Origin of the sequence: Streptomyces sp. NBC_00247, from assembly GCF_036188265.1 — a bacterium.
Classification (GTDB): Bacteria; Actinomycetota; Actinomycetes; order Streptomycetales; family Streptomycetaceae; genus Streptomyces.
In genome coordinates this window covers 5,161,115-5,620,075 of record NZ_CP108093.1, presented here as the reverse complement: position 1 = coordinate 5,620,075, position 458,961 = coordinate 5,161,115, and the positions used below count along the sequence as shown (strand labels likewise).

Here is a 458,961-nt window from a genome sequence, read left to right as displayed (position 1 = left end):
GGTCGAGGCGGCGCCAGCCGTCGTCGCTGCCGGGGGTGTCCGAAGGGGTCACGGTGTTCACGTGGCGTCGCCGGAGGTGTCCCGGGTGATCCGGGTCAGCCGTTCGGCGAGCGCGGCGGCGGGTTCGTGCCCGAGCCCCGCGATCCGAACCGCTCCCTTGGCCGAGGCGGTGGTGACGGTGAGGGTGGCGAGTCCGAAGAGCTGTTCCAGCGGTCCCCGGACCGTGTCGACGGTCTGGATGCGCGACATAGGCGCGATCCGCCACTCCTGGAGGAAGAGTCCGGTGCGGACGTAGACGGCGTCCTCGGTGACCTCCCAGCGGTGGGTACGGAACCACCAGCGGGGCAGTACGGCGGCGCAGCAGGCACCGAGCCCGGCCGTGACCGCCGCGGAGAGCAGCAGCCACGGCCGGGCCGGGGCGATGAGAGTGGCGAGGACGCCGAGCGCGGCCAGCGGCGCCGCCGTCAGCAGCAGCCACTGGGCGCGCCACCAGCCGACGGCACGCCGGTCGAGCGAGTGCGCCGGAGGTCTCAGGCGCGGCGTCCGCTCCCCCTCGGTCACCGGCTCAGCGACCGCGCAGCGACCGGTAGGTGGCCACGAGAGCGGCCGTGGAGCTGTCCAGCTGCTCGCCGCCGGTGCCCTCGGTGAGGACCGGTTCGATCTTCTTGGCGAGGACCTTTCCGAGCTCGACGCCCCACTGGTCGAAGGAGTCGATGTTCCAGATCGCGCCCTGGACGAACACCTTGTGCTCGTACAGCGCGACGAGCTGTCCGAGGACCGAGGGGGTGAGCTTCTCGGCGAGGATCGTCGTGGTGGGGTGGTTGCCCTGGAACGTCTTGTGCGGGACCAGTTCCTCGGGCACGCCCTCGGCGCGGACCTCTTCGGGCGTCTTGCCGAAGGCGAGGGCCTGGGTCTGCGCGAAGAAGTTGGCCATCAGCAGGTCGTGCTGCGCGATGAGTCCGGGCAGCAGGTCGCCGACCGGGGCGGCGAAGCCGATGAAGTCGGCGGGGATGACCTTGGTGCCCTGGTGGATCAACTGGTAGTACGCGTGCTGGCCGTTGGTGCCCGGGGTGCCCCAGACGACCGGACCGGTCTGCCACTCCACGGGATTGCCGTCCCGGTCCACGGACTTGCCGTTGGACTCCATGTCCAGCTGCTGCAAGTAGGCCGTGAACTTGGAGAGGTAGTGGCTGTAGGGCAGCACCGCGTGCGCCTGCGCGTCGAAGAACTGGCCGTACCAGACGCCCAGCAGGCCGAGCAGCAGAGGGACGTTCTCCTCGGCGGGGGCGGTGCGGAAGTGCTCGTCGACGAGGTGGAAGCCGTCGAGCATCTCGCGGAACCGGTCCGGGCCGATGGCGATCATCAGCGAGAGGCCGATGGCGGAGTCGTAGGAGTAGCGACCGCCGACCCAGTCCCAGAACTCGAACATGTTGGCCGTGTCGATGCCGAAGTCCGACACCTTCTCGGCGTTGGTCGACAGCGCCACGAAGTGCTTGGCGACGGCGTCCTGACCGGACTTCAGCTCGGTGAGGAGCCAGTCGCGGGCGGAGGTCGCGTTGGTGATCGTCTCGATGGTGGTGAACGTCTTCGAGGCGATGATGAAGAGCGTCTCGGCGGCGTCCAGGTCGCGGACCGCCTCGTGGAGGTCGGCGCCGTCGACGTTGGAGACGAAACGGAGGGTGAGGGAGCGGTCCGTGAAGGAGCGCAGCACCTCGTACGCCATGGCGGGGCCGAGGTCGGAGCCGCCGATGCCGATGTTGACGATGTTCTTGATGGGGCGGCCGGTGTGGCCGGTCCACTCGCCCGAGCGGACCCGGTCGGCGAAGCCGGCCATCTTGTCCAGTACCGCGTGCACGGCGGGTACGACGTTCTCGCCGTCGACCTCGACCACGGCGCCGCGCGGGGCGCGGAGCGCGGTGTGCAGGACCGCACGGTCCTCGGTGGTGTTGATCCGCTCGCCGCGGAACATGGCGTCCCGCAACTCGGCGACCCCGGTGGCGGCGGCGAGGTCACGCAGCAGACGCAGCGTCTCGTCGGTCACCAGCTGCTTGGAGTAGTCGATGTGCAGGTCGCCCACCCGGAGGGTGTAGGCGGCGCCGCGGTCCGCGTTCTCGGCGAACAGCTCCCGCAGGTGGGTCCCGCCCAGTTCCTCGCGGTGCTTGCCGAGGGCCGCCCACTCGGGCGTCCGGTTGAGCTTGGTTCGGCTTTGTGCGTTCATCCCGGGTATCAGCCCATTCTTCTCGTACCTGCTCCCCGCTGCACCCCCAACCTAATTGATCCTGGTCGCGGGTGCCGCGCGGGCATGGCCCCCTACGGACATCGGGGCTTCGCGGGCAGCGAAAAGCGGTCCGGCCGGCACCCAGGGGGTGTCCGGCCGGTGAACGGGGCGGTGCGGAATAGCGGCGGCTCTCGCGGGAGCCGGGCGGGTGTTCTCAGATCTCGCCGCGGAGCTTGGCGAGCGCCTCGGCGAGAATGGCCTCGCCGTCCGCGTCACTGCGCCGCTCGCGCACGTACGCGAGATGCGTCTTGTACGGTTCCGTGCGCGGCGGGTCGGGCGGGCTGTCCTTGTCCTGACCTGCCGGGAAGCCGCATCGGGGGCAGTCCCAGGTCTCCGGTACCTGCGCGTCATGGGCGAAGCTCGGCTGCGTCTCGTGCCCGTTCGAGCACCAGAAGGAGATGCGGAGGCGCGGCGCGGACTCGCCCCGCTCGGCCTCCCCCATCGGCCCCGCTCCGACCCGGCTTCCCCGGATCGCGTTGCCACTTGCCACGGTCGTAACTCCCTGCGTGATGGTGCTCGAAGATGCCCCAGTCTACGTAAGGCCCAACGCGCGTCCAGTGATTGGAGTTACACGGTCACCGGCAATCGCGGACGATGCGTCAGCTGTCCAGCTTGATGAGCAGGCCGAGCGCCACGATGCTCGCGAACCAGCACAGGCCGACGACCACGGTGATGCGGTCGAGGTTGCGCTCGGCCACCGAGGAACCGCCGACCGAGGACTGCATACCGCCACCGAACATGTCGGAGAGGCCGCCGCCCTTGCCCTTGTGCATCAGCACCAGCAGCATCAGCAGCAGGCTGAAGACGATCAGGGCGATCTCGAACGCCAAAATCACGGCTGGTCCCTACTTTCCGGAAATTCCTGGACTGCTTCTACGAAATCTGCTTCTACGAAAATTCGTTCACGCACAACGGGGGCCGAGGGTGGAACCCACCCCGGCCCCCGCAAGGGTACGACGGATCGGCGCTAGCGCATACTCACTGGTCGCGGAAGCGGACGATCTTGACGAACTCGTCGGCGTCCAGCGCCGCACCGCCGACGAGGGCGCCGTCGACGTCGGGCTGCGCCATGATCGCGGCGACGTTCCCGGACTTCACGGAACCGCCGTACTGGATGCGGACCGCGTCGGCCAGCTCCTGCGAGTACAGCTCGGCCAGCCGGCGGCGGATGGCTCCGCAGACCTCCTGGGCGTCCTCGGGGGTGGCGACCTCGCCGGTCCCGATGGCCCAGACCGGCTCGTACGCGATCACGATCGACTCGGCCTGCTCGGCCGGGATGTCCGCGAGGGCGCCGTCGAGCTGCGCGAGGGTGTAGGAGACCTGGTCACCGGCCTTGCGGATGTCCAGGCCCTCGCCGACGCAGAGGATCGGGGTCAGCCCGTGCCGGTAGGCGGCCTTCACCTTGGCGTTGCAGATCTCGTCGTTCTCACCGTGGTACTGGCGGCGCTCGCTGTGGCCGACGGCCACGTACGCGCACTTCAGCTTGGCGAGCATGGAACCGGAGATCTCGCCGGTGTACGCACCGGAGTCCTGCGCCGAGATGTCCTGGGCGCCGTACTTGATCTTCAGCTTGTCGCCGTCCACCAGGGTCTGCACGGAGCGCAGATCGGTGAAGGGCGGCAGGACGGCGACCTCGACCGCGTCGTAGTCCTTGTCGGTCAGCGCGAAGGCGAGCTTCTGGGTGTGGGCGATGGCCTCAAGGTGGTTGAGGTTCATCTTCCAGTTGCCCGCCATCAGCGGGGTGCGGGTGCTCATCTGGCTCAGTTCTCCAATGCGGCGAGGCCGGGGAGGGTCTTGCCCTCAAGGTATTCGAGGCTGGCGCCGCCACCGGTTGAGATGTGGCCGAAGGCGTTCTCGTCGAAGCCAAGGATGCGCACGGCGGCGGCGGAGTCGCCGCCCCCGACGACGCTGAAGGCCGAGGAGTCGACCAGCGCCTGGGCGACCGCGCGGGTGCCCTCGGCGTAGTCGGGGTGCTCGAAGACGCCCATCGGGCCGTTCCAGAAGACGGTGGCCGCGTCGGCGAGCTTCGCCGCGTACAGCTTGCGCGTCTCGGGGCCGATGTCCAGGCCCTCCTGGTCGGCCGGGATGGCGTCGTGGGCGACGACGGTGGGGTTGGCCGGGGCCTTGGTCTTCAGGTCCGGGAATTCGGTCGAGACGAGGACGTCGACGGGGAGCACGAACTCCACACCACGCTCGTCGGCGCGCTTGAGGTACTCCTGCACCGCGGGGACCTGGTCCTCCTGGAGCAGCGAGATGCCGACCTCGTGGCCCTGGGCCTTGAGGAAGGTGTACGCCATGCCGCCGCCGATCAGGATGCGGTCGGCCTTCTCCAGCAGGTGGTCGATGACGCCGAGCTTGTCGGAGACCTTGGCCCCGCCGAGGACGACGGCGTAGGGGCGCTTGACGTCGCTGGTGAGCTTCTTGAGGACGCCGACCTCGGTGGCGATGAGGAAACCGGCGAAGTGCGGCAGCCGGGCCGGGAGGTCGAAGACCGAGGCGTGCTTGCGGTGCACCGCACCGAAGCCGTCGCCCACGTACACGTCGGCGAGGGCGGCGAGCTGGTCGGCGAAGGCACCGCGCTCGGCGTCGTCCTTGGACGTCTCACCGGCGTTGAAGCGGAGGTTCTCGACGACGGCGACCTGGCCGTCGGTGAGGGCGGCGACCGTGGCCGTGGCGGACTCGCCGACGGTGTCGGTGGCGAACGCGACCTCGGTGCCGAGCAGTTCACCGAGCCGGGCGGCGGCGGGAGCCAGCGAGAACGCCGGGTCCGGGGCGCCCTTCGGGCGACCGAGGTGCGAGGCGACGATGACCCGCGCACCGGCCTCGGCGAGCTTGGCGACGGTCGGCTGGACGGCGCGGATGCGGCCGTCGTCGGTGATGGTGGTGCCGTCGAGCGGCACGTTGAGGTCGGCGCGGACGAATACCCGCTTGCCGGCGACCCCTTCGGCGAGAAGTTCGTCGATCGTCTTCATCTGTTCCAGGACTCCTTGGAAAGGACGGATGAGCACGCGAGAAGGCCCGGACGGCGCTTCATCGCGCCGTCCGAGCCCCTCACTACATCGAGATGCCTGCCGATCCGAGGATCAGAGCTGGCCGCCGACGAAGACGGTCAGGTCGACGAGGCGGTTGGAGTAGCCCCACTCGTTGTCGTACCAGCCGAGGATCTTCACCGTCTTGCCTTCCTGAACCATCGTCAGGGAGGAGTCGAAGGTGCAGGAGGACGGGTCGCTGACGATGTCCGAGGAGACGATCGGGTCCTCGGTGTAGGTCAGGTAGCCCTTCAGGTCGCCGTCGTCGGCGGCCTTCTTGAACGCGGCGTTGACCTCGTCCTTGGTGACCTCGCGCTGCAGCTCGACGACCAGGTCGGTGGCGGAGCCGGTCGGGACCGGGACGCGCATCGCGATGCCGTCGAGCTTGCCCTTGAGCTGGGGCAGGACCAGGGCGGTGGCCTTGGCGGCACCGGTCGTGGTCGGGATGATGTTCTCGGCGGCGGCGCGGGCGCGGCGCAGGTCCGAGTGCGGGAAGTCCAGGATCCGCTGGTCGTTCGTGTACGCGTGGACCGTCGTCATCAGGCCCTTGACGATGCCGAAGTTCTCGTCGAGAACCTTGGCCATCGGCGCCACACAGTTGGTGGTGCAGGAGGCGTTGGAGATGACGTGGTGGTTGGCCGCGTCGTACTTGTCGTGGTTGACGCCCATCACGATCGTGATGTCCTCGTCCTTGGCCGGAGCCGAGATGAGGACCTTCTTGGCGCCACCGGCGATGTGCTTCGCGGCGTCGGCCTTCTTGGTGAAGATGCCGGTCGACTCGATGACGATGTCGACACCCAGCTCACCCCAGGGGATGTCGGCCGGGTTGCGCTCGGAGAGCACCTTGATGGTGTGGCCGTCGACGGTGATGGTGTCGGCGGTGTGGCTGACCTCGGCCTTGAGACGACCCAGAATGGTGTCGTACTTCAGCAGGTGAGCCGTGGTCGCAGTGTCACCCAGGTCGTTGACAGCCACGATCTCGATGTCCGCACCCTGCTCCAGCAGCGCGCGGAAGTAGTTACGACCGATGCGGCCAAAGCCGTTGATGCCTACGCGGATCGTCACGAACCGATCTCCTCGTTAGGTACGCCGGGTTTCGACGCCGGCGAGTTGTATGGGATGTCCCCGACCGCTCCCGACCCTACCTCTCATGTGGCCCGCGGGTGACATCGAGAGGCCTCGTACGCGCACCGATACGACCTACTGACCAGTAGGAACACATGGCTCCGGCCCGCCGGGGGCCCACCGGTCACCCTTCGGGCCGGAAAACGGGCTCTGTCCTGCGACGATCGGACATGTGCCCAACGCCCGTACACACACGGACGATCGGGGTCTGACAGGCGACGCCGCGTGGTGACGGGCGGGGCCGCGGACCGGCGTCCGGCCTCCCGGCCGACGCCCCCGCGCTCCGCCGCGGGCGTCTTCTCCGTACGGCGGAAAAGCCGTCGCCGGCGTCCCCGCGAAGGGAACGCCGGCGACGGTCGTATACGACGGTGCGGCCCGGAGTGGACCGGAGGGCGGGCCGGAGTGGAGCGGGGGTGGACCGGCCTCAGCCGACCAGGCCTTCCGCCATCTCCTCGCTGAGGGTGGACTCCGTACCCGGGATGCCGAGATCCTGTGCGCGCTTGTCGGCCATCGCCAGCAGCCGGCGGATACGCCCGGCGACGGCGTCCTTGGTCAGCGGCGGATCGGCGAGCGCGCCCAGTTCCTCCAGCGACGCCTGCTTGTGCTCCATGCGCAGCCGTCCGGCGGCGGCGAGGTGCTCGGGGACCTCCTCGCCCAGGATCTCCAGGGCGCGGCCCACGCGGGCACCGGCGGCCACGGCGGCACGGGCGGATCGGCGCAGGTTGGCGTCGTCGAAGTTGGCGAGCCGGTTGGCGGTGGCCCGCACCTCGCGCCGCATCCGGCGCTCCTCCCAGGCCAGCACGGACTCGTGGGCGCCGAGGCGGGTCAGCAGGGCGCCGATCGCGTCGCCGTCGCGGACCACCACGCGGTCGACGCCCCGGACCTCGCGGGCCTTGGCGGCGATGGAGAGCCTGCGCGCCGCCCCGACCAGCGCGAGCGCCGCCTCGGGACCGGGGCAGGTGACCTCCAGCGAGGAGGACCTGCCCGGCTCGGTGAGCGAGCCGTGTGCCAGGAAGGCCCCGCGCCAGGCCGCCTCGGCGTCGCAGGTGGCCCCCGAGACCACCTGCGGGGGCAGCCCGCGGATGGGACGGCCGCGGCCGTCCACGAGACCGGTCTGGCGGGCCAGCTGGTCGCCGCCCGCCACGACGCGTACGACGTACCGGGAACCGCGGCGCAGCCCGCCGGGGGCCATCACGATCAGCTCCGAGGCATGCCCGAAGATCTCCAGGATGTCGCGCTTGAGCCGGCGGGCCGCCATCGCCGTGTCCAGCTCCGCCTCGATCACGATCCGGCCGCTCACCAGGTGCAGCCCGCCCGCGAACCGGAGGATCGCGGAGACCTCCGCCTTCCGGCAGCAGGTCCGGGTGACGGGAAGCCGAGAGATTTCGTCCTTCACCGCTGGCGTCATCGCCATGGGCCGATCCTTCCATGCATCCGAAAAATACGGTCGTACGCGGCGGCCAGCAGCTCCGGATCATGAATCGGAACGCCGTCTGGCGAGGCCACCGGCGCCAGCTCCACCGCGGCACCGAGCCGCTTCGCGGCATCGGCGAGGGACTCGCGGTCAGGCACGGCGGCCTCATCGGCCAACACCACGTCCAAGGCGAGTTTAGGTGCGTGTCGCCCCAAAACCTCCAAATGACGCTGCGGGGAGAAGCCATCTGTTTCACCGGGTTGCGGCGCGAGGTTCAGCGAAAGCACCTTCCGGGCCTTCGTCGCGACCAGCGCGTCGAGCAGATCCGGTACCAGCAGGTGGGGGATGACCGAGGAGAACCAGGAGCCCGGCCCGAGCACCACCCAGTCCGCGTCCAGAACGGCCTCGACCGCTTCCGGGACGGCGGGCGGGGCGTGCGGGACCACCTGCACGGACTGCACCTCGCCCGGGGTGAGGGCCACGGTCGCCTGGCCGCGTACGGTCACGATCGCCTCGGGTCGCTCCGGCTCGTGCCCCCTGACCTGCGCTTGGAGCTCCAGCGGTACGGCGGACATGGGCAGCACCCGGCCGTGCGCGCCGAGCAGCGTGCCGACCAGGTCGAGCGCCTGCACGTGGTCGCCGAGCTGCTCCCAGAGCGCCACGATCAGCAGGTTGCCCACCGCGTGCCCGTGCAGGTCGCCCCGGGACTCGAAGCGGTGCTGGGTGACTCTGGCCCAGGTCTGCCCCCAGTCGTCGTCCCCGCAGAGGGCCGCCAGCGCCTTGCGGAGGTCGCCGGGCGGGAGCACCCCGAACTCGTCGCGGAGCCGTCCGCTGGAACCGCCGTCGTCGGCGACGGTGACGACGGCGGTCAGGTCACCGGTGATGCGGCGCAGGGCCGCGAGCGAGGCGGACAGCCCGTGGCCGCCGCCGAGGGCGACGACCTTCGGCGGGCCGCCGCGCCTGCGCCCCGAGCGGAGCGAGGCCGCCCTGCTCAGTCTCCGCAGCCGCAGGTTGACGGTGGTCACTCTCGCCCCATGTCCCGGTGGACGAGGACGGTCTCGATGCCTTCGGCGGCGAGGCGGGCGGAGAGCTTCTCCGACATCGCGACGGAGCGGTGCTTGCCGCCCGTGCAGCCGACCGCGATGGTCACGTAGCGCTTGCCCTCGCGGCGGTATCCGGCGGCGACGAGCTGGAGCAGCTCGGTGTACTGGTTGAGGAACTCCTTGGCGCCCGGCTGGTCGAAGACGTACGCGGACACCTCCTCGTTCAGGCCGGTGAAGGGGCGCAGCTCGGGCACCCAGTGCGGGTTCGGCAGGAAGCGGCAGTCCACCACGAGGTCGGCGTCGACCGGCAGACCGTACTTGTAGCCGAACGACATCACCGTGGCGCGGAGCTCCGGCTCCTGGTCGCCGGCGAACTGGGCGTCCATCTTGGCGCGCAGCTCGTGGACGTTGAGGCTGGAGGTGTCGATGACGAGGTCGGCGTCGCCGCGCAGTTCGCGCAGCAGGTCGCGCTCGGCCGCGATGCCGTCGACGATCCGGCCGTCGCCCTGGAGGGGGTGGGGGCGGCGGACCGACTCGAATCGCCGCACCAGGGCGTCGTCCGAGGACTCCAGGAAGACGATCCGGCGGGTGACGTGCTTGGTGTCCAGGTCCGCCAGGGACTCGCGGAGGTTGTCGAAGAAGCGGCGTCCGCGTACGTCCACGACCACGGCGATCCGGGCCACGTTGCCCTGGGAGCGCGCGCCGAGCTCGACCATGGTCGGGATCAGGGCGGGCGGGAGGTTGTCGACGACGAACCAGCCGAGGTCCTCCAGACACTTCGCGGCGGTGGACCGGCCGGCGCCGGACATCCCGGAGATGATCACCAGTTCGGGGATGGCCGTCGGGACGGCGTCGCCCGTCTCGTTGGTGGTGCCCGTGCTCACGTCTGCTCCGTCTGTTCGGTCCGGGTCCGGTTGCGTGGGTTCTGCGTGGCGGTGCTCATGGTCGGTCATGGCGTGCCCCCGTCGTTCTCGTCGATGATCTCTCCTGTGGCCGTGTTCACGGCGGGCGCGGCCGGCGCGGCCGTGGCGAGGGCCGCGGCCACCGACTCCGCGGTCCTGCGGCCTATCCCCTGGACCTCGCAGATCTCGTCGATTGTCGCCTGCCGCAGCTTCTTGACGGAGCCGAAATGCTTGAGGAGCGCGAGTTTCCGGCTCTCGCCGAGGCCGGGGACGCCGTCGAGGGGGCTGCTGCGGACCCGCTTGGCGCGCTTGGCGCGCTGGTAGGTGATGGCGAAACGGTGGGCCTCGTCACGGACGCGCTGGAGGAGGTAGAGGCCCTCGCTGGAGCGGGGCAGCACCACGGGATCGTCGTCGTCGGGGAGCCAGACCTCTTCGAGGCGCTTGGCGAGGCCGCAGACGGCGATGTCGTCGATGCCCAGCTCGTCCAGGGCGCGCTTCGCGGCGGCCACCTGCGGCTGTCCGCCGTCCACCACGACGAGTTGCGGCGGGTAGGCGAACCGCTTGGGGCGGCCGTCGTCCTCGCGGGGCTCGGTGTCGTCGGGGGTGTCGTCCTCGCGCGGCCCGTCGGTCGGGGAGGCGGCGAGCCCGGGGGCGCCCGCCCCGGGAGCGTCGGCCCGGGGAGCGTCGGTGGCGGGAAGGCCGGTGCCGGGGGCGTCGGTGGCGGGAGCCTCGGTGGCGGGGGCGCCGGTGCCCGGGGCGGCCACTCCGGGGGCGTCGGCCCGGGCAGGTTCCTCCCACTCCCCCAGGCGCTCCTTCTCCTGGAGGTAGCGGCGGAACCGGCGGCCGATCACCTCGTGCATCGACCGGACGTCGTCCTGGCCCTCGAACCCCTTGATCTGGAAGCGGCGGTACTCGCTCTTGCGGGCGAGCCCGTCCTCGAAGACGACCATCGACGCGACGACGTCGTCGCCCTGGAGGTGGGAGATGTCGTAGCACTCGATGCGCAGCGGGGCGGTGTCGAGGCCGAGCGCCTCGGCGATCTCCTCCAGGGCCCGGGAGCGGGTGGTCAGATCGGAGGCACGCTTGGTCTTGTGCAGTCCGAGCGCCTGCTGGGCGTTGCGCTGGACCGTGGCCATCAGGTCCTTCTTGTCGCCGCGCTGCGGGATGCGCAGGCTGACCTGGGAGCCCCGGCGGTGGGCGAGCCACTCGGAGACCGCGTCGGGGTCCTCGGGCAGCGCGGGGACGAGGACCTCCTTGGGTACGGAGTCGCCGGTCTCCTCCCCGTAGAGCTGCTGGAGGGCGTGCTCGACCAGGCCGGAGGTGTCGACCGCCTCGACCTTGTCGGTGACCCAGCCGCGCTGGCCGCGCACCCGGCCGCCGCGTACGTGGAAGATCTGGACGGCCGCCTCCAGCTCGTCCTCGGCGACGGCGATGAGGTCCGCGTCGGTGGCGTCGGCGAGCACGACCGCGCTCTTCTCCATCGCCCGCCGGAGTGCCCCGATGTCGTCCCGGAGCCGGGCGGCGCGCTCGTACTCCATGTCCTCCGCGGCGAGCGTCATCTCCTTCTCCAGGCGGCGCATGTAGGCCCCGGTGCGGCCTGCCATGAAGTCGCAGAACTCCTCGGCGAGTTCACGGTGTTCCTCGGGGCTGACGCGGCCGACGCAGGGGGCGGAACACTTGCCGATGTAGCCGAGCAGGCAGGGGCGGCCGGTGCGGGCGGCGTTCTTGAGGACACCGGCGGAGCAGGTACGCACGGGGAAGACGCGGAGCATCAGGTCGACGGTCTCGCGGATCGCCCAGGCGTGGCCGTACGGGCCGAAGTAGCGCACGCCCTTCTTCTTGGCGCCCCGCATGACCTGGACCCGGGGGAACTCCTCGTTGAGGGTGACCGCGAGGTAGGGGTAGCTCTTGTCGTCGCGGTACTTGACGTTGAACCGGGGGTCGTACTCCTTGATCCAGGAGTACTCCAGCTGCAACGCCTCGACCTCGGTGGAGACGACCGTCCACTCCACGGAGGCGGCCGTGGTCACCATGGTGCGGGTGCGCGGGTGGAGGCCGGCCAGGTCCTGGAAGTAGTTGGCGAGGCGCTGGCGGAGGTTCTTCGCCTTGCCGACGTAAATCACCCGGCGGTGCTCGTCGCGGAACTTGTAGACCCCCGGGGAGTCGGGGATCTGTCCCGGCTTGGGGCGGTAGCTGGAGGGGTCTGCCATGTCTCACACCCTACTTCCGGCCGGTGACAGCCAGGTTGCCGTCCGGCCCGCGCCGCCCTGACGGGAGGGAGGCGGGCGGGCCGCGCCCGGCAGGGGTCAGGCGCCGGGACCCGCGGTGAGCCGGCCGTCGGCCGCGCTGACCGGGACGGCGGGCAGCGGCACGGTGGCCGGGCCGTGGATGACCTCGCCGGTCGTGGTGTCGAAGACGCTGCCGTGGCAGGGGCAGTGGCCCTCGTTGTCCTCGACCTTGTACAGCAGGCAGCCCGCGTGGGTGCACTGGGCGCTGAACGCCTTGTACCGGCCCTTCGACGGGCAGGCCACCACCAGGCGCTGCTCGCTGTAGAGCTTCGATCCGCCGACCGGGACGGCGTCGGCCGCGCCGAGGTCGACCTGCGCGGTCGGAGTCGGGGTCTCGGCGTGCCCGAGCTTGGAGTCGGTCGAGCAGGCGGCCGCTCCCAGCCCGGCGGTGCCGACGAGCGCGGCGCCCTTCAGCACGGTGCGGCGGGTGGCGGGCGAGCCGGACATCGCGGTCTCCACGGAGGTCGGTGGTACGAGGGGTGTGCGGTGGTACGGGGCGTCACGGGCCGGGGAAGGCGACGGACGCACGGCCGGGGCGCTACGACAGAACCGACGATACCGGCGGAGATCGGCGCCTCGGCGCCCGGGTCCGGTCCACGGACCGGTGGGCCCGGACGGGCCGCCGTACGAGCAGCGTCGCGGCACGGGTGGAACGCGGCACGAGCGGCCGGACGGGAGCCGGACAGGCGGCGGCCGGACGCCACGGGGCCCGGCCCGCCGGTGTGCCTCCCCCGGATTCCCGGGAGGCGGGGCGCACCGGCGGGCCGGGCCGGGGCGCGTCACGCCTTGCGGGCGCGGGTCGCCTTCTTGGCCGGCTGCTTCGCCGTGGCGGCGGTGGCCGTCCGCCGGGCGGGAGCGGTCTTGGCGGCGACCGTCTTCCTGGCGGCGGTCTTGCGCACCGGCTTGCGCGCGGCGGGCACGGCCGCCTCGTTGATCCGGTCGGTGTCCAGGACGTCCTGGAGGAACTTCCCGGTGTGGCTGGCGGGCACGGCCGCCACCTCCTCCGGGGTGCCTTCGGCGACCACCAGGCCACCGCCGTTGCCGCCCTCGGGGCCCATGTCGATGACCCAGTCCGCCGTCTTGATCACATCGAGGTTGTGCTCGATGACGACGACGGAGTTGCCCTTGTCGACCAGTCCGGAGAGGACCTTGATCAACTTGCTGATGTCCTCGAAGTGCAGACCGGTGGTCGGCTCGTCCAGGACGTAGACCGTGCGGCCCGTGGAGCGCTTCTGGAGCTCGCTCGCCAGCTTCACGCGCTGCGCCTCACCGCCGGAGAGCGTCGGCGCGGACTGCCCGAGCCGGACATATCCGAGGCCGACCTCGTTGAGGGTGCGCAGGTGCCGCGCGATGGTCGGGACGGCCTCGAAGAATTCCAGGCCTTCCTCGATCGGCATGTCCAGCACCTCGGCGATGGACTTGCCCTTGTAGTGGACCTCCAGGGTCTCCCGGTTGTACCGGGCTCCGTGGCAGACCTCGCACGGCACGTACACGTCGGGCAGGAAGTTCATCTCGATCTTGATGGTGCCGTCGCCCGAGCAGTTCTCGCAGCGCCCGCCCTTCACGTTGAAGGAGAAGCGGCCCGGCAGATAGCCGCGCACCTTCGCCTCCATCGTCTCCGCGAAGAGCCTGCGGACGTGGTCGAAGACTCCGGTGTAGGTCGCCGGGTTGGACCGGGGGGTCCGGCCGATGGGCGACTGGTCGACGTGGACCACCTTGTCGACGAGGTCGTCCCCGTCCACCCGGGTGTGCCGGCCGGGGACCGACTTGGCGCCGTTGAGCTCCCGGGCCAGGTGGGTGTAGAGGATGTCGTTGACCAGGGTGGACTTGCCGGAGCCGGAGACCCCGGTGACGGCCGTGAGGACGCCGAGGGGGAAGGAGACGTCGATGTCCTGGAGGTTGTTCTCCCGGGCGCCGTGCACGGTGAGCCGGCGGCTCGGGTCCACGGGGCGGCGGACGTCGGGGACGGTGATCTCCCGCTTGCCCGAGAGGTACTGGCCGGTGATCGACTGCTTGTTGGCCAGCAGCTCCTTCAGCGATCCGGAGTGGACCACCTTGCCGCCGTGCTCCCCCGCTCCGGGGCCGATGTCCACGACCCAGTCCGCGACCTTGATCGTGTCCTCGTCGTGTTCCACGACGATGAGCGTGTTGCCCATGTCGCGGAGCCTGACGAGGGTCTCGATCAGCCGGTGGTTGTCGCGCTGGTGCAGGCCGATGGACGGCTCGTCCAGCACGTACAGCACGCCGACCAGGCCGGAGCCGATCTGGGTGGCGAGGCGGATGCGCTGGGCCTCACCACCGGACAGGGTGCCGGCCGCGCGGTTCAGCGAGAGGTAGTCGAGGCCCACGTCGACGAGGAACTTCAGCCGCTCGTTGACCTCCTTGAGGACCCGCTCGGCGATCTTCTTGTCCCGGGCGTTGAGCTTGAGGCGGCCGAGGAACTCCGCGCAGTCGCTGATCGACATCGCGGCGACCTCGGCGATGGACTTCTCCATCACCGTGACCGCGAGGACGATCGGCTTGAGGCGGGTGCCCTCACAGGTCGGGCAGGGCACCTCGCGCATGTACCCCTCGAAGCGCTCCCGGCTGGAGTCGCTCTCGGCCTCGGAGTGCCGCCGCTTCACGAACTGGACCGCACCCTCGAAGGAGGGCGTGGTGTAGGCGCGCTCGCGGCCGTAGCGGTTGCGGTAGCGCACCTCGGTCTTGATCTTGTGGCCGTAGAGCAGGGCCTTCTTGGCGCGCTGCGGAAGCCCGGCCCACGGGATGTCCGTGCGGAAGCCGAGGGCCTCGGCGAGTGCGCCGATGAGGCGGCCGAAGTACTCCTTGGTGTGGCCGTGCGACCAGGGGTGGATGGCTCCCTCGTCGAGCGACTTCTCCTCGTCCGGGACGACCAGCTCGGCGTCGACCTCCATGCGGGTGCCGATGCCGGTGCAGTCGGGGCAGGCGCCGAAGGGCGAGTTGAAGGAGAAGGAGCGGGGCTCCAGCTCCTCGAAGGAGAGGTCGTCGTACGGACAGTAGAGGTGCTCGGAGAACATCCGCTCACGCTCGGGGTCGTCCTCGGGGAGGTCCACGAAGTCGAGCACGACCATGCCGCCGGAGAGTCCGAGGGCCGTCTCCACCGAGTCGGTCAGCCGGCGCTTGGCGCTGTCCTTCACCGTGAGGCGGTCGATGACCACCTCGATGGTGTGCTTCTCCTGCTTCTTCAGCGTGGGGGGCTCGGAGAGCTGGATGGTGGCGCCGTCGACCCGGGCACGGCTGTACCCCTTGGTCTGGAGGTCGGCGAAGAGGTCGACGAACTCGCCCTTGCGCTCGCGGACCAGCGGGGAGAGCACCTGGAAGCGGCTTCCCTCGGGCAGGCCGAGGACCTTGTCCACGATGGCCTGCGGCGACTGGCGGGAGATCGGCCGCCGGCACTCGGGGCAGTGCGGCTTGCCGATGCGGGCGAAGAGCAGGCGGAGGTAGTCGTAGACCTCCGTGATGGTGCCGACCGTCGAGCGCGGGTTGCGCGAGGTCGACTTCTGGTCGATGGAGACGGCGGGCGAGAGGCCCTCGATGAAGTCGACGTCCGGCTTGTCCATCTGGCCGAGGAACTGCCGGGCGTACGAGGAGAGCGACTCGACGTAGCGCCGCTGCCCCTCGGCGAAGATCGTGTCGAACGCGAGGGAGGACTTACCCGACCCGGAGAGCCCGGTGAAGACGATGAGGGAGTCACGGGGCAGGTCGAGCGAGACGTTCTTCAGGTTGTGCTCGCGCGCGCCACGGACGATGAGACGGTCGGCCACGCCGGTCCGCACCTTTCTTGAGAGAAACGGGGAACTGAGCCCCCGGTCCAGGTTATGGGGGGCGCCACAGCGGTGTGGAAAGCTTTCGACTTCGAGCGTATAGCACGCACATTCGATTTCCGGCCGGTCGTCGCCTCCTTCACCCGAACGGGTGGCGGGGCTACGCTCGGTCCCATGAGCGATCCTGTGCGCGACCTGGAATCCGTACGCGAAGCTACGGAGCGTCTGCTTTCCGCAGTCGCCCTATGGGACAAATCCACTGTCTCCGAACCGTCCCGTCTGCCCGGTTGGAGCCGGGGCCATGTTCTGGCCCACCTGTCACGTAACGCCGACGCGCTCCGAAATGTTCTCCGAGGGCTCCCGATGTACGCGAACGGCGAAATCCGCGACCGAGACATCGAGGCCGGAGCGCCCCGCTCGCTCGCCGAGCACCTGGAGGACCTGCGCACGAGCGGCGAGCTGTTCCTCGCCGAGGCCGCCGTCACCGCCGACTGGTCACGCACCGTGGAACTACGGGCCGGCGTGACGGACTCCGCCCTCCACCTCCCCTTCCGGCGCTGGGCCGAGGTCGAGCTGCACCACGTGGACCTCGGTACGGGGTACGAGCTGGAGGACCTGCCGGAGGCATTCGTGATCCGGGAGATCGACTTCCTGGCGGGGCGCTTCGGAGACCACCCGCAGGTGGTCTCCACCGGCATCCGGGCCGACGACGGCCGCGTATGGACCACGGGTGGCGGCAAGGAGGGCCCCGTGACCGGTGTCGGCGGCCCGGCTCCGGAACTCCTGGGCTGGCTCTCGGGCCGCCGCGACGGCTCGGCCCTGACCGTGGAGGGCGGCCCTCTCCCCGTACTGCCGCCGCTATAGGCTGCCGCCCATGACCTACAGCGGAGCGGTGCGGGTCGGCGGACCCGCGGACGTGCACGAGCTGACCGGCCTGATGATCTCCAAGGTCGCGGTCGGCCCGATGAACAACAACGCCTACCTGCTGCGCTGCCGGGCCACCGGCGAGCAGCTCCTCATCGACGCCGCCAACGAGGCGGACACCCTGCTGCGGCTCATCGGTGAGGACGGCATCGCCTCGGTGGTCACCACGCACCAGCACGGTGACCACTGGCAGGCGCTGGCCGAGGTGGTCGCCGCCACCGGCGCCGTCACGTACGCCGGACGGTACGACGCCGAGGGCATCCCCGTCGCGACCGACGTCCTGGTGGAGGACGAGGGCACCATCCGGGTCGGCGAGGTCACCCTGACCGCCCGCCGCCTGGTCGGCCACACCCCGGGTTCCATCGCGCTGGTCTACGACGACCCGCACGGGGCTCCGCACCTCTTCACCGGCGACTGCCTCTTCCCCGGAGGCGTCGGAAACACCCGCAAGGACCCCGAGGCCTTCGCGAGCCTGCTCCACGACGTGGAGACCAAGCTCTTCGACCAGCTCCCCGACGAGACCTGGGTCTACCCGGGTCACGGCCACGACACCACGCTCGGCGACGAGCGCGGACAGCTCCCCCAGTGGCGCGCCCGGGGCTGGTGACCGCGCGGCGTACGCCCCGCACCCACGACGAGGGGTGTCCCGGCCACCGGAAGACAAGTGGCCGGGACACCCCTCGTCGTCGTGGGTGCCCGAGGGAGCGGAGGTGAAGGCGCTCCAGGCCGCCACCGAGGACGAGGTGAAGAAGGTCCTCGCGGAATTCGACCAGTACACCTCCTGCACGGGCGAGCAGATGGACCCCGAGGCCAGGGTGGTCCTCGCGCGCGCCGCGGAAGAGGACACGACGTTCTTCTCCTTCTGGAAGGGCGGCGTGCGGGCCGAGGCGTACTGAGGGCACACGCCCGCCCCTCCGTGGAAGGGCTCCCCGCCCGCGCGCCCCGGCAGGGACACGCGGGCGGGGAGGACTCCGCGGGAGGGCCGGGCCCGCCGAGCCCGCCGGGCTCAGCCGCCGACGCTGCTGCTGCCCTTGCGGGCTTCGGCGTCGGCGTCGCCCGTGGCGTCGGCCGGGGAGCCGGACTCCCGCTCGGACGCGGCCCCGGCCGCCGCCTGCTTCCGGCCCGCGATCAGGCTGGTGATGGTGGTGATCACCAGGACGCCGCAGATGACGGAGAGCGAGAGCGGGATCGAGATCTCCGGGACGTGCACACCCGACTCGTGCAGCGCGTGCAGCACCAGCTTGACGCCGATGAAGCCGAGGATCACCGAGAGTCCGTAGCTGAGGTGGACCAGCTTCTTCAGCAGCCCGCCGATGAGGAAGTACAACTGGCGCAGCCCCATCAGCGCGAAGGCGTTGGCCGTGAAGACGATGTACGGGTCCTGGGTCAGGCCGAAGATCGCCGGGATGGAGTCGAGGGCGAAGAGCACGTCGGTGGTGCCGATCGCGAGCATGACGACCATCAGCGGGGTCATGACGCGCTTGCCGTTGTTCCGGATGAAGAGCTTGGTGCCGTGGTACCGGTCGGCGACGCCGAAACGGTGCTCGATGGACTTGAGCAGCCGGTTCTCCTCGAACTCCTCCTCGTCCTCGTCGGCCCGCGCCTCCTGGATCAGCTTCCATGCCGTGTAGATCAGGAACGCGCCGAAGATGTAGAAGACCCAGGAGAAGTTGGCGATGACGGCCGCGCCGGCCGCGATGAAGATCGCCCGGAGCACCAGGGCGATCAGCACGCCGACCAGCAGCACCCGCTGCTGGAGCTGGGAGGGCACCGAGAACTTCGCCATGATCAGGACGAAGACGAAGAGGTTGTCGACGCTCAGTGATTTCTCGGTGATGAAGCCGGCGAAGAACTCGCCCGAGGCCTGGCTGTTGCCGAAGACCAGCAAGCCCAGGCCGAAGAGTGCCGCCAGAGTGATCCAGACGACCGTCCAGATTCCGGCTTCCTTGGTCGACACGTCATGGGGCTTGCGCCCGATGAAGAAGTCGACGGCGATGAGGGCTGCCAGACCGAGAATGGTCAGCACCCAGAGGGTCCATGAAACGTCCACTGCGCCTCCGGCAGTTCGCTACGGCTACTGATCAGCGTCGTCGCTGCCGGAGGTCTCTTCCACCCGGGCGTACGGGATGTACGCCGGGCCGACGCCCCGGGACCGGTCACAGTCCGTACTGACGGGAACGCCACGTGTGGGAATACTCCCCTCCGTCCAAGAAACGGTACAGGTATAACCAAGAAAAGGTAAAGAGGATGGCAAAGGAGAATCAAAAGACCCTGGTCGCGGCGGCCCTACTGCGTTAGCGGCGCACCTTCCCGGACGCCGACCCGTCTCGCCGAACCATCTCGCCGGCCGCGCGCGACCCGAGCCGCAGCCGCGGCGATCCGTCGCCCGCGGGCCCCGCAGGGCGTCAGAGCCCGCGGGCCCGTCGTGCCTCGGCCACGGTGGCGAGCACCTGTTCCAGGACCCGGCTGCCCTGCGGGACGCTCGGAGGCTCGTACGTCCACACGTGACGGACCCAGGGGTCGGCGAGGTGGTCGCCCGCGAGCGGGGTGAGCCGGAGGAGCCCCCGCCAGAACGGTGCGAGGACCGGCCCGTACGCGGACGCGTCCTCCTGGTCCGCGACCAGCAGCAGATGCACTCCGACCGAGGGGCCCTCGTAGGCGAGGTAGCGCAGCCGGGTGACCGCGCGGTCGTCGAAGCCGTGCGGGAAGTCGTTGACGACGAGCAGTTGTCCGGCCGGGTCGAGATCCGGCGGCAGCGCGTCGGCGGCACCGGCCCGGACCGCCATCTGGACCAGGTCGACGCGTCGGGTGAGCCGGTCGAGGACGGCCTCCACCCCGGCGGCCCCCGATGCCGGCGGCCCGGCGAGCACTCCGGCACGGATCAGCGGCGCGAGGGCGGCGGCGCCGGCCCCCGCCGGGTCGACGACCTGGACCGACATCTCTCCCGCCGGGTACGCGGCGAGCAGCCGTACGGCATGCGCGACGGCGCTCTCCAGTGCGAGGCGCTTCAGCTCCGCACCGTCCCGCACCATGTCCGCCCCCGATTCGCTCCGCCCCGAGTCGATCCACAGGCCGCGCTCCAGCGGGAGCCGCACGAGCAGCGGAATGCGCAGCTCCGGACGTTCGGGCAGATGTACCTCGCCGAGCCGCAGGGCCCAGGGCTCCCCGGACACGGCCCGGTGAGCGTGCCAGACGGGCTTGTCCCAGCCGGCGCAGGGGGCGGGGAGCGCGGGCTCCACCACCTCGGACTCGGCCACCAGCTGCGCGAGGTCCCGGTCGAGCGCCTCCCGGGCACGGGCGACCAACTCGTCGTGTTTCGCCCGTGCCGCCTCACGCGCGGTGTCTCCCGCCCCGCCGATGCGGTTGCGCGGGTCGGACAGGAGGCGGTCGAGTTCCTCCTCCAGCCGCGACTGGGCGAAACCGACGGCGCCCCGGTAGGCGGCGGCGCTCCGGGCCAGGTCCTCGAACATGCCCCAGACCTGGTTGTAGAGCCGCTCGTCCATGGAGTGCCCGGCGGCGTCCCCGGCCACCGGCGCGGCGGGGCCGGTCGGGGCCGCGGGAGGGGTGACAGGAGAGCCGGCCGTGCCTGGCGGGAAGGCCGGCGCGGTCGACGGGGCCGGGGCGGACGGGGCGGTCGACGTGGGCGGGGCGGTCGACGGGGCCGGGGCGGCGGGGACGGTCCGGCGGCGCGGGTGCGCGTAGTCGATCCGGCCGCCGGGCGGGACCGCCGCCGCGTCCGCCACATCGTCGGCGCCGGCCACCACAGCTCCGGCCAGGGTCGCGGGGGGTCCCTGCGGGGCCGGAACGAGAGGTCCGGCCGCCGCCAGGAGGATCGCGGCCGCCAGCTCCGCCGCCTCGCTCAGCCCATGGTCAAAGAGCATGCCCGCGAGCCCGGAGGAGTAGCCCTGACCGACGGCCCGCACCTTCCAGGCGCCGGCGCGGCGGTAGAACTCCAGGGCGCCGACGGCGGACTCGGTGTCCAGCCCGGTGAGGGTGAAGCCGGCGATCCCGGTGCCCTCGGGTCCGGTGACGGACACGAAAGGCGCGGCCACCGCGCCGAAGCCGGTGGGGGCGCCGGGTGTCCGGGGAAGGGCCAGCAGCACGGTGACGCGGTGCACCTCCCCGGGCAGTGCGTCGAGATCGAGGTCGAGCCGGTGCTCGGAGGCGGCCCGTCGGGGCACTTCGATGCCGGGCAGCCTGGGTGCTCCGGGGTGGGCGACCCATGCGGCGCCCCGTACGGTGCCCTGCTCGTCGGCGAGGGTGGCTCCGGCCACGACCGGCGAGCCCGCCGACACCCGGACTTCCAGACGGGTCGAGGGCAGCGGATGGTTCTGCCCCCGGACGAGTTCGGCCGTCATCTGCCCTTGTCCCCTTGCTGCCCGACCCTGTCGGTGCGTGAGCGTGCGATGAGTGCGTTCCTCCGGGGCCGCGTCCCGGGGTACGCGCGACTCCCGGAGGCGGGAGCCTCCGGGAGTCGCGTGGGCCGTCGGGCCCGAGGTTCTGTCCGGTCCCGCCGGCACTCGTCCCGCGCCGGGCGGGACGGGTCCGGGCGGGTGGCCGTCAGAGGTGCGGCAGGATCGCCGGCATCAGGTCCTGGAAGGTGCGGCCGTTGGCGGGGTTGCCGAGAGCGGTCATCTGCCAGCCGGCACCGGCACGGTGCACCTTCGCCATGATCTGGGCGGTGTACTGGCCGCCGCCGTCGAGGGTGTAACGGGCCAATTCCTGGCCGTTGGTCTCGTCGACGATGCGGCAGAAGGCGTTCTGTACCTCCTGGAACGTCTGGCCGGTGAAGCTGTTCACCGTGAAGACGATCTGGTCGATGTGGACCGGCACCCTCGCCAGGTCCACCAGGATCGCCTCGTCGTCGCCACCCGATCCGGCGCCGCCGACGAGGTTGTCGCCGGTGTGCTTGACCGAGCCGTCATCGCTGACGAGGTGCCGGAAGAACACCACGTCCACCGGCTGCTTGTCGGCGAACAGGACCGCCGAGGCGTCCAGGTCGATCTCGCGGGTGCGCGATCCGAAGAAGCCGCGGCGCGGTGCCGCCTGCCAGCCGAGCCCCATCCGCACCGCGGTCAGGGTTCCCCCGTCCTGCTTCTGCAGGCTGATCGCCTGACCCTTGGTCATGTTGACCGTCACGCGCTGTCCCCTCTCCGCGTCGCTCCGCGTCGTGCTCCGCAACCGTCCGTGTTTGCGGGTTCCCCCGACCCTACGCATGACACCCGCGGCCGATACCGATCCGGGGCGTTCTGTGTCGTTCTTGCAACACAGGACGCCGACCGGGGCCGTCATGGTGCACACACCCCGTGTGTCAGGCGATCCCCGCCTCCTTCATCTGCCGCAGCTCCTTCTTCAACTCGCCCACCTCGTCACGCAGGCGTGCGGCGACCTCGAACTGGAGGTCGGCGGCGGCGGCTCGCATCCGCTCGGTCATCTCCTCGATGATCCCCGAGAGCTCCTCGGCGGGCCGGTCGCTGGTCACGGCACCCCTGGCGCGGGCCTTCCCGGCGTCCGCCTTCGCCTCCCCCGCCTTGCTCGCCTTGCCGCCGAGCGTCGGCACCGGGGCCTTGGCCCCCTTGGTCTGCCGGTAGCCGGTCCCGAGGAGCTGCTCGGTGTCGACTTCCTCGCGGGCGATGGAGGCGACGATGTCGTTGATCTTCTTGCGCAGCGGCTGCGGGTCGATGCCGCGCTCGGTGTTGTAGGCGATCTGCTTCTCGCGGCGCCGGTTGGTCTCGTCGATGGCCCGTGCCATCGCGGGCGTGACCTTGTCGGCGTACATGTGGACCTGGCCGGAGACGTTGCGCGCCGCGCGTCCGATGGTCTGGATGAGCGACGTGGCGGAGCGCAGGAACCCCTGCTTGTCGGCATCGAGGATCGCGACCAGCGAGACCTCGGGCAGGTCGAGGCCCTCCCGCAGGAGGTTGATGCCGACCAGCACGTCGTACTCGCCGGACCGCAGTTCGCGCAGCAGCTCGATGCGGCGCAGGGTGTCGACGTCGCTGTGGAGGTACCTGACCTGGATGCCGAGTTCGAGGAAGTAGTCGGTGAGGTCCTCGGACATCTTCTTGGTGAGGGTGGTGACGAGAACCCGCTCGTCGCGTTCGGTGCGGATGCGGATCTCGTGGACGAGGTCGTCGATCTGGCCCTCGGTGGGCTTGACCACGATCTCCGGGTCGACCAGCCCGGTCGGGCGGATGATCTGCTCGACGAAGCCGTCGCCGCGCGAGAGCTCGTAGTTGCCCGGGGTGGCGGAGAGGTAGACGGTCTGGCCGATCCGCTCCTGGAACTCCTCCCACTTCAGGGGCCGGTTGTCCAGGGCGGACGGCAGCCGGAACCCGTGGTCGACGAGGGTCCGCTTGCGGGAGGCGTCGCCCTCGTACATCGCGCCGATCTGCGGCACCGTGACGTGGGACTCGTCGAGCACCAGCAGGAAGTCCTCGGGGAAGTAGTCGAGGAGCGTGTTCGGGGCGGTGCCGGGCGAGCGGCCGTCGAAGTGCATGGAGTAGTTCTCCACGCCGGAGCAGGTGCCGATCTGGCGGAGCATCTCGATGTCGTAGGTGGTGCGCATGCGCAGGCGCTGGGCCTCCAGCATCTTGCCCTGCTTCTCCATGGAGGCCAGCCGCTCCTCCAGCTCCTGCTCGATGCCGGTGATCGCCTTCTCCATGCGCTCGGGGCCGGCGACGTAGTGGGTGGCGGGGAAGACGTGCAGCGAGGTGTCCTCGCTGATCACCTCGCCGGTGAGCGGATGGAGGGTGGAGAGCGCCTCGATCTCGTCGCCGAACATCTCGATGCGGACGGCGAGCTCCTCGTAGACCGGGAAGATCTCGATGGTGTCGCCGCGCACCCGGAAGGTGCCGCGGGTGAAGGCGAGGTCGTTGCGGGTGTACTGGATCTCGACGAACCGGCGCAGCAGCTGGTCGCGGTCGACCTCGTCGCCGACCTTGAGCTGGATCATGCGGTCGACGTACTCCTGCGGGGTGCCGAGGCCGTAGATGCAGGAGACGGACGCGACCACGACGACGTCCCGCCGGGTGAGCAGGGAGTTCGTCGCGGAGTGGCGCAGTCGTTCGACCTCCTCGTTGATCGAGGAGTCCTTCTCGATGTAGGTGTCCGACTGCGGGACGTACGCCTCGGGCTGGTAGTAGTCGTAGTACGAGACGAAGTACTCGACGGCGTTGTTGGGCAGCAGTTCGCGGAACTCGTTGGCCAGCTGGGCCGCCAGCGTCTTGTTGGGTGCCATGACGAGGGTGGGCCGCTGGAGCTTCTCGATCATCCAGGCGGTGGTCGCCGATTTGCCTGTGCCGGTCGCGCCGAGCAGGACGACATCCTTCTCACCTGCTCGGATGCGCTTGTCGAGCTCGGCGATGGCCGTCGGCTGGTCGCCGCTGGGCTGGTAGGGACTGACGACCTCGAAAGGCGCCACCGAACGTTCGATCTTCGAAACGGGCCGCATGCATCCACCGTACGACCCGGCACCGACAACGGCGGCCGGTCAGCGGCAGGGAGGCCTGCGGACGCTGTCGAACGCCGGTGCCCCGGCGGAGTCGGCCCGCTGGCCCGGGATGCCGCGGGCGGCCGTGCCGGTCCGGCCGGACGTGCCGTCCCGGCCCGGGTCGCCCGCCACGGCCAGCGGGTCGAACAACACGATCACCCCCGCGAGGAGCAGGAAGGCGAGCGGCCCGACGAGGAGGGGGACCAGGATCGAGCCGACCGTCTCGCCCCCGGTCACGTCCGTGGCACCGGTGTGGAGGTGGACCCGGAGCGCGGCCATGCCGGTGTAGTGCATCCCGCTCACGGCCGCTCCCATGACGACGGCGGCGCCCAGGCTCGACAGGAAGCCGCGGAGGGAGACGGCCGCCCAGAGCGCCACGGTGGCGGCGACCACGGCGATGACGACGGAGAGGGCCACGGTGGCCGTCGAGTACGCGAACTGTCCCCGGAACGCCATGGCCGCCATGCCGAGGTAGTGCATGGAGGCGATCCCGAGGCCGGTGATGGGGCCGCCGGTGACCAGCGCCAGCCGGGTCGCGCCCCGGTAACCCACGATGAAGATGCCGATACCGACCATGACGATCGCCACGGCGAGGCTCGCGAACATCAGCGGCAGGTCGTACGTGATCGCCGCGTCGTCGATGCGGAACCCCGTCATCGCGATGAAGTGCATGGTCCAGACGCCGGAGCCGATGGAGGTCGCGCCGAGGGCGAGCCAGCCGGCCCGACGCGGGCGGCGGGCCGGATCCGGCCCCGTGGAACGGACGGACCGGACGGTGCAGCGCAGCCCCAGCGCGGCACCGAGGCAGGCCATGAGGAAAGCCACGACCGGAGTCACGAGGCCGTAGGAAAAGCCGTCGACTGTGCCCTGCATGCTGGATACGCCCTTCAGGAAAACGCGGTGCTGGTGGTGCTCTGCCGAACGGCGGACGGGCCGGGGCCCACGAAGTCCGCCGTTCGGTGGGAAACCGCTGGTCGCGGACGTGTCCCGCTCGGTCGAAGGAGCGGGACGCACGGGTCCCGGCGGGGCTCCGGAGTGCCCGGAGTTCCGCCGGAAACCGGAAGCCCCGGCAAGCGAACACAAGGGCGGCATTTTATCGCCCGAAAACTGGAGTGGTGGAGAAAATGCCGCGCATGATCCAGTCCTCACCACTTCTCCCCCGGGTGAGGGTGACCGTCACACTCCTGCGACGTCACGCGCACCGCCGCCCGCGCTTCACACGGGCGCCACCGGTTCCGGGCGACGGGTGCCGGACGCGGGGTGCCGGTGGCGGGCGCCGCTGTCGGTGGCGGGCTCTACCGTGGCGGTATGACGAACGGCGCAGGCTCCGTGGAGTGGTCCGTCGCGGCGAGCCCTGTCGGGCCCCTGATGCTCGCCGCGACCGGCACCGGCCTGGTCTCCGTGAGCTTCCACGCGGGGCCCGCGGTGCGGGAGCGGACGCTGGCGATGCTGCGGGAGAGGCTCGGTGCGGAGCCGGTGGAGGACGGCGGTTCCGACGTGCTCGACGCGGCGGCCCGTCTGCTCGACGCCTATTTCGAGGGCGCGCTACGCACCTTCGATCTTCCCCTGGACTGGTCGTTGACCGCGGGTTTCCACCGCCGCGTCCTCCAGGAACTCGCCACCGGTGTTCCGTACGGCTCGGTCGTCGGGTACGGCGAGCTCGCCGCCCGGGTGGGGCGGCCGGACGGGGCGCAGGCGGTCGGGGCGGCCATGGGGGCCAATCCGCTGCCGGTCGTCGTGCCGTGCCACCGGGTGGTGGAGAGCGGCGGCGGGCTCGGAGGGTTCGGCGGCGGGCTGGAGACGAAGCGGCGGCTCCTGGAGCTGGAGGGCGTGCTGCCCCAGCCACTGTTCTGACCCGGCGGCTGCTCCGACCAGGCCGCTGTTCTGACGGCAGCCGCAGTTCCGACCCCGGCCGGTGCTCCGCCCCGGCCGGGCGCCGTGCCCACGGCGTGTACGGCCCCGGGGGTCACTCCTCCCCGCGAAGACCGGTCCACGCCGGGTGGCGGGGGTCGTCCGCGCGGACGACGGCGTCGGCGTGGTCGGCGGGGGCGGTCTCCTCCTCGTACCGCGCGAAGGCGGGCAGGGTCCAGCGGTCCTCCTCGTCCGTGCGCCGCAGCAACGCGCCCGGCGAGAGCCGCAGATGGACCGCGAGGTCGAACGGGTACCACCGCCCCAGCAGCAGCGGCCCGTGCAGCACCAGCGCTCCGCCCTCGGGCAGCCGGTGGTACGGGCTGCGGGTGGCCCGGTCGGTGGCCGGGTCCCACAGGTCCGGCAGGACGCGTCCGGTACCGCCCGGCTCCAGCGGCCCGAACACCTCGCGCCACAGCGCCCCGGTGTCGAACCAGCCCTGGGCGTACGAGTCGGGGTCCCGCCTGCCGTACTCGTACCGCAGGCTCGCCGGGCGCAGGAATCCCTCGGTGGGGACGACGAGTACGGGACGGCCGCGCAGGCGCAGGGCCCGGGCGAGGCGGTCGGCCAAGGGGCCGGTGCCGGCGGCGGGGGCGCCGTCGACGCCGATCCTGAGCCAGGGGCCGCCGCCTTGTGGGGTCAGCCCGTCCGCGTGCGCGGCGAGGGCCTCGGCCAGCCGGTCCCAGGTGATCGCTTCGAGTCGCACCCGCTCATCATCCACCGCGCCCCGTGGCCGGGGACCGGCGGCCGGTCACTCCCCGCGCAGTTCCGTGGCGAGCGGACTCTCGCCGCGTACCTCGATCCGGCCGTCCTTCACCGCCTGCGCGAAGGTGGCCTCGTCCCGGCCCATGGCCAGGCAGAGTTCGGCGTCCAGGACGATACGGGCGTCGGCGCGGGGGGCGGCGCCGTAGCCGTAGACCTCCTCGCCGGGCGGTACGGAGCCCGTACGGACGTGGAACTCGCCCTCGTCCAGGTGTACTTCGACCACGCCGGAGTGGGCGGTCGCGGCCAGGGAGCGGCGCAGCGGGAGGGCGAACCAGTGGGCGCGGACGGCGTCGGTGGGACGGCGCTCCTCCAGGGCGGGCGCGCCCCACTGGGCGAGAGCGGTGAGGACGGGCAGCAGTTCCCGGCCCCGGGCGGTGAGTTCGTAGACCGAGGCGGCGGCCGGTGGCGGCAGTTTGCGGCGCAGCGCGAGACCGCTCTGCTCCATGTCCTTGAGGCGGGAGGCGAGGACGTCCGTGCTGACGCCCGGCAGGTCCGCGTGCAGGTCGGTGTAGCGGCGCGGTCCTGCCAGGAGTTCACGGACGATCAGCAGGGTCCACCGGTCTCCGACGGAGTCCAGGGCTCGGGCGGTGGCGCAGAACTGGTCGTAACTGCGTCGGCGTACGGGGCGCGCTGCTGGCTGCTGCTGACGTGGCATACGACGCAGTCTAGACATGTTGTTGGACTTTCCAAGGTCGGACTTGGTAAAACCAAGTATCACAATCGGCAGGGGAGGAACCGCATGGAGTTCCGGCAGTCCAGCAAGCTCGACGAGGTCTGTTACGAGATCCGCGGCCCGGTCATCGAGCAGGCGAACGCCCTGGAGGAGGCGGGCCACAGCGTGCTCCGCCTCAACACCGGCAACCCCGCGCTGTTCGGCTTCGAGGCGCCCGAGGAGATCGTCCAGGACATGATCCGGATGCTCCCCCAGGCGCACGGCTACACCGATTCGCGCGGCATCCTGTCCGCCCGCCGCGCGGTCGCCCAGCGCTACCAGGCGATGGGGCTGCCGGACGTCGACGTGGACGACATCTTCCTCGGCAACGGCGTGTCCGAGCTGATCTCCATGGCCGTCCAGGCGTTCCTGGAGGACGGCGACGAGGTGCTCGTACCGAGCCCGGACTACCCGCTCTGGACGGCGGTGATCACCCTCGCCGGCGGCAAGGCCGTCCACTACACCTGCGACGAGCAGTCGGACTGGAACCCGGACCTCGCCGACATGGCCTCGAAGATCACCGACCGCACCAGGGCCGTGGTGATCATCAACCCCAACAACCCCACCGGCGCGGTCTATTCGAAGGAGACCCTGGAGGGCATCCTCGACCTGGCCCGCCGGAACGGGCTGCTCGTCTACGCCGACGAGATCTACGACCAGATCCTCTACGACGACGCCGTGCACCACCCGGTCGCGTCCCTCGCCCCGGACCTGCTCACCCTCACCTTCAGCGGGCTGTCGAAGACATACCGGGTCGCCGGGTTCCGCTCGGGATGGCTGGTGGTCTCCGGTCCGCAGGAGCACGCGCGCGGCTACCTCGAAGGCCTCACCACGCTCGCCTCGATGCGGCTGTGCGCCAACGCCCCCGCGCAGTACGCCATCCAGGCCGCGCTCGGCGGCCGGCAGACCATCAGGGAACTCGTCGCCCCGGGCGGCAGGCTGCACGAACAGCGCGACCGCGCCTGGCAGAAGCTGAACGAGATCCCCGGGGTGTCCTGCGTGAAGCCGAAGGGGGCGCTCTACGCGTTCCCCCGGATCGACCCGAAGGTGCACCGGATCGTCGACGACGAGCGGTTCGTGCTCGATCTGCTGCTGCGGGAGAAGATCCAGGTGGTGCAGGGCACCGGCTTCAACTGGCCCCGGCCCGACCACTTCCGCATCCTGACGCTGCCGCACGCCGATGACCTCGACGCGGCCATCAGCCGTATCGGGCGCTTCCTGGAGGGGTACCGGCAGTGAGCCGGGGGCCCGCCTCCGGCCCTTCGTGTCCCCGCCCCCGCGTCCCCGGCCCGGCGTGTCTCAGGCGGGGCGGAACCCGCGCACCAGCCCTCTGAGCGGGATGTCGGCGAGCCAGAACCACATGGCCGCGAAGGGGTGCCAGGCGAAGGCGAGGGGGACGGACACGGCGAAGACCAGCGCCCTCGCCGCCAGGTCGACGGAGACCGACCGGGCGGAGGCAACCGCCGCACCGTCCTCCTCCCGGCCCGCGCCCGGTGCCCACCGGCCGCGCCGTCCCGTCCTGAGCACCGCCAGCCCCAGCAGGTTGGTGACGGCGACGGTACCCGCGTAGACCGCGACGGCGAGGGGTTCGGAGGCGTACTCGGAGAGCAGCGAGGTCGGGAAGGGGAGGAAGGCGACGGCCTCGAGCCAGACGAGCGCGAACCGGAGCGGGGGCCCCTCGAACCGGGGCGCGAGAGCCAGGATGCGCCGGTGGTCGCGCCAGAAGCCCGCGAGGATGACGAAGCTCAGCGCGTAGGCGCCGATGTCGGGCAGCGCGTCCTGGACGGCGTCCCGGAAGCGGGCGTCGTCCAGGCCCCGAGGCACCCGGATGTCGAGCACCAGGAGGGTCATGGCGATCGCGAAGATCCCGTCCGACAGGGCGGTCAGCCGGTCCGCGGTCCTCGCGCCGTCCGCCCGCGCCCGCTCGTCGCTCACCGGGTCAGCTTCCCCGGGCCGCGGCGGCACCGCGCGGATTACTCCAGCGGCGGGCGGGCCGTGGCGCTCCGGCGGCCGCGCTCCAGGAGAGCGCGAGCGGGCCCGCCTCCGGGCCCTGTGGGTGCCGCCTTCGTCGCACGCCGGCACGTTTAAGGACCAGGGTCAGTCGTGATGTCGTCGCGTCCTGCCTTTGGACCACCGCAGATCGAGCTCTGCGGGCCAGATTCGAACTGGCATTTCGACGTCGCTGGGCCCTGGCCCGGTCGATCCGGGGACCTCGGCCGCGTCGGCCTCCTCACGGGCGCACTTCACGGCCTGCTGGAGCTTCTCCACCCGCTCCGTCAGCTCCCGCACCCGGCGGGCGGGGAGGGCGCCGGAGAGCTTGACCGTCGTCCAGTAACCGATCGGCACGTCCTCGTAGTACACCTCGACCTGCGCCGGGTGCTTCTCGGTGGCCTCCGCCCCCACGTGGTTGCGGGGCACCTTCTTCGTACGGAGGGTGCGTACCGGCTCGGTCTTCCACGCGTCGGTCGACGGGTCCTGCGCCCACGCCGCGGCGGTGTCCCGCAGCACGGCCTCGGCCTTGACCTGCACCAGCGTCGACTCGGGCGGCAGCCGCTCGCCCTCCTCGTCCTTCGGCTGGTACGTACGGGAGAGACCGGCCGGCAACCCGGGCTTCTGGAGCCCGTGATGAGCCGCCGTCAGGCCTGGTGGGCCTTGGACTTGACGCCCTTCTCGACTGCGATGATCTGATTGAGTTTCGCCACGCCCCGGAAGTGAGCACCGGCGACAGGCGTGCCTCCAAGGGTTTTCCGTCCGCTGTCCGCCACGTGCCGTCCCGTGGGGGCCCGGTCAGCGGCCGAGCAGTGCCAGCAGGACGCCCACCGGGTCCGTGCCCGGCATGCCGCGGGGCCACCAGTCCTCACTGCCGGAGTCGGCCTCGTAGCCGTACCAGAGGTTGTCCCGGCCGAAGCGGAGCTGGAGCGTGCCGCCGGGGTGGGTGAGGTGGTTGCGCCAGGGCTGGAAGCGGGGGAAGTCGGCGGCCGCCAGGCCCGGGCGGGCCCGGTCGAACGGTCCCGCCGGAGGGTCCCAGGGGATTTCCAGCACGGCGAGCCCCTCCGCACCGCCCTGCCGCCAAGCGGCCACGGCGCGGGCGAGGTCGGTGGTGTTGCGGCCGGTGGCGTACGCCAGTTCGCGGTAGAGGGCCCGGCTGGTGGCGGTGAGCCCGGCGGTGGGGCCGGCGGCGGCCAGCCGCACGGCGTCCTGCCAGGCACTCAGTCCGGCGAGCGGGTCGCGGCCGGTGGTGAGGATCGCGTGGGCGCGGGCCGCCGCGTCGGAGGCCAGCTGGTCCAGGGCCAACGGATCGCGGGCACCGGGAAGTTCGGGGTAGGCGGGCGGCCTGCCGGGGAGAGCGGGCACGGGCAGCGGGGGCGGCAGCGGCGGCAGGTAGCGCTCGGCGAGCGCCTCCCGGGCCGGCACGGAGGGGGCTTCGGGAGCCTCGGGGCGCTCACGGGCGGCGTGCTCGGCGTTGCGCCGGGCGAGCTCGTCCAGGAGTTCGCGTTCACCGCGTCCGCGCAGGAGCAGCAGGACGAAGGGATCGGTGTCCAGCAGCCGGGCAGTCTGGTAGCAGAGCGCCGCGACGTGTTTGCAGGGCAGCGCGCGGTCGGGGCACGAGCAGGTCGGGTCGAGGTCGTCGACGGCCGGCAGCAGCCTGACCCCGGCGCCTTCGGCGGTGTCGACCAGGGCGTGCGGCATGGTCCTGGCCAGCAGCGCGGAGAAGTGTCCGGGGCGGGCGGCCACCGCGTCCAGCAGGGTGTCCCAGCCGCTCTCGGTGAAGACGCGGAGGCGGATCTCGGCGCGGTAAGGGCGGGGCCTGCTGCCGTGCACGTACGCGACGACCCGCCCCGGGGTGACGGTGATCGCGGCGACGTGGCCCGTGTCGGCGTACGCGCGGCCGCGGGCGAGGCGCCCCTCGTCCAGCGCGAGCCCTTCCAGCGCGGCCACCCAGGCGCGGCCCCACCAGCTGTCCGCGAAGGGCTCGCCTTCGGCGGACCTACGGGCGGGGACCGCCTCGAAGGTGCGGCGCAGGCCGTCCGGGCCCGGCCGGGCTGCGGGCGCCCGGCTCCCGGCCCGGGCCACGGGCGTACGGGTGCCGAGGCCGCCGCGGCCCTCGGCCGTGCGGGCGCCGGGGTTACGGGCGCCGGGGCCGGGGCTCACGCGGGCCTCCGGAGCGCGACGAGGTCGGCGAGGTCGCGGTCGCTGAGTTCGGTCAGCGCGCTCTCGCCGCTGTCGCCCAGCACCGCGTCGGCCAGAGCGCGCTTGGACTCCAGCAGTTCACCGATGCGGTCCTCGACGGTGCCCTCGGCGATCAGGCGGTGCACCTGCACGGGCTGCGTCTGCCCGATGCGGTACGCGCGGTCGGTGGCCTGTTCCTCGACCGCCGGGTTCCACCAGCGGTCGTAGTGCACGACATGGGCGGCGCGGGTGAGGTTGAGCCCGGTGCCGGCGGCCTTGAGGGAGAGCAGGAAGACGGGGACCTCGCCCTGCTGGAAACGGTCCACCATGCGTTCGCGCTCGGCCACCGGGGTGCCGCCGTGCAGCAGTTGCGAGGGAACGGCGCGGGCGGCGAGGTGGTCGGAGAGCAGCCGGGCCATCGAGACGTACTGGGTGAAGATCAGCACGGACCCGTCCTCGGACAGGATGGTGTCGAGCAGTTCGTCGAGGAGGGCGAGCTTGCCGGAGCGGCCGTCCAAGCGCGGGGCGGCTTCCTTCAGGTACTGGGCCGGGTGGTTGCAGATCTGCTTGAGCGAGCCGAGCAGCTTCATGATCAGGCCGCGCCGGGCGATCCCCTCCGAGGCCTCGATCCGCGCCATCGTCTCGCGGACCGCCGCCTCATAGAGCGTGGCCTGCTCCCGGGTGAGGGAGACGGGGTGGTCGGTCTCCGTCTTGGGCGGGAGTTCGGGGGCGATGCCGGGGTCGGACTTCTTGCGGCGCAGCAAGAAGGGGCGGACCAGCCGGGCGAGGCGTTCGACGGCCTCGTCGTTGCCCAGACCGGCTGCCGTACCGGTGTTCTCGGCGGCCCGCGCGTGCCGGGAACGGAATGCCTTGAGGGGGCCGAGCAGCCCCGGGGTGGTCCAGTCGAGGAGCGCCCACAGCTCGGAGAGGTTGTTCTCCACCGGGGTGCCGGTCAACGCGACACGGGCGGGGGCGGGGATCGTCCGCAGCGCCTTGGCCGTCGAGGAGTGCGGGTTCTTGACGTGCTGCGCCTCGTCGGCGACGACCAGGCCCCAGCCGTGTCCGGCGAGCTGCTCGGCGCCGGAGCGCATCGTGCCGTAGGTGGTCAGGACGAATCCGGCCTCCTCGCCGGGCAGGGTGCGGTCCGTGCCGTGGAAGCGACGGACGGGCACCCCGGGGGCGAAGCGGTTGATCTCCCGGTGCCAGTTGCCGAGCAGGGAGGCGGGGCAGACCACCAGGGTCGGTGCCGGGTGGGCGCGGTGGAGGTGGAGTGCGATCAGGGTGATCGTCTTGCCGAGGCCCATGTCGTCGGCGAGGCAGCCGCCGAGCCCGAGTGAGGTCATCCGGTCGAGCCAGGTCAGTCCGCGCAGCTGGTAGTCGCGGAGCGTGGCCCGCAGACCGGGTGGCGGGGCGAGGACGGTGTCCTCGTCGAGGATGCGGGCGCGCAGGGCCGCGAGGGCACCGGTCGGTACGGCCGCCACCTGCTCGCCGTCGAGCTCGGCGCTGCCGGTGAGGGCGACGGCGAGGGCTTCGACGGGTTCGAGGAGGCCCAGCTCCCGTTTGCGCGCCTTGCGGACGAGGCCGGGGTCGACGACCACCCACTGATCGCGCAGCCGCACCACCGGCCGGTGCGATTCCGCGAGGCGGTCCATCTCGGCCTCGGTCAGCGGCTCGTCGCCGAGGGAGAGCTGCCAGTCGAAGGCGAAGAGGCGCTCCGCGTCGAAGAAGGAGGTGCCGTCGGTGGCCGAGCCCGGGGCGGGGCGGACGACGGCGGACGCGGTGAGCGAGCGGGCGAGTTCGCGCGGCCAGTGGAGGCTGACGCCGAGATCCGCGAGGCGGGCCCCGGCCGCGCCGAGCAGCTCGTACAGCTCGTCCTCGGTGAGGGCGAGCACGTCGGGAACGGGCTGGTCGAGCAGGCGTTCCAGCGGCGCCCAGGCCCGGGCCGCCCGGCGAAGCGCGAGCACGGTGTCGACCCGGGCGCGCGGCCCGAACGGCTCGCCCGCGAGGCCGTCCCAGAGGGCTGCCGCGTCGGTGACCCGGGTGGGGTCCGCGAGGCTGTGCACCTGGACGACGGCCGCCGCGGCGTGCCGGACGGCGGAGTCGTCGGGGCCGCCGGAGATGTCTTCGCAGGCGCGGCTGTCCGCGCTGTCGAAGAGCTCAAAGGCGGACAGGTCGAGCCGGAGCGAGACCTGCACGCCGGCGTCCAGTCCCGCGGCGACCTCCACGGCCCAGGCGGCGACGCCGGGAAGATGCTGTGCCTCCCGGGCCGCGAACGGCGCCCCGGAGGCGAACGCCGCTGCGGGGGTCCTGGGCAGGGTGTCGGCGACCGCGTCGAGGAACGCGCCGACGAGGAACTCCGGGTCGGCGAGGCGCAGCGGGGCCGTGTCGGGCAGCGGTACGGCGTACCCCTCGGGCGGCAGGGCCGCGGCTACGGCCCGCAGATGGGCCACGTCCGTGGCGTCGCGGGGGCCTGCGCGCCAGGCGTCGTGGTCCTCGGGGGTGAGTCCGGGCAGCATCCGCCCGCGCGCCACGAGGTTCAGCGCGTGCAGGGCCGCCGCTCCCCAGCAGCGGGTGGACGGGTGCGCGGAGGGCAGGTGCCTGGCCCCGGCGAGCAGCGGCACGGCGTTCACGACCGGCACCAGCAGGGCGGGCACCTGGCGGCGCCGGACCCCTTGTGCGCCATGGCCGCGGACGACGGTGATCTCTCCTACGGCCGGACCGTCACCGCCGGAAGGCTCGCCGCTCTCCGCTCCCTCCGTGCCGCTCAGGTGGTCCGCCGGGTCCCAGCCGGTGTTCTCGGGGTCCCAGAAAGCGATCCGCCCGTCCCTCGGAAGGGCGGCGGGCAGGAAGACGGCCGCACGCCGCAGCAGACGGTCCGTCTCCGTGCCGGACAGGTCCCGCACCGCCATACCGCCCACCCCCTCCCGCTCTCGTCCCGGGCGCGCCCGCGCCTCGTCCCGATGTCCCCGCCGGGGTCCGTCCCGGCTCCGACGAGTCTAGGCGGGCGGTCTGACAGAGCCGGACGCCGCCGCATCGGACCAGGTCATCGCTGGTTCCGGGCCTCATGGAGGGGCCGTACCTCAGAATGGGGCCGCCCGGACCTGGAGTTCCGGGCGGCCTCGGCCGCAAGGGGTTCCGACGGCGGAATCGGGCTCCGTCCGGACTCGGCGTACCGGGCTCCGGACTGCCCCGGCTCCGGACGGTTTCGCTCCTGCCGGCTCCGGGAGCCGCGCCGGCTCCAGGTGACGGCCTCAGTGCCGGGTGAGCCGGTCCGACCGGGGCTGGGCGCCGGCGTCGGCCGGCGGCGCCGGGCGCGGGCGGGCGGCGGACCTGGCGGGCGGCGCCGGACGCGGCCGGGCGGCCGGATCCTGCGGGGTGCCCGCGCCAAAACCGCGTGCCGTCGCGGGCTGCCGTCCGTTCGGCGCGTCGGCCGGCGCGGACCCGCCGGTCACCGCAGTCGGTGCACCGGAGGTGACCGGACGCTGCTGCCCGTCGCCCGCCTGCGGTTGCTGAGCCCGTTCGAGGAACCTGAGCAGCTCCACGGGGAAGGGGAGCACGAGTGTGGAGTTCTTCTCCGCCGCGACCGCGACCACCGTCTGCAACAGCCTCAGCTGGAGGGCGGCGGGCTGTTTGGACATCTCCCCCGCGGCCTCCGCCAGCTTCTTGGACGCCTGGAGTTCGGCGTCGGCGTTGATGACACGGGCGCGGCGCTCACGGTCGGCCTCCGCCTGCCGGGCCATGGAGCGCTTCATCGTCTCCGGCAGGGAGACGTCCTTGATCTCCACCCGGTCGATCTGGACGCCCCAGCCCACGGCCGGACTGTCGATCATCAGCTCAAGACCCTCGTTGAGCTTCTCCCGGTTGGACAGCAGATCGTCCAGATCGCTCTTGCCGATGATCGAACGGAGCGAGGTCTGCGCCATCTGCGACACCGCGAAGCGGTAGTCCTCGACCTGGATGACCGCGCTCGCCGCGTCGATCACCTTGAAGTAGATGACCGCGTCGACCCGGACGGTCACGTTGTCCCGGGTGATCCCGTCCTGGGCCGGCACCGGCATCGTGACGATCTGCATGTTGACCTTACGGAGCCGGTCCACACCGGGGACGATCATCGTGAGCCCGGGCCCTCTGATCTCGTCGCGCAGCCGGCCGAGCCGGAGCACCACCCCTCGCTCGTACTGCCTGACGACGCGGACCCCCGAGACTGCGAACAGACCGCAGACGGCGAGCACCGCGACGATCGCGATCACTAGCACTTGGACCATGACGGCCCCCTGCCACTGGCACGGCACACAACGGCACCGGGACGGAGCCGTTGCCTATTAACACGTTATGCCCTTTTCGCACCCCAAGGGAACCTCGGGTTCTCCCGGATGTCGCCCGGTCGGCCCTCCCCGGGTGCCGGGCCGAGCCGGAGCGGGCAGCGTGGCATGCGCCCGTACGAAACCTCCGTACCGGCCCCCCGGGCCCGGCACCGCCACACGGGCCCCGCAGCACCGCAGCACCGCAGCACCGCAGCACCGCAGCACCGCAGCACCGCAGCACCGCAGCACCGCAGCACCGCAGCAGCATCCTGACGATCCGGACGAGCAGACGAGGACCCGCCCATGTCCGTGACAGCGACGTTCCACCGCCGCCTCCGCCGTCCCCGCGTCGCCGCGGGGGCCGTCCTGCTGGCTCTCACCGCGCTGGGCGCCTCGGGCTGCTCGGGTCTCGGCCGCACCGCGGTCGGGCCGGTCATCTACACCACCGAGCGCGACGTCGAGGTCATGGAGAACAGTCCGCTGGTGCGGGGCTGCCACCCGCTGCCCGGGGGCGCGAAGGCGGTCGACAACAACACCCTCATCGACATGGTCCTCTACCGATCCCGCGACTGCACCGGCGAAGGCAGTACCTATCTGTCCACCCGACTCGCCGACGAGGACGCGGCGAGCACACCCGTCTGGCGCAGCTACACCCTCGTGCACTGACCGGCGCACGAATTCCGCCGCCTCGCCCCGGGCCGGGTCCCCTGCCGGGCGAACGGCGGATCCCCGGCACGGGAGCGGCCGGCCGACGGCTCAGTTCGCGGGGTAGCGGTCCGCCGGCCAGTCGACCGGCCCCGGGAACTGGCGGGAGAGGTCGTCGGCGATCCGGCCGATCAAGGTCAGGCCCTCGGTGCGCACCACCCAGTCGACGGGCAGCGCGGCGTCCCCGTGCAGCGCGCCGAGCAGGTTGCCGCAGACGGCCCCGGTGGAATCGCTGTCCCCCGAGTGGTTGACCGAAAGCAGCAGCGCCGCCGCGACGTCTTCGGGACCCGGCAGTGCCAGCGCGCAGTACACGGCGATGGCGAGCGCCTCCTCGGCGACCCATCCCGCACCGAGCGACTCGACGCCCTCGGCGGCCGGGGCTCCTTCGGCCGCTCGGTCGACGGCTGCCCGCAAGGCCGCCGTGGTCTCCTCGTGGCCCGGGTGGCGCGCGGTCAGCTCCATCGCCCGCAGCACCGCGCCCGGCATCGACTCGCCGGCCAGGAGGTACGCGACGATCGCGGCGAACGCCCCCGCCGCGAGCGCTCCGGTCGGATGGCCGTGGGTGATCTTCGCGCAGTGGGCGGCCAGCGCGAAGGCGTCGGCCGGGGACTCCCCGGTCAGCCCGAAGGGGGCGGACCTCATCACGGTGCCGCAGCCCTTGGAGCCGGGGTTCACCGGCCCGGGTGCCCCGGGGGCGTCCCTCTCGCTCGGGACGTGCCCGGCGGCGAGACCGGTCAGGCAGGCGTTTCCGGGGGCCCGGCGCGCGTAGAGCAGCTGCTGTCGGCGCAGCCATCCGGTGCGCACCGTGTCGTCACCGCCGCGGGCGGGCGGCGTCGGGTGGTTCTGGGTGTCGAGCCAGCGCCGGTAGGCCGCGCGCACCGCGCCCACACGCCCGGCACGGCCTGCCCCGGCCTCCGCGCGGATCAGCCCCTCCACCGTGAAGAGGGTCATCTGGGTGTCGTCCGTGATGCGCCCGAGGACTCCCTCGGAGTCCGGCACGAGGCCGCGGACACCGAGCGGTCCGTGGGCCCGTTCGATACCGGCCAGCGAGAGGAACTCCACCGGGTTTCCCAGCGCGTCGCCGATCGCGCCGCCCAGCAGACAGCCCCGCACCCGCGCCCTGCGGACCGCACTGCCGATATCCGTCACGAACATCCCCCTCCGGTGCTCCGCACTGCCGACGGCACGGGTCCATGCTGGACATGAGGTGATGAGACATGCGTACCGGCAGTGAACCCGTGACCGCGCGCAGTCCGCTGCGCATGCGGCTCTGGCTGAGTCTATGGGGCGTCGCCTGGACCCTGCTCGGGGTGGTCGCGTTCTCCCTCGCCGATCGTCCCGGCTGGGCGGTGGCCTGCGGTGTGCTGCTGGCGGTGACCGCGGCGGACTTGGCGGTGATCGTCCACCGGATGCGTCAGGGCTCCCGCTTCCAGCCGGGCAGGGACGTCCCTCCGCACGAACCCGACCACGGCGACGGGCGGACGCACCGGCCGTGGACGTGAACGCCGCGACCAACGCGGGCCCGGCGGGAACTCCGCGAGCCGCCGGGGCCCGGCGCGGACTCCCCGATACTGGATGTATCGGGGCGATCTGGACAACGCGGCGAGCGTGCGTGCCAGGCGTCGCCGGACAGACAAGACGTTCGCAACACGCTTCAGTCGCGGCTGTCGAAGCGCGCGGCGGTCAGGTATTCCGGGTTCGGGTCGAGGGCTGCGGCGAGCCGGAAGTGGCGGGTGGCCTGCTCGGGTCGCCCGGCTCGCTGGAAGGTGCGGGCCAGCGCGAAGTGGGCGAAGGCGTTGTCCGGCTCACGCTCCAGGACCAGCTCGAACTCCAGCTCCGCCGGGCGGAGTTGGGCTGCCGCGAAGAAGGCCCTGGCGCGCAGCAGCCGCGCGGCGGTGTTCTCCGGGTGGGCGGCGATCACCGAGTCGAGGAGCTTCACCGCACCCTGGGGGTCACGCGCGGCCAGCAGTTGCTCGGCGGCGCGGAAGTCGATCACATGGGTTTCCGGGTTCCGTTCGGGCACGGTCGGGATCCTTCCCTTCGTTCGGCCGTTTGCAACGCGCGACGGGGCCGCGCTATTCCGCCGACCCCGCCGGGGCGGCGCCCGCCCGCCGCGTGAGCTCGTCCCACACCTTGCGCACCTGCGGTTCCAGGTCCGCGAGGGGGCCGTCGTTGTCGATGACGAGACCGGCGATCGCGAGCCGCTCCTCACGGGTGGCCTGGGCGGCCATCCGTGCGCGGGCGTCGGCCTCCGTCATGCCGCGCAGCCGGACGAGCCGGCCGAGCTGGGTGGCGGGGGTGGCGTCGACGACGACCACGACGTCGTAGAGCGGAGCGAGGCCGTTCTCGGTGAGCAGCGGGACGTCGTTGACGACGACCGACCCGGGTCCTGCGGCGCGTTCCAGTTCGGCGGTCCGGTCCCGGACCAACGGGTGCACGATGGCGTTGAGGGCGGCGAGCCGGTCGCTGTCGCCGAAGACGATCGCGCCGAGGGCGGGCCGGTCCAGGCTGCCGTCCTCGTGGAGCACGCCGGTGCCGAACTCCCGCACGACGGCGGCGAGTCCCGGTGTTCCGGGGGCGACGGCCTCGCGGGCCAGGCGGTCGGCGTCGATCAGCACCGCTCCGTACTGGACGAGCAGCCGGGACACTTCGCTCTTGCCGGCACCGATGCCGCCGGTCAGGCCCACTTTCAGCATGGGCGGCAGCCTACGGGGCGGGGCGGGAGCGCGTCCCACCCGGTGGCGGCTGTCCGGCGCACCGGGGCGGTGTGCCGGACAGCCGCCGTCAGGCGTCGCCCTCGCGTTCGGCGAGGAAGCGCTCGAATTCGAGGCCGATCTCGTCGGCCGACGGCAGGTCCACCGGTTCGGCGACGAGGTTGCCGCGGGTCTCGGAGCCGGCGATCGCGTCGTACTGGTGCTCCAGTCCCTCGACGAGGGCGACGAGCTCTTCGTCCCCCTCACCGATCTGCCGGTCGATCTCGGTCTGGGTGCGGTGCGCGGCGGTGCGCAGGGAGTGCGCGACGGTGGGCAGCACCAGGCCGGTGGCGGCGGTGATGGCTTCGAGGCTGGTGAGCGCCGCGTCCGGGTAGGCGGACCGGGCGACGTAGTGCGGGACGTGCGCGGCGACGCCGAGCACGTCGTGGCCGGCCTCGGCCAGACGGTACTCGACGAGCGCGGCCGCCGAGCCGGGAACCTGCGCCTCGTCGAACGGGGTGCTGTGGCCCGGCATCAGGTCGACGCGGTTGCCGTGGGGCGTGAGGCCGACCGGGCGGGTGTGCGGCACTCCCATGGGAATGCCGTGGACGGTCACCGAGAGCCGGACGCCGAGGCGTTCGACGATCTGCTCGACGGCGGCAGCGAACCGCTCCCACTCCACGTCCGGTTCGGGACCGGAGAGCAGGAGGAAGGGTGCGCCGGTGGCGTCCTGGACGACACGGACGTCCAGCGTCGGGGTCTCGTACGCCGTCCACTGGTCGCGCCGGAAGGTGAGCAGCGGGCGCCGGGCGCGGTAGTCCACGAGGCGGTCGTGGTCGAAGCGGGCCACCACCTGGTGGGGCAGCGACTCCAGCAGTCCGTCGACAACCTGCTCGCCGGTCTCACCGGCGTCGATGTACCCGTCGAAGTGGTAGAGCATGACCAGGCCGGCCGACTCCTGGGCGAGCGCCATGTCGACGACGGCCAGCCCCTTCGGCTCCCATTCGTACAGACTCTGCGGATCAGGCACAGTTACCGCTCCTCCTCGTATTCCTGAAGGAGAACGCCCAGGGGGGCACGGACATTCCCCGTCCGTGCCCCGTCATCGGGTGTTTACGCGGGCGCGGGCGCGGATGTCACGCGAGCACCCGGCTGTGCAGGGCGGTCACGGCCTTGCGGGCCGAGGTGAACGCCCCGTGCTGCCAGGCGTCGGTGTTGCTCAGGTAGTCGCCCGCGAAGTAGACACGGCCGGCGGCCTTGTTGAGCGGGGCGAAGGCGGCGGACTCGGGGCCTCCGGAGAGCGAGTGCCAGGCGGCCTCCAGGTGGGGGGTCTGGCGCCAGTGGTGCGAGAAGGACGAGGCGAGTTCGGTGCGGTACTTCTCGCCGTGGATCTTGACGCCCTGGGCGAGAGCGCGGGCCTCACGGTCCTTCGGCGCGAGCGCGGCGTAGGAGTCGGCGTTGGTGCCGGTGTTGTAGTAGCCGATGATCAGACCGCGGTCGCCGTTGTGGCCGTAGGACGGGTACCAGATGTGGGAGAGGTCCATGTCGGTCTCGGTGATGCCGCCGTAGATCCGGTGGTCGGTCTCCCACCAGCGGTTCTTGTACTCCAGGCCGATCTTTCCGGCCGAGGAGGGCTTGCATCCCTCCAGCGCGGTCTGCACGGCGGAGCCGAGGTTGTGCGAGGTCTTGGCCAGGATGTTCGGGGGAAGCGCGGCGATGCAGTAGTCGGCGTCGACGGTGTGGGTGCGGCCGTCTTGGGTGTAGGTGACGGTGACGCCGTGCGGGGTGTCGTGGATGTCGGTGACGGCGGCGCCGGTACGGATGCGGCGGCTGCCTATCGCCTTGGTCAGGGCCGCCGGTATGCGGTCCATGCCGCCGACGGGCTGGAACATCAGCATGGCCTGGTCGTACTCGAACTCGAAGGAGAAGTACCGGCCCACGTTGGTCGAGAAGACCTCGGAGGCGGTCGGTACGTCCCCGAGCAGCTCACCGGGGGTGCCGACGGCGGCGGGGTCGACGCGGTAGCCGCGGCGCGGGCTGCCGGTGTACTCGAGGGTGTCGCCGATGTCGCCGAAGTCCTTCAGGAACTCCAGGAGCTTCTCCTGGTCGTCGGCGGTGATCTGACGGTCCAGGGCGCCCATGTCGGTGGCCTTGGCGAGGAGTTCGGAGACGTAGCCGTACATGTCGGCCTTGGCGGTGCGGTAGCGCATCGGGGCCTTCATCCCGTTGCGCTCGTTGAAGATGTAGGCGTTGGCGTTCACATTGGTGAACACCTCGACGGGGACGCCGAGTTCGCGGCAGTAGTCGAGCGTGACCATCCACTGGGGAATCCGGCCGGGACCGGCGTTCATGTACTGGCCGTCGTGGAACTTCGCGGTCTGCTTGTTCCCGTACAGGTCGGTGGTGGTGTCACCGCCGCGGATCGTCGTGTTGCGACCGCCGGTGAAGCCCCGGGCCTCCAGGACCGTCACGTCGTAACCCGCTTTGCCGAGCTCGTAGGCGGAGGCGAGGCCGGCGATGCCGCCGCCGACGATGACGACCTTCGCGGCTCCCCGGCCCTTCAGGTTGAAGTCGCCCTTGCTGGGGGCACGGAAGACGGGCTCGCGGCTCGCGGCCTGGGCGGTGGGAGCCAGACCGAGGGCTCCCATGGTGGCGAACATGGCTCCGGCGCCACTGGTGAGGCCGACCTGGCGCAGGAAGTTGCGGCGGCTCGAACCGGATGCGGCACCGTTGGGCGCGCTGGATGTAGAGGTCATGTCCCGACTCCTCCGTGGATCTTGGTGATGCCGGGATACTGGCAAGCGCGTGTTACGGGCCGTCAGTTACTCGTGTATCCCACATGTTTCTCTCGCGGGAGAACGCGGATCGATATCCGGGCAATGGTCCAGACCTTGACGCTCTCCGTCGGCCCACCTAACGTCTCGGGGCAGCACGTTCAGCTCCTTGCGCCCGATTCACGTACGAGAAGTCTGGACTCTCCGGGAAGGCACCTCCATGCGCACCCGCATCCCCCTCGCACCGCTGCTCGCCGCCGCCCTCGTCACCTGCGGCCTCACCCTCGTCCAGGCCGGTCCGGCCGGGGCCGCCACCACTGTCGACGTCAGCACCGCGAAACAGCTCAAGGCGGCGCTCGCGGCAGCCGTCCCCGGCGACACGATCCACCTCGCGGACGGCACGTACACCGGCAACTTCAAGGTCACCGTCCCGGGCACCGCCGACGCCCGTATCACTCTGACCGGCTCCGCCGGAGCGGTCCTCACCGCGAGCGGCGGCTACGGGCTGCACCTCAACGGTGCCTCCTACTGGACCGTCGAGGGCGTCACCGTCACCGGCGGCCAGAAGGGCATCGTGACCGACTCCGCGAACGGCGTGGTCATCGACGCGGTGACCGTCCACGACCTCGACATGGAGGGCGTGCACTTCCGTACGTCCAGCAAGGACGGGGTCATCCGGAACTCGCGGATCTACGACACCGGCCACGACGGGCGCGGCATGGGTGAAGGCGTCTACGTCGGCACCGCGGGCGACCTCACCGACAACAGCGACCGGGTCCTGATCACCGACAACGTCATCGGCCCCGGTGTCGGGGGCGAGAACGTCGACATCAAGGAAGGCACCACCGGCGCCCGGATCATCGGCAACACCTTCGACGGCAGCGGGCTCACCGGGGCGAACTACGACGACTCCTGGGTCGACGTGAAGGGCAACGGCGTCCTCGTCCAGGGCAACACCGGCTCCCGCACGACCAACACCGGCTACGAGACACACACCCAGCAGCCGGGCTGGGGCTGCGGCACGGTGTTCCGGGACAACCACTCGGATCTCACCGGCGCCGCCGGTGCCCTGCGGCTGGCGATCAACGTCACCGCGAACACGTCGGGCTGCACCACGACCGTGTACGCCGACAACACCGTGACCGGCGGTCTGGGCCTGACGAACATCGCCGTCACTCCCTGAGTCGTACGGCCGGGTCCCCCCGGGACACGCGTGAGGCCCGCCCCCCGAAGGGGACGGGCCTCATGCCGTACCTACGTCTACTGCTACCGCCGTCCGTCAGCGGCTGCCAGGGTCAGAGCTTCAGCTCTGGCCACCGGCCAGCTTCTCGCGCAGTGCGGCGAGCGCCTCGTCCGACGCCAGGGCGCCGGAGTTGTCGGCCGACTCCGAGGAGTACGAGCCGCCGCCACCGCTGCCGCCGGAGGCAGCCGGGGCGCCGGCCGGGGCGGCAGCGCCCTCGGCAGCGGCGGCCTCGTCGGCCTCGCGGGACTTGATGACCTGGGCCTGGTGCTGCTCGAAGCGCTGCTGCGCCTCGGCGTACTGGGTCTCCCAGACCTCGCGCTGCGCCTCGAAGCCCTCGAGCCAGTCGTTGGTCTCGGGGTCGAAGCCCTCGGGGTAGATGTAGTTGCCCTGGTCGTCGTAGGACGCGGCCATGCCGTACAGGGTCGGGTCGAACTCGACCGAGGCCGGGTCGCTGCCGAAGGACTCGTTGGCCTGCTTCAGCGAGAGGCTGATCCGACGACGCTCCAGGTCGATGTCGATGACCTTGACGAAGATCTCGTCGTTGACCTGGACGACCTGCTCCGGGATCTCCACGTGGCGCTCGGCCAGCTCGGAGATGTGGACCAGGCCCTCGATGCCCTCGTCGACGCGCACGAACGCACCGAACGGAACGAGCTTGGTGACCTTACCGGGGACGACCTGACCGATCTGGTGCGTCCGGGCGAACTGCTGCCACGGGTCTTCCTGCGTCGCCTTCAGCGACAGGGAGACGCGCTCACGGTCCATGTCGACGTCGAGGACCTCGACGGTGACTTCCTGGCCGACCTCGACAACCTCGGACGGGTGGTCGATGTGCTTCCAGGACAGCTCGGAGACGTGAACGAGACCGTCGACGCCACCCAGGTCCACGAAGGCACCGAAGTTGACGATCGAGGAGACGACGCCGGAGCGGACCTGACCCTTCTGCAGGGTGGTGAGGAACGTCTGGCGAACCTCGGACTGGGTCTGCTCCAGCCAGGCGCGGCGGGACAGGACCACGTTGTTGCGGTTCTTGTCCAGCTCGATGATCTTCGCCTCGAGCTCCTTGCCCACGTAGGGCTGGAGGTCGCGGACGCGACGCATCTCGACGAGCGACGCCGGCAGGAAGCCACGGAGGCCGATGTCGAGGATGAGACCACCCTTGACGACCTCGATGACGGTACCGGTGACGATGCCGTCCTCTTCCTTGATCTTCTCGATGGTGCCCCAAGCACGCTCGTACTGCGCGCGCTTCTTCGAGAGGATCAGGCGGCCTTCCTTGTCCTCCTTCTGGAGAACCAGGGCCTCGATCTCGTCGCCGACCTTGACGACCTCGTTCGGGTCGACGTCGTGCTTGATCGAGAGCTCGCGGCTCGGGATGACACCTTCGGTCTTGTAACCGATGTCGAGGAGAACCTCGTCGCGGTCGACCTTGACGATGACACCTTCAACGATGTCGCCGTCGTTGAAGTACTTGATCGTCTCGTCGATCGCCGCGAGGAACGCGTCCGCGTCGCCGATGTCGTTGACCGCAACCTGCGGAGTGGTGGCGGTGGTCTCGGTGCTGCTCGTCATGTGGGAAAGGGCTCCGGTACGGACAGTGAGTCGTAGGTACTGCTACGCCGTGAGCCCTTATCGCCTCTGCAGAAGCCGGACAGCCTGGAAAGTGCCCGACCCGTCTCCGGGAGGCACCTCGACAACCGAGGGGACATGCAACAGACGCGAGCGCGGCCTGCTAGGTCTGAGGCGCGCAGGCTCGCAGCGCAACTTGTAGCATACGGGGGCAGCCGGACAGGGTCAATGCGCGAAGGCGCACACGCAGGGCGCAACGGGCCAAATCCGGCACAACTCGACCGTGTGGAGGCCGTATCCGGGCCGGTACGGGTCCGAGAACTCCTCGCCCACGCGTCGCCGGAAGCCGGCGCCGCGAGCGGACACCGCGCGGACACTCCCCGCACCCCGCCGCGCGCGGCGGGTAAAGGCAAACTACAACGACGGACACGATGAGCCAAGAGACCTACGGAACCGAACCCGAAGCGACCCGCCGCGAAGCGGGCGACCCGGAGAGCAGCCGGGCCAGTCGCGGCTGGTGGGACCGGAACGCGGACGAGTACCAGAGCGACCACGGGGCGTTTCTCGGCGACGACCGGTTCGTCTGGGGGCCGGAAGGGCTCGACGAGGCGGAAGCCGGTCTGCTCGGTCCCGTCGCCGCCCTCGCGGGCCGCGACGTCCTGGAGATCGGCGCGGGAGCGGCGCAGTGCTCCCGCTGGCTGGCCGCCCAGGGAGCCCGCCCGGTGGCGCTGGACCTCTCCCACCGGCAACTCCAGCACGCCCTGCGGATCGGCGACGAGGTGCCGCTGGTGGAGGCGGACGCCGGGGTGCTGCCCTTCCGGGACGGCTCCTTCGACCTCGCCTGCTCCGCCTACGGCGCCGTCCCCTTCGTCGCCGACCCGGTACGCGTCTTCCGCGAGGTCCGCCGGGTGCTGCGGCCCGGCGGGCGCTGGGTCTTCTCGGTGACCCACCCGATCCGCTGGGCCTTCCCCGACGAACCGGGACCGGAGGGCCTGTCCGTCGCCGCGTCCTACTTCGACCGTGTCCCCTACGTGGAACAGGACGAATCGGGCGAGGCCGTCTACGTGGAGCACCACCGGACGCTGGGCGACCGGGTCCGCGACGTGGTCGCGTCAGGCTTCCGCTTGGTCGACCTGGTGGAACCGGAGTGGCCGGAGTGGAACCACCAGGAGTGGGGCGGCTGGTCGCCGCTGCGTGGGAACCTCATCCCGGGCACGGCGATCTTCGTCTGCGAACGGGACTGAACCGGCCGGCTGCCCCGGCGCGGCACACCTGCCGGAACCGACCGACTGCCCCGACCCGGCTGCCCCGAACGCCCTGGCAGCGGGGTACGCCGGCGGGATCCCCGGGCCGGCCGGCCGGACCTGCCGCACCGGCCACCTCCGCCGGACCCCGGCCCTGGAGCCGCTTCCCCTTCCCCCGCGCGAGGGAGGCGGCTCCCCCGTGCGGGGGTGGGGTGCGCCCGGGGAGCCGTACGACACTGGGTGCGTGATCCGAACCGATGCCCTGGCCGACCTGCCCGTCCGCACCGCCGTGCCCGCCCTGCGCCGGGCGCTCGACGAGCGGGGCACCGCCGTGCTCTGCGCGCCGCCGGGGACCGGCAAGACCACCCTCGTGCCGCTCGCCCTGGCGGGGCTGACCGGCCAGGGCCAGCCGCGCAAGGTCGTGGTCGCCGAACCCCGCAGGATCGCCGCCCGCGCCGCGGCCCGTCGCATGGCCTGGCTCCTCGGCGAGCGGCCCGGGGGCCGCGTCGGTTTCACCGTGCGCGGGGAGCGGGCGGTCGGCCCGGACACCGTGGTCGAGGTCGTCACCACCGGGGTGCTGCTCCAGCGCCTCCAGCGCGACCAGGAGCTCTCCGGCACCGACGTGGTGATCCTCGACGAGTGCCACGAACGTCATCTGGACGCCGACACCGCCGCCGCCTTCCTGCTGGACGTGCGCGAGACGCTCCGCCCCGACCTGCGGCTGGTCGCCGCCTCCGCCACGACCGACGCGGAGGGCTGGGCACGCCTGCTCGGCGACGCCCCGGTCGTCGAGGCGACCGGGATCTCCCACCCGGTGGAAGTCGTCTGGGCACCGCCCACCGCTCCGGTCCGGCCGCCGCACGGGATGCGGGTCGATCCCGCGCTGCTGACGCACGTCGCCTCGGTGGTGCGCCGGGCACTCGCGGAGCGGGACGGCGACGTGCTCTGCTTCCTGCCCGGTGTGGGCGAGATCGCCCAGGTCGCCGGCCGGCTGACCGGGACCGGCGCCGAGGTGCTGCAGGTGCACGGGCGGGCGCCCGCCGCCGTACAGGACGCGGTCCTGGCGGGAGGCTCGGGCGCGGGACGGCGGGTGGTGCTGGCGACCTCGGTCGCGGAGTCGTCGCTGACCGTGCCCGGGGTGCGGGTCGTGGTCGACAGCGGCCTCGCCCGGGAGCCCAGGACCGACCACGCCCGAGGGCTGAGTGCCCTGACGACGGTGCGGGCCTCGCAGGCGACCGGACGCCAGCGGGCGGGCCGTGCCGGACGAGAGGCTCCCGGGGCGGTGTACCGGTGCTGGACGGAGGCGGAGGACGGGCGGCTCGCCCGGTTCCCGGCCCCGGAGATCCGGGTCGCGGACCTGGCGGCGTTCGCCCTGCGCGCCGCGTGCTGGGGCGACCCCGGGGCGGTGCACCTCGCGTTGCTCGACCCGCCTCCCGCGGGAGCGATGAGTGCGGCCCGCGAGGTGCTGCGGGCGGTCGGGGCGGTCGACGCGGACGGGCGGGCGACCGGGCGGGGCACGCGGATGTCCCGCCTCGGTGTCCATCCCCGCCTGGCGCGGGCCCTGGTCGACGGAGCCCGGGAGGTCGGGGTGCGCCGGGCCGCCGAGGTGGTGGCCCTGCTGAGCGAGGAGCCGCCCCGCGAGTACGGGGACGACCTGGCGGCGGCCCTGCGTACCGCGCGCCGGGGCGGCGACGGGTACGCCGCGCGCTGGCGCCAGGAGGTGCGGCGGCTGTCGTCCTCACTGGGCGGCGGGGAGGGCGGGGACGGGCCTGCCGGTGGCGCGGCGGGCGCCAGGGCGGTGGACGGGGCCGCTCCGGTCACGGACGACGCCGCCGCCGGACTCGTCGCCGCGCTGGCGTTCCCGGAGCGGGTGGCGCGGGGCCGGGGCGGGGAGGCCTTCCTGATGGCGTCGGGGACCGGGGCGGAGCTGCGGGACGGTTCGGGGCTGCGCGGCTCGCCGTGGCTCGCGGTCGCCGTCGCGGACCGGCCGAACCACGCCGCGTCGGCCCGGGTGAGGCTGGCGGCGGTGATCGACGAGGACACCGCGGTGCTGGCCGCGGGCCACCTGCGGTTCCGGGGCGAGGAGGTCCGCTGGAGCGACGGCGACGTGGTGGCGCGCGTGGTGGACCGGCTGGGGGCGGTGGAGCTGGCGGTGCGCCCGCTGAAGCAGCCGGCCCCGGAGCTGGTGCGCACCGCGCTCCTGGAGGGGCTGCGCCGGGAGGGGACCGGGCTGTTGCGGTGGACCCGGGACAGCGAACAGTTGCGGGCCCGGCTGGCCTTCCTGCACCGGGTCCTGGGTGCGCCGTGGCCCGAGGTGTCGGACGAGGCGCTGCTGGTGCGCGCCGGTGAGTGGCTGGAGCCGGAGCTGTCGCGCGCGCGGCGCCGTGCGGACCTGGGCCGGATCGACGCGGGACAGGCGCTGCGCCGGTTGCTGCCCTGGGCGACCGGCGAGGCCTCCCGGCTGGACGAGCTGGCCCCCGAACGGATCGAGGTGCCGAGCGGGTCCCGGATCCGGGTGGAGTACGACGGCGAGCAGCCGGTCCTCGCGGTGAAGGTCCAGGAGTTGTTCGGTCTGGCCGAGACGCCCTCGGTGGCCGGGGTGCCCGTGCTGGTGCACCTCTTGTCCCCGGCGGGGCGGCCGGCGGCGGTGACCGCGGATCTGGCCTCGTTCTGGCGGGAGGGGTACCGCGCCGTCCGCACGGAACTGCGCGGACGCTACCCCCGGCACCCGTGGCCGGAGGACCCGACGACGGTCGCCGCCACCCGCTTCACCTCGGCGCGGCTGAAGCGGGAGCAACGGCCGTGAACGGGTAGGGCGTGGCGGTAGGCGGGGCAATGCCGGTGGGCGGGGGCCCGGCGCCGGTAGACCGAAGCCGTTCCGGTGGGGGAAGCCGTACAGCCGGCGGAAGCCGTACAGGCAGGCGCGAGGGACGGGCGTCGGTGGGCGAGGGTCGGCGTCGGGGCCCTGGCCTGCCGGCACGGCGCCCCCAGCCGGCACCGGTCCGTACGCGAGCGAGGGCCGGCGGGTCCGCACCGCTCACGACGCCCGCACCTCCCGGTACGCCGCGTGCCCGTACCGGGAGGTGCTCGGTACGGGCACGGGGACGCTGAGCGGCGTCAGGCGGCGGGCGGCGCCTCGACGGTGAGCTCGATGTCGAGGACGGCGCCGCCCTCGGTGGTGATCCGCAGCTTGTACGTGCCCGCCGTGCCGCCCGCGTGGATCTGCGGGAGGGAGAGCAGACCGTCCGCGTCGGTCGTCAGGCCGGTGAGCGTGCTGACGGCGGAGCCGCCGGCTCCCGTGAAGTGGGGGCCCTGACCGTCCGGAACGGCTTCCCCGGCACTGGTGAGGACCGTGGCGGTGACGGCGACGCCGGAGGCGACGGCCCCGTCGAGGGTCGCCTTGACCTGGACGCTGTCGGCGAAGTCGCCGCCCTGGGCGGCGGTCAGCGCGGTGCTGGTCGTCCGGGTGACCGTGTCGGCCCGGCGGGCGGTGACGGTCGCGGTGAAGTCGAGGCTGAACTGCGCGGTGGTGCCGACGACCGCGTGGACACGGAAGTCGCCGGTGGTCTCGCCCGCCACGAGCGCCGGGGCGCTCGCGGTTCCGTCCGCCGCGGTGACGGAGTCGGCGCTCGTGGCCCCGCCGGCGAAGTGGGCGTCGGTGTCACCACTGATGGTGAAAGTGACGGGAGCCTGGGCGAAGGCTTCGCCCTGGCCGTCGACGGCCCGCACGGTGACGGCCCCGGCGAATTCCCGGCCCGCCATGGCGGTCAGCGTGCCGGTTCCCGCGTTCTCGATGCCGGAGAGCTTGAGGTCCTGGGAGGGCGACGGAGGCGTGGTGGTCGTGGGCGGCTTGCTGGGCAGGGTGTTCCCGGGCTTACCGCTCGGCGGTGTGCTGGGGCTCGGGGACGGCGGGGTGGTCCCCGGCGTCCCGTCCGGGGACGGCGTGGGCGAGGGAGGGGTGGACGGCGAAGGCGAAGGCGAAGCCGGGCCGGCGGTGACGCTGGTCGCCGGGCCGGGCGTGGTCGGCAGGACACCGGTTCCGTCGGGCACCGAGTGCGCGCCGTTGTTGTAGTACTCGAACCAGGAACGCACGGTCGACAGGTAGGCGGTGGAGTGGTTGTAGCTCAGCACCGCGCGGTCGACGTCGGTGTCGATGGACAAGTCCCGGGACCCGGCACAGAGATAGAGCCCGGCCGCGAGCGCCGCGTCGTAGACGTTGTTGGGGTCTTTGCGTCCGTCACCGTTGGCGTCCTGGCCCCACGTGGCCCAGGTGGACGGGATGAACTGCATCGGCCCGACCGCCCGGTCGTGGGTCGTGTCGTTGTCGTACGCGCCGTTGTCCGTGTCCTGGATGAGCGCGAAGCCGTTGCCGTCGAGGGCGGGGCCGAGGATCGGGGTGAGCGTGGTACCGCTCGCGTCGACCTTGCCGCCGCGCGCCTGCCCCGACTCCACCTTGCCGATGGCGGCGAGGAGTTGCCAGGGAAGGCGGCAGGCCGGGTCGGTGCCGGCGATGGTCGACTGGGCCTGCTTGTACGCGCCGAGGACCGAGGCCGGGATGCCCGACTCGGCACTGGTGGCGGGCAGACCGGCCGAGACGGTCGGGGTGTTGGGAGTGGTCAGCGGCGGCAGGTCCGTGTGGTAGCCGTCCTCGCCGGTGGCGGAGCCCTGTTCGGGTTCGGCCGCCGTCGACTTGTCGGTCCCGCCGGGGGACGCGGCCTGGCCCAGCGGGGCACCTGGCGCCTGGGAGGCGGAGAGCGCCGCGACGACGGCGGCGGCCACCGCGGTACTGGTGGCCCCTCTGCGCAGGCGACGGCCGAATTGCGCTGCCATATGGTCTGGTCCCTCCCCGACGACGGCTGTTCGCGCTCCCCAGCGCGAGGACTCCCGTGACCCTACGGCAACTTCTGATACTTCAACACAGTCGATTGACCGGTTCTTACGGGTTTTTCACGATGTTCAACACAAGTTGTCCTGCCTCTCGCTTCCGGTGCGGGACAAGCTCTCCGCAGCCCCGCTTCCCGTGGACGGGGCTTGCCGCGACCCGGCTCGCCAGGGGCAGGGGGCGTGGTCCGTGCCCCCTGGCGCTCTGTTCTGCTTCGTCCCCGACGTCTGTTCCGGGCCCGGATCTGGGCCCGGCTGCCGCCGGCTCGCTGGTGGTGCGCGGAACGTGGGTTCGGCTGCGGGGAGACGGGACACCCCGGGACCCGGAGCACGACGGGAAACCGCACCGGCCGCACGGACCGCACCGGCCGCGCGGACCGCACCGGCCGTGAAGGACACCGGGGCCGGGCCCCCGACGCCAGCTCCCCTGGAGCACGCCCGGAACCAGCAACCCGGAGTCCCGGATCCCACACCCCTGAGCCAGCCCTCCTTCGCCCCGCCCGCCCCGGACACGCCAGAAGGCCGGACACGGCCGCCCCGGACACGCCGTGCCCCGGACACGCCGGAGGCCGGACACGCCGTGTCCGGCCTCGTCAGCGACATACATGGCGTCAGCGGCGCATCGGTGCGCCACGGACTCCCCCTCGGCCGCGTCAGTGCGCCGCGGACTCCCAGTCGGCGCCCACGCCGACCGACACGTCCAGCGGGGCCCGCAGCGACACGGCCGACGCCATCTCGCGGCGCAGGATCCCCTCCACCTCGGCGCTTTCGCCCTGGGCGATCTCCAGCACGATTTCGTCGTGCACCTGGAGCAACATCCGGGACTTCAGCTTCGCCTTGGTGAGCGCCTGGTCGACGTGGAGCATCGCGACCTTCACGATGTCCGCGGCGGTGCCCTGGATCGGGGCGTTGAGCGCCATGCGCTCCGCCGTCTCGCGCCGCTGGCGGTTGTCGCTGTTGAGGTCGGGGAGGTACCGGCGGCGGCCGAAGACCGTCTCGGTGTATCCGGTGGACCTGGCTTCCTCCACGACCCGGTGGAGGTAGTCGCGTACTCCGCCGAAGCGCTCGAAGTACGTGTCCATCAGGCCACGCGCCTCGCCCGCTTCGATGTTGAGCTGCTGGGAGAGCCCGAACGCGGAGAGACCGTAGGCGAGTCCGTAGGACATGGCCTTGATCTTGCGGCGCATCTCCGGGTCGACGGCCGACTTGTCCACGCCGAACACCTGGGAGGCGACGGTGGTGTGGAGGTCCTCGCCCGAGGTGAACGCCTCGATCAGGCCGGCGTCCTCGGAGAGGTGGGCCATCACCCGGAGTTCGATCTGGCTGTAATCCGCCGTCATCAGCGTTTCGAAGCCCTCGCCGACGACGAAGCCCCGGCGGATCGCGCGCCCCTCGTCCGTACGGACCGGGATGTTCTGGAGGTTGGGGTCGGTGGAGGAGAGGCGTCCGGTCGCCGCCACCGTCTGGTTGAAGGTGGTGTGGATGCGTCCGTCCGCCGCGATCGTCTTGATCAGGCCCTCGACGGTGACCCGCAGCTTCGCCTGTTCGCGGTGGCGCAGCATGATCACCGGCAGTTCGTGCTCGGTCTGCGCGGCGAGCCAGGCGAGGGCGTCGGCGTCGGTGGTGTAACCGGTCTTCGTCTTCTTGGTCTTGGGCAGTCCCAGCTCGCCGAAGAGGACTTCCTGGAGCTGCTTGGGCGAGCCGAGGTTGAACTCCCGGCCCACCGCCGCGTGCGCTTCCTTTATGGCCTGCTGCACGGCGCCCGCGAACTGCTGCTCCATCGCCTCCAGATGGGCGCGGTCGGCGGCGATGCCGTGCCGCTCCAGCCGGGCCAGCAGGATCGAGGTGGGCAGCTCCATGTCGTGCAGCAGGTCGAGCGCGCCGACCTCCCTGAGCCGCGTGGAGAACGCGGCGCCGAGGTCGAGGACCGCGCGGGCCTGCGTCATCAGGGCGTCCGCCTCGGCGCGGTCGTCCGCGCCGAACGCCAGCTGCCCGTCCGCGGCGGCGGCCGGGGCCAGCTCGCGGCCGAGGTACTCCACCGCCAGCGCGTCCAGCGCGAAGGACCGGCGTCCCGGCTTCACCAGGTACGCGGCGAGCGCGGTGTCCATGGTGACGCCCTCGATGTGCCAGCCCAGCTCGGGGAAGACCCGCATGGCGGCCTTGGCGTTGTGCAGGACCTTCGGCCGCTCCGGGTCGGCGAGCCAGGCGGTGAGCGCCTGCTCGTCCGAGGCGTCGAGCTCCGTCGGGTCCAGCCAGGCCGCCGCCCCGCCGACCGCCGCGAGGGCGATCTCGGTGACGGTGCCGGTGCCGAGCGCCCAGGTGTCCACGGTGGCCACGCCCAGCGGCTGGGCGCCGTGCTCGGCCAGCCAGCCGGCGACCTGTCCGGTGCCCAGCACCGTGCCGTCGAGCTCGACCCCGGCGGCCGGGGCGGGTGCCTCTTCCTCGGCCGCGCCCGGGTCGACGGCGAGCAGCCGCTCCCGCAGGCTCGGGTTGCGGATCTCCAGGACGTCCAGCACCCCGGTGACGGCGGTGCGGTCGTACGGGGCGCGCTCCAGCTCGGCGGGGCCCTTGGGGAGCTCCACGTCGCGCACCATCTCGGTCAGTCGGCGGTTCATCCGCACCGAGTCCAGGTGGTCGCGGAAGTTCTGTCCCGCGACGCCCTTCACCTCGTCGGCGCGCGCCACCAGCTCGTCGAAGGAGCCGAACTGGTTGATCCACTTCGCGGCGGTCTTCTCGCCCACCTTGGGGATGCCGGGAAGGTTGTCCGACGGGTCGCCGCGCAGCGCTGCGAAGTCCGGGTACTGGGCGGGGGTGAGGCCGTACTTCTCCTCGACCTTCTCCGGGGTGAAGCGGGTCAGCTCGGAGACGCCCTTGGTCGGGTAGAGGACCGTGACGTTCTCGGTGATGAGCTGGAAGGAGTCGCGGTCACCCGTGACGATCAGCACCTCGAACCCGGCGGCCTCCGCCTGAGTGGCGAGCGTGGCGATCACGTCGTCGGCCTCGAAGCCGTCGACGGCGAACCGGTCCGCGTGCATCGCGTCCAGCAGTTCGCCGATCAGCTCGACCTGCCCCTTGAACTCGTCGGGGGTCTTGGAGCGGTTCGCCTTGTACTCGGGGAACTCCTGGGAGCGCCAGGTCTTGCGGGACACGTCGAACGCCACCGCGAAGTGGGTGGGCGCCTCGTCGCGCAGCGTGTTCGCCAGCATCGAGGCGAAGCCGTACACGGCGTTCGTCGGCTGCCCCGTCCCGGTCGTGAAATTCTCCGCGGGCAGGGCGAAGAACGCCCGGTACGCCAGGGAGTGCCCGTCCATGAGGAGCAGGCGCGGTCGGTTGTCTGCCGTCTTCTTCGATGCTGTCTCAGCCACATACACGATCCTGCCACGGCCCGCCGACATCACGGACCGCTCACGGGTCCCGTCGCCCCTTCCTTCCGGGTGTGCTCCCCGACCGCCATGACAGGATCGAGCGGGAGAGACCCACGCGCTCGAAGGGGAGCAACCATGGCCACGAAGCCCCCGACCGGAGACCCGGTCCAGGACGCCCCGCAGGTCCAGGAGGCCCAGCACGCCGCAGCCGGGCTGCCCGCGGTCGCCCATTCGCTGCTCATGGCCCAGCAGCAGATGGGAGTGGGCCGCACCGCGCGGACCCTCCTCAAGGTCAACCAGAAGAACGGCTTCGACTGCCCCGGCTGCGCCTGGCCGGAAGGCGACGAACGCCACACCGCGGAGTTCTGCGAGAACGGCGCCAAGGCCGTGGCCGAAGAGGCGACGCTGCGCCGGGTCACCCCGGAGTTCTTCGCCGCGCACCCGGTCCCGGACCTCGCCGGCCGCAGCGGGTACTGGCTCGGCCAGCAGGGCCGCATCACGCAGCCGATGTACCTCCCCGAGGGCGCGGACACCTACGAGCCGGTTCCCTGGGACGCCGCCTTCGCAATCATTGCCGACGAACTCCGTGCGCTCGCCTCCCCCGACGAGGCCCTCTTCTACACCTCGGGCCGCACCAGCAACGAGGCCGCGTTCCTCCTCCAGCTCTTCGCCCGCGAGTACGGCACCAACAACCTCCCCGACTGTTCGAACATGTGCCACGAGTCGTCCGGCTCCGCGCTCGTGGAGACCATCGGCATCGGCAAGGGCAGCGTCTCCCTTGAGGACCTCCACCAGGCCGATCTGATCATCGTCGCCGGACAGAATCCGGGCACCAACCACCCGCGCATGCTCTCCGCCCTGGAGAAGGCCAAGCACGCCGGGGCGAAGATCATCTCGGTGAACCCGCTGCCCGAGGCGGGCCTGGAGCGCTTCAAGAACCCCCAGACCCCGTGGGGCATGATCAAGGGCACCGCCCTGACCGACCTCTTCCTCCAGATCCGCATCGGCGGCGACCAGGCGCTCTTCCGCCTCCTCAACAAGCTGATCCTCCAGACCGAGGGCGCCGTCGACACCACTTTCGTCGACGAACACACCCACGGGTACGAGGAGTTCGCGCAAGCCGCCCAGGACGCCGACTGGGACGAGACCCTCGCCGCCACCGGGCTGGAGCGCGCCGACATCGAGAAGGCCCTCGAACTGATCCTCGCCTCGGAACGCACCATCGTCTGCTGGGCGATGGGCCTCACCCAGCACAAACACTCCGTGCCCACCATCCGCGAAGTGGTCAACTTCCTTCTGCTGCGCGGCAACATAGGACGTCCGGGTGCCGGAGTCTGCCCGGTGCGCGGCCACTCCAACGTCCAGGGCGACCGCACCATGGGCATATACGAGCGCCCCGCGCCCGCCTTCCTCGACGCCCTGGACCGCGAGTTCGGCATCACCTCGCCGCGCCACCACGGCTACGACGTGGTCCGTGCCATCCGCGCCCTGCGCGACGGCGACGCCAAGGTCTTCTTCGCGATGGGCGGCAACTTCGTCGCCGCCACCCCCGACACCGACGTCACCGAAGCCGCGATGCGCCGGGCCCGCCTCACCGTGCACGTGTCGACCAAGCTCAACCGCTCGCACGCCGTGACCGGCAGCCGCGCCCTGATCCTGCCGACGCTGGGCCGCACCGACAAGGACGTCCAGGCCGGCGGCAAGCAGTTCGTCACGGTCGAGGACTCCATGAGCATGGTGCACGCCTCCCGGGGCAATCTCGCCCCCGCGAGCCCGCACCTGCTCTCCGAGCCCGCCATCGTCGCCCGCATGGCGCGCGCCGTCCTCGGTTCCGGTTCGAGGACCCCGTGGGAGGACTTCGAGAAGGACTACGGCACGATCCGCGACCGCATCTCCCGCGTGGTGCCCGGCTTCGAGGACTTCAACGCCCGTGTCGCCCGCCCCGGCGGGTTCACCCTCCCGCACGGTCCGCGCGACGCCCGCCGCTTCCCGACCGCCACCGGCAAGGCCAACTTCACCGCCGCGCCCGTCGAGTACCCCGAACTCCCGGAAGGCAGGCTGCTGTTGCAGACCCTGCGCTCCCACGACCAGTACAACACCACGATCTACGGCCTCGACGACCGCTACCGCGGCATCAAGGACGGCCGCCGCGTCGTCCTCGTCAACCCCGAGGACGCCCACGGACTCGGCCTCGCCGACGGCGCCTACACCGACCTCGTCAGCGAGTGGAAGGACGGCACCGAACGCCGCGCCCCCGGCTTCCGGATCGTCCACTACCCCACCGCACGGGGCTGCGCCGCGGCCTACTACCCGGAGACGAACGTCCTGGTGCCGCTCGACTCGACCGCCGACACCAGCAACACCCCCGCCAGCAAGTCGGTCGTGGTGCGCTTCGACAACGCCGTCTGACCCGGCCGTACGGGCGGCCCGCCGGCCCCGGTCCGGGGCAGCTCCCGCGTACGGCCCGGTGCGGCAGCGGTCCGGGACCGGCGGGCCGTACGGCGGCGGCGGCTCAGACCGGGGTCGCGCCCGTCGGAACCCCGTCGCGCACCGTGTCCGCGCGGCGGGGCCCGGGCACGCCGATCCCGCCGCCCTCGCCCCCGGTCCGCTGCGCCGCGGCTTCCCGGCGCAGCACCAGCAGGCCCACCACCGCGACCGCCCCCATCACGGCGAAACCGGTCGCGGGCGTCGAGCCGGAGGGGTGCGTCTCGTAGACCAGCGCCACCGAGAGGACTGCCAGTCTCCGGCCGGCGGGCCCCCGGCGCGCCCGTACGGCGACGAACGGCACCCCCCACAGGAGGTACCACGGCTGCACCATCGGCGAGAGCACCACCAGTGCCGTCAGCGCCAGACCGAGCGCCAGTACGGGGTCGGTGCGGCCGAGGGCCGCACGCCATCCCAGACGGGCGACGAGGGCAGCCGCCGCGGCGAGTCCGAGGAACCGTACGGCCGACTTCACCGCGTCGGGGTCGGCCCCGGCCACCAGGTGGGCGAGCGCGCCGAGGCCGGCCCCCAGGTCGCTGGAGACGGAGAGCGAGGTGTGGATGCCCGCCGCCACGCTCTGCGTGTGCAGCCAGCCGAAACCGGTGCCACTCACCGCGGAGACCGCCAGCACCGTGGCGGCGGCGACCAGCCCCGGCCCGAACAGTCCGGTCGAGATCCGTCGTGCGGGCGAACCGGCGGACGCCCTCCCCACCACCACACCGACGAACAACAGAGCGAGTCCGGCAGGGGACTTGACCATCATCGCCAGCCCGATCACGACCGCGCCGAGCACCCAGCGTCCGCGCAGCGCGCACACCGCGCCGGTCAGCGCGAGCCCGGTCATCAGGCCGTCGTTGTGCGCTCCGCCCACCACGTGGATCAGGAGCAGGGGGTTGAGCGCCGCGAGCCACAACGCCCCGCTCTCGTCGGCCCCGTACTCCCGCGCGAGACGCCGTACCGCCCACACGATCAGTGCCAGCGCCGCCACCGCGACCAGTCGCAGCACGATGACCGCGGGGACCAGGGTGCCGCCGGTGAGCGCCACCGCGCCCCGCGCCAGCAGCAGGAAGAAGGGGCCGTACGGAGCGGGGGTGTCGGTCCAGTTCCGGCCCACGCTCGCCGCCGCGTCCCCGGCGAGTCCCGCCGGGTCCAGGACCGAGGGGCCCTGGCTGTACACGTCGTGCCCTTCGAGGACCATCGCCCCCTGGGCGACGTAGCTGTACACGTCCGCGCTGTACAGGGGCGGCGCCAGCAGCAGCGGTGCCACCCACCAGGCGAGCGTCACCAGCGCGTGCCGTGCGGAAGCGCCGTTGCGGCCGTACGCCCACCAGGCGACGACGAGCACGGTGAGTCCGGTGTAGGCGAGGGCGGATCCGGCCGTGGTCACCGCCGGACCCCGGCCCGTCCACCAGCCCCACGGGTCGTGCGCCGGAAGCCTTCCGGCGATCCAGCCCCCCGCGCCGACCCCCAGCGAACCGGCCAGTCCCAGCCGACGACATCCCGCGACACCCAGTCCCCGCATCGGGCCAACCTATCGAACCGGGGTGAACGCCCGCCTCCCCCCTGCGTGGCCGTACGGGACCGCCCGGCGGACCGGCCCCGGACCGGAACCGGCTGGAACCGGGCTCGACCGGACACGGTGGGGCAGGAGCTAAGCACCCGCTCAGCGGTCTCTGATAAGAACGGAGCGCACAGCGAAGACACCACCGGACGAACGGAGCCGAACCCATGGGCGACCAGAGCGCACCCGTGTTCCCGCAGGACGTCATCGACGAGTACGCCGCTCTCGGCATCGACCTGCCCGCCCTCTTCTCCGCCGGGCACCTCGGCGAACGGATGGGCGTGCGGATCACCGAGGCGTCCGCGGACCGCGTCGTCGGCACCATGCCGGTCGAGGGCAACACCCAGCCCTACGGACTCCTGCACGGCGGGGCGTCCGCCGTGCTCGCCGAGACCCTCGGCTCGGTCGGCTCGATGCTGCACGGCGGCGCGGGGAAGATCGCGGTCGGCGTCGACCTCAACTGCACCCATCACCGCGGAGCCCGCAGCGGGCTGGTGACCGGCGTCGCCACCCCCGTCCACCGCGGACGCTCCACCGCCACCTACGAGATCGTCATCACCGACGACCACGACAAGCGCGTGTGCACCGCCCGTCTCACCTGCCTGCTGCGCGAGGCGCCCGCCGCGGGCTGACCCTCCGCACACCCCGCCCCACTCCCCCACCTGCCCGGCCGGGCCCGCGTACCACCCGGCCGGGCATCTTCATGTGCACTACACGTAACAACGGTTGACCATGAGAACCAGCCAACTCCCCGGGTATTGCACGGGGTTAGACGCACCACTTCACGCCACCCCGCAAGTGCGACGAAGGAGCGAACCACCCGACGTAACACTGCGTAACAGTCGCGCAATGCGCGCGACACCCCCTCCGCACCCCGCTCCGCACCCCCCGGCCCCCTCACCGCCGGCCACCGAGCAACCCCGCCCGTCAGGACCAAGATCGCCTCAAGCCCCTTAGCAGAGCTGCGCGTTCTCACCATGCGAGAGGAATCGGCCGGACCCGGACCGGCACGCGCCCCCTCGCCACCTCAAGCCTTCCTCAAGTCATAACAAGACAGTCACATCCTTGCCCACACCCGTCCACGATCCCACCACCTGCGCCTAGAGTCACCGCCAGTCACCGCGCCGCCGGGCGCGGCAGCAGCACGCCCCTGTACCCAGTACGTACGGCTTGGCGAACGACAGGCACCTCAACGGAGGAGGCCGCGCCAGGGAAAGGACTTTTCGTGCGACACCGTTCTTTGCTCATACTCACCGCAGTGCTCACCACCGGAGCACTCACCCTCACCGCCTGCGGGTCGCGCGACGACGACAAGGGCAGCGACGGCGCGAGCGGCGGCGGCAAGAACCAGACCGTCGTCATCGGCCTCGACGCCCCCCTGAGCGGCGACCTCTCCGCCCTCGGCCTCGGCATCAAGAACTCCGCCGACCTCGCCGTCAAGACGGCGAACAAGGAGAAGACGGTCCCGGGCATCACGTTCGAGCTCCAGCCGCTCGACGACCAGGCCCAGCCCTCCGTCGGCGGCCAGAACGCCCAGAAGTTCATCGGCAACAAGGACCTCGTCGGCGTCGTCGGCCCGCTGAACTCCAGCGTGGCCCAGTCGATGCAGAAGCCCTTCGAGGACGCCAGCCTCACCCAGGTCTCGCCCGCCAACACCGGCACCGAGCTGACCCAGGGCGACAACTGGAAGGACGGCGACGCGGCCAAGAAGCGCCCGTTCAAGACGTACTTCCGCACCGCCACCACCGACGCCATCCAGGGCGCCTTCGCCGCGAACTACCTGTTCAAGAACGCCGGCATCAAGGACGCCTACCTCATCGACGACCAGAAGACCTACGGCGCCGGCCTCGCCGCCTCCTTCAAGACGACCTTCACCGCCCTCGGTGGAAAGATCGTCGGCAGCGACCACGTCAACCCCGACGACCGCGACTTCAACTCCGTCGTCACCAAGGTGAAGAGCTCCGGCGCCAAGGCCGTCTACTACGGCGGTGAGTACCCCGCCGGCGCGCCCCTGAGCCAGCAGCTCAAGGACAGCGTCAACATCCCGCTCATGGGCGGTGACGGCATGTACAGCGCCGACTTCATCAGCCTCAACAAGAAGGCCCAGGGCGACATCGCCACCTCGGTCGGCAAGCCCGTCGAAGAGCTCGACTCCGCCAAGAAGTTCATCGCGGACTACCAGACGGCCGGCTACAAGGACGCCTACGAGGCGTACGGCGGCGGCACCTACGACGCCACCTGGTCCATCATCGAGGCCGTCAAGATCGTGGCCGCCGAGAACGACGGCAAGCTCCCCGACGACAGCCGCGAGAAGGTCCTCGCCGCCATGGCCAAGGTCCAGTTCGAGGGCGTCACCGGCCCGGTCGCCTTCGACGAGTTCGGCGACACCACCAACACCATGATGACCGCCTACCAGGTCGACGGCGGCAAGTGGGTCTCCAAGCTCAGCGAGGCCGTCACCAAGTAGGCACGGCCACGCCCCACTCCGGTCGCCACCAGGCAACCCGACCGCGCGGGAGCGCCACCAGCGCTCCCGCGCGGTGCCATATCCGAACCACTCCAACGGAGGCCCTGCGGTGCACGAACTGCCGCAACAGCTGGCCAACGGACTCATCCTCGGCGCGATGTACGGACTCATCGCGATCGGCTACACGATGGTCTACGGAATCATCCAGCTCATCAACTTCGCACACGGCGAAATCTTCATGATCGGAGGCTTCGGAGCGCTCACCGTGTACCTCTGGATGCCCTCCGGTTGGAACCTCCTCGCCATCGTCCCCCTCATGATCATCGGCGGCGTGATCTGCTCCGTCGCCGTCAGCGTCGCCGCCGAACGCTTCGCCTACCGGCCCCTGCGCAACGCACCCCGCCTCGCCCCCCTCATCACCGCGATCGGCCTCTCCCTCGCCCTCCAGCAGGCCGTCTGGAAGTGGTACCCCGACGCGACCGCCGACCGCTCCTTCCCCCAGTTCAAGGGCGGCGCCTTCGACCTGCTCGGCGCCCACATCCAGCGCGGCGACCTCTTCGTCCTCATATCCGCACCCGTCTGCATGCTCGCCCTCGGCCTCTTCGTCTCCAAGACCCGCGCCGGCCGCGGCATGCAGGCCACCTCGCAGGACCCCGACACCGCCAAGCTCATGGGCATCAACACCGACCGGATCATCGTCATGGCCTTCGCCATCGGTGCCGCGTTCGCCGCCGTCGCCGCCGTCGCCTACGGGCTCAAGAACGGCCAGATCGGCTTCCGCATGGGCTTCCTCATGGGCCTCAAAGCCTTCACCGCCGCCGTACTCGGCGGCATCGGCAACATCTACGGCGCCATGCTCGGCGGCGTCGTCCTCGGCCTCGCCGAAGCCCTCGCCACCGGCTACATGAGCGACGTCCCCGGCATGGACCTCTTCGGCGGCGGCGCCTGGAAGGACGTGTGGGCCTTCGCGCTCCTCATCGTCGTCCTGCTGCTGCGGCCACAAGGGCTGCTCGGCGAACGCGTCGCGGATCGGGCGTGATACGGATGACCACGCACACCTCCCGCGCCCCCCTCGACCTGCTGCCCCCCGCGACGGCCCGAGCCCTCACCACCGCAGGCGCGGCCGTCGCCCTCGCCGGCACCTTCCTCGCCTGGACCTGGACCGACGAATTCCCCGGCGACCTCACCGTCACCGGCTATCCCGGCGGCCTCCAGGTCCTCACCCTCGTCGGGTCCCTCATCACCCTGCTCCTCACCCTCTCCGGATACGGCGTCCGAGGACTCCGCTGGCTCACCCCCGGCGGTACCAACGCCTCCGTGCGCTTCGCCGCACTCGGCGTTCTCGCCACCACGGGATACGCCGCCGGCGCCATCACCGTCGACCTCGGCGGCGTCGTCAACCTCGAACCAGGCGCCTGGGTCAGCCTCACCGGCGCCCTGATCGCCGCGATCGCCGCGTTCGGCCTGCCCGCCGACCAGGCCCTCACCGACCACGACCCCGGCAGCCTCGCCGTCCTCGGCAACAGCCTCACCGCCCCCACCCCGGGCCGCGCGCGCGAACTCCCCTCCTGGGCCGAAATCCTCATCATCGCCGCCTCGTTCGGCGCCGGCCTCTACGTCTTCTCGTACGGCATCGACACGGAGTACACCGAACTCTTCATCGGTTTCCTCCTCACCGCCGCCCTCGGCTTCACCGCCCTGCACCGGGCAGGCCTCATCGCCCGCCTCAGCGCGCTGACGTCCAAGCACCGCAACGTCACCCTCACCGCCGCCCTCGTCGCCGCCTTCTGCTTCCCCTTCACGCAGACCACCGGCGAGTACGCGCTCATCGGCACCAACATCCTCGTCTTCGCGACCGTCGCCCTCGGGCTCAACGTCGTCGTCGGCCTCGCGGGCCTTCTCGACCTCGGCTACGTCGCCTTCCTCGGCGTCGGCGCCTACACCGCCGCCCTCGTCTCCGGCGCCTCCGCCTCCGCGATCGGCGTCCACTTCCCGTTCTGGGCGGCCATCCTCACCGGCGGCGCCGTCTCCATGATCTTCGGCGTCCTCATCGGCGCCCCGACCCTGCGGCTGCGCGGCGACTACCTCGCCATCGTCACCCTCGGCTTCGGAGAGATCTTCCGCGTCACCGTCAACAACCTCAACGGCAACAGCGGACCCGACCTCACCAACGGCTCCCAGGGCATCCCCTCCATCCCCGACCTCGACCTCTTCGGATTCGAGTTCGGAGCCAGCCACGACGTCGGCCCCTTCAGCCTCAGCAGGCCCGCCAACTACTACCTGCTGATGCTCCTCGTCACCGCCGTCGTCATCCTCGTCTTCCGCCGCTCCGGCGACTCCCGCATCGGCCGCGCCTGGGTCGCCATCCGCGAGGACGAAACCGCCGCCACCGCCATGGGCATCAACGCCTTCCGGCTCAAGCTGCTCGCCTTCGCCCTCGGCGCCACCCTCGCCGGCCTCGCCGGAGCCGTACAGGCACACGTCAACTACACCGTGACGCCCGAGCAGTACCAGTTCGCCGGCTCCGTACCCCCGAACTCCGCCTTCCTCCTCGCCGCCGTCATCCTCGGCGGCATGGGAACCCTCAGCGGACCCTTCGTCGGCGCCGCACTCCTCTACCTCATCCCGGCCAAACTCCAGTTCATGCAGGACTACCAGCTGTTCCTCTTCGGCATCGCGCTCATCCTGCTGATGCGCTTCCGCCCCGAAGGCCTCATCGCCGACCGCCGCAAACGACTCGAATTCCACGAGTCCGCCAAGAACGACGCGGACGGCACGGCCGGCCGGCCCGACGTACCCGAAACACGGCAGCCCGAAGACACCGGCGCCGGCATCGCCAAGGCGGGGGCGTGAGCACCGTGACCACCACCACGAACACCACCGAGAACCCCGGAGCCCCCGCCACCGGCGGCACCGTCCTCGACGCCACCGGCGTCACCATGCGCTTCGGCGGCCTCACCGCCGTACGCGACGTCTCCCTCACCGTCGACAGCGGCGAGATCGTCGGCCTCATCGGCCCCAACGGCGCGGGAAAGACCACCTTCTTCAACTGCCTCACCGGCCTCTACGTCCCCACCGAGGGCAAGGTCAGCTACAAGGGCACCGTCCTGCCGCCCAAGCCCCACCTCGTCACCCAGGCAGGCATCGCCCGCACCTTCCAGAACATCCGGCTCTTCGCCAACATGACCGTCCTGGAGAACGTCCTCGTCGGCCGCCACACCCGCACCGACGACGGACTCTGGTCCGCCCTGCTGCGCCTGCCCAGCCACACCCGCGCCGAGAAGGCCAGCCGCGAACGCTCCATGGAACTCCTGGAGTTCATCGGCCTCGCCCACAAGGCCGACCACCTCGCGCGCAACCTCCCCTACGGAGAGCAGCGCAAGCTGGAAATCGCCCGCGCTCTCGCCAGCGGCCCCGGACTCCTCCTCCTCGACGAGCCCACCGCCGGCATGAACCCGCAGGAAACCCGCGTCACCGAAGAGCTCATCTTCGCCATCCGCGACCAGGGCATCGCCGTACTCGTCATCGAGCACGACATGCGCTTCATCTTCAACCTCTGCGACCGCGTCGCCTGCCTCGTCCAGGGCGAGAAACTCGTCGAAGGCACCCCCAGCACCGTCCAGAGCGACGAACGTGTCATCGCCGCCTACCTCGGCACCCCCTTCGAGGGAGCCCCGGGCGCCGACGAGGTCGCCGAGGTCGAAGCCGCCGAGACACAGGCCGGCCACCACACCGTGGAAGGCACCACGGCCGGCGAGAGCACCACCAGCACCACCGCCGAGGAGGAAACCTCATGACCGCGCTCCTGGAAGTCGAGGACCTCCGCGTCGCCTACGGCAAGATCGAGGCCGTCAAGGGCATCTCGTTCAGCGTCGAAGCGGGCCAGGTCGTCACCCTCATCGGCACCAACGGCGCCGGTAAGACGACGACCCTGCGCACCCTCTCCGGGCTCCTCAAGCCCGCCGGCGGGCGCATCGTCTTCGACGGCAAGCCCCTCACCGACGTCCCCGCCCACCAGATCGTCGCCCTGGGCCTCGCCCACTCCCCCGAGGGACGCCACATCTTCCCCCGGCTGACGATCTCCGAGAACCTCCTCCTCGGCGCCTACCTGCGCAGCGACAAGGCGGGCATCGAGCAGGACGTCCAGCGCGCCTACGACCTCTTCCCCATCCTCGGGGAACGCCGCAAGCAGTCCGCCGGAACCCTCTCGGGCGGCGAACAGCAGATGCTCGCCATGGGACGGGCCATGATGTCGCGGCCCAAGCTGCTCATGCTCGACGAGCCCTCCATGGGCCTCTCACCGATCATGATGCAGAAGATCATGCAGACCATCGTCGAGCTCCGGACCTCCGGTACGACGATCCTCCTGGTCGAGCAGAACGCCCAAGCTGCGCTCTCCCTCGCGGATCAGGGCCACGTCATGGAGATCGGCAAGATCGTCCTCTCCGGTACCGGGGCCGACCTCCTGCACGACGAGTCCGTCCGCAAGGCCTACCTCGGCGAGGACTGACCGGCCTCGCGCACGTACGCCGCAGGCCCGCACCCCGAGCGATCGGGTGCGGGCCTGCGGCGTACGGACGGGGGAAGACGAGCCTTTACTCGGCCGCCTTCTTCTTCTCCTCGGCGTCCGCGATCAGCGCTTCGGCCAGCTGCTGCATGGACAGCCGCCGGTCCATCGAGGTCTTCTGGATCCAGCGGAACGCGGCCGGCTCGGAGAGGCCGTAGTCGGTCTGCAGGATGCTCTTCGCACGGTCCACCAGCTTGCGGGTCTCCAGCCGCTGCGCCAGGTCCGCGACCTCGTTCTCCAGCGCGCGCAGCTCGGCGAAGCGGGAGACCGCCATCTCGATCGCGGGCACCACGTCGCTCTTGCTGAACGGCTTCACCAGGTACGCCATCGCGCCGGCGTCGCGGGCCCGCTCCACGAGGTCGCGCTGCGAGAACGCGGTGAGCATGAGGACCGGGGCGATGGACTCCTCGGAGATCTTCTCCGCGGCGGAGATGCCGTCGAGCACCGGCATCTTGACGTCCAGGATGACCAGGTCGGGCCGGTGTTCCCGGGCCAGCTCGATGGCCTGCTGGCCGTCTCCGGCCTCACCGACGACCGCGTACCCCTCTTCCTCCAGCATCTCCTTGAGATCCAGACGGATGAGCGCTTCGTCCTCCGCGATGACGACGCGGGTCGTCAGCGGCGGAACGTGCGACTTGTCGTCGTCGACGGCGTCTGCGGGCTCGGGCGACTCGGGCGTGGTCACGGGGGCTCCTCGGTAAGGACAGGGGTACTGCTCCCAAGAGCCTACCTAGCTACGGTATGGTGGATCATCAGCGGGTCGACGTTAACCTTCGATTCTGCGAGCCCCGGTAGTCCAATTGGTTAGAGACAATGGATTCAAAACCCATACAGTGTCGGTTCGAGTCCGACTCGGGGTACTTTTCCTTCATTTCGAAGGCGCGCGCACATTCGTGGAACTTCACTTGATCTGAGTACCGATCAACGACTCTCGCGCCCTTCCCGCGTCTTCCGGCAAAGCTCGGTCCCATGTACGACCTGGGAACCCGAAAGCACGCCCTGGCACTGGTGGCTCAGGGCCGCAGCCTCAACTCCGTGAGCAGACTCACCGGCGTCTCGCGCTCCACCATCCGCTCCTGGCGGACCCGCCTCGAACCGCTCGAACCGGCCCGCGCGGAACCCTGCCCCCGGTGCGCCCCCGCACCCACCGCGGTCGAGCCTCCCGCCGCGTACGCCTATCTGCTGGGCCTCTACCTCGGAGACGGTTGCCTCAGCGCGGCGCGGCGCGGGGTGTACGCCCTGCGCATCGCGTGCGCCGACGCCTGGCCGGGGCTCGTCGACGCCTGCGCCGAGGCCGTGCGGCAGGTCCGCCCCTCGAACAAGATCATGCGGGTACGAGCTGCGGGATGCCAGTACGTCACTTCGTACAGCAAGCACTGGCCCTGCCTCTTCCCCCAGCACGGCCCCGGCAAGAAGCACGAGCGCCGCATCGTCCTCGCACCCTGGCAGCGGGAGATCGTCGCCGCGCATCCCTGGGATCTCGTGCGCGGGCTGGTCCACTCGGACGGTTGCCGCGCCACGAACTGGACGGTCCGGACCGTCGCCGGGGTACGGAAGCGGTACGAGTACCCGAGGTACTGGTTCACCAACGTCTCGGACGACATCCGGCGGCTCTACACGGACACGCTGGACACGCTCGGCGTGGAGTGGACGCACTGCGACCGCGCCGGGCGGCGGTACAACGTCTCCGTCGCCCGACGGGCGTCCGTCGCGCTCATGGACGCGCACGTCGGGCCGAAATACTGAGAGCGGACCACTGAGGGCGGACCGCTGGGAGCCGCCTACTTCGGACTGTCGTCCTCACCGACGTGGTGCACCCGGACCAGGTTGGTGAAACCCGCGACGCCCGGCGGGGAGCCGGCCGTGATGACGATGACGTCGCCCTTCTCGCAGCGGCCGATCCGCAGGAGCTCCTCGTCGACCTGGGCGACCATCGCGTCGGTGGACTCGACGTGCGGGCCGAGGAAGGTCTCCACGCCCCAGGTGAGGGTGAGCTGGGCCCTCGTGGAGGCGTCGGGGGTGAAGGCCAGGAGCGGGATGGGCGAGCGGTAGCGGGAGAGCCGCTTGGCGGTGTCGCCGCTCTGGGTGAACGCCACGAGGAACTTCGCGCCGAGGAAGTCACCCATCTCGGCCGCCGCGCGGGCGACGGCACCGCCCTGGGTGCGGGGCTTGCTGCGGTCGGTGAGCGGCGGGAGGCCGACCGCGAGGAGGTCCTCCTCCGCGGCTTCGACGATGCGGGACATGGTGCGCACGGTCTCGATGGGGTGCTTTCCGACGCTGGTCTCGCCGGAGAGCATCACCGCGTCGGTGCCGTCGATGATCGCGTTGGCGACGTCGGAGGCTTCGGCCCTGGTGGGGCGGGAGTTGTCGATCATCGAGTCGAGCATCTGGGTGGCGACGATGACGGGCTTGGCGTTGCGCTTGGCCAGTTTGACGGCGCGCTTCTGGACGATCGGCACCTGTTCCAGGGGCATTTCGACGCCGAGGTCGCCGCGGGCGACCATGATGCCGTCGAAGGCGGCGACGATGTCCTCGATGTTGTCGACGGCCTGGGGCTTCTCGACCTTGGCGATGACGGGGAGGCGGCGGCCCTCCTCGGTCATGACGCGGTGGACGTCGACGATGTCCTTTCCGCTGCGCACGAAGGAGAGGGCGATGACGTCGGCGCCGATGCGCAGGGCCCAGCGGAGGTCGTCGATGTCCTTCTCGGAGAGCGCGGGGACGGAGACGGCGACGCCGGGGAGGTTGAGGCCCTTGTGGTCGGAGACCACTCCCCCTTCGAGGACGGTGGTCCGGACGCGGGGGCCGTCGACCGAGACCACCTGGAGCGCGACGCGGCCGTCGTCGACAAGGATGCGCTCGCCCGGGGCGACGTCGGCGGCGAGGCCGTCGTAGGTGGTGCCGCAGATGTTCTTGTCGCCGTCGGCGAGGGGCTCGACGGTGATGGTGAAGGTGTCTCCGCGTTCAAGGAGTACGGGGCCTTCGCGGAAACGCCCGAGGCGGATCTTCGGGCCTTGGAGGTCGGCGAGGATACCGACGCTGCGGCCGGTCTCCTCGGCGGCTTTGCGGACGTGGTGGTACCGCTCTTCGTGCTCGGCGTGACTTCCGTGGCTGAGATTGAAGCGGGCGACGTCCATTCCCGCTTCGACCAGGGCTTTGATCTGGTCGTACGAGTCGGTCGCGGGGCCCAGGGTGCAGACGATTTTCGCTCGGCGCATGTTTCGAGCCTAGACCTTACCTACGGGTAGGCAATTGGCTCCGCATGACCGTCCAACATCCTTTCGGTTAAGGGATGTTGACAGGTGTTGAATTGCGCGGGCGTCCGCTCCGATGAGCGTTTCCGGGGTGGTCGACAGGGCCTCGCGGGAACTCGCGGCGCCTTTCGGGACTGGACGATCGACCGGATGCTCCGTCAGGGACAGCCGTTCGTGCGCAGACGGTCACCAGATCGAAATGTGAACAGGGTGTTCTGTATACGCCGACTGCGTCAGAATCTACGCGCGTCATGAACGTGGAACGCGCCGGCCCGGCGCCGGTCGCACACGTCGTCCGACTGAACGAGGAGTAACGAAAGATGCCGTTGAACCGCAGGACGTTTCTGGGCCGTTCGGCAGCCGCGGGCGCGGGTGCCGCACTGGCGGGCGCAGTGGTCGCCCCACAGGCCCAGGCCGCCGCGCCGTCGGGCCACGGGCTCGGACACGGACACGGGGAGAGCCACGAGAAGCGGTACTCGTTCACCGTCATGGGGACGACGGACATGCACGGCAACGTCTTCAACTGGGACTACTTCACGGACAAGGAGTACGACGACGCCGCGCACAACGACGTCGGCCTGGCGAAGATCTCGACGCTGGTGGACCAGATCCGCAAGGAGCGGGGGCGGGGCAACACGCTGCTGATCGACGCCGGTGACACGATCCAGGGCACCCAGCTTTCGTACTACTACGCGAAGATCGACCCGATCACGGCGAAGCGTGGCCCGGTGCACCCGATGGCCCAGGCGATGAACGCGATCGGTTACGACGCCGCCGCGCTCGGGAACCACGAGTTCAACTACGGCATTCCCGTGCTGCGCAAGTTCGAGGAGCAGCTGGACTTCCCGCTGCTCGGCGCGAACGCGCTGGACGCGAAGACGCTGAAGCCGGCCTTCGCCCCGTACGTGATCAAGCGCGTGCGCACGCCGCACGGCAAGGACGTGCGCGTGGCGGTGCTGGGTCTGACGAACCCGGGGATCGCGATCTGGGACAAGGCGAACGTGAGCGGGAAGATGGTGTTCCCGGGTCTTGAGGAGCAGGCGGCCCGCTGGGTTCCGAAGCTGCGTTCGATGGGCGCGGACGTCGTGATCGTGTCGGCGCACTCGGGCACGTCGGGTACGTCCTCGTACGGTGACCAGATCCCGTACGTGGAGAACGCGGCCGGTCTGGTGGCGGAGCAGGTGCCGGGGATCGACGCGATCCTGGTGGGTCACGCGCACTCGGAGATTCCCGAGTACTTCGTGACGAACAAGGAGACGGGCAAGCAGGTCGTTCTCTCGGAGCCGGCGAAGTGGGGTCAGCGTCTGACGCTGTTCGACTTCGACCTGGTGTGGGAGAAGGGCCGCTGGACGGTGGAGAAGGTCGGCGCCCAGGTGCTGAACTCCAACACGGTGGCCGAGGACAAGAAGATCACCCGGCTCCTGAAGGACGAGCACACGAAGGTGGTGGCCTATGTGAACCAGGTCATCGGCACCTCGGTCTCGGCGATGACCACGGCGAGCGCGCCGTGGAAGGACGAGCCGATCATCGACCTGATCAACCACGTCCAGGCGGAGACGGTGAAGGCGGCGCTGGCGGGCGGGGAGTTCGCGTCGCTGCCGGTGCTGTCGCAGGCGTCGTGCTTCTCGCGTACGGCCTCGATCCCGGCGGGCAACGTCACGATCAAGGACGCGGCGGGCCTGTACCCGTTCGAGAACACGCTGGAGGCGCGGGTCGTCACGGGTGCCCAGGTGAAGGACTACCTGGAGTTCTCGGCCCGGTACTACGTGCAGACGGCGGCGGATGCCGCGGTGGACACCTCGAAGCTGACGAACGCGAACAGCACGCCGGACTACAACTACGACGCGCTGTCGGGCGTGACGTACGACATCGACATCGCGAAGCCCGCGGGTTCGCGGATCGTCGGGCTGTCGTTCGAGGGTGCGGCGATCGACCCGGCGGCGAAGTTCGTGCTGGCGGTGAACAACTACCGGGCGAGCGGCGGCGGCAACTTCCCGCATGTTCCGGGTGCGCAGCAGGTGTGGGCGAACTCGGACGAGATCCGGAACACGATCATCGCGTGGGTGACGGCGAAGGGTGAGGTCGACCCGGCGGAGTTCGCGACGGTCGGCTGGCGTCTGACGCGGGACGGCGTGCCGGTGTTCTAGGAGTTGTTCGTACGGGGGTGTGTGGGGCGGTCGCTCCGGCTTTCGGGCCGGGGTGGCCGCCCTTTCGCGTGGTGCGCGGGCGGGTGGGTGGGTCAGGTGTTCTGGCGCAGGGGGTGGTGCGCGGGTTCTGCGGGGGGACGGCGGGGTGGGGGGTGAGGCCGAAGGTGGTGAAGGCGGTGCGGTCGGGGAGGGGGTAGGGGGTGGTGCCGGTGAGGTGGTTGAGGATGGTGGCGCTGCGGTGGGCGGCGAGTCCGAGGTCGGGGGCGCCTACGCCGTGGGTGTGGCGTTCGGCGTTCTGGACGTAGATGTTGCCGGTGATGGCGGGGTCGAGTTCCAGGCGGTGGTGGAGGTCGACGCGGGGGCGGCCGGTGGTGTCGCGGCGGATGTGCGGGGCGAGGGCGGTGAGGAGGGTGTCGAGGGGGCGTTCGCGGTAGCCGGTGGCGAGGACGACGGCGTCGGTGGTGTGGCGGGTGCGGGTGCCCTGCTCGATGTGTTCGAGGTGGAGTTCGACGCGGTTTCCGGCGAGGCGCCCGGCGGTGCGTACCCGGACTGCGGGGGTGAGGGTGGCGTCGGGCCAGCCGCCGTGGAGGGTGCGCCGGTAGAGCTCGTCGTGGATGGCGGCGATGGTGTCGGTGTCGATGCCCTTGTGGAGTTGCCATTGCCGGGTGACGAGGTGGTCGCGGGTCTCTTCGGGGAGGCCGTGGAAGTAGCGGGTGTAGTCGGGGGTGAAGTGTTCGAGGCCGAGTTTGGAGTATTCCATCGGCGCGAACGCGGGGGTGCGGGCGAGCCAGTGGATCTTTTCGTGGCCGTGGGGGCGGGCGCGCAGCAGGTCGAGGAAGATCTCGGCGCCGGATTGTCCTGAGCCGATGACGGTGATGTGTCCTGCGGTGAGGAGTTCGTCGCGGTGGTCGAGGTAGTCGCCGGAGTGGATGACGGGGAGGTCCTCGGATGCGGCGAGGGGTTGCAGGGGGGCGGGGACGTGGGGTTCGGTGCCGATGCCGAGGGCGATGTGGCGGGTGTGGGCGCGGCCGAGGGCTTCGGCTTCGCCGTCGGGGTCGAGTTGGGTGAAGTCGACTTCGAAGAGGGCGCGTTCGGTGTTCCAGCGGACGGCGTCGACCTGGTGGCCGAAGTGGAGTCCGGGGAGTTGGTGGGTGACCCAGCGGCAGTAGGCGTCGTATTCGGCGCGTTGGATGTGGAAGCGCTCGGCGAAGTAGAAGGGGTAGAGGCGGTCGCGGGTGCGGAGGTAGTTGAGGAAGGTCCAGGGGCTGGTGGGGTCGGCGAGGGTGACGAGGTCGGCGATGAAGGGGACTTGGAGGGTGGCGCCGTCGATGAGGAGGCCGGGGTGCCAGTGGAACGCGGGGCGTTGTTCGTAGAAGGCGGTGGTCAGCGGGGCGTGTGGGCCTTGGGGTTCTTGGGGCCTGGGGAGGTTGTGGGCGAGGGCGGCGAGGGAGAGGTTGAAGGGGCCGATGCCGATGCCGATGAGGTCGTGGGGCTGGTCGGCGGTGGGGGTGGGGCGGTCGGTCATCGGTGGGTGGGGCCTTCCGTGAGTGCGGTGTCGGGGCGGGTGGTGGGGGCGAGGCGGGTGACGTGGGCGAGGAGGCCGGTGAGGTCGGCGGAGGTGGTGCGGGGGTTGAGGAGGGTGACTTTGAGCCAGAGCCGGTCGTCGGCGTGGGCGCGGCCGAGGACGGCCAGGCCCCGGTCGAGGAGGGTGCGGCGGAGGGTGGCGACGGTGTGGTCGTCGGCGCCGGTGGGGCGGAAGAGGACGGTGCTGATGGTGGGGGGTGCGTGGAGTTCGAGGCCGGGGGTGCGGGTGATGAGGTCGGCGAGGTGGTGGGCGGCGGCGATGGTGCGGTCGACGAGGTCGGCGAGTCCGTCGCGGCCGAGGGCTTGGAGGGTGACGGCGATTTTGAGGGCGTCGGGCCTGCGGGTGGTGCGCAGGGAGCGGCCGAGGGTGTCGGGGATGCCGGCTTCGGTGTCGTCGTCGGCGTTGAGGTAGGGGGCGAGGTGGTGGAGGGGTTGGAGGTGGTGGTGGCCGGGGACGGCGAGGATGCCGGCGGGGGCCGGCTGCCAGCCGAGTTTGTGGAGGTCGAGGGTGACGCTGTGGGCGCGGTGGATGCCGTGGATCTTGGTGCGGTGGGTGGGGCTGAGGAGGAGGGTTCCGCCGTAGGCGGCGTCGATGTGGAGTTCGGCGCCGTAGGTGTCGCAGAGGTCGGCGATGTCGGTGAGGGGGTCGATGGCTCCGGTGTCGGTGGTGCCCGCGGTGGCGGTGACGAGGTGGGGGCCGGGGGTGGTGGTGAGGGCGTGGTGGAGGGCGGTGAGGTCCATGGTGCCGGTGGGGGCGGGGACGACGTGGGGTGTGGGGAGGCCGAGGAGCCAGGCGGCGCGGGCGATGCTGTGGTGGGCGTTGGAGCCGTGGAGGGTCTGTACGGGGCCGTGGCGCTCGCGGGCGAGGAGGAGGGCGAGTTGGTTGGCTTCGGTGCCGCCGGTGGTGATGACGGCGTCGGGGCGGGGGTGGTGCGGGTAGATCTCGCGCGCGAGTGTGGCGGTGAGTTCGGCTTCGAGGGTGGTGGCGGCGGGTGCCTGGTCCCAGGAGTCCATGGAGGGGTTGAGGGCCGAGGCGGCGAGGTCGGCGGCTGCGGCGAGGGCGAGGGGCGGGGTGTGGAGGTGGGCGGCGCAGTGGGGGTGTGCGGGGTCGGCTGCGCCTTCTGCGAGGGCGGTGACGAGGGTGGTCAGGGCGTGGTGGGCGCCGGTGCCTTCGTCGGGGAGCAGGGGGCCGATGGCGTGGCGGGTGCGGGTGGTGGTGGCGGTGGGGCCGCCGGCGGGGAGGGGGCCGGCGCGGCGGGTGGCGCCTTCGTGGAGTGCGGCGAGGACGGTGTCGAGCAGGGGGCGGAGGTGGGCGGGGCCCGCGGTGCCGCCGGCGAGGGGTGGAGTGGTGGACATGGATGGGGGCTGCCCCTTCGGTGGTGTGGTGGCGGTGGACATGCGGGCGGCCCCTTCGTTCTGTACGTCCCTTGGGCCGCTCGGTCCAACGATGCCGACCCTAAAGGGGTATGGGAGTGTGTCGCGGCGCACGCGTACGTATTCCCCATCGCTGTACGGGAGTTCGAAGCCGGCTGATGCGCGCGGACGGGGCGGCGGGGGCATGCATCGCATGCGCATCTCCGCTCGACCACCCTTCTGCGCAAGGAGGTTGAGCTGCCGGACACGACCGCGCCCGGCTCCCCCCGATGGAGGGGAGCCGGGCGCGGTGCGTGTGTGCCGGCCGTCGGTGGGCCGGCCGGGGGCGGGGGTGGGTCAGTGGGCGTCGCGTACGGCCAGTGCGCGGCGCAGGTCGTCGAGTTCGTCGACGAGCTTGCGCCGGAGGGCGGGGGTGAGGGTGTCGTCCTCCAGGGCGTGGTCGCCGAGTGCGAGCGATACGGCGTCGACGTCGTACGCGGGGAAGGCGGACCGCCCCGCGGCGGTGGCGATGGCGGGGCCCCGGCGGGCGGCGAGGGCCGCGGCGTCGGGGTAGTAGCGGGCTACGTACTCGCGGGTGAGTCCGGTCTGCTCGGGCTGCCAGAAGCCCTGGGCGGTGGCGGTGAAGAGGTAGTTGGAGAGGGTGTCGTCGTGGAACAGGGACTGCCAGGCGGCGGCCTTGGCCTCCGGGTCGGGCAGGGCGGCACGGCAGCGGGCGGCGCCTTCCTGGCCGGTGGCGCTGGGGTCCTGGGCGAGTGCGGCGGCGATGGCGGCCTCGTCGGTGGCGCCGAGGACGGCGAGGCGGGTGAGGGCGCGCCAGCGCAGTTCGGGGTCGAGTTCGGGGCCGCCGGGCACGGTGCCGTCGGCGAGCCACTCCTGGAGGGTGTCGGGCTGGGTGGCGGCGTCGATGAAGTGGCGTACGGCGACGAGCCGCAGGCCGGGGTTGCTGCCGTCCTCGGTGCGCCGGAGGAGGTCGCGGCAGAGGTCGGCGAGGGTGGCGAGCGCGGCGGGGCGCTCCTGGTGGGTGACGTAGCGGTCGGCGAGGAGGGCGGCGAAGCCGAGGACGCCCTGGACGAGGGCGAGGTCTGACTCGTGCGGGAGGTGGGTGCGTGCGAGGGCGAGGTGGGCGGTGGGGGGGAGGTCGCCGTCGCGGACCATGTCCCGGGCGGCGTTCCAGATGACGGCGCGGGTGAGCGGGTCCGGGATGCTGGAGAGGCCGTCTTCGACGGCGGTCCAGGACGCGGCGTCGAGCCGGACCTTCGCGTAGGTGAGGTCCTGGTCGTTGGGGACGACGAGGACGGGGCGCCGGCCGGGCAGGGTGAGGGGTTCGCCGGTGCCGGGGACGTCGGTCTCGACCCGGTCGCGCAGGACGAGCCGGTCGGGGCCGGTGCCGAGTTCGTGGTCGTAGAGGCCGACCGCGATGCGGTGGGGGCGGCTGCCGCGGTGGTCGACGGCGAGGGTCCACTCGTTGCCGAGGTCCTCGACGCGGGTGGTGAGGGTGTCGGGGCCGGTGGTGCGCAGCCAGGTGTCGGCCCAGCCGTGGACGTCGCGGTCGGTGGCGGAGGCGAGGTTGTCGATGAAGTCGGCGAGGCTGGCGTTCGCGAACTTGTGGCGGGCGAAGTGGGCGTTGATGCCGGCCAGGAAGTCCTTCTCGCCGATCCAGGCGACGAGTTGGCGGAGCGCGGAGGCGCCCTTGGCGTAGGAGATGCCGTCGAAGTTGACGAGCGCGGAGGCGGTGTCGGGGACGGCTGCGGGGTCGGGGGCGACCGGGTGGGTGGAGGGGCGCTGGTCGGCGTCGTATCCCCAGCCCTTGCGGGCGACTCCGAAGTCGACCCAGGTGTCGGTGAAGCGGGTGGCTTCGGCGATGGTCTGGTAGCCCATGTACTCGGCGAAGGACTCGTTGAGCCAGATGTCGTCCCACCAGCTGAGGGTGACGAGGTCGCCGAACCACATGTGGGCCATCTCGTGGGAGATGACCATGGCGCGGGTCTGGCGCTCGGTGTCGGTGACGGCGGAGCGGTAGACGAACTCGTCGCGGAAAGTGACGAGTCCGGGGTTCTCCATGGCGCCGGCGTTGAACTCGGGGACGAAGGCCTGGTCGTACGAGTCGAACGGGTAGGGCTCGTCGAACTTCTCGTGGTAGCGGTCGAAGCAGGCGCGGGTGATGTCGAGGATCTCGTCGGCGTCGGCGTCGAGGTGGGGGGCGAGCGAGCGGCGGCAGTGGATGCCGAAGGGGATGCCGGCGTGCTCGGTGGTCACGGAGTGCCAGGGGCCTGCGGCGACGGCGACGAGGTAGGTGGAGATGAGGGGGGTGGGGGCGATGGTCCAGCGGCCTTCACCGGTGTGGGTGGCGATGCCGTTGCCGAGGACGCTCCAGCCGTCGGGGGCGGTGACGGTGAGCTCGAAGACGGACTTCAGGTCGGGCTGGTCGAAGGCGGGGAAGACGCGCTGCACGTCGTCGAGGAACAGCTGCGTGTAGACGTAGTTCTCGCCGTCGGTGGGGTCGGTGAACCGGTGCATGCCCTCGCCGGTGCGCGAGTAGCGCATGGTGGCGTCGACGCGGAGTTCGTGGGGGCCCGCCGCCAGCCCGGTGAGCGGGTAGCGGTCGTCGGCGAGGAGCGCGGGGTCGAGCGGCTGTCCGTCGAGGCTGAGCGAGCGCAGTACCGCGGGCTTGACCTCGATGAAGGTGTCGGTGGCGGTACGTGCGGTGAACCGGACGACGGTGCTGGACCCGAAGGTCTCGTCGCCGGTGGTGAGGTCGAGGTCGATCGTGTATCGCTGGATTTCGAGGGCGGTGGCACGGGTCTGCGCTTCGTCGCGCGTCAGTACGGACATCGTTCCATGCTGCCGTACGGCTCCGGCGGCGCGCGTGCGGGGCGGGTCAGGACCGCCGGTGACGGGTTTGTCGGCTGTCGCGTTCCCCTCGGCGGATGGCAGAGTGCGGGCATGTCGCTGACCAGCATCGTCCTCTCCTCCGGCCGTTCGATCGACCTGAGCGACCTGCGGCTCTCGTCGACCTACGGCGGCATGCTGGAGGGCTGTCCGTGTGACATCGCCTGGGAGGAACTCGCCGGGGACCACGAGCTCTGAGCCCGTGAGCCGGGCGGGCGGGACGTTCGGAACACGCCCTGGCTGCCCCGCACCCGCTCGGGGCCGTCAGGCGCCGGTCGGTGCGTCGCCCTGGGCGGTCCGGTCGCCGGCGGTGGCCTCCTCGGCGATCCGCTCGTGGTGACGAATCACTTCGGCGACGATGAAGTTGAGGAGCTTCTCCGCGAAGGCCGGGTCGAGCTTGGCGCTGCCGGCGAGCTGGCGAAGCCGCTCGATCTGCCGGGCCTCGCGCGCCGGGTCGGCGGGCGGGAGCTGGTGGGCGGCCTTCAGGTGGCCCACCTGCTGGGTGGCCTTGAACCGTTCGGCGAGCATGTGGACGACGGCGGCGTCGATGTTGTCGATGCTCTCGCGCAGCCGGTTCAGTTCCGCGCGTACGGACGGATCGATGTCGTTCATGAGGGACGAGCTTAGACGTTGCGCACGGGTCGTCGGCCGTCGGTGGGTGGTCACGGACCGCGGGCCCTCGGTGCGCGGCCCGGAGAAGACCCGGGCGGTACCTCGTACGGCGCCTCGCACGACACCTCACGCAGGCCGATCATCACACGAACCGATCGCGCCCCGTACCGTGGTGGACGAGCGGCGCGAGCCGTCTGCCGGGGGGTGGGGACGTGGCGGAGAGCAGTCCCGTGGCGCGCGGTTTCCCGCATCTGGGTACCGTGCGGGCCGCGATCACCGCGCTGTACCGGCGGCTCGGTGGTGCGGGGGTGCGCGCGTACGCGCCGAGTCTGCCGGCGTCGGAGGTCGTGTTCACGGACGCCGAGGAGCTGTACGCGGGCGCGCAGCGGATCGCCCGGGCGGCGGTGCTGCACCTGCGGCTGCCGGATGCCCGTGTCGTCGTCGGTTTCCGCCGGTCGGAGCACGCGGCCACCGTCGAACTCACCTCCGGGCCCGAGTACTTCGTCGAACTGAACGACCGCTTCCGGTCCCACCGGCGCGACGTGGGCGCAGCGTTGGCGCACGAGGTCACCCATGTGCTGCTGCACCGGCTGGGGCTGGGGTTCGCCGGCGAGCGGGAGAACGAGATCCTCACCGACACGGTGGCCGTCTACCTCGGCGCGGGCTGGCTGTTGCTGGACGCGTTCCGTGAGGACGCGCTGACCCGCCAGAAGCTGGGCTATCTGACTCCGGAGGAGTTCGGGTACGTCCTGGCGAAGAGGTCGCTGGCGTTCGGCGAGGACCCCTCGCCCTGGTTCACCAGCCCGCGGGCGTACCAGGCGTACACCGAGGGCCGGTCCAGGGCGCTGCGGGACCTGCGGGTCCCGCCGCTTCGTGCGGCGGGCGCGATGGCCCGGATGCGGTACGCCCGGGACCGGCACCGGGGGGCGGCGGCGCCCGGGGCCCCGTACACCTTCGAGGGCGGGGGACCGGGTACGCGGGTGCTGTTCGACTGCCCGGTGTGCCATCAGCGGCTGCGGGTGCCGGTACGCGGTCCGGTCCGGGCGCGCTGCGGGGTGTGCGGGACGGCGTGGGAGTGCGACACCTGAACCACCGGGCCCACGTCTCCCCCGGCCGGACGACCGGAGCCGTGGCCGGGTGGCCGGGGCCGGTCAGACGATCGGGGCGGGCGGGGTCCAGCGCCGGTTGCGGGGGACGGCGGTGGAGAGTCCGTAGTCCTTCTTCAGGTGTTCGGGGATCGCGTAGTGCATCACCCTGCCCCGGGTGAGCGAGGAGAGCTCGAACAGGGTGGTGAAGTGGCCGAGGCGGTCCAGGGCCCACGCGCCGAGCGGCGAGCGGTCCTCGATCGTCTCCAGTACGTTCATCAGCGCGGGAGCGGCCTTGACGAGGGTGTCCCACGGGGTGCGGGCCACGCCGAGCCAGTCGGCGCAGGTGTCACCGATCAGGTGGCGGATCAGCGCGGAGACGACCGGGTCCAGCAGGGTACCGGGGACGACCTCCTCGTACAGGTCGGTCAACTGCCGGGTGAGGGCGACCCCTTCGTCGCTGGGGCCCATGTGCCGGGTCATGTAGAGGTCGGAGAAGGCGCGGGCCTGGTCCAGGTCCTTCGGGGCGTGGTCCTGGTCGACGCCGAGCATCGCGCCGACGACGCGCCAGGCGTAGTGGTAGGCCTCCGCGCCTTCGGCGCTCATGTGGATGCCGAGCCGGTGCAGGGCGTCCAGGACCTGGATCGAGAACATCATCTGTCCGCCGATCATGTCCTCCTGGCAGATCGGGGTACCGAGGGCCGCCGTGTCCCAGCGCCCCTCGCGCCGCAGGTGGTAGCGGATGGAGGCGTGCAGGAGGCGGACCTTCTGGGCGGCGGGGAGGAAGCGTCCACCGGCCTCGAACGCGTCGGGCCGCATGAGGTAGACGGTGAACTGTCCCGTCTCCGCCATCCGCTTGGAGGGGTAGTTGAGCGAGTGCGTCGCCGACAGGAGCTTCGCGATGTGCGGGACGACGTAACAGGCGGGCATGGCGGCGAACGACAGGGCGGTGGAGATGTGCACGTTGTTGTCGATGAAGAACAGCCGCGCCCGCTCCATCTCCTCCCAGTCGACCCAGGAGGGCGGACTGCCGGTCTCGTGCAGGTACTCGCGGGCGACGTCCGGCAGCCCGTCCGGGAGCGGCTGCCCGGCCACCGAGACGTACCGCATCAGGGTGTTGAACTTCCCTGTCTCGCCACGCTCGAAGAGGGTCGCCACCGTGGCGTCGGCGAGTTCGTCGCCGCTCTGGCGCAGCGCGTTCATGGACTGCTCGGTCGGGTACACGGGGGCGGCTCCTCTGGACCCTCCGCGCGGGTGCGGAGTACGGGGCTGAGTACGGCAGCGGGCGTCAGGCGGGGCGGGTGGTGACCGCGGTGGCCAGGTGGCTGAGGGCGGCGTGCGCGGGTGCGGGGAGTCCGGCTCCGGCGAGCGCCCGGGTGGCGAGGGAGACCCGGTCGCCGATCATGCGCTCGACGCGGGCGCGCGCCCCGGTGGACTCCACGACGGCGCGCACCAGGTCCAGTTGGCCGGCGGTGAGCTTGCTCCGCCCGAGGAGGCGGGTGAGTGCGCGGCGCTCGGCGGGGGTGGCCCGGGCGAGGGCGTGGGCGATCAGCGCGGTGGGCCGGGCTCCGGTGATGTCGTCGGTGTTGGCCTTGCCGGTGTGCTCCGGTTCGCCGAACAGGCCGAGGAGGTCGTCGCGGAGCTGGAACGCCTCGCCGAGCGGCAGCCCGTAGCCGGTGAAGACGTCGCGCAGGGCGGTGTCGCCGCCGGCGAGCGCGACGCCGATGTGCAGGGGGTGTTCCACGGTGTACTTGGCGGTCTTGTACCGGATCACCTTCAGCGACCGCGCCACGTCGGGCGGCCCGGCGGTGCGCAGGATCTCCAGGGCCTCGCCGGCGACGAGTTCGCGCGCCAGTACTCCCCAGAGGGGGCGGCCCCGGGCCAGGTAGGCGCCGGGCAGGCCGCAGCCGGTGAAGAGCTGGCCGGCCCAGGACATCAGCAGGTCGCCCGCGAGCATCGCGAGCGAGGCGGCACGGGGGTTGACCCGGGTGCCCCCGGCGACGGAGGCGCGCAGGGCGACGTGGGCGGTCGGCAGGCCGTGCCGGAGGTGGCTGTCGTCGATGATGTCGTCGTGGACGACGGCCGCCGCGTGGACGAGTTCCATGCTGGCCGCCGCGCGGACCATGGCCTCGCTGTCCGGCTGCCGCGCCGCCCGCCAGCCCCAGTAGCAGAAGGCCGACCGCAGCCGCTTGCCGTGCGCGGTGGCGTTCGCCAGCACGGCCGCGAGCGGGGCGAGGTCCTCGTCGACGGCGAGCAGCGCCTCGGTCTCCGCGTCGGTGAACCGCCGCAGTTCGTGGTCGACCCGGGCCCGCAGCGCGGCGAGCTCCGAGGGCTCGGGGGCCGGGTGCGCGCGAGGGCCCGGCGCGGGGCGGGTGGCACGGCCGGGTGCGGGGCGGGAGGGCTGCGCGGGCACTCCGTGCACCGGTACCCCCGGCGCGAGGCGTACGGTCTCAGGCACCGGGCCCGCCCGCGCCCCGGCCACGGGCGTGGCGCGCCAGGATCTCCAGGTGAGCGGGGCCGGTGCCCACCCGGTCGAGCGCCAGTCGGCCGCGTGCCCGCAGGTCCTGCTCCCCCTGCTGGGCGAGGTCTCCCAGGTCCGAGCGGCCGAGCAGCCCGCGCGCGGCCGTCCAGGCGGCTGTGCAGGTGGTCAGGGCCAGGTCGGCCAGACCGGCGGCGAGCAGGAGTGGCCCGTCCCCGCCGTCTCCCCGGGTCTCCGATGTCATGTGCGCCCGCCCTCCGCGTACGGCGCGCCGCCGCTCCGGCGCCGCTTCGGGGGGCAGGCTGCCCCGGCGGAAGGGCGGGGAAGCGCGGGCCACCCCATGTGGTGATCACTCGTTCGCCCGTACTACTCCCCCGCTCGGCCCCGGCCCGGCGCGACGGCACGGGACAGCACGACGCCCGGTCCGGAGAACCGGACCGGGCGTCGCCCTTCGTTCGGACCCGCGTCCGCCGTGGTGCTTCGACAGCACCGGGGACGCGGCAGCCTACGCGGCGCGGCGGGGCCGGGGCGCGCCCCCGCCGTTGCCGCCGTTGCCGCGGCCCGCGCCCGCGGGACGGCCGGAGCCGGTGCCCGTACGGCCGGAGCCGGTGCGGCCGGCGCTCGCGCCCGTACGCCCGGAGCCCGCGCCGCGGGCCTCGCCGCGCTGCGCCCCGGCGGAGGCTCCGCCGCGACCGCCGGTGGTGCCGGTGCCGCGTGCGCCGCCGCCGTTTCCGGTGCCGCGTGCGCCGCCGGTGGTGCCGGTGGTGCCGGTGGTGCCGGCGGCACCCGTACCGCCCGCGCCGCCTCGGCGGCCCCGGCCCCGGCTGCCGGAGCGGGTGGTGGTGCCGGTGCCGGCCGGGGCGCCGGAGCGGGTGCGCTGCTTCGGCGGGGTCGGCTGGGGCACCTCGATGACGACCGCGATGCCGGAGGGCTCGCGGGCGCCGGTGATCCGGCTGAGCTCCGGGTCGCTGGAGGTGATGCGGGTGGTGTGCGGGGCGATGCCCGCGTCCTGCATGAGGCGGGTCATGTCCCGCTTCTCCTCGGGCAGCACCAGCGTGACGACGCTGCCGGACTCGCCGGCGCGCGCGGTACGGCCGCCCCGGTGGAGGTAGTCCTTGTGGTCGGTGGGCGGGTCCACGTTGACGACGAGGTCGAGGTCGTCGACGTGGATGCCGCGCGCCGCCACGTTGGTCGCGACGAGCGCGGTGACCTGGCCGTCCTTGAACTGGTCCAGGGTGCGGTTGCGCTGCGGCTGGGACCGGCCGCCGTGCAGGGCGGCGGCGCGGACACCGGCGGCGAGCAGGCGCTTGGCGAAGCGGTCGGCGGCACGCTTGGTGTCGACGAACATGATCACGCGGCCCTCGCGGGCGGCGATCTTCGTGGCGACGGCCTTCTTGTCGGTGTCGTCCAGCACGTGCAGCACGTGGTGCTCCATCGTGGTGACGGCGCCGGCCGACGGGTCGACGGAGTGCACGACCGGGTCGGTCAGGAACATCTTGACCAGCCGGTCGATGTTCTTGTCCAGGGTCGCGGAGAACAGCATCCGCTGGCCGTCCGCCTCGACCTGCTTGAGCAGGGCGGTGACCTGCGGCATGAAGCCCATGTCGGCCATCTGGTCGGCCTCGTCGAGGACCGTGATGGAGACCTCGTCCAGGCGGCAGTCGCCGCGCTCGATGAGGTCCTTGAGCCGGCCCGGAGTGGCGACGAGCACCTCGGCGCCGCGCCGGAGCGTGGCCGCCTGCTTGGTGAGGGACATCCCGCCGACCACGGTCGCCAGGCGCAGGTTCACGGAGGTGGCGTACGGCGTGAGCGCGTCGGTCACCTGCTGGGCGAGCTCGCGGGTCGGGACCAGGACGAGGGCCAGCGGGGCGCGGGGCTCGCTGCGGCGTCCGGCGGTACGGGCCAGCAGCGCGAGGCCGAAGGCCAGCGTCTTGCCGGAGCCGGTACGGCCGCGGCCGAGGATGTCCCGGCCGGCGAGCGAGTTCGGCAGGGTGGCGCCCTGGATCGGGAAGGGGTCGGTGACACCCTGCGCGGCCAGCGTCTTCAGCAGGGCCGCGGGCATGTCCAGCTCGGCGAACGCCTCCACGGCGGGCAGAGCGGGGGTGAGGGTCTCCGGCAGGGCGAACTCGCCGCCCTGCGGAGCGGCGGGGCGGCGGCGCGCGGGAGCCTTGCCGGCTCCCCGGCGGGCGGGGGCGGCTTGGGACTGGGCGCGGCCCCGTCCACTCGGCTGGCGGTTGCCGGCCGGGCGGTCCTGGCGTTCGAAGCGGGTCATACGGAATTTCCCTCCTGGGGGATTCCTGGGTCGCTGCGACATGCTCTACGGACCGCTTTCATGTGCGCCCCAGGATGCGGCACATGGCGGGTGCTCCGGCGACAGGACGTCCCGGAGACAGCACAAACCGGGGCCCGCACCGTGAAGGTGCGAGCCCCGGCTGCGAGGTACGCGTCCGGCCGAATTAGGCGGGGACGATGTTCTCCGCCTGCGGGCCCTTCTGGCCCTGCGTGACGTCGAAGGAGACCTTCTGGCCCTCCTGGAGCTCACGGAAGCCCGAGGTGGCGATGTTGGAGTAGTGGGCGAAGACGTCGGCGCCGCCGCCGTCCTGCTCGATGAAGCCGAAGCCCTTTTCCGAGTTGAACCACTTCACGGTTCCAGTAGCCATGTCATTCTCCTAAAAGAGGTGCAGTGCCGAGAATCCGCACTTTACGAATTCCAAGTCGCCGCATTGAGCCCCATCCGGAGAAAGCCGGAAAACAATAATGCGCCTGAGGAAGCATTCCCGTCAGGCGCACATAAAGTTCATGGGTACCAAAACTGCAACTGGAACACCGTAGCACGTCCTCCCGGCGAGTGGTGGATCTTGGGGCGCCGAATCGCGGAAACTTGTCCGCCGGCCGCCCTCACGCCTGCGGCCTGGGGTGTTGTGACCCCAGGGCGTGTGCCGGAAGCGGGAAGAGCCGTGTGACGACGGCCACGGGGAGCGTGCCCTCGGGCCGCGCGGCGGGGTCGCGGTCGCGCTCCCGGTATCCGGCCAGCAGACGGGTGACGAAGGCGGCGACCTCGGCGGCCTCCGCGGGGGTGAGGTGGACGACGGCACTGAAGGAGGGGTCGCTCCGCCAGGAGTCGGGCGCCTCGTCCCGGTGCCCGAGCCAGTGCCGGTAGCTCTCGTCCTCCAGCCCCCGGGAGAGCACGTCGAAGGGCTCCGGCACGGGTGCCCCGGAAGGTCCGGGCCTCGGCGGCGCCTCCTCCTCGGGCGCCGGTCCGTCCGCGGCGGGCCGGGCGGGCTCACCGCTCTCCCACCGCAGCCGCCACGGTCTGGCCCGGCCACGGCTGTCCGGCACCTCCTCGATCAGGCCGTGGCGGGCCAGCTGCCGCAAATGGAAGGAGCAGAGGCCGGAGCTGTGGCCGAGACGGCTCGCAGCCTCGGTCGAGGTGACCGTCCCGGCCTCGGCGAGGAGGTCCAGCAGGGCGAGGCGCAGGGGGTGGTCCGGAAGCGGCTGCCGGGCAGCGGCTTCGCGCGGGACCTCCGCACCAGAGACGTCCCCGCCGGGGACGCCCTCGGCCGGGACACCGGCGGCCGGGCGTCCGTCGCGACGGGTGCCCTCGTGCGGGAGGTGGATTTCGGGGATTTCCTCTTCGGTCACTTTGCAAAGCCTGCTACTTTGCAAAGCCTCTGGTCAAGTGAGTCCGGTCCACGGCTGGTGGCGCCCGGCGGGTACGGGGCGGCGCGCAGGGATCGGCGGGCACGAAGGGCGTTGATCTTCATGACGGACGGGTACGTGAGTCCCACCGGGCGGGGCGGGGTGTACGTGCGGGGGGTGCCCGTCGCCTCGTACCCCCGGCGGGTCCCGGAAGCCGTACGGGGCGAGGCGCGCCGGATCACCGTCGTCGGTGAGGACGTACTGCACCGCCCGTGCCGGGAGGTCACCGCCTTCGGCACGCCCGGGCTCTCCCGTCTGATCGACGACATGTTCGCCACCAACGAGGTGGCCGAGGGCGCGGGGCTGGCCGCCAATCAGGTGGGCGAGGACCTGCGGCTTTTCGTGTGGGACATCACGGACGACTGGGGCGTACGGCACGTGGGCCACATCGCCAACCCCGTGCTGGAGGAACTCCCCTCCGGGCAGCGCCGCTTGTCCGACGAGGCGGAAGGGTGCCTCTCCGTGCCGGGCCCTTACCGGGTGGTGCCCCGCCCCGACCTCGCCGTCGTACGCGGGAGGGACAAGGACGGGGCGCCGCTGGTGATCGAGGGCAGGGGGTACTTCGCCCGCTGCCTGCAGCACGAGACGGACCACCTGCACGGCCGCCTCTACCTCGACCGGCTCACCCGGAGGGAGCGGCGGTCCGCCCTGCGGGAGATGGCCGAGGCGGCGGACGGGGTGCACGCGCGCCGTGCCGCGCGCGCGGCCGGACTCGGCGCGCGAGGACCGGCCGCGACGTGAGAGCCCGGCCTCAGCCCTTCTCGGCCGGCCCCTCGTTCCCCCGGCGGACCGTGCGCAGGGCGCGGCCCGGGCGCCAGGAGCGGACGACGAGTTCCTCACCGTCCATGCCGGTGTGGACCACCTCGGTGATGTCGACCCGGAAGAGGTGGAACGGCTCCGGAGGCGTGGCCTCCTCGATGAAGCGGGCCAGCAGGGCAGGGTCGGTGACCTCGATCGCGCGGCCGGCGACTCGTACGTCGCCGTCGGCCATGTCGGAGTCCGGGCCGGGGTTCGCCTGGATCGCGAAGCGGGGGTCGCGGAACAGGTCGAGGGCCTTGCGGGAGCGGGGCATCATGCCGAGCAGCATCTCGCCGAAGCGGAAGTCTGCCTCCAGCCCGGTGACCCGGGGCGATCCGTCCCTGCGGAGGGTGGCAAGCACCTGGTGGCGGTAGAGGCGGAAGCGCTTCTCGACGGTGGCGGCGAAGGCGGGCTCCGCCGCGTGGAAGTCGGCCCAGGTGGCGGGGGTCGTGGCGGCGGGGGTGTGCGGTGTCATGCCTGCCATCGAACCGCCTCATCCCGACATCTCCTGTCAGGATTTCCGGCGGGTCGCCGCAACGGGTGCTCCCTCCGGTCACCGCGACGGGTGAGGGGGCCCGGCGTCCGGCCGCGCGCCCCCGCGACGCGTCCCCGGGGACGCCTCCCCCGGGCTCACCCCACGATGCCGCGCTCACCTCACGATGCCGCGCTCACCTCACGATGCCGCGCTCCCGGGCCGCCGCGAGCCACAGCGGGAACTCCGCCACGAGCCGGTCGTACAGCAGGTCGTCGGGCACGGTGCGCGGGTCGGGTCCGGCGTGGAAGTAGCCGGCGTTGTCGACCACGCGCTTGGCGGGGACGGCGAGTTCGTCCAGCTTGCGCAGGAAGTCGAACTGGGTGTCGCGCGTGTTCCCGAAGCCGACGAACTGCCAGAACAGCGGCAGCCGGGCCGCCTTGCACAGGTACCGTTCGGCGGCCGGTTTGCTGATCGGGCCACCGTCCGTCTGGAAGACGACGAGGGCGGGGGCGGTGGAGCCGCTGTCGAGGTAGTGGTCGATGACGGCGTCCATCGCGAGGTGGTAGCTGGTCCTGCCCATGTGACCGAGGCCCGCCACGATCTCGTCGACGCGGCCCTCGTGGTTGTCGAGCGCGATGTCGGTGACGGCGTCGACGTCGGTGGAGAAGAAGACGACGGGAACGCGTCCGTCGTCGTCGAGATGGGCCGACAGGCCGAGGACCTGGTCGGCGAGGGCCTGGACGCTGCCGTCCTTGTAGTAGTCCCTCATCGAGCCCGAGTGGTCGAGCACCAGGTAGACCGCCGCCCTGCTGCCGTCCAGCCCGTGTTTACGCAGGGAGACCCCGGCCGACTTGTAGAGGCTGACGAGGCCGGGGGCGCGCGCCGCCACCTTGTCGAGCGAGAAGGCGGGGCCCGCGACCGGCGAGGTCGAGGGTGTCGGTGATGCCGGGGGTGATCCGATCATGACTGTCTCCGTTCCGATCCGGTCCGATCTCGTTCGATCCGATCCGGTGATGCAGGCGCCTCGCAGGGCACCGCGTTCCTCCACGCCGCTCCCGCGCTCCGGGCATGTCCGGTACGCGGGTTGGCCCTCCGGTGCCGGTCCCAGGCTGCCATCCGGCACCCGGGCATATGGTCCGAATTCCGGGTTCGCTATCTTGATCGCCGCCGTCACCTCGGCACCGCGCACCACCTCGCCCAGTGAAGGAGCCGGTCATGGAGGCCGACACCCCCGCCGACACCCCCACCTGTTACCGCCATCCGTCGTTCGAGACGCATGTCCGCTGCACCCGCTGCGACCGCCGGATATGCCCGGACTGCATGCGTGAAGCCGCGGTGGGCCACCAGTGCCCGGAGTGCGTGCGGGAGGGCAACCGCTCGGTCCGCCAGGCCCGGAGCCTCTTCGGCGGCGGGGTCCCGTCCGGCACGAAGCCGCTGGTCACCTACGCGCTCATCGCGCTGAACGTCCTCGCCTACGTCGCCGAGGTCGTGAAGCCCGAGATCCTGGACCGGTTCGGGATGCTCGGGGCGGCGCTCACCGGCCCCGCCGGCTCCCAAGGCTCCCTGTACGTGTACGACGGCTGGACGCCGCCCGGTTTCGAGACGACCGGCGTGGTCGGCGGTGAGTGGTACCGGCTGCTGACCGGAGCGTTCCTGCACCTGCCGCCGGACTCGTCGATCGGCGTGATGCACCTGGTCTTCAACATGCTGGCGCTCTGGAACCTCGGCCGGGACGTGGAGACCCAGCTCGGCAAGGTCCGCTACGTCGCGCTGTACCTGCTCTCCGCGGTGGGCAGTTCGGTGCTGGTGTACGTACTGGCACCCGACACCAACGCCGTGGGCGCCTCCGGAGCGATCTTCGGCCTGGCGGCGGCGCTCTACGTCATCGGCCGGCGGCTGGGCCGCGACGTGGGCTCCCTGAACCGCTTCATGGCCGGGTTCCTGGTGTGGATGGTGCTCTCCGCCTTCTTCACCTCCTGGCAGGGCCACCTCGGCGGCCTGCTCACGGGTGGCCTGGTGATGTACGGCCTGGCGTACGCCCCGGCCAAGCTGCGCAACGGCCTCGCCCAGAGCATCGCCGCCGTGGTGCTGGTGGTGCTGCTGGTGCTCGTGGTGGTCTGGAAGACGAACGCGCTGACCGGCGGCTGAGAGCCGCGGAACACGGGAATGCCCGGCACGGAGTCGATTCCGTGCCGGGCATTCCCGTGTTCCGGCGGGCCGGCCCCGGACGCGCCACGGCGCCCACCCAAGTCCGGTCGGGGACGAGGCAGGCGCCGCGTTCAGTTCCGTACGCCGTTGTACGGGACGTCTGCTCCGGGGCCCGGCCGTGAAAGCACGGCCGGCTCCGGCGATCGGGGGTCAGACCAACAGGGAACGGTCCGTCGGGCGGATCGGGGCCGGCAGGGCGCTGGTCCCGGTCAGAAAGCGGTCCACCCCGCGTGCCGCGGAGCGGCCCTCGGCGATGGCCCACACGATGAGCGACTGGCCGCGGCCCGCGTCACCGGCGACGAAGACGCCTTCGACGTTGGTCGCGTACTCGGCGTCGCGGGCGATGTTACCGCGCTCGTCGAGGCCGAGGCCGAACTGCTCGACGAGACCGTTGGCCTGGTCGGTGCCGGTGAAGCCCATGGCGAGGGTGACGAGCTGGGCCGGGATGACGCGCTCGGTGCCGGCCTTCTGCTCCAGCTTGCCGTCCTTGAACTCCACCTCGATGAGGTGCAGCGCCTGGACGTTGCCGTCCTCGTCGCCCTCGAAGTGGGTGGTGGAGACGGAGTAGAGCCGCTCGCCGCCCTCCTCGTGCGCGGAGGTGACCTTGTAGAGCATGGGGAAGGTCGGCCAGGGCTGGTTGGCGTTCCGGTCCTCGCCGGGCCGCGGCATGATCTCCAGCTGGGTGACGGAGAGCGCGCCCTGGCGGTGGGCGGTGCCCACGCAGTCGGCTCCGGTGTCGCCGCCGCCGATGACCACGACGTGCTTGCCCTCGGCGGTGATCGGGGAGACCGTCAGGTCGCCCTCCTGCACCTTGTTGGCGAGCGGCAGGTACTCCATCGCGAAGTGGACGCCGTTCAGTTCGCGGCCCGGGACGGGCAGGTCGCGGGAGACCGTGGCACCGGCCGCGACGACGACCGCGTCGTAGCGGCGGCGGAGCGCGTCGGCCGGCATGTCGGCGCCGATCTCCACCTCGGTGCGGAACTTGGTGCCCTCCGCGCGCATCTGCTCGATGCGGCGGTTGATGTGCGACTTCTCCATCTTGAACTCGGGGATGCCATAGCGCAGCAGGCCGCCGATGCGGTCGGCGCGCTCGTAGACGACGACCGTGTGGCCGGCCCGGGTCAGCTGCTGGGCGGCGGCCAGTCCGGCGGGGCCGGAGCCGATGACGGCGACGGTCTTGCCGGAGAGGCGCTCGGGCGGCTGCGGGGTGACGTCGCCGCTGTCCCACGCCTTGTCGATGATGGAGACTTCGACGTTCTTGATGGTGACGGCCGGCTGGTTGATGCCGAGCACGCACGCCGACTCGCAGGGAGCCGGGCACAGCCGCCCGGTGAACTCCGGGAAGTTGTTCGTGGCGTGCAGGCGCTCGGACGCGGCGGTCCAGTCCTCGCGGTAGGCGTAGTCGTTCCACTCGGGGATGAGGTTTCCGAGCGGACAGCCCTGGTGGCAGAACGGGATGCCGCAGTCCATGCAGCGGCCGGCCTGCTTGCTGATGATGGGGAGCAGGGAGCCCGGAACGTAGACCTCGTTCCAGTCCTTGACGCGCTCTCCCACGGGGCGGGTCTTCGCGACCTCGCGCCCGGTGGTCAGGAAGCCCTTGGGGTCAGCCATTGGTCGCCGCCTCCATCATCTTCTCGGTGGTCTCCTGCTCGGAGAGACCGGCGAGCTCAGCGGCGTCCTTGGCGGCGAGCACTGCCTTGTAGGTGGACGGGATGATCTTGCTGAAGCGGGTCACCGACGTGGCCCACTCGGCGAGGAGCTTCTCGGCGACGGTCGAGCCGGTCTCCTCCTGGTGGCGGCGCACGACGTCGTGCAGCCACTGACCGTCGGCCTCGGAGAGTTCCTCGACCGCGCTGCGGCTTCCGGGGTTGACGTTGTCGCGGTCCAGGTCGACGACGTACGCGACACCGCCGGACATGCCGGCCGCGAAGTTGCGGCCGGTCTCGCCGAGGACGACCGCGTGGCCGCCGGTCATGTACTCGCAGCCGTGGTCGCCCACGCCTTCGGAGACGACGGTGGCCCCGGAGTTGCGGACGCAGAAGCGTTCACCGGTACGGCCCCGCAGGAACAGCTCGCCGCCGGTGGCGCCGTAGCCGATGGTGTTGCCCGCGATGGTGGAGTACTCGGCGAGGTGGTCGGCGCCGCGGTCCGGACGGACCACGACGCGGCCGCCGGAGAGGCCCTTGCCGACGTAGTCGTTGGCGTCGCCCTCCAGGCGCAGCGTGACACCGGCCGGGAGGAAGGCGCCGAAGGACTGGCCGGCCGAGCCGGTGAAGGTGATGTCGATGGTGTTCTCGGGCAGGCCCGCACCGCCGAACTTCTTCGTGACCTCGTGGCCGAGCATCGTACCGACGGTGCGGTTGATGTTGCGGATGGCGACCTGGGCGCGGACCGGCTGGGCGCCCTCCGCGCTGTCGGCGCCGAGCGCGTCGGCGGCGAGCTTGATCAGCTCGTTGTCGAGCGCCTTGGCGAGGCCGTGGTCCTGCTCGTTGATCCGGTGGCGGACCGCGCCCTCGGGGAGCTCGGGCACGTGGAACAGCGGCGCCAGGTCGAGGCCCTGGGCCTTCCAGTGGGTGATCGCCCGGTCGGTGTCGAGGAGTTCGGCGTGGCCGACGGCCTCTTCGATCGTGCGGAAGCCCAGCTCGGCGAGGATCTCGCGGACTTCCTCGGCGATGAACTGGAAGAAGTTCACGACGTACTCGGCCTTGCCGGAGAAGCGGTCGCGCAGCACGGGGTTCTGCGTGGCGATGCCGACCGGGCAGGTGTCGAGGTGGCAGACGCGCATCATGACGCAGCCGGAGACGACGAGCGGGGCGGTCGCGAAACCGAACTCCTCGGCTCCCAGCAGTGCGGCGATGACGACGTCGCGGCCGGTCTTGAGCTGGCCGTCGGTCTGCACGACGATGCGGTCGCGCAGGCCGTTGAGGAGCAGCGTCTGCTGGGTCTCGGCGAGGCCGAGCTCCCAGGGGCCGCCCGCGTGCTTGAGCGAGGTGAGCGGGGAGGCGCCCGTTCCGCCGTCGTGGCCGGAGATGAGGACGACGTCCGCGTGGGCCTTGGACACACCGGCCGCGACCGTTCCGACGCCGACTTCGGAGACCAGCTTCACGTGGATGCGGGCCGCCGGGTTGGCGTTCTTGAGGTCGTGGATCAGCTGAGCCAGGTCCTCGATGGAGTAGATGTCGTGGTGCGGGGGCGGCGAGATGAGGCCGACGCCCGGGGTGGAGTGCCGGGTCTTGGCGACCCAGGGGTAGACCTTGTGGCCGGGCAGCTGGCCGCCCTCGCCGGGCTTGGCGCCCTGCGCCATCTTGATCTGGATGTCGTCGGCGTGGACGAGGTACTCGCTGGTGACGCCGAAGCGGCCGGAGGCGACCTGCTTGATGGCCGAGCGGCGTGCCGGGTCGTGCAGACGGTCGGAGTCCTCGCCGCCCTCGCCGGTGTTGGACTTGGCGCCGAGCTGGTTCATCGCGATGGCGAGCGTCTCGTGCGCCTCGCGGGAGATCGAGCCGTACGACATGGCGCCGGTGGAGAAGCGCTGGACGATGTCGGCGACGGATTCGACCTCGTCGACGGAGATCGGGGCGCGGTCGGACTTGAAGCCGAACAGGCCGCGGAGCGTCATCAGCCGCTCGGACTGCTCGTTCACCCGGTCCGTGTACTTCTTGAAGATGTCGTACCGGCGGTTGCGGGTGGCGTGCTGGAGGCGGAAGACCGTCTCCGGGTCGAACAGGTGCGGCTCGCCTTCGCGGCGCCACTGGTACTCGCCGCCGATCTCCAGCGCGCGGTGCGAGGCCGCGATGCCGGAGGCGGGGTACGCCTTGGTGTGCCGGGCGGCGACCTCCTTGGCGACGACGTCGAGGCCGGCGCCGCCGATCTTGGTGGCGGTGCCGTTGAAGTACGTCGCGACGAAGGCCTCGTCGAGGCCGACGGCCTCGAAGACCTGGGCGCCGCGGTAGGAGGCGACGGTGGAGATGCCCATCTTCGACATGACCTTGAGGACGCCCTTGCCGAGGGCGTAGATCAGGTTGCGGATGGCCTGCTCGGCCTCGATGCCCTCGATGAACGTACCGGCGCGGACGAGGTCCTCGACGGACTCCATGGCGAGGTACGGGTTGACGGCGGCGGCGCCGTAACCGATCAGCAGGGCGACGTGGTGGACCTCGCGCACGTCACCGGCCTCGACCAGCAGGCCCACCTGGGTGCGCTGCTTGGTGCGGATGAGGTGGTGGTGGACGGCGGAGGTGAGCAGCAGCGACGGGATCGGCGCGTGCTCGGCGTCGGAGTGCCGGTCGGAGAGGACGATGAGGCGGGCGCCGTCCTCGATGGCGGTGTCGACCTCGGTACAGATCGCCTCGATGCGGGCGGCGAGGGCGTCGCCGCCGCCGCCGACGCGGTAGAGGCCGGCCAGGGTGGCGGCCTTCATGCCCGGCATGTCGCCGTCGGCGTTGATGTGTATCAGCTTGGCGAGCTCGTCGTTGTCGATCACCGGGAAGGGCAGCGTGACGCTGCGGCACGTCGCGGCGGTCGGCTCCAGGATGTTGCCCTGGGGGCCGAGCGAGGAGCGCAGCGAGGTGACGAGCTCCTCGCGGATGGCGTCCAGCGGCGGGTTGGTGACCTGGGCGAAGAGCTGGGTGAAGTAGTCGAAGAGCAGCCGGGGCCGGGCGGAGAGCGCGGCGATGGGCGAGTCGGTACCCATGGAGCCGAGCGGTTCGCCGGCGGTGCGGGCCATCGGGGCGAGGATGACGCGGAGCTCTTCCTCGGTGTAGCCGAAGGTCTGCTGGCGGCGGGTGACCGAGGCGTGGGTGTGCACGATGTGCTCGCGCTCGGGGAGGTCGCCGAGTTCGATCTCGCCGGTCTCCAGCCACTCCTCGTAGGGCTGCTCGCCCGCGAGGCCGGACTTGATCTCGTCGTCCTCGATGATGCGGTGCTCGGCGGTGTCGACGAGGAACATCTTGCCGGGCTGGAGGCGGCCCTTGCGGACGACCTTGGCGGGGTCGATGTCGAGGACGCCGACCTCGGAGGAGAGGACGACAAGGCCCTCGTCGGTGACCCAGTAGCGGCCGGGGCGCAGTCCGTTGCGGTCGAGGACCGCGCCGACCTGGGTGCCGTCGGTGAAGGTGACGCAGGCCGGTCCGTCCCAGGGCTCCATCATCGTGGAGTGGTACTGGTAGAACGCGCGGCGGGCCGGGTCCATGGAGTCGTGGTTCTCCCACGCCTCGGGGACCATCATCAGCACCGAGTGGGGCAGCGAGCGTCCGCCGAGGTGGAGCAGCTCCAGGACCTCGTCGAAGGAGGCGGAGTCGGAGGCGTCCGGGGTGCAGACGGGGAAGATGCGGTCGAGCGCGGCCTCTCCGAAGAGTCCGGAGGCGAGCTGCGACTCGCGGGCCTTCATCCAGTTGCGGTTGCCCTTGACCGTGTTGATCTCGCCGTTGTGGGCGACGAAGCGGTACGGGTGTGCCAGCGGCCAGCTGGGGAAGGTGTTGGTGGAGAAGCGGGAGTGGACGAGTGCGACGGCCGTGGCGAACCGGCGGTCGGACAGGTCGGGGAAGAACGGCTCCAGCTGCCCGGTGGTGAGCATGCCCTTGTAGACGAGGGTGCGGGCGGAGAGCGACGGGAAGTAGACACCGGCCTCCCGCTCGGCACGCTTGCGCAGGACGAAGGCCTTGCGGTCCAGGGCGATGCCGGTGCTGGTGCCGTCGGCCACGAAGAGCTGGCGGAACTCGGGCATGGTGGCGCGGGCGCCCTTGCCGAGGAGGCCGGGGGCGACCGGGACCTCTCGCCAGCCGAGGACGTCGAGGCCCTCTTCGCCGGCGATCTTCTCGATCTCCTCGACGGCGTCCGTGGAGCCGTCGGCGGGGAGGAAGGCGATGCCGACGGCGTACGCGCCGGCTGCGGGGAGGTCGAAGCCGGTCTCTTCGCGGAGGAAGGCGTCGGGGACCTGGAGGAGGATGCCGGCGCCGTCGCCGGAGTCGGGCTCGGAGCCGGTGGCGCCGCGGTGTTCGAGGTTGCGCAGTACGGTCAGCGCCTGCTCGACCAGCGCGTGGCTGGCCACACCGGTCAGGGTGGCGACGAACCCGACGCCGCAGGCGTCGTGCTCGTTACGGGGGTCGTACATCCCCTGCTGGGCGGGGCGACCGTCCATGGGCGACCAGGCGTGGATGCGCATCGGCTCTCCCGTCGTCGTCGTGGCATATGCATTGCCGAGGGACGACGTTGGCCCTCTGCGAAATTTCGTGCAGGTTACATGATGGGCCGCTTCTCGCTGAGCGGAAGGCCCGTTCCAACATGCGGACGTCGCATCGCGAGGGATGGGTCGCCGTCGGAGAGATCAACGCCCGGGGAGCCGCAGAGCGCAGGCGTCGTTGCCTGCGGTGTCTGAGGCTCATGCCCGGTGGCCATGCGATCGAAACCAGGAAGTAACGATTACTTATGTGGTGTCGTGCATAGGCTCTCATTTTACGTTGCGCGGGCCGCTTCCGCCCAGTAGCGGAAACCAGGACGTACGTCACACGCGTTTCCGGGGTGTTGCGGGTTGCTTTCCGGGTCGTCGTATGAATCGGGCCGTGCGAGTGAACCGGACGCGCACCGGTGGGGCGGCGGCCCGTTGGGCGATTCCGGGCGCCCGGAGAACCGCCGGCGACCGGCCGTCTGGCGGGCCACCTCCGGGCCCGCCGTCGGTCACGGACCCCGGATTCCGACGGAATCGCGGGTCAGCCGCCTACCGCCACCCCGAAGACGCCCCCGAGGCCGTAGGTGAGCGCGGCGGCGCCGCCGCCCAGCGCCAGCTGTCGCAGCCCGCTGAACCACCAGCTGCGGGCCGTCACCCGGGCCACCACCGCACCGCAGCCGAAGAGGCCGAGGAGGGCGAGCAGGACGGCGGGCCAGAGCGCGGTCGCGCCGAGCAGGAACGGCAGCAGCGGCAGCAGGGCACCGAGCGCGAAGGCCGCGAACGAGGAACCGGCGGCGACGAGCGGCGACGGAAGGTCACCGGGATCGATGCCGAGCTCTTCGCGGGCGTGGATCTCCAGGGCCTGCTCCGGGTCCTCGGACAGCTGCCGCGCGACCTCGGCGGCCAGCTGCGGCTCGACGCCCCGCGAGACGTAGAGGTCCGCCAGCTCGCGCATCTCGTCATACGGATGCTTGCGCAACTCGCGTCGTTCCACGTCGAGTTCGGCTTCGACCAGCTCCCGCTGGGAGGCGACCGAGGTGTATTCGCCGGCCGCCATGGAGAAGGCTCCGGCCGCGAGGCCGGCCAGGCCCGTGATGACGATGGTCCGGTGCGAGACGTCGCCTCCCGCGACACCCGTCATCAGCGCGAGGTTCGAGACCAGGCCGTCCATGGCACCGAAGACGGCGGGGCGCAGCCAGCCACCGTTGACGTCCCGGTGGGTGTGGTTGTCGCGGTGCGCCTCGTGCAGTGCGGCGTCGGTCTCGATGATGGACACAGTGCTCCCCAGATCCGCCGACGGTTCCGCAGCCCCTCCGCCACCGCCCGGCACCGTCGAAAATACGCACGAAATTCGGCGGCCGCCAGCAAGGCAGGCCGTACTTACCACCGCTCTGACCAGGCAGGACAGGCTTGGCTCACCTTCCTTTCGGGGTTCCCGCGCACCTTCCGGAGCCCTCGCGCGCACCGTGCGGATTCTTCGCGCGCACCGTTCGGGAGGGTCCGTCCCCGTTCACCCGTCCGGCTGCCGCACCGATGGCGCCCATCATCCTTTCGGGTGGGACTGAGAAAGACGGAGCCTTGCCCCGCCGGGATTTCCCGTTCCTCCGTCCAGCTCCTCACTCCGTTTCGTCTAGGTTCATCCGCATGGCCCTTTTATTCCGGTTGTCAGCCTTCCCGCCCGCCGGGCGTGGGACAGATCGGAGAGGGGGAAATCGTGTACGGACGAAGGGTCGTTCGATGGAACCGATCACGGGCAAGGACCGGGCCCGGGGCGCACTGCTCGGGCTGGCCGTCGGGGACGCGCTGGGTGCCCCGGCGGAGAACCTGAGACCGTCACAGATCCGCGCCCGCTGGGGCCGGATCGAGGGCTTCGTCAGCGAGGACCCGGCGGGTACGGACGACACCGAGTACGCGATCTTCTCCGGGCTGCTGCTGGCCCGCCACGGTTCGGCGCTCACCGTCGCCGACGTGGACCGGGCCTGGCACCACTGGATCGCCGATCTGGACGAAGGGCCCTTCCGGGGTGCCGGGTTCAGCGAGCGCGGCACCCTGGAGAACCTCCGCCGGGGGCTGGCCGCGCCGATCTCCGCGCAGCACCGGCACGCCTGGAGCGACGGGCTGGCGATGCGGGCGGCCCCGTTCGGGGTGTTCGCGGCCGGGCGGCCCGCCGAGGCGGCCCGGCTGGTGGCGATCGACGGGCAGGTCAGTCACGACGGCGAGGGCATCTACGGCGGCCAGGCGGTCGCGGCCGGGGTGGCGGCGGCGATGGTCGGGGCGGGCCCCGCCTCCGTGATCGCGGCGGCGCTCTCGGTGGTGCCGATGGACTCGTGGACCGCGCGCTCCCTGCGCCGGGCGGTGACCGCGGCGGGGCGCGCCTACCCGGACCGGCTGACGGCCGAGCGGGCGGTGCGGTCGGCGGTGGTGATCGGCGGCTACCCGTGGACGGACCTGGCGCCGGAGGCGGTGGGCCTGGCGTTCGGCGCCTTCACGTCCGCGCGCGGCGACTTCCGCACGGCCGTCCTGATGGCGGTCAACATGGGGCGGGACGCCGACACCACGGCGGCGGTGGCCGGCGCGCTGGCCGGGGCCTGGCAGGGTGCGGCGGCGATCCCCCCGGAGTGGGCCACCGCGATCGGCCCGGTGCGCGGCAGCTGCCTGCCGTCGATGCGGGGCTACCACGTGCTGGACGTCGCGGAGTTGCTGACCGCGGGCGACCCGGCGGGCGTACCGGACGCACCGGTGGCGGTGGGGGATGTGGGGGCGGCACCGCCGCCGGGCCTGGAGGCGGGGGAGGCCGCACACGCGCCGGTGGACGTGCCGGTGGACGAGTCGCTGCCGGTGGCTCTGCTGCACGCGGAAGGGGCACTCCGATGACCGCGGCGGCCACGGACGGGGCGCTCCCCGAAAGCGCCGAAAGCGCCGACAGCGCCGACAGCGCCCGCCGCGTCGGCACGGAGGAGCCGGAGACGACCCGGCGTGCGCGGATCGAGGGCCTGCTGCTGGGGCTCGCCGCCGGGGACGCGGCCGGCTGGCCCGCCGCCCGGCACCGGGCGGCCCGGATGCCCGAGTGGACCCGCCGGCTCACCCGGGAGCTGGACACCTTCGCCGAGCAGAACGCGACGACCACGCTGCCGGTGCCGATCGCGCTGAACCAGCCGCCGGAGCCGTTGCGGCTGGGCCCCTCGGACGACGCCGAGTGGGCCGCGTTCGCCGCGGGTACGGTGCTCGCGGCGGCGGCCGACGAGGCCCACGGGCTCGCCCCCTCCCGCCGGATGCGGGACGCGGTCGACCGCGCGTGGAACGCGCTGGCCGCCAAGGTCGCGGCGGCCAGCGAGCGGGCGCCCGAGGTGGAAGCGGCGGTGCTGCCGCTGCGCGCCCGGATCTCGGTGCGCGCGGGGCTCGGCAACCTCGCGGCCGGGCTGCGGCCCCCGGCGACCGGGCACGACAACCCGCACTACTTCGACGACGCCGCCTGCGTGCGGGCCGCGGTGCTCGCGGTGGTGCACCCGGGCGATCCGGCCGCCGCCGCGGCGCTCGCCGAGTTCGACGCCCGGTACACGCAGGACGGCGACGGGGTGCACGGCGCGCGGGCCGTCGCCGCCGCCGTGGCCGAGGCGCTCGCCGGGGCGGACGTGAGAACGGTGGTGGACGCGGCGCTCGCGCAGCTGCCCGAGGGCACCGAGATCGCGCGCAACGCGGTGCACGCGGTGCGCCTCGCACGGGAGTTCGCGGACGAGCCCGCAGGGGCGTTCTCGCTCGTCCCGGTGCTGGAGCACCAGATCGTGGACCACGTCTACAGCTACGGGATCGCGGCCGCCGAGACGGTACCGGTGGCGCTCGCGCTGACCACCGCGGCGCGGGGCCAGATCGCCCAGGCGGTCCCGGCCGCGGCCTGTCTGTCCCGGGTCGCGGACTCGGCGCCCGCGCTCGCCGGGGCGCTGACCGGGGCGCTCGGCGGCATCCGGACCGTACCGTCCGGGTGGCGGGAAGCGTGCCGGACGCTCGCCGGGTGCGCACTGCCCCGGCTCGCGGGCACCGATCTGATCGAACTCGCCGGGCTGCTCGCAGCCACGGAACAGGCCGCCACGGGTGGACAATTCAGCCATGATCCCCACAGTGAGTACTCAACACCCCGTATCGGACACGCTTTCCCTCGATGAACGTGTGAGCGGAGCCCTCGTCGGTGCCGCCGTCGGCGACGCGCTCGGGGGGCCGGTCGAGGGCTGGACCTCCGAGCAGATCGCGGAGCGGCACGGCGGGCGGGTGCACGGAATCGTCGGCCCCTGGTACGGCGACGACTGGCGCACCGCCCGCCCGATCGCCCCGTACCACAAGGGCGATGGGCACGTCACCGACGACACCTTGATGACCCACGCGCTGGTGCGGGTGTACGACGCGGTCCGCGACCACCTGGACGCGTACTCCGTCGCCACGCACCTGGTCCCGGACCTGATCTCCACCCCGCGTTGGATTCCGGAGCTGGAGGCGGAGGCGCTGCCGCTCCAGCGGATCTTCCTCGCGGAGAAGTGGCTCGTGGCGCGGGTGCACTACGGGCACGTCGATCCGCGCGAGGCGGGCAGCGGAAACATCGTCAACTGCGGGGCCGCGATGTACATGGCGCCGGTCGGGCTGGTCAACGCGGCGCATCCGGAGGCGGCGTACGCGGAGGCGCTGGAGGTCGCCGCGCCGCACCAGTCCAGTTACGGCCGGGAGGCGGCCGGGGTGTTCGCGGCGGCCGTCGCGGCGGCCTGCGTGCCGGGCGCCACGCCGGTCTCGGTGGTGGAGGCGTGTCTGGCGCTCGCCAAGGACGGTACCCGCGCGGCGATCGAGGCGGTGTGCGAGGAGGCGGCCCGGCACGGCGACCCCGAGTCGGCGCTGGTACCGCTGCGGGAGGCGGTGGCCCCCTTCGACACGGTCGGCCCCGACTACCGCTCCCCCTCGCTCGGCGCCCGCCGTCCGTCGCGGCTGCACTCCATCGAGGAACTGCCCGTCGCCCTCGGCATGCTGCTCGCCGGTGGCGGTGACTACCGCCGTACGGTGCTGGGTTCGGTCAACTACGGCCGGGACTGCGATTCGATCGCCACCATGAGCGGGGCGATCGTGGGCGCGCTCCACGGGGAGGCGGCGGTGCCCGAGGAGTGGGCGAAGACGGTCGCCGAGGCGAGCCGGCTCGACCTGCACGCCCCGGCGCGCACGCTGACGGCGGTGGCACGCGAGGTGTTCGCCGCCGACACCGCCCGTCGCCGCGCCCACGAGGCGGCCTTCGCGGTACTGGCGGGTGAGCGGTGAACGTACGGCTGACCTGGGTCCAGCCCGAGGACCTGATCGGGCACGAACTGCGCCAGGCCGAGCAGGACGGCCGGGACGCCTCGGAGATCGCGGCGCGGTGGTACACGGCCGGGGGCCCGCCCGCGCCGGAGCGGGCCGGGGCCTCGGCGGTGCCCGCACCACCCCGGCTGCGCACCCTCGCCGAGCGGTTGCTCGACGAACTCGCTCTGCTGGAGAGCCCGTTGGCGGCGGAGGAACCCACCGACCTGGCAGCCGTACGGGCGCTCTGCCCGCGGTGGCCCGCCCCGCCGGCCGCCCGTCCCGCACCGGACCTGGCCCGGCTGCACGCCGGATGGCTGGGCCGGGCGGCGGGCTGTCTGCTCGGCAAGCCGGTGGAGAAGCTCCCGCTGGAAGGCATCCGCGCACTCGGCCGGGCGAGTGGCAACTGGCCGCTCACCGACTGGTTCACCGCCCGGGGCGTGCCGGACGGGCTGCTCCGCGCGTACCCCTGGAACCGCCGCTCCGCCCCCACCTCGCTGGCGGAGAACATCGACGGGATGCCGGAGGACGACGACCTCAACTTTCCCCTGCTGACCCTCCTGCTGCTCCGGCGTCACGGCCGCGGCTTCGCCACCGCCGACCTCGCGCGGCTCTGGCTGGACGAGCTGCCTGCCGGCCGGGTCTTCACCGCCGAGCGGATCGCCTACCGCAATCTCCTGGACGGGGTGGAGCCGCCGCGCACGGCCCGGTACCGCAACCCGTTCCGGGAGTGGATCGGCGCCCAGATCCGCGCGGACGTGCACGGCTGGACCTGCCCGGGCGATCCGGGCGCGGCGGCGGAGCAGGCGCACCGGGACGCCGTCCTCACCCACATGGCGAACGGCGTGTACGGGGCGATGTTCACCGCGGCGGCGCTGGCCGAGGCGGCCGGCGGGGCGAGCGACGTGCACGGGTGTCTGGCCGCAGGTCTGCGCGTGGTGCCGCCCGGGTCCCGGTACGCCCGCGCGGTACGCCTCGGCATCGACACGGCCGAGGCGGCACGGGCGGGGCGGACGGCGGGCGGCTTCGACGCGGTCGTGGACCGGCTGCACGAGGTCTACGCCGCCACCCACCACTGGGTGCACGTACTGCCCAACGCGGCGCTGCTCGCCGCGGCCCTCACCCACGCCGACGGCGACTTCACCCGCTCGGTCGGCAACGCCGTGATGGGCGGCTGGGACACCGACTCGAACGGGGCGACCGCCGGGTCGCTCGCCGGGCTGCTGGCGGGCGGCCCGGACGCGCTGCCCGGCCACTGGACCGCCCCGCTGAAGAACCGGCTCGCCACCACGGTGGCGGGATTCGACGGCACCGGCTTCGACACCCTCGCCGGACAGACCTATCAGGAGGCACTGACCCCATGACCCGCATCACGGTGCTCGGCAGCATCAACATGGATCTGGTCGCCTATGTCGCTCGGGCGCCGGCACTCGGCGAGACCGTCGCGGGGAAGGAGTTCCGTACCGTGCCCGGCGGCAAGGGCGCCAATCAGGCGGTCGCCGCCGCGCGGGCGGGCGGGGAGGTCACGATGGTCGGCGCGGTCGGCGCCGACGCGTACGGCTCGCAGCTGCGGGGCGGCCTGGAGAGCGCGGGGATCGACACCGCGCTCGTGCGCACCGCCGAGGGCGCCAGCGGCACGGCGCACATCGTGGTCGACGACACCGGGGCCAACGCGATCGTGGTGGTGCCCGGGGCGAACGGCACCCTCACCGCGCTCGGGCCCGCCGAGCGGGAGGCGGTGGCCTCGGCCGATCTGCTGCTGCTCCAGCTGGAGCTGCCGTTGTCCGCAGTGGCCGAGGGGGCGCGGGCAGCGCACGCCCGGGGCGTACGCACCATCCTCACCCCCGCGCCCGTCCAGCCACTGCCGGACGAGCTCCTGGACCACGTCGACCTGCTGGTCCCCAACGAGCACGAGGCGGCGCAGCTCACCGGTTACGAGGACCCGTACGCCGCCGCGCGCGTCCTGCTCGGCAAGGTGCCGGAGGTCGTCATCACCCTGGGGTCCCGGGGCTGCCTGTACGCGGCCCGGGGCGGCGAGCCCGTGCCGTTCCCCGCTCCCGAGGTGAACCCGGTCGACACGACCGGCGCGGGCGACACCTTCGTCGGGACGCTGGCCGTGGCCCTGGGCGAGGGACGGCCGGTCGCCGAGGCGGTCGCGTGGGCTTCCTCGGCCGCCGCCCTCTGCGTCCAGAAGCCGGGCGCGTCCACCTCCATGCCCTACCGAAGCGAGATCGATGCCTCATGACCGTTTCCGGCACCACCCCCACCCCCACTCCTCTGTCGGGCCTGCGGGTCCTCGATCTCGCGACCCTCTTCGCCGGTCCGCTCGCGGCGACCATGCTCGGTGACTTCGGCGCCGAGGTGATCAAGGTCGAACATCCGCGCAAACCCGACCCTTCGCGCGGCCACGGCCCCGCGAAGGACGGGGTCGGTCTCTGGTGGAAGCTGCTGGGCCGCAACAAGCGCAACCTCACCCTGGACCTGTCCAGCCCCGGCGGGCGCGAGGTGCTGCTGCGGCTGGCCGCCGAGAGCGATGTGATCGTCGAGAACTTCCGGCCCGGCACCCTGGAGCGCTGGGGACTCGGCTGGGAGGAACTGGAGGCGGTCAACCCCCGGCTGGTACTGGCCCGGGTGACGGCCTTCGGGCAGTTCGGCCCCTACTCGCACCGGCCCGGGTTCGGGACGCTCGCCGAGGCGATGAGCGGTTTCGCGTCGATCACCGGGGAGCCGGAGGGCCCGCCGACGCTGCCGCCGTTCGGCCTCGCCGACTCGATCGCGGCGCTCGCCACCGCGTACGCCGTGATGGCCGCGCTCGCCGGGCGCGACCGCACCGGCCGGGGGCAGGTGGTCGACATGGCGATCATCGAGCCCATCCTGACGGTGCTGGGGCCGCAGCCGCTCTGGTTCGACCAACTCGGCCACGTCCAGCAGCGCACCGGCAACCGCTCGCGCAACAACGCCCCGCGCAACACCTACCGCACCTCGGACGGCCAGTGGGTCGCCGTCTCGACCTCGGCGCAGTCGATCGCCGAGCGGGTCATGCGGCTGGTCGGGCGCCCCGAGCTGATCGACGAGCCGTGGTTCGCGACGGGCGCGACCCGGGCGGAGCACGCGGACGAACTGGACGGCGCGGTCGGGTCGTGGATCGCCCGGCACACCCGGGACGACGCGCTCGCCGAGTTCGAGAAGGCGGAAGCGGCCATCGCCCCGATCTACGACGTGCGGGACGTGATGGAGGACCCGCAGTACCGGGCGCTGGACAGCGTCACCGAGGTGGACGACCCGGAGCTGGGGCCGCTGCGGATGCAGAACGTCCTCTTCCGGCTCTCGGAGACACCGGGCTCCATCCGATGGGCGGGCCGCCCGCACGGGGCCGACACCGAGGAGATCCTCCACGAGCTGGGCCTGTCCGGCGAGCGGATCGAGGCGCTGCGCTCCGAGGGGGCGCTGTGACGGCGGCCGAGGCGCGCCCGCGCCCCGCCGCGTCCCTCGCACCGGGCGGCACCTCCTCGTACGGCGCGTACGACACGACTCCGGTGCCCCTGACCTGGCTGTACGTTCCCGGGGACCGGCCGGAGGTGGTGCTCAAGGCGCTGGGCGCGGGGGCGGACGTGGTGATCGTGGACCTGGAGGACGCGGTCGCCCCGGGTCGCAAGGAGTACGCCCGTTCCGCGACCGCCGAGCTGCTCACCGATCCGGTGACCTGCGCCGAGGACGCCGTACCGGTCCATGTGCGGGTGCACGGGGAGGACGACGTGCGGGCGCTCGCGGGGCTGCCGGGGCTCTCGGGCATACGGCTCCCCAAGGTCACGCACGCGGCGTCGGTGCACCACGTGGCGGCGCTCGCGCCGGGCGTTCCGCTCTATCCGCTGCTCGAATCGGCGCTCGCGATCGAGCACGCCTACTCGATCGCCTCGGCCCACCACGACGTGCGGGGCATCGCGCTCGGGGAGTCGGACCTCCGGGCCGATCTGGGTGTGCGGGACGACGTGGGGCTCGACTGGTCGCGCAGCCGGATCGTGGTGGCGGCGCGGGCGGCCGGGCTGGAGCCGCCGACACAGTCGGTCTTCCCCGACGTGCGCGACCTGGACGGGCTCTGGGCCTCGTGCGGCCGGGGGCGGGCGCTGGGGATGCTGGGGCGGGCGGCGATCCACCCGCGCCAGCTGCCGGTGATCGAGCGGGCCTTCCGGCCGACCGACCAGGAGCTGGAGGCCGCCGAGGAGATCGCGGCGGCGGCCCGTACGGACGCGGGCGCGCTGGCGCTGCCGGACGGCCGGTTCGTGGACGCGGCGGTCGCCGCCGCCGCGCACCGCACTCTGGCCCTCGGGCGGCGGACGGCCGGGGCGGCGGGGGCCGGGGCGGGGGCGCCGGTCGGCTGACGGGCCCGGACACGAGGAAGGCCGCCGCACCCGGTGGGGGTGCGGCGGCCTCGTGGTGTCCGGGGGGCTCAGCTCGTACCGGCGGTACGGGCGGCGCCGTCGGTCTCCGGCTCGTCCGCGGCGTCGGTCACGACAGGCTCGTCCGCCCTGTCCGCCTCCGTCGCGTCGGCCTTCACCAGGTCGGCCTTGGTCGCGTCGGTCGTACCGTCGGCCTTCGCGTCCGGCTCCGCGTCGGTGCCGGCTCCGGTTCCCGCGTCCGCGTCGCCGTCCTCGTCCGCCGCCCGGGGTTCCACGATCTCCTCGCGGCCGGGACGCACCTTGGCCGAGACCACCAGGTAGGTGACGGCCAGGGCGAAGACGATGATCGCGGTCCACACGTTCAGCCGCAGGCCGAGCACGTGGTGGGCCTCGTCGACCCGCATGTACTCGATCCAGGCCCGGCCGGTGCAGTACGCGGCGACGTACAGGGCGAAGGCCCGGCCGTGTCCGAGACGGAAGCGGCGGTCCGCCCAGATGACCAGCATGGCGACGCCGACGCACCAGAGCGACTCGTAGAGGAACGTCGGGTGGTAGATGCCGGCGACCCGGTTCGGGGCCTCACTGATCTTCAGGCCCCACGGCAGGTCGGTCTTGCGGCCGTAGAGCTCCTGGTTGAACCAGTTGCCCCAGCGCCCGATGGCCTGGGCGAAGGCGATACCGGGGGCGAGGGCGTCGGCCCAGGCGGGCAGCGGGATGCCCCGGCGGCGGCAGCCGATCCAGGCGCCGACCGCGCCGAGGGAGATGGCGCCCCAGATACCGAGGCCGCCCTCCCACACCTTGAAGGCGTCCACCCAGTTCTGGCCGTCACCGAAGTACAGCTCGTAGTCGGTGATGACGTGGTAGAGACGGCCGCCCACGAGGCCGAAGGGCACCGCCCAGACGGCGATGTCGGCCACGGTGCCGGCGCTGCCGCCCCGGGCGATCCAGCGCCTGTTGCCGAACCAGACGGCGACGAAGACACCGATGATGATGCAGAACGCGTAGCCGCGGAGCGGGATCGGTCCGAGATCGATCACGCCGGTCGACGGGCTGGGAATGAAGGCAAGGTTCATGACGGAACCGACGCTACCCTGCCGGGCCGTGCGGACGGCACGTCACCCGGCAACGTCTGGGTAACAGGGATGGAATCCACCGTCCGCCGCGCCACCGTGATCAGGAGGCCGCGGGCGTCGGAGTGAGAGTGCCGGCCTGCTTGCCCTTGTTGGCCTCTTCCACCCACTTCTTGAGGTTGGCGACCGAGATCTGCTCGTCGCCCTTCTTCGGGAAGATGGGTTCGCCGTTCAGCAGTGCGGTCGGGGTGCCCTGGAAGCCGCCCTCGCTGAACGCCGTGTTGGACTTCGCGACCCAGGCGTTGTGCTTGCCGTCCTCCACACAGCTGCGGAAGGTCGGGGTGTCGAGGCCGGGGACCTTCTTGGACAGGTCGATCAGGGTGCTGTCCTTGCCGAAGGCGTCATCGGTCTCGGCGGGCTGGTTGGTGTAGAGGACATCGTGGTACGCCTCGAACTTGCCGGCGTCCTGGGCGCAGGCCGCGGCGTTCGCGGCGCGCACCGAGCCGGTGCCCCCCATGTTGCCGTCGATGATCGTGGCCAGGTGGTACTCCACCCGCAGCTGTCCGCTCTTGGTGAGCTCCGCGATGGTCGAGCGGAACGCGTTCTCGAACTGGGCGCAGACCGGGCAGCGGAAGTCCTCCCAGATCGTGAGCGTGGACGGGGCGTCGCTCGCTCCCACCGGGATGGCGAGGTCGTCCTTCCCGGTGGCGCCGGACGGGGCGACGACGGGGGCTGCGGTGCTGTCGTCGTCGTCCCCGGCGTTGGCCGCGATCAGGCCGATCACGGCGGCCAGCGCCAGCACCCCGATCACGGCACCGGCGACGATCAGGGTGCGGCGGCGGCGCTCGCGCGCCTTCTCCCGCTCACGCTGCTGGACGAGCCGGTCACGCGCGGCCCTTCTTCCTTCATGGTTCTCGCTCACACCCGCAGCAACGAACCGGGGAGGCACTCGCGTGCCTCCCCGGTCCCACTCCACCCGTACGGGTGACACCACACGTCAGCGCTTTCGAACACCTTCGGCGAGTTCGCCCGCGAGCGCCTTCACCGCGGCCGTGCCCGCGGCGGGGTCGGGCGCGTCCAGGATGGCCTTGACGAAGGCCGATCCGACGATGACGCCGTCCGCGAACCCGGCGACCTCGGCGGCTTGCGCCGCGTTGGAGACGCCGAGGCCGACGCAGACCGGGAGAGACGTGGTGGCGCGGGTGCGGGCCACCAGGTTCTGGGCCTGGTCGCCGACGGACGCGCGGGTGCCGGTGACGCCCATGAGGGAGGCGGCGTAGACGAACCCGGAGCCGGCCGCCGTGATGGTGGCGAGGCGCTCGTCGCGGCTGCTGGGGGCGACGACGAAGACGGTGGCGAGGCCGTGCTTCTCGGCGTTCTCGCGCCACACCCCCGACTCCTGGACCGGCAGGTCGGGCAGGATGCAGCCGGCGCCGCCCGCCGCGGCCAGTTCGGCGGTGAACCGCTCGATGCCGTAGCGGTCGATGGGGTTCCAGTAGGTCATCACGAGGATCGGGGCGCCGGTCGCCTCGTACGCCTCGCGGACCGTGCGCATCACGTCGGCGATCCGGACGCCGCCGCGCAGCGCGATGTCGTCGGCGGTCTGGATGACCGGTCCGTCGAGCACCGGGTCGCTGTGCGGCAGGCCCACCTCGACTACGTCGGCGCCGCCGGCCACGACCGCCTTGATCGCCTCGATGCCGCCGTCCACGGTCGGGAAGCCCGCCGGAAGGTAGGCGACGAGGGCCGCGCGGTCCTCGGCCTTCGCGGCGGCGAGGGTGGTGTCCAGCAGTGCGATATTGCCGGTGTGTCCGGTGTTGCCGGTGTTGCCGCTCACTTGACGTCCCCCTCGATCTCCGCGCCGTGGCCGGCCGTGTCCGCCTCGACGGCCGCGTCGGCCTCGTACAGCCCGAAGTAGCGGGCCGCGGTGTCCATGTCCTTGTCGCCGCGCCCGGAGAGGTTGATGACGATCAGGCCGTCCTCGCCCAGCTCCTTGCCGATCTCCAGGGCGCCGGCCAGCGCGTGCGCGCTCTCGATGGCCGGGATGATGCCCTCGGTCCGCGAGAGCAGGCGCAGGGCCGACATCGCGGCGGCGTCCGTCACCGCGACGTATTCGGCGCGGCCGACGTCCTTGAGGTACGAGTGCTCCGGGCCGATGCCCGGGTAGTCCAGGCCGGCCGAGATGGAGTACGGCTCGGTGATCTGGCCTTCGTCGTCCTGGAGGACGTAGCTGCGCGAGCCGTGCAGGATGCCGGGCTCGCCCGCGGTGAGGGTCGCCGCGTGCTCGCCGGTCTCGACGCCGTGCCCGGCGGGCTCGCAGCCGATGAGGCGGACGGAGGCGTCCGGGATGAAGGCGTGGAAGAGGCCGATGGCGTTGGAGCCGCCGCCGACACAGGCGATGGCGGCGTCCGGCAGCCGGCCGGCGCGTTCCAGGATCTGGCGGCGGGCCTCCACCCCGATGACCCGGTGGAAGTCCCGGACCATGGCGGGGAAGGGGTGCGGTCCCGCGACCGTACCGAAGAGGTAGTGGGTGCGGTCCACGTTGGCGACCCAGTCGCGGAACGCCTCGTTGATGGCGTCCTTGAGGGTGCGGGAGCCGGACTTCACCGCGACGACCTCGGCACCGAGCATCCGCATGCGGGCGACGTTGAGCGCCTGGCGCTCGGTGTCGATCTCACCCATGTAGATGGTGCACTCCAGGCCGAAGAGCGCGCAGGCGGTCGCGGTGGCGACGCCGTGCTGACCGGCTCCGGTCTCGGCGATGACCCGGGTCTTGCCCATGCGCTTGGTGAGGAGCGCCTGACCCAGCACGTTGTTGATCTTGTGCGAGCCGGTGTGGTTGAGGTCCTCGCGCTTGAGGAAGACGCGCGCGCCGCCCGCGTGCTCGGCGAAGCGGGAGACCTCGGTCAGGGCGCTGGGGCGGCCCGTGTAGTTGACCATGAGCTCGTTGAGCTCGGCGGCGAAGGCCGGGTCGGCCTTCGCCTTGTCGTACTCGACGGCGACCTCGTCCACGGCGGCGACGAGCGCCTCCGGGATGAACTTGCCGCCGTAGGCGCCGAAATAGCCTTCGGCGCTGGGGATCAGACCCTCGGGGTCCGGAATGAAGAAGTCAGAGGACATCCGACGTGGCTCCTGGAGATGGCAACGGGTGGGTTCACCGTATGCGCCGGGGCGGAGCGGAGGACCGCCGCGACCGGACCGGGTCGGGCGGATGCCGGGTCGGCGCACCGACCCTCGGGTGCGCGGGACGCGGAAGCCTTCGTTCAGTGCGGCGCTCGGGCCGCGCGCCATCGCATGCCGTTGACCTGTCCCGGCTCGTCGCCGATGACGTAGCGGACCCGGCGGCCGTGCACCCGGCGGGCGGGCGCGCGGCAGCCCCGGTGCCAGAACGGCGGGGCGCAGCGCCGGGGCGTCGGGTGGTCGAGCGGGAGGAGCGGGGGCCGGCCGCCACCGTGCGCCAGGGGTGCGCGCGGCTCACGCACCGGCCGCCCGGCGGGGCGGGTGCCCTGCGGGGTGGACGGTGCGGAGCGCGAAGGCCCCTGGCGCACGGAGACGGTCATGGCGGTGGGTCAGCCCCGTCCGTGCCGGAGCGCGGGGTGGGTGCCGGCGGCGACCAGGTCGGCCACGGCGGCGCGCGGGTCGCGGCCGGTGACGAGCGACTCGCCGACGAGCACGGCGTCCGCACCGGCGTTGGCGTAGGCGATCAGGTCGTGCGGGCCCCGGACGCCGGATTCGGCGACCTTGACGATGTGGTCGGGGATCTCCGGCGCGACCCGGTCGAAGGTGGTGCGGTCGACCTTGAGGTCCTTGAGGTTGCGGGCGTTGACGCCGATGATGCGGGCGCCGGCGGCGACCGCGCGCTCGGCCTCCTCCTCGTCGTGGGCCTCGACGAGCGGGGTGAGGCCGATGGACTCGGCCCGCTCGATCAGGGAGACGAGGGCCTCCTGGTCGAGGGCCGCGACGATCAGCAGGGCGAGGTCGGCGCCGTAGGCGCGGGCTTCCCACAGCTGGTACGAGGTGACGATGAAGTCCTTGCGCAGGACCGGGATGTCGACCTTGGCGCGGACCGCCTCCAGGTCCGCGAGCGAGCCGCCGAAACGGCGCTGCTCGGTGAGGACGGAGATGACCGACGCGCCGCCGGCCTCGTAGTCCGCGGCGAGCGCGGCCGGGTCGGCGATGGCGGCCAGGGCGCCCTTGGAAGGGCTGGAGCGCTTGACCTCGCAGATGACGTTGACGCCCTCGCCGCGCAGTGCGGCGACTCCGTCCTTGGCCCGGGGAGCGCGCGCGGCGCGTTCCTTGAGCTCGTCGAGGCTGACGCGCGCCTGCCGCTCCGCAAGGTCCGCACGGACGCCGTCAATGATCTCGTCGAGCACACTCACGCGAGCGGCCCCCTTCCGGAACGAACGAATGATGGAACAGGATCAGCCGTCTCGATGGTATCCGCAGCGGAGCGATGGGTCCGCATCCGGCCGCTCCATGTCCCAGCAGGTGGTCGCTCAGGGTGCCAGCGCGGCGCCGACGGGCAGGTTCCGCACGACGCTGAAGGCCACCAGCGCCGCGCCGATCCCCCACCACCAGCGGGGCGGGACGCTCAGCCGAAGGGTTCTGCGGCGGGCGGTCCGTACGAGCCAGAGCGACCAGAGCGCGGCGAAGAGGACGTAGCCGGTGACGGCGAGGGCGTTGTCGCCGAGGGCTGTGACGAAGTCGCCGTGGGCGAAGGCGTGGGCGCTGCGCAGTCCGCCGCAGCCGGGGCAGAGCAGGCCGGTCAGGCGGAAGAGCGGGCAGACCGGGTAGTGGCCGGGTTCGCCCGGGTCGACCGCGGCGACGTACCCGAACGCACCGACGACGGCAGCCAGGGCCCCGGCCGGGGCCGCGAACCGCCGCACGCCGGGCGCCGGGCGCGGCGGTTCGTGCGGGGCGGCGTGAGCCGCAGGGCCCGCGTACGTGTCCGGCGGGTACGGGCCGGCCTGCGCGGGACCGGCGGGGGCCCCGGCGTCCGGGGGCGGGGTCGCGGCGGGGAGGGGCGAGGCGTCCACCCGCCGATTGTGCCCCCGGTACGCGGAAAGGCGCAGCCCCTCGGGGGCTGCGCCTCGCGTGTCGCGTGGTCGCGTCCGACGGGGCGGGGGCCGGTGCCCGTGCGGACGGGCCCCTGTTCCCCGCGTACGTCAGTGGCCGAGCTGGGCCTCGCCGGCACGCGCGCGGGCGGCGGCGTACTCCGGGCTCTCCTTCGGCATGCCGAGTCCGGCCATCTTCATCGCCAGCCCCACGAGGGCGCCCACGAGGGTCACGGCGATACCGGCCCAGAATCCGGCCGGGTTGGCCGCGACCATGAAGACGCCTGCGACGCAGAAGCCGATGAACGAGATGATGACACCGGTCCAGGCGGCCGGGGTGTGTCCGTGGCTGCTGCCCGCCATGAGTTGCTCCTCGTTGGTGTTGCGCGGTGTGCGGTGTGTGCGGTGTGTCCGGGGTTCACGGTGGAAAAGCCCGCCCCCATTGTCCCGTACGCGGAGGCGGGACGTGATCCGGGGGGTCGTTGGTCCCGGTCGTGTCCGGGGCCTTCCCGGGTGGCCGGCGATCCTTTCCGGAACCCGCTTCAGCCCGTGGGGTCCTCGCCCCGGTCCAGGGCCTTCCACAGTTCCTCGGGCCGGTCGGGGTCCCGGGGGCGCGCGGGGGCCTTGCGGGGGCGGGGGGTCCCGTCGCGCTCGTAGCGGCCGGACATGGTGGGCCAGCGGCTTCCGAAGCGGAGCGCGAGCACGCCGGCGATCAGGATGAACAGCCCGCCGACGGCGGTGACGAAGGGCCACGCGGTGTGGCTGAGGGCGTCGATGGTGGAGGCGCCGTCAGCGGTGGCGGCGGCGGCCTTCTCGTCCAGGGCGGCGCTGTCCGAGGCGCCGGACCAGGCGCTCAGGCCGGCTCCGAGGCCGCTGACGGCCAGCAGCGCGGAGACGACGTAGCGCCCGGTGCCCCGGACGGCGAAGACGGCGACCAGGGCGGCGAGGCCGACGATCGCCAGCGCGGCGGGGACGCCGGTGACGTCCTGTCCGTCGGCGGTCAGCGGGAGGCTGCCGCCGGCGACGAGGGCGTCGCCCCGGGCCCAGGTCTGCCCGGAGGCGAGCAGCACGACGGCGGCCCCGACCGCGCCGAGGAGCAGCCCGAGGGCCAGGCTCCGGCGGCTGCCGGGGGCGTCGGACGCGGTGGTACGGGCACGGGGCTGGGGTACGGGGACGGCGCTCACGCCTTCCACTATCCCCTACCGTCCCCGCGACCGTCGGGTGGCCCCTGATCGGCCGGAGCCGGCCGGGCGGGTCACCCGGTGGGCGCTCCGTGGTCGCGGAGCCGGTTGGCCGTGTGGACGGCGCGGAGCACCGCGGCGGCCTTGTTCCGGCACTCGTTGTCCTCGGCCACCGGGTCGGAGTCGGCGACGACGCCCGCTCCGGCCTGGACGTAGGCGGTGCCGTCGCGCAGCAGCGCGGTGCGGATGGCGATGGCGGTGTCGGAGTCGCCCGCGAAGTCGAGGTAGCCGACGCAGCCTCCGTACAGTCCTCTGCGGTTGGGTTCGAGCTCCTCGATGATCTGCATGGCGCGCGGCTTGGGCGCCCCGGAGAGGGTGCCGGCCGGGAAGCAGGCGGTGAGGACGTCGAAGGCGGTGCGGTCCTCGGCGACGCGGCCGGTGACGGTCGAGACGATGTGCATCACGTGGGAGTACTTCTCGACGGACATGAAGTCGACCACTTCCACGCTGCCGGGTTCGCAGACGCGGCCGAGGTCGTTGCGGCCGAGGTCGACGAGCATGAGGTGCTCGGCGCGCTCCTTGGGGTCGGCGAGGAGTTCCTCGGCGAGGGCCTGGTCCTCCTGCGGGGTGGCGCCCCGGTGCCGGGTGCCGGCGATGGGGTGGACCATGGCGCGGCCGTCCTCGACCTTGACCAGGGCCTCGGGGCTGGAGCCGACGACGTCGAAGCCGTCGAAGCGGAAGAGGTACATGTACGGGGACGGGTTGGTGGCCCGCAGCACCCGGTAGACGTCGAGCGCGCTCGCGGTGCAGGGCGTCTCGAAGCGCTGGGAGGGCACGACCTGGAAGGCCTCGCCGGCCCGGATGCGCTCCTTGATGTCCTCGACGGCCTCCTGGTAGGCCGCGCCGCCCCAGAGGGCGGTGTACGGCGGCAGCTCGGAGGGGGGCAGGACGGCGGGGGCGTTCTCGACGGGGCGGCGCAGGTCGCGTTCCATGGCGTCGAGCCGGCTGACGGCGTCGGTGTACGCCTCCTCGACGCCGCTCTCCAGGTCGTTGTGGTTGATCGCGTTGGCGATCAGCAGGACGGTGCCGTCCCAGTGGTCGAGCACGGCGAGGTCGGAGGTGAGCATCATGGTCAGCTCGGGGAGGCCGAGGTCGTCGCCGCCGTGGTCGCCGATGCGTTCCAGGCGGCGCACGATGTCGTAGCCGAGGTAGCCGACCATGCCGCCGGTGAAGGGCGGCAGTCCCTCGGTGCCCGCGAGGTCGCGGGGGGTGTGCAGCGCCTCGGTGGTGGCGCGGAGCGCCTGGAGCGGGTCGCCGTCCAGCGGGACGCCGACGGGCGGGGTGCCGATCCAGTGGGCCTGGCCGTCGCGGGCGGTGAGGGTGGCGTGGCTGCGGACCCCGATGAAGGAGTACCGCGACCAGGTGCGGCCGTTCTCCGCGGATTCCAGCAGGAAGGTGCCGGGGCGTTCGGCGGCGAGTTTCCGGTAGAGCCCGACCGGGGTGTCGCCGTCCGCGAGGAGCCGCCGGACGACGGGGATGACGCGCCGGTCGACGGCCAGCTTGCGGAAGGTGTCGAGATCCATGTCGGCCGGCCTCACTGGGTGTCGGGGGTGAGCAGGACGTCTCGGTCGAAGCAGGTGCGCGCGCCGGTGTGGCAGGCGGCGCCCGTCTGGTCGACCTTGACGAGGACGGTGTCGGCGTCGCAGTCGAGGGCGACGGAGACGACACGCTGGGTGTGGCCCGATGTGTCGCCCTTGACCCAGTACTCCTGACGGCTGCGGGACCAGTAGGTGCAGCGGCCGGTGGTCAGGGTGCGGTGCAGGGCCTCGTCGTCCATCCAGCCGAGCATGAGCACCTCACCGGTGTCGTACTGCTGGGCGATGGCGGGGACGAGTCCGTCCGCACCGCGCTTGAGGCGCGCGGCAACGGCGGGATCGAGGGTGCCTGCGGGCGGGTTACCGGGCGTGCCGGACGGGGGCGTGCTGCTCATGGGCCCCATTGTGCCGCGCGCACCGGCGCCGGAAGGTGCCCGGTCCACTGGGCGGACCGTGTGCCGCGGTCGTAGGCTGGCTGGCATGTCGACCCACGCGAAGCGCGAACGTCTTCTGCTAGCCGACCTGTTGGAGGCGGCGGGCCCCGGGGCGCCGACCCTGTGCGAGGGCTGGCTGACCCGGGATCTGGCCGCTCACGTGGTGGTGCGCGAGCGGCGGGCGGACGCGGCTGCGGGGATCGTGCTGGGCCCGCTGAAGGGCCGTATGGAGCGGGTGCGGCAGGAGTACGCGGAGAAGCCTTACGAGGAGCTGATCCAGCTCATCCGCACGGGTCCGCCGCGCTTCTCCCCGTTCGGCCTGAAGCAGGTGGACGAGGCGGCCAACACGGTGGAGTTCTACGTGCACGCCGAGGACGTCCGCCGGGCGCAGCCCGACTGGTCCCGGCGGGAGCTGGACCCGGTGTTCGCCGACGTCCTGTGGGCGCGCATGGAGCGGACCGCCCGGATGCTGGGGCACCGCTCCCCGGTGGGGCTGGTGCTGCGCCGCCCGGACGGGCGTACGGCGGTGGCGCGCAAGGGCACGCCGGTGGTGACGGTGACCGGGGAGCCGGGCGAGCTGCTGCTCTTCGCGTTCGGGCGGCAGTCGGCGACGACGGTGGGCCTGGAGGGCGAGGAGGACGCGGTGGAGCGGCTCCAGCTGTCGCAGCTGGGGATGTGAGGAGCGGCCCCGCGCAGGCCGCGCTCCCCCGCGTAAGGGCCGTCCTCCCCGCGTACGCCGTCCTCTCAGGCCCGGGGTGCGCCATGGCCGTGCGTGGCGGTGGCCCGCACCCTGTGGCGGGCCGGTCCGGTGGCGCCGTCCCGGCGGGTCCGGGCGGGGCGGCGGGAGCCGAGGAAGGCCAGCAGGAAACCGGCCGGAACGGTGACGAGCCCCGGGGTCTGCAGGGGGAACCAGTGGAAGTCGTGGTCCGGGAAGAGGGCGATCGGGGTCCCCGAGACCGCCGGTGAGAACGCCATCAGCAGCAGGATCAGCGGCAGGGTGCCGTAGACGGTCCAGCGCACCCCCCGCGCGGTGAAGCCGGGCCGGAAGAGGGCGTTCAGCAGGACCGGCGGCAGGACGGACGCGGCGGCCGCGAAGGAGAGCGAGAGCAGGACCTGCGGGTTGCGCTCGTGGGTGTACGCGGAGACGAGGACGGCGAGCGCGCCGATCGCGAGGACGGCCCAGCGGGCCCGGCGGATCTCCCGGGCGGACGCCCGGCCCTCGCCCTGGGCGCCCGAGTGCACCCGGAAGTCCCGGGCGACGCTGGAGGCGGCGGCGAGGGTGATGCCGGCCACCGCGGCGAGGGTGGTGGCGAAGGCGGCGCAGGCGACGAGGGCGAACAGCAGGCTCTGGCGGGGACCGGCCGCGCCGGGGTCGAGCGCGCCGGTCACCATCAGCAGGGCGGTGTTGCCGCCGGGGTCCCCGGCGCGCAGTACGTCCGCGCCGAGCAGGGCCGAGGCGCCGAGTCCCACGACGACGATCCCGGCGCAGAGGACGGCGACCGGGGCGACGGCCCAGGCCCGCACCCGGCGCGCGGTGCGGGCGTCGCGCAGCGGGTGCAGGCGCATGGTGAGGTGCGGCATGCAGGCGGCGCCCAGGAGAAGGGTGACCAGGAACCCGGTCAGGTCCAGCGCCCCGGTGCCGGTGCGGCCGAACTGGGCGCCGGGCGAGGCGTAGTGGGAGCCGGCCCCGCTGCCCTCGCGCGCGGCGTCGAAGAGGGCGAGGGGTGACCAGCCGTACCGGGCGAGGACGAGTCCGGCGAGCAGCGTGACGACGGCCACCACCACGCCCACCTTGAGGATCTGGACGTATCCGGTGCCGCGCATCCCGCCGAAGGCGGAGTAGCCGACCATCAGGGCCCCGCTGGCGACGGTGCATCCGGTGACCGCCCCGTCCGGCAGCCCGAACATGGCCGCCATCACCTTGCCCGCGGTGGTGAGCTGGACGAGCAGCAGGGGTGCCAGCACGGCCAGGGTGGCGATGCCCAGGGCCTTGCGGACCGAGGGGTCTTCGAGCCGTTTCGCGAGGAAGTCGCCGAGGGTGAACACCCCCGCGGCGCGCAGCCGTTCGGAGAGGACGCGCATGACGAGCACCAGCGAGGCGACCGTCGCGAGCGCGAAGGCCACCCCGTCGAACCCGGCGAGCGCCACGGAGCCGGTGGTGGAGAGCAGGGTGGCGGCGGAGATGTAGTCCCCGGCGATGGCGAGTCCCCCGCCGACGGGCCCGAGGGCGGCGCCGCCGCCCGCGTAGAAGTGTTCCGGGTCGTCCTGATCGGCCGCGGCGAGGCCGCAGAGCAGCAGGGAGAGGGCGACGAACCCGAGGAAGATCACCACTGCGAGGGAACGCGCGTCGGTAAGGGAGGACATGACGGGTACGCCACCAGAGGGGGCAATCGCCGTACAGGGAGCGGGCGTTCATGGATGCACCGGTACAGGCGGCGGGCCCGCTCCTTGTGTGCCGGCACATCCGGACCACTCGAACTCGCTCTGCCGGCACGTTGGTCGGCATCAGCCGAGCAGTCTGCGGGCCGCCAGCGCCAGGCAGACCTCCACCGCGTCCGCCGGACGGGTCAGACAGCGCCCGGTGAGTTGCTCGAACCGTCGCAGCCGGTTCAGCACGGTGTTGCGGTGGCAGTAGAGCCGCGCTCCGGCCCGCTGGGCCGAGCCGTCGGCTTCGAGCCAGGCGGTGAGCGTCTCGATGAGGACGTCCCGGTCGGCGGGGTCGATGCCGTCGAGGGGGCCCAGTACCCGGTGGGCGAGCGCGGTCCCGAGGGCGGGCGAGGAGACCACCAGCGCGGTCGGCAGGTGCGCGTCGAGCAGGACGACGCCGCCGGAGGCCGGGCAGGCCCGCAGCGCGGTCTCGGCGAGTCGACGGGCCTCACCGAGCGCGGCGAGCCCTTCGACGGCGGAGCCGACCCCGACGGCCGTACCGGCCGGGGCGGTCAGGCCGGCGGCGAGGCGGGCCAGTACGCCGTCCGTACCCGTTTCGGCACACCCCTCCGGCGCGTCCGCGTCCGCGACGGCGGATTCCAGTGCCACGACGGCCAGTTCGACATCGGGGCCGGTGTGCCAGAGCGCGGCGACCCCGTCCGGGAGGACCACGGGCGGGGAGGTCGCCGCGTGCGGCGCGCGCTGGGCCGTACGTACGGCGAGGACCGCGTACCGGCCGTCCTCCCGCAGCCCCAGCACCGTCGCGGCACCGGGAAGGTCGGCGATGCGGGCGGTGCCGTCCAACAGGGCGGCGGTCATGAGCCGCTGGCGGTTCTCGCGGCGCCAGTCGATGCGCTGTGCCGCCTGCCGGTAGGCGTCGGTGAGGACTCCGCAGTGTTCGTCGACGAAGTTCCACACGTCGGCGGCGACATGGACGAGGAGGCGGACGTCCTCGGGGTCGCGGCGGGCGGTCTCGTCCACGAGGCCCTGCCACACCATCGCGCCGCCGAGGCGGAACGCGTGCAGGACGGCGTCGAGCGGCACGCCCTGCTCGGCCCTGATCTCCCCGATCCAGCGGGTGGTGCGGTGCGCCGCCTCGCGGAACTCGCGGGGCTGGATCAGCGAGCCGACGTTGTGACGCAGGGAGTGGTGGACCTCCTGCCAGATGTCGGCACGGGTGGACTCGATCGCCGTCCGGTAGCCGGGCTCCTGCTCGTACAACACCTCGACCAGCCGTTCCGTCAGCTCGGGCAGCTCTTCGAGCAGCACCCGGGCCGAGCGGTGCAGCACCTCGATCGCCTCCCGGTCGGCCAGCGAGCGGAACCGCTGGGGCAGCGGTGTTACCGGGGGCGTCGCGTGCAGCGCCCTGATCCGAGGACGTACGACCTGTGGCATGGGGGCCTCCACCGGGAATCGGCCGGGCCCGTGGGCGCCGGCCCGGGCGCCCGGCCCGGCAGGGCGCGAGCGCAACCGAACGATCCTGACGCCCGCAGAATGGCATACCGGCCAGTCGGTACCTAGGGGTGTGCGTGGTTCTTATCATCACGGTCCGGCAACCTGCCGGACACATTCGGCCACGGAGGCGGGTGAAGCACGAACGGCCGGGCGGGGCGGAGGGGCGCGCCCGCGTCGGCGAAACACGGAGGCGCGGCGGAGCCAGCGGTGTCTCGAAATGCCCTGGGTTTACCATTGGTCAGGCTCAAGGAAGGCGGCAGCTATGGCGGCCAGGCAGATTCCCAGCACTTCGACGTTGCTCGCCTTCGAGGCTGCGGCACGTCATGGCAGGTTTTCGCTTGCCGCACAGGAGCTGGTCGTCACGGAAGGGGCGATCAGTCGGCAGGTGGCACGGCTGGAAGCATTCCTCGGTATTGCCTTGTTCCTTCGGGGCGGCAATCGTGTCGAGCTGACGGCGCACGGGGCGCGCTATGCCGAAGAGGTGGGGCGTTTGCTCGTGTCGTTGGAGCGGTCAACGTTTCAGGTGATGGCGTCGCCGCCGCAGCAGCAGGTACTGGAGCTCGCGGTGATCGGGACGTTCGCATCCAGATGGCTGGTACCACGGCTTCCGTCGTTCTCGCGCGAGCATCCGGACGTGATGGTGAATCTGAGCACTCGAAACGATCCTTTTGTGCTGAACGGCAGCGCCTTTGATGCTGCGGTCACCTTCGCTCATCCCGCGTGGTCAGAGGCTGAATCGAGGCACTTGTTCCGCACTTCCTTGATCCCCGTGTGCAGGGCCGATCTCGTGCCACGGGGGCACAGTACGACTTCTGGGGCATTGCCCCGCTTGCCGCTGTTGCATAAAACGGCGACGCCTGAAAGTTGGCGCAGTTACTCTCGTGAGTTCGGGCTCAGCCTTCAGGAAGCGACGGCCGGTGGCCGCTTCGAGCAGTTCTCCATGTTGATCGAAGCGGCTCTCGTCGGCTTGGGTGTGGCGCTCGTCCCTTATCTCTACATTGTGGACGAATTGCGAACGGGAAAACTTGTTGCAGTCGGTCCGCCCGGACAGCAGACAGCCAAGGAATTCATCCTCGTCAACAACTCGCGGAGCTCTCGTTCGAAACTTCTGGACGAGTTCTCTGATTGGCTGGTGGCCGTAGCAGAACCGGACTCTTCTCCTGCCGCGCCAGAAGTCGCGGTTGCTCATCCCTCATCCGTGATCGAATAGCCGCCGTTCACCCGCTCGATCCGGGCGAATCCTCGGTCGTCGAGATGGGGGCCAGCGACGATCAGCTGCTCAGCACTGACCATTTCGAGCACCCGGACGCGCGTTTCGGCGGCGCGGGTCGGATCGTTGTCCAGCGTGACCGATGCGTCGGGCCGCGCCACTTGGACAGTCGGGAAATGAACGGTGTCGCCCCAGAAGAACATGCCCTGGCCTTCGGAGCTGATGAGATAGCCCGTGTGCCCCTCCGTGTGGCCGGGAAGTGGTGTTGCCGAAATTCCGGGCAAGACCTCACCTTGGGCGAACCCGCGGAGTCTGCCGCCATAGGCATCGAGGGCGTTGCGAGCTGTCTGGAAGTTTCCCCGAGCGCGTTCGTTCGCATGCGCGAGGTTGCTGTCGTTCTGCCAGAAGGCGACCTCGCGGTGGTGAATCAGGAGTTCGGCGTTGGGGAAAGCGGCACGCCCGGAACCGTCGAGCAGGCCCCCGACATGGTCCGGGTGCGCGTGCGTAAGAAGGACAGCGTCGATGTCCGAGGGTTGCACCCCTGCCAGTGGCAGACTGGCCGTCAAGTGACCGCCCCATTGCTTGACGCCGCCGGCCCCGGCGTCCACAAGGACGGTGTGGCCGGCACCACGTACCAGGTAGCTGTTGATGTGCATGGGCGACTGATCATTCAGCCCGCCTCGCCGCTGCAACGCTGATGCCTCCTGACGGTCGACGTTCGTGAGCAGGTCCAGGCTCGCTGTGAGATAACCGTCACTGATGGCGGTAACCGTGTACAGGCCGATCTTTCGGGTGGGGAAGAGCGGAGGTGTCATTATTTTGCTCCTGTCTCGCCAACGGTTGTCCCGCAATTCGTGGTGGATCGGTGCGCGGCGTCGGATGCGGCGCATCGCAAGGCGGAGGGGCGTCCGCGTACTGGATGTAGCGGGACGTTCCGACAACGCGGCGAGGTGCCGTAGATGTCGTCGCGCATCCGCCAGGAATTGCAGGACAGCCCTTAGTTGAGGGCGTGAATGTGTTGCTTCGAGAAACTGAAGCAACGGATACGTGCGGTGAGGCCGAGGGTATCAGTGACCGCATCACTGACCTGTTGCATAAAGTGGCCCATGACCGCCGGCGGGCGGAACGGCTCCTCGCGGAAAAGGATTTCCGCAAAAACCGGGTGCCCTCTGCCCTTTCGCACGGAAACGTAGACGATGTGCACGTTCTCGAGCGCAGCCTGCAGCGTGCTGGTGCACAGCTCAACGCACTGGTCGGTAAGTGCTTCCAGTGACTCGTCCGTCGGCATGGCCCCGGATTCCACGTACAGCGTTACGTTCGGCATGCCGGCCCCTTATTCGAAGGCTGCCAAAGATGCTGTGGCCCTGAGCTGAGGAGTTATCGCCACATAGACGTGGACACCATCCGGCAGCTTCGTGGGGAGCGTGAAACCGGAGTTCGCGGTCGCGGCCATCCAGCGCTGTTCCGGGTTCTTTTCCATCGCGACGGCGCGCATGGGCTGCGAAATGAGACCTAGCCTCGTCAGAGCATCGGGGCCGGTCGAGCCCAGAACCAGGTATTCGTCCGCAGAGATATCAGGCACCCGGCTCGGTCCGCTGTACAGGTTGCGGTGCCAGTCGATGATGTCGGGCTGCCATCGGGCGAAATTACCGCCGCCCTTCTCTGCGTACTCATCCCCACTGAGCACCTCCAGCCCTTCGACGGTGTGGGCTGCGAGGTAGGTGGGACATCCGGAGCTGATCGCCTTGAACCGCTGTGAGGTGTGAAAGCCCGTGACGGAGATGAGCGCAGGCAGCTTCCGTTCGGAGTAGAACTCGTTCCACTCCTCTTCTCGTGTCGGCTCGGCAAAGCTGCACTCAACGGTGTAGATCATCGGATATTCCTTCGCTGTGACTGATGCTCAAATAATAGATCCCCTACTGGCCCGATTAGCGCCCTTCAGTGCGATATTTCAGCAACCCAGCATGACCATAGGTCACGGTGCGCGCGCTGAGACGATCCGCAGACCGGTTGACCTCGATCTTTCGTGACGGCCCGTCGGTTCTTCGAGGGACCGCTGGTCAACCGGGGTTCGGGAGGGTTTCGAGTCGTTCGACGGCGTCGGTGATCACGTCGGTCCAGGGCCAGTGGCGGGTGAACCGTAGGTGCCGCGGCGGGCGGTCGTGATGAGCCGGGCGGCGGCCGAGAGCAGTCGGAGCCTTGGCTTCCGTAACTCCCGTCTGCGGGTTTTGCCGGTCAGGCGGGCAGCGCGGCGGTCGTCCTCGTCGGCGACGCGAACCCGGTTGTCACCGGGCGCGAAGCCGTGCGTCTCCTCGGAGGTCAGGAACATCGCGCCCGCCACGTCCGTGATCTCCTGACGCCATCGCGCGAGCCAAGCAGCCGAGTAGGGCGGTCGGTCCATGGCCGGATCGTCCCGCTCCCGCCGCCCTCAGGACCAACGGTCCATCACCCGGGCCAGTTCGGTGCGGGAGCGGACCCCGAGGAGGGCGAAGATGTTGCGCAGGTGGTGGTCGACCGTGCGCGGGCTGACCGAGAGCCGCCGGGCTATCTCCCGGTTGGTGGCCCCTTCCGCCACGCAGCGGGCGATCCGCTGCTGCTGGGGGGTGAGCGCCACCGACGGCCCGGCGTCGGTGGCCGGGGGGTCCACCGCCTCGCCCGCGGCGCGCAGTTCACCGGTGGCCCGGTCCACCCAGGCGCGGGCGGAGCATCGTTCGAAGCCGACCAGGGCGTCGCGGAGCGGGCCGCGCGCCTCCCGGGTGCGCCGGCGTCTGCGCAGCCACTGGCCGTAGAGGAGTTGGGTGCGGGCGCGCTCGAAGTCGCCGCCGGCCCGGTCGTGATGGGCGAGTGCCTGGGCGTACCGCGCCTCGGCCTCGTCGGCGGGGGCCAGCAGCGCGCGGCAGCGGGCGAGCTGGGCGGGCGCGTGCGGGTCGGTGGTGCGGCTGGTCCAGATGGAGAACTCTCTTACGGCGTCGGCGAGTTCGTCGGCCCACTCGGTACCGTGGCCGGCCAGGACGGCGGCTTCGACGTAGCACGGCAGGGCGAGCATCCGGATGCCGAAGTGGCCGTGGCGGGGGCCGGGGCGCACCAGAGGGGCGAGCCGGGCCGCCGCCTCGCCCGTGCGGCCCGCCGCCAGGTCGGCGCGGGCCACCGCCCAGGTGGCCAGCGTGGCGGCCTGGGCGAGCCCGTGCGGTCCGGCCCCCGCCAGCGCGGTGTCCGCGTGGGCCGCGCACGCCTCGGCGGGCCCCTCCACCGAGGCGGTGAGCGCGAGCACCGCGTGCAGATGGGTGGTGGCGTTGGACTGCCCGTTACGGCGGGCCGCGTGCAGGCCCTCCAGTGCGTGCGCCCGCGCCCTGGCGTGCCGGCCTGCCCGCAGTTCGGCGTAGGCGAGCTGTTCGAGGGCGTGCGCGAGGAGGACCTCGGGGCCCTTGCTCCGTACGGCGGCGAGCGCGCGGGCCCCGGCCCGGCAGGCGCTCTCGGCCTCGCCGACGACCAGCGCGCAGGCGCCGGCCCGGAGCAGCGCCCAGGGGTCCTCGCCGGCTTCGGCGGCGCGCAGGCACTGCCCGAGCAGCTCGTGGCCCTCGGCCATCCGTCCCGCGAACACGGCTCGTACGCCCGCGAGATAGGGCGCGACGGCCGGGTCGTGCGGACGCCCGGGGATGCGGTTCAGTGCGTCGAGGTAGGCGATGGCGTCCCCGCCCGCCCAGGCGGCCTCGGCCGCGGCGAGCAGCGCGGAGAGGGCGCGCGCCGGGTCGTGCGGCGCGAGGTGTGCCGCGGCGGCGAGCAGCGCCTCGCGGGCGTCGGTGGCCGGTCCGTCCCGCAGGGCGAGCATCCCGCGCGTGAACCGGGTGAGCCCGCCCGCCGGTACGGCCCCGGGCAGGGGAGTGCCCGGGGCGGCGGCGACCCGGGTGAGGAGGGCGCGGGCGCGGCCGGTGTCGCCCGCGAGGCGGGCGTGCTCGGCGGCTTCGGCGAACCGGGCGGCCCGGTCCGCCTCGTCGGTGGAGAGCAGGGCGGCGCGGGTGAGGGCGGCCGAGCGTTCGGCGTACGGCCGGGGCGCGGTGGCCGCCCGCTCCAGCGCGCTCGCGAGGACGGCGTCCGGCGCCGGGGCCGCGCAGGCCCGCTGCACCAGGGCGGGCAGCTGATGCGCGGAGGCCTGGCCGAGGAGCGCGGCAAGGAGTTCGTGGGCGGCCCGCCGGTGCGCGGGCGGGGCGTGCCGCAGCACCGCGCGGCCGAGCAGGGGGTGGCTGAAGTGGACGCGGCTGCCGGTGCGTTCGAGGACTCCGGGGATGCCGCCGGGGCCGAAGAGCACGCGGTCGAGCAGGGTGGCGCCGAGCCCGGCCCGGTTGCCGGCCCGCAGCAGGAGTCCGGCGTCGGCTCCGGTGCCCTCCGGCTCGTGCTCCTGGGCGGCGGCGGCCAGCAGCAGGAGGGCGCGGGTCTCGGCGGGGAGGCCGTCGAGCTGGGCGGCGTGGGCGTCGATCACGCTCTCGCCGCCGGGCAGCGGGAAGGGCAGCACCGTGCGGCCGGCCAGTTGGTCCGGGGTGAGGTGCCCGACGAGCCCGGCGAGCAGTCGCGGGTTGCCCGCCGCCTCCCGCAGCAACTCGCCGCGGACCCCCGGGTCGATGTCGGGGGACCTGCCGGTGAGGCGCTCCAGCAGGCAGGACGCCGCCTCGTCGTCGAGCGGGCCGAGGCGCAGTGCGGGCAGTCCGGCGAAGCTCGTCTCGTCGGCCGACGCGATCAGCACGGCTGCCCGGCTGCCCGCCCCGAGCCGGCGGGCCGCGAAGCCGAGGGCCTCCCGGGACGGGGAGTCCCAGGCGTGCGCGTCGTCCACGCAGACCAGCACCGGGCGGTCGGCGCCGGTCTCCCGCAGCAGGGTGAGCAGCGCGTCGGGGGTGATGCCGGAGCGCAGCACGTGCTCGGGGGGTACGGAGAGCGGGCCGGGGGCCGAGCCGAGCAGGGCGTGCAGCCCACTGTGCGGGAGGCGGCGCTCGGCGGGGACGGCCGTCACGTGCAGCACGGGGCCGTGATGGCGGGCGCGGTGCGTTTCGGCCGCCGCGTCCAGCAGGGCGCTGCGGCCGAGGCCGGGCGGCGCGGTCACCACGAGCGCACCGCCGTCGCCCTGCGCGAGGCGGCCCAAGAGGGTTTCCACTATGGCGAGTTCACCGCTGCGGCCGTACAGCCGGAGCGGACTGTGCACGGTCGTCGAGGGAGTCACACCGGCACGTTACGTCCGCGTGAACAGGGCCGGAAGACGCGCGTCCGCTCCTTCGGCCCGAACGCCCCGGTGCGGTGCGCCGTCCCAGGAGAACGGCCTTTGGGCTGTGCGCGCGCACAGGCTCCGGCGCGCCCGCCGGTCCCCGACCGTACTTTCGTGCCATGACGATCCCGCTCCGCACCGAACAACACACCGGACTCCGCACCGAGGACGGACTGACCCTGCGGTACTGGTCCTGGTCCCGCGATCCCGATCCGGCCCTGCCTCCGGTGGTGCTGCTGCACGGTTTCGCCGCGCACGCCCGGCTGAACTGGGACGGCCCCGGAGTGGTGGAGGCCCTCCTCACGGCCGGCCGCCGGGTGTACGCGCTGGACGCCCGGGGTCACGGCACCTCCGACCGGCCGCACGAAGAGGGTTTCGGAGAGGAGTTGATGGCGGGCGACGTCCGGCTCCTGGCCGACCGGCTGGAGGCGGACGAGTACCACCTCGCCGGGTACTCGATGGGCGCGGTCGTCGCCCTGCTCACGGCGGCGTCCGACCCCCGGGTCGGGCGGCTGGTGGCCGGCGGCGTCGGCGCGGGCGTGGTGGAGGTCGGCGGCCTGGACACCCGGGCGATGCCGCCCGAACTGGTGTCGGCCGCGCTGACCGCCGACGACCTCGCGACCGTCCCCGAGCAGGCGCGCGGCTTCCGGGCGTTGGCGGACGCCACCGGCTCCGACCGGCACGCGCTGGCCGCCCAGATACGCGCGGCGTTCCGGGGCCCGGTGCCGCTGGACCGGATCGCGGTGCCCACGCTCGTACTCGCCGGGGACGCCGACCCGCTGGCGGTACGCCCCGAGGTGCTGGCCGGCGCGATCCGGGGCGCCCGGGTCACGGTGCTTCCCGGCGACCACCTGACGGTGGTGCGCGAGCCCGGATTCGCCGCCGCGATCACGGAGTTCCTCGCGGCGGGGTGAGGGGCGAGGTGAGGGCGGGATGAGGGGCGGGGCTCCCCCGCGGAGGCCCGCGATCACGTGTGGCAGAGTGGTCCGGCTGCCGCAGGGGACATCACGCCCGCGCCTGCCCGGACCGGGCGGGGCGGAACGGAGGACGACCGGCGGCGCACCGGCCACCCTCTGCCCCGCCTTCCGCACCGCCCTCTCCAGGAGTACGTCATGAACGCCAAGCGCCACCGCCTGCTGCTCGCCGCCGTCACCCCCATGCTCGCCCCCGGGGAGCAGGTCGAGGCGGCGTCCATCGTGAACCTGAGAACCGTCTCCGTACGCAGGACGGCCGCCTTCGCCGTGGCCTCGGCGGTCCTCAGCGCGGGCGCGATGAGCGTGATCCCCGTGCCGGTGCCGATGTATCTGGTCATGACCGACCGCCACTTCTTCGTCTTCCGGGCCAACCCGAACATCGCCCGGACCGGGGAGCACCTGATGACGTTCGCGCGGGCGGGCCTGGTCCGCACCGAGATCAAGGAGCGCCTGCTCAACTCGTCCTTCGTCGTCTCCTCGCCCGAGGACGTACAGGGGCTGCGGATCGTCTTCCCGCTGGTCGGCCGCAAGGACCGGAACGCGATAGCCGCCGCTCTGCCGGTGGCGGGCTGAGCCACGGGCGGCCGCACACGAGAAGCCGGACCGCCGTGTCGGGCGGTCCGGCTCCGGTTCGTACGACGGGTTACGAGGTGTGCGGGCAGGTGCCCCGGTACTCGGCGATGGTCAGGCTCGCCGAGGGGATCGGGCAGAGGAACTGCTCGTAGCGGGTGTCGTTGTCGATGAAGCGCTTCAGCCACGAGACGCTGTACTTCGCGATCGTCGTGTTCGAGGTGTTCGGCGTGAAGTGGGTGGCCGCCCGCAGCTCCAGGTACGCCTTGTCCAGTGTGCTGGGCAGCGAGTTGTAGAACGGCTTGGAGTGGGTGAGCACCGGGGCGATGGTGTCGCCGTCCGCGCCGATCACCAGGGTGGGCGTGCGGACCTCGGGCCAGGTGGTGTCGGTGTTCCAGCCGGTCAGCGGGATCGCCGCCTTGAGCGAGGTGCGGCTCTTCGCCGCTTCCAGGGTGCCGCCGCCGCCCATGGAGTGGCCCATCACGCCGAGGCGCGAGGAGTCGATCCGGGTGCGGACGGAGCTGCTCTGCGTGAGGTAGTCCAGCGCGGCGAGGAGCTGTCGGCCCCGGCTGTCGGGCTGGTCGAGCGTGGTGTTGGTGTCGATGGTGAAGACCACGAAGCCCTGGGAGGCGAGGCGCGGGCCGAGCCACGCGATGCTCGACTGGTAGGCGGTGAACCCGGGCGCGATGACCACCGCGCCGAAGGTTCCGTCCGCCGTGGACGTCGGGTAGTAGATCGTGCCGCCGCCGAAGCCGGAGACGCCGAGCGAGGAGACGGAGGTCTGCGAGGTGGCGTAGGAGCCGCGCAGCGCCTCGATGCTCGTGGTGGTCGGGGCGGGACCGCGCTCGTAGGGGTTGGTGGCGGCCTGCGCCCCGGTGGGGCTGAACGCGGTGAGCAGGCCGGCGGTGACCGCCGCCGCGGCGAACAGGCCCTTGACGGCCCGGAGTCGGCTCGTGCGGGTCCGGTGGTGCGGAGCGGTGTCGCCGGAGGTGAGGAGCTGCTGCACGGGGGATCCTCTCGGTGGGGGGTACCCCGCCGGGCGTCTCCCGGTGGCCGTCGTCCGAGGCTCCGGGGTGCTCCGCGTGGTACCGCCGCGTCGTTCGCTGGCGTTGGCCACTCTGGCGATGCTCCCCGGCGTCACGCATCGGCGATATCGCCGGTCTCGCCGCGCACTTCCCCCTCGGGCCGGGCGGCCCGCGCACGCGTGAGGGGCGGGTGCGGGACGTCGTCCCCCACCCGCCCCCTGGCGGTGTCTCAGCGGACCGGGTGTCCGGCTTCCCGCAGGGCGCTCTTGACCTCGGAGATCCGCAGATCACCGAAGTGGAAGACGGAGGCGGCGAGGACCGCGTCGGCCCCGGCGTCCACGGCGGGTGCGAAGTCGGCGAGCCGGCCGGCGCCCCCGGAGGCGATGACGGGGACGGTGACGTGGGCACGTACCGCCTTGATCATCTCGGTGTCGTAGCCGTCCTTGGTGCCGTCGGCGTCCATCGAGTTGAGCAGGATCTCGCCCGCGCCCAACTCGGCGGCACGGTGCGCCCACTCGACGGCGTCGATGCCGGTGCCCTTGCGGCCGCCGTGCGTGGTGACCTCGAAGGTGCCCTCCGGGGTGCGGCGGGCGTCGACGGAGAGCACGAGGACCTGGCTGCCGAAGCGTTCGGCGATCTCGCGGATCAGTTCCGGGCGGGCGATGGCGGCGGTGTTGACGCCAACCTTGTCCGCACCGGCGCGCAGCAGCTTGTCGACGTCCTCGGGGGCGCGGACGCCGCCGCCGACGGTGAGCGGGATGAAGACCTGCTCGGCGGTGCGGCGGACCACGTCGTAGGTGGTCTCCCGGTCACCGCTGGAGGCGGTGATGTCCAGGAAGGTCAGCTCGTCGGCGCCCTCGGCGTCGTACAGCTTGGCCATCTCGACGGGGTCGCCGGCGTCGCGCAGGTTCTGGAAGTTGACGCCCTTGACGACCCGGCCCTTGTCGACGTCCAGGCAGGGGATCACGCGTACGGCGAGGCTCATCGGTCGCCTCCGCGGAAGGCCTCGACCTCGACTTCGACGACCAGGCTGGGGTCGACGAAACCGGAGACGATGAGCATCGTGGCGACCGGCCGCACGTCGTCGAAGAGCTCTTTGTGGGCGCGGCCCACGTCGTCGACGTCCCGGGCGTGCGTGAGGTACATGCGGGTCCGCACGACGTCCTCGCGGCCGAGGCCGGCCTGCGCCAGGGCGGCGAAGGCGACCTCGAAGGAGGCGACGGCCTGCTCGTACGGGGAGCCGGCCGAGATCTCGCCCTTGACGACGGAGGTGCAGCCGGCCACCAGGACGAGGCCGCCGGGGAGTTCGACGGCGCGGGCGTAGCCGAACCTCTCCTCCCAGGGCGCCCCGGACTGGATCCGGCGCACGCCGGACGCCGGTGCGGAGGGGGCGGGTACGGAGTCCGTCATGCGGCGACCGCCTTGAGCGCCTCTTCCAGGGTGAACGCCTCGGCGTAGAGCGCCTTGCCGACGATCGCGCCCTCGACGCCTTCCGGCACCAGCAGCGAGATCGCGCGCAGGTCGTCCAGCGAGGAGACGCCGCCGGAGGCGACGACCGGGCGGTCGGTGACGGCGCAGACGTCGCGGAGCAGGCCGAGGTTGGGGCCCTGGAGGGTGCCGTCCTTGGCGATGTCGGTGACGACGTAGCGGGAGCAGCCCTCGGAGTCGAGACGGGCGAGGGTCTCGTAGAGGTCGCCGCCGTCGCGGGTCCAGCCGCGGCCGCGCAGTGTGGTGCCGCGGACGTCGAGGCCGACCGCGATCTTGTCGCCGTACTGGGCGATGACCTTGGCGACCCACTCGGGGGTCTCCAGTGCGGCGGTGCCGAGGTTGACGCGGCGGCAGCCGGTGGCGAGGGCGGCCTCCAGCGAGGCGTCGTCGCGGATGCCGCCGGAGAGCTCGACCTTGATGTCCATGGCTCCGGCGACCTCGGCGATCAGCGCGCGGTTGTCACCGGTACCGAAGGCGGCGTCGAGGTCGACCAGGTGCAGCCACTCGGCGCCGGCGGACTGCCAGGCGAGGGCCGCCTCCAGCGGGGAGCCGTAGGAGGTCTCGGAGCCGGACTCGCCGTGCACGAGGCGGACGGCCTGTCCGTCGCGGACGTCGACGGCGGGAAGGAGTTCAAGCTTCGGCATTACAGCGTCTCGATCCAGTTGGTCAGCAGCTCGGCACCGGCGTCGCCGGACTTCTCGGGGTGGAACTGGGTGGCCCACAGCGCGCCGTTCTCCACGGCCGCCACGAACCGCTCTCCGTGCGTGGCCCACGTGACGCGGGGGGCCCGGATGTTGGCGTTGGTGACTTCGAGGGTCCAGTCGTGCGCCGCGTAGGAGTGCACGAAGTAGTACCGGGCCTCGGGGTCGAGCCCGGCGAAGAGCTTGCTGTCCTCGGGCGCCTCGACGGTGTTCCAGCCCATGTGCGGGACCACGTCCGCCTTGAGCGGGCCGACGGTGCCGGGCCACTCGTCCAGGCCCTCGGTCTCCACCCCGTGCTCGATGCCCCGCTCGAAGAGGACCTGCATCCCGACGCAGATGCCCATCACGGGGCGGCCGCCGGAGAGGCGGCGGCCGATGATCCAGTCGCCGCGGGCGGCCTTGAGACCGCCCATGCAGGCGGAGAAGGCGCCGACGCCGGGGACGAGGAGTCCCTCCGCGTTCATCGCCTTGTCGTAGTCACGCGTTATCTCGACGTCCGCGCCGACCCGGGCGAGCGCCCGCTCGGCGGAACGGACGTTGCCGAAGCCGTAGTCGAAGACGACGACCTTCTTCTTCTCGCTCACGATGTCCTCAGTCCCACAGTCCCTGGATCCGCAGCACGCCCGCGACCAGGCACAGCGCGGACGCGATGCAGAGCAGCACGACGACGCCCTTGGGCATGCCCTGCTTGGCGAAGGAGTAGACGCCGCCGGCCAGGAAGAGGCCGACGACGATCAGGATGGTGTTGAGGCCGGTCACAGGGCGCCCTTCGTGGAAGGCAGGATTCCGGCCGCGCGCGGGTCGCGCTCGCTGGCGTAGCGCAGGGCCCGGGCGAGGGCCTTGAACTGGCATTCCACGATGTGGTGGGCGTTGCGGCCGTACGGGACGTGGACGTGCAGGGCGATCTGGGCCTGCGCGACGAAGGACTCCAGGATGTGCCGGGTCATCGTGGTGTCGTACTCGCCGATCATCGGCGCCATCTTCTCCGGCTCGGTGTGCACCAGGTACGGACGGCCGGAGAGGTCGACGGTGACCTGGGCGAGCGACTCGTCCAGCGGGACGGTGCAGTTGCCGAAGCGGTAGATGCCGACCTTGTCGCCGAGCGCCTGCTTGAACGCGGCGCCGAGGGCGAGGGCGGTGTCCTCGATGGTGTGGTGCGAGTCGATGTGCAGGTCGCCCTCGGTCTTGACCGTGAGGTCGAAGAGGCCGTGGCGGCCGAGCTGGTCGAGCATGTGGTCGTAGAAGCCGACGCCGGTGGCGACGTCGACCTTCCCGCTGCCGTCGAGGTTGATCTCGACCAGCACGGAGGTTTCCTTGGTGGTGCGCTCCACGCGGCCCACGCGGCTCTCGCCCGTCATGCGGCTCTCGCCCGTCATGCGTCGTGCTCCTTCTTGATTTCGCGAACCGCATCGAGGAACGCGTCGTTCTCTGCCGGGGTCCCCGCGGTCACCCGCAGCCATCCCGGTACGCCGTTGTCCCGGACCAGGACGCCCCGGTCGAGGATCGCCCGCCAGACGGCGTGGCTGTCCTCGAAGCGTCCGAACTGGACGAAGTTGGCGTCCGATTCGGTGACCTCGTAGTCCAGGGACCGGAGTTCCGCGACGATCCGGTCCCGCTCGCTCTTGAGCCGCTCGACGTACCCGAGGAGCGTATCCGTGTGCTCCAGGGCGGCCAGCGCGGTGGCCTGGGTGACGGAGGACAGGTGGTACGGCAGGCGTACCAGCTGGACGGCGTCGACCACGGCGGCGTCGGCGGCGAGGTAGCCGAGGCGCAGCCCGGCGGCGCCGAACGCCTTCGACATGGTGCGGGAGAGCACCATGTGCGGACGGCCCTCGATCAGCGGGAGCAGCGAGGCGCGGTGGCTGAACTCGCCGTACGCCTCGTCGACGACGACGAGGGAGGGCCGGGCGGCCTGTGCCGCCTCGTACAGCGCGAGGACGGTGTCGGCCTCGACGGCGGTGCCGGTGGGGTTGTTCGGGGAGGTGATGAAGACGACGTTCGGGCGGTGTTCGGCGATGGCCTTCTTCGCCGCCTCCACGTCGATGGTGAAGTCCTCGTTGCGCGGGCCGGAGATCCAGCCGGTGCCGGTGCCGCGCGCGATGAGGGCGTGCATCGAGTACGAGGGCTCGAAGCCGATGGCGGTGCGGCCGGGGCCGCCGAACGCCTGCATCAGCTGCTGGATGACCTCGTTGGAGCCGTTGGCCGCCCAGACCTGGGCGGTGGTGACCTCGTGGCCGGCGGTCCGGCTGAGGTAGCCGGCGAGTCCGGTGCGGAGCTCGACGGCGTCCCGGTCCGGGTAGCGGTTGAGGTCGCGGGCGGCCTCGCGGACGCGTTCGGCGATTCGCTCGACGAGGGCCTCGGGCAGCGGGTAGGGGTTCTCGTTGGTGTTCAGCCGGACGGGTACGTCGAGCTGGGGGGCACCGTACGGGGACTGGCCGCGCAGCTCCTCCCGGATGGGGAGGTCGTCGATGCCGACGGGGCGGGTGGTGCTGGTGGTGGTGTGGGTGGTGCTGTCGTCTCTCACGCCTGCGGGACCTTCCAGCCGAACCGTGCCTTGAGTGCCGCGCCGTGGGCGGGGAGGTCCTCCGCCTCGGCGAGGGTCACCACGTGGTGGGTGACCTCGGCCAGTGCGTCGCGGGTGTAGTCGACGACGTGGATGCCGCGCAGGAAGGACTGCACGGAGAGACCCGAGGAGTGACAGGCGCAACCGCCGGTGGGCAGTACGTGGTTGGAGCCGGCGCAGTAGTCGCCGAGGGAGACCGGCGACCAGGGGCCGACGAAGATCGCGCCGGCGTTGCGTACGCGGTCGGCGACGGCGGCGGCGTCGGCGGTCTGGATCTCCAGGTGCTCGGCGCCGTAGGCGTCGACGACCTTCAGCCCGTCCGCGAGGTCGCGGACGAGGACGATCGCGGACTGCCGGCCGGCGAGCGCGGGCGCGATGCGGTCGGTGACGTGCTTGGAGGCGGCGACCTGGGGTGCGAGTTCGGCCTCGGTGGCGGCGGCGAGTTCCTCGGAGTCGGTGACGAGGACGGCGGCGGCCATCGGGTCGTGCTCGGCCTGGCTGATCAGGTCGGCGGCGACGTGCACCGGGTCGGCGGTCGAGTCCGCGAGGATCGCGATCTCGGTGGGCCCGGCTTCGGCGTCGATGCCGATGCGTCCCTTGAGGAGGCGCTTGGCGGCGGCGACGTAGATGTTGCCGGGGCCTGTGACGAGGTTCACCGGGCGGCAGCCGTCCTCGCCCTCGGTGCCGTAGGCGAAGAGGGCGATGGCCTGGGCGCCGCCGGCGGCGTACACCTCGTCCACACCGAGCAGTGCGCAGGCGGCCAGGATGGTGGGGTGCGGCAGGCCGCCGAACTCCTTCTGCGGCGGGGAGGACACGGCGATGCCCTCGACGCCGGCCTCCTGGGCCGGGACGACGTTCATGACGACGGAGGAGGGGTAGACCGAGCGTCCGCCGGGGACGTAGAGGCCGACGCGCTCGACGGGCACCCACTTCTCGGTGACCGTGCCGCCGGGGACGACCTGGGTGGTGCGGGTGGTGCGGCGCTGCTCGCGGTGGACGATTCGGGCGCGGCGGATCGACTCCTCCAGCGCGGCGCGCACGGCGGGGTCGAGGTCGCGCAGCGCGTCCGCGAGCGCGGTGGCCGGCACCCGCAGCGAAGGGGGCCGTACGCCGTCGAATTTCTCTCCCCACTCGATCACCGCTGCCGAGCCACGATGGCGTACGTCCTCGCAGATGGGCCGCACCGTCTCCAGGGCGGCTTCCACGTCGAACTCGGCACGGGGCAGCAGGTCGCGCAAGGGGGCGCCCTCGGGGAGGACGTCGCCGCGCAGATCGATTCGAGAGATCACACCCCCAATTCTCTCAGACCGCCCGAGCCGTCCGGTCGGCCGTATCAGTGGCTGATACATATCTCCGTCACCCTGTGTTCCGTTTTCCGTTCATACGGTCACACAGGGGGAAGAACGGCAGTAGGTCGTGTCCGGCCACGCGCGTCGGATCGACGGGCGGTCTCCGGTGCGGTGCATGGCGAGGCGGTGGACACCCCGGGTACGGGATGTACTCGGGCGGTCCGACGAACCGCGAGGTGCCGCACCGGCCACCGGTCGCCCGGCGGGAACGGCCGGACACGACCCAGGGCGTGTGCACAGGGAGGTCGGGAGTGACGGAGCCGCACGAGAGCGACATCCCGGAAGGACTCAGCGCCGCGGAGCTGGGCATGTGGCAGTCCTTCCGGAACGGGACAACCTTCGATCTGCGCACCCACGACCCCGAACGCGACGATCCGTTCGGCCCGCACATGTGGGGGCCGGGGCGGAGCGTCGGCGCCCGGGTCGTGGCGAGACTGCTGCTGAGCGGTCCGCCGGCGAGGCCGGGGCGGGTGGCGGCGCTGAAGCTCAGGGGCGTACGCGTCACGGGCAAGCTGGATCTGGCCGGCGGCCGGGTCTCGCCGTACGTCGAGCTCACCGGCTGCCGGTTCGAGCAGGAGGTGGTCTTCCCCGAGTGCCACTTCACGACGCTGCGGATGGTCGGCTGCGCGATGCCCCGCCTTGAGGCGGCCCGGCTGCGCACCGAGGGCGATCTCCACATGCCGCGCTGCCGGGTCGACCGGGGCGTGCGGCTGACGGACGCCCAGATCGGTACGGACCTGCTGATCAACCAGATCAGCGTCGGCTGCGACCGGCGGGGCCGGGCCATCGCCGCCGACGGGCTGACCGTGGCGCAGGACCTCCAGGCGGAGATGGTCGAGACGTACGGCGAAGTCAGCCTGCGCGGGGCGACGGTGGGCGGCTCGCTGAGCCTGCGCGGCAGCCGGCTGCGGGCGGCGGACGGTCGCAAGGCCCTGAACGCACCGCAGTTGAGGGTGGAGCGGACGCTCTACCTGACCGAGGCGTGGGTGAGCACCGAGACGGGGAACCAGGGCACCACTCCCCCGTACGGCATCGTGCACGGCCCGACCTCGGACCTGACGCCGGCCCGCGGTTCGCGCTCACAGATCTTCGAGTGCCGAGGTGGGGTCCGGCTCGACGACGGGCGGTTCGGGGACGTGCTGGACCTGCACCTGGCGCGGTTCGTGCTGGAGCCGCAGGAGGAGCTGTCGCTGCGCCGGATCGTGGTCCCCGAGCTGCGGTTCAGCCTGGAGCGCCCCGAGGAGGGCCGGGTCGTGCTGAACGGCGCGCGGGTGGTCACCCTGATCGACCTGTCGAGCAGCTGGCCGGGGCCGGGCGGTCTGGCGATGGGCGGGTTCGTCTACGAGAACCTCGTCCCGTACGGCCACTTCCCGCTCTCCCGCCGGCTGGAGTGGGTGCTCGCCGCCACCCCGGAGTACGTCCCCGAACCGTACGAGCGGCTGGCGACGGTGCTGCGCAACTGCGGCGAGGACGCGGACGCCCGGGAGGTGCTGCTCGCCAAGCAGCGCAGGCGCCGGGAGACGCTGCCGATCGCCGGGAAGCTGTGGGGGTTCCTCCAGGACTGGACGGTGGCGTACGGCTACCGGCCGGGGCGGGCGGCGGTGTGGATGGCCGTGCTCTGGGCGGCGAGCACCCTGGCCTTCTCCCAGCATCAGCCGGAGTCGATCAAGGGGGACGAGCACCCGGAGTGGAATCCGGCGCTCTACGCCCTCGACCTGCTGATCCCGGTGATCGGGCTCGGCCAGGACGGTTACTGGCGGATGACGGGCGGCTGGCAGTGGGGGGCCGCCGGACTGGTGCTGGTGGGGTGGGTTCTGGCCACCACGGTGGCCGCCGGGGCCTCCCGGCTGCTGAGCCGGGGGTGACGGCGGGAGGGCGCGGGCGGGGGTGAGGGCGGCACTCGGCCCTGCCTCCGGCCCGGGAGCCGGGGGCGAGGAGGAGGCGGGACCGAGTAAGCGGGTGGCCCGTTCAGGCCTCCACGGAAGGTCGAATTCAAGCCACCCGCGTGCGCGTCCTTTGCCCGTTCTTGACCTTTCCGGGGGCAACCCCTCCGGATCCCCCCGCGTGGGCACGAAAGCTTCACAGCAGACCCCTGGCGCCGCTTTCACCAGCGTTTTTCAATGGTCCGCACCATGCCCTCGCTTCGCGCTCCGCTCAGTACCGCGCGCAGGGTCCGGCACAGCCCCCGGCTGTCCGCCGGACTTCCCCCGGCCGACGCGGTCATGCTCGACGCCCCCGACAGCCGGCTCTCCCCCGCGCTGGTGGCCGCCGCCGAAGGCGCGTACGGGCCGGCCGCCAAGCTCCTCGCCACCACCCGCGACGCCGCCGACTGGGAGCAGCGCGACCGCTACCTCGGCAGGCTGGTCGCCTTCGCCCGGAGCCGGGACGCCTGGCTGGACGACTGGCTGTCCGCCGCCCCCGGCGACCCGGACGCGCTGCTCGTACGGGCCGGGCTCGCGGCGCGCCGGGCGTGGGAGTCGCCCGCGCCGGCGGAGCGGCTGCGCGCGGTCGCCCCGCTGATCACCGAGGCCGCCGAGGCCGACCCGCGCGACCCGGTCCCCTGGCACCTCGCTCTGGACCAGGCCCGGGGCACCCGTGCCCCGCACTCCGTGTTCGAGTCGGTCTGGGAGGAGGCGGTCCGGCGCTCCCCGCACCACTACGGCTGCCACGTGGCGGCGCTGTACTACCTCTTTGCCACCCGGCGCGGTTCGCACCGCGCATGCTTCGACTTCGCCGAGCGGGCCGCCGAGGACGCCGCCCCGGACTCCCTGGTGCAGGGGTTGCCGGTGCGCGCCGCCGCCGCGCTGCTCCTCGACCCGCAGGCCGTCGGCTGGGCCGCCCCTGTGCCGGAGCGGCGGATCGACGACGCCGCCGACCTGGCGATCGGCCTCTCCGACGCGTATGCCGCCGGGGACCCGTGGCCCGCCGAGATCCGCAACCTGCTCGCGTACGTCCTCATCGTGCGGGGCCGCTGGAGCGAAGCGCTGGAGCAGTTCCGGCTGATCGGGCCGCACGCCCAGTCGTTCCCGTGGTCCCGGTCGCTCCCCTGGTCCTCGTCGTTCCCGGCGTCCCGGCCCGTCCCGGCGTCCCGGCCCTGGTACCGGTCCGTCCCGTGGTCGCCGGGTACCGAGGACGCGCTGGCCCGCTTCCTGGACGCCAGGGACGTGGCTCGGCTCCAGGTGGCCTCGGCGACCCCGCTGTGGAACCGGGCCGCCCACGGCAGGCCCCTCGGCCATTACGCTTGAGCGTTGTGACCACAGCGCACCTGCCCCTCTTCCCGCTCAACGCGGTTCTGTTCCCCGGCCTCGTGCTGCCGTTGAACGTCTTCGAGGAGCGATATCGCGCCATGATGCGCGAGCTGCTGAAGACCGACGAGGACGAACCCCGCCGCTTCGTGGTGGTGGCCGTCCGGGACGGCCGGGAGACCGCGACGACCGGCACCGGGATGCCGGAGAGTGCGGCGGTCCCGGCCGATCTCGCGCCCGCCGACGGCTTCGGAACCGACCCGATCCAGTCCTTCCACCGCGTCGGCTGCGTGGCGGACGCCGCCAAGATCCGTGAGCGCGCCGACGGCACCTTCGAGGTGCTGGCCACCGGCACCACCCGGGTCCGGCTGCTTTCGGTGGACGCGAGCGGCCCGTATCTGACCGCCGAGGTGGAGCATCTCGCCGAGGACGAGGAGGCCGGCGAGGCCCGGACCCTCGCCGAGGGCGTGATGCGGGCCTTCCGCACGTACCAGAAGCGGCTGGCCGGGGCGAGCGAACGGTCGCTGACCACGGGCGGCGACCTGCCGGACGAACCGTCCGTCGTCTCCTACCTGGTGGCCGCCGCGACCGTGCTGGACGTGGGCACGAAGCAGCGGCTGCTGCAGGCCCCGGACACCGCGACCCGGCTGCGGGAGGAACTCTCCCTGCTCCGCAAGGAGACGGCGGTCATCCGCCATCTCCCGTCGCTGCCCGCCGTGGACCTCACCCGTGCCCCCACGCACCTGAACTGAACCGACACCGATCCCGCCCCCACCCGAACAAGCCGGAGACCTTCCGCCCGTGGCGAAGAAGACGAAGAAGCAGCAGGGCGGTACCCCGGCCACGGTCGCGCTGACCGCGGCCGGGGCCGCGTTCACGGTCCACTCGTACGAGCACGATCCGGCGGCCCCCAGTTACGGCGAGGAGGCGGCCGAGGCCCTGGGTGTCTCCCCCGACCGGGTCTTCAAGACCCTGGTGGCCGACGTGGACGGCGAACTGACGGTGGCGGTGGTCCCGGTCGCGGGTTCGCTGGACCTGAAGGCGCTCGCCTCGGCGGTGGGCGGCAAGCGTGCCGCCATGGCCGATCCGGCGGCGGCCGAGCGCACCACGGGGTACGTACGCGGCGGAATCTCCCCGCTGGGCCAGCGCAAGCGGCTGCGTACGGTCCTCGACGACACGGCCGGATCGCACCCGACCATCTGCGTCTCGGCCGGCCGCCGGGGCCTGGAGGTCGAGCTCGCGGCGGCGGACCTGGCGCGGCTCACCGGCGCGGTGTTCGCGCCGATCGGGCGCGCGTAGCGAAGGCCCGGGCACGGCGTACGTGGGCCGGGGCCCCGGAGCCCTCTCGGACGGGCGGTCAGGGTCCTGCGGGGCCCTCCGGGTCGCTCTGCGCCCGGGCCCGCGCGGCGGGCGCGTCGGGGGCTCCGGCACCGGGCGCGCCAGGCGTACCGGGGGTGCCGGGGGCCCCGGGGGTGCCGGGGGTGCCATGGACCGGCTGTCCGGTCGTGCCGTACGCCTCGGCGCCGCGCGGCGCCCAGTCGGTGTGCGTCCACGGGGTGTCGGGGTCGGGGTCCGGGGGCGTGAAGACCGCCGTGAGGATCAGGTGCACGACCATCGCGGCCACCGGCCAGGCGAGCAGCGCTCCCTTCGCGTGGAGCTCCAACGGCGCGTCGAAGGCCACACCCTGGCCGGCGGCCTTGGCGTGGGCGACGACGTCGGAGGTCGGGCCGAGGGCGGCACCCAGCCACCAGGCGAGCAGCCCGCCCAGCACCCCGCCGAGCGCCAGTGCCACCACGGTCGGGATTCCGCCGGACCGCCGGAGCAGGTAGACCACGACGGCCGAGACGACGCCGAAGCCGGCGCCGAGCAGGGCGAACGTGCCGTCCGCCCCGATCGCCTCCTCGCCCTCGCCGTCCTTGAGGTAGACGGCCGTCTCGTCCGAGATCAGCGGGATGCGCGGGGAGAGCCAGAGCCAGAGAAGGCCGAGGGCCACACCCGCGACGGCCAGCACCACGGTGACGGCCGCTGCCCGGACGACCTCGCCCCGCGCCTCGGCGCGGTCGGGCGGCGACTGGGCGGGGGCCAGGTGCGAACCCGCCGGAGGAACCGGCCAGGGCTCGTAGGGCGTCGGCGGATCGGGCGGCGTCAAGGGTGCGGTCACCGTGCCATCGTGCCAGGCGGCCCGGCTCGGCGCCGCACCGGACCTGATCACCGGGCACCCGGCCGCCGCACCGCCGTACCCCGGCGGGCCGGCAGCCGGTCAGCGCACGGCGGCCCGGCGGTACGCCCAGGTCGCCACGGCCAGCGAGAGGACCCCCACGGCCGCGCAGACCCCGAGGTCCAGCGCGACGACCGTCCAGTCCGGGTGGGCGTCGAAGGAGCGGGCCAGCGCCTCCACCCCGTACGTGGACGGCAGCAGGTCGCGCGCCCAGCGCACCACCTCCGGCAGCCGCTCGGCGGGCAGTACGCCCAGCAGCAGCGCCGCCGACATGCCGAGCTGCCCCAGCAGGGTGGCCAGCTCCTGGCGTGGCGCCAGAAGGCCCAGCGCGGCCCCCAGCCCGGCCAGCGCCGCCCCGGCCAGCGGGACCACGGCGACCAGCACCCACAGGTGCGACATCGGCAGCTGGAAGAGCGCGCTCCCCGCGACCGCGGTGAAGACGGTGCCCGGCACCGTGAAGGAGGCGTACGCGCCCGCCGCGCCCAGCACCACGGCCGCGGGCGGCACCGGCAGCGTGGCGTAGTGGTCGAGCCCGCCGTCGGCCCTCAGCCGGCCGAAGTACTGGGCGAGCAGGTTGAGCGCGACGAAGGCGACCACCAGCACGCTGGAGCCCGCGACCACGGCCCGCGCCTCGGTGCCGCCGTCGACCACTCCGCGCATCATGATCATGATGCCGACGGACTGGAAGGTCGCCACGAACAGCAGCGGGATACGGGCCACCCGGGCCCGGGAGAGCTGGGCCCGGTACACGGCGGCCAGCGCGGGCAGCAGCCGGGCGCGCGGCGCCAGCGGGGCCGGTTCCCCGGCCCAGGACCCGCGGGCCGGCCCGGTGGACGTACCCGGGCGGCCGGACGCCTGCCCGCCGGCCGGGGACACCGCCTCGGCCCGAACGATGCTCGTCACCTGGCGCTGCTCCCGTTCGCTACCGCTGTTCGTCCACACACGTCTCGTCCGTCCACGCGGCCCCCGCCCGCCGGGGGCACCGCCCTCACGCCTTCACCAGTCCCCGGCGCGCCGCGGCCGCGTCCCCGCCGAGCGCCAGGTAGACGTCCTCCAGGCTGGGCGTGGCCAGGGTGAAGTCGTCCAGCGCCGCGAAGGCCGCACCACCGGTCACCGCGGCGACGGCGGCCCGCGCCTCGTCCGGCTTCAGGCGCAGCACCCAGCGGCGCCCGGACTCCTCGGCCGAGGGGCGCAGGGCGGCGACCTCCGGGACGTCGAGCGGGGCGCGCTCGCGCCACATCAGCTCGACCCTGACCTCGCCGGCCACCTGCTCCTTGAGGCCCTGCGGGGTGTCGCAGGCGATGATCTTGCCGCGTTCGACGACGGCGACCCGGTCGAGGACCGTCTCCGCCTCGATGACGTTGTGGGTGACCAGCAGGACGGTCGCGCCGTGCTCGGCCCGGCGCCGGTCCACGGCGGCCCAGACGGAGCGGCGGGCGACGGGGTCCATGCCGGTGGTCGGCTCGTCCAGGATCAGCACCGGGCGCCGGCCGACGAGGGCGGCGGCGAAGCAGGCGAGCCTGCGCTGACCGCCGGAGAGCTTCTTCAGGGGGCGTCCGGCCAGTTCGGTGAGGCCGAGTTCCTCCAGTACGGCGTCGCGCTCGGCGCGGGCGTCGCGTACGGAGAGGCCGCGCAGCCGCCCCGTGGTCTCGGCGGCGAGGGACACCGTGAGCTCGTCCAGGGCGGTGGACTCCTGGCCGAGGTAGCCGATGAGCCGGGAGGCGCGTTCGGGATGGCGTACGAGGTCGTGGCCGAGCACCTCGACGCTGCCGGAGTCGGGGCGCATCAGGCCGGTGAGCTGGCGGACCAGGGTGGACTTGCCGGCGCCGTTGGGGCCGAGCAGCCCGAAGATCTCGCCGCCGCGCACCTCCATCGTGACGCCGTCGGTGGCCCGCACCTCGGGCACGGCGGGCGTACCGCGGCGGCCCCGGACGGCCGGGTAGGTCTTCACCAGATCACGCACCGCGCACACGGTCCCGGTGGCCCTCAGTGCCTGTGCTGTGCCCGTACTCACGAGGTACGAGAGTACGGGGTCGGATGGTCCGGATTGCGACGGGGGCCGGTCGGGGGCCGTACCCGGCCGTGCCGGGCGGGGGCCCGCCGGGTCATTCCGGGGCGGGAGCGCGGTCCACGGCGGCCGTGATGTCGATCTCGCGCCAGAAACCGGCCCGGATGGCGTAGCGGTCGTGCTCGTCGATCTGGTCGTCCTTGTGGGCGAGGAGTCCGAAGCGCGCCGCGTACCGCAGGAGCTCGCCGTCGATCCGGTGCGGGATGCGCGGGTACATGGTGGAGAGCTTCTGGAGGTGGACGGTCTCCGGGAGCCGTTCCATCCACCGGCGGGCGAAGACCTGGCCGACCTCGAAGGGGTCGCCGCCCACGGTGGTGATGTCCTCCTCGCGGTCGGCCCAGCGCTGTTCGGCGGTGGTGACCTGGGCGAGGGTGGGCAGCGACGCGGTCTCAGGGGGTTCGCCCAGCGGGCCCCGGTCGGCCCATCCGCGGTCCGAGGACCAGCGCAGTGTGGCGTTCGGCACCGGGGCGGTCGGGGCCGTCGCCGGGGCCGCGGGGGTGCCGGCGGTGGCGCGGAGGGCGGCGAGGTCCTTCGGAGTGGGGACGCCCTTGTGGTGGTGTGCGGGCGCGGGCTCGTCCCCGGGCGGACCGGTCTCCGGGCGGGGCGCGGGCGGGGCGCCGACGCGGGCCGCCGCCTGGGCCTCCGCCTGAGCCTCCGAGGCGCGCTCGGCGGAGGCCGCGAGGGCCGCCTCGGGCAGGGGTGCGGAGAGGATCGCGGCGATCTCGGGGCGCGGCTGGGGCTGCGGGGCGCAGATCCCGCCGGCCTCCTTGGCGCGGACGGCCTTGGTGATCCAGGCACGGTCGAGCACGCGGCGCTCGTCGGCCTCGGCCACCAGGTCCTCGGACTGGTTGTAGTCGCCGTCCGCGGCCTGGACGGCCCAGAGGTGGACGGCGACCCCGTGTTCCTTCGCGGACATCAGTCCGGGCAGCAGATCGCCGTCGCCGGTCACCAGGACCACGTCGGAACAGGCGCGGTTGCGGGCCAGTTCGGTCAGTTCGGCGTGCATGGCCGCGTCGACGCCCTTCTGCGCCCAGCGCCCGTCGCTCCGGGTCAGCGCGCCGAGGCGGACGGTGACCCTCGGCATGACCCGCAGCCGACGGTGCTCGGGCTGCGGTACGCGGTCGGGGGCGCCGTCGAACCAGTAGATGCGCAGCAGGGGTTGCTCGGTGTCGGCCTCGGCCCGCTCGCGCAGACCCTGGATCAGGGCGGCGTGGTCCACGGTGATGCGCGAACGGGCGGGTTCGCCCGCCAGCAGGCTCGCGGCGGCGCCCAGCAGGTATCCGGCGTCCACCAGGACGACGCAACGGTCCACGCGTTCCACCCTCTTCCGGAATTCGGCGAACGGCCGTGCAGGGTTTTTGTCGAGTCTGCCCGACCGCGTGGAAGGAGACGGCCGGAACTCGATCTTCGGCGTGGCGGATGCGGTGGAGGTTTCCCGTCGGAGGCCCGCAGTGGTGTCCACTACGGAAGGTAATGATCCAACATGCGTGCTCTGTGGGGCTATGTGAGTCTGGCATCGGTCCTGGCAACCAGGACTCCCCACAGGAGGCATTCACCATGGCCAAGAACAAGAACCGTAAGCAGGGCAGCCAGCAGGATCGCGCGTCCGCCGCGGAGCGCGGAGCGGAGCAGGCGAAGTCGACGTCCTTCGAGGACCGGAGCACGTCTCAGTCGCAGGCCCAGGGCAGCCCCTCGGACGTGGCCCGCAAGCACCAGCGTCGTTTCGGCCACAACTGACGGCCGTGACAACGCAGTAAGGGGCGCTCCCGCCGTCGTCGGCGGGAGCGCCCCTTCGTGTGTCGTACGCGGGGCACCGGGTCACGTGTCGTGTCCGGGTGCCGCCGCGGTCAGCCGGCCAGGCAGGACGGGCCGAGCAGCACCTTGAGGTCGCCGAAGAGCGCCGGGTCGGGCTTGACGCGGTGCCGGTCGAGCCTGAGGACGGTGGTCTTGCGAGGGCCCTGGAGCTTGATGCGGACCTCGGTGTCGCCCCGGTGGCTGGAGAGCACTTCGCCGAGGCGGCTGACCATCGGGGGCGTGATCCGCACGGTGGGGATGGTGAGGACCACCGGCGCGTTGGTGCCCGCGTTCGAGATGTCGGGGACCTGCATCTCCATGGCGACGAGCCGGGGTACGTCCTCGCGCTTGTCGAGCCGTCCCTTGACGAAGACGACGGTGTCCTCCACCAGCTGGGTGGAGACCAGTTGGTAGGTGGCCGGGAAGAACATGCACTCGATGGCGCCCGCGAGGTCCTCGACGGTGGCGATGGCCCAGGCGTTGCCCTGCTTGGTCATCTTCCGCTGGAGGCCGGAGATGATGCCGCCGACGGTGACGACCGCGCCGTCGCTGTGCTCTCCGCCGGTCAGTTGGGAGATCGCGGCGTCCGCCTTGTCGGAGAGGACGTGCTCCAGGCCGAAGAGCGGGTGGTCGGAGACGTACAGGCCGAGCATCTCGCGCTCCTGGGCGAGCAGGTAGGACTTCTCCCACTCGATGTCGGAGAACTCGACGTCCAGACCGAAGCCCGGTTCGGAGGAGCCGTCGTCCGAGTCGCCCATGCCGCCGAAGAGGTCGAACTGCCCTTCGGCCTCCTTGCGCTTGACCTGGACCACGTTGTCGATCATGGGTTCGTGGTGGGCGACGAGTCCCTTGCGGGTGTGACCCATCTCGTCGAAGGCACCGGCCTTGATGAGCGATTCCACGGTGCGCTTGTTGCAGACGACCGCTTCGACCTTGTCGAGGAAGTCGGGGAAGGTGGCGTACTTCCCCTTCGCCTTGCGGCACCGGATGATCGAGTCCACCACGTTGGTGCCGACGTTGCGCACGGCGGTGAGCCCGAAGAGGATCACGTCGTCACCCTGGGCGGCGAAGTTGGCCTCGGACTCGTTGACGTTCGGCGGGAGCACCTTGATGCCCATGCGCCGGCACTCGTTGAGGTAGATCGCCGACTTGTCCTTGTCGTCCTTGACCGAGGTCAGCAGGGCGGCCATGTACTCGGCGGGGTAGTTCGCCTTGAGGTAGGCGGTCCAGTAGGTGACGAGCCCGTACGCGGAGGAGTGCGCCTTGTTGAACGCGTATCCGGCGAACGGCACCAGGACGTCCCAGAGCGCCTTGATCGCCGCGTCGGAGAAGCCGTTCTTCTTGGCGCCGGCCTCGAAGAGGACGAAGTTCTTCGCCAGTTCGTCGGCCTTCTTCTTGCCCATCACGCGGCGCAGGATGTCGGCCTCGCCCAGCGAGTAGCCGGCGACGATCTGGGCCGCCTTCTGCACCTGCTCCTGGTAGACGATCAGGCCGTAGGTGAGGCCGAGGACCTCCTTGAGGGGCTCCTCCAGCTCCGGGTGGATCGGGGTGATCTCCTGGCGGGCGTTCTTGCGCTCGGCGTAGTTCGTGTGCGAGTTCATGCCCATCGGGCCCGGCCGGTAGAGGGCCGAGACGGCGGAGATGTCCTCGAAGTTGTCGGGCTGCATCTGGCGCAGCAGCGAGCGCATCGGCCCGCCGTCGAACTGGAACACGCCGAGCGTGTCGCCCCGGCAGAGGAGTTCGTACGTCTTGGGGTCGTTCAGCGGCAGGGCGAGCATCTCCAGCTCGACGCCCTTGTTCGCCTTCACCATCTTGACCGCGTCGTCCATGATGGTGAGGTTGCGCAGGCCCAGGAAGTCCATCTTGAGCAGGCCGAGCGACTCGCACTGGGGGTAGTCCCACTGCGTGATGGTGACGCCGTCGGTGTGCCGGACCCAGACCGGGGCGTGGTCCACGATCGGCTCGCTGGACATGATCACGCCGGCGGCGTGCACGCCCATCTGCCGGACCAGTCCTTCGACGCCCTTGGCGGTGTCGATGACCTTCTTGACGTCCGGCTCGTTCTCGTACATCCCCCGGATCTCGCCGGCCTCGCTGTAGCGCGGGTGCTTCGGGTCGGTGATGCCGTTGAGGTCGATGCCCTTGCCGAGGACGTCGGCGGGCATGGCCTTGGTGAGGCGGTCGCCCATCGCGTACGGGTAGCCGAGGACGCGGGCGGAGTCCTTGATCGCGTTCTTCGCCTTGATCTTGCCGTACGTGCCGATCATGGCGACCTTGTCGGCGCCGTACTTCTCGGTGACGTAGCGGATCACCTCGACGCGCCGGCGTTCGTCGAAGTCGATGTCGACGTCGGGCATGGAGACGCGCTCGGGGTTGAGGAACCGCTCGAAGATCAGTCCGTGCTCGATGGGGTCGAGGTCGGTGATGCCCATCGCGTACGAGACGATCGAGCCGGCCGCGGAGCCTCGGCCGGGGCCGACCGCGATGCCGTTGTTCTTGGCCCACATGATGAAGTCGGCGACGACGAGGAAGTACCCCGGGAACCCCATCTGGATGATGATGTCCATCTCGTACTCGACCTGCTTCTGCCGGTCGTCGGGGACGCCGCCCGGGAAGCGGCGGTCCATGCCGACCCGGACCTCCTCGCGGAACCAGGTGACCTCCGTGTAGCCGTCCGGGATGTCGAACTTCGGCATGAGGTTCTTCGCCTCGAACATGCCGGCGGTGTCGATCTGCTGCGCGACGAGGAAGGTGTTGTCGCACCCCTGCTGCCAGGCGTCGGAGGAGTCGACGGCGTACATCTCCTCGGCCGTCTTCAGGTAGTAGCCGGTGCCGTCGAAGCGGAAGCGGTCCGGGTCGGAGAGGTTCTTGCCGGTCTGGATGCAGAGCAGGGCGTCGTGGGCGGTCGCCTCGTGCGCGTAGGTGTAGTGCGAGTCGTTCGTCACCAGCGGCGGGATGTCCAGCTTCTTGCCGATTTCGAGGAGTCCGTCACGGACCCGGCGCTCGATCTCGATGCCGTGGTCCATCAGCTCCAGGAAGTACTTGCCCTCGCCGAAGATGTCCTTGTAGTCGGAGGCGGCCTGCACGGCCTCGTCGAACTGGCCGAGCCGCAGCCGGGTCTGCACCTCGCCGGAGGGGCACCCGGTGGAGGCGATCAGGCCCTCGGACCACTGGGAGATGGTCTCCTTGTCCATGCGGGGCCACTTCTGCAGCCAGCCCTCGGCGTAGGCGTCCGAGGAGAGCCTGAAGAGGTTGTGCAGCCCGGTGGCGTTGGAGGCCCAGATCGTCTTGTGGGTGTAACCGCCGGAACCCGAGACGTCGTCGCGCTTCTGGTGCGGTTGTCCCCACTGGATCTTCCGCTTGTGCTTGCGCGACTCCGGGGCGACGTACGCCTCGATGCCGATGATCGGCGTCACACCGGCCTTCTTCGCCGAGTGGAAGAAGTCGTACGCCCCGTGGAGGTTGCCGTGGTCCGTCATGGCGATGTGCGACATCCCCATGGTGTTGCACGCCTCGAACATGTCCTTGAGCCGCGCGGCACCGTCGAGCAGGGAGTACTGGGTGTGGACGTGCAGGTGCGTGAAGGGCGGCTTGGTCACGGCGCTGAGCCTCCGGGGATGACGGATGTCGCACGCAGCACTCGGCCCGCGGTGACGGACGGGCGACGGGTGGCTGACGGCTGGGGGATGTCGGGGGGACAGCCTGGAAGTCTACGTCTTGGCGCTGACGAACGACGGGCACTTGCGAGTACGGTCACGCGTTGGAGAGGCGGGGACGCCCGTCCCTTTTGTCATGAACGCCATGTTCGACGGTGCTCGACGCAGTTCGACGCCCTGTACCAGGAGGCACCCAGCGATGTCGGAACAGCAGAGCGGCGCGGAAGACCGCGGGGAGCGCATTCTCGCCGTCTTCGAGACCGCCTTCGGTGAGCTGCTGGCGGCCGACCCGGCCGCCTTCCAGGTCAAGTTCCGGAAGATGGCGGGCTCGGCCTTCGCCTTCTACCGGGGCACCGCCTGCCTGTTCTACGACGACCTCGCCCGGGAGCGGCACGGCGGCCCGTTCCTGGACGAGCGCACCGGCCGCGTCTGGATCCACGGGGACCTCCACGCGGAGAACTTCGGCACCTACATGGACGCCAACGGCCGCCTGGTCTTCAACGTCAACGACTTCGACGAGGCGTACGTCGGCCCGTTCACCTGGGACCTCAAGCGCTTCGCCGCCTCCGTCGCCCTGATCGGGTACGCCAAGGCGCTGAGCGACGACCAGATCACCGAGCTGGTCCGGGTCTACGCCGCCGCGTACCGCGAGCGCGTCCACGCGCTCGCGACCGGCGCGAAGAACGACGAGGTGCCGCCCTTCACCCTGGACACCGCCGACGGCCCGCTGCTCGGCGCGCTCCGGACGGCCCGGTCGCTCACCCGCTTCTCGCTGCTGGACTCGATGACGGAGATCCGCGACTTCGAGCGCCGGTTCGCCCCGGACGGCGGCGCCATCGACCTCGACGCGGCGACCCGCTACAAGGTCCTCGCCGCGTTCGACGGCTACCTGGAGACCCTGCCCGAGTCGAGCCTGACCCGCCCGGACTCCTACCGGGTGAAGGACGTGGTGGGCCGCCGGGGCATCGGCATCGGCTCGGCCGGGCTGCCCTCGTACAACATCCTGCTGGAGGGCAACAGCGACGCCCTGGAGAACGACGTCGTGATCTACGTCAAGCAGGCCCAGACCCCGGCCGTCTCCCGGCACATCACGGACGCCTCGGTGCGCGGCTACTTCCAGCACGAGGGCCACCGCACGGTGATCTCGCAGCGGGCGCTCCAGGACCACGCCGACCCGTGGCTGGGCTGGACCGAGCTGGACGGCGCCGGACAGCTGGTGGCGGAGGTCTCGCCCTACGCCGTGGACCTGGACTGGTCCGACATCGACGAGCCCGACGAGATCGCGGCGGTCGTCGCCGACCTGGGCCGGGCGACGGCCACCATGCACGCGGCGGCCGACGACGAGAGCGGTCACTCGCTGGTGCCGTTCTCCACCGAGCGGGCCATCGACGCCGCCATCGCGGCCGACGAGGACGGCTTCGGCGATCTCCTCGTCGACTTCGCCCACAGCTACGGCGCGCGGGCACGCCGGGACCACCGGATCTTCGTGGACCTTTTCCGCAACGGCCGCATTCCGGGCCTCTGACCAATCCATGACAGGAGCCGACCGGAGGTCCGGGACAGCCGTCGTCCCGGACCTTTAGGAGTCGCTTACGGGGGCGCGTGCGAGACTCTCCGGCGATGGACATATCAGGGACGCGACCCAGGACCGCGCGCGCGGCGCTCTTCACCGCGCTCGTCGTCACGCTGTCCTCGGCGTCCCACGTCCTGCTCTCCCGTGAAGCCCTGCCGGTGACCGCGCTGGCGCTGGTGGGGGGCCTGGTGTTCGCCGTCGCGTACGCGCTGGCGGGCCGGGAGCGCGGCTTCGGGGCGATAGCGGGGCTGCTGGTCCCGCTGGAGCTCGCCGCCGACACGGTCTTCACCACCGGGCAGCAGCTCTGTTACGGCGCGGCGGGCGGCCCGGTGGCCGGTCCGCTGCGCTCCCTGGGGTTCGACGTGCTCTGCGGCGGCCACGGAGTGGGCGCTCCGCTGGCGCGGGTGGCCGGAGTCGGCCACCCCGCCTCCGGCGCCGCGCTGCCGCTGCCCCCCGGGCCGGGCGTCCCGTGGCTGCTGCTCGCCGCGCACGTGAGCGTCGGGCTGCTCGCGGCGGCCTGGCTGCGGCGCGGCGAGGCCGCGCTGGCGGCCCTGCTGCGGGCGGCTGCCGCCTTCGCGTTCAGCCCGCTGCTGGTCGCGCTGGCGGTGGCCCGTGGGTCCCGTTCTCCGGTGCGGGGCGCCGTACGCCTTCCGGGCGCGCGCCCGTTCGTCGCCGCCCGTCCGCTCTTCACGCACTCCGTGGGCCGGAGAGGGCCTCCGCTGCCGGTCTGAGCCCGGTACGCCCCCTCCCCTTTTTCTGACCCTTCACGTACATCCCACGGAGAACGCATCATGAGCAACCGCAACAACCAGGCGAACAAGGCAGCGGCCCGCGAGCGGCTGCGCGCGGAGCGCGAGCGCCAGGCGAAGAAGGACAAGGCCCGCAAGCAGATCGTCGTCGGCGTCTCGATCGTCGCGGTGCTGGCGATCGCCGGCGGTGTCGCCTACGGCGTCAACGAGCTGAACAAGCCGGACGCCTGGGAGGCCGCGGGCGACGCGAAGGTGGTCGCCCCGAAGAACACCACCGGCACCAACGGTACGACCGTCGTCGTCGGTGAGTCCTCCGCGAAGAAGACGCTGGAGATGTACGAGGACTCCCGCTGCCCGATATGCGCCCAGTTCGAGCAGACCGTCGGTTCGACGGTCGCCAAGGACGTCGCGGACGGCAAGTACAAGATCAAGTACGTCGGTGCCACCTTCATCGACAACAGCGACAACGGCGAGGGCTCCAAGAACGCCCTCAGCGCCCTGGGCGCGGCGCTGAACGTCAGCCCGGAGGCGTTCCTCCAGTACAAGACCGCGCTGTACTCGGCGAAGTACCACCCCGAGGAGACCGACGACAAGTTCGCCAAGGACAGCTACCTCATCGAGGTCGCCGACACGGTGGACGCGCTCAAGGACAACAAGGCGTTCCAGAAGAACGTCAACGACGGCACCTACGACGCCTGGGCCGTCAAGATGTCCAAGACCTTCGACTCCAGCGGGGTGACCGGCACGCCGACCCTGAAGATGGACGGCAAGACCGTGACCGCCGAGGGCAGCGACAGCGCGCCCATGACGGTGGCCGACTACACCACGGCGATCGACGCGGCGCTCAAGGGCTGACGCCCCGGCTCACGGCTCCCCCGGACGGGCGGGCGGACACCTCCGGGTGCCCGCCCGCCCGTCCCGCTTCCCCCACCGCCGTACGCCGCCCGGACCGGATCCCTCCCCCTGAGCGGGTTCCGGCCACGGCGGGCGCGGCGGTCGTGTGTCCCGGAGGTCACGGCCGGGGCGCCGCTTTGCGGACACACCGCCCGCGGCGTCGACGGCCCGGTTACGAGGACGCTTCGCGGACGGACGCGAGCACGGCGCCGACCGCCCGGGAAACCCACCCGTCCCTCGGCGAACAGGCCGGAAGAACACTCCCCCAGGAATGACATGCACACGTAATCTCCCGGCGGAGCGGGCGAGGAAATCCCTCACCCGCGCGTCCGATCGAGGAGTCCCTGTGCGCGCTCTCTTCCCGACCTCCCCCCACGTGCGTCGCCGCCTGCTCGCCACCGCCGCCCTGGCGGGAACCCTGGCCCTGACACCGGTGTCCGCCTCGCCGGTCAACGCCGCCGCCGCTCCCGGGGCTGCCGGCTGCGCCGACGACACGACGTCCGCCCTCGCCCGGCAGGCCCGCCCCGGGGCGGGCGCCACGGCGCACGAGCCCAACGCCGTCAGCACCGCCGCGGCGAAGACGATGGACGCGGACCTGCGCACCAGACTCGCCCAACGCCGCTCGGCGGGGGTCACCGCCGTGGCGGCCGGCGCCTCCATACCCGTGTACTTCCACGTCATCCACTCGGGCACCACCGGAAAACTGTCGGCGAGCGCCGTCAGCGCCCAGATGAGCGTGCTCAACAGCGCGTACTCCGGAGCCGGTACGGGCAACACGGCCACCGGCTTCAGCTTCACCCTGGCGGGAACGGACTACACCGACAACGCCACCTGGTACAACGTGAGCTCCGGCTCCAGCGCCGAGAGATCGATGAAGAGCACCCTGCGCAAGGGCGGGGCCAACGCCCTCAACGTCTACACCGCCAACCTCGGCGGCGGTCTCCTCGGCTGGGCGACCTTCCCGAGCTCCTACACGTCCAGCCCGAGCATGGACGGCGTGGTGATCCTCGACACCTCGCTGCCGGGCGGCGCCGCCACCCACTACGACGAGGGCGACACCGCCACCCACGAGGTCGGCCACTGGATGGGGCTCTACCACACCTTCCAGGGCGGCTGCAACGGAAACGGGGACTACGTCGCCGACACCCCGGCCGAGAAGACCGAGGCCTACGAGTGCCCCACCGGCCGGGACACCTGCACCAACAAGACCGGGGCCGACCCGATCCACAACTTCATGGACTACACGTACGACTCCTGCATGTACCAGTTCACCCCGGGCCAGGTGCAGCGCATGAGCGACAGCTGGACCGCCTACCGCGGATGAGCCACCGCCCCCGGGTCCCGGTCCGTGTCCGGGCCCCGGGGGCGCGGCACGTCAGAGGGTCGCCAGGAAGCCCAGCGCGACCTTCCACGCCAGCTCGGCCGACTTCTCGTCGTAGTCGGGCAGAGCGTCGTCGGTGAAGAGGTGTCCGGCACCGGGGTAGCGGTAGATCTCCACGTCCGCCCCGGCCCGCCGCATCTCCAGGTACCAGCTGTTCAGCCAGTCGTGCGGTTCCGAGGCGTCGGGGTCGGCGACGTGCAGCTGGACCGGGAGCTCGTCCGTGCTCGCGTTCTCGGCGAGGTCCGAGGTGCCGTGGAAGAGCAGCAGCCCGCGTGCCTTCTCGTCGCCGAGGGCGAGGGTCTGCGCCACGGCCGCGCCGAGCGAGAAGCCCACGTACACGAGCCCTTGCTCCGAGTAGGGCGCAGCGGCCAGTACCGCCCGCTTGAGCAGCTCGTCCTTGCCCAGCTCCTCCCGGTACGCCTGCGCCTCCGCCTGCGTTTCAAAGGTGTGCCCCTCGAACAGATCGGGCACGCGCACCTCATGGCCGGCTGCTCGGAGCCGGTCGGCAGCGGCGTGCACCGCGGGCCGGAGCCCGTAGGTCGAGTGGAAAAGCATGATGTTCATGCCGCCCATGGTGCCAGCTGCCACCCGGACCCCGGAGGACACGAGGATGGAGAACGTGCTGCGCCCGCTGCTGATCGTCGGCGGCTCGGTGGCGATCACCCTGCTGGCCGGCTGGCTGGTGGACCTGGCTCTGCGAAAGGCGGACGTCCGGCACCCCGACACGCCCCTGTGGGGCTTGCTGCGACGCTGCCGCCCACCCCTCCAGGTGGTGATCTGCGCGGCCCTGCTGCGCGGCACCTTCGCCCATCTGCGCCTGGAGCTGGTGCGCGACCACCGGGAGGCGATCGGCCAGGTGCTGAGCCTGGTCCTGATCGGCGCCTCGGCCTGGCTGGTGGTCCGGGTGGCGGCGACCGTCGTGGAGTCCTCGTACGCGCGGTACGCCACCTCCACCCGCGATCCGGCCCGGGTACGCCGCGTGCGCACCCAGGTGACGCTGATCCAGCGGGTGGTCATCGCGGTGGTGACCACGGTGGCCGTCGCCGCGATGCTGCTGACCTTCCCGGCGATGCAGACCGTCGGCACCTCGATGCTGGCCTCGGCCGGTGTGCTCGGCATCGTCGCCGGTGTCGCCGCCCAGTCCACCCTCGGCAACGTCTTCGCCGGGTTCCAGATCGCCTTCGGCGACATGGTGCGCCTCGGCGACACCGTGGTGGTGGACGGCGAATGGGGCACGGTGGAGGAGATCACGCTGACCTTCCTCGCCGTACGCACCTGGGACGAGCGCCGGATCACCATGCCGGTGTCGTACTTCACCAGCCGTCCGTTCGAGAACTGGTCGCGCGGCGGGGTCCAGATGACCGGCACGGTCTACTTCCATCTCGACCACGCGGCACCGATGGCCGCGATGCGGGACAAGATGCGCGACATCCTCGGCGAGTGCGGCGCCTGGGACGGTCGGACCTGGTCCCTCGCGGTGACCGACACCACCCCGACCACCATCCAGGTGCGGGCCGTGGTCACCGCGAAGGACGCGGACGACGTCTGGACGGTCCGGTGCGCGGTGCGCGAGCAGCTGATCGCCTGGCTCCGGGACCACCACCCGTACGCCCTGCCCCGGGTCGCGACGGCCCCCGCCACGCTCGTCGCGGCCGACCAGTGGCCGGAGCTGACCTCCCGTACGGCCGCGTCCGTCCGCCGCAACGGCAAGGAGCCGACCCCGCACACCGGCCGCGGCTGACCGCGCCCCGGCTCAGCGCAGGCTGCGCACGTCCAGGAACCGCAGCACCCGGTCGACCACCTCCGGGTCCGAACCGGCCTCACTGCGGGCCGAGAGCACCTCGTGGCGGGCGGCCGACAGCAGCTCCCGCTGGATGCGGCTGACCTCCTTGAAGCGCTTCGCGCGCTGGGCGTAGGCGTCGCGCCGCTCCTCGTCCACCATGTCGGGGCTGATGCGCGCCCCGATGTCGTAGGCGGCGCGCTGGAGCCGCTCCAGCACGTCCTCGGGGAACTCCTCCACCTGCTGGATCTCCTTCAGCCGCGCCTTGGCCGCCTTCGCCGCACGGATCGCGAGGCGCCTCTCCAGCTCACGTTCGGCGTCGGTGTCGGCCCGGACACCGAGCCGGCGCACCAGCCAGGGCAGGGTGAGCCCCTGGAAGACCAGGGTCGCCATGATGACCGCGAAGGCGATGAAGACGATCTCGTCGCGGCCGGGGAAGGGTTCGCCGTCGTCGGTCTTCAGCGGTACGGCGAGGGCCAGCGCCACGGAGGCCACCCCGCGCATCCCCGCCCACCACATGACGACGGTCTCCCGCCAGCTGGTCGGGATCTCCTCGCTCACGTCGCGCAGGGTGTGCAGCTTCTTGGCCAGCCAGGTCGCGGGCAGCAGCCAGAGCAGCCGTACGCCGATGACCACGGCGACGATCGCGAGCCCCCAGCCCGCCAGCCGCCACTCCCGCCCGTCGGCGGTGCCGAAGACGCTGCTGAGTTCCAGCCCGATGAGCCCGAAGGCGATCCCGGTGACCAGGGTGTCCACGATGTTCCAGAAGGTGCGCCCGGTGAGCCGGCCGAGCACGTCGTCGGCGTCCGCGGTGTGCTCGGCGAGGAAGAGCGCGATGGTCAGGACGGCGAGGACGCCGGAGCCCATCAGCTCCTCGGACAGGACGTAGGCGATGAACGGGACGAGCAGGGTGAGGCCGACCTGGAGCGTGGCGTCCCCGAGGAGCCCCATCAGCTTGAGGGTGAGCCAGCCCAGCGCGAGTCCGACCACCACCGCGACCACGGCCGACAGGACCAGCAGCCCGAGGGCCTCCGGAAGCGAGAAGGTGCCGGACACCGCCGCCGCGATGGCCACGTGGTACAGCACGATCGCGGTCACGTCGTTGAAGAGGCCCTCGCCCTCCAGGATGGAGATCAGCCGACGCGGCAGACCGAGCGAGCCGGCGACGGCCGTTGCGGCCACCGGGTCGGGGGGCGCGACGAGCGCGCCGAGCGCCACCGCGGCGGCGAGGGGCAGTCCGGGCACGACGGAGTCGGCGACGGCCGCCACGGCCGCTGTCGTCACGAAGACCAGGGCGACCGCGAGCAGGAAGATCGGCCGTTTGTTGGCCGCGAACTGCCGCCAGGAGGTGCGCTGCACGGAGGCGTAGAGCAGCGGCGGCAGCAGGGCGGGGAGGATGATCTCCGGCGGGATGTCGACGTTGGGCACGAAGGGGAGGAAGGCCATCCCCACGCCGATGAGTGTCATCAGCACCGGGGCCGGCAGTCCCAGCCGCTCTCCCACCGGCACCGTGATCACCGCTCCCAGCAGGAGCAGCAGGAGCAGTGCCATCTGGTCCACGTGGGGCGCCTTCCGCAGGATGCAGGAATCCCGCCCGGCGCGCGGCCGGGCGGGAGTTCCACCCTGTCACGCCGGGCCCGCGGGATGCGGTGACACCCCCCGCGCGACGCCGGACGGGAGCTACCGCTCCGCGAGCGTGCGGCGCATGGCGCGGTGCGCTATCCCGGCGTCCTGGAACTCGGGCCCGTACACCTGGTAGCCGAGGCGCTCGTAGAAGCCGAGGGCGTGGGTCTGGGCGTGCAGGTCGACCGCGGTCAGTCCGAGCGCCCGTGCCTCGTCCTCGACGGCGCGGACCAGTGCGGCCCCGACTCCGAGGCCGCGGGCCGACCCGGACACGGCCAGCCGGCCCAGCGAACCGACGGTGAGGTCGCCGCCGGTCTTCCCGGCCGCAGCCTCGCCGTGCAGCAGTCGGCCGGTGCCGAGCGCGGTGCCGTCCTCGGTGACCGCGATGACGTGCACCGTGGTGGCCTCGGGCCGGTCGTACGCGTCGTACTCCAGGTCCTCGGGCACTCCCTGTTCGCCGACGAAGACGTCCTTGCGGACCTGGAAGCAGGCCGCGCGGTCCGCCTCGTCCCGGGTCCGCCGGGCGGTGTACGGGGTGGTGCCGGCGGTCATTCGCTCTCCGCGGCGATCGTGTCGAGGGCGTGCCGGAGGTCGGCCGGGTAGTCGCTGGCGAACTCCACCCAGCTGCCGTCCGAGGGGTGTTCGAAGCCGAGCCGGACGGCGTGCAGCCACTGCCGGGTCAGACCGAGACGCTTGGCCATGGTCGGGTCCGCGCCGTAGGTGAGGTCGCCGACGCACGGGTGGCGGTGGGCGGACATGTGCACCCGGATCTGGTGCGTACGGCCCGTCTCCAGCTTGATGTCGAGCAGGCTGGCCGCGCGGTACGCCTCGATGAGGTCGTAGTGCGTCACGGAGGGCTTGCCCTCCTGGATCACGGCCCACTTGTAGTCGTGGTTCGGGTGGCGGCCGATGGGGGCGTCGATGGTGCCGCTCATCGGGTCCGGGTGGCCCTGCACCAGCGCGTGGTACTTCTTCTCCACGACGCGGTCGCGGAACTGCGCCTTGAGCAGGGTGTACGCGCGCTCCGACTTGGCCACGACCATCAGACCGGAGGTGCCCACGTCGAGCCGGTGCACGATGCCCTGGCGCTCGGCGGCACCCGAGGTGGAGATGCGGTACCCGGCGGCGGCGAGGCCGCCGATGACGGTGGTGCCGGTCCAGCCGGGGCTGGGGTGGGCGGCGACGCCGACCGGCTTCACGATGACGACGATGTCGTCGTCGTCGTGCACGATCTCCATGCCCTCGACGGGCTCGGCGACGATCTGGACCGGAGGAGCCGCCCGCGGCATCTCGACCTCCATCCAGGCACCGCCCTGCACCCGGTCGGACTTCCCGGCCACCGAACCGTCCACCAGCACCTTTCCGGCGGCGGCCAGCTCGGCGGCCTTGGTGCGGGAGAACCCGAACATCCGGGAGATGGCGGCGTCGACGCGCTCGCCCTCCAGGCCGTCGGGCACGGGCAGGGTTCGGATCTCGGGGTACGTACTCACCTGGTCGAGTATGCCTTGCGGCCACCGGTGCTGTGACCGGTGAGCTTCTCCGGCCTCTCCCGGGCGGGACTCAGTCCTTGTGGACGGTGCCGTCCGGGTCCAGTCCCCGGAAGGAGAGGATCACGATCAGGATGCCTCCGCAGACGATGGCGGAGTCGGCCAGGTTGAAGACCGCGAAGTGGGCCGGTGAGATGAAGTCCACCACCGCGCCCTTGAAGACGCCCGGAGCGCGGAAGAGGCGGTCGGTGAGGTTGCCGAGCGCCCCGCCGAGCAGCAGGCCGAGGGCGATGGCCCAGGGCAGGCTGCGGAGCTTGCGGGCGAGCCGGACGATGACGACGATCACCGCCGCGGCGATGACCGTGAAGACGACGGTGAAGGCCTCGCCCATGCTGAACGCGGCGCCGGGGTTGCGCACCGCTTCCAGCTTCAGCCAGTCGCCGATGATCTCGACGGGGTCGTGGTGCTCCAGTCTCGCGACGACGAGCGTCTTGCTGACCAGGTCGAGGAGGTAGGCCACGACGGCCACGGTGAAGAGCGCGACGAGCCGCCGCCTGCCCTTGCCCGTGACGGCGGTGGCGCCGTCCGCCGCACCGGCCGCGGTGTCGCCGTCGGCCGCGCCGTCCCCGGCACCGCCCGGGGCGGTGCCGTCGGCGGGCTTCAGGGGCCCGGTCTCCCCGGCACCCGGGGCGTCGGGAGTCTCCGGCGTTTCGATGGTGCGCTCCGCCTCTGCCACGTGAATCCTCAACCTGGGTCGTGTCCGGTACCGCACCCCCGGCCGCCCGGTGGGGCGACCGGACACGGCCTGGTGCCGATTGAGGACGAGGGTACGACACGGAGCGCCCCGGACGGTCAGCCGCGTCTCTCCTGCTTCTGCTTGTCCTCCACGCAGAGGGTGGCCCGGGGGAACGCCTGCATGCGTGCCTTGCCGATGGGTTTGCCGCACACCTCGCAGAGGCCGTAGGTCCCGGCGTCCATGCGGGCCAGGGCACGTTCGGTCTGCTCCAGGGTCTCCTGGGCGTGGGCGGCGAGCGAGAGTTCGTGCTCGCGGGTGATGTTCTTGGTGCCGGTGTCGGCCTCGTCGTCACCGGCACCGTCGCCGGAGTCGCGCATCAGCCCCGCGAGGGCCGCCCCGGAGGCTTCCAGCTCGGTGCGGAGCCGGGTGGCCTCGCCGGTGAGTTCCGCCCGCGCCTCGGCGACCTCCTCCGGCGTCCAGGGGTCCTCCCCCGGCCGGACGGCCAGCTCTCCGGGTACGGTCGCCACGCGTGCCTGGGGCACCGCGCTCGCGCTCGGTCCGCCGGACGCGGCCCTGGCCGCGGTCTTCTTGGCTGCCACCGTCTGCTCTCCTGTCTGCTGGGCGGCGTCGGCCGCCTCCGTGGCCGCTGGTTCGGCCTGCTTCGCCGTGGTCGTGCGGGCCGCGCTTTTCTTCGCCGGGGTCTTCGCGGCGGCCGTCTTCCTGGCGGCGGCCTTCTTGGCGGCCGTCTTCTTGGCGGCCGTCTTCTTCGCTGGTCTCGTCGCGGCCGCCTCCGACCCCGTCGCGCCGCCCCCGGCTTCCGCGCCGCTCGCGGTGTCCTCCCCGCTCCCGGCGGACGTCCCGTCGTCCGCCGCGTCCGGGGATGCCGCTGACGACGTCCGTCGGACGGTCTTCTTCGCCACCATGGGCGCGACCCCTTCACCTAGGGTGATCCTGCTCGCGGATCGTGCTGGGACGATAAATCGACCCATGACCCGCGGCAACGGGGCACGCCGCCCTGCCACCCCTCCCCGCACCCGGACACGGCCCGCCTGCATCCGTTGTGCCCAGCTCCCCGCCGGGTATTCCGCCGCCTGACGGAACCGCCGGTTCCGCGGGCCCCCGACGCGCCATTCGGGTCAGTCCAGGGGCCCCGCGCGCCCCGCGCGAAAACCGGTCGGACGTGCCGCCCCAGGCCCCGTACACTGGGCGCAGCGAGAGGCATGGATGGGACGAGTAGCGTCGTACGCAGCCCAGAGCGACCCGGGGTCGGTGGAAGCCCGGGGGCGAGCGCGTCGTGAAGATCACCCCGGAGCCGTCGGAAGAACGCCGCAGGCAGGCAAGTAGACCCGGCATCGCACCCCAATGAGGGGGCCGGGGCATGCGCCCGGGCCAAGGAGGGTGGTACCGCGGGAGCCCAGCGCTCTCGTCCCTCCGACGGAAGTGGGAAGACGTCCGCCGGAGGAAACCCGAACATGACATCGCCGCAGTACCGCCCGGTCCCCGCTCAGGTCGACCTGCCCGCGCTGGAGCACGACGTGCTCGACTTCTGGCGCGACGGCAAGGTCTTCGCCAAGAGCCTCGAACAGTCCGAAGGCCGCCCCGAGTGGGTCTTCTACGAGGGTCCGCCGACCGCCAACGGCATGCCCGGCGCCCACCACATCGAAGCCCGTGTCTTCAAGGACGTCTTTCCGCGCTTCCGCACGATGCAGGGCTACCACGTCGGCCGGAAGGCCGGCTGGGACTGCCACGGCCTGCCCGTCGAGCTCGCGGTCGAGAAGGAGCTGGGCTTCAACGGCAAGAAGGACATCGAGGCGTACGGCATCGCCGAGTTCAACGCCAAGTGCCGTGAGTCCGTGACCCGCCACACCGACGCCTTCTCCGACCTGACGACCCGCATGGGGTACTGGGTCGACATGGACGACGCGTACCGGACGATGGACCCGGAGTACGTCGACTCCGTCTGGTGGTCGCTGAAGAAGATCTTCGACAAGGACCTGCTGGTCCAGTCGCACCGCGTCGCCCCCTGGTGCCCGCGCTGCGGCACCGGCCTCTCGGACCACGAGCTCGCGCAGGGGTACGAGACGGTCGTCGACCCGTCGGTCTTCGTCCGCTTCCCCCTCACCTCCGGCCCGCTGGCCGGCCGGGCGGCGCTGCTGGTGTGGACGACCACCCCGTGGACGCTGGTCTCCAACACCGCCGTCGCCGTCCACCCCGACGTCGAGTACGTCGTGGCGTCGGACGGCGAGGAGCGTCTCGTCGTGGCGCGCCCGCTGGTGGAGAAGGCGCTCGGCGAGGGCTGGGAGCTCACCGGCGAGTCCTTCACCGGCCGGGAGATGGAGCGCTGGACCTACGAGCGCCCCTTCGACCTGGTCGCGTTCCCGGCCGAGGCGCACTACGTCGTCAACGCCGAGTACGTCACCACCGAGGACGGTACGGGCCTGGTCCACCAGTCCCCCGCGTTCGGCGCCGACGACCTCCTGGTCTGCAAGGCGTACGGTCTGCCGGTGGTCAACCCGGTGCGCCCGGACGGTACGTTCGAGGAGGACCTGCCGCTGGTCGGCGGGCTCTTCTTCAAGAAGGCCGACGAGACCCTCACCGAGGACCTGGCCGCCCGGGGCAAGCTCTTCCGCCACGTTCCGTACGAGCACAGCTACCCGCACTGCTGGCGCTGCCACACCGCGCTGCTCTACTACGCGCAGCCGTCCTGGTACATCCGCACGACCGCCGTCAAGGACCGTCTCCTCGCGGAGAACGAGAAGACGAACTGGTTCCCCGACTCGGTGAAGAACGGCCGCTTCGGCGACTGGCTGAACAACAACGTCGACTGGGCCCTCTCGCGCAACCGCTACTGGGGCACCCCGCTGCCGATCTGGCGCTGCGAGGACGGCCACCTCACCTGTGTCGGCTCGCGCGCCGAACTGTCCGAGCTGACCGGCAGCGACCAGTCGGACCTCGACCCGCACCGCCCGTTCGTCGACGCGATCACGTTCACCTGCACCGAGGACGACTGCCGGCTGGAGGCGTACCGCGTCCCCGAGGTCATCGACGCCTGGTACGACTCGGGTTCGATGCCGTTCGCGCAGTGGGGCTACCCGTACAAGAACAAGGACGTCTTCGAGAGCCGCTACCCGGCGCAGTTCATCTCCGAGGCCATCGACCAGACACGTGGCTGGTTCTACACGCTGATGGCGGTCGGCACCCTCGTCTTCGACCAGTCCTCCTACGAGAACGTCGTCTGCCTCGGCCACATCCTCGCCGAGGACGGCCGGAAGATGTCCAAGCACCTGGGCAACACCCTCGACCCGATCCCGCTGATGGACCAGCACGGCGCCGACGCGGTGCGCTGGTTCATGGCGGCGGGCGGCTCCCCGTGGGCGGCCCGGCGGGTCGGCCACGGCACCATCCAGGAGGTCGTCCGCAAGACGCTCCTGACGTACTGGAACACGGTCGCCTTCCAGGCGCTGTACGCCCGTACGTCCCAGTGGGCGCCCTCGGCGGCCGACCCGGCGCCGGCGGACCGCACGGTCCTGGATCGCTGGCTGCTGAGCGAACTCAACGCCCTGGTGGGCGAGGTGACCACCGCGCTGGACGGCTTCGACACCCAGCGGGCGGGCAAGCTGCTCTCCTCGTTCGTCGACGACCTGTCCAACTGGTACGTCCGCCGCTCGCGCCGCCGCTTCTGGCAGGGCGACAAGGCGGCGCTGCGCACGCTGCACGAGGTCGTCGAGACGGTGACCCGGCTGATGGCCCCGCTGACCCCGTTCATCACCGAGCGGGTCTGGCAGGACCTGGTGGTCCCGGTGACGCCGGACGCCCCCGAGTCGGTGCACCTCTCCTCGTGGCCGGTGGCCGACGCCTCGGCGGTCGACCCCGCGCTCTCCACGCAGATGGCGCTGGTGCGCCGGCTGGTGGAGCTCGGCCGGGCCACCCGCGCCGAGTCCGGCGTGAAGACCCGCCAGCCGTTGTCCCGCGCGCTGGTCGCGGCGGCCGGCTTCGAGACGCTCTCCGCCGATCTGCACGCGCAGATCACCGAGGAGCTGAACGTCTCCTCGCTGGCCTCGCTCTCCGAGGTGGGGGGCTCGCTGGTCGACACGACGGCGAAGGCCAACTTCCGCGCGCTGGGCAAGCGTTTCGGCAAGGGCGTGCAGGCGGTCGCCAAGGCGGTCGCGAACGCCAACGCCGCCGCGCTGTCGCAGGCGCTGCGCGAGGGCACCGCGTCGGTCGAGGTGGACGGCGAAACGGTCTCGCTGACGCCGGACGAGGTCATCATCACGGAGACCCCGCGCGAGGGCTGGTCGGTGGCGTCCGACTCGGGCGCCACGGTCGCCCTGGACCTGGAGATCACCCCGGAGCTGCGCCGCGCGGGCCTCGCCCGTGACGCGATCCGACTGATCCAGGAGGCCCGCAAGAACAGCGGCCTGGACGTGGCGGACCGGATCGCGGTGCGCTGGACGTCCGGCTCGGCCGCCACGGTGGAGGCGCTCACCGAGCACGCCCCGCTGATCGCGGACGAGGTACTCGCCCTGGACTACGCGCAGGGCGACGCGGACGACTCGTACGGCACCCCGTTCGAGGACGAGGGTCTGGGCTTGAGCTTCCGTCTCCGCAAGCACTGACCGGCACGCTCCTTCCGAAGGCCCGGCGGATCTCCCGCCGGGCCTTCGGCGTTCCCCGGACGGCTGGGAACACCGGCAATCCCTGTCCCACTACAGGGTGATTCGCTCGTATTCGAGTTGATTTACGCAACTCCGGGCGGCCTCCCGCCGGTTCGAGAACCCCGGCCGGGAGCCGCCCGGCACCCGGTCCACGGAAAAGGGCCGGGCCCCGGGGAGATTCCCCGGGGCCCGGCCCTCAGCCTGCCGACGGCTACGCGCTCAGCGAGCGCGAGCCGGTCAGTTGTCGTCCTCGTCGATGAGGAACCCGCGCATCGGCGACGGAGCCTGCTGCATCGGCTGCGGCGCCTGCGGCCGCACCGGTGCCATCGGCTGCGTCATCGCGGGCGACATCTGCTGCTGCCCACCGAAGGACGGTCCGGGACCCATGGACGGGTTGCCACCCATCGACGGGCCGCCGTGGTTGCCGGCGCCCATGCCGTGGCCCATCGCACCGGCACCGGCCGGAGCCAGCGAGGGCGACGGCGGCAGCGACGCGGCCGCCGGGCTCCGCGGCGGAGCCAGCGAGTCGTCGGCCTGGGTCTCCAGCTGACGCAGCTGGCTCTCCAGGTACGACTTCAGGCGGGTGCGGTACTCGCGCTCGAAGCCACGCAGGTCCTCGACCTTGCGCTCGAGCGTCGCGCGGGCCGACTCCAGCGAGCCCATCGCCACGCGGTGCTTCTCCTGCGCGTCCCGCTCCAGCGCGTCGGCCTTCGCCCGCGCGTCGCGCTCCAGCCCCTCGGCGCGGCTGCGCGCCTCACCGACGATCTTGTTGGCCTCGGAACGGGCCTCCGCGATCGCCTGGTCGGCGGTCTGCTGCGCCAGCGAGAGGACACGGGCGGCACTGTCGCCACCGGGGCCCTGGCCGGGCTGCTGCATCTGCTGCATGGGCTGCTGCATCTGCTGCATGGGCTGCATCTGCTGCTGCATCTGCTGCGGGGCATGGCCCATGGGTCCACCCATGGGGCCACCCATCCCGCCGCCCATGGGGCCGCCCTGCATCGGACCGGGACCGTGCTGGCCCTGCGGACCGGGGCCGTGCTGACCCTGCTGGGGGCCGTGGCCACTGGGACCGGCGGGCAGCTGCGGCGGACCCATCTGCGGGGGCTGCTGCTGGACCGGCGGACCCGATATGGCGGCGGGCACGGGAGCCCCGGGCCTCTCCTGCTGCTGCTCCGGGGGCTTGCGCATGGCCTGCTGCTGCTGGTTCTGCGCGGCGGCTCGCGTCGCGGCGGCCAGCTTGGCGCGCAGATCCTCGTTCTCGCGCAGCAGTCGCGTCAGCTCGGACTCGACCTCGTCGAGGAAGGCATCGACCTCGTCCTCGTCATAGCCTTCTCGGAGGCGGACGGTCGTGAACTGCTTGTTCCGCACGTCCTCGGGGGTCAGCGGCATCTCTTCTTCACCTCTACGTAGTCGTCGGCAGTCGGCAAGACCGTATCGTTCACACGCTGCTCGCAAGCCACTTGAACAGCTCGATCAGGATGTAGACGATGATCATCAGAACGAAGAAGGACAGGTCGAGTGCCACGCCCCCGAGACGCAGCGGCGGGATCAACCGCCGCAGGAGCTTGAGTGGTGGATCGGTGACCGTGTAAGTGGCCTCGAGAACCACCACCATCGGCTTGCCCGGCTCCCATGAGCGCGCGAACTGGAAGACGTAGTCCATGACCAGCCGGAAGATCAGCACGATGAGGAAACACATCAGCGCGACGCTGACCACATCGAGTGCGACGCCCATGACCGCGCTCCCCTCCCCTGGCTCTCGTAGCTCCGGCCTCTCGGCCGGGTCGTTCCCGTGTCGCGTTCTCAGCTCTGGTTGAAGAACCCGCCCTCCGCAATACGGGCCTTGTCCTCCGCCGTGACATCGACGTTAGCAGGCGACAACAGGAACACCTTCTGCGTCACGCGCTCAATGCTGCCATGAAGCCCGAAGACGAGTCCCGCGGCAAAGTCGACAAGTCGCTTTGCATCCGTGTCGTCCATCTCCGTGAGATTCATGATCACCGGGGTGCCCTCACGGAAGTGTTCCCCGATGGTACGGGCCTCGTTGTAGGTCCGGGGGTGCAACGTGGTGATGCGGTACGGCTCCCGCTCGGAGACGACCTTGGGCATGATCACGGGTGCGTTCTTCTCCAGGTTGGGGCGTTCAGGTGTGATGGATGCCACGGGTGCGATCCGGGCGGGTCGCACACTGTCGACGGGGAGCTGAACTGGCTCGCGCGGTGCGGGGGGTTGCACCACTCGTACCGGTTCGTCCCTTTCGCGCTCCCGCTCCACCTGGTGCGCGGGCTGATGCCTGCGCCGGTCCCGCTCGGGCTCCGGCTCGGGTTCGAATTCATCGTCGGGGTCGAACCCCGGACCGTCGTACCCATCGTCCTCCACGAGGCCGAGGTAGACCGCCATCTTGCGCATCGCGCCGGCCATGCTCCGAGTCCTCCGCTCTGTGGTGGATCGGCAATCGTCGCCAAGTGCCAGCGATCCACGGTGGCCTGCCCCGTATTGAGCGGGAATGACCATATTTTCTGCTGTGGTCCGACCTGCTTCGCGACGTTACCCGAGCCGGGGTCGGACTCCGAGTACCGCAGTACCGACGCGTACATGTGTCGCTCCGGCCGCGACGGCGTCCTCAAGATCCGAACTCATCCCCGCGGAGACCATGTTCGCAGCCGGATGGTCCCTGCGCAGCCGGGATGAGATTTCCATCAGCCGCCCGAAGGCGGCCCGTTGCCGTCCCGCGTACGGACCGGCGAGCGGCGCGACCGTCATCAGGCCGTCGAGCCGGAGTCCGGGCGCCGCCGCCACCGCGGCGGCCAGCGCTTCCACACCCTCGGGAGCCACTCCGCCCCGCTCGCCGCGCTCACCGTCGCCGGCGTCGAGGGCGACCTGGATCAGACAGCCGAGTTCACTCTCCCGCTCTCCGGCGGCAGCCGTGGAGAGTGCGGAAACGAGCTTGATCCGGTCGATCGACTGCACCACATCGGCATAACGCGTCACTGAACGAACCTTGTTGGTCTGAAGCTGACCGACAAAGTGCCAAGTAAGCGACAGATCCGAACAGTCCGCGGCCTTGGGCGCAGCGTCCTGGTCCCGGTTCTCGGCCACCTGACGCACACCGAGTCCGTGCAGGATCCGCACGTCGCTCGCGGGATAGGTCTTGGTGACCACGATGAGCGTGACCTCGTCCCGCGACCGGCCGGCCGCGGCACAGGCGGAGGCGATACGTTCCTCCACCCGCGCCAGGTTGTCGGCGAGTTCCTTGCTGCGGTCCGTCATGCCGTTCCCTCGTCGTCCTGGTGGTCCTCGCCGTCCCGGTGGCCCTCTTCGAGCGGCCCGTCCAGCCAGACGTATCCGGCGAGTCGTCCGGTGGTGCGGTCGCGCCGGTACGAGAAGTGGTCGTCCGACTCCCGCGTGCAGAACGGCGAACGCCGCACGTCCCGCACGCCGAGAGCGTCGAGCTGGGAGTGGACCCCGGCGACGACGTCCACCGCCGGCGTGCCCCACCGGGTCTCCGCCCGGGCCGCGGGGACGGTCTCGGCGACCTCGTCCCGCATCGCGGCCGGGACCTCGTAGCAACCGCCGCAGACCGCAGGTCCGGTGCGGGCGACGATCCGGGAAGCGTCGGCGCCGAGGGCGAGCATCGCCTCCACGGCCGCGGGGACGACTCCGGCGACGAGACCGGGGCGACCCGCGTGCGCCGCCGCGACGACCCCGGCGACGGGGTCGGCCAGCAGGACCGGGACGCAGTCCGCGGTGAGCACGGCGAGCGGCAGCGCCCGACGGCGGGTCACCAGCGCGTCCACCGCCGGGATCTCGCGGCCCGGGCCCCAGGGCCCGTCGACCACGGCGACCGCACGGCCGTGCACCTGGTTCATCCAGACGACCCGCTCCGGGTCGAGCCCGAGAGCGCCGGCCGCACGGGCCCTGTTCGCGACCACGGCGGCGGGGTCGTCTCCGACCGCGCCGCCGAGGTTCAGCGACCCGTACGGACCGGTGCTCACCCCGCCCCACCGGTCGGTGAAGGCGAAGTGGGCACCGGCGCCGCCGGACGGGTCCGCTGCGGGTACCGCTGTGAGAGCGGGACCCGCGGTGGCCGCGGGTCCCGAGTGGTGCCGGTCTATCACTTCAGGAAGTCCGGTACGTCCAGCTCTTCGGCCTGGGTGTCCTGGTAGGGACGAGCCGTCGGCACGTGCGGCGGGGAGACCGGCGGCAGCGAGCCGTCGTTCGTGACCGGCGCGGCCTCGACCGGGGCAGGGGCTTCCTCGCGGACCGGCACGGAACCGAGTCCGGCCGAGTGGCGGACGGGCTCGGGCCGGGCCGGCGGGGCGGGCTCCTCGCGCTTGGCGGCACCGGCGCCGATCACGTTCTCGCGGCGGGCCGGCGGCTGGCCGCCGTCGAAGCCCGCGGCGATCACGGTGACCCGCACCTCGTCGCCGAGCGCGTCGTCGATGACCGCGCCGAAGATGATGTTCGCCTCCGGGTGCGCCGCCTCGCTCACCAGTTGGGCGGCCTCGTTGATCTCGAAGAGACCGAGGTCGCTGCCACCGGAGATGGAGAGCAGCACGCCGCGGGCGCCGTCGATGGACGCCTCCAGGAGGGGCGAGGAGATCGCCATCTCGGCCGCCGCCACCGCGCGGTCGTCGCCGCGGGCCGAACCGATGCCCATGAGCGCCGAACCCGCCTCGGACATGACCGACTTGACGTCGGCGAAGTCGAGGTTGATGAGGCCGGGGGTGGTGATGAGGTCGGTGATGCCCTGGACACCCGAGAGCAGCACCTGGTCGGCCGACTTGAACGCGTCGAGCACGCTCACCTGGCGGTCCGAGATGGACAGCAGCCGGTCGTTGGGAATGACGATGAGGGTGTCGACCTCTTCGCGGAGCTCGGCGATGCCGTCCTCCGCCTGGTTCGCGCGCCGACGGCCCTCGAAGGTGAACGGGCGGGTGACCACACCGATCGTCAGGGCGCCCAGCGAGCGAGCGATGTTGGCGACGACGGGTGCGCCGCCGGTGCCGGTGCCGCCGCCCTCTCCTGCGGTGACGAAGACCATGTCGGCCCCCTTGAGGACCTCCTCGATCTCTTCACGGTGGTCCTCTGCCGCCTTGCGACCGACTGCCGGGTTGGCCCCGGCGCCGAGTCCCCGCGTGAGTTCACGGCCGACGTCGAGCTTGACGTCGGCGTCGCTCATCAACAGGGCTTGCGCGTCCGTGTTGATCGCGATGAACTCGACGCCTTTGAGACCGACCTCGATCATTCGGTTGATGGCATTGACACCACCGCCGCCGACACCGATGACCTTGATGACTGCGAGGTAGTTCTGCGGTGCTGCCACGTCGAAGGCCTCTCGCCTCGATTTACGTGTCGTCGCTCTGCGGTGGCCCGCCGCGACGACGGATGTCGATGGGGACGGTCCGAACGCCGACCCAAACCCTAACGCTGAAGTTTAGGGTTACCAGTGTGTCTGCTTCTTGGACTCTTCCGAACAGGACACTAAGTCGACAAGTGGCGCACGTTCAACGAACACGCCGAACCTCCCGTTTTTCTTTTCACCCTATGTGATCACCCGTAGCGATGACCAACCAGGGTGCTGGTCAGCCCAAATGCCCGTCAACTCTTCGAAGAGGCAGGAGCGGTGGGCGCACTGACGTCGAAGTGTCCCGCTTTGGGTGCGGCTTTCATCAGGGCGGTGAGCACTTTCGCCTTCACCGCGCCCTGTTCACCACTGCCCCAGATCACTTCGCGTCCCCCCGTCAGCTTCAGCGAGATCGAATCGTACGAGGTCACCCGCACCGCCTCGGTGACACGGGCGACGGCGGCGGGAAGGTCGCCGGCGACCGAGACCGCCTCCCGCAACAGACGGTCACCGCCGAAACGGCGCAGACTTGCGGAACGATCGGGCGACAATTCCAGCAGTGGAACCCTTTCGGGCGCTTTGTCCACGGTCGCGAACCGCACGCCCTCGGCGTCTACTTCGGTGAACTTTGCGCCTTTTTTCAGTAGAAGGACCGGCTTTCGCTCGGTCACCTCGATGTCGATTCCGTGCGGCCAGGAACGCGTGACGTCCACGGTGTCGATTCGGGGGAGTTTCCGCCGCAGCCGCTGCTCCAGGGAGTCGGTGTCCACGGCGATCAGCGGCGAGCCGACCGGAGCCGCCGCCGCCGCTTCCACCTCGGCCGGGGAGAGGACGCCGGTCCCGCTGACGCCGACCTGCTCCAGCCGGAGCCAGGAGGACCCCCACAGCGCCCAGGCCACGCCCCCCGCGAGCAGGGCGGCCCCGGCCGCACCGAGGACCAGCATCCTGCGGCGGGCGACCCCGCCCCTTCCGGGGCCGGCGTGCGGCGCGCGCGCCGGGGTGTCCGCCTGCTGCCCTGAACCGCGCTGGGCGGTCGTCGGTCCGGCCACGCTCGCTCCTTCGCCGGGCCCGGGGCGCACACCCCGGGCCCGCCCCGCCTCACGCCTGGCGGCGTGCGGCAATCGCCTCGTACACCATGCCGACGAGCAGGTCGTCGGCGTCGCGCCGACCGAACTCCGCGGCGGCGCGTGACATTTCATACAATCGGTGCGGATCGGACAGCACCGGAAGGACGTTGGCCTGTACCCACTCCGGGGTGAGGGCCGCGTCGTCGACCAGCAGGCCGCCGCCGGCGTTGACCACCGGCTGGGCGTTGAGCCGCTGCTCGCCGTTGCCGATCGGCAGCGGGACGTAAGCGGCGGGCAGCCCGACGGCCGAGAGCTCGGCCACGGTCATCGCGCCCGCGCGGCAGAGCATCATGTCGGCCGCCGCGTACGCGAGGTCCATCCGGTCCACGTACGGTACCGGGATGTAGGGCGGCATACCGGGCATGTTGTCGATACGCGGCAATTCGTTCTTCGGGCCGACCACGTGCAGGATCTGGATGCCCGAACGCTGGAGCAGCGGTGCGACCCGCTGGACCACCTCGTTGAGGTGGCGGGCGCCCTGCGAACCGCCGGAGACCAGCAGGGTGGGCAGGTTGGGGTCGAGCCGGAAGGCGGCGCGCGCCTCCGGGCGCACCCGGGCCCGGTCCAGGGTGGCGATGGTGCGGCGCAGCGGGATGCCGATGTAGCGGGCGCCGCGCAGCTTGCTGTCCGGGGTGGAGACCGCGACGCCGTGGGCGTACCGGGAGCCGATCTTGTTGGCCAGGCCGGGGCGCGCGTTGGCCTCGTGGACGACGATCGGCACTCCGGCGCGCTTGGCGGCGAGGTAGCCGGGCAGTGCGACGTAACCGCCGAAGCCGACCACGCAGTCGGCCTTGGTGCGTTCCAGGATCTGCTCGGCGGCCTTGATGGTGCCGCGCAGCCGGCCCGGGACGGTGATCAGTTCCGGTGTGGGCTTACGGGGCAGCGGTACGGCCGGGATGAGCGCCAGGTCGTACCCCCGCTCGGGTACGAGCCTGGTCTCCAGGCCGCGTTCCGTGCCGAGGGCGGTGATGCCCACGGTCGGGTCCTGCCTCCGCAGGGCGTCTGCGAGGGCAAGCGCGGGCTCGATGTGGCCGGCGGTCCCCCCGCCGGCGAGTACGACATGCACCGAAATTCACCGCTCTCCGGACGGACGCTTCTTGACGCGCCGTCTCATCGTCTTCCATCTCACCCCGGGCCTCCGCATGGCCAGGGCCGCTTTCGCGCCGGTCTCGTCCCGCGCGAAGGCGATCATCAAGCCGACCGCGAACATGGTCGGCAGCAGGGCCGACCCTCCGTAGGAGAACAGCGGGAGCGGGACTCCGGCGATCGGCAGCAGGCCGAGCACCGCACCGATGTTGATCACGGCTTGCGCGGTGATCCACGTCGTCACGCCTCCCGCGGCGTACCTCACGAAGGGGTCCTCCGTGCGTCCGGCCACGCGGATACCCGCATAGCCTAGAGCCGCGAAGAGGGCGAGCACCGACAGAGTGCCCGCCAGCCCCAGTTCCTCACCTGTGATGGCGAAGATGAAGTCGGTGTGGGGTTCGGGGAGTTGTCCCCATTTCTCCACGCTCGCACCGAGTCCCGATCCGAACCAGCCGCCGGACGCGAGCGCGTAGATTCCGTGCGCGGCCTGCCAGCAGCCGCCCGCGGCGTCGGGCTCGCTGACCCCCACGCAGGCGAGCCGGGACATGCGGTTCGGGTTGGTCTTGATCAGCAGGACGGCGATGGCCCCGGCGAAGCCGAGTACGCCGACGAAGAGCCGGGTGGGCGCCCCGGCGAGCCAGAGCAGGCCGAAGAGGATCGCGGTGAGGATGATCGCGGTGCCCATGTCGCCGCCGAGCATGATCAGACCGAGCAGCATGAAGGCGACGGGGATCAGCGGCACCAGCATGTGCTTCCACTGGGTGAGCAGCCGTTTGTCCTGTTTGCGGGCGAGCAGGTCGGCGCCCCACAGTACGAGGGCCAGCTTGCCGAACTCGCTGGGCTGGAGCTGGAACGGTCCTCCGACGTACAGCCAGTTCTGGTTGCCGTTGACCGACATCCCTATGCCGGGGACCTGGACCAGGGCCATCAGGAAGACCGTGCCGAGCAGCATGGGGTAAGCGAGCGCGCGGTGCAGCTTGACCGGCATGCGCGCGGCCAGCAGCATCAGCCCGGCTCCGATGACGGCGGCCAGGAACTGCTTGCGGAAGAAGTACGTGCTCGGCTTGGCGAGTTCCAGGGCCTTGATCATCGAGGCGCTGTAGACCATCACGAGGCCCAGCACGGTGATCAGCAGGCTGGACCCGAGGATGACGTAGTACGCGGTCAGAGGACGGTCCCAGGCCCGCCGCGCCTGTTCGTAGCTCCGGCGCACCCCGCCGCCGCGCGGTTCGCGGGGCGTGGAGGCCGGACGGCCCGGTGCTCGTGGCGGCCGGGGACCGCGTCCGGAGCCGGTGGCGAGCCGTCCCCGCAGGGCGGTTCCGGGGTGCGTCGGCACCCCGGAGTCCGGTGAACCGTACGGGCCCGCCAGGGCGGCCCGGGGAGCCGGCCGGGTACGGAAGGGGCCGGTCCGCGCCGCGTGTGCCTGCGCGCGGACCCGTCCCAGGGCGTCGGGACCCTCATCGGCCGGCATAGTCGCTGTCCCCTCCGCTGATCGTGCCCGGGGCGGCGACAGCCCGGCGGCCCGGCGCTCGGACCGTACCGTCCCCCGGGCACATTCTCTCCGGGGACGGTACGGCCCGGGGGCCGGTCCTGTCAGGCGCTGTCGTCGGCGAGTGCGCGGACCGCGTCCGCGAACGCCTCGCCCCGCTCGTTGTAGTTGGCGAACATGTCCATCGAGGCGCAGGCCGGGGCCAGCAGCACGGTGTCGCCCGGGTGGGCGAGACGCGCGGCCTCGGCGACCGCTTCGGACATGGCCCCAGTGTCGGTGCGGTCCACGTCGACCACGGGTACCTCGGGGGCGTGTCGCGTCAGGGCTTCGCGGATGAGGGCGCGGTCGCGGCCGATGAGGACCACGCCGCGCAGGCGCTTCGCGGCGCCGCTCACCAGCTCGTCGAAGGTCGCTCCCTTGGCGAGGCCGCCGGCGATCCAGACGATCGGCTCGTAGGCGGCGAGGGAGGCTTCGGTGGCGTGGGTGTTGGTGGCCTTGGAGTCGTCCACGTAACGGACGCCGTCCAGGTCCGCGACGTGCTCGATGCGGTGCGGGTCGGGGCGGAAGGCGCGCAGTCCGTCGCGGACGGCGGCGGGCTGCACGCCGAAGGCGCGGGCCAGCGCGGCGGCGGCGAGGGCGTTGGCGATGTTGTGCGGGGCGGGCGGGTCGACGTCGGCGACCTCGGCGAGCTCCTGGGCCTGCTTCTGCCGGTTGGTGACGAAGGCCCGGTCCACCAGGATGCCGTCGACGACACCGAGCTGGGAGGGGCCGGGGGTGGAGAGGGTGAAGCCGATCGCCCGGCAGCCCTCCTCCACGTCGGCCTCGCGCACCAGTTCCTCGGTGGCGGGGTCGGCCGCGTTGTAGACGCAGGCCACGGTGTTGCCCTCGTAGATCCGGCCCTTGTCGGCGGCGTACGCCTCCATGGAGCCGTGCCAGTCGAGGTGGTCCGGGGCCAGGTTGAGCACGGTCGCGGAGTGGGCGCGCACCGACGGCGCCCAGTGCAGCTGGTAGCTGGAGAGTTCTACGGCGAGCACGTCGTACGTCTCCTCGCCGAGGACCGCGTCCAGCAGGGAGACGCCGATGTTGCCCACCGCCGCGGTGCGCAGCCCGGCGGCCTCCAGGATCGAGGCCAGCATGCGTACGGTCGTGGTCTTGCCGTTGGTGCCGGTGACCGCGAGCCAGGGGGCGGGTTCGCCGCCCTTGACCCCCCGCAGCCGCCAGGCGAGTTCGACGTCGCCCCAGACGGGGACCCCGGCCTCGGCCGCGGCGAGGAAGAGCGGCTTGTCGGGCTTCCAGCCCGGGGCGGTGACGATCAGTCCGGTGGCCTCGGGCAGGGTGTCGCCGTCGCCGAGGCGCACGGTGATCCCCTCCGCCTCCAGACCGGCCGCCTGGGCGCGGGAGCGCTCGTCGTCGCCGTCGTTGACGACGGTCACCAGTGCCCCGAGTCCGTGCAGGGCCCGGGCGGCGGGAATTCCGCTGACCCCGAGTCCGGCGACGGTGACCCGCTTCCCCCGCCAGTCCGACCAGGACGCCGAGTCGGTGGTGCTCACTTCTTGGCTGCCCATCCCGCGTAGAAGAGTCCGAGACCGACGATCACGCACATGCCCTGGATGATCCAGAACCGGACCACCACCAGGACTTCCGACCACCCCTTGAGTTCGAAGTGGTGCTGGAGCGGGGCCATCCGGAAGACCCGCTTGCCGGTCATCTTGAAGGAGCCGACCTGGATGACCACGGACATGGTGATCATCACGAAGAGACCGCCGAGGACGGCCATCAGGAACTCGGTGCGCGAGCAGATGGCGAGACCCGCGAGGGCGCCGCCGAGCGCGAGCGAACCGGTGTCACCCATGAAGATCTTGGCCGGCGAGGTGTTCCACCAGAGGAAGCCGAAGCAGGAACCCATCAGCGCGGAGGCGACGACCGCCAGGTCGAGTGGGTCGCGCACTTCGAAACAGGCGCTGGGGTTGGTGAGTTCCATCGCGTTGGCGCACGACTCCTGGAACTGCCAGAGTCCGATGAAGGTGTACGCGCCGAAGACCATCACCGACGCGCCGGTGGCCAGGCCGTCCAGACCGTCCGTCAGGTTCACGCCGTTGGACATGGCGAGAATCATGAACAGGGCCCAGACGACGAACAGCACCGGTCCGATCGACCAGCCGAAGTCCTCGACGAACGAAAGCCTTGTGGAGGCCGGGGTGTTGCCGTGGATGTCGGCGAACTGGAGCGAGAGCACCGCGAAGGCGATGCCGACGATCAGCTGGCCGGCCATCTTCGCCTTGGCCCGCAGGCCGAGCGACCGCTGCTTGACGATCTTGATGTAGTCGTCCAGGAAGCCGACGAGCCCCATCCCGGCCATCAGGAAGAGCACCAGGACACCGGAGAACCGGATGGGCTCGCCGGTGATCACCTTCGCCAGGACGTACGCGATGATCGTCGCCAGGATGAAGGCGATGCCGCCCATGGTGGGCGTGCCCTTCTTGCTGCCGTGCGTGCGCGGGCCGTCGTCCCGGATGAACTGCCCGTACCCCTTGCGGGCCAGCAGTTTGATGAGCAACGGCGTTCCGACCAGGGTCAGGAAGAGCCCTATGGCCCCCGCGAAGAGGATCTGCCTCATCGGCCGGTGACCTCGCCTTCGGTCGAGTTCTCCAGCAGCGCCTGGGCAACCATCTCCAGGCCGACCGACCGGGACGCCTTCACCAGCACGACGTCTCCCGGGCGCAGTTCACTGCGCAACAGGTCGACGGCCGCCTGTGCGTCGGACACGTGCACCGACTCCTCACCCCACGAACCCTCGTTGTAAGCGCCCAGTTGCAGCCAGGAGGCTTCTCTTCCCCCGACCGCGACGAGCTTGCTGACGTTGAGCCGGACGGCGAGCCGTCCGACCGCGTCGTGCTCGGAGAGCGACTCGTCACCGAGCTCGGCCATCTGACCGAGCACCGCCCAGGTCCGCCGGCCCCTGCCCATGGCGGCCAGCGCACGGAGTGCGGCTCTCATGGATTCGGGGTTCGCGTTGTAGGCGTCGTTGACGACCGTCACACCGTCCGGACGCTCGGTGACCTCCATGCGCCAGCGGGAGAGGGTGCCCGCCTCGGAGAGCGCCTCGGCGATCTCGTGTACGGGCATGCCCAACTCATGGGCGACGGCGGCTGCGGCGAGCGCGTTCGACACGTGGTGCTCACCGTACAGGCGCATGGTCACCTCGCTGCACCCGGTGGGTGTGTGGAGGCTGAATGCGGGGTGTCCGTCCGCTGTGAGACGTACGTTCTCTCCCCGTACGTCCGCTTCGGGCGCCTCTCCGAAGAGGAGGACCCGCGCTTTGGTACGGGAGGACATGGCGCGCACGAGCGGATCGTCGGCGTTGAGGACGGCCACACCGTCCTCGGGGAGCGACTCGACCATCTCGCCCTTGGCCTGGGCGATCTGTTCCCGGCCGCCGAACTCGCCGATGTGGGCGGTGCCGACGTTGAGGACGAGCCCGATCCGGGGCGGGACGAGTCCGGTGAGGTAGCGGATGTCGCCGATGTAGCGGGCACCCATCTCCAGCACGAGGTGCTGGGTCTCCTCGGTGGCGCGGAGCGCCGTGACCGGCAGGCCGATCTCGTTGTTGAGGTTGCCCACCGGGTAGACGGTCGGCCCCATGCGCTCCATGAGCTGGGCGATGAGGTCCTTGGTGGAGGTCTTGCCCGCCGAGCCGGTGAGGGCGACGACGGGCAGCCCGAGGCGGTCGACGACGACGTGGCGGGCGAGGGAGCCGAGCGCGGCCACGACGTCGGCGACGACGATCGCGGGCACCCCGACGGGACGGGTGGCCAGCACCGCGGCGGCGCCGGCCGCCACGGCTCCGGTGGCGTAGTCGTGGCCGTCGACCTGTTCACCGACGAACGCGGCGAACAGGCTGCCTCGCTCCACCTTCCGGGAGTCGATGACGACCGGGCCGTCGACGACGACCGAGGTGTCCGGTATGTCGTGCGGCTGCCCGCCGACGATTTCGGCGATCTCGGCGAGGGAAAGGGCGATCACTTGGTCATCCCTGACTGTTGTTCTCGTGGTGGGCTTCGTGGGCTTGCGAGTCGGTGGCGCCGGAGCGCCCCAGGGACCGTTCGATGGCCGCGCGCAGGACCTGGCGGTCGTCGAAGGGGCGTACCACCCCGTGGACGTCCTGCCCCTGCTCGTGGCCCTTGCCGGCGACGAGGACGGTGTCGCCGGGAAGCGCGCGGGCGACGGCCGCCGCGACGGCGGCGGCGCGGTCCGCGTCGACGAGGACGTCACCGCGTTCGTGCGCGGGCACCTCGGCGGCGCCCGCGAGCATCGCGGAGAGAATCCCCAGCGGGTCCTCGGAGCGGGGGTTGTCGGAGGTCAGTACGGCGGTGTCGGCGAGGCGGGCGGCTGCCGCGCCCATCGGCCCCCGCTTGGTGGTGTCGCGGTCTCCGCCGCAGCCGAGCACGACGTGCACCCGGCCCTGGGTGACCTTGCGCAGCGAGCGGAGCACCGATTCCACGGCGTCCGTCTTGTGCGCGTAGTCGACGACGGCGAGGTACGGCTGCCCCGCGTCGACCCGCTCCAGCCGGCCGGGAACGCCGGGTACGGCCGCGACGCCGTCGGCGGCGGTCTGCGGGTCGACCCCGGCGACGGCCAGCGTGACGATCGCGGCGAGGCTGTTGGCCACGTTGAACGGGCCGGGCAGCGGCGCCCGGGCGGTGATGCGCTCGCCTGCGGGGCCGACTACGGTGAACGTGCTGTCCTGCGGGCCCACTTCGACGTCCTCGGCGCGCCAGTCGGCGTCGGGGTGGCCCTCGGCGGAGAAGGTGGTGACCGGAACGCCGGCCTCGGTGACGAGCCTGCGGCCGTAGGCGTCGTCGTAGTTGACGACCCCTCGCCTGCTGCGCTCCGGGGTGAACAGCTGGGCCTTGGCCTGGAAGTAGTCCTCCATGCCGGAGTGGAACTCCATGTGTTCCGGGCTGAGGTTGTTGAAGACGGCGACGTCGAAGACGCAGCCGTCGACCCGGCCCAGTACCAGTGCGTGGCTGGAGACCTCCATGGCGACGGCGTCGACGCCGCGTTCGCGCATGACCGCGAAGAGGGCCTGCAGGTCGGTGGCCTCGGGGGTGGTGCGCTCGGACTTGATCCGCTCGTCGCCGATGCGCGTCTCGACGGTGCCGATGAGCCCGGTGGAGCGGCCGGCGCGGCGCAGCCCGCCCTCGACGAGGTACGCGGTGGTGGTCTTGCCGGAGGTCCCGGTGATGCCGATCTGGAGCAGGCCGGCACCGGGGCGGTCGTAGATCTCGGCGGCGAGGTGTCCCATGACGGCGCGCGGGTCCTCGGCGACCAGCACCGGCAGCCCGGTGGAGGCGGCCCGGCCGGCGCCCGCGGGGTCGGTGAGGACCGCGACGGCGCCCAGTCCGGCCGCTTGGGCGGCGAAGTCGGCGCCGTGCAGCCTGGCACCCGGCAGAGCCGCGTACACGTCACCGGGACGGACCGCCCGGGAGTCGTGGGTGATGCCGGTGACCTCGACCTCCGTGGGCAGTTCGAGGCCCAGGCGGGCCGCCGGCTCGCCGAGGGGTGTCGGCCGGAGCCGTTCCGGTCGGGGCGCTCCCGGGTAGTTCACGGGCGCGTCCTTCTGGGTGATTCGGTACTGATCAGCGTGGGGCACGGCGGTGAGCGTACCGGGCTGACCCGGCCTCTCGCGAAGCGAGGGGCCGGGGTTGCGGAACTTCTCGTTCCGGTTCCCCGGATCGGGGGTGATGGTTGTCACTGGTGCTCCCCTGGGAACGTACGGGGCCACGGCCTGGTCCGGCGCGGTGCGGCTCGTCCTCGGCGCGCGGCGGCCGGAACGTCTCCGTCCGCCCGACGCGCGCGCCTCGGTCGTCCCGCGACCGCCTGTCGGCTCAGCCGCCCGCCTGGAAGTAGACCGGCAGGCCGGGCGACTTGGTGCCGCTCGGCTCGGTCTGGAGGGTCTTCAGCGCGAACTCCATGACCTTCTTGTAGATCGGCCCGCAGATCTGGCCGCCGAAGTAGTCGCCCTTGGTGGGGTTCTGGATCGCGCAGTAGACGGTGATCTGCGGGTCGTCGGCCGGCGCGAAGCCGGCGAAGGAGGCGGTGTAGCCGTCGTACACGCCACTGACCGGGTCCACCCGGTTGGCGGTACCGGTCTTGCCCGCCACCCGGTAGCCGGGGATGCGCGCCTTGGTTCCGGTGCCCTCCTCGTCGCCGACGACGGACTCCAGCATGGTGGAGAGTTCCTTGGCGGTCTTCTCGCTGACCACCCGGGTCTCCTCGGGCTTCGCCGCCTGCGTGTACCGGCCGTCGGCGCCCTTGGTGCCGCGTACGAGCGTGGGGGCGATCCGTACCCCGCCGTTGGCGATCGTCGAGTAGACCGAAGCCGCCTGGACGGCGTTGAGCGAGAGTCCTTGGCCGAACGGGATCGTGTACTGCTGGGAGGTCGACCAGTCCTGGGGCTCGGCGAGGATGCCCGCCGACTCGCCGGGGTAGCCGAGGCCGGTGGGGCGGCCGATGCCGAACTTGCGCAGGTAGGAGTAGAGGACCTTGTTCGCCTCGGGCTGGGTCTTGCCCAGCTGACCGGTCGCCAGGATGGTGCCGATGTTGCTGGACTTGGCGAGGACGCCGTTGAGCGTGAGTTCCCAGGTCTTGTGGTCGATGTCGTCCTTGAAGAGCCGGTCCCCGCGGTGCAGCCGGTTGGGCACGGTGACGTGCGTGAGAGGAGTGGCGGCCCCCTCCTCCAGCACGGCGGCCATGGACATGACCTTGGCGGTGGAGCCGGGCTCGTAGACGTCCTGGAGCGCCGCGTTGCCCAGCGAGCCGGCACCGACGGTGGAGAGGTCGTTCGGGTCGAAGCCGGGGGCGTTGGCCATGGCCAGCAGCTCGCCGGTCCTGGTGTTCTGCACGACGACGTAACCGCCGTCCGCCTTGGACGCCTCGACCTGCTCGGAGATGGCCCGCTGGGCGGCCCACTGGATGTCCCGGTCGATGGTCAGCTCGACGTCCGTGCCTTCGACGGCCGGGATCTCCTTGGCACCGGCGGTCGGCACCCGGCGGCCGCCGGACTGGGCGTACCGGATCTTCCCGTCCTGGCCGGCGAGCTCCTCGTTCAGCTGGGACTCCAGACCGCCGCCGCCCTTGCCGTCGGCGTTGACGAATCCCAGTATCCCGGCGGCGAGGTCGCCGTTCGGATAGACCCGCTTGGTCGTCGGCTCCTGGAAGACACCCGCGAGCGCGCTGGTGCCCTTCCCGCCGTTCTCGGCCGCCTTGTCCGCGAGGACCGACTTCAGGTCCTTGATCTGCTTCCAGACCTGCGGGGTCTGCCGCCGGGCGAGCACGGTGTAGCGGCTCCCGGGCTTGGACAGCTGGGCGGTGAGCGTGGCCGCGTCCTTGCCGAGGATCGGCGCGAGCAGGGCGGCCGCCTGCTCGGGGGCGTCGGAGATCTTGCTCTCGGCCGGGGTGAACATCTTCGGGTCGGCGGTGATGTCGTACGCGTCGACGCTGGTGGCCAGCGCGATCCCGTTGCGGTCGGTGATCTCCCCGCGCTCGGCGGCGACGGTGTACTCCAGGTAGCGGTTCTCCTTGGCCTTGGCCGAGTACGCGTGCGCGTCGACGGCCTGGACCTGGAGGAGCCGCGCCACGAACACCAGCATGACGAGGGTCAGTCCGAGGCTGACCAGGCGCAGCCGGGGGCGCGGGTTGCCGAGGCGCAGGGAGCGCGGTGCCGGGCGGCCGGGCCGGCCGGACGAGGGGCGCGGGCGGCGGGCCTCGGGGCGGGCGGCGGGCCGGGGGCGTCCCGTCCCGCCCGCGGCCCCTCGGGGGCGGGCGGGGCCGGGCACACGGCGGCGCGGCGGTTCCTTGGACGGCACTGCGTCACCTGCCGGGGCTCGTCGGGGTCGTGGTCGTCGCGGCGTCGGTCGTGGCGGAGTCCTCGGAGGTGGAGTCCGCGAGGGTGGCGGCCGTGGTGAGGGGCGAGGCTCCGGCGGACGGGCTCGCGGTCGCCCCGGCTCCGGCGGCCTGAGGTTCCCCGGTGGCCGCCGGCTCTTCGGCGCCGGCGGGCTCTCCGGCGGCCGCGGGGGTGTCCGCCGGGGACGGGGTGGGCGTGGGTGCCGGGTCGGCGGTGACCTCGGCGGGCACGCCCCGCACCGTGCCGTCCGGGTTCAGGAAGGCGGGGCTGCCGCCGGGGACCATGCCCAGCTCCCTGGCCCGCCGCTCCAGCGCGTCGGGCTGCGAGTAACCGTCCACGTCCCGCTGGAGCGCCTGCTCCTCGTCGGTGAGGTCGGTCGTCTGCTTCCGCAGCTCGCTGAGGCGGAACGAGCCCTCGTTGAGCGCGGAGTTCAGCAGCAGGAGACAGATCAGCCCGCCGCCGAGGAGGACCACGACCAGCAGCATGAAGGGGGTACGGGCCGCGTTGCTCGGCGCCGACGGCATCAGCCGGGCGAGCCGGGCGGCGCGTCCCTTCAGCGGTGCGGCCGGTCCGTTCACCGCGCCGCCCCCAGTGCCCCGGCGCCGTCGGCGGGCGTGTGCCCCGGGTCCGCGGTCACCGCTCCTCCTCGCGGATGCGTTCGGCGCCGCGCAGCCGGGCCGGGGCGGCCCGCCGGTTCTCGGCGACCTCCTCTTCGGTGGGCAGCTCCGCACCCCGGGTGAGGAGCTTCAGGCGGGGCTGGTACTTCTCGGGTACCACGGGCAGTCCCGGCGGCGCGGTGTTCGCGGCGCCCGCCGCGAACACCTGCTTGACCAGCCGGTCCTCCAGCGAGTGGTACGACAGCACGGCGATCCGGCCGCCGACCGCGAGGGACGCGACCGCGGCGGGGACGGCGTTCTCCAGGACCGTGAGTTCGCCGTTCACCTCGATGCGCAGCGCCTGGAAGGTGCGCTTGGCCGGGTTGCCGCCGGTGCGCTTGGCGGCCTGCGGCAGGGAGTCACGGATCAGTTCGACCAGCCGCGCGCTGTTGGTGAACGGTTCCTTCTCGCGCTCGCGCACGACGGCCGAGACGATCCGCTTGGCCTGCTTCTCCTCGCCGTACGCGCGCAGGATGCGGACCAGTTCGCCCGGCGGGTAGGTGTTGAGGACCTCCGCCGCGCCGATCCCGGTGGTCTGGTCCATGCGCATGTCGAGCGGCGCGTCCTGGGCGTACGCGAATCCCCGGTCGGCCTCGTCCAGCTGCATGGAGGAGACGCCGAGGTCGAAGAGGACGCCCTGGACCTTGGGGATGCCGAGCCGGTCCAGCACCTCGGGCAGTTCGTCGTAGACCGCGTGCACCAGGGTGGCGCGGTCGCCGTACGGGGCGAGGCGCTCGCCGGAGAGCCGGAGTGCCTCCTTGTCCCGGTCGAGCGCGACCAGCCGTACTTCGGGGAAGGCGGTGAGCAGGGCCTCGCTGTGTCCGCCGAGTCCGAGGGTGCAGTCGACGACCACCGGTGGGGTGCCGCCCTCCCTCCGCAGCGCCGGGGCCAACAGGTCCAGGCATCGCTGGAGCATCACCGGGACGTGTCGGGTCTGGCTCAATGCGCCCTCTCAGGCTCAGGTCCGTGAGGCGGCACGTGCGGTCTGGTCCCCGCCCGCTCAGAAGGGGAGGCCTGCCGGCGCCGGGGAAGGGGCGCCGGCCGGCCATGAGCGGGAGAGGGCCGGGCCGCACGTTCGCCGCACATCACGGGGACATCGGAAATGCGGAGAAAAGCGGATCAGCACCCGGGGATGCCGAGGATTACGGGAACAACGACTACTGCGACTGCGTACGGGGACCACTGCGACGCGTCGCGGAGCACCACTGGAACCGCCGCGGTCGCGGAAAGGACCGGAACACGCGGTGGGAACGCTCGGAGCCCGCTCGACGCGACCGGCCTTCCGGCCGCTCGGTAACTTCGCGTCACTTTAGTCCACCCTGCCATTCGATCGATTCCGGATCAACGAACCGCACAGCGCGTCGCCCCGCTCGGGTGGCCCACGGTCCTCACCCGGACGGGGGAGCCGTGGTGAGTCCTGTGGGTTAGCTCACAACAAGCCTCGTTGACGTTCTTTGTCCTTTTCCCCGGGCCGCTCCGAGCAGGTGGGACGGCTAACGTCGTAGCCATGTCGACTTCCGCACAGTCCCCCTCCGCCGCCGACCCCGCCTCCCCGGACGCGCCCCGTACGGGCAGCACCGTCACGGACCGCCTGGTGGCGGCGAACGGCCAGTACGCGGGTGCCTTCACCGACCCGGGCATGGACGCCCGTCCGGTCCAGAAGGTCGCCGTGGTCGCCTGCATGGACGCACGTATCGACCTGCACGCCGCGCTGGGCCTGGAACTCGGCGACTGCCACACCATCCGCAACGCGGGCGGTGTGGTCACCGACGACGTGATCCGGTCGCTCACCATCAGCCAGCGGGCGCTGGGCACCCGCAGCGTCATACTGATCCACCACACCACCTGCGGTCTCGAATCGCTGACGGAGGACTTCCGCCACGAGCTGGAGCTGGAGGTCGGCCAGCGGCCGGTGTGGGCCGTGGAGTCCTTCTCCGACGTCGACCAGGACGTGCGCCAGTCGATCCAGCGGGTCCGCACCTCACCGTTCCTTCCGCACACCGACGACGTCCGGGGCTTCGTCTTCGACGTCACGACCGGTCTGCTGCGCGAGATCTCCCCGGCCTCCTGACCCTCCCGCTCGGCGGGCCCGCGAGCCGGACCGTCCCGGCGGTCCGCGGGCCCGCCGCCGCGAGCCGCCGCCGGCCCCTCCCGCGGGCCTCCGCCGTCGGCCACCCCCTTCCCCACCAGCTCTTCGCCGGTCCCGTCCGACCGCCGCCGGCCACCCGGTCCCGCCCCCGCCGGAGCTCGTACCGGCATCCGAATATCGACAACACCCGACATATCGGCCCCGGTTGTCCACGCGCGAGTGACACGAAGCGGTAACGGCAACAAGAATGCGGTGGGTGACGCACTCCGGGGCTTCCGGAGGGGCGTCCGCAATCGGGGTGGGCCAGGCCGTTCGACGGCGCGGGCCCGTGCGTGAAGGGCCGAGGAGGACCGGGTGACCACCTATGACGAGCGAGCGAACCTCACAGATCTGACCGCCACGACGGAGCGGGTGCGCGGGTCGGTGGAGCGCGTGATCGAGGGCAAGCCCGAGGTCGTGCGGATCGCGCTGACCGTCCTGCTCGCCGAGGGTCACCTGCTGATCGAGGACGTGCCCGGGGTCGGCAAGACCATGCTGGCCAAGGCACTGGCCCGGTCCATCGACTGTTCGGTGCGCCGTATCCAGTTCACTCCCGACCTGCTGCCTTCGGACATCACCGGCGTGTCCGTCTTCGACCAGCAGCGCAAGGACTTCGAGTTCAAGCCGGGCGCCATCTTCGCCCAGATCGTGATCGGCGACGAGATCAACCGCGCGTCGCCCAAGACGCAGTCCGCGCTCCTGGAGTCGATGGAGGAGCGGCAGGTCACGACCGACGGGCAGACCTACGCCCTGCCCGACCCCTTCATGGTCGTCGCGACCCAGAACCCGGTCGAGATGGAGGGCACCTACCCGCTGCCGGAGGCGCAGCGCGACCGGTTCATGGCCCGGGTGTCCATGGGGTACCCCAGCCTGGATGCCGAGCTGCGGATGCTCGACGTGCACGGCGGGGTCCCGCCGCTGGACGACCTCCAGCCGGTGGCCCACGCGCACGACATCGTGAAGCTGATCGACGCCGTCCGCTCGGTGCACGTGGCCGAGTCGGTACGGCGGTACACCGTCGAACTGGTCCAGGCCACCCGCAGCCACCCCGACCTGCGCCTCGGCGCCTCCCCCCGGGCCAGTCTGCACCTGCTGCGCGCGGCGAAGGCGGCGGCGGCCCTCGACGGCCGGGACTACGCGCTGCCCGACGACGTCCAGGCGCTCGCGGTGCCGGTGCTGGCCCACCGTCTGCTGCCCACCGCGCAGGCGCAGCTGAACCGCCGCACGGCGGAGCAGGTGGTGCAGGAGATCCTGCGGCGCACGCCCGTACCCACCTCGCCGGACTCGGTGGCCACTGCCCCGCGGGTGCCTCCGTACCCGCAGGGCGGTCCCGCGTACGCGCCCGGCGCACGGCGGCCGTGATGGCTGACGCGCAACGGGGTCCCGGTCCCCGGGGCGGCGCCGCCGGCGACACCCCGGACGACGGCAGAGGCACCCTGCGGGCGGCGATGGGCGGGCTGACCACCCGGGGCCGCTCCTTCCTGGCCGCCGGAATCGCCGCCGCGGTCTGCGCCTGGGTACTGGGCCAGGCCGACCTGCTCCGGGTCGGCATGCTGCTCGCCGTGCTGCCGCTCGTCTGCGCGGCCGCGCTCCACCGCACCCGCTACCGGGTGGTCGGCACCCGGCGGCTGTCGCCCTCGCGGGTGCCCGCGGGCTCGGAGGCGCGGGTCCACCTGAGAGTGGACAACGCCTCGCGGCTGCCCTCCGGGCTGCTGATGCTGCAGGACCGTGTTCCGTACGTGCTCGGCCCGCGGCCCCGCTTCGTGCTGGACCGGGTGGAGCCCGGCGGGCGGCGGGAGGTGTCCTACCGGGTCCGCTCGGACCTGCGCGGCCGGTATCCGCTGGGGCCGTTGCAGCTGCGGCTGGCCGACCCGTTCGGGATGTGCGAGCTGACCCGCTCCTTCAGCGCCCACGACACCCTGGTGGTGATCCCCCGTACCCAGGCGCTGCCGCCGCTCCGGCTGACCGGGGCGGCCTCCGGGTACGGCGACGGGCGTCAGCGCTCGCTCGCCCAGGCGGGCGAGGACGACGTGCTCCCGCGCGGTTACCGGCACGGCGACGACCTGCGCCGGGTCCACTGGCGCTCCACCGCGCGGTACGGCGAGCTGATGGTGCGCCGGGAGGAGCAGCCCCAGCGGGCCCGGGCCTCGGTGCTGCTGGACACCCGGCGGGCGGCCTTCCGCGGCGCCGGACCCGAATCCGCGTTCGAGTGGGCGGTGTCGGCGGCGGCCTCCGCGCTGGCCCACCTGGTGGAGCGGGGCTTCGCGGTACGGCTGCTGACCGACGAGGGCGGGGCCGTTGCCGGTGACGGCGGTCCCGACGGGTTCTCCGGTCCTTCCGGCTTCGACCACGAGTCCGCCGAGGCGGCCGGGCTGATGCTGGACACCCTCGCGGTCGTCGAGCACTCCGACGCGAGGGGCCTGGCCGGCGCGCACGACGTGCTGCGCGGTGGGCACGAAGGGCTGCTGCTCGCCTTCCTCGGCGACCTCGACGAGGAGCAGGTGGCGGTCGCGGCCGCCATGCGGCGACGCAGCGGTGCGGCCGTCGCGTTCGTACTGGACGGCGAGGAGTGGGCACCGGGCGCGGAGCAGGCGCCCGCGATCCCTTTCGCGGAGCGGCTGCGGCTGCTGCGCGAGGCGGGCTGGACCGCGGTGCCGGTGCCGCCCGGGGCGGATCTCGCCCGGGTGTGGCAGCAGGCCGGACAGCCCGGTGACACCCAGCCCGCCGGTGGCGGCGCTGCGACAGGTTTCTCCGGAGGATGGTCATGAGCGGTCCGGTGCGGCTGGCCCTGTGCGCCTACGCGGCGACACTGCTGGCGGCGGGGGCGCTGCTGCCCCTGGTCGACCCCTGGACGTGGATCTTCGAGGCCGCGCTGCTGCTCGCGGTGCAGAGCGCGGCGGGGGCGCTGGCCCGCCGGTTCGTCCCGGCGCGCACGGGGGCCGTCGCCGTGCAGGCGCTGGTCGCCCTGGTGCTGCTGACGGCCGCGTTCGCCCGTGACCGGGCGTTGCTCGGGGTGCTGCCCGGACCGCGGGCCGTCCAGTGGCTGGGCGACCTGCTGACGGCGGGCACGGACGACGTCGGACGGTACGCGATCCCCGCACCGATGACGGACGGTATCCGGCTGCTGCTGGTCGGCGGGGTCCTCCTGATCGGGCTGCTGGTCGACGTGCTGGCGGTGACGTTGCGCGCCTCCGCCCTGGCCGGACTTCCGCTGCTCGCGCTGTACTCGGTGGCGGCCGGACTCTCCGACGGCGGGGCGAACCGGCTCCTGTTCTTCCTGGCCGCCGCGGGTTACCTGCTGCTCCTGCTCGCGGAGGGCCGGAACCGTACCGCCCAGTGGGGCCGGCTCTTCGGCGGCCCCGCGCGCGGCGGGCCGGCCCCGGGGAACCGGGTGAAGCGCCCGGTACGGACGGGGCACCGGATCGGCGCGCTGGCGCTGGGCGTCGCACTGCTCGTACCGGGTTCCATGTCCGCGCTCGGCGGCGGTCTGCTGGGCGATCTCGGCACGGGCAACGGGCGGGGCGGCGGGGGCACGATCTCCGCCGTGAACCCGCTGGTCTCCCTCCAGGACGACCTGAACCAGTCGGAGGACCGGGAGGTGCTGACGTACCGCGCCACCGACGGCGCCCAGCAGGGCACCTACCTGCGCATCCTCTCCCTCGACCGGTTCACCGGGAGCGAGTGGCTGCCGTCGAAGCGCGCGCTGAGCGACGTACCGGACCGGCTCCCGCAACCGGCGGGCCTCGCGAAGGACGTCATGGCCGTGGAGACGACCGCGGAGATCACCGCGTCCGACGACTACCAGCAGGACTATCTGCCGATGCCGTACCCGGCGACCGGGGTCCGGGTCGACGGCCGGTGGCGGTACGAGCCCGAGGGGCGCACGCTCATCGGCGACGGCGGCCAGACGACGGGCGGGGAGCGCTACCGGGTCAGCAGTCTGACGGTGGAGCCGACGGCGGCGCAGCTCGCCGCGGCCGGGTTGCCTCCGAAAGGGCTGACCCTGGAGTACACCGAGGTGCCGACCTCCCTGCCGGACGTGGTGGCTCAGACGGCCGCGCAGGTCACCCGGGGTTCGGGCAACCACTACGAGCAGGCGGTGGCGCTGCAGGACTGGTTCGCGCAGAACGGCGGGTTCAGCTACGACACGACGGTGAGCTCGGGCACCGGAACCGCGGCGATCGCACGGTTCCTCAAGGACCGCCGGGGCTTCTGCGTGCACTTCTCGTTCGCGATGGCGGCGATGGCCCGGACGCTGGGCATCCCGGCACGGGTCGCGGTGGGCTTCGCCCCGGGCACGACGCAGGAGGACGGGTCCGTCTCGGTGGGGCTGCGGGACGCCCACGCCTGGCCCGAGCTGTACTTCGAGGGCGTGGGATGGACCCGCTTCGAGCCGACCCCGACGCGTGGCACGGTGCCCGCGTACACGGTGCCGGAGGCTCCCACCGGGTCCGCGGACACCTCGGCCGCTCCGACCGCGTCGGCCTCGGCGCAGCCCTCGGCCGCCCCGTCCGCCTCGGAGAGCTGCCCGGCGCAGATGCGCCGGGAAGGTGTGTGCGGGGCCTCGGCCGCCCCGGTCGCCACCGACACGGCAGGGCCGGGGTTCCCGCTCGGCACGGTGGTCCTGGTGGGGCTCGGCGCCGCGCTGGTCGTGCTGGTCCCGCTGTCGCCGCTGCTGTGGCGGACCCGGCTGCGGGCCCGGCGGCTGTACGGCTCGGGCGGGCGGACGCCCTCGGACGCGGCGGCGAGAACGCTGGCGGTCTGGCGGGAGATCACGGACACGGCCTGGGACCACGGCATCGTGCCGGACGACGCGCTGACCCCGCGCAGGGCGGCCGACCGCATCGTCCGGCTGGGCGAGCTGGACGGTGAGCCGGCGGCGGCACTGCACCGGGTGGCGGGAGCGGTGGAGCAGGCGCTCTACGCGCCCCGGCCGCAGTCGCCGGTCCGTGCCGCCGAGGACGCGGTGACCGTCAGGGCGGGGCTGGCCGAGCGGGCGAGCCGGTTCACCCGGCTCCGGGCCGCACTCGCTCCCCGCTCGGCCGTCCGGGTGGTGTGGGCGGTCTCGGAGCGCCGGACGGCGTCGGCGAAACGGTTCACGGAGCGGATGGGGGCGGCCGGCCGGTCCCTCCGCCCGACCAGGCCCCGGGGCTGAGCCCTGGGGCCGGTGCCTCAGCGCCGAGGGGCGGGGGCGCGGGGGCCCGGGGCGGAGGGCCTCAGTGTCGGGGTCGGAGTGCCGAGGTGGCCGGGGCGACGGGGCGTGTGCCCTGTGCCCTGTGCCCTGCGCCCTGTGCCGCAGGGTGCACGGCGCGGGGGGCCCTGGTGCCGACGGCCGGGGAGGCGCAGGGCCGACCCGTCCAGGCGCGCACGCCGTGGCTGAGGGGCGAGCCGCGTCGTGCGCGTCCCGCCCCTCAGCCGTACGTCGTGCGCTGTCGCGTCGAACCGGCCCCTCCCGGCCCGCCGGGAGGGGGAAGTCTCACTGGCCCTGTTCGTCGCGGCGGCGCTGCCACCGTTGCTCGATGCGGTTCATCACCGATCGGCGCTGTCTGGGCCTCTGCCCGGCTGCCGGAGTGCCGCGCTGCGGCTGTTCTCCGGGCTTGGGCGCCCTGCGCCAGCCGGTGACCGCGAGTACGGCACAGCCGAGCATGACGAGGAACCCGACCACACTGATCCAGATCTGCTGGGCGACCATTCCGGCCATGAGGAGCGCGATACCCACCAGAAAACCAGCGACCGCCTGGTATACCCGTCGCCGGGTGTACGTACGCAGCCCGCTTCCCTCAAGCGCTGTCGCGAACTTGGGATCTTCGGCGTACAGCGCTCGCTCCATCTGCTCGAGCATGCGCTGCTCGTGCTCCGAGAGCGGCACGGAGTCCTCCTCGTCGTCGGCCGCGGGGGCGACCGGTAAGCGGCCCTTCCAGGATAGGCAGGGATTCGCCCCCGGGAAACCCGCCCACCAGCCAGCAGCCAGTCCGTACCGCCATGTCGGTTCGGCCCTTGAGGCGTTGATTCCCCGACGGCCGATCCGTCATGCCGGATCCTGTCACCCGATCATACGGGGCCCGGGGCCGGATCGGGGGTCCGGAGCGAGAGGGGATGCACCGGGCCCGTCCCCCTTGCGGCGCTGATCAGCCGCTCCCCCGTCACCCCGTGTTCCCGGGCGGACCACCGTCAGGCCCGGCGCTCTCCCAGGACGTGCAGCTGGGTGGCGACGGCATGGAAGGCGGGCAGCTCGGCGGCGGCGGCCTCCAGCTTCAGCAGGGCCTCCATCGCGCCCGGTTCGGTGTCCACCAGCACACCGGGGACGAGGTCGGCGAAGACCCGCACCCCGTGCACCGAGGCCACGTCGAGCCCCGCGTCGCGGACCAGGCCGGAGAGCTGGTCGGCGGTGAACCTGCGGGGCACCGGATCGCCGTCCCCCCAGCGGCCGGCCGGGTCGGTGAGGGCCCGGCGGGCCTCCACGAAGTGACCGGCGAGGGCGCGGGCCAGCACGGCGCCGCCCGAGCCCGCGGTGAGCAGGCTGAGCGCGCCGGACGGGCGGAGCGCCTCGACCGCGTTCCGCACGCCTTCGGCCGGCTCGTCCACGTACTCCAGGACGCCGTGGCAGAGCACCGCGTCGAAGGCGCCGCGCTCCACCACGTCGAAGAGTCCGAGGATGTCGCCCTGGACACCGCGGACCCGGTCGGCGACACCCGCCTCGTCGGCCCGGCGCTCCAGCGCGAAGAGGGCGTCGGGGCTGGGGTCGACGACGGTGACGCGGTGGCCCAGCCGGGCGGCGGGCACGGCGAAGTTGCCCGTGCCGCCCCCGGTGTCCAGAACCTCCAGGCTGTCGTTGCCGGTCGCCTTCGCCTGACGGTCGAGGGCGCCCTTGAGGACCTCCCAGACCACGGCGGTACGGAGGGAGGCGCGGGGGCGCGGCTGGTCCGACACGGCAGATGACTCCTCGGCACGGTGCCGCTGCGGGGCGGCGGAGCGTGAACAGTGCAGGTGGTGCGGGTGCGCTCCTACCCTATTGCCTCCCGTTCCCCACCTCCGTCGCCCACGCCCCGTCCGCCGGGGACGCCGTCACCCCGCGCCGGGGCGCCCCCTCCTCGGCTGCGGGAGGACGGGGTGGAGCCTGAGCAGCCGCTCCACCAGCCGTAGGAACATCGCCACGTCGCGCAGCAGGTCGTCGGCGTCGCGCCGGCTCGCCGCACCGGGAAGGCCCGCCTCGGCCCGGGCCCGCCGCTCGGCCCCGGAAGCGAAGAGGGCACTCCATTCGCTGAGCTCCGGCGCCGTCTCGGGGAGCACCTCCCACGCGCTGCGGATGCGTTCGCGCCGGTGCTTGGTGGTCTCGGGGCGGCCACGGGCTGCGAGCACGGCGGCAGCCGCGCGCAGGGCCGCGAGGTGAGCGGTGGCGTAGCGCTCGTTGGGGGCGTCGAGAACGGCGGCCTCGGTCAGGCCGGCGTGGGCCTTGGCGAGGAGATCGAGGGCGGCAGGCGGGGCTCCGGCCCGGCGCGGGACGGGGTGCACGTCGTCGGGCGGTCCGGTCGGTGAGGGGGCAGGGCTGCCTGTGCGGCGCCGCGGAGCGGCAGCTGCGGACGAGCTGGCCATGACGATCCTCCTGTCGTCAGTGACGGCTCGATGGCCGTATGTGTCCATGGTGGCGGGTACCACTGACAATCCGGTTCAAGCCCCCTTCGACCTGGAGTTTTCCCTCGCCCCACGCGGGCGGCGTCCGGCGGGACCGCCCGGTGGGACCGGAGGTACGCGGCGACGGGGCCGCCCGCGGGGGTTCCGGCCGGATCACGTGCCCACTCGCCCCATCACACCCGCCGCGGCGCCTGAGCCTTTTGCTTCGGGCGCACGTTCGAGCTAGTTTTTGCACTGACCAGTCAGTGCAAAAAATGGATCGAAGCGGATCCCGGTACGGAGCAGGGGAAGCGATGACGGACGAAGAACCCGCGGGCGCACCGCGCGGGGCGGCCGTGGAGGTACGCGGCCTGGGGCTGCGGGGGCCACGCGGGTGGGCGTTCCGGGGCGTGGAGTTCGACGCCCCGGCCGGCACACTCACCGCCTTGGCGGGTCCGTCGGGTTCCGGCCGTACCGCGCTGTTGCTGGCCCTCACCGGCCGGATGCGGACGACCGAGGGCCGGGCGAGCACGGGCGGTCACCCGCTCCCGGGACGGCTCGCCGCGGTCCGCCGCATCACCGCGCTCGGGCCGGTACCCGGCGTCAGCGAACTCGACCCGGCACTGACCGTCGCCGAACACCTGCGGGAGCGCGCTCTGCTCCGGAGCCGGTACACCGGCCCCGTCCGGGCACTGCTCCGGCCGCGCCGGGAGCGCGCGGCCGCGGACGAGCGGATCGCCGAAGTGGTGGGGGCCGCCGGGCTCGACCTCACCGCGCTGCCGAAAGCCGGGCGGACCCAGGTCCGGGACCTGGAGCGTCTGGACGCGCTGCGGCTCTCCGTCGCACTCGCCCTGCTGGACGAACCCCGGCTGCTCGCGGTCGACGACACCGGCCTCGGGCTCGACACCCCGGGCCGGGCGGCGGCCTGGGAGCTGCTGCGCGAAGTCGCCGCCCGGGGCACGACCGTGCTCGCGGTGTGCGCGGAGGCCCCGGAGGACGTGCGGACGGTGCGTACCGGTCCGGGCGCGGGCACCGGCGGAACACCAGCCGCAACCGGCACGGCCACCGCGACCGACACCGACACCGACGGAAAGGGGACCCGCGATGCGTGCGACAGGTCTGGCCGGGCTTGAGCTGAAACGCTTCGGCAGGGGGAAGCTGCCGCGCGCCGCGCTGGCCGCTCTCCTGCTGCTGCCCCTGCTGTACGGGGCTCTCTACCTCTGGTCCTTCTGGGACCCCTACGGGCACCTGGACCGGATTCCCGTCGCCCTCGTCAACGAGGACAAGGGCGCCGAGACATCCGGGGGCGGAGCGGACCGGGCGGGCGGGAAGGCCGGCGAACGGCTCGCCGCCGGTGAGGAACTCACCCGGAAACTGCTGGACTCCAAGACCTTCGAGTGGCACCTGGTGAGCGCCGCCGAAGCCCGGCGGGGTGTCGAGGACGGTACGTACTACCTCTCGCTCACCCTGCCCGCGGACCTCAGTCGGCGGATCGCGTCGAGCGGTGGCGACTCCCCCAGGACCGGTGCCCTCCAGGTGCGCACCAACGATGCCAACAACTACATCGTCGGCCAGATCTCCCGGACGGTGTTCTCGGAGATCCGCGCCGCCGCGTCGACCGCCGCCTCGCGCGGCTTCCTCGACCGGATCTTCGTGGACTTCTCCGATCTCCACGACGCGACGGCGAAGGCCGCCTCCGGCGCCGACGACCTGCACAGCGGTATCGCGACGGCCGAGCGGGGTTCGAAGGACCTCGCGGAGGGCCTCCAGGAGAGCAAGGCGGGCAGCGAGCGGCTCTCCGACGGGATCACCGCGCTCGACCGGGGGTCCGCCGATCTGCGGACCGGATCGCGGCAGGTGGCGGACGGCACCCAGCTCCTCGCCGACGAGGTCAACGGGATCGCGGCGGACGTCCGCCCGTTCCTGGAGGACGGTGGCGAGTCCATCGGGGACACCGCCCGGCTGGTCGCCGACGCCTCGCGGACCGTACGGGAGAACCTCGACGAACTGGTGGAGGCCGCGCCCGTCGCGGCCACCGCCGCGCACAGCGCCGCGGACGACCTCGCCGCCGTGCACGAGCAGCGCTGCCAGGACGCGCCGGTGCCGGACCCCGCCGTCTGCGGCCCGCTGGAGAAGGCGGTGACGGCGGCGGCCGACGTGGCCCGGGTCGCCGACGACGTCGGGGCGCTGGTGAAGGACGAGGACGGCGATCTCGCCTCGCTGCGGACCCGGCTGACGGTATTGCAGCAGCGGGCGGAGGACCTCGCGGACCACGCCCCGGCGCTCGGCGACGACCTGGAGTCGGCGGTGGCGAAGGTCAACTCCCTCAACGCGGGCGCCCAGCGGGTCGCCGAGGGCGCCGGGACCCTGCACACCGGGCTGTCCACGGCGAAGTCCGGGGCCACCGCGCTGGACACCGGCGTCGGCGAACTGAAGACCGGCGCCACCGGCCTGGACAGCGGGCTGCACCGCCTGAGCGACGGTTCCACCGCCCTCGCCGAGGGTCTGAACGACGGGGCCGACCGGATTCCGGACTACGACGATGCCGACCGCGACGCGCGTACCGGCGTGATGGCCGACCCGGTCCGTCTCGCCTCCTCGTCCCTGCACGCCGCTCCGAACTACGGCACCGGCTTCGCCCCCTACTTCATCCCGCTCTCCCTCTGGGTCGGCGCGATGGTGGCGTACATGCTGGTGCAGCCGCTGAACCGACGCGCCCTCGCGGCCGGTGCCTCCGCCCGCCGGACCGCGTTCGCGGGCTGGCTGCCGGTGGCCGCGACCGGCCTGGTCCAGGTCGCCGCGCTGATGTCGGTACTCCACTGGGGGCTGGGCCTGGAGATGGCGCGTCCGGTGGCCACGGTCGCCTTCCTCGCCCTGGTGACCTGCTGCTTCGCCGCGATCGTGCAGTGGCTGAACGCCCGGTTCGGAGCCGCGGGACGGATTCTGGTGCTGGCGCTGCTGATGCTCCAGCTGACCTCGGCCGGCGGCACCTATCCCGTCCGGACCAGCCCCGGCTTCTTCGAGGCGATCCACCCCTGGATGCCGATGAGCTACGTCGTCGACGCGCTGCGCCGGCTCATCACCGGCGGTGGGTCCGGGCCCGTCCTGCAGGGCTGCGCGGTCCTGGCCGCGTTCACGGCGGGGTCCCTCGCGCTGACCGCCGTCGCCGCCCGCGGCAAGCAGGTGTGGACACTGGAACGGCTGCACCCGGAGCTGAGTCTGTGAACGGGCTCGGCGCGAACGGGCTCGGAGCACCGGCGGACCTGTGAGAATCGACCGCATGGAAAGCAGTGGCACCACGCGCCGCCAGGCGACCCGGCAGAAGCTCTACGAGGCGGCCGTGACCCTCATCGCCGAGAAGGGTTTCTCGGCGACCACGGTGGACGAGATCGCCGAGCGGGCCAAAGTGGCCAAGGGCACGGTGTACTACAACTTCAAGAGCAAGACCGAGCTCTTCGAAGAGCTGCTGCGGCACGGCGTCGGTCTGCTGACCGCCGCGCTGCGGGCGGCTGCCGACGAGACCGCCGCCCGCGGCGGGACCCGGGTGGCCGCGCTGGACGCGATGATCCGGGCGGGTCTGGCCTTCATCGACCGCTACCCGGCCTTCACCCAGCTGTACGTGGCCGAGCTCTGGCGCACCAACCGGGCCTGGCAGGCGACTCTCCTGGTGGTGCGCCAGGAGGCGGTCGCCGTGGTGGAGGACGAGCTGCGGGCCGGGGTGGAGAACGGCGAGCTGAGTTCGGAGATCGACATCCCGCTGACCGCCGCCGCCCTGGTCGGGATGGTGCTGGTGGCGGCCCTCGACTGGCAGGCCTTCCAGCCCGAACGGTCGCTCGACGAGGTCCACTCGGCGCTGTCGCTGCTTCTGCACGGCCGGGTCAGCGGGCGCTGAGCGCGGCGGCCCGCGGCAGGACGTACCGCGGCAGCGGAAAAGACGCCGGTCCGGCGGAGTTCGATCCCCCTCGAACCCCGCCGGACCGGCGTCCCGCGTACTGCCGGAGGAGCTTCCCCCGTGACCCGGGTCCCCCGTGGCCCCTGGCTCCTCCGTCGTGCGCCCCCGTTGCGTCGGAGGCACGGACCGTCCGCCGCCCCGTGCCGGCGGTCCGGGCACCGTGCCCCTTCCGTGCCTCCACTCTTCCGTCCGAGCGGGTGGCGGCCCATCCGCGTACCTACTCATCCGAAGCACTGGGTACACGTACTCAGACCTGTGTGCGCGAGCTCATCCGCAGCCGCCGCGAGGTGGCTACGATCGCCTCCGTGTCCGTACTCCCCTTGGTCTTCACGAGCGGCTGGGCGAGCGGGATCAACGCGTACGCGGTGGTCCTGCTCCTCGGCGTCTTCGGCGCGACCGGCCTCACCGACGAGGTCCCCGCGTCCCTGCAGCGCACCGACGTCCTCGTCGTGGCGGCGCTGCTCTTCCTGCTGGAGGCGGTGGCGGACAAGATCCCGTACCTGGACACCGCCTGGGACACGGTGCACACCGTGGTCAGGCCGGTCTCCGGGGCGGTCGTCGCCGCGCTGCTGGCGGGCGGCTCCGGTTCGCTGCCGGAGCTGGCGGCGGGGGCGGTCGGCGGTTCGACGGCGTTGCTGAGTCACCTGGTCAAGGCCGGTACGCGCATGGCGGTCAACACCTCCCCCGAGCCGGTCTCCAACGTGGTGGTCAGCTCGGCGGAGGACCTCGGCGTGGCGGGGATCATCACCTTCGCGATATTCCATCCGGTGGCGGCGGCATCCGTCGCGGCGGTGCTGCTGGTGCTCGGCCTGCTGGCGCTCTGCCTGCTCGCCTCCCGCATCCGCCGCTACCTCCGCCGCCGGGCGCAGCGGCGGCAGGAGCGGGAGACGGCCGGAGCCGGCCGACGCTGGCCGTACGGCTGACGGACGGACGGCTGACGGACGGACGGCTGACGGACGGACGGCTGACCGCCCGGCCGGTCCCGGCGGGCGGCGCGACCTGGCGCCCGGGCGTCCGCCGGTGGTCGATAAAGTCACCGGCATGGCACGAATTGCGGTGATCGGCGCCGGGACGGGCGCCATGGCGGCGGCTGCCCGGCTCGCGGTGGCAGGCCACCGGGTGACGGTGTACGAGCGGTCGGACACGTACGGCGGCTCCCTCGGGCGGCACGAGCGGGACGGCTTCGTCTTCGACACCGGTCCGGCCCTGCTGCACCTGCCGGCCGTGCAGCGCGACCTCTTCGTCAAGACCGGCAAGGAGTCCCTGGAGCAGCGGGTGACGCTGACCCAGGTCGATCCGGCGAGCCATCACGTCTTCGCGGACGGCACCCGGGTCTCGCTGCCCAACGCCTCCCGGGCCGGGGTGGTCGCCGCCCTGGACGGGGCGCTCGGCGGGGGCGCGGGAGCCCGGTGGGGCGAGTTCCTCGACCGGGCCCGGGACGCCTGGGACCGCTCGCGCCGGCCGCTGCTGGAGGAGCCGCTGCGGCCGGACTGGCAGGTGCTCGGCCGTGATCCGTACCCGGCCGTCCGGACGCGCCGGCTGCTGCGCGGGGCCCGGCAGGCCACCACCCTGGCCGAGGTCGGCGCGTGGGAGCTGGCCGATGCCCGGCTGGCCGCCCTGCTCGACGGCTGCGCCCTGTCGTACGGCCTCGACCCGCGTGAGGCTCCGGCGAGCGCCGCACTGCTGCCGTACATGGAGGAGACCTTCGGCACCTGGTACGTCGCGGGCGGGATGCGGGCGCTGGCCGAGGCGCTGTACGAGCGGTGCCTGGCGCGGCGGGTGGAGTTCGTGTTCGGCGCGGAGGTGGTCCGGGTCGTGGAGAAGGACGGCCGGGCGGCCGGGGTGGAGCTGGCGGACGGTGCGCGGTCCGAGGCCGGACACGTGGTCATGGGCGTACGCCCCCGCCCGGACCTGGTGCCGGGGACGGCCGTGTGGGCGGCCGGGGATGTTCCGGTGCAGCCGCGCCCCGGGGCCGGACCGCTGCCGGGCCGCCTCGTCGTGATGCTCTCCCTGCGCGGCGGCCGGGACGCCGGGGCCCCGCACCGGACGGTGGTGCACGCGCCGGACGGAGCCGCGGAGCAGGAGGCACTCTTCGCCGGGCGGCTCGCCGGGGTGCCCACGGTCACCGTGCTGCGCCCGGACGACCCGGCGACCCGGCCGGACGAGGACCACGAGGCGGTGACGCTGGTGGCCACGGTCGCCCCGCACGGCCCGGTGGACTGGAAGGACCCCGCGCTGCGCGAGCGGTACGCCGCGACGGTGATCGCCGCCGCCGGGAAGGCGGTCCCCGGGCTGCGCGAGCGGGTCCTGGACACCGAGGTGCGCACCCCCGCCGAGACGGAGGCGCAGACGGGGGCCGCCGGCGGTTCGGTGCCGCCGCCCGCGCTGGCGGGAGCCGCGGGGGCCCGGCTGCACGCGGCCAACCGCACCCGGCTGCCGGGCCTGTACCTCGCGGGCGGCTGGTCGCACCCCGGTGGCGGTCCGGCGCACGCCGGGATGTCGGGCGCCTTGGTCGCCGGGCTGATCGTGGAAGGCGACGGCTTCAAGGGATCGCGGTGAAACGGGCACGGTGACCCGGGCGCCCGACATCCCCGCACGCGACGCGGCGGGGAGGACACCTGTGTGCGCCCCCTCACCGGAGGGGCCGCACACAGGGGCGGTGGTGGTGCCGCGTCAGTACCGGTGCTGCTCGTTCTGGCCGGTGTCGTTGCCGTAGCCGCCGTTGCCGTATCCCTCGTCGCCGGCCGGATAGCCGCTGCCGTACGGGGCGGGCGTGCCCTGCGCGTACTGCTCGCCCTCCCGCTGCTGCGGCACCCAGACACCGCCCGGCGGGGTGTCCGAGCCGTACTGGGGGGCAGCGTACGGCTCGGTGTACTGCTGCTGGTTCGCGTAGCCGCCGCCCGACCCCGCGTCATAACCGTTGCCGTAGGCGTCGTAGGACGCGTACGTCGGAGCGGCCGTGCCGCCGGTACCGATGTACGGGTCGGAGTACGCCGCATAGCTGTGCTGGTCGGTGCCGTAGGCGTAGCCGCCGTTGTACGAGGGGTTCTGCGCGGGCTCGCCGTAGCCGCCGTACGTGTCGTGGGCGGCGTACTGGGGCTGCGCGTCGGCCGGTTGCTGCTGCTCCTGGTACCCCTGGCCGCCGTCCGGCTGCGCGTACGGGCTCGGGCTGTACACGCCGTACTGGCCGGTCTCCTCCGGCATCGGCTGCGGCTCGTACACGGCGGCCGGGTCGTCCCCGACAGGCGCGGCCGGTTCCTCGTACTCCAGGCCGGAGACTTCGAGGACGGGCTCCTCCTTGGCGGAGGGCTGCCGGCCGCGGCGACGGCGGCTGGCCCCGGGGCTGCCCCCTATGGCCCAGCCGGTGGAGAAGCCCCGCCGGAAGGAGAGCGTCACGTAGGTCTGACCGACCGCGAAGGCGATCGCGCCGAGCGCGATGACCAGAACCGACGGAATCAGGACGCCGAGCACCACGCAGAGGAATCCGGAGAAGGCGAGAAGCCTCCAGCGCAGCCGCGCCTTGTACTGCAGAAGCACCTCGCCCAGCAGCCACAACGCCACCACGCCGAAAGCGATGTAGAGGACCGTCCAGCCCACGCCCGCCCCCTTCTACGGCCGCCGCCGCCGGATCGGAGACGGGTACGGCCGGTCAGGACTGCTTGTGCAGTCCGAGATTCTCGTAGATTTCGAGCGTTGCCGTCGAGTTGTTGAGCGTGATGAAGTGCAGTCCGGGCACACCTTCGGACAGCAGCTCCGCGCAGAACTCCGTTGCGAACTCGATGCCAATGGAGCGTACAGCCGCGGGATCGTCCTTGACCGCGTGGATGCGCTCTTCCAGGGCCTTGGGCACGGCCGCGTTGCTCAGCTGGGGAAATCTTTCGAGCTGCTTCACGCTGGTGACCGGCATGATCTCGGGGATGATGGGCGTATCGCAACCCGCGGCGACCACACGCTCACGCATCCGGAGGTAGTCGCCGGGTTCGAAGAACATCTGGGTGATCGCGTAGTCGGCGCCCGCCCGGCACTTGTCGACGAAATGGCGGACGTCGGTCTCCCAGTCGGACGACCTCGGGTGCATTTCGGGAAACGCGGCGACACCCACGCAGAAATCGCCGGATTCCTTGATGAGCCGCACCAGATCGGCGGCATACCGCACACCCTCCGGGTGCTCGACCCACTCGCCCATCGGGTCGCCCGGCGGGTCACCGCGCACGGCGAGGATGTTCCTGATCCCCGCGTCGGCGTACTGCCCGATCATGTTGCGCAGCTCCGCGACGGAGTGGTTGACCGCGGTGAGGTGCGCGACGGGGGTGAGTGTGCTGTCGGCGGCGATCTGCTGCGTCGCCCGGACCGTGCCGGACCGGGTGGAGCCACCGGCTCCGTACGTCACGGAGACGAAGCTGGGACCCACGGCCTCGACCCGGCGCAGCGCGTTCCAGAGGTTCCGCTCGCCCTTCTCGGTCTTGGGCGCCCAGAACTCGAAGGAGTACGACGTGCCGGACGCGAGCAGGTCGCGCACGGTGCGCGCGCGGTCCGTCCGGGTGGAAGAGGTACCAAAGGCCATACCGCGAGATTAACCAGGGTGCGGCCGTCCCCCAACCAGAGAGGGACATTTGTCCGTATTGCAGTGAATGCTGTCCACGCCTCGGACAGCGCGCACCGCCCCCGTCGCGGGTCCACGGCGGAGTCGGTCGGGAGGCGGGATCAGCGTTCGAGGATCCGCTTCGCCAGGCCGGCCGCGGCCTCTGCGGGGTCGTCGGCCTCGGTGATCGCCCGGACCACCACGACGCGCCGGGCGCCGGCGTCCAGCACCTCGTCGAGGTTGCCCGCGTCGATGCCGCCGATGGCGAACCACGGGCGGGGCTGGTCCAGCGAGGCGGCGTACCGCACGAGACCGAGCCCGGGAGCGTGCCGGCCGGGCTTGGTCGGGGTGGGCCAGCAGGGGCCGGTGCAGAAGTAGTCGACGCCGGGCTGCGCGACGGCGGCGTCCACCTCGGCCTCGGCGTGCGTGGAGCGGCCGATCAGCGGGGTCCCGCCGATGATCGCGCGGGCGGCGGGGACCGGCAGGTCGCCCTGCCCGAGGTGGAGCACGTCGGCGCCGACGGCGTGGGCGATGTCGGCGCGGTCGTTGACGGCGAGGAGCTTGCCGTGGCGTGCGCAGGCGTCCGCGAACACCTGGAGGTGCTCCAGCTCCTCGGCGGCCTCCATGCCCTTGTCGCGCAGCTGGACGATGTCCACTCCGGAGGTGAGGACGGCGTCGAGGAATTCGGGAAGGTCGCCCTGGCGCCTGCGGGCGTCGGTGCACAGGTAGAGGCGGGCGTCGGCGAGCGGCTGGCGCGGCGTGGTCATGAAGGTTTTCCCCCCGTGGGTCACCGTGGTCGCGGGCCGTGGAGAGCACGGCCCGCGACCACGTGTGCGGTCGTCTCGGTCAGACGGCGAGCGCCTGGGCGCGGCGCTTCACCTCCGTCCCGCGATTCTCGCTCAGCGCCTGCGCGGGGGTGCCGGGCAGGCTCGGGTCGGGGGTGAAGAGCCAGTCCAGCATCTCTTCGTCGGAATAGCCGTCGTCCCTCAGGAGCGTCAAGGTCCCCGCGAGGCCCTTGACCACCTTGTCGCCGTCGATGAAGGCGGCGGGCACCTGGAGTGTCCGGTTCTCACCGCGACGCACGGCGATCAGCTGGCCTTCCTTGACCAACTGCCGCACACGCGTCACCTCGACGTCGAGGAGTTCCGCGATGTCGGGGAGGTGGAGCCAGGCAGGGACGAGAGCATCGATCTTTGCGTCAATCTGGGTCACGAGGACAAGCGTGCCATCTGGGACCGACAGCCGGTAGCCGGGCCGACCGTACGGACCGTGTCAGGATGGCGTCCGCGCAGGTCGCACCGGGGTCCGGCACGGGCCGGCCGGGTGCGTGGGGGCCGGTCCCGGGTCCCCGCCGGGGGCTCAGAGGACGGCGGACTTCAGGGGTACGGCGGGGTCTGCGGCCCGCTCGGGGTCGACGGTCCCGCCGGAGGCGAGGAGCCTGCGTCCCTGGGTGAGATCGCGCGGACGGCCGACCGCCAGCAGGGCGACGAGCGCGCCGTCGCGCAGCCAGAGCACGGTCCACTCCCCGTCTGCGGGGTCGCCGCGCCACAGCAGGGTGTCGGCGTCCGCGTGGTGCCCGGCGTACTGGACGAAGCGGCCGAACTGCTCGGACCAGAAGTACGGCACCGGGTCGTACGGTTCCGGGGCCCCGCCCCCCGCGGCCGGCCCCGCGATGCCCGCGGCGACGGTACGCGGGCCCTGGAGCGCGTTGTCCCAGTGGTGGACCAGCAGCCGTGCGCCGTAGCGCGCGGAGGGGTACGAGGCGCAGTCGCCGACGGCGTACACCCCGGGCGCCGAGGTGCGCAGCGCGGCGTCGGCGGTGACCGATCCGTCCGCGCCGAGCGCGATGCCGGAGCCGGCGAGCCAGTCGGTGGCGGGGCGGGCGCCGATGCCGACGACCACGGCGCCGGCCGGGAGCCTGCGCCCGTCGGCGAGGACCACGGCGCCGGTCTCGACGCGGTCGACCCGGACGCCGGTGAGGAGCGTGGCGCCGCCTCGGGCGTACCAGTCGGCCATGGGGGCGGCGACCTCGGCGGGCAGTACCCCGGCGAGCGGGCGGGCCGCGGCCTCCACGACGGTGACCGCGCAGCCTGCGGCACGGGCGGCGGTGGCGAACTCGGCGCCGATCCAGCCCGCGCCGACCACGACGACGTCGTGCTTCTCGGCGAGGACGGGCCGCAGCCGCGCGGCGTCGTCGACGGTGCGCAGCAGGTGGACGCCGGGAATCCCTTCGGAGCCGGGCAGCGTCAGGGGTTCGGCTCCGGTGGCGAGGACCAGCACGTCGTACGGCACCGGGCCTGCCTCGGTGTCCACCTCCCGGTCGGCGGGACGCACGCCGTCGACGGAGAGCCCGAGGCGCAGGCGGACGCCGAGGGCCTCGAAGTCGATGCCGAAGGCGGAGTGTTCGGCGGTGCCGAGCAGTACGGCCTTGGAGAGCGGCGGCCGGTCGTAGGGCTGGTGGGGCTCCGCGCCGATCAGGGTGACGGGCCCGGTGTAGCCCTCGTCCCGCAGCGCCACGGCGGTCTGCACTCCCGCCATGCCCGCTCCGACGATGACGACGCCGTGCTCCGGCGCCCGCTGGTCGCTCTGTTCGCTCACGTACCCACCTTAAGCACCTGACTCCCCGCCAGTTCAAGGGGTCGGCCCGGCTCAACGGCGGCTCCTTCGTGCGGCTCGGACGCCGGGGTCTAGGGTGGCCGGGCAAAGACACTCGCGGGAGCCCGGACGAACCGGGCTGAGAGGGAGGCTGGCGGCCTCCGACCGTACGAACCTGATCCGGGTCATGCCGGCGAAGGGAGGGGCTGGACATCCATGCGTACTTCACGGGAACCGGCTTCCGCCGAAAGCGGGGCCACGACTGCCGCCGGCCGCCGGGGGCCCTCGTACGACGTGCTCGTCGTCGGGGGCGGCATCATCGGCCTGGTGACCGCCTGGCGGGCCACACGGGCGGGGCTGCGGACCGCGGTCGCCGATCCGGAACCGGGTGGCGGCGCCGCGCGGGTGGCGGCCGGGATGCTGGCCGCCGTCACCGAACTCCACTACGGCGAGCAGGTGCTGCTCGGGCTCAACCTCGCCTCCGCCGCGCGCTACCCGGACTTCGTGGCGGAGTTGGAGGCGGCGAGTGGCCGGGAGACGGGCTTCCGCGCCTGCGGCACCCTCGCGGTGGCGCTGGACTCCGACGACCGGGCGCACCTGCGCGAACTGCACGCCCTCCAGGAGCGGTCCGGGCTCGACTCGCAGTGGCTCTCGGGGCGCGAATGCCGGCGGCTGGAGCCGATGCTGGCGCCGGGCGTACGGGGCGGGCTGCGGGTGGACGGCGACCACCAGGTCGACCCCCGCCGACTGGCGGCGGCGCTGCTGGCGGCCTGCGAACGGGCCGGGGTGGTCTTCCACCGCAGCCCCTGCGAGCGGCTGGAGGTGGCGCGCGGCCGGGCGTCCGGGGCGCTGCTCGCGGACGGCACCGCGGTCTCGGCCGGGCAGGTCGTGCTGGCCGCCGGGAGCCTCAGTGGCAGGCTCCCCGGGCTGCCGGAGGGTGTCGCCCCGCCGGTGCGCCCGGTGAAGGGCCAGGTGCTGCGGCTGACCGTGCCGCGTGCGTACGCCCCCTTCCTCAGCCGGACCGTGCGCGCGGTGGTGCGGGGCCAGGACCTGTACCTCGTACCGCGCGAGAACGGCGAGCTGGTCGTCGGCGCGACGAGCGAGGAAATGGGCTGGGACACCACGGTGACGGCGGGCGGGGTGTACGAGCTGCTGCGCGACGCCCACGAGCTGGTACCGGGCATCACCGAGCTCCCGCTCACCGAGACCCTGGCCGGGCTGCGTCCCGCCACCCCGGACAACGCGCCGGTGCTCGGCCCGACCGCGCTGCCGGGCCTGCTGGTCGCCACCGGCCACCACCGCAACGGGGTGCTGCTGACCCCGGTCACCGGCGACGTCATGGCGCACGCGCTGACCACCGGCGAGCTGCCGGAGGTGGCCCGCCCGTTCGCGCCGGACCGTTTCACCACCCCCACCGTCCCCGCGCGCGAGGAGCAGTACGCATGACCGACCACCTGTCCGGACCGACCGCCGTGACCCGCGGGGTGTCCGTCTCCGTCAACGGTGACCCGCGCGAGGTCGCCGCCGGCACCACCCTGGGCTCCCTGGTGGCGTCCCTGACCCGGGCTCCCTCGGGGGTCGCCGCCGCCGTCAACGAGAGCGTGGTGCCGCGCTCGGCGTGGGACACCACCCCGCTCGCCGGGGGCGACCGCGTCGAGGTCCTCACCGCGGTGCAGGGAGGCTGACCATGTCCGACGATCTCTTCCACCTGGGCGGACACGAGTTCTCGTCCCGGCTGATCATGGGTACCGGCGGCGCCCCCAGCCTGGACGTGCTGGAGCGGGCGCTCGTCGCGTCCGGCACCGAGCTGACCACCGTCGCGATGCGGAGGCTGGACCCGACCGTGCAGGGCTCGGTCCTCTCCGTGCTGGAGCGCCTCTCGATCCGGGTGCTGCCCAACACGGCGGGCTGCTTCACCGCGGGCGAGGCGGTGCTGACCGCCCGGCTGGCCCGGGAGGCCCTCGGCACGGACTGGGTCAAGCTGGAGGTGGTGGCCGACGAGCGGACCCTGCTGCCGGACCCCGTCGAGCTGCTGGACGCGGCGGAGATCCTGGTCGACGACGGGTTCACGGTGCTGCCCTACACCAACGACGATCCGGTCCTCGCACGGAAGCTGGAGGACGTGGGCTGCGCGGCGGTCATGCCGCTCGGCTCCCCCATCGGCTCCGGGCTCGGCATCCGCAACCCGCACAACTTCGAGCTGATCGTGGAGCGGGCCGGGGTCCCGGTGATCCTGGACGCCGGGGCGGGCACCGCCTCGGACGCGGCGCTGGCCATGGAGCTGGGGTGCGCGGCCGTGATGCTCGCCTCGGCGGTGACCCGGGCCCAGGAGCCGGAGCTGATGGCGTCGGCGATGCGGCACGCGGTGGACGGCGGCCGTCTCGCCCGCCGGGCGGGCCGCATCCCCCGCCGGCACTTCGCCGATGCGTCCTCCCCGGTGGAGGGCCGCGCGGTCCTGGACCCGGAGCGCCCGGCGTTCTGAGGGGTCCTGCGTGTCACGGCTCGGCTGCGATACGGCCCCGGGCCCGCTCCGGGGCGCCCGGGGTGTCCGCGGCGGCTCGTAGACTCGTCGGGTGGACACGACCCTCCAGGACCCGCTGCTCGGACGGCTGCTCGACGGCCGCTACCGCGTCGAGGCGCGCATCGCCGTGGGCGGGATGGCCACGGTCTACCGGGCCGTGGACATCCGGCTCGACCGGGTGCTCGCCCTCAAGGTGATGCACCCCGCGCTCGCGGCCGACGCCTCCTTCGTCGAACGCTTCATCCGTGAGGCGAAGTCGGTGGCACGCCTCGCGCACCCCAACGTGGTCTCCGTCTTCGACCAGGGTGCCGAGGGCGCTTACGTCTACCTCGCCATGGAGTACGTCGCGGGCTGCACGCTCCGTGAGGTGCTGCGGGAGCGCGGGGCCCTCCAGCCGCGCGCCGCGCTCGACATCCTGGAGCCGGTGCTGGCCGCGCTGGGCGCCGCGCACCGGGCCGGGTTCGTGCACCGCGACATGAAGCCGGAGAACGTCCTGATCGGGGACGACGGCTGGGTGAAGGTCGCCGACTTCGGGCTGGTGCGCGCGGTCGGCACCGCCACCGACACCACCGGATCCCTGCTGGGCACGGTGTCCTACCTCGCCCCGGAGCAGATCGAGCACGGCACGGCGGACACCCGCTCGGACGTCTACGCCTGCGGTGTGGTGCTGTACGAGATGCTGACCGGCACCAAGCCGCACACCGGCGAGAACGCCGCCCAGATCATCTACCAGCACCTCAACCAGGACGTCCCCCCGCCGTCCGCCGCCGTGCCCGGGCTCTCCCCGGCGCTGGACGCGCTGGTCGCGGGGGCCACCGCGCGCGACGCCCGGGCCCGCGCGCAGGACGCGGTGGTGCTGCTCTCCGAGACCCTCGAAGCCCGGGCCCTGCTCAGCGACGCCGAGCTGGACGCCGTACCGCCGCAGGCGCTCGCCCCGGCCGCCTCCGGCGCCGAGGACCGTACGAGCGTGCTGCCCCGTGCCGTGGCCGAGGGCCGGGGCGCCACCGACCGGACGAGCCGGCTGGAGATGCCCGCCACCGTCACCCCCTCGGACGCGCCCCTGCGGCCCCGGCGGAACGGTCGGACCGGGCGGGCGGAACGTCCCGGGGGCGGCCCGCGCCGCAGGGTCTGGGCCTCGGTCGCCACCCTGGTGGTGGTGCTGCTGGTCGGCAGCGGTGTCTGGTACATCAACTCGGGTCAGTTCACCCAGGTCCCCTCGCTCCTCGGCCAGCCCCAGGAGGCCGCCGAGAAGCGGCTCGACGAGGCCGGGCTCGACGTGAAGTCCGTCGACAAGGCCTACAGCGACACGGTCGACCGGGGTTCGGTGATCAGCAGCGACCCCGCGCCCGGCGACCGGGTCAGGGGCAACGAATCGGTGAAACTGGTCGTCTCGCGCGGCCCGGAGATCGTGGAGGTCCCGGACGTGGCGGGCACCTCCCTGGCCGACGCGCGCCGGACCCTGAAGGAGGCCGGCCTGGCTCCGGGCATGGTGACCCGGGAGTTCAGCGAGGACGTCGGGCGCGGCGAGGTGGTCCGTACGGACCCCGGGGCCGGCACCGGGCGCCACCCGGACTCCGCCGTGGCGCTGGTCGTGAGCAAGGGCTCCCCCGTCGACGTTCCGGACGTCTCCGGGCTCTCCGTCGAGGACGCCACCGCCGCCCTGGAGGAGGAAGGGCTCAAGGCCGAGGTGAAGCCCGGCCGGATCAACTCCCCCGAGGTGGCCGGAGACGTCGCCGAGCAGACCCCCGACCCCGGCGCCGAGGCGGCCGAGGGGGACACCGTCCAGCTCACCGTGTCCAAGGGCCCACGGATGATCGAGGTACCGGACGTCACCGGCAAGGACGTGGACGAGGCGCGGGAGATCCTTCAGGACGCCGGGTTCGAGGTCAAGGTCGACCGGCCGTTCCTCTCCTTCAGCGACACGGTCGCCGGCCAGTCCGTCGAGGGCGGCGGCCGGGCGGCCGAGGGATCGACCGTCACCATCAGGACCAAGGGACTGTGACCGTGCGCAACCCGGTGGGCGGACACGTCCCGGTGGCCGGCGGGCTGGTGAGGACCGGCATCGCGTACGCCGACGAGCTGGCGGCCGAAACCGTCCAGGTCTTCGTGGCGAACCCGCGCGGCTGGGCCACCCCGGCGGGCAAGCCCGACCAGGACGAGCTGTTCCGCGAGGAGTGCGCGGCCCGGTCCATGCCCGTGTACGTGCACGCCCCGTATCTGATCAACTTCGGCTCGCACACCGAGGCGACCGTGGAGAAGTCCGTGGAGTCCCTGCGGCACTCGCTGCGCAGGGCGCGCGAGATCGGCGCGCTGGGCGTCGTCGTCCACACCGGATCGGCGACGGGCGGCCGGCCCCGGGAGCAGGCGCTGGCGCAGGTGCGCGACCACATGCTCCCGCTGCTGGACGAGCTGACCCACGACGACGATCCTGATCTCCTGCTGGAGTCCACCGCCGGCCAGGGGTCCTCGCTCTGCTCGCGGACCTGGGACTTCGGGCCGTACTTCGAGGCGCTGGACTCCCACCCCAAGCTGGGCGTCTGCCTGGACACCTGCCACATCTACGCGGCGGGCCACGACCTGGCGGGCCCGTCCGGGATGCGGCAGACCCTGGACCTGCTGGTGGAGACGGTCGGCGAGGGGCGGCTGAAGCTGATCCACGCCAACGACTCCAAGGACGTGGCCGGCGCCCACAAGGACCGGCACGAGAACATCGGCTCGGGCCACATCGGCGCGGAGCCGTTCCGCGAGCTCTTCGCGCACCCGGCGACGGCCGGGGTGCCGCTGGTCATCGAGACGCCGGGCGGGAAAGAGGGGCACACAGCGGACGTGGCGCGGCTCAAGGAACTGCGGGCCTCCGCGAGTCTCTGATCCCCTGCGGGGCCGGGGCGCGGGCTCGGACCCCACGGTCTCGGACGCCACGGTCTCGGAAGCCCCGGGCTCAGAGCTCCGGGCCGTCGCCGGGCTTCTCCTGGTAGGAGTAGCGCTGCTCGCTCCACGGATCGCCGATGTTGTGGTAGCCGCGCTCCTCCCAGAAACCGCGGCGGTCGGCCGTCATGTACTCGACGCCGCGGACCCACTTCGGGCCCTTCCAGGCGTACAGGTGCGGGACGACCAGGCGCAGTGGGAAGCCGTGCTCGGCGGTGAGGAGTTCGCCGTCCTTGTGGGTGGCGAAGAGGGTGCGCTCCGAGGCGAAGTCGGCGAGCCGGAGGTTCGAGGAGAAGCCGTACTCGGCCCAGACCATCACATGGGTGACGTCGTCGGCGGGCGGGGCGAGACCGAGGACGACCGAGGCGGGCACGCCGCCCCACTCGGAGCCCAGCATGGAGAACTTGGTCACGCAGTGCAGATCGGCGACGACCGAGGAGAACGGGAGTTCCGAGAACTCCTCGTGGTTCCAGCAGCGCTTCTCACCGTCGGCGGTGGCTCCGAAGACCCGGAATTCCCAGCGTTCGGGGCGGAATTTGGGTACGGGACCATAGTGGGTCACCGGCCACCCGCGTTGCAGTCGCTGGCCCGGCGGAAGCTCGGACTGCCCCGCTGCGCGGTACCCCTCACTCTCCGGCTGACCCATGCCTCCATGGTGACAGACAGGCAGGGGTGGTGATGACCAGGGACGAAGCGAATGGCGCAACTCGTACTAAGCATGCACTTACTGGACGCCCGGGGGGTGCGGTGCGAGGATCTGCGCAACTGTCCGGTACACCGGTTGGAAGGAGCCTCTGCGATGCAGGGCGACCCCGAGGTCATCGAGTTCCTGAACGAACAGCTGACGGCCGAACTGACTGCCATCAACCAGTACTTCCTGCACGCGAAGATGCAGGACAACTTCGGCTGGACGAAGCTCGCCAAGTACACCCGGGCCGAGTCGTTCGACGAGATGAAGCACGCGGAGATCCTGACCGACCGGATTCTCTTCCTCGACGGCCTCCCGAACTACCAGCGCCTCTTCCACGTGCGGGTCGGCCAGACCGTGACGGAGATGTTCCAGGCCGACCGCCAGGTGGAGGTGGAGGCGATCGACCGCCTCAAGCGCGGTATCGAGGTCATGCGGGCCAAGGGCGACATCACCTCGGCCAACATCTTCGAGTCGATCCTGGAGGACGAGGAACACCACATCGACTACCTGGACACCCAGCTGGAGCTGGTGGAGAAGCTCGGCGAGCCCCTCTACATCGCCCAGCAGATCGAGCAGCCGGAGGGCTGACGTCCACGGATCGCGCGAAAGCGTACGGCTCAGCTCAGGCGGCTTCGGGGTACGCGGTCTCCAGCGGGTCCGCGGCGGCCGGCAGGCCCGCGGAGGCGGCCGACGGGTCGGCGCGACGTTCCAGCAGCTCCCGGCGCGGGGACTCGCCGCGGCCCAGCAGCGCCTGGATGCGGCGGACGCAGCCGCCGCAGTCGGTGCCGGCCTTGCAGGCGGAGGCGATCTGCCGGGGAGTGCAGGCCCCGGCCGCCGCATGCTGCTTCACCTGCTGTTCGGTGACGCCGAAGCAGGAGCAGACGTACATGCGGTTCACCTCCCGGGGAGCGTGCGGAGCACCTCCCGACGCGGTGAGGCAACCCTTACCTTACCCATCGGAGCCGGTGGGCAAAAGCCCCGGAATGCCCGTGGGGCACGGATCACATGGATCCGTGCCCCACTGTCGCGTTCCGCGATCTTCAGGACTTACTGGTCGCGGTACATCTCCGCGACGAGGAAGGCCAGGTCGAGCGACTGGCTGCGGTTGAGCCTCGGGTCGCAGGCGGTCTCGTAACGCTGGTGCAGGTCGTCCACGAGGATCTCGTGGCCGCCGCCGACGCACTCGGTGACGTCCTCACCGGTGAGCTCGACGTGGATGCCGCCCGGGTGGGTGCCCAGGCCCTTGTGCACCTCGAAGAAGCCCTTGACCTCGTCCAGGACGTCGTCGAAGCGGCGCGTCTTGTGGCCGGAGGCGGCTTCGAAGGTGTTGCCGTGCATCGGGTCGGTGACCCAGGCGACGACCGCGCCGGAGGCGGTGACCTTCTCGACCAGCTCGGGCAGCTTGTCGCGGACCTTGTCGGCGCCCATGCGGACGACGAAGGTCAGCCGACCGGGCTCGCGCTCGGGGTCCAGGCGGTCGATGTAGCCGAGCGCGTCGTCGACGGAGGTCGTCGGGCCGAGCTTGATGCCGATCGGGTTGCGGATCTTCGAGGCGAACTCGATGTGGGCGCCGTCCATCTGGCGGGTGCGCTCACCGATCCAGACCATGTGGCCGGAGGTGTTGTAGAGCTCGCCGGTGCGCGAGTCGGTGCGGGTCAGCGCCGTCTCGTAGTCCAGCAGCAGGGCCTCGTGCGAGGAGTAGAACTCGACCGCCTTGAACTCGGCCGGGTCGGTGCCGCAGGCCTTCATGAAGTTCATGGCGTTGTCGATCTCGCGGGCGAGCGCCTCGTAGCGCTGCCCGGAGGGCGACGACCGCACGAAGTCCTGGTTCCAGGCGTGCACCTGGCGCAGGTCGGCGTAGCCGCCGGTGGTGAAGGCCCGCACGAGGTTCAGCGTCGAAGCGGACGCGTGGTACATCCGCTTCAGGCGCTCGGGGTCCGGGACGCGGGCGGCCTCGGTGAATTCGAAGCCGTTGACGGAGTCGCCGCGGTAGGTCGGCAGGGTGACGCCGTCGCGGGTCTCGGTCGGCTTGGAACGCGGCTTGGAGTACTGCCCGGCGATCCGGCCCACCTTGACGACCGGGACGGCCGCCGCGTAGGTCAGGACGGCGCTCATCTGGAGCAGCGTCTTCAGCTTGGCCCGGATGTGGTCGGCGGACACGGCGTCGAAGGCCTCGGCGCAGTCGCCGCCCTGCAGCAGGAACGCCTCGCCCTTGGCGACGGCTCCCATGCGGGCGCGCAGCTGGTCGCACTCGCCGGCGAAGACGAGCGGCGGATACGACGCGAGGTCCGCGAGTACATCGCGCAGCGCCTCGGAGTCGGGGTACTCGGGCTGCTGCGCCGCGGGAAGGTCTCGCCAGGTGTTGCCACCGGCGACGGAGGTATTGGCGTTCACGGTCACGGCCACCACCCTACGTGGTCACGGGACGCACCCATTCGGGCCGCTCAATAGTTGAGACGCTCGCTCGCATGGCGGGCGGGGGTCGAGATCGCCTCCGGCACGGCACGCGGTGGTCGCAGGGGTTGTCCGCACGGCCCCGGGTGGCGCTAGGATCGCCCCATGTTCACGCACACGACCCAGAACTGGTGGTGGCCCGCTCGACGGCGGCCCGCTGACAGTTCGCGCTGAACATCTCGCGAAGGCCGCCCCCGAGGGGCGGCCTTTTTCCGTTTTCGCGGAGCCGTTCCTCTCCCCTGGGAAACCCCTTGGAAGGAACCTCATGCCGCACCGCGCCGCCTCTCTCGTCCACCGCCTCCTCCAGGACGACGCACCGCCCTTCGCCCTGCTGCGCCGCCGCACGCCCGGTCACGACCACGACACCGTGGAGGTGCTGACCGGCGAGGTCCGTCAGGTGGCGCGCCTCGCCGACCTGCCGGTGGGCGAGCTCCCCTCACTGGCCCTGGTGCCCTACCGGCAGATCGCCGAGCGCGGCTTCGACGTGAGGAACGACGGGACGCCGCTCGCGGTGCTGGTCGCCGACGAGGCGTACGCGCTGCCGCTGGCCGAGGTGCTCGCGGCGCTGCCCCCGCACGAAGTGCGGGTGACGGGCGGCGCCTTCGACGTGCCGGACGAGGAGTACGCGGGGATCGTCCGCCGGGTGATCGAGGACGAGATCGGGCAGGGCCAGGGCGCGAACTTCGTGATCCGGCGCACCTTCCGGGGCGAGATCCCCGGCTACGGGCGGGCGGACGCGCTGGCACTGTTCCGCAGACTGCTGGAGGGCGAGCGCGGCGCGTACTGGACGTTCGTGGTGCACACCGGCGGCCCCAAAGGGCGGACCCTGGTGGGCGCGAGCCCGGAGGTCCACGTCCGGATGTCGGGCGGCACGGTGGTGATGAACCCCATCAGCGGGACGTACCGCTACCCGGCGGAAGGCCCGACCGTCGAGAGCCTGCTGGACTTCCTCGGCGACCGCAAGGAGACCGAGGAGCTCTCCATGGTGGTCGACGAGGAGCTGAAGATGATGTGCACGGTCGGCGACATGGGCGGGGTGGTGGTCGGCCCCCGGCTGAGGGAGATGGCCCATCTCGCGCACACCGAGTACGAGTTGCGCGGCAAGTCGACGCTGGACGTGCGCGAGGTGCTGAAGGAGACCATGTTCGCGGCGACCGTCACCGGCTCCCCGGTGCAGAACGCGTGCCGGGTGATCCGACGGTACGAACCCACCGGCCGCGGCTACTACAGCGGTGCGCTGGCTCTGCTGCGCCAGGACGCGAACGGCGCCCAGACCCTCGACTCGCCGATCCTGATCCGTACCGCCGACATCGCGGCCGACGGCACTCTCGCGGTGGGCGTGGGCGCCACGCTCGTACGCCACTCGGACCCCGACGGAGAGGTCGCCGAGACCCACGCCAAGGCGGCCGGGGTGCTGGCGGCTCTCGGGGCGCGGCCGGGCCGGCGGCGCGAGGAGCGGTCCGGACCCCGGCTGGCCACCGACCCCCGGGTGCGGTCCGCGCTGGACGACCGGCGGGGCGGGCTGGCGCCGTTCTGGCTGCGGATGCAGGAGCGGAACCCCGCTGTGCCGGGTCACGCGCTGGTGGTGGACGGCGAGGACACCTTCACCTCGATGCTGGCGCATCTGCTGCGCGCCTCGGGGCTCGACGTGTCGGTGCTCCGTTTCGACGCCCCCGGGCTGCGGGAGACCGTCCGGGCGCACCGGGGGCCGGTGGTGCTGGGCCCCGGGCCGGGAGACCCGGGCGATGCCCACGACGCCAAGATGCTGCTGCTGCGCTCCGTCGCGGCCGAGCTGGTGCGCGACCACCGGGACGGGCTGCTGGGCGTGTGCCTGGGCCACGAGCTGATCGCGGCGGAGCTGGGCCTGGAGGTGGTGCGCAAGGCGGAGCCGCATCAGGGGGCGCAGACGCGGATCGAGCTGTTCGGCCGGCCGGAGACCGTGGGGTTCTACAACAGCTTCGCGGCGCGGTGCGACGACGCGGCAGCCGCCGAGCTGGGCGCGCACGGCATCGAGGTGAGCCGGGACGGGGCCACCGGCGAGCTCCACGCGCTGCGCGGCGACGGGTTCGCCTCGGTGCAGTTCCACCCGGAGTCGGTGCTGACGCTGCGGGGCTCGGCGATCGTCACCGAGCTGCTGGCGGGGCTGCCCGTACGCGGCTGAACGCCCGGGAGCCGGTACCCCGCGCCCGGGGCACCGGCTCCCGCAGCTCGCTCACCCCTCCGGGGCCGCCGGTACCAGGACGTTGTCGCCGCGGCGTCCGGAGAGGTAGTCGTCCACGTTTGCGGCGGTGGCGTCGATGATCTGCCCGACCGCGTCCTCCGTGTAGTAGGCCTGGTGCGAGGTGACCAGGACGTTCGGGAAGGTCAGCAGCCGGGCGAGGGTGTCGTCGTCGATGCCCTCCAGCGACTTGTCCAGGAAGAAGAGCCCGGCCTCCTCCTCGTACACGTCGAGGCCGACGCCCAGGAAGTGGCCCGAGCGGAGTTCGGTGACCAGCGCACGGGTGTCGACCAGTCCGCCGCGGCTGGAGTTGACGAGGATCGCGTCGCGCTTCATCAGCGCCATGGCCCGCTGGTCGATGAGGTGGTGGGTCGCGGGCAGCAGGGGGACGTGCAGGCTGATGAGATCGGCCTCGGCGAAGAGCTGGTCCTTCTCGACGTACCGCATGCCCAGTTCCACGCAGGCGGGGTTCTCCGCGACGTCCCAGCCGAGCAGGTTCATGCCGAAACCGTGGGCGATCCGGGTGAACGCCTCGCCGATCTTGCCGGTGCCGATCACGCCCGCCGTCCGGCCGTGCATGTCCCGGCCGAGGAGTCCGGCGAGCCGGAAGTCGAAGTCGCGGGTCCGGGTCGCCGCCCGGATGACCTTGCGGTTCACGGCCATCGCCAGGGTCCAGGCGAACTCGGCGACGGAGTGGGGCGAGTAGTACGAGACCCGGGCGACGCGCAGTCCGAGACTGTCGGCGACGCCCAGGTCGATGTTGTTGAAGCCGGTGGAGCGCTGGGCGATCATCCGCGTGCCGCCCGCCGCCAGGGTTTCGAGGACCTTGGCGCCGAGGTCGGCGTTGACGCTGGTGGAGATGATCTCGTACCCCGCGGCGATGGCCGCCGTGTCCGGGGTGAGGAACACCTCCAGACAGCGGACCTCGTGTTTTCCGGCGAACGCCTTCTCGATCAGGGGCTTCTCGTCGGCCTGCACACCGAATGCCAGGATTTCCACGACGTCTCCCGTTGGTGCTGCGGTACGGCACATGCTCCGGTCACCGCGAATATACGGCCCGGGCCCCGGGTGTGCCGCTCGGCGGCGGCCGGGGCGCCGGGCTCTGCTCAGACGTCGTCCAGGCCCCGCTCGATGGCGTACCGGACCAGCTCCACCCGGTTGTGCAGCTGGAGCTTGCCGAGGGTGTTCTGGACGTGGTTCTGGACCGTGCGGTGCGAGATCACCAGGCGCTCCGCGATCTGTTTGTACGACAGTCCCTTGGCGACCAGCCGGAGCACCTCGGTCTCCCGGTCGGTCAGGCGCGGCGCCTTCGGATCGTCGGGGGCCGCCGGGGCCGGATCGGAGGCGAGCCTGCGGTACTCGCCGAGGACGAGCCCGGCCAGCCCGGGGGTGAAGACGGGGTCGCCGACCGCGGTGGAGCGGACCGCCTCGATCAGCTCCTGGGTGCTGGCGGACTTGAGGAGATAGCCGGTGGCCCCGGACTTCACCGCCTCCAGCACGTCGGCGTGCTCCCCGCTGGCGGAGAGCACCAGTACCCGCAGGCCCGGGTGGTGCGCCACGAGCTCCTTGCAGACCTGGACACCGGGCAGGCCCGGCAGGTTCAGGTCGAGCACGAGGACGTCGGGCCGGACCGCCTGGGCCCGGCGGACGGCCTGCGGGCCGTCGCCCGCGGTCGCGACGACGTCGAAGCCGGACTCGGCGAGGTCACGGGCGACGGCGTCGCGCCACATCGGGTGGTCGTCCACCACCATGACCCTGATGACCGTGCCGTCGGCGTGCGTCTGCGGCCGGGGCCCCGGCGCGGCCGCCGCGTCCGGTCTGTCCTGTGCTGCCGGTGCGCCTGGTGCTGCCGGTGCGTCAGGTGCTGCCGGTGTGCCCGGTGCTGTGGGTGTACTCATCGGATCGATCCTGCCTTCCCCCGTGGGACCTTCGGAACCTTCAACTCGACCTCGGTGCCCTGGCCCGGTACCGAGATCACTTCCGCCGTGCCGCCCAGATCGCGCAGCCGCCCGCGTATGGAGAGGGCCACGCCGAGCCTGCCCTCGCCCTCGGCTTGGGCCAGCCGTCCTTCCGGGATACCCGGTCCGTCGTCCCGGACCGTGACGACCACCTCGCCGGGTTCGTCCTCGACCAGGATCCACGCCTGCGCGTCCTGCCCGGCGTGCGCGCGTACGTTGTCCAGGGCGGCGCCCGTGGCGGCGGCCAGCTCCCTCGCCGCGGCGGACGGCATCAGGACCGGGGCGCCGGGCTCCGCGAAGCTGACCCGGGAGCCCGCGTGCGGGGCGAGCAGGGTCCGCAGATCGGTGTCGGGGGCACCGTCGGACGGCTCCTCCGGGGCGACCGTGCGGACGACGGCGCCGAGCGAGGAGTCCTCGGAGACCCGGGTGGTGGGCAGCAGGCCGCTGGAGACGAGGGTACGCAGGGCGATCTCCTGTTCCCCGGCCATCCGGCCCAGTTCGGCCGCCTCGCCGCCGAGGGCGTTGCCCCGGCGCTGGACCATGGCGAGGACCTGGAGGACGCTGTCGTGGATGTCGCGGGCCAGCCGCTCCCGCTCGCGGGTCGCGGCCTCGATCTCCAGGGCCCGTGCGAGGGTGCGCTCACTGGCCCGGGCGACCTCGACGACGTACCCGATCGCGATGGAGGCGACCCAGACCAGCAGGACGTTGTGGAAGGTGTCCCGGCTGGGCTCGCCGCGCTCGACGATGTTGGCGCCCGCGACGAGCGTGGACGCGAAGGCCGCCCACCGCCAGCCGCCCTTCAGCGCGAAGGCGAGCACCGCTCCGGCGGTCCAGATCGACGGCAGGGTCGAACCGTCGAGGTGCCGGGCGTCGAGATCGGCGACCGGGGTGAGCAGGATGCCGGTGAGCGCCACCACCAGATCCGCGCCGAGGAACGGCCGAGTGCAGCTCGCCGCGTTGGCGACCCGGGGCAGGGTGAGCAGCGTCCACACCGCCATCACGGCGAGGAACCCGAAAGCGACCGCGGGCCGTTCGAACTCGGTGCGGCCCATCACGGCCAGCGCCAGGGCGTAGAGGGTCGTCAGCACCCGGTACCCGGTGAGCGCGCGCCACAGCGGCTGCTCGACCGACATCCGTACGACCCGCTCGCGTCCGGTCATCTCCCCCACCCCCGTGGTCCGCGCCCCCGCCGGCCGGACCTTCCTTCCCCGCCTCTGCCGCGGGCCCCTGCCGCGCCGCGGGCTACAGGCCCACCGGCCGCCCGCCCGCGACCGCACGCTACGGTGCGGGCGGTCGCCCCGTCGAACGCTGCTTCTCGTCCCGCGCCGCCTGCTTCTGCTCCAGCGCCGTCCGCTTCTGGTCCTGGGCGGCGTGCTTCTGTTCCTGGGCCGCCGCTTTGGCCTCGTCGGCGATCCGGCGCTTGGCGGCCGTCGCGTAGACGTCCACGTACTCCTGGCCGGAGAGCCTCATGATCTCGTACATGACCTCGTCCGTCAGTGAACGCAGGATGAACCGGTCGCCCTGCATCCCCTGATAGCGGGAGAAGTCCAGCGGTTCGCCGATCCTGATGCCGGGACGCAGCAGCTTGGGAATGACCTGGCCGGGCGGCTGGATCTTCTCCGTGCCGATCATCGCGACCGGGATGACCGGGGCGCCGGTGGCCAGCGCCACCCTGGCGAGCCCGCCGGGCTTGCCGCGGTAGAGGCGGCCGTCCGGCGAGCGGGTGCCCTCGGGGTAGATGCCGAAGAGCCCGCCGTCCTCGACCACTTTGATGCCCGCCCGGATCGCGGCCTCGCCGGCGCCCCTGGCTCCGGAGCGGTCGACGGGCAGCTGGCCGACGCCCTTGAAGAAGGCCGCGGTGAGCTTGCCCTTCACTCCGGGAGCGGTGAAGTACTCGGCCTTGGCGATGAAGGTGACCTTGCGGTCCAGCACGGCCGGCAGGAAGAAGGAGTCGGAGAAGGACAGATGGTTGCTCGCGAGGATCGCCGGACCGGTGAGGGGGATGTTCTCCAGGCCCTCGACCCACGGCCTGAAGGCGAGCTTCAGGGATCCCCCGAGGGAGAAGTGCATCGCGCCGTAGATCAACTCGGGTGCCTCCTGTGTCCTGTGTCACCGACCCTACCCGCGGGCAGGCCGCCGCTGCCGCACGGTGCGGGGCGCAGCCCGGTGCCGGTGGGGCGACGGCCCTGGTCGGTGTCGGCCCGGTCGCGTACGGTGAAGTCATTCTTCTCGCGGGTGCCCCGTACGCCCCCTCGCAAGCCCTCACGCACTCCCCCGCCCGAGCCCAGCCTCACGAACAGGAGTCACCGGTGCCGGTTCTCCCTGGAGCCGAGCCGTTCCGCCACGAGGGCGGAGAGGTCGGCGTCCTTCTCTGTCATGGCTTCACCGGATCACCCCAGTCACTGCGCCCGTGGGCCGACTACCTGGCCGCGCGCGGGTACACCGTTTCGCTGCCGCTGCTGCCGGGCCACGGAACCCGCTGGGAGGACATGGCCGTCACCGGCTGGCAGGACTGGTACGCCGAGGTGGACCGGGAGTTGCGCGTACTGCTCGCCAGGTGTGCGCGGGTCTTCGTCTTCGGCCTCTCCATGGGCGGGGCGCTGGCGCTGCGGCTCGCCGCGCGCCACGGCGACGCGGTAGCCGGTCTGGTGCTGGTCAACCCGGCGAACAAGGTGCACGGCCTGTCCGCGTACGCGCTGCCGGTCGCCCGCCACCTCGTCCGTACGACGAAGGGCCTGGCCGGGGACATCGCGCTGGAGGGCGGGTACGAGGTGGGTTACGACCGGGTCCCGCTGCACTGCGCCCATTCGCTGCGCCGGTTCCTCGCCATCGTCGACACCGAACTCCCGCAGGTGACACAGCCGTTGCTGCTGCTGCACAGCTCGCAGGACCACGTGGTGCCGCCCGCCGACACGGCCCGCGTCCTGGGCCGGGTGTCCTCGCGGGACGTCGAGGAGGTGCTGCTGGAACAGAGTTACCACGTCGCGACGTTGGACCATGACGCGGAGCGGATCTTCGACGAGAGCCACCGGTTCCTCGTCCGTCTCGCATCCGGCGTCGCGGAGAAGGGGAGTACGTCCGGTGGCTGAGCAGGACGCGGATCGCACGGGCAGTGACGAGGAGCGCGAACCGCCGAAGGTGGAGGGGCAGACCGCCGCTCCCGGGATTCCCGGCAGCACGGACGAGGAGCCCCCGCCGGCCGGGACGCGCCCGGACGAGGTGCGCCCGCTGGACGAGGACGCCGCGTGGGCCGCGATCGTCGCGGGTTACGGCGAGGAGCCGCCGGACCCGCCGGGCGCCAAGCCCTTCAAGCCGGTGAAGGACCTCGCCCTGCCGGACGAGGACCTGATCAACGTCACGGACGACGGGGACCGGCCCGCGCCCCCGGCGGACAAGGGCAACGGAAAGAGCGGGCTGGGCAGTTCGGTGGTCTTCGCCCCCGGCGTCGGCGGCCCGCGCGACCATGTGCTGCCGGACGGGGATTCCGGCGGGGGCGACGACGGCGACGCGGAAGGGCACTTCGTGCCGCCGGAGCCGCCGCCGCTCCCGGAGGCCGACGCCGCGTCGAAGTTCGCCTGGCTCGGGGTCGTCGGCTCGCCGGTGCTGATGCTGCTCGCGGTGCTGCTGGGCTGGGAGATGACCTGGTGGCTGACGACCGTGTGCATCGGCGGGTTCCTCGGCGGCTGCGCGACGCTGGTGGCCCGGATGCCCCACGACGACGACGAGGACCTGGGCGACCCGGGGCACGGCGCCGTCGTCTGAGGCCGGCGGACCGACCCGGGCGACCGGTGCCGGGGAACCGCCGGGCCGGTGACGGTCGCCCGCCGGACCGGTCAGGCCGGGTGACCGCCGGACCGGCGCGCCGCCGCGGGCAACCGGAGGGCGGCCAGCACCGGCAGATGGTCGGTGGCCGCCCGCAGATCGGAGTCGTCCACGCCGGGCAGCCCGGCCGGGACCCCGCAGCCGAGGACCTCGATGCCCTCGGTGGCGAGTACGGCGTCGATGCGGCGCACCGGTCCGCCGGAAGGGAAGGTGTGCTCCCCTCCCCAGGGCCGGACCTCCCGGCAGTCCTGGAGCCGCCCGGCGAGCAGCCGGAACGCCCCTCCGGCAGGCTGGTCGTTGAGGTCGCCGCCCACCACCGTGCGCTCCGCGCCCATCGCATCCACCCGCTCCAGCAGCGCCCGGGCCTGGGCGAGGCGTTCGTCCGGCCGCAGGCTCAGATGGCAGCTGACGACGCCGAGCCGGGTCCCGGCGATCCGGACCACGGCCGTGGCGAAGCCTCTGCGGTGCAGCCCGGGGGTGCGCGGCAGCAGGACGTCCTCGGTGCGTTCGACGGTGGCGCGCAGGGAGCAGAGCAGCAGAGGGCCGGCGGCGGTGGCACCGCCGGAGAGGATGACCAGGTCGGTCGCGGCGGCGAGCCGGGCGGCGGCCTTGCGCCAGCGGAAGAAGCGCGGCGCCTCCTGGACGAACACCAGGTCGGGGGCGCAGGCGCGGATGACGCGTGCCAGTGCGGCGGGGTCGTCGCGCATCGAGCGGATGTTGTAGCTGAGGACGCGGACGACGGCCGATCCGTCGTCCTCGGTACGGGAGTCGGGCAGCGGCGTCAGAACCATGCGGGCCACGATACGACGGACGCCCGCCGCGCCCCTGGGGGCACGGCGGGCGTCCGTTCGGATCGTGTGCGGTGGATCAGCCCTGGCGGGCCAGGTCGGCGGCGCCGACCAGTCCGGCCTTGCCGCCGAGCTGGGCGGCGAGGACCTGGGCGTGCGGACGCCACTCGCCGCCGATCAGCCAGCGGCGGAACGACTTGCGGATCGGGTCCAGGACCAGCTCGCCCTCGTCGGAGACTCCGCCGCCGACGATGAAGGCGGACGGGTCGAAGAGGGAGGCCAGGTCGGCCAGGCCCGCGCCGGCCCACCGGGCCAGTTCGCGGAACGAGTCGATGGCCACCGCGTCGCCCTGGCGGGCGGCCTCGCTGATGTGCTTGCCCTCGATGCCCTCGACCGTGCCGTCGCCGAGCGACAGCAGGACGGCGGCGTTCTCCGGGGTCGCGTTGGCGCGCTGCTTGGCGTACCGCACCAGGGCGCGGCCGGAGGCGTACTGCTCCCAGCAGCCCTGGCTGCCGCAGCCGCAGAGCAGACCGTCCGGGACGACCCGGATGTGGCCGAACTCGGCGGCCACGCCGAAGCGTCCGCGCCGCAGCTTGTTGCCGATGATGATGCCGCCACCGAGACCGGTGCCGAGCGTGATGCAGATGACGTCGTCGTGGCCCTTGCCCGCGCCGAAGCGGTACTCGCCCCAGGCCGCGGCGTTCGCGTCGTTCTCGACGACGACGGGGAGGCCGACACGCTGTTCGACCTCGTCCTTGAGCGGTTCGTGGCGCCAGTCGATGTTGGGCGCGAAGAGCACGGTCGCGCGCTTGTCGTCGACGTAACCGGCCGCGCCGATGCCGACCGCCTCGATGGTGTGGCCCTCGCGCGCACCGTCCACGGCCGAGCAGATGGCGTCGACGATGCCCGAGGCCGTCGGCGGGGTCGGTACTTTGAACATCGAGAGGATCTGGCCCTCTTCGTCGACCACTCCAGCCGCGATCTTCGTGCCGCCGATATCGACGCCGATGGTGAGTCCCATGAATCCCTCAGTTCCGGTCGAGCCCCGCTGGGTCAACCGTACCCGAGAAGGCAGCCGGAATTTCCGGCCAGGGCTCAGTCCAGGTCGATGGGTTCACCCGTCGACGGCCCGTCCGAGGGCCGGTCCCGGGGGTCGGACGGGTCGTCGGCGGCCCGTCCGGGCGTGTCGGTGGGGTGGGGGGCTCCGCCGTCGGCGCCCTCGGTGGTCCGCGTCCAGCGGCCCTCCTGGCTCTCGACCGCGGAACGGTAGGCGGCCAGCAGCTCGTTGCCCGCCGCGGCGAGATGGTCGAAGATCTCCGGATTGCGCTCGATGACCGGTTCGACCGCCGACTTGGCCTGCTGGACGACCTGCCGCACCGCGCCCTGGGCCGCGGTACCGAGCAGCGGCGAGGAGAACGAGCCGAGCTTGCCGGCCACCGCGTCGACCAGTCTGCGCAGTTCCTCGGCGGCGGAGGCGGGCGGCGGCCCGTAGGTGGCGCGGCGGCGGGCCTTCTCGGCTTCCAGGTCCTCGGCGCAGGCGTCGGCCCACGCGTCGCCGTCGGCGGGACGATCAGTGGCTTCACTCATGGCGGGCTCCTGCGACGCGGATGACGTACCTCCGACGTTACCCGAACGGAGGTCGTCCGTTCAGGGAGTGCGCGGCCGGAGGGAAGGCGCCGGTCCCGCCGTCAGGGAGTACGCGGCCAGAGCGACGGGTCGGGGGTGAAGCGGACGCGCAGCACACCGTCCCGGAGCGCGGCCCCGGACACGGTGCAGCGGCGGAGCGCGGACTCCAGGCGCACGCTGCGGCGGAAGGGGCCGACGGCGAGGAGGATCTCGTCGCCCCGGCGGACGAGCCGCAGGCCGGACTTGACGGCTCCGGGCAGCGGCAGGCACCAGACGAACCCCTCGTGCCCGTCGGGGCCGTCGGGGGCCGCCCGTTCCGTCCACCAGGGGTCGTCGGCGCGGCCGGCCGGCCGGTCGTCGGGGGCGGGGACACCGAGCAGGTCCAGGTCCTCGGCCCCGCGCGGGTCGTGGCCGAGGTGCGGGGCCTCGTACAGCGCCTCGCGGGACGCTGCGGCCCCACCGCCGGGAGCGGCGGTCTCCGGCGCCCGGTCCTCGTACCAGCGGGCGAGGGTCTTCTCCTGCTGGGCGGCGAGTCCGGCGAAGAAGGGGTCGGCGCTGTGGCGCGGCAGCACCCGGTTGGCGACCAGCAGGTCGGTGCGCAGTCCGTGCAGCGCGAACCCGGTACGGGCGGCGCGCAGGGCCTCCTCGGCGGCGGGTCCCGGCTCCGCGACCAGCCGCAGCGTGGTCGAGCGGTCCCCGATGAGCGCCTCGGCCTCCGCGAGTTCGGCGTCCTTGCGGGCGGCGGCGGCGTACAGCCACTGCGCGGGCATCGGGACCCCGGCGAGCTGGGCCAGCACCGGGCGCAGTGCGCGGGCGGCCTGTCGCTCCTGGGGCAGCAGCCGGCGCAGGTAGCGGCGCAGCTGGGCGGGGAGGGCGAGCAGGGCGATGGCCTCGGTCAGGGGCGGCAGGGCGATGACGAGGGTGTCGTAACCGGCCCGGGACCAGTCGCCGGCGGCGGCCCGGTGCAGGGTGTGCAGGAGTGCGAGTTCGGCGCTGCCGGGGAGTTCGGTGAGCTCCTCGGCGTCCATCCGGCCTGCGCCGAGGAGGTCGAAGACGGTGGCGGCGCGTTCCTGGAGGGCGAGGAGTTCGGCGCGGAAGTGTGCGCCGGAGTCGGTCCGCGCGTGGTCCAGGAGGTGGTCCGCGGCGACGGGTCCGGGGTCGTCCGGGAAGCCGAGGCCACCGGGCACACGGTCGCGGGTGACCAGGAGGGTGCGGCGGCCGGCCCGGGCCGAGGCCCGGGCGGTGGCTGCCGCGACCGTGGTGGTGCCGGCGCCGCCGGGCCCGGTGACCAGGACCGTGCGCACCGGGTCAGCCCTGGGGGGCGGACTCGACGCGCTTCTTCAGACCGGCCAGCGCGCGGTCGATGATGACCTTCTCCGCCTTGCGCTTGATCATGCCGAGGAGCGGGATCTTGACGTCGACGGCGAGCCGGTAGGTGACCTCGGTGCGCTCGCCGCCGGCGAGGGGCTCCAGCGCGTACGTGCCGTCGAGCGCGCGGAGCATCTGGGACTTGACGAGGCTCCAGCTGACCTCGTGGTCGCCGTTCCACGTGTAGGCGAGGACGTGGTCGTCCTTGATGGCTCCGGCGTCGAGGACCAGGCGCACCTGCTCGGCGCGACCCCGGTCGTCGGTGGCCAGCACCTCGGTCTCCTTCACCTCGCCGGTCCATTCCGGGTAGCGGGCGAAGTCGGCGATCACGCTCATCACGTCGGCCGGTGCCGCCTCGATCGTGATGCTCGAGCTGGTGTGTTCAGCCATCGCCGTGGCCCTCCATGCGCTGTGCCGGTCCGTTCTCGGCAGGAGCCTGCCGGGTGCAGGCTATCGCGTGCGGGTGAGCGCCCCGCGCGGGCATCCCTCGCGGGCCACCGCGGGCTTTCACCACTCCAGCGCCCACGGCCTGCCGGTGGAGGCGAAGTGGCCGACGTTGACGCACTCGGTCGCGCCGATCCGCATCCGGCGGGCCAGGGGCTGGTGGACGTGGCCGAAGAGGGCGTACCGGGGGCGGGTGCGGCGGATCGCGTCCAGCAGGGCGCGGCTGCCGCGTTCGAAGCGGCGGGCGACGGTGTCGTAGACGAGTTCCGGCATCTCGGGCGGGATGTGGGTGCAGAGGACGTCGACCTCGCCGACCGCCTCCAGCTTCGCGGCGTACTCCTCGTCGCTGACCTCGAAGGGGGTGTTCATCGGGGTCCTGAGCCCTCCGCCGACGAATCCGAAGACCCGTCCGCCGATCTCCACGCGCTGGCCGTCCAGGACGGTGGTGCCGGGTTTCGCGTACTCGGGCCAGAGGGTGGGGACGTCGACGTTGCCGTACGTGGCGTACGTCGGCGTCGGCATGGCCGCGAACATCTCCGCGTACTGCTTGCGGACCGCGCCGAGGATGGCGGCGTTGCGGTCCAGGCCCGCCCAGAGCTCGCGGCCGAAGTCGCGGGCCTCCTCGTAGCGGCGTGCGGTGCGCAGGGCCACGATGCGGTCCGCGTTCTCCACACCGAAGAGGTCGGGGAAGATGCCGCGCGAGTGGTCGGCGTAGTCGAGGAAGAGCACCAGGTCACCGAGGCAGATCAGGGCGTCCGCGCCGTCGCCCGCACGGGCCAGCGCCTCGGCGTTGCCGTGGACGTCACTGACCACGTGGACGCGGGTCCGGCCGCCGCGGCCCGCCGTCGGCCGCTCTTCTCCTGCACGCATGTGATCACCCTAACCACGGCCCCGTGGCCTGAACAGGGCTTCGGACCTGCGGTTACTTCCGAGTCCCGAGGGCGGTGGTCTAGGGTTCCGGGAACGGCGGCCTCTGTATGTGATGCATAAGACATCTGTCCTGCTCCTCTATCCGGAAGCACTACCGGTGGGTAACGTCCGGGCAGTCCAGTCGTGCTCACCCCACTGAGCACCTGCCAATCGTGGACCGCTTCCGGTGCGTCACACAGAGCCGTGGCACCGGAGCCCGATGAGGAGCAGCAGTCTTGCGCGAGTTCAGCCTTCCGGCCCTGTACGAGGTCCCCACGGACGGCAACCTGACGGATCTCATCCGCCGCAACGCCGCTCAGCATCCCGCCACCGCGGTGATGAGCCGCAAGGTGGCCGGAGTGTGGACCGACGTGACCGCGACCCAGTTCCTGGCCGAGGTCAGAACCGCAGCCAAGGGCCTCATCGCCTCCGGCGTGCAGCCCGGCGACCGGGTCGCCCTGATGTCGCGCACCCGCTTCGAGTGGGTGCTCCTCGACTTCGCGATCTGGACCGCGGGCGCCGTGACCGTACCGGTGTACGAGACCAGTTCGCCCGAGCAGATCCAGTGGATCCTGGGCGACTCCGGTGCCGTCGCGGTGATCGTCGAAAGCGACGCGCACGCCGCGTCGGTCGCCTCCGTACGGGGAGGGCTGCCGGAGCTCAAGCAGGTCTGGCAGATCGACGGGGGCGCGGTCCAGGAGCTGAACGCGGGCGGCGGCGAGGTCTCCGAGGAGACCGTGGACCTGCGGACGACCGCGGCGAAGGCCGACGACCCGGCCACCATCGTCTACACCTCCGGGACCACCGGCCGTCCCAAGGGCTGCGTGCTCACCCACCGCAGCTTCTTCGCGGAGTGCGGCAACATCGTGGAGCGGCTCAAGCCCCTCTTCCGTACCGGTGAGTGCTCGGTGCTGCTCTTCCTCCCCACCGCGCACGTCTTCGGGCGGCTCGTGGAGGTGGCGGCCGTGATGGCGCCGATCAAGCTCGGCTGCGTACCGGACATCAAGAACCTCACCGACGAACTGGCCTCGTTCCGGCCGACGTTGATCCTCGGGGTGCCGCGCGTCTTCGAGAAGGTCTACAACGCGGCCCGCGCCAAGGCGCAGAGCGACGGCAAGGGCCGGATCTTCGACCGCGCGGCGTCGACGGCCATCGCCCACAGCCAGGCGCTGAGCAGCCCCAAGGGCGTCTCCCTCGGACTGAAGCTGCGGCACCGCCTCTTCGACAAGCTCGTCTACGGCAAGCTCCGCGCGGTCCTCGGCGGGCGCGGCGAGTACGCGATCTCCGGCGGCGCCCCGCTCGGCGAGCGGCTCGGCCACTTCTACCGGGGCATCGGCTTCACCGTCCTGGAGGGCTACGGCCTCACCGAGAGCTGCGCCGCCACCGCCTTCAACCCGTGGGACCGGCCGAAGATCGGTACGGTCGGCCAGCCGCTGCCCGGCTCGGTGGTGCGGATCGCCGACGACGGCGAGGTCCTGCTGCACGGCGAGCACCTGTTCACGGGGTACTGGGGCAACGAGGCGGCGACCGCCGAGGCGCTGGCCGACGGCTGGTTCCACACCGGTGACATCGGCACCCTGGACGAGGACGGCTATCTCGCGATCACCGGCCGCAAGAAGGAGATCATCGTGACGGCGGGCGGCAAGAACGTCGCCCCCGCGGTGATCGAGGACCGCATCCGCGCCCACGCCCTGGTGGCCGAGTGCATGGTGGTGGGCGACGGGCGGCCGTTCGTCGGCGCGCTGGTCACGCTGGACGAGGAGTTCCTCGGCCGCTGGGCCGACGAGCACGGCAGGCCCGCCGGTTCCACCGCCCGCTCGCTGCGCGAGGACGCCGAACTGCTGGCGGAGATCCAGCGGGCGGTGGACGACGGGAACGCGGCGGTCTCCAAGGCGGAGTCGGTGCGCAAGTTCCGTGTCCTGGACGCCCAGCTCACCGAGGAGGCGGGGCACATCACCCCCTCGCTGAAGCTGAAGCGGAACGTGGTCGCCAAGGACTTCGCCCACGAGATCGAGTCGATCTACGGCGGCTGATCCCGCCGCGCACGACGGGAGGCCCGTACGCGATCGGATCGCGTACGGGCCTCCCGTCGTGCGCGGCGCCCGGTCAGAGCAGGGTGCGGAGCTTGTCGGCGAGCAGGTCCCAGCGCCACTTCTCCTCGACCCACTCACGCCCCCGCTCCCCCATCCGGCGGCGCAGTTCCGCGTCGCCGAGCAGGGTGACGATCCGGTCGGCGGTGTCCTCGGCGTCGCCGCCGCGCACCACCCAGCCGGTCTCGCCGTCCAGGACCGCGTCGGGCGCCCCGCCCGAGTCCCCCGCCACCACCGGCAGCCCGGTGGCCGAGGCCTCCAGGTAGACGATGCCGAGGCCCTCCACGTCGAGGCCGCCGCGCCGGGTCCGGCAGGGCATCGCGAAGACGTCGCCGGCGCCGTAGTGCGCGGGGAGCTCCTCCCAGGGCACGGAGCCGGTGAAGCGCACGGAGCGGCTCACCCCGGTCTCGGCGGCGAGCCGCTCCAGGTCCTCGGCGTACGGGCCGCCGCCGACGATCAGCAGCACGGTGTCGGGGTGGCGGGCCAGGATCGCGGGCATCGCAAGGATCAGGGTGTCCTGGCCCTTGCGCGGCACCAGCCGGGAGACGCAGACGACCACGGGCCGGTCGGTGAGCCCGAGCCGGGCCCTGACCCGGTCGCCGCCGGACGCCGGATGGAAGGTCTTCTCGTCGACGCCGGGCGGGAGTTGCACCATGCGGGCCGCCGCCTCGGGGGTGAGCGCGGCGGCGATCCGGGACCGGGTGTACTCACCGAGGTAGGTGATCGTGTCGGTGCCCTCCCCGATGCGGCGCAGCAGCTGCCGGGAGGCGGGCAGTTGGGCCCAGCCCGCCTCGTGGCCGTGGCTGGTGGCGACGAGCCGGCGGGCCCCGGCCCGGCGCAGCGCGGGGGCCATCAGGCCGAGCGGGGCGGCGGCGCCGAACCACACGGAGGCGCAGCCGTGCTCCCGCAGCAGCCCGGCCGCGCGGCGGGTGACCCGGGGGGTGGGCAGCAGCATCGTCGTGCGGTCCCGGACCACGGTGAAGGGCTGTTCGGCGTCGAAGTCGGCGGTGGCCCGTACGCCCTCCTCGGTCCGCTTCCAGGTGGAGGCGTAGACGACGAGCTGTCCGGGGTCCAGCCGCAGCGCCATGTTGTGCAGGAACGCCTGGATGCCACCGGGGCGGGGCGGGAAGTCGTTGGTCACGATCAGGGTCTTGTCCATCGCCGCCGACAGTAACGGACGCCCGGCGCGTGACGGACCGCCACCCGGAGCGGTACGTCCCCCGGCCGCCGGGTCCGGGAACGGTTCCCGGCCGCGCCTGAGTCCCGCGCGAGGCGGCGCCCGGCATCATGGCTCCGGACGACGGACCCTTGGGAGCGCCATGACGGGACGGGCCGGCACGGTGGCACTCCTCGCTGTCTGGGTGCCGACCAGGGCGACTCTGCTGCTCTGGGTGCTGAAGGTGGCCACCGCGCCGGGTCTGGACGTCACCGTGGACGTCTCGGTGATCTACCGGGGCTGGTACGACGTGCTGCGCACCGGGGTCTTCCCGCCGGGCGACCTCACCTGGCAGTACCCGCCGGCGGCGGCGCTGCCCGTCCTGGCCCCCGCGTTGCTGCCGTTCCTGGAGTACGCGACGGCGTTCTCCGTGCTCGTGCTGGTCTGCGACGCGTTGGTGCTGGGCGTGCTGGCGCGGGCGGGCTCCCGGCCGGGGGCGCGGCGCGCGGGCGCCTGGGTCTGGGTGGCGGGAGTACCGCTGCTGGGCCCGACCGTCTACGCCCGGTACGACCTGATGGTGGCGGCGGTCGCGGTGGCGGGGCTGCTGGCCGGGGTGCGGCGCCCGAGGGTGCTGGGGGCGCTGGCGGCGTTCGGGGCGCTGCTGAAGGTGTGGCCGGTGCTGGTGCTGCTGGGGACCGCCCCGGGGCGGGTGACCCGGCGTGCCTGGTCGGCGGCGGTGGTGGTGGCCGGGGTGGTGGCGGCGGGGTTCTGGCTGGCGATGCCGGGTGCGTTCGGGTTCCTCGCCCATCAGCGGGACCGGGGCACCGAGATCGAGTCGCTGGGCGGGCTGGCGCTCCATCTGGCCCGGCGGTCCGGCTGGCCGGGACGGATCGAACTGTCCTACGGCTCGATGGAGTTCCTCGGGCCGGGGGTGGGCCTGGTGTCGTCGCTGGCGCTCTGGCTGAGCGTGGCGGGGTTCGGCTGGCTGGTGGTGTGGCGGCTGCGGGCGCGTACGTTCGCGGCGCACACCGCGGCGGACGCGGCGTTCACGGCGGTGCTGCTGTTCACGACGACGAGCCGGGTGATCAGCCCGCAGTACCTGGTGTGGCTGGTCGGGCTGGCCGCGGTCTGCCTGGTCCTCCCGGGCAGCCGGATGGGCCGGCCCGTGTGCCTGGTCCTGCTGGCCTGCCCGGTGACCTTCCTGGAGTTCCCGCTCGGCTTCGTGCACGTGGTGGCGAGCGACGGCACGGGCGTGGCCCTGCTCCTGGTGCGGAACGGGCTGCTGGTCGCCGCGGCGGTGATCGCGGCGGCGAGGCTGTGGCGCGCGGCTGGACCGGTGGCCGCGGAGGAGGCGGTCGGACCGGCTGCCCGGGTGCCTCAGCCGAGCCGGTCGGCGAGGTAGTTCCGCCAACGGGTGGTGAACTCCCGCTCGCCGATGCCGAGGACCTTCTCCATCGCCGTGTCCACCGCCCCCCCGCGTCCGTCGTGGGCCCCCACCTCCCGGTAGAGCTCCCTGAGCGCGTCCTCGCCCCACTCCCCGGCGATGAGCGCGCAGGCGAGCCAGCCGCCCTCGTACGCCCGCGCCAGCTCGTCCGCGTCCCGGTCGAAGGCGAAGTCGTCGTCCAGGGGCAGCGCGGCGGGCAGGTCCCGGGCGCGGACCGCGGTGACGAGTTCGGGGGCGATCTCACCGGCCGTACGGTCCTCCTGCCGGTACGCGGCCCAGTCGGCGAACCCCTCGGAGAGCCAGAGCGGGGTGGCCGCCGTGGTGGTGGTACGGGTCGCCACGTGCGTGGTCTCGTGGGTGAGGACGACCCTGCGGCCGAAGGTGCCGAGGGTGGCGTACGCCTCCGGGTTGACGACGACCCGGTCCGCGAGGCCCGGGTGCCCTTCGCCGTCGGAGACCGCGCCGGTAGTGACCGCGGCTATCCCGCGGTAGCTCCCGTCCGCCGAGCCCAGCAGCTCCGCCATGTCCCGGGTGGAGGCGGGGACGAGGTAGACCACCCGCGCCGCCCAGGTGTCCGGCCAGGCGGTGGAGACGGCCGGGACCGCCTCGTCCGCGGTCTCCGCGATCTCGCGGAGCTCCTTCGCCGGGCGGCCGACGCCGAGGACCAGGCTGTGGGTGCCGTGCACCGCGACCACCTTGCCCTGGTCCCACAGCGGTACGGCCGCGCCCTTCGCGGGCCGGTCCGCCGTGAGGTACCAGGACCCGGCGGAGCCGTCCCGGGCGAGCTCCACGGTGCGGCGGGCGGTCGCGGGCGCGGTGTCGAAGCCCGCGACGCGGTAGTCCAGCTCGACGTCGGCGCTGGCCCGGTCGGCGCCCCGCGCGGTCACCGCCTTCACGGTGTACGTCCAGGACCGCAGGGGCACGTCCGCCAGGGCGGCCAGCGTGGTGCGCTGGGCCGTGCGCAGCGCGGTGGCGTCCGGGTCGACCACGGCCAGGTAGGCGGCGGTGTCGTGGTGCAGCACGGCGGCGGCCCGCCGGTCCAGGACCGTGGTGATCTGTCGGGCGGTGGCGGCGTCGGCGGTGCGGTGGGGGGCGGCGCACCCTCCGGCGGACAGCAGCCCGGCGACGAGCAGGCCGACGAGCGGGGCGCCCGCCGCACGCCGGGTGCGGGGGCGGCCCCGCCGCGCGTCGGACCGGGGTGGCGCCAGTTCTGCCATTGCGCCGATCGTACGGTCAGACGCGGGTGACCGAGGAGACGGGCATCATGCCGACGGGGTCGAAGCGGACCTGGGCACCGGGGTACGGGGCGTGGATGACCTGGCCGTTCCCGGCGTACATGGCGATGTGGCTGGCGTCCGCCCGGTAGGCGACGAGATCCCCGGGGCGTGCCTGGGAGAGCGGCACCATGCGGCCCGCGTACCGCTGGGCCTGGGAGGTGCGGGGCAGGCTCACGCCCGCGCGGGCGTAGGCCCACTGCATGAGCCCGGAGCAGTCGAAGCTGCCCGGGCCGTTGGCTCCCCAGACGTACGGGCTGCCCAGTGCCTGCTGGGCGGCGGCCAGGGCGGCCAGGGCTCTGGCCGAGCCCGGAAGGCTTCCGGTGGCCGCCCGCAGGGCCTCCGGGCCCCCGGAGCCGCCCGGGCCGGGGGGACGGCCGGAGCGGGACGCGTGGTCGTCGAGGGCGGCGCGCTCCTCGGGGGGAAGGGCGGCCAGCAGCCTGCGGGCCTCGGCGAGCTTGGTCTCGACGGTGTGCTTGTGGCGGGCCACGGCGGCTCGGCCGCGTTCCAGGTCCCGCAGGTCGTCCGCGGCCTCGGCGCGGATCTGCTCCATCTTCTGGCGGGTCCGGCGGAGCTTGTCGAGCACGAGCGACTGGCGCTCGCCGAGCCGGTCGAGGGTGGCGGCCCGGTCGAGGTAGGTGTCCGGGTCCGAGGAGAACAGCAGCGCCAGGGCGGGATCGAGGGATCCGGCGCGGTACTGCGCCCCGGCGACGGCACCGAGGCCCCCGCGCATCTCGTTGAGGGCGGCCTGGGTGCGGGCGGCGGCCTCCTGGGCCCGGTCGACCTTCTCGCGGAGGCGGTCGGTGTCCTCGCCGGCCCGGTTGAACTTCTCGGTGGCCCGCTCCGCCTCGCCGTACAACTGGTCGACGCGGGCCCGGGTGGCCTCCCGGTCGTGCGCCGGTTCCGCGCTCGCGGGCGCCCCGGTGAGGCCGGCGGCCGCGCTCGCCGCGGCGGCGGTCAGCACCGTGGCGCGGACGCCCCGGTTGAGGCCGGACTGGGTGGGACGGCGATGGGACGCCACGGGCCGTGCTCCTTCCGCTGCGCGCGTACGCACGCGGCCCCCTGCCGCCCGGGCCGGGCGGGCCGACGGACGGGGGCCGCACAGCAGACAGACAGTAATCGTCCGGTTGCACGACGGCCAAGGACCGGAACGGCCGCGCGGGGGGCCGAAACGGCTCCGCCCCGGCGGTGACCTCGGTCTCCGTCGGGGCGGGGCGTCGTGCGGGGGCGTACCGATTCGCCCGTTCGGGCGTCGGGCCGGTGCGTCAGATGCGGACGCCGACCTGGAAGCTGCCGATGGTGTCCATCGACTCGTAGCGGACGTACGCGCCGGGGTGCGGGGCGTGCAGCACCGTGTTGTCGCCCGCGTAGAGGGCGACGTGCTCGGTGTTGTTGAAGAACACCAGGTCGCCCGGCTTCAGCGAGCTGCGGCCGATCTGCGTGCCCTGGTTGATCTGGGTGTACGTGGTGCGGGTGATCGCGACACCCGCCTGCGCGTAGGCCCACTGCGTGAGGCCCGAGCAGTCGAACGAGCTGGGGCCCGTGCCGCCGGAGACGTACGGCTTGCCGATCTGCGTGGCGGCGTTGGCGAGGGCGGCGGCGCCGAGGGCGGAGGCCGGGACCTCGTTGCCCAGGTCGACTCGGGTGCCGGCGGAGCGGCTGGCGCGCGCGTCGTCGTCGGCCATTTTCTGCCGCTCGGCGGCGGTGAGGGTGTTCAGCAGGGCCCGGGCGTCGGCGAGCTTCTTCTGGTACTTCTTCTTGTTCGCGCCGAGGGCGTCGCGGACCTCGGAGAGCTCGGAGAGCTTCGCCTCGGCCTCCTTGCGCTCCTGGGCGAGGCTGCGCTGCTTGGCCTGGATCTTCTCCAGCGACTCGGTCTGCTTGGCCGTCAGCTGGTCGAGCGCGGAGGCCTGGTCGAGGAAGGTGTCCGGGTCCGAGGCGAGGAAGAGCTGCACGGAGGGGTCGATGCCGCCGGAGCGGTACTGCGCGGTGGCGATCGAACCGAGTTCGCCGCGGAGGCTGTTGAGGTCGGCCTGCTCGCGGGCGACCTTGTCCTGGAGGGCGTCGACCTCCTTCTCCAGCTTCTCCTGCTGCTCCTTGGCCCCGTTGTACTTCTCGGTGGCGGCCTCGGCTTCGGCGTAGAGCTTGTCGACCTTCTCCTTGACCTCGGCCTTGGTCGGCTTCGGGTCGGCGTGCGCGGCCTGGGCGGACAGGGCCACGGCGGCCGCCGCGGTCGCGGTGAGCACGGTCACACGGGCACGGCTCGGCTGCTTGGGTCGACGGTGGGACGCCACGAAGGCGAGCTCCTTCTTCCTCAGAGCCGCCTACCAGACCGGAGGGGAAACACCCGGAACGACCCGGCTCCGCACACTTCACGGACTCGGCGGTTCCTTCGCCGCCACCCCGAATGAGTGATCAACCGTGCGAAGGTTCGAGGCATGACCCTAGTGACCAAGCTGTGATCAGTTCAAATCCTTCCCGGAAGAACTTCGTCACACCCGGCACTTTCCCACCCTCGACGCACCGCGAGCGGCCAGGAGTTGACGGTACGTTTCTCCGAATCCGGCCGCGTGCGGCATGCCACGCCAAACCGGCCCTCACGGACCGCGGACAGCCCTCAGACGCGCGAAAGCCGCTTCAGGAGCAGGGCGGAAGCGACGGGCCGGGCACCGGCCTTGGCCACTCCGTCCGCCACCTCCCGGTCGGTGGAGACCACCACGACGGGCCGTCCCGGCGGTTCGGCACGGGCCAGTTGACGGATCAGCTCGTCGGCCGTCACCCCCGCCTTGCTGAAGAGCACCCGGACCCCCCGCGGCGGCGCGAGCAGCACCGGCACGGCGAGCTCCGCCCCGTCGAACACACAGGTCATCTCGGCGCCCGTCTGCGCGGCGAGCATCGAGAGCCCGCCCAGCAGCCGCAACCGCTGCTTCTCCAGCGGCATCTGCGGATAGCCGGTCTTCGTGACGTTGTAGCCGTCGACGATCAGGTGCGCCTGCGGCAGGGCCAGCAGCTGGTCCAGCAGCGCCGGGTCGGTCTCCGACAGCGCCCTGGCGGCGATGTCCTTGGGCGACATCCGGCCCGGCTCGACCGCGTCCACCCCGTCGGCGGGGCGGGACGTCGCGGGCGGCAGCGCGAGTTCGCGGCGCAGCCCCGCGGCGGCGTCGAGCACGGTGTCCAGCAGCAGGCGCAGCCGCATGTCCTCGACCGAACGGCCCTCGCGGGCGGCTCTGCGGCCCGTCTCCACGGCCGTCTCGGCCTCCGCCAGGCGCGTTTTGAGCCGGCGGTTCTCGCTCTCCGCCTGGGAGACCTGGGCCGCCGTCTCGGCGCGTACGGCGTCCGCCTCGGCTGCGGCCCGGCGTACCGCGGCCTCGCTGCGCTTGACCTCGCTGAGGGCACTGCGCAGCTTGCGGTGGAGCGACTCGGACTCCTTGCGCGCGGCGTCCAGTTCGGCGCGGAGCCGCTCGGTGTCGGTCTTCGTCTGGTCGCGCGCGTGCGCCAGTTCCTCGCGCAGGCGTTCCGTCTCGCGCCGGGTCTCGTCGTCGGCGCGCTCCGCGCTGGCCCGCTGGACCTCCTCGCCGGCTGCCTGCACCAGCTTGACCCAGCCGACCGGGCGGAGCACGTACGCGGCGGCGGCGACGTCCACCGGATCGGCGGCGGCCGGCGGCGCGCCGGCCTCCAGGGCGCGGGCCAGCTCGGGCTGGGCGGCGGCGATCCGCTCCCCGATGCGCCCGCGGAAGCGCGCGTCGCCCTCCAGGGCCGCGGCCATGGCGTTCCCGGCGAACTTCGCCCGCCTGGTCGGGGTGAAGCGGGCGTACTGACGCAGCTGGGCGGGCAGCTCTCCGACCGTCAGACCCCCGAAGGCGTCCGAGACCAGTGCGACGACCCGCCGCCGCACTCCCTCGGGCAGCGGGCGGTCGAGCGCCTCGACGGCGCCGTCGGCCCCATCGGCCGGATCAGCGCCGTTGGTCGGCTGCTCCACCATCCGTCACCCCATCGTGTCTGTGGTGCGACTCCGTCAGGAGTCGGCACCTGGCCTGTCCACCAGTTCGATCTGATCCACCGCGTTGCACCAGCGGCAGCGCACCGATTCGATCGTCTCACTGACGACCTCCCGCTCCTCGACACTGGCGTCACCGGCCAGGTCGAGGTGGATGTACTCCACCACCTTCGACGACCTCGTCACGTCGAAACGAGTGAGGTTCCCGCAGAGCGTGCAGCGCCAGCGGGTCGCGTCGGTCGGCTGGGGAACCGTCGTCATCGTGCCGTCCTCTTTCGTCGTCGGGGCCTGGTGCCGTCCCGGACCGAGCCCCGTCCTGTCCTGCCTCAAGGATCTCGCGGTGCGCCGTCGAACTGCGGTGTCCTGGGGCAACCCTACGGCCTCGCACCCCACCACCGGCACGGCGAGGCGGCCCGTACCGTTCCGTCCCGGTACGTCATGCTCCGTACATGATCGAACGGCGTGGCAGCGACCCTCTGGGCGCGGTACGGAGACTCCGCCTCCCGGCGGCGGCGGGCGACGCCCCCGTCACGTACGGCCTCATCGCGGTGTGCTGCCTGGTCTTCGTGGTCAGCCCGGTCTCCGGCCTCGGCCCGTCCTACGCCACCGCCGACGCGGCACTCGCCGCCCAGGCCGGATACTTCGAGCGCTGGGGCGTGATCCCGGCGGAACTGTGGGGCGGCCCGGCGCACGCGTGGCTCACCCCGTTCACCGCCCTCTTCGTGCACGGCGGCTGGCTGCACCTGCTGGGCAACATGCTCTTCCTGCACGTGTTCGGCGCCATGGCCGAGGAGCGGATGGGCCACCTCGGCTTCGCCCTCTTCTACACGGGCTGCGGCTGTCTGACCCTCGTCGTCTACGCGGCGGCGTACTCCGGCTCCGAGCAGACGCTGGTCGGGGCCTCCGGCGCCATCTCGGCGGTGCTCGGGGCGTTCCTGCGCCTCTTCCCCCGGGCGCGGGTCACCAGCATCTTCCCCTTCCTCCTCTTCCTGCCGCTGCGCTTCCCGGCCTGGATCGTGCTCCTCTTCTGGTTCGTCCTCCAGTGGCTGGCCGCCCGGAGCGCGGGGAGCGGTCCGGGCGTGGCCTACCTGGCACACGTGACGGGGTTCGGAGCAGGATTCGTCCTGGCCCGGGGGCCCCACCGGCGTGGGGCTAGAGTGAAGACACCAGCCACGGCCACCGAGGGAGAAAGCCAGCCGTGATCACCGCGATCGTGCTCATCAAAACCAGCGTCGACCGGATTCCGGAGATCGCGGAGTCCATCGCGGCGCTCGACAGCGTCAGCGAGGTCTTCTCGGTCACCGGCACGTACGACCTGATCGCCATGGTCCGGGTGGCCCGCCACGACGACCTCGCCGAGGTCATCCCCGGCAAGATCAGCAAGATCCCGGGCGTGGAGGCCACCGACACCCACGTGGCCTTCCGTACGTACTCCCAGCACGACCTGGAAGCCGCGTTCGCCATCGGCCTCGACGCGTAACCACCGCTTACGGAGCGGTCCTCGGCAGCACTTCGGCCGGGGACGGGCAGCTGCCCGTCCCCGGCCGAAGTGTTACCGGCATCGCCGTCAGATCTGCGCGGCGCCCCGGTCCGGGACGCAACGGCCGCCCTCGGTGCGGTACTTCCACTGGGCACCCTCGCTCACCAGCTCGCCGACCGCGCGCACGAACCGGTCCACGTGCTCGTCCGGCGTACCGGCGCCGAAGCTGACGCGGATGGCGTTCAGGGAGCGCTCGCCCGGCTCGGCCTCCGGCGCGCCGCACTCGCCCGGGTCCTGCGGGTCGCTGCCGAGCAGGGTGCGGACCAGCGGGTGGGCGCAGAACAGGCCGTCGCGGACGCCGATGCCGTACTCGGCGGAGAGCGCGGCGGCGAAGTGGGAGCTGTTCCAGCCCTCCACCACGAAGGAGATGACGCCGACGCGCGGGGCGTCGTCGCCGAAGAGCGAGAGCACCTTGACCTGCGGCACCTCGGCGAGGCCCGTGCGGACCCGGGCGACCAGTCGCTGCTCGCGGGCGACCAGCTTGTCGAAACCGGCCTCGGTCAGGGCCTTGCAGGCGGAGGCGATGGAGTAGACGCCGATGACGTTGGGCGAACCGGCCTCGTGGCGGGCGGAGGTGGTGTGCCACTCCACGTCCACGCCGCCGTCGGTGCGCCGGGCGACCTTCTTCGAGGCGCCGCCGCCGGCCAGGTAGGGCTCGGAGTCCTGGAACCAGTCGGCGCGCCCGGCGAGGACGCCGGAGCCGAAGGGGGCGTAGAGCTTGTGACCGGAGAAGGCGACCCAGTCGACGTCGAGTGCGGCGATGTCCACCGGGTGGTGCGGGGCGAGCTGGGCGGCGTCCAGCACGATGCGGGCACCGTGCGCGTGGGCGGCGGCGGCCAGTTCCTTGACCGGCCACAGCTCGCCGGTGACGTTGGAGGCGCCGGTGACGCAGACGAGGGCCGGACCGTAGGGGTTCCGGTCGGCGAGCGCGCGCTCCAGGGTCTCGACGGCCTGCTGCGGGGTGCGCGGCGCGTTGAGGTAGGTGACCCGGGCGTCCCGCCAGGGCAGCAGCGAGGCGTGGTGCTCGGTCTCGAACACGAAGACCTCGCAGTCGGCCGGGATCACGGCCGCGAGCAGGTTGAGCGAGTCGGTGGTCGAGCGGGTGAAGATCACCTGGTCGCCGGGGCGGCAGCCGAGGAACTCCGCGACGGTGGCGCGGCTGTTCTCGAAGAGGTCGGTGGAGAGCTGCGAGAGGTAGCCGGCACCGCGGTGGACGCTGCCGTAGTACGGCGCGTAGGCGGCCACGTCGTCCCAGACGCGCTGGAGGGCCGGGGCGCTGGCCGCGTAGTCGAGTGCCGCGTAGGTGACCTCGCCGCCGGTGACGAGCGGGACGGTGACGTCCTTGCCGAGCACCGGCAGCGGGGCGGTGTCCGCGTCGAAAGCGGCGGAGGAATCGGGGGTGTTGAGGGCAGCAGAAGACACGGACATGACGAACTCCCGGAGTACACAGGCGAATTCACCGGGCCGGCGGGTACGCGGCAGCACGGTGCGAAGAGAGGAGAGGGGTGCGGAGAAGGGCGTTGCGCCCTATCGCATTCGCTTGCTCACAAGAGGCTCCCTAGGGACCAGGACCCCGGGGGTTGGCATCGAATGCCGAGGGGCCCGCGCTTGCCGCAGACCTCGCTGCCTGCGGCCTGGTCTTCACCCGGGGCACCCCGCCACGGACGGAGGGTTGCCGGACAGCGGGCCGGGGCCGTAGTCGCTGTCACTCATGACCTGCCAGCATCTTGCCACAGGTGCCGGTGAACGCAAGGGCGCGGTCCGCATCGCGGACCGCGCCCCTTCTTCACACGTGCACGTCAGGCGTTGCTGGCCGCCACCCAGCGCTCCAGCGCGCGGTGCGCGGACCCGGAGTCGATGGACTCGGCGGCGGCCTCGATCTTGGCGCCGATCTGCTCGGTGAGGGTGCCCTCGCCCGGGTCGAGCGCCACGAGCGCCGCCGCCGAGTTCAGCAGCACCGCCTCGCGCACCGCACCCTTCTCGCCGTCCAGCACCCGGCGGGCGACGTCCGCGTTGTACGAGGGGTCGGCGCCGCGCAGCGCCTCGACCGGCACCAGTTCCAGCCCCACGTGGCGCGGGTCGAAGGCCTCCTCACGCACCTCGCCGTCCCGGACCACCCAGACCCGGGAGGTCGCGGTGGTGGTCAGCTCGTCGAGCCCGTCGTCGCCGCGGAAGACGAGCGCGGAGTTGCCGCGCTCGGCGAGGACACCGGCCACGATGGGCGCCATCCTCAGGTCGGCGACCCCCACGGCCTGGGCGCGGACGTGGGCGGGGTTGGTGAGCGGGCCGAGGATGTTGAAGGTGGTCTGGGTGCCGAGTTCCTTACGGGCCTTGGCGGCGTACCGCAGGGCCGGGTGGAACTTCACCGCGAAGCAGAAGGTGATGCCCGCCTCGGCCGCCACCTCGGCGACCCGCTGCGGGGTCAGCTCCAGGTTGACGCCGAGCTTCTCCAGGACGTCGGAGGCACCGCTGGCCGAGGAGGCGGACCGGTTGCCGTGCTTGACGACCTTGGCCCCCGTGCCGGCGATCACGATCGCGGACATCGTGGAGATGTTGACCGTCTTCGCGAGGTCGCCGCCGGTGCCGACGATGTCGACCGAAGGGCCGGGCACCTCGATGGTGCGGGCGTGCTCGTACATCGCGCGCACCAGGCCGCTCACCTCGGCGACCGTCTCGCCCTTGGCGCGCAGCGCGATGGCGAAGCCCGCGATCTGCACGTCGGTGGCGTCCCCGCTCATGATCCGGTCCATGGCCCAGGCGGTGTCGTCCGCGCCGAGGTCCTGGCCGCGCACCAGGGACGTCAGTACGCCGGACCAGGAACGGTCCGCCGCGCTGTCGCCGCCGTTCGGGGTCGCCACGTTCATGGTCCGCTCCAAGAATCCACAGCCGGAAAGGGGGGTGCCGCTCCACCCTATCGGGGCCCGGGAACGGCGAAGAGCCCCGTCCGGCGAATGGACGGGGCTCCTGGCTGTGGCGATCAGTTCAGGCGATCAGTGGTGACCGTGGCCGCTGGTGATCTCCTTGTACTCCTCGGCGGTGGGCTTGGCGATCTGGTTGTGCTCGCCGTAGTAGCCCTTGCTGAGCTTGGCGCGCAGCTTCGTGAGGGCCGAGACCTTGCGCTCGACACCGTTCTCGTCGACCGTCGGGCCGATCTCGAGCGGGGTGTACTGGTCGTGCGCCGTGAGGGTGTGCAGCTGGCCCTGGCTGAGCGGCTCGTGGATCTCCACGAACTCACCGTGCGGCAGGCGCTTGATGAGCCCGGACTCGCGTCCGTGCAGCACCTTCTCCTTGTCGCGGCGCTGGAGGCCGAGGCAGATCCGCTTGGTGGCGATGAACACCAGGACCGGCACCACGAAGAAGCCGACACGCACGAACCAGGTGATCGCGTTGATCGACAGGTGGAAGTGGGTGGCCCAGAGGTCGTTTCCACCACCGACGAGCAGCACGAAGTACCAGCTGATCCAGGCGACACCGAAGGCGGTCCGGGTCGGCGCGTTGCGCGGCCGGTCCAGGATGTGGTGCTCGCGCTTGTCTCCGGTGACCCAGGATTCGATGAACGGGTACACCGCGATCGCGGCCAGCACCAGCGGGAAGATGACCAGCGGGATGAAGACGCCCAGGACGAGCGTGTGACCCCAGAGGTTGATCTCCCAGCCCGGCATGACACGGATCAGGCCTTCGGAGAAGCCCATGTACCAGTCGGGCTGCGCGCCGGTGGACACCTGGTCCGGCCGGTACGGGCCGATGGCCCAGATCGGGTTGATCGAGGCGATGGCGGCGACGACCGAGATGACACCGAAGACCAGGAAGAAGAATCCTCCGGCCTTGGCCATGTAGACCGGCAGCAGCGGCATGCCCACGACGTTCTTGTTCGTGCGGCCGGGGCCCGCGAACTGCGTGTGCTTGTGGTAGAAGACCAGGATCAGGTGGCCCACCAGCAGGCCCATCATGATGCCGGGGAGCAGCAGGATGTGGACCGAGTAGAACCGGGCCACGAAGTCGCCGCCGGGGAAGTTCCCGCCGAACAGGAAGTACGCGAGGTACGTGCCGACGATCGGCACGGACAGGATCGCGCCCTGCATGAAGCGGACACCCGTACCGGAGAGCAGGTCGTCCGGGAGCGAGTAACCGGTGAAGCCGGTGAACATGCCCAGGACGAACAGCAGGAACCCGAAGAGCCAGTTGATCTCGCGCGGCTTGCGGAACGCGCCCGTGAAGAACACGCGCATCATGTGCACGAACATGCCGGCCAGGAAGATCAGCGCGGCCCAGTGGTGGATCTGCCGCACGAGCAGACCACCGCGGACGTCGAAGCTGATGTTCAGCGTCGAGGCGTACGCCTCGGACATCCGGATGCCCTGCATGGGCTCGTACGGGCCGTGGTACACGACCTCGTTCATGCTCGGGTGGAAGAACAGCGTCAGATACACACCCGTGAGGATGATGATGATGAAGCTGTAGAGGCAGACCTCGCCCAGCATGAAGGACCAGTGGTCCGGGAAGATCTTGCGCATGTTGGCCTTGGCCAGGCCGTAGATCCCCAGCCGGCCGTCCGCCCAGTCGGCGACCCGCTCACCTGCGGGCGCCTTGCGCGTGGTTTCCGTCGTAGTACTCATCCGCGCTCCCAGAAGGCAGGACCGACGGGCTCTTCGAAGTCACCGAGAGCTTCGAGGTCGCCCTCGCTGCTCACGCCGATCCGCAGCTGCGGAAGCGCGTGCCCGGCCGGACCGAAGATGACGCGGGCGCCGTCGGAGAGGTCGAAGGTGGACTGGTGGCACGGGCAGAGCACGTGGTGCGTCTGCTGCTCGTACAGGCTGATCGGGCAGCCGACGTGGGTGCAGATCTTGGAGAAGGCGACGATGCCTTCGTGCGCCCACTCGCGCTCGCGCTTGTCCTTGATGTCGTTCGGCTCGATGCGAATGATCATCAGGGCGGCCTTGGCGATCTGCGCCTGGAAGTCCTCGGCGTCCTCCTCCAGGCCCTCGGGCATGGCGAAGGTCAGCGAACCGACCGCGATGTCCTCAGGACGAAGAGGCTCCATCGTGTTCATGTTGATGAGCTTCTTGCCGTTGGCCCACAGCGTGGAACGGAGCTTCTTCTCCGGCAGCGGACCGAGGTCGCGCAGCAGCACCACACCGGCGAGCGGCACCAGGGCCAGCGCGCCGAACATCGTGGTGCGGATCAGCTTGCGACGGCCGATCACGGACTCCTCGGCACCGGCCTTGAAGTCCGCGAGGACCTGCGCCTTGACCTCGGGCGTGGCCTCGATCGCGTGACGCTCGGCGGGGACCTCGACGTCGGACATCAGGGTGCGGGCCCAGTGGACGGCACCCGCGCCGATGGCGAAGAGCGCCACACCCAGGGTGAGACCCAGGGAGAAGTTCAGCGCGCTCACGTGGCCGAACGGCCAGATGTAGACGATCTTGTCGACCGGGAAGATGACGTAGGAGGCGATGAACGCCACCGTCGCCAGCATGGACAGCATGAACAGGTACGCGACGACTCGCTCGGAGCGGTCGGCGGCACGTTCGTCGATGTCCTGGATGCGCGGCTTGTGGGCCGGCAGCCCCGGGTTCGCGAACGGATCGTCCGCGACCACTACCGCGCCGTGCGCGGCGTCCTGCTCGGCGAGCAGGCTCTTCTCTGGATTCTCTTCTTGGCTACTCATGACTTCTTGGCCTTAGCGGTGTGGGCCGCGACCCAGACGGCGACGGCGATCAGAAGGCCCAGACCGAAGATCCAGGCGAACAGGCCTTCGCTGACCGGTCCGAGGCCACCGAGCGACAGGCCGCCCGGGCTCTCGCTGTTGTCACCGTTCACGGTCTTGATGTACGCGATGATGTCCTGCTTCTGCTGCTCGGGCATCGTCGTGTCGGGGAAGGAGGGCATGTTCTGCGGGCCGGTCTGCATGGCCTCGTAGATGTGCTTCGGGCTCGCGCCTTCCAGGCTCGGGGCGTACTTGCCGTCCGTCAGCGCACCGCCTTCGCCCGTGAAGTTGTGACACTGGGCGCAGTTGGTGCGGAACAGGTCCCCGCCCTTGGCGATGTCCGCCCCGTCGGGGCTGACCTGCTTCTCGGTCGGCGTGATGGGGCCGGCGCCGAGCGAAGCGACGTACGCCGCGAGCTGGTCGATCTCCCCCTGCGAGTAGATGACCTTCTTCGCCGGAATCTGGGCACCCGGCTGCTGCGCGGGCATGCGGCCGGTGCCGACCTGGAAGTCGACGGCGGCGGAGCCGACGCCGACCAGCGAAGGCCCGTCGGACGTGCCCTGACCACTGGTTCCGTGGCAGCTGGCGCAGCCGACGGTGTAGAGCTTCTTGCCCTCCTCAATGGGGAGGGACTGGACGGATTCGTCTGCCTGCGCCTTGCCCGCAGGCGCAAACGCGGCGTACAGCCCCCCGGTAGCCGCCAGCGCGAGGAGTAGTACGACGACGGCCGCCAGTGGATGGCGTCGTCGTGCGGAGAGCTTTTTCACGGATTACCCCGGTGTCAGGATCTTCTGCGTCGATGATGGGTGGGTGCGAGCGCCCGGTTACTTGATCATGTAGATCGTCGCGAAGAGGCCGATCCACACGACATCGACGAAGTGCCAGTAGTAGGACACGACGATGGCTGCGGTCGCCTGTTCGTGGGTGAACCTCTTGGCCGCGTATGTTCTGCCGAGAACCAGCAGGAAGGCGATGAGACCGCCTGTCACATGCATGCCGTGGAAGCCGGTGGTCAGGTAGAACACCGAGCCGTACGGGTCCGAGGACAGGGAGAGCCCGTCCGTCTTGACCAGCTCGGTGTACTCCACGACCTGGCCGCCGATGAAGATCGCACCCATGACGAACGTGATGATGAACCACGTCCGGAGCTTCTTCACGTCGCCCCGCTCCGCGGCGAAGACGCCGAGCTGGCAGGTGAGAGAGGAAAGCACCAGGATCGTGGTGTTCGTCGCGGAGAACGGGAAGTTCAGATGGTCGGCCATCTCCTTCCAGTGATCCGGTCCCATCACCGATCGCAGGGTGAAGTACATCGCGAAGAGGGCCGCGAAGAACATCAGCTCGGAACTCAGCCAGATGATGGTTCCGACGCTGGTGAGGTTCGGCCGATTGACCGACGGGTGCGCGTGCCCGGTTTCTACTGTCGTTGCTGTCGCCACGACCGACATTATGTCGGTCGCTTATCCCGCCCTCACTCCCGGGGGTGCCGTTCGGTGTGTCAGAGGGGTGTGTCCTCCCCGAACGGCCCAGTGAATCGATGTCATTAGCGGTGCTGACGAGCTGTCCGCGGGAGTACGATCCGCGCATCGGTTCATGCCCCGAGAGCCCCGACGACACAGCTGTCACGGAGGAACAATGCAGGCGACCGCCACGGTCCTGGTCTACAGCGACGACGCCAACATCCGCGAGCAGGTGAAGCTCGCCACCGGGCGACGGCCCGCGGCCGACGTCCCCGAGGTGCGGTTCCTGGAGTGTGCGACGCTGCCCGCGGTGCTGTCCGCGCTCGACGCCGGCGGCGTCGACGTCTGCGTACTGGACGGCGAGACCGCGCCCGTGGGCGGCATGGGCGTGTGCCGGCAGATCAAGGACGAGGTGTTCCACTGCCCGCCCGTGCTGCTGCTGATCGGGCGCCCGCAGGACGCCTGGCTGGCCACCTGGAGCCGCGCGGACGCCGCCGTGACCCTTCCGGTGGACCCGGTCGAGTTCGCGGACGCCCTGGCCGCCCTGGTGCGTACACGGCTCCAGGTGGCGGCCGGAGCGTCCTGACACCTCTCGCCCGGCCCTGCCGGACGGTCCTACCGTGAGGCGGCGCACCCCCGGCGTCACACCTGGGGACGCAATCGCGCCGCCTCGACCGTGTGGGTTCCGGCCCCGGGCGTGGCGTTCCGCAGGGCGCTGCCCTTCTGCCACGCCTCCCAGGAGACGTTCCAGTCCCCGAACCCGTTGTCGAAGGGGGTCATGGTCTCCCCCTCGCTGCCGACGACCTTGACGACGTCTCCCTCGCGGACGGTGTCGAAGAACCATTCGGCGTTGTCCGTGCTCATCCCGGTGCAGCCGTGGCTGACGTTGGCGCTGCCCTGCGACCCGACGGACCACGGCGCGGCGTGCACGTATTCGCCGCTCCATGTCACCCGGGTGGCCCAGTAGACCGGCAGGTCGTACGACTCAGAGGAGTCGGTCGAGATGCCGACGGTCTCCCCGCGCATCCGGACGAACGCCTCCTTCCCGAGCACGACCTTGATGCCGTTGCGGGTGGAGAAGCCGGGCTTCCCGGTGGTGACCGGAATGGTGTTGATCACTTCTCCGTTGCGGAGCACGGTCATCTCGTGCTCGGCGGCGTCGGTGACGGCCTCGATCCGGTCGCCGATGGTGAGCTTGAGCGGCTTGACCTCCGCGCCGTGCAGGGCGTTGGTCACCTTGATGCCCTTGAAGTTGCTGCTCACTTCGACGGACGCCCCTGCGGGCCAGTACTCCTGGGGCCGGTAGTGCAGGATCTTGTCGTCGACCCAGTACCAGGAGCCGGTCACCGCGGGCGTGGAACGGACCTTGAGGGAGCGTTCGACGGTGGCCCTGGCGGCCTTGTCGGTGACCGGAGCGCTGAGTTCCGCCGTGATGGGCTGTCCGACCCCGTACGTGCCCGCGCGCGGGCCGAAGGAGACGTTCAGGAGCTTCTTCGGGGAGGTGGTCTCGAAGGAGAGCGTACGGCGGCCGGGGGCCCCGTCCTCGTCCTCGGTGGTGACTCTCACTTCGTACCGCGCGCCAGCGGCGAGCGGGGCGGTGGAGTGCCAGCGCTTACCGTCGGCGGCGAGCTCGCCGGCCAGACGGCGGCCGGTGCTGTCCGCGGCCGTCACATCGGTGATGCGTCCCTCGTCACCCTTGACGGTGACTTCCAGAGGCTTGTCGGGATCGGCCTTCCCCTGCGGGGCATGGCCGTTGAAGGAGACCTGGTCCGCCGCGTCGAACGGCTTGGCCGAGAGCGGGTGACCGTCGGGTCCTCCACAGGCGGTCGCACCGGCGGCCAGGGTCACGACCAGCAGGGTGCAACTCACTGCGGAGCGGGTACGCGGCGTGTCGTTCATGAACCCACGCTAAGAAGATTCATCCGATCCAGCGCGTTGTACGACTGCAAACGAGCGAGGGGCCCGACCGCTCCAGCCGAGCAGTCGGGCCCCTCGCGAGGTGTTACGGGTAACGCGGTGTCACTGGGTGCGGTTCTCACCGCGGTAGTACTCGAAGACCCAGCCGAAGAGGCCGATGGCCAGCATCGGGGCCGAGAAGTACGCCAGCCACCAGCCGAAGGCGATGCTCATGAAGAGCAGTGCGCCACCGATCGCCAGCGACAGCGGCTGCCAGCTGTGCGGGGAGAAGAACCCCACGTCGCCGGCCTCGTCGGCCACATCGGCTTCCTTGTTGTCCTGGGCCATCTGGTCGACCCTGTTGGCCGTGAAGGCCAAGTAGAAGCCGATCATCATGGACAGCCCGAAGGCCAGGACGAGGGCGGTGGTGCCGACCGGCTCCTTCGACCACACGCCGTAGGTGACGGCCATGATCAGGATGAAGACGCTCAGCCAGATGAACAGCTTGCCCTGGATCTTCACTTGCCTGCCTCCTTACCACCGGCGAGGACCTTGTCGGCCTCGGAGTGGTGGCCGAGCTGCTCCAGCGCGGCGATCTCCGGGTGGTGCAGGTCGAACGCCGGGGATTCGGAACGGATCCGCGGCAGGGTGATGAAGTTGTGGCGCGGGGGCGGGCAGGAAGTGGCCCACTCCAGCGAACGGCCGTAGCCCCACGGGTCGTCGACCTCGACCTTCTTGCCGTACTTGGCGGTCTTCCACACGTTGTAGAAGAACGGCAGGATCGACAGGCCGAGCAGGAACGAGGAGATCGTCGAGATCGTGTTCAGCGCGGTGAAGCCGTCGGCCGCGAGGTAGTCCGCGTAGCGACGCGGCATGCCCTCGGCACCGAGCCAGTGCTGCACCAGGAACGTGCCGTGGAAGCCCACGAACAGCGTCCAGAACGTGATCTTGCCGAGCCGCTCGTCCAGCATCTTGCCGGTGAACTTCGGCCACCAGAAGTGGAATCCGGCGAACATCGCGAACACCACGGTGCCGAAGACGACGTAGTGGAAGTGCGCGACGACGAAGTACGAGTCCGAGACGTGGAAGTCCAGCGGCGGCGAGGCCAGCAGAACGCCGGTCAGACCACCGAAGAGGAAGGTGATCAGGAAGCCGATGGACCAGAGCATCGGCGTCTCGAAGGACAGCGAGCCCTTCCACATCGTGCCGAGCCAGTTGAAGAACTTCACACCGGTCGGTACCGCGATGAGGAACGTCATGAAGGAGAAGAACGGCAGGAGCACGCCGCCCGTCACGTACATGTGGTGCGCCCAGACCGTCACGGAGAGACCCGCGATGGCGATGGTGGCCGCGATCAGGCCGATGTAGCCGAAGAGCGGCTTGCGGCTGAATACGGGGATCACTTCGGAAATGATTCCGAAGAACGGCAGCGCGATGATGTACACCTCTGGGTGTCCGAAGAACCAGAAGAGGTGTTGCCAGAGCAGTGCGCCGCCATTGGCCGCGTCGAATACGTGGGCCCCGAATTTTCGGTCCGCTTCCAACGCGAAGAGCGCGGCGGCGAGAACCGGGAAGGCCAGCAGGACCAGGACGGCCGTCAGCAGGACGTTCCACACGAAGATCGGCATCCGGAACATCGTCATGCCGGGCGCGCGCATGCAGATGATCGTGGTGATGAAGTTGACCGCGCCGAGGATCGTGCCGAAGCCGGAGAAGGCCAGACCCATGATCCACATGTCGGCACCGACACCCGGCGAGCGGACGGCGTCCGACAGCGGGGAGTAGGCGAACCAGCCGAAGTCGGCGGCGCCCTGCGGGGTGAGGAAGCCTCCCACCGCGATGAGCGAGCCGAAGAGGTACAGCCAGTACGCGAACATGTTCAGCCGCGGGAACGCCACGTCGGGCGCGCCGATCTGCAGCGGCATGATCCAGTTGGTGAACCCGGCGAACAGCGGCGTCGCGAACATCAGCAGCATGATCGTGCCGTGCATCGTGAACGCCTGGTTGAACTGCTCGTTCGACATGATCTGCGTACCCGGACGGGCCAGCTCGGCGCGCATGAAGAGCGCCATCAGTCCACCGATGCAGAAGAACGCGAACGACGTGACCAGGTAGAGCGTGCCGATCGTCTTGTGGTCAGTGGTGGTCAGCCACTTGATGACGACGTTTCCCGGCTGCTTGCGCCGTACCGGCAGCTCATCCTCGTACGAGTCGTCTGCTGCCGCGGCACCCTGAGGTTCGTTGAGGATGCTCACAGTTTGTTGGTCTCCGCATTCCTGGCGGGGTCAGTCTGCTCGATGCCTGACGGCACGTAGCCCGTCTGCCCCTTCTCCGCCAGCTCCTTGAGGTGCTGCTGGTAACGCTCGGGAGAGACCACCTTGACGTTGAAGAGCATCCGGGAGTGGTCGACTCCGCAGAGCTCGGCGCACTTGCCCATGAAGGTGCCCTCCTTGTTCGGAGTCACCTCGAACGCGTTGGTGTGGCCCGGGATGACGTCCTGCTTCATGAGGAACGGCACCACCCAGAAGGAGTGGATGACGTCACGCGAAGTGAGGATGAAGCGGACCTTCTCGCCCTTCGGCAGCCACAGGGTCGGACCCGGGTTGCCGGTCTGGGGGTTGCGCGTGCCCGGGATTCCCGCGTCGTAGACGCCGCCGGCGCCCTTCGGGAAGTCCGCGAGGTAGCGGTCGGGGATCGAGGAGAGCTCCTCGGGCGTCTTGGTGGTGGACGGCGAGCCGTCCACGTCCTCGACGTAGTTGAACGCCCAGCTCCACTGGTAGCCGACCACGTTGATGTTGTGGACGGGCTTGGTGGAGAGGGTGAGGAGCTTCGATTCATCGCGCGCGGTGAAGTAGAAGAGCACCGAGACGATGATGAGGGGGACCACTGTGTACAGCGCCTCGATGGGCATGTTGTACCTGGTCTGCGGAGGGACCTCCACCTTGGTCCGGCTACGCCGGTGGAAGACGGCGCTCCACAGGATCAGCCCCCAGACGAGGACACCCGTGGCGAGCGCTGCCGCCCACGAGCCCTGCCAGAGGGAGAGGATCCGAGGGGCCTCTTCCGTTACCGGGGTAGGCATACCGAGGCGAGGGAAATCCTGCCAGTTGTACGAACAACCGGAGGCCGTCGCCAGGACCAGGCCCGCAGTCAGCACCTGCGGCAGCTTCCGCCGCATCGGGCGCCGCGACGAGCGGTCGGAGCCGTTGGGACTCACGTAGCGCCTTCCCGAGAGTCTCGCCCGCTACGGTCGGCGCGCCCGTATGTCTCTGGTCGGTCGCCGCCCTGTCGCGGGCAGGGGTTTGGATGTTTATGCGGACCAAACCCTACTGGACGCTATTTGGGGTCGCGCGGGGAGGGTGCCCAACGCGCCGTCCGACACCCCGAAGGGGTGGAATCCCGGCTTCCGGGGCCCATCTGACGTTCCCTTTCCTGGTTCGCGGGCGGCCGCCACCGGCGGCGGCCCGCCCGCGGGCTAGCGTGGCGGGGTGCCCTACTTCGACGCCGCCTCCTCCGCGCCCCTGCATCCCGTGGCCCGTCAGGCCCTGCTGGCCTCCCTGGACGAGGGCTGGGCCGATCCCGCCCGGCTCTACCGGGAGGGACGGCGGGCCCGGATGCTGCTGGACGCCGCCCGCGAGGCGGCGGCCGAGGCGGTCGGCTGCCGCCCGGACGAGCTCGTTTTCACCCCTTCGGGGACGGCCGCGGTGCACATGGGAATTGCCGGAGCTCTTTCGGGCCGTCGGCGTGTCGGCCGTCGCCTGGTCGCGTCGGCCGTCGAACACTCGTCGGTATTCCATGCCGCGGCCTCGCACGAGGCCGCCGGCGGGTCCTTCACCGAGGTGCCGGTGGAACGGACCGGAGCGGTGGATTCCGCGGTGTTCGGCGCCGCCCTGCGCGAGGACACCGCGCTCGCCTGCCTCCAGTCCGCCAACCACGAGGTGGGCACCGAGCAGCCGGTGGCGGCCGTCGCCGCCCTCTGCCGGGAAGCGGGGGTCCCCCTGCTGGTGGACGCGGCGCAGTCGCTGGGGTGGGGGCGGGTGGCGGACGGCTGGTCACTGCTGACGGCGAGCGCGCACAAGTGGGGCGGACCGGCGGGCGTCGGACTGCTGGCGGTACGCAAGGGGGTCAGGTTCGCACCCCAGGGCCCCGCCGACGAACGGGAGTCGGGGCGGTCGGCCGGCTTCGAGAACCTGCCGGCGATCGTGGCCGCCGCCGCCTCGCTGCGCGCGGTGCGCGCCGAGGCGGAAGCGGAGGCGGCGCGGCTGCGGGCGCTGGTGGACCGCGTCCGCGCGGAGGTGGCGGCCCGGGTGCCGGACGTGGAGGTGGTGGGCGACCCGGGGCGGCGGCTGCCGCACGTCGTCACCTTCTCCTGCCTCTACGTCGACGGGGAGACCCTGCTGCACGAGCTGGACCGGGCCGGTTTCTCCGTATCGTCCGGTTCGTCCTGCACCAGCAGCACGCTGACGCCCAGCCATGTGCTGAAGGCGATGGGGGTGCTCTCGGAGGGAAACGTCCGGGTGTCGCTGCCCGCGGGCACGGCCGCCTCGGACGTGGAGCGCTTCCTCGACGTGCTGCCAGGGGTGGTCGCCGGGGTCCGGGAGCGCCTCGGAGTTCCGGTGGCCGGCGGGTCCGCCGGGTCCGCCGCCGTCGCGCCGGCCGCCTCGCTCGTGGTGGATGCGCTGGGCCGGCGCTGCCCGGTCCCGGTGATCGAACTCGCCAAGGTGATCGGCGACGTACCGGTGGGCGGCACGGTCACGGTGCTCGCCGACGACGAGGCGGCCCGGCTGGACATCCCGGCCTGGTGCGAGATGCGGGAGCAGGAGTACGTGGGCGAGGAGCCGGCGGAGCGGGGCGCGGCGTACGTGGTCCGCCGACTGGGCTGAGGAGACCGGAGGCCCGTACGGTCCGGCGGGAACCGGACCGTACGGAAGGACCCGGGCTCAGGCGAGGTGCGCGCGGACCTCGTCGGCGGCCTCGTGGCCGTACGCCTTGGCGAAGCGGTCCATGAAGCGGGAGCGGCGCAGGGTGTACTCCTGCGTGCCGACCGTCTCGATGACCAGGGTGGCGAGCATGCAGCCGACCTGGGCGGCGCGCTCCAGGCCGACGCCCCAGGCGAGGCCGGAGAGGAAGCCGGCGCGGAAGGCGTCGCCGACACCGGTCGGGTCGGCCTTCGCCTCCTCGTCGGGGCAGCCGACCTCGATGACCGGCTCGCCCACGCGCTCGATGCGCACTCCCCGCGCGCCGAGGGTGGTGACCCGGTGGCCGACCTTGGCCAGGATCTCCTCGTCGGTCCACCCGGTCTTGGACTCGATGAGCCCCTTCTCGTACTCGTTGGAGAAGAGGTAGGTCGCGCCCTCCAGCAGTATCCGGATCTCTTCGCCGTTCATCCGGGCGATCTGCTGGGAGAAGTCCGCGGCGAAGGGGATGCCCCGGGAGCGGCACTCCTCGGTGTGGCGGAGCATCGCCTCCGGGTCGTCGGCGCCGATGGAGACGAGGTCGAGGCCGCCGAAGCGCTCGGCGACGCTGTGCAGCTCGATCAGCCGGGCCTCGCTCATGGCGCCGGTGTAGAAGGAGCCGATCTGGTTGTGGTCGGCGTCCGTGGTGCAGACGAAGCGCGCGGTGTGCAGCACCTCGGAGATGCGGACCGATCCGGTGTCCACGCCGTGCCGGTCGAGCCAGGCGCGGTACTCGTCGAAGTCGGATCCGGCGGCGCCCACCAGCACCGGGGAGGTGCCGAGCTGCCCCATGCCGAAGCAGATGTTGGCCGCGACCCCTCCCCGGCGCACGTCCAGGGCGTCGACCAGGAAGGAGAGCGAGACCGTGTGCAGCTGGTCCGCGACGAGCTGGTCGGCGAAGCGGCCGGGGAAGGTCATGAGGTGGTCGGTGGCGATGGAGCCGGTGACTGCGATACGCACGGGAGGCTGCTCCTGCGGGGCGGGGGGAGACGCGTGAGCGTTCCGGGACGGCGTGACACCTCACGCTACCCGTTGAGGTACCGAGTACCGATGGGACGAAACTACCCGATAGTAGGTCTTTCTACTCAGTGGGATCGGTGCGTACGGTGCGGATATGCCCACACACAGCGTCGTGACCGAGACCGAAGCGAGCCTGGCCGATCTGAGGCGTGACTGTGTGCGGATGGCGCCGCACTGGGTCGTTCCGCCGAAGACTGCCACGCCACCCGTCGCGCCGTCCCTGATTCACGGAGTCACGGTGCCGCCCGCCTCCGCGCGGCTGATCGAGGCGACGGAGGAGTACGGCGGCTGACTCCCCTACCCGGGAAGGTGGTTGACGCCCCGGTGTCGCGTGCTCGCCGGGAACCGATCGCCGCTCCGCCCCGTCACAGCCCCGTCCCCCCTTCCCGGGGACGGGGCGGGAGCGTCCGCCCCGGACGCGACGGCGAAGGAGCTTCACAGTGAGCATCGAGCGATCGGACGAGAACCCGGCCGGTTCCCGGCGCCGGCCCCCGGCCCTGATCGGCGCGGTGGTGGCCGCGGTGGTGCTGGCCGGCGGTGGCGGCGTCTGGTGGGCGGCCACGGCGGACAGCGGCGGCGAGGGGAAGAACTCCGCAGCGGCACCTGCCTCGCCTACTCCGACTCCGACTCCGACTCCCCTGAGCATCTCCGGACCGGCCGACCGGACCGATCCGGCCGCCCAGGGCATCGCTCCCGGCGAGCCGGCCCCCACGGGCGTGATCTACCGCCCCGGCGGCGAGTTCCCCGAGGGCCCCGCGACGGCGCGGGTGCACCGGACCGCGGCCACCGTGTCCCTCGCCGACGCGACGCGGCTGGCCCGGGTGTTCGGCATGCCGGGCACCCCGGCGTCGCAGGGCGGCTACTGGCGGCTGGGCGCGGGCGGAGCGGAGCCGTACCTGGAGGTCTCCCGGGCGGCGCCGGGGACGTGGACGTACCTGCGCGGCACCGGCGGCCTCTCCCCCTGCCCGTCCGGCTCGGTGTGCGCCGACGGCCCCTCGGGCCGGAGCCCGGTGAGCCCCGGGGCGGCGAGGGCGGCGGCCCGGCCGGTGCTGGAGGCCCTGGGCCTGGGGGACGCGGCGCTCACCGACGGCGGGCTGCTGGGCGCGCTGCGGGTGGTCGGCGCCGATCCGGTGGTGGGAGGGCTGCCCACGCACGGCTGGTCCACCGACGTCCGGGTGGGGCCGGACGGTGCGGTGGCCGGGGCCTCGGGCCGGCTGGTGCTGCCCGAGGCGCGGGACGCCGCCTACCCGGTGGTGGGCGCCCGTGCCGCGCTGGCGTCGCTGAACGCCGCACAGGGGGCCGGGACCGCTCCCGCCTGCGCGACGGCCGTCCCCCTGGACGGCGGGGACGGCGGACCGAAGACGGCGGGACCGGAGTGCGTACCGTCCTCGGGGCGCACCGCGCCGCCGACGCCGATGACGGTGGAGAAGGCGGTGTTCGGGCTCTCGGCGCAGTCCGTGGACGACGCGCCGGCCCTGGTGCCGTCCTGGCTCTTCACCGTGCGGCCGGAGGCGGGCGGCACGGTCTCCACGGTTGCCCAGGTCGCCGTCGCCCCCGCCTACCTGGAGGCCCCGTCGGCTTCGCGGCCGGCCCGCGGCGTGACGCCGCTTTCGTACACCGAGCACGGGCGGACGCTGGAGGTGGCGTTCTGGGGCGGCGTGTGCGGCACCTACTCGGCGAGCGCCGAGGAGGACCGTACGGAGGTCCGGGTCACGATCACCGAACCGCGGCCGGAGCCGGGAACGGCCTGCGTGGCCATGGCCGAGAGGGTGACCGTCCCGGTGGCCCTGGACGCTCCGCTCGCCGGGCGGACCGTCCTGGAGACGGCATCCGGCAAGCCGGTTCCCCGCGGGTAGGACACCGGAACGTACGAAGGCGGCCCCGGAATCGCTTTCGGGGCCGCCTTCGTCGTACGTCTTCGTCCCGCAGCCGGTCCGTGGACCGGGCGTCTCCGGGAAACCGGTGAAGACTTAGCTGAACGAGTCGCCGCAGGCGCAGGAGCCGGTGGCGTTGGGGTTGTCGATCGTGAAGCCCTGCTTCTCGATGGTGTCGACGAAGTCGATCGAGGCACCGCCGAGGTACGGGGCGCTCATGCGGTCGGTGACGACCTTGACGCCGTCGAAGTCCTTCACGACGTCGCCGTCGAGCGAGCGCTCGTCGAAGAAGAGCTGGTAACGCAGGCCGGAGCAGCCGCCGGGCTGAACGGCGACGCGCAGGGCGAGGTCGTCGCGGCCCTCCTGGTCCAGCAGGCCCTTGACCTTGGCTGCGGCGGCGTCGGACAGGAGGATGCCGTCGCTCACGGTGGTGGTCTCGTCCGATACGGACATCTGCTTCTCTCCCGGGTTGTACGGACTGCTTGCCGACGGTGCAACCGTCGCGCGCGCGGATTCATTCCGCGCCCGCGGCCGTCTGTTCCTTTTCATGCTCGCACACGGCGCGCGCGAGGGTATGCGTCACATCGACGGTAACGACGTCGTCAAACTGACGCGATCCGGTTATCATAGATAACGTCAAATAGACGAAAAGACTCCCGGCGCTGACCACCGGCCTCACCGACCGGCTCCGCCGCGCTCATCAATGACAAGAAAGGGTGCGTGACGTGACCACGGCCCACCCCCCTGTGGAACTCGATGTTCAGCCGTCGCCCCTGGCCCTGCTCCTGCTCGGCCGTGAGGCCGACCCGAAGAGCGAGCGCGGAGTGGAGTGCCCCGGCGACCTGCCCTCCCCGTCCGACCCGGACCTCGTGGAGCGCGCCCGCGCGGCCAAGGAGAAGCTCGGGGACAAGGTGTTCGTCCTCGGTCACCACTACCAGCGCGACGAGGTCATCCAGTTCGCGGACGTCACCGGCGACTCTTTCAAGCTGGCCCGTGACGCCGCCGCCCGCCCGGAGGCCGAGTACATCGTCTTCTGCGGTGTGCACTTCATGGCCGAGTCCGCGGACATCCTGACCGGCGACGACCAGAAGGTCGTGCTGCCCGACCTGGCGGCCGGCTGCTCGATGGCCGACATGGCCACCGCCGAGCAGGTCGCCGAGTGCTGGGACGTACTGACCGAGGCGGGCGTGGCCGACCGGACCGTCCCCGTCTCGTACATGAACTCCTCCGCCGACATCAAGGCGTTCACCGGGCGCCACGGCGGCACCATCTGCACCTCCTCCAACGCCGAACGGGCGCTGGAGTGGGCCTTCGAGCAGGGCGACAAGGTCCTCTTCCTCCCCGACCAGCACCTGGGTCGCAACACCGCCGTCCGGGACATGGGGATGTCGCTGGAGGACTGCGTCCTCTACAACCCGCACAAGCCGAACGGTGGCCTGACGGCCCAGCAGCTGCGCGACGCGAAGATGATCCTCTGGCGTGGGCACTGCTCGGTGCACGGGCGCTTCTCGGTGGAGTCCGTCGAGGACGTCCGCGCGCGCATCCCCGGCGTCAACGTCCTGGTGCACCCGGAGTGCAAGCACGAGGTCGTCGCGGCGGCCGACCAGGTCGGCTCGACGGAGTACATCATCAAGGCGCTGGAAGCGGCCCCGGCCGGCTCCAAGTGGGCCATCGGTACGGAGCTGAACCTGGTGCGCCGTTTGGCGAATCGTTTCGCCGCCGAGGACAAGGAGATCGTCTTCCTCGACAAGACGGTCTGCTTCTGCTCCACGATGAACCGGATCGACCTGCCCCACCTGGTCTGGACGCTGGAGTCGCTGGCCGAGGGCAAACTCGTCAACCGGATCGAGGTCGACCCGGAGACCGAGAAGTACGCGAAGCTGGCGCTGGAGCGGATGCTGGCGCTGCCGTAGGGCACGCGCCCCGCGCACGGCTGAGGGCCCGGCACCCGCACTCCCGTGAGGAGAGTGCGGGTGCCGGGCCCTTCTTCCGTCGCCGTGGCGGGGTCAGACGCCGGAGTGGGCCGCCTCGCGGGAGCCGTCCGTACCGGAGTCGCTCTGTGCGGGGACCTGGCCCTTCGCCTCGCGCTTGGCCGCCCTCTTCTCGGCCCGGCGCTCCTTGCCCAGCTCCACCATGGCGTACAGCGTCGGCACCAGAAGGAGCGTCAGCAGGGTGGAGGTGATCAGACCGCCGATCACGACGACGGCCAGCGGCTGGGAGATGAGCCCGCCCTCGCCGGTGATGCCGAGCGCCATCGGCAGCAGCGCGAAGATCGTCGCCAGCGCGGTCATCAGGATCGGCCGGAGCCGGTGACGGCCCCCCTCGACGACCGCCTCGACGACACCCATGCCCTGGGACCTGTACTGGTTGATCAGGTCGATCAGCACGATCGCGTTCGTGACCACGATGCCGATGAGCATCAGCATGCCGATCATCGCCGGGACGCCCATCGGGGTGCCGGTGACGAGCAGCAGACCGATCGCGCCGGTGGCCGCGAACGGGATGGAAACCAGCAGGATCATCGGCTGGATCAGCGAACGGAAGGTCGCCACCAGCAGCATGAAGACGATCGCGACGGCCGCCAGCATGGCGAGGAAGAGCTTCGTGTACGCGTCGCTCTGGTCCGCGCTGACACCCCCGATGGTGGCGGTGGCGCCCTCGGGGAGGTCCAGCGCGTCGAGCTTCTTCGTGAGCTCCTGGCTCACCCCGCCGGTGTCCTCGTCGGTGGGCCGCGCGGTGATGGTGGCGGCGCGCTGTCCGTCGATACGGGTCATGGAGACCGGTCCGTCGACCACCTCGACGTCCGCGATCTGGCTGAGCCGGACCGTGCCCACCTTCAGGTCTTCGAGCTGGGCCATGGTGGTGGCCGGCGTCGCCGACTTCACGACGACGTCACGCTCGGTGTCGTCCAGCATGGCCTTGCCCGACTTCGTACCGCCGACCGCGCCGGTGACGAGCGCGCCCAGCGTGGTCTGGTCGAAGCCGGCCGCGGCGGCCTTGTCGTTGGCGCGGACCGAGATGCGCGGGACACTCTGCGAGAGGTCGCTCTGGACGTCGGTGACGCCGTCCAGCTTCTTCACCTCGGCGCGCACCTCCTCGGACGCCTTCCTCAGCACGTCCGGGTCGGCCGCCTTGACCACGACGCTCAGATCCTGGCTGCCGAAGCCGCCGCCCGCCGCGATGCTGGTCTGGCCGATGCCGTCCAGCTTCGCGAGACCCTCCTCGATCCGCTTCTGGGCCGCGTCGTAGTCGCCGGCGTCCTTCAGCGTGATCTGGTACGAGGCCTGGTTGGCACCCGTGCTGCCGCCGAAGGCGGCCAGGAAGCCGGAGGAGCCGACGGTGACCTGGTAGTCCTTCACGCTCTTGTCGGCCGTGATGACCTTCTCGACCTTGCGGGCGGCCTCGTCGGCCGCGTCCAGGCTCGTGCCCGGAGCCAGCTCCTGGGTGAGCGAGATGACTTCCTGCTCGCCCTCGTCGAAGAGGGTGGTCTTCAGGAGCGGGGCCATGCCGAACGTGCCGAGCAGGATCACCAGCGCGATCACCACACTGGTGACCCGGCGCCGGGTGGCGAAGCCGAGGACGGGGACGTAGATCCGCTGGAGCCGGCTCGCCGCCTCCTTCTCCTCCGCCTTGCGGCGGGCCTGGTCCGGGTTCTCGTCGGTGCCCTTGGGCGCGCGCAGGAACCAGTAGGACAGGACCGGGACGACGGTCAGCGACACCAGCAAGGACGCGAGCAGGGCCGCCGTGACGGTGAGTGAGAACGAGCCGAAGAGCTGGCCGACCATGCCGCCGACGAGACCGATCGGCAGGAAGACGGCGACGGTGGTGAGGGTGGAGGCGGTGACCGCTCCGGCCACCTCCTTCACCGCCGCGACGATCGCGGACTGCCGCTCCTCGCCGTAGCCGAGGTGCCGCTTGATGTTCTCCAGCACGACGATCGAGTCGTCCACCACCCGGCCGATCGCGATGGTCAGCGCGCCGAGGGTGAGCATGTTGAGCGAGAGGTCCCGGGTCCACAGCACGATGAGCGCGAGGACCACGGAGAGCGGGATGGAGACCGCGGTGACGAGCGTCGAGCGGATCGACGCCAGGAAGATCAGGATCACCACGACGGCGAAGAGCAGGCCGAGCGCGCCCTCGATGGTCAGACCGGAGATCGCCTTGGAGACGGCCGGGCCCTGGTCGGTGACGACCGTCAGCTCGGCGCCGGCACCCAGGTCCTTGCGCAGATCGGGGAGGATCTTCTCGACCGCGTCGGAGATGGCGACGGCGCTGCCGTCCTTGTCCATCGTCGCCGCCACGGCGAGGCTCGGTTTGCCGTTGGTGCGGGTGATGGAGACCGGGGTGGCCTCCTCCTGCTTCACGGTGGCGACGTCACCGAGGCGGACCGGCTTGCCGGGCTTGCCGGTGGCAGCACCGGGGACGATCCGGACGTCCTCGATCTGCCGGAGCGAGGTGAACCCGCCGCCGACCTGGATGGTGCGACTCTCGCCCGACTCGGCGAAGGAGCCGGCCGCCATGGTGCCGCCCGCCGCCTGGAGCGCCTGGGAGACGGAGGCCGGGGAAAGACCTGCCGCCGCGAGCTTCTGGTCGTCGGGGACGACGGACACCTGCATGTCCTGGACGCCGCTGATCGCGACCTGGCCCACGCCCTCGATGTCTTCCAGGGCGGGCACCACGGTGTGGTCCAGCTGGTCGGCGAGCGCCTGCTGGTCCTTGTCCGAGGTGACGGCGAGGACCACGGCCGGGATGTCGTCGGTGGAACCGGCGACGACCTGCGGGTCGACGCCCTCCGGGAGCTGGCTGCGTGCCCGGTTCACGGCCTGCTGGATGTCGGCGACGAGCTGCTTGGTGCCCTCGTCCCCGAAGTCGAAGCTGGCCATGACGATGGCGTTGCCCTCGCTGGCGGTCGAGGTGACGCCCTCGATGCCGTCGACGGCCTTGATGGCGTTTTCGAGCGGTTCGACGACCTGCTTCTCGACCACATCGGGGGAGGCCCCCTGATAGGGCGCCAGGACCGACACCATCGGCAGTTCGATGGTCGGCAGCAACTGCTGCTTGAGCTGCGGGATCGCTATCGCGCCGAAGACCAGCGCGATGACGGAGATCAGCCCGATCAGGGCCCGTTGCGCGAGGCTGAACCTTGACAGCCAGGACATGGGTGGGGTCTCTCTTCTGTGGCGTACGCGGTGACGACCGGATGCGGGGATTCGACGGGGACACACCCGATCCAGTCATACGATCCCTGATCGCCTCCGCCGGAACGTCGCCCCCCGGGGTGCTTTTGCGACCCGCGTGTACCGCAGCTGGAGTACGCGGGCCTCCACCCGGTCTGCACCCCGCGGGGTGCGTGAAGGGCCGTCCGGCGGGCGGCCGTTCACGCGCCCCGGGGGCGTACCAGGCCCGACTCGTAGGCGATGACGACCAGTTGGGCCCGGTCGCGGGCGCCCAGCTTCGCCATGGCCCGGTTCACGTGGGTCTTGACGGTGAGCGGGCTGACGGCGAGGCGTTCGGCGATCTCGTCGTTGGAGTGTCCGGCGGCGACTTGGACGAGCACCTCACGCTCGCGGACGGTGAGCGCGTCCAGCCGCTCGGCGTGGGCGGCGGCGTCGGGCAGTTCGTCCGAAGAGGCCGCCTGTGCGAGGAAAGTGGCGATCAGTCCCTTGGTGGCGGCCGGGGAGAGCAGCGCCTCGCCGGCCGCGGCGACGCGTATCGCCTGGAGGAGCTCCTCGGGTTCCGCGCCCTTGCCGAGGAAGCCGGAGGCCCCGGCCCGCAGCGACTGGACGACGTACTCGTCCACCTCGAAGGTGGTCAGCATGACGACCCGTACGCCCACGAGCGCCGGGTCCGCGCTGATCAGCCGGGTCGCGGCGAGGCCGTCGGTGCCGGGCATCCGGATGTCCATCAGGACGACGTCGGGGGCGGTGGCGCGGGCGAGTTCCACCGCCTGGGCGCCGTCGGCGGCCTCGCCGACGACCCGCATGTCGGGTTCCGAGTCGACCAGCACCCGGAACGCGCTGCGCAGCAGCGCCTGGTCGTCGGCGAGCAGCACCCTGATCGTGCTCACGCGAGTCCCCCCGTACGTCCCGGACCGCCCGGCCGGACGTCCACCGGGAGGATCGCATGCACCCGGAACCCGCCGCCGTAGCGGGGGCCCGCCGTGAGGGTGCCGCCGAGCGCGGTGACGCGCTCGCGCATGCCGAGGAGGCCGTGGCCGCCGCCGAGTCCGCCCTGGGCGGGGACCGCGGGGGTGCCGCGGCCGTTGTCGAGGACGGTCACCTCGGCCGTCCCGCCGACCCGTACGACGCTGACCTCGGCCTTCGTACCGGCTCCGGCGTGCTTGCGCACATTGGTCAGGGCCTCCTGGACGACCCGGTAGGCGGCCAGGTCGACGGCCGCGGGCAGGGGGGCGGAGTTCTCTGGGCAGGCGACCTCCACCGGGAGTCCGGCGTTGCGGAAGGTGTCGACCAGTTCGCCGAGGACGGCGAGGCCGGGCGCGGGTTCGGTGGGCGCGGTGGGATCGCCGGACTGGCGCAGCAGTCCCACGGTGGCGCGGAGTTCGTCGAGGGCGGAGCGGCTGGCGTCCCGTACGTGCGCGAGCGCCTCCTTGGCCTGGTCCGGTCGCTTGTCCATGACGTGGGCGGCGACCCCGGCCTGCACATTGACCAGGGCGATGTGGTGGGCGACGACGTCGTGCAGGTCGCGGGCGATGCGCAGGCGCTCCTCGGCGACACGGCGGCGGGCCTCCTCGTCGCGGGTGCGCTCGGCGCGTTCGGCGCGTTCCTGGATCGCGTCGATGAAGGCCCGGCGGCTGCGTACGGCGTCGCCGGCCGCCCCGGCGAGGCCGGTCCAGGCGACGACGCCCAGGTTGACCTGGCTGTACCAGGGGGCCGCCCCGAAGATCATCGCGGCGGCGCTGAGCGCGCCGCTGGTGACGAGCCCGACCCGCCAGGTGGTGGGCCGGTCGGTGCGGGAGGCGACGGTGTAGAGGGCCACGACCGCGCTCATCACCACCGGTCCCGGCGGGTCGACCACCACGAACTCCACGACCGACAGGCAGCAGGTGAAGCCGAGCACCTGGAGGGCCCGCTTCCTGCGCAGCACCAGTGCGGCGGCGCCGAGCAGCATCAGGACGACGCTGGAGGCGACGGGGCTCCGGGAGCCGAAGAAGGGCCCGTGGTGGCCCGGGCGGGAGCCGGCGAAGGACGCCGCGAGCATGGTCCCGAGGACGGCGAGGGCGAGCGCCGCGTCGAAGGCGAGCGGGTGGTCCCGCAGCCAGCGGCGGGCGCTCGCGAGTCCGGTTCCGAGGGTGGTCACGTCGGGCAACGGTACGGCGTGCGGGAGACGGCCCGGACGGGGCGGCGGCCATCGCGCCCCGGTACGCGCCCGCGCACGCCCTGGGCCGCCGGACGCACCGCCCGTGCCCGCGGCCCGTACGCACCCGGCCCTCCGCACCCCGGCGCACCGCTCCGGAACGCGCCTCCGCCCGCCCGGTGGTCCCGGGCGGGCGGAGGGGTGGAGTGCGCCGTCCGGTGGGTCAGCCGGGGATCAGCCCGTCGTCGTGGAGCATGGCGCGGACCTCTTCGAGGGTGGCGTCGGGCGAGGGCAGGATCAGTTCGGACGGTTCCAGGGAGTCGTCCGGCAGCGGCGAGCCCAGCTCGCGCACCCGGCCGAGCAAGGCGTGCAGCGTGGCGCGGAATCCGGGGCCGTCGCCGCGCTCCATCTCCGCGAGCAGTTCGTCGTCGAGCGCGTTCAGCTCGGCGATCTCGCCGTCGGCCAGTTCTACCTGGCCCTCCCCCATGATCCGTACGATCATGACCGTCCCTCAGCTCTTGTCGTACCGGTGCGGTGACTGCTGCTGGGAGCCGGGCGCGGTGTCCTCGGAGCCGCCCTCGATGGCCTGCTGGCCGGCCGAGGTACCGCCGGCCAGTTCGGCCTTCATCCGCTGGAGCTCCAGCTCCACATCCGTACCACCGGAGATGCGGTCCAGCTCGGCGGCGATGTCGTCCTTCGCCGTGCCGGTGGGGTCGTCCAGGGCGCCGGAGGCGAGCAGCTCGTCGATCGCGCCGGCGCGGGCCTGCATCTGCTGCGTCTTGTCCTCGGCCCGCTGGATGGCCAGGCCGACGTCGCCCATCTCCTCGGAGATGCCGGAGAACGCCTCGCCGATGCGGGTCTGCGCCTGGGCGGCCGTGTAGGTGGCCTTGATCGTCTCCTTCTTGGTGCGGAAGGCGTCGACCTTGGCCTGGAGCCGCTGGGCCGCGAGAGTGAGCTTCTCCTCCTCGCCCTGCAGCGTCCGGTGCTGCGTCTCCAGGTCGGTGACCTGCTGCTGGAGGGCGGCGCGACGGGAGAGCGCCTCGCGGGCGAGGTCCTCCCGGCCGAGCGCGAGCGCCTTGCGCCCCTGGTCCTCCAGCTTGGACGACTGACCCTGCAACTGGTTCAGCTGCAGCTCCAGCCGCTTGCGCGACGTCGCCACGTCGGCGACTCCGCGACGCACCTTCTGCAGCAGTTCCAGCTGCTTCTGGTACGAGTAATCGAGGGTCTCGCGCGGATCCTCGGCCCGGTCAAGAGCCTTGTTTGCCTTCGCGCGGAAGATCATTCCCATACGCTTCATGACACCGCTCATGGGCTTCGCGCGCCCCCTTCTCAACGACTGAGCTCCAGCACTCCAACAGAACCCACAGTACGGGCCCTGCCTCCATTACCGCACTGTTCGGGGCCCGATGTGCTCCTCCCCAAGGACGACTGCGCCGGGCGTTCGCTCCCGCCCGAGGTGGAGAGGGCGGGTGCGGGCCGACCGGGCACGGACCGGGGTGGACGCCCTGGTCGCCCCTGTGGGACACCGTGGAGGACGCGGGCCGTTGCCGGATCGTTCCCGCCCGGTCCGACTGCGCGCGCGCCGGACCCCGTACCCTTGGGTTTTGTGTTCCGTAGCCGTTCCAAAGAAGAGAAGGCCCCCACCGACAAGGTGACGGCGGACCTCTCCACCCAGTCCCGCGACCCCCAGGCTCCGAAGGGTCGCCCCACGCCGAAGCGCAGTGAGGCGCAGACGCAGCGGCGTCGTGCCTCGACCACGCCGGTCGACCGCAAGGAGGCGGTGAAGCGCTCGCGCGAAGCACGCCGGGTCGACATGGCCAAGCAGCGCGAGGCCCTCGCCTCCGGCGACGAGCGCTACCTCCCGACCCGCGACAAGGGCCCGGTGCGGCGCTTCGTCCGCGACTTCGTGGACTCGCGCTTCTGCATCGCCGAGTGGTTCCTGCCGATGGCCGTGGTCATCCTCGTCCTCAGCGTGATCCAGATCCGGAACATCCAGAACATCTCGCTGCTGCTCTGGCTCGGCGTGATCGTGCTGATCGTCCTGGACTCCATCGGTCTGGCGTTCCGGCTGCGCAAGCAGCTGCGCATCCGCTTCCCGGACACCCCGCAGCGCGGCGCCGTCGCCTACGGCCTGATGCGGACGCTCCAGATGCGCCGACTGCGGCTGCCGAAGCCGCAGGTCAAGCGAGGAGAGCGGCCCTGACCGCGGAGACCTCGGGATTTACCGGAGGTTCCTCGACCTGGCTCGCGGGGCTCGGCGGACTGCGCAACATCGTCCGCCAGGAGCTCGTGGCCCGGCAGCTGGACGAGCAGATAGCCGCCCGCTTCCCGGTGGGGCGGCGACTGCGCGTCCTCGACGTCGGACTGGGCCAGGGCACGCAGGCCCTCCGCCTGGCACGGGCCGGTCACTCGGTGACCGGCCTGGACTCCGACACCGCGATGCTGGCGTCGGCCCGTGAGGCGCTGGCGCACGAACCCGAGGGCATCCGCGAGCGCGTCCGGCTGATCGAGGGCGACGGTTCGGAGACCGGGGTCCATTTCCTGCCCGGCAGCTTCGACATGGTCCTCTGCCACGGCGTACTGATGTACGTCGAGGAGCCGGACGCCCTGCTGGCGGGGCTGGCCCGGGTGCTGGCGCCCGACGGTCTCCTCTCCCTGCTGGTACGCAACGGCGACGCGCTCGCGATGCGCCCCGCCGCGGCCGGCGACTTCGCCACCGCGCACGCCGCGTTCGACACCGCCCGCTACACCAACCGGCTCGGCCTCCGGGTCCGGGCCGACCGGCTCGACGCGCTGACCGCCACCCTGGCGGGGATCGCGGCGCCGCTGCACGCCTGGTACGGGGTGCGCGTCTTCACCGACAACGCCCCGAACGACGCCCCGCTGCCCGACGCCGCCGAGCTGGAGCGGATCTTCGCCGCCGAGGAGCGGGCCGGGCGGACCGATCCGTACCGGCGGGTGGCCGCGCTGCTCCACCTGTGCGGGGTACGCGGCGGGACCTGACGGACCCCGGGCGGGGTCCGGGCGACCGGTGGAGTCCGGTCCGTTCGGCCCACCAGCACCCGCCGCCCGGAGGGGGCGAACGGGATACTCCGGACATGGACGCTTCCCCCTCCCGCAGCCTCGCACGCCGACTGCCGCCGTCCCTGGTGGCGGGTCTCTGCTCGCTCGCCCTGGTGAGCGGCTGCTCCGGCTCCCGCTCGCCCTGGTGAGCGGCTGCTCCGGCTCCGGCTCCGGTCCGGCCTCTCCCGAGTCCTCTCCCGAGACCTCCGCGTCGGCCGCCCGGCAGGGTTCGGCGTCCCGCGCCGTCGCGCAGCTGGAGACCGACTACCAGCGGGTCATCGGCGACGTGCTGCCCTCCGTCGTCCAGATCCAGACCACCGACGGGCTGGGCTCCGGCATCGTCTACGACGCCGACGGCAACATCGTGACCAACGCGCACGTCGTCGGTGACGAGAAGTCCTTCAAGGTCAGCGTCGCCACCGGGGAGAAGGAGCTCGCCGCCTCCCTGGTCTCGTCCTACCCGGCGCAGGATCTGGCGGTCATCCGCCTCGACGACGTACCGGACGGGCTCCGGGCGGCGAGGTTCGGCGATTCGGAGAAGGTCGAGGTGGGGCAGATCGTGCTGGCGATGGGCTCGCCGCTCGGCCTGTCCAGCAGTGTCACGCAGGGCATCGTCTCGGCGCTCGGCCGGACGGTCAGCGAGTCCCGTTCGGGCGGCGGAACGGGGGCGACCCTCGCCAACATGGTGCAGACCTCGGCGGCGATCAACCCGGGCAACAGCGGGGGCGCGCTGGTCAACCTGAACAGCGAGGTCATCGGCATCCCGACGCTGGCGGCGACCGACCCCGCCCTCGGCAACAGCGCGGCGCCCGGCATCGGCTTCGCCATTCCGGTGTCGACGGTGAAGACCATCGCGGACCAGATCATCGACAGGGGCAAGGTCACCGACTCGGGGCGGGCCGCACTCGACATCACCGGCCGCACGGTCGTCGACGACGACTACCAGCCCGCCGGGGTGGCGCTGGTGAGCGTGGAACGGGACGGGGCCGCGTACGACGCGGGGATGCGGGTCGGCGACATCGTCACCGAGCTCGCCGGTACCGGGGTCACCACCATCACCTCGCTCGCGGAGGCACTCGCGGCCGAGCAGCCGGGGGACAAGGTCCGGGTGACGTACACCCGCGGCGGTACCACACGGACGGCCGAGGTCACGCTCGGCGAGATCTGACCCCGCCGGTCACGGGAGCGGCCGCCGCGGAGGCCGCGGGCGTCCAGGAGCGGGACGGTACGGGAGCGGGCGGTCCGGGAGGTTCCCGGGGCCGCCCGCTCCCGTACGGTCAGACGGTCTCCGCGTCCGGGCCGGGGTCCGCCGCCGCCTCGGTGCCGGAGGGCTCGGGTTCGGGCTCCGGAGCCGGGTCGGGTTCCGCGTGGAGGCTCATCGGGCCGTAGATCTTCGTGGAGTCGTCGAAGAGCGTCACCTGGTCCGCCCCGCCGTCCAGGAGTTCCTTCCAGAACTCGCCGATCCAGGACTCCGCGTCACCCTGCGTCGTGAATTCCTCCGGCTGCAACGCCGGCTCCGTCTCCGTACCGTCGGACTTCTCGAACCGCCACGTCCACGCCATGTCAGCCTCCTGGGTCCTGATGCTGCCCCGAGCCTAGGGCCTCCACCCGCGATCCTGCCGCGATCGTCGGGAACATTGCCGCCGCGGGGGCCGGGAACCGGCCCCGCGGGCCCCGGAGGAAGGCCGCGCGGCCCGCCGGGGGCCCGTGGCGTGTCTCGCGGGCGCGGCCGGGCGCGCACGCCCGGCGCGCACGCGGCAGGATCATGGTGTGGAACTGACTCTCCTCGGCACCGGAGCCCCCGGCGGGCTGCCGCGGCCCGACTGCCCCTGCGCCGTGTGCGCGACCGCCCGCGGCGGGTCCGCGCGGGCCACGACGGCCCTGTTGGTCGACGACGCCGTGCTGCTCGACCTCACCCCGGGCGCGGCGCTCGCAGCCGCCCGGGCGGGTCACTCACTGGCGGGGGTGCGCCAGGTGCTGCTGACCCGCCCCCAGAACGGTCCGCCGGTCGAGCTGCCCCCCGGGCTCCCCCGGGCGGGCCGGGTACCGGACGGACAGGTGCTGACGCTGATCAGCGGGCACCGGGTGCGGGCGGTGCCGATGGACGCGCCGGGCACGGGGTACGAGGTCACCTCCCCCGCCGGAGATCGGCTGCTGTACCTGCCGCAGGGCGCCGCTCCGGCCGGGCTCGCCGAGCCGTTCCCGGAGCCGTACGACCTGGTGGTCGGCGATGTGGTGGGGCGGCCCGACGCGCTGGCCCGGCTGCGCGCGGTGGACGCGGTCGGGCCGGCCACCGAGGTCGTCGCCGTCCACCTGGACCACGACGCCCCGCCCGGGGCCGAGCTGGACCGCCGGCTCGCGGCGGCCGGGGCCCGGGCGGTGCCCGACGGGACGACGCTGGTGGCCGGGGAGTACCTCCCCCTCCCCGGGGTGCCCCGCCGCACCCTGGTGACCGGGGGCGCCCGGTCGGGGAAGTCGGTGGAGGCGGAGCTGCGGCTGGAGACCTTCCCCGACGTGGTGTACGTGGCGACGGGCGGGCGGCGGGACGGGGACACCGAGTGGGCGGCACGCGTCGGGCTGCACCGGGAGCGCCGGCCGTCCGCCTGGCGCACCGAGGAGACCTGCGAGGTCGCGGAGCTGCTGCGGGCGGACGGGCCGCCACTGCTGATCGACTGCCTCTCGCTCTGGCTGACCGACGCGATGGACCGGGTGGACGCCTGGGACGACGGCCGGTGGGCGGCCGGCGGCGAGAAGGCGCTGCGGGCGCGGGTCGCGGAGCTGGTCGCCGCCGTGCGGGAGACCTCGCGGACCGTGGTGGCGGTGACGAACGAGGTGGGTTCGGGCGTGGTCCCGGCGACGGCGGCGGGACGGCGGTTCCGTGACGAGCTGGGGCGGCTGAACGCGGCGTTCGCGGCGGAGTGCGAGACGGTGCTGCTGGTCGTCGCGGGCCTGCCGGTGGTGCTGCGCGGCTGAGGACTCTCCCGGTGGTACGCCGGGCGTGGGCGAAGCGGTGGGCGGCCGGGCGTGGGCCGGGCGGCGTTCGGCCGCGCCGCCGAGTCGCGCCCGGCCCCTGTCCGAGCTATCTCAGCCGGTTCAGTACGGCGGTCGCCATGGCCTGCTCGCCCTTGGCGTTCGGGTGGGCGGGAGCCGCGGGCGCGGCCGGCACGAGCGGCTCGATCCAGCGGTTCTCGGGCGCCTCGCACATGTCGTGCCCGACGGTGGGTCCGTAGGTGTCGACGTACTCGGCGCGGTTGCGGACGGCCACCTCGCGGAGCATCGCGTTGAGCCGCTTCTCGGTGTCGCGCAGATAGGGGAAGTCCCCGGCCGCGAAGGGCACGGCGGGGAAGCAGCCGCTGCCGTCGTCGGGCAGCAGATCGGGGTACCCGACGACCAGCACCCGGGCGTGCGGCGACCGCGCGTGCACGGCGCGCAGCACGCGCTCGATCTTCGGGGCGGTCAGCGCGACGGCTTCGGTCAGCTGGTCCGTCCCCAAGGCCGTGTAGTGGCTCCGGCAGGGATCGCCCGCCGGGTCCTGGACGCCCAGACCGGCGCAGGTGGCGATGATCGACCCGAACCCGACGTCGTTGCCGCCTATTTGCAGCGTGACGAGACCGGTGTCGTGCCGGAGCGCCTCCAACTGCGGGGGGTTGGTGCCCTGCGCGGTCCACATCTGTTGGGTCGTCGCACCGCCGCAGCTCACGTCCACGAACGCGGACGCGTCTCTCCGCTCCGCGACCAGGGAGGGGTAGTTGCGGGCGGAGCGGGCACAACCGGGGTCGACCTGCGGGGGGATGACGGGCCCCGACGTGTACGAGTCACCGAGGGCGACGTAACGCGGGCCGCGCGCCGGAGCCCCTCCGTGCCCGTTGCCGCCCCCGTGGCCGGAGCCTCCGTGGCCCTTGCCGTCGCCGTGCCCGGCGCCGGAGTGCCCAAGGTCCCCGTGCCCGGCGGCCCTGCCGTGCGCGGCGGCCGGCGTCACCGCGGCCACGAGCAGTGCGCAGCTCCCGAGCACGGCCCCCACCGCCATCGCCCGTGCCCGGCGCCGCGCCGCCCGCCCCGTACCCGCACGTCCGCTTTCCGCCATGCCTGTTCCTCCCGTGGGACCTGGACACCGCCGCGCGAAACCGACACCGCACGACACGACGGAGCTTGTATACCGCCGGGTAGCTCCACGCGGCCAGAGGCGGGCGGTGGCAATCTCCCCGGCGGGCTCTCCCACGGGCCCGGGGCCCCGCGCGCCGGGACCTCGCGGGCGGGTTCCCCGGCGGGTGCCCTCGCGGACCTTCGGGGGAAGGATGCGGCGGATACTGTCCGGATACTGTTCCGCAGGGAGCCCGCAGCGGGCTCCGGCCCCCGACGCAACGACCCGCGAGGCAGACCTCCGTGAACCTGGACGACTTCTCCGACCTGATCGAGCGCCCCGACGGCGGTGTGCGGCGCGACGCCGAGGAACGCCGGGGACGGCTGATCGTCCCTCCCGGCGCGCTCGGCCGGCTCGACGAACTGGGCGAGTGGCTGTCCGCCGCGCAGCAGTCCGTGCCGGTCCGGCCCGTGGAACAGCCGCGCGTGGTGCTCTTCGCGGGTGACCACAAGGTCGCCGAACTGGGCGTCTCCGGGCGCGCCCCGGGGAGCGCGTACGAGCTGGTCCGCGCCACCCTGGACGGGGCCAGCCCGCTGGCGGTGCTGGCCCGGAGCTTCTCGGTGCCGGTGCGGATCGTCGACGCCGGTCTGGACTGCGACCCGGAGCTGCTGCCGGAGTCCGTCGTACGCGGCCGGGTGCGGCGCGGGACCGGGCGGATCGACGTCGAGGACGCCCTGACCGCCGAGGAGGCTGCCGAGGCCGTACGGCTGGGCATCCGGATCGCGGACGAGGAGGCCGACTCCGGTACCGACCTGGTGGTGCTGGGCGACCTCAGTGTGGGCGGCACGACGGCGGCGGCCACCCTGATCGCCGCGCTGTGCGGTACCGACGCCTCGGTGGTGACCGGACGTGGAGGCGCGGGGATCGACGACCTGGCGTGGATGCGCAAGTGCGCCGCGGTCCGGGACTCGCTGCGCCGGGCCCGTCCGGTCCTCGGGGACCAGGTGGAGCTGCTGGCTGCGGTGGGCGGCGCTGATCTCGCCGCGATGACCGGGTTCCTCCTCCAGTGCGCGGTGCGCCGGCTCCCGGTGGTCCTGGACGGTGTGGTCTCGGCGGCCTGCGCGCTGGTGGCGCAGCGGGCCGCGTTCCGGGCACCCGACTGGTGGCTGGCCGGGCACGCGAGCGGTGAGCCGGCGCAGGCGAAGGCGCTGGACCGGATGGCGCTGACGCCGCTGCTCGACCACAAGGTCACGGTCGGCGAGGGTACGGGCGCGCTGCTGGCCCTCCCGCTGGTGCGGGCCGCCGCCGCGTTCGCCGCCGAGCTGCCGGAGCGGGAGCCGGAGAAGCCCGTCGAGGGCCCTGCCGAGGACTCTGCCGAGGAGCGGGACGGCGAGCGGGACGACGTCGTGGCGGACCCGGCCCTCTGAGCGGCTGCCGGGTCAGGGTTTCGGGCCGGGCAGCGGTACCCGGTCCGGGGCCCCGCCGATCAGGTCCTGGAACTTGCGGCGGGGCCCGGCCCATCGCACGTCGTGGTGGTAGGCGCGCAGCACCGCGCGGGCGCGGGCCCGGTGGCGGCGGCCGTAGAAGCGCTTGGCCCACGGTGAGGCGGGGCGGGCCAGCCGGAGGGCGCCGATCACCGCGACGAAGGGGACGAGGACGCCGACGACCGCCATCCGCGCCTTGCCCTTGAAGAGCGTGACCAGGACGAAGAGGAAGTTGACGACCATGGTCAGGACGAGGCCGAGCCGGCCGCTCTCCTGTTCGTCCGTCAGTTCGTTCACCCCGAGGGGCGAGAAGCCCGCGAGGGCCAGCACCACGAGCGAGGTGGTCAGCACGACCATCTCCACGCTCTGGCGGCCCTGTTCCGTCCAGTAGACGTCGTCCAGGTGCAGGATCAGCGCGAACTCGTCCAGCACCAGGCCCGCCCCGACCCCGAAGATCACCGCGAAGACCATCGCGGTGATGCCGTGCTGGCCGCTGGCGACGGCGCCGAAGCCGCCGAGGACGGAGAGCACCACCCCGGGGACGACGTGGTGGACGTGGACCCCGCCGGGTGTGATGTTGCGGAACGGTCCCTTCCCGGCCCGGATCATGCGGGTGACGGTGCGGGTGATGGCGAAGGTCAGCACGAAGGCGGCCAGCGCGAGGAGCAGCGGCAGTTTTCCCGGTTCGGTGATGTTGGTGTGCCACCAGTGACCCATGCCACCCTCTCCCGGCCGAACCTCTTGTACGCATTCGTCACATCTTGTCCGATCGGGCAGCCTTGCGCGCGGGCTGGGGCTTCCGCCCGGACCGGGCCGCCCGGCGAGAGGCGCTAACGTGCTCGCGGTGAACTCCCTGAACAGCCACGGCCTCCGTTTCGCCTTCGGCACCCTCACCGTGCTGCCCGTCCGCGTCACCCGCTGGGACCGTACGGCCGCTCGCGCGGGCATGCTCTGCGCGCCGCTCGCCGGGCTCGTGGTGGGGCTGCTCGCGGCGGGACTGGGTTCGCTGGCGCTGCTGTGCGGTTCGGGTCCGCTGCTCGCCGCGGTCGCCTCCGCCGCCGTACCGGCCGCGCTCACCCGGGGTCTCCATCTGGACGGCCTCGCGGACACGGCGGACGGGCTCGGCAGCGGCAAGCCGGCCGAGGACGCGCTGCGGATCATGAAGCAGTCGGACATCGGGCCGTTCGGCGTGATCACCCTGCTCTTCGTCCTGCTGGCCCAGGTCGCCGCCGGCTACGAGCTCTACGGGCGCGGCTGGGCCGAGGGTGCGGCGGGCACGGTGGTGGCCGCCGTCGCCGCCCGTCTCGCGCTGACCCTGGCCTCCCGCCGGGGCGTACCTGCGGCCCGTCCGGAGGGGCTGGGCGCCGTGGTGGCCGGCACGGTTCCCGTGCCGCGGGCGGTCCCGGTCGCGGTGGCCGCGGTCGCGGCCTGCGCGGCGGCGGGCCTGGCCGGCGGGGCGGGCGGGGTGGCGCACCACGCACTCGCCGCGCTGCTCGCGCTCGGGACGTCCGAGGCGCTGCTGCGGCACTGCGTGCGGCGGTTCGGCGGGGTGACGGGGGACGTGTTCGGCGCGGTGGAGGAGACGGCGACGACGACGGCGCTGGTGGTGCTGGCACTCGGCTGACGCGGGACCGTACGGGCCGGGCCCGCGATCGGAGCCGTACCGGCGAAGCCTCACCGGGCCGGGGAGGAGGCGCGGCCGGGCGGTACGGTCCCGCGGCGGTTCACGCGCCCGCCGGGGCTCCCGTCCCCGTCGCGCAGCTCTCGCGCCAGACCCCCAGCTCGTACTTCTTCTCCAGCGAGCTGAGCCCGAGTTCACGCGAGCGGGCGCAGAACGCGGCGGCCGGGAGTTCGTACTCGACGTGGAAGACGGCCTTGTCCGCCTCGACGAACGGGGTCAGCTCCTCGCACTCCCCGTACTGCGCGCACTGCTCGTTCACCGCGAAGTCGAAGTCCGGTTCGAGCGCGGGGATCTGGTCGAGGTCGTTCTTGAGGCCGACGGCCAGGCCGTGGCGGTGCGCGATGCGGGCGATCAGCCGGTTGTACGCCAACTGGTCGACGGCGGTGAGCGGGAAGCCGGTGTCGTTGCGGTAGCCGTCCATGTTGTCCGGCTCCACGGCGTCGAAGCCCTTCTTCGCGCACATCGCGATCCGGGCCTCCATCAGGGGCTCCAGTACGTCGGTGCGCCGGACGTCGAGCCAGCGCTCGCCCTCCCAGCCGTTGCCCTTGCCCAGCACGGAGGCGGGGAACGCGTCGGCGTCCGGGCGGAAGTCCTCGTGGGCGCCCGTGGAGAGGTAGCAGATGACCTTGCGGCCCCGGTCGTGCAGACCGGCGACGGCGGCGGCGTCGTGGTCGAAGCCGTCGATGTCGTACACCGGTACGTCCACGCCCGCGTCGAGCCGCCCGGAGAGCTGCCACTGCCAGTCCACGCCGGGCCGCGGCTGCCAGCGCCCGGCCGAGGAGGCCGTCGGGGCGCCGGCCACGGGGCGCTCGGCCCCCGCCTCGCGGGACTCCCCCGAGGTGCAGCCGGAGAGCAGCAGCGACACCATCAGGAAGGTGACCGCCACCGTGCGGCCCGGCCTTGTCCCGTACACCGTTGCCCGACCCCGTTCCCGTACCCGCCGCACCCGCCCCGGCGCACCTTCGACCCACTGCCTCACAACGACCCTATGCGACCGGCCGGTTCGCCCCGAGAACCGCCCTGACCGGCCCGGACGTCCCACCACTGGGACCACCGCCGTGATTCGGCGCGAACGGCGCGCGTAGGCTCGTTCCCCGGGCATTGCGGACACGTCTACGATGCGCCGGGCGCGGTCGGCCCACCCCTCGACCGATTCCACGTACTCAACGGAAGCGAGAATTCACCACCGTGACTGCTCTCACTCTCAGCACCGCAGGTGCGGCGACGCTGCGCGCCGACGCACTCGTCGTCGGCCTCGCCAAGGGCTCCAAGGGGCCGGTGCTCGCCCCGGGCGCCGAGGCCGTGGACAAGGCGTTCGACGGAAAGCTCGCCGCCGTCCTGGAGACCCTGGGCGCCACCGGTGCCGAGGGCGAACTCACCAAGGTTCCCGCCGCCGGTGGCCTCAAGGCCCCCGTCGTCGTCGCGGTCGGCCTCGGCACGGCCCCGGACTCGAACGACGCCTACGACTCCGAGACCCTGCGCCGCGCCGCCGGTGTCGCGGCCCGCGCCCTGACCGGCGCGAAGAAGGCCGGCTTCGCCCTTCCGGCCGCGACCGTGGAGGACGCCGGCGCCGTCGCCGAGGGCGCCCTGCTCGGCGCGTACGCCTTCACCGCCTACCAGGGCGGCGAGAACAAGCTCGCCCCCAAGTCGGCCAAGAACACCGGCCCGAAGCTGCCGCTCGCCGAGGTCACCGTCCTCGGCGCCAAGCCGCGCGACAAGGCCTTCAAGGCCGCCGCCGAGCGCGCCGTCGCCGTGGCCGAGGAGATCAACCGCGCCCGCGACCTGATCAACACCCCGCCGAACGACCTCTACCCCGAGTCCTTCGCCGCCGTGGCCACGGCCGCCGGCAAGGAGCACGGCATCAAGGTCCAGGTGCTCGACGAGAAGGCCCTGGTCAAGGGCGGCTACGGCGGCCTGATCGGTGTCGGCCAGGGCGCCGTCCACGGCCCCCGGCTGGTGAAGCTCGCCTACACCCACCCGAAGGCGGAGAAGACCCTGGCCCTGGTGGGCAAGGGCATCACCTACGACTCGGGCGGCATCTCGCTCAAGCCGGCCGGCCACAACGAGACGATGAAGTGCGACATGAGCGGCGCCGCCGCCGTGTTCGCCACCGTCGTCGCCGCGTCCCGCCTCGGCCTGCGCGTCAACGTCACCGGCTGGCTGGCGCTCGCGGAGAACATGCCGGGCGGCAACGCCACCCGTCCGGGCGACGTGCTGCGCATGTACAGCGGCAAGACCGTCGAGGTCCTCAACACGGACGCCGAGGGCCGGCTCGTCCTCGCCGACGCGCTGACCCGCGCCTCCGAGGAGGCCCCCGACGCGATCGTCGACGTGGCGACCCTGACCGGCGCCATGGTGCTGGCGCTCGGCAACCGCACCTTCGGCATCATGGCGAACGACGACGCCTTCCGTACGTCGATCCACGAGATCGCCGAGGAGGTCGGCGAGGCGTCCTGGCCGATGCCGCTCCCCGCGGACCTGCGCAAGGGCATGGACTCCCCGACCGCCGACATCGCCAACATGGGCGAGCGGATGGGCGGCGGCCTGGTGGCCGGTCTGTTCCTGAAGGAGTTCGTCGGCGAGGGCATCGCCTGGGCGCACCTGGACATCGCGGGCCCGGCCTTCCACGAGGGCGCGCCGTACGGCTACACCCCCAAGGGCGGCACCGGCTCCTCGGTGCGCACCCTGGTCCGGCTCGCGGAGCTCACCGCCGCCGGCGACCTGGGCTGACCACCCGCCGGTCCGCCGTGACCGACCTCGTACAGCCCCGGGCGGATGTCCGGGGCTGTACGCATTGAGTGCGCCGTTCGAACGGGGGCAGGCTCCCGTCGACCCGGTTTCGCTCTGGACGAACTCGACTGAATCCATACGTTTCTGCGCGGATCGGCCCCGTGACGTGACGCACGGCGCCCCGTCCGGAACGGGCCCCGCGTCCCGTCGGCGGTCAACAAGTGCGAAGATGGGTTCTCGGCAGGACAGGGCCCCCACCACAGGGCCGAACGACTCAAGCGGCCGAACACCAGCCGACCGGCCGGTCACACCCCACGGGGCCCGGCGTACGGCGCACATGCATGGAGGACGTGACGTGGCGAACGACGCCAGCACCGTTTTCGACCTAGTGATCCTCGGCGGTGGCAGTGGCGGTTACGCCGCGGCCCTGCGCGGAGCGCAGCTGGGCCTGGACGTCGCCCTGATCGAGAAGGGCAAGGTCGGCGGTACCTGCCTGCACAACGGCTGCATCCCGACCAAGGCGCTGCTGCACGCCGGCGAGATCGCCGACCAGGCGCGCGAGGCCGAGCAGTTCGGTGTCAAGGCCACCTTCGAGGGCATCGACATCGAGGCGGTCCACAAGTACAAGGACGAAGTGATCTCCGGCCTGTACAAGGGCCTGCAGGGTCTCATCGCCTCGCGCAAGGTGCACTACGTCGAGGGCGAGGGCCGTCTGTCGTCCCCGACCTCGGTGGACGTGAACGGCGAGCGCATCCAGGGCCGCCACATCGTGCTGGCGACCGGCTCCGTGCCGCGCTCGCTGCCGGGCCTGGAGATCGACGGCAACCGCATCATCTCCTCGGACCACGCGCTGAAGCTCGACCGTGTCCCGAAGTCGGCCATCGTGCTCGGCGGCGGCGTCATCGGTGTCGAGTTCGCCTCGGCGTGGAAGTCCTTCGGCACCGACGTGACCATCGTCGAGGGCCTGAAGCACCTGGTCCCGGTCGAGGACGAGAACAGCTCGAAGCTTCTGGAGCGCGCGTTCCGCAAGCGCGGCATCAAGTTCAACCTCGGCACCTTCTTCGACAAGGCCGAGTACACGCAGGACGGCGTCCGCGTGACCCTCGCCGACGGCAAGACCTTCGAGGCCGAGCTGCTGCTGGTCGCGATCGGCCGCGGCCCGGTGTCGCAGGGTCTCGGTTACGAGGAGGCCGGGGTCGCGATGGACCGCGGCTACGTCCTCGTCGACGAGTACATGCAGACCAACGTGCCCACGATCTCGGCCGTGGGCGACCTCGCGCCGACCCTCCAGCTCGCGCACGTCGGCTTCGCCGAGGGCATCCTCGTCGCGGAGCGGCTGGCCGGTCTGAAGGTCGTCCCGATCGACTACGACGGGGTGCCGAAGGTGACGTACTGCCACCCCGAGGTCGCCTCCGTCGGCATCTCCGAGGCCAAGGCCAAGGAGATCTACGGTGCGGACAAGGTCGTCGCCCTCAAGTACAACCTGGCGGGCAACGGCAAGAGCAAGATCCTGAAGACCGCGGGCGAGATCAAGCTCGTCCAGGTCAAGGACGGTGCCGTGGTCGGCGTCCACATGGTCGGCGACCGTATGGGCGAGCAGGTCGGCGAAGCACAGCTGATCTACAACTGGGAGGCGCTGCCGGCCGAGGTCGCGCAGCTCATCCACGCCCACCCGACCCAGAACGAGGCCATGGGCGAGGCCCACCTCGCGCTGGCCGGCAAGCCGCTCCACTCCCACGACTGATCCAGTCCCGGGCGACGACCGACCACTTCCGCAATTCGTAAGGAGCAACCGAAACCATGTCGGTTTCCGTAACCCTTCCGGCGCTCGGCGAGAGCGTCACCGAGGGCACTGTCACCCGTTGGCTGAAGGCCGAGGGCGAGCGCGTCGAGGCTGACGAGCCGTTGCTGGAGGTCTCGACCGACAAGGTCGACACCGAGATCCCGGCCCCCGTCTCCGGCATCCTCGCGTCCATCAAGGTCGCCGAGGACGAGTCCGTCGAGGTCGGCGCCGAGCTGGCCATCATCGACGACGGCTCCGGCGCCCCCGCGCCGGCCGCCGCCCCGGCCGAGGCCGCCGCTCCGGCCACCGAGGCCCCCACCGCCCCGTCGACCGAGACCGAGGCTCCCGCCCCGGCCCCGACCGCCGAGGCCACCGCCAGCGCGTCCTCCGCCGAGGGCACCGACGTCACCCTCCCGGCGCTCGGCGAGAGCGTCACCGAGGGCACCGTCACCCGCTGGCTGAAGGAGGTCGGCGAGGAGGTCACGGAGGACGAGCCCCTGCTCGAGGTCTCCACGGACAAGGTCGACACCGAGATCCCGGCCCCGGTCTCCGGCGTGCTGCTGGAGATCGTCGTCGCCGAGGACGAGACCGCCGAGGTCGGCGCCAAGCTCGCCGTCATCGGTGCCAAGGGCGCCGCTCCGGCCGCCGCTCCGGCACCGGCTCCGGCCGCCGCCCCGGCACCGGCTCCGGCCGCTCCGGCTCCGGCTGCTCCGGCACCGGCCGCCCCGGCACCGGCTCCGGCCCCCGTGGCCGCTGCCCCGGCTGCCCCGGCTCCGGCCGCTCCGGCTGCCCCGGCCCCGGTCGCCGCTCCGGCTCCGGTCACCCCGGCCGCGACCTCCGGTGACGACGGCGCGTACGTCACGCCGCTGGTCCGCAAGCTCGCCTCGGAGAACGGCGTCGACCTGGGCGCGGTGAAGGGCACCGGCGTCGGTGGCCGCATCCGCAAGCAGGACGTCGTCGCCGCCGCGGAGGCCGCCAAGGCCGCCGCGGCCGCTCCGGCTCCCGCTGCCGCCGCCGCTCCGGCCGCCTCCAAGGCGCCGAAGCTGGAGGCGTCGCCGCTGCGCGGTCAGACCGTCAAGATGACGCGCATGCGCAAGGTCATCGGCGAGAACATGATGAAGGCGCTGCACTCGCAGGCCCAGCTGACCTCGGTCGTCGAGGTCGACATCACCAAGCTGATGAAGCTGCGCAACCAGGCGAAGGCCGCGTTCGCCGCCCGTGAGGGCGTCAAGCTGTCCCCGATGCCGTTCTTCGTGAAGGCGGCGGCCCAGGCGCTGAAGGCCCACCCGGTCATCAACGCCCGGATCAACGAGGACGAGGGCACCATCACGTACTTCGACTCGGAGAACATCGGCATCGCCGTGGACGCCGAGAAGGGTCTGATGACCCCGGTCATCAAGGGTGCGGGCGACCTGAACATCGCCGGTATCTCGAAGAAGACCGCAGAGCTGGCCGGCAAGGCCCGCGGTGGCGGCCTCACCCCGGACGACATGTCGGGTGCCACCTTCACCATCAGCAACACCGGTTCGCGCGGTGCGCTGTTCGACACCGTCATCGTGCCCCCGAACCAGGCCGCCATCCTGGGCATCGGTGCCACCGTGAAGCGCCCGGCCGTCATCGAGACCGCCGAGGGCACCGTCATCGGCATCCGTGACATGACGTACCTCTCGCTCTCCTACGACCACCGTCTGGTGGACGGCGCGGACGCCGCCCGTTACCTGACCTCGGTCAAGGCGATCCTGGAGGCCGGTGAGTTCGAGGTCGAGCTCGGCCTCTGAACGATCCTGTTGTAACGAGCCTCACCAGCGGCGCCCCCGTCCGGACCACCTCCCGGGCGGGGGCGCCGCCGTATTGTCTAGGGGGTATCCGGCGGTCACTGCCGGTCAACACCACGGGCCTCAGCGACCGTGGCCGGTCCCAGGCGGCACCGGTTCGCCCGAAGGAGCACCTCATGACCCCGCCCGTCGTCCACTCGCTGCGCGAGCAGATCCGCGAGCACATCGTGGACGGGATAGTCAGCGGGCGCTGGAAGCCGGGCGAGCGCATCGTGGAGCGGCGGATCGCCACCGAACTGGAGGTCAGCCAGACGCCGGTGCGCGAGGCGCTGCGCGAGCTGGAGACGCTGCGGCTGATCGAGTCGGCGCCCAACAAGGGCGTCCGGGTCCGCAATCTGACGGCCGCGGACCTGGAGGAGAGCTACCCCGTGCGTGCGGGTCTGGAGCAGATCGCGGCGGAGCTGGCGGCCTCCGCCCTCGGCGCGGACTGCTCGGCCCTCCAGCCGCACGTGAGTGCCCTCTACGAGGCCGACCGGGCGGCCGACGGGGAGGCGCAGGTGCGGCACACGGTGGGCTTCCACCGGGAGCTGGTGCGGGCGGCCGGCAACGCGGTGCTGCTGCACACCTGGGAAGGGCTGGGCATCGAGGTGTTCACGGCCCTGTCGATCCGCTGGCTGGGCACGGTGCAGAAGTCGTACGCGGAGGAGCACGAGGCGCTCATCGACGCGTTCCTGCGGCAGGATCCGCAGATCGGGCCGCTGGTCAAGGCGCACGTGCTGGGCTGCGCGCCGCGCGCCTGAGTACCGGTGTCCGCACGCGCGCCGCGCCCTTGAGTACCGGCGCGTCCGCGAGCACCGTCCGTGCGGTCGGCACGAGCGGACAGTAGCGGGGTCCGTACTTGTCATTTCTCACGTCCGCGTTGCCGCCAGGTTTCCCATCCGTCACCGTCGTCGCTCTTTCGAGCAAGTCGTGACAGTTTTACACCGTTTTATCCCGTCACTCCGTGCCCCATTTGGCGGCACCCCATGCCATTTTCTTCATATCGAGAAGTTTTCCCCTTCAACCCTTTGATCGATCATCGATCAGGGATTTACAGTTCTCCGCGGGCCCACCGGCCCGTCGCCCTGTCCTGCCAGCCAGGGACTTCTCCACCCCCTCCCACTCCGGAAGGCGGCGATCATGACCGACCCCGTAGGAAAGCGTCCGAGCGAACTCGACCAGTTCCCGGACCGCGACCCCGAAGAGACCGCCGAATGGGCGGCCTCTCTGGACGCCGTCACCAAGGCCGCGGGGCCGCATCGCGCCGCGTACCTGATGAGGCGTTCTCTCGAACACGCCGAAGGCGCCGGTCTCGCGCTGCCCAAGCTGCTGGAGACCGACTACGTCAACTCCATCCCGACCGCCGCCGAGCCCGAGTTCGACGGCGACCTGGAGATGGAATCCCGCATCACCGCGTGGAACCGCTGGAACGCGGCGGCCATGGTGACGCGTGGGGCGAAGTACGGCGTCGGCGGCCACATCGCCACCTTCGCCTCCGCGGCCTGGCTGTACGAGACGGGCTTCAACCACTTCTTCCGCGGCAAGGAGGGGGACGGCTCCGGTGACCAGCTCTACATCCAGGGCCACGCCTCCCCCGGCATCTACGCCCGCGCCTTCCTCGACGGACGCCTGAGCGAGCAGCAGCTCGACAACTTCCGTCAGGAGTCGGGCGGCGACGGCCTGCCGTCCTACCCGCACCCGCGGCGTCTGCCCTGGCTGTGGGAGTTCCCCACCGTGTCGATGGGCCTCGGCCCGCTGTCGGCCATCTACCAGGCGCGCTTCAACCGCTACCTGGCCAACCGCAACATCAAGGACACGTCGAACTCGCACGTCTGGGCCTTCCTGGGCGACGGCGAGATGGACGAGCCCGAGTCGACGGCCGCCCTGGCGCTCGCCGCCCGTGAGGGCCTCGACAACCTGACCTTCGTCATCAACTGCAACCTGCAGCGTCTCGACGGCCCGGTCCGCGCCAACTTCCGCGTGGTCCAGGAGCTGGAAGGCGCCTTCCGCGGAGCCGGCTGGAACGTCGTCAAGACGCTCTGGGGCAACGCGTGGGACGAGCTGTTCCAGCTCGACACCTCCGGGGCGCTGGTCCGCCGTCTCCGCGAGGTCCCGGACGCGCAGTTCCAGACGTACGCCACCCGTGACGTCGCGTACATCCGCGAGCACTTCTTCGGCGCCGAGCCCGCGCTCGTGGAGCTGGCGAAGCTGCTCACCGACGCGAAGATCGCCGAGTGTTTCTACACCTCGCGCGGCGGTCACGAGGCCCGCAAGGTCTACGCGGCGTACAAGGCGGCCCTGGAGCACAAGGGTGGCCCGACCGTGATCCTCGCCCAGACGGTGAAGGGCTTCACGCTGGGCAAGGGCTTCGAGTCCAAGAACGCCAACCACCAGATGAAGAAGCTGTCCCTGGACGAGTTCAAGGACATGCGCGAGCTGCTCGGCCTGCCGATCCCGGACAGCGCCTTCGAGAGCGGTGTGGTGCCCTACGGCCACCCCGGCGCCGACTCCCCCGAGGTCCGCTACCTCCAGGAGCGCCGCGCGGCCCTCGGTGGCCCCGCCCCCGCCCGCCGGGTGCACGCCGCGGCCCTGCCGCAGCCCGAGGAGCGCGCGTTCGCCGCGCTGAAGAAGGGTTCCGGCAAGCAGGAGATGGCCACCACCATGGCCTTCGTCCGCCTCGCCAAGGACCTGATGCGGGACAAGGAGACCGGCAAGCGCTGGGTTCCGATCGTCCCGGACGAGGCCCGTACCTTCGGTATGGAGTCGCTCTTCCCGTCGGCGGGCATCTACTCGCCGCTGGGCCAGACGTACGAGCCGGTCGACCGCGACCAGCTGATGTACTACAAGGAAGCCAAGGACGGCCAGATCCTCAACGAGGGGATCACCGAGGCCGGCTCCATGGCGGACTTCATCGCCGCGTCCACGTCGTACGCGACGCACGGCGAGACGATGATCCCGTTCTACATCTTCTACTCGATGTTCGGCTGGCAGCGGACCGGCGACCAGATGTGGCAGCTCGCCGACCAGCTCGGCAAGGGCTTCATCGTCGGCGCCACCGCGGGCCGTACGACCCTGACGGGTGAGGGCCTCCAGCACGCGGACGGTCACTCGCACCTGATCGCGGCCACGAACCCGGCGTCGCTCAACTACGACCCGGCCTTCGCGTACGAGATCGCGGTGATCGTCAAGGAGGGCCTGCGCCGGATGTACGGCGAGCCCGTCGTGGGCGAGGACTCCAACGTCTTCTACTACCTGACGGTCTACAACGAGCCGAAGCCGCAGCCCGCGATGCCGGAAGGCGTCGAGGAGGGCATCGTCAAGGGCCTGTACCGCTTCAAGGAGGGCACGCCGGCCAAGGCCGACGCGCCGCGCCTGCAGCTGCTGGCCTCCGGTACCGCCATCCACTGGGCCCTGGAGGCCCAGGAGCTGCTGGCCGCCGACTGGGGCGTCACCGCCGACGTCTGGTCCGCCACCTCGTGGGGCGAGCTGCGCCGCGACGCGCTGGACGCCGACGCCGCGCTGCTCCGGGGCGAGGAGCGGGTGCCGTACGTGACGCAGGCGCTGGCCGGTGCTCCCGGTCCGGTGCTCGCGGTCAGCGACTGGATGCGGCAGGTGCCGGACCAGATCAGCCAGTGGGTGGAGCAGGACTGGTCCTCGCTCGGCACGGACGGCTTCGGTCTCTCCGACACCCGTGACGCGGCCCGCCGCCACTTCGGTGTCGACGCGCAGTCGGTCGTCGTCGCGGCCCTGGCCCAGCTCGCCAAGCGGGGCGAGATCCCGGCCTCCGCGATCAAGGAGGCCCGGGAGCGCTACGGACTCTGATCCGCAGGCCCTGACGCCCTCGCCCTGAACGCCGTGGCCCCTCCGGAACACCGGAGGGGCCACGGCGTTCCGCGTGCGCCCCCGGCCCTCGCGCGCGTCGACGAGAATGGGGGTATGCGTGCCGCCCGACTGATCACCATGGTGCTGCTCCTCCAGTCCCGGCCCGGGATGACCGCGGCCGAGCTGGCGGCGGAGCTGGAGGTGTCGGAGCGGACCGTGCTGCGGGACGCGCAGGCGCTCGGTGAGGCGGGCGTCCCGGTGTACGCCGAGCGCGGCCGCACCGGCGGCTACCACCTCGTCGACGGTTACCGCACCCGCCTCACCGGTCTCGCCCGGGGCGAGGCCGAGGCGCTCTTCCTCTCCGGGCTGCCCACCGCGCTGCGCGACCTGGGCCTGACCGACGCCGCGTCCGCCGCCCGGCTCAAGGTGGCAGCCGCCCTGTCACCGTCGTTGCGGGACGCCCCGGACACGGTGGCCCGGCGCTTCCATCTGGACGCCCCGGGCTGGTTCCGGGCCCCGGTGGCCCCGGCGCTGCTGCCCGTCGTGGCGAAGGCCGTCCGCGACGACCTCACGGTCCGGGCCCGCTACCGCCGGGGCGACGCCGAGGCGGAGCGGGTGCTGCTGCCGTACGGGCTCGTGCTGAAGGCGGGCGTCTGGTACCTCTGCGCCCGCTGTACGGACCGGGTGGAGGCTCCCTCCGCCCAGGACGGATTCCGGGTGTACCGGGTCGACCGGTTCGTCTCCGTAGAGGTGGAGCCGGAGCCGGACGGCGGCCGGTTCGAGCGGGACGCCGGTTTCGACCTGGCCGGGTTCTGGGCCGAGCGGTCCGCGCGGTTCGCCCGCTCCCTGCTCCGTACCGAGGTGACCGTACGGGTCTCGGGGGCGGGTGCGGGGCGGCTCCCGCACCTGGTGGACCGGGCCGCCGCCGAGGAGGCCCTGGCCGCCGCCGGACCGCCGGACGGCGACGGGTGGCGCACGCTCACCCTGCCGGTGGAGTCCCCCGAGGTGGCGTACGAACAGCTGCTGGCACTGGGCGCGGAAGCCGAGGTGCTGGCGCCGGCCGCGCTGCGCGCCCGCTTCCGCGCGACGGCGGCGGGGATGCACGGCCGCTACCGGTAGGGCCCCGTCCGGACCGGGCCGGCACGCGGACCCGTCACGCCCCGGACGAAAGCCCGGCAGCTCCGCGTGCGTGGGCCGCCGCCGGAGCCGATGCTGTACTCGTGATGGACGAGACGGAGTTCTGGGAGCTCATCGACAGCACCCGCGAGGCCGCCGAGGGCGACCCCGAGGAGCACGCCGAGCTGCTCGTGGAACGGCTGGTGCGGCTGGACCCCGAGACCGTGCTCGACTTCGCCCGGCACTTCGAGGCCCGCTACCACCGCGCGTACCGCTGGGACCTGTGGGGCGCCGCCGCCCTGCTGCTCGGCGGAGCGGGCGACGACGCCTTCGACTACTTCCGCTGCTGGCTGATCGGCCGGGGCCGGGAGGTGTTCGAGGGCGCGCTCCAGGACCCGGACGACCTCGCCGAACTCCTGGACGACTTCGACGAGGAGGTCGACGGGGACGGCGAAGAGCTGGGCTACGCGGCCGACGAGGCGTACGAGCAGCTCACCGGGGTCGTCTCGCCGGACCTGGGGCTGCCCCCGCAGGCCCGCGAACCGGCCGGGGTGCCCTTCTCGTTCGAGAACGACGAGGTGCTGGCGGCCCGCCTGCCCGCGCTGTGGGAGCGGTTCGGCGGAGCCTGAGCGGCCCCGCCGCCGTCAGAGCGCGCGGCCCATCAGCACGTCGTCGACGTACCCGCCCGCCAGGAAGAGCTCGCCGGGCAGCACGCCCTCCACGGCGAACCCCTCGGAGGCGTAGAGCGCGCGGGCCGGCCCGTTGTGGCCGAGGACGCGCAGGGTGATCCGGTTGGCGCCCTGGCGCCTCGCCTCGGCGCACGCGGCGCGCAGCAGCGCCCGCCCGATGCCGAGTCCGCGCGCCGTGGCGGCGACGGCGAGGCCCTGGATCTGCCGGACGTGCTGGTGGCAGGCGAGCGGGGTGGGCGCGACCAGGCGGATGTACCCGGCGACACCCGGGGCCCCGGCGGCGTCCGTATCCGTACCGGCCCGCCCGCCGCCGGGCGCCGTCTGGGCGACGAGGAAGTCGCGGGGCGGGTGGCGCTCGTCGAAGAACGGCGGGTACGGCGGCTGCGGGCGGGGCTGCACGGAGTGCAGGGTCGACCAGGTCTCCCGGTCGAGCGCGGCGAGCACCGCCTCGTCGGAGGGGAGCGCCGGGCGTATGGCGTGGAGGCGGAGCTCGTGCATGGGCGTCACTGTGCCATGCCGTGTCCCCGGCGATCGCGGCGATCGGGGTGGTCCATGGGGCAGGATGGGCCCATGGAGCGCTCCCGTATCGCCGTCACCGGATCGACCGGACTCATCGGAGCGGCGCTCGTGCGCTCGCTTCGGGCCGACGGGCACGAGGTCGCCCGTCTGGTGCGCCGGCCCGCGAAGTCGGGCGACGAGGTCGAGTGGGATCCGCACCGGGGGTACGTCGACGCGGCCGGGCTGGTCGGCTGCGACGCGGTCGTGCACATGGCGGGTGCCGGGGTCGGCGACCACCGGTGGACCGAGGCGTACAAGAAGGAGATCCGGGACAGCCGGGTGCTGGGCACGGCCACGATCGCGGAGGCCCTGGCCTCGCTGGACGCCCCGCCCAAGGTCCTGGTCTCGGGTTCCGCGATCGGCTACTACGGCGACACCGGTGACCGCGCGGTCGACGAAGGCGCCCCGCCCGGCGAGGGTTTCCTGCCCTCGGTGTGCGAGGAGTGGGAGGCCGCCACGGCACCCGCCGAGGAGGCCGGCATCCGGACCGTGCACACGCGCACCGGGCTGGTCGTCGCCTCGGGCGGGGGCGCCTGGGGCAAGCTCTTCCCGCTGTTCAAGGCCGGGCTCGGCGGGCGGCTCGGCAACGGCCGCCAGTACTGGAGCTTCATCGCGCTGCACGACCACGTCGCCGCCCTGCGCCATCTGCTCGACACGGAGTCCCTGTCCGGGCCGGTGAACCTCACCGCGCCCGAACCGGTCACCAACGCCGAGGTGACGGCGGCGATGGGCCGGGTCCTGCACCGGCCCACCTTCTTCACGGCCCCCGCCCCGGCGCTCCGCCTCGCGCTGGGCGACTTCGCCGAGGACGTGCTGGGCAGCCAGCGGGTGATCCCGCGCAAGCTGCTGGACTCGGGCTTCACCTTCGCCTTCCCCGGCGTCGACAGCGCCGTCCGCGCGGCCCTCGGCTGACGGACCCCGTCCGGCGTCCCGTCCCGGGGGGCGCGTGCGACCCCGTCCGGCGTCCCGTCCCGGGGCGCGTGCGACCCCGTGCACCGGTGCCTGCTTACGGGCCACTGTCCAGGTATCGGCCATCCTCCTAGCCTCTTTGGCGAACTCGGGCATTCCGGTAGCAGGTTGGGGGCATGAGCCTCCCACCGCTCGCACGACTCGGGGAGGGCATGTGCGTAACCCGGCACACCACGCGGACGTGGTCATCATCGGAGCCGGTACAGCCGGCTTGTCAGCCGCCCACCTTCTCGTACGGGCGGGGGTGAGCGTCAGCGTCCTGGAGGCAACACCGCGCATCGGCGGCAGGCTGGCCACGGACGAGGTGGACGGATTCCGGCTCGACCGTCTCGGCCCGCTGCTCAGCAGCGTGCCGGAGGAACTCGGGGACATACCGGGGCTGTCGAGCCTGGTGCTCCGCGAGTTCGATCCGGCGGTCGTGGTCCACAACGCCGGTCGCCACTATCGCGCCGGTGGCATACGAAGCACCAGGGGCGCGTTCATGCCCATGCGCGCCCGTTCGAGCGCCCCCGTCGGCACCGACCGCGCCGCCCCGTCCGGCCGCGGCGGCGCGGTCGGCGAGGCCCTGGACCGGGCCCGGCTCGGCGCGTCGCTGGCCCGGCTCTCCGCCACCTCCACCGCCCGCATCATGGCCAAGCCCGACCGGGCGGCGGAGTCGGCGCTCGCGGCGCGCGGGCTCCCGGCCCGTACCGTCGACGGCTTCCTCCGCCCGCTGCTCGCCGCCCTGCTCAGCGATCCGGAACTGCGGGTGTCGAGCCGGGTCGCGGAACTCGTCCTGCGCGACTGGGCGCGCGGCACGCTCCGGGTGCCCGAGGGCGGTTCGGCGGCGCTGCCCGAGCTGCTGGCGTCCACCCTGCCGCCGGGCACCGTGCGGACGGACGTCCAGGTGACGGCCGCCGACACCACGTCCGTGACCACCAAGGAGCACGGCGAGCTGGGCTGCCGGGCGCTGCTGGTGGCGACCGGCGCGGGGGCCGCCGCCGAGCTGCTGCCCGGTCTGCGGGTGCCCGGCTTCCATCCGGTGACGGTGCTTCACCACACCGCCCCCGCCCCTCCCGGCACGGGCGCCTCGCTGGTGCTGGAGGCGGGCGGGGCGGGTCCGGTCGCGTACTCGGCGGTGATGAGCGGGATCGACCCCAGCCGTGCGCCGCAGGGCCGCGCGCTCATCACCTCCGCGGTGCTCGGCACCCCGCCGCCCGGCCTCGACCGTGCGGTGCGCGGCCATCTGGCGGCCCTGTACGGGACGCCCACGGACGACTGGGAACTGCTGGCCACCCATCACACCGCCGAGGCGGTCCCGGTGATGACGCCGCCGCACGACCCGAGCCGCCCGGTCCGGGTGCTCGCCGGACTGTACGTGTGCGGCGACCACCGGGACACCAGCACCCTGCGGGGCGCCCTGCACTCCGGGCGGCGCGCGGCGGAGGCGATCCTGGCCGATCTCGGGGCGGGTCCGGGGTACGTACCGGAACCGGGGGCCACGCTGTCGGGGGCCGCCTGAGCGCGCGGTCGGGGGCGGCCCGTCCCGGCAGGGCCGCGGTGGAGGCGGGTCGCCGCCGTCAGCCGAGGGCCGCGATCTGCTCGCGGTACCCGCGTACCGCCGCCGCGTCGCGGTAGGGCTCCAGCCTGCGCTCGAACTCGCGTACGTACTCCGTCGCCCGGACCGAGCGCATCTCGCGGGCCTGCTGGGCCGCCTCGGCGCCCAGCAGGCAGGCCTGGTCGAGTTCGCCGAGGCCGAGCCGTGCCGAGGCGAGAACCACCCGGCAGAAGAGCCTGCTGCGGGCGTACGCGGGGGCGCGCAGCTGGAGCGAGCGCTCGGCGTGCAGGGCGGCGGCCCGGTACTGCTGGAGGTCCCGGTGGCAGTGCGCCAGCTCGTCGGCGAGCTGGGCCTCGTCGAAGTGGCGGGCCCAGTGCGGCGCCTCGTCGCCGGGGCGCACGGCCTCCAGGGCGCGCTCCGCGCGCGCCAGTGAGACGGCGCACGCCCTCGCGTCCCCGAGCACGCCGTGCCCGCGCGCCTCGACCGCGTGCAGCAGGGCCTGGACGGCCGCGGGCGCCGCGGGTCCCACCCCCTGCTGGGCCACCCGGGCGAGCTGGACGGCCTCGCGGCCGTGCCCGAGGTAGACCGCCTGCCGGCTCATGGTGATCAGCACGTAGCTGCCGTAGGCGCGGTCCCCGGCGGCCTGGGCGAGCCGCAGGGCCTGGACGAAGTACCGCTGCGCCAGCCCGTGCGCGGCGATGTCGTACGAGGTCCACCCGGCGAGCCGGGTCAGGTCGGCCGCCGCCGCGAAGAGCCGGCGGCCGGTCGTCTCGGTGTAGCTGCCCCGGAGCATGGGCTCGGCCTCGTGCTCCAGGTAGCGGATCAGCGCCTGGCGGGCGTGCCCGCCGCCGTAGGCGTGGTCGAGCGAGCGGAAGAGTTCGCCGACCGAGCGCAGCGCCGCCACGTCGCCGTTGCCGACGCGCTGCCCGGGCCCCCGCTCGGTCTGCCGCTGGCGGGGCACCGCGGGGCGCGGGGTTCCGGGGGTTTCGGCGGGGCCCGTACCCGTGCCGCCGTCCGCCGCGCCGCCCGGCCCGTGGCCGGGGGCCGGGCGCTGACCGCCGATCCAGGCGCCCGCGCCCGGGGTGCCGCCGGGGCCGTGCAGGGTGCCCGTGCGGGGGCCGGGGCGCGCGTCACCGAACGGGCCGGGGCCGGTAGTGGCGCCGGGCCCGCCCCGGGTGCCCCCGGCACCGGGTCCCCGGGTCGCGGCGGCAGCCGGGGCGGGGGCCGGGAGGTCGTCCCGGGAGACGGACTCGTCGGCCTGACCGATCAGCCAGTCCCGGCTCGGCACCACCAGCCCGGCCGGGGTGAAGGCGATCTTGCGCAGGTCCGCCTGGTTGCCGGAGTCCTTGCGCCAGAGTCCGCTGACGATGTCGACCGCCTCGGCCGGGGTCGCCGCGAACTCCAGGCCCGCGTAGACGGGCGCGCACGCGTCCAGCCCGAGGTCCTGGGCGGTGAGCCGGCGTCCCAGGCGCCGGGTGAAGACCTCGGCGATCAGGGCGGGTGTCGTCCCCCGCGGTTGCTGGCCACGCAGCCAGCGGGTCACCGAGGTCTTGTCGTACCGCAGGTCGAGGCCGTGCTCCAGCCCCAGCTGGTCCACCCGGCGGGCCAAGCCCGCGTGGGAGAAGCCGGCCTCCGAGATGAGTGCGGCGAGTCTGCGGTTCGGGGGGTGCGGGGTGCGCTGCGGGGGTCGTTCCGACATCTGCGGTGCGGTCTCCTGCCTTGCCTGGGCCGGGCGTGGCAGCCCTTGGGGAACGGCGTGAATTTAGCGGCCCCCGGAGCGGCCCCGGCCGGGTTCGCTCCATGTTCATCCGATCGTGTGAGGAGTGACGGTCATGCTGACGGAACGACCTGCCGGACCGCCCGGTCCGGGACGGTCGTACAGTGATTCGGGCGCGATCAGTGCACGGTGACGACGGGCGGAGGCACCCCTCCGGGCCGGCGTCACCACGAGTAGGGAGGCATCGCCGTGAGCGAGCTGCGTTTCGTCCGGCTGGGGTTCGGCACGGAAGCCGTCGAGTACCAGGAGGCCTGGCAGAGGCAGCGCGAGCTGCACGCCGCCCGGTTCGAGGACACCGTCCCCGACACCTGCCTGCTGCTGGAGCACAGGTCCGTCTACACGGCGGGCCGGCGCACCACCGACAGCGAGCGGCCCCTGGACGGCACCCCGGTCGTCGACGTGGACCGCGGCGGAAAGATCACCTGGCACGGTCCGGGTCAGCTCGTCGGCTACCCGATCCAGAAGCTGCCGCGCCCGGTCGACGTCGTCGCCCACGTGCGGCGCCTGGAGGAGGCGCTGATCCGCGCCGCCGCGGAGTTCGGCGTGGCGACCAGCCGGGTCGAGGGCCGCAGCGGGGTCTGGGTGCTGGGCGATCCTGTCGAGCGGCGGCCGTCGGTCGGCGGCCTGTCGCTGGACTTCGACCCCCGGCTGACGGACGAGGAGTTCGACCCGCGGCTCAACGGCCCCGAGTACGCCCCCTCCAACGCCGGGCAGCGCCGCGAGGACCGCAAGCTGGCCGCCATCGGCATCCGGGTCGCCAAGGGCGTCACGATGCACGGTTTCGCGCTGAACGTGAACCCCGACAACACCTCTTTCGACCGGATCGTGCCCTGCGGCATCCGCGACGCGGGCGTCACCTCGCTCGCGTACGAGCTGGGGCGCGACCTGACCGTCGCGGACGTGCTTCCGGTCGTGGAGAAGCACCTGCGTGACGTCCTGGAGAACGCCGAGCCCGCGCCCCGCGAGGTGGCGCCCGCTCCCGCGAGCGCCTGACCGCCGGCGGCCCCGGGGGTGCCGTACGGGCCGTCGGCCGCCCGCACGGACGTCCTCGGTCCCGCGGTGTGGGCCGTACGGGGAATAGCCCCCGTCGGCCACAGGTTGGCCGGACGTAGGACCGTGCGAATGACGGGCGTACCCTGGTCTTCGCCGAAGAATCCAATGCAGTAAAAGCTAAGGGGAGTGCCGGAGTGTCCGCTGTCGCACCCGACGGGCGCAAGATGCTGCGCCTGGAGGTCCGGAACAGCCAGACCCCCATCGAGCGCAAGCCCGAGTGGATCAAAACCCGGGCGAAGATGGGCCCCGAGTACAACCAGCTGCAGAAGCTCGTCAAGAGCGAGGGGCTGCACACGGTCTGCCAGGAGGCGGGCTGTCCCAACATCTTCGAGTGCTGGGAGGACCGCGAGGCGACCTTCCTCATCGGCGGCGACCAGTGCACCCGGCGCTGCGACTTCTGCCAGATCGACACGGGCAAGCCGCAGGCGCTGGACCGTGACGAGCCCCGCCGGGTCGGCGAGTCCGTCGTCACGATGGACCTGAACTACGCCACGATCACCGGCGTCGCCCGCGACGACCTGGAGGACGGCGGTGCGTGGCTGTACGCGGAGACCGTCCGCCAGATCCACGCGCTGACGGACGGACGCGAGGCCGGCCGCACCAAGGTCGAGCTGCTGATCCCCGACTTCAACGCGGAGCCCGCACAGCTGGCCGAGGTCTTCTCCTCGCGCCCCGAGGTGCTGGCCCACAACGTGGAGACGGTCCCCCGCATCTTCAAGCGCATCCGCCCGGGCTTCCGGTACGAGCGTTCGCTGGAGGTCATCACGCGGGCCCGGGAGGCCGGCCTGGTGACCAAGTCCAACCTGATCCTCGGCATGGGCGAGACCCGCGAAGAGGTCAGCGAGGCGCTCCAGGACCTGCACGACGCGGGCTGCGAGCTGATCACGATCACCCAGTACCTGCGGCCCTCCGTGCGGCACCACCCCGTCGAGCGCTGGGTGAAGCCGCAGGAGTTCGTGGAGCTCAAGGACGAGGCCGACGCGATCGGGTACTCCGGCGTGATGTCGGGCCCGCTGGTGCGCTCCTCGTACCGCGCCGGACGCCTCTTCCAGCAGGCGATGGAGGCCCGCGACGCGGCCGCCTCCAAAACGGTCGCGCGCGCCGCGGCCGTGTGAATCCGAGCACAAGGCATTACCGGGCGGTAACCGCCCGTCGGAGGCGGCCCGTACGCTCCCCGCAGGTGGGGGACGCGTATGGGCCGCCCCGGCGTGCGCACGGGGCGCATCAAGGTTTCATTGGTGTTTGACCGACCGGTCATGCCCTGGTAACACCAAGGGGTGACCCTGGTCCCGGAGCAGTGATCCTGGTCCGGCTCCGGAGCAGTGACCCCGGTTCCACGGGCCTCAGTGGCCGAACCCGCTGTCGCCCTCCGTCTCCCGCACCCCGTTCCGCGCAGCGCGCGGACCGCCCCGAGAGGGAACACCGCCATGCAGGCCGCGCCGGTACGTGCCCACGCCCTTCCGACCGTCACCCACGCCCTCCGCGCCGTCGAGTCGCTGCTGCTCAGCGGCGGCCAGCGGACCGCCCGCCGCAACGCCTGGACCGCGGTCCTGGAGGACCGCCGCCGCGCCAAGGACCGGGTCGAGGCCCAGCACGTACTGGAGGCCGTTGCGGAGCACCGTTCCTCGGCCACGTAAACTTCTGTACATGGCGAGGAAGGCAAACACTGAAGGCGCGGACAGCGCCGAGAACGCGGGGCGGCTCAAGCAGATCGCCCTGACCTACAAGATGACCCGACGGTCGGACCCGAAGATCGGTCTCGTGCTCGCGGGACTGTGGATCGTCATCTTCGGCGTGCTCCTCGCGATCGGCTTCGCGATCGGGCACCCGGTCTACCTGGGCATCCTGGGCTTCTTCGTGGCCGTCATCGCGGTGCTGGTCATCTTCGGACGGCGCGCGGAGGCCGCGGCCTTCGGCCAGATGGAGGGCCAGCCCGGTGCCGCGGCAGCGGTGCTGGACCGTATCGGACGCGGCTGGACCACCACTCCGGCGGTGGCGATGAACCGCAGCCAGGACGTCGTCCACCGCGCGGTCGGCAAGGCCGGCATCGTCCTGGTGGCCGAGGGCAACCCGAACCGGGTGAAGAGCCTGCTGGCCGCCGAGAAGAGGCGGATGGCGCGCATCGTCGTCGACGTCCCCGTGCACGACATCATCGTGGGCGACGGCGAGGGCCAGGTGCCGCTGAAGAAGGTACGCGTGAAGATGCTGAAGTACCCGCGCATCCTCAGCGGCCCGCAGGTCACGGCGGCCAACGACCGACTGCGGGCGATGGGGGACCTGATGAGCAACATGCCACTGCCGAAGGGCCCCATGCCGAAGGGCATGCGGATGCCGCGCGGCGGAAAGATGCGCTGACCGGCACCTCGCAGGATTTGTTGTTCCACTTCGCTTCTCTCGCCGCGCGGGCGCGGGACGCGGCTTGCCGTGGTTCCGCGCCCACACGTCACATGTCATGCGTCATACGCTCACCCCAGAGGGGCGGCCCGGACCGGAACGGTCGGGGCCGCCCCTCTTCGCACGCCCGGACGGTGCGGTGGACGGGGGCGCGGCCGGGGTACGGCCGGCCCGGGAAGGGGTGCCGGGGGGCCGTGGCGGCCATGAACGACCGGCCCGTCCACATGGTGAACGAGCCGGGTCACGGTACGGATGCGGTTGTCCGGATGGCGGAACGCCTCGGGCCGACTGCGGAAGGCCGTGGCGGGCCCGGAGCGGCCACCGGGCGCCGGCGGGGCGTCGGCGGGCTCCGGGAGGGTCAGAGGCGGACCTGGACGGACCGGGAGAGCCGGTCGTGCAGTCCGCGTCCGTCGCGGTCCCAGATGAAGGGCGGGATCACCAGGAGCAGCAGCACGGTCCGTACGAGTACGCGCACCGGACCGACCCGCCCGCCGTCCTCGGAGACGAGGCGCAGGCGCAGCAGGCGCTTGCCGGGGGTGAAGCCGAGGGTGCCCACGGTCAGGAAACTCAGGACCAGGAAGACGAGCAACGCCCAGTTCCCGGCGGCCTGTTGGTCACCGCCCGCGATGAGCCCGTATGCGATCAAGAAGCAGAGCGCCCAGTCGATGAAGATCGCGCCGAAGCGGCGGCCGAGCGGGGCGACGGACCCCGGGCCCTCCTCGGGCAGTCCGAGGCGCTTGCCCCGGTAGCCGAAGTCGACGCCCATGTCCTCGGCGGCGGCCTGGGGGCCGGAGAGCCACGATCCGATTGCTTGCCTGTTGTCCACCCGACCACGGTACTGCGACCGGGTTTGCTTCCTGCCGCCCGGGGCACGGGATGGGGCGTTGGGGTGTCTCCCACCGCGCGCCCGGTTAACTTGGGCGAAACAAATGGGTCATGCTGGGGAAATCCCGTCTGCCTAAGGTCGCCCTCAACGTGCGCCACCGCACTGGCGACACACACGAGCTACAACCCCAGCCCCTCCGGGCCGGGAGTAGGAGGAGTTGGATGTTCCAGAACGCCGACGAAGTGCAGAAGTACGTCGCGGACAACGACGTGAAGTTCATCGACGTCCGCTTCTGCGACCTGCCCGGTGTGATGCAGCACTTCACCATCCCGGCAGCGAGCTTCGACCCGGCCGAGGAACTCGCCTTCGACGGTTCGTCGATCCGCGGCTTCCAGGCCATCCACGAGTCCGACATGGCGCTCCGTGCCGACCTGTCGACCGCCCGGGTGGACCCCTTCCGTCGCGACAAGACGGTCAACATCAACTTCTTCATCCACGACCCGATCACCGGCGAGCAGTACAGCCGTGACCCGCGGAACGTGGCCAAGAAGGCCGAGGCGTACCTCGCCTCCACCGGCTTCGCCGACACCGCCTACTTCGGTCCCGAGGCCGAGTTCTACGTCTTCGACAACGTCCGCTTCCAGACGTCGGCGAACGAGAGCTTCTACCACATCGACTCCGAGGCAGGCGCCTGGAACACCGGTGCGGTCGAGAACAACCGCGGTTACAAGGTCCGTTACAAGGGCGGCTACTTCCCGACCCCGCCGGTCGACCACTTCGCCGACCTGCGTGCGGAGATCTCCCTGGAGCTGGACAAGAACGGCCTCCAGGTCGAGCGCCAGCACCACGAGGTCGGCACCGCCGGCCAGGCCGAGATCAACTACAAGTTCAACACGCTGCTCGCCGCGGCCGACGACCTGATGCTCTTCAAGTACATCGTGAAGAACGTCGCCTGGCGCAACGGCAAGACCGCGACCTTCATGCCGAAGCCGATCTTCGGCGACAACGGCTCGGGCATGCACGTGCACCAGTCGCTGTGGCAGGGCGGCGTGCCGCTCTTCTACGACGAGCAGGGTTACGCCGGCCTGTCGGACATGGCCCGCTACTACATCGGCGGCATCCTCAAGCACGCCCCGTCGCTGCTGGCCTTCACCAACCCGACGGTGAACTCGTACCACCGCCTGGTGCCCGGCTTCGAGGCCCCGGTCAACATGGTGTACTCGCAGCGCAACCGCTCCGCCGCGATGCGCATCCCGATCACCGGCTCGAACCCGAAGGCCAAGCGCGTCGAGTTCCGCGCCCCGGACCCGTCCTCGAACCCGTACCTCGCGTTCGCGGCGCTGCTGATGGCCGGCCTCGACGGCGTGAAGAACAAGATCGAGCCGGCCGAGCCGATCGACAAGGACCTGTACGAGCTGGCTCCCGAGGAGCACGCCAACGTCCAGCAGGTCCCGACCTCGCTGCCGGCCGTCCTCGAGGCGCTGGAGCAGGACAACGAGTACCTCCAGGCCGGCGGTGTCTTCACCACCGACCTGATCGAGACGTGGATCGACTACAAGCGCACCCACGAGATCGCCCCGATCCAGCTGCGCCCGCACCCGCACGAGTTCGAGCTGTACTTCGACCTCTAGGCCGCGGGGTCGGGTGACCTTCGCCGGAGACTCGGGAACGTGATGTGACCTGCGGAAACACCCTCCAGTGTTCCTCATTGGCACCGCTCGTTTCCCAGGCTGTTGTGCACCGAATGCGCACCGGTCCGGCAAGTTCCTGACTGGGCGTCAGAGTTATCGGTGGGGGCTGCCTTCCTGATTGCCAGGGAAGCAGCCCTCACTGCTTCTAAGTGGACAGTTCGTAAGTCTCTGAGGGGATCGATTATCGCCTGTTGGTTGGCGTCGAGGCGGAATCTTCTGGTTCACGGTCGTTGATCTGGTGATGTGACCGGGTGAGTGAACGCAAGCCGTGTCCGAGTGACTTACCGGACGAGCAGTGGTCGTTGATCGAGCCGGTGATCACCGCATGGAAGGGGCGGCACCGGTCGCTCGGCGGCCATCAAGGTGCCTACGACATGCGGGAGATCGTGAACGCGATCCTGTACCAGGGACGGACCGGCTGCCAGTGGGCCTGCCTTCCGCATGACCTGCCGCAGAAGAGCGCGACCTATTACTACTTCGCCGCCTGGCGGGATGACGGGACCGACCAGGTCATCCACGAACTCCTGCGGTGCCAGGTCCGCGAACGCGCCCGGCGATCAGAGGACCCGGCCCTGGTGGTCCTGGACACGCAGAGTGTCCATGTGGCTGCCGGGGTCCCCGCCGACACGAGCGGCCATGACCCGGCCAAGCGCGTGCCCGGCCGCAAGCGGGGGCTGGCTGTGGATGTCCTTGGACTGGTCATCGCGGTCGGCGTCCTGGCCGCGAACACCCATGACAATGCCGCGGGCATCGTCCTGCTGGACCAGGTCGCCGAACAGGGCGGCGGAACCGTTCGTTAGGCTCCCGTCTACTAGGGCTTCAAGAACCAGGTCGTCGCGCACGGCGCCGGCCTGGGCGTCCACGTCGAGATCGTCGCCTGCGACCCGCAGATCAAGGGATTCGTGCCGCAGCCGAAGCGCTGGAGGGTCGAGCAGACCTACGGAACCCCAATACTGCACCGGCGCCTGGTCCGCGACTGCGAGCACCACCCTTCCTCCTCCGTTTCACGCGTCTACTGGGCCATGACCCGCCGGCTCACCGGCTCGAACACCCCCACCTGGCGCGAGGCACAGGCGGTCGCATGAACATCCAGCCGTTGCTCGAAGCCCTGGAACTGCAGGAGCAAGCCGCCCGGGCCCTGGCCGACGACCTCCGTGAACAGATCGACGGCCTGCAGAACCGGTTACAGGAGGCCGAGACCCGTCTGGAGCATCTCGCGATCACCCGCACCACCGTCACCAGCCTCGCCGACCGGCTTCCCGCTGCCGCACCAGGCCTGCCCGGGCACCCGGACTACCCCGCATCCTCGCCGCCTTCAACCACGCGACTGGACCAATACGGGCCAGGGGCCCAGGGCCCCGGGGAGAGTCCTGTTCGCCCGGCTTGATCACGCGTCGGTGTGGCCCGGTCAGGTCCGGTTCAGGATCAGAGTTCAGCTGGTGGCAGGCCGAGGTGGTCGTGCAGTGCCCGGCGGCCGGCGGGTGTCACGAGGAGGGCGCGGGTGGTGCCGATGCGCGTCATCCACCCGGTGGCGAGTGCGTGGGCGGACAGGGCGGCGCCCACAGCGCCGGCCAGGTGGGGACGGCGCTCGGTCCAGTCGAGGCATACGCGCACCGGTGGCCGGCGTGAGCTGGCGGGCACCGTGATGCCGGTCTCGGCAAGCCAGAGGGTGCCCTTGCCGGTCAGGCCCGGCTCGGGTCCCCACTCCAGGAGTCCGCGTTCGACCATTGCGTCGGTGATGGCCAGTGCGGTGGTTCCGGCCAGGTGGTCGTAGCACAGCCGGGCGCGGGCCAGTGCCTGCTGCCGGCCGGAGGCCGACAGCGAGCGTGGTGGGGCGCTGTGCTTCGGGGCCAGCGCGGCAAGGCTCTCGATCAGTTCGACCACTCTGCGGTCGGCCACCCGTACGTAGCGGTGGCGTCCGTGCCGCTCCTCGACGAGGAGCCCGCCGTTTACGAGCAGGTTCAGGTGCGAGGTCGCAGTGGACGGCGCGACTCCGGCATAGCGCGCGAGCTCGTTCGCCGTCCAGGCCCGGCCGTCGAGCAGCGCGAGGCAGAAGGCGGCCCGGGTGCCGTCGGCCAGCAGTCTGGCCACGCCCGCCAGGTCCACACCCACATCCTGGCCTGCGCGCTGAATGTCCACGGTGCCCATTGTCGCCGACGTCCCTTCGACGTCCGTCGAAGCGTCCCCGTCCTAGCGTCGGCCCGTGCGCCGGTTTCACCGGCCCTGCACCCGCATCCGCTCACGTACTGGAGCAACCATGCCTGCGTCCGACACTGCCGTCACCGTTTCCCGCCAGCCCGCCCCCCATCCGGACTGCATGCTCACCGACGCCCCCGACCCGGAGGACGCCGCGAAAATCTCCGACGCGCTGGACCGCTTCAACATCGAACACACGGGAATCGCCGACCGCAAACCTCTGGCCGTCCTGGTCCGTGATCCCGAGACGCACCAGGTGGTCGGCGGACTGACCGGGCGTACCTCGCTCGGGCTGTTCTTCCTCGACCTCTTCTACCTGCCGCCCCGGCTGCGTGGCAGCGGGCTGGGAACAGAGATCCTCCGGCAGGCCGAGGACGAGGCTCGTGCCCGTGGCTGCCGCACGGCCGTGCTCTACACCATCACCTTCCAGGCCCCGGGCTTTTACCAGAAAAACGGGTGGAAGCGGCTGGGAGAGGTGCCCTGCGATCCGCCGGGCACCAGCCGCGTCTTCATGACCAAAGAACTCGCCGCACCGGCCGGTGAACCAGTCCGGTCCCGGTAAGGTCGCCGTGCTCGTTGCACCATCATCCGTTCCGTCCGCTCTGCACCTGCCACAGTCCGCGTCCGGGGCGTCACGGCCCGAGGTGGTGGTGCCGTCCGGGCTGCTCGACGCACTGTCCCTGGTGCCAGATCCGAGGAATCCGCGTGGGGTGCGGTTCCGGCTGGCCACGCTGCTCGCGGTCGGCGTGTGTGCACTCACCAGCGCCGGACACAACTCCCTGACCGCCATTGCCGAGTGGGTACGCCGTTGCGACCAGGCTGTCCTGGCCCGGCTGGGCTGCCCTTTCGACCCCTTTACCGGCCCGTTCAAGGCTCCGGGCGAGCGCACCCTGCGCGATGTATTCGCCCGCGTCGACCCCGCGCTCCTCACCGCCGCCGGTTTCACCAGGCTCACCACACTCCAAGGCCCGCCCGATATCCGCAACAACCCCGGACGGGACCGTAGAGCGCGAACAGCGCCGCGCCCACCGGATCGCCCAGCACGAGACAGACCGGCCGCAACCGCGTCGTGCGGCTTTTGCCGTGGACGGCAAATACCTGCGCGGAGCCGTCCGTGCGGACGGCAGCCGGATCGAGCTGGACGGACTGACGTATCAAGAACTCCGCCCCTTGCTGCCCGCTTCCCAGCGCCTGGCATGGCTCAATCGCAGCGGCGAGTACAGCCCTCACGCGTACGAGCGCCTGGCTACCTACTACCGACAGCTCGGCCATGACCACGATGCACACACCGTGCAGTTGGCCCGCCATCGAAGGCGACGCGGCTCCGCACAGCTGCCTGCCCGACTCTGGGGGTACTTCGAAGACCTCACCGTCGGCTACGGCTACCGCCCAGGGCGCGCTCTCGGATGGCTCCTCGCCCTCACTACACTTGCCGCCATCGTTTTCGCAGCAGTACCGCCACAACCCGTCCGTGCTAACGGTCCGGCCTTCCAGCCGGCCGCGTTCGCCCTCGACGTCATCGGGCCTTGACCCCTGATGTTGGACACACGAGACACTGGATCCTGCGGATCTGAGAACGGACATCTCGTGGTCATGAAGAACTACCCGCCGCAGTTCAAGGCGGACGCGGTCGCGCTGTACGAGTCGCGGCCGGAAGCGACGATCAGGTCGGTCGCAGCCGATCTGGGGATCAACCCGGAGACACTGCGGAACTGGGTGAGGGCAGCAGGGGTGAGCCGTCCCCGAGGACGGCGGACGCAGGAGCCGGCCCAGCCGCCGGCCCCGCTGGAGGCGGAGAACGCCGCCTTGCGGAAGAAGGTCCGTGAGCTGGAGGAGGAACGCGAGATCCTGCGCAAAGCGGCGAAGTATTTCGCCGGGGAGACGCGCTGGTGAACCGCTTCCAGTGCGTCGCCGACCTCCAGCGCCGTCACGGCGTGAAGCGGCTCTGCAGCATCCTCGGCGTCAGCCGCTCGAGCTTCTACTACTGGCGGCGGACGGCAGCGGACCGGGCCGCCCGGCAGGTGACCGACGCCCGCCTCGCCGCCCGGATACGGGCGGTGCACCAGGAATCGGACGGCACCTACGGAGCCCCGAGGATCACCGCCGAGCTCCGCGAGGAGAACGGTGTCGCGGTCAACCACAAGCGCGTCGCCAGGATCATGCGGGCGTCCGGGATCGAAGGGGTCCGGTTGCGTCGCCGGCATCGCACCACCGTCCCCGACCCGGCAGTGGCCAAGGCGCCGGACCTGATCGGCCGCGACTTCACCGCGGACAGGCCGAACACGAAGTACGTCGGTGACATCACCTACCTGCCCATCGAGGGCGGGAAGTTCTGCTACCTGGCGACCGTCATCGACCTCGCCTCGCGCCGTCTGGCCGGCTGGGCGATCGCCGGCCACATGCGCGCGGACCTCGTCACCGAGGCCCTGGCCGCGGCGATCCGAACCCGCGGCAGTCTCGCCGGATCGATCATGCATACCGACCACGGAGCTCAGTACACGAGCAGGATTTTCGCCGAAGCTTGCAGGTCAGCAGGGGTTCAGCAAAGCATGAGCGCGGTCGGGTCCAGCGCGGACAACGCGCTCGCCGAGTCCTTCAACGCGACCTTCAAACGCGAGACCCTGCAAGGACGAAAGAACTGGCCGACCGAGCGCGAGGCCCGACTCGATGCCTTCCGATGGCTCCACCGCTACAACACCCGACGCCGACACTCCCACCTCGGACAACGATCACCGATCGCCTTCGAGAACGCCCTCCACCTCACACCAACTACGCTGGCACAAGCCGCATAACCCGTGTTCAGGATTCGGGGTCAAGGCCCATCCTGCCCATCCTGGACCTCGGCCAGGAGAAGGCATTCACCCCCTCCGGCAACACTGCGTGGGTCGCCTGGGCAAGTGCGATAGCCGGTTGGCTCCTGGCTACCACCGTCATTGCCGGCCTCACCCGGCGCCTGTCCCGCTCTGGGCGCTAAACCCCACATGATGTGCACCCAATGTGCACCGGGCCCAGCGGCGCGACGGCTAATCACCGCAGGTCAGGGCCTCCTTCGAGCTGCACTTCGACCTCTAGGCCGGACCGCCGCGCCCGGCCGCGGCATCGTCCCCCGGGACGGACAGGCCGTCGACCGCTGCCTTCCAGGCGCGGTCGACGGCCTGTCGCATGTCCGCTCCCGCCGGAAGGGGAGCTGCCGGCCGGTCAGCGGAGCTCGACGACCGGCCGGACGAAGAAGTCCTCGTACTGGTCCTCGCCGTCGGGTTCCCGCAGGAATGCGGCAAGTCCGGGGTTGTGGTTGGCGGTTGCCATGGGCAGCCAGGTGAGGAAGGTGCCGTAGCCGCCGCAGGCGGCCTCGCCGCCGTCGCCGCCGTGGACGTGCCCGGGGTCGCTGGTCACCTCCGCCTCGTACACGCTGTACCCGAAGCGCAGGCCGAAGGCGTTGGGCAGGTGGTGCGGGCCGGGCCCCTCCCCGTACGGGGAACTGTCGGCCGGGTACGTGTCGCCCCAGCGGAACAGGGTCTCGGCGCCGGCGCCGCAGGCGTGCTCCCACTCGTCGGGGGTGGGCGGACGCAGGCCGCGGGCCGCGAGCACGGCGGCGGCCTCGGCCGGTACTTCGGAGAGCGCCTCGGCCTCCACCGCCATGAGGACGGTGGGAAGGGTGACCGTGCGGCGGGGCGTCAGGACGCCGGCGAGGTGGACGAAGAGGTCGGCGTCGAAGCCGAAGCCGCCCGCGACGCTCTCCTCACGGTAGGAGCGGAGCTGTTCGGCGGTAGGGGTCCACGCGGCCAGGTCGAATCCGACGCGCACCTCGCCGCCGGGTATCAGGGCGAACCCGTGCCCGTCCCGTTCGATCACCGCGCGGTGCGGGACCCGGCCCCGCGCCGGATCGCTCTCCCACTCGGCGAGGGTGCCGCCCACCTGGTGGGCGGCCTGCTCGGCGTGACTGCGCGCGGTGGCCCTGTCGAGGGTGCACCAGCGGGCGAAGGTGAGATCGGCGAAAGAGACGGCGGAGGGCATGGCGGAAGTCTGCCACCCGTCCCCGACAGGTGGGTTCGGGCCTCACGAGGGACGCAGGAGCGTGGCGGCGAGGATGCCTGCCAGCCAGTCCTGGTAGTCGTCCGCGCTCCATCCCCGGCCCGCGGTGAGTTGGGTGAACAGGTGGGGCCCGGTCAGGGCCCAGCAGGCGTCGGCCGTCCGCCGGGGCTCCGCGCCGGGACCGAGGACCCCCTGGTCGGCGAGGTGGGCGAGGAAGGCGGTGATCCCGGTCAGCCGTTCGGCCTCGCCGGTGGCGAGGATCTGCCCGGCTTCCGGGCCCGCTTGGGCGAGCAGCGCCGACAGGGGGGCGGTCCGTTCGTGGACGCCTCGTACGAAGGCGGCGTACAGGCGCAGTTTGGTGTGCGGGTCCCGGGTGTTCCAGACCCCCCGCAGCGCGGGGCGCTCGGCCATGCTCACGGGTTCGTCGTCCCCCGCGAGGGTGCTGTCCCACAGGGCCTTGAGCAGACCGGGCTTGCCGCCGAACGTCTTGTAGACGGTCTCGGGGGACACCCCGGCGCCCTGGGCCACCGCCCGGATCGTGGTGGCCCGGTAGCCGTCGCGCAGCAGCAGGTCGCGGCATGCGGTCAGGACCGCGGCGCGGTTGCGCAGTGCGGCGGCCCGGCGGGCGCCGGAGTCGTACGGCCTGCGGGTGGGTGGCACGGGCGCATTCCTTTCATCATTCCGTTACGGTCAACTGTAACGAATGTTTGGATACCGTTCCGCTCGCGTCCGGAGGAACCCATGGTCCGCCACTCCCCCGTCACCTCCTGCCACGAGGTCGCTCCCGGCGTGCACCGCCTGGGCGACGAGGTGGTCAACTTCTATCTGGTCGAACACCCCGACGGGCCGGTGCTGGTGGATGCCGGACTTCCCGGCCATCTCGCCCGGTTGCGGAGGTGCCTCGCGGCGATCGGTCTCGCACTCGGCGACGTACACGCCGTGCTGCTGACCCATGCCCACCCCGACCACACCGGCCTGGCTGCCCCGCTCCGGGAGGCCGGCGCACGGATCTGGGTCCACCGGGAGGACGCGCCGATCCTCGCGCGAGGTCCACGCAGCGCGATGCGCCTGTCCAAGCCGGAGCGCTCCCTGCTGCCCTACCTGCTGCGCAGGCCCTCGGCGATGGGTACCCCGCTGCACCTGGCCCGGCAGGGGGCGTTCACCGCTCCACCGGTGCCGGACCCCCGGACCTTCGACGACGACCAGCACCTCTGCGGGGTTCCCGGCGGGCCGCGGGCCATTGCCCTCCCCGGCCACACCGCCGGCACCACCGGCTTCCTGTTCGCCGACCGGGGCCTGCTCTTCACGGGCGACGCGCTGGTCACCCACGACGGGATGACCGGGCACACCGGTCCCACCCTGGTCTGCCGGGGCTTCACCCATGACGGCGAGGCCGCACGGGCCTCGCTCGACCGCCTGGAAGGCCTGCCCCCGGTCCTCCTGCTGCCCGGCCACGGCGACCCCTTCGCCGGCGGAGCCGACGCCGCCGTCCGCGAGGCCCGGCGGAACGGGCTGCGCTGAACGGGCCGCACGAGAACGGGTTGCGGCTGAACGGGTTGCGGCTGAACGGACCGCGCCCCCGGAGGACCGGGGGCGCGGGGTGTGGTGCGGTGTCGGAGCCTGCGGGACGAACCGAAGGGACGGCTCAGCGGCCGTAGCGGATCAGCGTGCGGACCATGCGGCAGGTGAGGTCGGAGGGCCGGTGCATGCCGAGGCGCTCGGCGGCGCGGCGTATGCGGCGGTTGCTGGCGCTGGAGGGCTGGTAGACGCCGGAGTCGAGCAGGGCGATCGTCAGGCGCATGGCCTTCAGCCGGCGGTTGTGGGCGACGTACCACTCACGGGGGCGGCCCGCCGGGAGCCTCTTCTTGGGGTGGGGCGCGGCGAACGGCTGCATCGGTGGGAACGGGGCGTGGAGCGTCGGGTCGAGCGGCTTGGTCGTGACTGCGGCGACGGCCATCGGCAACCTCCTGGCGCGGTGGTGGAACCCTCACGAACTGCTTTCATTTTACCGCCTCACACTGACAATCGCCCCTGGCCAGAGGGGATTTCGGCCGTCCGTCGCCCCCTCCTCGGACGTATCCTCGCCCGATGGAGATCTGGATCAATCCGCAGTGCTCGAAGTGCCGGAGCGCCGTCTCGCTGCTGGACGCCCAGGGGGCGTCCTACACCGTGCGCAGGTATCTGGAGGACGTGCCGTCACCGGACGAGATCCGGGCGGTGCTGGACCGGCTCGGGCTGGAGCCGTGGGACATCACCCGGACCGGGGAGGCCGTCGCGAAGGAGCTGGGGATCGGTTCGTGGCCCCGGGAGGCGGCGGAGCGCGACCGCTGGATCGCGGCGCTCTGTGCCGAACCGGCGCTGATCCAGCGGCCGATCATCACCGCCGAGGACGGTACCGCCGTGGTGGCGCGCACGGAGGACGCGGTACGGGACGCGCTGGGGCGCCGCTGAAGTTCCGCGGCGCCCCAGCCCCCACCCGGGCGGTACTCCGCCCCGTCAGCGCGCTGCCCGGCCGCCCGGACCGCTCGGGACCGCGAGCCTCCGGCGGCGGGGCCGCCAGGGCCCGTGCGCCAGCGCGAGCGCGAGGCCGCCGATCGCCGTCAGGCCGGCGGCGGCACCGAGGTAGCCGGGGCCGGCCCCGCCGGTCGCCGCGAGTTCGGGGGCCGTGCCGCCACCGGACGTGGAACCGCCGGCACCACCGCCGGCAGTGGTCCCGGCCGTGGTGCCGGTGGTGGCTCCGCCCGCCGTCGTGGACCCGGTGCTGCCGGTGCTGCCCGTGCCGCCGTCGGTGGCCCCGTCCTCGGACGGGTTGACCACGATCTTCGCGGTGTTGTTGCCCGGCTCGTGGTCGAACGGCAGGGTGCCCGACCGGTTCTCGCCCGGCACGAAGGCGACCTCACCCGTGGCGTCCGGGACGACCTTGTCGATGCGCAGCGTGAACTCCAGCGGCAGCGTGGTGTTCTCCTCGACGTAGGCGTTCACCGTGCTGCACCTGTACGTCGTGGCTCCGGCCGCCGGGGCCTCCTTCCCGTCCGGGCCGACCGGGGAGCAGAACTCGGGTGCGCGGGTGACCGTGGTCCCGGGCGGCACGCCGACGTCGAAGACACCGATGGGCGTTTCCGTGTCGTTGTCGACCCAGGCCGGGCCGTTGTTGGCGAAGGTCACCGCCGCCTTGACGGTGTCGCCCTTCTCGCCCGTGGCCTCGGCCCCGGTGAGGGAGAAGTCGGCACTGCTCTCGGCCGTGATGTGGGTGAAGGGGAGCGCGTCGAGGTACTCGGCCCCGGCGGGCGGGGTCTCCTGTGCGACGAACCGCAGCTCCTTGCCGACGCCGTCGCGCGAACCGGTGTGGAACACCGGCGAGTCGGCCTGGACGACCAGTGTGTACCAGTCGTACAGAGCGCGCGGCCGCAGGGTCAGGGCGACCGGCTCTTCGGGGGCGTAGACGACTCCCGGTTCCAGGACCTGTTCGATGTCGCAGGTCGCCTGCACCTGCGCGGGGCCCTCGTCCTGCGCGGGGATCTCTTCCTGCACGCAGTTGGAGTACTTCTCCGCGAACGCGGTGCCGGTCGATCCGCCGATGTAGAGCGTCACCCGTTCGGCCGGCCCGTCGCCGGCGTTCTTCACCACGATCTCCAGCGGCACGGTGTCCCCCGGCTTCACCCCGGTGACGGGCGAGGGCTTGGCGAACCGCAGCAGCGAGGTGCCCGCCGCCTGGGCAGCCGACGCGGCCGGCCCGCCGCTTCCCCCGTCCGCGGCGGCCGGCCCCGCCGACATCCAGGCCACCGCCGCCAGTGCGGCGATCAGCCCCCATGCTCGCGTCCTGCCCACGGAACCCATCGTCCCTCCGAAGGGATGCGCCCGGGGCGCGTCCCTCGCGGCCCGTACACACCCGGTTGATGCCTGAGAGACACGTCCGGGCCCCGGACGGTTGTACGCCCGGGGACAGGTACGCGGCGCCGTACGCCGTACGCCGGTCACGATCCGGCGGGCACCGCCGGGCCGGCCGGACCGAGCTGCGCTTCGGCCTCCGCGAGCAGTTCGGTCAGGCGCGCCCCGAAACGCACGTCGCAGGGGTGCGGCTCCCCGGTGCGTACGGCTTCGGCCAGCGCGTCGACCGCTCCGGTGAAGGCGTCCAGGGCGCCGCCCCAGCGGGGCAGGTTCGCGACGCCGTGCTCGCCGCGCAGTTCGATGTCGGTGCCGACGGCCCCGAGCGGGGCGCCCAGGCCGAGGGTCGCCGTGCTGGAGGCTCCGCAGGCGTGGCGGAGGACCAGGTGCACGGTGTCGGACGGGCCCCGGACGGCTGTCAGTTCCGTCACGTCGCCGAGGACGGGGAGGAGTACCGAGAGGACGTGCGGGCCGACGTCCCAGAGGCCGCCCTTGTCGCGGCGCCACGGGGAGGCGGCGTACTCGCTGGTGGAGCCGGGCGCCCAGAGTGCGCCGAGCCACTGGCCGCGTGCGGTGAACCAGCCGTCCAGCGCTGCCTGTTCGGTGATCCAGGCGGCGGTCTCGGGGGCGAAGCGCAGGGTGCAGAAGACGACGGAGGCGACACCGGACCGGGCGGCTGCCTCGGCGACCTCGTGGGCGCCGGCCGCCGTGGTGGCGACCGGCTTGTCCAGCAGGAGGTGGCAGCCGGCGGCGGCCGCCCGGGCGGCGATCGGGGCCTGTACGTCCGGGGGCAGCGCGACGGCGACGGCGTCGCTGGCGGCGAGCAGCGCGTCCAGGCCGTCCTCGCCGGCGAAGGCCCGGACTCCGTGCGCGTCGGCCAGGGCGGTCGCCGCTTCGTGGCGGCGGCCCCACACCCCGCTCAACTCGGCTCCGGGGTGGGCGGCGAGGGCGGGGGCGTGGGTCCTGCGGGCCCACGGTCCGGTGCCGAGCAGTCCGATGCGCAGGGGGGTCGCGGTAGTCGTCATGCGTACCAGTGTGCGGGCCGGGTCCCGCGTGTCCCGGGCGGCGCGTCCCCGTATACGACGGCGCCGCCGGGCCGTGCGGGCGGCGGAGTACGGGGCTCCGCCGTCGGCTCGTTCCCGTACGGCCGGGGGCGCGGGCGGCGGGGGTGTTCCACGGGTGTGACGTGTTTCACCCGCGGAAAACGTCGGTAACACGGGGTTCACATTCGGGCAACGGACGGGAAATCGCGCCTTGCGAAGCTGCTGCGCATAGACCTCGCAGCACCGCAAAGGATGGCTTCCGTGACGTTCAAGGCTGAGTACATCTGGATAGACGGCACCGAGCCGACCGCCAAGCTGCGTTCGAAGACGCGCATCCTGGCCGACGGTGCGGAGCTGCCCATCTGGGGCTTCGACGGTTCGAGCACCAACCAGGCCGAGGGCCACGCCTCCGACCGGGTCCTGAAGCCCGTCTTCACCTGCCCGGACCCGATCCGCGGCGGCGACGACGTTCTCGTCCTGTGCGAGGTCTTCAACATCGACATGACGCCGCACCCGACCAACACCCGTGCCGCGCTGCGTCCGGTGGCCGAGCGCTTCGCCTCGCAGGAGCCGATCTTCGGCATCGAGCAGGAGTACACCTTCTTCTCGGGCCACCGTCCGCTCGGCTTCCCCGAGGGCGGCTTCCCGGCCGCGCAGGGCGGCTACTACTGCGGTGTCGGCTCCGACGAGATCTTCGGCCGCGACATCGTCGAGAAGCACCTCGACAACTGCCTCAAGGCCGGTCTCGGCATCTCCGGCATCAACGCCGAGGTCATGCCCGGCCAGTGGGAGTTCCAGGTCGGCCCGCTGTCCCCGCTGGAGGTCTCCGACCAGCTGTGGATCGCCCGCTGGCTGCTCTACCGCACCGCCGAGGACTTCAACGTCTCCGCCACCCTCGACCCGAAGCCGGTCAAGGGCGACTGGAACGGCGCCGGCGCGCACACCAACTTCTCCACCAAGTCGATGCGTGAGGGCTACGACCCGATCATCACCGCGTGCGAGTCGCTGGGCGAGGGCTCGAAGCCGCTCGACCACGTCAAGAACTACGGCGCCGGCATCGACGAGCGTCTGACCGGTCTGCACGAGACCGCCCCGTGGAACGAGTACAGCTACGGCGTCTCCGACCGCGGCGCCTCGGTCCGCATCCCGTGGCAGGTCGAGCAGGACCGGAAGGGCTACATCGAGGACCGTCGCCCGAACGCCAACGTCGACCCCTACGTCGTCACGCGGCTGATCGTCGACACCTGCTGCACCGCACTGGAGAAGGCCGACCAGGGCTGATCCTCCCCCGCACCTCCCCGTACGACGAGAGGCGCCCGCCGGACTTCCGGCGGGCGCCTCTCGTCGTACGGACGGGGACCCCTCACGCGGACGGCAGCGTGCCGTACCCGTCCAGGTGGAGCCTCAGGGCGCAGCTGTCCTCGGCCTCGACGTGGACCGGCCGGCCCCAGTACGCGCCGAGCCGGTGCGCGACGTCGACGAGGCGGCGGCGTTCTTCCGGGGAGTGGGCGGGGAAGCGGACCCAGCCGCGTTCGGCGATGACGGTGCCGAGTTCGTCGAAGAGGGTGACCCGGGCGCGCCGCTCCTCGTCCTCGGTCAGCGGGGTCGGGTCGCCCTCCGCGGGCCGCACGCGGACGTTGTACAGGTCTCGGATCACCGGATGCTCGCCCCTCGCCGGGCGCGGGTGTCGTCCGCGCGTCGCTCCGGGCAGGATATCGGCCCGCGGAAGAGGCGCTGTCGGTGGTGTGTGGGAAGGTGAACCGCATGCTGGAGATCAAGGTGAAGACCGAGGGCGCGGAGACGTACACGCGCCCCACGGCCGACGAGTTGACGGATCTGGTGCTCGGGATCGGCGGGCGGAAGAACCGCTTCCTGGTGGTGCAGCGGGTGCCCGACCGGCCCGGACGGTTCGTGCAGGTCTGGCACGAGGGGGACGGCCCGTACGAGTTGGAGTACCGCGAGGGCGGACCCGCCGACCACTACCGCGCCGAGGTCCCCACTCCCGAGCGGGTCGCCGAGGTGATGGCCGGGTGGGCGCGGCAGGACGAGGGCTGGGACGCGGGGACGGGCTGGGAGTCCCTGGGGCTGCCCGGGCCCGAGCCCGTACCGGCTCTGGAACCCGGGGTCCTGGGACGGCTGGAGGAGGCCGTCAGGAGCGAACTGCGCGGCGGGTTCGGCACGGTGGAGACGCTGACCGAGTGGGCCGCCGACTGCCTGACGCGGGACGGGGTCTCACCGGTCACCCCGGAACAGGCACGGGCCGTCGTCGAGCGGCTCTGGCTGGAGCGGGTGGAGGAGCAGGAGAGCTGGACGGGGGTGAGCGACGCCGACCGGCTGGAGAACGCCTTCGCCGTACTGGGGGCCGCCGGCCTGACCGCCCGGCAGAACTTCACCTGTTGCCGTTCCTGCGGGATGGACGAGGTGTGGGCGCAGGACGAGTCGGCGCGGGGGTTCGTCTTCTTCCCCTCCCAGTCCACCGCGAGCGCGGCGTCGGGCCGCGGACTCACCCTGTACTACGGCGGGTTCGACGACTCCGAGGAAACCACCGCCGCGACGGGCCACGAGGTCGCCGCGGCGCTCCGGGAGGCCGGGCTGGACGTGGAGTGGGACGGCGATCCTTCGAAGGCCATCGACGTACCCGTGCCGGACTGGCGGAAGCGGCTGGTGGGCTGAGAAGCGGGTAGGGCCAGCTCAGAGCGGGTGGGAGCGCGGCCCGGGGGCGGGGCGGGGGGCGCGTGACGCGAAGGGTCCGTATCGACGGGTGAGAGGAGGCTCCTGTCGCGCCGCATTCTCTGCTTCAATGGGCCCATGGCCGGCTTCCAGTACACCTCATCGGGTCGCAGCGACCTTGAGCCGTTCTGGCCTTCCCGTCAGCACCACGACTTCGACCGGGTGTGTTGCCGCGCGAGGAACGCGCAGGCCCTCTAAAGCCGCTCACCCCGGTCTTCGGCCCGCGCGCACGACGTACGTCCCTCGACGACTCCTCGCGCGAAAGAGCTGACCCTCATGGCGAACGCCCGTACTTTCTCCGCCTCCGCCGCCACCGCGGCATCGGCGGCCCCCGCTGCGGCCACCACCACCGCCCGCACTCTCACCCCCAACCGCCGGCTCCGTGCGGTCGACCGCGACGACGTCGTCCGGCTCACCGACATGGCCGACCTGCTGCCGCCGGGAGCCACGTGGCTGCCCGCGCCCCAGCATTCCCTTCCCACCCTTCCGGGACGGCCGCCGATGATCGGCTACCTCGTCCTCGTCCCGGCCGACCAGCAGGCCGCCCTCGCCGGCGCGTTCACCGACGCCCAGCCCTTCGCCGCCGGACCGCTCCCGCAGGGGGTGCTCGCCCCGCAGGCCGTGGTGCGCGAGGCTCCCGCCGCTCCCGCGCCGGACGGTCCGGTGCTCATCGACTCCACCCGGCGCATCGCGAGCGTGGACGGCGTGGCGCTCGACCTCACCTACCTGGAGTTCGAGCTCCTCGCCCACCTCGTCGCCCACCCCCACCGGGTGCACACCCGGGACCAGTTGGTGACGACCGTCTGGGGTTACGGTCACGTCGGCGACGGCCGCACGGTCGACGTCCACGTCGCCCGGCTGCGCCGCAAGCTCGGCACCCAGCACCGCCACTCGATCCAGACCGTGCGTCGGGTGGGTTACAAGTACGCTCCCTGACAGGGCTGTCGAGCGGCACCGGGCCCCGTGCTCGCGGTTTCGTACCGCGAGCACGGGGCCCTTCGCCGTCCGGGGCGCGGGGTGGTGCCAGGTACACCCCCGACAGGGGTGCGTACCGGCTGCCGCGCGCACCTTCCCCCGGGCGAGACTTGCCGCCGTAGGGGGCGCCGGGGAACCACGCGGCGGCGCCCGGTCGCGGCGGGGACGAAGGGGACGAGGGACGATGAGCAGGACGATCAGCCGTTTCAGGGAAGCGACGGGGGCCGCGGGACGCGGGCTGGCGCTGGCGGTGGCGGGTCTGCCCGGCTCGCTCGCCCTCTTCGTCGCGACGGTGCTCTCCGTCGCGTTCGTCCTGCTCGGGGTCGGGTTCCTCACCACTCCGTACGTGCTGGAGCAGGTGCGCCGGCACGCGAACCGGCGCAGGCTCCTCGCGGCGACCTGGTCCGACGTGCGGATACCGGTCCCGTACCGGCCCCTTCCCACGAGCCTGCGCACCGGCTTCACCGGGCAGGTGGAGCGCACCCTCCTGATGCTGAAGGACCCGGCCACCCGGCGGGACGTCCAGTGGCTGTTCACCGACATGACCGCGGGCTTCGTGCTGGCGATCGTCCCTGCCACGCTGCTGGTCTGGTGGCTGGAGGGGGTGGTCCTCGTCGCCGGTCTCTGGCACGTCTTCCGCGACGACCCCTACTGGTACGGCTTCGTCCCCGTGGACAGCCCGGCCACGGCGGTCGCGGCGCTCGCACTGGGCCTGCTCGTCTTCCACGCCGGTCTGTGGGTGGCCAAGCCGATGCTGCGGCTGCACTTCGTGCTGGCCCGCGCGGTCCTCTCGCCCACCCCGGAGGAGCTGGCCCGGCGCATCGAGCGGCTGACGGAGACACGGCACGAGGCGGTGGACTCGGCGGCCTCGGAGTTGCGGCGCATCGAACGGGACCTGCACGACGGGGCGCAGGCCCGGCTGGTCGCCATGGGGATGAGCCTCGGGGCGATCGAGGCGCTGATCGAGAGGGACCCGGAGCAGGCGAAGCGGATGCTGGCGGCGACCCGGGCCTCCTCGGCCGAGGCCCTCACCGAACTGCGCGACCTCGTCCGGGGCATCCATCCGCCGGTGCTCGCCGAGCGGGGCCTCGGGGACGCGGTGAAGGCCCTGGCCATGCGGCTGCCCCTGGAGTCCGAGGTGTCGGTGGATCTGCCGGGGCGGCCGGACGCGCCGGTGGAGTCGGCCGCGTACTTCGCGGTGAGCGAGGCGCTGACGAACGTGGCGAAGCATTCGGGTGCCGACCGCGTCTGGGTGGACGTCCACCACGCGGACGGGATGCTCAGGGTCTCGGTGACGGACGACGGCCGGGGAGGGGCGGCGGTCGGCGGCGGGACGACGGACGGCGCAGGGGCGGCGGTCGGCGGCGGTTCGGGGCTGAGGGGGATCGAACGGCGGCTCGGTACGTTCGACGGCGTACTGGCCGTCAGCAGCCCCGTCGGCGGCCCCACCCTGGTGACCCTGGAGATCCCGTGCGCGTTGTCCTAGCCGAAGACCTCTTCCTGCTCCGCGACGGACTGGTGCGGCTCCTGGAGGCGTACGGCTTCGAGGTGGTGGCCGCCGTCGCGACCGGTCCCGAACTGACCAGGGCCTTCGCCGAGGAACGGCCGGACGTCGCGGTGGTCGACGTCCGGCTGCCGCCGTCCCTCACCGACGAAGGGCTCCAGTGCGCGCTGGCGGCGCGCAGGGAACGCCCGGGGCTACCGGTCCTCGTCCTCTCCCAGCACGTGGAACAGTTGTACGCGCGGGAGTTGCTGGCGGACGGGAACGGCGGCATCGGCTATCTGCTGAAGGACCGGGTCTTCGACGCGGACCAGTTCGTCGACGCGGTGCGCCGGGTCGCGGCCGGAGGCACGGCGATGGACCCCCAGGTGATCTCACAACTGCTCACGCGGCGGTCCCGGGACGAGCCGATGGGCGGGCTGACCCCCCGGGAGCGGGAGGTCATGGAGCTGATGGCGCAGGGCCGTACGAACGCGGCCATCGCGGCACAACTGGTGGTCACCGAACGGGCCATCGCCAAGCACACCTCGAACATCTTCGGAAAGCTGGGGCTGGCCCAGTCCGACGACGACAACCGCCGGGTCCTCGCGGTGCTCGCGTACTTGGACCGGGGGGAGCGGGGCGGCCGGCCGGCGTGACGTGACGACAGGTCCGAGGAAGAGCACGCACGCCTCTGTCGCCGCGCCGTACCCATCAGTACATTGACGGCATGTCCAACAAGCAGCCGACGGCGGTCACTTCGGAGCGGACGCCGCTCAAGCCCCGCAACGTCGCGTTCGACTGGGAGCACACCCCGCTGCACTGGGTGCCCGGCGACCCGTTCGCCGCCCACACGATCAACGTCCTCCATCTGCTGCTTCCGGCCGGAGAGCGCTGGTTCATCCACGTGTACCGGCAGGTGCTGCCGTACATCCGCGACGAACGGCTCCGCGAGGACGTCATCGGGTTCATCGGCCAGGAGGCCGTGCACTCGCAGGCGCACGACGACGTGCTGCCGCACCTGAAGCGGCTGGGGATCGACCCGACGCCCTACACCGCGCAGGTGGACTGGTTCTTCGAGAAGCTGCTCGGCGACCGGACCCTGCCGCCCGGGCGGGCCCGGGAGTGGTGGCTCAAGGAGCGGGTCGCGACGATAGCGGCGATCGAGCACTACACGGCGTTCCTCGGCGACTGGATACTCAACGCCGACGCCCTGGACCGGCTCGGCGCCGATCCCACGATGCTGGACCTGCTGCGCTGGCACGGCGCCGAGGAGGTCGAGCACCGCTCGGTGGCCTTCGAGGTGTTCTGCCACGTGGACGGCGGCTACCGGCGCCGGGTACGGACCTGGGCGACGGCCTTCTCCGCGCTGGTCTTCCTCTGGCAGCGCGGAGTCCGCTTCTTCGTGGCGAACGACCCGGGGCTGCCCGGCGGCCGGGCGTCGCTCCGGGAGTTCCACGCCGGCGGCAGGCGGGGCACGCTGCCTCCGGCCGGGGACATCCTCCGGTCGGTCCCGGACTACCTGAGCCGCCGCTACCACCCTTCACGGACCGGCAGCACCGCCCAAGCCGTCGACTACCTCGCCCGCTCGCCCGCGGCGCTCGCCGCCGAGGCCCGTACGACGGGAACCCACTGACGATGCCCATGCCCATGCCCCGCCCCCGCACCGCACTGCTGGTCACCGGTGCCGGCGCCGCCCTGCTCGTCCGGCGTGCGCTGCGCAAGCGCGTCGCCGCCTCCCCGCTCTGGCCGATGCCCGCCCTGGAGGAGCCCACCTCCGGGCAGTCGGTGCGCGGCGCCACCACCACCCGGCGGCTGCTGATCACCGAGCGGAGCTCGCCCGCGGAAGGGGTCGTCCAGCTCCGGCTGGAGGGGCCCGGCCTGCCCCGCTGGGAGCCGGGGGCCCACATCGACCTGGTGCTGCCCTCCGGTGCGGTCCGGCAGTACAGCCTCTGCGGCGACCCCTCGGACCAGGGGACGTACACCGTGGCGGTCCGGCTGGCCGAGGACGGCCGGGGCGGCTCGCGGGAGGCGCACGCCCACCTGCACGAGGGCGGGGAAGTGGGCGTCCGGGGCCCCCGCAACCGCTTCCCGCTGGTCGGTGCGGACGGCTATCTCTTCGTCGCGGGCGGCATCGGCATCACCCCGGTCCTGCCCATGCTGCGGGCGGTCGCGGCTTCCGGGGCGCCCTGGCGGCTGCTGTACGGGGGCCGGTCGCGGGCCACCATGCCTTTCCTCGACGAGATCGAGAAGCTCGGCGCGGACGGGGACCGGGTGACGGTCGTCCCGCAGGACGCCTCGGGGCACCCGGACGTGGCCGCGGCGCTCGCCGGGCTCGCGCGGGGGACGGCCGTGTACGTGTGCGGCCCCGGGCCCCTGATGGACGCGGTCGCCGCCGCCCTGCCTGAGGGCCGCACCCCGCATCTGGAGCGGTTCGCCGCCGGGGCTCCGGGCGGCGGCGCGGATTCGGGCGCCTTCGAGGTGGAGTTGCGGCGCTCGGAGCGGACCGTGTCCGTGGCGGCCGGGCAGTCGGTGCTGGCGGCCGTGCGCGAGGAGCTGCCCCATGTCTCGTACTCCTGCGAGCAGGGCTTCTGCGGCACCTGCCAACAGCGGGTACTGGAGGGCGAGATCGATCACCGGGACGAGCTGCTGACCGACGCGGAGCGCGCCGACTCGATGCTGATCTGCGTCTCCCGGTGCCGGGGCGGGCGGCTGGTCCTCGATCTGTAGGTTGGCCGGGCCGGTCCCGCCGTCCGCCGCACCCCGGTTAGGCTGTCCGCATGACCACCGGGGTGCGGCGCCGCATGGGCGTCGACGAGCGCAGACAGCAGTTGATCGGCGTCGCACTGGAGTTGTTCAGCAGCCGCTCCCCCGACGAGGTGTCGATCGACGAGATCGCCGCCGCCGCGGGCATCTCCCGCCCGCTCGTCTACCACTACTTCCCCGGCAAGCAGAACCTGTACGAGGCCGCGCTGCGCCGGGCCGCCGACGAGCTGGCGGAGCGCTTCCTGGAGCCGCACGAAGGCCCCCTGGGGACGCGCCTGTTGCGGGTGATGGTCCGGTTCTTCGACTTCGTGGAGGACCACGGGCCCGGCTTCTCCGCACTCATGCGGGGTGGCCCGGCGGCAGGCTCCTCCACCACCAACGCGATGATCGACGGGGTGCGGCAGGCCGCGTACGAGCAGATACTCGCCCACCTCGGAGTCGAGGTCCCCAGCGCCCGGCTGGAGTTGGTGGTACGCACCTGGGTGTCGCTCGCCGAGGCGACGGCGCTGCTCTGGCTGGACGGCAAGCGCGTCCCCCGCTCCGAACTGGAGCTCCAGCTGGTGCACGACTTCGCGGCGCTGGCCGCCGTGAGCGCCGCGTACGACGACGAGTTGGCCGGCATCGTGCTGCGGGTCCTCGAACAGGAGCCGTCCAACGGCCCGTTCGGCGAACTGCTCACCCGACTCGGCACGCTGACCGCCGGTGCACCCGCCGTCCCCCCGCAGCGGCTGCCCTGACCGGCGACGCGCGGAGGGACGGGCGCACATGCTCAGCTCCTGCGGTACGAGGGGTCGATCTCGCGGGTCTCGACCGAGGTCTCGACCCGGAGTCCGTCGGCCGGCTTGAGGTGCTCGCCCAGCAGCGCCAGCACGGACTCGGTGAGCCGCCCGCGGACTTCCGGGGTGCGGCCGGGCTGTATGGCGATGACGACGTGGACGATCGAGCCGTCGACGGCCTCCTCCCCCACCAGCGTCTCGTCGACCTGGCGGAGTCTGGTCTTGCACGCCGAGGCCGAGGTTGTGATCGTCCGGGCGATCAGGGGGTGCAGTTCGGCGGCGAATCCCCGGCGGTCGAAGGCGTCTTCGAGTCCGGCGGAGTAGTCGATGGTGATGTGGGGCATCAGGCGCTCCCGTTGCGGGTGGTACGGGCATTGTCGTCGCCCACCTTGACGGGCCGCGCCCGGGCCGCACAAGCGTGTCTCACCGCCCGGCCGCCCCGTCCCCGTGCCGGCCCGGCGCGCTCACGCCCCCGCGCCCGTACCGGTACGGGTCAGATCCGGGACTCGTCCCAGAGCGCCGCCGCGAGTCCCGCCTCGGCGGTGTCGGTCCGGCCCCGCTCGAAGGCGCGCTGGTAGGCGAGGTCGCCGACGGCCTCCCGGGCCTGCCGCTCCCAGCTCTCGCGCACCGGGGTGACGTCGGGGGTGCCGCGCTGCGGGTGCCCGACCATCCGCCAGTACACCTGCCCGGTGCCGTAGACCCGTGCGGCGCGCGCGCCCTGGCCCTGGGCGGCGATGGCGGAGGCGAGGATGTCGAGGCCGAGGGCGATGCCGAAGCTGTCGCGCAGCCGGTGTTTGCCCCGGAGCATGGTGCGGGCGTGTGCCGCTGCCGCGTCCGGGCGGCCCTGGAGCAGGGCGATCAGGGCGAGTTGGTAGTCGGCGTAGGAACGGGTCCAGTGTTCGTCGTGCTCCTCGCAGGCGGCCCTGAGCGCGGCGGCCGCCTGCGCGGCCTCGTCGAGCCGGCCGAGGCCGCTCAGCGCGAAGACCGTGATGAGGTGGCAGCGCAGGCGGTAGGCCGACTCGACCGTCCTCGCCTCGGTCAGGCGCAGCGCGCGTTCGGCGGCTCGCAGGGCGGTCCGCGGCTCGCCCCGCATGATGTGGGTGAGTCCGGCCAGATAGGTCGAGTTGAGGATTCCCTCGTCGTCGCCGTCGGTCTCGGCGTGGGCCGTGCACTCGGCGCCGAGCCGCTCCGCGGCCTCGAAGTCGCCCTGGAGCAGGGCCGCGACGCCCATGACCCAGAGCAGCCGGGTGCGGTCGGGGCCGTCGAGCGGGCCGCCTCGCAGGGCGCGCCGGGCGTAGCTCCGGGCGGCGGTCAGGTGGCCGCAGCAGCTCCAGAAGAAGCCGATGCGTCCGGCCATCTCCTGGGCGGCGCGGATGTCGTGGACGAGGAGGTGGTCGAGGGCGGCGCAGAGGTCGAGGTGGCTGTCGGAGACCTTGTGGTACCAGGCGACCTGGTCGCGGCCGGTCCATCCGGAGTGGGCGCGGCGGGCCAGGCTCAGGAACCGGGCGGCGTGCCGGCGGGCGGCGCCGGCCACCTCCTCCTCGCCGAGTTCGATGAGCCACATCCGGCCGTACTCGCGCAGGGTGTCGAGCATGTGGTGGCGTTCGCCGTCGCGTTTGACGACGGACTTGGCGACGAGTCCGCGCAGCGCCTCGGTCACCGCGTCGGGGCCGAGGGGGCCGCCGGCGCAGACCTCCCGGGCGGCCTCTTCGTCGAAGTCGCCGCGCAAGGGGGTGAGACGGGCCCACAGGAGGCGTTCGAGGGGGGTGCAGAGCTCGTGGCTCCAGCCGATGGTGGTGAGGAGGGCGCGGTGGCGGCGGGGGCGCTGGGAGTCGTCGCTGAGGACGTCCAGCCGGGAGCCGAGCCGGTCGGCGATCTGGCGCAGGGTGTGGCGGCGGGCGGAGGCCGCGGCCAGTTCCAGCGCCAGCGGGAGTCCTTCGAGGCGGCGGCAGATCTCTTCGGCGGCCCGGGTGTCGGCCGGGCGCCGGAAGGTGATGCCGGGGGCCGCGACGCGCACCCGGTCGCGGAAGAGGGTGAGGGCGTCGCTCTCGCCGTCGTAGGGCAGTGGGGGGACTTCCACGATGTTCTCGCCGCGGACGCCGAGGGGCTGCCTGCTGGTGGCGACGACGGTCAGGCCGGGGGCGATGGTGAGGAGTTCGCCGAGGAGGTGTGCGGTGGGTGCGCGCAGGTGTTCGCAGGAGTCGAGGACGAGCAGGGTGTTCTTGTCCGCGAGCCATTCGCAGAGCGCGTCCACGGGCATCCGCAGGGCGTGGTCGGCGAGGCCGACGGCGTCGGAGACGGTGGGCAGCAGCAGGTCGTCGCCGTAGAGGGGGGAGAGGTCGGCCCACCGGACGCCGTCCTGGTAGCGGTGGCCGACGAGGCGGGTGGCGCGGCGGGCGAGGCGTGACTTTCCGACGCCGCCGGGGCCGACGAGTGTGGTCATGCGGTGCGGGGTGAGCCGGTGCCCGACGAGGTGGTACGGCGTCAGGGCGGATTCGAGGCGCAGGAGTTCGACCCCGCGGCCGATGAAACTGGTCGTCTCCTCGGGCAGGTTTCCCACGATCTTCATCATCACCGTCCGGCGAGCTCGGGCCTGGTGCGCCGGCCGGCCGGCGGGTGTCACCGACCGACCGGACCGGCCGGCCCCGGCGCCACTCCCGTGCGGGGAGTGACGCCGTGACCGGCCGGTTGTGGCGGAGTTACGGTGCTCGGCGCCGGGCCGCTGCGGCTCCGTCGCCGACGCGTGCGGTCACACCGTAGCCCGTCAGTGCCGGGGACGTGAAAACACGGCGACGGTCCGTCCTGGGACGGTGAAGCTGCCGGATTCCGCTTCGTACCGCGACTGCTTGACGGTAAGGTCCGCGCCCGCCGCCTGCACCGGGTGCAGGGCGTAGTCCTTGCCCGCCGCCGCGTCCACCTTCTGGGTGGTGGTGGACGGGGTGGCGTTGATGACGACGACCAGGTCACCGAGGGTCATGGTGATGACGCCGGGGGTCTCGTCCTTGCCCGAGAGCGGGAAGGCGAGGGTGGACTGGACCTGGGCGGCGGAGGTGAGGGCGAACGCCTTCTCGGTGCTCCGGATCGTCAGCAGGTCCTGGTAGGCGGCGGACGTACCGGTGATCTGCGCGCAGCCGGGGGTGAGGCCGGGGTTGGTCAGCAGCGGCTTGGCGTACGACCACTTGTCCTGGTTGTCCGCGGCCGGCGGCAGGCCCCGGCCGAAGCCGTTGCCGTCCTGGCAGTTCCAGTGGATGGCGTTGTACCAGTCGCCGCTGTCGAAGGAGTTGCGGTCCAGGGACTTGGAGCGCAGCAGGTCGGTGCCCGCCTGGGAGAGCGAGGGCCCCTGGGAGAGGGTGGAGACGCCCATGGCGATGACCTGCATCCTGGCCCGGTCCGCGGCCGAGGTGCCGGCGGGGAGCTTGAACGCGAGTGCGTCGTAGAGGCTTTCGTTGTCGTGGGCGTCGGAGTAGGCGAGGGCGTCGCCGGGGGCCGCCGCGTATCCGGCGGGCTGGCCGTTGTAGTCGACGCCCGCACCGGTGACCTCGTCACCCGAGGTGTCGGTGAACGTGTAGTCGGCGAGGCTGCCGGAGAGGCCGACCTTGATCAGGTCCTGGTAGTGCAGGAGGCGGGCCTTCTGCTCGGCCTCGGTGCCGTTGGAGGTGGAGCCGTTGGGGTCGGTGTAGAGGCCGGAGGCGAAGCCCTGGACGCCGGGGTCGGCGTCGAAGGGGCCGCCGCCGCGCACGGCGTCGCGGGCACGGTCGTCGAAGGTGGCGATGCCGGTGCCGGCCATGTTCTTCTGGGTGGCCTGGACGAAGCGGGCGTCGTCGGCGATCTCGCCGAAGTTCCAGCCCTCGCCGTAGAGGATGATCTTCTTCCCGTCGACGCCGTCCTTGGCGGGCGTCAGGCCGTCGAGCGCCTTGCGCACGGCGAGGATGTTCGCCTTGGGGTGGTGGCCCATCAGGTCGAAGCGGAAGCCGTCGACCTTGTACTGCTTGGCCCACGTGACGAGCGAGTCCACGACGAGCTTGCCCATCATGGCGTTCTCGGGCGCGGTGTTGGCGCAGCAGCTGGAGTTGGCGACGGTTCCGTCGTCCATGAGCCGCTGGTAGTAGCCGGGCACGATCCGGTCGAGGATCGACTTGTCGTCCTGGCCGGAGGCGACGGTGTGGTTGTAGACGACGTCCATGACGGTCCGCAGTCCGGCGTCGTTGAGGCCCTGGACCATCCGGCGGAACTCGACGGTGCGCTCGGTTCCGTCCGGGTCGGAGGCGTAGGAGCCCTCCGGGACGGTGTAGTGCAGCGGGTCGTAGCCCCAGTTGAAGCCGTCCTTCGCGGCGGCGGCCGTGACGCAGGCCTGCTGCTCGTCGGAGTCGGGGGCGTAGACCTTCAGGTCACAGGCGGGCTGCTGCTGGTCGGACTTCTTCTCGGAGATGGTGCCGATGTCGAAGGCGGGCAGCAGGTGCACGTAGGAGGTGCCGGAGTCGGCGAGCTCCTTGAGGTGCTTCATGCCGTCGGAGGCCGTGTCGGTGAAGGCGAGGTACTCGCCGGGGTGCTGGGAGGTGGGGTCCGCGATGGAGAAATCGCGGATCTGGAGTTCCTGGATCTGCGCGCTGCTCAGCGGGACGGCGGCGGGCTTCTTCTGGGAGGACCAGCCGGCGGGCGCGAGCTTCGGGTCGGCGAGGTCGACGACGAGGCTGCGGGCGGAGTCGGTGGTCAGGGCGGTGGAGTAGGGGTCGGTGACCTTGTTGGTGACGATCTTCCGGACGGTGGGCGCCCAGACCTGGACGAGGTAGCGGTAGGGCTTACCGTTCCAGGACTTGGTTCCCTTGACGGACCAGACGCCGGTGGTGTCGTCGCGCCGCATCGGGAGGGTCTTGCCGTCCAGTTCGAGCTGGACGGTCCGGGCGGTGGGGGCCCACACGGAGAGTGTGGGGACGCCCTTGTCGAAGACGGGGCCGAGGGCGGCGCCGGTGGCCTTGGGGTACAGGCTGTCGAGCACTCCGGGGATCTGTACGCCGGTGGCGGCGAGGAGGGCGCCGTTCGCGGCGCGCTGGGTGGCGATCAGCTGGCCGCGCAGGGATTCACGGACCCGGTCGCGGTCGCGGACGTCGATCTGGAAGGCCGGGTAGTCCTTGAGGTGCGGGTACTTCGCCTTCTGCGCGTCGGTCAGGGTGGTCCGGTTCAGGCGCAGCCACTGGCCTTCGTCGGAAAGCGCCCCGTCGACGACGGAGATCCCGCCGTTCTTGGCGTAGACGAGCTGCTGGCTGGTGGCGGCGGTGGCCTCGACCTTCCAGACGACGGTGTCGGCGTCGATCCACTGCGCCTCGGCCTTGGTCAGGTCGGGGGCGGGGACTCCGGCGGCGGCCGGCAGGAGGTAGCTGGCGGTGCCGCCGAGCATCCAGACCTCGTGGCCCTTGCCGGCGAAGTCGAGGGACTGGTCGCTCGGGAGGTCCTTCTCGTCCCCCTTGTGGAGGATGTAGCTGAGCGAGGTGGCGCCGTCGGCGAGCGGGACCTCGAAGGTGACGCCATAGGCGTCCTTCTTCACCGGCTGGAGCGGCTTGGCCCAGTCGGTCGGGTCCTTGGCGCCGGTCCAGGTGTGCAGGCCCCAGCCGTCGTAGTTCCCGTCCTCGCGGTGGTAGTGCAGGACGGCCTTGGTGGTGTCGGTGGAGGGGCCGGCGCCCTCGGGTACGTCGGTGACCTGACCGTCGTCGCCCTGGGCGATCCAGACCTGGCCGGTGGTGGCGAGGTCGACGGACCGCTGCGGGCCGTCCGCGGTCCCGTTCTTCTCGACGGTGTACGGCACGGTGGAGGTGCCCTCGGTGAGCTTCAGCCAGGCGAACGCGCCGTACGCGTCACGGCCGGTGAACTCGGCGGTGGCATCGCCGGACTTCAGCTGCCAGCCGTCGTAGTCGCCGTCCGCGCGCCGGTAGTGGACGACGGCGTAGTCGCGCTCGACGGCGACGGGCTTGGCGGCGGGCGGCGCCTGACCGGCGGTGGTGGAGGCCGAGGCACTGGAGGTGCGGCCGGTCCGGTCCACGACGACGGCCTTGTACCGCAGGGGCGTTCCGGCGGCGACGGTGTCGTCGACGACCTGGGTGACCTTGTACGGGGCGTGGTCGGCGGTGCCGAGGGTGCGCCACTTGCCGTTGCCGGTCTGGGCGGCGAACACCACGCGGTCGAGCTGTCCGCCGGTGACGTCGGCGGTGATCTCGACGGTGCCGGTCGCGCCGGCCGCCGGGGCCTTGAGGGTGACCGAGGGCTTGGTGGCGGGGGCGGCGAGGGTCTGGTCGGCGCGGAGCACGATGCTCGACAGGGCGGGCACCGTGACGGTGACCCTCTTGTCGGCGCCGCTGCGCACGGTGGCGGAACCGCCGTAGATGGTGCGGAAGTTCATCCGGGCGGACTCGGTGGTGAGCTCGACCGTCCGGGGCTCGGTGCCGTTGTTGACGGCGACGAGGTACTCGTTGGAGTGCTTGGCGTCGATGCGGGAGTACGCGTAGACGGAGCCCTCGGCGTAGCGCTCGGTCTGGACGCCGTCCTGGAGGGCGGGGTTGGCCTTGGTGAGCTTGGAGAGCGCGGCGATCGACGTGTACAGCGGGTGGGTGGTGTCGTACGCGTCGGAGGCGTGCGTGCGTGCGGTGCCGAGCTGGTCGTCGTCGAGGTAGTCGGCGATCTTGGTGGCGAAGAGCGGCTGGCGGGCGTCCTTGTCGCCGCCGGCGCCGGTGTAGCCCTGCTCGTCGCCGGAGTAGACGACGGGGTTGCCGCGGCCGAGGAACATCAGCTCGTTGGCGAGCTTGTCGCGCTTGACCAGTTCGGCGTCGGAGGCGTTCGGGTTGTCCTGCTTGAGGAAGGTCCCGATGCGGCCCATGTCGTGGTTGCCGAGGAAGGTGACCTGCTCGTAGGCGTTCGCCTTGTCGGTGGTGTACCGGTAGTCGTCGGCGTAGAGCGAGGCGAGCTTGGAGGCCGGGGCGCCCTGGGAGGCGTACTGGCGGGCGGCTTCCTGGAAGGGGAAGTCCAGCGTCGCGTCCAGCCGGCCCTGGGTCACGTACGGCGAGGTGATCGCGGTGTCGGCGGAGTAGACCTCGCCGAACATGAAGAAGTCGTCCCGGCCGTGCTTGGCGGCGTAGGTGTCGAGGGCGGTCGCCCACTGGGTCCAGAAGTCCATGTCGACGTGCTTGACGGTGTCGATGCGGAAGCCGTCGATGTCGAAGTCGCGGACCCACTTCTGGTAGATCCTCTCCATGCCGGAGACGACCTCGGGGCGCTCGGTCCACAGGTCGTCGAGGCCGGAGAAGTCGCCGTACTCGGTGGACTCGCCCGCGTAGGTGGAGTCGCCCCGGTTGTGGTACATCGTCGGGTCGTCGAGCCAGGACGGGACCTTCTCGGCGGTCACCTTCGGGGTGTACGGGAAGGAGTCCGCGTCCACCTTCGCCATGCCGTCGCCGTCGTCGAACGGCCGGCCCTCGGTGTCGAGGTAGGGGTAGGCGCCCTTGGGCTGGTAGCCGTAGCTCTTCTCGGCGTAGTCGACGGTGTCGGCCGTGTGGTTGGTGATGACGTCGAAGAAGACCTTCATGCCCTTGCCGTGGGCCTTGTCGATCAGCTTCTCCAGATCGGCGTTGGTGCCGAAGTGGGGGTCCACCTGCGTGAAGTCGGTGATCCAGTAGCCGTGGTAGCCGGCCGAGGCGTCGGCGCCGGTGCCCTGCACGGGGCGGTTCTTGAAGATCGGGGCGAGCCAGATCGCGGTGGTGCCGAGGCCCTTGATGTAGTCGAGCCGCTTGGTGAGCCCCTTGAGGTCGCCGCCCTGGTAGAAGCCCTTGTCCGTGGGGTCGTACCCGGTCTCCAGCCGGGAGCCGGTCAGGCCGCCCTTGTCGTTGGAGGTGTCGCCGTCGGCGAACCGGTCGGGCATGACGAAGTAGAACTGCTCACGGGTGAGGTCCTTGCGGGACGACTCCCTGGCGAGGGACGCGTCCGAGGGCGGGGAGGGTGGTCTGGTCGTGGCGGACGCGGTCGCCGCCGGTACGACGGGCAGCAGCGCGGCGCACAGCGCGGCGACGGCTCCCCGGCGGAGGGTGGTTCGGGACACGGAGGGTTCTCCTCGGACGGTGGGTGGGGCGGTACGGCCGGCCCGGCGGGGGCGGCGGGGCAAAGGCGCGGGCCGGGAGGCGTCCATGCGCGCTCCCGGCCCGTGCCTGGTCGTTCAGCTGCGCCAGACGTCGCTGGTCAGCGAGATCTTTCCGGTGGCGGGCACGGTGGCGGTGCGGTTGGCACCGCTCTCCCAGGTGACGTTCCCCGCGGCGTCCTTGCGGAGGTACTTGTACGCGAAGGAGGTGCCGGCGGCGAGGGCCACGTCGAGCTTCCAGACGGGGTACGTCGCCGGGTCGAGCTTCAGGGCGCTGTTCGGGTCCCAGTTGCCGAGGGCCGGCTGGTTGCCGGTGACGTAGATGTTCTGGCCGAGCGAGGTGGTGGCGTTGACGCCGAAGGTGGCCCCGGAGGTGGTGGTGCCGGTACCGGGGTCCGTGCCGGTGCCCGTACCGGTGCAGGTGCGGGAGTTGACGTGCAGGGCGAGCGCGGTGTCGGCGCCGAGGGTGGCGGTGAACTGCCCGGAGGAGTTGACCGTCACGGCGTTGCCGGTCTGCACGTCGCAGTAGGAGCCGGCGGGCAGGCCGGTCTGGAACGTCCGGGTCAGCGACGAGGACTCGTGGTTGATGGCGACGTACGCCTTGGCACCGCGGCCGAAAGCGATCTGGTCGGCGCCGTTGTCCCACCAGTTGGTGACGGCCTCACCGCGCGCGGCGTTGCGGAAGGCGACCATCGAGGAGATCTGCGGCCAGGCGTGCTGGCACTTCCAGCCGTCGGCGTAGCAAGCGTTCACCTGGCCGCCGTTGGGCGGTCCGGCGTCGACGTCGCTGAACTCGTAGCCGGAGTGCACGTCGGGGGAGCCGTACGGGTAGGCCAGCATGAAGACGTTGGCCAGCGTGTAGGAGGCGCCCGCCTTGTAGTTGAGGGTGTCGCCGCCGCGCTCGGTGTCGTGGTTGTCGACGAAGACCGCCGACTGGGCGGAGGGCATGAAGCCCCAGCCCTCGCCGTAGTTCTTGAGGTTGGCGAGGTTCTCGCTCTGGAAGGTCTGCTTGAGGCCGCGGGCGTAGCGGAACTCCTGGACGTCTCCGGTGCCGGTGTACTCGGAGGGCTGGACGGCCTCCCCGGCCCCGTAGATGGCCTCCTGCTTCCAGTAGGCGTTCGGGTTGGTCAGCCGGGACTTGATGTTGGCGAGGTCGGCGGCCGGCATGTGCTTGGCCGCGTCGATCCGGAAGCCGTCGACGCCGAGGGAGAGCAGGTCGTTCAGGTACCCGGCTATCTTGCCGCGTACGTACTCCTCGCCGGTGTCCAGGTCGGCGAGGCCCACGAGTTCGCAGTTCTGCACGTTGGCGCGGTCGCCGTAGTTGCTGATCTGCGACTGGCAGTCGTTCATGTCGTTGACCGAGTAGACGCCCGGGTAGTCGTACTTCGTGTACGAGGACCCGCCGGTGCCGGTGCCCGACCCCGCCGACATGTGGTTGATGACGGTGTCGGCGACGACCTTCACCCCGGCGTTGTGGCAGGTGGTGACCATGTTCGCGAAGGCGGTGCGGTCGCCGAGCCGGCCGGCGATCTTGTAGCTGACCGGCTGGTAGGAGGTCCACCACTGGCCGCCCTGGATGTGCTCCATGGGCGGGGAGACCTGGACGTAGCCGTAGCCGGCCGGGCCGAGGGTGCTGGTGCACGCCTGCGCCACGGAGGCGAACTTCCACTCGAACAGGACGGCGGTGACGTCCTTGGTGCCCGGCGTGGCGGCCTGGGCGGCCGTGGCCCCGACACCTGCGGGGACGACCAGCGCGGCGACTCCGGCCGCGAGGGCGAGAGCGGCGGACAGCGGTCTGCGTGCCATGTCTTTCCTCCTGCTGTGGGGGAAACGCGGGTGACCGAGCAGCCTCACGTGACAACGCGCCGTGCCGGAAGGCTCTTGAATGTTCTTGCAGCAAGACTGGAAACCTGGCTGCGGTGCAGACCGTACGAGCCCGTCAGGCCGGGGTCAATACTTTGGACATGACCCGCTCACATCCGCGAAATGCTGGATTTTCCTGCCTGCAAGGACTTACGCAAGATATTGCGAGCCTGTTACGTTCTTGGTGACTCCGGTCCGGCCGGCCGGGGGTCCGCGCTCCGGCGCAGGGCCCCACGCGCCCGGCCGGCCGGGCCGGTCGACGCGATGAGAGGCACCGGGAGTCACCTCCCCGCCGGCCCAACCCTGGGCCGACTCCCGGCGCCTCTCCTCCGCGCCTGCGGGACCCTCACCGGGTCGCACCGCCCCACACGGGTGCGTGCGAAAACACCCGTGCGGCACGCGACCCCCCTCCGGCCGCGTGCCGCCCGTCTATGCCCCCCGTACCGCCCGGAGCGCCGCGGTCGAACCGCGTACGACCAGCTCCGGCTGGAACACGTACTCCGTGCGCTGCACGGGACTTCCGGCGATCTCCTCCAGCAGCGCCCCCACCGCGGCGGCGGCCATCGCCTGCACCGGCTGGCGCACGGTGGTCAGCGGCGGGTCGGTGAAGGCGATCAGCTGGGAGTCGTCGAAGCCGACCACGGAGACGTCGCGCGGGACCTCCAGGCCCCTCCCCCGGGCCGCGCGCACCACGCCCAGCGCCATCAGGTCACTGCCGCAGACGATGCCCGTGCACCCCTGGTCGAGGAGCGCACCGGCCGCCACCTGACCGCCCTCCACGCCGAACAGCGTGGAGCAGACGAGGAGTTCGGCCTCCTCGCGGGTCATCCCCAGCGTGCGGACCGCCACGTCGAGGAACCCGTCCCGCTTGCGGCGGGAGGGCACGTAACGCTGCGGTCCGATCGCCAGGCCGATCTTGCGGTGACCCAGCGCGGCGAGGTGGCCGACGGCCATCCGCACGGCGGCGGCGTCGTCCGGCGAGACGAACGGCGCGCTGATGCGCTCGTTGTACCCGTTGATCAGGACGAACGGCACACCGCGCTCGGCGAGTTCGGCATAGCGCGCCGGGTCGGCCGACAGGTCGGCGTGCAGACCGGACAGGAAGACGATGCCGCCGACGCCGCGCTCGACGAGCTGTTCGACCAGCTCGTCCTCGGTGGCGCCGCCCGGCAGCTGGGTGCAGAGCACGGGGGTGTACCCGTGCCCGGCGAGGACCTGCTCGACCGACTGCGCGAAGGCCGGGAAGATCGGGTTGACGAGTTCAGGTGTCACCAACCCGATCAGCCCGGCGCTGCGCCGGCGCAGCCGCACGGGACGTTCGTAGCCGAGGATGTCCAGCGCCGCCAGCACCCGCTGCCGGGTGCCGTCGGCGACGCCCGGTTTGCCGTTGAGCACCCGGCTGACGGTGGCCTCGCTCACCGCGGCCTGCCCGGCGATGTCGGAGAGCCGCAGCGCCGAGCCGGTCCGGGGTGCGGGGACGGTCACACCGTCCACCACACCGTGGTGTCGGCGGGAACCTCGGCCGTGCCGCCTTCGACGGTGACCGGGGCGCTGGAGACCAGCACCGTGCCGGGGGCGGGGACCCGCACCGGGGCGCCGGTCGTGTTCACGGTGCAGACGAAGCCGGGGCGGGCGAAGGCGAGGACGCCCTCGGGGCCGTCCAGCCACTCCACGTCGCTGCCGGCGCCGAGGCCCGGCAGCTCGCGGCGGGCGGCGATGGCGGTGCGGTACAGCTCCAGGGTGGAGCCCTCCACGCCGGTCTGCGCCTCGATGGACAGCTCGCCCCAGCCCTGGGGCTGCGGGAGCCAGCTGCCGCCGTCGCCGAAGCCGTAGCTGCTGCCCTCGCGGGTCCACGGGATCGGGACGCGGCAGCCGTCGCGGTAGCCGTCCTGGCCGTCGGCGCGGAAGAACGACGGGTCCTGGCGGGCCTCGTCGGGCAGGTCGGTGACGTCGGGCAGGCCGAGCTCCTCGCCCTGGTAGACGTAGGCGGAGCCGGGCAGCGCCAGCATCAGCAGGGTCGCGGCACGGGCGCGGCGCAGACCCGTCTCGCGGTCGCCGGCGGTACGGATCTGGGTGCCCAGGCCCGGCTCGTTGGCGAAGCGGGTGGCGTGCCGGGTGACGTCGTGGTTCGAGAGCACCCAGGTGGTGGGGGCGCCGACCGGACGCATCGCGGCGAGCGAGGAGTCGATGACGGTACGCAGCGCGGCCGCGTCCCAGTCGGTGGAGAGGTACTGGAAGTTGAACGCCTGGTGCATCTCGTCGGGGCGCACGTAGTTGGCGGTGCGCTCGACGGTCGGGGTCCACGCCTCGGCGACGGCGATGCGCTCGCCCGGGTACTCGTCGAGGATGGTGCGCCAGGTGCGGTAGATGGCGTGCACGCCGTCCTGGTCGAAGAACGGCATGACGTCGTTGCCGAGCAGCTTGAGCTGGTCGTGCGAGCCGAGGTCGGGCAGGCCCTCGGCCTTGACCAGGCCGTGGGCGACGTCGACGCGGAAGCCGTCGACGCCCATGTCGAGCCAGAAACGCAGGATCGAGCGGAACTCGTCGGCGACGGCCGGGTGCTCCCAGTTGAAGTCGGGCTGCTCGGGCGCGAAGAGGTGCAGGTACCACTCGCCCGGGGTACCGTCCGCGTTCGTGGTCCGGGTCCACGCCGGGCCGCCGAAGATGGACTCCCAGTCGTTGGGCGCAAGTTCGCCCGTCTCGCCCTTGCCGGCGCGGAAGTGGTAGCGCTCGCGCAGGGCGGAGCCGGGGCCCTCGGCCAGCGCGCGCTTGAACCACTCGTGCTGGTCGGAGGAGTGGTTGGGGACCAGGTCGACGATGATGCGCAGGTCCAGGGCGTGGGCCTCGCGGATCAGGGCGTCGGCGTCGAGCAGCGAGCCGAACATCGGGTCGATGGCCCGGTAGTCGGCGACGTCGTAACCGGCGTCGGCCTGCGGGGACGCGTAGAAGGGGCTCAGCCAGACGGCGTCGACACCGAGGTCCCGGAGGTACGGGAGCCGCGCGGTGACGCCCGCGAGATCGCCCATGCCGTCGCCGTTGCCGTCGGCGAAGCTCCGTGGATAGACCTGGTAGATCACCGCATCCTGCCACCAGCCGGTGCGGTTGTCCGGGGCGTCGTCGGACGTGCCGGTGGAGGGGGCAGCGAGGTGCTGGGTCATGTCGTCCCTGGGGTGTCTGGGTGGGGAGCGGCGCCGGGGTCCCGGTCGGGGGGTCCGGCGCCGCCGTGACGAATGCGGTGACGCGTGGGGGTGGGTGACGGTTCGGCGGTGTCCGCGGGTCAGGGTCGGACACCGCCTCCGGTCAGCCCTTGACTGCTCCGGCCGACATTCCGGTGACCAGGTGCTTCTGCGCGAACAGGAAGACCACGGCCGCCGGGATGGCGATGAGGACCGACGCGGCGGTCATGGGGCCCCACTGGGCTCCGTACTGGTTGACGAACTTCTGCAGTCCGCCGGCGAGCGTGAGGTTCTCGTCACCGACCATGAACGCGGAGGCGTACGCGACCTCGCCCCAGGCGGTGATGAAGGAGTAGAACGCGGTGACCGCGAGGCCGGGCTTGGCCAGCGGGAGGACGAGCCGCCAGAACGTGCCGAACGGGGTGAGGCCGTCGACCTGTCCGGACTCGTCGATCTCGCGCGGGATCGTGTCGAAGAAGCCCTTCATCATCCAGGCGCAGAACGGCACCGAGATGGTGAGGTAGGTGATCACGAGGCCGGCGGGCTGGTTGAGCAGTCCGAGGGCCGCCATGATGTTGTAGATCGGCACGATCAGCACGGCGACCGGGAACATCTGCGTGATCAGCAGGGTCCACATCAGACCGCGCTTGCCGGGGAAGCGGAAGCGGCTGACCGCGTAGCCGGTGGTGGCGGAGACGAAGACGCCGAGGACCGTGGAGAGACCCGCGACCAGCACCGAGTTGCCGAACCAGGTGACGAACTCGGTGTCCTTGATCAGGTTGGTGTAGTTGACGAACGTCGTCTCCTTGAAGAAGTCCGTCGTCGTCGCGTACTTGGCCGGCTTCAGCGAGGTCAGCAGGACCCAGAGCACCGGGAAGACCGCGATCACCGAAGTGATGATCAGCGTGACGTGCAGCGCCACGGAGGCGAGCGGAGAACGCTGCCCGCGCAGGCGCGGGGTGCGCGCTGCCCGACGCCCTCGGGTGGGGGTGAGGGTGGTCACCAGACATCTCCCTGCTTGCGGAGCACTCGCCGGTAGACCGCGGCGAAGATCATGAGGAGGACGAGGATCAGCACGCCCCACGTGGAGGACTGCGCGAAGTCGCGCGGGCTGATCTCGAAGGAGAACTTGTACGCCTGGGTGACGAGGATCTGGGTCGACTCACCGGGGCCGCCCCGCGTGAGCAGGAAGATCACCGGGAACATGTTGAAGGTCCAGATCGTGGAGAGCAGGACCACCGTCGTGGAGACCGGAGCGAGCCCCGGCACGGTGATGTGCCGGAAACGCTGCCAGGCGGTGGCGCCGTCCATCTCGGCCGCTTCGTACTGCTCCGCGGGTATGGACTGCAGACCGCCGAGCAGGGCGACCATCATGAAGGGGACGCCGAGCCAGACGTTGACGGCGATCACGGAGAACTTCGCCCAGGTGGGGTCGTTCAGCCAGGGGACACCGTCGATGCCGACACCGCCGAGCATCGCGTTGAGGATGCCGCGCTCGTCGTTGAAGAGGAAGCGCCAGGCGAAGACGGAAACGAAGCCGGGCACGGCCCAGGGAAGGATCAGGGCCATGCGGTAGGCGGAGCGGCCGACGATGCGCCGGTTCAGGATGTTGGCGAGCGCCATGCCGAGGCAGAACGTGATGCTCACGCAGGCGATCGTCCACACCAGTGTCCAGCCGAGCGTGGACATGAACTCGCCGCCGGTGAGCGCGTCCTTGTAGTTGTCCAGGCCGACGAACTTGTAGGTCGCGGGGATCTCGTTGACGCCGATGGAACGCGCCACGTTGCGCTCATTGGCGTCGGTCAGCGACAGCCAGACGCCGCGGACCAGCGGGTAGCCGATGATCACGCCGATGACGAGCACCACCGGGGCCACCATGACCCAGGCGTACCAGTGCGTGGACAGAGAGCGCCGGAGCTTGCCCGGCGTCGGGGTACCAGTAGCGCGGCTCCGGCCGCGGGCGACGTCGTCGCCCGCGGCCTTTGCCACCGACTGGCTGGTGTGGACAGCCATCAGTCGGCCAACCTTCCTGTTACTTCCAGCCCTTGAGGAGCTTGCGGTACGCGTCGCCGCTGTCCTTCGCGGCCTTCTCCGGAGTGGTCTGGCCGGTGAGGACCTCGGTGTACTGCGTGACCAGCGGGGCGAAGAGGCTGCCGCCCTCGGGGATCCACGGGCGCTCGACCGAGGTCTCGACGACCGGCTTGAAGAAGTTCACGATCTCGCTGTCGACGGCTTCCTTGCGGGCGTACGCCGAGGTGCGGGTCGGGAGCAGGTTCAGCTCACCGGCGGCCGTGGCCTGGGCGTCCACCGACGTCATGTAGTCGACGAAGGCGTAGGAGGCGTCGAGGTTCTTCGAACCCGCGTACACCGCGAGGTTGTGACCGCCCTGCGGGGCGCCCTGGGCGACGGAGCCGGCCGGGACGTTGGTGATGCCGAGGTTGGCGGCGTCCTTGAACTGGTCGCCCGTCAGCGTGTCGGCCACGGCCCAGGGGCCGTTGATCATCATGGCGACGTCGCCGGACTTGAACGACTGCATCATGTTGTCCCAGCCGTCCGTGGCGTCCGTCTTCGCGGCACCGGAGTCGACCAGGTCCTTGACGACCTTGAACGCCTTGACAGCCTCGGGGCTGTCGATCTTGACGGTCTTGGAGTCGGCGTCGACCAGGTCGCCGCCCTCGCCGTACAGGAAGGAGAGGAAGTAGTACGCGTCGTCGCCGCGGAGGTAGAGGCCGGTCTTGCCGGTCTTCTCCTTGATGGCGGCGGAGGCGGTCTTCAGCTCGGCGATCGTGGTCGGGACCTTGACACCGGCCTTCGCGAACATGGCCTTGTTGTAGAAGATGCCCATGGAGTCGATGACCTGCGGCACGGCGTACGTCTTGCCGTCGTACTTGGTCGACGCGACGGCCTGCGGGAGGAAGTCGTCCTGGTCCCTGAGGGCCGGGGTTCCGTCGAGCGGGGCGAGGTAGCCGAGGTTCGCGAAGTCCGGGGTCCAGGCGACCTCGGAGCGGATCACGTCGGGGGCGCCGGTGCCGGCCTGGGCCGCGTTCTTGAACTTGTTCTGCGCGTCACCGAAGGGCACGTTGACGTACTTGACGTCGACCTTGGGGTGCAGCTTCTCGAAGCCCTCGGCGATCTTCTTGAAGACCTTGTCCTCACTGCCGACGCTGGAGGTGTCCCACCAGGTGACCGTGCCGGAGAGCTCGCCCGAGCTCTTGCTGCCGCTGCTGTCGGACTTGTCGTCGCTTCCGCACGCGGTCGCCGCGAGCGCCAGGGTCGCGACCAGGACGGTGGCCGTTATGCCACGTCGCATGTGAACTCCTTCAACTGCCGTACCGCTCCGTCGCGGCGCCGGGTCGTCCAGGAACGTAACAAGGATGAAAGAAGTCCGAAAGACCTTGCGGAACTTTTCTGCAAGATGCGGCGATCGTTACATGTGCGTGTCCTCAAGGTTGCCGTCGTGATGCTTGACGCGGGGTGCATACCCCTGCTGTCCCAGGTCATACACGGGGTCCGGTTGATGTGACCATCCGACTGCAAGGCGCACAGAGGTGGCCGCAAGACCTTGCAAGATGTTGCCGGAGCCGCTCCGGCGTGACGCCGGGGCCGGGGACGGAAGGGGCCGGCGCGGCTGGAACCCGGGCCCTGTGGGCAATCCGGGAGGCGCCCGGTACAGTCCCCTTTCATGACCGCACGGCTTGCCGATATCGCAACTCAGGCGGGGGTCAGCGAAGCGACGGTCAGCCGGGTCCTGAACGGCAAACCCGGTGTAGCGGCGGCCACCCGCGAATCCGTCCTCGCGGCACTCGACGTCCTCGGGTACGAACGCCCCGTACGCCTGCGCCGGCGCAGCGCCGGACTGGTCGGCCTGATCACGCCCGAGCTGGAGAACCCGATCTTCCCGGCGCTGGCCCAGGTGATCGGGCAGGCGCTGACCCGGCAGGGGTACACCCCCGTGCTGGCGACCCAGACCCCCGGCGGTTCCACCGAGGACGAGCTGACCGAGATGCTGGTGGACCGGGGCGTCTCCGGCATCATCTTCGTCTCCGGGCTGCACGCCGACACCTCGGCGGACATGGGCCGCTACGAGCAGTTGCGGGCGCAGGGCGTCCCGTTCGTCCTCGTCAACGGCTTCTCCGCGAAGGTCCAGGCCCCGTTCATCTCGCCGGACGACCGTGCGGCGATGCGGCTGGCGGTGACGCATCTGGTGTCGCTCGGTCACACCCGGATCGGTCTCGCCGTCGGCCCCAAGCGCTTCGTCCCGGTCCTCCGCAAGATCGAGGGCTTCCACGCGACGATGGGCGAGCAGCTCGGCCTGGGCGAGGAGCGGGTGGAGGAGCTGATCCAGCACTCCCTGTACACGCTGGAGGGCGGCCAGGCGGCGGCCACGGCGCTGATGGAGCGCGGCTGCACCGCGGTGGTGTGCGCGAGCGACATGATGGCGCTGGGCGCGATCCGGGCGGCCCGCCGGCTGTCACGGCAGGTGCCGCGCGATCTCTCGGTGGTCGGTTACGACGATTCGCCGCTCATAGCCTTCACGGACCCGCCGCTGACGACCATCCGACAGCCGGTGACCGCCATGGGGCAGGCCGCCGTACGGACGTTGCTGGAGGAGATCGGCGGTACGCCCGCCCCGCACAGCGAGTTCGTCTTCATGCCCGAGCTCGTGGTCCGCGGTTCGACCGCGGCGGGGCCCGGCCCCTCCTGATGATGGCATCCTCCTCCGCAGGGTGCAGGACGTGCGACCGGAACCCGACCGGAGGATGATCGGGCGGTGGGGGACGTATCTGGCAGACTCTGTGCCCATGGGTGATTCTCAGGTGAGTACACAGGAAGGCCCGTCGGTGGCCTGTCCGTCACCCACCAAGGACAAGACGGACAGCACGGGCGATCGAGGCGGAAAAGGACTGACGGCGCGACTGCGTGGGACGCGGTCACCGCGCCGCCCACGGCTGTGGTTCGAAGTCCTTCTGATCGGGGTCAGTTACTGGCTCTACTCGCTGGTGCGCAACGCCGTCCCGGAACAGCGGACGGCGGCACTGCGGAACGCCGACTGGGTCTGGTCCTTCGAGAACACTCTCGGCGCGGGCTTCGAACACAGCGTCAACCACGCGGTGAACTCGGTGACATGGCTCATCGTGTCGATGAACTACTACTACGCGACGCTGCACTTCATCGTGACCATCGGGGTGCTGGTGTGGCTGTTCCGCAGCCACCCGGGGCGTTACGCGGCGGCCAGACTGGTCCTTTTCGCGACCACGGGCGTCGCCCTGCTCGGCTACTACCTCGTCCCGCTGGCGCCACCCCGGCTCATGAACGGCGGCCACTTCGTCGACACGGTCCTCGTGCACCACACCTGGGGCTCGATGGCCTCGGGCAACCTCAAGAACATGTCGAACCAGTACGCCGCGATGCCGTCGATGCACATCGGCTGGTCGCTCTGGTGCGGGCTGACGATCTTCGCGCTCGCCTCGGTGCCGTGGGCCCGGGTGCTGGGGCTGCTCTACCCGGTCGCCACCCTCGTGGTGATCGTGTCGACGGCCAACCACTTCTGGCTGGACGCGGTGGGCGGTGTGGTCTGCCTGAGCTTCGGCTTCGCCGTCGCGTACGTCGTGTACGGCACGCTCCCCCACCGCCTGGCCCGGCGGGTCGAGCCACCGCGCACCCCCTTGCGGACCCGGCTCGTGGGGCTCGGTACGGCCCGGGGCGGGGCCGCCGTGCGGACCGGGCGGCGGACGCCGGTCTCCTCGGACCGGGGTGCCCCCGCGCCCTCCGCGAGCCGTACGCCCGCCACGGAGACCCCTGGAGCGCCGGGACGGCGCTGAGGGGCTGGGGAGGGCTGCGCCGAGGCGGCGTTTGCGGCCCTCTCGGCGTTTCCGCCCCGGCCGGCCCCTTCTCCCCTCGCAGGGGTCGGGGCCGGCCGGGGGGACCCGTGCCTCACGCCCCGTAGAACCGCTCGTCCACCACGGCGCGCGCCCGGCGCGTGATGCGCCGGTAGTCGTCGAGCATGGTCCCCGCGTTGCCGGATTCGTAGCCGAGGTACCGGCCGACCGCGGCGAGCTCGCGGGGGCTGGACGGGAAGGTGTCTCCCGGGCGCCCGCGGACCAGCATCACGGCGTTGCGGACCCGGGTGGCCAGTACCCAGGCCTCGTCCAGAACGGCCGCGTCGCCGGTCGGGATCAGACCGGCCGCCGAGGCCGCCGCCAGCGCCCGGCGGGTGCGGGTGGTGCGGAGCCCCGGCTCGGCCCAGCCGTGCTGCATCTGCATGAGCTGCACCGTCCACTCGACGTCGCTGAGCCCGCCCCGGCCGAGCTTGGTGTGGAGGGTGGGGTCGGCGCCGCGCGGCAGCCGTTCCGACTCCATCCGGGCCTTGAGGCGGCGGATCTCGCGCACCGCGTCGTCACCGAGTCCCTCCACCGGGTAGCGGAACGGATCGATCAGCTCGACGAAGTCGCGACCGAGGTCCTCGTCGCCGGCCACCGGTTCGGCCCGCAGCAGGGCCTGGCTCTCCCAGACGAGCGACCAGCGCCGGTAGTACGCCTCGTACGACTTGAGGGAGCGGGCCAAGGGGCCGCTCTTGCCCTCGGGCCGCAGGTCGGCGTCGATCAGCAGCGGCGGGTCGGCGGTGGGCAGCTGGAGGAGCCTGCGCATCTCGGCGATCACCGTGTTGGCGGCGCGGGCGGCCTCCTCGTCGCTCACCCCCTCCCGCGGGGCGTGCACGAAGAGCACGTCGGCGTCGGAGCCGTAACCGAGCTCGTGGCCGCCGAAGCGGCCCATGCCGATGACCGCGAACCGGGTCGGCAGGGTGTCGCCCCACTGGGCGCGGACGGCGGCGCGCAGGGCGCCGGCCAGGGTCGCGGCGTTGAGGTCGGTGACGGCGGAGCCGATCCGGTCGGCGAGGGCCCCGTGGTCGGGTTCGGCGGGGTTCTCCTCGGTGCCGTACGAGCCGATGAGGTCCGCCGCCGTCGTACGGAAGAGTTCGCGCCGGCGTACGCCGCGTACGACGGCGACCGCGGATTCCGCGTCGGGCGCCCGGCCCACGGCGGCCAGCACCTCCTGGTCCAGGTGCTCCCGGCTGCGCGGGGCGAGACCTCCCGGGTCGCCGAGGATGGCGACCGCCTCCGGGGCCCGCATCAGCAGGTCCGGGGCGAGACGCCCGGCGGACAGCACCCGGGCGAGGTTCTCGGCGGCCGCGCCCTCGTCGCGCAGCAGCCGCAGGTACCAGGGGGTGCGGCCGAGCGCGTCGGATACCTGGCGGAAGCCGAGGAGACCGGCGTCCGGGTCCGCGGAGTCGGCGAACCAGCCGAGCAGCACCGGCAGCAGCGTCCGCTGGATCGCGGCCTTGCGGGAGACCCCGGACGACAGCGCCTCCAAGTGCCGGAGCGCGGCGGCCGGGTCGGCGTATCCGAGGGCTTCCAGCCGGGTGCCCGCCGCCTTCGCCGAGAGCCGGCTCTCGCCGGGCGCGAGCTGGGCCACGGCGTCCAGCAGCGGCCGGTAGAAGAGTTTCTCGTGCAGTTTGCGGACGACCGAGGCGTGCCGTTTCCACGCCCGGTTCAGCTCGGTCACCGGGTCGGTGCGCAGCCCCAGCGAGCGGCCGAGCCGCCGCAGGTCGGCCTCGCCCTCGGGCACCAGGTGGGTGCGGCGCAGCCGGTAGAGCTGGATGCGGTGCTCCATGAGGCGCAGGAAGCGGTACGCGTCGTCGAGCTGGGCGGCGTCCGCGCGTCCCACGTAACCGCCTTCGGCGAGCGCCCGCAGCGCCTCCAGGGTGGTGCCGCTGTGCAGGGAGGCGTCGCTGCGGCCGTGCACCAGCTGGAGCAGCTGTACGGCGAACTCGACGTCGCGCAGTCCGCCGGGGCCGAGCTTCAGCTCCCGGTCGACGCGGTCGGCGGGGATGTTGTCCACGACCCGGCGGCGCATCTTCTGCACGTCCGGGACGAAGTGCTCCCGGTCGGCGGCGTGCCACACCAGGGGGGCGACGGCGTCCACGTAGGCGGCCCCCAGCTCCGGGTCGCCGGCCACCGGGCGGGCCTTGAGCAGCGCCTGGAACTCCCAGGTCTTGGCCCAGCGCTGGTAGTAGGCGAGGTGGGAGGAGAGGGTGCGCACCAGCGGGCCGTTGCGGCCCTCGGGGCGGAGGTTGGCGTCGACGGGCCAGATGGTGCCCTCGACGGTGGTGTCGGAGCAGATCCGCATCATGTGGGAGGCCAGCCGGCCGGCCGCCCGCACGGCCGCCGTCTCGTCCTGCGGGGTGGGGTCGGGGGCGACGGACTCGCCGACGAAGATGACGTCGACGTCGGAGACGTAGTTCAGCTCGTGGCCACCGCACTTGCCCATGGCGATGACGGCGAGCCGGCAGAGCGCCGCGTCCTCGGGGGCGGCGGTACGCGCGATGGCGAGTGCGGCCCGCAGGGTGGCCGTGGCGAGGTCGGCCAGCTCGGCGGCGGTCTGGGCGAGGTCGGTGGTGCCGCAGACGTCCCTGGCCGCTATGGCCAGCAGACACCGGCGGTAGGCGACGCGCAGCGAGTCGGGGCCGGTGGCCTCAGCGAGGTGGCGTTCGAACTCCGGGACCCCGGGGTGCAGGTCGGCCGCCTCGTAGGTGACCAGCTCTTTCCAGTCGTCCGGGTGGCGGGAGAGGTGGTCGCCGAGGGCCTCGGAGGCGCCGAGGACGCCGAGCAGCCGGTCCCGCAGCGGTTTCGCGGTCACCAGGGTGTCGAGCAGCAGCCGCTGCTCGTCCTCCGCCTGTGCCTCCACGAGGCGGACGAGGCCCCGCAGCGCCAGGTCCGGGTCGGCGGAGGCGCCGAGCGCCTCCACCAGGACCGGGTCCGACCGCACCGCCGTGAGTGCGGGCAGTTGCAGCAGCCGCTCCGCGCCCGAGGGGTCGGTGAAGCCGTGGCGCAGCAGCCGGCTGAACGTGCTGCTCCTGCGCCCCGGATTCGGTACCGGCACCGTCGTCATACCGTGCTCTCCTGCCCCGCGTACCCCGCGTGTGGTGGGGGTTCGAGCGTAGCCCCGTGCCGGGGAGTTCGTCCCGGGGGCGGGGGGGCCGGCGGCCGTCACCCTCACGGTCGCCGGGGCCCGGTGCCGATGACGACGGTGGCCCAGAGTTCGTCGCAGGTCGCCGTGCGGGCGTCGAGACCGCCGCCGCGGACGGTGGCGAGCGCGCGGTCCGCCTGGCGTTCGCTGGTCTCCATCAGCAGGCTGCCGCCCGGCGCGAGCCACCCGGGGGCGGCGGCGACCACCCGGCGCATCACGTCGAGCCCGTCGTCGCCCCCGTCGAGGGCGACGCGCGGTTCGTGGTCGCGGGCCTCGGCGGGGAGGAGGGGGACGTCGCCGGTGGGTACGTACGGCACGTTGGCGAGGAGTACGTCGATCCGGCCGCGCAGCCCGGTCGGCAACGCGGCGAAGAGGTCGCCCTCGTGGACCTGGCCCACGCCGTCGAGGTTGCGCCGGGCGCAGCGTACGGCCGCCGGTTCGACGTCGCAGGCGTGCAGCTCCACCGGTCCGAGGACCCGGGCGAGTGCGGCGCCGAGGGCGCCGGAGCCGCAGCAGAGGTCGACGACGACGGGGGTGCGGGTGGCGTGGCTCCCGGTGGCCGGGTGGGTGACGGTGGCGGCGGCCTGGTCGACGAGGAACTCGCTGCGCCGGCGGGGCACGAAGACCCCCGGGTCCACGGCGACCCGCAGGCCGTGGAACGAGGCCCAGCCCAGGACGTGTTCGAGGGGCTGCCCCTCGGCGCGGCGCCGGACCATGGCGGCGGTCTCGGCCGGGGAGGCGGCGGTGGAGAGGATCAGTTCCGCTTCGTCCTCGGCGAAGACACAGCCGGCGGTGCGGAGCGCGGTGACGATCGTGGAGCGGGTGGACGGAGGAGGAAGAACCGACATGGCGGAGCCTTTCGGGAGCCGTTGGGCGCTCCGCGTTCGCTCACGTCCGGTGGACGTCGCGACCGTACGGGGTGAGCACCCAGCCTGACGCAGCGGTAATGGGGGCTCACCTCCTCGGTCCGGGTCCCCCGTGCGGGGACGTCCCCCTCGCCCGGGGAACCCTGTGCGGGCCCCTCCGTGCGGGAGTCCGGTCACAGTACAACAGGACCGGCGCGGACCGAACACGCCCGTGCCCGCGCCTGGTCGCGGCGCGGGCACGGGCGTGCTCTTCGGTACGGGCCGTCAGAGGTCCACGCTGTCGCGGAGCTTCGTCGGGGTCAGGAAGGACGCCGCCGCGACACCGACGACGGCGATGCACGCGGCGATGAGGAAGATGTGGCCGGTCGCGTCGCCGTACGCGGCGCGGACCACCTCCTGGATCTGCGGCGGCATCGCCTTCAGGTTGAGCGTGGAACCGCCCGAGGAGGAGGCGGCCGGATCGACGCCGAGCTTCTTCAGCCCGTCGGCGATCTTCGTGCTGACCTGACTGGCGAGCACCGCGCCGAGCACCGAGACCCCCATGGTGCCGCCGAGCGACCGGAAGAAGGTGATGGCGCCGCTGGCCGCGCCGAGTTCCCTGAGCGGGACGGTGTTCTGGAGGACCAGCACGAGGTTCTGCATCGACATGCCGACACCGGCGCCGACGGCGAACATGCCCACCCCGACGAGGACCAGGCTCGTCGTGTGGTCGATGGTCGACAGCCCGAGGAGGCCGAGGGTGAGCACGACGACGCCGGTCAGGATGAACGGCTTGACCTTGCCGGTGCGCGAGACGAGGCGGCCCGCGACGGTGGAGGAGACCAGCACCCCGAACATCAGCGGGATGGTGAGCAGCCCGGACTGGATCGGCGAGTAGCCGCGGCCGATCTGGAAGTACTGGCCGAGGAAGACGGCCCCGCCGAACATGGCCATGCCGACCGAGAGGCTCGCGACGATGGCGAGCGCGGGGTCCCGGCGGCGGACGACGTGGAGCGGGACGACCGGCTCCTTGACCCGGGCCTCCACGAGGACGGCCGCACCGAGGATCAGCAGGCTGCCGGCGACCATCGCGCCGGACTGCCAGGAGATCCAGTCGAAGTCGTCGCCGACGAAGGTGACCCAGAGCAGCAGGAGGCTGACGCCGGCGGCTATCAGGGAGGCGCCGAGGTAGTCGACCTTGGCGTCGGGGCGGCGGGTCTCCACCAGGTGCAGGGTCCGGGCGAGCATCACGAAGGCGACCAGCGCGAAGGGCACGGCGACGAAGAAGCACCAACGCCAGCCGAGCCACGAGGTGTCGGTGATGAATCCGCCGAGCAGCGGGCCGCCGACGGTGGCGACGGCCATGACCCCGCCGAGGTAACCGTTGTACCGGCCGCGCTCCTTGGGGCTGATCATCGCGCCGATGACCACCTGGACGAGCACCTGCACCGCGCCCATGCCGAGGCCCTGGATGACCCGGAAGGCGATCAACTGACCGGTGGACTGGGCGAATCCGCAGGCGACGGAGGAGACGACGAAGAGGCAGATGGCCGTCTGCAGCAGCAGTTTCTTGCTGAAGAGGTCAGCGAGTTTGCCCCAGATCGGGGTGGAGGCGGTGGATGCCAGCAAGGTGGCGGTGACCACCCATGTGTACTGGGACTGCGTGCCGTTGAGGGCTCCGATGATCTGCGGGAGCGCCACCGAGACGACGGTGCTGCTGGTCAGGGCGACGAAGAGCACGAGAAGCAGACCGCTCAGCGCCCGCAGCACCTCGCGGTGCGTCATCGGTACGGCTTCGGTCGGCGTGGCCGTTTCTGCGCTCACGCGCAACCTCCGGAGTTGTGTGAGGGCTGAGCGGGTCCGGCGGCGCGACTCACGGCGGGCCGCTCGCGTGCCGGGCCCGACTCCGTTCAGCGCCGGCCGCGTCGCGCGTCACACGGGACGAGGGCCCGGGGCGCGCGGCAGGCCGGCGGACACCGGGGCGCACGCACCCGAAAGCACGGAACACGGGCCCGGCCAAGAGATGACAGGAACACTTCACCATACATGCAACACGGGAAATCTTGCCGGGTGCGCAACGATCAACGGCCAAGAGAGAATGGCCGGATGGAGAACTCTGTGGGACTGCGGGAGCGCAAGAAGGAAGCCACCCGTCAGGCGGTGCACGAGGCGACTTTGCACCTCACCGTCGAGCACGGCTTCGACCACGTCACGGTGGAAGCGGTCGCGGACGCGGCCGGCATCTCGCGCAGAACCTTCTCCAACTACTTCACCAACAAGGAGGACGCCCTCCTCTACGGGGAAGAGCGGCAGATACGTGAACTCGTCCGCCTCGTGCGCGACCGCCCCGCCGGTGAACCCGCCTGGGCCGCGCTGCGCGGGGCGATGGTGGAGTTCACCTCACAAGTCCCGCCCCTGGAACGGGACTGGGCCGTGCGCACCCGCCTCGCTCTGCGCCATCCCTCCTTGCTCGCGCGCCAGTTGGCCAATCACGCGGAGATGGAACGCGACCTGGCCGGGGCCGTCGCCGACCGCCCCGGCCCCACCGGCCACCCGGTCCGCCCCCTGGTCCTCGCGGCGGGCTTCCTCGCCTCCCTGCGGATCGCCATGCGTACCTGGATCGAGGAGGCCCCGGACCGCGAGCCTGCCGAGCTGATCGCGGAGGTCATGGACGAGATGGGGCGCGGCTTCGAGTAGCCGGTGTGCGGGATTCACCGGGCCTGCGACGCACGCGCGCGGGCGCTCCGGTCCAGGGTCAGCAGTACGGTGTTGACCGCAACCACGGCGGTGTACGACAGCGCCGCCCCCGAGCCGTCGAGGTCGTACAGCGCGGCCACCGCGCACGCGAAGACCAGCATCTTGACCCCCACCACCCCCGCGACCGGCAGGGCGTACCGCGCCTTGGGCGACGCGTACATCCCCCACACCGTCGCCGCGACACCCGGGACGGTCACGGCGAGGAGCACGCGCAGCGCCGTGTTCTCCGAGGCGTGCCACCCCCAGCGGGCGAACGCGACGAGGGCGACGACCTCGACGAGGAACGCGAGCAGTTCGTTGGCCGCGCGCAGGGGGGCGGGGAGTCTCATGGAGGTCCTTCGGGCGGAGAATGGGGGTTGCCGGAGGGAGGACTCCCCGGAAGGGCGGGAGGTTGCCCGCCGGGGCGTTCCCGATGAAGTCGGCCGCAGCCGCGCGAGGGCGCCTCGGCCCCGCGCGGGACGGGGACGGCTCAGCAGGGCCACCGGTTCCTGCCGGACGAGTAGCTGCGGTTGATCGCCCGCCCCGGCTCGTCCGTGGTCGTCGGTATCCACGGCGGGCTGGAGTCAGCTCCGTCGCGGTTCGGGCTGCGCGGGCGTGTGGCAAGGTCGCCCGCATGGAGTGCACCTTCTGTCGACTCATCCGCGAAGACAGGGCCCGGTGGGTGGCCCGTGAGCCGTCCGCCCGGGCGTTCACCCCGCTCGATCCCCTGGCGCCGGGACATACTCTCGTGGTGCCGACCGCCCACCACGCCGACGTCTTCGACACGCCCGCCGAGGTGTTGACGGAGACGGTCGAGCTGGTCCAGCGTCTGGCACGCGCCATGCGTCACGCGCTGGACGCGACGGGCGTGAACATCCTCAACGCCAGCGGCCCGGGGTCGGAGCAGTCGGTGCGGCACCTGCATTTCCACGTCGTGCCGCGGTGGTCCGACGACGCCATCTCCACGTGGCCGGCCGGGCGGTCGCGGCACCGGCTCACCGGTGATCCGGCCGCACGGCTCGCGGAGGCGCTCGCCGCCACGTAGCGGACATGACTGCGGGCGGGGCGCCTTTGCTGAATGGGGCGCCCCGCCCGCGTCGTACCGCCTACACCTCTGACCAGCCCCTACAGCACCGGCAGCAGCGCCTTCCGCTCGAACGCGGTGACCTCGCTGCGGTACTCCTCCCACTCGCGCTTCTTGTTGCGGAGGAAGAAGTCGAAGACGTGCTCGCCCAGCGTCTCCGCGACGAGTTCGCTCTTCTCCATCAGGGAGATGGCCTCGCCGAGGTTCTGCGGGAGGGGCTCGATGCCCATCGCGCGGCGCTCGGAGTCGGAGAGGGCCCAGACGTCGTCGTCGGCGCCGGCCGGGAGTTCGTAGCCCTCCTCGATGCCCTTGAGGCCCGCCGCGAGCAGGACCGCGTAGGTGAGGTAGGGGTTGGCGCCGGAGTCGATGGAGCGGACCTCGACGCGGGCCGAGCCGTTCTTGCCGGGCTTGTACATCGGGACCCGGATGAGCGCGGAGCGGTTGTTGTGGCCCCAGCAGATGTACGAGGGAGCCTCGCCGCCGGCACCGGCGCTGCGGGCGGAGCCGCCCCAGATGCGCTTGTAGGAGTTGACCCACTGGTTGGTGACGGCGGAGATCTCGGCGGCGTGGCGGAGCAGGCCGGCGATGAAGGAGCGGCCGACCTTGGAGAGCTGGTACTCGGCGCCGGACTCGTAGAAGGCGTTGCGGTCGCCCTCGAAGAGGGAGAGGTGGGTGTGCATGCCGGAGCCCGGGTACTCCGAGAACGGCTTCGGCATGAAGGTGGCCTGTACGCCCTGCTCCAGCGCGACCTGCTTCATGACCAGGCGGAACGTCATGATGTTGTCGGCCGTGGAGAGCGCGTCGGCGTACCGCAGGTCGATCTCCTGCTGGCCGGGGGCGCCCTCGTGGTGGCTGAACTCGACGGAGATGCCCATCGATTCGAGCATGGTGATCGCCTGGCGGCGGAAGTCCATGCCGACGTTCTGCGGGGTGTGGTCGAAGTAGCCGGAGCTGTCGGCCGGGGTGGGCCGGGTGCCGTCGACGGGCTTGTCCTTCAGCAGGAAGAACTCGATCTCGGGGTGGGTGTAGAAGGTGAAGCCGAGGTCGGACGTCTTGGCGAGGATGCGCTTGAGGACGAAGCGGGGGTCCGCGAAGGACGGCGATCCGTCCGGCATCAGGATGTCGCAGAACATGCGGGCGGTGCCGGGGGCCTCCGCGCGCCAGGGCAGGATCTGGAAGGTGCCCGGGTCCGGCTTGGCGATCATGTCCGATTCGTATACGCGGGCGAAGCCCTCGATCGCCGAACCGTCGAAGCCGATGCCCTCGTCGAAGGCCTGTTCCAGCTCGGCCGGGGCCACGGCGACGGACTTGAGGAACCCGAGGACATCGGTGAACCACAGTCGTACGAACCGGATGTCACGTTCCTCAAGCGTCCTGAGGACGAATTCCTGCTGCTTGTCCATAGCCACATCCTTGCAGTTCAGACGGTCCGCGCACCACCGCCGGAGGTAGGGGAGTCACTCCAGTATCACGACCCGGGATTTCACCCAGATTACGCACACGGTGTGAGAGAGAGCACGCGGCCACCCACTACGATCGACGGCCCCGATGTGCTGGGGCACGGACGCATGCGCGACCGACTCCCGCACAGGGGTTCTTCCGACTCGTCCGCTCCCTCCCGACTCCTCCCAGAAGGACTCGACCCCATGAGCCTTTCCCCCCAGCCTCCCCAGGTCCAGACGCCCCCGGCCCCGCTCCCCGAGCGGCGCCGCGTGGGGCGCGGCAGGGTCCTGGCCATAGCGGTCGGCGTGGCCGTCGTCGCAGGTCTGGTGGGGTTCGGCGGCTCCGGGGTGCTGGACGGCCCGGCCTCGCGGGCCGGTCTCGTGTCCGCCGCGGCGGCGGACTCCAAGCCGGGCGGGGCCGACCCCGCACGGGCGGCCGGTACGGCGGCGGCCTCCGCGATCGAGGGCGAGAAGTCCTGGGACGCGAACAAGCTCACCCGCAACCACGTGGCCCATGAGGTCCACTACCCGATGACGCCTCCGGTGGGCGGGGACCACGACCCGGCCTGGATGGACTGCGACGGCGACGTATACAAAACACCGCTCGCCGACGTGAACGCCGTGCACTCCCTGGAGCACGGCGCGGTGTGGATCACCTACAACGGCGGCGCGTCCGCCAACGCCGTGCGCGCGCTGGCCAACCGGGTCAGGGCGACCTCGTACACGCTGCTCAGTCCCTACCCCGGCCAGTCGGGCACCATCATGCTCAGCGCGTGGGGGAAGCAGCTCACGGTGACGGGACCCGGGGACGAGCGGGTGGGCAGGTTCCTCGCCGCGTACGTCCAGGGCCCGCAGACCCCGGAGCCCGGCGCGCCGTGCACCGGCGGACTGGCGGTTCCCCGATGACCGGCGGTGCGGGGCGCGGGACGCGCCCGCGCTGGGTGGCGGCCGGGGTGCTGGTGCTCGCGGCGCTGGTCGGAGGCGGTACGGCGGCGATCGTGACCGCCCGGTCCGGCGGTACGGAGCACGGCCGGGAGCAGGCACGGGGGTACGGACAGGGCTCCGGTCCGGGACAGGGGCTCCCGGCCGTGGACTCGGCGGACGCCGGGTTCGCGCAGGACATGGCCGTCCACCACGAGCAGGCGGTGGAGATGTCCTTCGTGGTGCGGGACGGTACGCACGACCAGGACGTGCGCCGACTCGCGTACGACATCGCCCACACCCAGTCCAACCAGCGCGGGATGCTGCTCGGCTGGCTCGACCTGTGGGGGCTGCCGAAGATCGCCGCGGCGGGAGCGCCCATGGCGTGGATGGGTACCGAGAAGGGCGCGGCCCCTGCGGACCACATGGACGGCATGGACGGCATGGGCCACGGCCCGGCCCGGTCCGGGGCCGGTGCGACGATGACCGGCATGGCCACGGCCGCGGAGTTGAAGCGGCTCGGCGCGGCGCGGGGCCGGGACGCGGAGGTGCTCTTCCTCCAGTTGATGACCGACCACCACAAGGGCGGTATCGCCATGGCCCGCGCGTGCGCCGAGCGGTGCGCGGTACCGGCCGAGCGGCGGCTCGCGGGCGGCATGGTGGACGCCCAGCGGTCCGAAATGGGCCTGATGGCGGACCTGCTGGCCGAACGGGGAGCGCGCCCCCGTACCTGAGCACCGCAGCCGCCCGTGGAGCCCTCGTCGCCCGCCCGTACGCCCCGGTCCTCGGGCGGGCGACGGCATCCTCGGGGTGTCCCGTCCCAGAGCTTTCCGCCCTCACTCGAATGGGTGATTTCGGTCGGCGGCGGGGCGTGCCCCCGGGGACGATGGGGGATGGACTCGGGGCCGTACGGGGGTGTGCTCAGGCACGGATCAGCCCAGGAGGAACCCCATGACCACGGCGAAGGACATCATGCATCCCGGCGCCACCTGGATTCCGGCACACGAGACGCTCGACCGGGCCGCCCAGATGATGCGCGACCACGGGGTGGGTTCACTGCCCGTCTCCGCGGAGGGCGCCGAGGACCGGATGGTCGGGATCATCACCGACCGGGACATCGTGGTCGGCTGCGTGGCGAGCGGCCACGACCCGGCGGCGACGACGGCGGGCGACCTCTGCCACGGGACACCGCGCTGGATCGACTCGGGGGCCGGGGTGGACGAGGTGCTGGAGGAGATGCAGGCACACCGCATCCGGCGGCTCCCGGTGGTCGAGAACAAGAAGCTGATCGGCATGATCAGCGAGGCCGACCTGGCGCAGCACCTCGGTGAGGAGCAGATCGCCGACTGGGCGGGACAGGTGTACGCCCGGGGCTGACCGGCCCCACATCGACCGCCCACGCCCCGCCGAGAGGCCGACAGGCCAACAGGCCAACAGGCCACCGGGGTAACGGAATCACCACCCTCCCGGACATCGCGTCAGAAAGACGATTAGACTGCGGGGGTGCCTCAACTACGCCTCGCCCTCAACCAGATCGACTCGACGGTCGGTGATCTCACCGGCAACGCCGAGGCGATCGTCCGCTGGACACGGCACGCCGCCGAACTGGGCGCCCACCTCGTCGCGTTCCCCGAGATGGTGCTGACCGGCTATCCCGTGGAGGACCTTGCCCTGCGGTCGTCCTTCGTCGAAGCCTCCCGTGCGGCGCTGCGCGCGCTCGCGGCGCGGCTCGACGCTGAGGGCTTCGGCGAACTGCCGGTGGTCGTCGGTTACCTCGGTCGCTCCGAGCACCCCGCTCCCCGGTACGGACAGCCCGCGGGTTCGCCGCGCAACGCCGCGGCGGTGCTGCACCGAGGGCGGATCGCACTGGACTTCGCCAAGCACCATCTCCCCAACTACGGGGTGTTCGACGAGTTCCGGTACTTCGTCCCGGGCGATTCGCTGCCGGTCGCGCGGGTGCGCGGCATCGATGTGGCGCTGGCCATCTGCGAGGACCTGTGGCAGGACGGAGGGCGTGTGCCGGCGGCCCGCGCGGCGGGCGCGGGACTGCTGCTGTCGATCAACGCCTCCCCCTACGAGCGGGACAAGGACGACACCCGTCTCGAACTGGTCCGCAGGCGGGCCCGGGAGGCCGGGTGCACCACCGCGTATCTGGCGATGATCGGCGGCCAGGACGAGCTGGTCTTCGACGGTGACTCGATCGTGGTGGACGCGGAGGGCGAAGTGATCGCCCGCGCACCGCAGTTCGCCGAGGGCAGTGTGATCCTCGATCTCGAACTCCCGGCCGCCGCGGCCGAGCCGCCGTCCGGGGAGGTGAACGACGGGCTGCGGATCGACCACGTCGTCCTCACCGGGGAGCCGCTCCCGCCGTACGCCCCGGAGTTGGCGGGCGGGTACGCCGAGCGGCTCGACGACGACGAGGAGCTGTACTCCGCGCTGGTCGTGGGGCTGCGCGCGTACGCCGCGAAGAACGGTTTCAGCAGTGTGCTGGTCGGGCTCTCCGGCGGCATCGACTCGGCTCTCGTCGCGGCCCTCGCCTGCGACGCGCTGGGTGCGGAGCACGTGTACGGCGTCTCGATGCCGTCCACGTACTCCTCGGACCACTCCCGGGCAGACGCGGCCGAGCTGGCCCGGCGTACGGGGCTGAACTTCCGCACCGTGCCGATCGGGCCGATGTTCGACGCGTACATGGGGTCGCTGGAGCTCACCGGACTCGCCGAGGAGAACCTCCAGGCGCGGCTGCGCGGCACCACGCTGATGGCGATCTCCAACCAGGAGGGGCGGATCGTGCTCGCGCCGGGCAACAAGTCGGAGCTGGCGGTGGGCTATTCGACGCTCTACGGGGACACGGTCGGGGCGTACGGGCCGATCAAGGACGTGTACAAGTCGTCGGTCTTCCGGCTGGCGAGGTGGCGCAACCGGGCCGCCGAGGAGCGCGGGCAGGTCCCGCCGATCCCGGAGGCGTCGATCACCAAGCCGCCCAGCGCGGAGCTCCGGCCGGGGCAGGTGGACTCCGACTCGCTGCCGGACTACGAGGTGCTGGACCGGATCCTGGAGCTGTACGTCGACCGGGACCAGGGCCGGGACGCGATCGTCGCGGCGGGTTTCGACGAGGAGCTGGTGACGCGGACGCTGCGGCTGGTGGACACCGCCGAGTACAAGCGGCGGCAGTACCCGCCGGGCACGAAGATCTCACCGAAGGGGTTCGGCAAGGACCGGCGGCTGCCCGTCACCAACCAGTGGCGCGAGGCACCCGGCGGAGAGCTTCCGTAGCCGGGGCGGGGCGTTGTCCTGGCGCCCCACCCCGCGCCCCACCCCAGCGCCCCGGCCCAGGCGACGCCTCGCCTACTCCCCCGGCGCGCTCCGGACGGTCTGCCGGCCGGCCGCGTGGGCTTCCGGCGCACCGCCGCCGGCGTCGGCGGTTCCGTCCGGCCCGCCCGCGACGACCCGCGAGGGTGTGACGCGGTCACGGTCCAGCAGGGTCGCGGTGACCGCGATGGCGAGGCCGGCGACGGCGAGTGCCGCACCGACCGGTGCGGGAGAGGTCCAGCCCCAGCCCGCCGAGATGGCCGCGCCGCCGAGCCAGGCGCCGCCCGCGTTGGCGAGGTTGAACGCCGAGTGGTTGGAGGCGGAGGCCAGCGTGGGCGCGTCCTTCGCCTTGCGCATCACCAGCATCTGGAGCGGGGTCGTCGTCATGAAGCCGACCGCTCCGAGCAGGACCACCATCACCAGCGCCAGCCACTTCACGTGCACCGTGAGCGGGAAGCGCAGCAGGACGACGGTGAGCGCGCCGAGCGCGCCGAAGAGCGTCGGCCGCAGCGCACGGTCGGTGAGCGGTCCGGCGGTGAGCGCGCCGAGGGTCATGCCGATGCCGAACAGGGCCAGCACGAGGGTGACCGAGGACTCTCCGAAGCCCATGGCCTCGGTGGTCATGGACGAGAGGTACGAGTACACGGCGAACACGCCCGCGAAGCCGAAGACGGCGGTGAGCAGGCCCAGGATCACCTGGCGGTCGCGGAGCGCGCGCAGTTCGTGGCGTACGTCCTGGTGCTCGGCGACGGGAATCCGCGGGATCAGCCGGGACAGGGCGGCCAGGGCGACCAGCCCGATCACGGCCACCACGAGGAAGGTCGCCCGCCAGCCGAGGTGCTGGCCGAGCAGGGTCGCGGCCGGTACGCCCACGATGTTGGCCACGGTCAGGCCGAGGAACATCCGTGCGACGGCCCGCGCCTGACGGCCCTCGGGGACCAGGCGGGCGGCGACGACCGCGCCGACGCCGAAGAACGCGCCGTGCGGCAGACCCGCGATCAGGCGGCCCGCGACGAGCCAGCCGAAGCCGGGGGCGAGGGCCGAGGCGGCGTTGCCGACGACGAAGAGCGCCATCAGCAGCAGGAGCATCCGCTTGCGGGGAACGCGGGAGCCGAGAGCGGTGAGCAGCGGGGCGCCGAGTACGACGCCGATCGCATAGGCGGAGACGAGGTAACCGGCGGTGGGCACCGATGTACCCAGGTCGTCCGCGACATTGGGCAGCAGCCCCATCATCACGAACTCGGTGGTGCCTATGCCGAAGGCGCTCACAGCCAGGGCGAGCAAGGCCAGAGGCATGGGGAAGGAACCTTTCAGCAGGAGGGCGCGCGCGTGCGTCCCGGGCGGACGGGTGACCGTCGGGGGACGTGGCGGAGCGCTCGGCCGCGTGGACGTGCGCGCGGACCGTGCGGGGAGAGGGTGGGAAGGAAGTCGAAGAGACGGACCCGCGGCACTCCGGCGGCTCTGCCGGGCATGCTCAGGTCATCAGCCTGAACAAAGTGTGGCAGATGATCCGTTCCTGGAGGTGAACGGGTCGTTTCGGCGGGGTTCGGTCCGCGCGTCCGCGAGGCTGCCGCGGCCGCTGCCGGGCAGGTCGACGAGGCCGGGCGTCGGCGGGGTCGACGAGGGCGGTGGAGGGCGGGGTCGGCGAAGGGGCGGTGGAGGGGGGGCGGCAAGGCGACCTGAGCCGGCCAGGCCGGGCCCGGGGAGCGCGGGCGCGCCGGGCGGCGTCAGAGCGGCAGCGTGCCGGGCGCGGTCAGAGTTGGACGCGGGCGGCGATCGGCAGGTGGTCGCTGTCGGTCGCGGCGAGCGTCCACGAGGACATCGGCTCCACGCCCCTGACCATGATCTGGTCGATCCGGGCCATCGGGAACGCGGCGGGCCAGCTGAAGCCGAAGCCGTCGCCCGCGGCGCCCTGGGTGGACCGCATCTGCGAGGTGACGGCCTTCAGGGCGCGGTCGTTCATGGTGCCGTTGAGGTCGCCGAGCAGGACGACCCGGCTCAGCGGCTCGTCGGAGATGGCCTCGCCGAGGGCGTCGGCGCTGTTGTCGCGCTGGTTGGCGGTGAACCCGGCGTGCAGTTTGACGCGGACGGACGGCAGGTGGGCGACGTAGACGGCGACCCTGCCGCCGGGGGCGGTGACGGTGGAGCGCATGGCCCGGACCCAGCCCATCTTGATGTCCACGGGCTTGGTGTCGCTGAGCGGGTACTTGCTCCAGAGGCCGACGGTGCCCTGGACCGAGTGGTACGGGTAGGGCGCGTCGAGCGCCTTCTCGTACGCGGCGACCTGGCTGCTCGGGAGTTCCTGGAGGGCCACCACGTCAGCGCCGGAGCCCGCGACCTGCTGGGCGGTGCCGGCGGGGTCGGGGTTGTCGGCGTTCACGTTGTGCGTGGCGACGGTGAGGTCGCCGCCGGGGCCGGACTTGTCGTCGAGCAGCAGACCGCCGAAGAGATTGAGCCACACCACCAGGGGCAGCAGCAGGGCGACGAGCGCGGTGGCGGAGCGCCGTACGAGACCGAGGAGCAGCAGGACGGGGAGCACGACACCGATCCACGGCAGGAAGGTCTCGGTGAGGCTGCCGAGGTTACCGAGCCGGTTGGGGATCTCCGCGTGGAACACCATCACCAGCGTCACCAGGACCGAGCAGAGCGCGAGCAGGATTCCGCGCCGCCAGATACCCCGGTCCGCCTTCAGGCGGGCCAGCCCGCTCCGCAGGCGGGAGCCGGCGCGCGGCGGCTCCGCGTTGTCGTTGCCGGTGTCCGCTCCGTACGCCTGCACCATCGTGCTTCCTCACTGCGTTGCCCTGCATGTCGCCGCGCCCCCGACCCTAGGGGATCGGCGGGCGTTTTCCCTCCGTCCCTGTCGGCGGCACGGAGTGGAGGACGCCCGGAACGGGGCCATGGGTTCCGCTTTGTGCCGAGCCGTCCGGGCCTGTGACCGACCCCTCATTTCCGGCTGGTCCGGTCCGGCGCGTCCAGCGTCGCACCGGCCGGACCGGGGCACCGTGCGGCGCGGCCGCGAAGGTCAGCCGCCGGACGGTCCGGGCGCGTCGGACCGTCCGGGCGCGTTCGTTCGTCCGGCCGCGTCCGCCGCACCCGGCGCCGCGGCGGCTCCCGGCGTCGGGCCGAGGCCCTGCATCAGGGCGTCCATGACCCGGTCGACCAGGTCGTCGGGCAGCGGCGCGTCGCGGCGGTGCAGGGTCCGCACGAGCATCGCGCCGATGAACAGGTCGTCCATCAGTTCCACGTCGAGGTCGTCCCGCAGTTCGCCCGCGTCGACGGCCCGGCGGACCGCCTCGACCATCGCGGCCCGGCGCGGCGCGATGACGGTGTCCTGGTACTCGGTCCAGAGCCTGGGGTGGCTCTTCATCTGGGCGAACACGTTGTGCAGCAGGACCGAGGAGCGCTGCGCGAGCCCTCGGGTGCGCTGGGACTCCATGAGCACGCGCAGATCGGCGAGCCCGGCGGTGCCGGAGACGACGGGGTCCGGCTGTTCCATGTCGCGCAGCACGTCGAGGAAGAGTTCTTCCTTGCCGTCCCAGCGGCGGTAGATGGTGGCCTTGCCGACCTTGGCGGTACGGGCGATGCGTTCGATGGAGAGTCCGGCGAGCGGTTCGCCGGCCTCCAGGAGGGAGATGACGGCGTCCAGGATGGCCCGTTCGGCGGCGGCGCTGCGGGGGCGGCCCGGGCCCCGGTCGTGCTCGGGCGCCCGCGCGTGCTCCGGTTCCGGCGACGGGGCCTGCTCGGTGCCTTGTCCGGGGCCTTGCTCAGGGCTCTGCTCCAGGCCCTGCCCGTACCGCTGATGCCGCACCTGTTTCCGCCTCTCCTCGCCCGTGGACCGCTGCGTCAATTCTCGCCGACAGGAACCCAGCCTTCCCGCCGGGCTCGGCACGGCCACGGTCGCCCGCGGGTGCGCGAGGGCCCGGACCCCGGGGCTTGCGCCGGTGGGGGTCCGGGCCGGTTCGCGAAGGTCAGGCCTTTCGGCCCTGTTCGGCAGGGACGGGTGCGGGCCGCTCGGGGGCCTGCGGCGGGGGCCCGGCGGCGGACTTGCCGGGCAGGAAGAGCGCGACGACCACGGCGCCGGCCAGCGCGACGGCGGCCGAGCCGAGCGCGGCGACGTGCATGGCGCCGATGAAGGCGTCGGAGGCCGCCGCGGCGAGCGGCTCGCCGGCCGGGCCGAGCTTCGCGGCGACGCCGAGCGTGGCCTCGATCGACTCTCCGGCGACGTCCCGGGCTCCGGCCGGAACGGCCGAGAGGTGCCCCTCGATGTCGCCCCGGTAGGCGGTGGAGAGCACCGAGCCGAGCACCGCGATGCCGAGCGCCCCGCCGACCTGGCGGAAGGTGTTGTTGATGGCGGAGCCGGCACCGGCCTTCTCGCGGGGCAGCGCCTGCATGATGGCGACGGTGACGGGCGGCATGATGTGCGCCATTCCGGCGCCCTGGACGAAGAAGACCACGCACAGCACCCAGACGGGCGTGCCGGCGTCGAAGGTCGCGAAGGCGGCGAGCCCCGCGGCGACCAGGATCAGACCGACGGTGCAGACCGCGCGGACGCCGAAGCGCTGGACGACGATCCGGGCGCGCGGCGAGAAGATCATCTGCGCGGCGGCGAGCGGCAGGACCAGCAGTCCGGACTGGAGCGCGGTGTAGCCGCGCACGCTCTGGAGGTAGAAGGCGGAGAAGAAGGTGACGCCCATCAGCGCGAAGAAGACCAGCGCGATGGCGGTGACGGCGGCGGAGAACGCCGGCTTCTTGAAGTGGGAGACGTCGAGCGCGGGGTGCTGGACGCGCTTCTCGTACAGGACGAAGGCGATCAGGACGACCACGCCGCCGAGGACCGGGGCGAGCACGGTGAGGTCGGTGAAGTCGGCGAGTTCGCCGCCCCGGATGATGCCGTAGACGAGCAGGACGAGGCCCACGACGGAGAGGACGACGCCCACCGGGTCGAGCCGGCCGGGCTTCGGGTCGCGCGAGTCCGGTACGAGGATCACCATCGCGACCAGGGCGACGAGGCCCACGGGCACGTTGACGAGGAAGATCGAGCCCCACCAGAAGTGCTCCAGCAGGAGGCCGCCGGTGATCGGGCCGATGGCGATGCCCAGGCCGACGCCGCCGGCCCAGATGCCGATGGCCTTGGGCTGCTCGGCGGGCTCGAAGACGTTCATCAGGATGGCGAGGGTGGCCGGCATCACGAAGGCGGCGCCGAGGCCCATCACCGCACGCCAGGAGATGAGCTGGCCGGGCGAGTCGGAGAAGGCGGCGAGCGCGGAGCCCACGACGAAGACGGAGATGCCGAAGAGCAGCACCCGCTTGCGGCCGAGGCGGTCGCCGAGGAGCCCCGCCGTGAAGAGCAGACCGGCGAAGACGAGCGTGTAGGAGTTGATCGCCCACTCCAGCTCGCTCTGGGTGGCACCGATGCCGTCCGGCGCGGGACTGGCGATCGTCTTGACCGCGACGTTCAGGATCGAGTTGTCCAGCACCACGATGAGCAGGCTGAACATGAGCACGGCGAGAATGGCCCAACGGCGGCGGTGGACCGCCTCCGGGACACGGGACACGGCGACGGGCGCGCCGGACGGTATGGACATGGTGAAGAGCGTAGCGGCATTTCGATACGAGACCGTCTCGTATTGTAAACTCTTTACCTTTTTCGGCCCTCCGCCCGTCCGCCTCCCCCGCCCCGCCCGGCGATCCGGCGGAAGGCGATCCGGGGGCCCACTTCCCGCGCACCGCCGGGGGATGCCACCATGGAAGGGATCCGGGGACGCCGTCAGGGTGCCTCGAGATGACGAAGGAGCCGTTGGCCATGTCGCTCAACGCTGCGCAGAATCAGTCTGCCCCCACCGGGCACTCCCCCTCCGACAGCGGCAAAGCGCTGTACGGGGGCAAGAGCACCCGCCGCATCACCGTCCACGACATCGCCGCCGCCACCGCGCGCGGGGAGAAGTGGCCCATGCTGACCGCCTACGACGCGATGACCGCGTCCGTCTTCGACGAGGCCGGCATCCCGGTCCTGCTCGTCGGCGACTCCATGGGGAACTGCCACCTCGGCTACGAGACCACCGTGCCCGTCACGATGGACGAGATCACCATGCTGTCGGCCGCCGTCGTACGGGGCACCAAGCGCGCCCTGGTCGTCGGCGACCTGCCCTTCGGTTCGTACCAGGAGGGACCCGTCCAGGCGCTCCGCAGCGCCACCCGGCTGGTCAAGGAGGCCGGGGTCGGCGCCGTGAAGCTGGAGGGCGGCGAGCGCAGCCTCGACCAGATCCGGCTGCTGGTCGAGTCCGGCATCCCGGTCATGGCCCACATCGGCCTCACCCCGCAGTCGGTCAACGCCATGGGGTACCGGGTGCAGGGGCGCGGCGAGGAGGGCGCGCACCAGCTGCTGCGGGACGCCAAGGCCGTACAGGACGCGGGGGCGTTCGCGGTCGTCCTGGAACTGGTGCCGGCCGAACTGGCCGCCGAGATCACCCGCACCCTGCACATCCCGACCGTCGGGATCGGCGCCGGTCCGGACACGGACGCCCAAGTGCTCGTCTACACCGACATGGTGGGACTGACGGGCGGCAAGGTGCCGCGCTTCACCAAGCAGTACGCGGACCTGCGCCGGGTCATGGGCGACGCGGCGAAGGAGTTCGCGGGCGAGGTCGTCGGCGGTACGTTCCCGGCGCCCGAGCACACCTTCCACTGACGGCGCGGGCGGCCTCCGCCCAAGCCCACCCCCGGCTCTGCGGGTCCCACCCGCCACGCCGGTCACACAGCCACCTCCGGCACCACCGTCAGCCCGCCGACATCCCCCATCGGCGGGCTGACGCATGCCTGTCGGCGGATTGGCGCTCGCCTGTAGGCGATATATCGGTGAACTGTCGGCCGCGTCTGGTCCCATGGTGGACATGACGCGAAACGACATGAACCCCGGGCGCGGAATCGCCATCGAAGTACGGGGGCTGGTGAAGCACTACGGCACCACCAAGGCACTGGACGGTGTCGACCTCGACGTGCGCGAGGGCACCGTGCTCGGTGTTCTCGGCCCGAACGGCGCGGGCAAGACGACGCTGGTACGCGCCCTCTCCACGCTCATCGTGCCCGACGCGGGCCACGCGATCGTCGCCGGCTACGACGTGGTCAAGCAGCCCAGGCAGCTGCGCCGCACCATCGGCCTGACCGGCCAGTACGCCTCCGTCGACGAGAAGCTCTCCGGCTGGGAGAACCTCTACATGATCGGCCGGCTCCTCGACCTGCCCCGCAAGGAGGCCCGCAGCCGCGCCGACGAGCTGCTGGAGCGGTTCTCCCTCACCGAGGCGGCCCGGCGCCCCGCGATGGACTACTCCGGCGGTATGCGCCGCCGGCTCGACCTGGCCGCTTCCATGATCGGCCGCCCCGCGGTCCTCTACTTGGACGAGCCGACGACGGGCCTCGACCCGCGTACCCGCAACGAGGTCTGGGACGAGGTGCAGCGGATGGTCGCCGAGGGGGCGACCGTGCTGCTCACCACGCAGTACATGGAGGAGGCCGAGCAGCTCGCCAGTGAGCTGACGGTGATCGACAAGGGCCGCATCATCGCGCGCGGCGGCGTCGACGAGCTGAAGGCGAAGGTCGGCGGCCGCACCCTCCAGATCCGCCCGTCCGACCCGGCCGACCTGCCCGCGATGACGCGCGCCCTGCACGAGACGGGGCTCGACGGGATCTCCGGCGCGCAGGCGGTCCCGGACGAGGGCCTGCTGTACGTACCGATCCTGAGTGACCAGCAGCTGACGGCCGTCATCGGCCTGCTGGGAACGCGCGGCTTCTCGCTCGCGCACGTCGCCACCGCCCTGCCCAGCCTGGACGAGGTCTTCCTCGCCATCACCGGCGGCAAGACCTCTTCCGCCGCCGTTCCGACCGACGAGGAGGTCGCCGCATGAGTACGACGACGCTGACGAAGTCCCCCACCGGCCAGGCGCCGGTCCGGCCCGTGAGCGGCGAGGGGAAGATCGGGCTGCGCGCCAACCTGCGCCACATCGGGGCGCTGACCCGGCGCAACCTGCTCCAGATCAAAAAAGACCCCGAGTCGATGTTCGACGCGCTCCTGATGCCGGTCATCTTCACGCTGCTGTTCACGTACGTCTTCGGCGGCTCGGTCGGCGGCTCGCTCGGCGGCGGGCGGGAGGAGTACCTCAACTACCTGATCCCCGGCCTGATGGCCATGATGGGGATGAACATCGCCTCCGCCGTGGGCACCGGGGTCAACGACGACTTCCGCAAGGGCGTCATGGACCGGTTCCGCACGATGCCGATCGCCCGGTCCTCGGTGCTGATCGCGAAGATCGTGGTGGAGCTGGGCCGGATGATGGTCGCCACCATCATCCTGCTGGCGATGGGCTTCGCGCTCGGCATGGAGATCCAGACCTCGTTCCTCGGTCTGCTCGAAGCCGTCGCGCTCTCGGCGGTGTTCGGCGCCGCCATCATGTGGATCTTCATCCTGCTCGGGCTGGCCATGAAGACGGCCCAAGCGGTCCAGGCGACGGGAATGCTGGTGCTGATGCCCCTGCAGTTCGGATCCTCCATCTTCGCGCCGACCCAGACGATGCCGGGCTGGCTCCAGACGTTCACCGAGTACAACCCGCTGTCGAACCTCGCCGACGCGGCGCGCGGTCTGATGATGGGCGGCCCGATCGCCCACTCGGTGTGGGTGACCCTCGCCTGGGCCGGCATCATCACCGTCGTGATGGCTCCGCTGGCCGTCGCCAAGTTCCGCAAGGCCGGCTGACGGCCCGGCCCGCGCGTTTCTCCGTCCGCCCCGGAGTCGGGCGGACGGAGAAACCCGCGGGTCCGGTCGCGGCTGCACGCACGCCGGACCGGGCTCCGAACTCGGCCCGTACGTACCGGCCTTGCGCTCCTGCGTGCGAACAGGCCCTCGCAGGAGGTGCGGCGGGACGGCTCAGCACACCGCGACGGCCTCGATCTCGATGAGCATGTCGGGGTCGGACAGGGCGCTGACCTCTGCCAGAAGGCTGGCCGGACGGCAGCTGACCGCGGCGAGTTCGTCCATGAGGACCGTGTAGTGGGCCTTGCAGCCGGCCAGGTCGGTGGTGAAGACGCGCATCTGCACGACGTCCGCCATCGTCATCCCCGCTTCGGCGACGGTCTGCCCGAGCCGTCGCAGGGTGAGCCTCATCTGCCCGGCCATGTCCCCCGCGCAGGCGATGGCGCCGTCGTCGTCGCGGGCCTCGTGCCCGGAGACGAAGAGCCAGCTCCGGGGAGATTCGACCCGGACCGCCCGGTTGTACATCAGCCTCTCGCCCACCATGCGTGGACCGATCTCGTGAACGCCCATCTCTGCCGCCCTTCCGGTCGGATCGGGGGGAACAGGCAAGCACCTGGCCCTTGGCCCCCTGCGGACCTGGCCGGGACGGGCGTGTCGCTCCGAGGCCTCGCCGTCCCCTCCGGCGGGACGGCCTTCAGCGATTGTGGGCGACCGCCAGGGCGGTGGCCTCTTCCAGCGAGAGGCGACCCCCCTCCGCGTAGGCCGCCTCGTAGGCAGCGTCCCCGATCACCGCGCGCGCCGCCGTACCGGCCTTGACCAGGTTCTGCCGCTCCACCGTGGTGGGCACGTGCAGGGGGGAGAGACGGGCGGCCTGCGTGCCGAGCAGTCGGGCGGCGTCCCGGGCGCTGTCCTCGGCGCCGAGCCCCGCGAGCGCCCAGGCCGCCGTCACGAGGTGGATGGAGGTCATCTGGGGTGCGACCATCTGCGCCAGCCGGTCGTTGGCCCGCTCCACCGCCTTGATCGCATGGCCCAGAGCCTGCGCGTACAGCCCCTCCTCGTTGTCGAGCCAGGCCACCACACCCATCACGAAGCCCTCGAAGATGGCCAGCGTCTGCCCGTTGAACTCCGCCGCCAGCAGCTCCATCTGGGCACGCGCCTCGGTGATCCGCCCGGTACGGCCGAGCAGCATGCCCAGATGCATCCGGGCGAAGGGCGTCGCCTCGTGGCCGGAGCTCGTCCGGTCCATGCCGATGACGTCGCGGAGGATGGCCTCCGCCTCCTCGGTCCGGTCCGTCTCGGCGAGGATGTTCGCGTACCGGGCGCGCAACACGGCGACCTGCGACTGCGCACCGAGCTGTTCGGCGTACTCCATGGCGGCGAGGTAGTCCTCGGCGGCCTCCTGGTACTTGCCCGCCTGCTCGTTGGCCTCGCCGCGCGAGGCCAGTGCCTCGGCGGAACCCCAGGCGTCCTGCAGCCGGGTGAAGATCTCCAGGCTCTCGTCCGCGTCCACCCGGGCGTCCTGGGTCGAATCGGCCTGGTTGGCGAGCAGGTTGGCCCGCATCTGGAGCGCCGACCCCAACTCCCATTCGTAGCCGTACTGCCGGCAGGTGCGCACGGTCTCGTCCATCACCTCGTACAGCTCGTTCCTCTCGCCGGTGAGGATGACGGCGAAGACCCAGAGCGATCCGGGCGAACGGCAGGTCTGCGGCTGGCCGGGCCGGTAGGTGCGGGCGATGATCCTGAGGCGCTCCATGCTCTCCTCGGTCATCCACAGATCCATCTCGTGGTCCATGTTGGCGATCTGGATGAGCCGCACCCCGCGTCGCGCCTCCATGAGCTGGTCGGGCTCCATGGGCGGCGGCTTGTCCGTGCTCCGCTCGTGCAGCGGGGGCGCGGGCACCCCCGGCGGGGCGAAGGGGTCGGGGCCAAGCGCCGCCGCCGTGTCGGCCCACTGGCGGGCCTCGTCACGCAGGTCGCGCAGCATCCAGTACGGGCCCATGGACAGGATGATGCAGAGGCACTCGTGCTCGTCCTCCAACGCCGCCGCGTGACGGAAGGCGGTGCGCAGGTTCTCGTACTCGCGCCGGAACAGCTCCAGGGCGGCCCGCTGCCCGGGGCCGCGCAGCCGGGGGCCTCCGGCACGCGCCAGCTCGCGGTAGTACACCAGGTGACACCGGTCGACGGCAGCTCGCTCGCCCGCCTCGTCCAGGCGCTCGGAGGCGTACTCCCCCACGGTCTCCAGCAGCCGGTAGCGCATCTCGCCGTCGCCCGACTCCTCGGCGACGACGAGGGACTTGTCGACGAGTGAGCCGAGGAGCACGGCGACGTCGCGGACGTCCACCGCCTCCTCGTCCCCGGTGATCCCGGCGTACGCGCCGGGGAAGTCGCCCACGCTCAGGGAGCAGACGGCCTCGGCCGCCGCGAGGGAGCAGCCGCCCGCGAAGACCGACATCCGCCGCAGGACCGCGCGTTCGGCGGCGTCCAGCAGATCCCAGGACCAGTCGACCACGGCCCGCAGGGTCTGCTGGCGCGGCAGCAGGGTCCGGCTGCCGCTGGAGAGCAGCCGGAAACGGTCGTCGAGCCGGTCGGCGATCTGCCGGGGGCTGAGCATCCGCAGCCGTGCGGCGGCGAGTTCGATGGCGAGGGGCAGTCCGTCGAGGCGGCGGCAGATCTCGGCACTGGCCGCGGCCGTCGCCGGGTCGGCGTCGCTGCGGAAGCCGGGCCGGGCGGCATGACCGCGCTCCTCGAAGAGGCGGAGCGCCGTGGGGTCCGGCAGCGGTTCGACCGGGCGGACGAACTCGCCCGGCACGCCCAGGGGTTCGCGGCTCGTCGCGAGAACGGTGACGTCGGGGCAGCGGGCGAGGAGGTGGTCGGCGAGCGCGGCGGCGGCACCGACCACGTGCTCGCAGTTGTCCAGCAGCAGGAGCATCCGGCGGCGCGCGCAGTGCTCGGTGAGGCGGACGAGAGGGCTCGCGGTGCCTCCCTCGGCGACGCGCATCTCCTCGGCTCCGGCGCCGCGCAGCACGGTCTCCCGGGCGTCGAGCGCGGAGAGCACCGCCTCGGGCACGGCCTCGGGGCTGTCCACGGGGGCGAGTTCGGCCATCCAGACACCGTCGGGCCAGGCGTCGGCGATGGTCTCGGCGGCCTCCTGGGAGAGCCGGGTCTTGCCCGCCCCTCCGGGGCCGAGGAGCGTCACCAGCCGGGACCGGCCGAGGTCCTCCCGCAGCGCGGCGATGTCCGCCTCGCGGCCGACGAAACTGGTGAGCCGGGCCCGGAGGTTGCCGGAGGGCGCGCGCAGCGGCGCCAGGGCCACCGGGGCGGCGGTCCGGCCGGACGGGGTACGGGCCTCCGGGACGCCGCTCGCGGGCGTCCGGGCGTCGGGCCCGAGCGGACGGGCCGGGGCCGCGGGCCGGTCGCCGGGTCGGTCCGGGCGTCCTGGCGTCGGCCCCGGGCGGACCGGCGGAGCGCTGTCGTGGTGCAGCAACTCGGTGTGCAGCGAGCGCAGTTCGGCTCCGGGGTCGGTACCGAGGCGGGCGGCGAGCAGGGTGCGCACCTCCTCGTACGCGGCGAGGGCCTGCGCGGTGCGGCCGGCTCGGTGCAGGGCGCGGATGCGGAGTGCCTGGAGCGGCTCGTCGAGCGGGTGGTCGGCGCAGAGGGCGACCAGTTCGGGCAGCGCCTCCTCGGCGCGGCCGAGCGCGAGGTACGCGCTCCCCCGGGCGCGCCGGGCCGCGAGCCGCCGGGCCTCCCAGCGGGCGGTGACGGCAGCGCGGTCCGGCAGGTCGGCGAAGGCCGGGCCGTGCCACAGGGCGAGGGCGGCGTCGAGGGCGTCGAGCGCCTTCGCGCCGTCACCGGCCTCCAGTGCCCGGCTCCCCTCCCCCGTAAGCCGCTCGAACCGGCGCAGGTCCACGGCTTCGGGTTCGGCGGCGAGGCGGTAGCCGTTCTCGTCGGAGGCGATGGCGTCCCGGCCGAGCGCCCGGCGCAGCCGGCCCACGAGCGCCTGGACCGCGCCCGGCGCGTCGGCGGGCGGTTCGCCGTCCCAGACCTCGTCCACGAGCACCGCCACCGGGACCGCCCGGCCGGGACTCAGGGCGAGGACCGTGAGCAGGGCGCGCAGCCGTGCCCCGCCGAGGGCGACGGCCGTGCCGTCGTCGCGAAGTGCCTGGGTCGTACCGAGGATGCAATAGCGCACGGGGCCATTGTCCGTGAAGGAGATCGGAGATCGCACAGCCACCCGATATATTCCGATAGCTCGCGAGCCGTCGCATGACCCTCCGCGCCCGCGCGATCACGCTCCGGGGTCACCGGCGTCGGATCCTCCACCAGCCGGACCCTCACGGCCGACCGGGAAGCACTCCCTTCCCCCGCACCATAGGCGCGACATGTCGGACTCGCGCGCACAGGTGCAACTGTCCGCCTCGCCCCCGCAAAAGAGTTCCGCGATGGAATCTTCGTACGGGGGAGGCTTCACTCATGGGCTGGGCGGAACTTCCCCAGACCGGAGAATGAGCAAGTGCACAAGGACATGCGTCGGCGGCGGCATACGGAGTCGCGGTGGCGGCCGGTCTGCTGATGGCCCCCCTCGGAGACTGTGACGCGAAGGACAGTACGAAGGAAGCCACCGCCCCCGCCACCTTCTGCGGGCTCAATCTCCCGGATGACGCGGAACGCGCGCTGCTGGACCTCGTCGGGGCCCGGAAGCTGGACGTCCAGGGGTCCTCGCACGGCATACGGGACACCGCCGAGGCACTCGTCACCGGCCGCGCCTCGGGTGGGAACGACTCCTTCGTCCGCCGTGTCCACGGACCGGCGGGCGCCGCGCGACCGACCTCGGTCGCCTTCTCGCTCCCCGACGAGCTCCCTGCCTCTGCGGCCCCGCAGTTCACCCGGTACCGGATGGGCGCCATGGCCCTGTCCCGCCCGCAGTCGGCCGTCCTCTTCATGAACTGCACCAGCCAAGCTTCACCACGTCTCACGGTGAACCTTGGCTGGTCGAAGGCGAGTTGTACAACCGCAGCCTCCCTGCGGGCAGTGACGGGACCATCCGCGAGGAGAACCTCGACGTCCTGCACGCCGTCTCCCTCTCGCTCGCCCGCGAGTTGGGCTGCGCGGACGACGCGGGGCTGACCGCGACCTTCACCATGCCCGAACGGGTGCAGGAGAAGAGGCGCCGCCCGAAGACGCGCCACCCGAAGGCGCGCCGCCAAGGGCCGAGGGAGAAATGCCGGGCGGGCCGGAGGCCGCGGGGCGGGTGCGCCTACTCTCGTCGCATGACCACTGGGATCAGCCGCAACGACCGGCGCGTCAGCCCGGTCTTCCTCGGGATCGCCGCCGTCACGGCCGCCGCCGGCGCGGCCGTGTGGACGGGGTTCGCCGAGCAGACCGGGTTCGCCGTCTTCCTCTTCGTCACCGGTGCCTGGATCGTCTCGCTCTGCCTCCACGAGTACGCGCACGCCCGGACCGCGCTGCACAGCGGGGACATCTCGATCGGGGCGAAGGGCTATCTGACGCTCAACCCGTTGAAGTACACGCACGCGCTGCTCAGCATCGTGCTGCCGGTGCTCTTCGTGATCATGGGGGGCATCGGGCTGCCCGGCGGTGCCGTGTACATCGAGCGGGGCCGCATCCGGGGCCGCTGGAAGCACAGCCTGATCTCGGCGGCGGGCCCGCTGACGAACGTCGCGTTCGCCGTCGTCTGCACGGCGCCGTTCTGGCTGGGCGGCCTCGACGGGGTGCCGCTCGGGTTCCGGTTCGCGCTGGCGTTCCTGGCGATGCTCCAGATCACGGCCGCGATCCTGAACTTCGTACCGGTGCCGGGGCTGGACGGGTACGGGGTGATCGAGCCCTGGCTGTCGTACCGGGTGCGGCGCCAGGTGGAGCCCTTCGCACCGTTCGGGCTGATCGCGGTGTTCGCGCTGCTGTGGGTGCCGGAGGTGAACGGCGTGTTCTTCGACGCCGTCGACGCACTGCTGCGGGGGCTGGGGGTCAGCGACTTCGAGACGTACTGCGGGCAGGACCTCTACCGCTTCTGGCGGGAGTTCACCGATCAGCAGGACCCCCGCTGCACGGCTCTGGCGGGACAGCCCTTAGGCCAAGGCCGTGAAGTTACGGCTCGGGGGACGGGTTGGCGTGTGGGTTGATCTGGTGCGATCCGGGACGTGAGAAGCGGAGCCCCGGTAGAACTGGCAGTCGACCAAGACAGCCGTTCACAGCACCGGAGGCTCCGCTGTCCGATCAGTGTGTCATCACGAGTGAAATCACGGTAGCCAAGGGCCTGTTCGCTCCCGGGCATCTGGGGGAACTCACCCGGATCGTCCCGTTCGAGATGGTCGACGCGGCCCTTGCCGAAACAGGTGCGGTCCAGCAGCGGCTGCGGAAGATCCCTGCCCGGGTGGTGGTCTACCTGCTGCTGGCCGCGGCCCTTTTCGACGACTGCGGCTACCTGGCGGTCTGGCGCAAGCTCACTGCCTCACTGGAGGCGATACCGGTCGCGAACGTGACCGGCACGGCGCTCTGGCACGCCCGGACACGCCTGGGGGCGCGTCCCATGCAGGCCCTGTTCGACCTGTTGCGCGGGCCGGCCACGGCGATCCGTACCGCCGGCGCCCATTTCAAGGGCCTGCTGACCGTCGCGATCGACGGTACCTGCCTCGACGTCCCCGACAGCCCGCTGCACCGGGCCCGTCTGGGCGGGATCACCAACCAGTACGGGACCTCCGGCTACCCGCAGATCTGCCTGACCGCGCTGGTGGCCTGCGGCACCCGCGCGGTCCTGGACGCCGCCTTCGGCCCCCGCACCAGCGGCGAAACCGTCTACGGCACACGACTGACCCGTTCCCTGCACGCGGGAATGATCGTCCTTCTCGACCGGGGCTTCTCCGGCAATCCGTTCCTGACCGCCGTCGCCGGCACCGAGGCCGCCTTCCTGGCCCGTATCTCGGCCGCCCGCAGACCTCCGGTCCTGGAGCGTTTCGAGGACGGCTCCCACCTCTCCCGCTTCGGCGGCCTCGAAGTCCGCATCATCGAATGCGAGATCACCATCATCACCAGCCAGGGCCGCACGACCGGCCTCTACCGAATGGCCACCAGCCTCCTCGACCACCACCGATACCCGGCATCCGACCTGGTCAGCCTCTATCACGAGCGATGGGAAGTGGAGTCTGCCTACTTCGCGATCAAGAAGTCGATGCTGGGCCGACGAGTCCTGCGCTCCCAGACCTGTGCAGGCATCTCCCAGGAGGTCTACGCCCTCCTGAGCGCCTACCAGGCCCTGCGGATCGCGATCGCCGACGCCACCGGGACCACACCCGGAGCCGACCCCGACCGGGGAAGTTTCAGCGTCGCACTACGATGCGCCCGCGATCAGATCGTCCGAGCCGCAGGCATCATCGCCGACACCGCGATCGACCTCGTCGGAACGATCGGCCGAGCCGTCCTGGACCAGCTCATGCCCGCCCGCCGCCTCCGCGTCAGCCCCCGAGCGGTGAAACGACCCCTATCCCGATACGCATACAAAAGCCTCAGAGTCGACCGGCACACCCACACAGCCACCCTCAACATCAAGATCTTGACGCCAACGCCCACGTCTTAACTTCACGGCCTTGGCCCTTAGGCCGTCTCTGACAGATGTGTCGGGGCGATCCCGGCAGCGCGGCGAGCGTGCGTGCCGGGCGTCGCCGGACGGACGGGGCTTTCGCAGCACGCTTGAGGTGTACTGACCCCGCGATTCGCGTCCCGGTCCCGGGCCGTCCGTCGCGGTCAGCCGCCGGTGGTCAGGCGGTGACGGCGCACGTAGTACCAGGCCATGTTGGACGAGAGCCCCGCCACCAGCACCCAGAGGATGCCCAGCAGGCTGCCCTGGGCGAAGGAGACCACCGCCGCGACGACGGCGAGGACGCAGACGACGAGGGAGTAGAGGGCGATGCGGGGCATGGGGGAGGCTCCTGTCCGGGGTGGCGCGCGGTCCCGTCCAGTGTCCCTCATGCCCCGATCCGTTCCGCCGCGGGTACGCCCCCGGGCGCGGGGCGTCCGCTACGGATCACACGTCGGTGGCGCGCAGTCCCGCGTGTGCCTTGTACCGGCGGTTGACCGAGATCAGGTTGGCGACGAGCGATTCGACCTGGTGGGCGTTGCGCAGCCGTCCGGCGAAGACGCCGCGCATGCCGGCGATCCGGCCGGCGAGGGCCTGCACGATGTCGGTGTCGGCGCGGGCCTCGCCCAGCACCATCACGTCGGTGTCGATCTCGTCGACGGCGGCGTCCTGGAGCAGCACCGCCGAGAGGTGGTGGAAGGCGGCGGTGACCCGGGAGTCCGGCAGCAGGGCTGCGGCCTGTTCGGCGGCGCTGCCCTCCTCCGGCTTGAGGGCGTAGGCGCCCTTCTTGTCGAAGCCGAGCGGGTTGACGCAGTCGACGACGAGCTTGCCGGCGAGCTCCGTGCGCAGCGATTCCAGCGTCTTGGCGTGGCCCTCCCACGGCACGGCGACGATCACGATGTCGCTGCGGAGCGCGCACGCGGCGTTGTCGGCGCCCTCGATGCCGAGTCCGAGTTCGGCGGCGGCTTCGGCGGCGCGGGCGGCGTCGCGGGAGCCGATGGTCACGCGCTGCCCGGCGCGGGCGAGTCGGTAGGCGAGTCCGCGGCCTTGCGGCCCGGTGCCGCCGAGCACGCCGACGGTGAGTCCGGAGACGTCGGGCAGGTCCCAGGGGTCCTTGGCGGGCGCCTTGGGCGCACCGGCACTGTCGTGGGTAGTCATGGTCCCGACACTACTGGGGGGTACCGGGAGGGCGGCCGGATACCCCGGACCGTGGCGGGGTCGTCCCGTACGGGTGCACCTTCCGTGTCCGGCTGCGCGACGGCCCCGGGCTCCTGCATGATGCCGGGCCATGGATGCCGTGCGCGTGGCGCTGTTGCGTGAGGTGCTCGCCGGGACCGAGTGGCCGGGCGCGGCCCACCGGTTCGCCGGGGCCCTTCGTTCGTCCGTCGTCCCGCAGGGCGGCGGGCTACTGCTGGTCGGGACGGAGTCGTACGAGCCCTGGCACATGGCGGCGCACCTGGTCGACGAGGCGACCTGGTCGGGGCTGCCCGAGCTGACCCCCACGCTGGTACGTCACCGGGTGCGGCCGGCCGATCCGGCGCATCTGGCCGTGGGGCTGGGGCGGATCGAGGCGGCCGGGCGGGGCGAGACGCTGCTGCTGGTGGCACCGGAGCGGCCGGACGGCGGGCTGCTGGAGCGGGTGTGGGACGCCCGGCGCTCGGGGGCGACCGTGCTCACGCTGGGCGGCGGCGATCCCGAGGTGCGGGGGGTCGGCCACGAGGCGCTGGTGGTGACCGAGGAGGACGACGTGGACCTGGACACCGTGCAGCATCTGGTGAGCGCGGCGGCCGGGGAGACCGGCCGGCCGGCCGCGCACGGGCGGCGCTCCTTCCGGGACCGGCTCTCGCGGCTGGCCGACCGGCTCACCGCTCCTCCACCGGCCCGCTGGTAGCGGACCGGTTCTGCTTCCGCACCCCCTGCGGGGCGCTCCAACGCGTCGACATCTTCGCTGGTCGAGCGGGTATTCAGGGCCGAGACGGGGTTGCGCCGCACCCCCGGGCGCCCGGACCATGATCTCTCGTGAACGTCCCGCGCCCCCGCCGCGCTTCCCGTACCCGCCGCATCCTCCGCGCCGCCCTCCCCGACCTCGCTCCCTGGCACGCCTCCGCCGATTTCCGGCTGCTCTGGGGCCAGGGGCTGATCACGTTCTTCGGCAGTTTCATGGCGCTGATCGCGCTGCCGCTCCAGATCAAGGAGCTGACCGGATCCCCGCTGGCGGTCGGGGCGATGGGCGCGGTGGAGCTCGTGCCGATGGTGGTCTTCGGGCTGTACGGCGGGGCGCTCGCGGACGCCGAGGACCGCCGCAAGGTCATCCTCGCCACGGAGGCCGGACTCGGTGTGCTGGCCGTGATCCTGCTGGTCAACGCCCTGCTGCCGGACCCGCTGCTCTGGCCGCTGTACGTCGTCGCCGGGGGCGTGTCCGCGCTCGCGGGGCTCCAGCGGCCCGCGCTCGACTCGCTGCTGGCGCGGATCGTGCCGCACGAGCACCTGCCGGCCGCCGCCGCGCTGAACGCCCTGCGCTGGCAGGTGGGCGCCATCGCCGGTCCGGCCCTGGCGGGCCTGGTCGTCGCCTACGCCGGGCACGCCACCGCGTACGCGGTCACCGTCGTCACCTTCGCCGTCTCGGTCGTCCTGTGCCTGCGGCTCACCCCCGCGCCGCCCGCCCGCGACGCGGTCAAGCCGTCGCTGCGCGGGATCGCCCAGGGCGCGGCGTACGCGTGGAGCCGGCCGGTGCTGCTGGGGACGTACGCGATCGACATGGCGGCGATGTTCTTCGCGTTCCCGAACGCGGTCTTCCCGTTCCTCGCGGACGACCTGGACGCCCCGTGGTCGCTGGGACTGATGTACGCCGCCGGGTCGGTGGGCTCCCTGGTGCTGGGGCTGACCAGCGGCTGGACCTCCCGGGTGCGGCGGCACGGTCTCTTCGTGGTGTTCGGGGCCGCCGCCTGGGGGCTGGCCATCGCGGGGGCGGGGCTCTTCGGGAGCGTCTGGCCGGTGCTGGTCTGCCTGGGCGTCGCGGGTGCGGGCGACATGCTGAGCGGACTGGGCCGTTCTGCCATCTGGAACCAGACCATCCCGGAGGAACTGCGGGGCCGGCTGGCCGGTATCGAGGTGCTCTCCTACAGCGTCGGGCCGCAGCTGGGCCAGGTCCGGGCGGGTGCGATGGCGGGCTGGACCGGCACCCGCTCCGCGGTCTGGACGGGCGGGGTGGCCTGCGTCGCCTCGGTGGCCCTGCTGACGGCGACGCTCCCCAAACTGCTCCGGTACGACTCCGCCACCGACGAGGACGCCGTACGCCGCAGGGACGCCGCCGCGACGGCCACCGCCGTCACGACGGGCACCGGCGCCCCGGACGCGCCGGGCGCCCCGGGGGTGCCGGCGGTCTGAACGTCAGGGCCGTCCGACCGGGAAACCGTGCGGACTCCGGCTCCGTCAGGAGGCCGGGGGCCGGTTGCGGTCGTGCCACTTGGGGTCGGTGTCCCACTCCAGGTTCCGCTCCTGCGCGGTGTCCATGGCGTGCTGCGCCGCCTCGCGCGAGGCGTACGGGCCGAAGCGGTCCTTCGCCGGGCACTCGGGGCCTTCCTCGACCTTTTTGTGCTCCAGGCAGTAGTACCACTCGCCCGGTTTGCCGACCGTGCGCTTCTTGAACAGGGCCATCGGGACTCCTTTCCTCTGTGCCAGCTTGCCCCAGGGGCGCTGGTTAGACTCGCTGACATGTCTGGTCAGTCACTGCTCGCACCCGGGGAGATCTCTCCCGTCCGTTCCGTACCCGGAAATGTCCGGCGCCCCGAGTACGTGGGCAAGCCGGGCCCGACCCCGTACACAGGCCCGGAGGTCCAGGACTCCGACACCGTCGAACGGATGCGCGTCGCCGGCCGGATCGCCGCGCAGGCGATGGAGGAAGCCGCCAGGCACATCGCCCCGGGCGTCACCACCGACGAACTGGACCGCGTGGCCCACGAGTTCATGATCGACCACGGGGCGTACCCGTCGACGCTCGGCTACCGGGGCTTCCCCAAGTCCCTGTGCACCTCGGTCAACGAGGTCATCTGCCACGGCATCCCCGACTCGACCGTGCTGCGCGACGGCGACATCGTGAACCTGGACGTGACGGCGTACATCAACGGCGTGCACGGCGACAACAACGCCACCTACCTCTGCGGCGACGTGGACGAGGAGTCCCGGCTGCTGGTGGAGCGCACCCGCGAGTCGCTGAGCCGCGCCGTCAAGGCGGTCCGCCCCGGCCGCCAGATCAACGTGATCGGCCGGGTCATCGAGTCGTACGCCAAGCGCTTCGGCTACGGCGTGGTGCGGGACTTCACCGGGCACGGCATCAACACCTCGTTCCACTCCGGCCTGATCGTGCCGCACTACGACAGCCCGCACGCCACCACCGTGATGCAGCCGGGGATGACGTTCACCATCGAGCCGATGCTGACGCTGGGCACCCACGAATACGACATGTGGGACGACGGCTGGACCGTGCTCACCAAGGACCGCAAGCGGACGGCCCAGTTCGAGCACACCCTCGTGGTGACGGAGACCGGGGCGGACATCCTCACGCTGCCGTAGGACCGCCGGGCCCCCGGGGCACGGCCGCGCCCGGTGGGACGGAACCCGAGACAGGGGTTGCGTCCCACCGGGCGCGCGCTTTTCACCGGGCGCCGGTTGGTCGGGACGCCGCGCGCCGGACACGGCGGGTTTACCGACGGATCGTCGGCATCCTGTTGACTTAGGTAAGCCTAAGTAAGAGGATCGGGGGGTGGCCGCGCGGCGCGAACCGCCGCGTCGGTGCCACGCGCCCCGTGCACCGTCACGCTTTCCGCTCCCTCGGCCCCCGGAGGCCCTCCTTGGACACGTCCGTCGGCACCGTCACCCCGTTCTCCACGGTCATCCGCACCGCCTCCCACGAGCAGCACACGGAGGCGGAGACCTCGACCTTCATGGGCGACCTGCTCGGCGGACGCCTGGGCGTGGATGCGTACACCCGCTACACCGAACAACTGTGGTTCGTGTACCGCGCGTTGGAGGAGGGCTCCGAACGGCTGCGGCTGGACCCGGTCGCAGGGCCCTTCGTGCAGGAGCCGTTGATGCGGCTCACCGAACTGGAGCGCGACCTGGCGCACCTGCGGGGGCCGCAGTGGCGCGAGGGCCTGGAGCCACTGCCCGCCACGGCCGCGTACGCCGAACGGGTCGCGGCCTGCGCCCGCGACTGGCCCGCCGGCTACATAGCGCACCACTACACGCGTTACCTCGGCGACCTCTCCGGCGGCCAGATCATCCGCGACCGGGCCGAAAAGACCTGGGGTTTCGCGCACAAGGGTGACGGGGTGCGGTTCTACGTCTTCGAGGAGATAACCAACCCGGCCGCTTTCAAGCGGAGTTACCGGGATCTGCTGGACGCCGTCGACGCCGACGACCTGGAGCGGCAGCGCATCGTGGACGAGTGCAAGCGCGCCTTCGCGCTCAACACGGCCGTCTTCCGTGAACTGGGCGAGGTCTTCCCGCTCAGTGCCTGAGGCGGGGCGGACGGGGCCGGGCGGGGTGACCACACCCCGCCCGGCCCCGTCCGCCGTTCCCGCCGCCGCGCGCGTGCCCGCGCGGGTCAGCCCCGGTGGGCCAGCACGACCCGGCCGCCGATCTCCACCGTGCCGTCCGGTGCGGGCGCGGTGAGGATCTGGGAGCCGCGCCCCTGGGTGATGTTGAGCGCGCGGCCGAGCCGTGCGGTGAGCAGCAGGGCGGCCGCTCCGGTCGCCTCGTCCTCCACGATGCCGTCGTCGCGGCGCGGGAACGCCCTCGCCCGGACGCGGCCCGCCGCCTCGTCCTCCCAGGCCCACACGTACAGCCAGCCGTCCCCCGGCGGGGGCCCGGTCAGGGCCTCGACCTCGGCGGCTGAGTCGTACCGCACCACGTCCCTCGGCGGCGCCCACTCCGGGCGCGCCGTGATCCAGGTGAACTCGCCGTCCTGACGGGCGAACACGTCGCCCACTTCGAGTTCCAGGATCTCCAGGTCGAGCAGCCAGGCACTGCCGACGAGCGGATGGCCGGCGAAGGGCAGCCGGCGCCCGGGGGTGTAGATGTCCACCCGCCCGCGTTCCGGGTCGTCCACGAACACCGTCTCGCTGAAGCCGAGTTCGGCGGCGAGCACCTGGCGGGAAGTCTCGTCGGGAAAGTCGTTGCCGTCCCGTACGACACCGAGGGCGTTCCCGTGCCGGCCGTCGGGGGCGCAGAACACCCGCAGGACGTCGATGCCGTCGGGTACGTCGAATTCGCTCATACCGGCATTCAAGCATCCGTTCGGGACCCGGCCCCGCGGGGACGGTTCCGCACGGTGCGCGGGCAGCCCGGCCGCCCCGGCCGCGCGGAGCGGTCGGGGCGGCCGGGAAGACCGGGGCGCGGGTGGCTCCGGTCGGGGCGGGTCAGGCGGCTGCGGTGCCGGTACGGCGGCGTGCCACGACGAGCGCTCCCGCGCCGACGGCGACGACGAGGCCGGAGGCGGCGAGCAGGGCACCGGTGGGCAGGTCGGCGCCGGTGGCGGCGAGCGAGCCCGAGCCGCCGACGCTGCCGCCCTCGCCGCCACCCACCGAGCCGGAGCCGGTGGTGCCGGTGGAACCGGTCGAGCCGGTGGAGCCCGTGGTGCCGGTCGAGCCCGTGGCGCCGGTACCCGGCAGCTGGGCGTTCTCGTCGAGGGAGACGGCGACGGTCAGCGCGTCGAGCTTCTCCCCCTTCTCGTACATCCCGCCGAAGGCCGCGGAGCCGGCTTCGGTGAGCGTGGCGGGGACGCCCACGAGCGTCACCACACCGTCCTTCGCGGTCGGTGCGGCGGCGGGCACGGTGAGGTCGGCGACGACGAGGCCCTTGCTGACCTCGGTCTTTCCGGTCTCGCGGTCCTTGGAGGACACGTCGGCGATCAGCTTGCCGGAGGTGCCGGTCACCTCGACGCGCAGGGCGGAGAAGGAGAGGTCGAGGGCGTAGGTGTCGCCGCTCTTGTGGCCGAGGAAGCGGACCTGGCCCTTGAAGTCGGCCTCCAGGCTCTTCTTCGCCGCGTCGAACCGGCCGGTGGCATCGCCGAAGCGGTAGCCGTTCGCGGTGGTCTTCGCGCCGCCGGTCGTCTCGACCGAGCCGCTCGCGATCGGGCCGGTGACGTACGAGCGGAAGGACTCCTTGACGCCCCAGTCGAGGGTGCCGTCCACCAGGGCGCCCTGCTCGGCGGCGGGCGTCGTGGCGGAGGCGTCCGGCGAGGGGGTGCCGGTCGGCTCCTTCGTCGGTTCGGCGGTCGGCGCGGTGGTGGGCTCCTTCGTCGGCTCGCCCGTCGGCTCGTCCGTCGGCTCGTCGGTCGGCTCGTCGGTCGGCTCCTCGGTCGCGGGGGTGACCGCCGTGACGGTGAGCGTGGCCGGGTCGAGGGCCTGGCCCTCCTGGTACATGCCGTTGAACGCCTCGGAGCCGAGCTTCGTCAGCGTGGTGGGGATGTCCTTGAAGACCATCGCTCCACCGTCGCCCTGACCGGGCCGGACGGCCGACAGATCCAGGTCGGCGACGGCCACGTCGTCCTGCGTCCCCGCGGGGGTCTTCAGGTCGGCGGTGATCGCGCCGCCGGTCCCGGTGGTGGAGACCTTGACGTCGGAGAGCGTGATGTCGAGGACGCCTTCGTGGGCCCAGAAGTTGACGCCGCCCTCGAAGGCGGTGTCGGTGCCGTGGGTGGCGAGGTCGTAGCTTCCCTTGCCATGGACGAAGGTGAACGCGCCGTTGTTCGCGGCCTGTTCGGCGCCGTTGGAGACGGTGATCTTTCCGGCGGCACCGATGTAACTGCGGAAGGACTGCTTGAAGCCCCAGTCGAGCGTGCCGTCCTTCAGCTCCAGCCGGGTCGCCGCGGCGGCGGCGGTGCCGGTGGCGGCACCGGAGTCGGCGGCGAGGGCCGGGAGCGCGAAGGTGGCGCCCAGCGCGGCGGCGGTGGCGACGGCCGCGGCGAGGGCTATGGGGCGGCGATTGGCTGCCATGGTCAGGGTCTCCTCGGAGGAAGGGGGCGAAGAAGGGCAGGGGTGGGCGCGCGGCCGGGTCCGGGGGTTCCGGAGACCGCCGCGCCGGGAGGGGGAAGTCAGGGAGCGGGCCGCGCGTGCACGGCCCTGGGGCCCGGGTGGGCCAGGGGTTCGGGAGGAGGCCGGGCGGGCTCAGTCGCCCGGGGTCTCCTCGGAAACCCGGGAGCGGCGGGCGCGGCGGCGGGCGGCACAGAGCACTCCGGCAGCGGCGGCGAGGGCGAGGGCGCCGACTGTCAGCCACCACCCGGCGGCCGGGCCAAAGTCCGTCTCGGCGGCCGTCGCCACGGTGACGGACGGGCTCGCGGAGGGGGTAGCAGCGGCCGAGGCGGTGGCCCCGCTCCCCAGGTCGGGCAGGGCGGGCAGTTTCGCGCCCCGGTCCACGGCGACGGCCAGGGTGACCGGGTCCATGGCGGTGCCGGCGGCGTACAGGGAACCGAAGACCTTCGCCCCGGCGGTGGTGAGGGTGGCGGGCGCCTCGGTGAGGACCGCGAGCCCGTCCTTCGGTGTGAGCCCCGCGGCGGCGAAGGTGACCAGCGGGACGTTCACCGAGACGGCTCCGGCGTTCGTGGCGTCGGCGCGGAGGGTGCCGGTGCCGGACTTCACCGAGACGGTGAGGTGGGCGAGTTCCAGGTCGAGCCCGTCGGCCCCGGTGAAGTGGACGCTGCCGGCGAAGGCCGCCTCCAAGGCCCGCTTCCCGGGGTCGTACGTCCCCTTCCCCTCGGGGAAGCGGAACAGCGCACCGCCGTCCTTCGCGCCGCCCGCCAGGGTCCACTCACCCCCGGCGACCGGACCGGTGACGTACTCGCGGTAGGTGCGGCGGACGCCCCAGTCGACGGCCGCGTCCACGAAGCCGTTCCCAGCCGTCTCGTCCCCTTCCGCCTCGTCGGCGTCGTCCTTCGGGGCGCCGGCCTTCCCGGACGCGCTCGGCGTGGCGGACGGCGAGGACTTCGGTGCGGCGGTGGTGGGTGCGGCGGTGTCGACGGAGAGCGTCACCGGGTCGAGCGGGGTGCCGGCCGTGTAGTAGCCGGCGAAGGCGGAGGCGCCCTGCGACGTCAGCGTCGCGGGGATGTTGTCGAGCGCGACGGGGGTGGAGCCGCCGCGCATGTCGATGCCGCCGAGACCGAGCGTGGCGAGCGGCACCTGGGACCGGGTGGTGACCCGTCCGGTCCCCCGCTCCTTGCTGGTCATGTCGGCGTAGAGCGTGCCGGAGCCGCCGGAGATCCGGACGGTGGGCCGGGCGATGGTGAGGTCGAGCTCGTAGGAGCCGTCGTCCGTGCGGTGGCCGACGAAGTGGACTCCGCCCGAGAACCCGGAGGCGAAGGCGCCCGTGGCCGGGTCGTAGGAACCGGTGGCCGAGTGGAAGCGGAACTGGCCCGCGCCGACCGTGGCGGCTCCGCCGGTGAGGCTCCAACTGCCGCCCGCGATGGGGCCGGTGACGTAGCTCTGGAAGGAGGACTTGATCCCCCAGTCCAGTCGCCCGCCTTGCACCGTACGGCTCGCCGCTTGTGCGGCGGTGGCCGGGAGCAGGGCCCCCAGCAGGACCGCGAAGAGCGCGACGGCGAGCGCGCGGGTGGATCGGGACGACAGCATGGACCCCTCCGAGGCCTGGCGAACTGAGGTAAGGCTAACCTAAGCTATGCCGAGGCTGTGACGGAACCCCCGGGATCACCCAGAACGCGCAGAACGCCTGGAACATTCGGAACACCCCTTGTTCCGCCCATGGTTCGCGGCCGACCACAAAGACGACCAATCCCGCACGAAGCGGAACGACAGGACGGTGGCCCCGTGCCCCACACGCAGGACTTCGCCCCGCCGGGCCGGGACACCCGAGAGCCCGCGCGGACCGCGCCCGCCCGCCTTCCCGGGCTCCGCCGCCCGGCCGCCGCCGTGGCCCTCGCGCTGGCGCTGGCGCTCACCGGGTGCGGCGGCACGGCAGGCTCCGGCCCGAAGCAGGCCGCGGCGAAGGGTGGTTCGGCCGCGGCGGACCGGGTGGAGCCGCTGGCCGCCACCCCCGTGCCCGAGCTGCCGGTCACCGTCGACTCGGCGGACGGCACGGAGGTCACCGTCGCCTCGGCGGACCGGATCGTGCCGCTGACCGGCTCCCTCAACGAGATCGTCTTCACTCTCGGTCTCGGTGCGCACGTGGTCGCCCGGGACATCACCGCCACCTTCGAACAGGCCTCGGCCCTCCCCGTGGTGACCCGCGCCCACGACGTGTCCGCGGAGAGCGTCCTCTCGCTGAGGCCGACGCTCGTCCTCGCCGACACCACCACCGGCCCCGCCGAAGCGATCGACCAGATCCGGGACGCCGGTGTCCCGCTGCTGGTGGTCGAGCCGGCCACGGAACTCGACGACGTGGCACGGCGGATCGGCACCGTCGCCGCCGCGCTCGGCGTCGAGGAGGCGGGCGCCGCGCTGGTGGAGCGCACCGCCGCCCGGCTCACCGCGGTCCGCGAGGACGTGCCCGAGCACGCCGACCAGCCCCGGGTCGCCTTCCTCTACCTGCGCGGCTCCGCCTCCGTCTACCTGCTGGGCGGCGCACGGTCGGGGGCGAGTTCGCTGCTGGAGGCGGTCGGGGCGGTGGACGCGGGGAAGGCCTCCGGACTCACCAAGGACTTCACCGCCATCACCAGCGAGGCGCTGGCGAAGGCGGCACCCGACGCGATCCTCGTGATGACCAAGGGACTGGAGTCCGTCGGCGGGATCGACGGCATGCTGAAGATCCCCGGGGTCGCCGAGACCCCGGCCGGCCTGGACCGGCGGATCGTCTCCGTCGACGACGGCGTACTCCTCAACTACGGCCCGCGCACCGATCAGGTGCTGGCCGACATCGTGGGGCAGCTCTACGCCGAGGGCGACGGGACCCGATGACCGCCACCTCCCGGCGGGAACGCACCGGGCCGATGGCCCCCTCCCCCGCCGCCGCCCCCCGGCGGCGTACCGCGCCCGCCCTCACCCTCGCCCTGACGGTGGCGCTGCTCCTCGGCTGCCTGCTCTCGGCGGGCATCGGCGCGTACGACATCCCGCTCGGCGACGTACTCGCCTCGGTCCAGCACCGGGCCGGGCTGGGCGGCCACGCCCTGGACCGGGTCGGTGAGAGCGTGCTGTGGAACGTCCGGCTGCCCCGGGTCGCCCTCGCCCTGCTGGTCGGCGCCTCGCTCGGCTGCGCGGGCGCCCTGATGCAGGGCGTGTTCGGCAACCCGCTGGCCGAGCCCGGCGTCATCGGCGTCTCCTCCGGCGCGGCCGTCGGCGCGGTCGCCTCCATCGCCCTCGGCCTGAGCTTCTTCGGCAACTGGACCGTCACCGTCTGCGCGTTCGCCGCCGGTCTCGCGACGGTGCTCCTGGTGTACGCGCTCTCGCGGTCGGGCGGGCGGACCGAGGTGGTGACCCTGATCCTCACGGGAATCGCCGTCAACGCCTTCGCCGGGGCGCTGATCGGCCTGTTCCTCTTCTTCGCCGACAACGCCCAGGTCACCCAGATCACCTTCTGGCAGCTCGGCTCGCTGGCCCAGGCGACCTGGCCCAAGGTGCTGGCGGTGCTGCCGTGCGCGGCTCTCGGGCTGCTGGTCGCACCGTTCTCCGCACGGAAGCTGGACCTGCTCGCGCTGGGCGAGCGGCCGGCCCGTCATCTCGGGGTGGACGTGGAGCGGCTGCGGATCGTGCTGGTCCTGGTGGTGGCGATGCTGACCGCGGCGGCTGTCGCGGTCGCGGGGATCATCTCGTTCGTGGGGCTGCTCGTCCCCCATCTGCTGCGGATGGCGAACGGCCCCGGCCACCGTTTCCTGGTCCCCGGCAGCGCGCTGGGCGGAGCACTGGTACTGGTGGTGGCCGATCTGGCCGCCCGCACGGTGGCCGCGCCGGCCGAGCTTCCGCTCGGGGTGCTCACCGCACTCTTCGGCAGTCCGTTCTTCTTCTGGCTGTTGCGCAGGACCCGTCGCAAGCAAGGTGGTTGGGCATGAGCACACGTGAACGACGCGGTCTGCTCGGACTCTTCGCCGCACGGGAACGCGAACTGCCGATCCGTCAGGCATCCGGCACACCGGTGGCGGAGGCCACCGGGCTCTCTGTGCGGCTCGGCGGCCGCCAGGTGCTCGACGACGTCTCGCTGGTCGCGCACGCGGGCGAGGTGGTGGCGCTCGTGGGCCCGAACGGCGCGGGCAAGTCCACGCTGCTCGCCGCGCTCGCCGCCGACCTGCCGCCCGACGCGGGCGGGGTACGGATCGACGGGCGGCCCGCCGGGTCCTGGACGGCCGGCGAACTCGCCCTGCGCCGGGCAGTGTTGCCGCAGTCGACGGTGCTCTCCTTCCCCTTCCCGGTGGCGGAGGTCGTCCGCATGGGGCGGGCCCCGTGGTCGGGTACGGCCCGGGCGGACGAGGACGAAGCGGCGGTGGCCGCCGCGATGGAGGCCACCGAGGTCTCCGCCTTCGCGGACCGGCCCTTCTCCGCGCTCTCCGGCGGCGAGCGGGCCCGGGTGGCACTGGCCCGGGTCCTCGCCCAGCGCGCCCCGCTGCTGCTGCTCGACGAACCCACGGCCGCGCTCGACCTGCGCCACCAGGAGTTGGTGCTGCGGATCTGCCGGGAGCGGTCCCGCGCCGGGGACGCAGTCGTCGTGGTGCTGCACGATCTGGGGCTGGCCGCCACGTACGCGGACCGGGCGGTGGTGCTGCGGGGCGGGCGGATCGCGGCGGCCGGACCGCCGGCCGAGGTCTTCACCGGCCCACTCCTCGGCGAGGTGTACCGGCAGCCCGTCGAGGTGTTCCCGCATCCGCGGACGGGGGCGCCCCTCGTCGTACCCGCCCGGGACCTGTGACGGTCGCGGGCGGCCGGCCCGCGCGCGGGGCGTATATCGACTCCTCGCCCTCACGCGCTTCTTCGCCCCGGTAGGGTTCGGACGGTCAGTGCGGACGACGGATCAGAAGGCGCAGAAGGCAACGGATGAGAAGGCTGGGTCGGTCGGCGGCGGGGCTCGCGGTGGCGACGGTACTGGGCGTGACGGCGAGCGGCTGCGTGACGGTGCACGGGGAGCTGGAGCAGGTGCCCGCGGCGACGGAGTCCGAGGCAAACCAAGCCCTCAAGGACTTCCTCACGGCGTACAACGCGGCGGACGCGGCGCTCGATCCCGCCCTGGACGCGGAACGGGTGACCGGGTCGCTCGGGGCGATCAACCAGGCGGGGCTGAAGGCCCGGTCCACCTACACCGAGAACCCGGCGGCGGCCCACCTCCCGCTGGAACTGTCCGACGCGCACTACGTCGTACCGAAGAAGGCGGGCTGGCCGCGCTACTTCTTCGCGGACGTCGACTCCAACCGTGACGTGGACAAGGGCGACGAGGACACCCGCTGGCTGCTCGTCTTCGAGCGGACCGGGCCGGACGCGCGGTGGAAGGTGCCCTATCTCGGGGTCGTGGCGCCCTCACAGGTACCGGAGTTCGCGCTGGACGCGGACGGCCTGGCGAAGCCCGTCGAAACCGTGAGCGCCCGACTCGCCGTCAAGCCGCAGGACTTGAGCACCTCGTACACCGACTTCCTGTCCACCGGGGCGCCGGACGTGTTCGCGGCGGGCGGGACCACGTCGGGATGGCGGGCCGCCCGCGCGGCGACGAAGAAGCCCGGGTTCTCGTACCAGTACATCGACCGTCCGCTCGACGGCGCGTTCCGCCCGTACGGGCTCGCGACGAAGGACGGCGGGGCGCTGGTCTTCTTCAGCAGCAAGCACTACGAGCGCCAGACGGCCGCCCAGGGGCTGAAGCCCGACGTGAACAGGGACACCCAGGCACTGCTGTCGGGCGAGGCGAAGACCTCACTCACCAAGGAGCGCGTCTCCAGCCAGCTGGTGTACGTGCCCGCGCGGGGCGCGGCCGGGGGCGCGAAGGTGACCGTACTGAACCGGCTGCCGGGACTGGTCGCGGCGACCGGCGAATGAGCCGGCCGGGCGTCGGGGCCCGGCGCCCGCCGTCACGACGAACGGCGCCCGGTCCACGGCGTGCGACCCGGCTCCCCGCTTCATGGTGTCCGAGCGCTCAGCGGCCCAGCGGCCAGGCCACCGCGGCGGGATCCAGGCCGGTGGCCTCGTCGCTGTCCACGTACACGGCGCAGGCGTCGGTGAGCGCTTCCAGCAGGGTCAGCGGGTCCGGCAGCGGGTGTTCGGGGCCGCGTACCCACCGCACGTCGAGCTCACCAGGCAGACGGGCGGGCGGGAGCAGGACGTAGCTGCCGCGGCAGTGCCAGCGCAGCCCGGGGTGTTCGTCCATCGTCTCGGGGTGCGAGTCCAGCTCGCAGGGCCACCACTCGTCCTCGTCCTCGGGGGTGCCGCGGGTGGCGGTGAAGAAGAGCATCCGGTCGTCGCCGGAGCGGGCGACGGGTCCGACGTCGATGCCGCGTCCGGTGAGCCGTTCCAGGGCGCTGACGCCGGCCGAGAGCGGCACGTCCAGCACGTCGTGGACCATCCCGGTGGCGGTGATGAAGTTCGCCAGCGGCTGCCCTTCGGCCCAGCGTTCGATCTGCGCGCGGTCGGTGGTCGACTGCGTCTGCCAGGCGAAGGACACGGGGTGACGGGCGGGGGTGGGACATCCGATGCGTTCGCACGAACATCGGTGCCCGAGCGGGTGGGCGGCGGGCGAGATCGGCATCCCCGCCTCGGCGACGGCCAGGAGCATGCCCAGTCGGGCCGAGCCGTCCGCATCGGTCTGCTGCTTGGGTCGTCGCCGCAGCCACTGGGAAATCTTGCCCTCGGTGCCGCGGTTGCGGCCGGAATCGGCGCCCATCTATCCCCTCACCTCAGCGTTACCCGTCCATGGTCCCACCATCCTGCGCCTCGGGTGGCCAGAGTTCGCCAGCGGGGTTGAACACCACCGCCCCGAGTGAGGGACATCACTCCCGATAGCGGGTCATTACCGGGCATCCTCCCCCATCGCGGCGAGAGCTCCGGGCCTCTCGGAAGCACGCCCGCCGATGGCGTACGGCACCCTGCGGTCGGGCGCACCGGGCACACCGTCACCCGATCGGCGCACTGCGGACCGGGGTCCGCGCGGCGCACCATGGGCTCACGCGCAGACCGCGCGCACCCCACCGTGCCGCAGCCGAGGCTGCCGTTCGTGAGGAGCCCCCGTGCACCGTGACGCCACCCCTCGTCGCTATCTGATGTGCCCCCCGGCACATTTCCGGGTCACCTACTCCATCAACCCGTGGATGGACCCCTCCAAGCCCGTCGACCTGCCGCTGGCGCAGACGCAGTGGGAGGACCTCCGTGAGCGCTACCGGTCCCTCGGTCACACGGTGGAGGAGCTGACGCCGCTGCCCGGTCTGCCGGACATGGTCTTCGCCGCCAACGGCGCGACCGTGATCGACGGGCGGGTGCTCGGCGCGAGGTTCGCGCACCAGGAGCGGCACGGTGAGGCCGAGGCGCACCGGGAGTGGTTCCGCCTCCACGGTTACGCGGAGTTCCACGAGCCGGAGCACGTGAACGAGGGTGAGGGCGATTTCGCCGTCACGGCGTCCTTCGTGCTGGCGGGCACGGGTTTCCGGTCCAGTCCGCTCGCGCACGACGAGGCGCAGGAGTTCTTCGGCCGGCCGGTGATCGGCCTGGACCTGGTCGATCCGCGCTACTACCACCTGGACACGGCGCTCTGCGTGCTCGACGACGCGGCCGACGAGATCATGTACTACCCCGGCGCGTTCTCCCCCGGCAGCCGTTCCGTGCTGGCCCGGCTCTTCCCGGACGCCCTGATCGCCGGGGAGCCGGACGCCGCCGCGCTCGGCCTGAACGCGGTCAGCGACGGAGCGCACGTGCTGCTGCCACAGGCCGCGACGGGGCTGTTCGATCCGCTGCGGGACCGGGGCTTCGAGCCGGTGCCGATGGACCTGAGCGAGCTGCTGAAGGGCGGCGGCAGCGTGAAGTGCTGCACCCAGGAGCTGCGGGACCGGTGACCGGGACCGGGACCGGTCCGGTCGGTCCTCGTGACCGGGGCCGGGACCCGTCCGGTCAGTCCTCCTCGGGCGGCGGCCAGGCGTCGCCCCAGTCGGTGTCCCGGGCCGCCCGGTACAGCGCGCCGTGGCGTTTGGTGACCGTCTCCCGCCGCAGCGCCTCGTCCCGGGTGCAGAGCTCCAGCAGGACCTGGCCCTTGCGGATCTGCGGCCTGCGGGTGACCCGGGCGGCCACCGGCCGGACGGGGAAGCGGGTCGCCACGACGTAGGAGAACTTCTCGTCCTCGTGGCTCAGCGTTCCGCCCTTGACCTGCCGGTGCAGGGAGGAGCGGCTGACCCGGGCGGAGAAGTGGCACCAGTCGGTGCCGGGCTCGATGGGGCAGGCGGCGCTGTGCGGGCAGGGTGCCGCCACGGTCAGCCCTGCGGCGATCAGCCGGTCGCGCGCCTCGATCACCCGGGCGTACCCGTCGGGGGTGCCGGGCTCCACGACCACGACGGCCTGCGCGGCCGCGGCCGCCGCGTCGACCAGCCCGGTCCTCGCGGCGGGGGTCAGTTCCTTGAGTACGTACGAGACGGTCACCAGGTCCGTGGGGTCCAGGTCCAGCCCGGCGCCGATGCGGGCGGGCTGCCACCGCGCGGCCCGCAGCCCGGGGGGCCCGCCGGCCTCGGCCAGTTCACGGCCGAGCGCGAGGGCGGGTTCGGCCCAGTCCAGGACCGTGGTCCGAGGCCCGTCCCAGGCCCCGGCGACGGCCCAGCTCGCCGCGCCGGTGCCGCCGCCGACGTCGGTGTGGGTGGCCGGCTCCCACTCCGGCGCGGCCTCGCGGAACGCGTCCAGGGCGGCCCGCACGGCCTCGAAGGTCGCGGGCATCCGGTACGCGGCGTAGGCGACGACGTCCGCCCGGTCCCGCAGCACCGGCGCGTCGGTCGGGGTCGTGCCGCGGTAGCTGGCGATCAACCGGTCGACGGCCTGGGCCGCCTGCTTGGGCGGCAGTCCGTCGAGCAGACCGGCGAGGGCCGTGCGCAGGGCTTCGGCGGTGGGGAGGGTGACGTTCACCGACGAATTCTATTCGCGGCGCGCCCCGCCCCCGCCCGGCGAGAAGGGCGGGGCCCCGCACCCGGCTGCGGGCGGGGCCCGCCGGGTCACGGGTGCGCGACAGGGACGGGTGTAACTCCGCTCGCTCAGGTGGCAGTTGCTACGCTGACCGCCGCGAGACCCGCGACAGCCCGACGGGGGGACCCATGAGACAGAGGATCGTTCGGCTGACTCTGGTCGGCGGGGTGACCTTCCTGGTGCTCCTTCTGCTGCTGGCGACCTGCGGCGGGGGCGCCTCGAAGAACGACGGCGAGAGCGCGGGCGCCGCGCCCGAGGCTGTTTCCGTCTCCCCTTCGGCGAAGCCCACGCCCTCCGCGTCCGGGTCGCGGACCGTGCTCGACGTGCCGCCCCGGTACACGACGGCGCGCGGCTGGGAGATCGTCGGCGCCTCGCCGGACATCGCCTTCTCCTGGTCGACCGGCACCCTCGCCTACCTGGAGCGCACGGCGGACCGGCGCTACCGGCTGCGCACCCTCGACACGGCCACCGGGAAGCTGGGGTGGCGGAGCGAGGCGCGCCAGGCCCTCGACCCGGAGAGCTATCCCCGGCTGCTGACCGTCTCCCGGGAGGACCGGGAGTTCTTCGTCACGTGGTCGTACGGGAAGGCGGGCGACGGGCTCGCCCCGTCGGAGACGTTCCTCTCGATCGACGTGTACGCGGCGACCGACGGCGACCGTCACCACGTGGAACTGCCGTGGAACGGTGCTCCGGCGGTCTCCGCGGCCGGCCCGGACATCGTGGTCTCCGACGCCGACGCGAACGTGGCGCTGATCGACCCGGTGACCGGCGGGACGTCGAAGATCGCCGCGTCGGATCTGAAGTACCCCGAGGGCTGTACCGCCTGCCGGAAGCTGACGGAGGTGGCCGGCCAGACCGGGCAGGGGCTGCTGGTGAGCGGGGCGCGGGAGTTCTGGGTACGGGGTGGCTGGTACAGCCGGAAGGTCGCGCCGAAGGGGGCCGACCCGGCCTCCGGGGTGCCGACGTCCGTGGCGGCGGGGCTGGTGCTGGCGAAGTGGCAGCCGGAGAAGTCCTCGGAGCGGGCGGCGACCCACGAACTGTGGACGGTGCACGACGCCGCGAGCGGCAAGGCCCTGGTGTCGGTCGAGTGCCACCGCCCGGCCATACAGCCGGGCCGCTTCCCGCAGGCGGTCGTCCCGCCCTCGGGCGACTACCTGATCGCCGGGAACCTGGCGTTCGACCTGGTGGCCGGGAAGGGCTACTGCCTGGAGGACGAGGACGGTTCGTCCCCCGTGACGCTGGCCTCGGTGACGGACGACGGGATCGCGTACGGCGCCCGGAACGTGCGCGACGCCGACGAGGCGCTGGCCGGGGGCGGGGTGCCGGTGGTCATGGACTTCGTCGACGGATCGGACGAGCCGCTCGCCCGCGACGTACGGCTTCCGATGGCCGAGGCGACCGGGGTCGGGATCTTCCGCACCACGGACCGTGCGGGCCGGGCGCATCTGATCGGCTACCCGCGCGAGGACTGACCGGCCCCCGGGCGGCCCGCCCGCGGGGACGGGAGCCCGGCACTCGCGGGGACGACCGCAGGTGCCGGGCCGGGCGCTACAGCCCGCCGGCCTCCCGGCCCCGGCGCTCCCAGGGGCGGCAGAGCACCAGGAAGCAGGCCATGGCCGCGGCGGCGCAGATGGTCTGGACGAGGGCCATCGGGACGGCCGTGTCCTCCCCCGCGATCCCCACCAGCGGCGAGGCGATCGCGCCGATCAGGAACGACGAGGTGCCGAGCAGCGCGGAGGCGGAGCCCGCCGCGTGCTTGGAACGCATCAGGGCCTGCGAGTTCGTGTTCGGCAGCGCCAGGCTCATCGCGGACATCAGGACGAACAGGGTGCCGGCGACGGGGGCGAGCCCCACCTCGCCGAAGACCCCGCTGGTCATCAGCAGCAGCGCGACGGCGGCGAGCAGGATGACGAAGAGCCCGAAGAGCAGCACCCGGTCGAGGCTGACCCGGCCGACGAGCAGCCGGCCGTTGATCTGACCGACGACGATCAGGCCGACCGAGTTGAGGCCGAAGAGCAGGCTGAAGGTCTGCGGCGAGGCGCCGTAGATCTCCTGGATGACGAACGGCGAGGCGCTGACATAGGCGAAGAGGGCCGCGAAGGCGAGCCCGCCGGCGATCGTGTAGCCGATGAACACCCGGTCGGCGAAGAGGCCGCGCATGGTGCGCAGGGCTTCGGCGACGCCGCCGGTGTGGCGTTCCTCCGGCGGCAGGGTCTCGTGCAGGCTCTTCCACACGACCAGGGTCAGCAGCAGGCCGACGACGGTGAGGACGACGAAGACCCCGCGCCAGTCAGTGATCCGCAGCACCTGGCCGCCGATCAGCGGGGCGATGATCGGGGCGACACCCGAGATCAGCATCAGGGTGGAGAAGAACTTGGCCATCTCGATGCCGTCGTAGAGGTCGCGCACGACGGCCCGGGAGATCACGATTCCGGCCGAGCCGGCGAGGCCCTGGAGCAGGCGGCAGCCGATGAGCATCTCGGCGTTGGGGGCTATCGCGCAGATCGCGGTGGCGACCACGTAGACGACCATGCCGGTCAGCAGCGGTCCTCGGCGGCCCCACCGGTCGCTCATGGGGCCGATGACGAGCTGACCGAGGGCCATGCCGAGGAGGCAGGCGGTCAGCGTGAGCTGGACGGTGGCGGCCGGGGCGTGCAGCGCGTCGGTGACGTCGGGCAGCGCCGGCAGGTACATGTCCATGGAGAGGGCCGGCAGCGCGGTGAGGCCGCCGAGCACCAGGGTCACCAGGAACGCGGTCCGGCGGACGGCCGCCGCCGGAGCGTCCGGGAGGCCGGTCAGACCGGGAAGAGCCGGGCCCTCGGGGCCCGGCGCGGGGTCGGGAACGGCGGGGCCGGTGATCAGCCGACCGGTTCCCGCCGTAGGTATGTGCTCTTGTTCTTGCTGGGCCCGGCTTCCGCCGCTGTCCGGCATGCTTCATCTCCACATCGTTGAAATCCGCATCTATGCTCTCAGCTCAGGCCGAGTGGTCGGAACCCAATATCAAGGGCGGGGCATGAGCGGGACTGTGCGTTGGGGCATATTGGCGACGGGCGGCATAGCCGCGACCTTCACCCAGGATCTGCTGGGACTGCCGGACGCCGAGGTGGTCGCGGTGGCCTCGCGCACCGAGGCGTCGGCCCGGGCGTTCGCCGAGCGGTTCGGGATCGAACGGGCCTACGGGAGCTGGGCCGAGCTGGTCGCGGACGACGACGTCGATGTGGTGTATGTCGCAACCCCGCACTCCGCCCACCACGAGGCGGCCGCGCTGGCGCTGCGCGCGGGCAAGCACGTGCTCTGCGAGAAGGCGTTCACGCTGGACGCGGGGCAGGCCGGCGAGCTGGTCGGGCTCGCCCGGGAGCGCGGCCTGTTCCTGATGGAGGCCATGTGGACGTACCTCAACCCGGTCGTCCGCCGGATGACGGAGCTGGTGCGCGAGGGCGCGATCGGCGAGATCCGCACCGTCCAGGCCGACTTCGGGTTCGCGGGTGACGTGGGTCCCGAGCACCGGCTGCGCGACCCCGCCCTCGGCGGCGGCGCGCTGCTCGACCTGGGTGTCTACCCGGTGTCGTTCGCGCACCTGCTGCTGGGCGAGCCGGACCGGGTACAGGCGGACGCGCTGCTCTCCCCCGAGGGCACGGACCTGAACACCGGAATACTGCTGGGCTGGGACTCGGGCGCGACCGCGCTGCTCTCCTGTTCGATCGTGGGCCACCACGCCACGGCGGCGACCGTCGTCGGCACGAAGGGCCGTATCGACCTCCCGCGCGACTTCTTCCACCCGGACCACCTCCTCCTGCACCGCGCGGGCTCCTCGGACCCGGCGCCGGAGAAGATCGTCACCGGCCCGGGTCCGCAGGGCCTGTCCGGCATGCAGTACGAGGCGGTCGAGGTGATGCGCGCACTGCGGGCGGGCGAGACCGAGTCCCCGCTGGTGCCCCTGGACGGTTCACTGGCGGTGATGCGGACGCTCGACGCGGTACGGGACCGCATCGGCGTCCGCTACCCCTGCGACAACCGTGCGGGCAAGGGTGCCTGACGGCTCGTCACATGCCTTTCTTCAGGCCGGGGTCAGCCCCGGGTTGCCCGCCTCCGTCACGAAGGAACCGGCCGTCGTGACGGGGGCGCCGGGCGTGGTGACGGCGTCCACCGCGCGGAAGTCGGCGCGGGCGTGGTCGTCTTCGAGGGTGACCAGCGCGTAGCCGCGGCGGCCGTCGTAGAACTTCAGGTGCGGGTTGGCCGCCATCTGGTTGTTCCAGTTGGCCGGCTTCACCGAGCCGTTCTGGCCGCTGGTGATCGAGGAGGTGACGATCTCCGTGCCGACGGTGCGGGACGAGGGGTCGTCGAAGTCCTTCTTGAGGTCGAAGCCGTAGGCGACGTGCACGTCGCCGGTGAGGACCAGCAGGTTGTCGACGCCCGCCGACTCGGCGCCGTCCAGCACCCGTTGCCGGGAGGCCGGGTAGCCGTCCCAGGAGTCCATCGAGAGCTTGTAGGCGGCGGTGGGCACGTCCTTGCGCCGGGCGAAGGTGACCTGCTGGGGCAGGACGTTCCAGGTGGCGCGCGAGGTGCGCCAGCCGTCGATCAGCCATCGCTCCTGAGTGGCACCGGTCAGGGTGCGGGCGGGGTCCTCGGACTCGGGTCCGGGGACCTTCCAGCCGTCGCCGTACGCCTGGTCGCTGCGGTACTGGCGGGTGTCCAGGATGTCGAACTGCGCGAGGCGGCCGAACCGGAGCCGCCGGTAGAGGCGCATGTCGGGGCCGGTGGGGCGCTGCGGGGTGCGCAGCGGCTGGTTCTCCCAGTACGCGCGGTAGGCGGCGGCCCGGCGGAGCAGGAACTCCTCGGCGGGCACGCTGTTCTCGGGGACGTCGTCGGCGTAGTTGTTCTCGGTCTCGTGGTCGTCCCAGGTGACGACGAAGGGGTGCGCGGCGTGTGCGGCGCGCAGGTCGGGGTCCGACTTGTAGAGGGCGTACCGCAGGCGGTAGTCCTCCAGGGTCAGGGTCTCCCGGTTGAAGACGTCCGGCAGCACGCGGTCGGTGTAGGCGCGGGCGCCGCCGGTGGCGGTGACGGCGTACTCGTAGAGGTAGTCGCCGAGGTGGAAGACGGCGTCCACGTCCTCGTCCGCGAGGTGGCGGTAGGCGGTGAAGTACCCGTCGTGGTACGCCTGGCAGGAGACGGCGGCGAGCCTGACCGCGCGGTTGCGGGTGTGCGGGTCGGGGGCGGTGCGGGTGCGGCCGGTCCCGCTGGTCCAGCCGCCGGCGCGGAAGCGGTAGTAGAAGGTGCGGCCGGGTTCCAGGCCGCGGACCTCGGTGCGGACGCTGTGGGCGAACTCCGGGTGCGCGGTGGCGGTTCCGCGCCGGACGACGCGGCGGAAACGCTCGTCGTGGGCGAGCTCCCAGCCGACCTGGACGCGGGCGGCGGGCAGTCCGCCGTCCGCCTCGTACGGGCGCGGGGCGAGGCGCGTCCAGAGCAGGAGGGAGTCGGGCAGCGGGTCGCCGGAGGCCACCCCGAGGGTGAACGGGTCTTCGGTGATCCGGCGCGGGTCGAGTTCGGCGGCGCTCGCCGTGCCGGCGGCCGGCAGGTTGACGGCGAAGGCGAGCGCGGCGGCGGCGCCGGTGGTGGTGAGGAAGCGGCGGCGGCCCACGCCCTGGCTGTGGCGGCGGGCCGCGGCGCGGAACCCGGCCGGGTGGTCCGGGTGTCCGGTGTCCGTGGCGGTCGGTGCGGGCATCATGGTCTCTCCCCTGGCAGGTGGGTTTCGAGGGGTGTGCGGCCTCGGCCCGCCGGACGCCCCCTGGGCATTGGAGTGCGGAACGGCGTCGCCCGTCTGTCGGGTGCACGACATCCGGATGGCGGGGTGATGAGCACCGCGTGCGCCGGACGGGGCAGCGGGCGGCGCACGTACCCGCAGGTGACAAATGACTGTCCTGGAGGGCGCATTGCTGTGATCATGGATGGCCCGACGCCGCCTCCGGGAGGACCCGACGTGCCCGTACCCGCCGACCCGACCGTGCTCCACCCGATGCCCGGCCAGCCCCGGGTGGTGCTCCTGCGCCCGCTGGTGACGTCGCCGCTGATCGAGGTCGGGGAGTACACCTACTACGACGACCCGGACGACGCGACCGCGTTCGAGACGCGGAACGTGCTCTACCACTACGGCCCGGAGAAGCTGGTCATCGGGAAGTTCTGCGCGCTGGGTACGGGGACGCGGTTCCTGATGAACGGCGCCAACCACCGTATGGACGGCCCCTCCACGTTTCCCTTCCCCACCATGGGCGGCTCCTGGGCCGAGCACTTCGACCTGCTCACGGGCCTGCCGGACCGGGGGGACACGGTCGTCGGCAACGACGTCTGGTTCGGCTACGGCGCCACCGTGCTGCCGGGCGTACGGATCGGGCACGGGGCGATCGTCGGCGCCGGCTCGGTCGTCACCTCGGACGTGCCCGACTACGGCGTCGTCGGCGGCAACCCGGCCCGCCTCCTGCGCACCCGCTTCGACGCCCGGGACGTCGCCCGGCTGCTGGCGGTGGCCTGGTGGGACTGGCCCGCCGAGCACCTCACCGCGCACGTCCGGACGGTGATGTCGGGCAGCGTCGCCGACCTGGAAGCCGCCGCGCCCGGCCCGCGCGGCGCATGACGGTGCCCGTCCCGCCCCCGCAGACCCGGAAGGTGTGATTCCCGATGTCCCGTCGCCGCGCCCACATCGCGATGGCCGGAATTCCCGCCGTCAGCCATGTGCTGCCCAGCCTGGAGATCATCCGGGAACTGGTCTCCCGGGGCCACCGGGTGACGTACGCCAACGATCCGGCGGTCGCCGGTCTGATCGCCCCGACCGGCGCGGAGCCGGTGCCCTGCGTCTCCGGGCTGCCGGTCGCCGACAACAGGTGGCCCGACGACCCCGTCGCGGCCATGGAGCTCTTCCTGGACGACGCCGTCCGGGCCCTCCCGCAGCTGCGTGCCTTCTACGACGACGATCCCGCCGACCTCTACCTCTACGACATCGGCGCCTACGCCGGGCGGGCGCTCGCCGAGTCCCAGCGGCGGCCCGTCCTGCAGTTGTCCCCGACCCTGGTGGGCTGGGAAGGGTACGAGGAGGAGGTGGGCGCGCGGTTGTGGCGGCTGCCGGGCGCCGACGGCTACCGGGCGAAGTTCACCCGGTGGCTCGCCGGATGCGGGGCGACCACCACCGACATGGACGCCTTCTCGGGCCGCCCGGAGCGGGCCCTGGCCCTGATCCCCCGGGCGATGCAGCCGCACGCCGACCGGGTGGACACGGACCGGGTGACCTTCGTGGGCACCTGCGTGCCGGTGGACGAGCCGGCGCCGGGCGCGGCGGCCGAAGCCGCCGGCTGGACGCGTCCCGCCGGTGCCGGGCGGGTCCTGCTGGTCTCCCTGGGATCGGCCTACACCCACCGGCCTAAGTTCTACCGCCGGTGCCTGGCGGCCTTCGGCGGCCGGCCCGACCTGCACCTGGTGCTCCAGATCGGGAAGTACACCGACCTGGCGGAGCTCGGCGAGATCCCGCCCCACGTGGAGGTGCACCGGTGGGTGCCGCAGCGGGCGATCCTGGAGCGGGCTGACGCCTTCGTCACCCATGCCGGGATGGGCGGCTGCGGCGAGGGGCTGCGGGCGGGGGTTCCCATGATCGCCGTCCCGCAGGGCGCCGAGCAGTTCATGAACGCCGACCGTCTGGTGGAGCTGGGCGTGGCCCGCCGCGTCGACACCGAGGACGCCACGGCAGAGGTGCTGCGGACGGCCCTGGACGAACTCCTGGCCGATCCCGAGGTGGCCCGCCGCTCGGCGGAGGTCCGCACGGCGGCCCTCGCCGAGGGCGGCACCCTGCGGGCCGCCGACCTCGTGGAGGAGATGCTGGGCCGAGCGGTGGGCGCCTCCCGGGCGCGGCGGGAATAGGTTCCCCGTACTCGCCGGTTGAGCCGGTACATGAGTGCCGACGAACCTGCCGAGATCCTGCGTTACACCGCTTTCTCCACCGACCCGGAGGGCGGCAACCCGGCCGGTGTCGTGCTGGACGCCTCCGCCTTGGACGACGCGGCGATGCTGGCCGTCGCCGCCGAGCTCGGTTACAGCGAGTCCGCGTTCCTGACCAAGGCGCCCGGGGAGCGGACGTACACGGTCCGCTATTTCAGCCCGAAGGTCGAAGTCCCGTTCTGCGGGCACGCGACGGTCGCCGCCGCGCTCGCGCTGGCGGACCGCGACGGCCCCGGTGACCTGGAGTTCCTGACCCGGGCCGGCACGGTCCCGGTCGCGGTGGCGCTGCGGGACGGCACGGCGCGGGCCACGCTGACCAGCGTGGAGCCGCACGTGAGGGACGTCGCCCCGGCCGATCTGGCGGAGGCGCTGGCCGCACTCGACTGGCCCGCCGCCGATCTGGATCCGGCGCTGCCGCCCCGTATCGCGTTCGCCGGTGCCCGCCATCTGGTGCTGGCCGCCGCGACCCGCGAGCGCCTCGCGGACCTGCGGTACGACTTCTCCCGCCTCGCGTCCCTCATGGAGCGCCTGGACCTCACGACGGTACAGCTGGTGTGGCGGGAGTCCGGGCGGGTCTTCCACGCCCGCGACCCCTTCCCGGTGGGCGGGGTGGTCGAGGACCCCGCCACGGGTGCCGCCGCCGCGGCTTTCGGGGCGTACGCGCGTGAGCTGGGCCTCGTCCCGGACGATGCGGTGCTCACCCTGCACCAGGGCGCGGACATGGGCCGGCCCGGCACCCTCACGGTGGAGCTGCGTCCGGGCGATCCGCGCGTGCGGGTGAGCGGCGCGGGGATCCGTATCGGCTGACCGGAGGGCCTCCGCCCCCGGCCGGGCGCGTCCCGAGGCAGCGCCCTCGGCGTCCTCCCGGCGCACCCTCGGCGTCCCCTCGGCGTCCGGTGAACACCTCTCGGCATCCATACGACGGTTCGGCGTCGGGCGGCCGAAATCCGGGGCGTACGATCGCGGACACCGAAGCCGAGCACGGGAGTACCGATCTTGTCCGCATCCGCAACCCTCGCACCACGCATCGGTGTCTCCATCGTCACCATGGGTGACCGCCCGCAGGCGGTGGAGGCCCTCCTCGCGTCGGTGGCCATGCAGGACGTCCGGCCCACCCGGCTCGTCGTCATCGGCAACGGCACGAAGCTTCCCGACTTCTCCGCCTTCCCCGGCCTGGAGGACCTGGAGGGCGGGGTGACCCTCATCGAGAACGAGGAGAACCTCGGCTGCCCGGGCGGCCGGAACGTCGGCCTCGCCCGGCTCGCCGAGCTCGGTGACGTGGACGTGGTGATCGAGCTGGACGACGACGGCCTGCTGGTCGAGAAGAACGTGTTCAGCACGGTGCAGGACCTGTTCACCGCCGATCCGGGTCTGGGCATCGTCGGCTTCCGGATCGCCGACGAGCACGGCGAGACGCAGCGCCGCCACATCCCGCGGCTGCGCGCCTCGGACCCGATGCGGCGCGGGCACGTCACGGCCTTCCTCGGCGGCGCGCACGCCTTCTCGATGAAGATGCTGGCGGGCACGGGCCTGTGGCCTGCCGAGTTCTTCTTCACCCACGAGGAGACGGACCTCTCCTGGCGGGCGCTCGACCACGGCTGGAACATCCTCTACGAGCCCGATCTGCTGCTCCAGCACCCGAAGACCTCGCCCGCCCGGCACGCGGTCTACCACCGGATGACCGCCCGCAACCGGGTGTGGCTCGCCCGCCGGAACCTCCCGGCGCCGCTGATCCCGCTCTACCTGGGTGTCTGGACGCTGCTCACCTTGGCCAGGACCCGTTCCGCGAAGGGGCTGAAGGCCTGGATGGGCGGGTTCGCCGAGGGCCTGCGCACCCCGTGCGGCCCCCGCAACCCGATGCGCTGGCGCACGGTGTGGCGGATGACCCGGCTCGGCCGGCCTCCGCTCGTCTGACCGCCCGCACCACTCTCTGCCGGCGACCACCGCTCTTTGCCGGAGACCGGCGCCGTACGCCCCGGACCACCGCCGTACCGCCCCGGACCACTTTGTACCGCCCCTGCCGCCTCGAACCCGACCGCTTCACCGATCGCCCGGACGCCTCGCGTTCCGGGCGATCGGCGTTTCCGGGGCGGGCCACGCTCTCCCGAACCGCCTCCGGGAAAGGGCGCCTTGACAGTTTCCCGACCTACAGACAATGATTCCATTAGTTGACTAGTGGAATTGGGGCGAGGCGTGGAACACCCGAGCACACCGATCGAGACCTCCGGGCCATGGGCCCTGGAGGCCCGCGGACTGAGCAAGCGCTACCGCCGCGGCTGGGCGCTGCGGGACTTCTCCTTCCGGCTCCCGGCCGGAAGGATCTGCGGTCTCGTCGGCCCCAACGGCGCGGGAAAGAGCACCCTGCTCGGCATCGCGTCCCAGCAGATCGCCCCGACCGAGGGCGAGTTGAAGATCTTCGGCATCCCGTCGGACGACGCGTCGGCGATGCCCAGGTTCGCCTTCCTCGGCCAGGACAAGCCGCTCTTCAAGTGGTTCACGGTGGCCGAGACACTGCGGATGGGCGCAGAACTCAACCCCGGCTGGGACATGGCGGCGGCGGAGCGGATCGTCCGCTCGGGTCAGGTCCCGCTGGAGGCGCGCGTCGGCACGCTCTCCGGCGGCCAGCGCACCCGGGTCGCGTTCGCGCTCGCCTTCGGCAAGCGCCCCGGCCTGCTGCTGCTCGACGAGCCGATGTCGGACCTCGACCCGCTGGCGCGCGACGAGATGAGCACCCTGCTGATGGCCGAGGCCGTCGAACGCGGGACGACGGTGCTGATGTCCTCCCACATGCTGGGCGAGCTGGAGGACATGTGCGACCACCTGCTGGTGGTGTCCGAGGGGCGGCTCAGGATGGCCGGTGAAACCGACGCACTCGTCCCTGCCCACACGCTGGTGACCGGACTGGCGCCGGACGGCAAGCTGCCGCCGGAGCTGACCCGCCACACCGTGGTCGAGTCCCGGGTCCAGGGACGCCAGTTCCAGGCGCTGGTACGCGCCGAGGGGCCGCTCACCGGCGACTGGCAGATCACCGAACCGAGCCTGGAGGAGGTGCTGCTGGCCCACCTCCGCTCACCGGACGCGCCCGCGCTCCTCGCCCCGGGTGCCCGCACCGACGCCGAAGGGATCACCGCATCATGACCACGACCACCCTGACCGACCCCACCACGGGGGCGGGAACCGTCCGGCGCGGCCCGCTGCGCGGACTGGCCTGGCTCGTGGTGCGCCAACACCGGGCGACGCTGTACTGCGTGCTCGCGCTGGTGGTCCTCGGCGCGGCCGTGATCGCGTACGAGCGCGGGCAGATGATCGACACGCTGGACGCGGCCGGGTGGCCGCGCGAGAACGCGCCGGATCCCGTCGTCTCCGCACGGGTCTGGAACTACGTCACGCTGGCCCTCGGCCTGCTCCCGACGCTCCTCGGCGTCCTCGTCGGCGCTCCGCTGATCGCCTCCGACACGGAACAGGGCACCGCGCAACTGGTCACCACCCAGTCGGTGGCGCGCCGCCGCTGGCTGATCGCCAAGCTGACGCTGGGCTACTGCGTCGCCCTCTTCGCCGGCCTGGTGCTCTCCGTCCTCTTCACCTGGTGGTGGAAGCCGTACCGCTCGGTCCTCCCCGCCGTCTGGATGGACGGGTCGGTGTTCGACGGCACCGGTCCGGTCCTGCCCGCCTTCTGCCTGTTCCTGACCGCGGCGGGCATCACCATCGGGGTCCTGCTGCGCCGGGTGCTGATGGCGATGGTGGTGACCCTGGGCTTCTCCGTGTTCGTGAACATCGTCTGGGACCGGTTCCGCGACGGGCTCGGCACCAGCCACCTGTACACGTACCCGCTGAACGCGGAAAGCTCCCTCGGCAGCTACCAGGACGTGCAGCAGCTCGACAGCTGGGTCGGCAGCGCGGACGGCACGCTCTACGGCTGGGGCATCTGCGCCAAGGCCACCGAGGCGGCACAGAACGCCTGCGTCAAGGACAAGGGCATCGTCAACAACGTCGTCGAGTACCTCGAATACGACCAGATGAACGCCATGCAGTGGACCGGCGCGGCCATCCTGCTCGCCGCCACGGCGCTGTTGACGGTGTTCGTCGTGTGGCGTGTCTCCCGGCGCCCGCTGTGACGGCACGCCCCCCGTGTCCGTAAAGTCTCCTCAGTCGAGCGGAAGGTGAAGAGCAGTGGTCGTTTTCCGCATCGACCGGCGCAGTGGCATCGCCACGTACCTGCAGATCGTGCACCAGGTCGAGCAGGCCCTGCGGATGGGCGCCCTCCAGGAGGGGGACAAGCTGCCCACGGCCGCGCAGGTGGCCGCCGGCACCAAGGTCAACCCCAACACGACCCTCAAGGCGTACCGGGAGCTGGAGCGCCTCGGTTTCGCCGAAGTGCGCCAGGGGGCCGGCACCTTCATCACCCGTAACCTCGCCCGGCCCCAGTCGGGACCCGACTCGCCGCTCCGCACCTCCCTGGACGCGTGGCTGGTCCAGGCGCGGACCGAAGGGCTGTCGGGGCACGACGTGAAGGCGCTGTTCAGCGCCGCGTACGAGTCGGCGTACCCGAGCGGGAGCTGAGGCCCGCCCCGGGGAGACCGGCCGCGGGACCTGCCGGGAGGTGGGCGTAGGCGGGCAGGTCGATGTCCCCGGCCTTGGTGAACTGGGCGGCCAGCACCTGCCGCATGGGCCAGCGGTCCATCGACCGCATCGAGGCGGCGCGCAGCCGGATGGCGAGCGCGCCGTTCGGTGCGTACGCCGAGGCGCCGCCGGGCGGGAGCTGCTGCGCCCGGGTGACGTAGGGGCGCATGATCCGGTCGTAGTTCCGGAAGGCGTCCAGGTGCCCGGCGCCGGGCCGGGTCAGTTCGCCCGCCAGCACGTACGCGCCGACGAGGGCGAGGCTCGTCCCCATGCCGGTGAGGGGCGAGGGGCAGTGTCCGGCGTCGCCGAGCAGCACCGTCCGCCCGCGCGACCAACTGTCGAGACGCACCTGCCCCAGCGAGTCGAAGAAGAAGTCGTCGCAGGTGCGCATCGCCGCGACGAGGCGCGGGACCTCCCACCCGACGCCCTCGAACCGACGGGCGATCAGGTCCTGTTGGGCGCGCACGTCGTGGCGGTCGTACGTGAAGGGCTCCGCGCGGAAGCTGAGTCCGGCCTTGATCTCACCGGGCAGCCGGCCGGGGCGCGCGGACGCGACGAGCCCGCCGGGGGCGTTGAACATCCGGAACCAGCCGCCGAGGTCCCAGTCCTCCCGGGCCGTGAACCACGCGGTCCAGCAGTTCAGCGGGCGGACGAAGTCGGCCTCGGGACCGAAGGCGAGCGACCGGACCACGGAGTGCGGCCCGTCGGCTCCCACCACGACCCCGAAGCGGCGCCGGCCGGCCTTCTCGAAGGTGACCGTGACGCCGTCGTCGTCCTGGGCGAGGGCGGTGACGGTGTCGTCGAAGAGGTACTCCACCCCCGAGCCGGTGCCGGTGCCGGAGCCGGTGCCGGTGCCGGGCGAGGTGCCGGCGGTGGACGAGGTGCGGGTGGTGGGTGAGGTCGCGTCGTACAGGAGGCGGGCGAGGTCGCCCCGGAGGATCTCGATCTCGGAGACGATCCCCTCCCCGCCGAAGGCGGCGGCCGGCATCTCGGCGGTGACCCGGTCCCGGGCGTCCACCATGGCGAGGCCGCGCTGGTCGACGGCGACCGCGCGGGCCCGGTCCATGAGGCCCATACGGCTGATCACCTCCCGGCCCGCACCACGCAGATCCACGGTCTGTCCGCCCGGCCGGGGACTCGGCGCCCGCTCGACGACCGTGACGTCGAAGCCCGCCGCGCGCAGCCAGTACGCGAGGGCCGGACCGGCGATACCGGCGCCGGAGATGAGTACGTCATGTCTCTTCATGAGCATGAATGTACGGCGTACGCAACACGCCCCGCAACCCCAAAATCCGTACCCTGCAAGGGAAAACACCCGCCAGTGCACTAGTACACAGTGTCGAGGTGCACCACCGTCCGGGGCGTCCTCGCGGCGACCGGGGCCCTTCACCGTGGTCAGGGCGGTACAGTGCGCCCCGCAGAGAGGTGCACTAGTACGGAGGTGTCATGGACCGCCAGCTGGAAGCGCGCGGAGAAGCAGGGCGGGCACTGCCGCCGGAGCCGCCGTACCGCCGGATCGCCGGGATGCTGCGCGGGCGGATCGAGTCGGGGGAGCTCGCCCCCGGTGACCGCGTCCCCTCCACCCGGGAGATCGCCCGGCAGTGGGGGGTCGCCATGGCCACCGCGACCAAGGTCATCGCCGAGCTGCGGCACGAAGGGCTGGTACGGCCGGTGCCCGGCGTGGGCACCGTGGTCGAGAGCGCCGCCCGGACACGACGCCCGGCGGCCGTTCCGTCCGCCCCCACGGCGGCCCGGTCGACCCTCCGGACTCCGGGCGGGGGCGCCGCTCCGGAAGGATCCGGCGTCGCGCTCGCCCGGGAGCGGATCATCGCCACGGCCATCGCCGTCGCGGACGCCGAAGGGCTGGGCGCGGCCTCGATGCGACGGGTGGCCAACGAGCTGGGCGCGGCGACCATGTCGCTCTACCGGCACGTGGCCGACAAGGACGATCTGGTGACACAGATGATGGACGCCGCCTGCTCCGAATGGCGCTTTCCGGCCGAGCACCCGTCGGGCTGGCGGGAGCGGCTGGAACTCGCCGCGCGTCTGCTGTGGGAGACGTTCCGCCGCCATCCGTGGCTGGCCCCGGCGCTGTCGGTGACCCGGCCGCAGCTGCTGGCCGGGGCCATGCCCTTCACCGAGTGGGTGCTTCAGGCCCTGGACGGCCGCGGACTCGACAGGCAGACGCACTTCACGATTCACGTCACCTTGTTCAATTACGTGCGGGGGACGGCGATCAATATCGAACCCGAAGCCGTGGCCGAGGAATTCACCGGCCTGACGAGCGACGAGTGGATGGACACGCAGAAACCACAACTCCGCCAGGCATTCTCGGCCGGTGCGTTCCCGACCCTGGAGCGCATCACCGGAGCCGGTTACGACTTCGATCTCGACATGCTTTTCGAGTTCGGCCTGCAACGCCTTCTGGACGGTTTCGCCACATTGATCGACGGTCCGCCCCGCCGCCCCTGATCCGCGAGTGACCGGCCCCGGCCGTCCCGCCCCCTCCGGTCAGTCCGCCCGCGCCTTTGGGCGGGGACGGGACGCGCCGCGGGCCCGCCCCGTCCCCGCGGGGCGCCGGGACGCGGCCGCTCCGGGGAAGTCGGGGTCGTCCTCGGCGGTCGGCAGCGCACGGTGCCCCTCCGAGTGGTCGTTGACCCATCCGCAGCCCGCACAGGCGTAGCGCCCGTCCAGACCGGCGATGAGCGTGCCGCACCGGCGGCACTCGGTGTAGGTGACCTCGGGCGCGGCCATGGGACCGTCGGCGGCGGGCCGCCGCCCCGGGACGGCCGCGTCCGTACCCGACGGGGGCTCGGCGGAAAACTCCATGACGGAAGGCTACGCCGCGCCCCGCGCGGGCCGGACCGCGTCCGCCGGCCCGGCACGCGCGGGAACGGGGACGGCACCGCCCGGGACGGATTCGGGGCGGGACCCGCGCGATGGGGAAGAAACCCGGGCGGTGGGGGGCGGGAACGCAAAAAATGCCCCGGCCGCATTGACGTCCGAGGCACTCTTCCGATTAAACTGAACGTTTCCCGTGATGTCGACGCGTCACCTTCTCGCACCATCACGGGAGAAACTCACAGGGCTCATCTTATCTTTTATGGAGTCACATTGTCAAGCGAGGAAATGGTGCGCGAACAGGAATTCGTCACCCTGCTCCACGAGCGACTCGACACCCTGCGGGAGGGTGCCGAGGGCGCCGTACGGGGCTCACTGGGGCAGCCCGTGCACAGCAGGCAGGCCCGGCTGGAGCGGGACGTCACGGTCGCCGAGCAGTCGGACCGCCTCGCCACGCTGAACGCCGTGGAGGACGGGCTCTGCTTCGGCCGCATCGACCTGCGCGACGGCACGCACCACCACATCGGCCGACTCGGCATGCGCGACGACGACGAGGCGCGCACCCCGCTGCTCGTCGACTGGCGCGCACCGGTGGCCCGCCCGTTCTACCTGGCGACGGGCCACACCCCCATGGGGCTCCGGCGCCGCAGACACCTGACCACGCGCGAACGCCGGGTCACCGCCTTGCACGACGAGATCCTGGATCTGGACGAGACCGCGCCCGCGCACCGCACGGGTCACGAGGACCCCAACGGCGACGCGGTGCTGCTGGCCGCCGTGAACGCCACCCGCACCGGCCGCATGACCGACATCGTGCGGACCATCCAGGCCGAGCAGGACCGCATCATCCGCGCCCCGCACCGGGGTGTGCTCGTGGTGGAAGGAGGGCCCGGCACCGGGAAGACGGCGGTCGCCCTGCACCGTGCCGCGTACCTCCTGTACGCGTACCGCGAGCAGCTGGCCCGCCGGGCGGTACTGATCGTCGGCCCCAACCCGGCCTTCCTCGGTTACATCGGCAACGTGCTGCCCTCCCTGGGCGAGACCGGTGTACTGCTCGCCACCCCGGAGGAACTCTTCCCCGGGGTACGGGCCACCGGCACCGACACCCCGACGGCCGCGGCCGTCAAGGGCTCCGCCCGGATGGCCGAGGTCCTGCGCGAGGCGGTCGCCGACCGGCAGCGGCTGCCCGCGGGGCCGGTCGGGATCGCCCACGAGCAAGAGACCCTGTTCCTCGGCCCCGACACGGTCCTCCGCGTCAGGGCGGAGGCGCGGAACACCGGCCTGCCGCACAACCTCGCCCGCCGCCCGTTCGCCTCGGGGGTCGTCGACGCGCTGACCCGGCAACTCGCCGACCGTATCGGGGCCGACCCGCTCGGCGGCCCCAATCTGCTCGACCCCTCCGACGTGGAGCAGTTGCGCGAGGAGGTGGCCGCCAACCCGGAGGTGCGCGCGGCCATCGACGGCCTCTGGCCCCGCCTCACCCCCGAGCAGTTCCTCGCCGAGTACCTCGCCGCGCCCACCGGACTTCCGGCCGGTGACGCGGAGACGGTCCGCCGCGACGACACGGACCCCACCGGTCTGACGGACCGCACGGAGTGGACCGCCGCCGACATCCCGCTGCTCGACGAGGCCGCCGAACTGCTCGGCGAGGACGACAGCGCGCTGCGGGCCGCCGAGGAAGCGGAGCGCCGGCAGCGGATCGTGTACGCCCAGGGCGTCCTGGACCTCTCCGAGGGTTCGCGCTCCACCGACTTCGAGGACGAGGACGACGCGGAGATCCTCTCCGCCCACGACATCATCGACGCCGAACGCTTCGCCGAGCGGCAGGAGGAGGCGGACCACCGCAGCGCCGCCGAGCGCGCCGCCGCCGACCGGACCTGGGCCTTCGGCCACATCATCGTCGACGAGGCGCAGGAACTCTCCGCGATGGCCTGGAGGTTGCTGATGCGGCGGTGCCCGACCCGCTCCATGACACTGGTCGGCGACCCTGCGCAGACGGGTTCGGCGGCCGGGGCCGACAGTTGGGCCGACATCCTCGGACCGTACGTCGGCGACCGCTGGGAGCACACCCGCCTGGACGTCAACTACCGTACGCCGCAGGAAATCATGGAGACGGCCGCCGAGGTGCGGCGGGAGACCGACCCCTCCTTCGAGCCGCCCCGCTCGGTGCGTTCCACCGGTGTCGCGCCGTGGACCCTGACGGCGGAGCCGGAGAAGCTGGTACGCGTGGCGGCCGAGGCCGTCGCCCGGGAGGCCCGGAACGAGGGGAAGCTCGCGGTGATCGCCCCGCGGGAGCTCCACGTCGAGCTGGCCGAGGCCCTGCCGGGCGCCTCGTTCGGACCGGACCCCGACCTGGCGGCCCCGGTGGTGATCCTGGACGCGCGGCAGTCCAAGGGCCTGGAGTTCGACTCGGTCGTCGTCGTGGCACCGGAACGGATCAGGACCGGCTCCCCGCGCGGGGTCAACGACCTGTACGTGGCGCTGACCCGCGCGACCCAGCGGCTCGGGCTGATCGCATTCGCCCCGGTGCTGCCGGAAGGGGCGTGACGCGCTCCGCCCCCCGGTTCTCAGATGCCGCCCACGATGCTGGGCGGCACCACCAGATGACGGGCCCGGTGCTCCAGGACGAGCGCCCGCGGCATCGTCGTGGACACCACGTCCGAGGCGCACCGCCCGCACGACGGGACGGTGTCGGGTACGTGCGCGGTGTGCTGGTTGGCGATGTGCTGGGAGAGCCGGATCTGCGTGGTGATCACCTGGTCGAAGGGGTCGCAGTCGATGCCGGGACCCACCTCCTCCCGGGCCGCCGCCGCGAGTTCGGGCGCCTCCCTCATCCGCCGGTACAGGGTCACGCAGTCTCCGCAGTCCCACATCCAGGGGGGCGGGAGGGGCCATTTGTCGGCTTCGTCGGCGTCGAGGTCGTCCACGGCGACCACGCTAGCGCCCACCGGCCGTGCGCGGTGCGCAATGGTCCAATTACCCACCGCCAGGGGTGCTCCGGACGTCGGCAGTGGTGCGCGCGCCGTCCGGAGCACCGGTCGCCCGGCGTCAGGCGATGCCGAGGTGGTGCTTGAGGGTCGGCCCCTCGTAGTCGCAGGAAGAGTCCCGCCCGACGCATCTCCGGCACCACGCCCCGGGTCAACGGGGCCAGTCCTTCCGGCAGATGGCTGTGCGAGAGGACGAAGCCGTTCGCCGCTCCCTCCCGGAAGAGCCCGGCCGGCTCGGCGGCCACCTGTTCGGGGGTGCCCGTGAACCCGAGGTGCGGGCTGTTCTGCCGGTGCTTGAGCGCCAGTTGCCGCACGGTCTGCCCGTGGTGGGTGCGCAGCCAGGCGGCGCCCCGCCGGTACCGCTCGTGGCGGAGCGCTTCGGCCTCTTCGAGCAGCCGGACGGGAATCGGTGCGTCGAGCGGGAGTTCGGCCGGCCGCAGGCACGGGCTGAGGACCGTCTGGAGGTAGGCGACGGCCTTGCCGATGTCGACGCCCTCGACCCACTCGCGTTCCTGGGCCTTCGCGTCGGCTTCGGTGGCGCCGAGGGCGACATGGGTCCCCAGCAGGATCTTCGGCGTCTTCGGGTCGCGGCCCTTGCGCCGGGCGCGGGCCTTCATGTTCGGCGTGGAACGCCTGGGCGCTCCTGACGTCGTCGGCCGCGGCGAAGACCACGTCCGCGTAGCCGGCGGCGAAGTCGCGGCCTTCCTCGAAGCGGCCGGCCTGGACGAGCACCGGTCTGCCCTGCGGCGGGCGGTGGACGGGCCGGATCACCGGCGCCTCAAAGCACCAGCCCGGGGTCCGAGGTGATCTCCACGACGCTCCACGGTTCGTAGGGCAGGGCGGCGAGCCCTTCACGCAGTGCCCGCCGCACGCGGTCCTCGCCGGCGACGTCCCAGCTGTCCCGCGGCACCACGAACGTGACCTCCACGTACAGCTTCTGGCCCACCTTGCTGGTACGCAGGACCGGTTCGGGGAGCCCTTCGGCAGCGCGCACCCGCTCCACCACCTCCCCGACCCGCTGCCGCACCGCCGGTTCGGGAGCCGACTCCAGCAGCTCGGACGCGGCCTGCCGGAGCATCCGCACGGGCAGCGTGCCGAGCAGTGCGCAACTCAGCAGGACCAGCACCGAGTCGGCGTACGCCTTCGCGCCGCTCCACACCGTGGTGCCCAGGACCAGCGCCACCACCCCGCCCACCGCGATGAGGAGGCTGGTCACGGCCCCCGCGAGCCAGACGGTCGCCTCCGTACGGATCAGGTCCGTCCGCGGGCAGCGCCGTGCCAGGTGGCCGTACGCCGCCAGGCACGCCAGACCGGTCACCGCTCCGTACACGGCCAGGCCCGCCGCCGCCACCTCGGAGCCGCCGTCCAGGATGACCCGTACCGCCTCCACAGCGGCGTAGCCGAGTGTCCCGAGCAGCGCGAGGCCCTGCACCCCGACGACCACCGGTACGAGCGACTCGCGCCCGAACGGGAAGCGCCGCGTCGGTCCGGCCGCGGCGGTGCGCGACGCGCGGAGCGCGAGCCAGGAGAGGCCGATGCCGAGGACGGTGTAGACGCCGTCGAGCAGGATCACCTGCGACCCGGCGACGAGCCCCCACGCCAGTCCCGCGACCGCGAGCGCGACCGAGACCGCCATCGAGACTCGCAACGCGCGCTGCTCCTGCCGCGCCGCCTCCGGGGACGGCCCTCCGTCTTCCACCCGCTCATGCTCGCGGGGGCCCGGCAGGGGGGCAACCGGACCTCCGGGAGGCGCACCAGGGCGCACCTCGGCGTCACGCCCGAGCCGCCGGGCGGCCTCTTCCCCGGCAACGTCGGCGCCCGCCGCCGGCCCGGGCCTTCGACTGGGGGCACCGATCGGGGAAAGCCTGGTCACGGGTGGCCACCGAGCTGTGTAGGTGCGGGATCGGTGGGCATATGGGATCGACGAGGTGTTGCGGCAGAGGGCAATGGAGGCGGCGTGAGCGGCGAACTTGCAAGCGTGCTCGTCAAGGGCGCCCCCCTCCCGACGAGTGCGGCTGACGCCCGCGATCACGTCGAAGCCCTGCTCCGCGAGCGGTTCGTCCCCGGCGACGACGGATTCCGGGACGACACAGTAGGGACGGACGCCCTTCTGGTGACCTCCGAGTTGGTCACCAACGCATCCCACCACGGCGGAGGGCTCACCGATTTCTCCGCACGGATCCAGGACGACGAACTCTTCCTGTCGGTCGCCGACGGGAGCACCGAGCTGCCGGTCGTCCGCTCGCGCACGCCGGGCGAGTACGCCGTGGGGGGTTACGGATGGCCGATGGTCATCCGCTTGACGAAGCGCCTGTCCGTCGTCCCGACCGCCGGCGGAAAGACGATCGAAGCCGTCATCTCCCTCACCTGAGTTCCGCCGTGCGTCCACGCGGATCGAACCGGTTGCCGGATGTGACCCCGTCCGCCGCCGGAAGGGAGGAGTCTGCGGCCGCCGGCCCGGCGAGGGTCTTCGGGAACGTCGAGCCGTCAGCCGGCGCGCAGAGTGTCCGCGCCGGAGCAGCTCCACGACGCGGGAGCGGAGTCGCCCGCGGCGAGAAAGCGAGTGGTGGTTCCCGTGGCGTCGAGGAGGCGGCGCACGGCGCGGGACGGTGCGGTCACGACGACTCGCGTGCCGTGCGAGTCGCGCTCGCACAGCACGCGCAGAAAGGCCACGTCCGCGAAGGTGACGGCGGAGCAATCGACCACGATGCGAGGCATCCGCGCCCGGCCGATGGCCTGGTCGAGGACTCCGGTGGTGGCTGCGTCGAAGGCCCCCCGCGGGTACAGCACGCATCGGCCGTCACCTACGTCCTGGTACGCCGTGACCTCGGCCCGCCCGCTGCTATGCCGGGCGGTGTGGGCTGTGAGCACTGCAGACCTCTCTCGGTGCGTGGATGACAGGGGCCCCCTGCTGCGGTGGGCCGCTCGACCCCACGAATGCCCTTCCCCTCGTCCGGCACACCCACGGAGCCGCACTTCACGGTCGGCCTTTCGCGGCAGAGGCCACGGCTCTTCGTTTTCCGACCTTTCGGAGCGTCGGCGCCCGCGGACCGGCACTCCCGAGCGGCGGCCGTCAGCCTCGCCCACTCGCCCCCGCCGCACCCGTGAACCGCATGCGGCGGCGTCGTACGCTTACGCGGGGAACGCCCCCGCCGGAGCGCACAGGGAGAGGCACAGGTGGACACGGAGCGGTTCGACAGCAGCGACCTGGGAGCGACGGAGGAGTTCCTGTCGCGTGCGTACACGCCGATGCGCATCGGCGGCCGGCCCAACGACACGCAGACGCGCATCGAGAGGACCGCTGCCGGGGGCCTGACCGTCGACCGCCTCACCTTCGGTTACACCATGTCCTACACCGCCAACCCACTGGGCCAGATCTGCTTGATCACCGTGCACAGCGGCAGCATGGTGGACACCACCGAGGGCCGCCACGAGGTCTACGGACCGGGCGAAACCTTCCTCATCGCCCCTCCCGACCGCCCCTACACGGGCGCCCTGCACTCCGCGCGCTACACCATCACCATGTTCGACCCGACCGTGCTCGACACGGTGGCCGCCGCGGGAGCTCACGCCGCTCCGGGGCCGGTCCGGCTCACCGGCCAGCGCGCACTCGACGGCGGCGCCAACCGCCGGTTGGGCGGCACCGTGGCTTTCCTCCGCGACCACGTCCTGACGGGTCCCACCGTCCCGGACCCACTCGTCGTCGCCACCGCCACCCAGCATCTGGCCGCTGTCGCCCTCTCCGCGCTCCCCAGCACCGCCTACCAGGAGGAGTGCCATCGCATCGACAGCCGTGACGCCCATACCGACACCCTGCGCCGGGCCAGGACCTTCATCGAAGAGAACGCCCACCGGGCCATCGGACTGTCCGACATCGCCGCCGCCGCGTTCGTCACCCCACGGGCCGTGCAGTACGCCTTCAGCCGGCACACCGACACGAGCCCACTCGGCTACCTGCGTCAGGTGCGCCTCACCCGTGCGCACCGCGAGCTGAAGACCGCGGACCCCGGCACGTCCAGTGTGACGCGGATAGCCGCCCGTTGGGGTTTCCCGCACGTCGGCCGCTTCGCAGCCGCCTATCGCCGGCTCTACGGCACCACCCCCGCCGCGACCCTTCGCACCCGCGGCTGAGACCGGCGCCGGGCGGCCACCGGGCCCCCTCCGTGACGCAGAGGTCCCGGCCATGCTTCCTCGTCGGCCGGGGGCGGTGGGCGAGCACCTGTCGTCGTCGGAATCCATGGCATGCCGCGCCCTGAAGGGACACAGGTAACATTTGCCCGATGACAACACTTGGCGGTCCCGTCGGCGAACGCCCCCTACCGGTGGTCGCGCCTCACGGAGAGATCGACGAAGACACCCTCGAACCCCTGAGGAGGGACATCGAGGTCGCCCTCGCCTCCCACGGCGGCCTCGTCCTCGACGCCACCCGCGTCACCTTCGGGGACTCGACGTTCCTCCAGCTGATCCTTCTCACCCACCAGCGGGGTCTCCTGCGCATCGCCGCACCGTCCGTGGCGCTGCGTCGGCTCTTCAGCATCACGGGGGCCGACACGGTTCTTCACCTGTACGCCGATCTCGACGAAGCCCTCGCCGCGTCCTCGGGCACCGGATCCGCCCCGGTGGCGTAGAAGCGCTCGCGGGCGAGCGGCCCAGGCTGACGGATGCCGCCCGGCCGAGGACGGGCGGGCTTCTCCGCTCCCTGCCCTCCATGCCCGTTCGAGGCACTGCCGAGGGAGGCCGCGGCGGCCACCGAGAGGGCCGAAAAGCAGGATGAACAATCGGCGAAAAGTCCGAGATCGGACGGCCGGGACAAGGGAGTAAAGCCCCCTCCGACCCACGAACACGCAGGTCAAATGGGGTACACCCCCATCAGGAGGAGGGGGCGGCAGACGAGTCGGGCTGTACGCCGGGTTCTGTCGCCCGGTCGCCTCGCGGCGGCCGGGGAGACGGCCATCCATCTAGGACCGGCATTGCTGCCGGCCTCCTGCGGTCTACCCGCGAACTCGGGCGGGCCGCCCTCGAACGTTCGCGCAGGGCCGTCTTGCGACGGTCCTTCTTGACCTTGCTCCGGGTGGGGTTTACCTAGCCGCCTGAGTCACCTCAGGCGCTGGTGGTCTCTTACACCACCGTTTCACCCTTACCCGGGACCTGAGTCCCGGGCGGTCTGTTTTCTGTGGCACTGTCCCGCGAGTCACCTCGGGTGGCCGTTAGCCACCACCCTGCCCTGTGGAGCCCGGACGTTCCTCGGGGAGATCCGGGGATCTCCACGCGGCCGTCCGCCCGGCTCGTCTGCCGTGCCGCCATCGTACCCGGCGCGGGAGGGCTCCCGCCTGCGGCTCCGTACCGGACGCGAACCGCACCGGAACGGGGCCGGGAGTCAGCGGCCGGGCGTCAGCGGGGCGGGGAGTCAGCGGGCGAAGGCGGTGATGCCCGCGGTCCACGCCTCGGCGAGGTCGGCCTCCGGCGGGAAGCGGCCGTTCAGTTCGAGGACGACCATGCCGTGCGCGAACGCCCAGGCGGCCCTGGCGCGGTCCGCGTCGCCGGCGACGGCCCGGTAGAGGGGGGCTGCGGCTCTCCGGCGGTCGGGGGCGAGGGCCGGGAGGTCCGGGCGGCAGCCGGTGGCGAGCAGGTAGAGGTGGGGGTGGGCCAGGGCGTACGCGCGGTAGGCCGTGGCCAGGACGGGGAACGACCCGGGCGCCGACGCCTCGGCGGCGGTCAGCACGGCGGCCGTCTCGCGGTACATCTCGGCCGCCATGGCCGCCACCACGGACGACTTGTCGGGGAAGTACTTGTACAGGGACGAGGCCCGGAACCCCACTCGTTCGGCCAGGCGCCGCATGGTGAGGGCTTCCGGGCCCTCCTCCTCCAGCAGGGCGCGGGCGGCGGCGACGATCTGCCGGGGACGGCCGGTGGCGAGGCTGCCGGTGGCGGCGCGGACGGCGGGGTCGGTCACGCGGATAACCCTTCCTGGCCCCGGAGTGTCCGCGGCCGAAATCGCGATCGTACGAGATTCAGCCGACTGGCTGAAATGAGCCCCTCCTGGAAGGCGGGCCGGCGGGGCCGGAGGTCGGCCCTGCAGCTCCGCGCGGCCCCGTAACCTGGTTCTTCCGCCCCGTACGAAGGAGAACCGCCGTGCTCGTGCTGTTGCCGCCCTCCGAGGGCAAGGCCGCCCCGGGGCGCGGGGCACCCCTGAAGCCCGAGTGCCTGTCGCTGCCGGGGCTCGCCCCGGCGCGTGCGGCCGTGCTGGACGAGCTGGTGGAGCTGTGCCTGGCCGACGAGGAGAAGGCGCGCGGAGTGCTCGGCCTCACCGAGGGCCTGCGCGGGGAAGTCGGCAAGAACACGGAGCTGCGCACGGCCCCGACCCGGCCGGCCGGGTCGATCTACACGGGTGTGCTCTACGACGCCCTTGATCTGGCCACCCTGGACACGGCGGCCCGACGGCGGGCCTCCGCCTCGCTGCTGATCTTCTCCGGCCTGTGGGGCGCGGTGCGTGTGAGTGACCGGATTCCGTCGTACCGCTGCTCGATGGGCGTGAAGCTGCCGGGCCTCGGCTCGCTCGCCGCGCACTGGCGGGCGGCGATGGAGCCGGTGCTGCCGCGAGCCGCCGGTGACGGGCTCGTCCTGGACCTGCGTTCGTCCGCGTACGCGTCGGCGTGGAAGCCGAAGGGCGAGCTCGCCGGGCGCACCGCGAGCGTTCGGGTGCTCCAGTCGCAGCTGGTCGACGGGGTCGAGAAGCGGTCCGTGGTCAGTCACTTCAACAAGGCGACGAAGGGCCGCATGGTCCGCGACCTGCTGGAGGCGGGCGCCGCCCCGGAGAACCCGGAGCGGCTCGTGGAGGTGCTGCGCGGTCTCGGTTACGTGGTGGAGGCGCAGCCGCCGGCGCGTGCGGGGCGGCCGTGGTCGCTCGACGTGGTGGTGACGGAGATCCACTGAGGCTTCGCGGGTCCGGACCGTACCGGACGGGAGCGCCGTTGCAGCATGCGCAACGGTCGTTGCAGGGAGTGCGGGACGGCGGCAGGATGACGCCATGACCTCCCCCGCACCCGCCGCCGCCACCGCGTCCGCCGCCCCGTACGTGTCCGTGCTCGACCTCGCCCCCGTCGTCCCCGTCGTCGTGCTGGAGGACGCGGCGGACGCCGTACCGCTCGCGCGGGCGCTCGTCGCGGGCGGGCTTCCGGCGATCGAGGTGACGCTCAGGACCGCGGCGGCGCTGGACGCGATCACGGCCATCGCCCGCGAGGTGCCGACGGCGTCGGTGGGCGCGGGCACGGTGATATCCGTGGCGAACGTGGCCGAAACGGTGGCCGCCGGGGCGAAGTTTCTGGTCAGCCCCGGCTGGACGGACACCCTGCTGGCGGCGATGCGGGCGTCCGGCGTGCCCTTCCTGCCGGGGGTCTCGTCCGCGTCCGAGGTGGTCGCCCTGCTGGAACGCGGGGTCACCGACATGAAGTTCTTCCCGGCGGAGGCGGCCGGCGGGACCGCCTACCTCAAGGCGCTCGCCGCTCCGCTGCCGCAGGCGCGGTTCTGCCCCACCGGGGGCATCTCGGCCGCCTCGGCCCCGCACTATCTGGCTCTGCCCAACGTCGGCTGCGTGGGCGGAAGTTGGATGCTCCCGAGCGAGGCCATCGCCACGAAGGACTGGGCCCGGGTGGAGCGGCTGGCGGCTGAGGCGGCGGCCCTGCGCGGCTGAGGCCCCGGCCCCGCGCGGCCGGTACCGGGCACGGAACGTGCCCGGGGCGACCGGAGCGGGCGGCGGTGGCTACCGCAGGTACGAGGTGTCGTTGAAGAGGCGTACGGACGCGTTGCCGTCGCCGTAGTACGCGACCTCGCAGAGGGACGCCGCGGCAAGCTCCATCCGGAACATGGACTCCGCGGGAGCGCCGAGCGCCAGCCTGATCAGGGTCTTGATGGGCGTCACATGGCTGACCAGCAGGACGGTACGGCCGGCGTACGCGGCGGCCAGCCGGTCACGCGCGAGGGCCACCCGGTCGGCGACCTCCACGAAGCTCTCGCCGCCACCCGTGGGCACCGCCTGCGGGTCGGTGAGCCAGGTCGTCAGGTCGGAGCCGTACCGTTCGCGCACCTCCGCGAAGGAGAGACCCTCCCAGGCACCGAAGTCCGTCTCCCGCAGCCCCTCGTCGACCGTCACGTCGAGACCGAGGCGGTCCGCCACCGCGCCCGCGGTCTCGCGGCACCGGCGCAGCGGTGAGCTGACGATCTCCTGGACCGTGCCGAGGGCCGCGAAGTGCGTGGCGGCGCGTCCGGCCTGCTCCCGGCCGGTCGCGGAGAGCTCGGGGTCGGTGCCGCCGCTGCCGGAGAATCGCTTCTCCGGCGTCAGTACGGTCTCTCCGTGCCGGAGCAGCAGGAAGGTGGCGGGGGCGCCCATGTCCGGTGCGGCGGCCCAGCCCACCCGGGGGGTGACGGCCGGATCGGCGGTTGCACCGGAGGTACGGGAAGCGGCGTCGGAGACACCCGCGGAGCCGGTACGGGCGGCGGCGAGGGCGGCGCGCACCTTGGCCGCTCCGGCGGACGCGTCGCCCACCTCGCGGGGCGGTACGTCCCCGAACTCGCCGACGGCCGGACGGGCCGGCGCGTCCAGGGCCGCGGTGGAGACGGAGGGCTCCCACTGCTCGCCCCGGCGGCCCGCGTCCATCGCCTCGTTCGCGAGCCGGTCCGCGTGCTTGTTCCGCTCGCGCGGCATCCACTCGTACGTGACGGCGGAAGGCGGGAAGACGGTGGCCGCCTCCGCCGCGAGGGGCTTCATGTCGGGGTGCTTGATCTTCCAGCGGCCCGACATCTGCTCGACCACCAGCTTCGAGTCCATCCGTACGTGCACCCGGACGGAACCGTCCGCCGTCTCCGGGAACAGCGCCTTCGCGGCCCGGAGGCCGGCGATCAGGCCCCGGTACTCGGCGACGTTGTTCGTCGCGACGCCGATGTACGCGGCGGCCTCGGCGAGCGTTTCGCCGGTCGCCGGGTCCACGACGACGGCACCGTAACCGGCGGGCCCCGGGTTGCCCCGGGAACCTCCGTCGGCTTCGACGACGAGCTGGTGGAGCGAGGTCATTACAGGCCCGAATCCGAGGTGCGCACCAGGATGCGGTGGCAGTTCTCGCAGCGCAGGACGGTGTCGGGGGACGCCGCCTTCACGTCGTTGACCTCGGTGATGTTCAGCTCCAGGCGGCAGCCCTCGCAGCGGCGCTGGTAGAGCCGTGCGGCGCCGACACCGCCCTGCTGGGTGCGGAGCTTGTCGTACAGCTTCAGCAGGTCCGCGGGGATGACCTCGGCGACGACCTCGCGGTCCTTGCCGATCGTCTCGGTCTGGGCGTCGAACTCCTTGAGCGCGGCGTCGCGGCGCCCGGTGGCGTCGTCCAGCTTGGCCTGGACGGCGGCGACCCGGCCGGTCAGTTCGGTGACCCGCTCCTGGGCGGCCTCGCGGCGCTCCATGATTTCGAGGACGACGTCCTCCAGGTCACCCTGGCGCTTGGCCAGCGAGGCGATCTCGCGCTGGAGGCTCTCCAGGTCCTTCGACGAGGAGACCGCGCCGGAGTCGAGACGCTGCTGGTCGCGGACGGCACGCTGGCGCACCTGGTCGACGTCCTGCTCCGCCTTGGTCTGCTCGCGGCTGGTGTCGCTCTCCTCGGTCTGCGAGGCGACCAGCAGGTCGCGGAGCTGAGCGAGGTCGTTGTTGAGGGACTCGATCTCCGCGTGCTCCGGCAGCGAGGCCCGCTTGTGCGCGGTCTGCGCGAGGCGAACGTCGAGTGCCTGGACGTCGAGAAGTCGGATCTGGTCGGCGGGCGCGGCGTTCAGTTGGGGGCTCCAGAAGAGTGGTGGGTGGTCCAGGGGTCGGTGACCTGCTTCGAGACGTGGACCCTCAGGTCCCATCCGTGGCGGTCGGAAATCGCGTCGAGCTGGGCCGCGGCCTGCTCGCACCAGGGCCACTCGGTGGCCCAGTGCGCGGCGTCGACGAGGCCGAGCGGGGAGTGCTGAACGGCCTCCAAGGCCGGGTGGTGGCGCAGGTCGGCGGTGAGGAAGGCGTCGACGCCCGCCGCACGCACCGCGTCGAAGAGGCTGTCGCCGGAGCCGCCGCTGACGGCGACCGTGCGCACGGTCGCGTCGGGGTCGCCGGCCAGCCGGATGCCCTGCGCGGTGGCGGGCAGCCGGGCCGCGGCGCGGGCGGCGAAGTCACTCAGCGTCTCGGGGTGGTCCAGCTCGCAGATCCGGCCGAGGCCGCGGCGGCCGTGCTCGTCGGTGGGGTCGGGCACGAGGGGGCCGGTGACGCGCAGGCCGAGCGCTCCGGCCAGGGCGTCGGAGACTCCGGGATCGGCGGTGTCGGCGTTGGTGTGCGCGACGTGCAGCGCGATGCCGTGCGTGATGAGCCGGTGCACGACCCGGCCCTTGAAGGTGTCGGCCGCGACGGTCGTCGTCCCCCGCAGGTAGAGCGGGTGATGGGTGACGATGAGCTGGGCTCCGAGGCGTACCGCCTCGTCGACGACGCTCCCCACCGGGTCGACGGCGAACAGGACCCGGCCGGCCTCCGCGTCGGGGTCTCCGCAGGCCGTGCCCACCGCGTCCCACCCCTCGGCCCGCTCGGGGGGCCAGAGGGCGTCGAGCTCGGCGATGACTTCAGACAGACGGGGCACGGGGAAAGGCTACCTGCCCCGCGCACCGCACCGGTCATGGCTGCGCGTACCCACCCGTAGCGCCCCGCTCCGGTCACACGTCGTCACCTCGGAGGGCTCCCGGCCCGCCTCCGGGTGAGCATCGGGGGCGGGTCCCGCCCGGGCGCCGACGCGGGTTCGGGCTCGGCGGAAGCACAGCGCCTCGGCCACTCACCCTCGATTCCGGTTTACACCATCCTTATGTGTGACGCGGTGGGTGTGGCGTTGGTCGGCGGAAAGCCCGAAAACTAGCTTCGGTCGCCGGAGGTGACACATCCCATGACTGCCTGTGTCGCAGAAGGTCTGACCCAAGGGGGCGTCGGGGCGGCCAGGGAGCCGGAACCCGCGCCCGAGGAACCCGAGGATCCCGGGACACCCGGGACACCGCAGCGAGGCGAAGGGCTGGAGACGCGAGGGCCGCAGACGCCGGAGGCGCCTGGACGGACCGCCACGCCGCTCGCCGCGCCGGGCGACAGCGGTGCGCGGGCCGCCGTGCCGGACGGGTCCCGCCCCGGCGAAGCCCGTTCCGACGACCCCCCCGCCGACGGTTCTCCCGCCCACGAGGGCGTGGCCCCGATGGCCATCCGGGTCGTGGTGACCGGGCGAACGGTCGTGCCCACGGGTGCTCCGGCCGGCCGGGCCGTCGACGCGACCACCCTCGTCCCGCTCGTGGGGGCTGTCGTCGGCTCACCGACGACAGCCGCTTTCCACACCTCGACCGGGGCGTCGGTGCCCGCCGCACCGGCGGCGCTCTCCGGAACGGCCGCACCCGCCTCGCCGGGAACGGGCTCGCCCTCCCCGGCGACGCCGCCCCCGGCGCCCACACCCCCGCCCGCCGCGGCACCCGCACCCGGGGGCGCCGTCCACCCGAACGCCGCGGGAATGTCGGCCGCCCGGCGCCCGCTCCCCTCCGCCGAGGCCGCCCGGCGCCCGGCCCCCTCCGCCGAGGCCGCCCCTCTTCCCCGCCGCATCCCGCCGCCGCCCACCGACACCCCCGCGGCGACCGGTGTCCGGGCCCCGTACGCGGCGGGCGCGCTGACGCTCTCGGCGGACGGCGCGTACGCGGCGCGGCTCACGAGGGGCGGCAGCGAGGCGCTCGGCCGGGGCTGGTACCCCGAGCGGTGGACGCTCGGAGGTCCGGAGCCGTACACCGTGCCGCTCCCGCTGGACCAGCCGGAGGAACCCGACACGCAGGTGGTGCCGCTCGCGGACGGCCGGGTGCTGATCCGGCGACGGGTGGCGGACCGGCACGCGTTCTCGCTGCTCTACCCGACCGGCCCCGGGACCGGCGAGCTGCCGCTCGGAACCGTGGAGTGCGAACGGATGACGCTGATCGCACCGGCCCCGGACGGGGCGAGCGTCTACGCCCTGGCGCCCGGCATCTTCACCACCTCCGTCTGGCGGGTGGCGGGCGGCTCCTTCGGGCCCGAACACGTGGCCGATGTGCCGGGGCTCTGCTCCGGCGGGGTCTGGCTGGACCGTACGGGCAGGGTGCTGGCCCTCGACCGCAGGCCGCCCGGCGGCGGACCGGTGAAGACGGTCGCCGTCGACCTCGAACGCGGCGGCGAGGTGACTCCGCTTCTCCAGATCGCGCCAGGGAGCAATGACCGGCTGCTGATCGCCGATCCGGACAGCGGACTCTTCCTGCTCCGCTCCGACGCCCCGGGGCGTGACCGGCTCGGCTGGGGCGTCCTGGGCAGCGCGCTGCCGGTTCGTTTCCCGGAGTGCCTGTGCCCGGCGGACGTGACCGTCACGCCGTTCGCGGTGCAGCCGGGACAGATGCTGATGCCGGAGAGCTGCGCGGTCGCCCTGCGGATCGACGGCGCGGCAGGCAGCTGGCTCGGCGTCTGGCGTCCGACGGGCCGCCGTCTCCACCAGTTCGCCGCACCGGCGGGTTGGCAGACCGGGTCGGGCTCCTGGAGCCGCGACGGCGTACTGAGCCTGCCTTACGCGCCCCCCGACGCACCCTGCGGGCTGGCGCGGCTGGAGGCTCCGGAGGACCTCCCGCCGCGGGCGTACGACGGTGTGCGGGGCGACCCCGGACCGGCGGACGAAACCGGAACGCAACCGTCCGCCGCCGGATCATCTCCTGTGGGGTACAGGCCCGTTCCGCTGGGACAGGCGTATCCGCGGAGCGGACCGGCGCCCGGCTGACACGGCCTAGAATTCGACGGGGGCTACGCGGTCGTTCCGTACGGGTGCGCAGTGTGACCATGCCCAGGGGCTTTTCCGGACACGCGGGATGAAATCCGAAGGGCGGGCACGGGTGGCGGCGGGGCCCCGGTACACACGCAAGCGAACGCTACGGGGTGACTTCCCACATGTCCGAAACCCGCACCGACACGGTGCAGACGTGCCCGCCTGGGGCGGAAACGCAACAGGCCGAAGCCGGCGGCTCCGGAAAACACCGAGGGGACATGTCGGCGCAGACCGCATCCGCGCATACTCGCGGCCGGCACCGTCGGCCCACTCACGGAGACGACGGAATGTCCTGAAGCGCCGGTGCCCGAAAGGGCCGGCGTCGGAAAGGGGCGGGGGTCGTCCGGGCCGGAACGGCCGGGACGGCCCCCGCAGCTTTTCCAAGCACCCGGCACCCGGCACCCGGCACCCGTGACATTTGTCCTGCCGGAAGCCGTACGCACGGCTCTGCCGTCCGGCCCGGCGCCACCCGTACCGTCGCCTCCATGACGACAACGGGAAGTGCGGGCGGGGGGCCGGCCGCAGCGTGGGCGGCCGCCGGGTTCTCGGCGGGGGCCCGGAAGAGCGGGGGCGGCACGGACGCTCCGGCGGTGAGGTTCGACGGAGTGTCGAAGTCCTTCCGGACACAGGGGCGTTCGGGCCGGACCGTGCGCGCGGTGGACGGCATCGGCCTGACGATCGGGGCCGGTGAGACGGTCGCGCTGCTGGGCCGCAACGGCGCCGGGAAGTCGACCACCATCGGGATGCTGCTGGGACTCGACGAACCCGACGAGGGGTCGGTGGAGTTGTTCGGCCGCTCCCCGGAGCGGTCGGTGCGGGCGGGACTGGTCGGGGCGATGCTCCAGGAGGGCCGGCCGATTCCCCGGGTGACCGTGCGGGAGTTGGTCGAGTTCGTGGCGTCGACCTATCCCGCGCCGATGGAGCTCGGCGAGGTACTCGGGCTCGCGGGAGCCTCGGCGTTCGCGGACCGCCGGGTCGACAAGCTCTCCGGCGGCCAGACGCAGCGGGTCCGCTTCGCCGTCGCACTGGCGGGCAATCCCCGGCTGCTCGTCCTGGACGAGCCGACCGCCGCGCTGGACGTGGAGGCCCGCCGGGCGTTCTGGGACTCGATGCGCGCCTACGCGGAGCGCGGCAACACCGTCCTCTTCTCCACGCACTACCTGGAGGAGGCGGACGAGAACGCCGCCCGGATCGTCGTCCTCGACCGGGGGCGGATCGTCGCGGACGACAGCGGGGACGGCATCCGGGGCACCGTGGGAGGCGGCCGGGTCGGGATCGACCTGGTGGGCGGCGACGCCGACGGGCTGGACCGCCTGCCGGGCGTGACCGGCGTCGAAGTCCGGGGCGGAAGAGCCCTCTTGCGGTCGGCGGACCCGGACGCCACCGTCGTCGCGCTGGCCGGGACCGGAGCGGTGCGCGGACTGGTCGTGTCGCGGACCACGCTGGAGGACGCGTTCCTCGCCCTGACCGCGAGTCCCGCCGAGACGTCCGAGGAGACACCGTGATGTACGCGTACGTGATGCTGGAAGTCCGCCGGACCTTGCGGGACGGCGCGTTCCTGATCTTCGGGACGGGGATGCCGGTACTGATGTACCTGCTCTTCACCAACATCGGCGACACCACGGGCGGCGGTGCGGGCGCCGACGACTGGCGGGCGTACTCGATGACCGGCATGGCCGCGTACGGGGCTCTCGGCTCGGCGATGGCGGTCGGTACGGGGATCGCGTCCGACAAGTCCCTCGGGTGGCTGAAGCAGTTGCGGATCACTCCGCTCGCCCCGTCGCGGATCGTGGTGGGCCGGGCCCTCAGCGGTTCGGTGACCGTCCTTCCCGCGTTGGTCGGGGTACTGCTGGCGGGAGCGCTGGTGAACCGTATCCAACTCGGCTGGGGTCAGTGGGTGTTGCTGGTGGTCCTGCTGTGGGTGGGTACGCTGCCGTTCACCCTGCTCGGCATCGGCAACGGCTACCGCCTCACCCCGCAGGGCACCGGAGTGGTCAACATCGCCTGCATGACGGGGTTCGCGGTGATCGGCGGACTGTGGTTCCCGCTGGATTCCCTGCCCGGACCGCTGCGGGCCGTCGGCACCCACACTCCCGCGCACGGCTTCGCCGATCTCGGCTGGACGACGGTGGCCGGTCACGCTCCACATCTCTCCTCGATCGCCGAACTCCTGGCGTGGACGGCCCTCTTCGGCGGCTACGCGGTCGTCTCGTACCGGCGTGCGGCAAGGACCCTGTGAAGGCGGGCGCCGCACCCGGCCCGGGCCCCGGCAGCACGGAGCCGCCCGGCCCGGACCGCGCGGAGCACCCGCCCGGCCGGCGCCGGCGGCCCCGGAGCCGTCGGCCGGAGGGTCCGGGGCCGTACGCGCTGATGCCATGGCTGCTGCTCGGGCTCGGAGCGTTCTCCAACCTCTGGAAGGGCGAGACCCCGAACCCCTGGGTGGGTGCGCTGGCCGTCCTGCTGTTCAACTCCCTCTACGTGCAGGTGGTGTTCCGGAGCTTCGTCCCCGCCCGGCGCCGGGCCCCCCTCTCGTACGCGCTGCTCGGCACGATGGCGGCCGTCACGTTCGGACTGGCGATCGGGTACGGCGGGAGCTGGCTCCTCTTCTTCCCGCTGCTCTCGCTGGCGTGCGGCACGATCCTGCGCGGCCGGCAGCTCGCCTCCGCCCTCATCGGACTGTCCGTCTGCGGCGTGGCCGTCGCCGCGTGGCGCGGAGGCCACGCCGCAGACCCGTGGACGATCGGTTACGGGACGTTCCTCTCCGGCGCGGTGACGGCGGCGATCCTCGCCCTCTCGGAGACCGTGCGGGAACTGCGCGACACCCAGGCCGCATTGGCCCGGGGTGCGGTGGAGCGCGAGCGGCTCCGGTTCTCCCGCGACCTGCACGACCTGCTGGGGCACACCCTGTCGGTGATCGTGGTGAAGTCGGAGGCGGCCCGAAGGCTGGCTCCCCGGGACCTGGACGCGGCGCTGGGCCAGATCGCGGACATCGAGTCGGTCGGCCGCCAGGCGCTCACCGAGGTCCGGGAGGCGGTGACGGGGTACCGCGAGGGCAGCCTCGCCGGCGAACTGGACCGCGCGGTATCGGCGTTGACCGCCGTCGGGATCGAGGGCACGACGCACCGCACCGGGCCACCGGTCTCCCCGCGCACCGAGGCGCTGCTGGGCTGGGTGGTACGCGAGGCGGTGACGAACGTCGTACGGCACAGCGGCGCGGCGCACTGCGTGTTCACCGTCGCGCACGGGAGCGACCGGGTACTGCTGACGGTCACCGACGACGGGCCGGGTGGCGGCGCGCACGGCGGCCCCGGCGGCGGGGACACCTTCGGGCAGCGCCGGGGCCCGGGTCCCGGGCGGGCAGGCGAGGAGTCCCCGTACGCCTACGGGGGCACGGGCCTCGCCGGGCTCTCCGAACGGCTGGCCCTCGCGGGCGGCTCCCTGCGGGCGGGCCCGGCGCCGGGCGGCGGCTTCACCGTACGGGCCGAACTGCCCGGCGAGACGCGGGTGGAGACGAGGACGGGCAGCCGAGGGGACGGGTCGAAAGCGTCGGCGGGCGACGGGTCACCGACCGGAGAGGGCCCCGGGCGGTGAGGCGCCCGGGGCTCCTGACGGGCCGGGGCCGGGTGTGTCCGAGGACACCTACGGGCCGGGGGTCAGGTGTGCCCGAGGACACCTCGAACGCGGGTACGGCGATGGCACACTGATTCGATGGCGCCGCTGACTGTCATCCCGGAACCGATAACGGCCGACCCGCCGCACGCCGCGGCCCATCCGGTCCTCACCCAGTCCTGGCTGGATCTGGCCTTCCTGCACTGGGCCGTCGACCCGGCGCTCGTCGCCCCGCTGCTCCCGGCGGGCACCCGGCCCGACACCCTGGACGGGGTCACGTACGTCGGGCTCGTCGCCTTCCGGATGCACCGCGTGGGGTGGTTCGGTCTGCCCGGGGTCCCGTACCTCGGTTCCTTCCCGGAGACCAACGTCCGCCTGTACTCGGTGGACGGCCACGGGCGGCGGGGCGTGGTCTTCCGTTCGCTCGACGCCTCCCGTCTGCTTCCCGTCGCTGTCGGACGGAGCGCGTTCGGCCTGCCGTACGTCTGGTCGAAGATGGCGGTCCGGCGGGAGGGCGACACGGTGACCTACACCAGCCGGCGTCGGTGGGGCGGGCCCGCCGACGCGCACAGCCGGATCGCCGTACGCATCGGCGAACAGGTCCGAGAGCCCTCGGAGCTCGAACACTTCCTGACAGCGCGCTGGGGCATGCACAGCACGTTCTTCGGCCGCTCCCGCTACCTGCCGAACGCCCACCCCCGCTGGCCCCTGCACCGCGCCGAGCTCCTCGACCACACCGAGAACCTCATCGCCGCGGCAGGACTGCCCGCACCGGCCGGCGGTCCGGTCAGCGTGCTGTACTCGCCGGGGGTGCCGGTGCGGTTCGGGCTCCCGCCCCGCCGCCCGGCGGGCATCCCGACACCCTGAGCCGGGCGGCCCCACCGCCTGCGTGGCCGCGCCGCGCGGTCATACCCTCTTCTCCGTGACCGAGATGCCGCAGGACCACCGGCCCGCCCCGTCCGTGCGCGTGCTGCTCGCCGAGGACCAGGGCATGATGCGGGGCGCGCTCGCCCTGCTGCTGGGGATGGAGCCGGACTTCGAGGTGGTCGCCCAGGTGGGCTCCGGGGACGAGATCGTGCCCGCGGCCCTCACCTGCCGTCCCGACGTGGCACTGCTCGACATCGAGCTTCCGGTGCGCAGCGGTCTGGACGCCGCCGCCGACCTCCGGGACCAGGTGCCGGAGTGCCGGGTGCTGATCCTGACGACGTTCGGCCGGCCCGGGTACCTGCGGCGGGCGATGGAGGCGGGCGCCTCGGGCTTCCTGGTCAAGGACGGCCCGGTGGAGGAGCTGGCCGGGGCGATCCGCAGGGTGCTGGGCGGGGAGACCGTGGTCGATCCGGCCCTCGCGGCCACCGCTCTCGGGGCGGGTCCGTGCCCGCTCACCGCCCGGGAGCGGGACGCCCTGAACGCGGCCTCCGGCGGCGCGACGGTCTCGGACATCGCGCGGCAACTGCACCTCTCGGAGTCGACCGTGCGCAACTACCTCTCCTCCGCGATCGGCAAGACCGGCACCCGCAACCGCACGGAAGCGGCCCGGGCGGCCCGGCAGCAGGGCTGGCTCTGAGTCATTCTCGCGCTGCCCGGCTCCCGGCCCCCCGTCCCGCCTTCGCGCCGGGCAGCCAGAGGAGCACCAGCAGGGCCGCCGCCAGCAGCACCCCGGTGGCGGTGCGGAAGGCGAGGGCGTATCCGGCGGTGAGATCGGCCGGGGTGGCCGAGTCGCCGGTGCGCGCGGCGGCGACGGTGGAGAGCACGGCGAGGCCGAGCGCCCCGCCCATCGTGCGGGAGGTGTTGACCAGGCCGGAGACGAGTCCGGCGTCCCCGGGGGCGGCACCGGAGGTGGCGAGGGAGGCGAGCGGGGTGGAGACGAAGCCCATGCCGAAGGCCATCAGGACGCCCGGCAGCAGGATGCCGGCCGCGTAGTGGCTGTCGGCGCTCATGGTGGACTGCCACCCGAAGCCCGCGATCGTGAGCAGGATGCCGGTGAGGGCCATCGGCTTCGCACCGGTACGCGCCATGAAGCGCGGGGCGAGTTTCGAGCCGAGGACGATCGCGGCGGAGGTGGGCAGCAGGGCGAGCCCGGCTTCCAGCGGGGTGTAGCCGAGGACGTTCTGTGCGTACACGGTCATGAAGTACCACATCGAGAAGGTGGCCGAGCCGAGCAGCAGCATCGAGGCGTTGGCCGAGGCCACGGCCCGTACGCCCAGCACCCGCAGGGGCATCAGCGGGGTGGCGGTATGCCGTTCCACCAGCACGAACGCCCCGAGCAGGGCCGCCCCGCCCAGCAGGGGGACGAGCGTCCCGGGGGCCGTCCAGCCGGCCGCCTCGGTCTGCACGATCCCGTACGCGAGGACGGCGAGGCCCGCCGTGACGAGGACGGCGCCCGGCAGGTCGATCCGGCGGCGTTCGCCGCCCCGGCCCTCGGCGAGCAGGAACGCGGCACCGGCCAGGACCAGGGCGCCGACGGGCACGTTGATCAGCAGGACCCAGCGCCAGGAGAGCAGGTCCGTCAGCACCCCACCGATCAGCCCGCCCGCCGCTCCGCCGCCCGCGCCGACCGCCATCCAGGTGCCTATCGCGCGGACGCGCGCCGGGCCCTCCGGGAGGGCGGCGGTGAGGAGGGTGAGGGTCGCCGGGGAGAGTACGGCGGCGCCGAGCCCTTGTCCGGCACGGGCGGCCAGCAGCTGCCAGCCCTCCTGGGCGAGTCCGCCGGCGAGCGAGGCGGCGGTGAAGAGCCCGAGGCCGACGAGGAACATCCGCTTACGGCCGAAGAGGTCGGCGGCCCGCCCGCCGAGCAGCATGAACCCGGCGAACGCGATCGAGTAGGCGTTGAGGACCCAGCTGAGCCCGGAGGCGCTCAGCCCCAGGTCGGTCCGCATCGACGGCAGTGCCACATTGACGACCGACACGTCGAGCACGACCAGGAACTGGCCGGTGCAGGCCGCGACGACCGCCGCCCAGGTACGGGGCCTCAGGCGGCGGGGAGCGGTGCGGGTGTCCGGGGACACGTCGTCCAGGGATACGTCTGTCATGACCGCCATCGTCCCCGGCTCCGCACCGCGCGTACACGGCGTGGAGTCGCGAACGGCCTCGGTCCTTGGGTCTACGACGCCCCCGGGGCCGCCGGTGGCAGCGGGCGGTACGGGGGCGGCCCCCGGTATCTCCCGGAGCGGCTTCCCCCCGTCGCCGTACAGCTCCAGGCAGAAGGCGCCGTCGAAGCGGGTGCGCAGCAGCGCCGCGAGGTCGTCGAACCGGTCGGCCTCGATCTCACCGTTGATCAGGGTCTCGCGCTTCCTCGGCGGGTCCAGCTCGATCTCGCAGCAGTCGGTGGTGACCTCGAACCCGTACCAGCCGGAGCTGCGTGATTCCCCGCTCGGGCGATCTCGGCCTGCCGGGACGTCCGGGCGGCCCCCTTCCGGGACCTGACCGTTTCCAGCCATCACCAACCGGCCAGTACCGCAGATGAGTTCGAGTTCCCTTCCCCCGGGAATACCCCCGCCCCGAGAAGCGTTCGGTATGCATGCACTTGGGGGGTCCCTCCGGTGATGACTGCTGCCCGGAGGGCGAACGTATGCGACGGACGACGAACGAACGGAACACCGGGGGAAGTCCCGGTCCGCTTCAGGAGATCAAGGAACCCAGGGGAGCGCTCGTCCCCGTACTGGCCTTCGCGGGCATCACCGTCGCGGTGATGCAGACCCTGCTCGTACCCGTCATCAAGGACCTGCCCACTCTTCTCCACACCGCCCAGTCGAACGCGACCTGGGTGATGACGGCGACACTGCTCGCCGGTGCCGTGTCCACCCCGATCATGGGGCGGCTCGGCGACCTGTACGGCAAGCGGCGGATGCTGATCGCCAGCCTCGCCGTGATGGTGATCGGCTCACTCGTCTGCGCCTTCACCGACGACCTCCTCATCATGATCGTCGGCCGGGCGCTCCAGGGATTCGCCATGGGTGCGATCCCGCTCGGCATCGGCATCATGCGTGACGAGCTGCCGCCGGAGAAGCTCGGCTCGTCGATGGCGCTGATGAGCTCCTCGATCGGTGTGGGCGGCGGGCTCGGTATGCCCGCGGCGGCGCTGGTCGCCCAGCACGCCGACTGGCACGCGCTCTTCCTCGGTTCGGCGGGGGTCGGTCTGGTGGCCCTGGTCCTCACGGTCTTCCTGGTGCCCGAGCCGCCGCTGCGCGCGCCCGGCACCTTCGACTACGTGGGCGCCTTCGGTCTCTCGCTCGGCCTGGTCTCCCTGCTGCTGCCCGTCACCAAGGGCAGCGAGTGGGGCTGGACCGCGCCGCTCACCCTCGGCCTGATAGCCGGCGGCCTGCTGGTCCTGGTTGCCTGGGGCGTGTACGAGCTGCGGAGCGAGGCACCGCTGGTGGACCTGCGGACCACCGTCCGGCGCGAGGTGCTGCTGACCAACCTGGTCTCGATCATGGTAGGCGTCTCCTTCTACGCCGTGTCGCTGGTGGTCCCGCAGCTGCTCCAGCTGCCGGCCTCCACCGGATACGGCCTCGGCCAGTCCATGGTGGTCGCCGGTCTCTGCATGGCGCCGCTGGGGCTGACCATGATGCTGACCGCGCCGGTGTACGCGCGGATCGCCGCCCGGCGCGGCCCGAAGGCCTCCCTGATGATCGGCATGCTGGTCATCGGGGTCGGCTACGGCGCCGGGACCCTGCTGATGGACGCGGCCTGGCAGACCCTGGTGATCTCCACGGTGCTGGGCGCGGGCATCGGCCTCGCCTACTCCTCGCTGCCGGCGCTGATCGTCGGCGCGGTGGACGCCTCCGAGACCGGGGCCGCGACCGGCCTCAACACGCTGATGCGGTCGATCGGCACCTCGGTGTCCAGCGCCGTCATCGGCATGGTGCTGGCGAACACCTCCCTCCCCATGGGCGGGGTGGCGGTTCCCTCGATGCACGGGTTCCGGCTGTCCTTCCTGATCGCGACCGGGGCGGTGCTGGTCGGTCTCGTGCTGGCCGCGTTCCTGCCCTCGCAGCGCCCGTCCTCGCGTCTGGTGCTGGTCGCCGACAGCGAGAGCGAGGCGCTGCTCGCGGAGGCCGAGGCGCTGGTGGCCATCGACGCGGTGCTGCACGGCGGGGCGTCCGCGCCGTCCGCGGGTGGTTCCCCGGCCGTCGCGGGCTCCGGCGGTTTCCACGGTCTGGTGCGGGACGCGGCGGGCGCGCCGGTGGCGCGGGCCACCGTGACCCTGGTCGACCGGCAGGGCCTGCAGGCCGGCCGGGCCGTCGCCGACGACGCGGGACGGTACGCGCTGGCCGCCACCCCCGAGCCGGGCCATGTGCTGGTCGTGACCGCCGCCGGTTACGCGCCGCGCGCCCGGCCCGCCGTGTGCGCGTCGAACGGGCGGCCGGTGGTGGCCGACCTGGTACTGACCGCCACCGCACCGCAGAGCGGCGGTGCCGTGGCGTCCCGGGCGGCCGACGCGGTCCAGGCGTCGCCGGAGGCACTCGCGGACGAGCACCGCGCCTGACCCCGGCCCGCCGCACCCGGTGAGACCCCGCACGCCCCCGCCGGTCCGTCCGGCGGGGGCGTGCGGCACGATGGGGCCGCCGTCGACACACCCGCACCGCCTGGAGGAACCCGTGGCCGCCGAGTCCGCCGCCCCCGTCGCCGATCCCGACGCACGCCCCGACGAAGCGGTGCTGGCCGCCTTCGGGAAGGCCAAGGGGTTCATGCCGGTCCACGAGGGGCTGGCGCTCTACGCGGCGGCCGTCGACGCCGCGCGGCTCGGGCTGCCGCTCCTGGAGGTCGGCAGTTACTGCGGGCGCTCCACCGTCCTGCTCGCCGACGCGGCCCGTACCGCCGGGCTGACCGCGCTCACGGTCGACCACCACCGGGGCAGCGAGGAGCAGCAGCCGGGGTGGGAGTACCACGACGCGTCCCTCGTCGACCCCGAGGTGGGCCGGATGGACACGCTGCCCACCTTCCGCCGGACCCTGCACGCGGCCGGTCTCGAGGACCACGTGGTGGCACTCGTGGGGCGTTCCCCGCAGGTCGCGGCGGTCTGGGGCGGTCGGCTCGGGTTCGTCTTCATCGACGGCGGGCACACCGACGAGCACGCGAGCGGCGACTACGAGGGCTGGGCGCCGCACCTCGCCGAGGGCGGTCTGCTGGTGATCCACGACGTGTTCCCCGATCCGGCGGACGGCGGACAGGCCCCGTACCGGGTGCATCAACGGGCTCTCTCCTCCGGCGCGTTCACCGAGATCTCCGTGACCGGTTCGCTGCGCGTGCTGCGGCGCACGGGGCAGGGGATCTGAGGAGCCTCGGTAGCATCGCCCGCGTGCAGTACACCAGCGTTCCCCCCACCCCGCCCGCCGCACGCCCCGCGGCCCGCCGGCCGGTCCGCGCCGCCGGGCTGACCGCGCTCGCCGTCCTCTGCCTGCCGGCCCTCGCCGGGTGCGGCGGCACGGAGGTGAAGGCGCAGCCGCGCGCCGGGGCACCGGCGACCGCCGCACCTTCCGCCGCCCCGGAGCCGGCCGCGTCGGCGCCGGCGGCCGACGGGAGCGCGAAGCCCTCGCGCAAGGGTCCGCTCACGGGCCGCACGGTGGTGATCGACCCCGGTCACAACCCGCACAACCACGAGCACACCCGTGAGATCGCCCGGCAGGTCGACATCGGTACGGGCCACAAGGAGTGCGACACGACCGGGACGTCCACCGACGCCGGTTACGCGGAAGCCCGGTTCACGCTGGACGTGGCCCACCGGATGCGCGACCTGCTGGAGGCCGAGGGCGCGAAGGTGGTCCTGACGTACGACGACGACCGCCCGTACGGTCCGTGCGTGGACGAGCGGGCCCGGATCGGCAACGCGGCGAAGGCCGATGCCGTGGTCTCCGTCCACGCGGACGGTTCGGCCGTGGGCAACCGGGGGTTCCACGTGATCCTGCCCGCACTGGTGCGGGACGGGGCGGCGGACACCTCGCGGATCGTGGCCCCCTCGCGGGACCTGGGGACCCGTATCGCGGGCAGGTTCGCGGCGGCCACCGGGAGCGCGCCGTCCAACTACATCGGTGGCGGAACGGGGTTGGACGTGCGCGACGATCTCGGTGGGCTGAACATGTCCACGGTCGCGAAGGTGTTCATCGAGTGCGGCAACATGCGCGATCCGAAGGACGCCGCTCTGCTGACGAGCGCGAGCTGGCGCCGGCGGGCCGCCGAGGGGATCAGCGACGGCATCGCCCTGTATCTGAAGGGGTAGTTCCGCCCCGCCGCGGGGTAGCTCTGCGGTGATATCGGGGGGATGGCGGCCCGTCCTGCAAGCCGGGGGCCAACCCGCCCGGGCAGACGATAGATTCATCCGTACGATGGGGAGCCGCCCCGGGCTTCTCGGCGCGTCTGCGGGAGAGCCCCTGGCGCAGCGACGACCGTCCCCGACGAGACGACCGACTAAGGACCTTCACGTGAATATCCGATCCCTCACTAGAGGCGACGGCGTGGTGATCGGAGCAGCGGTCGTGCTGTTCATCGCCTCCTTCCTCGACCTCTCCGGTTACGACTGCCCCCGTGGCGTCGACTGCTCGGGCTTTGACAGCGCGAGCGCCTGGGATTCCCTCTCGCTCCTCATGAGCATCTTCCTGGCCGGTGTCATCGGAGCGGCGCTGCTGATCGTGAGCCGCTCGACGCCGGGCCGCAAGATCGTCGGTCTGGACCTCGGGCAGTTCGGCGTGGCCCTGACCGTCTTCGCCCTGTGGACCGCGTTCTGGACGACCATCGACGCCGGTGACGCGGGTGCCGGGCTGATCCTCGGCCTGCTGGCCACCCTGGTGCTCGCCGGTGCGGCGGTCGCCGGACCGCTGGTTCCCGCGCTCAAGGCTCCGCTCGCGTCCGGCCCCCGGCCGGCTCCGGCCACCCCGTCGCCGTACGGCGCGCAGCCGCAGGGCCAGGGGTACGGCTACCCGGGCCAGCAGCCCTACGGCTCGCAGGCCGGGGCGCCGCAGCCCGGACAGCCCCAGCCGTTCGGTGCGCAGTCGGCCCCGCAGGCCGCCCAGGCCCCGCAGTCCGGCGGTGCCGCGCCGGCCGCCGACTTCGCGCCGTTCTGGTTCGCGGTGCCGGTGCCCCGTCCGCTGTACGGCGAGGACGGCTCGTCCGGCCAGATCGCCGAACTGGCCCCCGGTACCTGGTACCTGGCGGTCGAACAGCGCGGCCAGACCCTGATCGCGCAGACGCAGGACGGTCGTCGAGGCGTCCTGCAGGACACCTCGGGCATCCAGCGCGGCTGATCCGCCCGCTCGTCCACCACGAAGGCCCCCGACCGCGGGAGTTCAGCGGCCGGGGGCCTTCGCGTTCCGTCACCTCACGGGAAGTGCGGCTCCGTTCACCCGAAGGACGTGCGTGCGAGCCAGAAGTCCAGCAGTGCCGCCTCGCCGAGCACCTCCAGGCCGTCGGCGCCGGGTGCGATGCGGCGGTTCATGAGCAGCATCAGGTCGGTGAGCGTGCCCCGCACGGTGACGGTGGCCTCGGCGTGGGCGTGCCGCCAGGTGAGGCCGTCCTCATGGAATTCGACGAGCCGTCCGACATCGGGCAGGCCGGTGGCGTGCAGGTGCAGGGAGCGTCCACCGCCGCGCAGTTCGGCGGCCTCGGGGTCGCCGCTCCGCTGGGCGTGCAGGACGGTGGAGAGCCACTCGTCGATGGTGTCGGCGGCGACCTCCGGCTCCTGGGTGTACACGGCCCCGGTGGCGAGGGCGGCGTCCGCCAGGTGCACCACGGTCTCGTGGGTCACGCGACGGGCCCAGAAGGCCGCCCGGGCGTCCCCTCCCCAGCTCCAGGCGGCCGCGTCGGGCCCGGCCTCCCGCAGCGCCGCCGCCGTCGCCGCCGCGCCTTCGGCCAGCCACGCGTCGAGGGCGGCCCGGTGCCCGTCGCCGTCAGGCGTCCCGTCCGGGCCCTCGACGTCCGGGCCCTCGACGTCCGGACCCTCGAAGCCAGGGACCGACTCGTCGGCGAGTTCCTCCGTCGCCCTCGTCCGTACGATTTCGCCGGCCCACCGGTGGGCCCCTCCGACATGCGCCGCGAGATCACGCAGAGTCCATCCGGGGCAGGTGGGAACCTTGGCCGCGAGGTCCGCCCCGTCGAGGACGGACCTCAACCGGTCGTTCTGGCGCATGAGTTCGTCGCAGTAGCGTTCGTGGCTGAGCGCGGTCATCCCGGCATCCTCAAGCGCGTCGCGAAGGCGGCGCCGTCCGCCCGGAGGGTTTCAGGCCGGAAACAGCGGCAATCCGGTGTGCATGTCCTACAGACGAGGCTCAGGAAGCAGTACCGCGGGGCGTGCGATCGCCGTCGTCGCGGACGTCATGGCCTTCATCATCATTCTGTGGATCCTGATGTACCTGTTCGACGCCAACAGGGGCAACGAACTGGTGCAGTTCGTCCAGGATTCCGCTCGATGGCTGGCCGGTTGGTCGTACGACCTGTTCACCTTCGACGAGGCCTGGGCGCGGGTGGTCGCCGGATACGGCCTGGCCGCCGCCGTCTACCTCTTCGTCGGTCACGCGGTGGCGGGCCGTCTGCGTCGTACGTGAGTTCCGGCGGCCCCCCGGCCAGGTCAGGAGCAGCAGTCGGGCTCCAGGCCCCTCGGAAGCCGCTCTCCTCCGAAGACGGCGGTGGTCGCCTCGTCCCCCCCGAGTGCGGCCACCGCGAGCAGCAGTGATCCGGCGGTCCAGGTGGTGAGTTCCTCGGGCCAGAAGGCGCGTTCGCCCTCGAAGACGTATCCGGTCCAGTAGAGCCCGCCGGGTTCGCGCAGGTGCTGGATGGACTGGAGGATCTCCAGGGCCCGGTCGGATTCACCCATCACCCAGAGCGCCAGGGCGAGTTCGCAACTCTCGCCGCCGGTGACCCAGGGGTTGGGCAGCACGCAGCGCACCCCGAGGCCGGGTACGACGAACTCGTCCCAGCGCTCGTCCATGCGTTTCTGGGCCTCGGCGCCGGTGACCGCTCCACCGAGGACCGGGTAGTACCAGTCCATCGAGTAGTGGCTCTTGTCGAGGAACCGCTCCGGGTGCTCGGCGATGGCGTGGGCCAGCGCCCCGGTCGCCAACTCCCAGTCGGGCTGGGGCTCTTCGCGTCGCTCCGCGAGTGCGAGGGCGCAGCGCAGGGCGTGGTGGACCGAGGACGATCCGGTCAGCAGCGCGTCGGTGACGGCGGTGCCGTCCACTTCGCGCTTCCAGCCGATCTGGCCGCCGGGCTGCTGGAGCCCGAGGACGAACTCGATCGCCGCGAAGACCATCGGCCACATCCGGTCGACGAACGCGTCGTCCCCGGTGGCGAGGTAGTGGTGCCAGACGCCGACGGCCACGTAGGCGCAGAAGTTGGACTCCCGGCCGCGGTCGGTCGGCCGTTCCGGGTCGCCGTCGTGGTAGGCGGCGTACCAGGAGCCGTCCTGGTTCTGGTTGCGGGCCAGCCATTCGTAGGCGCGCTCCGCCGCCTCGTGCCGGCCCGCGGCGTCGAGGGCCATCGCGGCCTCGGTGTGGTCCCACGGGTCCAGGTGATGGCCGCGGAACCAGGGCAGTGCGCCGTCCTCGCACTGCACGGCGAGCAGCGCGGCGACGGTCTCGGATGCCTGATCCGACGTCAGGACGCCGGGCAGGACGAGGTGTTCGGTCCGTTCGGGGAGGGTCACGCCTCTGCCTTCGGGAGGTGCGGCTTCGTCGCGTACGCCACGAAGCTCTTTCCGACGACCGGGTTGAGCAGCTGCTCGGCGACCCGGGTCACCGCGGGCTTCTTCATGATGTCCCACACCAGCAGCTTGTGGTAGGCGCGGACCGGCAGGGCCTTGTCGTTGTCCACGCCGAAGGCGCATTTGAGCCACCAGTACGGCGAGTGCAGCGCGTGGGCGTGGTGGGTGCCGTACGGCTTCAGTCCGGCCTCACGGATCTTGCGGAGCAGTTCGTCGGCCTTGTAGATGCGGATGTGGCCGCCCTCGACCTCGTGGTACGCGTCGGAGAGGGACCAGCAGACCTTCTCGGGGCCGTAGCGGGGCACGGTGATCGCGATGCGTCCGCCCGGCTTGAGGACGCGGACCATCTCGGCGAGGACGCCCTTGTCGTCGGGGATGTGCTCCATCACCTCGGAGATGATGACGACGTCGAACGAGGCGTCGGGGAAGGGCAGGTTGAGGGCGTCGCCCTCCATGGCGGTGGCGGTCGCGCCGGCCGGGGCCTCGCCCTCGGCCTTCATCGCGGCGAACCACTTGGCGACCTCGCGGATCTCCTCGCCGTTCTGGTCCAGGGCCACGACCTGGGCACCGCGCCGGTAGCACTCGAAGGCGTGCCGGCCGGCGCCGCAGCCGAGATCGAGCACACGGTCGCCTGCGGCGAGCGGGAAGCGGGTGAAGTCGACGGTCAGCACGGGGGCCTGCCTTCGAGGTCGGTGGTACGGGCACGAGCGGAGGCTGTGGCGGAGTCGGCGGAGCCGTCGCGGGGGGTCATCCGCGGACGCCCCGGGCGGCGATGGCCCGGCGGTAGAGGTCGGCGGTGCCGGCCGCCGCCCTGGCCCAGGTGAAGTTGGCCAGTACCCGGTCACGGCCGGCCGCGCCGAGCCGGGCGCGCAGCTCCGGGTCGTCCAGCATCCGGGTGAGGGCGGTGGCGAGCGCGTCGGGGTCACCGGGCGGCACGGCGAGGCAGGTCTCCCCGTCGCGGCCGGTGACCTCGGGGATCGCGCCGCCGGTGGTGGCCACGAGCGGGGTGGAGGTGGCCATCGCCTCGGCGGCGGGCAACGAGAACCCCTCGTACAGCGAGGGGACGCAGGCGACCTGTGCGCCGCGCACCAGGTCGACGAGTTCGGCGTCGCTGATGCCCTTGACGAACTCGACGGCGTCCGCGAGGCCGAGGCGTTCGATGGCCCGGGCCACGGGGCCGTCCTCGGCGCGCTTGCCGACGACGACGAGGTGGGCGCCGGGGTGGCCGGCCCGGACCTTGCCGAGCGCCTCCACGAGGTGGACGAGCCCCTTGAGGGGGACGTCGGCGCTGGAGGTGGTGACGATCCGGCCGGGCACCTCACGGACCGACGGGTCGGGCGACCAGAGGTCGGTGTCGGCGCCGATGTGGACGACGTCGACGCGGTCGGGGCGCACCCCGAGGTCGTCGACGATCTCCTGGCGCGACGAGCCCGAGACGGTGAGGACGTGCGGCATCCGGCGGGCGACGCGCTTCTGCATGCGGGTGAAGCCGTACCAGCGGCGTACGGAGAGGGCGCGTCGGCGGGTCGGCGCGGCGGCCAGGTCGAGCCGGCGGTCGACGGTGATGGGGTGGTGGATGGTGGTGACGAGCGGGGCGCCGAGGTCGCCGAGCAGGCCGTAGCCGAGCGTCTGGTTGTCGTGGACCACGTCGAACTCGCCGCGCCGGGAGCGCAGATGGCGTCCGGCTCGCAGCGAGAAGGTGAGCGGTTCGGGGAACCCGCCGGTCCACATGGTGGCGACCTCCGCGAGGTCGATCCAGTCGCGGTACTCGCCCCACCCGGGCGTCCGGAACGGGTCGGGCTGCCGGTAGAGGTCGAGGCTGGGCAGTTCGGTGAGCGGGACGCCCGCGTCGAGCACCGGGTAGGGCTGGGCGCCGATCACCTCAACGCTGTGGCCCAGGCGTGCCAGCTCGCGGCCGAGGTGACGCACGTAGACGCCCTGGCCGCCGCAGAACGGGTTGCCCTTGTACGTGAGGAGGGCGATCCGCAGCGGGCGGTCGTCCGGCCCGGTGGGTGCGCCGTGTCCCGCGCCGGGGTCCGTCCTCATGGCCTCAGCGGTCACTCCCGGCCCCCTTCGTCACTGCGTTTCGCCGGAGCGTAACCGCTGCCGATAATCTGGAACAAGTTTCAGACCGGCCCGTCCAATGAGGATCGAATCTACCGGCAGGTAGCGTCGGCGCGACGACCGGATCAGGTGATTCGCGCCACGGCACGGAGGGGAAGAGGGTGCCCATGACCGCTGACGCCCGGCCGCCGGCACTCCCCCTCACCGCGGGCCAGCGGGCCCGCCGCGCCCGCATCCTGGACGCCACCGCGGAACTCGCCGGGCGGGGCGGCTTCGAAGCCGTGCAGATGCGGGAGGTCGCGGAGGCCGCCGGGGTCGCTCTCGGCACCCTCTACCGCTACTTCCCGTCCAAGGTGCACCTGCTGGTCGCCACCCTCCACGACCGGCTGCGGCTGCTCCGCACCACGCTGGCCGACCACCCGCCGGCCGGGGCCACCCCCGGCGAGCGGGCCGCCGCGACCCTGCTGCGCACCTTCGGGGCGCTGCGCCGCGAACCGGAGCTGGCGGACGCCATGCTGCGGGCCTGGACGTGCGCCGACCGGAGCGTGCGCGCGGAGGCGGACGCGGTCTCCCGGCTGGTCCGGGAGGTCGTCCTGGACGCGGCGGGGCTGACGGGCCCGGACACCGGACAGCTGTCGGCGGTGCGGGTGATCGAGCACACCTGGCACTGCGCCCTCGCCTCCTGGCTCTCCGGCCGCGCCCCGGCGGGGCAGGTGCGCACCGACATCGAGACGGTCTGCCGGCTGCTCGACCCGTGACCTGCGGGCCCTGCGGCCGACCGCCCCCGGGGCGGCTCCCGGCTCCCCCGGTAGAGTGAACCCGTCGTTCATCACGCCCGTACGGGGGAAACCGGACCGGACCGGTACCGCACCCCCGCCCGGCCCCGGTCCGCACCCGGGCCGTAGCCGTCCGTGAACCGCCCGCGCTACGGGCGGAATCCGGTGCGCGGGCAGGAACGGCCGATGCCGCCGGGACGTCCGGTGGCCCGCATCCGTCGCCACAGACGGAGCCGAGCCCGGCACGGACACGTGCCCGCGCCCGGCCCCCGCAGGAGAGGCCCTCGCCAGTCATGACCGTACGCCGCGGCGCAGCCGCGCTCGCGTCCACCGCCGTGCTCCTGGCGTTCGCCGCCCCGGCGGCGCTGGCGGACTCCCCGTCGCCCTCCGCCTCCCCCACCGTGCCCTCCGACCCGCACGCCGGGCTGTACGGCACCTCGGACCCGACGTACGACGGTGTCTGGCGCCAGTCGCTGGCCTTCCTGGCCCAGAAGATCGAGTACGTCACCCCGTCCGTGGAGGCGGTGGACTGGCTGAAGCTCCAGCAGTGCGACAGCGGTGCCTTCGCCTCCTACCGGGACTTCCGCGAGCCGTGCGACGCCAAGACGATGACGGACACCAACGCCACCGCCGCCGCCGTGCAGGCGCTCGCCGAGCTGACCGGCGAGAAGGCGGCCGTGGAGAACGGCATCGACTGGCTGGCGTCCGTGCAGAACGACGACGGCGGCTGGGGCTACTCCGCCGGCAGCCCGAGCGACGCGAACTCGACCGCGATAGTCGCCGGCGCCTTCGCCCGTGCGGGCAAGAAGCTGGCCGACGTGACCTCGTCCGCCGGGCACACCCCGTACGACCTGCTGCGCTCCCTCGCGCTGCCGTGCGGCGACGAGGACGGCGGCGCGTTCGCCTACCAGCCGGTCAAGAAGGGCAAGCCGGCCGCCAACGCGGACGCCACGGCGGCGGCGGTCCTCGGCACCATGGGCAAGGGCCTGGCCGCCGGCAGCTCCAACGCCGGCAAGGCCCCCGTCTGCACCACCGGCACCGGCCTCACCACCGAGCAGGTCGCCCAGAACGGCGCGCACTGGCTGACCACCGCGCTCGCCGCCTCCGGCCACCTCGACCAGGCGCCCATGCCGGGTGCGGAGACCACCGACCCGCAGCCCGACTTCGGCAACACCGCCGACGCCGTCGTGGCGCTCGCCGCGTCCGGCCACCGCGACAAGGCCGCCTCCGCCGTCACCTGGCTGGAGAAGAACTCCGCCGCCTGGGCGAAGCAGTCCGGCCCGGCCGCGTACGCGCAGCTGATCCTCGCGGCGCACGCGACCGGCACCGACGCCCGCGACTTCGGCGGTGCCGACCTCGTCGCCCAGCTCAACGCGACCGGCCCGGCGCCCGCCGCGACCGCGGTCCCCTCGCCCACTCCGACCCCCGCCTCCGCGTCCGCCGCCGCCACCGACGACGACTCCGGGGTCAGCGTGTGGTGGCTGGTGGGCGTCGGCCTGGCCTTCGGCGCAGGTATCGGCTTCCTGCTCAGCAACCGGCGCAAGGACAAGGGCGGCCGGTGACCGCCCCCGGGCTCCTGAGCCGGCCGCCGCGACGAAGCCGCGTCCGCCGTGCGGTGGCGCTCGCCCTGCTGACGGCGCTCGCGGCGGCGGTGTCGTTCTGCGTCGCGGGCACCGCCGAGGCCGCCGGGTACCGCTACTGGTCCTTCTGGGAGGGCGACGGCTCGCGGTGGACGTACGCCACCCAGGGGCCGTCCCTCGTCCGCCCGGACGACGGGGCGGTCCAGGGCTTCCGGTTCGCGGTGAGCGAGGACTCCGGCGACGCGGCCCGGCCGCGCCGCGCCCCCGACTTCGCCGCCGTCTGCGGGGACACTCCCGCGAAGGACGGCAGCAAGCGCGTGGCCCTGGTCATCGACCCCGGTACGGCGGCCGACGCCCCCGCCGGGGAGCAGCCGCCCGCGCCGCGCACCGCCTGCGCCCGGGTCGCCCCGGACGCGAGCACCGCCGAGGCGCTGGCCTCGGTCGCGAAGCCGCTGCGGTACGACAGCGCGGCGCTGCTCTGCGCCATCTCCGGCTACCCGCAGAGCGGCTGCGGCGAGCAGATCGCGGGCGACGCCTCACCGGCGCCCACCGGGACCGCGGCCTCCGCGAGCTCTCCGGCCACTTCGGCCGCTCCGTCCGGCGGGTCGGCGGACGGTGACGGTGGTGGTCCGTCCGTCGGTGTGCTCGCCGGGATCGGTGCCGTCGTGGTCCTCGGCGCCGCCGCCGTCTTCCAGGCCCGCCGCCGGCGATGAGCCGCCTTCCCGCCGCCACGGGACGCCTGCGCGGCCTGCGCGCCCCCGGGGGGCACCGGAGCAACGCGCTGCCCGCCGGGGCGTGGTGGCTGTGGGCGCTGGGTCTGGCGACCGCCGCGTCCCGCACCACCAACCCGCTGCTGCTCGGGCTGCTGGTCGGGGTGGCGGGTTACGTGGTGGCCGCACGGCGTACGGACGCACCGTGGGCCCGGTCGTACGGGGCGTTCGTCAAACTGGGTCTGTTCGTCGTCGGGGTGCGGCTGCTGTTCTCGGCGTTCCTGGGGTCGTCGATCCCGGGTACGCACACCCTCTTCACCCTCCCCGAGGTGCCGCTGCCCGGCTGGGCCGAGGGCGTCCGGATCGGCGGCCGGGTGACCGGGGAGCAGATGCTCTTCTCGCTGTACGACGGGGCACGGATGGCCGCCCTGCTGATCTGTGTCGGCGCTGCCAACTCCCTCGCCAGTCCCGCCCGGTTGCTGAAGTCGCTGCCGGGCGCGCTGTACGAGGCGGGGGTCGCGGTCGTCGTCGCCATGACGTTCGCGCCGAACATGGTCGCGGACGTGGCGCGGCTGCGCACCGCCCGGCGGCTGCGGGGCCGTCCCACCGGCGGTGTCCGGGCGGTCGCCCAGATCGGTCTGCCGGTGCTGGAGGGCGCGCTGGAACGGTCGGTGGCGGTGGCCGCCTCGATGGACGCGCGCGGCTACGGGCGGACCGCCCGGGTACCCGCCCGCGTCCGGCACACCACGAACGTCCTCACCCTCGGCGGTCTGCTGGGGGTGTGTGCCGGTACGTACGGGCTGCTCGCCGCGGAGGGCGCGGTCTACGGGCTGCCGCTGCTGCTTGCGGGCCTGGTCGCGGCGACGGGCGGGCTGCGCCTGGGCGGGCGGCGCTCGGTGCGCACCCGGTACCGGCCCGACCGCTGGGACGTGCGGGCCTGGCTGGTGGCGGGGTCCGGCGTGCTGGTGGCCGCGGTGATGATCCGCGCGGGTTCGGTGGACCCGGCGGCGCTGCGGCCCGGCGTCGTCCCGCCGGTCCCGCCGGTGCTGCCGCTGTGGCCCGCCGCGGGCATCCTGATCGGGCTGCTGCCCGCGTTCGCCGCCCCCGTGCCCCCGCGTCCGGCTGCCGTGCCGCCGCATCCGAAGGAGGACCAGTGATCCGGTTCGAGCAGGTCTCCCTGCGGTACGAGGGCGCGGCCGAGCCCACCCTGTCGGGCGTCGATCTGACCGTGCCCGAGGGGGAGCTGGTGCTGCTGGTCGGCCCTTCCGGGGTCGGCAAGTCGACACTGCTCGGCGCGGTCCCGGGCCTGGTTCCGCACTTCACCGGGGGGACGCTGAGCGGCCGGGTGACGGTCGGCGGGCGGGACACGCGCACCCACAAGCCGCGTGAACTCGCCGATCTGGTGGGCACGGTGGGCCAGGACCCGTCGGCGCACTTCGTCACCGACACCGTCGAGGACGAACTCGCCTACGGCATGGAGTCGTTGGGCCTCGCCCCGGCCGTGATGCGCCGCCGGGTGGAGGAGACCCTCGATCTGCTGGGGCTCGCGGAGCTGCGGGAGAGGCCGATCGCCACGCTCTCCGGCGGCCAGCGGCAGCGGGTCGCGATCGGTTCGGTGCTGACCCCGCACCCGAAGGTGCTGGTGCTCGACGAGCCGACGTCCGCGCTGGACCCGGCGGCGGCCGAGGAGGTCCTCGCGGTGCTCCAGCGCCTCGTGCACGACCTGGGCACGACCGTGCTGATGGCCGAGCACCGGCTGGAGCGCGTGGTGCAGTACGCGGACCGGGTCGTGCTGCTGCCCGCGCCCGGTGCCGCGCCGGTCGTCGGCCCCCCGGCGGAGGTCATGGCCGTCTCGCCGGTCCGGCCGCCCGTCGCCGAACTGGGGCTGCTGGCGGGCTGGGACCCGCTGCCGCTCTCCGTACGCGACGCGAGGCGGCGGGCGGGAGGGCTGCGGGAGCGGCTGGCCGACCGGTCGCCCGCAGGTCCGGCGCCGCTGTCCGTACCTCCCACGGACCTGGCGCCCGGCGCGGGAGTCGCGCCCGGCGTGGACGACGCGCACGCCCCCGCTCCAGGGAGCCCCGACCCGGCGCCCGCGCCGCGCACCGGTTTCTTCGGGCTCCGGCGCACACGCCGGGCCCGTACCACCGGCTCCGGCTTTGGCTTCGATCCCGTTCCCGGCCCCGCCGAGCCGCTGGCCCGGGCCGAGGGTCTCGGGGTGCGGCGCGGCCGGGTGGAGGCGTTGCGCGCGGTGACCCTGGACGTCCGGGCCGGCGAGACCGTGGCTCTGATGGGGCGCAACGGCGCCGGGAAGTCCACCCTGCTCGGGGCGCTCGTCGGCATGGTCGCGCCCACCGGCGGGCGGGTCCGGGTGGGCGGCCTGGAGCCGTCCCGTACGGACCCGCGCACCATGGTGCGCCGGGTCGGGCTGGTGCCGCAGGAGCCCCGCGACCTGCTGTACGCGGAGACGGTCGCCGCCGAGTGCGCGGCGGCCGACGCCGACGCGGGGGCTCCGGCGGGCAGCTGCCGGGCACTCGTCTCCCGGCTGCTGCCCGGAGTGCCGGACGACACCCACCCCCGTGACCTCTCCGAGGGCCAGCGGCTGACCCTGGCGCTGGCTCTCGTACTCACCGCCCGACCGCCGCTGATCCTGCTGGACGAGCCGACCCGGGGCCTCGACTACGCGGCAAAGTCCCGCCTGGTCGGGGTGCTCCGGGCGCTGGCGGCCGAGGGGCACGGAATCGTCCTGGCCACCCACGACGTGGAGCTGGCGGCGGAACTCGCCGACCGGGTGGTGATCCTGGCCGGCGGGGAGGTCGTCGCGGACGGCCCGACCCGGCAGGTCGTGGTCTCCTCCCCCGCGTACGCCCCGCAGACGGCGAAGATCCTCGCCCCCCAGGAGTGGCTCACCGTGAGCCAGGTCCGCACGGCCCTGGAGGCGGGCGCATGACCGGCATCACGCTCCCCGAAAGCGAGAAGGCCGAGCGGGTCCGCCCCGTCCGCGCGGTCCGGCTGGGGCCGCGTTCGGTCGTGGCGCTGGTGCTGGTGAGCGCGGTGGGGGTGGCGGCCTTCGGCTGGCCGCTGCTCGCCGGGCCCTCGTTCGGCACCGCCCACGCGGCGGACGCGCCCTGGCTGTTCGGCGCGCTGCTGCCGCTGCTGGTGGCGGTGGCCGTGGCGACGATCGCGGACGCCGGCCTGGACGCGAAGGCGGTCGCGATGCTCGGGGTCCTCGCGGCGGTGGGCGCGGCCCTGCGCCCGCTGGGCGCGGGGACGGCCGGGCTGGAACCGATGTTCTTCCTGATGGTCCTCAGCGGGCGGGTGCTCGGCCCCGGCTTCGGCTTCGTGCTGGGCGCGGTGACGATGTTCGCGTCGGCGCTGCTCACCGGCGGGGTGGGGCCGTGGATGCCGTTCCAGATGCTGTCGATGGCCTGGTTCACCATGGGTGCGGGGCTGCTGCCGGGGCCGGAGCGGCTGCGCGGCCGGGCGGAGACCGCTCTGCTCGCGGCGTACGGCGCGGTGGCCTCCTTGCTGTACGGCACGGTGATGAACCTCTACGGCTGGACGATCGTGCCCGGTCTCGGCTCGGGCATCTCCTTCGTGGCGGGCGACCCGGTGCACGAGAACCTGGTCCGCTTCCTGGCGTACTGCCTGACCACCTCGCTCGGCTGGGACCTGGGCCGGGCGGCCCTGACCGTGGTGCTGACCCTCGCCGTGGGACCGGTACTCCTGCGGGCGCTCCGCCGCGCGACACGGCGCGCTTCCTTCGAGGCCCGGGTCACATTCGAGGGTCCCGGCGGAGTGAGGACACCCACAGGTACTTGGTCCTCCCCCAAGCCGGATAGTAGAGACGCCGAGGTCTGAACCCGCCCCCGCACGACCCCTTTGACCTGGCTCGACTCCCCTATGTCCGGGTTCGGGACCTAGGGCCCGGAGTCCGAGTGCGGGTCGTACGGGGGGCCGGCGGGGGGTCATTGCGTCCGCCGCACGGCGGGGCTAACCATGGTTCTCGTCGCCGAACACCTCGGTGGCCCGGTCGGCCGTCACAGGTCGCCAGGGCCCAGGTGGGGACGCCCGGATCACTCACAGAACCGGCCCGCGACGCCACCTGCCCCCGACGTTAGGTTTCTACGTGTCGATCGCCAGTCGTTTCCTCGCCCAGCCCCGTATCGCAGGCCGCAAGACCGTCCTCGCCGGTGCCGCCGTACTCCTCGGTGGCAGTGGTCTGGCCCTCGGCGCCGGTACGGCGTCCGCAGCCACGCCCACCGCGACGACCGCCGCGACCGGCGCGCAGGCCACGGCGCAGCAGATGATCGGTGACAGCGCCCAGTTCCAGTGCTTCAGCAACATCGTGTCGCACGAGAGCGGCTGGAACCCGAGCGCCACCAACGCTTCCTCCGGCGCGTACGGCCTGGTCCAGGCCCTGCCCGCCTCCAAGATGTCGTCCGCCGGTTCCGACTGGAAGACGAACCCCGCCACGCAGATCAAGTGGGGTCTGGACTACATGAACAGCCGCTACGGCAGCCCGTGCGCCGCCTGGAGCTTCTGGCAGGCCAACAGCTGGTACTGAGCCGGCCCGCCCAGCAGCCCGCGTGACGAAGCCCGGGCCGGGACCTCTTTCACCGAGGTCCCGGCCCGGGCTTCGCCGTGTCCGCGTCCGGCGCCGTGCGGGCGCCGGCCGTCACGTACTCGCCGCGGTGCCTCCCGCGCCGCCCGACCTGCCCGCGCCGCCCGCGCTGAACGCCGGCGGGCGGGCGTCGTCCGCCGGTGGTCTCCCGTCGCTCCCCGCCACGGGCTCGCGGTCGGGGCGCACCAGCCGTCGCGGGCCGGCCAGGGCCCAGGTCAGCAGGAAGCCGAGCGAGACGACGAACGCGCCGCCGGCCGCGTCGAGGACCCAGTGGTTCCCGGTGCCCACGATGGCGCAGACGGTGAAGAGCGGGTGGAGGAGCCCCAGCGGCTTCATCCAGACCTTCGGGGCGAGGATCAGGATCATCAGCCCGCACCAGAGCGACCAGCCGAAGTGCAGGGACGGCATGGCCGCGTACTGGTTGGTGACCGAGGTGAGCGTCCCGTAGTCCGGCTTGGAGAAGTCCTGGACGCCGTGCACGGTGTCGATGAACCCGAGGCCCGGCATGAGCCGGGGCGGGGCCAGCGGGTAGAGCCAGAAGCCGACCAGGGCGAGGAGGGTCGCGAAGCCGATCGTGGAACGGGCCCAGCGGTAGTCGGCGGGGCGGCGCACGTAGAGCACGCCGAGGATGGTCAGCGGGACGATGAAGTGGAACGTCGAGTAGTAGTAGTCGAAGAAGTCCCGCATCCAGCCGATTCCGGCGACCTTGTGGTTGAACCAGTGCTCGACGTCGATGTGCAGCCACTGCTCCAGCGAGTGGACCTGCCGGCCGTGTTTCTCGGCGGTGGGGCGGCCCGCCGTCGCGGCGAGCCGGACCTTGGCGTACGCGGAGTAGACGACCCGGATGAGCAGGAGTTCCAGCAGCAGGTTGGGGCGGGTCAGCACCCGGCGCCAGAACGGCAGCAGCGGCACCCGGCTCCAGCGCGCCGGTACCGGCCGGGCGTAGTCGGTGGGGACCGGCGCCGACCAGTACGGCGAGGTGCGCGGCAGGAACGGGACGGCGCAGGCGGCGCCGAGCGCGGCGAGCAGCACCACGTTGTCGCGCACCGGGTGGAGCGCCGCCATGTTCGGCAGCAGCATGGTGCCGGGCAGGGTGAGGACGAGCACCACCACGGCGGGCCAGACCGGCCGGTCCGAGGCCCGCTTCCCGACCCGGCCGACCACCGCGAGCAGCACCCAGAGGAGCTGGTGCTGCCAGGAGGCCGGGGAGACGACGACGGCGACGCAGCCGGTCACCGAGACGGCGAGGAGCAGCTGCCCGTCCCGGGCGTACCGGGCGGCCCTGCGCAGGCCGAGCACGGCGACGGCGGCGGCCAGGACCAGCAGGACGGTGATCTCCAGCGGCCCTTCGAGCCCGAGGCGGAGCAGGGCGCCGTGCAGCGACTGGTTGGCGAGGCCGTCCGGGCGCTCGCCGAGGCCCGCTCCCGCGACGTGGTGGATCCAGTAGGTCCAGGAGTCGTGCGGCAGGGCGGCCCAGGCGACGGCGGTGAGCGCGGCGAAGGTGGCGCCTCCGGTGAGGGCGGCACGGCGGCGCCCGGTCAGCCACAGGAGCCCCGCGAAGAGCAGGACGGGCGGCTGGAGCGCCGCCGCGATCCCGACCAGGACGCCTTGGGCCCGGTGGTCGCGGACCGCCAGCAGCCCGACGAGAACCAGCAGCACCGGCAGGATGCTGGTCTGCCCGAGGTGCAGGGCGTTGCGCACCGGCAGCGACACCATGAGCAGCGCGACGGCGGCCGGGGCGGCGAACAGCGCGGTGCGGCGGCCCACCGGGGACGGCAGCGCACGGGCCACGACGACGCCGAGCGCGACGACGAGCAGCAGGGAGACGGTGGTCCAGGCGATCCCGAGGGCCTGCTCCGCCGCCGCGCCCAGCGGTTTCAGCACGAGCCCCGCGAACGGTGTCCCGGTGAACCGGTCCGTGTCGTAGAGGGAGCCCTTGACGCGCAGGACGCCGTTCTCCCCGGTCCAGGTCTCCAGATCGGTCAGCCGTTCACCCGGCGGCTGTCTGAATACCACCGTCATCTGCCGCACGGCCAGTGCGGCGACGATCATCCAGAGCACGATCCGGGCCGTCCGGGCCCTCGCCTCCGCGTCCGTCGCCACACTCCCGCGCACGCCGTGTTCCGCATTTGCCACGCTGCGCCGACCCTCCCGCCGTTTCGCGCACATTCCCGCGGATACGGGTCGTGCTCATGAAGCCTCGCATTGCCCCCGGAGGTAGACGCCATCAACCCCCACTTCGCCTGACCTTCATGTGCTTTTGCCCAAAAGATTGCCCGCCCCGTCCCGTCCGCCCCCGGGTGCCCGTGGGCCCCACGCGTTCCGACGCCGTCGGCGAAATCCACTTCCCTCTCCGCCCCGCACGATGATCGGATCGGCCCATGACCTGGACTTTGACCCCGGAGCGGTTCGACGCGCCGGACGCGGCGCGTCTGCTGCGGGACTACTACGACGAACTCGCCAGCCGTTACTGGAAGCGGCAGGCGACCGAGGCGGAGATCGACGAGGGGCTGACGGACGACGGCGTCGACCGGCTCGCCCCGCCCACCGGCCGGCTGGTGGTGGGCCGCTTCGACGGGGTGGCCGCGAGCTGTGTCGGGGTGTTCCTCGACCGCGCGACGGCCACCGCCGAACTGACCCGGGTCTACGTACGCCCCGCCTTCCGCGGCACCGGGGGCGGCGGGCTGCTGATGGCCGCCGCCGAGGACGTGGCGCGCGAGGCCGGGATGCGGCTGCTCCGGCTCGACACCCGGAGCGATCTGGTGGAGGCGCGGGGCCTGTACGCGAAGCACGGCTTCCGGGAGATCCCGGCGTACAACGACGGCCCGTACGCCGACCACTGGTTCGCCAAGGAACTGTGAGGGCGCCGGTGCCGGTGGCGCGGGTTCGCTTCCCGTCACGCGCCACCGCAAGAAGGCCCGGCCGTCGGCCGGGCCTTCTTCGCCGTCCCGGTACGGGCGTCGGCTCAAGCGGCCCGGTCGAGCGGCACGACGCGGGCGAACGGCCAGTCCCGCAGCGAGCGCCCCGCCACCAGCCACGCGTGCGCGCACGACGGGAGCAGCAGCGGGTCCGCCGAGCCCTGGTACGGCGGGGGCGAGCCACTCGCCACCAGGGCCGCGGTCCGGTCGGAGCCCCCGGCCAAGGCCCAGCCGCTCACGCCTCCGGTACCGGTCAGGGGCACCGCGGCGATCCCGCACGCCGGATGGGCCGAGGTCAGCCCGGCAAGCCGGCGCAGCGCTCCGGTGAGCGAGTACGTCCCACCGGCCCGGAGCACATCGGCACAGTCCAGCAGGTAGGCGTCCGGGCGGTCGTCGACGTCCACCACGAGGTGTTCGTCGAGGACCGACGCCTTGCGGGAGGAGCCGCCGGGACCCACTCGTACGCTGAGTGAAGCGCCGGCGCAACGGGCGTGCAGCACGTCCCGGGAGCAAGACGCCCGGACCACCACGAAGCGCTTCACGCCGACACCTCCCCGCGGCCCGGTGCCCGCGCGATCAGCGGGAGAGGCTCCGGCAGTTGGACGGTCTCCGGCTCGTGGGCGGGCTGCCCCAGCCCCAGGAGCTCGTACATCAGTCTTCGCATGTTCCGGTTGAACCTGCCGGGTTCCGACGTGATGCGCGATCCGATCGCGGCATACTCCTCATGCCGATATTCCCGTGCCACGTAATCCAGTTGGTCCACGAGCGGGTGCGTGGGAGAGAGCGTCGGCGCGTGGGAGGCGAGGATCGCGGCCGGCGACGAGGGGTTGATCTCCTGCTCCGACGAGGTGGCGAGCAGAATCGGCGCCCCGGTGAGCGTTCCGTAGAGAGTGACCGAGCCGTGATCGCCGATGATCCAGTCGGCGGCGATCAGAACGCTGCGCCAGTCCGCTCCGGGCGCCACGATTCCGATTCCCAGCCGGGAGCACCGCGCCAGCCACGATCTGACCTGGAAGGCGCCGTGTCCGGACCACACGTTGGGATGGACCAGCAGTGCCGTCCGGTAGCGTGCCGCCGGCAGTTCACCGATCAGGCGCGGCAGCAGCGCGTCGAACCGGCCGAAGGAGGATTGCGCTCCCCACGTCGACACCGCGACGACGAGCTTCTGCCCCTCGGCGATCCCGAGCGCGCGTCGGTACGCGGCACGCAGAGGCAGGCTGGCCGTGATCCGGTCGGCCACGGGATCGCCGATCACGTGTGCCAGCGGCAGCGCCTCCGGGCAGTTGAGCCCCAACTCGCGCAGATCCGCACGGTGCGGAAGGCCCACGGCGGCGGGCAGCCGACCGCCGGGCATCAGGTCCTGCCTGCGCAGACCCGCCACGCCCGCCTCCGCTCCCCCCGTCACTCTCTTCAGGTAGTTGGCCCCGTGCGGCAACGTGATCAGCGGCGCGTCTATGTGCTGCACGCCGCGCGGTCCTGCGGCGAGGGCGAGGTCGAAGGTCATGCGAACGGCCTGGTCCCACGGCAGCACCACGCTTCCGAGCCCTGCCAGGAAGGCAGGCACGTCGTCGCCGAAGTCGTGCGGCGGCGCCGTGAAGACGATCTGGAGCCGAAAGTCGGCTTCCAGCAGGGAAAGGACGTCCAGCAGTCGCTTCCCGTACGTCACGGTGTGGATCACCGCCAGTACCCTCTTACGGCCCACCAGAGTCAGCCACTGCCGTGACCCGGTGGTCCTTCCCTCGTTGGTGTCCGTGTCGAATCTGCTCGTCGCGGTTGTGTTCAACGCCGCCATGGCGTCCCCCTGTTGGCTTCTCCTTGAGTGCCACGAACTGCTTCTGCCGAAGGGATGCCCCGCAGCGGGGACGAAAGGCTCGACGGAGCCTTGCCAGAACCTTGCAGGGTGCTGCCGGCGGAGCCGGGCGGGACGTCGCACGGGCGTGGAGAACCCCCACGGGTTTCCGGGCGCGGCGAAGCGGCTCAGCCCCGGCGCCGGGGCTGAGCGGCGGGCACGCCGATGCAACCGTGACGTGCACGTGCGAGGAGCCCGCCCCGAGGTTCGCGCGCCGAGAGAACGCCCGGTCGCGCAGGGGCGTCAGGGCGTCAGGGCGACCGTCAGCGGTCCCTGTGTTCAGGCACGTGGAAGGTCAGGTTCGAGAAGTCGCGGCCCTGGATCACCGGGCCGTGCTGGGTGCCCCCGCTGATGGTGTTGTGCACCCCGTCGCCCGCGCCGCTCCGCGCCGCCTGCCACCACTCTTCGAGCGCGGCACGGAACTCCTCGTCCAAGGCGGCGCGTACGCCGAGAGCCGTCGCCAGCGCCTGGGCGCGCAGCGGATCGGCCGGATCGTTCTCCAGCTCAGTGATCTCCAGTTCGCCCGAGCTGATTCCCGGCGGCGGCTCGGCGCGCACGTCGTCCGCCGAGCCGCGCCGGAACGGACGCCTCACCAGTGCGGTGAGCCCCTGCCACGCCTGACGGCCGAGGTCACCGCCGACGCCGCCGGCGAGGGCCGTCAGAACGGCTGCCGTGATCGGATCCATGTCGGGCTCCCTGAGTCGGTGTTCCGTGGTCACAGGTCGAGGGCTGTTCCGCGAACGAACGGTTCTCCCGCACGAGCGGGTCACCCGCCCCCGCCGAGCCGACGTGCGTCGGCAGGGCTCGTGGTCTCGAACAGGGCAAGGGCTCGTGCGAGGAAGCCGTCTGCCGCCGTCCCGCAACCGTGCTCCGCCGCGCTGACGCCCAGCATCTCCAGGGTGCGTGCCTGCCAGAAGACCGCGCCGGAGCCGGTGAAGACCGCCAGAGCCTCGTTCATCCGCGCCACGCCCTGCTCGTACGCCCCCGTCCGGACGTCGGCACGCCCGAGGAACACGAGGGCGCGCGCGGCGTCGTGGGGGTCGTTCGCCGCCACCATCGCGGCATGGGCCCGGGCGAAGCACTCGACCGCCTCGTCCACGGCGCCCGTCGCGAGTGCGATCTCGCCCAGGGTGGTACGGGCGAGGGCCGCGCCTCGCGGATATCCGCAGTCCTCCCAGACGGAGATCGCCCGCCTCAGGTGGGTCTCGGCCTCGTCGTACCGTCCGGCCTCGCGGTGGCAGGCGCCGAGGCCCAGCAGCGCCTGCCCCTCGTCCCGCGGGTCAGCTGCTTCGCGTGCGGCCAGGAGCGAGTCCTGGTACCAGGCGATGGCCTCCCCGGTGCGCCCCGCGGCGCTCAGGCCGATGGCCCCGGAGTTGAGCATCTGGCGTTCGGCCGTCCTGTTCCCCGCCTGCCGGGCAGCGCTCAGGCCGATCTCGTGGGCCTCGATCCAGTCGGCGTAGTGGCGCAGCCGCAGAAAGAGTGGCCACAGGGCATCCACGAGCATCCACGCGGTGTCGTACCAGCCTCTGCCCGCCGCAAGCCTCACGGCGTCCAGCAGTTGCGTCCGACGGGAGTCGAGCCAGCCGAGCGCCGCGACCTCGTCGGCGAACGGCGGAGGAAGACGGGGCGGGTACGCGTAGATCCTGGGAAGCGTGAACTGCACCGGCGTCAGAAGCTCCTGAGCCGCGGTGGCCGTACGGAGGCACCAGTCGCAGAACCGCCGCAGCGCCTCCTCGCGGGCGGCATCGGTGTCGTCCTCCATGGCTCGGTCGTGCGCGTGGATCCGTAGGAGGTCGTGCAAGCGGCACGTGTCCGGGCCGACGTCCTCCACGAGATTCGCCTCGACCAGCTCGTCCAGCCGGCGCTCCGCCCACTCCAGGGACTCCCCGCAGGTCGCTGCGGCGATCATCGCGTCGAAGGTGTGCACGGGAAGCAAGCCGAGAGTTCTGTAGAGACGCGCGGCCCCGCCACTCAGTACGGCGTACGACGCGTCCAAAGCCTTGCGCACCGAGGTCTCCCCTTCCACTTCGAGCGCGGCCAGCCGGCCACCGCCCGTGTTCCGGTCCAAGGCGTCCGCGAACGCCCCGACCGACTGCCTGGGCCGTGTCGCGAGCCGCGCGGACGCCAGGCAGACCGCGAGCGGAAGACCCGCGCAGAGGGCCACCAGGCGGTGCGCCGAGGGGAGTTCCTCCGCGACACGCTCCGCCCCGATCCCCCGGGTGAGCAGTTCGACACCGGCGGAGGGACCGAGCGCCTCCAGCTGGTGGAAGCCCGCTCCCTGCATGCGCAGACCGGTCAGCCTGCGGCGACTCGTGACGACGACCAGGCCGCCCGGGCCGCCGAGCAGCAGCGGCCGTATCTGGGCGGCCGTGAACGAGTTGTCCAACATGATCGCGATGCGCCGGTCGGCCGTGAGGGACCGCCACAGGGAGGCCAGTTCGACCGGGTCCACCGGAGTCGGTCCCGCGCCCATCGTCCGGAGGAACTGGCCCAGTATCTCCACGGGTCTCACCGGCTCGTCCGCCGAATGCCCGCGCAGATCCGCGTACAACTGTCCGTCCGGGAATTCACTGCTCAGCGAACGCAGCCATTTGGACACGAGGGTCGTCTTGCCGATTCCGGCCGGACCGCTGACGACGATCAGCGACAATCCGTCGGCACGTAGATCGTCCAGCGCCGCGAGATCACCCTTCCTGTCGGTGAAGTTCGCCGGGACGGGCAACAGTTGGCGCGGCCTCGCAGGCCTGGCGGGTGCCGCCGGCGCGGAGTGGACATGTATGCCGCCATGCACCTCACGGGCCTGCACGGTGGGACCGTACAGTCTCGCCCCACCGCCGATCTCATTCCCGTGAGGTCCCTGCGCATCCGCAATTCGATCATTCATCCATCCGCCCCCGGAGATAGATTTGCCCATGGCCCGGCCTCTTTCGCGTTCTACCCCGACACGGCCGGGAACGACCATCGAGAAGGCGTCCGGATCACGCCAAGGCGGCAGCGGTGTATGGCGGAATTCCCCGCCCGATGCCATGCTCATGAGCCATTCGACGGACCAGCGGGGGCGCTGGTGGAAATCCAGATTCTCGGACCGGTGGGGCTGCGGCTGAACGGGCACTGGCTGACGCTCGGATCGGACAAGGAACGGCTGCTGCTCGCCGCGCTCGCTCTGGAGGCGGGACGTCCCGTGGCGTTGAGTGAGCTGGTGGAACGCCTCTGGGACGGCGACACACCGAAGCGCGCCCGCGAGAACACGCACACCTACGTGTCGCGTCTCCGCAAGCGGCTGCAGCCGGTCGGAGCCGGACCGGACGCGCCGACCATCACCGCAAGAGCGCACACTTACACCCTGCACACCACGCGCGACACCGTGGACCTCCGACGCTTCCAGAACCTCGTCGAGGCCGCGTCCACCTGCGCCGGCGGCGCGAAGGCGGTCGACCTGCTGGCTCGCGCGGAGCAGTTGTGGCAGGGCGAGGCGCTGGCGGGGCTGCCCGGGTTCTGGGCGGCCACCGTACGGCGGGCGCTCGATGAGTCGCGGCTGAACGCCACCGTGTCGCGGATCGCGACCGGCCTGAGGCTCGGGCATTTCTCCGAACAGGTCGCGGAACTGACCGCGTTGGTCGCGCGGCATCCAGGAGACGAGACCCTGATCGGGCAGTTGATGCTCGCGTACTACGGCAGCGGACGGTACACCGACGCACTCCGGGTCCACCAACGGGCCCGGCAGTCGCTGATGGCGGAGTACGGAGCCGTCCCCGGGGCCGAGTTGAATGCGATCCACCGGGGCGTCCTGGCGCGCGTACCGGCAGGAGAACTGGCCTGCGGGGGCGACGCCGGGCGAACCTCCCGTTCCCTCGGACCCGTCGTGAGCACTCCCACCACAAGCCCGCCGGAGCCACCCGGGACCGCCGGGCCACCGGTCGGCATGCCGCCGCCCCGGAATCTGCCCCAGCAGCCGTCGCTCGTCGGGCGCCGGCCGGAGTTGCAGGCCCTCACCTCGATGATCGCCGAGAAGGGTGGGCCCGACGGATCGGTCGTCACCGTGGAAGCCGTCAGTGGCATGGCGGGGGTCGGCAAGACCGCGCTGGCCGTCGCCGGCGCCCACCTGCTCGCCGACAGGTACCCGGACGGCCAGCTGTACATCGACCTGCACGGGCACTCCCCCACCCAGGAGCCGCTCACCGCGAGGGCGGCGCTCGCCACGCTGCTGAGGCTGCTCGGTGCGCCCGCGTTCTCCATTCCGGCGGAACTGGAGGGGCGGACGGCCCTGTGGCGGACCATGCTGGCCGAGCGCCGGGTGGTCATCGTTCTGGACGACGCGACCGGACCCGAGCAGGTCGGCCCACTGCTGCCGAGCGGTTCACCGTCCCTGACGATCATCGCCAGCCGTCGGCATCTGACAGGTATCCCCCAAGCACTGTCGGTTCCGATCGACGCGCTGCCCGAGGAGGACGCCATCGCGCTCTTCCGCCGCTTCGCAGGGGAAGAGCGGGCCCAGGACACCACGGAGACAGCCCGGATCGTGCGGCTGTGCGGATATCTGCCCCTGGCGATCGAGTTGGTGGCACACAGGTTCCGTGCGCGTACCTCCTGGACGCTGACCGTCCTCGCCGAGCGTCTCGCCCGGAGCCACGGGCGGCTGACAGAGATCCACAGCGCGGATCAGGAACAGGAGATGGCACGGGCGTTCGCTCTCTCCTACCGGACGCTCACCGCGCAGCAACGGACCGCGTTCCGCCGCCTGGGACTGCACCCCGGCGCCGAGTTCACCGCCGACGCGGCCTCCGCGCTCCTAGGTATGCCGCAGGACACGACCGAGCGATTACTCGAGGGCCTGTTGGCGTGTCACCTTCTCAGGGAGCCCGTGCCGGACCGCTACCGCTACCACGACCTGCTCCGCGAATACGCCTACGGCCTTTCCCTGGCGGAGGACGCCGAGCCTGAACGCCGCCAGGCCCTCGGCCGCCTCACGGCTCTCTACACCACGACGGCCGATCTCGCGGATCGGACGGCATACCCCCGGCGCGTCCGCCCGAGCCCACCGCAACCCCAGGCGCCGGCGCCTCCACCCCCTGCGTGGGACTCCGCCACCGCACGGTCCTGGCTGATCGCGGAACGCGCCAACCTCCTCGCCGTCGAAGACCACGCCCGCAGCGACGGCGACCCCGAGGCGGCCGCCCGGCTCACCGGCGTCCTGGCCGGGTTCCTGCAATCGGAGTGCCACTGGCAGGACGCCAAGAAGCTCCTGGGACACGCCGTCGCCCACTGGGACCGGACGAACGACGACCCATCGGCGCTCAGTCGGGCCTTGATCGACCTCAGCGCGGCGGACGCGAGCATCGGGGACTACGCGGAGGCCGCGGCAGCGGCCGAGCGAGCGCTCGGACTCACCCGCGCACTGGGCGACGCTCCCTTCGAGGCGGAGGCGCTGCGCGTCCTCGGCACCCTGAACTGGCACCTCGGCGAGAATCGCAGGGCTCTCACTCTGCTTCAGGAATCCTTCGCCATCACGTCGCGTACGGGTGACACCTGGGACAGAGCACGAAGCCGAAACAACATCGCTGTGGCCATGCACTTCCTCGGAGAGCGCGATCAGGCACTCATCCAGTTTCGTGAGGCGCTGACAGGATTCCGGAATGTATCCGACAAAATCGCCTCCGGCCAGACCCTCAACAACATGGGCGAACTACAAATGCGGGCAGGCGAGCTGACATCCGCCCGTCACTCGTTCGAGGAATCCCTATCCTACCTGGAAGTCGACGGCAGTCGATACGACCGCGCGACCGTGCGCATGAATCTGGCCGAGGTCCTTACAAGCTCCGACGAGCCAGAAGCAGCCCTCGCCATGTTCGAGGCAACGCTTTCGGAGTTTCGGTCACTCGGCGACCGGAAAAGCCAGGCCGAGGCCTTACTGGGAATCGCCGAGGCGCACTGGCGCCTGGGGAACGCCGAGGAGGCCGGTCGACACCTCCTGGAGGCACTGACGATCGCCCAGGACATAGGAGCGGCCGACCACGAGGTCCAAGCCCTGCACCGCCTCGGACGCGCGGACTTCGCCGCCGGCCGCATGGCCGCCGCGACGGACCGGCTGCGATCTGCGGCAACCGTCGCGGCCCGCACGCACAACGTGGAGGCAGAAACCTCCGCGCGGACACTGCTTGCCGAGATTCGACTCGCCGCCGGAGATCCCGACGAAGCGCGCGCAGAATTGCTGCAGGCATTCAAACTGGTCCGGACCAGAGACCCGATCGGCGCGGATCGCATCAATAGCCGCATGAATGAAATCGAACAGGCTTCCGGCGGGAAGTAACGGAACCATTTCACGGTGGATGAAATTTAGGCACGTCGCGGAATACCCATGTGGCATATGCAAAAAATTGGCCACCCCTCCCGCCTTCTGTTACTTTCGGGGCCTCGAAGATCACAAACCCCCGGAAGGACCATCGCACGTGTGCAAAACCTCGGTCATAGCCCTCGCCATTTTGACCGTTTTGACAACTGGAATGACGACCGGCGTCGCCGCCGCAGCATCCCCGAATTTGAATCTGGAGAACGGCTTCATCATGATATGGAGTCTTTTGTCCATTTCGGGCGCAGCGTAGCCACCGAGGATGGCCGGGGCGCATGAGCGAATGGACATCAGACCCGTCCCGGTATCCGAAGCACCTGGCCATTCCTGTCAGGAGGTGAGCGGCGGTCGGCGAAACCCGCTCCGCCGCGGCACCCCCCGGGCCGAACGCGCCTGCTCGTGAGCGAGCAGGGCACCGGCCGCGCCGACGGTCAGTTGCCGGGACCGTCGGCGGTCAGGCCCCCGGGCCCGGGTGGTGCGGTTCGGCCTGGTGGTCCCGGGGTGCCTCGGGCAGGTGGGGCTGCTCCTTCCTGGAGCCGCTGACCTCGGCGGTCAGCTCGGACACCAGGGCGACCAGATCGGTCGGGCGGTCCGGTCCCCACCAGTCGCCCAGCATCTCGGCGAGGGAGTCCTCCCGGGCCCGGGAGAGCCGGACGACCGCTTCCGCGCCCGGCTCGGTGAGCACCAGCTGTACGCCGTCACGGCGGGCGAGTCCGCGTTCCTCCAGTTGCCGGGAAGCGTCGATGATGACCTTCAGCGGCAGCGGGGTGACACCGGCGAGCCGGGCGGGCTCGACCGCCCCGTGCCGCTTGATGCGCAGCAGCAGCCAGCTGGCGGCGGGCAGCAGGTCGTACCCGGCGCGGGCGGTGATCTTCTCGTAGATCTCGCGGCGCCCCTCGCGGGTGGCGAGGACGGAGAGGGCGCGGGCGCATTCGTCGTAGGAGGAGCGTTCGACCGGGTTCGAGGCCAGGGTCTCGGTGGTGTCGGGTGCGGTCACCGAGCCGCGCAGCTTGTCCTCCCTGAGGAACCACGCGACGACGAACGCGATCAGCACGACCGGGGCCGCGTAGAGGAACACGTCGGTGATGGAGGTCGCGAACGCGTCGAGGACGGCGGGCCGGAGGTCGGCGGGGAGCTGCCCGATGGCGCGGGGGTCGGCGGCCAGCCCTCCGGCGTCGACGCCCGGTGGCAGCGCCCGGCCGGCGAGCGCGTCCGCGAGCCGGTCGTTGAGCAGGCTGGTGAAGATGGTGCCGAAGATGGCGACCCCGAAGGAGGCACCGATGGACCGGAAGAACGTGGCGCCGGAAGTGGCGACGCCCAGGTCCTCGTAGGGGACGGCGTTCTGCACGACCAGCACCAGAACCTGCATCACCAGACCGAGGCCGGCGCCGAAGACGAAGAAGTAGGCGCTCATCTCCCAGGTCGAGCTGTGCACGTCGAGCCGGTGCAGGAGCAGCAGTCCGATCGCGGTGATGGCGGTGCCAAGGAGTGGGAACACCTTCCAGCGGCCGGTGCGGCTGACGATCTGCCCGGAGCCGGTCGAGGTGAGCAGCAGCCCCAGCACCATCGGCAGCATGTGCACGCCGGACATCGTCGGGGTGATGCCCTTCACCACCTGCAGGAACGTCGGGAGGTAGGTCATCGCGCCGAACATGGCGAATCCGATGACGAAGCTGATGAGGGCGACGAGGCTGAAGGTCCTGATCCGGAAGAGTTTCAGGGGCAGAACGGGTTCGGCGGCGCGCCGTTCGACGGCCACGAAGACGATCAGCAGCACTACGGCGAGGACGGCCAGCCCGATGATCTGCGCGGAGCCCCAGTCCCAGGTCGTTCCGCCCAGGGAGGCCACCAGAACGAGGCAGGTCGCGACGGCGGCGATGAGGAAGGTACCGAGGTAGTCGATGGTGTGCTTGGTCCGCCTGACCGGGATGTGCAGCACGGCGGCGATGACGCCCAGCGCGACGACGCCGATCGGGAGGTTGATGTAGAACACCCAGCGCCAGGAGAGATGTTGGGTGAAGAGGCCACCCAACAGCGGGCCGAGCACACTGGTGACGCCGAAGACGGCTCCGAACAGGCCCTGGTACTTGCCGCGTTCCCGGGGCGGCACGATGTCGCCGACGATGGCCATCGAGAGCACCATCAGCCCGCCGCCGCCGAGTCCCTGCAGAGCACGGAAGCCGATCAGCTCCGGCATGTTCTGCGCGAGGCCGCAGAGGGCGGAGCCGATCAGGAAGATGACGATGGCGGTCTGGAAGAGCTTTTTGCGTCCGTACTGGTCGCCGAGCTTGCCCCAGAGCGGGGTGGCCGCCGTCGCCGCCAGCATGTAGGCGGTGACCACCCACGACAGGTGCTCCAGCCCGCCGAGCTCACTGACGATCGTGGGGAGTGCCGTGGAGACGATCGTCTGGTCGAGTGCGGCGAGCAGCATGCCGAGCAGCAGCGCGCCGATGGCCACCAGAATCGTCCGCGTGGACCGCCCTTCCCCGGGCGCGAGCGGCGGAGTCGACTGCTGGGCCATGGGTGTCTCCTCGGATCTCCAGGTACACACCATCCTTACCTCTATGTCCGCTTATGGCCTGCTGAGCGGTGACACCGCGTCGAACGCGCGCTCGGCGCACTGCATAATCCAAGACAATTCAAGGGGAGGGGACCCACGATGACGGGACAGACGTGCCCGAACTGCGGCGGCCCGCGCGACGACAGACCGCCGGTACCCGGGCCGGGCGCGACACCCGCTTGCGGATGCGCCGTCGCAGGCACAGGAGCAGCACCGGCACCGGCGGGGGACACCACCGGAAAGGCCACCGGGAAGGCCGGAAAGGCCGCCGAGATCGCTGCGGCCGAGGACTTCGACCCGTTGCGGATCAGGCCGTACGTGACGCTGCCGAACGCCGAGGGGTCGGCGCGGGACGCCGGAGCGGAGGCGGGGACCGTGGCCGTCGCGACGGTGAGCGTGGAAGCTGCGGCCGGTGCGCCCACCGGGACCGCCGCGCCCGCCGGGGCGCCTCTCCCGGAAGGCACCCATGACACCGGAGGCACTGGCGGCACCGGAGGCACCGGAGGTGCCGGGGGTACGGGCGGGCCTGCGGCCGCCGACGCGACGATGCGGCTGCCGGCGGTGCCCCCGGGGGCGCGCGGCTCTGCGCGGCATGCCGGCCCGATGCCCCCGGCCGCCCCCGCCCCCGGGTCCGGATCCGGCGCGGCGGGCGGGGGCAGGGCGGACAGGCCCGACCCCGTCCAGCCCCGCCGTAAGCGCCCGTTCGCCGCGCTGGGAGTGGCGGCGGCCGTGGTCGTGATGGTCGGGACCGCCTCGGTCCTCGGTGGCGTCTTCGACGGGGACGAGGCCGCCCGGCAGGAGAACGCGCCGGAGGCCACGACGAGCGTTGCGGACTCGACCGCCGGGGCGACGGACGCCCCGGCGGACCCGTCCCCCTCCGCGTCCGCCTCTGCCACGGCCTCGCCCTCCGCCACGACGGCGTCGGCCTCTCCTTCCGCGTCGGCCACCACCGCCTCGGCGTCCCCCTCGGCCGGCGCGAGCGCGGCGCCGACCGCTTCGGCCGGGATGCAGTCGCCAACGCCGAGCAATCCGACCTCCGCACCGCCGGTCGACCCTTCGCCCTCGGCCACGACCGCAACCCTGACCGGCGGCACCCTGCAGAAAGGCGACTCGGGATCGGAGGTCGCCGAACTCCAGAACCGGCTGCGGGAGGCACGGGTCTACTTCGGCCCGATCGACTCCACCTACGGGGACCGGGTCCGGATGGCCGTATCGACGTACCAGGCGGTGCACGGCATCCAGGGCGACCCTTCGGGCGTGTACGGGCCCCACACCCGGAGCGCGCTGGAGGCGGCGACGTCCGGGAAGAGCAGGCACTGACCGATCCCCGGGCCGGGCGGGCCCCCGCCGGGCCCCGCGGTGCCCCGGCGGGGGCGGTGGCCCGGTCCCGGGGATTGGCATTCCCGGGCAGGTTTTTGTATCGTGATGGAACAAAGTGGCTTCGCCCGCACTCCCTGACCGGCGGGCGGGGCTGCTCTTGTTCTTCGTGCGCCGCACGTGTTCGCGCCCGTGGCGCACGCGTCCCCTACGCACTTCACGTGCTCTGGAGCTCGCTCATGCAGGCCACCGTTCTCGCCGCCCGTGCCCTCCTCCTCGACATGGACGGAACCCTGGTCAACTCCGACGCCGTCGTGGAGCGCTGCTGGCGCCGCTGGGCCGTGCGGCACGGGCTCGACCCGGAGGCCGCCCTGAAGGTCGTCCACGGGCGGCAGGGCTACGCCACGATGGCGATCCTCCTCCCGGACCGCCCCATGGAGGAGAACCACGCGGACAACCGCGTGATGCTGGCCGAGGAGACCGCCGACACCGACGGCGTCGTACCGATCGGCGGCGCCCCGGCGTTCATGGCCGCGATCGCCGGCCTCCCGCACGCCTTGGTGACCTCCGCCGACTCGGCTCTCGCCGGGACCAGGATGGCGGCGGCCTCGCTGCCGATGCCCGTGGTCCGCGTCACCGCCGAAAGCGTCGGCGCCAGCAAGCCGGACCCGGAGGGGTTCCTCAAGGGCGCGGCCGAGCTCGGTTTCGCCCCCACCGACTGTGTCGTCTTCGAGGACTCCGAGGCGGGAATCGCCGCCGGCCGGGCAGCCGGCATGCGTGTCGTGGGCGTGGGCCCGCGTGCGGCGGCCCTCTCCCCGGACGCCCACGTCGACGACCTCACCCAGGTCCGCGTGGAGAGCCTCGCCGACGGCTCGCTGAGACTGCACATCCGCGAAGGCCGCTGAAGCGTGTTGCGGAAGTAGCGCCGTCCGCCCGGGGGCGGGTCCCGCGGCCTCCGGTGCGTGCGATCCCGACAACGCGGCGAGGCGCCGTAGCCGTCGTCGCGCACCCACCAGGAATTGCGGGACAGCCCTGAGGACCCGTATCGGGCCCCGACCCCCACCGGGGCGTGACCCCCACCGGGGCGTGAGCCCCACCGACCCTAAGCCCGCCGGGGTGCCCATGGCACCCCGGCGGGCTTTTCGGCGTACCCGGACGGCAGGATCCCCCGCCGGACCACCCGGGCCACCCGCACGGGCCCTTGATGGCACGCCAGTTCCCTTGCCCGACCTCTTGATGTGACGTGCTCATGTCGCCACGCTGTTACCTGGTGCCCACCCCACAGAAACCTGGCGCCGCGACGATGACCGGGCTCCATCCCGAGCAGCCCGGCCAACGCACCCCCACATCAGAGGAGTTCGCATGTCCAAGTTCTACGCGCGTCGCATAGCCGTCGTAGCCGCCTCCGCCGCGCTCGCCGCCACCACCGCGCTGCTCACCGCCCCCTCCGCCCAAGCGGCCATGCCGACTCCGGTCAGCGCGGCCACCGCCCGCACGTACCTGGGCCAGTTGACGGTCGCGGCGGCGGGCTCGACCAGCGGTTACAGCCGTGACCTGTTCCCGCACTGGATCACCCAGTCCGGCGCCTGCGACACCCGCGAGACCGTGCTGAAGCGCGACGGCAGCTCAGTCGTCACGAACACCAGTTGTTCGGCCACGAGCGGCAGTTGGTACTCGCCGTACGACGGCGCGACCTGGACCGCCGCCTCCGACGTCGACATCGACCACATGGTTCCGCTGGCCGAGGCCTGGCGTTCGGGCGCCAGCGGCTGGACGACCGCCCAGCGCCAGGCGTTCGCCAACGACCTGACGCGCCCCCAGCTGATCGCCGTGACGGACAACGTCAACCAGTCCAAGAGCGACAAGGACCCCGCCAACTGGCTCCCGTCCCGCGCCGCTTACGTCTGCACCTACGTGCGGGCCTGGGTGCAGGTGAAGTACTACTACAAGCTCACCATCGACTCCGCGGAGAAGACCGCGCTGACGACGACCCTCAACGGCTGCTGACCCGCCGGGCGCGGGCCGTCCGCCCGACCGGGGCCGGCCCGCCCGCGCCCACCACCCGTACCGCACCACCGTCCGGAGCACGCCGCCCGCATCCGTACCGCCTCCCCGTTCCGTACCGCCTCCCCGTTCCGTACCGTACGGAGAAGATCCGTCCGCGACGGCGCGAGGAGGGCACAGATGGCCGGGCTCCGGCTGGGACCGCTGCTTCGGTACGTGGACCACACGTCCGGCACCACCGCGACCGTCTGGGTCGAGGCCGACCGGCCGTGCACCGTCACGGTGCGCTGCGCGGACGGGGCGTCCGGCAGTTCACCGACGTTCGCCGTGACCGGCCACCACTACGCCCTGGTCGTGGTGTCCGGGCTGACGCCCGGCACGACCACCCCGTACGAGGTGCTGATCGGCGACCGGTGCGTATGGCCGCCCGCCGGCTCACCGTTCCCGCCCAGCACGATCACCGCCCCGGCGCCCGCCGCCGAGGCGTCGCGGGTCCCGCTGCGCGTCGCCTTCGGCTCGTGCCGCTGGGCCGCTCCGCCCGGGGGTGGCAGCCCCTTCGCGCCGGGCTCCCCGCTGCGCCCGCCGGGCAAGGACCCCATCGGCCCTGACGCGCTCGACGCCCTCGCCTCCCGGCTGGCCGCCGACCCCACCGCGGTACGCCCGGACGTCCTGCTGCTCCTCGGCGACCAGATCTACGCGGACGAGACCTCCGAGGCCACCCGGCGCCGGATCGCCAAGCGGCGCGATCCGAAGGAACCGCCGGGGGCGGAGGTCGCGGACTACGAGGAGTACACCCACCTCTACGACGAGTCCTGGCGCGACCCCGAGGTGCGCTGGCTGCTCTCCACCGTCCCCAGCTGCATGATCTTCGACGACCACGACGTCGTCGACGACTGGAACACCAGCGAGTCGTGGCAGGCGGACATGCGGGCCACCTCCTGGTGGCACGAGCGGATCGTCAGCGGCCTGATGTCGTACTGGGTCTACCAGCACCTCGGCAACCTCTCCCCCGCCGAACTGGACACCGACCCCCTCTACGCGCAGATACGTTCCGTCCCGGACGGCACCGAGACGCTGCGCCGGTTCGCGGCCACCGCCGACGCGGACCCCGCCGGGGTGCGCTGGAGCTACCGGCGCGACTTCGGACGGGTCCGGGTCCTCGTGGTCGACAGCCGCGCCGCCCGGGTCCTCGGCGAACAGAACCGCGCGATGCTCGACCCCGGTGAGGCGCGGTGGGTCCGCGAGGCGGCGCTGGACGCGCCCGGTTCGTACGACCACCTCCTCATCGGGACCTCGCTGCCCTGGCTGCTCCCGCCGCTGATCCACGACGCGGAGGCGTGGGACGCCGCGCTCTGCCGGGGCGCGCGGGGCGGGCCGGACGGCCGCTGGGCCCGGTTCGGGGAGAAGCTCCGCCGCGCGGCGGACCTGGAGCACTGGGCCGCGTTCCCCGAATCGTTCCGGGAGCTGACGGAGCTGGTGCGGGAGGCGGGAGGCGGTCCGGGCGCCCCGGCGACCGTGTGCGTGCTCTCCGGCGACGTCCACCACGCGTACGTCGCCGAGCCCCGGTGGGCCGGGGAGGAACCGGTGTCCCGGGTGTTCCAGCTGACCTGCTCGCCCGTCCACAACTCGATCCCCGCCCTGATGAGGGTGGGCTTCCGGTTCGGCTGGAGCGGGGCCGGAAGGTGGCTGGGCTCCCTGCTGGCCCGCCACGGGCGCTGTGCCGGACCGCCGGTGCGGTGGCGCCGGACGGGCGGCCCCTGGTTCGGGAACCAGTTGATGACGCTCACCCTGAACGGCCGGAGCGCGCGGCTGGAACTGGCGCGGGCGAGGAGGGCGGGGAAATCCGCGGAGACGGGGGCTGCGGCGGCGAGGACCGGCACGGCAGGGACGACAGGAGCGGCAGGGACGACGGGGGCCGGGACGACGGGGGTCGGGGCGACCGGAGGAACCGGAGCGACGGGGGAATCCGGAGCGACGGGTGAATCCGGCAGGAACGTTGCCTCTCCGGATGGTGTCCGGCTCGAAACCGTCATGGACCGCTCGCTGACCGAGGGGTTGTAGTCCCTTTCGACCATCCCCGGAATCTTCCAATCCGGGGCTCTGTGCCGCCCCTGGGCGCGGGGGCGGCAGGCCGGTCCGCCGTGTCCGGCACCTGACCCGACCGTCCCGGGCCCGCCGTGTCCCCCGGCGGTCCCCGGCTCCCGTGCGCGTACTCCCAGAAGTCGTGGCAGCACCCTTTCGCCGGTGCACGTGAGCTGCACAACACCCGCCCTCCCCCGGCGACTCACGGATGAACCGCAGGCGTACGCTGTACTGCTGGCCCTGCCGCTCCTGCCGCTCCCCTGCGACGTCGCGGCGTTGATACGAACCGGGGAGTAGGACGTGTTTGAGAGTGTGGGTGCGCTGACCAGCAGCCCATGGGTCTACCTGGTGGTGGGCCTCTCGGTGCTCCTGGACGTGTTCCTCCCCGTCCTGCCCAGCGGTGTCCTGGTGATCACCGCGGCCACCGCCGCGGCAGCGGGATCCACGACGGTCGCGGGAGCTCCCGGAGCGGCGACCCACGCGGTGCCCTCCCTGCTCTTCCTCGCGCTGAGCGCCGCCGCGGCCTCGGTCCTCGGCGACCTGGTCGCGTACCGCCTCGCCTGGCGGGGCGGCGAACGGCTGGACCGGGCCATCGCCCGTTCCCGTCGTCTCACCTCGGCGCAAGAACGTCTCGGCGCGGCGCTCAACCGCGGCGGCGGCGCGCTCGTCGTGATCGCGCGGTTCGCCCCGGCGGGCCGGTCCGTGGTCTCTCTGGGGGCGGGCGCCGCACACCGCAAGGCGAAGGAGTTCCTGCCCTGGTCGGCCGTGGCGGGTGTCGCCTGGGCCGGTTACAGCGTCGGACTGGGCTACTTCGGCGGCCAGTGGCTGGGTGCCACCTGGTTCGGCACCGCCATCTCCGTACTCGCGCTCTTCGTCGCGGGCGGTCTGGCCGCGTTCGTGATGCGCCGCCCCGCGGCCGCCGCGCAGCAGGCCCTCGCCGAGGCAGCCGCAGCGGCGGCCCCGGCCCCGACCGTCCTCACCCCCGCTCCCTGAGCAGTCCGCCGGCCCTGGGCAGAGGCCGCTGCGGGGGCTGGGCGGAGGCCCTGAGGGCGCGAACCGCCGGGGGCGTCGGTCAGTCGTGCGCGGCCGTGTGGTCGTGGGCGCCCCGCACCTCCAGGCCGTCGAGAAGCCGATGCGTGGCGGCCGTGATCTCGTCCACGGCCCGGTCGAACACCTCCTGGTTGTGCGCGGCGGGGGCACGGAAGCCGGACACCTTGCGTACGAACTGCAGGGCGGCGGCTCTCATGTCCTCCTCGGTGGCCTCCTCGGGGATGGCCGGCGGGCGGAGCGTCTTGATACTGCGGCACATGACTCCAGTGTGACCCCCACCACTGACAAGAGCCCCACCGCAGGCAGGAGCGCCGGTTCCGCGACGGCGACCACGGCCACGCTGGCGATGCCCGAGATCCCCTTGAGGATGCCGAGGACACCGTCCACGAGCAGCAGCACGCCCGCGAACAGCTTTCCCGCCGCGGCCCAGTGGCCGCCCTGGTCCGGTCCCTTCCCACCCCCGCCCGGCCGGCCTCCGACCCCACCGGCGCGCCCCGGTCCCGCCGTCCCGTCCGGCCTCTCCCACGTCTCCCCCGGCCCATCGGGGGTGGATGCCGACTGCGTCATGGGCACTCCTTCGTCATCCGGGCCACCGGACCGGTGTGCCGGTCCAAGGCATGGCGTGCCGGTCCAAGGCATGGCGTGCCGGTCCAAGGCATGGCGTGCCGGTCCAAGGCATGGCGTGCCGGTCCAAGGCATGGCGGGGCGTGGCCTGCGTGCCGGCACAGGGCGCGGCGACGGGGCCGGTGAGCCGGTTCAGGGCGCGGCGACGGTGACGATGTGCCCCTGCGCGTCCACGGTCAGAACGGCCCTCTCGACCTTGTTGACCAGGGCCAGCACGAGCCAGACCGGGCCCCAGAGGGAGCAGGTGAACATGGTCAGCAAGGCGTGCAGCACGTGGTTGGCGGGCTGTCCGTGGACGACGACGGCCTGTGCGGCGGACCGCGATTCCACCCGCCAGCCGTCGGCGATCCGCTGGGTGACGGCCCAGTCGAGGATCAGGCTGCGCTGTGTGTCGTCGGGCGGGGTGGCGTGCGGGGTGTAGTAGCCGGGAGGCGGCTCGATCGAGGTCCGCGCCCGCGGGGTGCGGTGGAACTTCACGGGCTCACCTCCAGGTGTCGAGGTCTCCGCCTCGCCACTCGATCAGGTCGGGCTGATCGAGGTCGGCTTCCTCTCCGTCCGGTACGAGTCCCGCCGTGCGGAGAAGCGCGGCCACCTCTCCCCGCCCGTGGGCCAGTCCCACGATCCGCCCGTGCACCGTCACTCTCCGCGCGCCGTTCGACGACGGCGGAGCGACGATCACGGGCGGATGAACAGCCATGCGTCCACGGTGCCCCGCGCTCGCCGGGCGCGCATCCCGGCAGCCTTCGGCTCACCGCCTCGAACGCCGCGTACCGCCCCGTTCACCGTACGGTCACGGCTTCACCACCGACGGAGGATACGGCTCCGAGCGGTCCGCGCCCACGGCTACGTTCGGGCTTCCACCGACCGTCGAGCACTCGCCCAAGGGGTTCGCCCATGTCCTTCCAGCCGCCCGTCCCTCCGGGCACCGACCCGTACACGCGGCCGTCGCCCGCCCCGGGCGCGCGCCCCAAGTGGACCCGGAAGCGGGTCCTCTTCCCCGCTGCCGGCCTGCTGTTCTTCGTCGGTGTCGGAATCGGGGCATCGGGCGATCCGGCTCCGGGAGAGCGCGACGCCCAGAACGCGTCCAAGGCGAGGCCGGTTCCGACCGTGACGGTCACCAGGACGGCCACCGTCACCGTGACCTCGACGCCGAAGCCCGCGCCGACGGTCACCGAGACCCTGACGGTGACGGTCGCCTCGGAGCCGGCGGCGGCCGGCTCCGGAGACGGTTCCGGAGCCGACTCCGAAGAAGGCACGGGGAGCGGCACTTCGCGCACGTCGGGCACGGGCGACGCCGCGACCGACGCCGGGACCGACGACGGTGCCGACAGCGCGCCCGTCGACACCACGACGTACTACGCGAACTGCTCGGCCGTCCGCGCCGCCGGGGCGAACCCCATCCACCGGGGAGAACCCGGCTTCGGCGCCCACCTGGACCGCGACGGCGACGGGGTCGCCTGCGAGTGAGCCGGGCCACGCCCGCGAGTCGTCCGGGGAGGCGACGGGGGGCGGGGGACGGAACGGAGGCGGCAGGACCGGGAAGGCGGGGCGCCGCCGGTCAGGCCGCCTCCGCCATGCCGGCGTGCATCGCGGACGCCCATTCGACCAGCAGGCGTTGATACCTCGCTTCGCCCTCCGGCGACAGCCGTCCGCCCGAACACTGCCACAGTGCGCGGATGTCCGCGTTCACCGCGTCAGGTGAGCGCACGGGAGCAGGCGCCGGAGGAAAAGTGGACATGCGTACAGATTACGGCGCCGAACTGACAACCGAGTCCACGGCGTCGAGCGCCAGACTCCACGGAAAGGCCTCGGGTCTCCCCTCTCCCGGCCGGTTGGGCTCGAATCCGCCGGGTCCGAAGAGCACGTTCACGCCCGCCTCGCGGAGGGTCTCCAGGGACCTCCCGAACTGCGGATGCCGCACGTAGGCGGCGTTTGCGCAGGGCATGGCCACGATCGGTACGTCCTTGCCGATGCCCTCGGCGACCACGCCGACGACGAAGGTCGAAGTGACGCCGAGCGCCCATTGGTTGAGCGTGTTGAACGTGACCGGCGCGACGAGAATCACATCCGCCGGGGGCCAGACGTCCGGATCACCGGGCATCTTGTACTCGGATCGCACCGGGCGTCCGGTCGCCTTCTCCAGCGCGGGCAGTTGGGGCGCCAGCCACCGCGCGGCCGTCGGCGTGAGGCCCAGACAGACATCCCACCCGCGCGCCTGCGCATTTCTCACTACACGTAATACGTCGAAGACCGGAGGGGCAGCAGAACAGAACACGTACAGAGTCGTCATGCGGCCCATACCACCCCGCACTCGCCGCCGGATGCAACCGCCCCCGGAACGAGTGGTATCGAGGCCTATGACCCCCGCGTCCACAGCGGGCGCGGGTACCTTCCCGGTGACTCGTGTAGAAACGGAGAACGCATGCCCAGCCAGGTCGGCGAGCACACCGGCACCCGCATCAAGGAGCAGCGCAGGCTTGCCCGGTTGACGCAACGTCAACTGGCCGCGCGACTGCCCTACTCGTACAGCCTGCTGAACCAGGTCGAGTGCGGCGCCAAACCGGCCAACCTCGACTTCGTGGCGGCGGTCGCCCAGGTGTTGCGGATCGACGTGTCGGTGCTGACGGGTCAGCCGTACGTCACCGAGCTCCAGCAGGACCGGCTGACCGAATTGATAAGGCCCATCCGCGAAGCGCTGGACCTGTACGACCTGGGCGCCGACGAAACGATTCCGGAACGTTCCCCCGGGCAACTGATCGAGGCCGCGCAGCACCTCTGCGTACTGGTCCGGGCCACGCATCTGCGCAACGCGGCACGGCTGTTGCCGACGACCATCACCGAACTGACCACCGCCGCCTGGCGGTCCGGCTCGTCGGAGCTGTGGCAGGCGCTGGCCTCCACGTACCGTACGGCGCACGACGTGAGCGTGAAGCTCGGCTATTACGACCTGTCCGCGGTGGCGCTGGACCGGATGGACTGGGCGGCCCGGCGCGCCTCCGACCCGTGCCTGTCGGCGATCCGCCAGTACATGCGGGCGCTGGTGTACTTCCGGGAGGGCGAGTACCGGATCGGCCAGCGGCTCATCACCTCGGGACACGAGCTCGTGTCCTGCGCCGGGAAGGACCGGGAGTCACTCGCCGTACGGGGCCAACTCCACCTCGGAGCCTCGGTGATCGCCGCGCGCGCGGAGCAGCAGACCCTGGTGGACGACCACATCGCGGAAGCCACCCGCTGCGCCGAGCGTACGGGCGAGGTGACCCGGATCCACTGGCTCTCCTTCGGCCCGACCAATGTGGCGATGCACCGCATGTCGGCGGCGATCGAGATGCGGCAGTACGACGACGCCCTGGTCCAGGCCCACGGGATCAAGCTGCCGGCCGGGCTCGCCACCTCGCGGCGCGCGCACTTCCTCATCGACCGGGCCCGCTGCGAGATGGAGACCGGTCACACCGAAGCGGCCCTCGGCTCCCTGGCCGACGCCCGGCACGCCGCCCCGGAGCAGACCCGCTACCACCCGGGAGCCCGGGAGACGATCAAGGGCTTGGTGCACCTCTCGCGCCGTACCCCGGACTCGCTGGGCCACATGGCCACCTGGATCGGCCTGTGATGGCACCGGAGTTCGCAGCCGTCCGACCACCGCAACCCCGGTCACCGCGCGTGTGAGCGCGCTCACGGAAGTGTGAGCGTTGTGGCCCTCGCGGCCCGGCATGCTGACCACGCCTGCTCCATGACGACACGACGCATGACGACACGGGGATGCCATGACTGTGAGGAACCTGCCGCCGGTATCCGAACTGACCGAACAACAACAGCGGGGGTGGTCGTGCGTCTGGTGCGCGGCCCCCCTGTCGACGGGCACCGCCCTCAACCTGGGCGAACAGCGCCACCAGCCCGCCTCTGGCGCGCCCTACTGGTGGTTCCCCCGCGCCTGCCCCGACGCCCGCGCCTGCACGAAACGCGAGGGTCTGGGCGACCGCCGCTGAGCGGGGCTGCTCCTGCGCGGTGCCGCTCCCCGTTCGGTGCCGCTCCTCCGCGAGGGGCCGGGACGTCCCCCCACGCCCCGGCCACCCCTCCCCCTCATATGGCGTCACCCCTGCTTGCGCAGCCTCCGCAGCGCCGCCCTCGCCTCAGCCTGCTTGCGCCGCGCCACCCCGTACGGCGACCAGGCCCCCTGGTGCAGAGGACATCGCGAGGTCCCCGTCATCGCTTCCTTCGCACACCGGGTCCTGCGCTGCGTCAGGGCCCCGCATCTCGTCTGCGCCATGTGTACCCACCCCTTCGTCGTCCCACGATCACCGCCGCCCCCGCTCGCCTCCGCACTCCGACCGGTCCACTTGCACCGGCCCCGCGATCAGGCTCCCCCGCGCCCTCAACGGTGCCCGAGGCAACTGCCCGGCGGCAGGCGCACATGCCACCGGCAGGGGCGCGCCAGCTCACTGCCGGTGCACGCGGGGCGCGGTGGAGTGCGCGGGTGGGATTGGCAGTACGCGCCCCCGGGCAATCCGCTCCGGCGGGGCGGATCATCGCGCCGTTCGGAGTGGAGTGATGGGTGGGTTCGGCGAGCGAGTGGACACGCGCGTTTCGGGGACGCGGCGCGCGACCTGACGGAGACGATCCCCACGTGCCTCCCGCGAGATCGGTACCTCGTCCGGCACCACCACTAGCCCTTGTCGACGAACGCCGTTGGACCCGGCACCAGTTGATCGTCCGCGGGTCACGCCGCCTCGGCCGTGTCCCCCCGGACGGCGGCGGCCCACTCGGCGAGCAGTCGCTCGTACTCGCGGCGGGCCTCCGGCGAAAGGCGCCCGCCGCCGCGCTGCCACAGCGCGCGGATGTCCGCGTTCACCACGGGCAGCGAACGCGCGGGAGCGGCATCGGACGAGAGGAAGGGCATGTGCACAGGGTAGGGGCAGGGCGCGGCGGTACGGGAGGGGGTGAGACGGATCGCCGGCGCTCAGGCACCGGGGTGGCGCGGGGAAAATTGGAAGCATGCAGGTCAGGGCCTGCCTGGGTGCGGAGCGGTTGACCGTGCCCAATAAAGGACCTCCACCGGTACGACCGGCGGGACAGCCCGTGGCTGATTCCTGTCGCGCCCGGCGCCTACGGTGAGGGCCCCTCCACGTACCCGAGCGCGGATTCCACCCCTGGCCCGAGTGACGGATGATCGATGATCGTTTGGAGATGTGGACTCTTCGTGGCCTTCGGGCACGAGAAGGCCCCCCAGTCGAACACGACTGAGGGGCCAGAACCAGACTCTCGCCTGGTCTCCGTCCGTGGTGGGCGCGGACGGTTTCGAACCGCCGACATCTGCTTTGTAAGAGCAGCGCTCTACCCCTGAGCTACGCACCCGTGGATGAAGGAACAGCGTACATGGCGTCCGGACCGGGTTCGTACTCCGTTTCGCCACCGCCGCGGGTACCCCACGCGTGGGACGCCGTAGAACGCGGAGGCGGGGCTCGAACGGCGGGCCGGATAGGGGGGTTACCCCTACCCCGGAGCCGGTGGGCGGCCTCATCGTGGGTGACGGCCGGGCTGCATAACGTGAAGGTGGCCGGGGGAACCGCCCCGGTGAGCACGTCACCGCACCGCGCACCTCTGGGGGACCGAGCCCGTGGACACCACCACCAGCACGCCGCACACCCGCCGACGCACCGCCCTCCTCGCCTCCGCCGGGGCGCTCGCCGTCGCCGTGGCGGTCAGCGGGTGCGGGAGTACGGACGTGGACGGGGCGCCCGTCGAGCACAAGTCGTTCGCACTCCCTGGGAAGACGCTGACGATCGACTCGTCGAACACCTCTCTGGAGCTCGTACCCGCCGACGTGGACGAGGTGGAGGTGGAGCGGCAGACGGACGGCTGGGTGGTGTTCGGGTCCGGGCCCGATCCGGTCTGGAAGATGGAGGACAGCACCCTCACGCTGAAGGTGAAGTGCACGGGGGTGGTCAACAACTGCTCGGGCCGGCACCGGGTGAAGGTGCCGCGCGGGGTGGCGGTGAAGGCGACGGGGGACAACGGCAAGGTGACCGCGTCCGGGTTCGACACCCGGCTGGAGCTGTCCTCCGACAACGGCGCGGTGGTGGTACGGGACGCCGGGGGCGAGCTGAAGTTGTCGAGCGACAACGGTTCGATCGACGCCAAGGGCCTCTCGGGCCCGTCCGTGGTGATCGGCTCGGACAACGGGTCGATCCGGCTCGGGTTCGACGCGCCACCGGATCTGCTGGACGTGGACACGGACAACGGCGGTACCCGTATCGAGCTGCCGGGCGGCGGCAACGCGTACGCCGTGGACGCGAAGGCGGACAACGGGAACGTCTCCGTCGACGTACCGCGCAGCGACCTCAGCCCGCACGTGGTGAAGATCCGCAGCGACAACGGGGAAGTCAGCGTCCGAACCGCGAACTAACCGGCCCGGGTATTCGTCATGACTGGTGGGAGAATGGACCGGGCACAGGCGGACGGCACGGGAGAGGCATGTGACGGCGACAGACGGGCAGCCGCAGTCGAGGGCGCGAGCCGATGGGCGCCCCACCGTCGCCGTCCCGGCCTCCCCGAGCCCGGACCTCGCGAACCCGGACCTCGCGAACCCGCCCCCGGCAGGCTGTTCCGCCGGGAAGCCGCGCCGGGCCGGCTCGGCCTTCCGGGACGTCCTCGCCCTGGTGCTGTTGCCCGTGCCGCTGTTCGCCGCCGTGCTGCCCGCCGCGTTCGCCGGTGGCGGTACGCGCCGCTGGTTCGGCGGGCGGGACGGAAGCAGCCGGCGGGCGGACGCCCAGGCGGCGAAGGACGCCGCCGCCGAGGCGTTCTACGAGCTGGACAGCGCGCAGCGCGATCTTGAGATCTCCATCGAGACCATCACGGCCGTCGACAGTTCCCCGCGCGCCCGGCAGGCCGTGGAGGAGTTCGCGGCCCTGGGGCGTCGGATCGACGAGGTCAGCCACGCCTACATCACCGCGGTCGACGCGCACGACCTGGACCGGGACGATCTGGAGCCGTCCGTAGCGGCCCGGGCGACGGCCGAACTGACCCGGGCCAAGGACGATCTCGTACGGGTCAGGGGCGAGCTCGACCGGTACGCGCAAGGGCTCGGCCCTCTCCTCGGCAGCGCCGAGACCCAGCTCGCCCGGCTGGCTCCGGCGGTGGAGCGGGCGCGGCAAGGGCTGATCGGGGCCACCGGAGCGCTGGACGGGGTACGCGCCTCCGGAATGAAGGCGGACGACCTCGCCACACGGCTCGCCGCCCTCGCTCCCGAGCTGACCAAGCTCAACCAGGGCGCGGGTCGCCACGGGGTGGCCGAGACGCTGCAACGGGCCGATGCCGTGCTCCGCGAGGCGGAAGCCATACGTACCGAGGCGGAGCGGCTGCCGGAGCGGGCCGCCGAGATCGACCGCAGGCTGGTGTCGCTGCGTACCCGCGCGCAGGCCTTGACCACCCGGGCGGGCGGTGTGGAGCCGATCCTCAGCGAGTTGCGGCGGCGCTTCTCGGAGGAGTGCTGGCACGACCTCCAACACGTTCCGGAACAGGCGGCTGAGGATGTCCGCCGGGCCGAGGAGAAGCTCGCCGAGGCCGCCGAAGCGCGCAGGGAGCAGCGCTGGGCCGACGCCACCGCCCGGCTCGGCACGGTCCGCGCGCTGCTCAACCACGCGGACGAGGCGGTGTCGGCGGCCGGGGAGAGACTGCGTCTGCTGGACGCGGTGGCGAAGGATCCGAAGAACGAGATCC

The 458,961-nt window shown here is 72.2% G+C and carries 391 protein-coding genes, 2 tRNA genes, 1 other RNA gene, 6 pseudogenes and 2 riboswitches (2 of these 402 only partly in view); of the genes and pseudogenes, 177 read left to right on the top strand and 223 right to left on the bottom strand.

All coding sequences use genetic code 11. The features are described 5' to 3' along the window. The 14 genes from OHT52_RS24460 to uvrA form a co-directional block, all read right to left on the bottom strand. Positions 1-61 carry the start of a PH domain-containing protein gene (locus OHT52_RS24460; RefSeq protein WP_328722316.1) on the bottom strand. 1,547 nt of this gene lie to the left of the window's left edge, so 61 of the gene's 1,608 nt are visible here — the first part of the coding sequence; it begins with the start codon at positions 59-61; its stop codon lies off the left edge, out of view. Further along, positions 58-561: a PH domain-containing protein gene (locus OHT52_RS24455; RefSeq protein ID WP_328722315.1), complete on the bottom strand. Its 504-nt coding sequence runs from the start codon at positions 559-561 to the stop codon at positions 58-60. The genes OHT52_RS24460 and OHT52_RS24455 overlap by 4 nt, the downstream gene beginning before the upstream one ends. Before the next feature lie 4 nt (positions 562-565). After that, a complete protein-coding gene (pgi, locus tag OHT52_RS24450; protein ID WP_328722314.1) occupies positions 566-2,218 on the bottom strand; it encodes a glucose-6-phosphate isomerase in 1,653 nt (550 codons plus the stop codon). A 214-nt stretch (positions 2,219-2,432) separates the two neighbouring features. Then, entirely contained in the window at positions 2,433-2,768 is a 336-nt protein-coding gene (locus OHT52_RS24445) for an RNA polymerase-binding protein RbpA (RefSeq protein ID WP_266703170.1), read from the bottom strand. Positions 2,769-2,877: 109 nt separating this feature from the next. Then, positions 2,878-3,114: a preprotein translocase subunit SecG gene (gene secG, locus OHT52_RS24440; protein ID WP_266703172.1), complete on the bottom strand. Its 237-nt coding sequence runs from the start codon at positions 3,112-3,114 to the stop codon at positions 2,878-2,880. A gap of 142 nt (positions 3,115-3,256) precedes the next feature. Continuing rightward, positions 3,257-4,033 carry a triose-phosphate isomerase gene (gene tpiA, locus OHT52_RS24435; RefSeq protein WP_328722313.1) on the bottom strand — a complete coding sequence of 259 codons (777 nt, stop codon included), beginning with the start codon at positions 4,031-4,033 and terminating at the stop codon, positions 3,257-3,259. Between the two features lie 5 nt (positions 4,034-4,038). Beyond that, positions 4,039-5,250, bottom strand: coding sequence for a phosphoglycerate kinase (locus tag OHT52_RS24430; protein ID WP_328722312.1), 1,212 nt, complete (start codon positions 5,248-5,250; stop codon positions 4,039-4,041). 111 nt (positions 5,251-5,361) lie between these two features. Next, complete coding sequence (gap, locus tag OHT52_RS24425) at positions 5,362-6,372, bottom strand: type I glyceraldehyde-3-phosphate dehydrogenase (protein ID WP_328722311.1); 1,011 nt, start codon at positions 6,370-6,372, stop codon at positions 5,362-5,364. A 484-nt stretch (positions 6,373-6,856) separates the two neighbouring features. Continuing rightward, positions 6,857-7,846 carry a DNA-binding protein WhiA gene (whiA, locus tag OHT52_RS24420; protein WP_328722310.1) on the bottom strand — a complete coding sequence of 330 codons (990 nt, stop codon included), beginning with the start codon at positions 7,844-7,846 and terminating at the stop codon, positions 6,857-6,859. Further along, positions 7,837-8,871, bottom strand: coding sequence for a gluconeogenesis factor YvcK family protein (locus tag OHT52_RS24415; protein ID WP_328722309.1), 1,035 nt, complete (start codon positions 8,869-8,871; stop codon positions 7,837-7,839). Before OHT52_RS24415 ends, whiA begins: the two co-directional genes overlap by 10 nt. Continuing rightward, positions 8,868-9,842 carry an RNase adapter RapZ gene (gene rapZ, locus OHT52_RS24410; protein ID WP_328722308.1) on the bottom strand — a complete coding sequence of 325 codons (975 nt, stop codon included), beginning with the start codon at positions 9,840-9,842 and terminating at the stop codon, positions 8,868-8,870. The genes OHT52_RS24415 and rapZ overlap by 4 nt, the downstream gene beginning before the upstream one ends. After that, the gene (uvrC, locus tag OHT52_RS24405) at positions 9,839-12,001 is read right to left on the bottom strand and encodes an excinuclease ABC subunit UvrC (RefSeq protein WP_328722307.1); all 2,163 of its coding nucleotides are present in this window, start codon (positions 11,999-12,001) and stop codon (positions 9,839-9,841) included. Before uvrC ends, rapZ begins: the two co-directional genes overlap by 4 nt. Positions 12,002-12,097: 96 nt before the next feature. After that, positions 12,098-12,526, bottom strand: a complete 429-nt coding sequence (locus tag OHT52_RS24400) for a Rieske (2Fe-2S) protein (RefSeq protein WP_328723884.1) — start codon at positions 12,524-12,526, stop codon at positions 12,098-12,100. A gap of 332 nt (positions 12,527-12,858) precedes the next feature. Then, positions 12,859-15,861 carry an excinuclease ABC subunit UvrA gene (uvrA, locus tag OHT52_RS24395; protein WP_328722306.1) on the bottom strand — a complete coding sequence of 1,001 codons (3,003 nt, stop codon included), beginning with the start codon at positions 15,859-15,861 and terminating at the stop codon, positions 12,859-12,861. Positions 15,862-16,035: 174 nt separating this feature from the next. Between uvrA and OHT52_RS24390 the strand changes: the two genes are divergently transcribed. From OHT52_RS24390 to OHT52_RS24380, 3 genes are all read left to right on the top strand, one after another. Beyond that, complete coding sequence (locus OHT52_RS24390; protein WP_328722305.1) at positions 16,036-16,725, top strand: maleylpyruvate isomerase family mycothiol-dependent enzyme; 690 nt, start codon at positions 16,036-16,038, stop codon at positions 16,723-16,725. 10 nt (positions 16,726-16,735) lie between these two features. Continuing rightward, positions 16,736-17,392: an MBL fold metallo-hydrolase gene (locus OHT52_RS24385; RefSeq protein WP_328722304.1), complete on the top strand. Its 657-nt coding sequence runs from the start codon at positions 16,736-16,738 to the stop codon at positions 17,390-17,392. A gap of 103 nt (positions 17,393-17,495) precedes the next feature. After that, positions 17,496-17,681: a hypothetical protein gene (locus OHT52_RS24380; protein WP_328722303.1), complete on the top strand. Its 186-nt coding sequence runs from the start codon at positions 17,496-17,498 to the stop codon at positions 17,679-17,681. Between the two features lie 110 nt (positions 17,682-17,791). Here OHT52_RS24380 and OHT52_RS24375 read toward each other — a convergent pair whose 3' ends face one another. From OHT52_RS24375 to OHT52_RS24355, 5 genes are all read right to left on the bottom strand, one after another. Then, the gene (locus OHT52_RS24375; protein WP_328722302.1) at positions 17,792-18,835 is read right to left on the bottom strand and encodes a TerC family protein; all 1,044 of its coding nucleotides are present in this window, start codon (positions 18,833-18,835) and stop codon (positions 17,792-17,794) included. Positions 18,836-19,190: 355 nt separating this feature from the next. After that, positions 19,191-21,143: a TerD family protein gene (locus tag OHT52_RS24370; protein ID WP_328722301.1), complete on the bottom strand. Its 1,953-nt coding sequence runs from the start codon at positions 21,141-21,143 to the stop codon at positions 19,191-19,193. Positions 21,144-21,345: 202 nt separating this feature from the next. Further along, a complete protein-coding gene (locus tag OHT52_RS24365) occupies positions 21,346-21,924 on the bottom strand; it encodes a TerD family protein (RefSeq protein WP_328722300.1) in 579 nt (192 codons plus the stop codon). A 172-nt stretch (positions 21,925-22,096) separates the two neighbouring features. Beyond that, the gene (gene uvrB / locus OHT52_RS24360; RefSeq protein WP_328722299.1) at positions 22,097-24,238 is read right to left on the bottom strand and encodes an excinuclease ABC subunit UvrB; all 2,142 of its coding nucleotides are present in this window, start codon (positions 24,236-24,238) and stop codon (positions 22,097-22,099) included. A gap of 39 nt (positions 24,239-24,277) precedes the next feature. Beyond that, complete coding sequence (locus OHT52_RS24355) at positions 24,278-25,150, bottom strand: MHYT domain-containing protein (protein WP_328722298.1); 873 nt, start codon at positions 25,148-25,150, stop codon at positions 24,278-24,280. 435 nt (positions 25,151-25,585) lie between these two features. Here OHT52_RS24355 and OHT52_RS24350 point away from each other — a divergent pair, with 435 nt between their 5' ends. After that, positions 25,586-26,131, top strand: coding sequence for a methylated-DNA--[protein]-cysteine S-methyltransferase (locus tag OHT52_RS24350; protein WP_328722297.1), 546 nt, complete (start codon positions 25,586-25,588; stop codon positions 26,129-26,131). A gap of 112 nt (positions 26,132-26,243) precedes the next feature. On the opposite strand, the gene OHT52_RS24345 is transcribed toward OHT52_RS24350, so the two are convergent. Together OHT52_RS24345 and OHT52_RS24340 are read right to left on the bottom strand one after the other, a co-directional pair. Next, positions 26,244-26,891 (bottom strand): uridine kinase, encoded by a 648-nt coding sequence (locus tag OHT52_RS24345; RefSeq protein ID WP_328722296.1) that lies wholly within the window; start codon positions 26,889-26,891, stop codon positions 26,244-26,246. Positions 26,892-26,936: 45 nt separating this feature from the next. Then, the gene (locus tag OHT52_RS24340; protein ID WP_328722295.1) at positions 26,937-27,605 is read right to left on the bottom strand and encodes a winged helix-turn-helix transcriptional regulator; all 669 of its coding nucleotides are present in this window, start codon (positions 27,603-27,605) and stop codon (positions 26,937-26,939) included. Between the two features lie 84 nt (positions 27,606-27,689). Between OHT52_RS24340 and OHT52_RS24335 the strand changes: the two genes are divergently transcribed. Further along, on the top strand, positions 27,690-28,901 hold the full coding sequence (locus tag OHT52_RS24335; protein ID WP_328722294.1) for a pyridoxal phosphate-dependent aminotransferase: 1,212 nt from the start codon (positions 27,690-27,692) through the stop codon (positions 28,899-28,901). Between the two features lie 60 nt (positions 28,902-28,961). On the opposite strand, the gene OHT52_RS24330 is transcribed toward OHT52_RS24335, so the two are convergent. From OHT52_RS24330 to OHT52_RS24310, 5 genes and pseudogenes are all read right to left on the bottom strand, one after another. Further along, positions 28,962-29,597, bottom strand: a complete 636-nt coding sequence (locus OHT52_RS24330; RefSeq protein ID WP_328722293.1) for a TMEM175 family protein — start codon at positions 29,595-29,597, stop codon at positions 28,962-28,964. A gap of 273 nt (positions 29,598-29,870) precedes the next feature. Further along, positions 29,871-30,364: pseudogene (locus tag OHT52_RS24325) on the bottom strand (DUF7873 family protein); the annotation flags it as partial. Positions 30,365-30,449: 85 nt separating this feature from the next. Then, entirely contained in the window at positions 30,450-31,736 is a 1,287-nt protein-coding gene (locus OHT52_RS24320; RefSeq protein WP_328723883.1) for an SWIM zinc finger family protein, read from the bottom strand. Between the two features lie 74 nt (positions 31,737-31,810). Continuing rightward, entirely contained in the window at positions 31,811-34,741 is a 2,931-nt protein-coding gene (locus OHT52_RS24315) for a DEAD/DEAH box helicase (RefSeq protein ID WP_328722292.1), read from the bottom strand. A gap of 342 nt (positions 34,742-35,083) precedes the next feature. Then, positions 35,084-36,097 carry a slipin family protein gene (locus OHT52_RS24310; RefSeq protein WP_328722291.1) on the bottom strand — a complete coding sequence of 338 codons (1,014 nt, stop codon included), beginning with the start codon at positions 36,095-36,097 and terminating at the stop codon, positions 35,084-35,086. 342 nt (positions 36,098-36,439) lie between these two features. Here OHT52_RS24310 and OHT52_RS24305 point away from each other — a divergent pair, with 342 nt between their 5' ends. Next, on the top strand, positions 36,440-36,802 hold the full coding sequence (locus OHT52_RS24305) for a hypothetical protein (protein ID WP_328722290.1): 363 nt from the start codon (positions 36,440-36,442) through the stop codon (positions 36,800-36,802). A 90-nt stretch (positions 36,803-36,892) separates the two neighbouring features. Here the strand turns inward: OHT52_RS24305 and OHT52_RS24300 are convergent, their stop codons facing one another. Further along, entirely contained in the window at positions 36,893-37,996 is a 1,104-nt protein-coding gene (locus tag OHT52_RS24300; RefSeq protein WP_443046657.1) for an ADP-ribosylglycohydrolase family protein, read from the bottom strand. Positions 37,997-38,058: 62 nt separating this feature from the next. Between OHT52_RS24300 and OHT52_RS24295 the strand changes: the two genes are divergently transcribed. Then, a complete protein-coding gene (locus OHT52_RS24295) occupies positions 38,059-38,343 on the top strand; it encodes a DUF6343 family protein (protein WP_328722288.1) in 285 nt (94 codons plus the stop codon). Positions 38,344-38,495: 152 nt separating this feature from the next. On the opposite strand, the gene OHT52_RS24290 is transcribed toward OHT52_RS24295, so the two are convergent. The 4 genes from OHT52_RS24290 to OHT52_RS24275 all read right to left on the bottom strand — a co-directional run bounded on the left by OHT52_RS24290 (position 38,496) and on the right by OHT52_RS24275 (position 42,194). After that, a complete protein-coding gene (locus tag OHT52_RS24290) occupies positions 38,496-38,864 on the bottom strand; it encodes a tetratricopeptide repeat protein (RefSeq protein ID WP_327175157.1) in 369 nt (122 codons plus the stop codon). A 52-nt stretch (positions 38,865-38,916) separates the two neighbouring features. Then, positions 38,917-39,537, bottom strand: a complete 621-nt coding sequence (gene coaE / locus OHT52_RS24285) for a dephospho-CoA kinase (protein WP_328722287.1) — start codon at positions 39,535-39,537, stop codon at positions 38,917-38,919. An 88-nt stretch (positions 39,538-39,625) separates the two neighbouring features. Further along, entirely contained in the window at positions 39,626-40,564 is a 939-nt protein-coding gene (locus tag OHT52_RS24280; RefSeq protein ID WP_328722286.1) for a PAC2 family protein, read from the bottom strand. A 106-nt stretch (positions 40,565-40,670) separates the two neighbouring features. Then, positions 40,671-42,194, bottom strand: coding sequence for a flavin monoamine oxidase family protein (locus OHT52_RS24275; protein WP_328723882.1), 1,524 nt, complete (start codon positions 42,192-42,194; stop codon positions 40,671-40,673). Positions 42,195-42,528: 334 nt separating this feature from the next. Here OHT52_RS24275 and OHT52_RS24270 point away from each other — a divergent pair, with 334 nt between their 5' ends. Next, on the top strand, positions 42,529-43,491 hold the full coding sequence (locus OHT52_RS24270; protein ID WP_328722285.1) for a right-handed parallel beta-helix repeat-containing protein: 963 nt from the start codon (positions 42,529-42,531) through the stop codon (positions 43,489-43,491). 120 nt (positions 43,492-43,611) lie between these two features. Here the strand turns inward: OHT52_RS24270 and rpsA are convergent, their stop codons facing one another. Then, a complete protein-coding gene (rpsA, locus tag OHT52_RS24265) occupies positions 43,612-45,123 on the bottom strand; it encodes a 30S ribosomal protein S1 (RefSeq protein WP_328722284.1) in 1,512 nt (503 codons plus the stop codon). A 428-nt stretch (positions 45,124-45,551) separates the two neighbouring features. Here rpsA and OHT52_RS24260 point away from each other — a divergent pair, with 428 nt between their 5' ends. After that, complete coding sequence (locus tag OHT52_RS24260) at positions 45,552-46,364, top strand: class I SAM-dependent methyltransferase (RefSeq protein WP_328722283.1); 813 nt, start codon at positions 45,552-45,554, stop codon at positions 46,362-46,364. Between the two features lie 244 nt (positions 46,365-46,608). Continuing rightward, positions 46,609-49,170, top strand: a complete 2,562-nt coding sequence (hrpB, locus tag OHT52_RS24255) for an ATP-dependent helicase HrpB (RefSeq protein ID WP_328722282.1) — start codon at positions 46,609-46,611, stop codon at positions 49,168-49,170. Between the two features lie 311 nt (positions 49,171-49,481). Here the strand turns inward: hrpB and OHT52_RS24250 are convergent, their stop codons facing one another. Then, positions 49,482-51,194, bottom strand: a complete 1,713-nt coding sequence (locus OHT52_RS24250; RefSeq protein WP_328722281.1) for a lytic transglycosylase domain-containing protein — start codon at positions 51,192-51,194, stop codon at positions 49,482-49,484. A gap of 704 nt (positions 51,195-51,898) precedes the next feature. Next, positions 51,899-54,610: a DNA polymerase I gene (gene polA, locus OHT52_RS24245; protein ID WP_328722280.1), complete on the bottom strand. Its 2,712-nt coding sequence runs from the start codon at positions 54,608-54,610 to the stop codon at positions 51,899-51,901. Positions 54,611-54,745: 135 nt separating this feature from the next. Between polA and OHT52_RS24240 the strand changes: the two genes are divergently transcribed. Continuing rightward, positions 54,746-57,019, top strand: a complete 2,274-nt coding sequence (locus tag OHT52_RS24240; RefSeq protein ID WP_328722279.1) for an FdhF/YdeP family oxidoreductase — start codon at positions 54,746-54,748, stop codon at positions 57,017-57,019. A gap of 103 nt (positions 57,020-57,122) precedes the next feature. Here the strand turns inward: OHT52_RS24240 and mptB are convergent, their stop codons facing one another. Further along, a complete protein-coding gene (gene mptB / locus OHT52_RS24235) occupies positions 57,123-58,616 on the bottom strand; it encodes a polyprenol phosphomannose-dependent alpha 1,6 mannosyltransferase MptB (RefSeq protein ID WP_328722278.1) in 1,494 nt (497 codons plus the stop codon). Positions 58,617-58,822: 206 nt separating this feature from the next. On the opposite strand from mptB, the gene OHT52_RS24230 reads away from it, so the two are divergent. The 6 genes from OHT52_RS24230 to OHT52_RS24205 all read left to right on the top strand — a co-directional run bounded on the left by OHT52_RS24230 (position 58,823) and on the right by OHT52_RS24205 (position 65,632). Beyond that, complete coding sequence (locus OHT52_RS24230) at positions 58,823-59,287, top strand: PaaI family thioesterase (protein WP_328722277.1); 465 nt, start codon at positions 58,823-58,825, stop codon at positions 59,285-59,287. A 608-nt stretch (positions 59,288-59,895) separates the two neighbouring features. Next, the gene (locus tag OHT52_RS24225; protein ID WP_328723881.1) at positions 59,896-61,122 is read left to right on the top strand and encodes a branched-chain amino acid ABC transporter substrate-binding protein; all 1,227 of its coding nucleotides are present in this window, start codon (positions 59,896-59,898) and stop codon (positions 61,120-61,122) included. 109 nt (positions 61,123-61,231) lie between these two features. Continuing rightward, on the top strand, positions 61,232-62,161 hold the full coding sequence (locus tag OHT52_RS24220; RefSeq protein WP_328722276.1) for a branched-chain amino acid ABC transporter permease: 930 nt from the start codon (positions 61,232-61,234) through the stop codon (positions 62,159-62,161). Between the two features lie 5 nt (positions 62,162-62,166). Next, complete coding sequence (locus OHT52_RS24215; RefSeq protein WP_328722275.1) at positions 62,167-63,975, top strand: branched-chain amino acid ABC transporter permease; 1,809 nt, start codon at positions 62,167-62,169, stop codon at positions 63,973-63,975. Further along, positions 63,972-64,919, top strand: coding sequence for an ABC transporter ATP-binding protein (locus OHT52_RS24210; protein WP_443046656.1), 948 nt, complete (start codon positions 63,972-63,974; stop codon positions 64,917-64,919). Before OHT52_RS24215 ends, OHT52_RS24210 begins: the two co-directional genes overlap by 4 nt. Beyond that, positions 64,916-65,632 (top strand): ABC transporter ATP-binding protein, encoded by a 717-nt coding sequence (locus OHT52_RS24205; protein ID WP_328722274.1) that lies wholly within the window; start codon positions 64,916-64,918, stop codon positions 65,630-65,632. Before OHT52_RS24210 ends, OHT52_RS24205 begins: the two co-directional genes overlap by 4 nt. An 85-nt stretch (positions 65,633-65,717) precedes the next feature. Here the strand turns inward: OHT52_RS24205 and OHT52_RS24200 are convergent, their stop codons facing one another. Beyond that, positions 65,718-66,374 carry an ANTAR domain-containing response regulator gene (locus OHT52_RS24200; RefSeq protein WP_275494733.1) on the bottom strand — a complete coding sequence of 219 codons (657 nt, stop codon included), beginning with the start codon at positions 66,372-66,374 and terminating at the stop codon, positions 65,718-65,720. Between the two features lie 100 nt (positions 66,375-66,474). Between OHT52_RS24200 and OHT52_RS24195 the strand changes: the two genes are divergently transcribed. Together OHT52_RS24195 and OHT52_RS24190 are read left to right on the top strand one after the other, a co-directional pair. Continuing rightward, positions 66,475-66,549: transfer RNA gene (locus OHT52_RS24195), tRNA-Leu, on the top strand. 109 nt (positions 66,550-66,658) lie between these two features. Continuing rightward, a complete protein-coding gene (locus OHT52_RS24190; RefSeq protein ID WP_328722273.1) occupies positions 66,659-67,435 on the top strand; it encodes a helix-turn-helix domain-containing protein in 777 nt (258 codons plus the stop codon). A 35-nt stretch (positions 67,436-67,470) separates the two neighbouring features. Here the strand turns inward: OHT52_RS24190 and pyk are convergent, their stop codons facing one another. Further along, positions 67,471-68,907, bottom strand: a complete 1,437-nt coding sequence (gene pyk, locus OHT52_RS24185) for a pyruvate kinase (protein ID WP_328722272.1) — start codon at positions 68,905-68,907, stop codon at positions 67,471-67,473. A 356-nt stretch (positions 68,908-69,263) separates the two neighbouring features. On the opposite strand from pyk, the gene OHT52_RS24180 reads away from it, so the two are divergent. Next, positions 69,264-71,090, top strand: coding sequence for a bifunctional metallophosphatase/5'-nucleotidase (locus OHT52_RS24180; protein ID WP_328722271.1), 1,827 nt, complete (start codon positions 69,264-69,266; stop codon positions 71,088-71,090). On the opposite strand, the gene OHT52_RS24175 is transcribed toward OHT52_RS24180, so the two are convergent. From OHT52_RS24175 to pepN, 3 genes are all read right to left on the bottom strand, one after another. Continuing rightward, complete coding sequence (locus OHT52_RS24175; protein WP_328722270.1) at positions 70,996-72,615, bottom strand: SidA/IucD/PvdA family monooxygenase; 1,620 nt, start codon at positions 72,613-72,615, stop codon at positions 70,996-70,998. The two genes, OHT52_RS24180 and OHT52_RS24175, sit on opposite strands and share 95 nt — an antisense overlap. Next, positions 72,612-74,030 carry a pyridoxal phosphate-dependent decarboxylase family protein gene (locus tag OHT52_RS24170; protein ID WP_328722269.1) on the bottom strand — a complete coding sequence of 473 codons (1,419 nt, stop codon included), beginning with the start codon at positions 74,028-74,030 and terminating at the stop codon, positions 72,612-72,614. Before OHT52_RS24170 ends, OHT52_RS24175 begins: the two co-directional genes overlap by 4 nt. A gap of 354 nt (positions 74,031-74,384) precedes the next feature. Next, the gene (gene pepN, locus OHT52_RS24165; RefSeq protein WP_328722268.1) at positions 74,385-76,880 is read right to left on the bottom strand and encodes an aminopeptidase N; all 2,496 of its coding nucleotides are present in this window, start codon (positions 76,878-76,880) and stop codon (positions 74,385-74,387) included. Between the two features lie 111 nt (positions 76,881-76,991). Here pepN and OHT52_RS24160 point away from each other — a divergent pair, with 111 nt between their 5' ends. Next, complete coding sequence (locus tag OHT52_RS24160) at positions 76,992-77,135, top strand: hypothetical protein (RefSeq protein WP_328724001.1); 144 nt, start codon at positions 76,992-76,994, stop codon at positions 77,133-77,135. Positions 77,136-77,201: 66 nt separating this feature from the next. On the opposite strand, the gene OHT52_RS24155 is transcribed toward OHT52_RS24160, so the two are convergent. Continuing rightward, complete coding sequence (locus OHT52_RS24155) at positions 77,202-77,549, bottom strand: chorismate mutase (RefSeq protein WP_328722267.1); 348 nt, start codon at positions 77,547-77,549, stop codon at positions 77,202-77,204. Positions 77,550-77,761: 212 nt separating this feature from the next. Here OHT52_RS24155 and OHT52_RS24150 point away from each other — a divergent pair, with 212 nt between their 5' ends. Next, positions 77,762-78,637, top strand: coding sequence for a hypothetical protein (locus OHT52_RS24150; RefSeq protein ID WP_328722266.1), 876 nt, complete (start codon positions 77,762-77,764; stop codon positions 78,635-78,637). A 63-nt stretch (positions 78,638-78,700) separates the two neighbouring features. Here the strand turns inward: OHT52_RS24150 and OHT52_RS24145 are convergent, their stop codons facing one another. The 6 genes from OHT52_RS24145 to OHT52_RS24120 form a co-directional block, all read right to left on the bottom strand. Further along, complete coding sequence (locus tag OHT52_RS24145) at positions 78,701-79,837, bottom strand: oxygenase MpaB family protein (protein WP_443046812.1); 1,137 nt, start codon at positions 79,835-79,837, stop codon at positions 78,701-78,703. 85 nt (positions 79,838-79,922) lie between these two features. Beyond that, positions 79,923-80,948 carry a polyprenyl synthetase family protein gene (locus tag OHT52_RS24140; RefSeq protein WP_328723879.1) on the bottom strand — a complete coding sequence of 342 codons (1,026 nt, stop codon included), beginning with the start codon at positions 80,946-80,948 and terminating at the stop codon, positions 79,923-79,925. A 136-nt stretch (positions 80,949-81,084) separates the two neighbouring features. Continuing rightward, complete coding sequence (locus OHT52_RS24135) at positions 81,085-81,357, bottom strand: polyprenyl synthetase (protein WP_328722264.1); 273 nt, start codon at positions 81,355-81,357, stop codon at positions 81,085-81,087. Between the two features lie 261 nt (positions 81,358-81,618). Continuing rightward, positions 81,619-83,385 (bottom strand): DEAD/DEAH box helicase, encoded by a 1,767-nt coding sequence (locus tag OHT52_RS24130; protein ID WP_328722263.1) that lies wholly within the window; start codon positions 83,383-83,385, stop codon positions 81,619-81,621. 184 nt (positions 83,386-83,569) lie between these two features. Then, positions 83,570-83,773, bottom strand: a complete 204-nt coding sequence (locus tag OHT52_RS24125; RefSeq protein WP_003969786.1) for a cold-shock protein — start codon at positions 83,771-83,773, stop codon at positions 83,570-83,572. Positions 83,774-84,011: 238 nt separating this feature from the next. Then, entirely contained in the window at positions 84,012-84,590 is a 579-nt protein-coding gene (locus OHT52_RS24120; RefSeq protein ID WP_328723878.1) for a helix-turn-helix domain-containing protein, read from the bottom strand. Positions 84,591-84,920: 330 nt separating this feature from the next. Here OHT52_RS24120 and def point away from each other — a divergent pair, with 330 nt between their 5' ends. After that, a complete protein-coding gene (gene def / locus OHT52_RS24115) occupies positions 84,921-85,553 on the top strand; it encodes a peptide deformylase (protein WP_328723877.1) in 633 nt (210 codons plus the stop codon). A gap of 10 nt (positions 85,554-85,563) precedes the next feature. On the opposite strand, the gene OHT52_RS24110 is transcribed toward def, so the two are convergent. Beyond that, the gene (locus OHT52_RS24110) at positions 85,564-86,094 is read right to left on the bottom strand and encodes a pyridoxamine 5'-phosphate oxidase family protein (protein ID WP_328722262.1); all 531 of its coding nucleotides are present in this window, start codon (positions 86,092-86,094) and stop codon (positions 85,564-85,566) included. Positions 86,095-86,278: 184 nt separating this feature from the next. Continuing rightward, a complete protein-coding gene (locus OHT52_RS24105; RefSeq protein ID WP_328722261.1) occupies positions 86,279-87,049 on the bottom strand; it encodes a vWA domain-containing protein in 771 nt (256 codons plus the stop codon). Between the two features lie 251 nt (positions 87,050-87,300). On the opposite strand from OHT52_RS24105, the gene OHT52_RS24100 reads away from it, so the two are divergent. Beyond that, positions 87,301-88,233 (top strand): rhomboid family intramembrane serine protease, encoded by a 933-nt coding sequence (locus OHT52_RS24100; protein ID WP_328722260.1) that lies wholly within the window; start codon positions 87,301-87,303, stop codon positions 88,231-88,233. Positions 88,234-88,443: 210 nt separating this feature from the next. Here the strand turns inward: OHT52_RS24100 and OHT52_RS24095 are convergent, their stop codons facing one another. From OHT52_RS24095 to OHT52_RS24085, 3 genes are all read right to left on the bottom strand, one after another. Then, complete coding sequence (locus tag OHT52_RS24095) at positions 88,444-89,904, bottom strand: glutamate synthase subunit beta (RefSeq protein WP_328722259.1); 1,461 nt, start codon at positions 89,902-89,904, stop codon at positions 88,444-88,446. Then, positions 89,897-94,456 (bottom strand): glutamate synthase large subunit, encoded by a 4,560-nt coding sequence (gene gltB, locus OHT52_RS24090; protein WP_328722258.1) that lies wholly within the window; start codon positions 94,454-94,456, stop codon positions 89,897-89,899. Before gltB ends, OHT52_RS24095 begins: the two co-directional genes overlap by 8 nt. A 544-nt stretch (positions 94,457-95,000) precedes the next feature. Continuing rightward, positions 95,001-95,735 carry a VIT1/CCC1 transporter family protein gene (locus tag OHT52_RS24085; RefSeq protein ID WP_328722257.1) on the bottom strand — a complete coding sequence of 245 codons (735 nt, stop codon included), beginning with the start codon at positions 95,733-95,735 and terminating at the stop codon, positions 95,001-95,003. A 461-nt stretch (positions 95,736-96,196) separates the two neighbouring features. Here OHT52_RS24085 and OHT52_RS24080 point away from each other — a divergent pair, with 461 nt between their 5' ends. From OHT52_RS24080 to OHT52_RS24050, 7 genes are all read left to right on the top strand, one after another. Then, the gene (locus OHT52_RS24080; RefSeq protein ID WP_328722256.1) at positions 96,197-97,333 is read left to right on the top strand and encodes an ADP-ribosylglycohydrolase family protein; all 1,137 of its coding nucleotides are present in this window, start codon (positions 96,197-96,199) and stop codon (positions 97,331-97,333) included. After that, positions 97,330-98,619: an ADP-ribosylglycohydrolase family protein gene (locus OHT52_RS24075; protein ID WP_328722255.1), complete on the top strand. Its 1,290-nt coding sequence runs from the start codon at positions 97,330-97,332 to the stop codon at positions 98,617-98,619. The genes OHT52_RS24080 and OHT52_RS24075 overlap by 4 nt, the downstream gene beginning before the upstream one ends. Continuing rightward, positions 98,564-99,748 (top strand): ADP-ribosylglycohydrolase family protein, encoded by a 1,185-nt coding sequence (locus tag OHT52_RS24070; protein WP_328722254.1) that lies wholly within the window; start codon positions 98,564-98,566, stop codon positions 99,746-99,748. Before OHT52_RS24075 ends, OHT52_RS24070 begins: the two co-directional genes overlap by 56 nt. Continuing rightward, on the top strand, positions 99,745-101,130 hold the full coding sequence (locus OHT52_RS24065; RefSeq protein WP_328722253.1) for an ADP-ribosylglycohydrolase family protein: 1,386 nt from the start codon (positions 99,745-99,747) through the stop codon (positions 101,128-101,130). Before OHT52_RS24070 ends, OHT52_RS24065 begins: the two co-directional genes overlap by 4 nt. Beyond that, on the top strand, positions 101,127-102,011 hold the full coding sequence (rbsK, locus tag OHT52_RS24060) for a ribokinase (protein WP_328722252.1): 885 nt from the start codon (positions 101,127-101,129) through the stop codon (positions 102,009-102,011). Before OHT52_RS24065 ends, rbsK begins: the two co-directional genes overlap by 4 nt. Continuing rightward, a complete protein-coding gene (locus OHT52_RS24055; protein WP_328722251.1) occupies positions 102,008-103,219 on the top strand; it encodes a CaiB/BaiF CoA transferase family protein in 1,212 nt (403 codons plus the stop codon). Before rbsK ends, OHT52_RS24055 begins: the two co-directional genes overlap by 4 nt. Before the next feature lie 83 nt (positions 103,220-103,302). Further along, on the top strand, positions 103,303-104,145 hold the full coding sequence (locus OHT52_RS24050; RefSeq protein WP_328723876.1) for an HpcH/HpaI aldolase/citrate lyase family protein: 843 nt from the start codon (positions 103,303-103,305) through the stop codon (positions 104,143-104,145). A gap of 68 nt (positions 104,146-104,213) precedes the next feature. Here the strand turns inward: OHT52_RS24050 and lgt are convergent, their stop codons facing one another. The 11 genes from lgt to hisI all read right to left on the bottom strand — a co-directional run bounded on the left by lgt (position 104,214) and on the right by hisI (position 113,458). Next, positions 104,214-105,236, bottom strand: coding sequence for a prolipoprotein diacylglyceryl transferase (gene lgt / locus OHT52_RS24045; protein ID WP_328722250.1), 1,023 nt, complete (start codon positions 105,234-105,236; stop codon positions 104,214-104,216). 100 nt (positions 105,237-105,336) lie between these two features. Continuing rightward, positions 105,337-106,155 (bottom strand): DsbA family protein, encoded by an 819-nt coding sequence (locus OHT52_RS24040; protein ID WP_328722249.1) that lies wholly within the window; start codon positions 106,153-106,155, stop codon positions 105,337-105,339. Positions 106,156-106,230: 75 nt separating this feature from the next. Next, positions 106,231-107,070: a tryptophan synthase subunit alpha gene (gene trpA, locus OHT52_RS24035; protein WP_328722248.1), complete on the bottom strand. Its 840-nt coding sequence runs from the start codon at positions 107,068-107,070 to the stop codon at positions 106,231-106,233. Then, positions 107,067-108,353, bottom strand: a complete 1,287-nt coding sequence (gene trpB / locus OHT52_RS24030) for a tryptophan synthase subunit beta (RefSeq protein ID WP_328722247.1) — start codon at positions 108,351-108,353, stop codon at positions 107,067-107,069. Before trpB ends, trpA begins: the two co-directional genes overlap by 4 nt. Positions 108,354-108,496: 143 nt before the next feature. Beyond that, complete coding sequence (gene trpM / locus OHT52_RS24025) at positions 108,497-108,793, bottom strand: tryptophan biosynthesis modulator TrpM (RefSeq protein ID WP_328722246.1); 297 nt, start codon at positions 108,791-108,793, stop codon at positions 108,497-108,499. Positions 108,794-108,802: 9 nt separating this feature from the next. Further along, complete coding sequence (gene trpC / locus OHT52_RS24020; protein WP_328722245.1) at positions 108,803-109,612, bottom strand: indole-3-glycerol phosphate synthase TrpC; 810 nt, start codon at positions 109,610-109,612, stop codon at positions 108,803-108,805. Between the two features lie 117 nt (positions 109,613-109,729). Further along, positions 109,730-110,269, bottom strand: a complete 540-nt coding sequence (locus OHT52_RS24015; protein WP_328722243.1) for a DUF2752 domain-containing protein — start codon at positions 110,267-110,269, stop codon at positions 109,730-109,732. Positions 110,270-110,398: 129 nt separating this feature from the next. After that, complete coding sequence (locus OHT52_RS24010; protein WP_328722242.1) at positions 110,399-110,650, bottom strand: HGxxPAAW family protein; 252 nt, start codon at positions 110,648-110,650, stop codon at positions 110,399-110,401. A 179-nt stretch (positions 110,651-110,829) separates the two neighbouring features. Continuing rightward, positions 110,830-111,480 carry a TIGR02234 family membrane protein gene (locus OHT52_RS24005; RefSeq protein WP_328722241.1) on the bottom strand — a complete coding sequence of 217 codons (651 nt, stop codon included), beginning with the start codon at positions 111,478-111,480 and terminating at the stop codon, positions 110,830-110,832. A gap of 62 nt (positions 111,481-111,542) precedes the next feature. Beyond that, on the bottom strand, positions 111,543-113,051 hold the full coding sequence (locus tag OHT52_RS24000; protein ID WP_328722240.1) for an anthranilate synthase component I: 1,509 nt from the start codon (positions 113,049-113,051) through the stop codon (positions 111,543-111,545). A gap of 11 nt (positions 113,052-113,062) precedes the next feature. Continuing rightward, complete coding sequence (hisI, locus tag OHT52_RS23995) at positions 113,063-113,458, bottom strand: phosphoribosyl-AMP cyclohydrolase (protein ID WP_328722239.1); 396 nt, start codon at positions 113,456-113,458, stop codon at positions 113,063-113,065. An 85-nt stretch (positions 113,459-113,543) separates the two neighbouring features. On the opposite strand from hisI, the gene OHT52_RS23990 reads away from it, so the two are divergent. Then, on the top strand, positions 113,544-114,176 hold the full coding sequence (locus tag OHT52_RS23990) for a TIGR03085 family metal-binding protein (protein ID WP_328722238.1): 633 nt from the start codon (positions 113,544-113,546) through the stop codon (positions 114,174-114,176). A 65-nt stretch (positions 114,177-114,241) separates the two neighbouring features. Here the strand turns inward: OHT52_RS23990 and OHT52_RS23985 are convergent, their stop codons facing one another. Then, positions 114,242-115,861, bottom strand: coding sequence for a sodium/solute symporter (locus OHT52_RS23985; RefSeq protein WP_328722237.1), 1,620 nt, complete (start codon positions 115,859-115,861; stop codon positions 114,242-114,244). Between the two features lie 141 nt (positions 115,862-116,002). After that, entirely contained in the window at positions 116,003-117,319 is a 1,317-nt protein-coding gene (locus tag OHT52_RS23980; protein WP_328722236.1) for a PucR family transcriptional regulator, read from the bottom strand. Between the two features lie 322 nt (positions 117,320-117,641). On the opposite strand from OHT52_RS23980, the gene OHT52_RS23975 reads away from it, so the two are divergent. Then, entirely contained in the window at positions 117,642-118,589 is a 948-nt protein-coding gene (locus tag OHT52_RS23975) for a LysR substrate-binding domain-containing protein (RefSeq protein WP_328722235.1), read from the top strand. Here the strand turns inward: OHT52_RS23975 and OHT52_RS23970 are convergent. The 5 genes from OHT52_RS23970 to OHT52_RS23950 all read right to left on the bottom strand — a co-directional run bounded on the left by OHT52_RS23970 (position 118,565) and on the right by OHT52_RS23950 (position 123,798). After that, on the bottom strand, positions 118,565-119,404 hold the full coding sequence (locus OHT52_RS23970) for an MBL fold metallo-hydrolase (RefSeq protein ID WP_328722234.1): 840 nt from the start codon (positions 119,402-119,404) through the stop codon (positions 118,565-118,567). The genes OHT52_RS23975 and OHT52_RS23970 overlap by 25 nt on opposite strands. A gap of 182 nt (positions 119,405-119,586) precedes the next feature. Beyond that, complete coding sequence (locus tag OHT52_RS23965; RefSeq protein WP_328722233.1) at positions 119,587-119,913, bottom strand: hypothetical protein; 327 nt, start codon at positions 119,911-119,913, stop codon at positions 119,587-119,589. 9 nt (positions 119,914-119,922) lie between these two features. Next, positions 119,923-120,462, bottom strand: a complete 540-nt coding sequence (locus OHT52_RS23960) for a hypothetical protein (RefSeq protein WP_328722232.1) — start codon at positions 120,460-120,462, stop codon at positions 119,923-119,925. Positions 120,463-120,696: 234 nt separating this feature from the next. Further along, a complete protein-coding gene (locus OHT52_RS23955; RefSeq protein ID WP_328722231.1) occupies positions 120,697-120,990 on the bottom strand; it encodes a hypothetical protein in 294 nt (97 codons plus the stop codon). A gap of 27 nt (positions 120,991-121,017) precedes the next feature. Next, entirely contained in the window at positions 121,018-123,798 is a 2,781-nt protein-coding gene (locus OHT52_RS23950) for a helix-turn-helix transcriptional regulator (protein WP_328722230.1), read from the bottom strand. 161 nt (positions 123,799-123,959) lie between these two features. On the opposite strand from OHT52_RS23950, the gene OHT52_RS23945 reads away from it, so the two are divergent. Both OHT52_RS23945 and OHT52_RS23940 read left to right on the top strand, forming a co-directional pair. Then, positions 123,960-124,754, top strand: a complete 795-nt coding sequence (locus OHT52_RS23945; protein ID WP_328722229.1) for an alpha/beta fold hydrolase — start codon at positions 123,960-123,962, stop codon at positions 124,752-124,754. Positions 124,755-124,952: 198 nt separating this feature from the next. Then, positions 124,953-125,387 carry a hypothetical protein gene (locus OHT52_RS23940; RefSeq protein WP_327175214.1) on the top strand — a complete coding sequence of 145 codons (435 nt, stop codon included), beginning with the start codon at positions 124,953-124,955 and terminating at the stop codon, positions 125,385-125,387. Positions 125,388-125,457: 70 nt separating this feature from the next. Here the strand turns inward: OHT52_RS23940 and bdeA are convergent, their stop codons facing one another. The 9 genes from bdeA to hisD all read right to left on the bottom strand — a co-directional run bounded on the left by bdeA (position 125,458) and on the right by hisD (position 132,450). Beyond that, positions 125,458-126,390: a bis(hydroxyethyl) terephthalate hydrolase gene (bdeA, locus tag OHT52_RS23935; RefSeq protein ID WP_328722228.1), complete on the bottom strand. Its 933-nt coding sequence runs from the start codon at positions 126,388-126,390 to the stop codon at positions 125,458-125,460. A 248-nt stretch (positions 126,391-126,638) separates the two neighbouring features. After that, on the bottom strand, positions 126,639-127,394 hold the full coding sequence (hisF, locus tag OHT52_RS23930; RefSeq protein WP_328722227.1) for an imidazole glycerol phosphate synthase subunit HisF: 756 nt from the start codon (positions 127,392-127,394) through the stop codon (positions 126,639-126,641). Further along, complete coding sequence (locus tag OHT52_RS23925) at positions 127,391-127,819, bottom strand: RidA family protein (RefSeq protein ID WP_328722226.1); 429 nt, start codon at positions 127,817-127,819, stop codon at positions 127,391-127,393. Before OHT52_RS23925 ends, hisF begins: the two co-directional genes overlap by 4 nt. Continuing rightward, positions 127,816-128,541 carry a bifunctional 1-(5-phosphoribosyl)-5-((5-phosphoribosylamino)methylideneamino)imidazole-4-carboxamide isomerase/phosphoribosylanthranilate isomerase PriA gene (priA, locus tag OHT52_RS23920; RefSeq protein ID WP_328722225.1) on the bottom strand — a complete coding sequence of 242 codons (726 nt, stop codon included), beginning with the start codon at positions 128,539-128,541 and terminating at the stop codon, positions 127,816-127,818. Before priA ends, OHT52_RS23925 begins: the two co-directional genes overlap by 4 nt. Beyond that, complete coding sequence (hisH, locus tag OHT52_RS23915) at positions 128,541-129,182, bottom strand: imidazole glycerol phosphate synthase subunit HisH (RefSeq protein ID WP_328722224.1); 642 nt, start codon at positions 129,180-129,182, stop codon at positions 128,541-128,543. The genes priA and hisH overlap by 1 nt, the downstream gene beginning before the upstream one ends. Positions 129,183-129,189: 7 nt before the next feature. Continuing rightward, entirely contained in the window at positions 129,190-129,357 is a 168-nt protein-coding gene (locus OHT52_RS23910) for a hypothetical protein (protein WP_266703338.1), read from the bottom strand. Further along, positions 129,354-129,956, bottom strand: coding sequence for an imidazoleglycerol-phosphate dehydratase HisB (gene hisB / locus OHT52_RS23905; RefSeq protein WP_266710430.1), 603 nt, complete (start codon positions 129,954-129,956; stop codon positions 129,354-129,356). Before hisB ends, OHT52_RS23910 begins: the two co-directional genes overlap by 4 nt. Positions 129,957-129,970: 14 nt before the next feature. Beyond that, the gene (locus tag OHT52_RS23900) at positions 129,971-131,122 is read right to left on the bottom strand and encodes a histidinol-phosphate transaminase (protein WP_328722223.1); all 1,152 of its coding nucleotides are present in this window, start codon (positions 131,120-131,122) and stop codon (positions 129,971-129,973) included. Beyond that, positions 131,119-132,450: a histidinol dehydrogenase gene (gene hisD / locus OHT52_RS23895; protein ID WP_328722222.1), complete on the bottom strand. Its 1,332-nt coding sequence runs from the start codon at positions 132,448-132,450 to the stop codon at positions 131,119-131,121. Before hisD ends, OHT52_RS23900 begins: the two co-directional genes overlap by 4 nt. A 311-nt stretch (positions 132,451-132,761) precedes the next feature. On the opposite strand from hisD, the gene OHT52_RS23890 reads away from it, so the two are divergent. From OHT52_RS23890 to ybaK, 4 genes are all read left to right on the top strand, one after another. Next, entirely contained in the window at positions 132,762-134,375 is a 1,614-nt protein-coding gene (locus OHT52_RS23890; protein ID WP_328722221.1) for an oxidoreductase, read from the top strand. 255 nt (positions 134,376-134,630) lie between these two features. After that, positions 134,631-135,755, top strand: coding sequence for a hypothetical protein (locus OHT52_RS23885; RefSeq protein WP_328722220.1), 1,125 nt, complete (start codon positions 134,631-134,633; stop codon positions 135,753-135,755). A gap of 5 nt (positions 135,756-135,760) precedes the next feature. Next, entirely contained in the window at positions 135,761-136,507 is a 747-nt protein-coding gene (locus OHT52_RS23880) for an LON peptidase substrate-binding domain-containing protein (protein ID WP_328722219.1), read from the top strand. Between the two features lie 49 nt (positions 136,508-136,556). Continuing rightward, positions 136,557-137,054: a Cys-tRNA(Pro) deacylase gene (gene ybaK / locus OHT52_RS23875; RefSeq protein ID WP_328722218.1), complete on the top strand. Its 498-nt coding sequence runs from the start codon at positions 136,557-136,559 to the stop codon at positions 137,052-137,054. 58 nt (positions 137,055-137,112) lie between these two features. Here the strand turns inward: ybaK and OHT52_RS23870 are convergent, their stop codons facing one another. The 4 genes from OHT52_RS23870 to OHT52_RS23855 all read right to left on the bottom strand — a co-directional run bounded on the left by OHT52_RS23870 (position 137,113) and on the right by OHT52_RS23855 (position 141,362). Further along, the gene (locus OHT52_RS23870; protein ID WP_328722217.1) at positions 137,113-137,916 is read right to left on the bottom strand and encodes an ABC transporter permease; all 804 of its coding nucleotides are present in this window, start codon (positions 137,914-137,916) and stop codon (positions 137,113-137,115) included. 99 nt (positions 137,917-138,015) lie between these two features. Further along, positions 138,016-138,876 (bottom strand): ABC transporter permease, encoded by an 861-nt coding sequence (locus OHT52_RS23865; RefSeq protein WP_443046654.1) that lies wholly within the window; start codon positions 138,874-138,876, stop codon positions 138,016-138,018. 85 nt (positions 138,877-138,961) lie between these two features. Further along, complete coding sequence (locus OHT52_RS23860) at positions 138,962-139,945, bottom strand: ABC transporter ATP-binding protein (RefSeq protein ID WP_328723874.1); 984 nt, start codon at positions 139,943-139,945, stop codon at positions 138,962-138,964. A gap of 133 nt (positions 139,946-140,078) precedes the next feature. Beyond that, on the bottom strand, positions 140,079-141,362 hold the full coding sequence (locus OHT52_RS23855) for an NYN domain-containing protein (protein WP_328722216.1): 1,284 nt from the start codon (positions 141,360-141,362) through the stop codon (positions 140,079-140,081). A gap of 236 nt (positions 141,363-141,598) precedes the next feature. Between OHT52_RS23855 and OHT52_RS23850 the strand changes: the two genes are divergently transcribed. Beyond that, positions 141,599-141,778, top strand: a complete 180-nt coding sequence (locus tag OHT52_RS23850) for a hypothetical protein (protein WP_328722215.1) — start codon at positions 141,599-141,601, stop codon at positions 141,776-141,778. Positions 141,779-141,888: 110 nt separating this feature from the next. Here the strand turns inward: OHT52_RS23850 and dnaE are convergent, their stop codons facing one another. Next, a complete protein-coding gene (dnaE, locus tag OHT52_RS23845) occupies positions 141,889-145,434 on the bottom strand; it encodes a DNA polymerase III subunit alpha (protein ID WP_328722214.1) in 3,546 nt (1,181 codons plus the stop codon). Between the two features lie 256 nt (positions 145,435-145,690). Between dnaE and OHT52_RS23840 the strand changes: the two genes are divergently transcribed. The 4 genes from OHT52_RS23840 to OHT52_RS23825 all read left to right on the top strand — a co-directional run bounded on the left by OHT52_RS23840 (position 145,691) and on the right by OHT52_RS23825 (position 150,031). Next, positions 145,691-147,016: a DUF2252 domain-containing protein gene (locus OHT52_RS23840; protein ID WP_328722213.1), complete on the top strand. Its 1,326-nt coding sequence runs from the start codon at positions 145,691-145,693 to the stop codon at positions 147,014-147,016. A 95-nt stretch (positions 147,017-147,111) separates the two neighbouring features. Next, on the top strand, positions 147,112-147,795 hold the full coding sequence (locus OHT52_RS23835) for a hypothetical protein (RefSeq protein ID WP_328722212.1): 684 nt from the start codon (positions 147,112-147,114) through the stop codon (positions 147,793-147,795). Positions 147,796-147,855: 60 nt separating this feature from the next. Further along, the gene (locus OHT52_RS23830) at positions 147,856-148,668 is read left to right on the top strand and encodes a thioredoxin domain-containing protein (RefSeq protein WP_328722211.1); all 813 of its coding nucleotides are present in this window, start codon (positions 147,856-147,858) and stop codon (positions 148,666-148,668) included. 385 nt (positions 148,669-149,053) lie between these two features. After that, positions 149,054-150,031 (top strand): zinc metalloprotease, encoded by a 978-nt coding sequence (locus OHT52_RS23825; RefSeq protein ID WP_328722210.1) that lies wholly within the window; start codon positions 149,054-149,056, stop codon positions 150,029-150,031. A gap of 51 nt (positions 150,032-150,082) precedes the next feature. Here OHT52_RS23825 and OHT52_RS23820 read toward each other — a convergent pair whose 3' ends face one another. Then, positions 150,083-150,661 carry a dienelactone hydrolase family protein gene (locus OHT52_RS23820; RefSeq protein ID WP_328723873.1) on the bottom strand — a complete coding sequence of 193 codons (579 nt, stop codon included), beginning with the start codon at positions 150,659-150,661 and terminating at the stop codon, positions 150,083-150,085. A gap of 37 nt (positions 150,662-150,698) precedes the next feature. On the opposite strand from OHT52_RS23820, the gene OHT52_RS23815 reads away from it, so the two are divergent. Next, positions 150,699-151,829, top strand: a complete 1,131-nt coding sequence (locus tag OHT52_RS23815) for a mechanosensitive ion channel family protein (protein ID WP_328722209.1) — start codon at positions 150,699-150,701, stop codon at positions 151,827-151,829. Positions 151,830-151,841: 12 nt separating this feature from the next. Here the strand turns inward: OHT52_RS23815 and OHT52_RS23810 are convergent, their stop codons facing one another. From OHT52_RS23810 to OHT52_RS23790, 5 genes are all read right to left on the bottom strand, one after another. Then, positions 151,842-153,428: a Na+/H+ antiporter gene (locus OHT52_RS23810; RefSeq protein WP_328722208.1), complete on the bottom strand. Its 1,587-nt coding sequence runs from the start codon at positions 153,426-153,428 to the stop codon at positions 151,842-151,844. A gap of 120 nt (positions 153,429-153,548) precedes the next feature. Next, entirely contained in the window at positions 153,549-154,043 is a 495-nt protein-coding gene (locus OHT52_RS23805) for a GNAT family N-acetyltransferase (RefSeq protein WP_328722207.1), read from the bottom strand. Then, positions 154,040-154,981, bottom strand: a complete 942-nt coding sequence (locus OHT52_RS23800; protein ID WP_328722206.1) for an RluA family pseudouridine synthase — start codon at positions 154,979-154,981, stop codon at positions 154,040-154,042. Before OHT52_RS23800 ends, OHT52_RS23805 begins: the two co-directional genes overlap by 4 nt. A 70-nt stretch (positions 154,982-155,051) precedes the next feature. Next, the gene (gene lspA / locus OHT52_RS23795) at positions 155,052-155,714 is read right to left on the bottom strand and encodes a signal peptidase II (protein ID WP_328722205.1); all 663 of its coding nucleotides are present in this window, start codon (positions 155,712-155,714) and stop codon (positions 155,052-155,054) included. A 116-nt stretch (positions 155,715-155,830) separates the two neighbouring features. Further along, complete coding sequence (locus OHT52_RS23790) at positions 155,831-156,637, bottom strand: TraR/DksA family transcriptional regulator (protein ID WP_328722204.1); 807 nt, start codon at positions 156,635-156,637, stop codon at positions 155,831-155,833. A 549-nt stretch (positions 156,638-157,186) separates the two neighbouring features. On the opposite strand from OHT52_RS23790, the gene ileS reads away from it, so the two are divergent. Continuing rightward, the gene (gene ileS, locus OHT52_RS23785; protein WP_328722203.1) at positions 157,187-160,330 is read left to right on the top strand and encodes an isoleucine--tRNA ligase; all 3,144 of its coding nucleotides are present in this window, start codon (positions 157,187-157,189) and stop codon (positions 160,328-160,330) included. A gap of 276 nt (positions 160,331-160,606) precedes the next feature. Here ileS and OHT52_RS23780 read toward each other — a convergent pair whose 3' ends face one another. The 16 genes from OHT52_RS23780 to rsmH form a co-directional block, all read right to left on the bottom strand. Beyond that, on the bottom strand, positions 160,607-161,758 hold the full coding sequence (locus OHT52_RS23780) for a DivIVA domain-containing protein (protein ID WP_328722202.1): 1,152 nt from the start codon (positions 161,756-161,758) through the stop codon (positions 160,607-160,609). Between the two features lie 49 nt (positions 161,759-161,807). Next, the gene (locus OHT52_RS23775; RefSeq protein WP_328722201.1) at positions 161,808-162,104 is read right to left on the bottom strand and encodes a YggT family protein; all 297 of its coding nucleotides are present in this window, start codon (positions 162,102-162,104) and stop codon (positions 161,808-161,810) included. Positions 162,105-162,172: 68 nt separating this feature from the next. Next, on the bottom strand, positions 162,173-162,790 hold the full coding sequence (locus OHT52_RS23770) for a cell division protein SepF (protein WP_328722200.1): 618 nt from the start codon (positions 162,788-162,790) through the stop codon (positions 162,173-162,175). A gap of 126 nt (positions 162,791-162,916) precedes the next feature. After that, the gene (locus OHT52_RS23765) at positions 162,917-163,639 is read right to left on the bottom strand and encodes a YggS family pyridoxal phosphate-dependent enzyme (RefSeq protein WP_328722199.1); all 723 of its coding nucleotides are present in this window, start codon (positions 163,637-163,639) and stop codon (positions 162,917-162,919) included. Next, positions 163,636-164,484 carry a peptidoglycan editing factor PgeF gene (gene pgeF, locus OHT52_RS23760; RefSeq protein ID WP_328723872.1) on the bottom strand — a complete coding sequence of 283 codons (849 nt, stop codon included), beginning with the start codon at positions 164,482-164,484 and terminating at the stop codon, positions 163,636-163,638. The genes OHT52_RS23765 and pgeF overlap by 4 nt, the downstream gene beginning before the upstream one ends. Next, positions 164,484-165,695 (bottom strand): cell division protein FtsZ, encoded by a 1,212-nt coding sequence (ftsZ, locus tag OHT52_RS23755; RefSeq protein WP_328722198.1) that lies wholly within the window; start codon positions 165,693-165,695, stop codon positions 164,484-164,486. Before ftsZ ends, pgeF begins: the two co-directional genes overlap by 1 nt. Positions 165,696-165,970: 275 nt before the next feature. After that, entirely contained in the window at positions 165,971-166,765 is a 795-nt protein-coding gene (locus OHT52_RS23750; protein WP_328722197.1) for a cell division protein FtsQ/DivIB, read from the bottom strand. Positions 166,766-166,814: 49 nt separating this feature from the next. Next, positions 166,815-167,909, bottom strand: coding sequence for an undecaprenyldiphospho-muramoylpentapeptide beta-N-acetylglucosaminyltransferase (gene murG / locus OHT52_RS23745; protein ID WP_328722196.1), 1,095 nt, complete (start codon positions 167,907-167,909; stop codon positions 166,815-166,817). A 6-nt stretch (positions 167,910-167,915) separates the two neighbouring features. Further along, positions 167,916-169,400, bottom strand: coding sequence for a putative lipid II flippase FtsW (ftsW, locus tag OHT52_RS23740; RefSeq protein ID WP_328722195.1), 1,485 nt, complete (start codon positions 169,398-169,400; stop codon positions 167,916-167,918). 122 nt (positions 169,401-169,522) lie between these two features. Next, a complete protein-coding gene (gene murD / locus OHT52_RS23735; protein ID WP_328722194.1) occupies positions 169,523-170,983 on the bottom strand; it encodes a UDP-N-acetylmuramoyl-L-alanine--D-glutamate ligase in 1,461 nt (486 codons plus the stop codon). Then, complete coding sequence (gene mraY, locus OHT52_RS23730) at positions 170,965-172,035, bottom strand: phospho-N-acetylmuramoyl-pentapeptide-transferase (protein ID WP_328722193.1); 1,071 nt, start codon at positions 172,033-172,035, stop codon at positions 170,965-170,967. Before mraY ends, murD begins: the two co-directional genes overlap by 19 nt. Next, positions 172,032-173,441 carry a UDP-N-acetylmuramoyl-tripeptide--D-alanyl-D-alanine ligase gene (locus tag OHT52_RS23725; protein WP_328722192.1) on the bottom strand — a complete coding sequence of 470 codons (1,410 nt, stop codon included), beginning with the start codon at positions 173,439-173,441 and terminating at the stop codon, positions 172,032-172,034. The genes mraY and OHT52_RS23725 overlap by 4 nt, the downstream gene beginning before the upstream one ends. A gap of 4 nt (positions 173,442-173,445) precedes the next feature. Beyond that, entirely contained in the window at positions 173,446-175,173 is a 1,728-nt protein-coding gene (locus OHT52_RS23720; RefSeq protein ID WP_443046651.1) for a UDP-N-acetylmuramoyl-L-alanyl-D-glutamate--2,6-diaminopimelate ligase, read from the bottom strand. Between the two features lie 133 nt (positions 175,174-175,306). Then, entirely contained in the window at positions 175,307-177,286 is a 1,980-nt protein-coding gene (locus tag OHT52_RS23715; protein ID WP_328722191.1) for a peptidoglycan D,D-transpeptidase FtsI family protein, read from the bottom strand. A 4-nt stretch (positions 177,287-177,290) separates the two neighbouring features. Continuing rightward, positions 177,291-177,902 (bottom strand): FtsB family cell division protein, encoded by a 612-nt coding sequence (locus tag OHT52_RS23710; protein WP_328722190.1) that lies wholly within the window; start codon positions 177,900-177,902, stop codon positions 177,291-177,293. A gap of 55 nt (positions 177,903-177,957) precedes the next feature. Further along, positions 177,958-178,923 carry a 16S rRNA (cytosine(1402)-N(4))-methyltransferase RsmH gene (gene rsmH, locus OHT52_RS23705; RefSeq protein WP_328722189.1) on the bottom strand — a complete coding sequence of 322 codons (966 nt, stop codon included), beginning with the start codon at positions 178,921-178,923 and terminating at the stop codon, positions 177,958-177,960. 564 nt (positions 178,924-179,487) lie between these two features. On the opposite strand from rsmH, the gene OHT52_RS23700 reads away from it, so the two are divergent. The 4 genes from OHT52_RS23700 to OHT52_RS23685 all read left to right on the top strand — a co-directional run bounded on the left by OHT52_RS23700 (position 179,488) and on the right by OHT52_RS23685 (position 185,263). Further along, positions 179,488-180,051: a beta-class carbonic anhydrase gene (locus tag OHT52_RS23700; RefSeq protein WP_328722188.1), complete on the top strand. Its 564-nt coding sequence runs from the start codon at positions 179,488-179,490 to the stop codon at positions 180,049-180,051. A gap of 372 nt (positions 180,052-180,423) precedes the next feature. Further along, on the top strand, positions 180,424-181,470 hold the full coding sequence (locus tag OHT52_RS23695) for an AAA family ATPase (protein ID WP_328722187.1): 1,047 nt from the start codon (positions 180,424-180,426) through the stop codon (positions 181,468-181,470). Further along, positions 181,470-182,876 (top strand): DUF58 domain-containing protein, encoded by a 1,407-nt coding sequence (locus OHT52_RS23690; RefSeq protein WP_443046650.1) that lies wholly within the window; start codon positions 181,470-181,472, stop codon positions 182,874-182,876. The genes OHT52_RS23695 and OHT52_RS23690 overlap by 1 nt, the downstream gene beginning before the upstream one ends. Next, on the top strand, positions 182,873-185,263 hold the full coding sequence (locus OHT52_RS23685) for a transglutaminase TgpA family protein (protein ID WP_328722186.1): 2,391 nt from the start codon (positions 182,873-182,875) through the stop codon (positions 185,261-185,263). Before OHT52_RS23690 ends, OHT52_RS23685 begins: the two co-directional genes overlap by 4 nt. 321 nt (positions 185,264-185,584) lie before the next feature. Here the strand turns inward: OHT52_RS23685 and OHT52_RS23680 are convergent, their stop codons facing one another. From OHT52_RS23680 to OHT52_RS23670, 3 genes are all read right to left on the bottom strand, one after another. Beyond that, positions 185,585-185,977 carry a DUF3040 domain-containing protein gene (locus OHT52_RS23680; RefSeq protein ID WP_328722185.1) on the bottom strand — a complete coding sequence of 131 codons (393 nt, stop codon included), beginning with the start codon at positions 185,975-185,977 and terminating at the stop codon, positions 185,585-185,587. A 302-nt stretch (positions 185,978-186,279) separates the two neighbouring features. Continuing rightward, positions 186,280-187,038, bottom strand: a complete 759-nt coding sequence (locus tag OHT52_RS23675; protein ID WP_328722184.1) for a methyltransferase — start codon at positions 187,036-187,038, stop codon at positions 186,280-186,282. Positions 187,039-187,173: 135 nt separating this feature from the next. Beyond that, complete coding sequence (locus OHT52_RS23670) at positions 187,174-187,701, bottom strand: SAV_6107 family HEPN domain-containing protein (RefSeq protein WP_328722183.1); 528 nt, start codon at positions 187,699-187,701, stop codon at positions 187,174-187,176. Between the two features lie 332 nt (positions 187,702-188,033). On the opposite strand from OHT52_RS23670, the gene OHT52_RS23665 reads away from it, so the two are divergent. The 5 genes from OHT52_RS23665 (at position 188,034) to OHT52_RS23645 (ending at position 194,230) form a co-directional block, all read left to right on the top strand. Continuing rightward, complete coding sequence (locus OHT52_RS23665; RefSeq protein ID WP_328722182.1) at positions 188,034-188,852, top strand: ATP-binding cassette domain-containing protein; 819 nt, start codon at positions 188,034-188,036, stop codon at positions 188,850-188,852. Beyond that, positions 188,824-190,944 carry a YhgE/Pip domain-containing protein gene (locus tag OHT52_RS23660; protein ID WP_328722181.1) on the top strand — a complete coding sequence of 707 codons (2,121 nt, stop codon included), beginning with the start codon at positions 188,824-188,826 and terminating at the stop codon, positions 190,942-190,944. Before OHT52_RS23665 ends, OHT52_RS23660 begins: the two co-directional genes overlap by 29 nt. Positions 190,945-190,999: 55 nt before the next feature. After that, positions 191,000-191,611, top strand: a complete 612-nt coding sequence (locus OHT52_RS23655) for a TetR/AcrR family transcriptional regulator (protein ID WP_328722180.1) — start codon at positions 191,000-191,002, stop codon at positions 191,609-191,611. Positions 191,612-191,976: 365 nt separating this feature from the next. Beyond that, positions 191,977-192,594, top strand: coding sequence for a DUF4126 domain-containing protein (locus tag OHT52_RS23650; protein ID WP_328722179.1), 618 nt, complete (start codon positions 191,977-191,979; stop codon positions 192,592-192,594). A 118-nt stretch (positions 192,595-192,712) separates the two neighbouring features. Further along, the gene (locus tag OHT52_RS23645) at positions 192,713-194,230 is read left to right on the top strand and encodes a phytoene desaturase family protein (RefSeq protein WP_328722178.1); all 1,518 of its coding nucleotides are present in this window, start codon (positions 192,713-192,715) and stop codon (positions 194,228-194,230) included. Between the two features lie 114 nt (positions 194,231-194,344). Here OHT52_RS23645 and OHT52_RS23640 read toward each other — a convergent pair whose 3' ends face one another. The 5 genes from OHT52_RS23640 to OHT52_RS23620 form a co-directional block, all read right to left on the bottom strand. Beyond that, a complete protein-coding gene (locus OHT52_RS23640; RefSeq protein WP_328722177.1) occupies positions 194,345-195,268 on the bottom strand; it encodes a hypothetical protein in 924 nt (307 codons plus the stop codon). Positions 195,269-195,320: 52 nt separating this feature from the next. Beyond that, the gene (gene metF, locus OHT52_RS23635; RefSeq protein ID WP_328722176.1) at positions 195,321-196,235 is read right to left on the bottom strand and encodes a methylenetetrahydrofolate reductase [NAD(P)H]; all 915 of its coding nucleotides are present in this window, start codon (positions 196,233-196,235) and stop codon (positions 195,321-195,323) included. A gap of 140 nt (positions 196,236-196,375) precedes the next feature. Beyond that, positions 196,376-197,020, bottom strand: a complete 645-nt coding sequence (gene thiE / locus OHT52_RS23630; protein WP_328722175.1) for a thiamine phosphate synthase — start codon at positions 197,018-197,020, stop codon at positions 196,376-196,378. Positions 197,021-197,099: 79 nt separating this feature from the next. Further along, positions 197,100-197,465, bottom strand: coding sequence for an Rv2175c family DNA-binding protein (locus OHT52_RS23625; protein WP_328722174.1), 366 nt, complete (start codon positions 197,463-197,465; stop codon positions 197,100-197,102). A gap of 147 nt (positions 197,466-197,612) precedes the next feature. Further along, complete coding sequence (locus OHT52_RS23620; protein WP_443046811.1) at positions 197,613-198,791, bottom strand: NAD(P)/FAD-dependent oxidoreductase; 1,179 nt, start codon at positions 198,789-198,791, stop codon at positions 197,613-197,615. 164 nt (positions 198,792-198,955) lie between these two features. Further along, positions 198,956-199,067, top strand: a riboswitch (TPP riboswitch). Between OHT52_RS23620 and thiO the strand changes: the two genes are divergently transcribed. From thiO to OHT52_RS23595, 5 genes are all read left to right on the top strand, one after another. Beyond that, on the top strand, positions 199,065-200,294 hold the full coding sequence (gene thiO / locus OHT52_RS23615; RefSeq protein ID WP_328722172.1) for a glycine oxidase ThiO: 1,230 nt from the start codon (positions 199,065-199,067) through the stop codon (positions 200,292-200,294). Its footprint overlaps the riboswitch before it by 3 nt. Continuing rightward, a complete protein-coding gene (gene thiS / locus OHT52_RS23610; protein WP_328722171.1) occupies positions 200,291-200,533 on the top strand; it encodes a sulfur carrier protein ThiS in 243 nt (80 codons plus the stop codon). The genes thiO and thiS overlap by 4 nt, the downstream gene beginning before the upstream one ends. A gap of 2 nt (positions 200,534-200,535) precedes the next feature. Next, positions 200,536-201,330 carry a thiazole synthase gene (locus tag OHT52_RS23605; protein WP_328722170.1) on the top strand — a complete coding sequence of 265 codons (795 nt, stop codon included), beginning with the start codon at positions 200,536-200,538 and terminating at the stop codon, positions 201,328-201,330. A 91-nt stretch (positions 201,331-201,421) separates the two neighbouring features. Beyond that, positions 201,422-203,371, top strand: coding sequence for a Stk1 family PASTA domain-containing Ser/Thr kinase (gene pknB / locus OHT52_RS23600; protein WP_328722169.1), 1,950 nt, complete (start codon positions 201,422-201,424; stop codon positions 203,369-203,371). Positions 203,372-203,373: 2 nt separating this feature from the next. Then, on the top strand, positions 203,374-204,237 hold the full coding sequence (locus OHT52_RS23595) for a deoxyribonuclease IV (RefSeq protein WP_328723869.1): 864 nt from the start codon (positions 203,374-203,376) through the stop codon (positions 204,235-204,237). A gap of 70 nt (positions 204,238-204,307) precedes the next feature. Here the strand turns inward: OHT52_RS23595 and OHT52_RS23590 are convergent, their stop codons facing one another. Then, positions 204,308-204,940 (bottom strand): sulfite oxidase-like oxidoreductase, encoded by a 633-nt coding sequence (locus tag OHT52_RS23590; RefSeq protein ID WP_328722168.1) that lies wholly within the window; start codon positions 204,938-204,940, stop codon positions 204,308-204,310. A 153-nt stretch (positions 204,941-205,093) separates the two neighbouring features. Between OHT52_RS23590 and bfr the strand changes: the two genes are divergently transcribed. After that, positions 205,094-205,573: a bacterioferritin gene (gene bfr, locus OHT52_RS23585; protein ID WP_275494630.1), complete on the top strand. Its 480-nt coding sequence runs from the start codon at positions 205,094-205,096 to the stop codon at positions 205,571-205,573. 34 nt (positions 205,574-205,607) lie between these two features. Here the strand turns inward: bfr and OHT52_RS23580 are convergent, their stop codons facing one another. Together OHT52_RS23580 and OHT52_RS23575 are read right to left on the bottom strand one after the other, a co-directional pair. Next, entirely contained in the window at positions 205,608-205,874 is a 267-nt protein-coding gene (locus OHT52_RS23580; RefSeq protein ID WP_328722167.1) for a (2Fe-2S)-binding protein, read from the bottom strand. Positions 205,875-206,032: 158 nt separating this feature from the next. Next, a complete protein-coding gene (locus OHT52_RS23575) occupies positions 206,033-207,379 on the bottom strand; it encodes a class II 3-deoxy-7-phosphoheptulonate synthase (RefSeq protein WP_328723868.1) in 1,347 nt (448 codons plus the stop codon). 325 nt (positions 207,380-207,704) lie between these two features. Here OHT52_RS23575 and OHT52_RS23570 point away from each other — a divergent pair, with 325 nt between their 5' ends. Continuing rightward, positions 207,705-209,600: an anthranilate synthase family protein gene (locus OHT52_RS23570; RefSeq protein WP_328722166.1), complete on the top strand. Its 1,896-nt coding sequence runs from the start codon at positions 207,705-207,707 to the stop codon at positions 209,598-209,600. A 51-nt stretch (positions 209,601-209,651) separates the two neighbouring features. Here the strand turns inward: OHT52_RS23570 and OHT52_RS23565 are convergent, their stop codons facing one another. The 4 genes from OHT52_RS23565 to OHT52_RS23550 form a co-directional block, all read right to left on the bottom strand. After that, positions 209,652-210,656 (bottom strand): 2-hydroxyacid dehydrogenase, encoded by a 1,005-nt coding sequence (locus OHT52_RS23565; protein WP_328722165.1) that lies wholly within the window; start codon positions 210,654-210,656, stop codon positions 209,652-209,654. A 107-nt stretch (positions 210,657-210,763) separates the two neighbouring features. Then, a complete protein-coding gene (locus OHT52_RS23560) occupies positions 210,764-211,408 on the bottom strand; it encodes a response regulator transcription factor (protein ID WP_328723867.1) in 645 nt (214 codons plus the stop codon). 143 nt (positions 211,409-211,551) lie between these two features. Beyond that, entirely contained in the window at positions 211,552-212,775 is a 1,224-nt protein-coding gene (gene macS, locus OHT52_RS23555) for a MacS family sensor histidine kinase (protein WP_328722164.1), read from the bottom strand. A gap of 118 nt (positions 212,776-212,893) precedes the next feature. Continuing rightward, positions 212,894-213,700 carry a lysophospholipid acyltransferase family protein gene (locus tag OHT52_RS23550; RefSeq protein ID WP_328722163.1) on the bottom strand — a complete coding sequence of 269 codons (807 nt, stop codon included), beginning with the start codon at positions 213,698-213,700 and terminating at the stop codon, positions 212,894-212,896. A 224-nt stretch (positions 213,701-213,924) separates the two neighbouring features. Between OHT52_RS23550 and OHT52_RS23545 the strand changes: the two genes are divergently transcribed. Next, the gene (locus tag OHT52_RS23545) at positions 213,925-214,704 is read left to right on the top strand and encodes an alpha/beta hydrolase (RefSeq protein WP_328722162.1); all 780 of its coding nucleotides are present in this window, start codon (positions 213,925-213,927) and stop codon (positions 214,702-214,704) included. After that, positions 214,697-215,377, top strand: a complete 681-nt coding sequence (locus OHT52_RS23540) for a hypothetical protein (RefSeq protein WP_328722161.1) — start codon at positions 214,697-214,699, stop codon at positions 215,375-215,377. Before OHT52_RS23545 ends, OHT52_RS23540 begins: the two co-directional genes overlap by 8 nt. Positions 215,378-215,448: 71 nt before the next feature. On the opposite strand, the gene OHT52_RS23535 is transcribed toward OHT52_RS23540, so the two are convergent. The 6 genes from OHT52_RS23535 to OHT52_RS23510 all read right to left on the bottom strand — a co-directional run bounded on the left by OHT52_RS23535 (position 215,449) and on the right by OHT52_RS23510 (position 220,533). Beyond that, positions 215,449-216,228 carry an endonuclease/exonuclease/phosphatase family protein gene (locus OHT52_RS23535; protein WP_328722160.1) on the bottom strand — a complete coding sequence of 260 codons (780 nt, stop codon included), beginning with the start codon at positions 216,226-216,228 and terminating at the stop codon, positions 215,449-215,451. Between the two features lie 76 nt (positions 216,229-216,304). Then, the gene (locus OHT52_RS23530) at positions 216,305-217,246 is read right to left on the bottom strand and encodes an ROK family glucokinase (protein WP_266703447.1); all 942 of its coding nucleotides are present in this window, start codon (positions 217,244-217,246) and stop codon (positions 216,305-216,307) included. 74 nt (positions 217,247-217,320) lie between these two features. Continuing rightward, the gene (locus OHT52_RS23525; RefSeq protein ID WP_328722159.1) at positions 217,321-217,812 is read right to left on the bottom strand and encodes a DUF5304 domain-containing protein; all 492 of its coding nucleotides are present in this window, start codon (positions 217,810-217,812) and stop codon (positions 217,321-217,323) included. A gap of 101 nt (positions 217,813-217,913) precedes the next feature. Beyond that, on the bottom strand, positions 217,914-219,155 hold the full coding sequence (locus tag OHT52_RS23520) for an ArsA family ATPase (protein ID WP_328722158.1): 1,242 nt from the start codon (positions 219,153-219,155) through the stop codon (positions 217,914-217,916). A 4-nt stretch (positions 219,156-219,159) separates the two neighbouring features. Beyond that, entirely contained in the window at positions 219,160-219,609 is a 450-nt protein-coding gene (locus OHT52_RS23515; protein WP_328722157.1) for an SRPBCC family protein, read from the bottom strand. A gap of 117 nt (positions 219,610-219,726) precedes the next feature. Next, the gene (locus tag OHT52_RS23510) at positions 219,727-220,533 is read right to left on the bottom strand and encodes a metallophosphoesterase family protein (protein WP_328722156.1); all 807 of its coding nucleotides are present in this window, start codon (positions 220,531-220,533) and stop codon (positions 219,727-219,729) included. Positions 220,534-220,808: 275 nt separating this feature from the next. Between OHT52_RS23510 and OHT52_RS23505 the strand changes: the two genes are divergently transcribed. Then, positions 220,809-222,605 (top strand): AMP-dependent synthetase/ligase, encoded by a 1,797-nt coding sequence (locus OHT52_RS23505; RefSeq protein WP_328722155.1) that lies wholly within the window; start codon positions 220,809-220,811, stop codon positions 222,603-222,605. A gap of 73 nt (positions 222,606-222,678) precedes the next feature. Here OHT52_RS23505 and OHT52_RS23500 read toward each other — a convergent pair whose 3' ends face one another. Then, positions 222,679-223,821, bottom strand: a complete 1,143-nt coding sequence (locus OHT52_RS23500) for a glycosyltransferase family 4 protein (RefSeq protein ID WP_328722154.1) — start codon at positions 223,819-223,821, stop codon at positions 222,679-222,681. A gap of 160 nt (positions 223,822-223,981) precedes the next feature. Here OHT52_RS23500 and OHT52_RS23495 point away from each other — a divergent pair, with 160 nt between their 5' ends. Further along, entirely contained in the window at positions 223,982-225,220 is a 1,239-nt protein-coding gene (locus tag OHT52_RS23495; RefSeq protein WP_328722153.1) for a glycosyltransferase 87 family protein, read from the top strand. Here the strand turns inward: OHT52_RS23495 and OHT52_RS23490 are convergent. The 5 genes from OHT52_RS23490 to OHT52_RS23470 all read right to left on the bottom strand — a co-directional run bounded on the left by OHT52_RS23490 (position 225,196) and on the right by OHT52_RS23470 (position 230,791). Next, positions 225,196-226,470 (bottom strand): hypothetical protein, encoded by a 1,275-nt coding sequence (locus OHT52_RS23490; RefSeq protein WP_443046810.1) that lies wholly within the window; start codon positions 226,468-226,470, stop codon positions 225,196-225,198. The two genes, OHT52_RS23495 and OHT52_RS23490, sit on opposite strands and share 25 nt — an antisense overlap. 25 nt (positions 226,471-226,495) lie before the next feature. Continuing rightward, on the bottom strand, positions 226,496-227,557 hold the full coding sequence (locus OHT52_RS23485; RefSeq protein ID WP_328722151.1) for a C40 family peptidase: 1,062 nt from the start codon (positions 227,555-227,557) through the stop codon (positions 226,496-226,498). A gap of 244 nt (positions 227,558-227,801) precedes the next feature. Further along, positions 227,802-228,827 (bottom strand): C40 family peptidase, encoded by a 1,026-nt coding sequence (locus tag OHT52_RS23480; RefSeq protein ID WP_328722150.1) that lies wholly within the window; start codon positions 228,825-228,827, stop codon positions 227,802-227,804. Between the two features lie 323 nt (positions 228,828-229,150). Continuing rightward, a complete protein-coding gene (locus OHT52_RS23475; RefSeq protein WP_328723866.1) occupies positions 229,151-230,512 on the bottom strand; it encodes an NYN domain-containing protein in 1,362 nt (453 codons plus the stop codon). Between the two features lie 36 nt (positions 230,513-230,548). After that, positions 230,549-230,791: a hypothetical protein gene (locus OHT52_RS23470; protein ID WP_266703465.1), complete on the bottom strand. Its 243-nt coding sequence runs from the start codon at positions 230,789-230,791 to the stop codon at positions 230,549-230,551. A 188-nt stretch (positions 230,792-230,979) separates the two neighbouring features. On the opposite strand from OHT52_RS23470, the gene OHT52_RS23465 reads away from it, so the two are divergent. Together OHT52_RS23465 and OHT52_RS23460 are read left to right on the top strand one after the other, a co-directional pair. After that, on the top strand, positions 230,980-231,732 hold the full coding sequence (locus OHT52_RS23465) for a rhomboid family intramembrane serine protease (RefSeq protein ID WP_328722149.1): 753 nt from the start codon (positions 230,980-230,982) through the stop codon (positions 231,730-231,732). Then, entirely contained in the window at positions 231,729-232,010 is a 282-nt protein-coding gene (locus OHT52_RS23460; protein WP_328722148.1) for an Lrp/AsnC family transcriptional regulator, read from the top strand. The genes OHT52_RS23465 and OHT52_RS23460 overlap by 4 nt, the downstream gene beginning before the upstream one ends. A gap of 87 nt (positions 232,011-232,097) precedes the next feature. On the opposite strand, the gene OHT52_RS23455 is transcribed toward OHT52_RS23460, so the two are convergent. From OHT52_RS23455 to ctaE, 6 genes are all read right to left on the bottom strand, one after another. Continuing rightward, positions 232,098-233,498 (bottom strand): aminotransferase class V-fold PLP-dependent enzyme, encoded by a 1,401-nt coding sequence (locus OHT52_RS23455; protein WP_328722147.1) that lies wholly within the window; start codon positions 233,496-233,498, stop codon positions 232,098-232,100. Between the two features lie 171 nt (positions 233,499-233,669). Then, positions 233,670-233,787, bottom strand: a riboswitch (SAM riboswitch). Positions 233,788-233,869: 82 nt separating this feature from the next. Beyond that, positions 233,870-234,934 (bottom strand): anthranilate phosphoribosyltransferase, encoded by a 1,065-nt coding sequence (gene trpD / locus OHT52_RS23450; RefSeq protein WP_328722146.1) that lies wholly within the window; start codon positions 234,932-234,934, stop codon positions 233,870-233,872. Between the two features lie 126 nt (positions 234,935-235,060). Beyond that, on the bottom strand, positions 235,061-236,686 hold the full coding sequence (gene qcrB / locus OHT52_RS23445) for a cytochrome bc1 complex cytochrome b subunit (RefSeq protein WP_328722145.1): 1,626 nt from the start codon (positions 236,684-236,686) through the stop codon (positions 235,061-235,063). Beyond that, the gene (qcrA, locus tag OHT52_RS23440; RefSeq protein ID WP_328722144.1) at positions 236,683-237,738 is read right to left on the bottom strand and encodes a cytochrome bc1 complex Rieske iron-sulfur subunit; all 1,056 of its coding nucleotides are present in this window, start codon (positions 237,736-237,738) and stop codon (positions 236,683-236,685) included. The genes qcrB and qcrA overlap by 4 nt, the downstream gene beginning before the upstream one ends. After that, the gene (qcrC, locus tag OHT52_RS23435; protein ID WP_328722143.1) at positions 237,735-238,544 is read right to left on the bottom strand and encodes a cytochrome bc1 complex diheme cytochrome c subunit; all 810 of its coding nucleotides are present in this window, start codon (positions 238,542-238,544) and stop codon (positions 237,735-237,737) included. The genes qcrA and qcrC overlap by 4 nt, the downstream gene beginning before the upstream one ends. 57 nt (positions 238,545-238,601) lie before the next feature. Continuing rightward, positions 238,602-239,222, bottom strand: a complete 621-nt coding sequence (ctaE, locus tag OHT52_RS23430; RefSeq protein ID WP_266703481.1) for an aa3-type cytochrome oxidase subunit III — start codon at positions 239,220-239,222, stop codon at positions 238,602-238,604. Between the two features lie 187 nt (positions 239,223-239,409). Between ctaE and OHT52_RS23425 the strand changes: the two genes are divergently transcribed. After that, a complete protein-coding gene (locus OHT52_RS23425; RefSeq protein WP_328722142.1) occupies positions 239,410-239,820 on the top strand; it encodes a hypothetical protein in 411 nt (136 codons plus the stop codon). 56 nt (positions 239,821-239,876) lie between these two features. On the opposite strand, the gene OHT52_RS23420 is transcribed toward OHT52_RS23425, so the two are convergent. The 4 genes from OHT52_RS23420 to ctaC all read right to left on the bottom strand — a co-directional run bounded on the left by OHT52_RS23420 (position 239,877) and on the right by ctaC (position 244,347). Continuing rightward, positions 239,877-241,133 (bottom strand): L,D-transpeptidase, encoded by a 1,257-nt coding sequence (locus OHT52_RS23420; RefSeq protein ID WP_328722141.1) that lies wholly within the window; start codon positions 241,131-241,133, stop codon positions 239,877-239,879. A gap of 120 nt (positions 241,134-241,253) precedes the next feature. Then, the gene (locus tag OHT52_RS23415) at positions 241,254-241,652 is read right to left on the bottom strand and encodes a cytochrome c oxidase subunit 4 (RefSeq protein ID WP_328722140.1); all 399 of its coding nucleotides are present in this window, start codon (positions 241,650-241,652) and stop codon (positions 241,254-241,256) included. Further along, complete coding sequence (ctaD, locus tag OHT52_RS23410) at positions 241,649-243,385, bottom strand: aa3-type cytochrome oxidase subunit I (RefSeq protein WP_266703489.1); 1,737 nt, start codon at positions 243,383-243,385, stop codon at positions 241,649-241,651. The genes OHT52_RS23415 and ctaD overlap by 4 nt, the downstream gene beginning before the upstream one ends. Then, on the bottom strand, positions 243,382-244,347 hold the full coding sequence (gene ctaC, locus OHT52_RS23405) for an aa3-type cytochrome oxidase subunit II (RefSeq protein WP_328722139.1): 966 nt from the start codon (positions 244,345-244,347) through the stop codon (positions 243,382-243,384). Before ctaC ends, ctaD begins: the two co-directional genes overlap by 4 nt. Before the next feature lie 271 nt (positions 244,348-244,618). On the opposite strand from ctaC, the gene OHT52_RS23400 reads away from it, so the two are divergent. Continuing rightward, positions 244,619-246,013, top strand: a complete 1,395-nt coding sequence (locus OHT52_RS23400; RefSeq protein WP_328722138.1) for a cysteine desulfurase/sulfurtransferase TusA family protein — start codon at positions 244,619-244,621, stop codon at positions 246,011-246,013. 57 nt (positions 246,014-246,070) lie between these two features. Here OHT52_RS23400 and OHT52_RS23395 read toward each other — a convergent pair whose 3' ends face one another. Beyond that, positions 246,071-247,045 carry a carbohydrate kinase family protein gene (locus OHT52_RS23395; RefSeq protein ID WP_328722137.1) on the bottom strand — a complete coding sequence of 325 codons (975 nt, stop codon included), beginning with the start codon at positions 247,043-247,045 and terminating at the stop codon, positions 246,071-246,073. 154 nt (positions 247,046-247,199) lie between these two features. Between OHT52_RS23395 and OHT52_RS23390 the strand changes: the two genes are divergently transcribed. Then, positions 247,200-247,397: a hypothetical protein gene (locus tag OHT52_RS23390; RefSeq protein ID WP_328722136.1), complete on the top strand. Its 198-nt coding sequence runs from the start codon at positions 247,200-247,202 to the stop codon at positions 247,395-247,397. Positions 247,398-247,545: 148 nt separating this feature from the next. After that, on the top strand, positions 247,546-248,961 hold the full coding sequence (locus tag OHT52_RS23385; protein ID WP_328722135.1) for a hypothetical protein: 1,416 nt from the start codon (positions 247,546-247,548) through the stop codon (positions 248,959-248,961). Between the two features lie 114 nt (positions 248,962-249,075). Here the strand turns inward: OHT52_RS23385 and OHT52_RS23380 are convergent, their stop codons facing one another. Continuing rightward, positions 249,076-249,432 carry a HesB/IscA family protein gene (locus tag OHT52_RS23380; protein ID WP_266703501.1) on the bottom strand — a complete coding sequence of 119 codons (357 nt, stop codon included), beginning with the start codon at positions 249,430-249,432 and terminating at the stop codon, positions 249,076-249,078. Between the two features lie 263 nt (positions 249,433-249,695). Between OHT52_RS23380 and nadA the strand changes: the two genes are divergently transcribed. Continuing rightward, positions 249,696-250,892, top strand: coding sequence for a quinolinate synthase NadA (nadA, locus tag OHT52_RS23375; RefSeq protein WP_328722134.1), 1,197 nt, complete (start codon positions 249,696-249,698; stop codon positions 250,890-250,892). A 93-nt stretch (positions 250,893-250,985) separates the two neighbouring features. On the opposite strand, the gene OHT52_RS23370 is transcribed toward nadA, so the two are convergent. From OHT52_RS23370 to OHT52_RS23350, 5 genes are all read right to left on the bottom strand, one after another. Further along, positions 250,986-254,138: an efflux RND transporter permease subunit gene (locus OHT52_RS23370; protein WP_328722133.1), complete on the bottom strand. Its 3,153-nt coding sequence runs from the start codon at positions 254,136-254,138 to the stop codon at positions 250,986-250,988. Between the two features lie 218 nt (positions 254,139-254,356). Next, a complete protein-coding gene (locus OHT52_RS23365; protein ID WP_328722132.1) occupies positions 254,357-255,046 on the bottom strand; it encodes a response regulator transcription factor in 690 nt (229 codons plus the stop codon). Then, the gene (locus OHT52_RS23360; RefSeq protein WP_328722131.1) at positions 255,043-256,296 is read right to left on the bottom strand and encodes a sensor histidine kinase; all 1,254 of its coding nucleotides are present in this window, start codon (positions 256,294-256,296) and stop codon (positions 255,043-255,045) included. Before OHT52_RS23360 ends, OHT52_RS23365 begins: the two co-directional genes overlap by 4 nt. A 220-nt stretch (positions 256,297-256,516) precedes the next feature. After that, positions 256,517-256,795 (bottom strand): PspA-associated protein PspAA, encoded by a 279-nt coding sequence (pspAA, locus tag OHT52_RS23355; protein WP_328722130.1) that lies wholly within the window; start codon positions 256,793-256,795, stop codon positions 256,517-256,519. Between the two features lie 9 nt (positions 256,796-256,804). Next, positions 256,805-257,590: a PspA/IM30 family protein gene (locus tag OHT52_RS23350; protein ID WP_328722129.1), complete on the bottom strand. Its 786-nt coding sequence runs from the start codon at positions 257,588-257,590 to the stop codon at positions 256,805-256,807. A gap of 309 nt (positions 257,591-257,899) precedes the next feature. Here OHT52_RS23350 and OHT52_RS23345 point away from each other — a divergent pair, with 309 nt between their 5' ends. From OHT52_RS23345 to OHT52_RS23335, 3 genes and pseudogenes are all read left to right on the top strand, one after another. Continuing rightward, a complete protein-coding gene (locus tag OHT52_RS23345) occupies positions 257,900-258,496 on the top strand; it encodes a DUF3043 domain-containing protein (RefSeq protein ID WP_328722128.1) in 597 nt (198 codons plus the stop codon). A 59-nt stretch (positions 258,497-258,555) separates the two neighbouring features. Next, the gene (locus OHT52_RS23340; RefSeq protein ID WP_328723865.1) at positions 258,556-259,296 is read left to right on the top strand and encodes a class I SAM-dependent methyltransferase; all 741 of its coding nucleotides are present in this window, start codon (positions 258,556-258,558) and stop codon (positions 259,294-259,296) included. Between the two features lie 95 nt (positions 259,297-259,391). Continuing rightward, positions 259,392-260,524, top strand: a pseudogene (locus tag OHT52_RS23335) (S1C family serine protease). 193 nt (positions 260,525-260,717) lie between these two features. Here OHT52_RS23335 and OHT52_RS23330 read toward each other — a convergent pair. Further along, positions 260,718-260,918 (bottom strand): annotated as a pseudogene (locus tag OHT52_RS23330) (hypothetical protein); the annotation flags it as partial. 208 nt (positions 260,919-261,126) lie between these two features. Between OHT52_RS23330 and OHT52_RS23325 the strand changes: the two are divergent. Further along, on the top strand, positions 261,127-262,329 hold the full coding sequence (locus OHT52_RS23325) for a bifunctional adenosylcobinamide kinase/adenosylcobinamide-phosphate guanylyltransferase (RefSeq protein WP_328722127.1): 1,203 nt from the start codon (positions 261,127-261,129) through the stop codon (positions 262,327-262,329). A 106-nt stretch (positions 262,330-262,435) separates the two neighbouring features. On the opposite strand, the gene OHT52_RS23320 is transcribed toward OHT52_RS23325, so the two are convergent. After that, a complete protein-coding gene (locus OHT52_RS23320) occupies positions 262,436-263,440 on the bottom strand; it encodes an SGNH/GDSL hydrolase family protein (RefSeq protein WP_328722126.1) in 1,005 nt (334 codons plus the stop codon). A 299-nt stretch (positions 263,441-263,739) separates the two neighbouring features. Between OHT52_RS23320 and cobT the strand changes: the two genes are divergently transcribed. Continuing rightward, entirely contained in the window at positions 263,740-264,864 is a 1,125-nt protein-coding gene (cobT, locus tag OHT52_RS23315) for a nicotinate-nucleotide--dimethylbenzimidazole phosphoribosyltransferase (protein WP_328722125.1), read from the top strand. A gap of 12 nt (positions 264,865-264,876) precedes the next feature. Here cobT and OHT52_RS23310 read toward each other — a convergent pair whose 3' ends face one another. Beyond that, complete coding sequence (locus OHT52_RS23310) at positions 264,877-265,638, bottom strand: hypothetical protein (RefSeq protein WP_328722123.1); 762 nt, start codon at positions 265,636-265,638, stop codon at positions 264,877-264,879. A 127-nt stretch (positions 265,639-265,765) separates the two neighbouring features. On the opposite strand from OHT52_RS23310, the gene OHT52_RS23305 reads away from it, so the two are divergent. Next, positions 265,766-266,545 carry an adenosylcobinamide-GDP ribazoletransferase gene (locus OHT52_RS23305; protein WP_328722121.1) on the top strand — a complete coding sequence of 260 codons (780 nt, stop codon included), beginning with the start codon at positions 265,766-265,768 and terminating at the stop codon, positions 266,543-266,545. A gap of 100 nt (positions 266,546-266,645) precedes the next feature. On the opposite strand, the gene OHT52_RS23300 is transcribed toward OHT52_RS23305, so the two are convergent. Next, complete coding sequence (locus tag OHT52_RS23300) at positions 266,646-267,470, bottom strand: endo alpha-1,4 polygalactosaminidase (protein ID WP_328723864.1); 825 nt, start codon at positions 267,468-267,470, stop codon at positions 266,646-266,648. A gap of 320 nt (positions 267,471-267,790) precedes the next feature. Here OHT52_RS23300 and OHT52_RS23295 point away from each other — a divergent pair, with 320 nt between their 5' ends. The 7 genes from OHT52_RS23295 (at position 267,791) to OHT52_RS23265 (ending at position 278,496) form a co-directional block, all read left to right on the top strand. Next, a complete protein-coding gene (locus OHT52_RS23295; RefSeq protein ID WP_328722120.1) occupies positions 267,791-269,332 on the top strand; it encodes a leucyl aminopeptidase in 1,542 nt (513 codons plus the stop codon). Between the two features lie 355 nt (positions 269,333-269,687). After that, the gene (gene lpdA / locus OHT52_RS23290) at positions 269,688-271,076 is read left to right on the top strand and encodes a dihydrolipoyl dehydrogenase (protein ID WP_327175331.1); all 1,389 of its coding nucleotides are present in this window, start codon (positions 269,688-269,690) and stop codon (positions 271,074-271,076) included. Between the two features lie 56 nt (positions 271,077-271,132). Continuing rightward, positions 271,133-272,893, top strand: coding sequence for a 2-oxoglutarate dehydrogenase, E2 component, dihydrolipoamide succinyltransferase (sucB, locus tag OHT52_RS23285; protein ID WP_328722119.1), 1,761 nt, complete (start codon positions 271,133-271,135; stop codon positions 272,891-272,893). A gap of 173 nt (positions 272,894-273,066) precedes the next feature. Continuing rightward, positions 273,067-273,690 carry a GntR family transcriptional regulator gene (locus OHT52_RS23280; RefSeq protein ID WP_328722118.1) on the top strand — a complete coding sequence of 208 codons (624 nt, stop codon included), beginning with the start codon at positions 273,067-273,069 and terminating at the stop codon, positions 273,688-273,690. Positions 273,691-274,069: 379 nt separating this feature from the next. Beyond that, positions 274,070-276,751 carry a pyruvate dehydrogenase (acetyl-transferring), homodimeric type gene (gene aceE / locus OHT52_RS23275; RefSeq protein WP_328722117.1) on the top strand — a complete coding sequence of 894 codons (2,682 nt, stop codon included), beginning with the start codon at positions 274,070-274,072 and terminating at the stop codon, positions 276,749-276,751. A 114-nt stretch (positions 276,752-276,865) separates the two neighbouring features. Beyond that, positions 276,866-277,870: a helix-turn-helix transcriptional regulator gene (locus tag OHT52_RS23270; RefSeq protein WP_328722116.1), complete on the top strand. Its 1,005-nt coding sequence runs from the start codon at positions 276,866-276,868 to the stop codon at positions 277,868-277,870. Positions 277,871-277,974: 104 nt separating this feature from the next. Continuing rightward, entirely contained in the window at positions 277,975-278,496 is a 522-nt protein-coding gene (locus OHT52_RS23265) for a DUF4240 domain-containing protein (protein WP_328723863.1), read from the top strand. A 15-nt stretch (positions 278,497-278,511) separates the two neighbouring features. Here OHT52_RS23265 and OHT52_RS23260 read toward each other — a convergent pair whose 3' ends face one another. Further along, positions 278,512-279,054, bottom strand: coding sequence for a GNAT family N-acetyltransferase (locus OHT52_RS23260; RefSeq protein WP_328722115.1), 543 nt, complete (start codon positions 279,052-279,054; stop codon positions 278,512-278,514). Positions 279,055-279,126: 72 nt separating this feature from the next. On the opposite strand from OHT52_RS23260, the gene OHT52_RS23255 reads away from it, so the two are divergent. Together OHT52_RS23255 and OHT52_RS23250 are read left to right on the top strand one after the other, a co-directional pair. Further along, on the top strand, positions 279,127-280,026 hold the full coding sequence (locus tag OHT52_RS23255) for a TIGR01777 family oxidoreductase (protein WP_328722114.1): 900 nt from the start codon (positions 279,127-279,129) through the stop codon (positions 280,024-280,026). A 211-nt stretch (positions 280,027-280,237) separates the two neighbouring features. Next, positions 280,238-281,584 carry an NAD(P)/FAD-dependent oxidoreductase gene (locus tag OHT52_RS23250; protein ID WP_328722113.1) on the top strand — a complete coding sequence of 449 codons (1,347 nt, stop codon included), beginning with the start codon at positions 280,238-280,240 and terminating at the stop codon, positions 281,582-281,584. Between the two features lie 58 nt (positions 281,585-281,642). On the opposite strand, the gene OHT52_RS23245 is transcribed toward OHT52_RS23250, so the two are convergent. Then, the gene (locus tag OHT52_RS23245; RefSeq protein ID WP_328722112.1) at positions 281,643-283,319 is read right to left on the bottom strand and encodes a regulator; all 1,677 of its coding nucleotides are present in this window, start codon (positions 283,317-283,319) and stop codon (positions 281,643-281,645) included. 267 nt (positions 283,320-283,586) lie between these two features. Between OHT52_RS23245 and lipB the strand changes: the two genes are divergently transcribed. From lipB to OHT52_RS23225, 4 genes are all read left to right on the top strand, one after another. Then, on the top strand, positions 283,587-284,390 hold the full coding sequence (gene lipB, locus OHT52_RS23240; protein WP_328722111.1) for a lipoyl(octanoyl) transferase LipB: 804 nt from the start codon (positions 283,587-283,589) through the stop codon (positions 284,388-284,390). Positions 284,391-284,584: 194 nt separating this feature from the next. Continuing rightward, a complete protein-coding gene (gene lipA, locus OHT52_RS23235; protein ID WP_328722110.1) occupies positions 284,585-285,565 on the top strand; it encodes a lipoyl synthase in 981 nt (326 codons plus the stop codon). 312 nt (positions 285,566-285,877) lie between these two features. Continuing rightward, on the top strand, positions 285,878-286,087 hold the full coding sequence (locus OHT52_RS23230) for an SCO2195 family GlnR-regulated protein (RefSeq protein WP_328722109.1): 210 nt from the start codon (positions 285,878-285,880) through the stop codon (positions 286,085-286,087). Between the two features lie 10 nt (positions 286,088-286,097). Then, on the top strand, positions 286,098-286,805 hold the full coding sequence (locus OHT52_RS23225) for a DUF4191 domain-containing protein (protein ID WP_328722108.1): 708 nt from the start codon (positions 286,098-286,100) through the stop codon (positions 286,803-286,805). A gap of 397 nt (positions 286,806-287,202) precedes the next feature. Here OHT52_RS23225 and OHT52_RS23220 read toward each other — a convergent pair whose 3' ends face one another. Continuing rightward, a complete protein-coding gene (locus tag OHT52_RS23220; RefSeq protein ID WP_328722107.1) occupies positions 287,203-287,670 on the bottom strand; it encodes an RDD family protein in 468 nt (155 codons plus the stop codon). 221 nt (positions 287,671-287,891) lie between these two features. Here OHT52_RS23220 and glnA (OHT52_RS23215) point away from each other — a divergent pair, with 221 nt between their 5' ends. From glnA (OHT52_RS23215) to OHT52_RS23205, 3 genes and pseudogenes are all read left to right on the top strand, one after another. Further along, positions 287,892-289,301 (top strand): type I glutamate--ammonia ligase, encoded by a 1,410-nt coding sequence (gene glnA, locus OHT52_RS23215; RefSeq protein WP_275494565.1) that lies wholly within the window; start codon positions 287,892-287,894, stop codon positions 289,299-289,301. 311 nt (positions 289,302-289,612) lie between these two features. Beyond that, positions 289,613-290,446 (top strand): annotated as a pseudogene (locus OHT52_RS23210) (IS5 family transposase). Further along, positions 290,443-290,748, top strand: a complete 306-nt coding sequence (locus OHT52_RS23205; RefSeq protein WP_328722106.1) for a hypothetical protein — start codon at positions 290,443-290,445, stop codon at positions 290,746-290,748. Before OHT52_RS23210 ends, OHT52_RS23205 begins: the two are co-directional and overlap by 4 nt. Positions 290,749-290,786: 38 nt before the next feature. On the opposite strand, the gene OHT52_RS23200 is transcribed toward OHT52_RS23205, so the two are convergent. After that, positions 290,787-291,509, bottom strand: coding sequence for an ArsR/SmtB family transcription factor (locus OHT52_RS23200; RefSeq protein WP_328722105.1), 723 nt, complete (start codon positions 291,507-291,509; stop codon positions 290,787-290,789). A gap of 109 nt (positions 291,510-291,618) precedes the next feature. Here OHT52_RS23200 and OHT52_RS23195 point away from each other — a divergent pair, with 109 nt between their 5' ends. The 4 genes and pseudogenes from OHT52_RS23195 (at position 291,619) to OHT52_RS23185 (ending at position 294,349) form a co-directional block, all read left to right on the top strand. Continuing rightward, positions 291,619-292,119 (top strand): GNAT family N-acetyltransferase, encoded by a 501-nt coding sequence (locus OHT52_RS23195; protein WP_328722104.1) that lies wholly within the window; start codon positions 291,619-291,621, stop codon positions 292,117-292,119. Continuing rightward, a pseudogene (locus OHT52_RS31535) lies at positions 292,097-292,432 on the top strand (transposase family protein); the annotation flags it as partial. The gene OHT52_RS23195 and the pseudogene OHT52_RS31535, both read left to right, overlap by 23 nt. Positions 292,433-292,640: 208 nt before the next feature. Then, positions 292,641-293,087, top strand: coding sequence for a hypothetical protein (locus tag OHT52_RS23190; RefSeq protein ID WP_328722103.1), 447 nt, complete (start codon positions 292,641-292,643; stop codon positions 293,085-293,087). 57 nt (positions 293,088-293,144) lie between these two features. Then, a protein-coding gene (locus OHT52_RS23185) for an IS3 family transposase (protein WP_328722102.1) occupies positions 293,145-294,349 on the top strand; the annotation gives its coding sequence in 2 pieces (ribosomal slippage) (positions 293,145-293,436 and positions 293,436-294,349; 1,206 coding nt in all). A 406-nt stretch (positions 294,350-294,755) separates the two neighbouring features. Here OHT52_RS23185 and OHT52_RS23180 read toward each other — a convergent pair. Both OHT52_RS23180 and OHT52_RS23175 read right to left on the bottom strand, forming a co-directional pair. Further along, positions 294,756-295,571: a hypothetical protein gene (locus OHT52_RS23180; RefSeq protein WP_328722101.1), complete on the bottom strand. Its 816-nt coding sequence runs from the start codon at positions 295,569-295,571 to the stop codon at positions 294,756-294,758. A 42-nt stretch (positions 295,572-295,613) separates the two neighbouring features. After that, positions 295,614-296,249, bottom strand: a complete 636-nt coding sequence (locus OHT52_RS23175) for a TetR/AcrR family transcriptional regulator (RefSeq protein ID WP_328722100.1) — start codon at positions 296,247-296,249, stop codon at positions 295,614-295,616. Positions 296,250-296,330: 81 nt separating this feature from the next. Here OHT52_RS23175 and OHT52_RS23170 point away from each other — a divergent pair, with 81 nt between their 5' ends. Then, positions 296,331-297,110, top strand: a complete 780-nt coding sequence (locus OHT52_RS23170; protein ID WP_328722099.1) for an MBL fold metallo-hydrolase — start codon at positions 296,331-296,333, stop codon at positions 297,108-297,110. A gap of 124 nt (positions 297,111-297,234) precedes the next feature. Here the strand turns inward: OHT52_RS23170 and OHT52_RS23165 are convergent, their stop codons facing one another. Continuing rightward, positions 297,235-297,546: a hypothetical protein gene (locus OHT52_RS23165; protein WP_328722098.1), complete on the bottom strand. Its 312-nt coding sequence runs from the start codon at positions 297,544-297,546 to the stop codon at positions 297,235-297,237. Between the two features lie 131 nt (positions 297,547-297,677). On the opposite strand from OHT52_RS23165, the gene OHT52_RS23160 reads away from it, so the two are divergent. After that, positions 297,678-298,040, top strand: coding sequence for an ArsC/Spx/MgsR family protein (locus tag OHT52_RS23160; protein ID WP_328722097.1), 363 nt, complete (start codon positions 297,678-297,680; stop codon positions 298,038-298,040). Positions 298,041-298,085: 45 nt separating this feature from the next. Here OHT52_RS23160 and OHT52_RS23155 read toward each other — a convergent pair whose 3' ends face one another. Together OHT52_RS23155 and OHT52_RS23150 are read right to left on the bottom strand one after the other, a co-directional pair. Continuing rightward, positions 298,086-299,417 carry a hypothetical protein gene (locus OHT52_RS23155; protein ID WP_328722096.1) on the bottom strand — a complete coding sequence of 444 codons (1,332 nt, stop codon included), beginning with the start codon at positions 299,415-299,417 and terminating at the stop codon, positions 298,086-298,088. A 146-nt stretch (positions 299,418-299,563) separates the two neighbouring features. Then, on the bottom strand, positions 299,564-300,499 hold the full coding sequence (locus OHT52_RS23150; protein WP_328722095.1) for a Gfo/Idh/MocA family protein: 936 nt from the start codon (positions 300,497-300,499) through the stop codon (positions 299,564-299,566). 279 nt (positions 300,500-300,778) lie between these two features. Here OHT52_RS23150 and glnII point away from each other — a divergent pair, with 279 nt between their 5' ends. Beyond that, a complete protein-coding gene (gene glnII, locus OHT52_RS23145; protein WP_328722094.1) occupies positions 300,779-301,798 on the top strand; it encodes a glutamine synthetase in 1,020 nt (339 codons plus the stop codon). An 82-nt stretch (positions 301,799-301,880) separates the two neighbouring features. Here the strand turns inward: glnII and OHT52_RS23140 are convergent, their stop codons facing one another. After that, positions 301,881-302,174 carry a hypothetical protein gene (locus OHT52_RS23140; RefSeq protein WP_328722093.1) on the bottom strand — a complete coding sequence of 98 codons (294 nt, stop codon included), beginning with the start codon at positions 302,172-302,174 and terminating at the stop codon, positions 301,881-301,883. 107 nt (positions 302,175-302,281) lie between these two features. Here OHT52_RS23140 and OHT52_RS23135 point away from each other — a divergent pair, with 107 nt between their 5' ends. The 7 genes from OHT52_RS23135 to OHT52_RS23105 all read left to right on the top strand — a co-directional run bounded on the left by OHT52_RS23135 (position 302,282) and on the right by OHT52_RS23105 (position 309,205). Next, a complete protein-coding gene (locus OHT52_RS23135) occupies positions 302,282-303,190 on the top strand; it encodes a DUF6891 domain-containing protein (RefSeq protein WP_328722092.1) in 909 nt (302 codons plus the stop codon). 333 nt (positions 303,191-303,523) lie between these two features. Then, the gene (locus OHT52_RS23130; protein ID WP_328722091.1) at positions 303,524-304,183 is read left to right on the top strand and encodes a winged helix-turn-helix domain-containing protein; all 660 of its coding nucleotides are present in this window, start codon (positions 303,524-303,526) and stop codon (positions 304,181-304,183) included. Positions 304,184-304,406: 223 nt separating this feature from the next. Further along, positions 304,407-305,708, top strand: a complete 1,302-nt coding sequence (locus OHT52_RS23125; RefSeq protein ID WP_328722090.1) for a sensor histidine kinase — start codon at positions 304,407-304,409, stop codon at positions 305,706-305,708. After that, positions 305,693-306,361, top strand: a complete 669-nt coding sequence (locus tag OHT52_RS23120) for a response regulator transcription factor (RefSeq protein ID WP_328722089.1) — start codon at positions 305,693-305,695, stop codon at positions 306,359-306,361. The genes OHT52_RS23125 and OHT52_RS23120 overlap by 16 nt, the downstream gene beginning before the upstream one ends. Positions 306,362-306,432: 71 nt before the next feature. Further along, positions 306,433-307,338, top strand: coding sequence for a metal-dependent hydrolase (locus tag OHT52_RS23115; protein WP_328722088.1), 906 nt, complete (start codon positions 306,433-306,435; stop codon positions 307,336-307,338). 8 nt (positions 307,339-307,346) lie between these two features. After that, the gene (locus tag OHT52_RS23110; protein ID WP_328722087.1) at positions 307,347-308,432 is read left to right on the top strand and encodes a PDR/VanB family oxidoreductase; all 1,086 of its coding nucleotides are present in this window, start codon (positions 307,347-307,349) and stop codon (positions 308,430-308,432) included. A 50-nt stretch (positions 308,433-308,482) separates the two neighbouring features. After that, positions 308,483-309,205 carry a TetR/AcrR family transcriptional regulator gene (locus OHT52_RS23105; RefSeq protein ID WP_328722086.1) on the top strand — a complete coding sequence of 241 codons (723 nt, stop codon included), beginning with the start codon at positions 308,483-308,485 and terminating at the stop codon, positions 309,203-309,205. 32 nt (positions 309,206-309,237) lie between these two features. Here OHT52_RS23105 and OHT52_RS23100 read toward each other — a convergent pair whose 3' ends face one another. The 9 genes from OHT52_RS23100 to OHT52_RS23060 form a co-directional block, all read right to left on the bottom strand. Beyond that, positions 309,238-309,588 carry a 5-carboxymethyl-2-hydroxymuconate Delta-isomerase gene (locus tag OHT52_RS23100; protein WP_328722085.1) on the bottom strand — a complete coding sequence of 117 codons (351 nt, stop codon included), beginning with the start codon at positions 309,586-309,588 and terminating at the stop codon, positions 309,238-309,240. Positions 309,589-309,737: 149 nt separating this feature from the next. Further along, a complete protein-coding gene (locus OHT52_RS23095) occupies positions 309,738-311,813 on the bottom strand; it encodes an ATP-binding protein (RefSeq protein ID WP_328723862.1) in 2,076 nt (691 codons plus the stop codon). Positions 311,814-312,008: 195 nt separating this feature from the next. Then, positions 312,009-317,324 (bottom strand): pullulanase-type alpha-1,6-glucosidase, encoded by a 5,316-nt coding sequence (pulA, locus tag OHT52_RS23090; RefSeq protein ID WP_328722084.1) that lies wholly within the window; start codon positions 317,322-317,324, stop codon positions 312,009-312,011. A 114-nt stretch (positions 317,325-317,438) separates the two neighbouring features. Continuing rightward, positions 317,439-319,166 carry a carbohydrate-binding module family 20 domain-containing protein gene (locus OHT52_RS23085; RefSeq protein ID WP_328722083.1) on the bottom strand — a complete coding sequence of 576 codons (1,728 nt, stop codon included), beginning with the start codon at positions 319,164-319,166 and terminating at the stop codon, positions 317,439-317,441. Positions 319,167-319,652: 486 nt separating this feature from the next. After that, on the bottom strand, positions 319,653-320,720 hold the full coding sequence (locus OHT52_RS23080; RefSeq protein ID WP_328722082.1) for a LacI family DNA-binding transcriptional regulator: 1,068 nt from the start codon (positions 320,718-320,720) through the stop codon (positions 319,653-319,655). After that, complete coding sequence (locus OHT52_RS23075) at positions 320,705-322,381, bottom strand: glycoside hydrolase family 13 protein (protein WP_328722081.1); 1,677 nt, start codon at positions 322,379-322,381, stop codon at positions 320,705-320,707. The genes OHT52_RS23080 and OHT52_RS23075 overlap by 16 nt, the downstream gene beginning before the upstream one ends. A gap of 142 nt (positions 322,382-322,523) precedes the next feature. Continuing rightward, a complete protein-coding gene (locus OHT52_RS23070; protein ID WP_328722080.1) occupies positions 322,524-323,402 on the bottom strand; it encodes a sugar ABC transporter permease in 879 nt (292 codons plus the stop codon). Then, positions 323,399-324,412 carry a carbohydrate ABC transporter permease gene (locus OHT52_RS23065; protein WP_328722079.1) on the bottom strand — a complete coding sequence of 338 codons (1,014 nt, stop codon included), beginning with the start codon at positions 324,410-324,412 and terminating at the stop codon, positions 323,399-323,401. Before OHT52_RS23065 ends, OHT52_RS23070 begins: the two co-directional genes overlap by 4 nt. A gap of 19 nt (positions 324,413-324,431) precedes the next feature. Beyond that, complete coding sequence (locus tag OHT52_RS23060) at positions 324,432-325,709, bottom strand: extracellular solute-binding protein (RefSeq protein ID WP_328722078.1); 1,278 nt, start codon at positions 325,707-325,709, stop codon at positions 324,432-324,434. A 372-nt stretch (positions 325,710-326,081) separates the two neighbouring features. Here OHT52_RS23060 and OHT52_RS23055 point away from each other — a divergent pair, with 372 nt between their 5' ends. Both OHT52_RS23055 and OHT52_RS23050 read left to right on the top strand, forming a co-directional pair. Beyond that, positions 326,082-327,104, top strand: coding sequence for a LacI family DNA-binding transcriptional regulator (locus OHT52_RS23055; RefSeq protein WP_328722077.1), 1,023 nt, complete (start codon positions 326,082-326,084; stop codon positions 327,102-327,104). A 97-nt stretch (positions 327,105-327,201) separates the two neighbouring features. Then, the gene (locus tag OHT52_RS23050) at positions 327,202-328,221 is read left to right on the top strand and encodes a phosphatase PAP2 family protein (RefSeq protein ID WP_328722076.1); all 1,020 of its coding nucleotides are present in this window, start codon (positions 327,202-327,204) and stop codon (positions 328,219-328,221) included. 112 nt (positions 328,222-328,333) lie between these two features. Here OHT52_RS23050 and OHT52_RS23045 read toward each other — a convergent pair whose 3' ends face one another. The 3 genes from OHT52_RS23045 to OHT52_RS23035 form a co-directional block, all read right to left on the bottom strand. Continuing rightward, complete coding sequence (locus tag OHT52_RS23045; RefSeq protein WP_328722075.1) at positions 328,334-331,348, bottom strand: bifunctional [glutamine synthetase] adenylyltransferase/[glutamine synthetase]-adenylyl-L-tyrosine phosphorylase; 3,015 nt, start codon at positions 331,346-331,348, stop codon at positions 328,334-328,336. 104 nt (positions 331,349-331,452) lie between these two features. Continuing rightward, positions 331,453-332,274, bottom strand: a complete 822-nt coding sequence (locus tag OHT52_RS23040; RefSeq protein ID WP_328722074.1) for a putative protein N(5)-glutamine methyltransferase — start codon at positions 332,272-332,274, stop codon at positions 331,453-331,455. Positions 332,275-332,556: 282 nt separating this feature from the next. Next, positions 332,557-334,056 carry an MFS transporter gene (locus tag OHT52_RS23035; protein WP_328723861.1) on the bottom strand — a complete coding sequence of 500 codons (1,500 nt, stop codon included), beginning with the start codon at positions 334,054-334,056 and terminating at the stop codon, positions 332,557-332,559. A gap of 321 nt (positions 334,057-334,377) precedes the next feature. Between OHT52_RS23035 and OHT52_RS23030 the strand changes: the two genes are divergently transcribed. Next, positions 334,378-334,968, top strand: coding sequence for an acyl-CoA-like ligand-binding transcription factor (locus tag OHT52_RS23030; RefSeq protein ID WP_328722073.1), 591 nt, complete (start codon positions 334,378-334,380; stop codon positions 334,966-334,968). 14 nt (positions 334,969-334,982) lie between these two features. On the opposite strand, the gene OHT52_RS23025 is transcribed toward OHT52_RS23030, so the two are convergent. Beyond that, the gene (locus OHT52_RS23025) at positions 334,983-335,357 is read right to left on the bottom strand and encodes a YrdB family protein (RefSeq protein WP_328722072.1); all 375 of its coding nucleotides are present in this window, start codon (positions 335,355-335,357) and stop codon (positions 334,983-334,985) included. 20 nt (positions 335,358-335,377) lie between these two features. Here OHT52_RS23025 and OHT52_RS23020 point away from each other — a divergent pair, with 20 nt between their 5' ends. Then, positions 335,378-336,052: an HIT family protein gene (locus OHT52_RS23020; RefSeq protein ID WP_328722071.1), complete on the top strand. Its 675-nt coding sequence runs from the start codon at positions 335,378-335,380 to the stop codon at positions 336,050-336,052. An 80-nt stretch (positions 336,053-336,132) separates the two neighbouring features. On the opposite strand, the gene glnA (OHT52_RS23015) is transcribed toward OHT52_RS23020, so the two are convergent. Next, complete coding sequence (gene glnA, locus OHT52_RS23015; RefSeq protein WP_266703648.1) at positions 336,133-337,494, bottom strand: type I glutamate--ammonia ligase; 1,362 nt, start codon at positions 337,492-337,494, stop codon at positions 336,133-336,135. Positions 337,495-337,737: 243 nt separating this feature from the next. Between glnA (OHT52_RS23015) and OHT52_RS23010 the strand changes: the two genes are divergently transcribed. From OHT52_RS23010 to OHT52_RS22995, 4 genes are all read left to right on the top strand, one after another. Beyond that, positions 337,738-338,439: a DUF3105 domain-containing protein gene (locus OHT52_RS23010; RefSeq protein ID WP_328722070.1), complete on the top strand. Its 702-nt coding sequence runs from the start codon at positions 337,738-337,740 to the stop codon at positions 338,437-338,439. Then, a complete protein-coding gene (locus OHT52_RS23005; protein WP_328722069.1) occupies positions 338,436-339,188 on the top strand; it encodes a DUF305 domain-containing protein in 753 nt (250 codons plus the stop codon). The genes OHT52_RS23010 and OHT52_RS23005 overlap by 4 nt, the downstream gene beginning before the upstream one ends. Before the next feature lie 217 nt (positions 339,189-339,405). Then, the gene (locus OHT52_RS23000) at positions 339,406-339,831 is read left to right on the top strand and encodes a CBS domain-containing protein (protein WP_328722068.1); all 426 of its coding nucleotides are present in this window, start codon (positions 339,406-339,408) and stop codon (positions 339,829-339,831) included. Between the two features lie 126 nt (positions 339,832-339,957). Beyond that, positions 339,958-341,727, top strand: a complete 1,770-nt coding sequence (locus OHT52_RS22995) for an NAD+ synthase (RefSeq protein WP_328722067.1) — start codon at positions 339,958-339,960, stop codon at positions 341,725-341,727. Positions 341,728-341,799: 72 nt separating this feature from the next. Here the strand turns inward: OHT52_RS22995 and OHT52_RS22990 are convergent, their stop codons facing one another. The 4 genes from OHT52_RS22990 to OHT52_RS22975 form a co-directional block, all read right to left on the bottom strand. After that, positions 341,800-343,059 carry an MFS transporter gene (locus OHT52_RS22990; RefSeq protein WP_328722066.1) on the bottom strand — a complete coding sequence of 420 codons (1,260 nt, stop codon included), beginning with the start codon at positions 343,057-343,059 and terminating at the stop codon, positions 341,800-341,802. A gap of 457 nt (positions 343,060-343,516) precedes the next feature. Continuing rightward, a complete protein-coding gene (locus OHT52_RS22985) occupies positions 343,517-344,542 on the bottom strand; it encodes an endonuclease/exonuclease/phosphatase family protein (RefSeq protein WP_328722065.1) in 1,026 nt (341 codons plus the stop codon). 243 nt (positions 344,543-344,785) lie between these two features. Next, on the bottom strand, positions 344,786-345,571 hold the full coding sequence (locus tag OHT52_RS22980; protein ID WP_328722064.1) for a TetR/AcrR family transcriptional regulator: 786 nt from the start codon (positions 345,569-345,571) through the stop codon (positions 344,786-344,788). Between the two features lie 160 nt (positions 345,572-345,731). Continuing rightward, on the bottom strand, positions 345,732-347,348 hold the full coding sequence (locus OHT52_RS22975; protein WP_328722063.1) for an MFS transporter: 1,617 nt from the start codon (positions 347,346-347,348) through the stop codon (positions 345,732-345,734). Positions 347,349-347,566: 218 nt separating this feature from the next. On the opposite strand from OHT52_RS22975, the gene panB reads away from it, so the two are divergent. From panB to OHT52_RS22960, 3 genes are all read left to right on the top strand, one after another. Next, positions 347,567-348,451 (top strand): 3-methyl-2-oxobutanoate hydroxymethyltransferase, encoded by an 885-nt coding sequence (panB, locus tag OHT52_RS22970; protein WP_328722062.1) that lies wholly within the window; start codon positions 347,567-347,569, stop codon positions 348,449-348,451. Between the two features lie 193 nt (positions 348,452-348,644). Next, a complete protein-coding gene (locus tag OHT52_RS22965; RefSeq protein WP_328722061.1) occupies positions 348,645-349,664 on the top strand; it encodes an ATP-binding cassette domain-containing protein in 1,020 nt (339 codons plus the stop codon). After that, positions 349,661-350,509 (top strand): ABC transporter permease, encoded by an 849-nt coding sequence (locus OHT52_RS22960; protein ID WP_328722060.1) that lies wholly within the window; start codon positions 349,661-349,663, stop codon positions 350,507-350,509. Before OHT52_RS22965 ends, OHT52_RS22960 begins: the two co-directional genes overlap by 4 nt. 171 nt (positions 350,510-350,680) lie before the next feature. On the opposite strand, the gene OHT52_RS22955 is transcribed toward OHT52_RS22960, so the two are convergent. Together OHT52_RS22955 and OHT52_RS22950 are read right to left on the bottom strand one after the other, a co-directional pair. Next, a complete protein-coding gene (locus tag OHT52_RS22955) occupies positions 350,681-351,076 on the bottom strand; it encodes a Rid family hydrolase (RefSeq protein WP_328722059.1) in 396 nt (131 codons plus the stop codon). Positions 351,077-351,200: 124 nt separating this feature from the next. After that, complete coding sequence (locus tag OHT52_RS22950; RefSeq protein ID WP_328722058.1) at positions 351,201-354,695, bottom strand: AfsR/SARP family transcriptional regulator; 3,495 nt, start codon at positions 354,693-354,695, stop codon at positions 351,201-351,203. Positions 354,696-355,773: 1,078 nt separating this feature from the next. On the opposite strand from OHT52_RS22950, the pseudogene OHT52_RS22945 reads away from it, so the two are divergent. Next, positions 355,774-356,568, top strand: a pseudogene (locus tag OHT52_RS22945) (site-2 protease family protein); the annotation flags it as partial. Between the two features lie 161 nt (positions 356,569-356,729). Continuing rightward, entirely contained in the window at positions 356,730-358,094 is a 1,365-nt protein-coding gene (locus tag OHT52_RS22940) for an IS4 family transposase (protein WP_328723591.1), read from the top strand. A gap of 167 nt (positions 358,095-358,261) precedes the next feature. Here the strand turns inward: OHT52_RS22940 and OHT52_RS22935 are convergent, their stop codons facing one another. Next, the gene (locus tag OHT52_RS22935) at positions 358,262-358,435 is read right to left on the bottom strand and encodes a hypothetical protein (RefSeq protein ID WP_328722057.1); all 174 of its coding nucleotides are present in this window, start codon (positions 358,433-358,435) and stop codon (positions 358,262-358,264) included. A 106-nt stretch (positions 358,436-358,541) separates the two neighbouring features. Then, a complete protein-coding gene (gene npdG, locus OHT52_RS22930) occupies positions 358,542-359,252 on the bottom strand; it encodes an NADPH-dependent F420 reductase (protein WP_328722056.1) in 711 nt (236 codons plus the stop codon). 130 nt (positions 359,253-359,382) lie between these two features. Here npdG and OHT52_RS22925 point away from each other — a divergent pair, with 130 nt between their 5' ends. Beyond that, positions 359,383-359,985 carry a hypothetical protein gene (locus tag OHT52_RS22925; protein WP_328722055.1) on the top strand — a complete coding sequence of 201 codons (603 nt, stop codon included), beginning with the start codon at positions 359,383-359,385 and terminating at the stop codon, positions 359,983-359,985. Positions 359,986-360,113: 128 nt separating this feature from the next. Continuing rightward, a complete protein-coding gene (locus OHT52_RS22920) occupies positions 360,114-361,481 on the top strand; it encodes an MFS transporter (RefSeq protein WP_328722054.1) in 1,368 nt (455 codons plus the stop codon). A 45-nt stretch (positions 361,482-361,526) separates the two neighbouring features. Here OHT52_RS22920 and OHT52_RS22915 read toward each other — a convergent pair whose 3' ends face one another. Then, a complete protein-coding gene (locus OHT52_RS22915) occupies positions 361,527-361,751 on the bottom strand; it encodes a hypothetical protein (RefSeq protein WP_266703680.1) in 225 nt (74 codons plus the stop codon). A 57-nt stretch (positions 361,752-361,808) separates the two neighbouring features. On the opposite strand from OHT52_RS22915, the gene map reads away from it, so the two are divergent. Both map and OHT52_RS22905 read left to right on the top strand, forming a co-directional pair. Continuing rightward, a complete protein-coding gene (map, locus tag OHT52_RS22910) occupies positions 361,809-362,666 on the top strand; it encodes a type I methionyl aminopeptidase (protein WP_328722053.1) in 858 nt (285 codons plus the stop codon). A 278-nt stretch (positions 362,667-362,944) separates the two neighbouring features. Beyond that, a complete protein-coding gene (locus OHT52_RS22905; protein ID WP_328722052.1) occupies positions 362,945-363,613 on the top strand; it encodes a biliverdin-producing heme oxygenase in 669 nt (222 codons plus the stop codon). An 86-nt stretch (positions 363,614-363,699) separates the two neighbouring features. Here OHT52_RS22905 and OHT52_RS22900 read toward each other — a convergent pair whose 3' ends face one another. The 3 genes from OHT52_RS22900 to OHT52_RS22890 form a co-directional block, all read right to left on the bottom strand. Then, positions 363,700-364,371 (bottom strand): PhzF family phenazine biosynthesis protein, encoded by a 672-nt coding sequence (locus OHT52_RS22900; RefSeq protein ID WP_328722051.1) that lies wholly within the window; start codon positions 364,369-364,371, stop codon positions 363,700-363,702. A 142-nt stretch (positions 364,372-364,513) separates the two neighbouring features. Continuing rightward, positions 364,514-366,091 carry an HtaA domain-containing protein gene (locus tag OHT52_RS22895; RefSeq protein WP_328722050.1) on the bottom strand — a complete coding sequence of 526 codons (1,578 nt, stop codon included), beginning with the start codon at positions 366,089-366,091 and terminating at the stop codon, positions 364,514-364,516. 171 nt (positions 366,092-366,262) lie between these two features. Beyond that, positions 366,263-367,720 carry an HtaA domain-containing protein gene (locus OHT52_RS22890; protein ID WP_328722049.1) on the bottom strand — a complete coding sequence of 486 codons (1,458 nt, stop codon included), beginning with the start codon at positions 367,718-367,720 and terminating at the stop codon, positions 366,263-366,265. Between the two features lie 195 nt (positions 367,721-367,915). Here OHT52_RS22890 and OHT52_RS22885 point away from each other — a divergent pair, with 195 nt between their 5' ends. The 4 genes from OHT52_RS22885 to OHT52_RS22870 all read left to right on the top strand — a co-directional run bounded on the left by OHT52_RS22885 (position 367,916) and on the right by OHT52_RS22870 (position 372,052). After that, complete coding sequence (locus OHT52_RS22885) at positions 367,916-369,001, top strand: heme/hemin ABC transporter substrate-binding protein (RefSeq protein ID WP_328722048.1); 1,086 nt, start codon at positions 367,916-367,918, stop codon at positions 368,999-369,001. Further along, entirely contained in the window at positions 368,998-370,089 is a 1,092-nt protein-coding gene (locus tag OHT52_RS22880) for a FecCD family ABC transporter permease (protein ID WP_328722047.1), read from the top strand. The genes OHT52_RS22885 and OHT52_RS22880 overlap by 4 nt, the downstream gene beginning before the upstream one ends. Continuing rightward, positions 370,086-370,940, top strand: coding sequence for a heme ABC transporter ATP-binding protein (locus OHT52_RS22875; protein WP_328722046.1), 855 nt, complete (start codon positions 370,086-370,088; stop codon positions 370,938-370,940). The genes OHT52_RS22880 and OHT52_RS22875 overlap by 4 nt, the downstream gene beginning before the upstream one ends. A gap of 125 nt (positions 370,941-371,065) precedes the next feature. Continuing rightward, positions 371,066-372,052, top strand: coding sequence for a hypothetical protein (locus OHT52_RS22870; RefSeq protein WP_328722045.1), 987 nt, complete (start codon positions 371,066-371,068; stop codon positions 372,050-372,052). Positions 372,053-372,149: 97 nt separating this feature from the next. Here the strand turns inward: OHT52_RS22870 and OHT52_RS22865 are convergent, their stop codons facing one another. Then, on the bottom strand, positions 372,150-372,893 hold the full coding sequence (locus OHT52_RS22865) for a bifunctional DNA primase/polymerase (RefSeq protein ID WP_328722044.1): 744 nt from the start codon (positions 372,891-372,893) through the stop codon (positions 372,150-372,152). 343 nt (positions 372,894-373,236) lie between these two features. On the opposite strand from OHT52_RS22865, the gene ddaH reads away from it, so the two are divergent. Then, positions 373,237-374,055, top strand: coding sequence for a dimethylargininase (ddaH, locus tag OHT52_RS22860; RefSeq protein WP_328722043.1), 819 nt, complete (start codon positions 373,237-373,239; stop codon positions 374,053-374,055). A gap of 55 nt (positions 374,056-374,110) precedes the next feature. Here ddaH and OHT52_RS22855 read toward each other — a convergent pair whose 3' ends face one another. Further along, on the bottom strand, positions 374,111-375,106 hold the full coding sequence (locus OHT52_RS22855; RefSeq protein WP_328722042.1) for a small ribosomal subunit Rsm22 family protein: 996 nt from the start codon (positions 375,104-375,106) through the stop codon (positions 374,111-374,113). Between the two features lie 185 nt (positions 375,107-375,291). On the opposite strand from OHT52_RS22855, the gene OHT52_RS22850 reads away from it, so the two are divergent. After that, positions 375,292-376,635, top strand: coding sequence for a hypothetical protein (locus OHT52_RS22850; RefSeq protein ID WP_328722041.1), 1,344 nt, complete (start codon positions 375,292-375,294; stop codon positions 376,633-376,635). 76 nt (positions 376,636-376,711) lie between these two features. On the opposite strand, the gene OHT52_RS22845 is transcribed toward OHT52_RS22850, so the two are convergent. Beyond that, positions 376,712-378,094, bottom strand: coding sequence for a multidrug effflux MFS transporter (locus OHT52_RS22845; protein ID WP_328722040.1), 1,383 nt, complete (start codon positions 378,092-378,094; stop codon positions 376,712-376,714). An 82-nt stretch (positions 378,095-378,176) separates the two neighbouring features. Here OHT52_RS22845 and OHT52_RS22840 point away from each other — a divergent pair, with 82 nt between their 5' ends. After that, a complete protein-coding gene (locus tag OHT52_RS22840; protein ID WP_328722039.1) occupies positions 378,177-379,199 on the top strand; it encodes a Gfo/Idh/MocA family protein in 1,023 nt (340 codons plus the stop codon). Between the two features lie 21 nt (positions 379,200-379,220). Here OHT52_RS22840 and OHT52_RS22835 read toward each other — a convergent pair whose 3' ends face one another. Further along, positions 379,221-380,888 (bottom strand): alkaline phosphatase D family protein, encoded by a 1,668-nt coding sequence (locus OHT52_RS22835; protein ID WP_328722038.1) that lies wholly within the window; start codon positions 380,886-380,888, stop codon positions 379,221-379,223. 252 nt (positions 380,889-381,140) lie between these two features. Here OHT52_RS22835 and OHT52_RS22830 point away from each other — a divergent pair, with 252 nt between their 5' ends. The 7 genes from OHT52_RS22830 (at position 381,141) to OHT52_RS22800 (ending at position 387,703) form a co-directional block, all read left to right on the top strand. After that, entirely contained in the window at positions 381,141-381,791 is a 651-nt protein-coding gene (locus OHT52_RS22830; RefSeq protein WP_328722037.1) for a CatB-related O-acetyltransferase, read from the top strand. Between the two features lie 44 nt (positions 381,792-381,835). After that, on the top strand, positions 381,836-383,065 hold the full coding sequence (locus OHT52_RS22825) for a macrolide family glycosyltransferase (RefSeq protein WP_328722036.1): 1,230 nt from the start codon (positions 381,836-381,838) through the stop codon (positions 383,063-383,065). 30 nt (positions 383,066-383,095) lie between these two features. After that, complete coding sequence (locus OHT52_RS22820) at positions 383,096-383,950, top strand: PhzF family phenazine biosynthesis protein (RefSeq protein ID WP_328722035.1); 855 nt, start codon at positions 383,096-383,098, stop codon at positions 383,948-383,950. A 189-nt stretch (positions 383,951-384,139) separates the two neighbouring features. Further along, positions 384,140-385,057, top strand: a complete 918-nt coding sequence (locus OHT52_RS22815; protein ID WP_328722034.1) for a glycosyltransferase family 2 protein — start codon at positions 384,140-384,142, stop codon at positions 385,055-385,057. A gap of 279 nt (positions 385,058-385,336) precedes the next feature. Then, positions 385,337-386,281 carry an ABC transporter ATP-binding protein gene (locus OHT52_RS22810; RefSeq protein ID WP_328722033.1) on the top strand — a complete coding sequence of 315 codons (945 nt, stop codon included), beginning with the start codon at positions 385,337-385,339 and terminating at the stop codon, positions 386,279-386,281. After that, on the top strand, positions 386,278-387,258 hold the full coding sequence (locus tag OHT52_RS22805) for an ABC transporter permease subunit (protein WP_328722032.1): 981 nt from the start codon (positions 386,278-386,280) through the stop codon (positions 387,256-387,258). Before OHT52_RS22810 ends, OHT52_RS22805 begins: the two co-directional genes overlap by 4 nt. Positions 387,259-387,313: 55 nt before the next feature. Beyond that, a complete protein-coding gene (locus tag OHT52_RS22800; protein WP_328722031.1) occupies positions 387,314-387,703 on the top strand; it encodes a GntR family transcriptional regulator in 390 nt (129 codons plus the stop codon). On the opposite strand, the gene OHT52_RS22795 is transcribed toward OHT52_RS22800, so the two are convergent. Continuing rightward, a complete protein-coding gene (locus OHT52_RS22795; protein ID WP_328722030.1) occupies positions 387,663-389,009 on the bottom strand; it encodes an FAD-dependent monooxygenase in 1,347 nt (448 codons plus the stop codon). The two genes, OHT52_RS22800 and OHT52_RS22795, sit on opposite strands and share 41 nt — an antisense overlap. Positions 389,010-389,209: 200 nt before the next feature. Here OHT52_RS22795 and OHT52_RS22790 point away from each other — a divergent pair, with 200 nt between their 5' ends. Continuing rightward, on the top strand, positions 389,210-390,235 hold the full coding sequence (locus tag OHT52_RS22790) for a TetR/AcrR family transcriptional regulator C-terminal domain-containing protein (protein ID WP_328722029.1): 1,026 nt from the start codon (positions 389,210-389,212) through the stop codon (positions 390,233-390,235). A 39-nt stretch (positions 390,236-390,274) separates the two neighbouring features. On the opposite strand, the gene OHT52_RS22785 is transcribed toward OHT52_RS22790, so the two are convergent. Beyond that, on the bottom strand, positions 390,275-390,592 hold the full coding sequence (locus OHT52_RS22785; protein ID WP_328722028.1) for a hypothetical protein: 318 nt from the start codon (positions 390,590-390,592) through the stop codon (positions 390,275-390,277). Positions 390,593-390,892: 300 nt separating this feature from the next. Between OHT52_RS22785 and OHT52_RS22780 the strand changes: the two genes are divergently transcribed. Beyond that, entirely contained in the window at positions 390,893-393,151 is a 2,259-nt protein-coding gene (locus OHT52_RS22780) for a HelD family protein (protein WP_328723860.1), read from the top strand. A gap of 20 nt (positions 393,152-393,171) precedes the next feature. Here the strand turns inward: OHT52_RS22780 and OHT52_RS22775 are convergent, their stop codons facing one another. The 3 genes from OHT52_RS22775 to OHT52_RS22765 all read right to left on the bottom strand — a co-directional run bounded on the left by OHT52_RS22775 (position 393,172) and on the right by OHT52_RS22765 (position 395,290). Then, on the bottom strand, positions 393,172-393,456 hold the full coding sequence (locus OHT52_RS22775) for a hypothetical protein (RefSeq protein WP_328722027.1): 285 nt from the start codon (positions 393,454-393,456) through the stop codon (positions 393,172-393,174). After that, entirely contained in the window at positions 393,453-394,208 is a 756-nt protein-coding gene (locus OHT52_RS22770) for a hypothetical protein (RefSeq protein ID WP_443046645.1), read from the bottom strand. The genes OHT52_RS22775 and OHT52_RS22770 overlap by 4 nt, the downstream gene beginning before the upstream one ends. A 161-nt stretch (positions 394,209-394,369) precedes the next feature. Beyond that, the gene (locus OHT52_RS22765; RefSeq protein ID WP_328722026.1) at positions 394,370-395,290 is read right to left on the bottom strand and encodes a cation transporter; all 921 of its coding nucleotides are present in this window, start codon (positions 395,288-395,290) and stop codon (positions 394,370-394,372) included. Positions 395,291-395,548: 258 nt separating this feature from the next. On the opposite strand from OHT52_RS22765, the gene OHT52_RS22760 reads away from it, so the two are divergent. Then, entirely contained in the window at positions 395,549-395,962 is a 414-nt protein-coding gene (locus OHT52_RS22760; RefSeq protein WP_328722025.1) for an ATP-binding protein, read from the top strand. A 116-nt stretch (positions 395,963-396,078) separates the two neighbouring features. Here the strand turns inward: OHT52_RS22760 and OHT52_RS22755 are convergent, their stop codons facing one another. Continuing rightward, complete coding sequence (locus tag OHT52_RS22755) at positions 396,079-396,462, bottom strand: STAS domain-containing protein (protein WP_328722024.1); 384 nt, start codon at positions 396,460-396,462, stop codon at positions 396,079-396,081. 306 nt (positions 396,463-396,768) lie between these two features. On the opposite strand from OHT52_RS22755, the gene OHT52_RS22750 reads away from it, so the two are divergent. Together OHT52_RS22750 and OHT52_RS22745 are read left to right on the top strand one after the other, a co-directional pair. Continuing rightward, on the top strand, positions 396,769-397,722 hold the full coding sequence (locus OHT52_RS22750) for a helix-turn-helix transcriptional regulator (RefSeq protein ID WP_328722023.1): 954 nt from the start codon (positions 396,769-396,771) through the stop codon (positions 397,720-397,722). 149 nt (positions 397,723-397,871) lie between these two features. Further along, the gene (locus OHT52_RS22745) at positions 397,872-398,219 is read left to right on the top strand and encodes an STAS domain-containing protein (RefSeq protein WP_328722022.1); all 348 of its coding nucleotides are present in this window, start codon (positions 397,872-397,874) and stop codon (positions 398,217-398,219) included. Between the two features lie 258 nt (positions 398,220-398,477). Here OHT52_RS22745 and rnpB read toward each other — a convergent pair. Together rnpB and OHT52_RS22735 are read right to left on the bottom strand one after the other, a co-directional pair. Further along, positions 398,478-398,879: RNase P RNA component class A (gene rnpB / locus OHT52_RS22740), an RNA gene on the bottom strand. 119 nt (positions 398,880-398,998) lie between these two features. Beyond that, positions 398,999-399,544, bottom strand: a complete 546-nt coding sequence (locus OHT52_RS22735) for a TetR/AcrR family transcriptional regulator (RefSeq protein WP_328722021.1) — start codon at positions 399,542-399,544, stop codon at positions 398,999-399,001. Between the two features lie 179 nt (positions 399,545-399,723). Between OHT52_RS22735 and yaaA the strand changes: the two genes are divergently transcribed. Then, positions 399,724-400,524 carry a peroxide stress protein YaaA gene (gene yaaA / locus OHT52_RS22730; RefSeq protein ID WP_328722020.1) on the top strand — a complete coding sequence of 267 codons (801 nt, stop codon included), beginning with the start codon at positions 399,724-399,726 and terminating at the stop codon, positions 400,522-400,524. A 94-nt stretch (positions 400,525-400,618) separates the two neighbouring features. Continuing rightward, positions 400,619-401,281 carry a bifunctional 4-hydroxy-2-oxoglutarate aldolase/2-dehydro-3-deoxy-phosphogluconate aldolase gene (eda, locus tag OHT52_RS22725; protein ID WP_328722019.1) on the top strand — a complete coding sequence of 221 codons (663 nt, stop codon included), beginning with the start codon at positions 400,619-400,621 and terminating at the stop codon, positions 401,279-401,281. 69 nt (positions 401,282-401,350) lie between these two features. Here eda and OHT52_RS22720 read toward each other — a convergent pair whose 3' ends face one another. From OHT52_RS22720 to OHT52_RS22710, 3 genes are read right to left on the bottom strand one after another with little or no spacing between them, the layout of a single operon-like run. Then, positions 401,351-402,658 carry a bifunctional RNase H/acid phosphatase gene (locus tag OHT52_RS22720; protein ID WP_328722018.1) on the bottom strand — a complete coding sequence of 436 codons (1,308 nt, stop codon included), beginning with the start codon at positions 402,656-402,658 and terminating at the stop codon, positions 401,351-401,353. Beyond that, positions 402,658-403,401, bottom strand: coding sequence for a zinc ribbon domain-containing protein (locus OHT52_RS22715; protein ID WP_328723859.1), 744 nt, complete (start codon positions 403,399-403,401; stop codon positions 402,658-402,660). Before OHT52_RS22715 ends, OHT52_RS22720 begins: the two co-directional genes overlap by 1 nt. Beyond that, positions 403,398-404,234, bottom strand: coding sequence for a Nif3-like dinuclear metal center hexameric protein (locus tag OHT52_RS22710; RefSeq protein ID WP_328722017.1), 837 nt, complete (start codon positions 404,232-404,234; stop codon positions 403,398-403,400). Before OHT52_RS22710 ends, OHT52_RS22715 begins: the two co-directional genes overlap by 4 nt. 900 nt (positions 404,235-405,134) lie before the next feature. On the opposite strand from OHT52_RS22710, the gene OHT52_RS22705 reads away from it, so the two are divergent. The 6 genes from OHT52_RS22705 to OHT52_RS22680 all read left to right on the top strand — a co-directional run bounded on the left by OHT52_RS22705 (position 405,135) and on the right by OHT52_RS22680 (position 411,624). Beyond that, on the top strand, positions 405,135-406,406 hold the full coding sequence (locus tag OHT52_RS22705; protein WP_328723858.1) for a hypothetical protein: 1,272 nt from the start codon (positions 405,135-405,137) through the stop codon (positions 406,404-406,406). Between the two features lie 635 nt (positions 406,407-407,041). Then, positions 407,042-407,956 carry an ABC transporter ATP-binding protein gene (locus tag OHT52_RS22700; protein WP_443046809.1) on the top strand — a complete coding sequence of 305 codons (915 nt, stop codon included), beginning with the start codon at positions 407,042-407,044 and terminating at the stop codon, positions 407,954-407,956. After that, on the top strand, positions 407,956-408,690 hold the full coding sequence (locus OHT52_RS22695) for an ABC transporter permease (RefSeq protein ID WP_328723857.1): 735 nt from the start codon (positions 407,956-407,958) through the stop codon (positions 408,688-408,690). Before OHT52_RS22700 ends, OHT52_RS22695 begins: the two co-directional genes overlap by 1 nt. Continuing rightward, entirely contained in the window at positions 408,687-410,042 is a 1,356-nt protein-coding gene (locus OHT52_RS22690) for a sensor histidine kinase (protein ID WP_443046644.1), read from the top strand. Before OHT52_RS22695 ends, OHT52_RS22690 begins: the two co-directional genes overlap by 4 nt. Before the next feature lie 117 nt (positions 410,043-410,159). Then, the gene (locus OHT52_RS22685; RefSeq protein ID WP_328722014.1) at positions 410,160-410,927 is read left to right on the top strand and encodes a YqjF family protein; all 768 of its coding nucleotides are present in this window, start codon (positions 410,160-410,162) and stop codon (positions 410,925-410,927) included. Positions 410,928-410,991: 64 nt separating this feature from the next. After that, positions 410,992-411,624 (top strand): response regulator transcription factor, encoded by a 633-nt coding sequence (locus tag OHT52_RS22680; protein WP_328723856.1) that lies wholly within the window; start codon positions 410,992-410,994, stop codon positions 411,622-411,624. A gap of 1 nt (position 411,625) precedes the next feature. Here OHT52_RS22680 and OHT52_RS22675 read toward each other — a convergent pair whose 3' ends face one another. After that, positions 411,626-413,098 carry a DHA2 family efflux MFS transporter permease subunit gene (locus OHT52_RS22675; RefSeq protein ID WP_328723855.1) on the bottom strand — a complete coding sequence of 491 codons (1,473 nt, stop codon included), beginning with the start codon at positions 413,096-413,098 and terminating at the stop codon, positions 411,626-411,628. Between the two features lie 530 nt (positions 413,099-413,628). Between OHT52_RS22675 and OHT52_RS22670 the strand changes: the two genes are divergently transcribed. The 4 genes from OHT52_RS22670 (at position 413,629) to OHT52_RS22655 (ending at position 418,297) form a co-directional block, all read left to right on the top strand. Further along, positions 413,629-415,545 carry an MFS transporter gene (locus tag OHT52_RS22670; RefSeq protein ID WP_328722013.1) on the top strand — a complete coding sequence of 639 codons (1,917 nt, stop codon included), beginning with the start codon at positions 413,629-413,631 and terminating at the stop codon, positions 415,543-415,545. A gap of 202 nt (positions 415,546-415,747) precedes the next feature. Further along, on the top strand, positions 415,748-416,335 hold the full coding sequence (locus OHT52_RS22665; RefSeq protein WP_328723854.1) for a class I SAM-dependent methyltransferase: 588 nt from the start codon (positions 415,748-415,750) through the stop codon (positions 416,333-416,335). Positions 416,336-416,358: 23 nt separating this feature from the next. Then, positions 416,359-417,276: an N-acetylmuramoyl-L-alanine amidase gene (locus OHT52_RS22660; protein WP_443046643.1), complete on the top strand. Its 918-nt coding sequence runs from the start codon at positions 416,359-416,361 to the stop codon at positions 417,274-417,276. Between the two features lie 202 nt (positions 417,277-417,478). Then, positions 417,479-418,297: a DUF5336 domain-containing protein gene (locus OHT52_RS22655; RefSeq protein ID WP_328722012.1), complete on the top strand. Its 819-nt coding sequence runs from the start codon at positions 417,479-417,481 to the stop codon at positions 418,295-418,297. A 95-nt stretch (positions 418,298-418,392) separates the two neighbouring features. On the opposite strand, the gene OHT52_RS22650 is transcribed toward OHT52_RS22655, so the two are convergent. After that, positions 418,393-419,217 (bottom strand): maleylpyruvate isomerase family mycothiol-dependent enzyme, encoded by an 825-nt coding sequence (locus OHT52_RS22650; RefSeq protein WP_328722011.1) that lies wholly within the window; start codon positions 419,215-419,217, stop codon positions 418,393-418,395. Between the two features lie 82 nt (positions 419,218-419,299). Between OHT52_RS22650 and OHT52_RS22645 the strand changes: the two genes are divergently transcribed. After that, positions 419,300-419,593: a hypothetical protein gene (locus OHT52_RS22645; protein ID WP_328722010.1), complete on the top strand. Its 294-nt coding sequence runs from the start codon at positions 419,300-419,302 to the stop codon at positions 419,591-419,593. A 23-nt stretch (positions 419,594-419,616) separates the two neighbouring features. Here OHT52_RS22645 and OHT52_RS22640 read toward each other — a convergent pair whose 3' ends face one another. The 3 genes from OHT52_RS22640 to OHT52_RS22630 all read right to left on the bottom strand — a co-directional run bounded on the left by OHT52_RS22640 (position 419,617) and on the right by OHT52_RS22630 (position 422,808). Then, the gene (locus OHT52_RS22640) at positions 419,617-420,690 is read right to left on the bottom strand and encodes a prenyltransferase (protein WP_328722009.1); all 1,074 of its coding nucleotides are present in this window, start codon (positions 420,688-420,690) and stop codon (positions 419,617-419,619) included. After that, positions 420,687-421,418 carry a class I SAM-dependent methyltransferase gene (locus tag OHT52_RS22635; protein WP_328722008.1) on the bottom strand — a complete coding sequence of 244 codons (732 nt, stop codon included), beginning with the start codon at positions 421,416-421,418 and terminating at the stop codon, positions 420,687-420,689. Before OHT52_RS22635 ends, OHT52_RS22640 begins: the two co-directional genes overlap by 4 nt. Before the next feature lie 76 nt (positions 421,419-421,494). Beyond that, on the bottom strand, positions 421,495-422,808 hold the full coding sequence (locus tag OHT52_RS22630) for a glycosyltransferase family 4 protein (RefSeq protein ID WP_328722007.1): 1,314 nt from the start codon (positions 422,806-422,808) through the stop codon (positions 421,495-421,497). Positions 422,809-422,978: 170 nt separating this feature from the next. Here OHT52_RS22630 and OHT52_RS22625 point away from each other — a divergent pair, with 170 nt between their 5' ends. From OHT52_RS22625 to OHT52_RS22595, 7 genes are all read left to right on the top strand, one after another. Next, the gene (locus OHT52_RS22625) at positions 422,979-423,569 is read left to right on the top strand and encodes a TetR family transcriptional regulator (protein ID WP_328722006.1); all 591 of its coding nucleotides are present in this window, start codon (positions 422,979-422,981) and stop codon (positions 423,567-423,569) included. Between the two features lie 311 nt (positions 423,570-423,880). Further along, complete coding sequence (locus OHT52_RS22620) at positions 423,881-425,149, top strand: prenyltransferase/squalene oxidase repeat-containing protein (RefSeq protein WP_328722005.1); 1,269 nt, start codon at positions 423,881-423,883, stop codon at positions 425,147-425,149. Continuing rightward, complete coding sequence (locus tag OHT52_RS22615) at positions 425,146-425,880, top strand: SCO2322 family protein (protein ID WP_328722004.1); 735 nt, start codon at positions 425,146-425,148, stop codon at positions 425,878-425,880. The genes OHT52_RS22620 and OHT52_RS22615 overlap by 4 nt, the downstream gene beginning before the upstream one ends. Continuing rightward, positions 425,877-427,034, top strand: a complete 1,158-nt coding sequence (locus OHT52_RS22610; RefSeq protein ID WP_328722003.1) for an energy-coupling factor transporter transmembrane protein EcfT — start codon at positions 425,877-425,879, stop codon at positions 427,032-427,034. Before OHT52_RS22615 ends, OHT52_RS22610 begins: the two co-directional genes overlap by 4 nt. After that, on the top strand, positions 427,031-428,824 hold the full coding sequence (locus OHT52_RS22605; protein ID WP_328722002.1) for an ABC transporter ATP-binding protein: 1,794 nt from the start codon (positions 427,031-427,033) through the stop codon (positions 428,822-428,824). The genes OHT52_RS22610 and OHT52_RS22605 overlap by 4 nt, the downstream gene beginning before the upstream one ends. After that, positions 428,821-429,735, top strand: a complete 915-nt coding sequence (locus tag OHT52_RS22600; protein WP_328722001.1) for an ECF transporter S component — start codon at positions 428,821-428,823, stop codon at positions 429,733-429,735. The genes OHT52_RS22605 and OHT52_RS22600 overlap by 4 nt, the downstream gene beginning before the upstream one ends. Before the next feature lie 268 nt (positions 429,736-430,003). After that, positions 430,004-430,441 carry a transglycosylase SLT domain-containing protein gene (locus OHT52_RS22595; protein ID WP_328722000.1) on the top strand — a complete coding sequence of 146 codons (438 nt, stop codon included), beginning with the start codon at positions 430,004-430,006 and terminating at the stop codon, positions 430,439-430,441. 111 nt (positions 430,442-430,552) lie between these two features. Here the strand turns inward: OHT52_RS22595 and OHT52_RS22590 are convergent, their stop codons facing one another. Further along, positions 430,553-432,667 (bottom strand): bifunctional glycosyltransferase 87/phosphatase PAP2 family protein, encoded by a 2,115-nt coding sequence (locus OHT52_RS22590; protein WP_328721999.1) that lies wholly within the window; start codon positions 432,665-432,667, stop codon positions 430,553-430,555. Positions 432,668-432,879: 212 nt separating this feature from the next. Between OHT52_RS22590 and OHT52_RS22585 the strand changes: the two genes are divergently transcribed. Beyond that, entirely contained in the window at positions 432,880-433,359 is a 480-nt protein-coding gene (locus tag OHT52_RS22585; RefSeq protein WP_328721998.1) for a GNAT family N-acetyltransferase, read from the top strand. Positions 433,360-433,463: 104 nt separating this feature from the next. Here the strand turns inward: OHT52_RS22585 and OHT52_RS22580 are convergent, their stop codons facing one another. From OHT52_RS22580 to OHT52_RS22565, 4 genes are all read right to left on the bottom strand, one after another. After that, positions 433,464-433,874: a hypothetical protein gene (locus OHT52_RS22580; protein ID WP_328721997.1), complete on the bottom strand. Its 411-nt coding sequence runs from the start codon at positions 433,872-433,874 to the stop codon at positions 433,464-433,466. 80 nt (positions 433,875-433,954) lie between these two features. Further along, positions 433,955-435,118 carry a hypothetical protein gene (locus tag OHT52_RS22575; RefSeq protein WP_328723852.1) on the bottom strand — a complete coding sequence of 388 codons (1,164 nt, stop codon included), beginning with the start codon at positions 435,116-435,118 and terminating at the stop codon, positions 433,955-433,957. 410 nt (positions 435,119-435,528) lie between these two features. Further along, positions 435,529-435,951, bottom strand: coding sequence for a hypothetical protein (locus OHT52_RS22570; protein WP_328721996.1), 423 nt, complete (start codon positions 435,949-435,951; stop codon positions 435,529-435,531). A gap of 80 nt (positions 435,952-436,031) precedes the next feature. Then, positions 436,032-438,149, bottom strand: a complete 2,118-nt coding sequence (locus tag OHT52_RS22565; protein ID WP_328721995.1) for a tetratricopeptide repeat protein — start codon at positions 438,147-438,149, stop codon at positions 436,032-436,034. A gap of 180 nt (positions 438,150-438,329) precedes the next feature. Here OHT52_RS22565 and OHT52_RS22560 point away from each other — a divergent pair, with 180 nt between their 5' ends. Further along, positions 438,330-441,572, top strand: a complete 3,243-nt coding sequence (locus OHT52_RS22560) for an AfsR/SARP family transcriptional regulator (RefSeq protein ID WP_328721994.1) — start codon at positions 438,330-438,332, stop codon at positions 441,570-441,572. Between the two features lie 493 nt (positions 441,573-442,065). Here OHT52_RS22560 and OHT52_RS22555 read toward each other — a convergent pair whose 3' ends face one another. Next, entirely contained in the window at positions 442,066-444,132 is a 2,067-nt protein-coding gene (locus OHT52_RS22555) for an MDR family MFS transporter (protein WP_328721993.1), read from the bottom strand. A gap of 138 nt (positions 444,133-444,270) precedes the next feature. On the opposite strand from OHT52_RS22555, the gene OHT52_RS22550 reads away from it, so the two are divergent. The 5 genes from OHT52_RS22550 to OHT52_RS22530 all read left to right on the top strand — a co-directional run bounded on the left by OHT52_RS22550 (position 444,271) and on the right by OHT52_RS22530 (position 450,567). Next, positions 444,271-445,491 carry a peptidoglycan-binding domain-containing protein gene (locus OHT52_RS22550; RefSeq protein ID WP_328721992.1) on the top strand — a complete coding sequence of 407 codons (1,221 nt, stop codon included), beginning with the start codon at positions 444,271-444,273 and terminating at the stop codon, positions 445,489-445,491. A gap of 236 nt (positions 445,492-445,727) precedes the next feature. Further along, positions 445,728-446,393, top strand: coding sequence for an HAD-IA family hydrolase (locus tag OHT52_RS22545; RefSeq protein WP_328721991.1), 666 nt, complete (start codon positions 445,728-445,730; stop codon positions 446,391-446,393). 457 nt (positions 446,394-446,850) lie between these two features. Further along, positions 446,851-447,495, top strand: coding sequence for an HNH endonuclease family protein (locus OHT52_RS22540; RefSeq protein ID WP_328721990.1), 645 nt, complete (start codon positions 446,851-446,853; stop codon positions 447,493-447,495). 177 nt (positions 447,496-447,672) lie between these two features. Further along, positions 447,673-449,553 carry an alkaline phosphatase D family protein gene (locus tag OHT52_RS22535; RefSeq protein ID WP_328721989.1) on the top strand — a complete coding sequence of 627 codons (1,881 nt, stop codon included), beginning with the start codon at positions 447,673-447,675 and terminating at the stop codon, positions 449,551-449,553. 321 nt (positions 449,554-449,874) lie between these two features. After that, complete coding sequence (locus tag OHT52_RS22530) at positions 449,875-450,567, top strand: DedA family protein (RefSeq protein WP_328721988.1); 693 nt, start codon at positions 449,875-449,877, stop codon at positions 450,565-450,567. A gap of 79 nt (positions 450,568-450,646) precedes the next feature. Here the strand turns inward: OHT52_RS22530 and OHT52_RS22525 are convergent, their stop codons facing one another. The 3 genes from OHT52_RS22525 to OHT52_RS22510 all read right to left on the bottom strand — a co-directional run bounded on the left by OHT52_RS22525 (position 450,647) and on the right by OHT52_RS22510 (position 451,945). Further along, on the bottom strand, positions 450,647-450,883 hold the full coding sequence (locus OHT52_RS22525) for a DUF2277 domain-containing protein (protein ID WP_328721987.1): 237 nt from the start codon (positions 450,881-450,883) through the stop codon (positions 450,647-450,649). A gap of 497 nt (positions 450,884-451,380) precedes the next feature. Further along, a complete protein-coding gene (locus tag OHT52_RS22515; protein WP_328721986.1) occupies positions 451,381-451,725 on the bottom strand; it encodes a hypothetical protein in 345 nt (114 codons plus the stop codon). Positions 451,726-451,729: 4 nt separating this feature from the next. Beyond that, positions 451,730-451,945: a hypothetical protein gene (locus OHT52_RS22510; RefSeq protein WP_328721985.1), complete on the bottom strand. Its 216-nt coding sequence runs from the start codon at positions 451,943-451,945 to the stop codon at positions 451,730-451,732. A gap of 197 nt (positions 451,946-452,142) precedes the next feature. Here OHT52_RS22510 and OHT52_RS22505 point away from each other — a divergent pair, with 197 nt between their 5' ends. Beyond that, positions 452,143-452,715 carry an excalibur calcium-binding domain-containing protein gene (locus tag OHT52_RS22505; protein ID WP_328721984.1) on the top strand — a complete coding sequence of 191 codons (573 nt, stop codon included), beginning with the start codon at positions 452,143-452,145 and terminating at the stop codon, positions 452,713-452,715. Between the two features lie 91 nt (positions 452,716-452,806). On the opposite strand, the gene OHT52_RS22500 is transcribed toward OHT52_RS22505, so the two are convergent. Both OHT52_RS22500 and OHT52_RS22495 read right to left on the bottom strand, forming a co-directional pair. Further along, entirely contained in the window at positions 452,807-452,986 is a 180-nt protein-coding gene (locus tag OHT52_RS22500) for a hypothetical protein (RefSeq protein WP_328721983.1), read from the bottom strand. 9 nt (positions 452,987-452,995) lie between these two features. After that, on the bottom strand, positions 452,996-453,538 hold the full coding sequence (locus OHT52_RS22495) for a flavoprotein (RefSeq protein WP_328721982.1): 543 nt from the start codon (positions 453,536-453,538) through the stop codon (positions 452,996-452,998). A 132-nt stretch (positions 453,539-453,670) separates the two neighbouring features. Between OHT52_RS22495 and OHT52_RS22490 the strand changes: the two genes are divergently transcribed. Both OHT52_RS22490 and OHT52_RS22485 read left to right on the top strand, forming a co-directional pair. Further along, positions 453,671-454,855: a helix-turn-helix domain-containing protein gene (locus OHT52_RS22490; protein WP_328721981.1), complete on the top strand. Its 1,185-nt coding sequence runs from the start codon at positions 453,671-453,673 to the stop codon at positions 454,853-454,855. 154 nt (positions 454,856-455,009) lie between these two features. Then, a complete protein-coding gene (locus OHT52_RS22485; RefSeq protein WP_328721980.1) occupies positions 455,010-455,231 on the top strand; it encodes a hypothetical protein in 222 nt (73 codons plus the stop codon). Between the two features lie 731 nt (positions 455,232-455,962). On the opposite strand, the gene OHT52_RS22480 is transcribed toward OHT52_RS22485, so the two are convergent. Next, positions 455,963-456,142, bottom strand: a complete 180-nt coding sequence (locus OHT52_RS22480; RefSeq protein WP_328721979.1) for a hypothetical protein — start codon at positions 456,140-456,142, stop codon at positions 455,963-455,965. 380 nt (positions 456,143-456,522) lie between these two features. Further along, positions 456,523-456,597: transfer RNA gene (locus OHT52_RS22475), tRNA-Val, on the bottom strand. Positions 456,598-456,859: 262 nt separating this feature from the next. On the opposite strand from OHT52_RS22475, the gene OHT52_RS22470 reads away from it, so the two are divergent. Together OHT52_RS22470 and OHT52_RS22465 are read left to right on the top strand one after the other, a co-directional pair. Continuing rightward, the gene (locus OHT52_RS22470) at positions 456,860-457,648 is read left to right on the top strand and encodes a DUF4097 family beta strand repeat-containing protein (RefSeq protein ID WP_328721978.1); all 789 of its coding nucleotides are present in this window, start codon (positions 456,860-456,862) and stop codon (positions 457,646-457,648) included. 253 nt (positions 457,649-457,901) lie between these two features. Then, on the top strand, positions 457,902-458,961 hold the 5' portion of the coding sequence (locus OHT52_RS22465) for a hypothetical protein (RefSeq protein WP_328723851.1). The gene runs 239 nt beyond the window's last position; only the first 1,060 of its 1,299 coding nucleotides appear in the window; it begins with the start codon at positions 457,902-457,904; its stop codon lies beyond the right edge, outside the window.

What these genes read in the sequence shown, in the direction of transcription:
- OHT52_RS23975 (WP_328722235.1), top strand. Translation starts at nt 117,642, where the DNA reads ATGGCGGCCAGGCAGATTCCCAGCACTTCGACGTTGCTCGCCTTCGAG.
- OHT52_RS24175 (WP_328722270.1), bottom strand. Translation starts at nt 72,615, where the DNA reads ATGACCGACCGCCCCACCCCCACCGCCGACCAGCCCCACGACCTCATC.
- OHT52_RS23830 (WP_328722211.1), top strand. Translation starts at nt 147,856, where the DNA reads ATGAGCAACCGCAACAACCAGGCGAACAAGGCAGCGGCCCGCGAGCGG.
- pepN (WP_328722268.1), bottom strand. Translation starts at nt 76,880, where the DNA reads ATGTCCGTACTGACGCGCGACGAAGCGCAGACCCGTGCCACCGCCCTC.
- OHT52_RS22610 (WP_328722003.1), top strand. Translation starts at nt 425,877, where the DNA reads ATGAGCCGCCTTCCCGCCGCCACGGGACGCCTGCGCGGCCTGCGCGCC.
- OHT52_RS22525 (WP_328721987.1), bottom strand. Translation starts at nt 450,883, where the DNA reads ATGTGCCGCAGTATCAAGACGCTCCGCCCGCCGGCCATCCCCGAGGAG.
- OHT52_RS22480 (WP_328721979.1), bottom strand. Translation starts at nt 456,142, where the DNA reads ATGCCCTTCCTCTCGTCCGATGCCGCTCCCGCGCGTTCGCTGCCCGTG.
- OHT52_RS23465 (WP_328722149.1), top strand. Translation starts at nt 230,980, where the DNA reads ATGATCGAACGGCGTGGCAGCGACCCTCTGGGCGCGGTACGGAGACTC.
- whiA (WP_328722310.1), bottom strand. Translation starts at nt 7,846, where the DNA reads ATGGCGATGACGCCAGCGGTGAAGGACGAAATCTCTCGGCTTCCCGTC.
- OHT52_RS22960 (WP_328722060.1), top strand. Translation starts at nt 349,661, where the DNA reads ATGAGTACGACGACGCTGACGAAGTCCCCCACCGGCCAGGCGCCGGTC.
- pspAA (WP_328722130.1), bottom strand. Translation starts at nt 256,795, where the DNA reads ATGATCGTACGGATCATGGGGGAGGGCCAGGTAGAACTGGCCGACGGC.
- OHT52_RS24125 (WP_003969786.1), bottom strand. Translation starts at nt 83,773, where the DNA reads ATGGCTACTGGAACCGTGAAGTGGTTCAACTCGGAAAAGGGCTTCGGC.
- qcrB (WP_328722145.1), bottom strand. Translation starts at nt 236,686, where the DNA reads ATGAGTACTACGACGGAAACCACGCGCAAGGCGCCCGCAGGTGAGCGG.
- priA (WP_328722225.1), bottom strand. Translation starts at nt 128,541, where the DNA reads ATGCCGAAGCTTGAACTCCTTCCCGCCGTCGACGTCCGCGACGGACAG.
- thiS (WP_328722171.1), top strand. Translation starts at nt 200,291, where the DNA reads ATGACCGACCACCTGTCCGGACCGACCGCCGTGACCCGCGGGGTGTCC.
- OHT52_RS23260 (WP_328722115.1), bottom strand. Translation starts at nt 279,054, where the DNA reads ATGCACGAGCTCCGCCTCCACGCCATACGCCCGGCGCTCCCCTCCGAC.
- OHT52_RS22550 (WP_328721992.1), top strand. Translation starts at nt 444,271, where the DNA reads ATGACGGGACAGACGTGCCCGAACTGCGGCGGCCCGCGCGACGACAGA.
- OHT52_RS24130 (WP_328722263.1), bottom strand. Translation starts at nt 83,385, where the DNA reads ATGACCCGCTTCGAACGCCAGGACCGCCCGGCCGGCAACCGCCAGCCG.
- OHT52_RS24260 (WP_328722283.1), top strand. Translation starts at nt 45,552, where the DNA reads ATGAGCCAAGAGACCTACGGAACCGAACCCGAAGCGACCCGCCGCGAA.
- bfr (WP_275494630.1), top strand. Translation starts at nt 205,094, where the DNA reads ATGCAGGGCGACCCCGAGGTCATCGAGTTCCTGAACGAACAGCTGACG.
- OHT52_RS22695 (WP_328723857.1), top strand. Translation starts at nt 407,956, where the DNA reads ATGTACGCGTACGTGATGCTGGAAGTCCGCCGGACCTTGCGGGACGGC.
- thiE (WP_328722175.1), bottom strand. Translation starts at nt 197,020, where the DNA reads ATGACCACGCCGCGCCAGCCGCTCGCCGACGCCCGCCTCTACCTGTGC.
- qcrA (WP_328722144.1), bottom strand. Translation starts at nt 237,738, where the DNA reads ATGAGTAGCCAAGAAGAGAATCCAGAGAAGAGCCTGCTCGCCGAGCAG.
- OHT52_RS22870 (WP_328722045.1), top strand. Translation starts at nt 371,066, where the DNA reads ATGAGAAGGCTGGGTCGGTCGGCGGCGGGGCTCGCGGTGGCGACGGTA.
- OHT52_RS22570 (WP_328721996.1), bottom strand. Translation starts at nt 435,951, where the DNA reads ATGGATCCGATCACGGCAGCCGTTCTGACGGCCCTCGCCGGCGGCGTC.
- OHT52_RS23265 (WP_328723863.1), top strand. Translation starts at nt 277,975, where the DNA reads ATGGACGAGACGGAGTTCTGGGAGCTCATCGACAGCACCCGCGAGGCC.
- OHT52_RS23655 (WP_328722180.1), top strand. Translation starts at nt 191,000, where the DNA reads ATGGAAAGCAGTGGCACCACGCGCCGCCAGGCGACCCGGCAGAAGCTC.
- OHT52_RS23590 (WP_328722168.1), bottom strand. Translation starts at nt 204,940, where the DNA reads ATGGGTCAGCCGGAGAGTGAGGGGTACCGCGCAGCGGGGCAGTCCGAG.
- OHT52_RS23525 (WP_328722159.1), bottom strand. Translation starts at nt 217,812, where the DNA reads ATGAGTGAAGCCACTGATCGTCCCGCCGACGGCGACGCGTGGGCCGAC.
- OHT52_RS24155 (WP_328722267.1), bottom strand. Translation starts at nt 77,549, where the DNA reads ATGAACGACATCGATCCGTCCGTACGCGCGGAACTGAACCGGCTGCGC.
- OHT52_RS22900 (WP_328722051.1), bottom strand. Translation starts at nt 364,371, where the DNA reads ATGAGCGAATTCGACGTACCCGACGGCATCGACGTCCTGCGGGTGTTC.
- OHT52_RS23310 (WP_328722123.1), bottom strand. Translation starts at nt 265,638, where the DNA reads ATGGGTCACTGGTGGCACACCAACATCACCGAACCGGGAAAACTGCCG.
- OHT52_RS24305 (WP_328722290.1), top strand. Translation starts at nt 36,440, where the DNA reads ATGTCCGTGACAGCGACGTTCCACCGCCGCCTCCGCCGTCCCCGCGTC.
- OHT52_RS22865 (WP_328722044.1), bottom strand. Translation starts at nt 372,893, where the DNA reads ATGGGCGCCGATTCCGGCCGCAACCGCGGCACCGAGGGCAAGATTTCC.
- OHT52_RS23370 (WP_328722133.1), bottom strand. Translation starts at nt 254,138, where the DNA reads ATGTCCTGGCTGTCAAGGTTCAGCCTCGCGCAACGGGCCCTGATCGGG.
- ileS (WP_328722203.1), top strand. Translation starts at nt 157,187, where the DNA reads ATGACATCGCCGCAGTACCGCCCGGTCCCCGCTCAGGTCGACCTGCCC.
- OHT52_RS23020 (WP_328722071.1), top strand. Translation starts at nt 335,378, where the DNA reads ATGGGGGTTGCCGGAGGGAGGACTCCCCGGAAGGGCGGGAGGTTGCCC.
- OHT52_RS22495 (WP_328721982.1), bottom strand. Translation starts at nt 453,538, where the DNA reads ATGACGACTCTGTACGTGTTCTGTTCTGCTGCCCCTCCGGTCTTCGAC.
- OHT52_RS23665 (WP_328722182.1), top strand. Translation starts at nt 188,034, where the DNA reads ATGACGGACGAAGAACCCGCGGGCGCACCGCGCGGGGCGGCCGTGGAG.
- OHT52_RS23495 (WP_328722153.1), top strand. Translation starts at nt 223,982, where the DNA reads ATGACGGGACGGGCCGGCACGGTGGCACTCCTCGCTGTCTGGGTGCCG.
- OHT52_RS23570 (WP_328722166.1), top strand. Translation starts at nt 207,705, where the DNA reads ATGCCGCACCGCGCCGCCTCTCTCGTCCACCGCCTCCTCCAGGACGAC.
- OHT52_RS22590 (WP_328721999.1), bottom strand. Translation starts at nt 432,667, where the DNA reads ATGTGCGCGAAACGGCGGGAGGGTCGGCGCAGCGTGGCAAATGCGGAA.
- OHT52_RS23100 (WP_328722085.1), bottom strand. Translation starts at nt 309,588, where the DNA reads ATGCCCCACATCACCATCGACTACTCCGCCGGACTCGAAGACGCCTTC.
- OHT52_RS23165 (WP_328722098.1), bottom strand. Translation starts at nt 297,546, where the DNA reads ATGGCCGTCGCCGCAGTCACGACCAAGCCGCTCGACCCGACGCTCCAC.
- coaE (WP_328722287.1), bottom strand. Translation starts at nt 39,537, where the DNA reads ATGCTGAAAGTGGGCCTGACCGGCGGCATCGGTGCCGGCAAGAGCGAA.
- OHT52_RS22880 (WP_328722047.1), top strand. Translation starts at nt 368,998, where the DNA reads ATGACCGCCACCTCCCGGCGGGAACGCACCGGGCCGATGGCCCCCTCC.
- OHT52_RS23135 (WP_328722092.1), top strand. Translation starts at nt 302,282, where the DNA reads ATGCTGGAGATCAAGGTGAAGACCGAGGGCGCGGAGACGTACACGCGC.
- OHT52_RS22745 (WP_328722022.1), top strand. Translation starts at nt 397,872, where the DNA reads ATGACAACACTTGGCGGTCCCGTCGGCGAACGCCCCCTACCGGTGGTC.
- map (WP_328722053.1), top strand. Translation starts at nt 361,809, where the DNA reads ATGTCTGGTCAGTCACTGCTCGCACCCGGGGAGATCTCTCCCGTCCGT.
- OHT52_RS23990 (WP_328722238.1), top strand. Translation starts at nt 113,544, where the DNA reads ATGTCGACCCACGCGAAGCGCGAACGTCTTCTGCTAGCCGACCTGTTG.
- glnA (WP_275494565.1), top strand. Translation starts at nt 287,892, where the DNA reads ATGTTCCAGAACGCCGACGAAGTGCAGAAGTACGTCGCGGACAACGAC.
- OHT52_RS24355 (WP_328722298.1), bottom strand. Translation starts at nt 25,150, where the DNA reads ATGCAGGGCACAGTCGACGGCTTTTCCTACGGCCTCGTGACTCCGGTC.
- OHT52_RS24430 (WP_328722312.1), bottom strand. Translation starts at nt 5,250, where the DNA reads ATGAAGACGATCGACGAACTTCTCGCCGAAGGGGTCGCCGGCAAGCGG.
- OHT52_RS23085 (WP_328722083.1), bottom strand. Translation starts at nt 319,166, where the DNA reads ATGGCACGCAGACCGCTGTCCGCCGCTCTCGCCCTCGCGGCCGGAGTC.
- OHT52_RS23390 (WP_328722136.1), top strand. Translation starts at nt 247,200, where the DNA reads ATGCCCACACACAGCGTCGTGACCGAGACCGAAGCGAGCCTGGCCGAT.
- OHT52_RS23420 (WP_328722141.1), bottom strand. Translation starts at nt 241,133, where the DNA reads ATGAACGACACGCCGCGTACCCGCTCCGCAGTGAGTTGCACCCTGCTG.
- OHT52_RS24240 (WP_328722279.1), top strand. Translation starts at nt 54,746, where the DNA reads ATGGCCACGAAGCCCCCGACCGGAGACCCGGTCCAGGACGCCCCGCAG.
- OHT52_RS23205 (WP_328722106.1), top strand. Translation starts at nt 290,443, where the DNA reads ATGAACATCCAGCCGTTGCTCGAAGCCCTGGAACTGCAGGAGCAAGCC.
- OHT52_RS22625 (WP_328722006.1), top strand. Translation starts at nt 422,979, where the DNA reads ATGACCGCTGACGCCCGGCCGCCGGCACTCCCCCTCACCGCGGGCCAG.
- OHT52_RS23195 (WP_328722104.1), top strand. Translation starts at nt 291,619, where the DNA reads ATGCCTGCGTCCGACACTGCCGTCACCGTTTCCCGCCAGCCCGCCCCC.
- OHT52_RS24180 (WP_328722271.1), top strand. Translation starts at nt 69,264, where the DNA reads ATGCCGTTGAACCGCAGGACGTTTCTGGGCCGTTCGGCAGCCGCGGGC.
- ctaE (WP_266703481.1), bottom strand. Translation starts at nt 239,222, where the DNA reads ATGTCGGTCGTGGCGACAGCAACGACAGTAGAAACCGGGCACGCGCAC.
- OHT52_RS23425 (WP_328722142.1), top strand. Translation starts at nt 239,410, where the DNA reads ATGCAGGCGACCGCCACGGTCCTGGTCTACAGCGACGACGCCAACATC.
- pyk (WP_328722272.1), bottom strand. Translation starts at nt 68,907, where the DNA reads ATGCGCCGAGCGAAAATCGTCTGCACCCTGGGCCCCGCGACCGACTCG.
- glnA (WP_266703648.1), bottom strand. Translation starts at nt 337,494, where the DNA reads ATGGACAAGCAGCAGGAATTCGTCCTCAGGACGCTTGAGGAACGTGAC.
- OHT52_RS22990 (WP_328722066.1), bottom strand. Translation starts at nt 343,059, where the DNA reads ATGCCTCTGGCCTTGCTCGCCCTGGCTGTGAGCGCCTTCGGCATAGGC.
- OHT52_RS23515 (WP_328722157.1), bottom strand. Translation starts at nt 219,609, where the DNA reads ATGGCTGAACACACCAGCTCGAGCATCACGATCGAGGCGGCACCGGCC.
- OHT52_RS23560 (WP_328723867.1), bottom strand. Translation starts at nt 211,408, where the DNA reads ATGGTGGTGGACGACCACCCGATGTGGCGCGACGCCGTCGCCCGTGAC.
- OHT52_RS24275 (WP_328723882.1), bottom strand. Translation starts at nt 42,194, where the DNA reads ATGTTCGCCACCATGGGAGCCCTCGGTCTGGCTCCCACCGCCCAGGCC.
- OHT52_RS22510 (WP_328721985.1), bottom strand. Translation starts at nt 451,945, where the DNA reads ATGGCTGTTCATCCGCCCGTGATCGTCGCTCCGCCGTCGTCGAACGGC.
- OHT52_RS23530 (WP_266703447.1), bottom strand. Translation starts at nt 217,246, where the DNA reads ATGGGACTCACCATCGGCGTCGATATCGGCGGCACGAAGATCGCGGCT.
- OHT52_RS23180 (WP_328722101.1), bottom strand. Translation starts at nt 295,571, where the DNA reads ATGCCCTCCGCCGTCTCTTTCGCCGATCTCACCTTCGCCCGCTGGTGC.
- OHT52_RS22685 (WP_328722014.1), top strand. Translation starts at nt 410,160, where the DNA reads ATGGCGCCGCTGACTGTCATCCCGGAACCGATAACGGCCGACCCGCCG.
- OHT52_RS23820 (WP_328723873.1), bottom strand. Translation starts at nt 150,661, where the DNA reads ATGGGCGGCATGAACATCATGCTTTTCCACTCGACCTACGGGCTCCGG.
- eda (WP_328722019.1), top strand. Translation starts at nt 400,619, where the DNA reads ATGACCTCCCCCGCACCCGCCGCCGCCACCGCGTCCGCCGCCCCGTAC.
- OHT52_RS23350 (WP_328722129.1), bottom strand. Translation starts at nt 257,590, where the DNA reads ATGAAGCGTATGGGAATGATCTTCCGCGCGAAGGCAAACAAGGCTCTT.
- OHT52_RS23160 (WP_328722097.1), top strand. Translation starts at nt 297,678, where the DNA reads ATGGAGATCTGGATCAATCCGCAGTGCTCGAAGTGCCGGAGCGCCGTC.
- tpiA (WP_328722313.1), bottom strand. Translation starts at nt 4,033, where the DNA reads ATGAGCACCCGCACCCCGCTGATGGCGGGCAACTGGAAGATGAACCTC.
- OHT52_RS23925 (WP_328722226.1), bottom strand. Translation starts at nt 127,819, where the DNA reads ATGACGGACTCCGTACCCGCCCCCTCCGCACCGGCGTCCGGCGTGCGC.
- OHT52_RS23960 (WP_328722232.1), bottom strand. Translation starts at nt 120,462, where the DNA reads ATGATCTACACCGTTGAGTGCAGCTTTGCCGAGCCGACACGAGAAGAG.
- OHT52_RS24190 (WP_328722273.1), top strand. Translation starts at nt 66,659, where the DNA reads ATGTACGACCTGGGAACCCGAAAGCACGCCCTGGCACTGGTGGCTCAG.
- OHT52_RS23945 (WP_328722229.1), top strand. Translation starts at nt 123,960, where the DNA reads ATGACGATCCCGCTCCGCACCGAACAACACACCGGACTCCGCACCGAG.
- OHT52_RS23980 (WP_328722236.1), bottom strand. Translation starts at nt 117,319, where the DNA reads ATGCCACAGGTCGTACGTCCTCGGATCAGGGCGCTGCACGCGACGCCC.
- OHT52_RS23110 (WP_328722087.1), top strand. Translation starts at nt 307,347, where the DNA reads ATGCCCATGCCCCGCCCCCGCACCGCACTGCTGGTCACCGGTGCCGGC.
- OHT52_RS24335 (WP_328722294.1), top strand. Translation starts at nt 27,690, where the DNA reads ATGGAGTTCCGGCAGTCCAGCAAGCTCGACGAGGTCTGTTACGAGATC.
- OHT52_RS22925 (WP_328722055.1), top strand. Translation starts at nt 359,383, where the DNA reads ATGGATGCCGTGCGCGTGGCGCTGTTGCGTGAGGTGCTCGCCGGGACC.
- OHT52_RS24390 (WP_328722305.1), top strand. Translation starts at nt 16,036, where the DNA reads ATGAGCGATCCTGTGCGCGACCTGGAATCCGTACGCGAAGCTACGGAG.
- OHT52_RS23700 (WP_328722188.1), top strand. Translation starts at nt 179,488, where the DNA reads ATGTCGACTTCCGCACAGTCCCCCTCCGCCGCCGACCCCGCCTCCCCG.
- hisI (WP_328722239.1), bottom strand. Translation starts at nt 113,458, where the DNA reads ATGAGCAGCACGCCCCCGTCCGGCACGCCCGGTAACCCGCCCGCAGGC.
- lgt (WP_328722250.1), bottom strand. Translation starts at nt 105,236, where the DNA reads ATGAACCTTGCCTTCATTCCCAGCCCGTCGACCGGCGTGATCGATCTC.
- OHT52_RS23050 (WP_328722076.1), top strand. Translation starts at nt 327,202, where the DNA reads ATGGGTGATTCTCAGGTGAGTACACAGGAAGGCCCGTCGGTGGCCTGT.
- OHT52_RS22770 (WP_443046645.1), bottom strand. Translation starts at nt 394,208, where the DNA reads ATGAAGGCCCGCGCCCGGCGCAAGGGCCGCGACCCGAAGACGCCGAAG.
- OHT52_RS23035 (WP_328723861.1), bottom strand. Translation starts at nt 334,056, where the DNA reads ATGACGCACCGCGAGGTGCTGCGGGCGCTGAGCGGTCTGCTTCTCGTG.
- OHT52_RS22985 (WP_328722065.1), bottom strand. Translation starts at nt 344,542, where the DNA reads ATGGTGCAGGCGTACGGAGCGGACACCGGCAACGACAACGCGGAGCCG.
- OHT52_RS24270 (WP_328722285.1), top strand. Translation starts at nt 42,529, where the DNA reads ATGCGCACCCGCATCCCCCTCGCACCGCTGCTCGCCGCCGCCCTCGTC.
- OHT52_RS23805 (WP_328722207.1), bottom strand. Translation starts at nt 154,043, where the DNA reads ATGACCGCCGGCACCACCCCGTACACCGCCCGGCGGACCCGGGACGAG.
- OHT52_RS23280 (WP_328722118.1), top strand. Translation starts at nt 273,067, where the DNA reads ATGACCCCGCCCGTCGTCCACTCGCTGCGCGAGCAGATCCGCGAGCAC.
- OHT52_RS23065 (WP_328722079.1), bottom strand. Translation starts at nt 324,412, where the DNA reads ATGGCTGTCCACACCAGCCAGTCGGTGGCAAAGGCCGCGGGCGACGAC.
- OHT52_RS23940 (WP_327175214.1), top strand. Translation starts at nt 124,953, where the DNA reads ATGAACGCCAAGCGCCACCGCCTGCTGCTCGCCGCCGTCACCCCCATG.
- OHT52_RS22705 (WP_328723858.1), top strand. Translation starts at nt 405,135, where the DNA reads ATGTCGGCCGCCCGGCGCCCGCTCCCCTCCGCCGAGGCCGCCCGGCGC.
- OHT52_RS23885 (WP_328722220.1), top strand. Translation starts at nt 134,631, where the DNA reads ATGGTCCGCACCATGCCCTCGCTTCGCGCTCCGCTCAGTACCGCGCGC.
- OHT52_RS23245 (WP_328722112.1), bottom strand. Translation starts at nt 283,319, where the DNA reads ATGTCGGAACGACCCCCGCAGCGCACCCCGCACCCCCCGAACCGCAGA.
- OHT52_RS22890 (WP_328722049.1), bottom strand. Translation starts at nt 367,720, where the DNA reads ATGCTGTCGTCCCGATCCACCCGCGCGCTCGCCGTCGCGCTCTTCGCG.
- trpM (WP_328722246.1), bottom strand. Translation starts at nt 108,793, where the DNA reads ATGACCGTCTCCGTGCGCCAGGGGCCTTCGCGCTCCGCACCGTCCACC.
- OHT52_RS24310 (WP_328722291.1), bottom strand. Translation starts at nt 36,097, where the DNA reads ATGGTCCAAGTGCTAGTGATCGCGATCGTCGCGGTGCTCGCCGTCTGC.
- mraY (WP_328722193.1), bottom strand. Translation starts at nt 172,035, where the DNA reads ATGAGGCAGATCCTCTTCGCGGGGGCCATAGGGCTCTTCCTGACCCTG.
- OHT52_RS24055 (WP_328722251.1), top strand. Translation starts at nt 102,008, where the DNA reads ATGACCGTTTCCGGCACCACCCCCACCCCCACTCCTCTGTCGGGCCTG.
- OHT52_RS22645 (WP_328722010.1), top strand. Translation starts at nt 419,300, where the DNA reads ATGTCCTACAGACGAGGCTCAGGAAGCAGTACCGCGGGGCGTGCGATC.
- hisB (WP_266710430.1), bottom strand. Translation starts at nt 129,956, where the DNA reads ATGACGGGCGAGAGCCGCGTGGGCCGCGTGGAGCGCACCACCAAGGAA.
- OHT52_RS24230 (WP_328722277.1), top strand. Translation starts at nt 58,823, where the DNA reads ATGGGCGACCAGAGCGCACCCGTGTTCCCGCAGGACGTCATCGACGAG.
- OHT52_RS22780 (WP_328723860.1), top strand. Translation starts at nt 390,893, where the DNA reads ATGGTGCGCGAACAGGAATTCGTCACCCTGCTCCACGAGCGACTCGAC.
- trpB (WP_328722247.1), bottom strand. Translation starts at nt 108,353, where the DNA reads ATGTCCTCTGACTTCTTCATTCCGGACCCCGAGGGTCTGATCCCCAGC.
- OHT52_RS24295 (WP_328722288.1), top strand. Translation starts at nt 38,059, where the DNA reads ATGCGTACCGGCAGTGAACCCGTGACCGCGCGCAGTCCGCTGCGCATG.
- uvrC (WP_328722307.1), bottom strand. Translation starts at nt 12,001, where the DNA reads ATGGCAGACCCCTCCAGCTACCGCCCCAAGCCGGGACAGATCCCCGAC.
- OHT52_RS23765 (WP_328722199.1), bottom strand. Translation starts at nt 163,639, where the DNA reads ATGACGGACCGCAGCAAGGAACTCGCCGACAACCTGGCGCGGGTGGAG.
- OHT52_RS22540 (WP_328721990.1), top strand. Translation starts at nt 446,851, where the DNA reads ATGTCCAAGTTCTACGCGCGTCGCATAGCCGTCGTAGCCGCCTCCGCC.
- OHT52_RS22790 (WP_328722029.1), top strand. Translation starts at nt 389,210, where the DNA reads ATGGACCGCCAGCTGGAAGCGCGCGGAGAAGCAGGGCGGGCACTGCCG.
- OHT52_RS23150 (WP_328722095.1), bottom strand. Translation starts at nt 300,499, where the DNA reads ATGACGACTACCGCGACCCCCCTGCGCATCGGACTGCTCGGCACCGGA.
- OHT52_RS23075 (WP_328722081.1), bottom strand. Translation starts at nt 322,381, where the DNA reads ATGACCCAGCACCTCGCTGCCCCCTCCACCGGCACGTCCGACGACGCC.
- OHT52_RS23620 (WP_443046811.1), bottom strand. Translation starts at nt 198,791, where the DNA reads ATGGCGGGAGTGCAGACCGCCGTGGCGCTGCGGGACGAGGGCTACACC.
- OHT52_RS22535 (WP_328721989.1), top strand. Translation starts at nt 447,673, where the DNA reads ATGGCCGGGCTCCGGCTGGGACCGCTGCTTCGGTACGTGGACCACACG.
- OHT52_RS22500 (WP_328721983.1), bottom strand. Translation starts at nt 452,986, where the DNA reads ATGTCCACTTTTCCTCCGGCGCCTGCTCCCGTGCGCTCACCTGACGCG.
- murD (WP_328722194.1), bottom strand. Translation starts at nt 170,983, where the DNA reads ATGGGCAGCCAAGAAGTGAGCACCACCGACTCGGCGTCCTGGTCGGAC.
- OHT52_RS24300 (WP_443046657.1), bottom strand. Translation starts at nt 37,996, where the DNA reads ATGTTCGTGACGGATATCGGCAGTGCGGTCCGCAGGGCGCGGGTGCGG.
- OHT52_RS23660 (WP_328722181.1), top strand. Translation starts at nt 188,824, where the DNA reads ATGCGTGCGACAGGTCTGGCCGGGCTTGAGCTGAAACGCTTCGGCAGG.
- OHT52_RS22565 (WP_328721995.1), bottom strand. Translation starts at nt 438,149, where the DNA reads ATGAATGATCGAATTGCGGATGCGCAGGGACCTCACGGGAATGAGATC.
- OHT52_RS23230 (WP_328722109.1), top strand. Translation starts at nt 285,878, where the DNA reads ATGCAGGCCGCGCCGGTACGTGCCCACGCCCTTCCGACCGTCACCCAC.
- OHT52_RS23000 (WP_328722068.1), top strand. Translation starts at nt 339,406, where the DNA reads ATGACCACGGCGAAGGACATCATGCATCCCGGCGCCACCTGGATTCCG.
- OHT52_RS23060 (WP_328722078.1), bottom strand. Translation starts at nt 325,709, where the DNA reads ATGCGACGTGGCATAACGGCCACCGTCCTGGTCGCGACCCTGGCGCTC.
- OHT52_RS23500 (WP_328722154.1), bottom strand. Translation starts at nt 223,821, where the DNA reads ATGGACAAGACCCTGATCGTGACCAACGACTTCCCGCCCCGCCCCGGT.
- OHT52_RS24400 (WP_328723884.1), bottom strand. Translation starts at nt 12,526, where the DNA reads ATGTCCGGCTCGCCCGCCACCCGCCGCACCGTGCTGAAGGGCGCCGCG.
- OHT52_RS22955 (WP_328722059.1), bottom strand. Translation starts at nt 351,076, where the DNA reads ATGGGCGTTCACGAGATCGGTCCACGCATGGTGGGCGAGAGGCTGATG.
- OHT52_RS23025 (WP_328722072.1), bottom strand. Translation starts at nt 335,357, where the DNA reads ATGAGACTCCCCGCCCCCCTGCGCGCGGCCAACGAACTGCTCGCGTTC.
- OHT52_RS24110 (WP_328722262.1), bottom strand. Translation starts at nt 86,094, where the DNA reads ATGGCAGGCATGACACCGCACACCCCCGCCGCCACGACCCCCGCCACC.
- thiO (WP_328722172.1), top strand. Translation starts at nt 199,065, where the DNA reads ATGCGTACTTCACGGGAACCGGCTTCCGCCGAAAGCGGGGCCACGACT.
- trpD (WP_328722146.1), bottom strand. Translation starts at nt 234,934, where the DNA reads ATGAACGTGGCGACCCCGAACGGCGGCGACAGCGCGGCGGACCGTTCC.
- OHT52_RS22915 (WP_266703680.1), bottom strand. Translation starts at nt 361,751, where the DNA reads ATGGCCCTGTTCAAGAAGCGCACGGTCGGCAAACCGGGCGAGTGGTAC.
- OHT52_RS23270 (WP_328722116.1), top strand. Translation starts at nt 276,866, where the DNA reads ATGCGTGCCGCCCGACTGATCACCATGGTGCTGCTCCTCCAGTCCCGG.
- macS (WP_328722164.1), bottom strand. Translation starts at nt 212,775, where the DNA reads ATGACCGGACGCGAGCGGGTCGTACGGATGTCGGTCGAGCAGCCGCTG.
- OHT52_RS24105 (WP_328722261.1), bottom strand. Translation starts at nt 87,049, where the DNA reads ATGATCGGATCACCCCCGGCATCACCGACACCCTCGACCTCGCCGGTC.
- OHT52_RS22555 (WP_328721993.1), bottom strand. Translation starts at nt 444,132, where the DNA reads ATGGCCCAGCAGTCGACTCCGCCGCTCGCGCCCGGGGAAGGGCGGTCC.
- gltB (WP_328722258.1), bottom strand. Translation starts at nt 94,456, where the DNA reads ATGCGCATCCACGCCTGGTCGCCCATGGACGGTCGCCCCGCCCAGCAG.
- rpsA (WP_328722284.1), bottom strand. Translation starts at nt 45,123, where the DNA reads ATGACGAGCAGCACCGAGACCACCGCCACCACTCCGCAGGTTGCGGTC.
- OHT52_RS24075 (WP_328722255.1), top strand. Translation starts at nt 97,330, where the DNA reads ATGACCGCGGCGGCCACGGACGGGGCGCTCCCCGAAAGCGCCGAAAGC.
- OHT52_RS23645 (WP_328722178.1), top strand. Translation starts at nt 192,713, where the DNA reads ATGGCACGAATTGCGGTGATCGGCGCCGGGACGGGCGCCATGGCGGCG.
- panB (WP_328722062.1), top strand. Translation starts at nt 347,567, where the DNA reads ATGTCGCTCAACGCTGCGCAGAATCAGTCTGCCCCCACCGGGCACTCC.
- OHT52_RS22835 (WP_328722038.1), bottom strand. Translation starts at nt 380,888, where the DNA reads ATGATGCCCGCACCGACCGCCACGGACACCGGACACCCGGACCACCCG.
- OHT52_RS23790 (WP_328722204.1), bottom strand. Translation starts at nt 156,637, where the DNA reads ATGGTGGCGAAGAAGACCGTCCGACGGACGTCGTCAGCGGCATCCCCG.
- OHT52_RS24135 (WP_328722264.1), bottom strand. Translation starts at nt 81,357, where the DNA reads ATGACATCGGAGACCCGGGGAGACGGCGGGGACGGGCCACTCCTGCTC.
- hisF (WP_328722227.1), bottom strand. Translation starts at nt 127,394, where the DNA reads ATGAGCCTCGCCGTACGCGTGATCCCCTGCCTGGACGTCGACAAGGGC.
- OHT52_RS22490 (WP_328721981.1), top strand. Translation starts at nt 453,671, where the DNA reads ATGCCCAGCCAGGTCGGCGAGCACACCGGCACCCGCATCAAGGAGCAG.
- OHT52_RS24160 (WP_328724001.1), top strand. Translation starts at nt 76,992, where the DNA reads ATGTCGCTGACCAGCATCGTCCTCTCCTCCGGCCGTTCGATCGACCTG.
- OHT52_RS24000 (WP_328722240.1), bottom strand. Translation starts at nt 113,051, where the DNA reads ATGGATCTCGACACCTTCCGCAAGCTGGCCGTCGACCGGCGCGTCATC.
- OHT52_RS23780 (WP_328722202.1), bottom strand. Translation starts at nt 161,758, where the DNA reads ATGCCGCTGACCCCCGAGGACGTGCGGAACAAGCAGTTCACGACCGTC.
- OHT52_RS23105 (WP_328722086.1), top strand. Translation starts at nt 308,483, where the DNA reads ATGACCACCGGGGTGCGGCGCCGCATGGGCGTCGACGAGCGCAGACAG.
- OHT52_RS23535 (WP_328722160.1), bottom strand. Translation starts at nt 216,228, where the DNA reads ATGGTTCTGACGCCGCTGCCCGACTCCCGTACCGAGGACGACGGATCG.
- OHT52_RS23045 (WP_328722075.1), bottom strand. Translation starts at nt 331,348, where the DNA reads ATGACGACGGTGCCGGTACCGAATCCGGGGCGCAGGAGCAGCACGTTC.
- OHT52_RS23840 (WP_328722213.1), top strand. Translation starts at nt 145,691, where the DNA reads ATGTCGGAACAGCAGAGCGGCGCGGAAGACCGCGGGGAGCGCATTCTC.
- ftsW (WP_328722195.1), bottom strand. Translation starts at nt 169,400, where the DNA reads ATGCCGGCCGATGAGGGTCCCGACGCCCTGGGACGGGTCCGCGCGCAG.
- OHT52_RS23775 (WP_328722201.1), bottom strand. Translation starts at nt 162,104, where the DNA reads ATGGGCGTCGCACTCGATGTGGTCAGCGTCGCGCTGATGTGTTTCCTC.
- OHT52_RS22965 (WP_328722061.1), top strand. Translation starts at nt 348,645, where the DNA reads ATGGTGGACATGACGCGAAACGACATGAACCCCGGGCGCGGAATCGCC.
- OHT52_RS22850 (WP_328722041.1), top strand. Translation starts at nt 375,292, where the DNA reads ATGAGACAGAGGATCGTTCGGCTGACTCTGGTCGGCGGGGTGACCTTC.
- npdG (WP_328722056.1), bottom strand. Translation starts at nt 359,252, where the DNA reads ATGACTACCCACGACAGTGCCGGTGCGCCCAAGGCGCCCGCCAAGGAC.
- OHT52_RS23770 (WP_328722200.1), bottom strand. Translation starts at nt 162,790, where the DNA reads ATGGCCGGCGCGATGCGCAAGATGGCGGTCTACCTCGGCCTCGTGGAG.
- OHT52_RS22820 (WP_328722035.1), top strand. Translation starts at nt 383,096, where the DNA reads ATGAGTGCCGACGAACCTGCCGAGATCCTGCGTTACACCGCTTTCTCC.
- OHT52_RS24205 (WP_328722274.1), top strand. Translation starts at nt 64,916, where the DNA reads ATGACCGCGCTCCTGGAAGTCGAGGACCTCCGCGTCGCCTACGGCAAG.
- OHT52_RS24070 (WP_328722254.1), top strand. Translation starts at nt 98,564, where the DNA reads ATGATCCCCACAGTGAGTACTCAACACCCCGTATCGGACACGCTTTCC.
- OHT52_RS22620 (WP_328722005.1), top strand. Translation starts at nt 423,881, where the DNA reads ATGACCGTACGCCGCGGCGCAGCCGCGCTCGCGTCCACCGCCGTGCTC.
- OHT52_RS22785 (WP_328722028.1), bottom strand. Translation starts at nt 390,592, where the DNA reads ATGGAGTTTTCCGCCGAGCCCCCGTCGGGTACGGACGCGGCCGTCCCG.
- OHT52_RS23985 (WP_328722237.1), bottom strand. Translation starts at nt 115,861, where the DNA reads ATGTCCTCCCTTACCGACGCGCGTTCCCTCGCAGTGGTGATCTTCCTC.
- rbsK (WP_328722252.1), top strand. Translation starts at nt 101,127, where the DNA reads ATGACCCGCATCACGGTGCTCGGCAGCATCAACATGGATCTGGTCGCC.
- OHT52_RS24370 (WP_328722301.1), bottom strand. Translation starts at nt 21,143, where the DNA reads ATGACGGCCGAACTCGTCCGGGGGCAGAACCATCCGCTGCCCTCGACC.
- OHT52_RS24095 (WP_328722259.1), bottom strand. Translation starts at nt 89,904, where the DNA reads ATGGCTGACCCCAAGGGCTTCCTGACCACCGGGCGCGAGGTCGCGAAG.
- OHT52_RS23970 (WP_328722234.1), bottom strand. Translation starts at nt 119,404, where the DNA reads ATGACACCTCCGCTCTTCCCCACCCGAAAGATCGGCCTGTACACGGTT.
- OHT52_RS23965 (WP_328722233.1), bottom strand. Translation starts at nt 119,913, where the DNA reads ATGCCGAACGTAACGCTGTACGTGGAATCCGGGGCCATGCCGACGGAC.
- OHT52_RS22840 (WP_328722039.1), top strand. Translation starts at nt 378,177, where the DNA reads ATGAGCGGGACTGTGCGTTGGGGCATATTGGCGACGGGCGGCATAGCC.
- OHT52_RS23055 (WP_328722077.1), top strand. Translation starts at nt 326,082, where the DNA reads ATGACCGCACGGCTTGCCGATATCGCAACTCAGGCGGGGGTCAGCGAA.
- OHT52_RS23040 (WP_328722074.1), bottom strand. Translation starts at nt 332,274, where the DNA reads ATGTCGGTTCTTCCTCCTCCGTCCACCCGCTCCACGATCGTCACCGCG.
- pgi (WP_328722314.1), bottom strand. Translation starts at nt 2,218, where the DNA reads ATGAACGCACAAAGCCGAACCAAGCTCAACCGGACGCCCGAGTGGGCG.
- OHT52_RS23815 (WP_328722209.1), top strand. Translation starts at nt 150,699, where the DNA reads ATGGAGAACGTGCTGCGCCCGCTGCTGATCGTCGGCGGCTCGGTGGCG.
- OHT52_RS24010 (WP_328722242.1), bottom strand. Translation starts at nt 110,650, where the DNA reads ATGGCGGGCAGCAGCCACGGACACACCCCGGCCGCCTGGACCGGTGTC.
- OHT52_RS24170 (WP_328722269.1), bottom strand. Translation starts at nt 74,030, where the DNA reads ATGTCCACCACTCCACCCCTCGCCGGCGGCACCGCGGGCCCCGCCCAC.
- OHT52_RS23300 (WP_328723864.1), bottom strand. Translation starts at nt 267,470, where the DNA reads ATGGTGTCGCTGCTGCTCTCCGGCTGCACCTCGGGGGAGTCCCGCGAG.
- OHT52_RS23005 (WP_328722069.1), top strand. Translation starts at nt 338,436, where the DNA reads ATGACCGGCGGTGCGGGGCGCGGGACGCGCCCGCGCTGGGTGGCGGCC.
- OHT52_RS22680 (WP_328723856.1), top strand. Translation starts at nt 410,992, where the DNA reads ATGCCGCAGGACCACCGGCCCGCCCCGTCCGTGCGCGTGCTGCTCGCC.
- OHT52_RS23850 (WP_328722215.1), top strand. Translation starts at nt 141,599, where the DNA reads ATGGCCAAGAACAAGAACCGTAAGCAGGGCAGCCAGCAGGATCGCGCG.
- OHT52_RS22650 (WP_328722011.1), bottom strand. Translation starts at nt 419,217, where the DNA reads ATGACCGCGCTCAGCCACGAACGCTACTGCGACGAACTCATGCGCCAG.
- OHT52_RS23470 (WP_266703465.1), bottom strand. Translation starts at nt 230,791, where the DNA reads ATGACGACGGTTCCCCAGCCGACCGACGCGACCCGCTGGCGCTGCACG.
- OHT52_RS24100 (WP_328722260.1), top strand. Translation starts at nt 87,301, where the DNA reads ATGGAGGCCGACACCCCCGCCGACACCCCCACCTGTTACCGCCATCCG.
- OHT52_RS22825 (WP_328722036.1), top strand. Translation starts at nt 381,836, where the DNA reads ATGTCCCGTCGCCGCGCCCACATCGCGATGGCCGGAATTCCCGCCGTC.
- OHT52_RS24350 (WP_328722297.1), top strand. Translation starts at nt 25,586, where the DNA reads ATGACGAACGGCGCAGGCTCCGTGGAGTGGTCCGTCGCGGCGAGCCCT.
- OHT52_RS22805 (WP_328722032.1), top strand. Translation starts at nt 386,278, where the DNA reads ATGACCACGACCACCCTGACCGACCCCACCACGGGGGCGGGAACCGTC.
- OHT52_RS22895 (WP_328722050.1), bottom strand. Translation starts at nt 366,091, where the DNA reads ATGGCAGCCAATCGCCGCCCCATAGCCCTCGCCGCGGCCGTCGCCACC.
- OHT52_RS22505 (WP_328721984.1), top strand. Translation starts at nt 452,143, where the DNA reads ATGTCCTTCCAGCCGCCCGTCCCTCCGGGCACCGACCCGTACACGCGG.
- OHT52_RS23835 (WP_328722212.1), top strand. Translation starts at nt 147,112, where the DNA reads ATGGACATATCAGGGACGCGACCCAGGACCGCGCGCGCGGCGCTCTTC.
- OHT52_RS22675 (WP_328723855.1), bottom strand. Translation starts at nt 413,098, where the DNA reads ATGGCGGTCATGACAGACGTATCCCTGGACGACGTGTCCCCGGACACC.
- OHT52_RS24315 (WP_328722292.1), bottom strand. Translation starts at nt 34,741, where the DNA reads ATGGCGGTGCGGGACCTGTCCGGCACGGAGACGGACCGTCTGCTGCGG.
- OHT52_RS24080 (WP_328722256.1), top strand. Translation starts at nt 96,197, where the DNA reads ATGGAACCGATCACGGGCAAGGACCGGGCCCGGGGCGCACTGCTCGGG.
- OHT52_RS23200 (WP_328722105.1), bottom strand. Translation starts at nt 291,509, where the DNA reads ATGGGCACCGTGGACATTCAGCGCGCAGGCCAGGATGTGGGTGTGGAC.
- OHT52_RS23255 (WP_328722114.1), top strand. Translation starts at nt 279,127, where the DNA reads ATGGAGCGCTCCCGTATCGCCGTCACCGGATCGACCGGACTCATCGGA.
- OHT52_RS22975 (WP_328722063.1), bottom strand. Translation starts at nt 347,348, where the DNA reads ATGTCCATACCGTCCGGCGCGCCCGTCGCCGTGTCCCGTGTCCCGGAG.
- OHT52_RS23130 (WP_328722091.1), top strand. Translation starts at nt 303,524, where the DNA reads ATGGCGAACGCCCGTACTTTCTCCGCCTCCGCCGCCACCGCGGCATCG.
- OHT52_RS24385 (WP_328722304.1), top strand. Translation starts at nt 16,736, where the DNA reads ATGACCTACAGCGGAGCGGTGCGGGTCGGCGGACCCGCGGACGTGCAC.
- OHT52_RS23955 (WP_328722231.1), bottom strand. Translation starts at nt 120,990, where the DNA reads ATGGACCGACCGCCCTACTCGGCTGCTTGGCTCGCGCGATGGCGTCAG.
- OHT52_RS22795 (WP_328722030.1), bottom strand. Translation starts at nt 389,009, where the DNA reads ATGAAGAGACATGACGTACTCATCTCCGGCGCCGGTATCGCCGGTCCG.
- OHT52_RS23030 (WP_328722073.1), top strand. Translation starts at nt 334,378, where the DNA reads ATGGAGAACTCTGTGGGACTGCGGGAGCGCAAGAAGGAAGCCACCCGT.
- OHT52_RS22545 (WP_328721991.1), top strand. Translation starts at nt 445,728, where the DNA reads ATGCAGGCCACCGTTCTCGCCGCCCGTGCCCTCCTCCTCGACATGGAC.
- OHT52_RS22585 (WP_328721998.1), top strand. Translation starts at nt 432,880, where the DNA reads ATGACCTGGACTTTGACCCCGGAGCGGTTCGACGCGCCGGACGCGGCG.
- aceE (WP_328722117.1), top strand. Translation starts at nt 274,070, where the DNA reads ATGACCGACCCCGTAGGAAAGCGTCCGAGCGAACTCGACCAGTTCCCG.
- OHT52_RS23670 (WP_328722183.1), bottom strand. Translation starts at nt 187,701, where the DNA reads ATGGCCAGCTCGTCCGCAGCTGCCGCTCCGCGGCGCCGCACAGGCAGC.
- mptB (WP_328722278.1), bottom strand. Translation starts at nt 58,616, where the DNA reads ATGCGGGGACTGGGTGTCGCGGGATGTCGTCGGCTGGGACTGGCCGGT.
- OHT52_RS23320 (WP_328722126.1), bottom strand. Translation starts at nt 263,440, where the DNA reads ATGGCGGAAAGCGGACGTGCGGGTACGGGGCGGGCGGCGCGGCGCCGG.
- OHT52_RS22670 (WP_328722013.1), top strand. Translation starts at nt 413,629, where the DNA reads ATGCGACGGACGACGAACGAACGGAACACCGGGGGAAGTCCCGGTCCG.
- OHT52_RS22600 (WP_328722001.1), top strand. Translation starts at nt 428,821, where the DNA reads ATGACCGGCATCACGCTCCCCGAAAGCGAGAAGGCCGAGCGGGTCCGC.
- OHT52_RS23380 (WP_266703501.1), bottom strand. Translation starts at nt 249,432, where the DNA reads ATGTCCGTATCGGACGAGACCACCACCGTGAGCGACGGCATCCTCCTG.
- uvrB (WP_328722299.1), bottom strand. Translation starts at nt 24,238, where the DNA reads ATGCGGCCCGTTTCGAAGATCGAACGTTCGGTGGCGCCTTTCGAGGTC.
- OHT52_RS23455 (WP_328722147.1), bottom strand. Translation starts at nt 233,498, where the DNA reads ATGTCCGTGTCTTCTGCTGCCCTCAACACCCCCGATTCCTCCGCCGCT.
- OHT52_RS23225 (WP_328722108.1), top strand. Translation starts at nt 286,098, where the DNA reads ATGGCGAGGAAGGCAAACACTGAAGGCGCGGACAGCGCCGAGAACGCG.
- OHT52_RS24340 (WP_328722295.1), bottom strand. Translation starts at nt 27,605, where the DNA reads ATGCCACGTCAGCAGCAGCCAGCAGCGCGCCCCGTACGCCGACGCAGT.
- OHT52_RS23685 (WP_328722186.1), top strand. Translation starts at nt 182,873, where the DNA reads ATGAGCGGTCCGGTGCGGCTGGCCCTGTGCGCCTACGCGGCGACACTG.
- OHT52_RS23170 (WP_328722099.1), top strand. Translation starts at nt 296,331, where the DNA reads ATGGTCCGCCACTCCCCCGTCACCTCCTGCCACGAGGTCGCTCCCGGC.
- OHT52_RS22485 (WP_328721980.1), top strand. Translation starts at nt 455,010, where the DNA reads ATGACTGTGAGGAACCTGCCGCCGGTATCCGAACTGACCGAACAACAA.
- metF (WP_328722176.1), bottom strand. Translation starts at nt 196,235, where the DNA reads ATGGCCTTTGGTACCTCTTCCACCCGGACGGACCGCGCGCGCACCGTG.
- OHT52_RS22875 (WP_328722046.1), top strand. Translation starts at nt 370,086, where the DNA reads ATGAGCACACGTGAACGACGCGGTCTGCTCGGACTCTTCGCCGCACGG.
- OHT52_RS23510 (WP_328722156.1), bottom strand. Translation starts at nt 220,533, where the DNA reads ATGCGTGCAGGAGAAGAGCGGCCGACGGCGGGCCGCGGCGGCCGGACC.
- OHT52_RS23010 (WP_328722070.1), top strand. Translation starts at nt 337,738, where the DNA reads ATGAGCCTTTCCCCCCAGCCTCCCCAGGTCCAGACGCCCCCGGCCCCG.
- rapZ (WP_328722308.1), bottom strand. Translation starts at nt 9,842, where the DNA reads ATGACCGACCATGAGCACCGCCACGCAGAACCCACGCAACCGGACCCG.
- OHT52_RS22935 (WP_328722057.1), bottom strand. Translation starts at nt 358,435, where the DNA reads ATGCCCCGCATCGCCCTCTACTCCCTCGTCGTCTGCGTCCTCGCCGTC.
- OHT52_RS23115 (WP_328722088.1), top strand. Translation starts at nt 306,433, where the DNA reads ATGTCCAACAAGCAGCCGACGGCGGTCACTTCGGAGCGGACGCCGCTC.
- sucB (WP_328722119.1), top strand. Translation starts at nt 271,133, where the DNA reads ATGTCGGTTTCCGTAACCCTTCCGGCGCTCGGCGAGAGCGTCACCGAG.
- OHT52_RS23580 (WP_328722167.1), bottom strand. Translation starts at nt 205,874, where the DNA reads ATGTACGTCTGCTCCTGCTTCGGCGTCACCGAACAGCAGGTGAAGCAG.
- OHT52_RS23605 (WP_328722170.1), top strand. Translation starts at nt 200,536, where the DNA reads ATGTCCGACGATCTCTTCCACCTGGGCGGACACGAGTTCTCGTCCCGG.
- OHT52_RS24145 (WP_443046812.1), bottom strand. Translation starts at nt 79,837, where the DNA reads ATGAACGCGCTGCGCCAGAGCGGCGACGAACTCGCCGACGCCACGGTG.
- OHT52_RS22845 (WP_328722040.1), bottom strand. Translation starts at nt 378,094, where the DNA reads ATGCCGGACAGCGGCGGAAGCCGGGCCCAGCAAGAACAAGAGCACATA.
- OHT52_RS22665 (WP_328723854.1), top strand. Translation starts at nt 415,748, where the DNA reads ATGCCGGTCCACGAGGGGCTGGCGCTCTACGCGGCGGCCGTCGACGCC.
- OHT52_RS23690 (WP_443046650.1), top strand. Translation starts at nt 181,470, where the DNA reads ATGGCTGACGCGCAACGGGGTCCCGGTCCCCGGGGCGGCGCCGCCGGC.
- OHT52_RS22720 (WP_328722018.1), bottom strand. Translation starts at nt 402,658, where the DNA reads ATGACCTCGCTCCACCAGCTCGTCGTCGAAGCCGACGGAGGTTCCCGG.
- OHT52_RS24250 (WP_328722281.1), bottom strand. Translation starts at nt 51,194, where the DNA reads ATGGCAGCGCAATTCGGCCGTCGCCTGCGCAGAGGGGCCACCAGTACC.
- OHT52_RS23095 (WP_328723862.1), bottom strand. Translation starts at nt 311,813, where the DNA reads ATGAAGATCGTGGGAAACCTGCCCGAGGAGACGACCAGTTTCATCGGC.
- OHT52_RS24215 (WP_328722275.1), top strand. Translation starts at nt 62,167, where the DNA reads ATGACCACGCACACCTCCCGCGCCCCCCTCGACCTGCTGCCCCCCGCG.
- OHT52_RS23125 (WP_328722090.1), top strand. Translation starts at nt 304,407, where the DNA reads ATGAGCAGGACGATCAGCCGTTTCAGGGAAGCGACGGGGGCCGCGGGA.